Consider the following 329108-nt stretch of genomic DNA (forward strand, 5'->3'; position numbering starts at 1 on the left):
CCTTCACGGCGACGGTGGCTCCGGTCGCGCCGGGTGCGGGTACGCCGACGGGCACGGTGGTGTTCGTGGCGACGGACGGGGTCACCACGGTGACGCTCACCGGCACGCTCAGCGGTGGCACCACCAGCGTCAGCACCAATGGGCTGGTGACCGCGGGCGTGTACTCCGTCACGGCGACCTACAGCGGTGACGCCAACTTCAACGGCTCGACCGGTACGGACACGCAGACGGTCGGCCAGGCGTCGACCACCACCACGGTGACCTCGTTGCCGGACCCGTCCGTAGTGGGTGAGTCGGTGACCTTCACGGCGACGGTGGCTCCGGTCGCGCCGGGTGCGGGTACGCCGACGGGCACGGTGGTGTTCGTGGCGACGGACGGGGTCACCACGGTGACGCTGACCGGGACCCTGAGCGGCGGCACGGCCGGCGTCAGCACCACCGGCCTGGTGACCGCGGGCGCGTACACGGTGACCGCGACCTACAGCGGCGACGCCAACTTCACCAGCTCCAGCGGCACCGACACCCAGACGGTCGGCCAGGCGTCGACGACCACCACGGTGACCTCGTCGCCCGACCCGTCGGTGGTCGGTGAGTCCGTGACCTTCACGGCCACCGTGGCACCGGTCGCGCCGGGCGCGGGGACGCCGACGGGCACGGTCACCTTCGTCATCACCGGCGGCCCGACGCTGACCGGCACCCTCGTCGGAGGGACCGCCGGCGTCACGACCAGCGCGCTGAACGCGGGTACGTTCCCGGTCACCGCGACGTACAGCGGTGACGCCAACTTCGCGGCGTCGAGCGGCACCGACACCCAGACGGTCGCCCAGGCGCCGACGACCACCACGGTCACGTCCGCGCCCGACCCGTCGGTCTTCGGGCAGACGGTGACCTTCACCGCCACGGTGGCGCCGGTCCCGCCCGGTGCCGGCACGGTGACCGGCTCGGTCGTCTTCGTCATCGACGGTGGTGGGGGCGGCACGCTGACCGGCACCGTCTCCGGCGGCGTCGCGACCGTCACCACCAGCACGCTCGACGCCGGTGTCCACAACGTCACCGCGACCTACAGCGGCGACGTCAACTTCACCGGCTCCAGCGGTACGGACACCCAGACCGTCAGCCAGGCATCCACGACCACCACGGCCACCTCGTTCCCCGACCCCTCCAACTCCGGTGACACGGTCGCGATCCTCGCGTTCGTCTCCGCGGTGGCGCCGGGCAGCGGCGTCCCGACCGGGACGGTCAACTTCACCGTCACCGACGGTGTGACCACCATCAGCCTCACCGGCACGCTCGACGGCTCCGGTGTCGCCGCGGTCAGCACCCCGCTGACCACCGGCGTCTACACCATCACGGCGGTCTACGCCGGTGACACCAACTTCACCGGCTCCAGCGACACCGACACCCAGACCGTCCTCGCGGGCCCCTGACCCTCCAACCCCACCGCACGAACTGCCTGATCAACACTGCCGGGCCGTCCTCCACGAGGGCGGCCCGGCCGCCTGTGTACGTGTCCGCCGCCGCACCCCGGCCTCCCGCCTTGCGGCGGTCCCACGGGTGCCGTCTACGCTGGCTCCGCTCCAACAGATATTCCGGAGATCCAGCTGCAGGTCATGCGGGGGTTCCGGACGTTCCACGTGTTCACGGGGGAAGGCAGAACATGGCAGAGAAGGCACGTCGGCGGCTGCGGTCGAGCACGGTGATACTGGGCGGGATGGGGGCCCTGGCCGCCGCGCTGACGTCCTGCGGCTCCGAGCCCGACAAGCGCTGTGTGGACCGCAACAGCTACGACACCCTCAAGGGCTACCGCATCGTCGACTCCAAGAACTGCTCGGCAGGCGGCAGTTCGTCGTCCGGAAACAGCGGCAGCACAAGCACCGGAAGCGGCAAATACGGCAAGACCGGCCGAGGCGGCGGCGCGGCCAAGACGCCCGTCGACGGCCAGTGGTACTACGACCCCGACAACGCCGGCGGCAAGTACGCCGACGAGGGCACCTTCAGCAGGACCACGGCCGTCAACCGGGGCGGCTTCGGCTGCTCCGGATCGGGCGGCGGCCGGCACGGTTCCTTCGGCGGCTGAGCGGGCCCGGACGGCATGGAACGCCACACCATCGAGCCCCGCCCCGGCTGGCAGCAGACCGTCGAGGCGCAGGGCCTGATCTACCCGCTGACCCGCTACCCGGACGACTCGCTGCGCCCGTACTGGGACGAGAGCGCCTACTACTCCTTCACCCTCCCCGAGGTCGAGGCCCTGGAGGACGTCGTCGAGGAGCTGCACGGCATGTGCCTGGCCGCGGCCGGCCACCTCGTCGCGCACGACCGCCTCGCCGACCTCGGCATCGAGGACCCGCGGCTGGCCCGCCTGGTCGCCGAGTCCTGGCGGCGGCGGGATGAACTGCCCTCCCTCTACGGGCGGTTCGATCTGCACTACGACGGCAGCGGCCCGGCCAAGATGCTGGAGTACAACGCCGATACGCCGACCTCGCTGGTCGAGGCGGCCGGCCCGCAGTGGTTCTGGATGGAGGAACGCTTCCCCGGCGCCGACCAGTGGAATTCGCTGCACGAGCGGCTGGTGGCGGCCTGGAAGCGGCAGGCCCCGCTGCTGCCGCCCGGTGCGCCGGTGCACTTCGCGCACTCGGCGGGTGACGAGCTGGGCGAGGATCTGATGACCGTCGCCTATCTGGAGGAGACGGCGCGGCAGGCGGGCCTGGAGACGGTCGCCGTCTCGATGGAGGACATCGGCTGGGACCGGCTGTCGGGCCGCTTCGTCGATCAGCGGCTGCGCTTCATGCGGTCCTGCTTCAAGCTCTACCCGTGGGAGTGGCTGGCCACCGACGACTTCGGCCCGTTCGTCCTGGACACCCTCGACAACGGCGGCGGTACGGGCTCCACCCTCTGGATCGAGCCCGCCTGGAAGATGCTGCTCTCCAACAAGGCGCTGCTGGCGATCCTGTGGGAGCTGTACCCGGGGCATCCGAATCTGCTCCCCGCCTACCTCGACGGGCCGCGCGAGCTGGCGCACACCCGTGGTTACGCCGCCAAGCCGCTGCTCGGCCGGGAGGGCGCCGGTGTCACCCTGCACGAACCGGGCGCCGAGCCGGTACTGCGGGGGCCCGAGGACCCCTGCTGCTACCAGGAGTTGGCACCACTGCCGGACTTCGACGGCAACCGGGTCGTCCTCGGCGCCTGGGTCGTCGAGGACGAGTCGGCGGGGCTCGGCATCCGGGAATCGGCGGGGCCGGTCACCGATGAGTACGCGCGGTTTCTGCCACATGTGATCCGCTGAGGCGGCGGCCCGGCGCGGCGGGCCGCCGGATCGACGTCCCGTCGCCGCCCGGACACCGGACGGGCGATCCGGCGCGGCGCGGAGGCACCGGACGGGCGAGCCGACGGCGGTCGGTGATCGACGCGTGCCGCTACGCGTCGCGGTCATGGCCGCGGTACTGCTGTGCGGCGGCGGCCATCCTGCGCTTGAGCGGGGGCAGGTGGTTGACCACCCGCATACCGGTACGCATCCCGGCCAGCACCGCGCGGCCGAGGACCGGCTTGTGGACCGGATCGCTTCCCCGCATCTGCGCCAGGGACTTCCGGACCGCCTCGAAGCCGTAGTCGATCATCTGCGTCTCGTAGTCGCGGATCGCCGGTATCAGCGGCACTTCGCGGTCGCGGGCCGAGACCAGCTTGGCGCACAGCAGCTCGGCGTCGCGCAACGCGGTGTTCGCGCCCACCCCGCGGCCCGGCGTCATGGTGTGGATGGCATCGCCGATCAGCGTGATGTTGCTGGTGGGCCACTGCGCGACCGGGGCCGAGGTGCGGATGTTGAGGGGGAAGCAGGTGGACGGGTCGGCCAGCTCGGCCAGTGTGCGCAGCCGGACGTCCCAGGTGCGGGTGAGCTCGACCGTGAGGTCGTGCAGCTGCCGGCCGTTCATCCGGAGGACGTCGGCGGGCAGGTTACGAGCCGCGCCGCCGAACGCCAGCATGATGTAGTCGCGGGTGTTGTCGAACTGCAGGCCGGGCCAGGCGTCGAGCAGTTCGGTGTCACTCGCGCCGATGCCCTGGCGGGGCCGGCCCCGCTCGTCCCACGGGAACTGCATGACGTGGATGACCAGCGAGTATCCGCCGGGCGCGAGGAACATGTTGACGCCGTCGATGACCTGCGGGGTCAGCAGCGTGCGGGTCTCCTCGGTGAGGGGCACCTTGCCGGTGATCCCGATCAGGCCGCTGTCCTCCAAGGGGGCGTGCGGTAAGTACTGGCGGCGGACCCGGGAGTGGGATCCGTCGGCGGCCACCAGCACGTCTCCGGTGGCCGAGGTGCCGTCCTCGAAGTGCGCGGTGACCGTGCCGTCGGGGTTGTGCTCGTAGCGGGTGAAGACCTGGTCGAAGTGGACCAGCTCCTCCAGCCCGGTCAGCAGGACCTGGCGCAGGGTCATCCGGGAAACGGAACGCTCCGCACCCGCCCCGTCCGCACCGGACGTGGCGAAACCGGTCAGCGAGAGGACTTCCTTGTACTTCTCGGTGAACACGTTGAAGCGGTCACCGCTGCGCGCGCAGGTCGCCACGAAGGTGTCGAAGAGCCCGGGGGGCAACAGACGGCTGAGCGCCCGGCTGCCGTCGGGGTCGATGCCCACCCGGTAGCCCTGGAGTCCGCCGCCACGCGTGCGGTCGCGCTCGTATACGGCGCAGCTGATACCGGCCCGCTTCAGGCCGTGAGCCAGGGCCAGCCCGCCGGTGCCGGCGCCAATGATGATCACGTGCATGGATTTTCCGGTTCCTTCCTCAAGGGGAACGGCTGAGGACCGGGATAGTGGCACGGCATCTAGGTGCAGTGCAACTAATATCTCCATGGCTAGATGTGCTGCGACTAGTTGTGATGCCGGTGGTCGGTGTACCGTCGCCCCGTGACCTCGACATTCCGCCGTTCCCCCCTGGCCCTGGCGGTCCTGGGCCTGCTGGAGGCCGGCCCGCTGCACCCCTACGGCATCCAGCGCCTGATCAAGCAGTGGGGCAAGGACCAGGTCGTCAACGTCGGCCAGCGCGCCGGCCTGTACCGCACGATCGCCCGCCTGGAAGACGCCGGGCTGATCGCCGTCGGCAGCACCGAGCGCGACGAGCGCTACCCCGAACGCACCACCTACCGCCTCACCGACACGGGACGGGCGGCCGCCCGCCAGTGGATGGCCGAGATCCTGTCGACGCCCCGCAACGAGTACCCGGAGTTCCCCGCCGCACTGTCCTTCCTGCCGGTGCTCACCCCCCGGGCCACCCAGGACCTGCTGCACCAGCGGCGCGACCGTCTCGCCCGGCGCCTCACCGAACTCGACGCCGAACTCGCGAGCGAGGCCGAGGGCCACGGCCTCCCGCGGGTCGCCCTGATCGAGAGCGAATACCTGCGCGCGGTCACCCAGGCCGAACTGTCATGGGTGGACGGCATCCTCGCCGCGCTGGCCGACGGTTCGTTCACCTGGAACCGCGAAGAACTCGACCGCATCGTCGCCGCTGCCCGCGACAACACCTGACGGGCGGCGGGCAGGGAGTGGTAATTGTGCGCGCTGTGGGCCTCGGCGGCGGCGATCGCAGGAACCCCTGAACCCGCGCAAGTTCATGCAAGTTGGATCTCCCGGACCATGAGACGGTCGTGGAGATCCCCAAGTACATGACACAGTTCTTTACGGAGGTACGCGGTGGTGGCCGAGCTGACGTTTAGCGAGCTGTTCAAGCAGGCCAAGCGTTCAGCCGTTCACCTGGAGATGAGGGACGGGTACATGCGATCCGACCCGCGATTCGTCTCATGGCGGCAGGACCCGCAAAGTGTTCCTGCCAAAAGCGACCCAGCCTCCCGCCCCTGGCTCGCCCTGATGCAAGAGATCACCACGCGCGGTGTGGAAGTCCGTCGTGCTCGGATCTTCTCCGAGCCCATGAGTGACTACCTCCGCTTTGAGCACCACCTCACGCCCAGCAATGTGGCGGCCGGCGAGCAGGTGCGCTGGCTGCCGCGTCGCAAGGTGTCGGACGTGGCGCTCCCGGGCAATGACTTCTGGCTGTTCGATGACAGCCTTGTCGTGTTCCTGCACTTCACCGGGGACGGCGAGCTGTCACCCAAGGGAGATGAGGAGCGGACGACGGATCCCGCCATCGTGCAGCTCTGCTCAACGTCATTCGAGGCGGTCTGGGAACGCGCGATCCCGCACGAGGTTTACAGGCCGGTCTGATCCACGAACAGGGCTGAACTCTCCGTGTCCCCATCGTCGCCGTCGTCCAGCATCCAGCAGGCCAGGGAAGCGCTTGGAAAGCGCCTCCGCGAGATCCGCAAGGACTCCGGTCTGACCGCCCGAGCTGTGGCGGCGGCGGCAGGGTGGCATGAGTCGAAGAGCTCCCGGCTTGAGAACGGCCGGACTCCTCCCTCGGATGCGGACATTCGTACCTGGACCCGGATCTGTGACGCCGAGGGCCAAGCCGCGGACCTCATCGCGACCGCCCGTGGCATTGACGGCATGTACGTGGAGTGGCGGCGCCTGGAAAGCGCCGGCCTGAAGCGTGCCCAGGAGGCTGTGCTGCCACTCTTCGAGCGAACCCATTGGTTCCGCTTCTATCAGTCGTGGGTCATCCCAGGGCTGCTCCAGACCGAGGACTACACACGCCAAGACGTTCACCGAACTCGCAGGCATCGCTGTTTACGGGGCCGCTGCCAGGAATCTCATTACCTCGGCAATCGACACCCTCGGGTGACGGCGTACAAGTTCGTAGAAGTTCATTGAGCTGAGTCTCTGGCTCTCCATACCGTCGGGAAAACAAGCCGTTCACCCCGCGGAGACGTCATGACGAACCCCATTCGGTACAGCCAACCGCCCGTTGAACTGCCGCTGGACGAGTTGCCGTTGGAGGGCGAACCAGTCCCCGGATGCAAAGTGTGTAACGCCTTGGGACTCCAGCGGAGTGCGGCGTTGAAGCGAAACGACAAGGCTGAGGCATGTTCTGCCGCCCGGGAGATCCGAGACCACGGCCGTGGGCACGCGAAGGCGTCATGACCGCCCCGGGCAGGACTGACCGGCGGCAGTCGGAGCCTGAAGACTCCCGCCCCGGCTGCGGAAACCTGGACAGTCGAGCAGCCGGGGCGGGTGACCAACCGCAAAGGAAACCCCTTTGCGGCCCAGGGGCCATGCCCTCGACCGTACGGCGGCATGGCTCCTCGCGAAAGAGGAGGTTGGTGAATGAACGTGGTGAGCGTCGATACGTACGAGACGCGCGTACCCGACGCCGAAGGCTGGCGCGGTGTGCCCTTCCGCCACGAGGCGGAGATGCAAGAGGACGGCGGCAAACACGATGGCGGCCCTATGCCCCCGGAGGCTCCGCGTGAACCGTCGCCGCAGGGCGGGAACGGTAAGTAGCCCACGCTGGTGAAGACAAAGCGCCCCTGCTCCGGAACATGGCCGGAGCAGGGGCGTGGTGCATTCAGCGGACGAGTTGCCATGCGACACGGCGCAGCTGGCGCCGTCCGCATGATGGCAAGCCAGGGAGGCTGAAGAGTGGGCCTCGACGAACGTGCGCGAACTTGCGCGCGCTCACCCGAGGGAATCGATCGCTGCTGTGATCAGAGTTCGTGCCGGAGCCCCGTAGACGGCCAATTCGGCGAGGCCCGCGAAGGTGTGGGCGTACATGCTGATCTCGTGCGGCTGCGTGACGGTGAGAAAGGCAGACACCAGCTCTACGCTGACTTGGGTTTCATCGAAGATCCAGAAGTCCTCCACGGGCCACAGCGCGGTACGGTCCGCGTGCAGTGGGATCACCCCGAGGCTGACGTGGGGCAGCGCAGCCAGAGACAACAGGTGCCCAAGCTGGCCTGCCATCGTCGCAGTGCCACCGATCCGATGGCGAAGTGCGCTCTCTTCCAAGATCACAGCGAAGCGGCGTGGCCCTTCGTGCAGGATGCGTTGCTTGTCCACGCGGACCTGGACAGCTTCCTCCAGGTCGTCGGGGAGCGCCCGCCGGTCACGAATCGCCCTGAGGATTGCCTCAATGTACGCAGGCGTCTGGAAGGGGCCCGGGATCAGCCACGACGAGTAGGCGCGGAAATGCCGCGTTCCTTCCCACAGCGGGAGAACCGATTCCTGTGCTCGACGCAGTCCGGAGCGTTCCATGCGTCGCCACTCGACATACGCACCATCGATATTGCGTGCGGTGGCGATCAGGTCGGCCGTCTGTCCCTCCGCTCCGCAGTGCAGCGCCCACACCCGCAGGTCATCGTCGGACGGCCCGGTGCGGCCGTTCTCGATGCGGCTGCACTTGCTTTCGTGCCAGCCGGCCCGGGCGGCCAGCTCCCGTGCTGTCAGGCCCGAATCCTTGCGCATTTCGCGCAGGCGCTTGCCCAGGGCCTCTCGGGCCTGCCGGATGCTGGACGAGGACGTCACGATCGAGTCTTCCGAGTGCGTACCGTCAGGTCGGCCGGTACTCCTCGTGGGGCGTCGCCCGTTCCCAGATCGCTTCAAACGCGGATACACAGGCGTGGACCACACCGGGTTCGGTCACCAGCTCTTCACCGGTCATCTCCCCGTCACCGTTGAAGTGGTTGAACAGCACCGACGAACGGTCGAAGACCCAGCAGTCGTTGCCCGGCAACAGCAACGATGAGGCGTTCCGACGGGGGAGCCAGCGCACCGACTCTCCGGCCTTGACGTTGTGTCCGCCGGTGAGCGCGTGCTCGTACCGGATGTAGGCGGATACGGGTTCCGAGACGACCCGCGCCCGGCGTACCTCCACGCCACGAGCCACCGAGGCCGAGACAAGATCGATCCACCACGGCCAACGCTCAGCGGGGTCGAAGCGGTTGCCGGCGGCCCACTCTTGGTACGCCTCGTCCAGTGCGTACGCGTCCCTGGCCTCGAAGTGCCACGCGCTGTGCCGGGCCGTCCGGAACAGCTCCTCAAACGTCGGCTCCGCCGTCGCCACCGTTCACCTCCGGGAAGAACTGCATCATGCGCTTCGGGAACTCGATCACGGTCTCATGGCTGGGAACGTCCATCTGCGCCAGACGCTCGGGGTCCGTGACCCGCCACCCTTGCAGGATGTAGTTTCCGCTCTCCTCGTCCAGGTACACAGTCGGGGAACCGTTGTTCGGACTTTCGGGGTCCTTGCCCAGGCGGTGCAAAGCCATGGTGTCCTCCGTCGCCTCGGGTGACGATCAACATGTCCGAGCTTGTGCCTGAGCCTCAGCGGCGCGCCAGCGACTTGCACGAACTTCTACGCATTGACCGGTGCCGGCCCGGTCGCGCCCCCCTCATCCGAACGCCTCCGCCGAAAGTCGGCCCCTTCGCCGTCGGCATCGTCGGGGACGTCGTGGCCGAGGGCGGCCAAACGCCCGCCCCAGCTTTCGGCCACCCGGCGCACATCGGCGAGGGACGCAGTCAATTCAACGGCCAGGAGGTGCAATTCCCCGGGCGTCCAGGCCCGTCCGGCAAGCATGCGGCGGGCTTCGTCGAGGAGATCGTCGGCCGAGCTGAGTTGCTCTTTCTCGATCCGGTCGGCGACACGGGAGACATATCCGGTCCCGTCGCGTGCGAGGAAGCACGGTTTCCCGTCCGAGCCGGTCCACGGCAGCAGCCGGACGAAGTCCCTTGCTGAAGCGTCGGGCATGGCGTCAACTCCCTTGTAGTTGAAGGCCACGCCCCCGGTTCGTTCCACCACGGTTGCCGGGGTCCTCTCCGTCTCTCGAGGAGGGCCTTCCTCGCGCTGGGCAACCGGTCCGCTACGCCCAGCGGTACGGTGGCAGTGGAAGCGGCTTTTAAGAGCTTTAAGCGCTCGCGCGCATCGGGGAGTTGAGGGCTGTGGGCACTCGGGAACCGAACCGGCACCTTGAACGGCTCTACCGGCAGACCGGCAGACCGGCTGGACGCTGCGGCAGTTCGTCCAGGCCGTGAACCGCATCGGCACCGAGCGGGGAACCCCGCTCAAGTACCGCGAGCCGTCGGCCCATCAGTGGTGTCAGGGGCACGTGCCGAAGGAGCAGGTCAGACCGCTGATCGTGGAGGCCCTGGCGCGGAAGCTGGGACGTCCGGTCACGCATGCGGAGGCCGGATTCCCCGCCCCTGCCCCTGTCAGCGGCTCGCACGCCACCCCGAGCGCGGTGGAAGGGCTGATCGATCTCGGGAGGGGAGACATGGACCCCTCACGCCGCAGCGTTCTCGGTATAGGGCTCTTTTCCGTTGCGCTGACCGTGCCCAATTGGCCGGATGTGGTGGGACGGATGGAAGCCATTCAAGGCGGCCGAAATCCGCGCATCGGCATGCCGGAAGTGGAAACGGTCACCGCCATGACCGAACGGATCTCGGAACTCGACGACCAATTCGGCGGACGTCACGCCCGCCCCATGGCTGCGGCTTTCCTCGTCAATACGGTGGCTCCGTACCTGCGGGCCGAGGCGCCGGAATCGGTGCGCAAGGCAATGCTGTCGGCAGCCTCCGACCTCTGCTATCTCACCGGATACATGGCGGTGGATGAGGGGGTGGAGGGGCTGGGGCAGAAGTATTACCTGAAGGCATTGGAGCTGGCCGGAGCCTCTGAGGACCACCTCACGTACTGCACGACACTGCGGGGTATGAGTGTGCAGGCAGTTGACCTGGGGCACGGCCGTGAAGCCATGCGACTGGCCGATGCCGCGGCCGCCGCCTCTCCGCAAGCGGGCCCACGTATGCTCGCCTTCCTTGCGGGCCAGCAGGCACATGCCGCTGCGCAAACCGGAGACAGTCACAAGGCTCTGGCACATCTCAAAGAGGCTGAAATCTCCATGGAAAAGGCCGAGGCGCGAGCGAAAGCCTTCGGGTCCTATGATCCCTCAGCTCTGCATTACCACATCAGCCATGTTCGCCACGAGCTGGGAGACCTTCCCGGAGCCGTTGCGGCGATGCGGGAATCGGACAGGTTGTGCTACGACATCTACCGCCGGTCCCGGGTGAAGGAACGGGCCACACTCGCCGAGTTCCAACTTGAGGTGGGGCACCTGGAAGCGGCTTGTGCGACATGGAATGAAGCGCTGGACGAATATCCTCTGGTGCAAAGCGGGAGGGTCGACCGGCGCATGGGGAAGATGTTCAAGCTCATCCGCCCCCACCTCAAGAACCACGCCGCCCGGGAACTTCACGAACGTGCCCGGCTCGTGGTTCCAGCGTCGCTCATGGCCTAGTACTGCGAGCACGAGGCCGGCCTCGACCACTGCCGGGGCCGCCAGGCCGCGACTGCCGGCCTCCGTGACTCTGGTGGGAGTACCAGGGCGAGGCCGCCCCAGGGCATGCGGGAGGGTGTTACCGTCGCACGATGTCCAGGACCGAGATCGACTTGGTAACCGCTGAGTTCTTCGGCGCCTTTGACAACCGGGGCGGCAAGAGTGCCGACGTGGCACGCATCCGTCGGCTGGTCCTTCCCGCGGGCGTGATCATCGTGACCGGCCCGGAGTTCACCGTCTACACCGTGGACGAGTTCATCGAGCCTCGCCAACGGCTGCTGAGCGACGGCCGGCTGGTCGAGTTCTCCGAGTGGGAGACGTCCGGACGAACCGAGATCGCAGGCGATATCGCGTCGCGGTTCTGTGCGTACCGCAAGTCCGGGATCTTGGACGGTGACCCGTTCGAGGGCGGGGGGACCAAGACCATCCAGTTCGTCCGCACCCCAGAGGGCTGGCGCATCGCGGCTGTCGCCTGGTACGACGAGCCCTGACCGCCGTGGCGTTCGGCTGCGCGGTCCTGCGTGGCCCGGCCGGCCTGGGCTGATGTCGTGCGTCCATGACATGGCGCAACGAGCGGTCGGGGCACCTTCGCCCGCCGGCCGCCCGTTGCACGCCGGCCCCGTCTCATTCCTCCAGCACCCCCCGCAGCTGGTCCAGCCCCCAGTCCAGGTCCTCCTTGCTGATCACCAGCGGCGGGGCGAGCCGGATGGTGGCGCCATGGGTGTCCTTGGCCAGCACCCCGCGCGCCATCAGCCGTTCGGAGATCTCCCGGCCGGTGCCGCGTGACGGGTTGATGTCCACTCCGGCCCACAGCCCGCGGCCGCGCACCGCGTCCACCGCGCCGCCGCCCACCAGCAGCCCCAGCTCGCCGTGCAGATGCTCGCCCAACTCCGTTGCCCGCTGCTGGAACTCGCCGGTCCGCAGCATCGCCAGCACCTCCAGTGCCACCGCGCAGGCGAGCGGGTTCCCGCCGAACGTCGAGCCGTGCTCGCCGGGCGCGAAGACGCCCAGCACCTCACGGGAGGACACCACCGCCGACACCGGCACCACGCCGCCGCCCAGCGCCTTGCCCAGCACATACATGTCGGGGACCACGCCCTCGTGGTCACAGGCGAAGGTCCGGCCGGTGCGGCCCAGCCCCGACTGGATCTCATCGGCGATGAACAGCACGTTCCGGCTGCGGGTCAGCTCCCGTACACCCGCCAGATAGCCCGGCGGCGGCACCAGCACCCCCGCCTCGCCCTGGATCGGCTCCAGCAGCACCGCGACCGTGTGGTCGTCGAAGGCGGCCGCCAGCGCGGACAGATCGCCGTACGGGACGATCTCGAAGCCGGGGGTGTACGGGCCGAAGCCGGCGCGGGCCTCGGGGTCGGTGGAGAAGGAGACGATGGTGGTCGTCCGGCCGTGGAAGTTGTGGTCCGCGACGATGATCTTCGCGTGGCCGTCCGGGACGCCCTTGACCTGGTAGCCCCACTTGCGGGCCGTCTTCACCGCCGTCTCGACCGCCTCGGCGCCGGTGTTCATCGGGAGCACCAGCTCCATCCCGCACAGCGCGGCCAGCTGCGCGCAGAAGTCGCCGAACCGGTCGTGATGGAAGGCGCGGGAGGTGAGGGTGACGCGTTCCAGCTGGGCCCTGGCCGCGTCGAGCAGGCGGCGGTTGCCGTGCCCGAAGTTCAGCGCGGAGTACCCGGCGAGCATGTCCAGGTAGCGACGGCCCGCCACGTCCGTCACCCAGGCACCCTCGGCGGTGGCCACGACGACGGGCAGCGGGTGGTAGTTGTGTGCGCTGTGGGCCTCGGCGGCGGCGATGCCGCGTTCCGTGGACGTCACCGGTGACTCCGTTCGGTAGAACCGTGCGGGGCGCGGACACTGCCGCGTCCCCCTCCATTGTTGCGCCGGCCAGGAGCGACCGGCCTGCGAAGATCCGCCGGGCAGGGCCTTGAGGAACGTGTCGGGGGGTGCCCTGGGCGACGCTCCGGGGGACGCACCCCGGGGACGCCGTGGGGAACTCCCTGAGGAGTACCCTTCCGGCTCCTGGGGACGTCCTGAGGGGCACCCGGGGGTGTCCTAGACTCTGGGTGCGCACCGCGACTGGCGTACGGGGAAACAACCTCGAGGAAGCGGTGTGCGGCCACCATCACGAGGTGCCGCCCCGCCTGGGCACCCCGGGACCACGACCGGATCACCGATCGACCGCCCCGGAGGACGCCATGTCGCAGGCCCCCGTGTCACAGCCCACCCCGCACTCCCGCACTCCGCAGTCCCTTCCGCATCCCGCGCTGAGCGCCGCCGACCCCGAACTGGCCGCGCTGGTCGGCGCCGAGGAGCAGCTGCAGTCCGACACCCTGCGGCTGATCCCCAGCGAGAACTACGTCTCCGCCGCCGTCCTGGAAGCCACCGGCACCGTCCTGCAGAACAAGTACAGCGAGGGGTACGCGGGCCGTCGCTACTACGAAGGCCAGCAGAACATCGACCGGGTCGAGACGCTGGCCGTCGAGCGGGCCAAGGCCGTCTTCGGCGTGGAGCACGCCAACGTCCAGCCGTACTCCGGCTCGCCCGCCAACCTCGCCGCCTACCTCGCCTTCGCCGAGCCCGGCGACACCGTGCTGGGCATGGCGCTGCCGATGGGCGGTCACCTCACGCACGGCTGGGGGGTGTCGGCCACCGGCAGCTGGTTCCGCGGCGTCCAGTACGGCGTACGCCCCGACACCGCGCTGATCGACTTCGACGAGGTGCGCGACCTCGCCCGCAAGGAACGCCCGAAGATCATCTTCTGTGGCGGTACCGCCGTCCCGCGCACCATCGACTTCGCCGCGTTCGGCGAGATCGCCCGGGAGGTCGACGCCGTCCTCGTCGCCGATATCGCCCATATCGCCGGTCTGATCGCGGGCGGCGCCCACCCCTCGCCCGTACCGCACGCGGACGTCATCTCCACCACCACCCACAAGACCCTGCGCGGGCCGCGCGGCGCCATGCTGATGTCCCGGGCGAGCCATGCCAAGGCGGTCGACAAGGCCGTCTTCCCCGGTCTGCAGGGCGGTCCGCACAACCACACCACCGCCGCGATCGCGGTCGCCCTGCGCGAGGCGGCCGCTCCGTCCTTCCGCGACTACGCCCATGCCGTCGTCGCCAACGCCAAGGCGCTCGCCGAGGCGCTGCTGGCCCGCGGCTACGACCTGGTCTCCGGCGGCACCGACAACCACCTGGTGCTGATCGACCTCACGTCGAAGGAGGTGCCGGGCAAGGTCGCCGCGAAGGCGCTCGACCGGGCCGGCATCGTCGTCAACTACAACACCGTCCCCTTCGACCCCCGCAAGCCCTTCGACCCCTCCGGTATCCGCATCGGCACTCCGTCCCTCACCTCCCGCGGGCTGGGGCCGGACCGGATGCCGCTGGTCGCGGAGTGGATCGACCGCAGCGTCCAGGCCGCGGCGAAGGGTGACGAGGAGGCACTGGCGGTGATCCGTACGGAGGTCGCGGAGCTCATGGCGGCCTACCCGGCGCCGGGGCTCGCCACGGCCTGAGGGCGGGGGCTCGTGACGGCCCGGGACGCGCGACGGCCTCAGGCCCGCGGTGCGGCGGCTCACCGGCCGGCTGATCTTGGTCGGCCGGTCAGCCGGTGAGCCGGACCGGCAGGACGTGGGTGCTGTTGCCGACGAAGCTCGGGTGCGGCGGCAGCTCCGCGTCCGGGACGGCGAGGTCCAGCGCCGGATAGCGGGTGAACAGCGCTTCCAGGGCGACGGTCGCCTCCAGCCGGGCCAGCGGCGCGCCCGGACAGTAGTGCGGACCGTGGCCGAAGGAGAGGTGCCGGGCAGCGGGCCGCCGGGTGACGTCGAACCGGTCCGCGTCGGGGCCGTAGGCGTCCGGATCCCGGCCGGCCGCGGAGTAGGAGGCCAGCATCGGTGTGCCGCGGGGAACGACCGTGCCGCCGATTTCCAGGTCCCGGACCGGGTAGCGGAACGGGAAGTGGGCGACCGGACTGTCGTAGCGCAGCGTCTCCTCGACCACGTCGTCCCAGGTGGCCCGCCCGTCGCGCACCAGCTCCAGCTGTCCGCGGTCGGTGCACAGGGCCCGCACCGCGTTGGTGATCAGATTGAGCGTGGTCTCGTGCCCGGCAATGATCATCAGCAGCAGGGTGCCGACCAGTTCCCGGGCGCTCAGCCGGTCGCCGTCCTCCTCCTGGGCGGCGAGCAGCGCGCTGGTCAGATCGTCGCCCGGGTCCGCCCGCCGGGCCTCGGCGACCCGGGTGAGGATGGCGATGATCTCGCGGTGGGCGGCCTGCGTCCCGTCCGCCGTGCGCACGATCAGGTTCGACAGCTCGTGCAGCCGGTCGCGCAACGAGGCGTCCACGCCCAGCAGTTCACAGATCACGCTCATCGGCAGCGGATAGGCGAAGTGCCGGCGCAGATCCACCGTGCCATCGGCCGCGGCGGCCCCCGGCAGCCCGTCCAGCAGCCCGGCCGTCAGCTCCACCACCCGGGGCCGCAGCGCCGCCACCCGCCGCCCGGTGAACACCTTGGTCACCGGACCGCGCAGCCGCCGGTGATCGGCCCCGTCGGCCGTGATCATCCCGTCGACGGTGGCGAAGGTGGTCAGCGGCCAGCCGGGCGGCAAGGTGCCGTCGTGCAGGGCGGTGAAGTGGCAGGCGTCCTTGGCGACTTCGGGGTGCGCAAGGACCTCGCGCAGCACCTCGTAACGGGTGACGGCGACGGCGGGCACCTCCCCGGGCAGCAGGACGGGGACCACCGCTCCGGCCGCCCGCAGCAGCGCATCGGCCGCGGCCCGGCCGGCGCCACCGGGGGCGAGCGGACGCGGCGCGCCGCCCCCGGAGCGCGCGGGACAGGTGGCGTCGGGCGGCGGGAGGGGCGCGGGGGCAAAGAGGCGGGCGTTGCCGGAGATCGGCTGTCCGTCGGTCATCAGCAGTCCTCACAGATCGGGGGCGGTGATCCGGGGCGGTGCACGGGCCCATGAGCGCGGACCACGGTGCCGGGGGCCGCGTACGGCGCTGCCGCGAGGCCACGACAGACCCACGATTCCAGCTCCCGCCCGCCCCGAACAGGGCGCCGCGGCGCTGCCCGCAGCGCCCGCCCGGAGCCCCGCAGCGCCCGCCCCGACGCCCCGCCGCCGCGCCGCCGCCTGCCCGGAACCGGCGCCGCAGGCGGCACCACAGGCCCGTGCCCCTTGCCGACCTGAGACAATCGACCCATGGCTCTCGAACGCCCGCCCGTCGCCCACCACCACCCTCGGGGGAATGGCTCCGCCATGCAGCAACGTCCGCGTGTGCTCTCCGGTATCCAGCCCACCGCCGGCTCCTTCCACCTCGGCAACTACCTCGGTGCCGTGCGCCAGTGGGTGGCGCTGCAGGAGTCCCACGACGCCTTCTACATGGTGGTCGACCTGCATGCGATCACCGTCCCCCAGGACCCGGCCGAGCTGCGCCGCAACACCCGGATCGCGGCGGCCCAGCTGCTGGCCGCCGGCCTCGACCCGGAGCGCTGCACGCTCTTCGTCCAGAGCCATGTGCCCGAACACGCCCAGCTCGGCTGGGTGATGAACTGCCTCACCGGCTTCGGCGAGGCCTCGCGGATGACGCAGTTCAAGGACAAGGCCGCCAAGCAGGGCGCCGACCGCACCTCCGTCGGCCTGTTCACGTACCCGATCCTGCAGATCGCCGACATCCTGCTCTACCAGGCCCACCAGGTCCCGGTCGGCGAGGACCAGCGCCAGCACATCGAGCTGACCCGCGACCTCGCCGAGCGCTTCAACGGCCGCTACGGCGAGACGTTCACGATCCCGGCGCCGTACATCCTCAAGGAGACGGCCAAGATCTACGACCTCCAGGACCCGTCGGCCAAGATGAGCAAGTCGGCCGCCAGCGCCAAGGGCCTGATCAACCTCCTCGACGAGCCGAAGGTCTCCGCGAAGAAGGTCAAGAGCGCGGTCACCGACACCGACACCGTGATCCGCTACGACACGGAGAACAAGCCCGGTGTCTCCAACCTCCTCACCATCTACTCCACCCTCACCGGCACCACGATCCCGGAGCTGGAGCAGAAGTACGAGGGCAAGATGTACGGCGCTCTCAAGACCGATCTCGCCGAGGTGATGGTCGAATTCGTCACACCGTTCCGGGACCGTACGCAGGAATATCTGGACGACCCCGAGACGCTGGACTCGATCCTGGCCAAGGGTGCGGAGAAGGCTCGTGCGGTGGCCGCCGAGACCCTCGCCACCACCTATGACCGGCTCGGATTGCTGCCGGCCAAGCACTGACGGCACCGTCCGCGCCCGGCCGGGAGCGTCCGCACGGCGGACCGCAACCGGCCGCGCGGACCGCGCAGGACCCGGGGCCCCCACCCGTGGGGGCTCCTGCGCCCGCGCACAAGACGGCCGAGGACGCTCCCCGGGAAGGGCGCGCACCCGGCACACTAAGAGGGTGCGCGAGCGCGCCGCACATACGTCAGGAGGGAGAACGCAGTGGGGACCGTAACGCTGGGCGTTTCGATCGCGGTCCCGGAGCCGTACGGCAGCTTCCTCCAGAGGAAGCGCGCGGGCTTCGGGGACCTGGCCGCACCCGGCATCCCCACGCACATCACCCTCCTCCCGCCGACGGAGGTCAGCGCCGAAGCGCTGCCCGGCATCGAACGCCACCTCGCCGAGGTCGCGGCCGGCTGCCGCCCCTTCCCGCTGCGCCTGGAAGGCACCGGGACCTTCCGTCCGCTCTCCCCGGTCGTCTACGTCAAGGTCACCGAGGGCGTGACGGGCTGCACCGCCCTCCAGGCCCGGATCCGCGCCGCGTCCGGTCCTTGCGCACGCGAGCTGCAGTTCCCGTACCACCCGCATGTGACCGTCGCCCACGGCATCGACGAAGCGGCCATGGACCGCGCCCAGGCCGGGCTCAGGGACTTCTGCGCCACCTGGACGATCGGCGGCTTCGCGCTCTACGAGCAGGGCCCGGACGCGGTGTGGCGGCTGGAGCGGGAGTACCCCTTCGGGCCGCGGACGGCCGCGGTCCCGCGCCAGGCCGCCGATCTCTCCCGGCCGCCGGCCGCCTCCTGCTGAGCGCGGCCGTCCGTCGCGGGAACGGCTCGCCCCGGTCGCCCGCGGTGTCTGCCGCGGCCCCGCTCCTGCTTCCCTGCGGGCTGTCCCGCTGCCCCGCTCCTGTTCCCCTGCGGGCTGCCCCGCTGCCCGGATACCCGGAGGTCGGGCGCGCCTTTCCGGTCGCGCCGGGCGCGCGCCTGACATCCTGCACGGACCGGCGGGCACAAGGTCACCAGGGCAACGGCCGCCTGGGACCGCACGAGGGGAACGCCATGGACTGGTTGAGCAAACTGCCGGTGATCGGACCGGCCGTCACCTGGCTGATGACCACGCACCTCTGGCGTGCCTATGAGCGGATGCTCCGGGTGCACTGGACCCGGCTCAGCGCCGCGATCACCTTCACCAGCTTCGTCGCGCTCTTCCCGCTGCTCACCGTCGCCGCCGCGATCGGCGCCGCGCTGCTCAGCGACGCCCGGCTGCACACCCTGGAAGGCAAGATCGCCGAGCAGCTGCCCGGCATCTCCGGACAGCTCGACATCGCCGCACTCGTCGACAACGCCACCACCATCGGTCTGGTCGCCGGTGCCGCGCTGCTGCTCACCGGCATCGGCTGGGTCGAGTCGCTGCGCGACTGCCTGCGCGCCGTATGGGAGAAGGACAACGAGAAGACCAACTTCTTCCTCGGCAAGCTCCGGGACGGCGTCCTGCTGCTCGGGGTCGGCGGCGTCGCCGTGCTCTCCCTCGCCTGCTCGACCTTCGCCGGCGCAGCGGTGGGCAAGGTGGCCGAGGCGATCGGCCTTCCGGAGAACGGCATCGGCAGCGTCCTGCTCTCGGCCGCCGGCTTCGTCATCGCCGTCCTCGCGGACTTCCTGCTGCTGGCCTACATACTGACCAGGCTCCCCGGCGTCCATCCGTCACGCCGCGCCGTCGTGGTCGCCGGCCTCCTCGGCGCGATCGGCTTCGAACTGCTGAAGCTGCTGCTCAGCGGCTACCTCCAGGGCGTCGCCTCCCGGAGCATGTACGGCGCCTTCGGCACCCCGGTCGCGCTGCTGCTGTGGATCAACTTCACCGCGAAGCTGCTGGTGTACTGCGCTTCCTGGACGGCCACGGAGGAGGAGCAGCACGCGGGGGACGAAGACCTCAAGACGCCGGACGGGCCGGAGGCGCCGGAGGAGCCGGAGGAACCGGGCAGGACTGACGGCCAGGAGGTACGGGAGGCGCCGGACGGGCCGGCGGGGCGGGAGCGGGCGGAGGGACGCGAGCGCCACCGGGCGGCCTGACGGTCACCGGCGTCAGCCGCCCTCCCGCACCCGCGCCCGCGCGGGTCACCTACGGGGCCGGCGCCGGTGCACGGCGAACGCCACGATGCCCAGCAGCGCCAGCACACCGCTGCCGACACCCACCGCGGTCCACGCGCCGTTCGCACCACCGGCGCTGTTCAGTGCGGCCTGGGTGCTCTTGTGCCCGTCCTTGCCCTTGCCCTTGGCCTTCACGGCGCCGGTGCCGTCGTCCTCGCTCCTGGGGCCGACGAGCCGCCCGACCGGGTCCACCTTGTCGGCCGCCGCGAAGCCCCAGTCGAGCAGCTTGGCGGCCTCCTTGTAGGCCTCGTTGTGCTCCTTCTTCTCCGGGTTCATGATCGTGACGAGGAGCTTGCGGTCGCCGCGGTGGGCCACGCCGGTGAAGGTCGACCCCGCGTGGGTGGTGGAGCCGTTCTTCACCCCCGCGATACCGGGGTACGGCTTGATGTCGTAGTCGCCGCTGAGCAGCCGGTTGGTGTTCTGGATGCCGAACGTCGCCCGCTTGCCGCCCTTGCCCGCGTCACCGGGGAACTGCGCACTGGCCGTCGAGCAGTACTCGCGGAAGTCGGCGTTCCGCAGCCCCTCCCGGGCGAACAGGCTCAGGTCGTACGCGCTGGAGACCTGGCCCGGCGCGTCATAGCCGTCCGGGGTCACCACATGCGTGTCGTTGGCGTTCAGTTCCTTCGCCCGCTGCTGCATCTGCGCGACGGTGGCCTTCGTCCCGCCGTTCATGGCGGAGAGCGTGTGCACCGCGTCGTTGCCGGACCGCAGGAAGACGCCCAGCCACAGGTCGTGGACCGTATAGCTCAGGTTCTCCTTTATCCCGACGAGGCTGCTGCCGGCACCCATCCCCGCCAGGTCGGCGGGCTTGACCGTGTGCTTCTGGTTCTTGGGGAACTTCGGCATCACCGTGTCGGCGAACAGCATCTTCAGCGTGCTGGCGGGCGCGAGCCGCCAGTGCGGGTTCTTGGCGGCCAGCACCTTGCCGGACACGGCGTCGGAGACGATCCACGAGCGGGCGGTCAGCGCGTCCGGGCCCGGCAGCTTCGGCGCGCCGGGCTTCAGCGCCACCTGGACGCCGGGAGTGCCCAGCCGGCCCCCGCCGATCTGCGACATCGTCGACGGCGGCGCGGGGGCCTTGGGATCGGCGTGTGCGGTGCCGGCCAGCAGCGGGGAGGCCAGCAGCCCGGAGGCGGCCAGCGCGGCGGCGGTGCGCAGGGGGAAGCCGTTGCGGGCCGCACGACCGGCGGTGCCGGCAGCGGCAGGGGCAGGGGCGGCCGATGCGGTCAGGACAGCTGATGCGGCCGGGGCAGCCGATGAGGACGGGGCAGCCGATGTGGCCGGGTCGGTCGGATCGGTGGAGGCCAGGGAAGCCGGGGAAGCCGTGGAGGCGCAGAAGGTCGTCGGCACGTCGGTGAACGTACCCGCCTTTGCCCGGGGCGCCGACAGCACCCCACGGAAGAGTGCCCCTGCCGCCCGCCGGATGGAGCCGCTGCCCATACTGGGAGGTATGAAGCTCTCTCGCCCCGTGTCCTGGTTCCTGCTCGCCTTCGGGGTGTGGAGCTGGTTCATCTGGATCACTTTCGTCAAAAACCTCTGGAAGGACGGGAGCGGTCTCGCCTTCGACGCCGCGGGTGACCCGACGGCCTACTTCTGGGTGCATCTGCTGCTCGCGGTGGCTTCCTTTCTTTTGGGGACGGCGATCGGAGTGATCGGGTTCCGCGGCGTACGGGCCCTGCGCCGCGAGGCCGCACAGGGCACGCCCGACCAGCCCTCCGCCCCCACCTCGTCCGCCGCCTGACCCACGGGCACGGGCAGCCGCCGTGATCTTCGCCCTGATCGTGGTCCCGGTCCTCGGACTGTTCTTCGGCGTGCACCGCTACTTGTGGTGCCGGCTCGTCCGCGACACCACCACACCGCACACCCGCCCCCGCCGGGCAGGCACCGCCGCCGCCTTCGCCCTCCCCCTGACCGCCCTCGCCGCCCTGCTGGCCGCCCGCGCCGGCGCCCCCTTCCCCCTCCAGCAGGCACTCGCCTGGCCCGGCTTCCTCTGGCTGGCACTGGTGCTCTATCTCACACTGGCCCTGCTGGTCGGGGAGGCGGTCCGCGCGGCGGGGCTCCGGGTACTCGGCGATGAGGGGGCGGGCGGGGGGACGGGGGAGGACGCCGGGGCGCCGTCGGACGCGGGGACGGGGTCGCGCGGCGGGGTTCAGCCGGGTGCGGGGGCGCCGTCTAACGCCGGGACGCGGTCGGGCGCGGGAGCTCAGCCGGGCGCGGCGGCCCCGCCAGACGCCGGGACACCATCACCCGCGGGAACGCCATCGGCTGTCTCCCCGCCCCTCCCTCCGTCCCCCGCCCCCTCCCCGCCCTCGGCGCCGACGCTCCTGCCGCCCGGCACCCACGCCCTGCCGCCGCTCGCCGTGCCGCCGCGCCGGCTCTTCCTCGCCCGGGCGGTCGCCGCCGGCGCCACCCTCGCCGCCACGGCCACCGTCGGCTACGGCACCGTGACCACCCTCCGCGGCCCGGCCGTGAAGCGCGTCACCATCCCCCTGACCAAACTGCCCCGCGCCGCCCATGGATTCCGGATCGCCGTCGTCAGCGATATCCACCTGGGCCCGATCCTCGGCCGCGCCCACACCCGGCGGATCGTCGAGGTCATCAACCGCACCGACCCCGACCTGGTGGCCATCGTCGGCGACCTGGTCGACGGGAGCGTCGCGGACCTCGCCCCGGCCGCGGAACCGCTGCGCGGACTGCGCTCTCGATTCGGGTCATATTTCGTCACGGGAAATCACGAGTATTACTCCGGCGCGGCCCAATGGGTCGACCACGTACGTGAATTGGGCGTACATCCCCTGGAAAATGCCCGTACGGAATTGCCCGGCTTCGATCTCGCGGGCGTCAACGACCTCGCGGGTCAGACCGAACACGCCGGCCCGGACTACGACCTGGCACTGAGCGGACGCGACCCCTCCCGCGCCGTCGTCCTGATGGCCCACCAGCCGGTCACCATCCACGACACCGTACGGTTCGGCGTGGACCTCCAGCTCTCCGGCCACACCCACGGCGGCCAGCTGTGGCCCTTCACCTACGTCGCCGACGCCACCAACCCCACCGTCGCCGGCCTGGAGCGCTACGGCGACACCCAGCTCTACGTCACCCGCGGTGCGGGCGCCTGGGGCCCACCGGTCCGGGTGGGGGCACCACCGGATGTCACGGTCGTCGAACTCGCATCGACACAGGCATAGTTCGGGACCGGGGTGCCCATGGGGTGATCCGGAAGGGGTGGGCGGGCCGCCGTTCGGGTATTGGATAACGGACCGTCTACAAAGTGCGGTCGCATTCCGCCCGGAATCGGACAGATCACGACTTACGATCTTGCTATTTCGGTCGCCAACTCCTTAACCTTTATTGACTTTACGCTGCCCGTCGGCCCTCGCCGTGGCGGCGCCGGAACGGACGGCGCGAGTGGGATGACGGGGCCGGCCGGGCGTGCGCATAACGGGGAGAGTGGTCATGGGCAAGCACTACAAGGTTGATCTCGACGAGCTGGACAGCGTCGTCCGCCAACTCAGGAGCCTTCAGGGCGATATGGCGGAGACCAGCCAGAAGGCCGAGTACGGCACGAACATCCCGAAGACGGCGTTCGGTATCAACTTCGGCGAGGCGGAGGAAGTCTCCCGCGCCCATGACCGCATGCAGACGTATCTGAAGGACGTCATCAAGGCACTCCACGACCTCACCCACAACTTCGGCGAGAAGACAGAGGCGAGCCGCGGTGCCTACGAGGACCAGGAGCACGAGACCAAGGCCTCGATGAACGGCTGACCTCCACGGTGGTGCAGGGTTGAGGACGAGAGGATGACGATGAAGGGGGGCCGCTGTGGTTAGCGCCATGGAGGAGCGCGAGAGCGCTGAGACGAGTGAGAGGCAGCGGGAGGAGGGGGAGCGGGCGAACAAGCTGAAGTCGTTCCAGGGTGAGCGACTGACCCCGCACTCTCCTTCCGACTTCCACCACCACGGCATCGACGCGCTCCGCAAGATGATCGAGAACGCCAAGCCGGAGACGCTTGAGTCCGCCGGTGATCACTGGCGCAACTCCGCCGATCTGCTCGGCGGCCACGATGGTCACGGCGGCATCCGTAAGAAGTTCATGGATGCCGTCGATCATGCGACGGCGCACTGGGAGGGCTCGGCGGCCGACGCGTTCCGCACGGAAGCCGTCAAGGTGCTCGGCAAGATCGACCGGACGTACCGGCATGCCCGGAAGGCCGAGGCGTCGTTGATCGGCTCGCGTGAATCGGGCCGGGAGGTGGGTCTTGCCCACAACCTTCGCCAGGCGATGGAAGCCATGTCGAAGATCCACGACCCGGGCAACTGGGACAGCTTCACGGACGACAGTGGCGACGACGCCCAGTTCCACCGGGACATGGCGAACCCGAAGATGGACGCCCGCCAGGCGCTGGAGCTCAACCGGGACAAGCTGTCCCTGAGCAAGGAGCGCCAGGTCGAGGCGGTCGTCGTGATGGATGAGCTGGCGAATCACTACACCTACCGCTCCCACGGCTGGGAAGAGTACGACGATGACCTCAATGGCGATTGGCCGAGGGAGCCGTCGAACACCCCACACCCGCCCCCGGTGCGGATGCCTGACACGGCCGACAGGCACCACCCGGATCCGTCGTCGGTGACACCGCACCACCCCCATGGTGCGGGTGGTGGAGCGGTGCCGCCCGGGTTCGACGGCCCCAAGGTCAGCCGGCCGGACCTCCCGGTCCACACCGGGCTCGACGGCCTGCAGGGCGGCACCATGACCCCGCCGCCGGTTTCCGGTGGCCACAGCGGTGGCCTGCCCGGTGGCGGGCATGGCGCGGTCCCCGGCCCGGGCGGCGGTTCGGGCGGCGCGATGCCGCCGGGCCCCATCGGAATGCCGGGCGGCGCCATGCGGTCCGGTGGCGGACGAGGGATGTCTGGCGCCGGAGGTATGCGTGGAGGCATGCCGGGCGCGGGTGGCGCAGGCGGCGCCAAGGGCGGCAAGGCCGGCATGGCCGGACGCAGCGGTGCGCAGGCGCGTACGCGTGGCGGAATGGCGGGCAAGCCGGGTAGCCCGGCCGGCGGCGCCAAGCAGGGCGGCGCGGGTCTGCACCGCAGCCGTGGTGGCCAGCAGGCGGGCATGGGTGCCGCTGGAGCCAAGGACAAGAAGGGCAAGGAGCGCACCACCGGTCAGCGCCCCGACTACCTGATCGAGGACGAAGAGACCTGGACGCCGCAACGCAATGTGGCGCCCCGCGTCATCGAGTAGGACACCGCCACCGTCGTACGGCGGCCGGTAAGGAGTGGCCCCGCGCCCGAGGGTGCGGGGCTTCTCTTCTGATGGAACACTGCCGCCCGGACAGCACAGCGAGAAGGAGCAAGCATGAGGGTCACCCGAACACTGCGCGCGACGGTGGGTGCCGCGTTGACCGGCGCGCTGCTCATCACCGCGGGCGGTACCGCCTCCGCAGATCAAACACGCAAAGATCAGTGGCCGTTGGAGGCGTTCGGGGCCGAGCAGCTGTGGAAGGAAGCCACCGGCAAGGGCGTAACGGTGGCCATCCTGGACAGCGGTTTCCGCAAGACCCATCAGGACCTGAAGGGACAGTTTCTGCCGGAGCCGGACTTCGGCAAGGAAGCTGAGGCTGAAGCCGCGAAAAACCTCAGGGAAGGCGAAACGGACGTTCGCGAGCATGGCACCGCCATGGCGTCGATCGTCGCGGCGCACGGCCATGGCCCGGGTGGCTCCGACGGCGTCAAAGGTCTGGCGCCTGGCGCCAAGATCCTCCCTGTGCCGGTGTTCGGTAAGAGCGGTCAGGCTACCCGTTGGGCCGTGGACCACGGTGCCGGCGTCCTGAACATGTCCTACGACGGGATGGAGGGCGGCGATCAGTGCAGCTCCATCAACTACGCCCTCTCGAAGGGCGTAGTGGTCGTGGCCTCAGTGGGCAACGAGGCCGCGACGGACAGGACATTTCCGGCGGCCTGCCCCGGAGTGATCGGCGTCGGTGCGGTTGATCAGTACGGCAAGTCCGCCGAGTTCAACAACTACAACTCCGACACCGACCTCCTCGCACCAGGGGTGAATACCCCGGTTGCGGATGGCAAGAGCGACGCGGGCTACCGGACCTCGAAAGGCAGCTCCCAGGCCGCCGCCTACGTCTCCGCCGCAGCCGCCCTCCTCAAGGAGAAGTACCCCGACCTCACTCCCGGCCAGATCGCCAACCGGCTGGTGAAGACGGCCGGTCTGCCCAAGGACCAGAAGGGCCTCAAGCTCCCGGACGCGCACTACGGCTACGGCTTCATCCAGCCCGGCCCCGCCCTGCGGAAGGACATCCCCGAGGGCTCCAAGGAGGGGCCGCTGCCGATGCCGAAGGGCAAGGCGTCCTCGCAGCTGGACGCGGGCAAGCCCGACGCCAACCCCCCGATGGGCGGCAAGGCGGCGATGCAGCGGGCCCTGCTCTACGGCGGCATCGGCCTCGGTGTCCTGGTGGTCGTCGGTGCCGTCGTCGCCATCGTCGTGGCAGTCCGTCGCCGCAAGGGCGCCGGAAGCCAGAGCTGGGGCTGAGCCGCCTGCCGGAAGAGAACCCCATGGCGTACGAGCCGCGCAGTCCGGAGCTGCGGGACGCTCCGGACATCGCGCAGGTGCTGAAAGCCAACCGCCTTGCGCTGGCACGGCTCATGACCGTGCGTTTGCTGATCGGTGTGGGTCTTGTGGCAGTCTCAGTGGCGCTGCAACGCGTGACGGGGGCTGATTCGTTCTTGCTCGCTCTGCCCATTCCTGTCGGTGTGGGCGTACTCATCATGACGGTGTGGCGCGCCGTTTACGGGATCCGTGTCTCCCAGTGCGAGAAAGTGCTCCGTCACTACCCGCTGGAGTTCCGTCCCCGGGTGGTCATGAAGCGTGCGAAGTGGACCGAGTACGGCGATGTCCACCACATCCGTGTGACGACGCGAGGGCAGCACGGGGCGCCGCTGATGCTGGCGGTCAACGCGGCGGGGCGTCGGCGTTGGCCCGAAGCGGCGGAAGAAGGCGCGTGGTTGGCGGGTGACCTGCCCTTCGGGGGTGTTCTGGTGGTGCCGGGGAGCAACGCGATGCTGTTTCTGAAGCCGGCGGACTGGGACAAGACCGCGCGGCGGCGGGAGGAGGCCGGCGCGCAGCGGATCGCAAGGGCCCATCAGGCCGGGCTGCACCGGATGACCAACCGGTCGTGGATGATGAGGCGGGGAGCGTGAGGCGGCACTGAAGCCGGCCCCGAGGCCGGACCGGGGCAGCCGCCCGGGCAGCGCATTTCCCGTCCCGTCCCGCCCCGTTCCGTCTCGCCCGGAGGTAAATCGGGCGACGCCCCCCATGGCCCGCTGTTAACTTCAGCCCCCATGGACCCCGTAAGTGAAAAAGCAATACGCGCCTCGTTCGTCAACTGCTCGAAGGGGGAGGCGAGCAGGATCCATCTGCCGGTGGGGCTGGTCGAACTTCCTTGGGGGGAGCTGGACTTCCTGGGGTGGCGCGATCCGGGGGCGCCGGACCGGAGTTATCTGGTGGCGCCGCGGGGCGAGGGGATCGTCGGGGTGACGCTGCGGGTGCCGCAGGGCGTACGGCGGAGCTTTACGAAGACGACGGTGTGCTCGGTCTGTGTGACCGGGCATCCGGGGTCCGGGGTCAGCCTGCTGGCCGCGCGCCGGGCCGGTCCCCTGGGGCGGCAGGGCAACACCGTCGGGACGTATCTGTGCGCCGACCTTGCCTGCTCCCTCTACGTCCGGGGGCGCAAGCGGTCCCAGCTCGCCGGGCGGCACGAGGAGACGCTGCCGCTGGAGGAGCGGATCGCCCGTACCGTACGGAACCTGGACGCCTTCCTGGACAAGGTCCTGGAGGGCGAGCAGTAGGGGACAGCTCAACAGCTCAACAGCCAACAGCTCAACAGCCCAACTCGCCACGGCAGCAGTCGAGTTGCGGAGTTCCGGCGGCCGCCGGATGCTACCCGTGGGTTTCGGTTGCGGCAATCCACCCTTCGGACAGATCCTCGTGTCCACGCCGTGAGCACAGCGGCGCAAAGGCAGGGGGGCGATGTGCTGCGAGTGCACTTCACCGCGCAGGATCTGGTGCGTACGCGAGTGGCCGACGGTGCCGACCCGCTCTGGGAGACGGTGCTGAGCCTGCACAGCCTGCGGGAGGACCGGACCGATCCGGCGCTGGCGGCCTGGCGGCAGCACGCCGTACGGCACGGGCCGGGGCCGCTGCGGACGCTGTTCGCGCTGGTCCCGCTCCATGGGTACTTTCCGGACTTCCTCACTCCGGCCGCGTCCCAGTACGGGATCGAGTCCGGTCTGGAGGCCGTGATGAGCACCCCGCGCCGGCGGCTGCGGACCGAGCTGACCCGGCTGTCGGGGCACCGGGCCCTGCCGGGGTGGGCGCGCGGCATCGGCGAGGGGGAGCCGGCCGCACTGCGGCAGCTCGCGCGCAGCCTGCGGACGTACCACCACCTGGCGGTGGCGCCGTCCTGGCCGCGGATCGCCGGGCGGGTCGGCGCGGACCGGGAGTGGCGCAAGCAGGTGCTGGCGCAGTCCGGGGTGGAGGCGATGCTGCGGACGTTCGGGGCACCGATGCGCTGGCGGCCGCCGGTGCTGGAGGTCGGCTATCCGGTGGAGCGGGAGCTGCACCTGCGGGGACGGGGCCTGGTCTTCGTCCCCTCGTACTTCTGCTGTGACCATCCGCTGGCGCTGGTGGACGAGGCGCTGCCGCCGGTGCTCGTGTACCCGGCGCCGGCGCGGGAGACGGCGGGCGGACAGGCCGAAGGGCCCCGCCTCCGGGGATACGGAGGCGAGGCCCTTCGGGACGTGCCGGCGCTGTTCGGCGGCCGGGCCAAAACCCGGACCGCCGCCAGGCGCTGAGCGCTGAGCGGTCTCCCGCCAGTCGCTGAGCGGTTCCCCGCTGCCGTCAGAAGCGACGGGTGATCAGCGCGCGCTTGACTTCCTGGATGGCCTTGGTGACCTCGATACCGCGCGGGCAGGCGTCCGTGCAGTTGAAGGTCGTCCGGCAGCGCCAGACGCCGTCCTTGTCGTTGAGGATTTCGAGCCGCTGCTCGCCCCCCTCGTCACGCGAGTCGAAGATGAAGCGGTGCGCGTTGACGATCGCCGCCGGGCCGAAGTACTGGCCGTCGTTCCAGAACACCGGGCAGGAGCTGGTGCAGGCGGCGCAGAGGATGCACTTCGTCGTGTCGTCGAAGCGCTCGCGGTCCTCGGCGGACTGACGCCGCTCACGGGTCGGCTCGTTGCCGGTCGTGATGAGGAAGGGCATCACGTCCCGGTACGCCTGGAAGAAGGGCTCCATGTCGACGACAAGGTCCTTCATCACCGTGAGGCCCTTGATGGCCTCGACCGTGATCGGCTTCTCCGGGTTGATGTCCTTGATCAGCGTCTTGCAGGCGAGACGGTTGCGGCCGTTGATGCGCATGGCGTCCGAGCCGCAGATGCCGTGGGCGCAGGAACGACGGAAGGTCAGCGTCCCGTCGAGCTCCCACTTGATCTTGTGGAGGGCGTCCAGGACGCGCTCCTTGGGGTCGATCTCCAGCTGGAAGTCTTCCCAGTTGGCGTCCTCCGAGACCTCCGGGTTGAACCGGCGGATCCGGAAGGTGACCGTGATCAGGTGCGAAGCGCCGTCCTCGGCCGCGTCCAGGGCCGCGGAGTTCTTGTCGAGAGTCGGGGTGCTCATCAGTACTTACGCTCCATCGGCTGGTAGCGGGTCTGCACGACCGGCTTGTAGTCGAGGCGGATCGACTCTGCGCCGTCTGCGCCCACCTCGCGGTACGCCATGGTGTGCCGCATGAAGTTGACGTCGTCGCGGTTGGGGTAGTCCTCGCGGTAGTGACCGCCGCGGGACTCCTTGCGGGCCAGCGCCGACACCGCCATGACCTCGGCCAGGTCGAGCAGGTTGCCCAGCTCGATGGCCTCCAGCAGGTCGGTGTTGAACCGCTTGCCCTTGTCCTGGACGGACACGTTCAGGTAGCGCTTGCGCAGCTCGCCGATCTTCTCGACCGCGGTCTTGATCGTCTGCTCGGTGCGGAACACCATCACATTGGCGTCCATGCACTCCTGCAGCTCCTTGCGGATCTCGGTGACCCGCTCGGTGCCGTTGGCGTTGCGCAGCCGCTCGACCTGGTCGATGACCTGCTTCGCCGGGTCCTCGGGGAGCTCGACGAAGTCGGCCGTGGCCGAGTACTCCGCCGCCGCGATGCCGGCCCGGCGCCCGAAGACGTTGATGTCCAGGAGCGAGTTGGTGCCCAGGCGGTTGGCGCCGTGCACGGAGACACAGGCGACCTCGCCGGCGGCGTACAGGCCCGGCACGACGGTGGTGTTGTCGGCCAGCACCTCACCCTCGACGTTGGTCGGGATGCCGCCCATGGCGTAGTGCGCGGTCGGCTGGATCGGGATCGGGTCCGTGTAGGGCTCGATACCGAGGTAGGTCCGCGCGAACTCGGTGATGTCCGGGAGCTTGGCGTCCAGCTGCTCCGGCGGCAGGTGGGTCAGGTCCAGGTAGACGTGGTCGCCGTCCGGACCGCAGCCGCGGCCCTCGCGGATCTCCGTGTAGATGGAGCGCGAGACGACGTCACGCGAGGCGAGGTCCTTCATGACGGGCGCGTACTTCTCCATGAAGCGCTCGCCGTCCTTGTTGCGGAGGATGCCGCCCTCACCACGGGCGCCCTCCGTCAGCAGGATGCCCATGCGCCAGATGCCCGTCGGGTGGAACTGGAAGAACTCCATGTCCTCCAGCGGCAGCCCGCGGCGGTAGGCCGCGGCCTGGCCGTCACCGGTCAGGGTGTGCGCGTTGGAGGTCACCTTGAAGAACTTGCCGGTGCCGCCGGAAGCGAAGATGATCGACTTCGCCTGGAAGACGTGCACCTCGCCGGTGGCCAGCTCGTACGCCACGACGCCCGCGGACTTCTTGACGCCGTCGACGTCCTGGAGCAGCAGGTCGAGCACGTAGAACTCGTTGAAGAACTCCACGCCCTCCTTGACGCAGTTCTGGTACAGCGTCTGGAGGATCATGTGGCCGGTGCGGTCCGAGGCGTAGCAGGACCGGCGGACCGGGGCCTCACCGTGGTTACGGGAGTGACCGCCGAAGCGGCGCTGGTCGATCGTGCCGTCCGGCGTGCGGTTGAACGGCAGGCCCATCTTCTCCAGGTCGAGGACCGAGTCGATGGCCTCCTTCGCCAGGATCTCGGCGGCGTCCTGGTCGACCAGGTAGTCGCCGCCCTTGATCGTGTCGAAGGTGTGCCACTCCCAGTTGTCTTCCTCGACGTTGGCGAGGGCGGCAGCCATACCACCCTGGGCGGCGCCGGTGTGGGAGCGGGTCGGGTAGAGCTTCGTCAGGACCGCGGTGCGGCTGCGCTTGGTCGACTCGATGGCCGCGCGCATGCCCGCGCCACCGGCGCCGACGATGACGGTGTCGTACTTGTGGATCTGCATGGTTCCAGTCAGCCCCGGCTTCAGGAGATGTTCGGGTCGAAGGTGAAGATCACCAGCGTGCCCAGAAGGACGGTGAAGACCGTCGCGGTGTACAGCAGCATCTTCAGCCAGAAGCGGGTGTTGTCCCGCTGCGCGTAGTCGTTGATGACCGTGCGCAGGCCGTTGGCGCCGTGCAGCATGGCCAGCCACAGCATCAGCAGGTCCCAGACCTGCCAGAACGGCGAGGCCCAGCGGCCGGCCACGAACGCGAAGCCGATCTTGGAGACGCCGCCGTCGAGGACCAGCTGGATCAGCAGGTGGCCCAGCACCAGGACGACCAGCACGATGCCGGACAGCCGCATGAACAGCCAGGCCTGCATCTCGAAGTTGCCGCGGGAGGCACTCCCGGTCTTCTTCGTGCGCTTGCGCGGCGCCTCGATGACCGGCGCCGGGTGGTCCACGTCGTAGAGCGAGGCGCCGTCGGTCGCCTCTGCGGAGGTGGTTTCAGCAGACATCTCGCGTCAGCTCCCGAACAGCGTGCGCAGGGTGTGCTGCAGCACGGGGTAGAAGGCACCGGCCATCAGTACGACCCAGACACCGACGACCGTCCACAGCATCTGCTTCTGGTACTTCGGGCCCTTCGACCAGAAGTCCACGGCGATGACCCGCAGGCCGTTGAGCGCGTGGAAGAGGATGGCGGCCACCAGGCCGTACTCCATCACGTTGACGATCGGCGTCTTGTATGTCGCAACGACGTCGTCGTACGCCTCAGGGGAGACGCGTACGAGAGCGGTGTCGAGGACGTGTACGAACAGGAAGAAGAAAATGAGGACGCCGGTGACTCGGTGAGCCACCCAGGACCACATGCCTTCCCGGCCGCGGTACAGCGTTCCAGCCGGCACGGAAGAACCCTCCGGGAGCGGGGACTAGGGCCGCGCCGGCTTCTCTGTCGGTCGGGCCCGGCCGGGTATGGTCCACCGGCCGCTCGTCATCGTATCGACGAGCTGTCGGTTCCTCGCGCGGGGGTCCTCAGGTGTGATCAAACAGGCACCAACGGGCTATCACACCAGAACGAACCGGAACTTTCCCGGTCAAGCGTCCCGATTCATCACGGCTCGGAGCTCATCAGCCGGATCAGCCGGCCGCGGGCCAGCCGGCGCAGCTCCTCCGCGGCGATCGTCCGCTCCTCGTCCGGCTCGTTGCCCAGCCGGGTGCGGATGCCGGACAGCACCTGGTCGAGCAGTTCCTCGTCGCGGTAGCCGTCCAGGCAGATGACGAAGACATGACGGAACCGCCGCTCGTACTCGGCGTGGGCGGCGCGCAGCGCGGTGTGGGCGGCGAGGGTGCCGGGCCCGCGGGCGCCGACGAGCGGCTGCGGGGAAAGCGACTCCTCGGCAAGCGCCTCGTCCAGCTCCGCCGCCGTCAGGTCGTAACAGGCCTCGTCGGAGGCGGCGAGCAGGGACTCCGGATCCGGGTACGGGCGGTGCGCGGCCACCCGCTCGGCCCAGCGGCGGCTGCCGCAGCAGCGCAGGAGCGCGGTCAGGGTGTCGGCACGGCTGAGGGCGTTGAAGCGGCCGAGCCCGATGTCCTCCCGGCGGGGGCGGGGCAGGGCGGAGCCGGGGGCCCGTGACGATATGCCCCACCGCGGGGGCTGCACAGGACGCAGCGTCGCCGGCCGGGCGGCCGGGGTGTCACCGGACAGCGTGGGCTCCTCGGACGGATGCGAATGGATCTCTTCGACGGGTGCGGGACGGGCGACTGAAGGAAGCTGGGGGAAGCGGACCGAAGCCGGGACGCGAAGCGGCGGTGGATGTGACGGTGGTTGCGTGTGGATCACGACACCCCGGCGGTATCCGGTGGTTCCGGGAGGGCCCTGTGAAGGGGGTGACGACTGGAACCGCCACGCTAACGACGCTTGTCGTTCGCTGTCCGAAGGATGCGCGAATTTCACCCGGATGAGAGAGCTTTCGCGCGTTCGGTGGACGACCGGCTCCACGCACCTGGCAATGCCTTCGCCCCGAAAAGTGAGGATTGCACGATGTCGAATCCGATGCGGCCGCCGCGCGCCCCGCGGCCCTCGGCCTTGCTGCGCCCCCTGACGAGGTCCAGGGCGCGGAGGGGCCCGGCGGCCCGGCCCGCGCTGTCGGCCGCGGCCCTCGCCGGTGCGCTGCTGCTCTCCGGCTGTTCCGGCACCGCCGACACCGAGGCGCCCGGGAGCACCAGCGCCAAGGTGAACCCCTCGCCCGCCGCCACCCCGACGTGGGCACCGGTGACCGGAAAACCACAGGTCATCCCCGCCGTCCGGGAATTCCACCAGGCCGAAGGGCGCGGCTGGCGCCCGTCCAAGGGTGCCCGGGTGGTGGTACCGGCCGGCGAGAAGAGCAATGTCGCCGACGAGGCCCAGCGGATGGCCAACGACCTCGGCCTCGGCCTCGTCTACGGCGACCAGGAGGTACGGCCCGGCGATGTCGAGGTGAAGCGGACGGGCAAGAACACCGACAACAACGTCCCCGTCGAGAGCGCCGCCGACGAGGCCTACACCCTCAAGGCCGCCGGGACCAAGCTCACTCTCACGGCCCCCACCGACGCCGGAATTTTCTACGGCACCCGCACCGTCAAACAGGCCGTACACGCCGCCGGCGGACTTCCCGAGGGCACCATCGAGGACCGTCCCGACCGCCCGCAGCGCGGAATGTCGCTGGACAACGCCCGCAAGCCGTTCAGCCAGAACTGGATCGAGGACCGGCTGCGGGAGATCGCCGACCTCAAGCTCAACCAGTTCCAGCTGCACTTCTCCGACGACCAGGGCTTCCGCATCCAGAGCGACACCCACCCCGAGATCGTCTCCGCCGACCACCTCACCAAGGCCCAGGTCCGCCAGATCATCGCGCTCGCGCGCACCCTGCACATCTCCGTGGTCCCGGAGCTGGACTCGCCGGGCCACCTGGGCGCCGTGCTGGCCCACTATCCCGCCCTGCAACTGCGCAACGTCCAGGGCCGGGTGATTCCCGGGGCGATCGACATCTCCAACCCCAAGTCCGCCCCGCTGATCGACTCGCTGCTGAAGGAGATGAGCGAGCTCTTCACCAACCCCAAGGGCGCCCCGGCGTACTGGCACCTGGGCGGCGACGAGTACCAGGCGCTGATGTCGTCCTCCCCCGCCACCAAGTACCCGCAGCTCGCGAAGGCGGCCCGGCAGAAGTACGGGTCCCGCGGCACCATCGAGGACCTGACGACCGGCTGGCTCAACGACCGGCAGAAGACCGTGGAGGCCAAGGGCAAGAACCGCATCGAGGCCTGGAACGACGGTTTCTTCGCCGGCGGCGTCGTGAGCGCGCCCAAGAGCCGGATGGTCGACTACTGGACCGGCACGGAGGCCGGCAAGCGCGACCCCGCGGAATACCTCCACGAGGGCCGCAACGTCATGAACTTCAACGACGCGTTCCTCTACTACGTGCTCGGTGAGCCCAACCAGTTCACCTATCCGACCGGCCAGCGGATCTACCAGAGCTGGACGCCGATGGTCCTCCGCGGCAGCCGGCCGGTGGCGGTGTCCGCGAACATGACGGGCCCGGACCGCATCCCCGGGGCGCGCTTCGCGATCTGGTGCGACCGGGCGCAGGCGCAGACGGCGCAGCAGGTGGCGGCCGGGATCCGGCTGCCGCTGGCGGCACTGGCGCAGAAGACCTGGGACCCGCGGACGCCGGCCCTGTCCTGGGCGGAGTTCAAGGCGCTGGCCGGCCGGGTGTGAGAGGCCGGTCGCGGGAGCGGACCCGGTAAGAAACGGGTGAGAGAAAGCGAGGACGGCCGGGGCCGCCACCCCCCACAGGAGAGGCCCCGGCCGTCGTTCGCGAAGAGCCTGTGACGGCCCTCTATCCGGTACAGCGCCAGACGGCGCGAAAGCGTCACACGGGGTACGGGGAGGGGTACGGCTCGTGGTCCGGATCCGGGCGGGCGAGGCGTCGGCGAGGGGGCGGGCGCAGGGGCGGTGGTGGTCCGGGCGCAGGGGTGGCGGTGGTCTGGACGCGGGGTGGAACAGGCCCGTAACGTGCGGTTCCGCGCCGGTCGCGCACAGTGCCGAGCCGTTGGGCGTGGCTGGAAAAGGCCGCCCCTCCGGGGAGTCCCGAGGGGGCGTCCCGGGGAATTCCCAGGGGTCCCGGGGGCTCCGTCCCGGGAGTTTCCGGGGGGCCGGTTCCGGGAGTTTCCGGGAGTCCGTTCCGGGCGCTTTCGAGGGGTTCGCGCGTGCGCGTCTCCGGGGTGCCGGACGCTCGGTGTCCTGCGCTGAACGGCTCCGCCGCGGGGGCCGGCGCGCCCGTCCCGGGTTCGGATCGTTCGCCCATACGGGATACGGTCTGCGGGAACATCAGGGTTACCAGCGGTTTCCGGCCTGCCGCGGCCGGCGGCCCGCGGTGGCCCGCCCCGGCTCCGGCACCGTACGGACGGGCGCCGCCCGCTCGAACGACGCCGGAACGGGGAAGCAAGGCCGGTGGTACGGCGAGCGAAGCAGTAATGCAGCAAGGACCGGGCGGCGGACATTCCGCGTGCGACAGGATGGACCCGTGCGAGGGGACGACATTCAGCCGGACGACCGTCGGCTGACGGCGGCCGTGCAAGCGGCACAGGGTGGCGACGAGGCGGCGTTCCGTACCGTCTACCGCGCCGTACATCCCCGATTGCTGGGATATGTACGGACCTTGGTGGGCGAACCGGACGTGGAGGACGTCACGTCCGAGGCCTGGCTCCAGATCACCCGCGACCTCTCCCGCTTCAGCGGCGACGCCGACCGGTTCCGCGGCTGGGCCGCCCGTATCGCCCGCAACCGCGCCCTCGACCACATCAGGATGCGCGGCCGGCGCCCGGCGATCGGCGGCGACGAGAGCGAGCTGGCCGACACCCCCGGCGCGTCCGACACCGCGGGCGAGGCACTTGAAGCGCTGGGCACCGGCCGCGCCATGCGGCTGATAGCCGGGCTGCCGCAGGACCAGGCCGAGGCGGTGGTGCTCCGGGTGGTGGTCGGACTCGACGCCAAGAACGCCGCGCAGGTGCTCGGCAAGCGGCCCGGCGCGGTGCGCACCGCCGCCCACCGCGGACTGCGGCGGCTCGCCGAGCTGATCGGCGACGAGCCGGACCGGATCCAGGACGGACCACGGGACGGACGCCGTGGCGGACCCCGGGAAGGACGTCAGGGCAGTGGCCGGGGCGGCGGGGAAGACGGCGCCGGCCAGGGGGAAGAATCCCCCTCGCGACCACCCGCGCCGGGCCCGCCCGGAGGTGGCGGGACAATGAACGGAGTGCCCGTACAGGGCAGAAGACGCCGCGACGGCGTGGCGGAATCGTACGTACCGGGTGTGACGGAAACGGCCGCACGAACGCAGAAGGACATGTGATGGCCGACGACCGGTACAACTGGCTCGACAAGGACACCGCGGAGCAGTTGCTGCGCGGTGAAGCGGTCAGTGCCCGGCACGGCGACGGTGCACGTGAACTCGAACAGCTCCTGGAGGCCGCCGCCGCGGTCGCCGCCAGGACACCCGAAACCGCGCAGCTGCCCGGTGAGGACGCGGCCGTCGCCGCCTTCCGCCAGGCCGCCCACCGCGGCTCCGGCGCCCGCCAACGCACCGCCGCCGACCCGTTCCCGGACGGCGTGCGCACCGCCCACACCGCAGACCTCACCGAACGCACCCGGCTCGGCCGCCCCTTCCGGCGCGGCTTCGCCGTGGCCCTCGCGGCCTGCGCCATCGGCGGCGTCGCCGTCGCGGCCGGTACCGGCGTCCTGCCCAGCCCCTTCCGGGGCGGCGACCCGGCACCCGCCTCCAGCGTCTCGGCCGCGGAAACCCCCCGGCCGTTCCGCACCGGCGAACCCGGCGCCCAGACCGACGGCACCACGGCGCAGACCCCCGATGCCACCCCGGGCCGGCCGGACTCCCGGTCCTCCGGCACCCCCACACCCGGCGCCAGCCCCGGCGCCGGCGGGAGACCCGGCGGCACTCCGAGCGGCGGCACGGGACGCGGCCCCGGCAAGCCCGGTGGCACAGCGACCGACCCCGGCCGTGGGGGCACGAAGAATCTCCTGCTCACCCTCTGCCGGACCTACGAGTCCGGCAAGCGCGGCACCATGGACCGCGACACGCTGCGGAGCCTCGAACGCAAGGCCGGCGGACCGGACAAGGTGCATGCCTTCTGCCGTGCCTACCTGGCGCGGTACGAGACCGGCGGCTCGGGCGGTGGCTCGGGCGACGACGGGCTCGTCGGCGGCGTCGGCGGCGACACCGGCGGATCGGACCAGAGCAGCGGCGGAACGGGCGGCGACGAGGACGACGAAGGGCACCCCGCCCAGCCGCCCGCCGCCACCCCCGGCTCCGGCACGTCCACCCCGGCCCCCGACCCCTCGGCAACCGCCCCGGACCCCGGCAACGCCACGCCCAGCGGAACCGCCGACGATCCGGTGTGACGTTTTTTGAACCCGTGGCGCAGTAATGAGTGAGCCGACTGGTCATCGGCTGCGCGACGAGCCGGGGTTCCCCCCGTACCTACGGCTCAGCGCATCTGGCGCGGGCGGGGCACGTTCCCCCGGCCCTGCCCGCGCCCTCTCTTTGCGCCTAAACCGGCGCCGCTCTCGCGGAGGTGGATCCGTGGGTGGGGGTTGCTCAATTTTCGCTTCGGTCAGAGATATTTGGGTTGGGCCGTGGGGAAGTTGAAGGCCCTAGTGGAAGACGACCACCTTGGTGCCCCTCTTCGCTGTGTGGAACAGGGCGGCGATCTTGGTCTTGTCGCGGACGTTGACGCAGCCGTGTGAGGCGCCGCGGTAGCCGCGGGCGGCGAAGTCCGCGGAGTAGTGGACGGCCTGGCCGCCGCTGAAGAACATCGCGTACGGCATGGCCGTGTGGAAGAGCGTCGAGACGTGATGGCGGCTCTTGAAGGTGAGCGCGAAGACGCCCTCGCGGGTGGGGGTGTACTGCGAGCCGAAGCGGACATCCATCGCCGAGACGACCCGGCCGTCGACCATCCAGGTGAGGGTGTTGCTCCGCTTGCTGATGCAGATCACCCTGCCCGTCATACAGCGTGGGTCGGGGGTGCCGGCCGGCCTCGTGGTCGGCGGGTAGAGCTCGGTGTGCGACGGCGTGCGGGTGCGGGACCGCAGCGCCCTCCAGGCCGTGGACTGCACGGTGCCCGTACGGGGCAGGCCCTGCCGCTGCTGGAAGGCGCGGACCGAGGTCGCGGTCACCGAGGCGTAGTAGCCCGTCGGGGATCGGTCGAAGAGACCCAGCTGGGCCAGCCTCGCCTGGAGTTCGCGGACCTGCGCGCCGCGGGAGCCGGTTGCCATGAGCGGCCGGTGGGCCGGCGGCGCGTGGTGGGCGGTGCGGTGGGGGCGCGGCGGGGTGGCGTGCCGGTCCGGGGCGGGGGGTGCCTGATGGCCGAGCGGCGGGGGAGCGGGGGAGGTGGGGGCGTAGCGGGCGCCCGCGCTGGGGGGCGAACCGGCCCCGGTGACCGTCACCGGACGGCAGCCCATCGCCAGGGCCGCCACCACCAGCACCGCGGCCATCGCAGGCGCCGTACGTCTTCCACTGCTCCGCTGCATGCGCAACCCCCGGATCTCGGCGGCCCGACCGGCCCTCGGAGACTCTTCCCAGCGCTGCGGGACGGCGAACCTGCGGGCATGCTGTGAGCACGGCGTATCCCCGATGCCGGTCACCCAGTGGGAGGCGTACACCCATGGCGCACGAGTCGGGCAGTGAGCGGTACAACGAGAGCGGCCTGCCCATCGAGCCGGTGTACGGGCCCGGGGCGCTGGACGGCTGGGACCCGGAGCGCAGCCTCGGCGCGCCCGGCAGTTACCCCTTCACCCGTGGCGTGTATCCGTCGATGTACACCGGGCGGCCCTGGACGATGCGGCAGTACGCCGGCTTCGGCACCGCGCGCGAGTCCAACGCCCGCTACCGGCAGCTGATCGCCCACGGCACCACGGGCCTGTCGGTCGCCTTCGACCTGCCGACGCAGATGGGCCACGACTCGGACACCCCGATCGCCTCGGGCGAGGTGGGCAAGGTCGGGGTGGCCATCGACTCCGTCGAGGACATGCGGGTGCTGTTCGGCGGTATCCCGCTGGACAAGGTGTCGACGTCGATGACGATCAACGCGCCCGCCGCGCTGCTGCTGCTCCTCTACCAACTGGTGGGTGAGGAGGAAGGGGTGACGGCGGACCGGCTGAACGGGACCGTGCAGAACGACGTCCTCAAGGAGTACATCGCCCGGGGCACCTACATCTTCCCGCCGGAGCCCTCCCTGCGGCTGACCGCGGACATCTTCCGCTACTGCCGCACCGAGATCCCTCGGTGGAACACCATCTCCATCTCCGGCTACCACATGGCCGAGGCGGGCGCCTCGCCCGCGCAGGAGATCGCCTTCACCCTCGCCAACGGCATCGCCTATGTGCGGACCGCCGTGGCCGCCGGGATGGACGTCGACGACTTCGCGCCGCGGCTCTCCTTCTTCTTCGTCGCCCGTACGACGCTGCTCGAAGAGGTCGCCAAGTTCCGGGCCGCGCGCAGGATCTGGGCGCGGGTGATGCGGGAGGAGTTCGGCGCGAAGAACCCCAAGTCGCTGATGCTGCGGTTCCACACCCAGACGGCGGGGGTGCAGCTCACCGCCCAGCAGCCGGAGGTGAACCTCGCCCGGGTCACCCTCCAGGGCCTCGCCGCCGTGCTCGGCGGCACCCAGTCGCTGCACACCAATTCCTTCGACGAGGCCATCGCCCTGCCCACCGACAAGTCCGCCCGCCTCGCACTGCGCACCCAGCAGGTGCTCGCCTACGAGACCGATGTGACCGCCACCGTCGACCCGTTCGCCGGTTCCTACGCCGTCGAGTCGATGACGGACGACGTCGAGGAGGCGGCCGTGGCGCTGATGCGGCGGGTCGAGGACATGGGCGGTGCGGTGGCCGCCATCGAGCGGGGCTTCCAGAAGGAGGAGATCGAGCGCAACGCCTACCGCCTCGCGCAGGAGACGGACGCCGGCGAACGGGTCGTGGTCGGCGTCAACCGCTTCCAGCTGGACGAGGAGGAGCCGTACGAGCCGCTGCGCGTCGACCCGGCGATCGAGGCCCAGCAGGTCGAACGGCTCGCCGTGCTCCGGGACCGCCGCAACGCCCGTGCCGTCTCAGCCGCCCTCGACGACCTCCGCAAGGCCGCCGAGGGTACCGACAACGTCCTCTACCCCCTGCGCGAGGCCCTGCGGGCGAGGGCGACGGTGGGTGAGGTGTGCGATGCGCTGCGGGGGGTGTGGGGGACTTATGTGCCTACGGATGCGTTCTGAGAGGGTGCCGGGCACGACGGGGTGCCAAGTCAGCGCGCACTGCACTCCACAGAGCCGTGCCGAGGCAGCGGCACGGCTTTTCCTCGGGAACACGTTGGGTTGGTGACTCGCGCACAGCCCGCGCGGAGGCGGCAGGTCAGGGAGCGAGGAGGCGGCTGGTGAAGCCGTCGTGGACGAGCGATTCGTATGCGACCCGCACGTCCTCCGGGACGGCCTGCTCGATGGCGAACCCGAGACGGGGATACTCGATCACCCGCTGCAGGTCGCCGACGAGCTGGTGGACGACGAGTTCTTCGTCGCCGATCGTCTTCAGATAGTCATCGAACTCCAGAGGAGCCGAGGCGCAGATCACCTCGGCCTCGGGCCACACCTTGCGGGCAGTGGCATAGGCGCGTCGCTCCATATAAGGCATGGAGACCAGCAACACGGTCTTCGGCATGATCCCGGCAGCAACCAGGACCTCGCGGGAGAGGGTGATGTTCTGCCCGGTGTTCCTCGCGCCGGGCTCCAGCAGAACCGCGTCCGCAGGCACTCCGAGGGCGAGCGCATGCTCGCGGAAGTGCACTGCTTCGCCGCGGGGGAAGCGTTCGGGGGCGGTGGGGTTGGAGCCGCCGGAGAACACCAGAGTGGGGAACAGGCCGGCTCGGTACAGCTCGGCACAGAAAGCCGGGACACCAAGGTCATGACTGCCCAGGCCGATGGCGGCGTCGGTGGGCCGCACCTGGTGGTGCATCTGGTGGTAGTCCCAGATCAGCTCGGCCTGCTGTCGCTGGCCTTCGGTGATGGCCCGCTCGTTGTCCGTCACTCGCGTCTCTCCCTGGTCACCGCCGGGGGCCCAAGGCCCCCTCGCTCGTCATCCGGATGCCCTCGATGCTGCGGAACTGGTGACTCAGACCAAACTTGGCGGCCAGCTTCGCGGCGTCGTCGAGCACATGCAGCCCATCATCCCGGGTGGCAGGGTCGGACAGCAGGATGTGACCGTGGGCGGTGTCGAGCCGGACCTGCTGCATGGGTGAGTCGGTCGTTCCGGTGCTACGGGCGATGTCGATGAAGTGCAGGGCCTGGGTGATGTCACCAACGCCGCGGTGGGCGAGGGCGAGCTTTTGGTGGGCGACGGACCAGTCGTCGGGCTCGGCCAGGTTTTCGAACTCGCGCGTCGCGGCGAGCATGACCCGGGCGGCGTAGTCGTTGTTGCCGCCCTTGCTCAGCGCGGTGCCCACCCACAGCCGGGCTCTGGCCCGGTCGCGGCGGGAGAGCCTGTCATCGACGGCCAGGGTCTCGTAATGGCGGGCGGCCATCTCCAGCTTGCCGCACATCTCGGCGACCACGGCGAGGGACAGGTCAAGCTGAGCGATGCGGCGAGGCATGTCGAGCTGGGTGAACAGCGAGCGGGCACCGGCATAGGAGCGCTGGGCCGACAGCGGGCCGATGACGGCTCCTTGGTCTCGTTGGAGATCACCCATCAGCGCTGTTGAGCGGGCGACCAAGTACCTGCCTTTGTCATCCAGCTCGGCCGGATCGAAGCGTGTCAGCCACCGGTTCAGCAGATTGTCGGCGAAGGTGAAGTTCTGGCGGGAGAGGGCGACGACGGTCCGGTCCAGATCCTCGGTCCACGTTTCGTATTCCCAGGCCCGGGGGCCGCTGGTGGTGACGCGCCGGCCGCTGCCCTGGCCGGAGCGGCCGGTCTCCGAGAGGAACGTCTCGAAGCGCAGGTGCACGGCGGCGTCCGAGCGGGCCAGGGCAGTGTCCAGGATGGCCTGGGTGTCCTGCCGAGGTTCCGTTGCGACGAGCAATTTCTCCCACTTGGAGATGGTGCGGATGCCGACGCCCAGGTGCTGGGCGAAGGCTCGGACGCTCAACCGGAGCGCGAGACGTAATGCTCGCGCTTCCAGGCCGGTCCAGTGGTGCACGGTTGCCACGCGTCGCTCCCTTCCGTCCGCCATCGAAGCACGAGGCATCCCAGCAGGGGACACAAGTGCAACGGAAGTACAACAGAGGGTCATTGGCCGCTGAAGCAGACCGGGCCAGGCTTCAAGTGCTGTCACTTCCCCGAGCACTTGGACGGTCATCGATGGAACCCCTCACCGAGCATCGCCGGGCCAGCGGGCCGGTCGTTTTCGGCTTTCTGCGGCTGGTGCAGGTCTCTGCCGCCCGGCAGGAGGCTCTGATGGCGTCGCTGGCCGAGTACTGCCGCAGCCACGAGCTGGTGCTGTGCGGTTTGTTTACCGAACGCTCCGCCACGAACGGTTCGGGGGCGTTCACGGGTCTGCTGGACGTGCTTGCTCTGCCGGACACCTATGGCGTCGTGGCGCCGGCTGCCTCCCATTTGGGCACGAAGGCGATAGCCGGTGAACGGCAGAAACAGATTGAGGCGGCCGGGTCACGGCTGCTGCTGGTCCGCGGACCCCGCAGCCCCCGCCCTTCCGGTCACGGGCCGACCAGCCCGCCCTCCGCAGCCCTTCGCCGCCGAAGCCCGGGGGCGGCCCCCGCCCTGGACAGAGAGACCACGTGAGGCCCGCCACGATGGATGTGACACAGAAGTTCTTCGAAGCAAAGCCCGAATCGATCAGCCTGGCCCGCGACTTCGCCGTCATGACTCTCAAGGCATGGGGGCAGGACGCACCAGCCGACGATGTCCGGCTGTGTGTCTCCGAACTGGCCTCCAACGCCTTTCTCCACGGCACGAAGCGTGGCCACGGCTTCCTGGTGCGGCTGGAGGCCGACGAAGACTTCGTACGCCTGGAAGTACACGACAGTCGCAACTGTCACGACTGCCGCGCACCGCAGCCGGCGGTCCGGCATCCTGCGGACACCGACACCACCGGGCGGGGTCTCGTGATCGTCGACATGCTCGCCGATGGCTGGGGCGTCGAGGTTCGAGAGCCGCTGGGCAAGGTCGTCTGGTCACGCTTCAAGGCCGGGCACGCCCGCCGGGACCACCTGCGCTGCCCCTGAGGCAAAGGTCCGGGCTCGACTCCTGGCCTCGCCAGCCGCACCGGCCACGACGCCGCCGCGGTCGTCAAAAACCGGCTGCTGTTCGGCTGCCCCCACACCATCCGACCGCCCTGTACACGGCTCCGATCGGAAGAACGAGAGGTCACCGCCATGGAATCCTTCGAACGCGCCCGGCTGGACGCCTATTTCACGAAGATCGCCGCCCGGTTCGCCTCCGATGAGCAAGCTGCTTCCTTCCTCGTCACTCACCTGCTGCCCGAGCGGCCGGGCTTCATCCGCGCAGTCGCCGCGATGAGCCGTCTCAAAGCCGTGCTGCCCAAGCCTAAATCCGTCGACGCAGCCGCCCGACGCGAGGTCGAGCAGACCCTCCCCGTCGACGCGCTCTCCCGCGAACTGTTCACCGGCGCCGACACCGCGCTCGACTACATCGAATCCCGGTCCGCCGGGGAGACTCTCGTCCTGCTGGATGTCGGCGGCTATTTCGCGCCCACCCTCACTGCCATCTCGGGCCGCTACTCCGGGCGTCTCGCCGGGGTGATCGAGGACACCGAGAACGGACACCGCCGCTACGGCGAACTCGACAAACTTCCCTGCCCAGTCATCTCCGTCGCCCGGTCCCCGCTCAAGGACCCCGAGGACTTCCTCGTCGGCCAGTCCGTCGTTTTTTCCACCGAGGCCGTTATGCGCGCACGAGGGGATATCCTCCACGGCCGCCCGGCCCTGGTGATCGGCTTCGGCAAACTCGGCTCATCCATCGCCCGCCTCTTACACGCCAAGGGCGTCCAGGTCACCGTCTTCGACATCGACCCCGTCCGCCGCACCCAGGCCCTGTCCCAGGGCTTCGCCGTCGCCCGCGACCGCGAGGCCGCCCTGGCCGGCGCCGGCCTGGTGCTCTGCGCGACCGGAGCCGTCTCGCTGCACGGGGAGGAGTTCCCCCACCTCCGCAACGGCGCCTACGTCGCCACTGTCACCTCCAGCGAGGATGAACTGGAGTTGGGCGGACTGCCGGACGTCTATACCCGCACGATGGTCGGCGATCACGTCACCCGCTACCAGACCACCGGCCACTACTTCTATCTGGCGAATGGTGGCAACGCCGTCAACTTCCTGCACGGCGCCAGCGTTGGACCGTTCATCTTCCTGGTCCAGGCCGAGATCCTGGCCGCGATCAGGATGCTCACTCGCGGAGATCTCGCTCCCGGCATGCACGAGGTTCCCGCGGCCGACCGCGCCGCGATCGCGGCAATCTGGCTCTCCTACTTCAACAGGTGATCACCATGGCCATCACGGCAGACCACATCCGCACCACGTTGCACTCCTACCTTGAGGAGCACCCCGAGGAGAAGCCCGGCCTGGCCATCGCCCTCGAACTCCTGGATACCGGAGCCGACCTTGCCTCCCGCAAGGAGTTCCGTGGTCACGCGACCGCGGGCGCGATCCTCGTCGGGCCGGACGGACGCATCCTGCACATCCACCACCTCGCCACCGGCAAGTGGCTCCTCCCCGGCGGCCACCTCGAATCCACCGATACCACCCTCATGGAAGCCGCCAGGCGCGAGCTCGCGGAAGAGACCGGCATCCTTGCCGAGGCCGTCACCCCAGCGAGCAACATTCCCGTCCACATCGACATCCACCCGATCGACGCCAACGACGCCAAGGCCGAGCCGGACCACCAGCACGTCGACTTCCGGTTCCTCTTCCGCCCGGGAGCCGGAGTCGGCCGGCTCCAGACCGAAGAGGTCATCGCCGCCACCTGGCGCGACCTCGACAGCATCAGCGACGTACACCTGCGAGGCCGGATCGCCCAGGTTCTTCGCTGACACCGGCAGGCAGTCCCCCCGGCACTCCGGAAGCGGCCCCGGCTCGCGTCGCTTCCGGAGTCCCGTGCGTGCGTGCGGTGCGGGTGCGGGAGCTGGTGAGCGTCGGGCCGGGGTGCGTCAGACTGGGGGCATGTTGTCACCCCGCCGCGCGTGCCCCGTTTGCACCCGAGAGATCGCCGTTGTCGGCGGCCGCTTCGCCCGTCATGACCCGCCCGGGCGGCGGACGGTGCTGGAGCTGATCTCCTGTCCGGGGTCGCGCCGGATCGCGCCGATGATGGCGCCGGCGGAGAAGCTGTTCGACCCGGAGGAGCCGCCGTTTCCGGGGCAGCAGCCGTTGTTCTGAGCAGCAGCAGCAGCCGTCGGAGCCGGGAGGGCGCCTGGCGTACGGCCGGTGGTGGGGCGGTGGGTTTTCGGGCCGGTGGGCAACTACGGGGCCAGGACGTCCAGTTCGGCCATGGCGCCCGTGGTGATCTCGCGGGTCAGGGACTCCGCCCGTGCCGCGTCGCCGGTGCGTACCGCCTCGGCTACCTGGACATGGAGGGTGACGGCGGCCGGGTCGGGGTCGGTGAACATCACATGGTGCTGGGTGCGGCCGGTCAGGACGGCGGCGACCACATCGCCGAGCCGGGCGAACATCTCGTTGCCGGAGGCGGTCAGGATGACCCGGTGGAAGGCCGTGTCGTGGACGAGGTAGGCGTCGAGCTGCTGGCCGCGTGAGGTGGCGACCATGCCCATGGCGTGTTCGGTGAGTTCGGCGCACTGCGCGGGGGTGGCGTGCCGGGCGGCGAGGCCCGCGGCGACCGGTTCGATCGCCGAGCGCAGCACGGTCAGCGAGCGCAGCTGCCGGGGGCGGTCGCGGCCGGCCAGCCGCCAGCCGATCACCCGCGGGTCGTAGACGTTCCACTCCTCCGTGGGCCGGACGGTCACCCCGACCCGGCGCCGGGAGGCGACCAGCTGCATGGATTCCAGTACCCGGATCGCCTCGCGGATGACCGTGCGGGAGACGTCGAAGCGCTGCTCCAGCTCGTCCGTGCGCAGCACCGTGCCCGGAGGGTAGTCGCCCGCGGTGATCGCGGGCCCCAGGGACTCCAGTACACGGGCGTGCAGTCCCTTCCCCTCGTTTTCCATGGGGCAAGCCTACGTTCCCGGACCCCGGCCAATTAAGTATGACGTTTGCGTCACAGGCTCTTGAATACGTCGTACCTAATGGGTTTCAGTGGGTCCCGCACGAGGTCGATGAAGACAGCGAGGTACCACGGGATGAACACCCCCGACGTGATCGTCGTGATGGGCGTGGCCGGCACCGGCAAGACCACCATCGGCCCGCTGGTGGCCGCCGGGCTGGGCGTCCCGTATGCCGAGGGTGACGACTTCCATCCGCCGGCCAACATCGCCAAGATGTCGGCCGGTATCCCGCTGGACGACGCCGACCGCGGCCCGTGGCTGGACGCCATCGGCGCCTGGGCGCACGAGCGGGCCGGGCACGGGGGCGTCGTCAGCAGCTCCGCGCTCAAGCGCGCCTACCGTGACCGGCTGCGCGCCGCCGCCCCCGGAGTCGTCTTCCTGCACCTCACCGGGGACCGCGCGCTGATCGAGGAGCGGATGGCCGGGCGCCAGGGCCACTTCATGCCGGCCGCGCTGCTGGACTCCCAGTTCGCCACGCTCGAACCGCTCGGGCGCGACGAGGCGGGCGTCGCCGTGGATGTGTCCGGCAGTCCGGAGCGGATCGCCGGGCGCGCGGTGGCCGCACTGCGTGCGATGACCGCGCCGGCCGCCGGATAGGCCCGGCGGCCCCCGCTTCCACCCGCACCCCTTTTCAGGGCCGTCCCGGCCGCAGCACTCGCTTCCCCCACTCGCTTCCCCCGCCCCACCAGCAGTACCCCCTGCCCCCTCCCGTCCAACCAAGGGAAATCGCCGTGACACATCTCAGCGTCGAGATGCTCGCAGCGGATGCGACCGAGCCGATCACCTCGGCCGGTCACGCACAGCTGGGCATCGCCGTCCTGGCCGGCATAGCCGTCATCGTCCTGCTCATCACCAAGTTCAAGCTGCACGCCTTCCTGTCGCTGATCATCGGTTCGCTGGTGCTCGGCGCGGTGGCCGGTGCGCCCCTCGACAAGGCGATCACCAGCTTCTCGACGGGGCTGGGCACGACGGTCGCGGGCACGGGAGTGCTGATCGCGCTCGGTGCCGTCCTGGGGCGGCTGCTCGCCGATTCGGGCGGCGCGGACCAGATCGTCGACACGATCCTGGCGAAGTCGAGCCGGTCGGCGATGCCCTGGGCGATGGTGCTGATCGCCGGGATCGTGGGGCTGCCGATCTTCTTCGAGGTCGGCATCGTGCTGCTGATCCCGGTGGTGCTGCTGGTCGCCAAGCGCGGCAACTTCTCGCTGATGCGGATCGGCATCCCCGCGCTGGCCGGACTGTCCGTCATGCACGGGCTGATACCGCCGCACCCCGGCCCGCTCGCCGCGATCGACGCCGTCAAGGCGAACCTCGGCATCACCCTCGCGCTCGGTGTGGTCGTCGCCATTCCGACGGCGATCATCGCGGGCCCGGTCTTCTCCCGTTACGCGGCCCGCTGGGTGGACATCCAGCCGCCGGAGACGATGGTTCCCGAGCGCGCCGGTGACGACCTGGAGAAGCGGCCGGGCTTCGGGATCACCGTGGCCACCGTGCTGCTGCCGGTGGTGATGATGCTGGCCAAGGCGCTGGTGGACATCGTCGTCGACGATCCGGAGCACACCCTCCAGAGGATCTTCGACGTGGTCGGCTCGCCGCTGATCGCGCTGCTCACCGCCGTCCTCGTGGCGATGTTCACGCTGGGCCGGGCGGCCGGGTTCACCCGCGGCCGGATCGCCGGCACCGTCGAGAAGTCGCTCGGCCCGATCGCCGGGGTGGTGCTGATCGTGGGCGCGGGCGGCGGCTTCAAGCAGACGCTGGTGGACGCCGGCGTCGGCCAGATGATCCTGGACGTCTCCAAGGGCTGGAACATCTCCGCGCTGCTGCTGGCCTGGCTGATCGCGGTCGCCATCCGGCTGGCGACCGGCTCCGCGACGGTGGCCACCATCTCCGCCGCCGGCCTGGTCGGTCCGCTCGCCGCGGACCTGAGCACCACCCATGCCGCGCTGCTGGTGCTGGCCATCGGATGCGGCTCGCTGTTCTTCAGCCATGTCAACGACGCCGGATTCTGGCTGGTCAAGGAGTACTTCGGGATGAGCGTCGGCCAGACGCTGAAGACCTGGTCGGTGATGGAGACGCTGATCTCGGTCGTCGGGATCGGGTGTGTACTGCTGCTCTCGCTGGTCCTTTAGCCGCCTGGTCCGCTCCTTCAGCGGCCCTGGCCCGCCGGACCGCTGTCCCCTGTTTCCTTCCGGGCGGGTCACCGTCCTGGGCGCCCCGCCCCCTCAGGGCCCGCCTCGGCACGAGGCCGTACGAGCGGATGTCCGCCGGTACGGCCTCGTGTGCGTGCGGCGGCTTGCCGGACAGGGCTGGTGGCCGGTGGCGTTCAGCGGGCCGCCGCCACCGCGCCCGCGCCGAGGTACGTCTCCAGGGCCGCCGTCACCTGCGCCGTCGCGTCCTCGGGCGGGGTGGCGAGGGCGAGGTAGCCGTCGGGGCGGATGAGGAGGACGGCGGGGGCCGGGCCGTAGGCGTCGCGGAGGTGGCCGTGGGTGTCGATCAGGTCGGGGGCCGGGCCGCCGACGCGGACGAGGCGGAGCAGGGCCGGATCGGCGGGCAGGGCGCTGGCGTCGATGCCGGTGCCGCCCAGGTCGAGCAGGGTGAAGTGCGGGCCGCGGAAGGCGTCGAAGAGCCGGGTGGGTGTGCCGTCGGGCGTGGTGCACGGGGCGTCGGGGGCCCGGTCGCCCGCGGCGGGGGTGCCCTCGGCGCGGTCCGTGCGCAGCTCCCGGGTGAGCGGGCTGTCGGGGTAGCCGATGCCGAGCTGGTGGAGGTCGCGGCCGCGCCGCAGCGTACGGGAGCGGTGCAGCCGGGTGCTGGTGTCGAGGATGCTCTCGGCGATCGGGCGGCGCTCGGTCTCGTAGGTGTCGAGGAGGCTGTCGGGGGCGCCGTGCCGCAGCACCTGGCCGAGCTTCCAGCCGAGGTTGTAGGCGTCCTGGACGCTGGTGTTCAGGCCCTGGCCGCCCGCCGGGGAGTGGATGTGCGCGGCATCGCCGGCCAGGAAGACCCGGCCGGTGCGGTAGCGCTCGACCAGGCCCGCCCGGGGGCGGAAGAGGGAGGACCACAGGACCTCGCCGATCTGTGCCGCGTCGAGGTGGGTGTGCGCAGCGAGCTCGGCACGGACCGTCTCGGGAGAGGTGTCCGGTGTGCCGTCGAAGCCCGCCATCATGGTCTGGAAGTAGTCGGTGCCGGCCAGCGGGAGAAGGCCCGCGAACCCGCCGTTCGGCAGCTCCCAGCGGTGCCAGTGGTCGCGGTCCAGGCCGTCCACCCGGAGGTCCGCGAGCAGCACGGCGACCGGTTCCAGCTCCGGACCGCTCATCTTGAGGCCCAGCGCGCGGCGTACGGTGCTGCGCCCGCCGTCGGTGGCGACCAGATAGGCCCCGTGGACGGTGCGCTCCGCCCCGTCGGCGTGGCGCAGACGGGCCGTCACACCGGACAAGTCCTGGTCGAACGCGGTGAGTTCGGTGCGGAAGAGCAGGTCTCCGCCGAGCTGTTGCAGCCGCTCGTACAGCAGCTCCAGGTTGCGGAACTGCGGCAGCATCAGGGCGTTGGAGTACGGCGTGGCGGGCGCCGGGTCGACCCGCTCGATCATCTCGGTGACGTCGACGATTTCGCCGTTCTCCCAGCGGGCGGTCTCCGGGTAGAGGCCGCCGGCCGCGAAGGCCGCGTCCAGTAGCCCGAGGTCGTCGTAGACCTCCTGGGTGCGCGGCTGCACGCCGGTGCCGCGGGCGCCGGGCGAGAGGCGGTCCTGCCGCTCGACGAGCAGGGTGCGCACGCCGCGGCGGGTGAGGTCGATGGCCAGGGCGAGGCCGGTCGGGCCCGCGCCGGCGATCAGTACGTCGAACGCCGTGCCGTTGTCGGGCAGGGCGGCGCCAAAGGTTTCCTTAACGTTGTTAAGTGCCATGTTCCGAGGATGGATTTAACGGTGTTAAGTTGTCAACATGGTTTCGCGCATCGACCGGAAACAGGTCGTGGACACCGCCCTGCGGCTGCTGAACGAGGTCGGCCTCGACGGGCTCACCCTGCGGGGCATCGCCAAGGAGCTGAACGTCCAGGCCCCCGCGCTGTACTGGCACTTCAAGAACAAGCAGGAACTGCTGGACGAGATGGCCACCGAGATGACCCGGCGGATGACCGGGAGCCCGGAGGGCGGTGGGTCCGGAGCGGACCCGGATGACGGCACCTGGCAGGAGATGCTGCTCGAAGGCTGCCGGAGGGTGCGCCGCGAACTGCTCGGCTACCGCGACGGCGGCAAGGTCTTCAGCGGTACGCGGATGACCGACGGCACCGCCGCCGCCGGGGCGCTCGACGTCCTGATGACCTGCCTGACGGAGGCGGGCTTCACCCTGGAAGCGGCCGCGCGGGCCTGGTGGACCGCGTACAACTTCACCGTGGGTGTGGTGATCGAGGAGCAGTCGGTCCACCCCGTGCCCGGACAGCGCGAGATCCGCGACCCGGCCTATGACCAGTCCGAGCGCGAGCGGCAGATGGGGCGGGAGTTTCCGCTCGCGGCGCAGGCCGGCCGGGTGATGTTCGGCGATCTGGAGCGGAGCTTCGAGGCCGGGCTGCGGATCATCGTCGGGGGTATTGAGGCCGGCTTGGGGCCGGAGGCGCGGGGCTGAGTGCGGACGGGGGCGGGGGACGGGCGTACGAGGTGCGATCAGCCGTCTCGCCGTCTCCCCGTCCGCCCGCCCGGCGTCAGCGCCGCGGGTCGATCGACCGCCTCAGGACGGGCGTCAGCGGACGCTCGACGAAGCGGTGCAGCACCCACGCGAGCAGCAGCATCAGCGCGACGGTCAGCAGCAGCGTCGCGTATGACGGCAGCCCGATGCCGTGGTGCAGCGCCCGCACCACGACCCAGCCCAGATGCTCGTGCACGAGGTAGAACGGGTAGGTCAGCGCGCCGGCCACGGTCAGCCAGCGCCAGTTCGCCCACCGCAGCTTGCCCAGGGCGACCGCCGCGACCAGGGCGAAGCCCAGGGTGACGACGGCGATGATGCCGGCCGTCGAGCGGTAGGAGAACGCGTCGGCCGACGGCGCGTGCCACAGCCCGGCGACCGCGTAGTGCTGTCCGATCAGCCAGCTGACCAGCACGATCGCCCAGGCGATCGGATCGCGGGCGCCATAGCGGTGCAGCAGGTACAGGCCCACCCCGCCGATGAAGAACGGGGCGTACTCGGGCATCAGCACGGTGTCGAGGAAGGGCTGGTGCGCGGCCTGCGCGAGCGCGGCCGCCAGGGTCCAGCCCGCGCAGAAGAGCACGACCCGGCCGCGGGTGGCGCCGGGCAGGACGACGCAGAGCGCGAAGAGGGCGTAGAAGCGCATCTCCGCCCAGAGGGTCCAGCACACCCCGAGCACCCGGTCCACGCCCAACGGCTGCTGCAGCATGGTCAGGTTGGTCAGCACCTCGCTGGGCGGCAGCGCCTTGTAGGCGACCCAGGGAAGCGCGAAGACTGCGGTGACCAGCAGGATCGCGGCCCAGTACGCCGGATAGAGGCGGGCGACGCGGGAGGCGGTGAACGCGCGCAATCGCTGCTGTCCGGGCGTAGCCCGGCCCACTGAAGGGTGGTGGTGGGCGACGGGTGGGACCCAGCCGCTGAGGCAGATGACGAAGCCGCTGATCACGAAGAAGATCTGCACGCCCAGGCAGCCGTAGGCGAACAGCGGGGCTGCGGTGGGGAATTGATGGGCGGGCGAGCCGCCCCAGGCCTGGGATATCTCGCCGTTGCGGCCCCCGAAGTGGTACGCGGCGACCATCAGCGCGGCGAGCAGCCGCAGCCCGTCCAGGGCGCGCAGCCGCGGTGGTTCTCCGCGGCTGCGCCCCGGTATTGCGGGCCGGGGGGCGGTAGTGACGAGATCCGGCGCGACAGGGGGCGGCGGCGCGCCGGTCGTCAGCGGGGGCGTCGTGGTCATCCGAAAGCGGTCCGCTTCTTCAGCCGCCGCTGCACCGCACGCGCCCGGCGCGCGACCTTGCGGACGGTGGGATTGCGCGGCAGGAACGACAGCTGGGAGGGGATCGCGCCGGGCAGCGCCAGCGCGGTCAGCCGGCGGCGCTTGAAGTAGCGCCAGGTGACCTGGTCGAGGTGCGCCGCGAGGTAGCGCTCGGCGGCCGGCCGCAGCTGCGGATAGATCTGGTGCTGCATCGCATAGCCGACCGCGGTGACCAGGCCCTCGACGCTCTCGGGGGTGGCGAACGCGCGCGGGCGCTCGCTGCGGTCGCCCAGGTCGGGCACCAGCGCGTCCACGATCGTGACCGGGACGCGGTTGCTGTTCTGGTACGGGGTGAGGCGTTCCAGCAGCAGGCCGGTGCCGGTGCGGGCGGTGGGCAGGCCGAAGAACGTGGCCGCCGTCAGCAGCGCGGTGGAGAAGCAGCCGACGACCAGTGCGGGCCGCATCCGCTGGTAGAGCACTTCGGCCAGCACCGGGGTGTCCAGCACGGTCAGCGCGATGTCCAGCTTCTCGGCCTCCCGCTCCAGCAGCCGCGACCAGCGGGCCGGCGCGGACGGGTGCGGTTTGAAGACGATCTCGCGGTGGCCGCGCTCGGCGGCGCCGCGCACCATCCGCACATGCAGCTCCTCTTCCTCCTCGGGGGTGAGGATGCCCAGCGCGGAGAGGTACTGGCCGAGCAGCAGCGCGCCGCCCTCCGGGACCGCCACTTCGCCACTGGCGTCACTGAGTTCGGCCAGCACCTTGGTGAAGGCGTCGGCCGGCACGGTCTGCGCCGTGACGTCGAACTCGGTGAGCAGCAGCGGCATCAGGCCCGGCACCAGGTCCAGGTGCAGCAGCCGGTTGATCCGGGTGCCGATCAGCGGGTCGAGCTTGTTGCGGGTGGGCCCGTAGCTCATCAGGCCGTCGGCGTAGACATCGATCGGCGCGTCCGGGAACAGCTGGGCGAGGGCCAGTGCCGGGTTGACCTGGATGGACTCCACGACCAGCTCGATGTGGTCGTCGCCCAGGCCCCAGAGCAGCCGCAGATGCCGCTCCCACAGCGGGACGTCGTCCGCGCGCGGCGACCAGCCGCCGGGGTGGAACGGGCTGATCGTCTCGTTCCACGACAGCACCCGGCCGAAGCGGCCGCGCAGCCGCTCGAAGCCGGGCATGGTGTCCAGCGACGCGCTGGTCTCCGGGGTCGTGGCGTTGTTGCTGAGCAGCAGCAGACGGCGGTCGGCGGGTGCGAAGCAGTCGGCGTCCAGCGCGGCGGCGAGCGTCGCCGCACCGTAGAGCGTGGACGCCAGGAAGATCTGGGTACGCGGTCGGGTGGACATCAGGCGGCCACCTCCGCCGCGGGGGAGGGGCGACGGCGCAGCCGCCGCAGCCGGGACGCACGCTGCACATCCATCGAATCCAGGGCTTCCTTCAGTACGTCCTGCGGCATGCGTTTCAGGGCCGCGGCGCTCATCGCGCGCAATTTACGGGCGACCTGCGGTTCGAAACGTTCGATCGAACCCAGGTGGTGGGAAATGATCGCGCAATAGGTGCGCACCGCCTTCGGCAGCAGAAGAGCCGCATCGCGGTCCTGCGCCGTTTCTTCGATCACCTGATCGAAGGCGCGAATGAAGTCCAATTGCCGCACATCTCCGATCTGCGTCAGTGACGATGCCACTCCGCGCCGGTAGAAAACACCGAGCATCCCGACCACCGCCATGGACTTCGCCTCACGGTGCAGCCGCCAGATCCACGGGCGGTCCTCCGCGGTACGCAGCCCGTCCCGGAAATGCAGTACCCCCTCGTCCAGCAGCCGGCGGTGGTACATCCCGGCCCAGGCGAAGGCGTAGTCGACGGAGGTGGAGCGGTCGGCGGGCAAAATCACCTCGCGCGGGTCCATCACCACCCCGCGCCGGCCGTGCGGCACGCGGTGGACGCTGCGGGCGCGCGCGGTGCACTGGACGTGGTCGGTACGGACGAAGTCACATCCCAACTCCTCCATGGTGCCGAGGAGTTGGGGGTAGTAGCCGGGTGCGAGCCAGTCGTCACCGTCCAGGAAGGTGAGGTATTCGCCGCGGGCCGCGTCCAGGCCGGTGTTCCGGGCGGTGGCCAGGCCGCCGTTGCGTTCGTGCCGCAGCACTCTGGCGCCCGGCAGCTCGCGCCCGGCGCGCGCAAGAATCTCCGGGGTCTCGTCGCGCGAACAGTCGTCGACGAGCAGGAATTCAAAATCTTCGCGGGCGTTGGCCGCCAGGCTTTTCAGGGTGTCGGGCGCGTATGTCTGCACGTTGTAGAACGGCACGATGACGGAGAGCTTAACCACCCGGGTGACGTTAGGGGCGCGGGCGGCATTCGTCTTTACCGGGTGCGGACCTCAAGGTGAACGAAGAATGGCGGGATGGTTAACCAGGTCGACAATCGGGCCGGTTAGCCATTCGTCGACCCGCTGTTAACCCTTTGTTGCGACCCAGTTGGCCCGCCAAACCAAATGGCTTCCTAGCGTCTTCGACGTGCCATCACGTACCCACTCTTCGCCGCGGGTCGCCGTACTCGCCGACTCGGATACCCGATGGAAATGGGGCGCTTTGACAGCGTACCGAATCCAATCGGACATCCGGCTCGACGGCTACCTTCTCCGCGGCCGCGCCACTCCCACGGTCCGACAGCTCGATGAGGTCGGCGCCCGTGCGGACGCGCTGCGCGAAATCCGGGGCGTCGACTTCGTCCGGTCCGTCGACCGTACGCGTTACGACGTCGTCGTGCTGGCCTGTGTCGGCGGTGCGGTGCAGGCGATGCTGCACGGCCTCGCCCGCGCCTGGCGAGGAGCGCAGACCCGCCCCGTCGTCGTCACCGGCTATGTCGGTGTGGTCTACGAGAAGCTGGCCGACGGGCTGCTGCTGCGGCACGGCGCGGATGTCGTCCTCGCCAACTCCCGGCACGACGCGGACCGGTTCCGCGAGGTCTACCGCGGTGTCGGTGCCGACGACGGCAGCGTCGTCGAATGCGCCCTGCCGTTCCTCGGCGGCGACCGCTACCGCGGCGAGGGCACCACCGGCACACCGCACCCGTACACCGTCGTGTTCGCCGCCCAGCCCTCCGTCCCGGAGAGCCGCGCCGACCGGACCTACCTGCTGCGCCGCGCCGTGGAGCACGCCCGCAAGCACTCGGACCGCGAGGTGCTGATCAAGCTCCGCAGCAAGCCGGGCGAGCACACCACCCACATCGAGGAACTGCCCTACCAGAAGCTCGCGGCCAAGGCCCCCGGCCCGCTGCCCGCCAACTGCCGCCTGGTGTACGGCAACATGGGCGAGGTCCTGGACCGCACCGACCTGATGGTGACGGTCAGCTCGACCGCCGCCCTGGAGTCGCTGCACCGCGGCATCCCCACCGCCGTCCTGACCGACCTCGGCGTCCGCGAGGTCCTGGGCAACCACCACTTCCTCGGCTCCGGCTGCCTCGCCTCCTGGGACGAGCTGGACGCCGGACACCGCCCGGAGCCCGACGCCGACTGGCTCGCCCGGCAGGGCGTCGCCGCCGAAGGGGACTACGAGCGGGCCTTCGACGCCGCCCGCGACCGGGTCACCGCGCTGCGCACCGCCGACCGGCTGCCGCCGATCGCCCCGTACTACACACCCCGCACCGCCCCCGGCTACCTCCCCGGCATCCTCGCCCGGCACGGCCTGGACGCGCACGGCGAGCCGATCGCCGGCTACGCGGACGCCCCCGAGGAGACCGGCGGACTGCGCCGGGTCGCCCGCGAGACGGTCCGCGAGGCCGCCCGCGGCGCCTACCGCCACGGCGTCCAGCGCGTCGCCCCCGCCATCCGCCGCTGGGGGCAGCTGTGACCCTCCCGCCGCCCGCCCGCCCCCGGAGCCCGCACGGCCCCCCGAAGGAGCCCGACATGCCGCCGAATCCGCAGAGCAGCCCGCCGACCGTGGTGGCCGTGATCCCCGCCCGCGGCGGTTCCAAGGGCGTGCCCGCCAAGAACCTCGCCGCCGTCGGGGGAGTGCCCCTGGTGGCCCGCGCGGTCCACGAGTGCCGCGCCGCCCGCCTGGTCACCGATGTCGTGGTCTCCACCGACGATGCCGGGATAGCGGCCGCGGCCCGCGGCGCCGGAGCGGTCGTCGTACGGCGCCCCGGCGACATCGCGGGCGATACCGCCACCAGCGAGGCCGCCGTCCTGCACGCCATGGACGCCTACGAGGCCGAGCACGGCGCCCGGGTCGACGCGGTGCTGCTGGTCCAGTGCACCAGCCCGTTCCTCGCCCGTGAGGACATCGACGGCGTCGCCGCGGCGGTCGTCGAGGGCGGCGCCGACAGCGCGCTGACCGTGGCCCCGTTCCACGGCTTCGTCTGGCGGGATGCCGAACCCGCGGTGGGCGGCGCGACGGCCGCCGACGGCGGCCACGGCGTCAACCACGACAAGTCCTTCCGGCCCCGCCGCCAGGACCGCCCCCAGGACCTGCTGGAGACCGGCGCCGCCTACGCCATGGAAGCGGCCGGCTTCCGCGCCGGCGGCCACCGCTTCTTCGGCCGCACCGAGCTCGTGCGCACCGACCCCGCCCGGGTGCTGGAGGTCGACGACCCGCACGACCTGGCCCGCGCCCGCGCCCTGGCGCCGCTGCTGGACGCCGAGCGCCCCGGCGCCCTGCCGACCCTCGACGACATCGACGCCGTCGTCCTCGACTTCGACGGCACCCAGACCGACGACCGGGTGCTGATCGACGCCGACGGACGGGAGATCGTCGCGGTGCACCGCGGCGACGGCCTCGGCATCGCCGCCCTGCGCAGGGCGGAGCTGAAGCTGCTGATCCTGTCCACGGAGACCAACCCGGTCGTCGCCGCACGGGCCCGCAAGCTGCAGGTGCCCGTCCTGCACGGCATCGACCGCAAGGACCTCGCCCTCAAGCAGTGGTGCGAGGAAGCGGGCATCGACCCCGCGCGCGTGCTCTACGTCGGCAACGACGTCAACGACCTGCCGTGCTTCGACCTCGTCGGCTGGCCGGTGGCGGTCGCCGGGGCGCACGACGTGGTGCGCGGCGCGGCCCGCGCGCTCACCGCGACGCCCGGAGGCAGCGGCGCGATCCGCGAGATCGCCGCCTGGCTGCTGGGCCCGTCCCTGTAACCACCCGAAGACCCCTGAACACCCCCTGCACATCCCTGATCAACCCGCTCACCCGTTCCACCCGCACACCCCCTGATCAACACGAAGGAATCTCCCCATGAGCAACAACTCCCGCCTCCGCACCCTCGGCTCCCGCGAGGCCGGCCCCGGCCGCCCCGTCTACGTCACCGGCGAGATCGGCATCAACCACAACGGCGACCTGGAGAACGCCTTCGCGCTGATCGACGCCGCCGCCGACGCCGGCTGCGACGCCGTCAAGTTCCAGAAGCGGACCCCGGAGATCTGCACCCCGCGTGACCAGTGGGACATCGAGCGCGACACCCCCTGGGGCCGGATGACCTACATCGACTACCGCCACCGCGTGGAGTTCGACGAGGACGGCTACCGCGCCATCGACGAGTACTGCAAGAAGCGCGGCATCGCCTGGTTCGCCTCCCCGTGGGACGTCGAGTCCGTCGCCTTCCTGGAGAAGTTCGACGTGCCCTGCTACAAGGTCGCCTCCGCCTCGCTCACCGACGACGACCTGCTGCGCGCCATGCGCGCCACCGGCCGCACCGTCATCCTCTCGACGGGCATGTCCACCCCCAAGCAGATCCGGCACGCCGTCGAGGTCCTGGGCAGCGAGAACATCCTCCTCTGCCACGCCACCAGCACCTACCCGGCCAAGGCCGAAGAGCTCAACCTGCGCATGATCAACACCCTGCAGGACGAGTACCCCAACGTCCCGATCGGCTACAGCGGCCACGAGACCGGTCTGCAGACCACCCTCGCCGCGGTCGCCCTCGGCGCCACCTTCGTCGAGCGCCACATCACCCTCGACCGTGCGATGTGGGGCTCCGACCAGGCCGCCTCCGTCGAGCCCGGCGGCCTGTCCCGCCTGGTCCGGGACATCCGCACCATCGAGGAGTCCCTGGGCGACGGCGTCAAGAAGGTCTACGAGAGCGAGCTCGGCCCGATGAAGAAGCTGCGCCGCGTCACCGGCGTGGTGGCCGAGGCCGAGGCCGGCGCCGAGCCGGCGGCGGTCTGACGGCCACCGGGCGAACCGACGGGAGCGATGGTGAGCTCACCTGAAGGGACCCGCGCCGGGTCCGTCACACCCGGCGCCGGGGTCCCGCCCCAGGAGACGACGGGTTCTCCCGCCCGTCGTCTCCTGGGGGTGCCGCGGCAGCGCCCCCGGCCCGCACGCACCGGTGCGGGACCGGACGCCGCCGCCCGGGACGCCGGCACCCTCGCCTTCGTCGAGAGCCCGGTACAGCTACTGAACGTCCTGGAATGGGCGTACACGGCACAGGCCACCGCGCTCACCGTCGTCGTGCTCTCCCCGCAGGACCCGATGACCCGCGGACAGCTGCGCCGGATGGCCGAACTCGCCCGCGACGAAGGCCATACGGTGCGCTGGGAAGAGGCCCGCGGCGGCCCGACCGCGCCGATGCGCACCATCGGCGGGCTCACCCCGCTGCTGCGCCGCGCCCGCCGCATCGTCATCGGCGACCCGTTCTCCCGCTACGTCCAACTGCTGCTCACCCTCACCCGGGCACGCGATCTGGTCGTGGTCGACGACGGCACCGCCACCATGGAGTTCATCTCCCAACTCGCCCGCGGCGAACGGCTGGTGCGCTGGCACCGCAACGGCAGCGGACGGGGGGCGCGGGACCTGGCCTTCGCGCCGTTCTCGGCCACCGCGCGGCGCCGGCTCACGCCGGCGCCCGAGGGCGGCCGCCGCACCGTCGGCCTGTTCAGCTCGATGCCCGTCGAGGCACCGCCGGGCGTCGAGGTCACCACCAACGAGTTCGCCTGGACCCGTGACCGCTTCGGCCCGCCCCGGCTCACCCGCGCCGCCGACATCGTCGGCACCTCGCTGGTGGAGACCGGGGTCGTGGACGACGGCCGCTACCTGGCCGCCGTCGCCGCCCTGGCCCGTACGCACGGCGCCACCCGCTACTTCGCCCACCGCAAGGAGAGCGCCGACAAGCTGCGCCGGCTGGTGGCGGAAACGGGGCTGGAGATCGTCCGCCCCGACCTGCCGCTGGAACTGATCGCCCGGCGCGGCCCCATCGGACGGCTGATCGTCAGCTTCCCCTCCACCGTCGTGCACACCCTGCCGCTCGCCCTGCTGGGCACCGAGGTCAAGGTCGCGGTCTGCGACATCGATCCGGAGTGGCTGACGGCCCATGCCTCACCGCGTGCCCAGGGCTTTCTCGACGGGGTCACCGGCACCGCCCGCGACGTGCAGCGACTGCCGTTCACCCAGCGGGCGGCGGCCGGCTGAGGACCGGCGCCGCCGCGCAGGAAGCCCTACTGCATACCCTTCGCATAAACCGTCCATGCGCCGAGCGGCCTAGATTTTCTTCCCCTAACGGGCTGAACTTTTGTTGATCGAGGGACAGTTGCCCCGTCCGGGGCCGTAACCTTCCACGGGTGAACCACTCGATCTCCCGCGATGCCGGCACCGCCCGTACTCCCGCCGGGGACCAGCTCCCCGGCGCGCTCCCCGACGCGCTGCGCGCCGAACTCAGCTCGTTCCGGCGCGACTTGCACATGCACCCCGAGCTCGGCAACCAGGAGTTCCGGACCACCGCCGCGATCGGGGAACGGCTGGAGCGGGCCGGTCTGCGGCCCCGGGTACTGGCCACCGGCACCGGCCTGATCTGTGACATCGGCACACCGGCCGCGACGGCCGACGGGCGCGCGCTCGCCGCCGACCCCGCCCGCCCCCTGCTGGCCCTGCGCGCGGACATCGACGCCCTGCCCATCCCGGACACCAAGACCGTCGACTACGCCTCGACGGTCCCCGGCCGCGCCCACGCCTGCGGCCACGACGTCCACACCACCGTCGTCCTCGGCGCCGGCCTGGTCCTCGCCGACCTGGCCCGCACCGGCGCCCTGCCGCGCCCGGTCCGCCTGATCTTCCAGCCCGCCGAGGAGGTGCTGCCCGGCGGTGCCCCCGACGCGATCGAGTCCGGCGCGCTGGAGGGCGTCGGCCGGATCCTCGCCGTCCACTGCGACCCGCGCGTCGACGCCGGCCGGATCGGGCTGCGGGTGGGCGCGATCACCTCCGCCTGCGACCGCCTGGAGGTCGGGCTCGACGGCCCCGGCGGCCACACCGCCCGCCCGCACCTGACCACCGATATGGTCACCGCCGCCTCCCGGGTCGCCCTGGACGTCCCGGCGCTGCTCTCCCGCCGGGTCGACGCCCGCGCCGGACTCGCGGTCACCTGGGGCCGCCTGGCCTCCGGCCACGCCTGCAACGTGATCCCGCAGCACGCCGAGCTCTCCGGCACCGTCCGCTGCCTCGACCTCGAAGCCTGGCGGCAGGCCCCCGACCTGGTCCACGCCGCGATCGACGAGGTCGCCACCCTGCACGGCGCGAAGTCCCAGATCACCTACGTCCGCGGAGTCCCGCCGGTGGTCAACGAGCCGGTCACCGTCCAGCTGCTGCACTCCGCGATGGCCGCCCGCCGCGGCGAGGGCGCCATCGAGGACACCGAGCAGTCCCTCGGCGGCGAGGACTTCTCCTGGTACCTCGAACACGTCCCCGGCGCCATGGCCCGCCTCGGCGTCCACCCACCCGCCGACACCACCCGCCGCGACCTGCACCGCGGCGACTTCGACGTCGACGAACAGGCCATCAAGGCAGGCGTCGAACTCTTCACGGCGTGCGCGCTGCTGGACGGGGATCTGCCGGACTGAGGCGATGCCGCCGGGGACGGCCCGGGGCAGCCCTGCCCGGCTCCGCCCCCTATGACCGGGCCGCATAACCGGCCACTGACCGTTAAGAGTGCATATCAGCCCGTTTCGGCAGCCAGCCGGGACGGGCTTCGCAATTCACCCGCCCATGTTTCGTCGACGTGCCCTACGCCTCGAATCGATAACGTCCGCGCAGTGGAGGGTTTTGCGCCAGGTCTACGCGCGTTAATCTCCCACAAGCCAGCGCCAAAGGGGGCGCTTAGAGCGAAGGGAAGGCCCCGTGCGTCGGGTCATCAGGATTGCCGCCGCGGCTACCGCCACCACCTGTCTCGCGTTCACCGCCACCGCGTGCGGACAGAGCTTCGCCGAGGCCAATCGCGCCAAGCACGCGGGCGTCGGACTGGCCTTCGACATCGGCGGCCGGGACGACCACTCGTTCAACGAGGCGGCCGCCCGCGGCACCGAGAACGCCCGGAAACAGCTGGGCGTCAAGGTCAAAATGCTCACCGCCAAGAACGGCGAGACCGAGGCGGACCGCGAGCAGCGGCTGACGTCCTTCGCCGAGGCCGGTTACAACCCGGTCATCGGCGTCGGCTTCGCGTACAGCCAGTCCGTGCAGAACGTCGCCAAGGACTTCCCCGATACCAGCTTCGGTGTCGTGGACGCCGTGCCGCAGGGCAAGAACGTCGATGCCATGGTCTTCGCCGAGCACGAGGGCTCCTACCTGGCCGGCGTCGCCGCGGCGCTGAAGAGCAAGACCCACAAGGTGGGCTTCATCGGTGGCGTGAACAACGCACTGATCCAGAAGTTCCAGGCCGGCTTCGAGCAGGGCGTACGCGACACCGACCCGAAGGCCAAGGTCGTCTCGCAGTACCTCTACCCGAACAACGACAAGGGCTTCAACGACCCGGCCGCCGCCAAGGCCAAGGCCGCGGGCATGACCGACAGCGGGATCGACGTGATCTACACGGCGGCCGGGCAGTCGGGCGCCGGATCGATCGAGGAGATCAGCAGGCACAAGGGCGTCTGGGGGATCGGCGTGGACTCCGACCAGTACCAGCAGCCCGGTCTGGCGAAGTACAAGAACCACATCCTGACCTCGGTCGTGAAGAACGTCGATGTGGCCGTCTTCGACCTGATCAAGAGCTACGAGGACCACAAGCCGCTGACCGGCATCCACGCCTACGACCTCAAGCACAAGGGCGTTTCGCTCGCCACCTCGGGCGGCTTCATCAAGGACATCCAGCCGCAGATCGACGCGGCCCGGAAGAAGATCATCGAGGGCAAGGTGAAGGTCAAGGAGACGCCGTAGTCAGACGCCGTAGCCGGGCGCTGCAGCCAGGCGTCGCAGCCAGGGACGACGGTCCACCCCGGGGCGCCCGCAGCGCCGGCCCGGGGGCCGGTCCCCGCGTCCCCCGGTGACCTTCCGGTCCCGCTTTCTCGTTCCTCGTCCTTTCCGCACCGTCATCCCCGAGGGGAGTGCGCCATCAACGCAGCATCCACGAGCAGTGGCCGGGCCGTCCCGGACGCCCCCGCTGTAGAACTCCGCGGAATCACCAAAAGGTTCCCCGGCGTCGTGGCCAACCACGACATCCACCTCACCGTGCGCCGCGGTACCGTCCACGCCCTCTGCGGCGAGAACGGGGCCGGCAAGTCCACCCTGATGAAGATCCTCTACGGCATGCAGAAGCCGGACGAGGGCACCATCGCGCTGGACGGCGAACAGGTCACCCTGCACACCCCGGGCGACGCCATCGCCCGCGGCATCGGCATGGTCCACCAGCACTTCATGCTGGCCGACAACCTCACCGTCCTGGAGAACACCGTCCTCGGCGCGGAGAAGCTGCACGGCATCGGCGCCGGCGCCCGCGCGAAGATAGCGGAGCTCTCCGAGGCCTACGGGCTCCACATCCGGCCGGACGTGCTGGTCGAGGACCTGGGTGTCGCCGACCGCCAGCGGGTGGAGATCCTCAAGGTCCTCTACCGCGGCGCCCGCACCCTCATCCTCGACGAGCCGACCGCCGTCCTGGTCCCGCAGGAGGTCGACGCGCTCTTCGACAACCTGCGCGAGCTCAAGTCCGAGGGCCTGACCGTCATCTTCATCTCGCACAAGCTGGGCGAGGTGCTGTCGGTCGCCGACGACATCACCGTCATCCGCCGCGGCACGACCGTGGCGTCGGTCGAGCCGTCCGCGACCACGCCCAAGCAGCTCGCCGAGCTGATGGTCGGCAGCGAACTGCCGTCCCCGGAGACCCGCGAGTCGACCGTCACGGACGAGGAGATGCTGCGCGTAAGCGAGCTCCACCTCTCCGCGACCGACTCCGACGGCGTGGTCCGCACCGTTCTGGACGGCATCTCCTTCACCATCCACAAGGGCGAGGTGCTGGGCGTCGCCGGTGTCGAGGGCAACGGCCAGGCCGAGCTCGTCGAGGCCGTCATGGGCACCCGCACCCCCGACCACGGCACCGTCGTCCTGGACGGCAACGACCTGTCCGGGGCCTCCACCCGCGCCCGGCGTGAGGGCGGCGTCGGCTACATCCCCGAGGACCGCCACCGCCACGGCCTGCTGCTGGAAGCCCCGCTGTGGGAGAACCGCATCCTGGGCCATGTCACCGAGCGGCCCAACAGCAAGGGCAGGCTGCTCGACCTGGCCGGTGCCCGCAAGGACACCGCGCGCATCGTCGCCGACTACGACGTGCGCACCCCCGGCATCGAGGTCACCGCGTCCTCGCTCTCCGGCGGCAACCAGCAGAAGCTGATCGTCGGCCGCGAGATGAGCCACCGGCCCAAGCTCTTGATCGCCGCCCACCCCACCCGCGGCGTCGACGTCGGCGCGCAGGCGCAGATCTGGGAACAGATCCGCGAGGCGCGGCGCGAGGGCCTGGCGGTGCTGCTGATCTCCGCCGACCTGGACGAGCTGATCGGGCTGTCCGACACCCTGCGGGTGATGTACCGGGGCCGGCTGGTCGCGGACGCGGACCCCGCCGTCATCACCCCGGAGGAGTTGGGCTCCGCCATGACCGGTGCCGCCAGCGGCCACCTCACCGCTTCGGAAGACGGCGCGCCGGAAGACGGCGCGTCCCAGGACGGTGCGCCGAACGGCGCCGGCGAGCAGGGCGGTGAGCAGAAGTGAGTACGTCCACGAACAGCCCCGCCAAGGGCCCCGCCAAGAACCCCGCCGTGGACGCCATCGCCAGGAGCGCCACCCGCGACAAGGTGATCCTCGCGATCGCCGCGCCCGTGCTGGCCATCGTCGCCGCGATAGTGATCTCGTCCCTGGTCTTCCTCGCGTCCGGCGAGAACCCCTTCCGGGCCTACGGGATCATGGCCGACTACGGCCACTACAGCGACAGCCAGGTCTGGATCATCAACAAGGCGGTGCCGTACTACCTTTCGGCGCTGGCGGTCGCCATCGGCTTCCGCATGAACCTCTTCAACATCGGCGTCGACGGCCAGTACCGCCTGGCGGCCTTCGCGGCCGCCGCGGTGGGCGGGGCCATCGCACTGCCCGGCGCGATCCAGATCATCCTGCTCATCGTCATCGCGATGCTCGTGGGCGCGATCTGGTCGGGCATCGCGGGTCTGCTGAAGACCACCCGCGGCGTCAGCGAAGTGATCACCACGATCATGCTGAACGCCATCGCCGCCTCGGTCATCGGCTACTTCCTGCAGGACGGCCGCCTCGCCATCAAGGACGGCAACCTCCTGCACACCAAGTTCCTCCCGGAATCCAGCCACTTCTTCTCCTTCCCGACCCACCCCAAGCCGGTCTACGGCTTCGTGGTGATCGCGGTGCTGGCCGGCGCGCTGTACTGGTTCGGCATCAACCGCACCCGCTTCGGCTTCGACCTGCGTGCCGTGGGCGCCTCCGAGCCGGCCGCCGAGGCCAGCGGTGTCAGCGTCAAGCGCATGGTCGTCAGCAGCATGCTGCTGTCGGGTGCCGCGGCCGGCCTGGTCGGCATGCCCACCCTGCTCGGCGAGTCCTTCCAGTACGGCACGGACTTCCCGGCCGGCATCGGCTTCACCGGTATCGCCATCGCCCTGCTCGGCCGCAACCACCCCGTCGGGATGGCCTTCGGCGCCCTGCTGTGGGCCTTCCTCGACCGCACCGGCTCCCGGCTGGAGTTCGAGGGCTACGCGCAGGAGATCGTCGGCGTCATCCAGGGCGTCATCGTGCTCTGCGTGGTCATCGCCTACGAGGTCGTGCGCCGCTACGGGCTGCGGCTGCAGCAGCGCAAGGTCGGTGAGGAGCTGGCCGCCCTGTCCCGCACCACCAACGCCGACAAGTCTGACAAGAGCGACAAGCCGGAGGTGTCGGCGTGAGTACGGACCTCAAGACCGCGACGAAGCTCGCGGTCCCCGGGAAGAGCGGGCGGCGCAAGCTGACCTACCCCTGGATCCTGCTGATCATCGCCGGCGCGCTGGTCGCGCTCTCCGTCCTGCGGGCCGTCACCGGCACCGCTGACCTCACCTCCACCGGCCAGTTCGGCGCCGCGCTGAGCGCCGCCGTGCCGATCGGCCTGGCGGGTCTGGGCGGCCTGTGGTCCGAGCGGGCCGGCGTGGTCAACATCGGCCTCGAAGGCATGATGATGCTCGGCTCGTTCGCGGCCGGCTGGATCGGCTGGGAGCACGGCCCCTGGGCGGCGGCGCTGGCCGGCATCGCCGGCGGTGCGCTCGGCGGCCTGATCCACGCCGTCGCCACCGTCACCTTCGGCGTCGACCACATCGTCTCCGGTGTCGCGGTCAACATCCTGGCGCTCGGCACCACCCAGTACCTGGCCACCCTGTGGTTCGGCCAGGAGGGCAGCGCGGCCATGCTGGCCGGCGGCAACGACAAGCAGTCCCCGCCGATGCCCGACATGCCGAGCTTCACCGTCCCCGGCCTGTCGGACGCGCTGAGCTCCCTGGAGGCGCACCACTGGTTCCTGGTCTCCGACGTCGCCGGCATCCTCGGCGCCGCGGTCACCAACGTCTCCTGGCTGACGCTGCTGACGATCGCGCTGTTCGCCGGCACCTTCTTCGTGCTGTGGCGCTCGTCCTTCGGACTGCGGCTGCGCTCCTGCGGCGAGGCCCCGATCTCGGCCGAGTCCCTGGGCGTCAACGTCTACTCGTACAAGTACGCGGCGGTCCTGGTCTCCGGCGCCCTGGCCGGTCTCGGCGGTGCCTTCCTCTCCATCGGGGTGCACTTCTACCAGGACGGACAGACCGGCGGCCGCGGCTACATCGGTCTCGCCACGATGATCTTCGGCAACTGGCGGCCGGGCGGCGTCGCGATGGGCGCGGGCCTGTTCGGCTTCATGGACGCCATGCAGCTGCGCAGCGGCGGCCCGACCGTCCACGCCCTGCTGCTGGGCCTGGCGGCCCTGCTCGCGGTGATCGCGCTGCTGAAGCTGCGCGCCGCCAAGCGCACCCAGGCCGCGTTGTCGGCGGTGGCCGCCGTCGTCCTCATAGGCTGGTACTTCCTGGCCGACACCGTTCCGCTCGAACTGGTCGAGGCGAGCCCGTACATCGCCACCCTGCTCGTCCTCGCCCTCTCCGCCCAGCGACTGCGGCCCCCGAAGGCGAACGGCAGGCCCTACCGCCGAGGACAAGGAATATGACACCACCGGTGCCGGTCGACTGGACCGCACTGCGCGCGCAGGCCCGGGACGCGATGTCCCGGGCCTACGCCCCTTACTCCGGCTACCCCGTCGGCGCCGCCGCCCTCGTGGACGACGGCCGCACGATCGCCGCCTGCAACGTCGAGAACGCCTCCTACGGCCTCGCCCTCTGCGCCGAATGCGGCCTGATCTCCGCCCTGTTCGCCGGCCGGGCCACCAGCGACGGACCGGCACCCCGGCTGACCGCCTTCACCTGCGTCGACGGGGCGGGCGAACTGCTCGTCCCCTGCGGCCGCTGCCGCCAACTCCTGTGGGAACACGGCGGCCCCGACCTCCTGGTCGACACGGCAGCCGGCATCCGCCCGCTGTCGGAACTGCTGCCGGATGCGTTCGGGGCGGGGCATCTGACGGGGTGACGGGCCCCCGGTGCGCCCACGGCCAGCCGTCGGGCAGCCGCCACGATCAGTCGTTGAGCAGCCGCCACGCGGTGAGGGCGATCCTGGCCCGTAGCAGTCCGGTGGGTTCGGTGAGGTCGAGGTCCAGGGCCTTCCCGATCTGTTCGAGGCGCCGGGCGACGCTGCTGTGGTGCAGGTGCAGAAGCTCGGCGGCCCGGCGCAGGGAACCGGCGGCACAGTAGGTCTCCAAGGTCTCCAGCGTCTCGGGATCGCCCGCATCACCTGTACCGGCCGCACCGTAGGTGAGCCCCCATCACGTGGCGATGCACCGACCGGACACTGACGGGCAGGCCTCGCGATCACCGAGCTCGCCTCACCTCGCGCGAACCGCTCCGCCGCTCGGTACCTGTACGGACACACCGCGGGTATGCGCTGGGTTCCAGGACCGTCACGGTCGAGTCATCTGCACTTCGGACACTTCGAGCAAGCCGTCGAGTTCGACCTTCCCCCTGGTCTGGTCCGGACTCACCACCAGGCCGTCCCGGCGCACGATGTCCAGGAGCCGTTCGGCCAGGGGCAGGACCATATGCCGGCCCCAGCAGCGTTCGCTCATGTGGCCGAAGGGGAGATATCCGGGGTGGGTGTCTGCGTCCAGCTCGTCCCAGCGGTCGGGACGAAACGCGTCGGGCTCGTCCCAGAGCCTGGGGTCGCGATGGCTCAGCAGGGGAAGCAACAGGACATCGTCTTTCGGGCCGATCCGTGCGTCCACGTCCGAGAACTCCGGAGAAGCCACTCGCAAGATGTTCCATGAAGGGGGAAGCAGGCGAAGTGCCTCAAGGATGATGTTCCGGTTCGATACGTCATCGCTGAATGGAGCCCCTAGCCACAGGGCGTTGGTGACAAGCGCGGATACGGTGAAGCACACCGGTGCTGCCACCCGCCGGTACAGGTACATGGCATAGCGCCGGTCACCGTAGGTCTGGGAATCGAGGACGAGAGCGGCAAGTTTTGACAGCGGTACGTTTTTCCCGGGCCTGCCCCACAAGGCGGCGCCGGAGGCGACGGCCGACCAGGTCAGTTTCGGTGTCAACTCCAGTCGGCGGTCGACCAGCACCCGGAATCGCAGACGTTCGTTTCCGAAAACGAGATTCCGCAGGTAAACATGCGGCCACCGGCCGGTCAGGTCGACCGCGTCGTCGAGGGGACGCTGCAGTGCGCTTCGCACGTCCGAGCCCACGGCTTGCATAAAGGTGGACGCATCGGTACGGACGACGAGCCGCCCCTGGACGGGTTTGAAGGTGGGCCTCTCCTCCGCATTGGCCGGCCTGCTACGGAGCAGGCTGTCCATCAGATCGGCGCCGGATATGCCGATCGTCTCGGGCTCCAGACGGAAAAGTGACGCACCACGATAGCGACTTAACAGTTCTTCGATTCTCGGCGCGAACTCGATGACCCGACCGCTCCCGCCGACGCGGTGCATGGGCATGGGTGAACTCCGTGGGTAGGCAGCCCGCGTCGGCCAGAACTCCTGGCCGACGCAAGCCAGGCGGGGAACTGCCTGATTAAATCCAGCCGTACCAGGCGTATGCCTTGAGGCTCTTTTCCGGGCGGAACTTCTTGACGATGCGAACGAGTTTCATGAGCACCTCCATTTGCATGGTGAACGGGATGCTTGTCCGACGACAGGAGACATCGAGACCGGACAGAATTCCCGGCATTCATTTCGACTGTCGTGGAAAGTGAAGACCTATCGGGTGAATGTGTCAAGTGACTCACATCACTCCATGAATTAACCTATTCGTGTTTCGAACTCGCATATATTTGCATCTCGGCAAATCACCTCTAATTCGCTCATCAGTACTCAATGGGGGTGTTGGGGAGGGAGGGGTGGCGTCGAATGGGATGGTTTCGTCATGTATGTGGGGCATGAATGTGTCCCCTTGGGCGCCCCTCGAAGGCGTCCGGTGCCCGCTCTCCGTGCCGACCGGCACGACGGGGGCGAGGCGCATCTGCTCAAGCACGACACCGCTGACAGGACCCGGAAGCCTCCCCGGTTCTGATCGTTGCGGGGCTGCAGGTGCATCTGTACTGGCTGGGGATGACCACGGCGCCGGACTGGCCTCGGGCCTGCGCCGGCTCCAGTGCCTCGGCCCTTTCCGGCAGTTCGCCGGCAAGGGCTGAGCCGGCGCGCCTGCGCCCAGGGCGCGGCACCGCACCCCGGTGGCGGCCGCCGGCCGACCCTGGCCACTCCAACGTCTATGCGTGTAGAACGGACCTAACCGTTTGAAAGGAACCCTCCATGGATGTCATCTCCGTCATCCGCGCCAAGCGCGACCGCGGTGAGCTGACCCCCGATCAGATCGACTGGGTCATCGACGCCTACACCCGCGGCGAGGTCGCCCATGAGCAGATGTCGTCCCTCGCGATGGCCATCTTCCTCAACGGAATGAACCGTACGGAGATCGCCCGCTGGACGGCCGCGATGATCGCGTCGGGCGAGCGCATGGACTTCTCCTCGCTGCCCCGCCCCACCGCCGACAAGCACTCCACCGGCGGCGTGGGCGACAAGATCACGCTGCCGCTCGCCCCGCTCGTCGCCGCCTGCGGCGCGGCCGTCCCGCAGCTCTCCGGCCGGGGCCTGGGCCACACCGGCGGCACCCTCGACAAGCTCGAAGCCATCCCCGGCTGGCGCGCGACGCTCTCCAACGCCGAGATGCTGGACGTCCTGCGCGACGTCGGCTCCGTCATCTGCGCCGCCGGCGACGGCCTGGCCCCCGCCGACAAGAAGCTCTACGCGCTCCGCGACGTCACCGGCACCGTCGAGTCCATCCCCCTGATCGCCTCCTCGATCATGTCCAAGAAGATTGCCGAGGGCACCGGCTCCCTCGTGCTGGACGTCAAGGTCGGCTCCGGCGCCTTCATGAAGGACCTCGACAACGCCCGCGAACTGGCCTCCACGATGGTCGAGTTGGGCACCGACCACGGCGTGAAGACGGTCGCGCTGCTGACCGGCATGGCCACCCCGCTCGGCCTGACCGCCGGCAATGCCCTCGAAGTCCGCGAGTCCGTCGAGGTACTGGCCGGCGGCGGCCCCCAGGACGTCGTCGAGCTGACCCTCGCCCTTGCCCGCGAAATGCTCGACGCGGCCGGGCTCAAGGACGCCGACCCGGCCAAGGCGCTCGCCGACGGCTCCGCCATGGACCACTGGCGCCGCATGATCAGCGCCCAGGGCGGCGACCCCGACGCGGCCCTCCCCGTGGCCCGCGAACAGCATGTCGTCACCGCCTCCTCCTCCGGCACCCTCACCACCCTCGACGCCTACGCCGTCGGCCTCGCCGCCTGGCGCCTGGGCGCCGGCCGCGCCCGCAAGGAGGACCCGGTCCAGGCCGGCGCGGGCATCGAACTGCACGCCAAGCCGGGCGACACGGTCACCGCCGGCCAGCCCCTGCTCACCCTGCACACCGACACCCCCGAGAAGTTCCCGTACGCCCTGGAGGCACTGGACGGTGGCGTCCTCGTGGGCCCGGAGGACGAGGCCTTCGCCGCCACTCCGGTGGTGCTGGAGCGCATCGCCTGAGCTGCGGCTTTCCCGTACGGGTGAACGGGATCGGTGGGCCTTCACCGGTCCCGTTCGGCATGCTGGGATCGGTGACGTGCCGATAGAGGAGACCGCCATGAGCGCACTCACCGTCGACCACGCCTCGGGTAGCGGCTCCGAGTGGGACGACCTTGTCCGCATCTGGGAGCAGGCGGACGCACCCGAGGGCTGGAAGGTGGAGATCATTGAGGGGATCGTCACCATGTCGCCGCCGCTGGACAACATCCACAACTTCATCGCTGTGAAGCTCCAGCGCCACCTGTACTCCGTGCTCCCGGAGGACTGGGACGTCTACCAGACCCTCGGCACGGGGGCCCCCTGCGCAAGGGCCTCTACATTCCGGACCTCGCCGTGGTCCCGGATGATGTCGTCCTCGCCAAAACCGGCGAGCTCGTGCCGGCGGCCACCGCCAAACTCATCGTCGAAGTCACCTCGAAGTCCAACGCGACCAATGACCGGATCGCGAAGGCGGCCGGGTACGCACGGGCCGGCGTACCGCTCTATCTGCTTGTTGACCGATGGGCCCCCGCCGGACCGGCCATCACCCTCTACGGAGGACCGACGGGCGATGTCTACCGGGTACTGCACACCGTGAAGTTCGGCGACGAGCTGGAGCTTCCCGCGCCCTTCGGCCTCACCCTGGACACCGGTATCTTCCCCGTCGACTGACGGAGAACGACGAAGGGCCCGCCCCACCAGGACAGGTGGTGGGACGGGCCCTTCGGTCTGCGGGGTGTTACGCGGCCTTCTCCAGGTGGAGGAGGCGGCGTTCGGCCACGGCCTTGCGGGTGGCGTAGAGGGTGATCGAGGCGGCGCCGACCATTGCGGCCAGGCCCAGGAGGACGGTGCCCTCCCAGCCGACGGCGTGGAAGGCGGCGGCGCCCAGGGCACCGCCCAGGCTGCTGCCGACGTAGTACGCGCACTGATATAGCGCCGACGCCTGGGCGCGCGCCGTCTTGGCGGTGCGGCTGACCGAGGACGAGGCGACCGCATGACCCGCGAAGAAGCCGGCGGTGATCAGGACCAGGCCCGCCAGCACCGCGTAGACGGAGTCGGAGAGCGAGAGCAGCAGACCCGTGGAGGTCGTGCCGACGGCCAGGTAGAGGGCACCGCGGCGGCCCGTGCGGGCGACCAGCTTGCCGGCCGCGGCCGAGGAGACCGTACCGACCAGGTAGATCACGAAGATCGAACCGACGATGCCCTGCGGGAGGTTGAACGGCTCGGCGACCAGGCGGTAGCCGATGACCGTGTAGACCGCGCCGAAGACCGTCATGAACAGCCCGCCGATGGCGTAGAGGCGGCGCAGCAGCGGGTCGGCCAGGTGGCCGCCGAGCGTGCGGGCCAGCGCCCGCGGACCGACCGAACGGGGCGCGAAATGCCGGGCCTTGGGGACCAGCAGCCGGAAGGTCACCGCGCACACCACGGCCAGCACACCCACCGCCGCCAGCGCGGCCCGCCAGCCCCACGCCTGGGCGACCCAGCCGGTCACGATCCGGCCGGACATCCCGCCGATGCTGTTGCCCGCCACGAACAGTCCGATGGCCGCCACCAGCGCCTTGGCGCGTACCTCCTCGGCCAGGAACGCCATCGCCGACGCCGGCAGGCCGGCCAGCGCCACACCCTGGATGCCGCGCAGCGCGATCAGCGCACCGAGCGACGGGGCGAACGGCACCAGCATGGCGATCAGCGCGGCGACCGAGAGGGAGACCGTCATCAGCGTGCGCCGGCCGAAGCGCTCGGAGACCGCGCTCAGCGGGATCACGCCGAGCGCCAGCCCGAAGGTGGCCGCGGACACGGTCCAGCTCGCCTGGTCCGGGCTGACCCCGAGGTCGGTGGAGATCGCGGGCAGCAGCGCCTGCGTGGAGTACAGGAGGGCGAAGGTCGCCACTCCGGCGGCGAAGAGGGCGAAACTCATCCGGCGGTAGCCGGGGCCGCCCGGCCGCAGCTTGTCCGACTCGGGGTCGGGGGCGGCGGCGGAGAGAGAAGTGTCAGTGGACGACGAGGGAGAGGCGGCCGCACGGTCGGTGACGGACGCCCCGGTATCAGCGGGAGGCATGCTTCGAAGGTAGGCCGCCGCGTTTCATGCGTCCAATGCATGGAAACGCCATAATCAATGCTGTGACACATGATCCCAGCTCGCAAAGGCCGCTGTTGCAAGGTCGCAACAGAAAAGATGTTGCCGGAGCGCCGCGGTCCGGCGCGGAGGCGGGGGAGGCGGCCGAGCTCGGGGGCGATTCCTGGGCCGTGGTCCTCGCCCCGCGGCTCGCCCAGTTCACCGCCGTCGCCCGGCACGAGCACGTCACCCGCGCCGCGCTGGAACTCGGCATGCCGCAGCCGACGCTCAGCCGCGCCCTCGTCCGCCTGGAGGACGACCTCGGCGTCGCCCTCTTCGCCCGCCATGGCCGCACCCTCTCCCTCACCCCGGCCGGCCGGGCCTTCCTCGCCTCCACCGAGCGCGCGCTGACGGATCTGGAGCGGGCGACGGAGTCCGTACGGGCCGATGTCGACCCCGCCGCCGGGAAGGTGGCCTTCGGCTTTCTCCACACCCTCGGCCCGGAGACCGTGCCCGGCCTGATCCGCAGCTTCCGTGCCGACCACCCGCGCGTCCGCTTCCAGCTCGTCCAGAACTACGGCGAGGCCATGATCGAGCGGATGCGCGCCGGCGACCTCGATCTGTGCCTGACCTCGCCGGTCCCGGACTACCCGGACCTGGTCGCCCGCCGGCTCGACGAGCAGAAGCTGCGCCTGGTCGTCCCCGACGACCATGCGCTGGCCCGCCGCAAGCGGGTCCGGCTCGCCGAGGCCTCCGGCGAGCTGTTCGTCACCCTCGAACCCGGCTACGGGCTGCGCCGGATCACCGACGCACTGTGTGCCGAGGCGGGCTTCACCCCCCGGATCGCCTTCGAGGGGGAGGAGGCCGAGACGCTGCGCGGCCTGGTCGCGGCCGGCCTCGGCGTGGCGCTGCTGCCGCCGCCCGCCGTACCGCGCCCCGGGGTCGTCGAGCTCACGGTGACGGCCCCGCGCGCGGTCCGCGAGATCGGCGTCGCCTGGCTGGACGGCCACCCCGACACCCCGCCGGTCGCCGCATTCAAGAAGTTCCTGCTGAGCCGGCGGGGGAAACTGCTGCCCAGGTGAGGCGAACGGCTCGGGGGCGGCCTGCGTTCAGCCGGTGCTTCGGTGCTTCGGTGCTTCGGTGCTTCGGTGCGCCGGTACGGCAGTGCCCCGGTGCTTCGGGGCCTTACTCCGTCACTCCTTCGGTGCCTTGCTCCCTCGCTCCCTCACTTCCGGCTTGCCTCCCTCCGTCCTTGCCTCGGTCCCGCCCTCCCGGTGCCGTGGGCGCGCCGTTCCTCCGTGCCTAGGTGCCTCAGTGCCGCAGCGACACCCCGAAGCCCGCGGCCAGGGGCATGCGCAGGCCCAGCGGCGGGGGTGCGGCCAGGGCGTCCTTCACGGGGCGGGCGTAGTCGCGGGCGAAGAGTGAGCCGAGCAGGAAATCGGCTGCCAGGGAGAGGACTTCGGCGCGGTGCTGGTGCAGGGAGTGGCCGTCGGAGTGCACCTCGAAACGGCAGGTGTCGCGGTTGACCTTCTTGGCGCGCTCGGCGTAGCGGTAGGAGAGATCGGGGTCGGTGCGTTCGTCGTTGGTGCCGTGGACCAGCAGGACCTGCCGGCCGATGAGCTGTTTCACCGGGTCGGGCCGCTCGTCGCTCTCCCCGGGGTCGGGCAGCCAAGGGGCCAGCGCCAGTACGGAGTTGACGGCAGGGTGACCCGCGGCGTGCAGGGCGGCGCGGGCGCCCATGCCCGTGCCGACCAGGCAGACCGGGACGTCGCCGTAGCGGCGGACCACCTCGTCCAGGGCCCAGGCGGCATCCCGTGCCGGGTGGGCGTCGGGCCCGTTCCAGCCGCTGCAGCGGTAGCGCACGACATGGGCCGTCAGGCCCTCGGGGCGCCCCGCCTTCGCCAGCCGGGCAGCCAGCGGCCGCACCGCCAGCGCCGCCACCGGCGACGGGCGCCGCACCCCGGTCGGTCCGCCTCCGGGCAGTAAAAGAGCGACCCCGCTCACCTCCCGGCCGGTGCCCCGACCGCCGCCACCCCGCCACCGGAACGCCTCGCGCGCCCCTTCCTTGCCGGCCGTTCCCAGCGGTTTTCCCAGCCGGGCCTCGCGCACCGGCAGTGCTTGCTGAGCCATGTGCAGAACGATGGCAGAAGGTGGCGCGCCCGCCACCCCGTGGACGGGTCACTGTTACGTATCGTTCGGTGAGATCTACGCGCGTAGGGGCTAGAGTGCCGAGATGACGAGCGAGACCACCACACTCCCGACCAGTGAACAGATCCGCCGTGCCCCCAAGGTGCTGCTCCACGACCACCTCGACGGCGGGCTCCGGCCGGCCACGATCGTCGACCTGGCCCGTGAGAACGGCTACGAGGGCCTGCCCGAGACCGACCCGGAAAAGCTCGGGGTCTGGTTCCGTGAGGCCGCCGACTCCGGTTCGCTCGAGCGCTACCTGGAGACCTTCGCGCACACCTGCGCCGTCATGCAGACCCGTGACGCACTGGCCCGGGTGGCCGCCGAGTGCGCCGAGGACCTTGCCGCGGACGGTGTGGTCTATGCCGAGGTCAGGTATGCGCCCGAGCAGCACCTCGAACAGGGGCTGACCCTCGAAGAGGTCGTCGAGGCGGTCAACGAGGGCTTCCGCGAGGGCGAGCGGCGGGCCCGCGAGAACGGCCACCGCATCCGCGTCGGCGCCCTGCTCACCGCGATGCGGCACGCCGCCCGCGCCCTGGAGATCGCCGAACTCGCCAACCGCTACCGGGACACCGGCGTCGTCGGCTTCGACATCGCGGGCGCGGAGGCCGGCTACCCGCCCACCCGCCACCTCGACGCGTTCGAGTACCTCAAGCGGGAGAACAACCACTTCACCATCCACGCCGGTGAAGCCTTCGGTCTGCCGTCCATCTGGCAGGCCCTGCAGTGGTGCGGCGCCGACCGCCTCGGCCACGGTGTCCGGATCATCGACGACATCGAGGTCGCCGACGACGGCTCGGTCAAGCTCGGCCGGCTCGCCTCGTACGTACGGGACAAGCGCATCCCGCTGGAGATGTGCCCGAGCTCCAACCTGCAGACCGGGGCCGCCCCCTCCTATGCGGAGCACCCCATCGGCCTGCTGCGCCGACTGCAGTTCCGGCTCACGGTCAACACCGACAACCGGCTGATGAGCGGCACGAACATGTCCCGCGAATTCGAGCACCTGGTCAAGACCTTCCGGTACACGCTCGATGACATGCAGTGGTTTACAGTCAATGCGATGAAATCAGCGTTCATTCCTTTCGATGAACGTCTGGGCATGATCAATGACGTCATCAAGCCCGGTTATGCGGAATTGCGGGCCGAATGGCTGTTCCGTCCCCAGGACTCAACTGCCCCTGTGAACAGTGCTTCTGGCTCTGCGTGAGTAGGTAACGCGAGCTTATAGCGCAACGGCCGGTGGAATGTCCACCGGCCGTTTTTCCTTTCCTCGTGGCTGTTTGCGGCGCCGGTTGCCGCATCACTAGGTTGATTGGCCGGTCAAGCCCCCATCACGAGGACGTAATTCGATGAAGCAGGGAACCATCAAGACTCTCGGTACCGTCGCGCTCGGTGCCGCCTTCGCCGTCACCGCCGCGGGCGTCGCCAGCGCCGCCCCGGCGATCGGCACCCCCGACACCACCGGGGTGCTGAAGAGCCTGCCGGTGAAGGACGCCGCCAAGACCGTCTCGGGTCTCACCAAGGCCAAGCCGGCCGGCAAGAACATCAAGAACGTCAAGACGAAGGTGAACTCCCAGGGCAACAAGCTGCTGGGCGGCCTGCAGCCCGGCAGCCTCCTCGGCGGCTGACGCCGGACGCGGCCCGTCCCCCGGGGGACGGGTACCGCGCCGTGCCCCGGCCGTACGCCCTGGTGCGTACGGCCGGGGCATCGTCATGTGCGGGGGCCGGACGCGCGGGTCACCAGGCGGCGGCGCCGGTGGCCTTCTCCTCCGAGGGGAGGAGTATCCACAGTGCCAGGTAGAGCAGGAACTGCGGGCCGGGGAGCAGACACGACACCACGAAGAGCACGCGCATCGTTGCCGGGGTCGTACCGAAGCGACGGGCCAGGCCCGCGCACACTCCGGCGATCATTCGGTTGTTGCGGGGGCGGACCAGTGCGGCGGCCATGAGGACGGCTCCTTTTCGACTCGGCGGGGCGTGTGCCCCGATGTCTCAAAGGTAGGTCCGGCCGCCGGAGAGAGCATCAGCCTTCGGGGCCAGTCCGACCCTGGGGATTGTCGGGGTTGTACCCCCGAGAGGCCCATACCTGCGGCGGAGCCGGCGGCGTGCCCCGGGGACGACCGCCAGGTGCACCACGGCCACGCCGAGGGCGCCCAGCAGCACCGAGTCGATGTCCGGGACCCGTCCGGGCACCCCTGACTGCAGCAGCTCGATGGCCAGCGCGATCATCGCTCCGGCGAAGGCGGTGCGGGTCAGGGAGACCAGTGGCGAAACGTTCAGGCGGCCCGCGGAGAGCGGCAGCAGCACCCCCAGGGGCGCCAGCAGCAGCACCGAGCCGCCCAGATGCTGGACGGCTTCCCACGACCAGCCGCGCGCCAGCTCGGCCCGGATCGTGGCCAGCGGTTCGAGGTTCGCGGCAGGCACCCACGGCACCGTACGGGGACGCAATGTCAGCCAGGCGACGGTCAGCAGATGCGCCACGAGGAGGAGAAGTCCGGTGACGCGCATACGGGGAGCGGCGGTGGTGCCGGGGCCATGGGGCTGCACACAGGCCAGGACGCCGGGAGTGGGGGCTGCGGTTCCGCCCCGTTGCGCCCGTCTTGAGCCGCCCCGTCGGCCCTGCCGGCAGCGTCAGCCCTGTTGCGGCGCCCCGCCTTCCGCTTCCTCCGACAAGGGGTCGCCCCACCCGGCGTTCTCCGCGATGTCCGGGTTGGCCAGCACGTCCGCGGAGCAGTCGTAACGGTGCGCCGTATCGTCGCCCGGCCCGCCCAGCACGGCGGCGTGGGTGCGGCCCAGCGCCGGGCTCGCGCCGTAGGTGCACACCAGCTGCGCCAGCGCGAACGACGGCAGATCCTCCGGCCGGATGCTCAGCCGCAGCGCATCCGCGGGGTCGCCGTCGCGCGGCCCCGTGACCTTGACGTCCCGGGGCAGTGCGGTGCTGAAGCCGGCCTTCTCCTCGTCGGCGGACGGCTCGCGCTGCAGCTCGTGGAGCAGGGCACGGGCGGTCGGCAGCCGCGGGTCGTCGGCCTTGGACGGGGGCACCGCCCGCTCGACCTGCGCCAGCGCCGAGCCGCACACCAGATACACGAGCGCCTGCGAGCCCGGATCCGCGTCCGTGCCCGAGCCCGAGCCCGTGCCGGACGATGCCGATGCCGAGGGCGCCGGGCTCGCCGGGGCCTTGCAGCTCACCCGTGACGGCGCGCCGCCCGCGTCGACCGGTACGGACGTGCCCCGGATCCCGCAGCCCGCGGCCGCGAGTGCGAGCACCACCACGGCGGCGGTGCGCCGTCCGGTCCGCCTGCCCGGCCTCATCGCCCGTCCTCCGTGTCCTCGTCGTCGGCCGTGTCGTCGTCCTGCCGGTCGCCGTCCGCCAGAGGGGAGGCATCCATCGGCAGCCGCAGGGTGAAGACCGCGCCGCCCTCGGGGAGGTTGGCCGCGGTGATCTCTCCGCCGTGAATATGGGCGTTCTCCAGCGCGATCGACAGGCCCAGACCGCTGCCCTCCGACCGCGGCCGGGAGGCGCTGGCCTTGTAGAAGCGGTCGAAGACGTGCGGGAGGACTTCCTCCGGGATGCCGGGGCCGTGATCCCGTACGCGGATCACCAGCTTCCCGCTCCCGGGCCGCCCCTCGCCCGGCGCCTTTCCGGACCGCTCCGGCCCGCCGCCCTCGACACCGGCCGCCGGCTCACCGGGCGCACCGGCCTCGTCCGTACCGCCGGCACCGCCCGAACCGCCCGCACCACCCGGGCCGCCACCGGCGGAGACGGCGGTGCTGCCCGTCCGGCCCCCGGCGTCGCCCGCCGGGCCCTCCGTGCTGACCGAGACCCGCACCGGCGAGCCGCCGTGCTTGAGGGCGTTGCCGATCAGGTTCGCCAGGATCACATCGAGCCGCCGCGGATCCAGCCGGGCCACGGTGCCGCGGTCCGCGTCCAGCTCGACCGCGTCCAGCCAGGCCCGTGCGTCGATACAGGCGGTCACCTGGTCCGCGACATCGACGTCGTCCAGCACGAGACGGGCCGTGCCCGCGTCGAAGCGGGTGACCTCCATCAGGTTCTCCACGAGGTCGTTGAGCCGCCGGGTCTCGCTGACCACCAGCTGCACGGCCGGCGCGATCATCGGGTCAAGGGAGTCGGCCTCCTCCTCCAGCACCTCGCTGACGGCGGTGATCGCGGTCAGCGGCGTCCGCAGCTCGTGCGACATATCGGCGACGAACCGCCGGGACGCCGCCTCACGCCCGCTCAGCTCCGCGACCCGGTGCTCCAGGCGCTCCGCCGTACGGTTGAACGTCCGGGAGAGGTCGGCGAGTTCATCGGTGCCGGTCACCCGCAGCCGGGTGTCCAGCCGCCCCTCGCCCAGCTGCCGCGCGGCATGTCCCAGCCGCTGTACGGGCCGCAGCACCGTCGTCGCCGCGGCCTGCGCCAGCAGGGCCGAGCCGACCAGCGCGAGCGCCGTGGCGATCCCCAGCGACCAGGCCAGTGAGGTGAGGTCCTGCCGCTCGGCGGCCAGGGACTTCATCATGTAGCCGGTGGGTCCGCCGCCGATCACCTGTGCCCCGGCGACGAGGTAGGGCGTGTCCCCGACCTGCCGGCGCTGCCAGTAGAGATGGTGCGCGTAGCGGTTGGACTCGTCGACCGGACGCACCTCGTTGACCGCGCTGCGCAGCGCTGCGGGCACGTTCTCGAGCGTCAGCAGGTCCTTGTCCGTGGTGGCCGCGCAGTCCTTGCCCTCGCGGTCGACACCTATCAGCAGCACCGCGTAGTTCTGCGGACCGGCCGCCATCTGCCGGGCGGCGTCCTGGAGTTCGGCGCACCGCGGGTGCAGCGGCAGCGACCGGGTGTTGTCCTCCAGCGCCTTGCGGAAGTCCTTGAGGACGGCGTTCTGCGTACGGTCCAGAACGGTGTTGCGGTTGAGCCAGTACGCGATGCCCGAAGCGGAGACCGCGGCGGTCAGCGCCACCAGCGCGAAGACCACGACCAGCCGCAGCCGCAGGCTGGTCCAGCGCAACAGCCCCGAGGGGCGGCCCAGCATCCGCAGCACCCGCCGGCCGGCCGCGGGCGCACCGTCGTCCCCGGCCCCGTCGCCCCCGCCGTCCTCCGTCGTCGCACCACCCGTGGAAGGCCTGCTCACTGCGGCGAGTCCAGCCGGTAGCCGACGCCGCGGACCGTACGGATCAGGGTCGGGGAGGACGGTACGTCCTCCACCTTCGCGCGCAGCCGCTGCACACACGCGTCCACCAGACGCGAGTCGCCCAGGTAGTCGTGCTCCCACACCAGCCGCAACAACTGCTGCCGGGACAGCGCCTGGCCGGGCCGGCGGCTCAGCTCCAGCAGCAACCGCAGCTCGGTCGGCGTCAGTTGCAGGTCCTCGCCGTTCTTGGTCACCGTCATCGCCGACCGGTCGATCATCAGCGAGCCGAACGTCGCGGAGTCGCTGGACTCACGCTCGCCACGGCGCAGTACGGCCCGGATCCGGGCGTCCAGCACCCTTCCCTGCACCGGTTTGACGACATAGTCGTCGGCGCCGGACTCCAGGCCCACCACGACATCGATATCGTCGTTACGCGCGGTGAGCAGGATGATGGGCAGCTGGTCCGTACGCCTGATCCGCCGGCACACCTCGAAACCGTCGATGCCCGGCAGCATCACATCCAGCACGATCAGGTCCGGGCGCTGCTCGCGCAGCAGCTTCAGGCCGTCCTCGCCCGTCGCCGCGGTCACCACACGGTGACCCTGGCGCGACAGCGAGAGTTCGAGGGCCGTGCGGATGGCGTCGTCGTCCTCGATCAGCAACAGGAAAGGCACGTCAGCCATTCTGGCCCATGGGACGCCGGGAGATCGACCAGTGGCGCTCTCGTACACAAGGCCCGCACCCGTGCGGCGTCCGCGACGCGCCGCACCGGCCCCTGTGACAGGCCTGTGACAGTCGGCGGACAACGCGATGAAACTGGGTTGGCAGTCTTTGGGGCGTCGGGAGAGATCAACACCCGGACAGCACGAACGAACAGCACGGACCGAACGAGCTGGCTCTACGACGGGGGGCGCGAGATGAACACACTGCACGGCACCACTACCAGCGCAGTTATCACGCGGCTCCATGACGTCGTCAGGACCGGCGAGAAGTCCGGTGCCGGGCGGGTCTGCACCCGCAGCATCGGGCGCCAGCGGCCGCCGTACATGGTGGCCATCGACGCCACGACGGTCACGCCGGCCGTGGCCGACGGGGGAAACCGGGGGCACGGGGGCAACGCCGCCCACGGGGGAAACAACGGGGGAGCGGAGTACGGGGAGGACACGGGGGAACGGCGTTCCGCGTCGGAGACGGCCGAGGCCGAAGCGGCCTTCACCGCCTACGTCCAGGAGCGCCGCGCCTCCCTGTACGCCACCGCCTACCACCTGACCGGCGACCGCTACGAGGCCGAGGACCTGCTGCAGAGTGCGCTGTTCTCGACCTACCGGGCGTGGGACCGGATCAGCGACAAGGCGGCGCTCGGCGGCTATCTGCGCCGCACCATGACGAACCTGCACATCAGTGCCTGGCGCCGGCGCAAGCTCAACGAGTACCCGACCGAGGAGCTGCCGGAGACGGCGGCCGACGTGGACGCGATGCGCGGCACCGAGCTGCGCGCCGTGCTGTGGCAGGCGCTGGCCCGGCTGCCCGAGACGCAGCGCACGATGCTGGTGCTGCGCTACTACGAGGGCCGTACGGACCCGGAGATCGCGGACATTCTCGACATCAGTGTCGGCACGGTGAAGTCGAGCATCTGGCGCGCCCTGCGCCGGCTGCGCGAGGACGAGGTCCTCAGCTTCGGCCGTGACGAGGAAGAGTCCTTCGGCGAGCTGGTGGCCTGAGGATCGGGGGAGCCCGAGGGGGATCGGGCGAACCGGGGGAACCGGGGGAAACGCCCGAGGGGGTAAAAGGGGATAACGGGGAGACGGGGGAAGTACGGGGGCACGGGGGAAGAGGGAGCGGGTTCGGACGGCCGGGGGGTCTGTCCGAACCCGCTTCTTCGTGTGTGCGGCCCCGGCCAGGTGCGGCCCCGGTCCGGTGCGGGCCCGGCGGCGACCGGCCTCGCCCGGCGGCGACCCGCCTCGCCCGCTACGCGTCGACGGGGTCCGCCGCCCGCGCCGCCGATATACGGGCCAGGGCCTCCGGCTTGGCGCAGGGGTGTGCGCCCAGCGCGATGTGCCGGGTGACGACGGACCGCTCGTCGCGCAGCAGGCGCAGTCCCCGGCGTACGAGGTACGGGGCCGACTTGCGGCCTTCGCGCAGATCCCGCGCCAGCCGGCGGCGGAAGGTGGTGGTGGGGCGGCCGCGCAGACACAGCGCGTCGGCCAGCAGCCCCGCCGCACGGCAGTCCGCGATGACATCGGCGGCGAAGATGCCCTCCGCGATGAACAGCGGGGCGCCGCCGAGGTCGAGCCCCGACACGCCGACCCGGGCGCTGGTCGCGATGTCGTAGACCGGAACGTCGGTGCGCCCCGAACGGCACAGCGCGTCGATGGCCGCGACCGCGGCGGTGGCGTCCCAGGACAGCGGCGCGTCCCAGTCGGCGCCGCCGCCGTCGGGCAGTTGCGGCAGCGTCGGGTCCGTCCCCTCCTTGTAGAAGTCGTCGAGGCGGAGGACGGGCAGTCCGCTGCGGGCGGCCAGGGACGTCTTGCCGGAGCCCGAGGGGCCGGTCAGCAAAATGACCCGGGCGCGGGTGCCTCCCTGTTGGGGGCCTCCCCGCTCGGGCGAAGCCGGGCGCGGGGGAGGGGCCGAGAGCGCGGGGGAGGGCGGCGGCTGGGTGCGGGAGTGGGAGCTCACGGGCACCCATTGTCGCGTATGGGGCCGTGTGGGCTACCCCTGGCGCGCGAGGTGGATCGACCCCTCCCGCTCAACTACGCTACGGAGTCAATCGATTACCCGACGGCTCTCGTTCGTACAGCGCTTCGACTCCTCCGAAACCCCAGGCAGGTGCCCATGCCCTCCCATGCACGTCTCAAGTCCAGCCGCACTCTGCGCACGTTGCTGAGGACGGGGCTGGTGATCTCCGCGGCCGGTGCCGCGATCGCGGCGGGCGGTGCGGCAACGGTGTCCGCCGCGCCCGCTGCCGCGGAACGCAGCGCCGCCACCGGCGCCACCGCCCCGGCACTGACCGGCGCACTGCTGAACTCCGCGGCCGGCCTCACCACGGTCAAGAACCTCCCGGTGAACCCGCTGGCCAACACCCCCGTCAACCCACTGGCCAACACCGTCAGCACCCAGGTCGCCGACTTCAAGCCGCTGAGCACGTCGCTGCTGACCGGCGCGCTCGCGAACGGCGGCGCGCTCAAGGACCTGCCGCTGGTGGGGCCGTTGACGAAGGTGCTGCCGGGCTGAGGGACGGCACGGGCGGCGGGCGCTGACGGTCGCGTTCGCCGCCCGTGCCGGCCGCGTTCGCCGCGGGGCCGGTTGCGCCCGCTGCCGTGCCGGTCCGGCCCGCCGTCGTGCCGGTCCCGGTCAGCGCCCGTGGAAGGCCGTGACCATCGACTGCATGTCCTCCTGGAACGAACAGCACAGCGCGAGCCACGAGCCGTCGACGAAGACCAGATCGAAGCGGCCGCGGGGGAACGTCGTGCGCGGCCTGGGCCGCAGCTCCGCGATGTTCGAGAGCTGTACCTGTGCGGCGACTTCCAGCTTGGGCTCGCGCTCCCGCCACCCGGTGGCCTGGTCCGTCAGGACGAACAGCCGCCGGTCGGTGAGCGCCTGGTGCTGCGGCGAGCCACCCGCGTTGGTGACCTGGACGAGGAACCGGCCGGCCATGCTGGTCCAGCTGCCCTCCATGGGCTTGCCGTACATCATCCGCTCGGCGGCGTCGTCGAGGGCGTCCTCGATGTTCTCCTGGGCCTCGCTCAGGTTCTCCGCGAGGTTTCCGGCCGCGCGCGTCAGCCGGTTGTTGACCAGCCCGTTGTCGAGCAGCCGGCCGCCGGCCGGACGGCTGGGGGCGGGCGTCCCGCCGGAGGGCTGCGTCGCTCTGTCGAGGACGGCGCCCAGCGCCCCGAGGAGTCCCTTCCCGCGCGGCGTCGGCCGCTTCCGCGGGGCGCGCAGGTGGGCGGGGAGGAGCGGGAGATTCGGGTACTCCTGGTACCCGCGGGCCTCCCACAGGATCTCGCCGGGGTGGAGGAACCGGCGGCAGGGCGTGGCGTGGTCGGTCTTCGGCACGTGGTCAGCTTCCTTGGCTCACGGGCTCAGACACCCTGGTTGAAGACCGCGACGAACCGCTCCATGCGCTCCCGCGACAGGCTGCCCAGGGCGATCCACGACCCGTCGACGAACGTGACATCGAACCGCCCCCGGCTGATGACCTTCGAATGTGCCGTGAACCGGGCGATGTTCGTACGCGGCACCGAGGCGCCGAAGCCCCACTGCGGGGCGGGGTTCCGCCACCTTGCCCAGCACGCTCCCCAGCGCGCCCCGTACCCGCTGTTCGAGCGCGGACGGAGGGGGCGGGGTACGCGGCGTCCGCAACTGGGCGGGGACGGCGGGCAGCGCCGAGTTCTCGTAGTGGTCCAGGGCGACGATCAGCCGTTCCCCCGGCTGGAGAAAGGGCTGGAAACAGTCGCGGTAGTCCGGTCGCATCCGGCGCGGTTCCTCTCATGGGGGCAGGGGCGGTCAGCCGAACGGGTCGGCGGGATCGCGGGGTTGCCGGGTGACGGCCGGGCGGGCGGGCGGCCGGGATGCCGGCCGGGATGCCGTCGTCGTACGGCGGGCCAATAGTAGTGAAAGATGCGGACAGCAGTGTGGGGCCCCGCTCAAAAGCGGGGCCCCACAAGGGCATGGGTGACGGCGCGCCGTAAGACCGCCGGAACGGCCCGGGGCAGCGCCCGAGCAGGCTAAACGCCCATCGGGTGCCACACCGTCTTCGTCTCCAGGAAGCTCAGCAGGCGGCCGGTGCCGGGGTCGGCGGTCCAGTTCACCGTCCCCGGGCGGAGCACCCGCTTGAGGTTGTCGGCCGCGGCCTTTTCCAGCTCCGTCGCCAGCTCGTCGCCCGCGCCCGCGAGATCGAGGGCGTTGACGTCCTGGTGCGCGGCGAGCGGAGCGCCCAGCTCCGCCGTACGGCCCGAGAGGATGTTGACCACACCGCCCGGGAGATCGGACGTGGCGAGCACCTCGGCCAGCGAGAGCGCGGGCAGCGGGGCGCCCTCGGCGGCCGCCACGACCACCGTGTTGCCGGTGACGATCGCCGGGGCGATCACCGAGACCAGGCCGAGGAACGACGAGTCCTGGGGGGCCAGGACCGCGACCACACCGGTCGGCTCGGGGGCGGAGAGGTTGAAGTACGGGCCGGCCACGGGGTTGGCGGCGCCGGCGATCTGGGCGACCTTGTCGGACCAGCCCGCGTACCACACCCAGCGGTCGATGGCCGCGTCCACCTGCGCCGTCGCCTTCGCCTTGGACAGGCCCTCGGCGGCGGCCACCTCGGCGGTGAACTGGTCGCGGCGGCCCTCCAGCATCTCGGCGACGCGGTAGAGGATCTGCCCGCGGTTGTAGGCCGTGGCGCCCGACCAGCCGCCGAACGCCTTACGGGCGGCGACCACCGCGTCCCGGGCGTCCTTGCGGGAGGCCAGCGGCGCGTTGGCGAGCCATGCGCCCTTGGAGTCGGTCACCTCGTACACCCGCCCGCTCTCGGACCGGGGGAACTTGCCCCCGACGTACAGCTTGTAGGTCTTGAGCACACTCAAGCGGTCAACAGTGTTCATCAGCGCGCGCCCTCCGGGCTCGACGGGGCGAGGTACGCCTCCAGACCGTGCCGGCCGCCCTCGCGGCCGTAGCCCGACTCCTTGTAGCCGCCGAAGGGCGAGGCCGGGTCGAACTTGTTGAACGTGTTGGACCAGACGATGCCCGCACGCAGCTTGTTCGCCATCCACAGCATCCGCGAGCCCTTCTCCGTCCAGATGCCGGCGGAGAGCCCGTACGGGGTGTTGTTGGCCTTCTCCACGGCCTCCGCGGGGGTGCGGAAGGTCAGCACGGACAGCACCGGGCCGAAGATCTCCTCGCGGGCGATGCGGTGCGCCTGGGTGACGCCGGTGAACAGCGTCGGGGCGAACCAGTAGCCGGAGGAGGGGAGTTCGCAGGACGGCGACCAGCGCTCGGCGCCCTCGGCCTCGCCCGCGTCGGCCAGCGCGGTGATCCGGGCCAGCTGCTCGGCGGAGTTGATGGCGCCGATGTCGGTGTTCTTGTCGAGCGGGTCGCCCACGCGCAGGGTCCGCATCCGGCGCTTGAGCGCGTCCAGCAGCTCGTCGGCCACCGACTCCTGGACCAGCAGGCGCGAGCCCGCGCAGCAGACGTGGCCCTGGTTGAAGAAGATGCCGTTGACGATGCCCTCGACGGCCTGGTCGAGCGGCGCGTCGTCGAAGACGATGTTCGCCGCCTTGCCGCCCAGTTCGAGGGTGACCTTCTTGTCGGTGCCGGCCACCGTACGGGCGATCGCCTTGCCGACCTCGGTGGAGCCGGTGAAGGCCACCTTGTCGATGCCGGGGTGCCCGACCAGCGAGGCGCCCGTGGACCCGTCGCCGGTGAGGATGTTGACGACGCCCTTGGGCAGGCCCGCCTGGCGGCAGATGTCCGCGAAGAACAGGGCGGACAGCGGGGTCGTCTCGGCGGGCTTGAGGACGACCGTGTTGCCGGTCGCCAGCGCCGGGGCGATCTTCCACGCGAGCATGAGCAGGGGGAAGTTCCAGGGGATGACCTGGCCCGCGACGCCCAGGGGGCGCGGGTTCGGGCCGTACCCCGCGTGGTCGAGCTTGTCGGCCCAGCCCGCGTAGTAGAAGAAGTGCGCGGCGACCAGCGGCAGGTCGGCGTCCCGGGACTCGCGGATCGGCTTGCCGTTGTCCAGCGACTCCAGCACGGCCAGCTCGCGCGAGCGCTCCTGGAGGAGCCGGGCGATCCGGAACAGGTACTTGGCCCGCTCGGCGCCGGGCAGCGCGGACCACTTCTCGAAGGCCTTGCGGGCGGCCTTCACGGCGCGGTCGACGTCCTCGGCGCTCGCCTGGGCGACCTCGGAGAGGACTTCCTCGGACGACGGGGAGACGGTCTTGAAGACCTTGCCGTCACAGGCCGGGGCGAACTCGCCGTCGATGAACAGGCCGTAGGACGGCGCGATGTCGACGACCGCGCGGGACTCGGGTGCGGGTGCGTAATCGAAGGTCATGGGAGCCTCAGTCCACCGTGACGTAGTCGGGGCCGGAGTAGCGGCCGGTGCTGAGCTTCTGGCGCTGCATCAGCAGGTCGTTGAGGAGGCTGGAGGCGCCGAAGCGGAACCAGTCGGCGGTCAGCCAGGGCTCGCCGAGGGTTTCGTTGACCATGACCAGGTACTTGATCGCGTCCTTGGTCGTCCGGATGCCGCCGGCCGGCTTCACCCCGACCTGGACGCCGGTCGCGGCGTGGAAGTCGCGGACCGCCTCCAGCATCAGGAGGGTGACCGGCGGGGTGGCGTTGACGGCGACCTTGCCGGTGGAGGTCTTGATGAAGTCGGCGCCCGCGAGCATCGCCAGCCAGGAGACCCGGCGGACGTTGTCGTACGTCTGGAGTTCGCCGGTCTCGAAGATCACCTTGAGGTGCGCGGCGCTGCCTCCCCCAGTCTCCGACTGGGAGGTGCCCCCAGGCCGGGCGCACGCCTCCTTGACGGCCTTGATCTCCTCGAAGACGGCCATGTAGCGGCCGGAGAGGAAGGCACCCCGGTCGATCACCATGTCGATCTCGTCGGCGCCGGCCGCGACCGCGTCCCGGGTGTCGGCGAGCTTGACCGGCAGCGCGGCGCGGCCGGCCGGGAAAGCGGTGGCGACGGACGCTACGTGGATGCCGGAGTCGCCGAGGGCTTCCTTGGCGGTGGCGACCATGTCCGGGTAGACGCAGATCGCCGCGACCTTGGGGCTGGTGCGGTCGGTGGGGTCCGGGTGGACGCCCTTGGCGCACAGCGCCCGGACCTTGCCCGGGGTGTCCGCGCCTTCGAGGGTCGTCAGGTCGATCATCGAGATGGCGAGATCGATGGCGTACGCCTTCGCCGTCGTCTTGATCGAGCGGGTGCCGAGGCCGGCGGCGCGGGCTTCGAGGCCGACCGCGTCGACGCCGGGGAGGCCGTGGAGGAAGCGGCGCAGCGCACCGTCGTCGGCGGTCACGTCCGCCATTGACGCCAGACGCCCCGCGGCTTCCTTGCCGTATGCGGGAACAGTGATGGGCATGGTCACGAGGTGAGCATATCTACGCGCGTAGCGCCATGTCATCCCCTTCGGCTGTCCGAATCCGGCCGGGTGGGGCCGGGGGAGAGCGGCGGCCGGCGGCCCCGCATGCCAGGTCACCGGTGCCGGACGCGACCGTACCCGGGGCCCGGGGCGCTCCCCGGCACGCGCGCGAATGATGCCGTAACGCAATGTCCGGCATCCGGACGGTCGGGCAGAATCGGCGGCATGACGAGCCAGGACCGGTCCTCCCCGCCCCAGCAGCAGTACGCGGAGCGCAGCTACCGCTCGCCCGCGGCCCTCGCGGGCGGCGTATTCCTCCTCCTGCTCGGCGGCTGGCTCGGCGGGGACGCGCTGCTGCGGGGCGCCGCGCACACCAAGCTCATGGCGGTCTTCGCGCTGCTCCTCGGGGTGCCGCTGGTGGTCGCCTACACCCTGCGGCCGCTGGTGCGGGCGGGCGATGACCGGCTGACGGTGCGCAATCCGTTCCGTACGGTCACGCTGCCGTGGGGCTCGGTGGAGACGCTGCGCGCGGCGTTCTCGACCGAGGCGGTCAGCACCTCCGGCACGACGTACCAGCTGTGGGCGATCCCGGTCTCGCTGCGGCAGCGGAAGAAGGCCGGCCGGCAGGCGCGGCGGGGCGCCACGCCCGGCCCCCGGTTCGGACCGCGGGCCGGCGACGACGGCCCGGTGCCGCTCGCCATGGCCGACCAGGCGCTCGCGGAGCTGCGCGAGGTCCAGGAGCGGGCCGCGGGCCGCGAGAGCGCCCAGGGCGAGCCGGTGGTGCGCTGGGCGTACGCGGTCATCGCGCCGATCGTGGTGGGCGCGGCCGGGCTCACCGTGATGGCGGCGCTGTAGGGGCGGCGCGCCGTCGCCCCGCCCCTCGGCACACCCCTGAGAAAGGCCAGGAGGGCCCACCGGAAAACCAGGAGGGCCCACCGGAAAACCAGGAGGGCCCACCGGAATCCCGGGAGGCCCCCGGAATCCCGGGAGGCCCCCGGGAAACCCCTTAGATTCCGGCCGCCGCCGCCATGTCCCGCTTGAGGGACGCCAGCGCCGCGGCGGCCTTCGTCCGGGCCTCGGGCAGCGCCTCGGGGGAGGCCACCGGCACCACGACCTCCAGATAGCACTTGAGCTTGGGCTCGGTGCCGCTGGGACGGACCACCACACGGGCGGCCTCGATACCGGCCTCCGGTGAGCCGGACAGGTAGTAGCGCAGACCATCGGTCGGCGGCAGCGTCTCCGTACCCCGGTTGAGGTCGTCGGCCCGGGTCACGGCCAGGCCCGCGAGCGCGGCCGGCGGCTGCTCGCGCAGCGTGCGCATGGCACCGGCGATCAGCGACAGGTCCTCCACGCGTACCGAGAGCTGGTCGGTGGCGTGCAGCCCGAATTCCAGCGCCAGGTCGTCGAGCAGGTCGGTGAGGGTGCGCCCGGCCTGCTTGAGTTCCGCGGCCAGCTCGGTGATCAGCAGCGCGGCGGTGATGCCGTCCTTGTCGCGCACGCCCTCCGGGTCGACGCAGTAGCCAAGGGCCTCCTCGAAGGCGTACCGCAGGCCGTCCACCCGCGCCAGCCACTTGAAGCCGGTCAGCGTCTCCTCGTACGGGAGCGACGAGGCGGCCGCGATACGGGACATCAGCTGCGAGGAGACGATGGTCGTCGCGAAGGTGCCGGACGCGCGCTTGCTCACCAGGTGGGCGGCGAGCAGCGCGCCGACCTCGTCGCCGCGCAGCATCCGCCAGCCGTCCGGCGCGGCGGGGTCGGGGACGGCGACAGCGCAGCGGTCCGCGTCGGGGTCGTTGGCGATCACGATGTCGGCGTCCGCGGCCCGGTCGCGGGCGGTGGCGAACGCGAGGTCCATCGCGCCCGGCTCCTCCGGGTTGGGGAAGGCGACCGTCGGGAAGTCCGGGTCCGGCTCGGCCTGTTCCGCGACGACCACCGGGGCCGGGAACCCGGCGCGGGCGAAGGCGGCGACGAGGGTGTCCCGGCCGACGCCGTGCATCGGGGTGTAGACGACCTTGGTGTCCCGGGGGGAGCCGGGCGTCAGCACCGCGTCCGTACGCGCCAGATAGGCGTTCAGGACCGCCTCGTCGAGGGTTTCCCAGCCGGCCTCGGGGCGCGGCACGCCGGCCAGCGGGCCGACCGCGGCGATCCGGTCGGCGATCTCGCCGTCCGCGGGCGGCACGATCTGCGAACCGTCGCCCAGGTAGACCTTGTAGCCGTTGTCGCGCGGCGGGTTGTGGCTGGCGGTGACCTCGACACCGGCCACCGCGCCCAGGTGCCTTATCGCGAAGGCCAGGACCGGAGTGGGCAGCGGGCGCGGCAGCACCGCGGCGCGCAGGCCCGCGCCGACCATCACGGCCGCCGTGTCGCGGGCGAAGTCGGCGCTCTTGTGGCGGGCGTCGTAGCCGATGACGACCAGCCCGGCGCCGTCGCCCTGCGCCTTGAGGTACGCGGCGAGACCGGCCGCCGCCCGGATGACCACGGAGCGGTTCATCCGCATCGGGCCCGCGCCCAGCTCCCCGCGCAGCCCGGCGGTGCCGAACTGGAGGGTGCCGGCGAACCGCGCGGCCAGCTCGGCCGCGATCCGGTCGTCGCCGGCGGCGGCCTCGATGAGCTTGGACAGCTCCTCGCGGGTCTCCGGGTCGGGGTCCTCGGCCAGCCATGCCTGGGCCCGGTTGATCAGCTCCGCGGGATCGGTAGCCACGTGATGCTCCTGACGGTGAATACGGGTGAGGGGCGCGCTGGGGGCGCTGCCGGGGGAGGACCCCGCCCGGCTCGTCACGCATACCCGCCCAGCGCATGAGGGGAGCCGCAGAACCGGCCAATGCCGCTGGATGGCAGCGTGCGGGGGACGGCGGCGGGTGAGGGCGGCGGCGTACGGGGGACGGCGGCGCCGCGCGGAGGGCGGGCCGGCCGGCGGCCGGGCGCCGGTGCGGTGCTGACGGCGGCGGGGCAGCCCGGCGGGTGTCGCCCACCCGCCGTGGCCGCCGCCCGTCATCTCCCTGGGGCCGGCGCCGGAGTGCCGGAGTGCCTGGGTGCCGGGGCGCCTCAGAGCTTGCCGAGCACCTGGGCGAGCAGGCTGCCCATCCGGGTCGCGGAGTCGCGGCCGGCCTGCAGCACCTCTTCGTGGTTGAGCGGTTCGCCCGTCATTCCGGCGGCCAGGTTCGTCACCAGCGACAGCCCGAGCACCTCGGCGCCGGCCTCGCGCGCCGCGATGGCCTCCAGGACGGTGGACATCCCGACCAGGTCGGCGCCCAGCGTCCGGATCATCTTGATCTCGGCCGGGGTCTCGTAGTGCGGGCCGGGGAACTGGGCGTAGACGCCCTCCTCCAGGCTCGGGTCGATCTCCTTGCACAGCGCGCGCAGCCGCGGCGAGTACAGGTCCGTCAGGTCGACGAAGTTCGCGCCGGCGATCGGGGAGGTGGCGGTCAGGTTGAGGTGGTCGCTGATGAGGACCGGCTGGCCGGGGCGCATGCCGTCGCGCAGGCCGCCGCACCCGTTGGTGAGCACGATGGTCTTGCAGCCGGCCGCGGCGGCGGTACGGACGCCGTGCGCGACCGCGGCGACGCCACGGCCCTCGTAGTAGTGCGTACGGCCCAGGAAGACCAGCGCCCGCTTGTCGCCGACCCGGTACGAGCGGATCGTGCCGCCGTGTCCGGCGACGGCCGGCGCCGGGAAGCCGGGCAGCTCGGTGACGGGGAATTCGTGCTCGGGCGCGCCCAGGGCCTCGGCGGCCGGCGCCCAGCCGGAGCCCATCACCAGGGCGACGTCATGGGTCTCGGCGCCGGTCAGCTGGCGCAGGCGGGCGGCGGCGTCGGAGGCGGCGCCCTGCGGGTCACGGGCGATGTCCGGGGTAACAGATGCGTTCACGCGGACGAGGGTAGCCGGTATTCCCCTACGCGCGTAGATGTGGCTGCTCACGGTCCTGAGATCGTCGTCTTGTGGGTTTTGCCGAACATGTCGTCCCGGGCGCGTCGCGGCACCCGTACGGCGGTGCGTGCCGGGGTGCGCCCGGCGCGCGTCAGGGATGCGCCCGGCGGTGTGCCCGGCGCGGCCGCCCGTCAGCAGGGCCGCTTGCGCAGCTCCATCACATAGTCGTGCGGCGCGCCCGCCGACTCCGCGGCGTCCGCGATCTCGCCCAGATAGCGGGCGGAGGGCAGACCGCCCTCATAGCCGTTGAGGACGTAGATCCACGCCGTCTCCTCGCCGTCGAGGGTGTGCACCCGCACCCGCATCCGGCGGTAGATGTCCATGCCCACGCCCTCCCAGCGGTCCATGGACTCCTCGTCCATGGGCGCGATGTCGTAGAGCGCGACGAAGAGCTGGGAGCCGGGGGATTCGACGACCGTCGCCAGCGCGCCCTCCCAGCCCATCTGCTCGCCCCCGAAGGTGAGCCGCCAGCCGTCCAGCCAGCCGGTGCCGCGCAGCGGCGAGTGCGGTGCGCGGCGGGACATCAGCCGCGCGTCGAGGTTGCCGGCGTACGCGGCGTAGAGCGACATGGTTCCGAGGGTACGGGAGGTTGACCGCCGGGCCCGTGGTACCGGAGGTTCGCACAAGAGGCCTGGCCGGGCGCGCCCCGGCCGCCCCCGGGGACGGCAGCCCGCCCCCGGGGGAGAGCGGCGCAAGGGTGTGCGGGACAATGGAGTACGTGACTCGGATCGTGATCATCGGTGGCGGACCCGGCGGATACGAAGCGGCCCTGGTGGCCGCCTCTCTCGGCGCGGAGGTGACCGTCGTCGACTGCGACGGTCTGGGCGGGGCGTCGGTGCTGACCGACTGCGTGCCGTCGAAGACTCTTATCGCCACGGCCGAGGTGATGACCACCTTCGATTCGTCGTACGAAGAGCTCGGCATCATCGTCGAGGACGACACCCCGTACAACGACCGGCCCGCCCGGGTCGTCGGCGTCGACCTCGGCAAGGTCAACCGACGGGTCAAGCGCCTCGCGCTCGCCCAGTCGCACGACATCACCGCGTCCGTCACCCGCGCCGGCGGCCGGGTCATGCGCGGCCGCGGCCGGCTGGAGCCGGGCCAGGCGCCGGACGGCTCCCGCAAGGTGACGGTCACCGCCGCCGACGGCACGACCGAGGGCCTGATCGCGGACGCGGTGCTGATCGCCACCGGCGCGCACCCCCGCGAGATCCCCGACGCGCTCCCCGACGGCGAGCGGATCCTGAACTGGACGCAGGTCTACGACCTCGACGAGCTGCCCGAAGAGCTGATCGTGGTCGGCTCCGGTGTCACCGGTGCCGAGTTCGCCGGCGCCTACCAGGCGCTCGGCTCCCGCGTCACCCTCGTCTCCTCCCGTGACCGCGTGCTGCCGGGCGAGGACCCGGACGCGGCCGCCGTACTGGAGGACGTCTTCCGCCGCCGCGGCATGAACGTCATGTCGCGCTCCCGCGCCCAGTCCGCCAAACGGGTCGGCGACCGCGTCGAGGTCACCCTGTCGGACGGCCGCACGATCTCCGGTACGCACTGCCTGATGGCCGTGGGCTCCATCCCCAACACCGAGGGCATCGGGCTGGAAGCGGCCGGCGTCAAGCTCAAGGAGTCCGGCCACGTCTGGACCGACAAGGTCTCCCGCACCACCGCCCCGGGGGTGTACGCGGCGGGTGACTGCACCGGCATCTTCGCGCTGGCGTCGGTCGCCGCGATGCAGGGCCGGATCGCGATGTACCACTTCCTCGGCGACGCGGTCACGCCGCTGAACCTCAAGACCGTCTCCGCGAACGTCTTCACCGACCCGGAGATCGCCACCGTCGGCTACTCCCAGGCCGACGTCGACAGCGGCAAGATCGACGCCCGGGTCGTGAAGCTCCCGCTGCTGCGCAACCCGCGCGCCAAGATGCAGGGCATCCGCGACGGCTTCGTGAAGCTGTTCTGCCGCCCCGGCACCGGCATCGTCGTCGGGGGTGTGGTCGTCTCCCCGCGCGCCAGTGAGCTGATCCACCCCATCTCGATCGCGGTCGACAACAATCTGACCGTCGAGCAGATCGCCAACACGTTCACGGTCTACCCCTCGCTGTCCGGTTCGCTCGCCGAGGTCGCCCGCCAGCTGCACATCCGCAAGGCGGCCGGCGAGTAGACCGGCAAGCGGGCGATCGGGGCGATAATCGGACGGCGACGGTCGGGTGATGGGAATGTTTGTGCCATCGCTGAGCACTGCGGATGAAACGTCCCTGCGTCGGCCGGGGGCCGGTCCGGCCCGCCGCACCGTCGTCACGGGGGCACCGCACGGCGGCTGACCAGGCGCCAAGCGGGTCGCGCCGCGCGGCCGTTCGGCATTCGCACGACATATGCACACCGCATACCACGTCACGCTCCGCGGTGCGCAGAACTTCCGTTAATTGGTGCAACCTGCTGAAAACAGACGGTCGTTGGCGTTACTGTCAGTTTCGTGTTCGCTGCAGAACGTCGCCAATTGATCCTTGAAATGGTGCGCGCCAATGGAGCCGTATCGCTCCGGGAGCTCGCCCGCGTCGTCCAGACCTCCGAAGTAACCGTACGGCGGGACGTGCGGGCGCTGGAGGCAGAAGGGCTGCTCGACCGCCGCCACGGCGGTGCGGTCCTGCCGGGAGGCTTTACTCGCGAATCCGGATTCCCACAGAAGTCCCATCTAGCGACCGCGGAGAAGACGGCCATCGCCGATCTCGCGGCCGGCTTCGTCGAAGAGGGCGAGGCCATCGTCGTCGGCGCCGGAACGACCACCCAGGAGCTGGCCCGCCGGCTCGCCCGGGTCCCCGGTCTGACCGTCGTCACCAACTCGCTGCTGGTCGCCCAGGCGTTGGCCCATGCCAACCGCGTCGAGGTCGTGATGACCGGCGGCACCCTGCGCGGCTCCAACTACGCGCTGGTCGGCAGCGGTGCCGAGCAGTCCCTCCAGGGTCTGCGGGTGTCCCGCGCCTTCCTGTCGGGCAGTGGCCTGACCGCCGAGCGCGGGCTGTCCACCTCGAACATGCTCTCCGCCAGCGTCGACCGGGCGCTGGTGCAGGCGGCGGGGGAGGTGGTGGTGCTCGCCGACCACACCAAGCTGGGGTCCGACACGATGTTCCAGACCGTGCCGACGGATGTGATCACGCGACTCGTCACGGACGAGCCGCCGGGCCACGACGACCGCGCCGCCACGGAGCTGCAGGCGCTGGCCGATCAGGGCGTGCAGATCGCCGTCGCCGGCGGTCCGGCCACCGGCCGCGGGCCGGGGCAGCCCGGGATGGAGGGGGGTGCCGGGGACCGCAGAGGCCCCCGGCGGGACGTCCCGCTGCCGGGCCAGCGGCGCAGCCATGCGCCGGGCGGCGGGGGCGGCGGACCGCAGCTCCGCTCGGCCGCACCCCTGTCCGAGGCTTCGGGCGGCCGGGTCGCCGACCTCGCCCCGCGACGGCGCTGACCCCAGGAGCCGGAGGCGCGCCGCCCGGGCGCGCCGCCCCGGCTCGGGGCCGTCGCCGCCCCCCTACGGCTTCCGCGCGCCGCCCTTCAGCCCGCTCAGGGTGAGGGTCAGCAGCCGGTCGGCGAGCTGAGGGTCGTCCGGGGATTCCTCCACGGCCAGTGAGATGCCGTTGGTCAGCTGCATCAGATCGCTGATGCTCACATCGGGGCGTACGGCTCCGGCCTGCTGGGCGCGGGTCAGCAGCGCGTCCCCGGCCTCCCGCATCGGCACGCTGCACCGCGCCATCCCCGAACTGTCGTCCGCCGATGCCGTCATCAGCGCGCGCGACAGCCCGCGGTAGGTACTGGCGTGGGTGATGATCGCGCGCAGCCATTCGACCAGCGCGGCGCACGGCTGCGGCGCGTCCGCGAGCTCTCTGGCGTGCGCCAGCAGGGCGTCCACCTCGCCCTGGAAGACCGCGCCCATCAGGGCCGTCCGGTTCGGGAAGTGGCGGTAGAGGGTGCCGATGCCGACGCCGGCACGACGCGCGATGTCCTCCAGCGAAGTGTCCGTGCCGTGCTCGGTGAAGGCCGTACGGGCCTCGCTCAGCAGCCGCTCGTAATTGCGCCGCGCATCGGCCCGCATCGGACGCACATCCGGCGTCCGCGCCGTCCCGCTCACCACCGGACCCCGCGCCGACCCCCGCTGCCCTGCCGTCTCGGTCCCCATCGCCGTCCTCCCTCGACCGGGCCGGTCGCGGCCCGGTGGGTCCAGGATGCCATTGCGCGCTTGAGGGGTGCCCCGGTGCCGTGTGCACGCAAGGTGGCGGAGCCGGCGGAGTGCTCCCTTGAAGCGGCCTGCCCGCCCGCCAGGTGACCGTCCGGCGGACCGGGCATGAAGCCCCGGCATCCCCCGGTGGTCGCGCGGCCGAACACCGTGCCGGGGTCGCAACGTGTCGCCGCGAGGGGTCATCAAACCAGGCGCAACGAGGTCTTCCGGGGGGTTCCGGGGGGTCTGGGATACGCCGTGACGGGCCGCCGGGGGAGCGGCGCGCGGCGCGGAACACCTGGGGAAGAGTCATGGGACTGACCAGTCGATCGCTGTTTTGTGCCGTGGCCGCGGTCGCCGTGGTCTGTGTGGGGCTCACGCTCTGGCTGTGGCCGCGGTTCGCCGGGCGCGGGGTGCGGGCGGTGCTGGGGCGGCTGGGGGTGATCGCCGCGACGCAGCTGGCCGTCGTGGCGGCGCTGGGGCTGGCGGTGAACGCCAACTTCCAGTTCTACGGCTCCTGGCACGAACTGCTCGGGCTGTACGACGATGCGCCGGCCGCCGTCGGCAAATGGGGCGACGGGGGGACGGCCGGGCCCGCCGGTGATCCGTCGAAGGGCCTGGTGCAGGCCTCGGGGGCGGACGGTCTGGACAAGGTGCACGGTCTGCCGAGGGGGGAGCCGTCCCTGGTGGGCAAGGTCGAGTCCGTACGGATCGTGGGAAAGCGGACCCGGGCGGTGGACCCGGCGTACGTCTACCTGCCGCCGCAGTACTTCCAGCCCCAGTACGCCCGCCAGCGGTTCCCCGTCGTCGTCGCGCTCAGCGGCTATCCGGGGGGCACCTTCCTGCTCGGCCAGCACCTGCGGCTGCCGCAGACCGCCGGCCGGCTGATCCGGGAAGGCCGGATGCAGCCGACCGTCATCGTGATGCTGCGGCCCACCATCGCGCCGCCGCGCGACACCCAGTGCGTCGACGTGCCGGGCGGCCCGCAGGCCGAGACCTTCTTCGCCCGCGATGTGCCGGACGCGCTCAAGTCCCGCTACCGCGTCGGCCACGACCCCGGCGGCTGGGGCGTCATGGGCTACTCCTCGGGCGGCAGCTGTGCCCTGCAGCTCGCCATGCGGCACGACCGTACGTACACCTCGGCGGCCGCCCTCTCGCCCGACTACAAGGTCAGCAACGACCCCACGACGGGCAACCTCTTCGGCGAGGGGCAAGGCCGGGTCCGCCACCGCCAGGAGCACGACCTGATGTGGCGGCTGCGGCACCTGCCCGCTCCCCGGGTGGACGTCCTGGTGGGCACGAGCCGCACCGGCGAGAAGAACTACCCGGCGGCCCGGGCCTTCCTGGCCGCGGTCCGGCCGCCGATGAAGGCGGACTCGATCGTCCTCGCCCACGGCAGCCACAACTTCGCCACCTGGCGGCGTGAACTGCCCGCCGCGCTGGAGTGGATGAGCCGGTCGCTGAGCTTCCCGGAGGACGTGGTGGGCAACTCGTAGCCGGGCGGAACGAACGCGAGGGGCCCCCGGCCGGCAGCCGGGGGCCCCTCGCGCGCTGGCGGGATGCCGTCGCGTCAGTCCTTGATCTCGCAGATCACGGCGCCGGACGTGAGGGCGGCGCCGACCTCGGCGGTCAGGCCCTTGATGGTGCCGGAGCGGTGCGCGTTGAGCGGCTGCTCCATCTTCATGGCTTCCAGGACGACGACCAGCTCGCCCTCGGCGACCTGCTGGCCCTCCTCGACGGCCACCTTGACGATGGTGCCCTGCATCGGGGAGGCGAGCGCGTCGCCGGAGGCGGCGGAGCCGGACTTCTTGGCGGCCTTGCGCTTGGGCTTGGCACCGCCGGCGACCGCGGCCCGGGCCAGCGGCATGCCCAGCGAGGACGGCAGCGAGACCTCCAGGCGCTTGCCGCCGACCTCGACGACGACCGTCTCGCGGGAGTCGGCCTCGGCCTCGTCCGCGCCCGGTGCGACGAACGGGGGGATCTCGTTGACGAACTCGGTCTCGATCCAGCGGGTGTGGACCGTGAACGGTTCCTTGGAGCCGGTGAGTTCGGGAGCGAACGCCGGGTCCGTGACGACCGTGCGGTGGAAGGGGATGGCGGTGGCCATGCCCTCGACGGTGAACTCCGCCAGCGCACGGGCGGCGCGCTGCAGGGCCTGCTCACGGCTGGCGCCGGTGACGATCAGCTTGGCGAGGAGGGAGTCCCAGGCCGGACCGATGACGGAACCGGACTCCACGCCCGCGTCCAGGCGCACGCCCGGACCGGCCGGGGCGGCGAAGGCGGTGACCGTGCCGGGGGCCGGGAGGAAGTTGCGGCCCGGGTCCTCGCCGTTGATGCGGAACTCGAACGAATGACCGCGGACGGCCGGGTCGTCGTAGCCGAGCTCCTCACCGTCGGCGATCCGGAACATCTCGCGGACCAGGTCGAGGCCGGTGACCTCTTCGGTGACCGGGTGCTCGACCTGGAGGCGGGTGTTGACCTCCAGGAAGGAGATGGTGCCGTCCTGGCCGACGAGGAATTCACAGGTGCCGGCGCCCTCGTAGCCGGCCTCCTTGAGGATGGCCTTGGAGGCGCGGTACAGCTCGGCGTTCTGCTCCTTGGTCAGGAACGGGGCCGGGGCCTCCTCCACCAGCTTCTGGTGGCGGCGCTGCAGCGAGCAGTCACGGGTCGAGACCACGACGACGTTGCCGTGCTTGTCGGCCAGGCACTGCGTCTCGACGTGCCGCGGACGGTCGAGGTACCGCTCGACGAAGCACTCGCCGCGGCCGAACGCGGCGACCGCCTCGCGCACCGCGGAGTCATACAGCTCCGGGACCTCTTCGAGGGTGCGGGCGACCTTCAGGCCACGGCCGCCGCCACCGAAGGCCGCCTTGATCGCGATCGGCAGACCGTGCTCCTTGGCGAAGGTCACGACCTCCTCCGCACCGGAGACCGGGTCGGGGGTGCCGGCGACCAGGGGGGCACCGGCCCGCTGGGCGATGTGCCTCGCGGCGACCTTGTCACCGAGGTCGCGGATGGCCTGCGGGGGCGGCCCGATCCAGGTCAGCCCCGCGTCCAGGACGGCCTGCGCGAACTCGGCGTTCTCCGACAGGAAGCCGTATCCCGGGTGGATGGCGTCCGCACCCGAATCGGCGGCGGCAGCCAGGACCTTGGCGATGTCCAGGTAACTGGTGGCAGGAGTGTCACCGCCCAAGGCGTACGCCTCGTCTGCCGCGCGTACGTGCAGTGCGTCCCGGTCGGGGTCGGCGTAGACAGCCACGCTTGCGATCCCCGCGTCCCGGCATGCACGGGCAACGCGAACAGCGATTTCGCCACGGTTGGCGATGAGCACCTTGCGCACGATGGGTCCTTCCTTGGCGCTTCGCCGTAACAAATGGATGCGGCGATTTTAGGGACTGGCGACACCGCGTGCCGACCCGTTCCCTGGGGTGAGCTTGCCCACACGGAGTGTGCTCGGGGCGCCAGTGAGGAACCTAAGTCCCCTGGTATCCCAGGGTAGGCCCGGATTCCTGGGCTTCGCGTCGCGTCCCGGTGTGGCTTAGGTCTCGCGCCGCGGGCGTCCAGCGGATCGTCAATTCTTTGTGGAGTCCCTACGAATGGGCGAAGGAAACTTTGCGGGCGACTCGGTCGGTCGGCGCGCCGTCACCCTTCCGGCCGCCGCCGTCCGCGCCCGCCCGCCACCCTTGCCGAGCTTTTACCTTCCGCAGAACTCTTCCCCCGGAGGGGGGACCCCCATGTAGCGTGCGCGATGCCCCGTACCCCGCGGTAACAGGGGCACCAGGAGCATCAGCGGCATCGGGCGTCCCCGGGGCGCCCGGCTCGGCACATGGCGGAAGTGGGTGGACGTGGTGGTGGCACGACGGCCGGTGGCCTTGGCCGCGGCGGTGGTACTGATCCTGGAAGCGTTCGGGATCGTGCTGCTCAACTGGATTCTGAGCATCGTCGTGGACAGGCAGCAGATGTCCCTGGCCGGGCTGCAGCCCCGTGCGATGTCCGCCGGCTCCTGGGTCGGCGGCATCGTCTTCGGCCTCTACCTGCTGTTCTGTGCCGCCGTTCTGCTCCGCACCGCGATACGCGACCGCGCCCCCGGCGGTTTCACCCGGATCGCCCTCATCGGCTGCGCGGTGGTGCACGGCGTACTGGGCGCCTTCGCCGTCGGCCTGGTCGGCTGGGTCGCCTTCCTCGCGATGACGGTGGTGCTGGCGCTGCTGGTGCTGACCCTGGTGGCGTACGGGGAGGGGCGTGAGGGCGAGGAGCACGGGGCCGCGGAGAACGGCACGAACTCCCCGAATGCCCCGAACACCCCGAATGGAGCATCGCCCGCGGCTCCCTCGTCCGCCTGACCGCCCGTTCGCCACCTGCCGAGCAGGCCCGAACTCCGCCCGCAGCGGGCCGGATCGAGGCCGTCCGGGGCCGCGCGACACGCCCGGGTAGGCTCTCGCGCGTGTCGTCGGACGGGGGATGGTGCGCATGGAGGCGCCAGTTGCGGGTGGCGAGGACCGGGCGAGAGCCGGGGACGGCGGACTGATCGGTCCGTACGCGGTGCTCCGCCCGCTGGATGACGAGCGGTCCACGGTGCCCGTACCGGAGCGGCGGTTCATCGGGCGGAGCGCGGACGGGGACCGTACGGTGCTGATCGCCGTCCCGCTGCCGGGGGCCGACCCGGGGCGGTACCTCGCCGAGGCGGAGGCCTCGCGCTATCTGCTCGGGCCGTGGTCCGCACCGGCCGCCGAACTCGCCGCTCCCGGTGACGCGCCCTGGCACGCCCGCCCCTACCTCCCCGCGATTCCGCTGCCCACCGCACTCGCCCTGTACGGCGGGCCGCTGCCCGAGCGCACCGTACGGGCGCTCGGCGCGGCCCTGGTGGAGACCCTGATCATCGGGCACGGGCAGGGCCTGGCCCATGCCGGCGTGTCGCCCGCCGCCGTACTGCTGGCCGCCGACGGGCCCCGGCTCACCTGCTTCGGGGCGGTACGGGCCGCGGCCGGGGACGGCATGCCGCGCTCCGGGCTGCCGGGCCTGGAGTCGGGGAGCCTGCCGCCGGAGCAGGCCGCCGGCGGGCGGCCGCAGCCGATGGGCGATGTCTACGCCCTCGGCGCGACCCTCGCCTACGCCGCCACCCGGTACACCGTGCCGGAGCGGGAAGAGCTCCCGGCCGCCCTGCGGACCGTCATCACCGGCTGCCTCTCCCGGGACCCGGCGGCCCGGCCGCGCCCCGCCGAGGTGCTGGACGCGCTCAGCCCGCTCGCCGGGGACGGCGCGCGGGCACCTGCACCCGAAGCCGCCGGTCCCCTGCCGCCCGCCACCGTGCTCGACGCCGCCGGGAACCCCGCGGGCCGCGCCGCCGCCGCGCTCGGCCCCGGCTGGCTGCCCGGCCGGCTGATCGCGGCCCTCGCCCGCCAGTCGGCCGACGTGCTCGCCGCGACCCTCCCGCTCCCGCCCGCCGCACGCCAGGACTGACGCCCGCCATGCCCTTCCCCCTCGCCCACGACGACCCGCACGGCTTTGGCCCCTACCGCCTCATCGCCCGCCTGGGCAGCGGCGGCATGGGCACCGTCTACCTGGCCCGCTCGCCGGGCGGCCGGACCCTCGCGCTCAAGACGATGCACGCCCGGATCGCCACGGAGACCGCGTTCCGTACCCGCTTCCGGCTGGAGGCGGATGCCGCCCGGGTCATCGGCGGACGGTACGGAGCCCAGGTCGTCGACGCCGATCCGCTCGCCGGAACCCCGTGGATGGCCACCGAGTACGTCCTCGGCCCGCCGCTCGACGAGGCGGTGGAGCGGGCCGGTCCGCTGCCCGAGGCGACGGTGCGTGCCCTCGGGGCGGCGCTGTGCGGGGCGCTCGGCCAACTGCATCACTCGGATGTCGTACACCGTGACCTCAAGCCGTCCAACATCATGGTCACCGCGCACGGCCCGAAGGTCATCGACTTCGGTATCGCCCGGGCCCTCGGCGATGACCGGCTCACCCACGCCGGTGCCGCGGTCGGCACCCCGGCCTTCATGTCGCCGGAGCAGGCCACGGGAGCGGAACACGCCCCGGCCGGCGACGTCTTCGCGCTCGCCGGGGTCCTGGTCTTCGCCGCCACCGGCCGCGGCCCGTTCGGCAACGGGCAGCCGGCGGACCTCCTCTACCGGGTGCGCTACGGCGAGCCGGACCTCACCGGCGTGCCCGCCGCCCTGGTCCCGGTCCTGTCCCGCTGCCTGGCCAAGGAGGCCGCGGAGCGCCCGACGACCGCCCAGCTCGCCGCCCAACTGCACGACGGTGCGGGGGAGTTCGCCGACCATCTGCCGGACGCGGTGCTCGCGGAGATCGGGCGGCGGGCGAGCGAGGTCTGGCAGGTGGTCCCGCAGCGGCTGCCCGCACCGCCCGGCCCGCCGCCCACCGTGCCGTCCGCCGGCGCCCCCGCCCGCCGCCTGTCCCGCCGGGGCCTGCTGATGGCGGGCGCGGGGTCGGTGCTCGGGGTCGCGGGGGCCGGGGCGGGGGTGTGGGCGTGGCTGGGCGCGGGCGAGCCGGGGCCGGGCTCCGGCACCGGGCCCGGGTACACCGAGCCGAAGCCGGGGCCGAGCGTCGCCCCCGTGAAGAAGAAGCAGCTGGACTCGGTGTGGCAGAAGCAGTACGGCGGCCCGGACGACGACCAGAACCCCGAAGTGCCCCTGCTCGCCGGTGACCAGGTCGTCCTGGTGGCAGGCGCCGGGGCGCGCGGCGTGGACGCCAAGTCCGGCGCGTCCCGGTGGACGTTCTCGCTGTATGCGGACGACTCGTGGCAGGTCGCCTCGGACGGCACCCGCGTCTATCAGATCGCGAGGGACGAGCACCATGATGCGCAGGGCTCGCTGAGGTCCGTCACCTGGTTCCTCGCCCGCGTGGACCTCGACACGGGCAAGGCCGGCAAGCGCCTCGCCCCGGTGTCGGACGACCGGGACAACGGCCTCATCAGCCGGCTGCTGGCCGTCGCCGGCGACACGGCCTACCTGGCGGTCTCCCACGGGAAGGTCAAGCGGTACGAACGCCAGCTGCCCTGGTCCGTGACGGCGGTGAACCTCGCCACGGGGAGCCGGAAGTGGACCGATCCGCTGCCGTTCCACCCCGCCGAGAGCGACGAGAACCACTTCCTGTCCGCCAAGGTCACCGGCCACCTCCTGGTGACCCTGCAGCAGATGAACGACGGCACGGTCCGGATCGCGGCCCGCGACACCCGCACGGGGAAGGTGCTCTGGGACAAGCCGTGGAAGGGCGCCGACAGACGGTTCGTACGGGATCCGCTCACGGCCGACGACCGGCATCTCTACCTGGGCTACGGCCCGTTGCGGGCGCTGCGGCTGAGCGACGGCGGACAGGCATGGGACACCTCCGCCACCCGCCCCGGGAAGACGTACGGGCCGCCGGTCCTCAAGGGCGGGGTGCTGTACGCGGTGGAGAAGGGCCTCGGCCTGGTCGCGTTCGGCACCCGAAGCGGGACGCCGCGATGGGCGGAGAAGAGCGCGGAGGGCCCGCGCGCTGACCATGTCGTCCATCCGGTGATCGGCTCCGAGTACGGCTACACCTACAGCCGGACCGACAAGCTGCTCCGAGCCGTCGGCCTCACCTCGCACACCACCGAGCGGTTCTACAAGACCAGCGGGACCCGGTTCACCGCCCATGAGAAGAGCGGAATGATCATCGCCTCCGGCCCGGACTTCCTCGCGGGCTTCCCGCTCCGCTGACCGCGCCGCCCACGCCCCTGATCCTGCTGCACCTGCCTGAACTCGCCCGAAGGACACCGCCCATGAAACCCCTCGGCACCGGCGACCCCCTCCGCCTCGGTCCCTACCGCCTGCTCGGTGTGCTCGGCGAAGGCGGTATGGGCAAGGTCTACGTCGGCCAGGACACCGAGGGCACCGTCGCCGCGGTCAAGGTGCTGCGGCCCGAACTCGCCGACGCACCGCAGCTCGCCCAGCGCTTCGTCCGCGAGGCACAGGCCGCGCAGGCCGTGACGAGCAAGGGCGTGGCGGGTGTCCTGGGGGCGCAGACCGAGGGCGGCCGCCCGTGGATCGCCACCGAGTTCCTGGCCGGACCGACCCTGGACGAGGCCGTCGAGGCGTACGGCCCCTTCGACGAACCGGCCGTGCGCGCCCTCGCCGCGTCGATCGCCCGCACCCTGGCGGACATCCACGCCACCGGCCTGGTCCACCGCGACCTCAAACCCCCGAACATCGTCCTGACCTCGTCCGGCCCCCGCGTCATCGACTTCGGCATCGCCCGCCCCGAGCACGGCCTCACCCTCACCTCCACCGGCCAGGTCCCGGTCACCCCCGGCTACGGCGCCCCCGAACAGGTCCTGGGCCGGCGCGTGGCCTCCTCGGCCGATGTCTTCTCCCTGGGCGCGGTCCTGGTGTACGCGGCCAGCGGGCACCGCGCCTACGACGCCTCCCACATCGCCGCCCTCCAGTACAAGGTCGTCCACGACGAACCCGACCTGACCGGCCTCCCGGAAGCCCTGCGGCACCTCATCGCCCCCTGCCTCGCCAAGGACCCGGCCGCCCGGCCCGCCCCCGGACGGGTGGCCGCCGCCTTCGCCCCGCCGCGCGGCGCCGAACGGGCCTGGCGGCGCGGCCGGGTGGCCGAGGCGATCAAGGAGCGGGAGCGCGGTATCCGTGAGCTGACCGCGCCGACCCTGCCCGACGGCGCCGCCGTCCGGCCGGTGGCCCGGCGCAGGCTGCTGACGGGCCTGGCGGCGGGCGGCGCGGTGCTGGCCGCCGGCGCCGGTGCCGCGGCGGCCTGGTGGCCCCGTGAGCCGCGGGAAGGAGCCGCGAAGACGGATCTCTTCGCCTTTCCGCCCGCCGCGAAGACCCCGGTGGCGCATGTGCTCGACGCCGACAACGGCGACTACCTCAGCGGCGGTGAGGTGAAGCCGCTGTGGGGCCCGGTCGACGTCCTCGCCGACGACACGCCCGCGCCGCTGCCCGTACGGGACGTCCTCGTCTTCGGTGCGCGCGGCGGCGGGATCGCCGCCCACAACGTCGTGGACGGCAAGCGGCGTTGGGCCGCCCGCGGCGTCAGCGCGACCAGCCGCTACCTCTCCCTCTCGGACCGGCTGATCGCCGCCGCCGACACCAAGGGCACGATCCGCACCTTCGTCGCCGCGACGGGCGAGCCCCGCTGGACCGTCGACGCCGGGGCGAGCGTCCTGCTGGCCGCCGACGACGAGGCGGTCTACGTCCTGACGAAGGACCACCAACTCCGCGCCGTCCGGCGCTCCGACGCCACGGTCCGCTGGACGGCGAGGATCGCCGCCGGCTACCGGACCAAGGTCGCACCGCCGGGCGCCGTCGCCCACGGCCGCCTGGTCCTCTCCACCCGCGACGGCAACGTGTTCGCCGTCGACACGGCCGACGGCCACCAGGTGTGGGACCTGCCGGGCCAGGGGGACGTCCTGCTCCGCCCGGCCGTCCACGGCACCACCGTCTACCTCAACGGCAAGACGCTCACCGCCCGCCGGATCAGCGACGGCAAGAAGCTGTGGTCGGTCGACGAGCGGGATGCCTGGGACAAGCACGAGGACTGGGGGCCGGCGACGGTCTTCGACGACCGCACCGTCTGCGCCGCGCACGGCCAGTGGCCCAGCATCAGGAAGAGCAGCGACGGCAGCGAGATCCAGGGCGGGAACGGGGAGAGCATCCTCGGGCTCCCGGTGTTCATCCACGGGCGCGCCCTCTGGTCCATCGAGGGCGACCCCTGGTACAAGGTGTTCGCCGCGGATCTGTCGACCGGCGTCCCCGTCCTGACGTACAAGCTCCCCGCGGCCGAGCGTTCCTGGCTGGTGGCGGACGGCAACCGGGTGTTCATCCTCCACGGCACGTCGCTCTATGCGCTGCCGGACCGCGGCGGGCCGCTCAGCCCTTCAGCCCTTCAGCCCTTCACCGGCGCATGCTCCCGCAGCACCTCCATGAACGCCCGCATCCACTCCGGCTGGTCGTTCCACGCCCGCGCCGAGACGACCTTGCCGTCGACGACCGCCGGGCCGTCGACGAAGATCCCGCCGCCCATCGCCACATCCGGCGCGCAGGCGGGGTAGGCGGCGGTACGGCGGCCCTTGAGGACGCCGAGGGGCGCCAGGGTGGTGGCCGCGTGACAGATGTGGGCGACGGGCTTGTCCTCGTCGAAGAAGTGGGTGACCACCCGGCGGTAGTCGGAGTCGTTGCGCAGGTACTCCGGTGCCCGGCCGCCCGGGAGGACCAGCGCGGCGTACTCCTCCGGGTCGACCTCGGACAGGGCGAGGTCGGACGGCCAGGAGTGGCCCTCGCGCTCGACGTAGGTGTCGAAGCCGTCGACGAAGTCGTGCACCACGAACCGCAGCTTCTTCCGCGACGGGGCCGCGACCTTCGTCTCGTACCCCTCCTCCAGCATCCGCTGGTAGGGGTAGAAGAACTCCAGGTCCTCGGTGGCGTCACCGGCGATGATCAGAATCTTGGGCATGGTGCGGACTCCTCACAGGACATGGACCGGACCGGTCCGGTTGACCGGACTGCCCGGCCGGCCGCACCGATCCGGCCGGCCGGGCCGTATCGGATCCATCGGTTCCCCACCCGGCGCCCTCAAATGCGTCGCCGGCCCGCCTGCCCGCCCCGGAGCCGACAAGCGGCGGCGCTCAGGTCCACAGATCCGTGATCGCCACGTCCAGACCGGCCAGCAGACGGCGCAGCAGCGGCAGGGAGAGGCCGATGACATTGCCGGGGTCGCCGTCGATGCCGTCGATGAACGGGGCGGAGCGGCCGTCGAGGGTGAAGGCGCCCGCGACGAACAGCGGCTCGCCGCTCTCGACGTAGGCGGCGATCTCGGCGTCGGTGGGCTCGCCGAAGCGGACCGTGGTCGAGGCGGTGGCGGAGACCTGGCGGCCGCCCGCCGCCGTGTCGATGACGCAGTGCCCGGTCTGCAGGATGCCGGAGCGGCCGCGCATGGACTTCCAGCGGGCGGTGGCGTCCTCGGCATCGACGGGCTTGCCGAGCGCCCGCCCGTCCAGCTCCAGGACCGAGTCGCAGCCGACGACCAGCGCACCGGCGGTCTCCGGGCGGGCGGCGACGGCGGTGGCCTTGGCCTCGGCCAGGACGAGGGCCAGCTCCCCGGGCGTGGCGGCGGTGAGCGCATCCTCGTCGACGCCGCTGACGATGACCTCGGGCGCCAGCCCGGCCTGGCGCAGCAGGCCCAGCCGGGCGGGGGACTGGGAGGCGAGGACGAGACGGCGGGGGCGGGGCTCTTCGGTCATGTCCGCCATCGTACGGAGCCGCGCCCGCCGCCGGGGAACCCGGACCACTGCCTGTGGAAAACCCGGACTACTTGTTCAGCACCGCCTGCATCACGGACTTCGCGATCGGCCCGCCCAGCTTGCCGCCGGCGATCTCCGACCGGGGAATGTCCATGTCCTTGGGGTCGACGAAGACGGCGACCGCGACCGGGGAGGAGCCGTCGCTCTGCTTGGCGTAGGAGACGAACCAGGCGTAGGGGCGCTCGTCGTTGACGTTCGCGCCGTGCTGGGCGGTACCGGTCTTGCCGCCGACCGTCACGCCGTCGATCTTGGCCTTCTCGGCGGTGCCCTCGTTGACCGTGTACTCCATCATCTGCTGCACCTTCTTCGCGGTGTCCGCGGAGACGGCCTGGGACTTCAGCTTCGGCTCGATCTTCTCGATCGTCGACAGGTCGGGACCGCGCAGCTCGTCGACGATGTGCGGCATCATCACCTTGCCGTCATTGGCGAGGCCGGCGGCCACCATCGCCATCTGCATCGGTGTGCTGGTGAGGCTGCCCTGGCCCATACCGGTCAGCGCGGTCTGCGGCTTGTCGAGCTTGTCCGGGTAGAGGCTCTTGCTGGCCAGCAGGTCCCCGAGCTCCTTGTCGTAGACGTCGGAGTTGAAGCCGAACTTCTCCGCCGTCTCGCGCATCTTGTCCTTGCCGACCTTCAGCGCGGTGTCGAGGAAGACGTTGTTGCACGACCACTGCATGCCCGTCTTCAGCGAGGCCTTGTCGCAGGGCGCGCCCGCGACGTCGTTGCCGATCTTCGTGGTGCTCTGCGGGAGCTGGTACGGCGCGGGCGCGTTCGACGGGGCGTCGATGTCCGACACCACGCCGTTCTCCAGGGCCGCCGCCGCGGTGAGGATCTTGAAGGTGGAGCCGGGCGCATAGGTCTCGCGCAGCGCCCGGTTGCTCAGCGGCTTGCTCTTGTCGGTGTCCATCGCCTTGAACTTCCGGCTCTCGGCGTTGGAGAGGCCGGCGAACACCGAAGGGTCGTACGAGGGGGTGGAGGCGAGCGCGAGCACCCGGCCGTCGCGCGGGTCGAGGGCGACCACCGCACCCTTGGCGTTGAGGTCGGTCAGCCCCTTGTACGCGGCCTTCTGCGCCTTGGGGTCGATGGTGGTGACGACATCGCCGCCGCGCGGCTTCTTGCCGGTCAGGATGTCCTGGGCGCGGTTGAAGGCCAGCCGGTCGTCCTTGCCGCTGAGCACCTTGTTGTAGATGCCCTCCAGGAAGGACGTGCCCATGGCCTGCGAGGCGAAGCCGGTGACCGGCGCGTACATCGCGCCGTCCTTGTACGTCCGCTTGTACTTGAAGTCACCGGAGGTCGCCACCGAGCCGGTGATCGGCTTGCCGCCGACGATGATGTTGCCGCGCGGGTAGGAGAACGCCTCGATCTTGACGCGCCGGTTGTGGGGATCGTTGGCGAGTTCGTCGCCCTGGACGAACTGGACCCATGTCACGCGAGCCAGCAGGGCCAGCACCAGCACCCCGCAGAAGACGGCTATATGCCTCAGCGGCCTGTTCATCGCTCTCCCACTCCCGGCCGGACGCCGCCGCCCCCGGGGCCGGCGGTCCGAATTGCACTGTCGGGAGAGAAAGAGTCCATTTCAGCGCTGATGGTTGCGGACGGGAACTGTGAGGGTTACCTCCCCGCGGACGGGAACGGCTACCTCCCCGAGATCAGGACCATCAGCACCACCGCGACCACGGCCAGCACGATGCTCATCCTGCGGAGCTTGGCCTGCACGTCGCGCAGCTCCTCAGGAGGCTCATCGGGCGGATCTGACCACAGCATGTACCGATCCTGAGCCCGATGCGCCCGTGGCGCCTGAGTACGCGTACTCAGGCGCCACGGCGTTAAGGACTAGTCAATGCACCATGCACCGACCTGTCGCGGCCGGTCATCGTGCCCATACCGGCCGGTCAGTGCGGCCAGTAGCTCGTCCGCCAGGCCCGCGGGCCCGGGTGCGGCATCCGCGCCCGCGCCGGAACCGTGGACGCGGGATCGGACCACTCGGTGCCGCGATCGGCTCCCGCGGGCGCGACGGAAGCGGCAGCCGCCGCGCGGACCTGCACCACCGCCAGTGCGGCGGCCAGCTCCTCGGGTGTGGGATTGCCCCGTACGACCCTGATCATCGAAACGGCCCTCCTTCGCTGGTTCTGCCGGTCAGAGCGGAATGTTGCCGTGCTTCTTCGGCGGCAGCGCCTCGCGCTTGTTGCGCAGCGTGCGCAGTCCGCGGACGATGTGCCGGCGCGTCTCGGACGGCATGATCACCGCGTCGATGTAGCCGCGCTCGGCCGCGACGTACGGGTTGAGCAGGGCGTCCTCGTACTCCTGGATCAGCTCCTGGCGCCGCACGTCCTGCGCGGCCGGGTCCTCGATCGCGGCCAGCGTGCGGCGGTGCAGGATGTTGACCGCGCCCTGCGCGCCCATGACGGCGATCTGCGCGGTCGGCCAGGCCAGGTTGAGGTCGGCCCCCAGGTGCTTGGAGCCCATGACGTCGTACGCGCCACCGAACGCCTTGCGCGTGATGACCGTGATCAGCGGGACCGTCGCCTCCGCGTACGCGTAGATCAGCTTGGCGCCGCGCCGGATGATCCCGTCCCACTCCTGGTCGGTGCCGGGCAGGAAGCCGGGCACGTCCACGAAGGTGATCACCGGGACGTTGAACGCGTCGCAGGTCCGCACGAACCGCGCGGCCTTCTCCGAGGCCTTGATGTCCAGGATGCCCGCGAACTGCATCGGCTGGTTGGCGACCACGCCGACCGCATGGCCCTCGACCCGCCCGAAGCCGGTCAGGATGTTCGGCGCGAACAGCGCCTGGGTCTCCAGGAACTCGTTGTCGTCCAGGACGTGCTCGATCGCGACATGCATGTCGTACGGCTGATTGGCCGAATCCGGGATCAGGACGTCCAGCTCGCGGTCGGTGTCCGAGGTCTCCAGGTCCGCCTCCTCCGGGAAGGCCGGCGCCTCCGAGAGGTTGTTGGACGGCAGGTAGGACAGCAGGCCCTTGATGTACTCGATGGCGTCCTTCTCGTCACCCGCCATGTGGTGCGCCACACCGGAGGTGGTGTTGTGCGTACGGGCGCCGCCCAGCTCCTCGAAGCCGACGTCCTCGCCGGTCACCGTCTTGATGACGTCGGGACCGGTGATGAACATGTGCGACGTCTGGTCCACCATGACCGTGAAGTCGGTGATGGCGGGGGAGTAGACCGCGCCGCCCGCACAGGGGCCGACGATCAGGCTGATCTGCGGAATCACGCCCGAGGCGTGGGTGTTGCGGCGGAAGATCTCGCCGTACATGCCCAGCGAGGCCACGCCTTCCTGGATGCGCGCGCCGCCGGAGTCGTTGATGCCGATGACCGGGCAGCCGGTCTTGAGCGCGAAGTCCATCACCTTGACGATCTTCTCGCCGAAGACCTCGCCCAGCGCCCCGCCGAAGACCGTGAAGTCCTGGGAGAACACGGCCACCGGGCGGCCGTCGACCGTGCCGTAGCCGGACACCACACCGTCGCCGTAGGGACGGGTCTGCTCCAGCCCGAAATTGGTCGACCGGTGCCGCGCGAACTCGTCCAGCTCGACGAACGAGCCCTCGTCCAGCAGCAGATCGATGCGCTCACGCGCCGTCAACTTCCCCTTTGCGTGCTGCTTTTCCACTGCACGGGCGGAACCGGCGTGCGTGGCCTCTTCGACCCGCCGCTGCAGGTCCGCCAGTTTGCCCGCGGTGGTGTGGATGTTTGCTTCCGGCTCGGACATCGGGATGCGGCTCCTGCTCGTCCTGGACTGGTGCTCGTACTGAGGGTGGTACGGGATTGGCTACCGATCCGTAGCGTATCGGCGGGACTGCTCAGCGGCACTGCGTCGTTGACCACACCTAGGCTGGTCCCATGACGTCTCAACCACCGGAAAACCGGGACAAAGATGCCGGTCGCTGGAGCGATCTGGGCCGCCCTCCACTGAACGCCACGGCGCTGCGCCGCGCCCTCGTACGGCCCGACTCGCTCTGGACCGCCCTGGACGTCGTCTCCGCCACCGGCTCCACCAACACCGACCTGGCGGCCCGTGCGGCACAAGGGGAGGCGGCGGGCGCCGTCCTCATCGCCGAGGAACAGTCGGCCGGCCGCGGCCGCCTCGACCGCACCTGGTCGGCGCCCCCGCGCTCGGGCCTGTTCCTCTCCGTCTACCTCATCCCCCAGGTCCCCGTGGCGCGCTGGAGCTGGCTCCCCCTGCTCACCGGAGTCGCCACCGCCGCCGCCCTCTCCCGGACGGCCGGCGTCGACACGGCCCTCAAATGGCCCAACGACCTGCTGGTGACTTCCGACGACTCCGACGCCCTGCGCCCCGGGGGGACCCTCACGGAACGCAAGGTGGGCGGCATCCTCGCCGAACGCGCCGGCCCCGGCGTCGTCATCGGCATCGGCCTCAACGTCTCCCTCACCGCCGCCGAACTCCCGGTGCCCACCGCGGGCTCACTGGCCCTGGCCGGCGCCACCACCACCGACCGCGACCCGCTGCTGCGCGCCATCCTCCGCTCCCTGGAGCACTGGTACACCGAGTGGCAGTCCGCCGACGGCGACCCCACCACCAGCGGCCTCCACGAGGCCTACGCCGCAGGCTGCGCCACCCTCGGCCGCTCCGTACGCGCCGAACTCCCCGGCGACACCGCCCTCACCGGCGAGGCCGTGGCCATCGACACCGACGGCCGCCTGGTACTGGCCACCGCAAACGGCGTACAGCAGCCGGTAGGGGCAGGGGACATCGTCCATTTGCGGCCGGCGACGGAGGCGTAGCGGGCGGTGAGGTGGGGGCCCCTCGCCCACGACAGAGACGCGCGTCGGCAGCCCCCGCCGGCCGACGCCAGACCCACTCGGCCCAGCCACGCCGCCCTGCCCCGCGGCCCCGGCCGCCCCGCCCCGCCGCGCCGACCCACCCCCACCCCTTCCTTGTCCATAGCCACCATGTGAGAGTGAGCCAGAGCACACCTGCCGTATCGTTGAGGCGGTCCGCCAGGGAGCGGACCACCGGCGAGCAGTGATCGGAAGGGCAGTGCGCAGGGATCGGACAGGGAGCGGCCGGTGACCGCCGACGACTCGGGCGCCACCCCGCGCGACATGGACACCGAGGACGACGCCGTGCGCGACGTCCCCGTCGACGATCCCGCACGCGGCTGGGGCGACACCGTCACCGGCAGGAGCGAGGCCACCGACCAGGGCGACGAGAACAACATCGCCGTCCGCCTCGAACAGCTCATCCTCGGCGCCGACCGCCGTTACACCCCGTTCCAGGCGGCCCGCGCCGCCGGCGTCTCCATGGACCTCGCGGCCCGCTTCTGGCGGGCCATGGGCTTCGCCGACATCGGACAGGTCAAGGCCCTCACCGAGGCCGATGTGCTGGCCCTGCGCCGCCTCGCCGGCCTCGTCGAGGCCGGCCTGCTGAGCGAGGCCATGGCCGTACAGGTCGCCCGCTCCACGGGCCAGACCACCGCCCGTCTGGCCGACTGGCAGATCGACTCCTTCCTGGAGGGCCTGACCGAGCCGCAGGATTCCGGCCTGACCCGGACGGAGATCACCTATCCGCTGGTCGAGCTGCTGCTCCCCGAGCTGGAGGAGTTCCTGGTCTACGTCTGGCGCCGCCAGCTCGCCGCCGCCACCGGCCGCGTCGTCCGGGCCCAGGACGACGCGGAGATGGTCGACCGCCGGCTCGCCGTCGGCTTCGCCGACCTGGTCGGTTTCACCCGGCTGACCCGTCGCCTGGAGGAGGAGGAGCTGGGCGAGCTGGTGGAGGCGTTCGAGACGACCTGCTCCGACCTGGTGGCAGCGCACGGCGGCCGGCTCATCAAGACCCTCGGCGACGAGGTCCTTTTCTCCGCCGACGACGCGGGAATCGCCGCCGAGATCGGGCTGCGGCTGATCGAGACGATGACCCATGACGAGACGATGCCGGAACTGCGGGTCGGCATCGCCTTCGGCACGGTCACGACCCGGATGGGCGATGTCTTCGGTACGACCGTCAACCTCGCCAGCCGCCTCACCTCGATAGCGCCGAAGGACACCGTGCTGGTGGACGAGGCGTTCGCCGAGGAGCTGGGCCGTATCGGTGACGCGCCGGTCTCCGAGGCCGAGGCCGCGGCCGCGGAGAAGGCGGCCGCGGAGGGCACCGGCGCCCCGCCGCCGTCGTACCGCTTCGCGCTCCAGCCGATGTGGCAGCGCCCGGTGCGCGGCCTGGGCGTGGTCGAGCCCTGGCTGCTGAGCCGCCGCGCCGCTCAGGGCACCGGCGACTGAGCCCCAGCCCAGGCCCAGGCAGCCCCGGCCCCAGCCCACGGAACCGCCGCCCCACCCGCGGAACGGCACCCACCCCACCCGATCCGCCGCCCTGCTCCCCGCTGCCCCATCCGCCCCATCCCTGTCCCCCCGGCCGCCCACCTGGCATGATCCCCACGTCAGGTCAACGCCCGTTAACAGGGAGGGTTGCATGGAACGGCAGGGGCAACGGCAACGGTTCGGCGCGGACGGCTGGGTGGCCGTCGAGCGCCACGGCCACGTGGCGGAGCTGATCATGGACCGCCCGAAGGCCATGAACGCCGTCTCGACGGCCATGGCCGACGGCCTGGCGCAGGCCTGCGCCGAGCTGGCCGCGGACCGCTCCGTACGGGCGGTGGTCCTCAGCTCCACCCATGAGCGGGCGTTCTGTGTGGGCGCGGACCTCAAGGAGCGCAACTCCTTCACCGACGCGGACCTGATGCGCCAGCGTCCGCACACCCGCGCCGCGTACACCGGCGTACTGGAACTGCCCATGCCCACCATCGCCGCGGTGCACGGCTTCGCGCTCGGCGGCGGCTTCGAGCTGGCGCTCGCCTGCGACCTGATCGTCGCGGACGGTACGGCGGAGGTGGGACTGCCGGAGGTGTCGGTGGGCGTCATCCCCGGCGGCGGGGGCACCCAGCTGCTGCCGCGCCGGGTGGGCGCGGCGCGCGCCGCCGAGCTGGTCTTCACCGCGCGCCGGGTGCGGGCGGCCGAGGCCGCGGAGCTGGGCCTGGTCGACCGGCTGGTGGCGGACGGGCAGGACCGGGCCGGGGCGCTGGAGCTGGCGGCCACGATCGCCCGTCACTCGCCGGTCGGCCTGCGTGCCGCCAAGCGCGCCATGCGCCTCGGGCACGGCATGGACCTGCGGGCCGGCCTGGAACTGGAGGACGGCGCCTGGCGCAGTGTGGCCTTCTCCGGGGACCGCGCGGAGGGCGTGGCGGCCTTCAACGAGAAGCGCGATCCGGAGTGGCCCGGCGAGTGACGCGAGGCGGGGCGGGACGGGGCGATGAGGCCAGCCGTCCGACCAGGAACGACCCCGGGAATCAACCGATGAGCGGCACCAAGACGGCATCAGCGGCAACGCCACCAGCGACGCGAATAACGCCTGGGTGTCAATCCCCCACGGAAAGGGGCGAAAGGGGTTAAACATTCCTACGCTGTAATGACGGAGCGTAGGCACGGTGACGGAATGCGAGGATCCGGTGACGGGCGAGGGCGATGCGAGGCTGCGTGCCGTGGTGGAGCTGGCGCAGGCGATGGCGGCCGCGCATACACCGCGCGACTCGGCGCACGCCGCGGCGCAGGGAGTGCGCCAGGCCCTGGGGGGATCCTTCGCGGCGATCTCGAAGTGGGAGCGCGAGCTGGGCAAGCTGCGGGTGCTGGTCAACGTCGGTGAACTCGCCGCCGACGAGGAGGAGTTCCCGGACGACGAGAGCTACCCCGTCCACGAATTCCCGGAGATCGTCGGCTTCCTGCACGAGCAGTGGGCGGGCGGCGGCGAAGCCGGCGCCTGGGTGGAGACCGCCGAGGAGCCGCACGACGGCCCGGTGTCCGCGGCCGCGGCGCAGCGCCGGGACGAGGTCGCGGGTGAGGGCGGCGCCAACCCCCGGCGGGTGGCCGCACTGCGCCACCGCGGCCGGGGCTGCTGCGTGGTCGCGCCGATCGTGCTGCACGGCCGGGCGTGGGGCGAGCTGTATGTCGCGCGGCGCACGGGCGAGCCGGTCTTCGGCCGGCCGGACGCCGACTTCGCGAGCGTGCTCGCCGCGGTGACGGCGGCCGGGATCGCCCAGACCGAGCGGCTGGCGGAGGTCCGCCGGCTGGCCTTCACGGACTCCCTGACCGGCCTCGCCAACCGTCGTGCCGTCGATATGCGGCTGGACGAGGCGCTGGAGCTGCACCGCAGGGACGAGGTGGTGGTCAGCCTGGTGGTGTGCGACCTCAACGGGCTGAAGCGGGTGAACGACTCACGCGGCCATGCGGCCGGGGACCGGCTGCTGGAGCGCTTCGGCTCGGTGCTGTCCCTGTGCGGGGCGATGCTGCCGGGCATGCTGGCCGCCCGGCTCGGCGGTGATGAGTTCTGCCTGCTCGCGGTGGGCCCGCCGGCCGACGAGGTGGTCAAGGTGGCCGGTGAACTGTGCGACCGGGCGGGGGAGTTGGACCTCGGTGAAGGGGTGGCGGTCGGGGTCGCCTCGACCGGCGACCCGATCGGGCCGGTGCACAGCGCCCGCCGGCTCTTCCGGCTCGCCGACGCCGCGCAGTACAAGGCCAAGGCGGCGCGGTCGGGCGAGCCGGTGGTCGCCGGGCGGCACGGCGGCAAGGACGACCCCGTCGTCCGGCTCGCGGACGCCCCGGACCGGCGGCCGGGGCCGGAGCGCCGCCGCTTCCGGAGGTGAGTGCCGCCTCCCTGCGCAGACCCCGGGTGCTTCGCCTACGCCCCGTAAGGGGTGATCCCAAAACCCGGTGGTGACATCCGGCGATTCAGTCTCTAGGGTGCCTGAATATGGATATGCACACTGTGGTGCTGGGAACGTCCGGCACGACCGCACAGGACGTCATCGCGGTGGCCCGCGGCGCGGCCCGGATCGAGCTGTCCGAGGAGGCCCTTGCGGCCGTCGCCACCTCCCGCGCCTTCATCGACGAACTCGCCGCCAAGCCCGACCCCGTCTACGGCGTCTCCACCGGCTTCGGGGCCCTCGCCGTACGGCACATCAGCCCCGAGCTGCGCGTGCAGCTCCAGCGCAACATCGTGCGCTCGCACGCGGCCGGCATGGGCCCGCGGGTCGAGCGTGAGGTCGTCCGCGCGCTGATGTTCCTGCGGCTGAAGACGCTCGCCTCCGGGCATACCGGCGTGCGCCCGCTCGTCGTCGAGACCATGGCCGCCATACTCAACGCCGGCATCACGCCCGTCGTGCACGAATACGGCTCGCTCGGCTGCTCCGGTGACCTGGCGCCGCTGTCGCACTGTGCGCTGACGCTGATGGGCGAGGGCGACGCGGAGGGTCCGGACGGCGTCGTCCGGCCGGCCGGCGAACTGCTGGCCGCGCACGGCATCGAGCCCGTCGAACTGCGCGAGAAGGAGGGCCTGGCCCTCCTCAACGGCACCGACGGCATGCTCGGCATGCTCGTGATGGCCTGCGCCGATCTCGCCCGGCTGTTCACCTCGGCGGACATCACCGCGGCCCTCTCCCTGGAGGCGCTGCTCGGCACGGACAAGGTCCTCGCGCCCGAGCTGCACGCCATCCGCCCGCACCCCGGGCAGGCCGCCTCGGCGGGCAACATGGCCAAGGTGCTGGCGGGTTCCGGCTTCACCGGCCACCACCAGGACGACGCCCCGCGCGTCCAGGACGCCTACTCCATCCGCTGTGCCCCGCAGGTCGCCGGCGCCGGCCGGGACACCCTCGACCACGCCCGCCTGGTCGCCGACCGCGAGCTCGCCGCGGCCGTCGACAACCCCGTCGTCCTCCCGGACGGCCGGGTCGAGTCCAACGGCAACTTCCACGGCGCCCCGGTCGCCTACGTCCTGGACTTCCTGGCCATCGCCGCCGCCGACCTCGGCTCGATCGCCGAGCGCCGCACGGACCGGTTGCTGGACAAGAACCGTTCGCACGGACTGCCCGCCTTCCTGGCCGGGGACCCGGGCGTCGACTCCGGGCTGATGATCGCCCAGTACACCCAGGCCGCCCTGGTCAGCGAGCTGAAGCGGTTGGCCGCGCCCGCCTCGGTGGACTCCATCCCGTCCTCCGCCATGCAGGAGGACCACGTCTCGATGGGCTGGTCGGCGGCGCGCAAGCTGCGCACCGCGGTCGACAACCTGACCCGGATCATCGCCGTGGAGCTCTACGCGGCGACCCGTGCCATCGAGATGCGCGAGGGGCTGACGCCCGCCCCCGCCACCCGCGCCGTACTGGACGCGGTGCGCGCGGCCGGCGTCCAGGGCCCGGGCGAGGACCGTTTCCTGGCGCCGGACCTGGAGGGCGCGTATGCGTTCGTGCGGGCCGGGAAGCTGGTGGCGGCCGTGGAGTCGGTCACGGGCGAGCTGGCGTAACGACGGGGCGGGGCGCCCGCAACCCTTGCGGTGCCAGCCGCCGTTGGCGGGAGCCCGGGGGCCCTTAGGGGCGCTGTCCCCAGGGGGTCCGGCGGCTGGACGGACTCAATCATCTAGGGGGCCCAGGTCCCCGTCCCCAGGGGCTTCCCTGACCCTGTGGATCAGGCGGCGTCGTCGCGGGTGCGGCGGACGGAGTAGCTGACCAGCCCGGCGCCGAGCGCGAGGCAGGCGGCGCCGCCGATCACGTACGGCGTGGTGTCCGGGCTGCCGGTGTCGGCGAGGAGGTGCGGCCGGGCGCCGCTGGAGTCGCCGCCCGTGCCGGAGACCGTTCCGGTGCCCGTACCCGTCCCGGATCCGGTGCCCGTGCCGCTGTGGGGCGCGGTGGTCGTCGTGGAACCGCTGCCGGTGCCCGCCGCCCCGTCGCTCAGCCGGCCGGCCAGGCCGGGGCCGGCCGCGGCGGATGCCGCCCGCAGGCCGGAATCTGTCGCTCCGTCATGCCCCGCGCTCGCATTGGCGGACGGGACGAACCACAGGGCGAACAGTACCGATCCCGCGGCGGCGGCGGTCAGCAGTGGACGTCGTGCGGTCACGGAAGCGATCCCCCTTGTGGGTTCGGCGAATTGGCCGTTGACCTCAGATGTTAGTGACCGCCGCGGGTCGCGGGGAAGTCAGGACCCGTCCATGCCTAACCTCCGTGCTATGAGCAATGGTGAGACATCACGTTTTGTGCGCCTTCATGTGGAACTGATCATGGAGGTCACCGACGCCCCGCAGCTGACCGGCGCGGCCCTCGACCACATCAACGGCGATCCGTCGCTGCCCGACGAGGAACGCGGACAGTCCCAGGAGACGGTCAAGGAGGATCCGGCGGAGGCGCTGGCCCACCTGATCGACCCGTTCGACCTCGTCGCCTCCGTGCCGGGCACCGAACTGGCCCAGGCCTCGTGGAGCAGTGAGGAGCTGACCGACTACGACCCGGACGCCGAGTGGAACGCGGCGGAGTGGGATCTGGCGGACGACGCGGACGGGGAGGGCTGACCGCCGGCGCCTCGCTCCCTCCCGCCCGACCGACCAGGGCCCCCGTACGGCTGCGCGCTGTACGGGGGCCCGTGACGTCGGGCTCACGTGCATGGGGCCCGTGTGGGGGGCGGTGGGGCCGGCCGCGGTCCGGGGCGGTGTGGCAGGCAGCCCGACAGGTCCGACTTCGGAACGTGTGCACCGTGTGACCGATGTAAGGGCATAAGTGGCCTTCCCCACACTTCATGGAGGCATGGAACGGGCGAAACGGAAAAGGCGTTTAAATGGCGTCGGCCGGAATGCCTGCGTCCAGATATGCCTGCGTTCAGTTGGCAGCTCGCTCGGGGAACGATGCGAAATCCGTAGTAATGGAGATGCGTGTGATGACGGACAGCCAGCGCCGGAAGGGGCTGATAGCCAGCGCCACGCTGCTCGGGGGCGTACTCGCGCTTGCGGCGTGTGGCGGCAGCACGGCAGCTGACCAAGGCGACGGCGGCGGTGCTGACGGCACCCGGCACGAGAACACCCAGCAGGTGGACGAGGCGGCCGCGAAGGACGCCTCCCAAGCCAAGATCAAAATACTGCCGGAGGACGGCGCGACCGGTGCGGGCGTCAACGATGACGCCAAGGTCACGGTCAGTGCCGGAAAGCTCACCGGCGTCACCCTGACCGCGGTCGAGTCCAAGCAGCAGGTCGGCGGAACCCTCTCCGCCGACGGCACCTCCTGGAAGCCGGACAAGCCGCTGAACCGCTCGACGAAGTACAAGGTCACCGCGCATGCGGAGGACTCCCGCGGGCGCACGGCGGTGGAGAACTCCAGTTTCACCACCGTCGCCCCGGAGAACAGCTTCGTCGGGAACTTCACGCCGGAGAACGGCTCGACCGTCGGCGTCGGCATGCCGGTGTCGATCAACTTCGACAAGCCGGTCAAGAACAAGGCCGCCGTCCAGTCCGCGATCAAGGTCGCGTCGAGCAGCAATCAGCAGATCGTCGGCCACTGGTTCGGTGACAAGCGGCTGGACTTCCGCCCCCAGGAGTACTGGAAGGCGCACTCCAAGGTCACCCTGAAGCTCGGCCTCGACGGTGTCGAGGCGTCGCCGGGCGTCAAGGGCATCCAGAACAAGACCGTCAGCTTCAACGTCGGTCACTCGCAGGTCAGCACCGTCGACACCGCGGAACACGTGATGTACGTGGTGCGGGACGGCGAGCTCATCCAGACCATCCCGGTCTCGGCCGGCAGCGACGACCATGCGACCTACAACGGCCAGATGGTCATCTCCGAGCGGTTCGAGCAGACCCGGATGGACGGCTCGACCGTCGGCTTCAAGAAGAAGGACGGCAAGGGCGAGTACGACATCCCCGATGTGCCGCACGCCCAGCGCCTGTCGGACTCCGGCACCTTCATCCACGGCAACTACTGGGGCAAGGGTGTCTTCGGCAAGGCCAACACCAGCCACGGCTGCATCGGCCTGGAGGACGCCAAGGGTGCCAAGAACGCCAAGACGGCCGGCGCCTGGTTCTTCAACAACTCGCAGATCGGCGATGTCGTCGATGTCGTCAACTCCCCTGACCAGACCGTCAAGCCGGACAACGGTCTGAACGGCTGGAACATGGACTGGTCGCAGTGGGTGACCGGCAGCGCGGTGCCGGTGCAGTAGCCCGGTGTCAGGGCCGGTGCGGTGATGCCGCGGGTCAGGGCGGTAGCCCGCATGTGTGAGCATGCATGACTGCGCGTGACTTGTCGTGACCACCTGTGACCTTGCGCTGCTGCGCAGGACGGCCGGTGTGACTGCCGCCTGAAAAGACCGACGCCCGGTGGCGCCCCCGATCAGGGCGCCACCGGGCGTCGCGGCTTTGTACGGCCTGGCCGCCGACCGCCACCGGGACGCGGGCCGGGCCCCGGACCACCGGAACGTGGGCGCCAAGAAGCCCTCCGTACAGTGAGCGGGTGAGTGAGCGGGGAAGCCAAGGACGCGGGAGCAAGGCGCGCGGAAGCGAGGGGCGCCGAAGCGAGGAGCGCGGAAGCGCGGGACGCGGCGGGCCGTCACCGGCGGCCGCGGCCGGTGAACTGGTCGGGCAGGTGCTCGGCAGCGTCCGCTACGCGCCGGACGGTACGCAGGCCGAGGACGCCATCGAGGCGGGCGCCTCGATGCTGGCCGCGGCCGAGGCCGGCTGGGAGGCGGTGAGCGCGGCGGTGGTCGCCGCCGCCGTGACGGGCGTGCGGCAGTGCTGGGCGGGCGGCTGGCAGCCCGCCGACCTGGAGCGGATCGTCCGGCGTGACGCATCCGACGCCGCCGTGGTGGCCGTGGTCGTCGATGCCCTCGCGGCCGACGCGGCCCGGCCGCCGGCCGCGCGGACCGTCCGGGACACCCGCTGGGCCGAGCAGCTGCGGCAGCTCGGTGCCGAGGTCTGGTGGGCCTCCGATGCCGGCTACCTCGACGCACTGGCCGAGCGCCGCCGCGCCTCCCGCTTCGAGACCGCGTACGACGTACTGGCGGCCCTGCGCGCCCTCGCCCGGCTGCCCCGTATCACCCCGCTGCCGGCCCCGCCGCCGTCCGGCCGGGGAGACGCCCCCGCCGGCGCCGCCGCCGCACGTGCCCTGGGGCGGATCCGCGGGCTGCTCGCCAAGGCCGAGGCGACCGACTACGCCGAGGAGGCGGAGGCGCTGTCCGCCAAGGCGCAGGAGCTGATGGCCCGGCACAGCATCGACGAGGCGCTGCTCGACAGCGCCGCCGCGCCGGGCGGGCAGACCGGCGGCCCCTCCGCGGTCCGTATCGGCATCGAGGGCCCGTACGAACAGGCCAAGGCGCTGTTGCTCGACGCGGTGGCGGCCGCCAACCGCTGCCAGGCCGTCTGGGCCGCCGACGTCGGCTTCTCCACCCTCGTCGGCTTCGCGCCGGACCTGGAGGCGGCCGAGATGCTCTACACCTCGCTGCTGCTCCAGGCCACGGCCGCGATGCACCGCGCGGGTGACGACCACCATCGAGCGCTCAAGCGGCAGGGGCAGGACCGAGCTCCCAAGGAACGGGCCGGGGCCTCCCCGCCCCGTGGCCGCTCCCGCCGCACCCGGGACTTCCGCCAGGCCTTCCTCGTCGCCTACGCCGACCGCATCCGCGACCGGCTCGGGGCGGCCACCGCCGCCGCCACGGCCGCCGCCACCGCCGAGTCCGCCGAAGCGGCCCCCGGCCTCCTCCCGGTCCTCGCCGCCCGTGAACGCGCCGTGGCACGGACCACCGGCGCCCTCTTCCCCGACACCGCCCCGGTCCGCCTCCGCGGCGTACGCGACGCGGACGGCTGGCACCAGGGCAGAGCGGCAGCGGACCGGGCACGACTGGGCGAGGGGAGCGGGGCGGGGGAGGGCTGAGCCCGCGGCCCTGACCGACGCACGTGTGCGGCCCTGGCCACGCACGTGTGCGGCCCTGACCCACGCAGACGTGACGCCGGCAACCCGTGTCACGCCAGCAACCCGCGCTCCAGAGCCGTGATCACGGCCGCCGTGCGGTCCGACACCTCCAGCTTCTTGAACGCGCGCAGGAGGTGCGTCTTCACCGTGGCCTCACCGATGAACAGCTCCCGGCCGATGTCGGCATTGGTCAGTCCCTGGCTGACCAGCCGCAGGACCTCGCACTCCCGGGCGGACAGCGGCGTCGGCTCCACCGCCCGCGCCCGGAACAGCTTGGTGGCCAGCGACGGGGTCAGCACGGTCCCCCCGCGCGCCGCACCGTGCACGGCCTCGATCAGCTCGGCCCGGGAACTCCCCTTGAGGAGATAGCCGGCCGCGCCCGCCTCCACGGCCCGCAGGATGTCGGAGTCGTCCTCGTAGGTGGTGACGATGACCACCTTGCTGCGCGGCGCCTGCCGGAGGATGTGCCCCGTGGCGGCGACCCCGTCCATCCCGCCCATCCGCAGATCGAGCAGCACGACGTCCGGCAGCAGCCGGGTCGCCAGCGTCACGGCTTCCTCGCCGGAGCCCGCCTGCCCCACCACCTCGATGCCCGGATCGGACTCCAGGATCGCGCACAGGCCCTCGCGGACGACGGGATGATCGTCGGCGAGCAGCACCCGCACCGCGACCGTGTCCTCAGCGCTCATCATCCGCCGCCTTCGCGCGAGGGCCCGCCTTCACCCGATGCCCCGCCTTCACCCGATGCCCCGCCGCAGCCGGCGCCGTCGTCCGGTCCGCGGTCTCGTCCACGGCCGGCGCCGTCGTCCGGTCCGCGGTCTCGTCCACCGTCCCGTCCGCGGTCTCCTCCAAGGGCACTGTCACCTCGACGGTGGTGCCCACCCCCGGCTCGCTCATCACGTCCAGTACGCCACCGGTCTGTGCCACCCGCGCCGCCATGCCCCGCAGCCCGAAGCCACCGCCGTCGCCCTGGCCCTGTCCCGGCGCCCCGCGCACCTGTTCCCTCCCGGCCACTCCCGCTGCCGTTGCCACTCCCGCCCCCGCCCCCGCGTTCGCATCGAACCCCTTGCCGTCATCGGCCACACGGAGCACGACCTGCCCCGCGCCGTACCGGAGCGTCAGCTCCACCGCGCGGGCATCGGCGTGCTTGCGCACATTCGCCCCGGCCTCCTGCGCGGCACGCAGCAGTACGACATTGACCGCCATCGGCAGCGGCCGCTCATTGCCCTCGACGGCGAACCGCACCAGCAGCCCGCTCTCCGCGGTCAGTCCGTCCGCCTGCCGCCGCAGCGCCTGCGCCAAGGAGCTCTCCCGCAGGGTCGCAGGCGTCCGGTCGGCCACGAAAGCGCGCGCCTCGACCAGGCTCTCCTTGGCCACCCGCCCGACCAGCGCGAGGTGTTTCCGGGCGACGGCGGGGGCACCCTCCACCTCCGAATCCGCGGCCTGCACCAGGCTGATGATGCTGGTCAGGCTCTGCGCGAGGGTGTCATGGATCTCCCGTGCCAGCCGCTCGCGTTCGGCGAAGATCCCGGCCTGGTGCGACAGGCGGGCCACCTGCTCGCGGTTCTGCCGCAGCTCCTCGATGAGTTCGGCGTGCTCCTTGTTCTGCCGTACCACCCGCTTGATCCACAGCCCGAGGATTACCGACAGGGCGATCCCGAGCAGCGAAGCCAGCAGCACGAACATCACGACAGGTCCCGCGGTGCCGCCGCGCAGCCACAGCACCGTCACGGGGACGAGGTTGCCGAGGACGCCGGCCACCAGCGCCGGTCTGGTCGCCAGGCTCATCATCAGCATCGGAATGAGGCCGAACAGGGCGAACGAACTCATCAGATCGACGGCGGTGGCGCTCCCGAACAGCACGAAGAGCCCGACGGGAAAGATGACGTTCCGCCGGTCGGTCTCGTGACGCAGCATCAACGGCCGCCCGATGCCCGCATACCAGGGCACGATCAGCGTCAGCGCGGCGATGGCGACCACCCGACCGCCCTGCGGGACCCCGGAGGCCCCGGAGCCCGCGGGGTCCCCGGAGGCGAACACCAGCCCCGTGGTGACCAGATAGCAGATCACGAAGTAGCTGTCCCACAGCCCGAACCACCGCACCCGCGCCTCGGGCGCGCGCCGCGCCTCAGCCGTCACCGTGTCTCCCTGGATACCACCGTGTCCCCCTGAATATGAGCGCCCCGCACCTGAGAGAGCGAGTGGGGCCGCGCGCCCAGTCCTATCACCCTCCTCCGCGGCGCCGCGCTGTCCACCGACCGGTGGACAGCCGAATCCACCGGTCGGTCGTTCCCCGTCAACCTCGCCGCCCCATAACGTCGTTGACGGCCCTCACGGCCTCGAAGAAGACCCCGGAAGAAACCCCGGAAGAAACCCCGGAAGGAAACCCGGACAAGACTCAGGGAAAGCCCCAGGGAAATCCCCAGGGCAAAACTCCGGACAAGGGAATCCGCCAACCGCCGGAACTCCCGCACGGGGAACTCTCCGAACCGCAGCGCACCCACCCGGCAAGACCATTCGCAGCACCGCAGAAAGGCCCGGATTTCCATGGACCACCTGAGTCAGTTCGCCACTGCACTCATCGCCAGTGTCACCATCCTCACCATCATCCTGGCGACCGACCTGGGCCGTCGCCGGGTCACCAACATGCGCATGCTGCGCTCCGTGCTAGCGGTCGCCGTCGTCATTGCGCTCTTTGTGCACTCCCTGCCGACGTCCGGGAACGCACCTTCGTTTCAGCTCATAGGCTGTGGCGTGGGCGTGATCTGCGGCCTGATCGCCGGCGTACTCCTCCCCGCCCACCGCGGCAGTGACGGCCAGATCTACACCACCGGCGGATTCGGTTACGCCCTGGTCTGGATCGTCCTTTCCACCGCCCGCGTCCTTTTCGCTTACGGTGCCGAGCACTGGTTCGCCGAAGGCCTGGTCCGCTTCAGCATCGAAAACCAGCTCAGTGGCCCCGATGTCTACGCCAATGCCTTTGTCTTCATGTCACTTGCCATGGTTGTCACCCGGACCGCGGTCCTCGTGACAAAGCGCCGCCGCCTCCGTCACGCGGTCGCCGGCCAGACGGCCACGGAGCAGCCGGCCGCGGTCTGACGGCTCACCGTCCACCGGCCGGCGCCATCGGCCTACGCCACGGACCGGAGCCGCGGGGGAGGGGAGAGGGAAGGGCCGGGCCGATCGGGGGACGGCCCGGCCCTCCCTCTCCCCTCCTCGCCTCCCCTCCCGCGTCCTCCTGCGCCGTATGGCCGCCCGATTGAACACACGCCTCCGGCCGCCCGTACAGATAGCGACGGCGCCGACCTCCCGAGTCCGGTCCGCCGCGCCACCACCGGGCCTCGCACGGAAGGACCTTCGGGTTGTCGCACTTCACGCGCTCTGACCAGCCGACACAGGAGAAGCAGGCGCCACCGGCCGGGGACTTGCCCCAGGACGGCCCCAACGGTCCGGCGGAGCACGCGCCGGATGCCCCGGACACTGACCGCGACGCCGCCCCGAATGCGCCCACAGTCCGCGCCGCCCCCCTCCCGGACCGCGGCTGGCGCGACCGCCACCCGGCCCTGGCGCGGACAGCGGCGTGGACGACCACCGCCCTGGCCGCCGCGCTGGTGCTCGTCACCCTCCTGCTGCCGAACGACCCGAACCGCCTCACACCCGCCGAATTCATCCGCATACCGGTAGAAGGGATAACCGGCGCCGCCCTGCTGCTCCTCCTGCCGCAGACGGCGCGGCGGGTGGCCGCGGTGCTCGCGGGAGTCGTGCTCGGCCTGCTGACCCTCCTGGACCTCCTCGACATCGGCTTCATCGAGGTGCTGGGCCGGGGGTTCAACGTGGTGTTCGACTGGGTCCTGCTCGGCGACGGCGCCTCCTTCCTCCAGGACTCCATAGGCCGCACGGGCACGATCGGAGTCGAGATCGCGGCCGTACTCCTCGTCCTCGCCCTGCTCGTCCTCCCCGCACTGGCGGTCGTGCGGCTCAGCAACCTCATGGCCCGGCACGCCACCAGGGCGGCCGGCACCACCCTCGTCCTCGGCACCGCCTGGGTCCTCTCCGCGGCCCTCGGCCTGCAGATCGCCGGTGCGCCGGTCGCCTCCCGCAGCACCTCCGACCTCGTCCAGGCCCGCATGGACGGCGTGAGTGCGACCCTCAAGGACGAGCGGGCATTCGCCAAGGAAGCCGCGAGCGACCCCTACCACCACACACCGGGAAACCGGCTGCTGCCCGCGCTGCGTGGCAAGGACGTCATCTTCACCTTCATCGAGAGCTACGGACGCAGCGCGGTCCAGGACAAGCTGATGGCCCCGGGCGTCGACGCCACGCTCGCCAAGGGGACCGAACGGCTGCGGGCGGCCGGCTACTCCGCCCGCAGCGGCTGGCTCACCTCGGCGACGTACGGCGGCAGCAGCTGGCTGGGCCACTCCACCTTCCTGTCCGGCCTGTGGATCGACAACCAGCAGCGCTACCGCACCGTCACCGCGGGCGATCACCTGACCCTCACCAGCGCCTTCAAACGCACCGGCGCCTGGCGCACCGTCGGCATCATGCCCGGCGTCACCAAGAGCTGGCCGGAGGCCAAGTTCTACGGCCTCGACCACGTCTACGACTCCCGGGAACTCGGCTACAAGGGCCCCAAGTTCAGCTGGTCGACGATGCCCGACCAGTACAGCCTCGCCGCCTTCGAGCGCCTGGAGCACGGCAAACCGCACCACAAGCCCCTGATGTCCGAGATCATCCTGACCTCCAGCCACAACCCCTGGGCGCCCCTCCCCAAGACGCTCGGCTGGGACAAGGTCGGCGACGGCTCCGTCTACAACAGCATCGAGAAGGCCGGCAAGCGTCCCGTGGACGTGTGGCAGCAGACCGACAAGGTGCGCACCGAGTACGGCAAGTCCATCCAGTACTCCCTGAACAGCCTCATCTCGTACGTCGAGAAGTACGGCAACAAGAACACCGTGCTGGTCTTCCTCGGCGACCACCAGCCCGTCGCCAAGGTCTCCGGCGACCACGCCAGCAGGGACGTCCCGGTGGCGATCGTCGCCCACGACCCCGACGTCCTGAAGCGCATCTCCGACTGGCACTGGACTCCGAGCCTCAACCCCGGCCACAAAGCTCCGGTCTGGCGGATGGACACCTTCCGCGACCGCTTCCTGAAGGCCTACGGCTCACACCCCGGCCCCGCCACACCTCCGGCCACCCACTGACCGCCGATGCACACACCCCGCACACACCCCGCACGCACCCCCGACACACCCGGACACATCCGGACGCACCCGGGCCGCAGCCCTCACACGCACTCCGGCACCCGGGGCTCACCACGGAACACCTGCGCGGTATGCCAGGTGATGTAAGCGGGGGCGACCTGTGCACTGCCCCGCTGCGGCCCGATGACGGCCTGTCCGGAGAGGCCGAGTACCTGCTCGCGCGCCGCCCGGCTGGGCCCGGTGAACTCCTGGGAGACCGTGATCCGCCGACCGGGATCCAGGCCCAGCACCCCTCTGTCGAACAGCTTGTGGTGCAGTGAGCACAGGCACAGACAGTTGGCGAGTTCATCGGGTCCGCGAAAGGCCCACCATTGGACGTGGGCGGCCTCCAGTCCGACCGGCACCCGGCCGATCGAACCGTCGAAGCCGCAGAAAGCGCACCGGTACTCATAGGCGATGAGCACCCGCCCGCGCAGCTCGGCCGCCCGCCGGCGCCCCGGGACCGGCCCGGAGGCGACCCGTATGCCCTCCGCCGCCTCCAGGTCGAGCCCGACGGCCGCGGCGATGTCCGGGTGAGCCGACGGCGGGAAGTGCCGGTCCAGCAGCAGTTGGGCCAACTGGCCGAGCAGCGCCGGATCGTCGGCCAGCGCGCCGCGCAGCCCAGCGGCCAGCTGCCCCCGCGCCCCGCTCTCCCGCAGCGCCCGCACCCCTGCCCCCGGACTGCCGTCCCCGCTGTCGGTACGCACCTCCCACACCCCGTCACTGACGAGATGGTGGAACGGATAGGAGGGCGACGTCCGGTGCGTGGGGCCGTAATCCCGCAGCAGCTCGCTCAGATCGCGCTCGATCTCCGAGTAGCGCATCGGCTGCTGCGGCAACCGCTGGAACCGCCCCAGCGCATAGAGCATGAGCAGCGGCTTGTGCGGCGCCCGCGCTCCGTTCTGCGCCCACTGTCGCAGATTCCCCACCCGCTCCACCCAGTCCATGACAGGACTCTAGGCGTAGGGCCCGCGCCAACTCGCTTGAGGCTGAGGGGCCGTGGCAGCGGCCCACACCGGCCCGGACTACGAAGACGAAGACGGCTACGACTGCGACCCCGACCGCAGCTACGACTACGACTACGACCATGACTGCGGCTACGACGAAGGCGTACCACTCGGCCGACGACGAGCCTTCTCCACGACCTCGCGCACCGCATCGGTGACGAGCTGCGGCCGCCTGGCGCCCTCACCCCATGGGCAGTTCGGCCTCGATGAGGTCGGCCGCACGCCGGGTGCCGCCTTCGGCAGCCATCTCCCGCTGGATGGACGCGAGGCGGTCCCTCACCTCCGGGTCGTCGACGAGCGCGAGCACTGCCGCGCGGAGGGTGGCGGCGTCGGCCTCGTCCATCGGCACGTGACGGGCCACGCCGAGCCCCTGGAGCACGTCCGCGTTGCCGAACTGGTCGGCGGCCTGCGGGACGGCGACCATGGGCGTCGCGGTGGCCAGCCCCTCCTGGCTGCCACCCGCCCCGGCGTGCGTGATGAAGGCGTCCGCCTTCTTCAGGATCGCCAACTGCGGTACCCAGTCGCGCACTTCGACGTTCGCCGGAACCTCTCCGAGCTCATCGGCCGTGACGTGCTTGCCCACCTGGAGCACCACATGCCAGCCCGGCAGGTTGCCGAACGCCTTGACGCACTCGCCGTAGAAAGCGGGCTGCTTGGTGAAGGCCGAGCCGAGCGAGACCAGCAGCACCCGCTCGGCGTCCGCGGGCCGCTCCCAGTCGCCCTGCGCGGCGCGCTCGCCCTGGCAGGCACCGACGAACGAGTGCACCTTCTCATCGACCCGGTTGGCGTTCGGCTGCAGCGCCTTCGGGATGAGCACGATCGAGCGGCCGGGGCGGCCCACGAACGGGTCAGGATGCTGCGTGATTCCGTTCTCGGCAAGCCAATCGGTGAACTTCTCGTAGTACGCCCTGCCCCGCTCGGTCGCCTTGGGCTCCGCCCACATCGGCTCGGCCACCTCCTCCTCGTACCCCTCCCACGCGACCAGGTTCGGCGAGAGGGAGATCGCGGGCACGCCCCAGCGGTGAGCGAGGACACGCGCCGGGTACGAGGTGATGTCGTGCAGCACCAGGTCCGGCTCATCGCCTTGATACGCCGTGATGAGCTGCGGCAGCGCCTGGATCGCGTCGTCGAGGAACGGCTCGACGTTGTCGAGCAGCGTGCTCCCCCACGCCGACGGGTCGTCGTCGGGCGAAGGCAACGTGGTGCGGTACAGGACGGGCTCGGCGCCGGTCTCGCTCACTTTCTCCTCGAAGAGGTGCGGGATCGCGTACGTGACACGGTGCCCCCGGGCCACGAGCTCACGGACCACTTCGAGGCTCGGGTTCACATGCCCATGGGCGGCAATGGAGAACATGGCGATATGGGCCCGTCTGCGGGACTTCGGGTTCGTCATGCCCTCACGGTAAACGAGACGAGACGTCTCGTTCAACGTGTTTCCGGGCAAGCGCAACCAGGGCTGGCTACGAAGGAAGCGCAACGGAATCCGGACCACGGTGGCGTGAACGCCTGGGGGCACCGGTATGGCACCTCCGTCGCAACGGGGGATGATGGCATCGAGAGCGCGCCTACCGAGGGTGACGAGGCCGAGCCGGTCCCCGGCCGGAGCCACGGCTACCGGGCAGTTCACGTCCGCCCTGACGAGGGTGGCCCCATGCGGACGAAGGCTGCGTTGGTATCGATGACGTCGCACACCTCCGCCCCGGGGCGCCTGTCAAGGTATTCGATCTTTCAGGTAACCAGCTTGCGCAAGACCAGCTTAAGGGTGGCACAGCAGGAAAGGTTGTCGGCAACAGCTGTACCTGGCCCACTAGAAGTGAATGGGATACCTGGTGGAGCGACACAGTATGCGCTGCGCATCGGAAAGCAGGCGGAGCTCACCAAAACGCGCGAAGAGCTCTGTCTCGATCTGTCATTCGGCAGCCAATGACTGCTGGGTCGAACCCACCCAACCGGACGGCAGTCGTGCCGCTCTCGTGGCCGATCCACCGGGGAACCACGGGAAGGTTGGGCGATCGCGGTGCGCGGGCAAGACGAAGGCCCCGACCAACATTCCTGTTCAGGGGCCGTTTCGCTGTCTTGAGCTTGCAGAGGCTGGGGGGTTTGAACCCACGGTGACGTTGCCGCCACGACAGTTTTCAAGAGGTCGTGATTGCGGCCTTGATGCCGTTCCCGCCTGACATCGACGGAGGGGGGCGACGACCCAGTTCGGCAGGCGGGAAGTTGAATTAACAGCGGCCAGCTAACGATCAGTTGATGGCCTGTCATAATCGATCCATGACTGACCCTGAGCTGATGGCCGTGACCACTGGTGTGGCGTCGACACTCATCGCGGAGATGGTTCGCGGCGGTGCGGTCCGAGCCCGTGCCGCCCTTGTCGGCGTCTTCCGTCGAGCTCCTCAGCAGCAGGAGGGCGCCCTCCTCGCTCTAGCCCGAGGCGATGCAGATGCCCTGGCACAGGCTTTGGCCGTCTACGCCGGGCAGGACTCGGAAGCGTTGGAACGGCTGCGCGCGATGGCGGCGGTCGGCCCCACGATCCAGGTGCAGCGCAACGAAGGGTCAGAAACCTTCATTGGTGGAGACGTGATCGGCAACGTGACCATCAACGGGGGTTAGCGGCTGTGAAAGAGCCTAGCCGGATACAGATCAATAACGGGCCCGGCACGGTCATCGGTAGGGACGTGCACGGCAACATCACCGTGAACATCATCTCTTCTGACGCTGTGGCCTTCCCTTCATCGGACGAGGAGGCGAAGCAGAGCCCCGAACTCGACGAACAGCAGGTCAAAGAAGCGACCGAGGAGGGCGATGGGGTAGGCGCGTTAATTCTCGCCTTGGTGATCGGCGTTCCGATGGTCGGCTGGATCGCAGTCAAGGTGTTCGGGATTGTTCACAAGGTGGCGGCCGCGGTGGGCAACGCCCTCGACTGGGTGGCTCCAGCTATCGCGATTCTGGGCGGAGTAGTGGCGGTCATGGGGCTTGGCGTTCTCATTGATTCTTACGCGGCGAGATACCGAGCATGCCGTCAGCCCCCTGTGCTGTATAGCAGTGAAGCACAGCAACCGCTGCAGCCTCAGGCGGCTGTCGTCGACCCTGGCAAGCCAGTAGATCAGGCCGAGTGACCCCTGCAACCTTGCTGCATGTAGTTCGCATCGAGGGGCACTCAGTCCGACAACGCCTCCTGGATCACCTCAGCTGCCCAAGCTGAGAGCGCGACTTCGGCGCTTACCAACCGGAGAGGTTCCGCGGAGGCCGCCGCCGCTCTACCCAGACCTGACGTCCGCGGTGTAGCCGCCCGGCGAACATGAGGAAGCATCCCCTGGGGCAGGATTTCTCAAAGTGATCTTGACCGGCTCTTCTGATAGCTCCACGGCGCGGCCCTGCCAGTCGCTGATGTCGTATGGCCCTCCAACCACCGTCACCACCGCGTCCACGTACGTTTCGGCGGTCAGGACGATGCGTATGTCACCTCCTGCGGTACAGGACATCACAGTCCTGCCTGCCACGGTCTCGTCCGGGAGGAAGGTATCGGACAGCTCGAATGGAATCGTCTCCGGATCGGAGAAGTGGGGAGTGAGGTCCGTATTCTGCTCGGTGTCGAGGTCCGGATGCGGCCCACAGATACCCCCTGTCTGCCTGCAGTGGGCACGGTGCGTGCCGCCTCCTTCTGATTCGCGTCGGACAGCACGGCATAGAAGACCGCCGCAGCACACAGTAAGCAGAGCGGTCCCGCCCACTTCGATGCCCTCACTCCCACGGCTACATTGTCGGCGATGACGACTCAACTAGGCCATCGTTTACCATAGATGTACTTTCCAAGCTGATGTCACGCATCTGCGTAGCAAGAGGCGTTCTGTCAGCGTCGACCAGTAGCCTGCGACGGTCAGCCGTGGCACGCCTGGAGGCTTCGTGGAAGCTACCGCTCTCGTCAGTCCCGACCGATTGTGGTCGGCACAGGAGGTCTTGGTGTGTCCGAGCCCTGTCCCGGCGGCGGCAGGAGTCTACGGGTGGCACTTCCAGCAGCCGCCCTACCCAGAACTGGACGCCGGACGTCTGCTCTACGTCGGCATAGCGCCGCGATACATGGCCAACCGGACCAGTACCCAAAACCTACGCAAGCGGGTGCGCTACCACTACCGGGGCAACGCGGCCGGCTCGACGCTGCGGCTCACTCTCGGTTGTCTGCTCGGACTTGAGCTGCGCCGCGTGGGCAGCGGTAGGCGGATGACCTTCGGCAGGGCCGGCGAAGCCACCCTGAGCCAATGGATGGCGGACAACGCGCGAGTGTGCTGGATCGAACAAAACGAACCATGGACCTTGGAGTCACAGCTCATCTCACAACTCGACGTCCCGCTGAACCTCGACCAGAACCGCCACAACGATTTCCACAACCGCTTGAAGGAGCTACGGGCCCGAGCGCGCCAGCGAGCTCGGGAGCTGCCGATCAGCTCGTAGGCCGTCGGATGGATCGGCCGACGGTCGTTGCACCGCTCCCTGTCAATGCGGCCCCACGTGTGCAGCGCCCCTCAGCAGGGCTTCCCGAGCAGTGCCCAATGAGCAGTGAAAACGATTGCGCTCGTACCGGCCATTGTTGCCCCGGCCTGAGTTGTTTACGAGGTCGACGACTGGAGTGGCCGACGTCTCGGCTCAAGTCGCCTCCCCATGCATCCCCTACCAATCCGACGCGGGACTATGAGTTCAATTTCGGGGCGGCACGCGGGGCTGTGGGTTGTCGACCGGCGGACGGCGCTGATTGCTGCCACAATCGCGATGGGAAATCCGCTCCACTCGCCTACAAATTACGCTGCGGGAAACCTTCGGACCATATCGATCAAAGCGCTTCCTGTGACTTCTTCAGTCATCGGGCCATTTCGGACATAGAAGCTGCCGTCGTACATCACCGGCGAACTCGTGGCTGAAGGCTCCAGTTTCCACAGCACGTAATCGCGGTACCTGAAAGGCGAAAGGGTAGAGGCAAGAGAGTCGGCAAAGTGCTTTTCTAGCTTGGAGCTCTTAATTTTGCCCACAAGCCAGCGAAAATGTTCGTCGATGGTTCGCCCCATCGCTTCCATCTCGTGCTGGGTGCCGGTCACATGAAAGTGGTCGATCCGATATCCGTCTATCCCAGCAAGCCTCTTGATGGAGGCGGCATCATCCGCGTCATCGGCAACTCCGATGAAGATTACGCCCTTGGCGCCAGCTTTGACGTTTGCCATCGCTGATGCGATTTTCATGATTTTCGCAAAGCTGCCTTCGTCGAACTGTGAAGGATCCTTTACAGTGCAAAATCCTTGCTTCAGCTCAAAGAGGGACTCCTCCGTCAAGGCCATTCGAAGTGTTGACTCGAACCGCAATGCTTGTGCTTGAAGCTGCAATTCGTGTTCGTCGGTAGTGGGCTCGAATGCTGCCCTTAGGGAACCCTTTACAGCTTCAACGAGAGCGGTCTTACGGACGCTGCCCCAATTCCCGCCACCTGGCACACTTAGATCCTTGTCCCAAAACCCTTTCAACGCCTGCGCGAACAGCTCCTTGCTTTTGGGGACGAGCCGCTCATCGTGGAGAAGTTGCTCGACTGCAACGAATAGGGCATGAAAATGCCTGGGGACTCCACGCGGATTCTGCTGCGTCACCGTCCAAGTGAAATATGGTGCGCCGGCTGTATCTAGAGTCTCCTTAATTAGGTCGAGGGTCTCCATGAATCGGCGTTCAATTTCCCCCCTTCCTATCGTGAGTACTCGTGCCCTGATTGACATCGCCGAGGTTGATGATGCCGTGCGTTCTTCGCTGTAGGCGGCGTTCCGATATTCCGTTCCACTCGACGCGAAGGGGTGAATAATTAGATCGAGCAGGAGGTCGAGCACCAGTTCCTCATCGCGCGACTCACGGACGGCGTCGCGTGAAAGAATTCCATGCTTGACCCAAAAGATGTCGGCGTCGTAGATGCCGTAATCAAGATCTTTATTGGTAATGCTGATCTTTGGCATGTCTTGCAGGTTGACATAATCAGTCAGCGACGCATCTCCGCGAATCGCTGCGCTAATCCTTCGGACGAGACTCGCGATTTCGGCAGTAGAGCCTGCTTGGCGGATCTCTTGCAGGCTCAGATGGCGTCCGGATGAGTTGATGCGCCTGAAGACCTCATCAACAGAAGACTCGCTCGCCGAACGATAGGTGGAAACCGGAAGCTGATAGTTGGTGAGGTCTCTGCAGGCTGCCCGATCCCAGACAGGGAGTCGCTGGGTAAGTTGTCCGCTATCCTTCAAAAATTTTGTGTCGGCCAGAGTTTCGACATCGAAGTACTTCCCATTCACGGGGTATTGATTCTCAATGAATGAAAAGATGGCGTCAAGTCGCTGCAATCCATCAATAACCTCCAAGCGTGCGAACTCTTCGTAAGTCCCCTCAGCGAGAAGGATAAGGGGAATTGGAAGCCGCTTGAAGACCGAATCGATGAGCCGTTGTTTTTCGTCGACAGCCCAAACAAGCTTCCGTTGGTAACGGCGGTTTACAAGAAATCGATTCTTGATGTAATCGCTGTAGAGTTGCTGAAGGCTCTCGCCCTTAACCGAGAGTTCCGTGCTCTCCGATTGCGTCACGCTGGTCCCCTCCCTCGTTGCGGCATGCGTTGCTCGCGGCGATCCGTTGCCACAGTGTGTCATCGCACGACCACTCTTAGGCTACCGAGGGGAGCCCGTCCGGCACATACGAATGGACTGATGAACAGTGGAGTTCGCAAGCCAGACCTAGTTCCGCGAAGGCTCTGCGCCGTCTTGGGCCGTGCGAGGTAGACCGCCACGACAGAAGGCCACAGCGGTTGACACCCCCCCCATAAACGATCTGCCACACTGGATCCACCGTGCCTGTACCCGGAGTGCACGTAGCGGCTGCATGCGGCCGGCGAGGCGGCTCGTGCAGGACTGGGACGACGACGCTGAGTACCACGCGGCGGCGGCTGCTCATGGGGCGTGATCGCTATTGCGTTGGCGTGCGGTCTGATTCTGATCGGTGTCGCGCTCATTGAGGTGCTCGGTCTCTTCGGGGTGTCTAAAGTGTCGTCAATCGTCTCTGGCTGACATCCATAGCTGACATCAACGGCGGCGGACGGATGTAGACCTGAGCGGTTCAGTGCGGCCCCGGGGCGTACGGGGCAGCGGCGCCGGCAGACGGCCGGGTGAACTTACAACGCAGTGATCGTGAAGCGGCGCGCACAGCCCTTTCAGCAGCTTCGATTGCCTAAGCTCCAGCCCTTCGCCACCTGAGCGCTTCCTCTCGCGCTGCGTTGGCTAGAGCTAGCACGGCTTCCACAGGGAGCGACAGCGGGAGTACTCCCGAGACATCAGTTGTTGTCGATGCCATCGACATGACCACGGTCGTGTCGATGCCCGCCTCATCCATGGCGCCCTTCAGCTCCGTCGCAGCGTCCACCGCGCTTCGCCAGCCGGCCACGTAGTCCACTCCACGTACCCACATCCAGCCGTCCGGTTCCAGAGCCTCGCCGTCGAAGTTCGGATCCATCGGATCGTGCTGCACAGAACGTCACTCCCAGGAGCAGTAGTTGAATACCTGGGGCAGGCCCCCCGCCGGTCAACGGGCATGACTGCGGCCCCAGTACCATCGGCACCGGGGTCCGCGAGGGCTCCGGACCGGACCACCCCGGATGCTGTCCAGGCGAGGGGTGGTCCGGTCTCACATGTCTTGGGTCAGCCGTTGTCAGGGGTGCTGATGACGACAAGCGGCACGACTATCGCCGCTCAGAAGGCCACGATTAGAACGCTGAATAATCGCTGTCTCACAGGCACTCACCGTCCGTCGGCGTCATGCGCCAGAAGCGTGTGACGGTCTCGCGGTACCCGCGGTGCGAGGGGTGTTGGCCGGTATGAGAGAAGCCCAGTCGCGTGCGGTCTCGAACTCTTCCGAGGGGTCTGCTGCGGCGTCGCAGGACATGCACTCCAGCTCGTGCACCATCTCGGGGGCTTCCGGAGCGGTCTCCGGTCCCATCGTCCATCTGAGATAGCGGAAGACGGACCTGGTCACAGCCCGCTCCTGCTGTGAGCGTTGAGCTCGGCCACCCGCGAACTCAGATCGTCACAGGAACCGAGCGGACGTAGATCCTCCGGGCGCGCGTCCCATTCGATCCCGCCTTGGGGCGGCCGTAGTTGTACGTGTGACCACCTGAAGTCCATGACCCGGCCGACCCGGCCGCTCCTGGTGTCCAGCGTCAAAGTGCCCACCGCGGGGGCTTTCTTGTCGCTCATGCAAGGAGGATCACGGCGATGCCCAGGACGTAGGAACCTCGCCCAAAACCCATTTTGGGACGTCCCAGAGGAGGTAGAACGTCCCTAGCAACGTCCCAACTTCCAGGGAGAGACTGCGGATGCCGAACGAGAGGCTTCGAGCCGCCATGGCAGCCGGAGGGTGGACCCATGCCACCCTCGCAGCGAGGGCTCAGGTGGACCCCAAGTCCGTAGAGCGATGGGTCAACTTGGGTCGGACGCCTCGACGAGCGACGGCCCTGCTGGCGGCTGAGACGTTAGGAGAAGACGTGCATGCACTTTGGCCGGCGCTCAGGCAAGCACGCTCTGCCCGCGCTGTCAGCTCCGAGCTGGTCGCGTTGTACGGCCAGCGGGCGGACGTTCCCGTATCCACGTTCACGGACATGCTGGCGGAGGCCGGCGAGAACATCGACGTACTCGTCTACGCGGCGGTCTTCCTGCACGAGGGGTTCCCCCGCCTGAATGACCTGCTTCGCGAGCGCGCCGCCGAAGGGTGCTCGGTACGTATCGCATTGGGCGATGCGGAGAGCGCGAACGTGCGGCAGCGCGGCGAGGAGGAACGGTTCGGCCACGGCATCGAATCGCGATGCCGGCTAGCCCTCATGCACTACCGGCCGCTGCTCGGGGTACCCGGAATCGAGATCCGGACCCACGAGACCACGCTGTACAACTCCATCTACCGGGCGGACGATCAGCTCCTGGCCAATGCCCATGTCTGGGGAGTGAACGCCTACGGAGCACCCGTGTGGCACCTTCGTCGGAACGGGGATGGTGGAATCTTCGACACCTATGCCCAGAGCTTCGACGCGGTCTGGACGACGGCGAAGCCAGTACCCGAGGAGTGAACCTGTCGCGCACCGAGTATTACGATGATCCCGATGCCCCCGAGCCCAACAGTCTCGTCGTTGCCGCTTCAGCCGTGGTGACCGACGACGAGGGCCGCATCCTGCTCCAGCGACGCCGGGACAACGACCTCTGGGCCCTGCCCGGCGGCGGCATGGAGATGACCGACTCCCTTCCCGGCACCGCGGTCCGGGAGGTCAAGGAGGAGACCGGCCTTGATGTGGAGATCACGGGGCTCGTGGGGACGTACACCGATCCTCGTCACGTGATCGCTTACACGGACGGGGAGGTGCGGCGGCAGTTCAACGTGTGCTTCACCGCGCGCCTCGTCGGAGGGCAGCTCGCCATCTCGGACGAGTCCACGGAGCTGCGGTTCATCCACCCCGACGAGATCGGCGATCTCCCGATGCACCACACGCAGCAGCTCCGTATCCGGCACTTCCTGGAGCATCGGGAGCGCCCCTACCTGGGGTGACGCTCCCGAGTCAGTCCCCGGCCGGAGCCACGCCCACCGGGCAGCTCACGCCCGTCCCGCCGATCCCGCAGTACCCCGCCGGGTTTTTGTCCAAGTACTGCTGGTGGTATCCCTCTGCCGGATAGAAGGGCCGGGAGGCGTCGGCGGGGAGGATTTCGGTGGTGATGTCGGTGTAGCCGGAGTTGTGAAGGACCGTGCGGTAGGCGTCGCGGGAGGCTTCGGCGGCCTGTTGCTGGGCGGGGGAGTGGGTGTAGACGGCGGAGCGGTACTGGGTGCCCACGTCGTTGCCCTGGCGGAAGCCCTGGGTGGGGTCGTGGGACTCCCAGAAGAGCTTCAGCAGGGTGCCGTACGAGACGATCTTGGGGTCGTAGACGACGCGGACGGCCTCGGTGTGGCCGGTGTGGCCGCTGCAGACCTCTTCGTAGGTGGGGTTCGGGGTGTGTCCGCCCTGGTAGCCGACGAGGGTGGTCCAGACGCCCTCGGTCTGCCAGAACTTCCGCTCGGCGCCCCAGAAGCAGCCCAGGCCGAAGTCGGCGATCTCCAGGCCGTCCGGGTACGGGCCGAGCAGCGGGTTGCCCAGGACGGTGTGCCGGTCGGGGACGGTGAAGGCCCGCTCGGGGCGCCCTTCGAGCGCTTCGTCCGGCGTGGGGAGGTGGTTCTTGAAGCGGGAGAAGAGCATGTGATCAAGCTCCTGGGCTGGGCGGGGAAGCGGCACACGGCGTTGCTTGTGTGTTAACGCCTGAGGGGCGAAGGGTATTCCGGCTCGGGCGGTGGGCGCGGTGGCCGCGGTGGCAGCCGCTCCGTCGTTCCGTCAGCTGCACTGCCAGGTGAACATCGCTCGGTCGAAGCGGCGTGCGGCCAGGTCCTCGGGGCGTATGAGCCAGTAGAGGGCGCCACAGTCGCCCCACATCATGTCGGCGTCGTGGTCCGTGTCGATCTGGGCGAGCAGGACCCAGCGGAACACCTCCTCCTCGAGGCGGGGGTCGTCCCACGGTGGGCTGCCCAGGACACCGTGGGCGACCTCGGACTCCACCGCGTCCTGTGCGGGGTTCGCGTGGCCGCCGAGGCGGTGTTCGGTGCCCCCGGAGTGGTCGTACAGGGCCTCCTGGAAGTCTTCGCCCCACAGCGGGTGGTCGTCCGGCAGCGAGGCGAACTCCCGGTGGACCAAGGGGTGCCAGGAGTCCGGGGCGGTCGCCTCCGCGCGTGCCGTCAAAGGCACCTCGGGGTAGGGCTGGAGCCCCTTCGGCGTGGCGGGTGTGGTGGTGGGGATGTCCGCCGGTATGTACAGCACGCGGGCGCCCGCCCAGGTGTCCGGTTCATGGGGCGCGACCAAGGCGTCGCCGTCGTCGAGCTGACCGTCGAAGTAGAAGAAGGCCAGTGTGCCGTCCGTCGGTATGGCGATGTCGAGGGCGGACGAGGGGAGCTGGGCGCAGTCGAGCGAAGCGATGAAGGCGAGCGGGCCGTGGCCCTCCCAGACGGGCCATTCCGCGCCCTCGGGCAGCTCCGGGACGCCGCCGAGCCGGCCGACGACGGGGGCGGTCGCGGGATCCGCGGCCTTCTCCAGGCGCAGGCCCGGCCGGAGCAGGCCGATCCACCGTTCGGCGATCTCGGCGGGCAGGTGCGTGTGGGCGAGGGTGTGCAGCGGGTCGACGGTGCTCTGTGTCATGTGGTCATGATGCACGGGGGCACTGACAGTCGGCCGCGGGCGCGTTGAGCCGGCGGGCCGGAGGAGCCGGGGTCCGGAGTCCTTGCGAGTCGGACGGAGCCGGGGTTCGGAGTCGTTGCGAGTCGGGCGGAGTCGTTGGGAGTGGGCCGGAGTCGTTGGGAGTGGGCCGGAGCCGTTCGGAGGTGGCGTCCGGCTCGTCCCCGGGTTCCGGGCCGTGCGCTGCGCGCCGCCCGCCCCTCTGCGCGCCGCCCCTCCTTCTGCGCGCCGCCTGTCCCTCCGCGCGCAGCCCGTTCCTCCGCGCGTCCCGCTCCGCCGCTCTACTGCCCCGCCGGCGGAAAGCCCGCCGCGTTGCCGCCCAGTTGTTCCCAGCCCGCGATGGCCAGGGCACGGTAGGCGGCGTATTCGGCGGCGGGGCTGCGGCCGTACGACCAGGGGACGGCGCCGACATGGCCGTCGACCAGGCGGAGTTGTTCCATGGCCTCGGCGTAGCGCTCGGCGCGGACCAGGAACCAGACCAGCAGGTGGCGGACGTGCGGTGCCATGGGGTGGTCGGCGGGGGCCTCGCGCAGGGCGAAGTGGGCGCCTTCGATCGCGCGCTCGACGACCGCGCTCCGGTAGAGGCCGCGGACCAGGTTGGCCTCGGGGAGGTGGTCGTAGACGGCGAAGAGGGGGAGGGCCGGGAGGAGGGTCTTGGCGGGGGCGGCGGCCGCCGCGCGCTCGGCGAAGGCTTCGGCCTCCTTGCGGGAGCCGTGCCACTTCTCGGACCAGTAGGGGAGCGCGGCGAGGTGTGCGCCCATGTGCTGCGGGGCGCGCTGGGCGACCTTCGTCCACAGCTCTTCGTAGTCGGCGGGGCGGTCGCCCAGGCCGCGGGCGACGGCCAGCTCGGTGATGTAGGGGATCGGGCTGCCGGGCGCCAGCAGGGCCGCCTCCCGGCAGACCGTACGGGCCTCTTCGAGGATCATGCGGAAGTCCTGCGAGCCCGGGTCGCGCAACGCCTGGACCACCAGGAACTGGGCGTGCGTCTGGGCGCCGCCCGGGTCCTTGGGCGCCTCCGAACGCCAGGTGCGCAGCCAGATCCCGCCGGTCCGCCCGCCGTCGCCGTACCCCGGGGCCGTGCCGCGCCGCTGCTGCTCCGTCGCCTCCTCCGCGGCCAGCTCGAACGCCGCGGCGCCGGCCAGCGTCTGCACCCGCTGCCAGCGTCGCTCCCAGTCGTCGCCGGTGGACTTCAGCAGCGCGGCGGCCGGGCGCCAGTCGTGTGTCCGGCGCATCTCCTCCAGCGCATCGGCCAGTTCCTGGTCGGGGCCGGGCAGCCGGACGTCGAGCTCGTCCAGCGGGACGAAGCCGTAGCCGGCCATCGGGTCGGAGGCCACCACCAGGCCCTGCCGGGTGTGCTGTACGGCCCGCCGGCGCCGCATCCAGGGCAGGAAGACGAAACCGCCGAGCGCGAGCGCGGCGAAGAGAACGAGCAGAGCGTCCATGTGGGGTGTCCTGTACCTGTACGGCTGTCGGTAGCGGTGTCCGGTGGAGATGTCGGGAGCGGTACCCGGGCGCGGTACCCGGGGCGGTAGGCCGTGGGCCGTAGTGGTCACGGCTGCCGGTGTAACGCTAACGGTGCGGGGCGGTGGGGGGACCGGAGAGGCGGGAGCGGGGGGAGGGAGGAGTGGCGGGGAGGGGGAGTGGCAAGGGCAGTGGTGATGGCGGGGAGTGGTGGAGTGGTGACGCGCGGTTGGGGTGGTGTGCTGGGGGCCGGTGAGAGGTCCTGTGGCCTTGCGGTCCCGGGGCTCTTCGGTTCTTCGTTCTTCGTATGTATCCACTATCCAGGCAAGCAGAAAGTTCCGAAAAGTAAGGTTGCGAGGCCGACTACCCTCGGTTGGCATGAGCGATCAGCGCGAACCACGCCACCAGCATTTCGAAACCGTTGCCATCCACGCAGGCCAGGAGCCCGACGAGGCCACCGGCGCGGTGGTACCGCCCATCTACCAGGTATCCACGTACAAGCAGGACGGAGTCGGCGGGCTCCGCGGCGGCTACGAGTACAGCCGCAGCGCCAATCCGACCCGTACCGCCCTGGAGGAGAACCTCGCGGCTCTCGACGGCGGCCGCCGCGGCCTCGCCTTCGCCTCCGGCCTCGCCGCCGAGGACTGCCTGCTGCGCACCCTGCTGAGCCCCGGCGACCACGTCGTCATCCCCAATGACGCCTATGGCGGGACGTTCCGTCTCATCTCGAAGGTCGTCGAGCGCTGGGGTGTGGAATGGTCGGTGGCCGACACCTCCGACCCGAAGGCCGTACGCGATGCGCTGCGGCCCCGTACGAAGGCGATCTGGGTCGAGACCCCCAGCAACCCGCTGCTCGGTATCAGTGACATCGCGGCGCTGGCCGGGGTCGCCCATGACGCCGGGGTCAAGCTGGTCGTCGACAACACCTTCGCCAGCCCCTACCTTCAGCAGCCGCTCGCCCTCGGCGCGGACGTGGTGGTCTACTCCACGACCAAGTACATGGGCGGGCATTCGGACGTGGTCGGCGGCGCGCTGGTCGTCAACGACGACGCCCTCGGCGAGGAACTGGCCTACCACCAGAACGCGATGGGCGCGGTCGCCGGACCGTTCGACGCCTGGCTCGTGATGCGCGGCATCAAGACGCTCGCCGTCCGTATGGACCGCCACAGCGCCAATGCGGCACGCATCGCGGACCTGCTCGCCTCGCACAGCAAGGTCACCCGCGTCTACTACCCGGGGCTGGCCGAGCACCAGGGCCACGAGGTCGCCGCCAAGCAGATGCGGTCCTTCGGCGGCATGGTGTCGTTCCAGGTTGCGGGCGGTGAGCAGGCGGCGGTGGAGGTCTGCAACCGCGCCAAGCTGTTCACCCTCGGCGAGTCGCTGGGCGGCGTCGAGTCGCTGATCGAGCACCCGGGGCTGATGACGCACGCCTCGACGGCCGGGTCGCTGCTGGAGGTCCCCGACGACCTCGTGCGGCTCTCGGTCGGCATCGAGTCGGTCGACGACCTGCTGGCCGATCTCACGCAGGCGCTGGGCTGACGCAGGTTCCGGGCTGACGCAGGCTCCGGCCTGACGCACCGGTCGCTCGCCGCCGGTCGCTCACCACCCCTCCGCGGGAGGGGTGGTGCCGGCCGGCGGGGGCAGCCGGGCGTGATCCACGGCTACGGCCGCCCAGGCCAGCGCCGCCAGCGCGAGCAGCGCGCACAGCCAGCCGAGGCGGCGCAGCAGCCTGCGGTGGGCCAGCAGGCGGCGGCCGCGGGCGACGGCCCGGTCGGCGAGACCGGGCGGGACGAGCGGATGCGGACCGGCCAGCATCCGCCGTACCTCGGTCTCCTTGCGGTCGGGGAGACTCATGCCGGGGAGGGCTCCGGTCCGGCGCGGCGGCTGCGCATCTCCGCGATCGCGTGCAGGCACAGGGTGTGTACCCGCTCGGCGGGCAGCCCGAGTTGGGCCGCGGTCTGCTCCTCGCCCACGCCCTCGTACAGCCGCAGGACGAGGACCAGGCGCTCCCGCGGGGGCAGTCGGTCCAGCAGTCCGCCGCGCGGCCGGCGGTGCCGCCAGGCGGTGTGTGCGAAGTAAGCCGCCAGCTCCCGGCGGGTGCGCTCGTACGGATCGTCGCCGCGCAGCCGGTCCCAGACGGCGTAGGTCCGCGCGAGTGCGCAGGTCAGCAACTCCTCGGCGGCCGGGGCGGGTCGGGAAGCGGGCTCGCCGGTCAGCAGCGTGGCGATATGCAGGAGGCGGCCCGCCGCGCCCGCCACGAACAGTTCGAACTCTCGTGCCCGGCGGCGCTCTCGCGCCGGTCGTCGCTCTCGCACCGCGCCTCCCGGATGACGGACACCCGGCCTCGGGAGATCCCTCATCCCTGGGGACACCCGGCCCCCGGCCCCTGGGTGGGCTCCTATGGCACGGCAGTGCAGCCACCGGGTCAAGAGGTATGACGGGTGCGGCGGTCCGCGGGCAGACAGTCCGGGAGGCGGCCAGGCGCGCGGCGGGGCAGGCAGCGAGCCGCGAGCCGGCGGTCAGGCGCGTGGGGGCCGGGCAGGCGGGCTGTCGGGCAGTCGGCGGTCCAGGACGCCCGCGGGACTTCATGTCACGACTTCACGTCACGACTCACGCCAGGGCATACCCCAGGGCATCACCCCAGGACATCACCTCAGGCCATCACGTCAGGACGTCGGCCCCACCGGCGTCAAGGACGCGGTGATGTCGGAAAGGGAGGCGTTGAAGCGCGTCAGGAGTGTGGTGAACGCCGTGCGCTCCTCCTCGGTCCACTGCTCCGTCACCAGCGCCATCAGCGCGCGGCGGGACGTGCGGACCTCCTCCAGGCGGGCGAGGCCGCGCTCGGAGAGCTGAAGCACCACGGCCCGGCCGTCCTCCGGATGGGTGGCACGGCTGACCAGCCCGGAGTCGACCAGCGGGGCGACCTGCCGGGTGACCGTCGAGGAGTCGATGCCCATACCGGCGGCCAGGGCCTTCACGCCCATCGGGCCTTCCTGGTCGAGGCGGTTGAGCAGCAGGTAGGCGGCGCGGTCCATGGAATTGCGCGCCTGCCCGACGCCGCCGAGCCGGCTCTGTTCTGCGCGGCGGGCGAAGACGGCCACTTGGTGCTGCAGCGCGTCGAGGAGCGCGGGGTCGGTGTGGGTCGTCATGTCCGAAGAGGTGGGCATGGCCGGGAGCTCGCTTCGATGGAAGTGCGTATGGATGGGAGGACAGAGTACGCGGACCCGGCGTGAGGCGTCCCTGGGCTGTCCATTCCGATAACGCCCCGTAACCCCGGGTGGCCGTACGGGGCAGCGCCGTACGCGTCCCGTGCGCGCTGATCACCATTCGGGCAGAAAACGCTCCGCGGAGGGCGAACTGCAAGACTGGCGATATGGCTGACCACACGCCGCGTACGCCGCACGGAACCTCCGCCTCCGCGCACCTCGCCGAGGACCCGGTCGCCCCGGTGACGGTCGATGACGTGCGCGCGGCGCACAAGATGCTCTCGGGCGTCTCCCGGGCCACCGCGATGGAGGGCAGCCGCTACCTGTCCGGGCTGGTCGGCGCGCCCGTCCACCTCAAGTGCGAGAACCTTCAGCGCACCGGCTCCTTCAAGATCCGTGGCGCCTACGTACGGATCGCCGGGCTCTCGGCGCGGGAGCGGGCGGCCGGTGTGGTGGCCGCCAGTGCCGGCAACCACGCACAGGGCGTGGCGCTCGCCGCGTCGTTGCTGGGGGTGCGGTCGACGGTGTTCATGCCGGTCGGCGCCCCGTTGCCGAAGGTGGCCGCCACCCGCGAATACGGCGCCGAGGTACGGCTGCACGGCCAGGTCGTGGACGAGACGCTGGCCGCCGCCCAGGAGTACGCGCACGAGACCGGCGCGGTCTTCATCCACCCCTTCGACCACCCCGACATCATCGCCGGTCAGGGCACCGTCGGCCTGGAGATCCTGGAGCAGTGCCCCGAGGTGCGGACCATCGTCGTCGGGGTCGGCGGCGGCGGTCTCGCCGCGGGGGTCGCGCTCGCGGTCAAGGCGCTGCGGCCCGATGTGAAGGTCGTCGGGGTGCAGGCGGCGGGGGCGGCCTGCTATCCGCCGTCGCTGGCGGCCGGGCGCCCGGTGGCGATCGAGGGACTTTCGACGATGGCGGACGGCATCAAGGTGGGGCGGCCCGGCGAGGTGACCTTCGGGATGGTCGCGGCGCTGGTGGACGAGGTCCGTACGGTCACCGAGGGCCAGCTCTCCAGCGCGCTGCTGCTGTGCCTGGAGCGGGCGAAGCTGGTGGTGGAACCGGCCGGGGCGAGTCCGGTGGCGGCGCTGCTCGCCGATCCGGAGCCCTTCCAGGGGCCGGTGGTCGCGGTGCTGTCCGGCGGCAATGTCGACCCGCTGGTGATGCAGCGCATCCTGCGGCACGGTATGGCGGCCGGCGGGCGCTACCTCTCGCTGCGGCTGCTGCTGACGGACCGGCCGGGGGCGCTGGCGATGCTGCTCGGGGTGCTGTCCGAGGCCGACGCGAATGTGCTCGACGTCGGCCATGTGCGGACGGACCCCCGGCTCGGGCTGACCGAGGTCGAGGTGGAGCTGCATCTGGAGACGCAGGGGCCGGCGCACTGCGACGAGGTGCGCGCGGCGCTGCACGAGGCGGGGTACGTCATCGCGGAGTAGTGGCGGCACGCGCCCGCGGTATGCGTACGGGCTCGCATCGGCGATGAGGGCCGGCGGTGCGGCGGAGCGTGTACGGGCTGGCGGTGTGGCGGAGCGCGTACGGGCCGGCGGTGCGGTCGAGTCTGCAGATGCCGCACGAGGTGCCGAGGTGCCGCAAAAAGGGATCGCCGTAAAGGGATGGGGCGCGGGGGTCCCGTGGGTATAGCGTGGCGCCCCCACACGCGCCGGGCGAACGACTGTTCCCCCTCTGTGCGTGCGCGGAAAATCGAAATTTGTATCGCGATGTATCGCGTTTGGTTGTACCGTCGTGGTTACGGGGTGCCGGGCAGTCGTGGCGTTCCGTTGCGGATGAATGCCGCAGAGCGGGCATAGGCCGCCAATCGTAATATTCGACCTGGAACTGACCCAAGCCATGGGAGACCCCATATGCCAGGCGCCATTTACGCCGAAGGTCTGGTGAAGACCTTCGGTGACGTGAGGGCACTGGACGGCGTCGATCTCGACGTCCCCGAAGGAACCGTCCTCGGAATGCTCGGCCCCAACGGTGCCGGCAAGACCACTGCCGTACGTGTCCTGACGACCCTGCTCCGGCCCGACCGGGGCAGGGCGGTGGTCGCCGGGATCGACGTCCTCGCGCAGCCCGACGAGGTGCGGCGCTCGATAGGTCTGTCCGGTCAATTCGCCGCCGTGGACGAGTACTTGACCGGCCGCGAGAACCTGACCATGGTCGGCCAGCTCTACCAGATGAGCGGACGCGACGCCAAGCGCCGGGCCGCTGAACTGCTGGAACGCTTCCACCTCGGTGACGCCGCCGACCGCACCGCCAAGACCTACTCCGGCGGTATGCGTCGCCGGCTCGACCTGGCCGCAGCCCTGGTCGTCAGCCCGCCCGTGATGTTCATGGACGAGCCGACCACCGGCCTGGACCCCCGGAACCGCCAGGCGCTGTGGGACGTCATCCAGGAACTGGTCGCGGGCGGCACGACCCTGCTGCTCACCACGCAGTATCTGGAGGAGGCCGACCGCCTCGCCCACGACATCTGCGTCGTCGACCACGGCAAGGTCATCGCCCGCGGCACCTCCGACCAGCTCAAGGCGCGTACCGGCGGCGAGCGTGTCGAGGTCGTGGTGCACGCCCCCGAACACCTCACCGTCGCCGACGAGGTCCTGCGCGGCTTCGGCAAGGGCGAAGGCACGGTCGAACCGCACACCCGCAAGCTCACCATCCCCGTGACGGGCGGCGCCAAGCTGCTCGCCGAGGTCATCCGCGAACTGGACGTGCGCGGGGTGGAGATCGACGACATCGGGCTGCGCCGCCCGACCCTCGACGATGTGTTCATCTCGCTGACCGGGCACGCCGCGGAGGCGGCGGAGGAGAACGGCGCGGGCGGCAAGGGCTCCGTGGGGCGGCAGAAGCGGGGCGGCAAAGACGGCAAGGAGGGCAAGGGCGGCAGGGGCGGCGGCGCCGGGGCGGCCGGTCCGGGCGAGGCGGGTCCGGGCGAGGCGGGGCAGGCGGCCCGGGTGGCCGAGGCGGGCGCGGGCGTACCGGCCGGCAAGGAGGGCGTGAAGTGAGCACGGTGACCGAAGCGGCCGGCGACGCCGGTATCCGCACCCCGCAGGCGCGCGGCGGCTTCAGCCGGTCGGTACGCGACTCCCTGGTCGTCGCCAGGCGCAACCTGATCCGGATGATCCGGATCCCCGAAGTAGTGATCTTCGGCCTCATTCAGCCGATCATGTTCGTGGTGCTGTTCACCTACGTCTTCGGCGGCTCCATCAACGTCCCCGGCGCCCCGCCGGGCGACGATCAGGCCTACCACGAGTTCCTGATGGCCGGGATCTTCGCGCAGACCGTCACCTTCGCCACGGCGGGCGCCGGCGCGGGGATCGCCGATGACATGCACAAGGGCCTGATCGACCGGTTCCGGTCGCTGCCGATGTCCCGCGGTGCGGTGCTCACCGGCCGTACCCTCGCCGACCTCGTGCAGACCGCGCTGACGCTGGTGGTGCTGGCGGTCGTCGCGCTGCTGATCGGCTGGCGGTCCCACGAGAACCTGGTCGAGGTGCTGGCCGGCTTCGCGCTGCTGCTCCTGCTCGGCTACGCCTTCTCCTGGATCGGCGCGCTCATCGGCCTGACGGTGCGGACGCCCGAGGCGGCCACCTCGGGCGGGCTGATCTGGCTCTTCCCGCTGACCTTCATCTCGAACGCGTTCGTCCCGGTCAACGGCATGCCGTCGTTCCTGCAGCATGTCGCCGAGTGGAACCCGTTCAGTGCGACGGTGGCCGCCGCCCGGCAGCTGTTCGGCAACACCATCGACAAGGCGCCCACGTCGGTGACCGGGGCCTGGCCGATGGACCACCCGGTGCTGGCCTCGGTGATCTGGTCCGTCCTGATCATCGCGGTCTTCCGGACGCTGGCGGTCCGGAAATACCGGTCGGCGACGGCCTGAGGGTGCCACCGAGCGGTACGGCCCAGGGCGGGCACGGCCGGAGCGGTGGCGGCCTGCCGGGTTACGGCCTGCCGGGTTACGGCCTGGCAGGTTGCGGCCCGGCGGCTTGCGGGACGAGGGGTGACGGTCGCGGCGGCCTGGTGCCGCGGGCATGACGAAGCGGCCCGGAGTACCCATGGTGCTCCGGGCCGCTTCGCTGTCTCAGGGGTGTCTCGGGCGTCAGCCGGAGTACGGCTTCGCGTCGAGGATCTTCACGGTCGCCTTCTTGCCGTTGGGAAGCTCGTACTCCGCCTCGGCGCCGACCTTCTTGCCGTTCACGCCGGTGCCCAGCGGCGACTGGGGGGAGTAGGTCTCGATGTCCGAGCTCGCGTACTCCCGGGAGGCCAGAAGGAACGACAGCGTGTCGTCCGGGTCCCCGTCGAACGCGATGGTGACGACCATGCCGGGAGCGACGACGCCGGTGGCGGCAGGCGCTTCGCCGACCTTGGCGGTCTGCAGCAGCTGGGTGAGCTGGCGGACACGCAGTTCCTGCTTGCCCTGCTCTTCCTTGGCCGCGTGGTACCCGGCGTTCTCCTTCAGGTCACCTTCCTCGCGGGCCGCCGCGATCTTCTCGGTGATCTCGGCGCGTGCGGGACCAGACAGGTGCTCCAGCTCTGCCTTGAGCTGGTCATACGCCTCCTGGGTAAGCCAGGTGACGTTTTCGCTGGTCTGGGTCACAGGTGCTCCTCGTCGGTACTGGGGATAAATCAAACGCCCTACCAGGAAGGTTTGCGCCTTCACAGGTGGGCGAAACCACGAGCCTAACAATTCCGGCACAAAACGGGGAAGAGGAAATTCACAGCGGCCGCACAGGGACGCATCATCGCTGCTCAGAGGCGGTGACGACACGCCCTGCGGGTGGGCGGGTGCGGAGAGCGGTGAGCGGCAGGCGGGGCGGGGCGTCAGGCGTGGCCGTGGCGGTGGCCGCGCCCGAGGCCGTGCGGGTGAGCCGCCGCCCGTAGGCCGGGGCAGCCATTGCCGGGAGGCCGAGGGGGCGGCCGTTGCCCGGAGGCGGGGCGGTCAGCCGTTGCCCGAGGGCGTGCAGCCGACGAGGACGGCGTTGGTGGCCCGCTTCGTCGTGCGCACCGTGACCTCGGTGTCCACCTGGGCCGAGCGCTGGTCGATGGTGACATCCTTGCGGCCGACCTCGGAGCCGTCCTCGGCCTGTGAGCGGAGCGTGCAGACGCCCTTGTCGTCCATGTCCTTGACGACCTCGAGATGGACCTTGACGGCGTGGTCGGAGACCGCGTCCCAGGTGATCACGCGGGCGCTGAGGTCCTGCCCCGAGATGTACGAGACGCCGCACCAGCCGATCACCGCCAGCAGGGCGGCGCCGAGCACCGCCCCAATGATCTTGAGGTTACGGTCCGCACGCGCATCCGCGGAGCGGCCGTAGCGTCCGTCGGGGAGCCCTTCGCGCACCGCGGTCATGATCCATCCTCCTGGTCGGGGGACCTGGGCCACGAACCCCCGGGGGGTCCCCGCCCCAGGGAATACAGCGCCCCCTCGCTTCGGTCACTATAGGAGGCATCTTCTCCGGCCCTTTACTGAGGATCGAGTCTTGACTGAGCAGCTGCGATTGATGGCGGTCCACGCCCACCCCGACGACGAGTCGAGCAAGGGTGCGGCCACGATGGCCAAGTACGTGTCCGAGGGGGTGGACGTGCTGGTCGCCACCTGCACAGGCGGTGAGCGAGGTTCCATCCTCAACCCCAAACTCCAGGGAGACCCGTACATCGAGGAGCACATCCACGAAGTACGGAAGAAGGAAATGGACGAGGCCCGGGAGATCCTGGGCGTCAAGCAGGAGTGGCTCGGCTTCGTCGACTCCGGGCTGCCCGAGGGCGACCCGCTGCCGCCCCTGCCCGACGGCTGCTTCGCGCTGCAGGACGTCGACGAGGCGGCCGGGCGGCTGGTCAAGCTGATCCGGGAGTTCAAGCCGCAGGTCATCACGACCTACGACGAGAACGGCGGCTATCCGCACCCGGACCACATCATGACCCACAAGATCACGATGGTGGCCTTCGAGGCGGCCGGCGACCCGGAGAAGTACCCGGAGGCCGGTGAGCCCTGGCAGCCCCAGAAGCTCTACTACAACCAGGGCTTCAACAGGCCGCGCACGGTCGCGCTGCACGAGGCGCTGCTGGAGCGCGGCATGGATTCGCCGTACGGCGAGTGGCTGGAGCGCTGGAAGCAGTTCGAGCAGCGCGAGCGCACGCTGACCACCTATGTCCCGTGCGCCGACTTCTTCGAGATCCGTGACAAGGCGCTGATCGCCCACGCCACCCAGATCGACCCCGACGGCGGTTGGTTCCGGGTGCCGATGGACATCCAGCGCGAGGTCTGGCCGACGGAGGAGTACGAGCTCGCGAAGTCGCGGGTGGACACTTCCCTCCCCGAGGACGACCTCTTCGCGGGCATCCGCCACAATTGAGTCCATGATGAGCGCGACCAGCACCCTCGCCCTGACGCACTTCGTCACCCTTGCCGACACCTTCGACAAGGACAAAGTGACCCCCGGCGTCCTCGGCTTCATCGTCTTCGCGGTCATCGGCGGCGCCGTGTGGCTGCTGATGAAGTCCATGAACAAGCAGATGAAGAAGGTGGACTTCGAGGAGCAGCCGGAGGACGGCGAGGCGGGCAGCACCGCCTCCGCCGCCACGCCGGCACCGAAGCCGAAGACCAGCTGAGTCCGGCCGAGGACCGGCCGAGGGCGGGCCGGCGGGTGCGGGAAGACCGGGTGGCGGTCGACGGCCGGCCGATGGACACGGCCGGCTGACCGGCCCGGCGGCTCGTCGGCCCGAGCGGCCGGCGAGCCGGGGCCGATCGTCACTTTGTGCCGGTCGGGGCGACCGGCACCCCCATGACCTCGCGCGCATGGCGGTTGGGCACCATGCCGAGCCGCCATGCCTGCCACCCCGCCTCCGGCTCCACCCCGCGGTCCAGCAGCAGCGCGAACGCCTCCGCGCAGTCCTCCAGCTTGGAATCGCGGGCCGCATGCTTCTCGCGGATCAGCTGCGCCAGCTCCTCCTGGGCGACGGCCGCGCCCACCACGCTGCCACCCGGTGAGGCGAGCGGCAGCAGCGTGCAGCGCAGGAACCGTGCCCAGTCCTCGCCGCGCCGGTCGCCGTAGCCGGCGAAGAGGCGCGCCGCCTCGTCGGCGAACTCCAGCGCCTGCGCGGCCTTGCCGTTGCCGGCGTCGATGATCAGCAGTTCCAGGCAGGACCACGCCTCCCCGTGCGGCACCCCTATCCGCTGGAAGTCCTTACGGGCGTCCTGCAGCAGCTGCCGGGCGAAGCCGCTGTTGCGCAGCGAGCCGGTCTGCTCCGCCCGCAGATCGCGGGTGACCCGCCCGGAGTGATGCCGGGCACAGGCCAGGCCGTAGCCGTCCTGCATGCGGCTGAACATCGTCCGCGACCGCTCCAGCTGCCGCAGCGCCGCGTCGTGCTCGCCGCGCTCCTCCAGCGCCTGGCCCAGGTAGTACATCGTCCAGGCCTCACCCCGCGCGTCCTCGTGCTGGTGGTGCAGCGGCAGGGCCTGCCGGAGCTGGTCCACCGCGGGGCCCGGCTCGCCGTCCACCAGCCGGGCACGCGCCAGCTGCGTCATCGCCCAGGCCTCGCCGCGCTCGTCGTGCGTACGGCCGTAGAGCCCCAACGCCGCCTGCAGCGCGCTCTCCGCCGCCGGTACGTCGCCCCGGCGCAGATGCACCTGGCCGAGCTGGAAGTGGGCCCATGCCTGGCCGTGGATGCTCTCGCTCTCCTCGTGCAGCTCCAGTGCCTCCCGCAGCATGGCGAGCGCGTCGGCGAGCTGGGCACGGTCCCGCTCCACCGCCGCCAGGGCGTGCAGCGTCCAGGCCCGGTCGCCGTGCATGTCCGCGCCGGACTGCAGCGAAAGCGCCTCACGGAGCTTGGCCGCGGCCTCCACGAGGTTGCCCTGCTGCTGCAGCGTGATGCCCAGATCGCGCAGCGCACGGGCGGCGCCGGCCGGATGCTGCGCCTCGAAGTACAGATCGACCACCGACGACAGCGTGGTCCGTGCCTTGTCCAGCTCGCCGAGCTGGCGGGCCGCCACACCCGTACGCCACTGCACCGAGCGGACCAGCAGCCCCTGCCCGACGGCCCGGGTCAGCTCGCTCAGCTCGCCGAGGCGGTAGAGGTCCCCGCGCAGCAGGCAGTAGTCGGCCAGCGCGCCCAGCAGATGCGAGACCGCCGCCTGGTCCACGCCCTGGTCGGCGTGGCGCAGCGCGGCCGTGATGAAGCTGGTCTCGTCGTCCAGCCACTGCAGGGCCGCGTCCAGGGAGGTGAAGCCGTGCGAGCCGAAGCGGTCGGCGCGGGTGGACGTCCGGCCGTCGACCAGCCGGATGACCGAGTCGGCCAGCTCCGCATAGCCGCGGATCAGCCGCTCCTGGGCCGCGCCGCGCTCCTCCGGCTCCTCCTCGTCCAGCAGCCGGTCGTGCGCGAAGCGGTGCACCAGGGCGTGCAGGCGGTAGCGACGGCCCCGCACATGCTCGATCAGCCCGGCCCGGGCCAGCGTCGTCAGTTCCCGCTCGGCCTCCGCCTGCTCGACGCCGAGCAGCGCCGCCGAGGCCGCCGCCCCCAGGCTCGCCCGGCCCACCAGCGCCAGCCGGCGCAGCAGCCGCCGGGCGGTCTCCGACTGGTCGGCGTAGCGCAGCCACAGCGCACGCTCCACGGGTGACACCTCGCCGTGGGCCGCCAGGTCCGTGGCCAGTGCGGTGGCGGTGCGCGAGCCCAGCGCGGAGCCCGCCACCCGCAGCGCCAGGGGCAGGCCCGCGCACAGGTCGGAGATCTCTTCGAGGGCCTGTGCGTCGTAGGGGCCCGTCTCGTCCGCGGTGTCGTCGCCGGCCGCGGCGGAGGCGCGCAGCAGCTCTTCGGTGCCCGCGGCGTCCAGTGCTCCCACCGGCAGGTGGTGCACCCAGGCCTCGATGTCCTCCGGCAATTCCAGCGGCATACGGGAGGTGACCAGCACCAGGCTGTCGGACCGCTCCGGCACCAGGGTGCGCACCTGCTCGGGATCCGCGGCGTCGTCCAGCAGCACCGTCACCGGAAGGCCCGTCAGATGCTGGTGGTAGAGATCGGTGAGCCGTTTGACGTGCTGCTCCTGGGACGGGCGCTCGCGGAACAGCAGTTGCTCGCGGGGCGCGCCCAGCCGGTTGAGCAGATGCAGCAGGGCATCCCGGGTCGGCAGCGGCACTTCACCAGGGGTGTCGCTGCGCAGGTCCACCACACAGGCGCCGCGGAACTGATCGCGCAGCTGATGCGCGGCCCGCACCGCCAGCGCCGTACGCCCCGAGCCCGGCTCGCCGTGGAGTACCACCACCGTCGGCCTGGTCTCCGTGCTCGCGCGGGCCGCGTGCACCCACTGCGCGATCTGCGTCAGCTCCGTCCGCCGCCCGGCGAACGGGCCGTCCGGATGCGGAAGTTGGGCGAACGAGTGCTCCAGCAGGGACCGCTGCCGGGCCGCGGCGCTGCGGTCCGCGCCGCGCAGCTGCGGTCCGCGGCCGCTCTTCGAGGCGGCGGGCCCCGCGGCCGTACCGCCGCGAGCGGCCGCCGTCAGCATCCGCTGCTGGTCCAGGAACGGCCGGATGCCGCGTACCTCCAACGCCGTCAGCCACTGCAGACGTAACTGCTGCGCGCCGCCGGGCCGGCCGAGCATCCCGGCCTCCCGGTGCGCCGCCGGCCAGTGGCCCGCGGTCAGCTTCAGGACCGTGGCGGCCGCACCCGCCACCACCACGGCCGCCCCCACACCCAGCGCCGGCCCCGCTCCCGTGCCGTACACGAGGTCCGTACCGAACGCCGCCACCGCCGCCACGGCCGTCGCCACCGCGGGGGTGCCCAGCTCCTTGCGCGACAGCCGCCGGGACAGCGACGTCCGGCCGGCGGCGGCCTCGTCCAGCGCCCGGACAAACGCGGTGTACTCCTCGGCGGCGCTGCCCGCCAGCTCCTCCAGCGCCGCCCGCGCCCGGCCGAGCAGCGCGTCCCCGTCGAGCCGTCCGCCCGAGCGCCGTACCTCCTCCTCGACCGCCCTGGTCAACAGCGCTTCCGCTTCCGCCCGGTGGCCGTCGCGCAGCACAGCCAGTGAGCCCGGCATGCCATCCCCCTCCAGCAGTTCCAGCAGTTCCAGCAGTGTCCAGCGGTGACCGTCGCCGTACGCACAGTGTTCCGCGTCCGCGTGATTTCCGGCAGGCCTGTGGATAACTCCCTCCGCTCCCGGCGCCGCGTGCCTCAGTGGGAGAGGATGGCCCCATGCCGAACCGCCTGGCTCAAGAGACTTCCCCCTATCTGCTCCAGCACGCCGACAACCCGGTCGACTGGTGGCCGTGGTCGGCCGACGCGTTCGAGGAAGCACGGCGACGCGGCGTGCCGGTCCTGCTCAGCGTCGGCTACAGCTCGTGCCACTGGTGCCACGTGATGGCGCACGAAAGTTTCGAGGACCCGGCCACCGCGGCCCTGCTCAACGAGCACTTCGTGGCCGTCAAGGTGGACCGCGAGGAGCGCCCCGACGTCGATGCCGTCTACATGGAGGCCGTGCAGGCCGCCACCGGCCAGGGCGGCTGGCCCATGACCGTTTTCCTCACGCCGGACGCCGAGCCCTTCTACTTCGGTACGTACTTCCCGCCCGAGCCGCGCCACGGCATGCCGTCCTTCGGGCAGATCCTGGAGGGGGTGCGCAGCGCCTGGACCGACCGGCGGGACGAGGTCGGCGAGGTCGCCGGCCGGATCGTCGCCGACCTGGCCGGGCGGTCGCTGACGGAGTCGCTGCCCGCTGACCGGCGGCCCCCGCGACCCGAGGAGCTGCACGGTGCCCTGATGGGGCTGACCCGGGAATTCGACGCGGTGAACGGCGGGTTCGGCGGCGCGCCCAAGTTCCCGCCGTCCATGGTGCTGGAGTTCCTGCTCCGCCACCACGCGCGCACCGGCTCCGAAGGAGCCCTGGAAATGGTGCAGGCGACCTGTGCGGCGATGGCCCGCGGCGGCATCTATGACCAGCTCGGCGGCGGTTTCGCGCGCTATGCGGTGGACGCCACCTGGACCGTGCCGCACTTCGAGAAGATGCTCTACGACAACGCCCTGCTGTGCCGGACCTACGCCCATCTGTGGCGGTCCACCGGCTCGGACGTGGCGCGCCGTATCGCGGTCGGGACCGCCGACTTCATGGTCCGGGAACTCCGCACCGACCAGGGCGGTTTCGCCTCCGCGCTGGACGCGGACAGCGACGACGGCTCGGGCACCGGCAGGCATGTCGAGGGCGCCTACTACGTCTGGACGCCCGAGCAGCTGCGCGCCGTACTGGGCGAGGAGGACGCGGAGTTCGCGGCCACCCACTTCGGCGTCACCGAGGAAGGCACCTTCGAGGAAGGTGCCTCGGTCCTCCAGCTCCCGGATGCCGGAGCACCGGTGGACGCCGACCGGGTGGCCTCGGTCAAACAGCGGCTGCTCGCGGCGCGTGAGGAGCGGCCGCGCCCCGGCCGGGACGACAAGGTCGTCGCCTCCTGGAACGGGCTGGCCATCGCCGCGCTCGCCGAGACCGGCGCCTACTTCGACCGGCCGGACCTGATCCAGGCCGCAACCGACGCCGCCGACCTGCTGGTACGCGTCCACATGGACTGGCAGGGCCGGCTGCACCGCACCTCCCGCGACGGCACGCCCGGCGCCAACTCCGGTGTCCTGGAGGACTACGCCGATGTCGCGGAAGGCTTCCTCACCCTGGCCTCCGTCACCGGGGAAGGCGTCTGGGTGGAGTTCGCGGGCTTCTTCCTGGACACCGTGCTGCTCCAGTTCACCACCGAGGACGGTGCGCTCTACGACACCGCGGCCGACGCCGAGGCCCTGATCCGCCGTCCCCAGGACCCGACCGACAATGCGACGCCCTCCGGGTGGACCGCGGCGGCCGGTGCCCTGCTGTCGTATGCCGCACTGACCGGCAGCGACCTCCACCGGAACGCCGCGGAGCGGGCCCTGGGCATCGTCACCGCGCTCGGCGGCCGGGCCCCGCGCTTCATCGGATGGGGGCTGGCCGTCGCCGAGGCCGCGCTGGACGGTCCGCGCGAGGTCGCCGTCGTCGGCCCGCAGGGCGATCCGGCCACCGTCGCGCTGCACCGCGCCGCCCTGCTCGGCACCGCCCCGGGGGCGGCCGTCGCGCTGGGCGAACCCGGGGTGGACGAGGTGCCGCTCCTCCAGGACCGCCCCCTGGTCGACGGCAAACCGGCCGCCTACGTCTGCCGCCGCTTCACCTGCGAGCGGCCGACGACGGATCCGCGGGAGCTGGCGGAACGGCTCGGAGGGTAGCGGCCCGGAAGTCCTAGGACCAGCGACCGGTTTGACCTTGACGCGCGCGTCAGGTTCTAGCCTCGGGGCATGACTCCCCGAACACACCGTGAAGTCCGCCTGGCCGCCCGCCCGGAGGGGGCCGTCACCGATGATCTCTTCGAGATCGTGGAGGTGCCGGTTCCGGAACCCGGGCCCGGCCAGGTGCTGGTCCGCAACACCGTGATGGGTGTCGCCGCCGTGATGCGCACGCTGATGGACGAGACCAGCGTGGTGCCGATGCCCTCCTACCAGGTCGGTGAACCGCTGTACGGGTCCGTCGTCGGCGAGGTGGTCGCCGCCCCGGGTACCGGCTTCGAGCCCGGTGACCTGGTGGAACACCAGCTCGGCTGGCGGGAATACGCCGTGGTGGACGCCGACCGGGTGCACGGGCTCGACCCCGGTCTGCTGCCCGATCCGGCTGCCTTCCTCTCTCAGGGGCCCACCGCCTGGATGGGCGTGGTGCACGGCGCCGAAGTACGCCCCGGCGACACCGTCTTCGTCACCGGGGCGGCGGGCGGGGTGGGGACCCTGGCGGGCCAGATCGCCCGGCTGCGCGGCGCCGCCCGGATCATCGGCAGTACGGGATCGCCCGAGAAGGCGGACCGGCTGATCAAGGAATTCGGCTATGACGCGGTGGTGATCCGCGGTGCGGGCCCGATCGCGGACCAACTGCGCGCGGCCGCCCCGGAAGGCATCGACGCGGTCTTCGACAACGTCGGCGGCGAACAGCTGCAGGCCGCCCTCGCCCTCGCCAACCGGGGCGCCCGGATCGCCATCGTCGGGGCGCTCTCCAGCCAGCTCGGCGGGAAGGGCACGCCCGCCACCCTCGAGATCGACCCCCTCTCGCTGCTCTCCCGCGGCATCACCCTGCGCGGTGTCGCCCTGTACGACCACCTGGACCTGATCCCGGAGTGGAACCAGCGGTTCGGCGAGGGGCTGCGCGACGGCACCCTCACCTTCCCGCACGCCCGGCTGCGGGGCATCGAGCAGGCGCCGCGCGCACTGCGCGAACTGACCGAGGGGCGCCATCTGGGCGCGGTGATCGTGGAGTTGTGAGGCCGCGGCCCCGCGTCATCGTGCGGCGGGGCGATTGCCCCGCCGCTGTCGGTGCCCGGTTGTAGCCTGCCCGCGTGACCACCTTGCTCGGGCAGCGATCCCTCGTCCAGGAGGCCGCGGCGCTCCGGGACGGCACGGACGACCCCGTCGACGCGGCGAACCGTTCGTGTGACCGGATCGACGCCGTCGATCCGCAGGTGCGGGCCTTTGTGCCCGAGGCCGGGCGGCGTACGCGGCTCCTGGAAGCGGCACGCCGGAGGGCGGCGGCCGCTCCCCGCGCCGCCGATGGCCGGCCTGCCCTGTACGGCGTGCCCGTAGGCATCAAGGACATCGTGCACGCCGACGGGCTGCCCACCCGCGCGGGCTCGGAACTGCCGCCCGAGGTGCTCGCCGGCCCGCAGGCCACGGTCGTCGGCCGGCTGTGCGCCGCCGGTGCGCTGATCGCGGGCAAGACGGTCACCGCGGAGTTCGCGGTGACCGCCCCGGGGCCGACCCGCAATCCGCACCACCCGGCGCATACGCCCGGCGGTTCGAGCAGCGGCTCCGCGGCCGCGGTCGCCGCCGGGATGGTGCCGCTGGCCATCGGGACACAGACCGTCGGCTCGATGATCCGGCCCGCCGCCTACTGCGGAGTGGTCGGCTTCAAGCCGAGCTACGGGCGCATACCGGTCGACGGGGTGATCCCCAACGCCGCGAGTTTCGACACCCTCGGCTGCTACGCCACGGAGGTGGCCGGTGTCGCGCTGGCGGCGTCGGTGCTGGTCGACGGCTGGCGGGCGCGGGACGGTGCGGGCCGCACCGAGCTCCCGGTACTGGGCGTGCCGGCCGGCCCCTACCTGGAGCGCGCCGACGGCGAGGCGCTGCGGGCCTTCGCGGAGCAGCGCGAGCTGCTGCGGGCGGCCGGGTACGTCGTCCGCGAGGTGCCGGTGATGGACGACTTCGAGCAGATCGTGGACCAGCTGTTCACGATGAACCGCTACGAGGTCGCCCGGGCTCACGCCGACTGGTTCGCGCGCTTCGGCGACCGCTACCGGCCGGAGACCACCTCGGCCATCCGGCAGGGACACGCCATCGGGGACGCCGCCTACGAAGCCGCCCGCGAACGGCGTCAGTCCTTCCGCGCCCGGCTCGCGGCGGACCGCGCCGCGGCGGGCGTCGAGCTGTGGATCGCCCCGTCGGCCACCGGCCCCGCGCCGGCCGGCCTCACCACCACGGGCAGCTCGATCATGTGCCTGCCCTGGAGCAACGCCGGGCTGCCGTCCGTCAGCGTGCCCGCCGGCCGCGCCGCAGGCGGGCTGCCGCTCGGGCTCCAGCTCGTCGGCGGATTCGGCGCGGACGAAGACCTGCTGTACGGGGCGGCGGAGATCGAGCGCGTACTGAACGCCGCGGGTCCCCGGCACGAGGACGGCAGGCCGGACCCGGCGCGGAGGGACTGACCACGCCGGAGAGGGGGAGAACGCACCGGAGGCTGACGGGCCGGGCGGAGGGGGCATGGACGCGCCGGAGGGCTGAACGCGCCGGAGGGCTGAACGCGCCGGAGAGGGAGGGGAGATGCGTATCGGGGACGCGGCGGTGGCCGCCGGTATGACACCGCGGGCGCTGCGCTACTACGAGCAGCAGGGGCTGGTGACGGCCCGGAGGACCCCGTCAGGCCACCGGGTGTACGACGCGGAGGACATCCGCCGGCTGAGGGTGGTGCGCGCGCTGCGGGACGCGGGGCTGACGGTGGGCGATGTGCGGGCGTTCGCGCACCTGCTGCACACGATGCCGGCCGACGACGTACCGGATCTGCTTCCCCGGGTCCTGGGTTCCGGCCGCTGTTCGGATGTCGAGGCGGTGGCCCGGCGCCGGCTCGCCGACCTGGATGCCCGTATCGAGCGGCTGTCGCAACTACGGGCACGACTCGCGGCACGCCTGGGCGAACCGGTGGCCGGGCCGCCGGAGCCGGGGAATCCGGGAGAGCGGGGGAAGCAGGCCGGGCCGGGGAGGCCGGCCGGACCGGGGGAGCAGGGGAAGGCCGGGCCGGGCGCCACGGTCCGCGCCGGAGCGGACAGCGGCCCGATCTTCCGGCTGGACGCCGCGCCGCCGCCAGGGGCCGCGGCCCTCAGAGCGTGAGCCCCCGCTCCAGTACGTCCAGGGCACGGTGGACGGATGCCTCGGGATCGGTGGTCCGGCTGCTCTCCCCCCAGTGCAGCAGCGCCTCCTGGAGCGCGGCCAGGATCACGTCGCTGATCACCCGCAGCTCCAGGTCGTCGGCCGGGCGGCCGGAGCGCTCCGCCAGCACGGCGGTGAGCATCGCGGCGTCCCGTGCGGTGTGCTCCGCCGTACGGCCCCGGACGGCGGGCACCTCACGGATCAGCCGGAGGCGCTGGACGAGTTCGCCACGCTGCTCGGCGGCCATCGCGCGCAGTGCCTCGGTGCTGACCTGCCGCACCGACTCGATCACCGGCTCGTCCGCGGGACGGGCCCGGATCCCGTTCGCCAGTACGGCGTCGTACTCGTCCGTGAGCACGATGTCTTCCTTGGCGGGGAAGTAGCGGAAGACCGTGCTCGGGGAGACGTCAGCGGCCGCGGCGATCTGGTCGACGGGGGTCGCGTCGTACCCCTGTTCCTCGAAGAGCCGGTAGGCGGCCCGCCGGATCGCCTGCCGGGTCTGGATCTTCTTCCGCTCCCGCCGCCCGGGCTGCGGTGTCCCGGTCGGCGTGGTGGCAGAGGTGCGTACGGCCATGCGCAGCATTGTCGGGCATCGGGCCGCCCGGAGGCCACGGCCGCGCTCCCGAGCGGAGCAGTCGCCGAGCGAGCGCCGGGGGATCACCGGGCAATCACCGAGCAAGCTTTGGGCAATCGCAGGGCAATCATCGGGCAAGCACTGGGCAAGGCCGAGCAACGGCTGAGCGACCGGGAAAGCCCGGTGTCAGTGGGGCATGTCACGCTGTGGATATGGAGAATTACGCTCGGGAACGGCAGGGGGTGGGGCGGCCGCCCTGGATCGCGGGGTGCCGCCGCCTCAGGCGTGCGAATAGGCCACCAGGGAGATGCCGACGTAGTGCACGACGAACGCGGCCAGGGTGAAGGAGTGGAAGACCTCGTGGAAGCCGAACCACCGCGGTGAGGGGTTGGGGCGCTTGAGCCCGTAGATCACGCCGCCGACGCTGTAGAGCAGCCCGCCGACGATGACCAGTACCAGCACGGCGACGCCGCCGGTCCGCAGGAAGTCGGGCAGGAAGAAGACGGCGGCCCAGCCCATGGCGATGTAGCAGGGGGTGTAGAGCCAGCGTGGAGCGCCGACCCAGAAGACCCGGAAGACGATCCCGGCCAGTGCGGCCGCCCAGACCGCCCAGAGCAGCGCCTGCCCGCGGGATCCGGGCATGAGCAGCATCGTCAGGGGCGTATAGGTGCCCGCGATGATCAGGAAGATATTGGCGTGGTCGAGCCGGCGCAGTACGCCGTCGGCCCGCGGTCCCCAATTGCCCCGGTGGTAAAGGGCGCTGACCCCGAAGAGCAGGCAGGCGGTCATGGTGTAGATGGCGCAGGCCAGGCGGCCGCGGGGGCTGTCGGCGAGGGCGGTCAGTATGACCCCGGAGAGGAGGACGGCGGGGAACATTCCGGCGTGCAGCCAGCCGCGCAGTTTGGGTTTCAGGGGCGCGGCCGCGGCGGCGACCGCCGCGATCGCGGGCGGCGCGGAGGGGGACTGGCTCTCGGCGGCGTCGGGCGCGGAAGTCATGGCGCAATGCTACCTACGCGACCGTAAGTTACCGATTCGTGGCGGAGTGGTGACGGTCACCAAAGCGCCCTCTGGACAGAACTCCCTCCGGGTCGGATGATCAAATGAGTGCGGTCGGCACCGGATGAGCGGTCACGAAGCATCCGGGTCGCAGCCCCCAAGGGGCAGGCAAACAAAAGAAGCGGATTTCCCTGCAAAACGGGCATAAATCCGTCCACACCCTCATCTAGGAGCGATCGTGGCGCGCGACAACGCGGCTCCCTCTGCCCATCCGACCCGTCACCAGGACCTCATCTCCTGGGTCGACGAGATCGCAGCGCTCACCCAGCCCGACCGGGTCGTCTGGTGTGACGGCTCGGAGGCGGAGTACGAGCGTCTGTGCGAGGAGCTCGTCGACAAGGGCACGTTCAAGAAGCTCGACCCCGTCAAGCGCCCCAACTCGTACTACGCCGCCTCCGACCCCTCGGACGTGGCGCGCGTCGAGGACCGCACCTTCATCTGCTCCGAGAAGGAGGCGGACGCCGGCCCGACCAACCACTGGAAGGACCCCGCCGAGATGCGGGAGATCTTCGCCGGTGAGCAGGGCATCTTCCGCGGGTCGATGAAGGGCCGGACGATGTACGTCGTCCCGTTCTGCATGGGCCCGCTCGGCTCGCCGCTCTCCGCCATCGGTGTGGAGATCACCGACTCCGCCTACGTCGCGGTCTCGATGCGCACCATGACGCGCATGGGGCAGCCGGTGCTCGACGAACTCGGCGAGGACGGCTTCTTCGTCAAGGCCGTGCACACCCTCGGCGCCCCGCTGGCCGAGGGCGAGGCCGACGTCCCGTGGCCGTGCAACTCCACCAAGTACATCTCGCACTTCCCCGAGGACCGCGAGATCTGGTCCTACGGCTCCGGCTACGGCGGCAACGCCCTGCTCGGCAAGAAGTGTTACGCGCTGCGGATCGCCTCTGTCATGGCACGTGACGAGGGCTGGCTCGCCGAGCACATGCTGATCCTCAAACTCACCCCGCCGCAGGGCGAGTCCAAGTACGTCGCGGCGGCCTTCCCGTCGGCCTGCGGCAAGACCAACCTCGCGATGCTGGAGCCCACGATCTCCGGCTGGACGGTCGAGACCATCGGCGACGACATCGCCTGGATGCGCTTCGGCGAGGACGGCCGCCTCTACGCCATCAACCCCGAGGCCGGATTCTTCGGTGTCGCGCCCGGCACCGGCGAGCACACCAATGCCAACGCCATGAAGACGATGTGGGGCAATTCCGTCTTCACCAACGTCGCGCTCACCGACGACGGCGACGTCTGGTGGGAGGGCATGACGGAGGAGAAGCCCGCCCACCTGACCGACTGGAAGGGCAACGACTGGACCCCGGAGTCCGAGACCCCGGCGGCCCATCCCAACGCCCGTTTCACCGTCCCGGCCGGCCAGTGCCCGATCATCGCGCCCGAGTGGGAAGACCCCAAGGGCGTGCCGATCTCGGCGATCCTCTTCGGCGGCCGCCGCGCCAGCGCCGTACCGCTGGTGACCGAGTCGCTGACCTGGCAGCACGGCGTCTTCCTCGGCGCCAACGTCGCCAGCGAGAAGACCGCGGCGGCCGAGGGCAAGGTCGGCGAGCTGCGCCGCGACCCGTTCGCCATGCTGCCGTTCTGCGGTTACAACATGGGCGACTACATGGGGCACTGGGTCAAGGTCGGTGCCGACGCCGCGCGGGAAGGACGCCAGTCCAAGCTGCCGAAGATCTACTACGTGAACTGGTTCCGCAAGGACGACAAGGGCCGCTTCGTCTGGCCCGGCTTCGGCGAGAACGGCCGGGTGCTCAAGTGGATCGTCGAGCGCCTGGACGGCAAGGCCGAGGGCGTCGAGACCCCCATCGGGGTGCTGCCCACGAAGGACGCGCTGGACACCGACGGCCTGGACCTCGACGACGCCGACCTCGACTTCCTGCTCACCGTCGACAAGGACGTGTGGCGCGAGGAGGCGGCGCTGATCCCCGAGCACCTCAACACCTTCGGTGACCACACGCCGAAGGAGCTGTGGGACGAGTACCGCGCACTGGTCCAGCGGCTCGGCTAGCCGTCGCACGACGCCCGGCCGGGGCCCCGCACCTCGCGTGCGGGGCCCCGGCTCGTTCACCGTCCGCAGCGCGGAAGCCGGGCCGCCGCGTTGGGCCGGTGGAGTGATACCGGCCCGCCCTCGTCGCAGGCGTGCGGGCCGGCCCCGGGCCTCAGGCCGTGGCGAGATCCCGGTCGTGGCGCGGTGCGGCGTGTGCCTCCATCCGCTCCGCGGCCAGGGCCATCGCCGCGGCGTCACCGCGGGAGGTGGCGACCGCCAGGGCGTTCCCGGCGAGGGTGTGGGCGCGCTGCCGCAGGGCCTCGGCGTGGGACGGGCTGACGCCGTCGGAGGGTTCGGCGCGCAGGGGGTAGTGGCCGCCGCTCAGCCGCGCGACCTGGTCGGCGATGCGCTCGGCGGCGGCGGCGAGCGCATCGCCGTCCGGCGTGGCCCCGTGGGCCGCGCCGCCGTCCTCCCGGGTCGCCAGCGCGTGCAGTTCGTCGGTGACGGTGAGCAGCGCGGTCAGCTGTCCGGCGAGCCGGATGTCCAGCTCCTCCTCGCGGGAGCGGTGCGGGACCTCCGGGGCGGCGGCCATGGTGTGGACCGACTTGGTGCGGATCGGTTCGTACATGGGACGGCCTCCTGAAAGCGTCTAGGAGGCCATCCTAGCTTAGACGATGTCTAAAGTTGTGATCCGTATCGATCTGTGGAGAAGTCGCTCCGCCTCAGCACTGTCCGTAACCGTCGAGGAAGGAGCCGATCCGGGTGACCGCATCCGTCAGATCGTCCTTGCTGGGCAGGGTGACCAGCCGGAAGTGGTCCGGCTCCGGCCAGTTGAAGCCGGTGCCGTGCACGATCATGATCTTCTCGGCGCGCAGCAGGTCGAGGACCATCTGCCGGTCGTCCTTGACCTTGTAGACCTTGGGGTCCAGTCGCGGGAAGGCGTACAGCGCGCCCTTCGGCTTGACGCAGCTGACGCCGGGGATCTGCGTCAGCAGCTCGTGCGCCGTATCGCGCTGCTCCAGCAGCCGGCCGCCGGGCAGTACCAGTTCGTTGATCGACTGACGGCCGCCGAGGGCCGTGGCGACCGCGTGCTGGGCCGGCATATTGGCGCACAGCCGCATATTGGCGAGGATCGTCAGGCCCTCGATGTACGAGGCGGCGTGCGCCTTCGGGCCGCAGACCGCCATCCAGCCGCTGCGGTAGCCCGCCACCCGGTACGACTTCGACAGCCCGTTGAAGGTCAGGGTCAGCAGGTCGGGGGCGAGCGAGGCGAAGGGGGTGTGGGTGACGCCGTCGTAGAGGATCTTGTCGTAGATCTCGTCGGCGCAGACGATCAGGTTGTGCCGCCGGGCGATCTCCGCGATGCCCCGCAGCAGCTCGTCGTCGTACACCGCACCCGTGGGGTTGTTGGGGTTGATGACGACGATGGCCTTGGTGCGGTCGGTGACCTTGCGCTCGATGTCGGCGAGGTCCGGCATCCAGTCGGCCTGCTCGTCGCAGCGGTAGTGCACGGCGGTGCCGCCGGAGAGGGATACGGACGCCGTCCACAGCGGGTAGTCCGGGGCCGGGACCAGCACCTCGTCACCGTCGTCCAGCAGTGCCTGCATCGACATCTGGATGAGTTCGGAGACGCCGTTGCCGAGGTAGATGTCGTCGACGGAGAGCTCGATGCCCTTGGTCTGGTAGTGCTGCATCACCGCGCGGCGGGCGGAGAGCAGGCCCTTCGCGTCGCCGTAGCCGTGTGCCGTACCGACCGAGCGGAGGATGTCCTCCAGGATCTCGGGCGGGCACTCGAAGCCGAACGCCGCCGGGTTGCCGGTGTTGAGCTTGAGGATGCGGTGACCCGCCGCCTCCAGCCGCATGGCCTCCTCGAGCACCGGGCCACGGATTTCGTAGCAGACGTTGGCGAGCTTCGTTGACTGGATCACCTGCATGTCCGCCACCTTACGGCTGCGTAACGACGGCCGCCCGGTGTTCTTCCCCACGTTGGTCAGCGGATGGTGTGGGGTGCGTCACGCAAGGTGACGCTCTGTGGGCGGTGGGGTGGTCGGTCGGATGGCCGGTCGGTCGGGCGGGCGGTCGGTCGGACGGGGCCGACGGGCGGCCGGCCCGAGCGCCCGCCCTCCCTCAGGCGAACGGGCCGTCGGCCGTGAAGCGGCGCAGGTGGCGGGCGAACGTCTCGGCCTCGCCGGGTGCCCATGAGGACAGGCTCGTCATGATGTGGGCGGCCAGGCGCCTGCGCAGCTCGGTCACTGCCGAGTGGCCCTGTTCGGTGAGGACGAGCAGGTGCGCGCGCCGGTCGGTGGGGTCCGCCTCGCGGCGGATGAGGCCGGCGGCCTCCAGGCGGGAGGCGCGGCGGGTGACGCCGGAGCGGTCGACTCCGGCGTCGGGCGCCAGGTCGGCGGCGCTGCGGGGGCCGGTCCGGGCCAGCGCGCTGAGTACCGGGTAGGTCAGTTCGTCCACGGCCTCGCCCATGCCCTCGGTGAGCTGCTTGTGCAGCTGTGCGCGCGTGGTGCGCCTGAGCAGGAGGCCCAGCGCATCGGCGATCTCATGCCCTACTTCGTTCTCCATGTTCTCCACGCTCACAAGAATAGCGTGCGCGACGCACGCATTTGGTGCTACTGTTCAGGAAGTGCGTGCGTGGCGCACGCAACTCGCCTCCTTGAAAGGGAACTCCCATGACCCGCACCGGTATTGAGGCCGCCATGAACGACCTGCTCTTCAACAGCGAGATCACCCTGCAGGAGGCCGCCGACCGCCACTTCGCCCCGGAGTACCGCCAGCGCACGGACGGGCAGTGGGCCGACCGCACCGAGTTCCTTGAGCACATCACCCACGTGCGCTCCCTCGTCGCCGGCGGCCATGTCGAGGTTCACGAGGAGCTGTACAGCGGCAGCAAGTACGCCGACCGGCACACCGCCCACATCACGAAGAAGGACGGCTCGACCGTACGCATGGAGGTCTACGTGTTCGCCGACCTCACGCCCGACGGCCGGTTCGGCCGCATCGAGGAGACCACCCTCATGCTCCAGGGCTCCGACGCCGACCGCGGCATCGGCAGTGCCCGCTAGGGGGAGGCACCCTCTGGGCCGCGGCCCGTGAATCTTGGCCCGCCCTCCTGTCGTTCCTGGTGAGGGCGGGTATGGCGGCGCGGGCGGGTCGCGGCCTCCCGCTGGGGCGACACCGTTTGAATGATGAAAAGAGCGGGGCGGTAGCATATGAGCACCGCCTAGCTCGAAAGATAAGCCTGTGACTGCTGTCAATGACGACTCGTTCACCAACTGGAAAAACCGCGAGGAGATCGCGGAGTCGATGATCCCGATCATCGGGAAGCTGCACCGCGAGCAGGACGTGACGGTCCTGCTGCACAGCCGCTCCTTGGTGAACAAGTCGGTGGTCAGCATCCTCAAGACCCACCGGTTCGCCCGGCAGATCGCCGGTGTGGAACTCTCGGTCACCGAGACGATGCCGTTCCTGCAGGCACTCACCTCGCTCGACCTCGGCCCGTCCCAGATCGACATCGCCCTGCTCGCCGAGGCGTACCGCACCGACGACCGCGGTCTGTCGGTGGCGGAGTTCACCGCCGAGGCCGTCGCCGGCGCCACCGGTGCCGACAAGATCGAGCGCCGCGAGCCGCGCGATGTCGTCCTCTACGGCTTCGGCCGCATCGGCCGCCTCGTCGCCCGCCTGCTGATCGAGAAGACCGGTTCCGGCAACGGCCTGCGGCTGCGCGCCATCGTCGTCCGCCAGGGCGGCGAGCAGGACATCGTCAAGCGTGCCTCGCTGCTGCGCCGTGACTCCATCCACGGGCAGTTCCAGGGCACGATCACCGTTGACGAGGCGAACAGCACGATCATCGCCAACGGCAACGAGATCAAGGTGATCTACGCCAACGACCCCTCGGAGGTCGACTACACGGCGTACGGCATCAAGAGCGCCATCCTCATCGACAACACCGGCAAGTGGCGCGACCGCGAGGGCCTGTCGAAGCACCTGCGCCCCGGCATCGACAAGGTCGTCCTGACCGCGCCGGGCAAGGGCGACGTCCCCAACATCGTGCACGGCGTCAACCACGACACGATCAAGCCGGACGAGCAGATCCTGTCCTGCGCGTCCTGCACCACCAACGCGATCGTCCCGCCGCTGAAGGCGATGGCGGACGAGTACGGCGTGCTGCGCGGCCACGTGGAGACCGTCCACTCGTTCACCAACGACCAGAACCTGCTGGACAATTACCACAAGGCCGACCGTCGCGGCCGCTCGGCGCCGCTCAACATGGTGATCACCGAGACCGGTGCCGCCTCGGCCGTTGCCAAGGCGCTGCCCGAGCTCACGGCCCCGATCACCGGCAGCTCGATCCGGGTCCCGGTGCCGGACGTCTCGATCGCGATCCTCAGCCTGCGGCTCGGCCGTGAGACCAGCCGCGAAGAGGTCCTTGACTACCTCCGCGACGTGTCACTGACCTCGTCGCTCAAGCGCCAGATCGACTTCACCACGGCGCCCGACGCGGTGTCGAGCGACTTCATGGGCTCGCGCCACGCCTCGATCGTCGACGCCGGCGCCACCAAGGTCGACGGCGACAACGCGATCCTCTACCTCTGGTACGACAACGAGTTCGGCTACTCCTGCCAGGTCATCCGCGTCGTCCAGCACGTCTCCGGGGTGGAGTACCCGACTTACCCGGCTGCGGCGGTCTGATCCCGGAGCCTGATCCGTCGGACCGCTCGGTTCGCCGGCCGCCGGCCCTTCCACTGCCCGTTGGCGGTGGGAGGGCAGTTCGCGTTGGCGGACGGCACCCTTCCGGTCAGTACATGCTGCCCTTTCGTATCTTGCCCCGGTGATTACCGGGCATGTATCCAGAAAGGGTTGACGAACTCGCGCCGGAAGAGGGGCACCCGTGCACCATCACGAGCAGGCCGGACACACCGAGGCGGGCAGCGGCCGTACCCCGGCACACAAGCCCGCATCCGCCCTGCCCGCACAGCAGCGTGGCCTGCTCGGGCTGCAGGCCGGTGCGGGCAACGCCGCGGTCGTCCAGATGCTCCGTCAGGCCGGCCGTCCCGGGGCCCAGGAGCGGCACCAGCACGGCGCCGGATGCGGCCATCAGCACACCGGGCCGGGGCCGGCGCCGCAGTCCGCGGTGCAGCGCTCCGCCGTCCATGACGTGCTGCGCACGCCCGGCCGGCCGCTGGATGACACCACCCGTGCCGACATGGAAGCGCGTCTGGGCGCGGACTTCTCCGACGTCCGTCTCCACAGTGACGCCGCCGCCAAGGCCTCGGCCGCCGAAGTCGGTGCCCGCGCCTACACCAGCGGCCATCACGTCGTCATCGGAGACGGCGGTGGGGACCGGCACACCCTGGCCCACGAACTCACCCACGTCATCCAGCAGCGCCAGGGCCCCGTAGCCGGCGCCGACAACGGCAGCGGGCTGAAGGTCTCCGACCCGTCCGACCGCTTCGAGCGCGAAGCCGAGGCGAACGCCGCCCGGGCCATGGCTGCCCGCCCCCAGGACGCTCAGCACCTGCCACGCGACCTGGCGTCCGCCCACGCGCCCGTCGCCCTTTCCGCCGTGCAGCGCGCCTACGACCACGACAACCCGGCAAACCCCCAGAACGTCATGACAACCGAGCACTGGGAACGTCAAGCAGGGGTCGTGGGCGCCGACGGCAAGGCCACCAAAGAGATGGCCACCGCCAAAGTGAGCCTCATCAACGCGGCCAAGAAGAACAAGAAGGCCAAGGCGGGGAAGGTGCGCACGATGGAAGAAATCATCAAGACCGTCGGCCCGGACCTTCTGCGTCAGCTGCAGAGCAAGCCGGCGACGGCCGGGAAGCTGGAGCTGTACCGGTCCATGAGCCTCGACGAGGCGATGAGCATCGTGGAGTACTGGGGCAGTCCTGCAAGGGCTGCCGCCCTGCAATATGTGGCGGACGGCGAGGGCTCGGCCAAGGAATTCAAGACCCACCACAAAGGCATGACCATCGGTGCCCACCTCGGCGACCGGGCCCAGGCCGACGCGTACCACAACATGGGGGGCGAGGCCTATCAGGTCATGCTGAAGTTCACGCTGAAGCCCGGTGCGCACGAACTGCTCTTCCACCCGCAGCACATGGCCCTCGGCCCCTCCTACAACAGCGAACTGATCCGCACGGCGCATGGCGGCGACTATCAGAACGCCAATGCGAACGAAGGCGCGCTGCCCGGCTATATCGGTGTGAAGGCGGAAGAGAACGAGCCGTTCAGTATGGCTGTCGCCCAGGGAGCCAAAAGCAAGAAGGGCAGGGAAGCCGGCCCGAGCCAGTTGCTGTTCCAGTTGTTCGTCGAGGACGTGAACGTGGTGGGCAACAAGTCGGGGACGCCGCTGCCGGGTGAAGCCGTAGCGGCCGTGTAATCACGAACGGCCATGAGCCGACGGCGTCTTGGTCCAAGTCCTGACCCCGGCCCCAGCCCTGGTTCCAGCCCCGGCCCCAGCCCCGGCCCCGGCCCCGGCCCCGGTCCTATCCCCGCCCCGCCGCCGTGCGCCGTACCGTCCGTCCCGCCAGGACATCCGTCCGCCGGCCGTCCTCGACCACGAAGCGGCCGTCGATGAGCACATGCGGGATGCCGGTGGGCAGGGTGCGCGGGGCGTCGAAGGTGGCGCCGGCGGCGACCGTTCCGGGGTCGAAGAGGACGAGGTCGGCGCGGTAGCCCTCGCGGACGAGGCCGCGGTCGGGGAGCCGCAGGCGGGCGGCCGGACGGCCGGTCAGATGGGCGACGCACTCCTCCAGGGACAGCACACCCAGCTCGCGGACGTACCTGCCGAGGTACTGGGGGAAGGTCCCGTAGGCGCGCGGATGCGGCTTGAGGCCCTGCAGGATGCCGTCGCTGCCGCCGGTGTGCACCCGGTGGCGCATGATCTGGCGGACGTTCTCCTCATGGCCGATGTGCTGCAGGATCGTCGAGCCCAGGCGGTCGTCGGTCAGCAGCCGCCGGGCGGTCACCCACGGCTCCTCGCCGCGCTCCGCCGCGCTGCGGGCGACGGTCTTCCCGACGTAGCCGGACAGCGCCGGGTCCGCGACCCCGGAGATCTCGATGGTGTCCCATTCGATGGGCACCCCGTGGCAGCCGTCCGCCCCGTCCACCTCCATGACCTGGCGGATACGCTCGGCCGTCGCCTCGTCGCGGAGGCGGGTGAGGATCGCCTCGGGACCGCCCTCGCTCGCCCAGCTGGGCAGCATCGCGGCGAGGGTCGTGCAGCCGGGGGTGTAGGGGTAGGTGTCCAGGGTGATGTCCGCGCCCGCGTCCAGTGCCCTGTCCAGGAGCGCCAGCAGCTCGGGCGCGCGGCCCTCGTTGACGCCGAAGTTCATGGTGGCGTGCGCCAGATGCAGCGCGCAGCCGGCCTCGCGGGTGAGCGCCATCATCTCCTCGTACGCCTGGAGGGCGCCGGCCCCGTAGGAGCGGTGGTGCGGGCAGTAGTAGCCGTCGTAGCGGGCCACCACCCGGCACAGTTCCGTGAGTTCCGCGTCGGAGGCGTACATGCCGGGGGTGTAGGTCAGACCGGAGGACAGCCCCACCGCGCCCTGCTCCAGCCCCTCGGCGACCAACTGCTTCATCCGCGTCAGCTCGTCGGCGGTGGCGGGCCGGTCGTCCCAGCCGAGGGCGAGCATCCGGACGGTGCCCTGCGGGATGAGGTAGGCGGCGTTGACGGCGATACCGCGGCCGTCGAAGCCGTGGTCGAGGCGGTCGAGGTAGCCGCCGACGGTGCGCCAGGTGAAGTCGACGGAGGTGTCGCCGGGGCCTCCGCCGTTCCAGCCGGTGATCTGGGTGCGGACCTCGGCGAGGGTCCGCTCGTCGACCGGCGCGTACGACAGGCCGTCCTGGCCGATGACTTCGAGGGTGACGCCCTGGGCGGCCTTCGCCTCGTGCGCCGGGTCACGCAGCAGCGCGAGGTCGCTGTGCGCATGCATGTCGATGAAGCCGGGGGAGAGGGCGAGGCCGTGGCCGTCCACCACGCGGACGGCGCCCGGGCGCGGGCCGCCGTCCGACGCGCGGTGGATCGCGGCGATCCGGCCGCCGGAGAGGGCCACATCGGCGCGGTAGGACGGACCGCCGGTCCCGTCGAGGACGCGGACGTCGCGGAGCACGGTGTCCATGGGGGACCGCCTTTCTCATGGCCTGGACGGGGTCCCGGTCCTGGCGCCTGCGGGGTGCCTCGGTTCCTGACAGCCCCTGAAGGCTGCTGATGCCCCTGAGGGCTCCCGGTAGCTGATAGCCCCTAAGGGCTTCTGAAGGCCCCTAGAAGAAGGTGCGGATGAAATCGGTGACCGTGCCGTCCTGCTCGACCAGCGGGATCAGCTGCCACTTGTCGAAGGACGTGCAGGGGTGCGACAGGCCCAGCCCGACCCAGTCGCCGACCTCCAGGTCGCCGGGCCGCTCGGTGCGGACCCAGGCGTGCTGGTCGGACAGGCCGGTGACGGTGACGCCGTCCGCCGGCCGCAGGGTGCCGTCCCGGCCGGACCGTACGGCCTGGGCCTGCGGCAGATGCAGGTCGTACGCCGCATCGCGCTTGCCCGCGTTGAGGAACGCCTGCTCGGGCGTGGGGCGGGAGACGACCTGCGCCCAGAGGCGGAAGGCGGGCTGCAGGGCGCCCTCCTCCGGGGCGCGGTTGAAGGGGGTCACCTCGCGGTAGTGACCGTCGTCGTGCGAGACGTACGCGCCCGAGCGCAGCAGCTTGAGAGGCGGGGCGGTCAGTTCGGGGATCCCGGCGAAGACCTCGGCCACCGCATCGAACCAGGCGCTGCCCCCGGCGCTGATGACGATCCGGTCGAGGTCGGCGAAGCGGCCCGCCCGGTCGAACTCCACGGCCAGGGCGACCAGCCGGCGCAGCCAGGCGGTCACCCGCTCGGGGGTGGCGTCGGGCACCTCGCCCTCGTAGCCGGCGACGCCGACCAGGCGGAGGGTGTCCACGCCCGCGATGGCGTCGGCGAGTTCGAGGCATTCGGTCCCGGTCCGCACGCCGGTACGCGCGCCCTCGCCGGCGCCGAGTTCGACGACCACGTCCACGGGGCGGGTGGCGCCGGCCTCGCGCAGCGCGGTGTCCATCAGCTCGATGCCGCGCAGCGAGTCGACGTAGCAGACGAAGCGGAAGCCGGGGTCGGCGGCGAGCTCACCGGCGAGCCAGCGCAGCGCGGCCGCGTCCACGAGCTCATTGGCCAGGAAGATCCGCTGGATGCCGTAGTGGCGGTACACGCGGACCTGGTGGGGGACGGCGGCGGTGATGCCCCAGGCGCCGTGTTCCAGCTGGCGGGCGAAGAGCTGCGGTGCCATGCAGGTCTTGCCGTGCGGCGCGAAGGCCAGGCCGTGCCGGACGGCGTAGGCCTCCATCAGGGCCAGGTTGTGGGCGACCGACTCGGCGGAAAGGGCGAGGACAGGGGTGGTGAACCCGTCGCGGAAGAGGTTGCGGCGCTCGGCGGCCAGCTCGCCGACGGTCCGGCCCTCGGCGTCCGGAGGCAGCGACTTGAAGCGGTGATCGACCCGCTCGTCCGCGAGTCCCTTGAGTCCCTGCGCGAGCCGTTCACCGGCCATGAGGCCTCCTCACAAGTCCTCGTTGCACTGTCTGCAACACTCATTGCGCATATCGCTGACCGCTGTCTAACATCCGGGCCATCGCCCGGTCAACGGTGGGAAGCGGGGCGGGAAGTGGGGTGGGAAGCGGCGGGAAACGGCCCGCACACCGCGCCGCACAGGGCCGGAATCCCGCGCCGCACACCGCGCCGCACGGGGGCGGAACCCCGCCCGCACCCCGCGCGCCACCCGGTCCGGACAGGCACCACAGCGAAGGAGCGGAACCGGTCGTGACCACGTCCTCGAACGCCGGCGGCATCCCCGCCCGGGACGGCGCACCCGCCCCGGACGTCGACGTCGTCTGTCTCGGCGAGTCCATGGTCACCTTCCTGCCGCGGCTGCCCGGCCGGCTCGCCGACGTGCCCACCTTCGACCGCGCCATCGGCGGTGCCGAATCCAACGTCGCCTGCACCCTCGCCCGCACCGGCCACTCCGCACGCTGGATCTCCCGGGTCGGCGCCGACGGCTTCGGCGACCACCTGCTTGCCGCCATCGCCGACTGCGGCGTCGACGTCACCCACGTCCGACGCGACCCGCTGCGCCCCACCGGCATCTACTTCCGCACCGCGGGCGACCGCGCAACCGACACCCATGAGGTCGCCTACTACCGCGCCGGTTCCGCCGCCTCCGCCATGACGGCCGCGCACCTGGACCGGGACGCCGTGCACTCCGGCCGGATCCTGCACCTGTCCGGCATCACGGCGGCGCTGTCCGCGGACTGCTTCGGCCTGATGCGCGAGCTGACCGCGCGCCGCCCGGGGCGGCCGCTGCTCTCGTTCGACGTCAACTACCGGCCGGGGCTGTGGCGTGAGCCGTCGCAGGCACAAGCGCTGCTCGAACTGGCGCGGGGTGCCGACCTGGTCTTCGTCGGCGACGACGAGGCCCGGGACGCATGGGGCCTGCACGGGGCACGGGCCATCGGCGAGGCACTGCCGGAACCGGACCTCCTGGTCGTCAAGCAGGGCAAGCGCGGGGCCACCGTCTTCCAGCGCACCCCTGAAACGGGCGCGCGCCGCGGTGACGCCACCGGCATGGTGACGGGCGAGCGCCGCGGTGACCCCACCGGTATCGCGACCAGCGTGCGCCGCGCCGCCGTCACCCGCACCGCCACCTTCGTCCCCTCCCTGAACGTCGACCTCGTGGCGGCCACCGGTGCCGGAGACGCCTTCGCCGCCGGATTCCTCTCCGCCACCCTCCGCGCCCTTCCGGTCCGCACCCGCATCCGTCACGGCCACCTGTGGGCCGCCGCCGCCCTCACGGTCCCCGGCGATCTCGCGACCCCGCCCGGCCGCGCGCACGCTGACCGCCTGGCGGACCTCGACGACGCGGCCTGGGAGAGACTGCACCTCGGCCCCGGCTGGACCGAAGCCGCGGCATCCGGCCGCAGGGCCGACGCTTCCGGCGGCAGGGCCGACGCATCCGGCCGCACGGCCGACGAGGAGGTACGGACACCGTGAACGAGCGACGCGAGAGCGCCGTCGACGCGAGGCACACCCCCGGCGACGGCAGGGACGGACGAAGCGAGGCACGCACATGAGCCAGACCGTCGACCGCGCGCTGAGCATCCTGCCGCTGCTCGCCGAGGGACCCGCCGACCTGGGGCAGGTCGCCGACCGGCTCGGCGTCCACAAGTCCACGGCTCTCCGGCTCCTGCGCACCCTCCACGAACACGGCCTCGTCTACCGCCAGTCCGACCAGCGCTACCGCCTCGGCGCCCGGCTCTTCGCCCTTGCCCAGCAGGCCGCCGAAAACCTCGACGTACGCGAAATCGCCCACCCCCACCTCGTCGAACTCAACGAGAGATGCGGGCACACCGTCCACCTCGCGGTCCATGAGGAGAACGAGGTCCTCTACATCGACAAGGTGGAGAGCCGCTATCCGGTCCGGATGTACTCCCGGATCGGCAAACCCGTCGCGATCACCGTCGCCGCGGTCGCCAAGCTGCTCCTCGCCGACCTGCCCGGACCCGAGCGCCGCGTCCTCGCGGAAAAGCTCGACTACCCCCTCTACACGTCCCGTTCGACCCCGAACGCCACGGCCTTCCTGGCCGAACTGGCCAAGGTCGGCGAACAGGGCTGGGCCACCGACCTCGGTGGCCACGAGGAGTCCATCAACTGCGTCGCGGCCCCCATCCGCGGTGCGGACGGACGCCTGGTCGCCGCCATGTCGGTCTCCGCGCCGAATGTCGTCGTCACCGCCGAAGAACTCCTCACACTGCTCCCGCTGGTACGCCGCACCGCCGACGCCATCAGCCGGGAGTACTCCGGAACCGCCATTCCCCAGTAACCACCGGTGCGTAACCACTGGGCCCGTACAGGAAGCCTGAACACCATGACCGAGAAGACCGCGCTCACCCCGGCCACCCACACCACTCCGCCCGCGAAGTTCTCCCACGGCGTCAAGAAGGGCAACTTCCTCCAGGTCGCGGGCCAGGTCGGCTTCCTCCCCGCCGTCGCGGGCCAGGCCCCCACCCCGGCCGGCCCCACCCTGCGCGAGCAGACGCTGCAGACCCTCGCCAACGTCCGGGCCGTCCTCGAAGAGGGCGGCGCGAGCTGGGACGACGCGATGATGATCCGCGTTTACCTCACCGACGTGGACCACTTCGCCGAGATGAACGAGATCTACAACGCCTACTTCGAGGAGCAGGGCCTCAAGGAGGCCCCCGCGGCCCGTACGACCGTCTACGTCGGCCTGCCCAAGGGCCTGCTCATCGAGATCGACGCCCTCGCCGTCCTGAGCTGAGGCCGAAGAACCCTTGCCCCGCCTGCCGTTAGCACCACCGCACGCGCACCGTTCGCCGCACGGCACGGCGCCCCGCACCGGCGGGGCGCCGTGCCGCGGTCCCCCCTGCCTGGAGATGCCTTCCAGGGGACGTCCCGGACTGGCCGGGATGCGCCCCTGCCTGACAACGGAGTCACCCCATGTTCCTCGCCGCCACGCCCGCCGCCCCGCCACCACCCCACACCGGTGGTCTGATCGCCCTGATACCGGGCACCGCGGGGCTTCTGACGGTCGCCGCCCTGGGCATCGCCCTGCTCCTCGTCCTGATCATCAAGGTCCGGCTGCAGCCGTTCGTCGCGCTGCTCACGGTCTCCATCGCGGTGGGCCTGGCCGCCGGGCTCTCCGTCACCGAACTCTTCGGCACGGTCCAGAAATCCGATGCCGTCTCGATGATCGAGACCGGTATGGGCGGCATCCTCGGGCACGTCGCCATCATCATCGGCCTGGGCACCATGCTCGGCGCGATCCTCGAAGTCTCCGGCGGCGCCGAGGCGCTGAGCTCCCGGCTGCTCCGCCTCTTCGGCGAGCAGCGCGAACCGCTCGCCATGGGCCTGACCGGCCTGATCTTCGGCATCCCGGTCTTCTTCGACGTCGGCATCTTCGTCCTCGCGCCGATCGTCTACGCGGCGGCGAAGCGCCCCCAAGCACCCGACAAGCTTGGTGCAGGGGGGACCCCCACCGGCAAGTCGATCCTCCTCTACTGCATGCCGCTCCTCGCGGGCCTGTCCATGACCCACGCCTTCCTGCCGCCGCACCCCGGCCCGGTCGCCGCCGCCGGCCTCTTCAAGGTCGACCTCGGCTGGATCATCCTCATGGGCATCCTCTGCGGCATCCCGGCAGTGCTCGCCGCCTGGGGCTACGCGGCCTGGATCGGCAAGCGGCTGTTCGTCCCCGTCCCGCAGGAGATGGTCGAGGCGGCGGACGAAGCCAAGGCCGCGGTCACCGCGGAGAAGACCGCGGCCGGCGTCCGGCCCGACGAGGCACCGGTCCCCCTGGCCACCGTCCTCGCCATCATCGGCACCCCGCTGCTCCTCATCCTGCTGGCGACCTTCTCCTCCATCGCCCTGGCCCCCTCGGCCGGCCGCTCGGTGATCGAGTTCTTCGGCCACCCCTTCGTCGCCCTGACCCTCGCCCTGCTGATGTCGTACTACCTGCTGGGCATCCGCCGAGGCTGGTCCCGCAGGTCCCTGGAGACGGTCTCCACCGCCTCGCTCAAGCCGGTCGGCAACATCATCCTGGTCGTCGGCGCCGGCGGCATCTTCGGCGCGGTCCTCAAGGGCAGCGGTGTCGCCACCGCCCTCTCCGACACCTTCCACCACGTCGGCCTCCCCGTCATCGTCCTCGCCTACCTCCTTTCCCTGGTCCTCCGCGTCGCCCAGGGCTCCGCCACGGTCGCCATCGTCACCACGGCCGGCATCGTCGTCCCCCTCGTCGAGGGCCAGGGCATGTCCCAGGCCCATCTGGCGCTGATCATCATGGCGATCTCGGCGGGGTCGATCTTCGCTTCGCATGTGAATGACGGCGGGTTCTGGATGGTCAGTAAGTACTTCGGGATCACGGAACGCGACACGCTCAAGTCCTGGACGGTGCTGGAGTCCGTGCTCTCGGTCGCCGGGTTCGTGGTGGCGGCACTGGTGAGCCTGGCGGTGTAGGCGCGGGTCGCGACATCCCCTCTCCTTTACGCGCAGGGGGCACCCGGCATCCTCGGCGTCCCCCTGCACGTCACGCCGCGCACCCGTACGCCCGTGCCCCTTCGCGCGGCAGCACGGCCCACAACCGCGTCCCGTCGCCGGGCTCGGACGACTCCCCGAACCCCCACTCACCGTCACAGGCGTGCATCACACAGGCCAGCAGCAAGAGCAGAGACCGCCGCCTGCCGTCACAGGCCGCCGCGAGACGACGGTGGGTATGGCGCGGGTGCCCGTCGTAGAGGCAGATGCGCAGCGCGTCATCGCGATAGCGCAGCGACAGATAGACGCTGTCGGACGGCGTGAACAGGCATGCACAGGCGGCGAGTTCACCGATCACCTGGGTCGCGGCGTCGGTCACGTCATGTAGTCCGTGTGCCTCCAGGATCGTCCGGGCGGCGGACCGCGCGACGGCCGGACTGGCGAGCGCAGCGGGAAGAGTGAGGCCGTAGGCCAGGTTCTCCGGCACGCGGGGTGTGCGGATGTCGAGGGGGTGCGGGCAGACGGACATGGCTGTGGGCATAACAACTCCCTTGTGAACACAGGTGGTTGATGTGCATCAGCCGGTGGCCTGTCTCCCTGGCGCGGGCCCGCCCCTCCCAGGGCAGGAGGAAATGCGGGCAGGCTCGCGCGATGCGCTTCCGACTGCGTGGAGCGTGAGCGTTGCGTTACTGACTGTAGGGCAGGCGGGGTTAAATTTGCCACCCTGTCGGGAGTTTTCTGACCTTTGGTAGTGCGTGTCTTTGGCCAGGCGGCAGACTTCTCAGTACCCCGAAGTCGGAAGGAACTTCATGGCGCAGAGGACAACGCCGACCGAACGCCAGCAGAGACTGGGTGTTGAACTCCGCAAACTGCGGACGGCAGCGGGTATGTCCGCCGAAGCTGCCGCAGGGCTGCTGGGTATCGACCGGAGCAGGCTGTCCAACATGGAGGCAGGCCTGCGCCCCATCAGCCCGGAGCGGCTTCGCACTCTGGCGTGCAATTGCGACTGCCGCGATGAGGCATACATCGATGCCCTGGTGGCCATGGCTCAGTCAAACCGGGGCTGGTGGGAGAAGTACCGGGGCAGCCTCCCCGTCGGACTGCTGGACATCGCCGAGTTCGAGTGGCACGCCGTACGCATGCGTACGGCACACACGGTGCACATTCCGGGCCTGCTGCAAACCAGCGATCACGCCCGCACGATCTTTCGCGTCGGCGTTCCTCCCATGCCGGAACACGAGATTGCGCTGCGAGTTGCCCACCGGATGGAACGCCAGCAAGTGCTGGATGGAGATGACCCGTGCGGATACGTCGGCATCATCCATGAGGCTGCCCTGCGGATGCAGTTCGGGGGCCGGGCGATCGTCCTCGCCCAGTTGAAGCACCTCCTCGCCATGTCCGAGCGCGACAACGTGACCTTGCGCGTCATCCCCTTCGAAGCCGGCGAGTTTCCAGGTGCTGGGCAGACCGTGATCTACGCGGAAGGTGCGGTGCCGCAACTGGATGCCGTGCAGGTCGACAGCACTCATGGGCCGGAGTTCGTCCACCTGGAGGCTCAGTTGAACCGATACCGGTCCCAGATGGACGGTATGGAACGGGTTAGCCTCTCCCCCGAACGTTCCCGCGACTTCATCCAGGTGGTCGCGCGTCAACTCTGAGGGGCACACCATGGCCGAAATCCGCTGGGAAGAGCCGTTCTGCGCCGAGGGTTCAGCGTGCTTCCGTTTCGGCACCGACGAAGACGGCAACGCCTACATCGCCGTAGCGGGTGCCGAGGACGCCTACGTCACCGACACCCGTGAAGCTCTCCGCACGCTCATCCGCGAGATAAAGGCCGGCAAGGCCGACCACCTGCTCTGACGCCTTGTAGGGGAACGAAGGAGGGGCGCCCGGGGCCGGTGGGAGACCGGGCCGGGCGCCCTTTGGCGTGTCTCGGCGGGGGGGGCACTTCGCCTTGCAGTACTGCCCTTCCTTGCCGATCGCCCGGTAAGGACAGTCGGCGAGCTCCAGCAGCCGGAGGACCGCCTCCCGGTTCCGTGACGTCTCCTTCGGGATCACCGAGTCCTTCGGGTAGAAGCCGCCGCCCAGGAAGGACGACGGGTACATCTCGAAGGTGTACGCGAACACCTTCTGGTCGCCCCACAGCCAGTCGTCGATCGAGCCGTCGGTGATGTACAGGTCGCTGGACTGTTCGGGGGTGTAGCCGTTGGTGGCGGCCATGTTCTTGCCGATGGTGGCGAAGGTGTCGTGTTCGTCCTGGGTCATGCCGGGGCCGGTGTCGTCGTTGGTGAAGCCGAAAGGCCACAGGACCAGTTCGCTGTAGGTGTGGAAGTCGATGGCGGCCTTGATCTGCTGCTTTCCGCCGACGATCCGGCTGTGGACGAATTTCGAGATGACCTGGACCTCGGGTGCGGAGGCGGGGGACTTGCCGCGGTAGGTCTCGGAGGAGGGGCTGGAGGAAGAGCCGCCGCAGCAGCCCCACTTGAAGTCCCAGTTGCGGTTGAGGTCGGTACCGACGTTGCTGGAACCGGTGTTGGGCTGGCGGTTCTTGCGCCAGCTGCGGAACGAGCCGGAGGCGATGTCGTAGGCGCCGCCGTCCGGGTTGAGGTCCGGGATGATCCAGATCTCGCGGGAGTCGAGCATCTTGGTGATGCGGGGATCGGCCCCGTACTTCGAGGTGAACTCGTTCAGGAGGTAGAGGGCCATCTCTACGGTGAGGTGTTCCCTGGCGTGCTGGTGGGCGGTGAAGAGGACTTCGGGCTCCGCCTCGTCCTTGGTGACGTTCTTGCTGACCTTGAGGGCGAGGAGGGCGCGGCCCTCGTGGGAGGTGCCGATGACCTGCTTGCTCAGGATGGCCGGGTACTTGGCGACGAGGGCGTCGATCTCCTTCGTGGCCTCGTCGTAGGTGTGGTACTTCGTGTAGCCGGCGGGGAAGTCCTTGACCCGGGTGCCGGCAGGGGGCGACGCGGACTTGGCGGCGGCCGGCGGGTCCGGCAACTGGCGGAGTGTGTAGCCGAGTTGGCGGGCGGCGCGGGCCTGTGCGCGGTCCGCCGTGATGACGACCTTCCCGGCGTGGACCTCGTCGATGGTGGCGCCGGTCGCGGTGAGGGCGGTGCGCTGGGCGGGGGTGGCGAGGCCCGTCACCTCGTACTGATGCGGGAGTTCGGTGCTGCTCGCCATGGATGTGGCGGCTGGCCGGGCCGAGGGGGCGTCCTGCGCCTGGGCGGCGGCGACCGGGGCGGCGAGGGCGAGGGAGAGGAGCGCGGTGAGGACGGTTCTGCGTCCGCCGCGGATACGTGGTCGCATGCGGTCTCCTGTGGGGTGTGAGCGAAGCGACGGCGTCAGTGTTGGCGCGTTGGCATGGGCGGGTCAAGGCGTCGCACGGTCAGATGTGGGGCCGTCGGTGGACGGGGAGTTTCGAGGGGAAACCGGCAACTGTCCATCGGTTCGGGCAAATTCATTGCCTCATGCCGCGGTGGCGCCAACAATGCGCACGACAAAGCCGAACGCACCTGAGGGCGCTTCGGTGACATAAGCGGAGAGGACCCCCACATGAACAGACCTCTCGTCGGCACCCTGGCCACGGCCGTGCTGGGAGCCGCAGCCCTGGCGGGCACCGTCGGAACGGCCCACGCCGCGCCGCAGTACGGAGCGCAGCACGTCAAGCAGCAGAACGCGGAGCAGCAGCAGGTCAAGCAGCAGGGTTCCCGGTCGGCCAAGACCAAGGCGGTGGACTTCGCCGGCACCGTCGCGCTGAGCAACTGCTCCGGCTCGGTCGTCCGGATGCCCACCTCGCAGCCGAACGACCCGGCCCTGGTGATGTCCAACGGCCACTGTCTGGAAAGCGGTATGCCCGGCGCCGGCGAGGTCATCGTCGACCAGCCGTCCAGCCGCAGCTTCACCTTGCTCAACAAGTCGGCCGGCCGGGCGGGCACGATCAGGGCCACCAAGGTCGTCTACGCCACGATGACGGACACCGACGTCACGCTCTACCAGACGTCCTCGACCTACGCGCAGATCGAGCAGAAGTACGGGATCAAGCCACTGGAGCTGGCCACCGACCACCCGGCCAAGGGGGCGGCGATCAGCGTCGTTTCCGGCTACTGGAAGAAGATCTACTCCTGCAACATCGACGGGTTCGTGCCCACCCTCAAGGAGGGCGAATGGACCTGGAAGGACTCGGTCCGCTACACCCCGCAGTGCAAGACGATCGGCGGCACGTCCGGGTCGCCGGTGATCGACACCGCCACCGGCAAGGTCGCGGCCATCAACAACACGGGCAATGAGGACGGCGAGAAGTGCACCGTCAACAACCCGTGCGAGGTGGACGAGAACGGCAATGTCACGGTGCACCAGGGCACCAACTACGCCGAGGAGACGTACGGGATACCGAAGTGCTTCGGCGCCGGCAACAAGCTGGACCTGAGCGCCGCCGGGTGCGCGCTGCCCAAGCCGGCGGCCATCCGTAGGTGATCTGACGAGAAGTGCGACGCCGGCTGCCAGGTCCCGTGCACGGGGTGCGCGGGGCCTGGCGCTGTATTGGGGAGGAGGGGGAGAGAGGGGGGAGGAAGGCGTTCCGCTGAGGGCCGCTGGGCCGGTATTCGCCATTTCACTTCGGGGTGACGGTCATGACGAGTAGCCCAGAACGTGTTCTCTGGGACGTATCTCTGTGGATAAAGTGCTGAGCGTATGGCGCCTCTGGCGCAGAGCTGTGCCGATCCGCGGTCCCGGGGCCTCCGGCGGCCGTCAGGGAGTGGGGGAGCGACGTGCCGACCGCGATTGCCGTCACCAGCCCGGACCTCGCGCTGCCCCCGACCGACCGGCAGACCCCGGCCGCCGTCGTCCTGCCGGCCCCACAACTCCAGTCGCTGGACGACGCCCTGACGGAGACCAGCGCCGTCCTGGAGCACCACGGCCACCTCATCGTGCTGTACTCCTCGGCCTGCCCGCCGGAGCACATCCGCCGGATGCACACCCTGCGCGCCGTCCTGGAGAGCGACCGGATCGCCATCGTGCCGCTGCCCCTGCCGCCGCTGGGCGTCGCCTTACTGGCCCGTCAGCTACGGCAGTTGTCGCTGTGCGACTTCAGCCCCGGCGTGCTGGCCGGCGCCGCGCGGCTGCTCGCCCATTACCTTCACACCGGCGCCCTGCTCGGCAGCGTCAGCGGCCTGGACCGCATCGAGGTCGACCTGCGGTCCCATGTGAAGTCCTGGCTGCCCGGCGCCCACTTCGCGGTGCTGGCGCATCCCGAGCCGCAGCTGCTTCACGTGGACCGGCACAGTACCGAGGCCGGGCTGCCCGCGCCCGGCTTCGTCACCCAGCTCACGGTGGCCCGCGGCCAGCTCACCTCGGACTGGGTGACGGGGACGCTCGCCCCGGCCTGGCGGGTGCAGGGGGTGTACGAGGCTCGGCTGCCCGCCGAGTCCGCCCGGTGGTGGGGGACCCAGAAGCTGATCGAATTCGCGGCGGCCATACCGGACGTGTCGGTCCTGCGTCAGCTCGTGGCCTCGGTTCGGCGCGAGGAGTGCGGCTGGTGCGGCCTGGAACTCCTCGGCGATCACTGTGCGTTCTGCGCCGCGCCGCTGGCACGGGAACGGGCGGCGGGGGGTGGCGGCCCGTGCCAGGGGCCGGCGGCCATAGGCGGCTCGGAACACCGGCCGGGAGGGGGGACGGCGGTCCCTGCGCAGGCCCTGACGGCGGCTTCCCCGGAGGCTTCGGGTTCGGCTTCGGTGTCGGGTGCGGCTTCGGTGTCGGATGCGGGTGCCGCCTCGGCTCCGGTGACGGATCCTGCGTCTGCTCCCGGCGCCTCATCGGCTTCGACCGGCGGGGCCTCTGCGGCTCCCTCGGACGCTTCGGCCGCTCCAGCCCCCGCTCCAGCCCCCGCTCCTGCGCCGGCCTCCCCGGGGCCGGGTGAGTCCGCCGCTCCCTCGGAACCGGCGGCCGGTCGGACTCTCCCGCCGTGGGACGAGCGCGGCCTCTCGCCGGTGACACCTCCCGGTGTGACCGGTGTGCTCGGTGCGCCGGGCGCGGCGGGGGTACGAAGCAGCGGCCGGCCCGGAGAGCCGGGTACGGGGCAGTGGGACGTCCGCGGGCCGGATCTCACGGCGGGCTCCTCTGACGGGTCAGGAAACCCGTACGCGTCAGGGAACCCGTACGGGTCCGGGCGCCCGGTGCCGGGCAACCCCTACGCGACCGACGGCGCCCAGGCCCCCGGCCCTCGTGCCCCCGGCCACTGGGACCTGCCAGGTCACCCCGATTTCACCGGCCACTTCGAACAGCACCACCCGCAGCACCCCGGCCACCCACAGCCCGGCCGCCCGCAGCCCCCCGGCCACGTGCAGCCCCCCGGCCACGTGCAGCCCCCCGGCCACGTGCAGCACTCAGGCCACGCGCAGCAACCCGGCGGCCCGGAGGGGCCCGGGTACCCGGACCCGTCCGGCCGGCCGGAGACCCCCGGTACCCCGCGAACGGTGGCCCGAGTGCGCTGAGCCCGCCGGGCCGCCCGTGCCCTACCGCCTCCGGCCGCCCGCGCCCTGCCGTCCGCTGCCGCCCCGTCAACCCCTCGACGGACCCCGTCAGCCCCTACGGCCGACGGACCGGCAGCCGCCGCCGGCCGCCCCGTCCGGCGCCGACCGCCCGCCACTTGCCCGCCCGTCCCCTCCCGTCCGTCCCCTCCCCGTCCCGATCGAGGTCCCTCCCCCATGAACTCTCGCCAGCGCCGCGGAGTGATCCTGCTGCTCCTGTCGGTTCTCTGTGCGGTCGGCGCGTTCGTCGGCGTGCTGTCGGTGATCCAGAACGTCGAGTCCAAGGTCGGTCCCGAAAAGACGGCGTACCGGCTGAAGACGGATGTCGCGGCCTATAAAGCGCTGGATCCTGGGCAGTTCGAGAAGGTGAAGATGCCCGAGCGGTGGCTGCCGCCCACCGCCGTGACCGATCTGGACCAGGTCAGCGGCCGGATCGCGGTGACGCCGCTGAAGAAGGGGTCGCTGCTGCAGGACGACATGATCGTCGAGCGGCCCGCGCTGAAGGCCGGACAGCAGGAGATCGCCATCATGATCGACGCGGCCACCGGGGTGGCGGGCAAGATCAACCCCGGTGCCCGGGTGAACATCTACGCCACCTTCGAGGGCAAGCGCCCCGAGGACAAGCCGGTCTCCAAGGTCATCGTCTCCGGTGCCCAGGTGATCGACGTCGGCAAGCTGACGCCGCTGGAGGCCAAGGACCCCGGCGACACCACCTCCACCACCACGGGGCGGCAGGCCGGTGACGCCGTCCCGATCACCTTCGCGCTGAACACCCAGGACGCCCAACGGGTCGCGTACGCCGAGTCCTTCGCCTCGCACGTACGGCTCGCCCTGCTCGCCCCCGGCAGCGAGGCCACCGTCCCGCCGGGCCAGCGCACCTACACCCTCGACGGCGACAAGTGACCCGGAGGCTCAGGTGACCATCCGTATCCTCCCGGCAATCGGCGACCCGGACGCGGCGCGTGCGGTGTCCTCGCTGCTCAACCAGCTGCCGGACGCCGAGCCCGCACCCGCCGTCGCCGACTCCGCCGCGCTGCTCCACGCGCTGGCCGGCGCTGCCGCCCAGGGGGCCGGCGGGTCGCTCGCCGGTGCCCCGCCCGAGGCCGGTCCGCCGTCCGGAGTCGAAGCGCTTCCCGAGGTCGTGCTCGTCCATGAGCGGATCGGCCCGACGCCGGCGCTGGAGCTGATCCGCGAGGTGGCGCTGCGCTTCCCCGCCGTCGGCGTCGTACTGATCACCACGGATGCCGGGCCCGCGCTGTTCTCCGCGGCGATGGACGCCGGTGCCCGCGGCATCGTCGGACTGCCCCTCGGCTACGACGAGTTGGCCGCCCGGGTGCAGGCCGCCGCCCAGTGGTCGGCGGGGGTACGGGTGCACCTGGGGGGCAGCCCCGAGGCGGCACCGGGGCCGGCCGGCACCCTGGTGACCGTGACCGGCGCCAAGGGCGGGGTCGGCACCACCGTCACCGCCGTGCAGCTGGCGCTGGCCGCGCGGGCCGCCGGCCGGAGCGTCGCGCTGGTGGACCTGGATCTGCAGTCCGGCGATGTGGCCTCCTACCTGGACGTCCAGTTCCGCCGCTCGATCGTCGATCTGGCGGGCATCGCGGACATCTCCGTACGGGTGCTCCAGGACGCGGTGCACGACCACCACACCGGCCTGGGGCTGCTGCTGGCGCCCGAGGAGGGGGAGCGCGGCGAGGAGGTCGACGACCGGGCGGCCCGCCAGATCATCGGTGCGCTGCGCTCCCGCTACGAAGTGGTGCTGGTCGACTGCGGCTCCCAGATGCAGTCCGCCAACGCGGCGGCCGTCGAACTCGCCGATGTGGCCCTGCTGGTGACCACCCCGGACGTGGTGGCCGTACGGGCCGCCAAGCGGCAGGTGCGGCTGTGGGACCGGCTGCAGATCCGGCAGGCGGAGGACACTACGACCGTGGTCAACCGCCTCACCCGTAACACCGAGATCCAGCCGCCGCTGGTCGCCAAGGCCACCGGCACCCAGGTCGCCAGGACCCATGTGCCGGCCGCCTTCAAGGAGCTGCAGCCCTGTGTCGACGCGGGCCGGATGCAGGACCTCGACGGGCGGTCGACGGTCCGGCAGGCGCTGTGGGCGCTGGCGGGCGAGCTCGGCCTGGTCGAGTCACCGGCCGTGCGGCGGGAGGGCCGGGGCAGCCACCGGGCGCGCCCGACGCTGACGGGGCGCCGGCGCAAGGCCATAACGCCGGGGGCGGCTCCCGGTTCCGGGACGGGTCAGGGTCCGGCACCCGGACCGGCCTCCGGGTCGGGGTCAGGGGCGGGGTCCGGTATCCGCTTCGGCGCGCGGCGGGGCTCCGCGGCGGCGGCCGGCGGCTCGGGTCCGTTCGATCCGGCCGGTCCCTACGAGGAGGGCTGAGCGGTGCGGCGCCCACTGGGCGGCAACGACCGGGGCCAGGTCGCCGTGGAGTTCCTGGGGATGCTCCCGCTGATCCTGCTGGTCCTCGCGCTGCTGTGGCAGCTGGTGCTGGTCGGCTACGCGTTCTCGCTCGCCGCGCACTCCGCCGACCGGGGCGCGCGGGCCGGTACGGCGACGGAAGGCGGCGGCGCCGGCGCGTGCCAGGCCGCCGCCGAGCACGAACTGCCCGGTTCCTGGCGGGGTGGTGCCGGCATCTCCTGCCGCCCCGAAGCGGGCGTGTGGAAGGCGAGGGTCCAGATCAGGGTCCCGGTGCTCTTCCCCGGCGCGGGCAGCTTCCCGTGGTCGGCGAAGGGCTCGGCCGGCGCCGCGAAGGAGGACCCCCGATGAGCGCCGTACGTCCGCCCGTCCGGCTCCGGCAGCCTGCCCGGCTCGGTCTCCCGGCCCCGCTCCCCCTGCCCGCCCGGCACCGGAAGCCCGCCCGGCTCCCGCTGCGCACCCGGCTCCCGCTGCGCACCCGGCTCCGCCCGCCCGCCCGGCTCCGCGGCCACGGCCGCGACCGGGGCACGGTGTCCATCGAATTCCTCGGCTTCCTGCCGATCCTGCTGGTCATCGGGCTGGCCGTGGTCCAGCTCGGCCTCGCCGCCTTCGCCGTCCAGCAGGCCGGTACGGGAGCGCGCGCCGCGGCCCGTACCGCCTCGATGGACGAAGCCGACCACCCGCCCGCCCCGGAGGCCGCCGGCCGGGCCGCGATGAGCGACTGGGTCAAGGCCGGCATCACCGTGGGCGGCGACGGCGGCGGTTCGGTCCGTGCGACGGTGCAGGTCACCATCCCCTCGATCATCCCCGGCGTGGACGACTTCGGCACCGCCTCCCGCAGTGCCACCATGCCCCGCCCGCGGGAACCCGGCGCCCTGGGACTCGCGCCCGCCGTGGTCACCGTGGACACATACGAAGGAGCACCCCCGCGATGAGCCTGAAAGCCCGGATCGTCGCACCCGAACCGGCCGGTGAGGCGCGCCAGGACAGCAATTTGGTCGCCGTCTACCGCGCCAAACTCCTGGAGGAGATCGACCTCGCCGAGATGTCCTCGCTGGCCGCGGCCGAGCGCCGCGGACGGCTGGAACGCGTGCTGGGCCACATCATCAGCCGTGAGGGCCCGGTGCTCTCCACCGCCGAACGCGCCCAGCTCATCCGCCGGGTGGTGGACGAGGCGCTGGGCCTCGGGGTCCTGGAGCCGCTGCTCGAGGACGCCTCGATCACCGAGATCATGGTCAACGGCCCCGACCAGGTGTACGTCGAGCGGGCCGGCCGGGTCGAGCTGCTGCCCGTCCGCTTCGCCTCGCACGAGCAGCTGATGCAGACCATCGAGCGGATCGTCTCCACCGTCAACCGCCGGGTCGACGAGTCCAATCCGATGGTCGACGCCCGGCTGCCGTCCGGCGAACGCGTCAACGTCATCATCCCGCCGCTCGCCCTGAACGGCGCCACCCTCACCATCCGCCGCTTCCCGCGCGCCTACACCCTCGCCGAACTCATCGGCATGGGCACGCTCGACGAGCAGATGCTGATGCTGCTGGCGGGGCTGGTGCGGGCCAAGTTCAACGTGGTGGTCTCCGGTGCCACCGGCGCCGGCAAGACCACCCTCCTCAACGCCCTCTCCGGACTGATCCCGGACGGCGAGCGGATCATCACCGTCGAGGACGCCGCCGAACTCCAGCTCCAGCAGAGCCACGTCATCCGGCTGGAGTCCCGGCCGCCCAACGTGGAGGGCAAGGGCCGCATCACCATCCGCGACCTGGTCCGCAACTCCCTGCGGATGCGCCCCGACCGGATCATCGTCGGTGAGGTGCGCGGTGGTGAAACCCTCGACATGCTCCAGGCGATGTCCACCGGCCACGACGGTTCGCTCGCCACCGTCCACGCCAACAGCGCCGAGGACGCCCTGATGCGGCTGCAGACCCTGGCCTCCATGTCGGATGTCAAGATCCCCTTCGAGGCACTGCGGGACCAGATCAACAGCGCCGTCGACTGCATCGTCCAGCTCACCCGGCACGCCGACGGCTCCCGCCGGATCAGCGAGGTCGCCCTCCTCGACTCGCGCGGCCACGAGGACTACCGCATCGCGACGGTCTGCCGCTTCGACGCCGAGCCGATGGGCGCGGACCGCATCGTGCACGGGCACTTCCGCTACTTCCCGCTGCCGCGGCGGGTCGCCGAACGCCTCTTCATGGCGAGCGAGCCCACCCCGCCCGCCTTCGGCGTCGCCACCGATGACGCTCAACTCGCCACCCGGAAGGCCCTCTCATGACCGGCGGGAACCCCCTCGTCCTGCTCGCCCTCGGGGCCGCCCTGCTGTGCGGGGTGCTCGCGATCGCCGGCGTACGGACCTATGCCGCGGGGCACGCCCAGCGGCAGGCCGTCGTCGACCGGCTCGACGACGAGCGCGGGCTGCCGGTCGACGGACGCCGGCGCCGCTTCCCTTCCGTCGACCGTGCGCTGCGCGGCACCCGCTTCGGGCGTCGCCTCGAACTGCGGCTGGCCGCCACCGGCCTGGACGTCACTCCCGGCGAATTCTTCGTCTACATGCTCGGCGCGGTGCTCGCGCTGTGGCTGGTCGCGCAGGCCGCCCTTGCCCCGTTCTTCGGCCCGATCGCCGCGCTGGTCGCCGTCTGGGCGGCGTTCGCCTTCCTCAACTGGCAGCGCCAGAAGCGCATCGAGAAGTTCATCAACCAGCTGCCCGAGCTCTCCCGGATCCTGGCCAACGCCACCCAGGCCGGGCTGGCGTTGCGGACGGCGCTGGGCATGGCGGCCGAGGAGCTGGAGGCGCCGGCCGGTGAGGAGCTGGCCAAGGTCTCCGACAAGCTCTCCGTCGGCCACTCCATCGACGAGGCGCTGGGCGAGCTGGCCGAACGCCTCCCCTCCCGCGAACTCGTCGTCCTGGTGACCACGCTGGTGCTCTCCAACCGCGCCGGCGGCACCGTCGTCGGCTCGCTGCGCAACCTCACCACGACCCTGGAGGAGCGCAAGGAGACCCGCCGCGAGGTCCGCACCCAGCTCTCCCAGGTCGTCGTCACCGCCTATGTCGTCCCGTTGCTCGGCATCGGCACCCTGCTGCTGATGAACCGGATCGCCCCGGGTGCCATCGACCGGATGACCTCCTCCTTCCTCGGCCAGCTCGCGGTCGTGGCGGCCTTCGTCCTCTACGGGCTCGGGTTCTTCTTCATCCGCCGGCTGTCCAAGATCGACGTCTAGCCACCGACCGACACCGAACCGACCGACACCGAACCGACAGACACCGAACCGACAGACACGGGCCTCGAAACCGGCACCGGCCTCGAAACCGGCACCGAAACCGGCACCGGCCTCGAAACCGGACTCGGTCCCGGAATCCGCAGGGGAACAGGAATGGGAATCGGAATTCTGCTGGCCGCGGCCTTCGCCCTCTCGGTCGTCGGCATCTGCTGCGGTATCGCGCTCTACCGCCGGGAGGCCCGGCTGCCGCCCGACCTGGCGCTGTCCCTGGAGGTCGGCGCGACCCGCACCACGGTGGTCGGTTCGGCCGTGGACCGCACCGGCATGCGCTACGCGCCGCTGGTGCTGCGGCTGATGGGCGACAAGCGCACCGCCCGGGTCCGCCGGCGGATCGACCTGGCCGGCAACCCCGGCGGGCTGACCGTCGACCGGTACGCCGCCCGGCGTGCCGTCTACGGGGCCCTCGGCTTCTTCGGCGCGCTGGTGATGTTCCTGCGCGGCCAGCCGCTGCTCGGCGTCCTGATGGTGCTCTTCGGTCTCTTCTGGACCGAGGTCGGCATCTGGGCCGCGATCCGCCAGCGCAGGGACACCATCGAACGCACCCTTCCGGACTTTCTGGACGTGCTGGCGGTCGTGGTCAGCGCCGGATTGAGCTTCCGTCAGGCGCTGGACCGGGTCGCCGAGAAGTACGAGGGGCCATGGGCCGATGAACTGCGCATCACGCTGCGGCAGATGGATATGGGCGTCAGCCGCCGCGCGGCCTTCGAGGAGCTACGCAAACGCAACGACTCCGAACAGGTCGCCCAGTTCGTCACCGCCCTCCAGCAGGGCGAGGAGCTCGGCTCGCCGATCGTCGAGACGCTGATCCAGATCGCCAACGACATGCGCCGCACCGACGCCCAGAACGCCCGGCGCCGCGCCGCCCGCGCGGTCCCCAAGGCCACCATGGTCGTCACCACGTTTATGGTTCCGGCCACGATGATCCTGCTCATCGCCGGGTTCTTCCTGGGCTCGGGGACCAGCTTCGGCTCGCTGATGGGGGAGTGAATCGTGCCACAGCTCCCGGGCTCGGCCCGGCCCGAGGCCACCGGGCGGCGCCGGTCCGGACTCGGCTCGCCCACGCCGGCTCACCACCGCGCGGCCCCCTCCGCCCTGCGTCACGTCCCCCGTGCCGGCACCGGCCACGACGGTCATGACATCGGTCCGTCCTTGCGGATGCACATCTTCGGACGGGCGGCCCCCGGCCCGGTCGCCGTACTGGCCGCCCGGTGGGCCGCTGCTCCGCCCGCCGTCGGCCGCGGCGGCCCGCATCCGGCCGGATGGGTGCCCTTCACCGTCCGCTTCTCGTCAACTCCTTCGCACGAGCAACGAGTTGTGTCACAGTGGGTGGGCGGACGATTTCGTTCGCGCTACGGCGCGGAGGGGTCGCCCGGTTCACATGGGCAGGGGAACGGGGCATGGTGCCGGAGGGGGAGCGGGGGTGGGTGAGGTGCGACTGAGTGGCCGAAATGCGCCGTTGTGCCCGTCATCTGTGATCCCAAATGAGGATTGGGCACGGATTCCCTGTTCCGGGCACGCTGTTCCGGCGTACTTTTCTCGTGTCGCGAGCGCGGTCGGCCGCGCCGGCACCACGGGGACTGACCAGCCGGACCAGAGCGGTACGGCCGCCCATGGAGGGGAAGACGATGGCGAAGCGTATTTTGGGGAACGACCGGGGACAGACCTCGATCGAGTACCTCGGCATCATCGCGGTGGTCGTGGCGATCGTCCTGGTCCTGTCGACCACGGACTTCGGCAGCCAGATCGCGAACGCCATCGCCAACAAGATCTCCGACGTCGTCGGCATTTAGGCCCAGCCGCCACTGCCACCGCCACCGTCGTGCCGGCCACCATCCCGTGCCGCCGGCGCGACGCCGGGCAGGCCTTCCCGCTCTACATCGTTGCGGTCGCCGGCCTGCTCTTTCTCGCGCTCGCTTTCTTCGCCGTCGGGCAGGCCGCGGCCACCCGCAACGGTGCCCAGACCGCTGCCGACGCGGCCGCGCTCGCCGCCGGCCAGCAGTACCGCGATCTGCTGACCAAGACCCTCCTCGACGGCCTCCACGACGGGAGCTACGAGAGCAACCGGGCCGTGTGGAAAGACCTGCTGAACGGGCGCGGCGTCCCGTCCGGCGCGGCCTGCGAGCGCGCGGGCTGGTTCGCCGGGCGCAACGGCGCCGACCTCTCCGGTTCCGGGGGCCGCGGCTGCATTTCGGACTCCTGGCCCACCTCCTTCGCCGTCGCGGTCAAAACCCGGAAACCGGTGGGCAATTCCGTCATCCCGATGACCAAAAGCGCCCACGGGAAGGCCGAGGCGAAGTCCGTCGTCGAGCCCCGCTGCACCCTCGCTCCCCCTACGGACGGCACGGGCGCCACGGGAGGCACGGGTGGAGCCGACGGCCGGAGCGACGAGGGAGACAAGGGCGGCAAGGACGGCAAGGGCGACAAGGGCGACAAGGACAAGGACGCCCCCGAGGCCGCGCCCCTGGAGATCACCTGCGACGGAAAGCGCTGGACGCTCGACCCCGACAACCTCCGGCATCTCCCTGACGCCTCCGACCTCTTCTCCGTACGCCTCGCCCATTGACCGGCCAACCCCGTACCCCGATACGCACCGCGACCCGCACCCCGGCACCTCCGAGACGACCAGACGACGATCAAAGGAATCGCATCCCATGAGCATTCGGCGCACCGCGAAGGCCGCCAGAGGAGCGGTCGCCATGGCGAGCGCTGTCGGCCTGGCTCTCGTCGTGGCCGGCTGTGGTGGTGGCGACGGCGGTACCAAGGGGACGGACGGCGACAAGCCCCCGGCCCGCAGCACCGCCCCCAAGGACAGCGGCCCCGGCAGCCCGGCGGCCGACTCCGACAAGGTGATCGGTGAGATGAAGGGGCCGGACGGCGTGGTGGTCACCCTGCACTCCGTCGTCCGTGACTCCGGCGGCTTCGTCACCGTCAACGGCACGGTGTCCAATCACGGCAACCGCGCCTTCAACGCGATCGACTGGCGTTCCAACGAGACCGAGCTGCGGTCCCGTTCCTCCATCTCCGGGGCCACCCTCGTCGACAAGGCGGGCAAGAAACGGTATCTGGTGCTGCGGGACACCAATGGTGAATGCTTGTGCACGACCGGCCTCAGCGGTCTGATGCCGGGAAACAGCCGCCCGGTCTTCGCGCAGTTCCCGGCGCCGCCGGCCAAGGTGACCCAGGTCGACTTCCAACTGCCGACCATGCCCCCCGCCAGCGTGCAGATCACGGACTGAGCGGGCACCGATGACCGCGACTCCGACGCCCGCTCACCAGATGACCGCGATCCCGACACCTGCGACCCGGATGACCGCGACTCCGATGCCCGCGACCCGGACGCCCCGAGGACGCCGCCCGCACCGAGCGCCCCGTGCGGCCGTCACTGCCGCCGTCGCCCTGCTGCTGACCGCGGCGCTGACGGTCCCCGCCGCCCACGCCGATCCGCCGGGCCTGACCGAGGACTCCAGCCCCCCGGTCCGCATCGACCCCAACGACCCCGATCTGCGCATGGTCCAGGGCGCCAAGCTCGCCCCGTCCAAGGTCCTCAACATCAAGTCCATCGTCGAGACCGACGACGGCTCCGAGCGCCGCCAGGACACCAATGACAACGTGACCTTCTCGCTCCAGGCAGAGGTCCTGTTCGACAAGGACAGCGCCAAGCTGTCGTCGGACGCGCTGTCGCGGATCGGCAGCATCGCGGCGGAGATCAAGAAGCAGAACGCCACCCGCCTGCGGGTCTTCGGCTTCACCGACAACCTCGGCTCGGCGAGCCACGGCCTGGTCCTGTCCAAGCAGCGGGCCAACGCCGTCCAGCAGGAACTGGCCAAGGACCTCGGCTCGTCCGTCAGCTTCCAGATCCGCGGCTACGGCGAGCAGTACCCGATCGCCGACAACGCCACCGAGGCAGGCCGCAAGAAGAACCGCCGGGTCGAGGTCAGCTTCCCGCGCGCCTCGTGAGCGGCGCCGCAGCAGGCGTCATCGGGAGCAGAGCCGGCCGCCTCCGTCAGCGGACGGGCTCGACACCGAGCCGGAGGCCGGGGCGCAGGCCCCAGCGCGCCATGGCGCCGGCCTCCGCCTCCAGGACGTGCCGGGCGCGGAGGCGGGGGAGTCCCAGCCTGCCCGGACGCATAGTGCGGACGGCCAGCACGGTGAAGTCCCGGCTCAGGTAGGCGACATCGATCGAGAACCGCATCCGGAAGGTGTGCACACTGCTCGCCGGGGTGAGCAGCAGCGCCCCCTCGATGCCGTCGCGGCCCAGCAATCCGCGGCTGCGGGCGCGCCAGGACGCCGCGATCTCCACCGGAATGACGTCCTCCGCGCCGTACAGGACCCCCGGGCCGTTCTCCCCACGCACCATGCACAGCGTTCTATCAGCTCCCGCCTGCCGGGCCCTGCCGCTCCCGCACGCCGGATCCTTCCGCCATCCGCCCCTGCTGCGAAGCCGGACACCCTAAGGTCGGCACGTGCCAGTGATGCTGATGGTTCTCGCCGCCGCCTACGGGGCCGCGGCCGGGGTACTCCTGCCACGGCCCGCCCACCGGATGGCCGTTGAGCCCGAGGAGGAGTGGTGCGCGGTCTGTCCCCGGGGGCATGCGATCACGGGGGTGGCGCGGGGCTGGCTGGGGCGGGGGCACTGTCCGCGGTGCGGGGCGTACGGGCCGGGGGCGTGGCCGATGGCGGCGGTTACCGCACTGGCCTGTGCGGCCCTGGCGGCGGCCACCGGGCCGCGGCCGGAACTCGTCGCCTGGCTGGCGATGACGCCGGTCGCGGTGCTGCTGGTGGCCGTCGACTGGCGGGTCCGGCGCCTCCCGGACGTGCTGACGCTGCCGCTCGCCGTGATGGCGGCGGTGCTGCTGGGGCTCGGCGGCTGGTTCACCGACGAGGGCGGGGCGTGGCGGCGGGCGCTGCTGGGCGGACTCGTCCTGGGCGCGTGCTACCTCCTGCTCTACGCCGTCAACCCGCGGGGCATCGGGCTGGGCGACGTCAAGCTGGCGGTCGGGCTGGGGATCGCCCTGGGGTGGTACGGCTGGCGCACCCTTGTCCACGGCGGGGCGGCCGGTGTGCTGCTCGGTGCGCTCTACGGGGCGGGGCTGCTGATCGTCCGGCGCGGTGCGCGGGGAGCGGCCATGCCCCTGGGGCCCTTCATGATCCTCGGGGCGTTCGGCGTGCTGCTGCTGGGCGCCGCCGCGGCGCCCGCCTGACGGGACGGGCCGAAGACGACGGGCCGGGGACCGAGCCACGCCGCCGCGCGCGCCGGTGCACGAAGCATCCCTCTCGCGGGGTTATGGTGGAAACCCCCCCTCGGGCCGGTCCGTATCCCCCCCACGGACCGGCCCGCTTTTTTGTTCCGGGCACCGGCCGGTCCCCGCGCGGGCGACGCAGCAAGCCCGGGTAAGCCCGGCCTCCGGGCCGGCGCCCCCGCAGGACCGCCGCTACCGCCGCGCCCAGATGTTCACGCCGTCCGTCGTCTTCGCGAACTCGTCGATCTCGGCCAGCTCGGCATCCGTGATCTCGGGGGCGTCGAGGGCGGCGATATTGGCCTCCAGCTGAGCGACGCTGCTGGCGCCGATCAGGGCGGAGGTCATCCGGTCGTCGCGCAGCACCCACCGCAGCGCCAGCTGGGCCAGCGACTGGCCGCGCCGGGCCGCGATGTCGTTGAGGCCGCGGAGGCGGCGGACGACCTCGTCGGACAGCAGGCCCGGGTCCAGGGACTTGCCCTGCGAGGCCCGCGAGCCCTCGGGGATGCCGTGCAGGTACTTGTCCGTGAGCATGCCCTGCGCAAGTGGCGCAAAAGAGATGCAGCCCATGCCCTCGGCTTCGAGGGTGTCCAGCAGCAGATCGTCCTCGGTCCAGCGGTTGATCATGGAGTAAGAGGGCTGGTGGATCAGCGCGCGGACACCCATGTCCCGCAGGATTCCGGCCGCTTCACGGGTCTGCTCGGCGTTGTAGGAGGAAACCCCCACATACAGGGCCTTGCCCTGCTGGACGGCGGACGCCAGCGCGCCCATCGTCTCCTCCAGCGGGGTGTCCGGATCGAAGCGGTGCGAGTAGAAGATATCGACGTAATCGACGCCCATCCGCTTCAGTGAGGCATCCAGCGACGAGAGGAGATATTTCCGCGAACCCCATTCACCGTAGGGGCCCGGGTGCATCAGATATCCGGCCTTCGTCGACAGAATCATCTCGTCGCGGTAGCCGCGGAAGTCCTGCGCGAAGATCTTCCCGAAGTTCAGCTCGGCGGACCCGGGTGGCGGACCGTAGTTGTTGGCCAGATCGAAGTGGGTCACGCCCAGATCGAAGGCACGGCGCAGGATGGCCCGCTGGGAGCTCAGGGTGCGGTCATCCCCGAAGTTGTGCCACAGTCCAAGGGAGATAGCGGGGAGTTTGAGTCCGCTGTGACCCGTTCTCCGGTACTTCATCGAGTCGTAGCGGGAATCCGCTGCGCGGTAGTCGGTGCCAGTCATGCTCATCTCCCTATCACGTACCTGTGACCTACCTGATTGGGCTGTCGAGACAGCCGAGAAGTAAAGTTGCCCACTTGAGGCGACGGGGCGACCGCCATTGGCACGGAGGGGCTGGACCACACATGCTGCGATCTTCCGGGATGCGCATCCCTTATCCGCCTGCATTGCGCAATCTGGTCTACCGGCTGTACGCGCGCAGGGTGGAGGGTCGCCTGGATCACACCCAGGTGCCCAAGCACATCGGCGTCATCCTGGACGGCAACCGGCGCTGGGCGCGGGCCGACGGGCGGACGACCGAGCAGGGTCACCAGGCCGGCGCGGCCAAGATCAGCGAGCTGCTGGGCTGGTGCGAGGAGACCGATGTCGAGGTGGTCACGCTGTGGCTGCTGTCGACGGACAACCTCGACCGGCCCGAGGAGGAGCTGAAGCCGCTGCTCGGCATCATCGAGAACACCGTCCGCGATCTGGCGGCCGACGGCCGCTGGCGGGTGCACCACGTCGGTAACCGCGACCTGCTGCCGGCCGCCACCCAGCAGGTGCTCAAGGAGTCCGAGCAGGCCACCCGCGACAACCGCGGCGTCCTGGTGAACGTCGCGGTCGGCTACGGCGGCCGGCAGGAGATCGCCGATGCGGTGCGCTCGCTGCTCCTGGACCACGCCGAGCGCGGCACCTCCTTCGAGGAGCTGGCGGAGATCGTCGACATCGACCTGATCTCCGAGCACCTGTACACCCGCGGCCAGCCCGATCCGGATCTGGTGATCCGTACGAGCGGTGAGCAGCGGCTGTCGGGCTTCATGCTGTGGCAGAGCGCCCATTCGGAGTACTACTTCTGCGAAGTTTTCTGGCCCGCGTTCCGGAAGGTCGACTTCCTGCGCGCCCTGCGCGACTACGCCGCCCGGCACCGGCGGTACGGCTTCTAGGAGGCGCCCGGGGCGTCCGGGTACGCTCCGCCGCGTTCCGCCAGGCGGGTTACTCACGCCCCGTAAGCCCGATTCACCCCTGAAGTTCCCGATGCCCCTTCCGTTACGGGGCGTCACCAGGCCCCGTCGGCTCCATGTGCCGCTGACGGGGCCTCTTCTGACACACCTTCCCCTCGGGTACCACCTTGGCGACGTCGCCGCCCGGCGATCAGGCGTTACCCAAGGTTCATCGCCCGTGCGTCATATGCCGTGGCATGGCTACGCAGGTTCGAGGGAATATCCCTTCCAGGTCGGCGTCAGGAACAAGCCATCGGGCGCCGCATCTCAGCGGACGGCATGGGGTCGTCCGCCCGGGAGGCCCTTTGCACATCACGGAGGTCCGTGCGTACCGCGCGGTCGACGCGGAGGGCCGGCGTTCGGCCCGCGCATTGTGGTCCGAGCCCGGTCCGGTCACCAGATGGCCGGGGGTCCCGGAGACGCTGCCCAGCGACTGCTGGACAGGCGGCGCCCCCGGGAGTACACCGCCCCGCGACGCCGTCGCACCCCAACCTCATCCGAGGGGGTTCGTCCACCCGTGGTGAACATCAAGCAGCGCCGTGAGCACGACCGGCGCACTTATGTCCTCGACACCAGTGTGCTGCTTGCGGATCCAGGCGCCATGGCCCGCTTCGACGAGCACGAGGTCGTGCTGCCGGTCGTGGTGGTCACGGAACTGGAGGCCAAAAGGCACCACCCCGAGCTCGGCTACTTCGCCCGGCAGGCACTGCGCCTGCTGGACGAGTACCGGGTGCAGTTCGGGCGGCTGGACTCGCCCATCCCCATCGGGGATCTCGGCGGGTCGCTCCGGGTCGAGCTGAACCACTCCGACCCCGGAATACTGCCCGCGGGCTTCCGGCTCGGCGACAACGACTCGCGGATCCTCGCCGTGGCGCGCAATCTGCAGGCCGAGGGGTACGACGTCACGGTCGTCTCCAAGGACCTGCCGCTGCGCATCAAGGCGTCCTCGGTCGGGCTGCTGGCCGAGGAGTACCGCGCCGAGCTGGCGATCACCGATTCCGGCTGGACGGGGATGGCCGAGCTGACCGTCTCCGCCGAGCAGATCGACGACCTCTTCGCGGCCGAGACCGCTCACGTACCGGAGGTCTCCGAACTTCCGGTGCATACCGGACTCGTCCTGCAGTCCGACCGCGGCAAGGCACTCGGCCGGGTCACCGCGGAGGGCGCGGTCCGGCTGGTGCGCGGCGACCGGGAGGCGTTCGGGATCCACGGCCGCAGCGCCGAGCAGCGGATCGCCCTGGATCTGCTGCTCGACCAGGAGGTCGGCATCGTCTCGATGGGCGGCCGGGCCGGTACCGGCAAGTCGGCGCTGGCGCTGTGCGCGGGCCTGGAGGCCGTATTGGAGCGCCGGCAGCACCGCAAGGTGATGGTGTTCCGCCCGCTGTACGCCGTCGGCGGGCAGGAGCTGGGCTATCTGCCGGGCAGCGAGGCGGAGAAGATGAGCCCCTGGGCCCAGGCCGTCTTCGACACGCTGTCCGCGGTGACCAGCAAGGACGTCATCGAAGAGGTGGTGGGGCGCGGCATGTTGGAGGTGCTGCCGCTGACCCATATCCGCGGGCGTTCGCTGCATGACGCATTCGTCATCGTGGACGAGGCGCAGTCGCTGGAGCGGAACGTCCTTTTGACGGTTCTGTCCCGTATCGGCGCCAACTCCCGCGTCGTGCTGACGCATGATGTCGCGCAGCGTGACAACCTCCGGGTCGGGCGGTACGACGGCGTGGTCGCCGTCGTCGAGAAGCTGAAGGGGCATCCGCTGTTCGCCCACGTCACGCTGAACCGCTCGGAGCGTTCGCCGATCGCCGCCCTGGTGACCGAATTGCTGGAGGACGGCCGGATCTGACCGGTTGTGAACACAGCGCCGCCCGGCAAAGCGAAGGAGCTTAGCCGGGCGGCGCAGTGCTGCGAGTGGATATCCGAAAATCGTTTGCCGTAAACGGGGTGTGAGCTTTCACACCCAGCGGGGAATTGCTTCCCGGCGTCCCGGTCGGGCAGAGTCTGGGTCCTGTCAGGCCCCGCATACGGCATCAAGCACCCCCAGCGGTGTGTAGAACCAACGAACTTCATAGCGATGCGCCGTATGCCGCCCGAGCACCACGCGGACCCCGAGGGGGACGTACCGGGCCAGTGCCTCCCGTGACCAGTCGGACCCTCCGCTCAACAGGGCCCGGAACAAGGGGAGGCCAGCGTCAGGGGCACGATTGCGCCCGCGAGGTCACCTATGCGGGCGATGCTGGAAGGAAAACGTGTGAGCCGGATCTCGGTCCGGGGATTCGCCGTGGCATCCGCCACCGCGGTCACCACCGTCGGCGCCGTGGTCGGCGTCGCTGCAGGCAACGAGCCCGCCTCGGTCGGCAACACCGAGGCCACCGCTGCCGACGCGACGATCGCCGACATCCCCGCGGGCGCACAGGCCCAGGTGCAGACGGCTTCCCTGACGCAGCAGGCGGACGACCAGTCCACCCAGGCCGACACGGCAGCGCTGAAGTCCGCTCAGGAGTCGGCCCGCAAGGCTGCCGCTGAGACCGCGCAGAGCAAGAAGGACGCGGCGGACGAGGCGAAGGCCAAGAAGGAAGCCGACGCACGCAAGGAGAAGCTGGCAGCGTCCCGCTCCTCCGCGCGCGGCGACCTGGGCGACCTCCTCGGCAAGGCCTCGTACTCCATCGCCGAGACGCAGTCCATCGCGCGGCAGATGATGGCCGGCGACCAGTTCCAGTGCTTCAGCCACATCGTGGACCACGAGTCCGGCTGGAACTACAAGGCCACCAACGCCGGCTCGGGCGCCTACGGCCTCGTCCAGGCGCTGCCCGGCTCCAAGATGTCCTCCGCGGGCTCCGACTGGCAGACCAACCCGGCCACCCAGATCAAGTGGGGGCTGAACTACATGAACGACCGCTACGGCAGCCCCTGTGGTGCCTGGTCGTTCTGGCAGGCCAACAGCTGGTACTAGGCCCGCCGGCAGTACCACCGCACTTCCGAAACCCCCGAACGCGGCAGCGTCGGGGGTTTCGTGCGTCCGGCACAGGTAACGTCGTGCCCGTCAGGTTGTGGCGCGTGGGAGGGGAAGAGGAAGGCACATGTCCAGACTGCCTCAGTGGGTCGGTGGCCTCGGCGCCGGTCTGACCCGGCTCTCGCAGCGGATGGAGGATCAGCGCCGCCGTGCGGAAGCCGCGGCGGGGGTCTCCCCTGGCGGGAGTTTTCCGGACTCCTCGGTGGAGGCCGGCGACTCGGAAGAGCTGAGGCGTGCCGGTCATGCGGATGCCCCCGCGGCCGGCGGTCCGGCAGACGGCGCAACGCCGCACGGCGGTGCGCCGGCCACGCTCACGGTTCCCCGCACCCAGCTGCCGGAAGCGACGGACGGGGTGCCGCACCCCGCGACGGAGCTCGCCGCGCCGCCCCCCGATGCCGTCCCGCCGGAGAACGTCCCTCCGCCGCCGTCCTACGCCCCGGCCGTCGCGGCCCGCCCCGATCCGGTCGACGCGGTGCCGTGGGGCGTACGGGTCGCCGCCGAGGCAGGCTGGCGGCTGCTGGTGCTGGCGGCCACGCTGTGGGTCCTCGCACGCGTCATCACCACCATCGAACTGGTGGTGCTCGCCTTCATCGCGGCGACGTTGATCACGGCGCTGCTGCAGCCCACCGTGGGCTGGCTGCGCCGGCGCGGGCTGCCGCGCGGGCCGGCCACCGCGCTGACCTTCATCGGCGGGTTCGTCGTCATGGGCCTGGTCGGCTGGTTTGTGGTCTGGCAGGTCCAGGACAACATCGACTCGGTCTCCAGCCGTATCCAGGAGGGCATCACCGAGCTCAAGGGCTGGCTGCTGAAGAGCCCGTTCCATGTGACCGAGTCTCAGATCACCCAGATCGCCAACAACCTGCAGGACGCGGTCGGCGCCAACACCGAGGCCATCACCTCGGCCGGCCTGGAGGGCGTCACCGTCGTCCTCGAAGTGCTCACCGGCATCCTGCTGGCGATGTTCACCACGCTCTTCCTGCTCTACGACGGCCGGCGGATCTGGAACTGGGTGCTCAAGCTGGTCCCGAGCGCGGCCCGCGAGGGCGTGGCGGGCGCCGGGCCGCGGGCCTGGCGGACGCTGACCGCCTATGTGCGCGGCACGGTGGTCGTCGCCCTGATCGACGCCATCTTCATCGGAATCGGCCTCTACTTCCTCAATGTGCCACTGGCCGTGCCGCTCGCCGTCTTCATCTTCCTGTTCGCCTTCATCCCGCTGGTCGGCGCGGTGGTCTCGGGCGCGCTGGCATGTGTCATCGCCCTGGTCGCCAACGGGGTGTTCACGGCGCTGATGGTGCTGGCGGTGGTGCTGGCCGTCCAGCAGATCGAGGGGCACGTCCTGCAGCCGTTCATCCTGGGCCGGGCGGTCCGGGTCCATCCGCTCGCGGTGATCCTGTCGGTCGCCGCGGGCGGCCTGATCGCGGGCATCGGCGGTGCGGTGGTCGCGGTGCCGCTGGTCGCGGTCACCAACACGGTGGTCGGCTACCTGCGTTCGTACTCCAGGGAACAGGCGGTACGGATGGCGGTGGCCCCGCGCGGCGCCACCGCGATCTCGGTGGCGCCGACCCCGCCCCCGGTGCGGGCCAGACCCGAGGGGCCGGGGGCGTAGGACGCGGCTTCCGGATCGCCCGGACCGGGCCGGGCGATCCGTTTGATCCGGTAGCCCCGGAAGACACCTCCCGGCCGCGCCCGGCACCGGACGCAGCCGCGGCTTCCCGTCGGCGCCCGGCACGGACGCACAGAACCCCGCAGACGCCAGGTCTGCGGGGTTCTGTGTGTGGGCGTGCGCGCGGCGGAATTACTCGGCGAGCGCGGCCTCGGCGTCGAGGGTGGCGCCGACGGCCTGCAGGACGGACGCGATCTTGACGGCCTCCTGGATCGTCTCGCGGTCCACACCGGCCTTGCGGAGCACCTGCTCGTGCGAGTCCAGGCACATACCGCAGCCGTTGATGGCCGAGACGGCCAGCGACCACAGCTCGAAGTCGACCTTGTCCACGCCCGGGTTGCCGATGACGTTCATCCGCAGACCGGCGCGCAGGGTGCCGTACTCCGGGTCCGACAGCAGGTGCCGGGTCCGGTAGAAGACGTTGTTCATCGCCATGATGGCGGCGGCCGACTTCGCGGCGCTGTAGGCCTCGGCGGAGAGGTTGGCCTTCGCCTCCGGCTCCAGCTCGCGCAGCACCTTCGGCGAGCGCGAAGCGATCGCGCAGGCCAGCACGGTGCCCCACAGCTGCTGCTGCGGGAGGTCGCTGTTGCCGATGACCGAGCCGAGGTTGAGCTTGAGGTCCTTGGCGTAGTCCGGTACCGCGGACTTCAGTTCGTCGAGAGCCATGTCAGATCTGCCTCCAGTTCGCTAGCTGCGGTTCACTCGCCCGAGAGCAGCGCGACCGGGTCGAGGGTGTCGTCGCCCTTGGACCAGTTGCAGGGGCACAGCTCGTCGGTCTGCAGGGCGTCGAGGACCCGCAGGACCTCCTTGGGGTTACGGCCGACGGAACCGGCGGTCACCATGGTGAACTGGATCTCGTTGTTCTGGTCGACGATGAAGACGGCGCGCTGCGCGAAGCCGTCCTCGCCCTCGATGCCCAGGTCGCGCATGAGCTCGTGCTTGGAGTCGGCGAGCATCGGGAAGGGCAGGTCGGTCAGGTCCGGGTGGTCCTTGCGCCAGGCGTGGTGCACGAACTCGGAGTCGCCGGAGAAGCCGAGGACCTGGGCGTCACGGTCGGCGAACTCGTCGTTCAGCTTGCCGAAGGCGGCGATCTCGGTCGGGCACACGAAGGTGAAGTCCTTGGGCCACGCAAAGACGATCTTCCACTTGCCCTCGTAGGTCTTGTGGTTGATCTGCTCGAACTCCTGGCCCTTTTCCAGCGAAACGCAGGCGGTCAGGTCGAACTCGGGGAACTTGTCACCGACAGTGAGCACTTACTCTCCTTGTTGCGCAGAAAGTCCCTTTTGAGGACTTTCCGTGAGGCTTGGACGGGTTACACACTGCCACAGCAGGCATTGATCAGGGAAATAGCTAGACTGGTTAATGTTGATCGGAGGTGGTTATCAGTGGCTTCACCGGCGAGTCAGGGGGGCAGACCCCGCCAGCCGAGCCTGGCCCAGCTGCGGGCGTTCGTGGCGGTGGCCGAGCATCTGCATTTCCGCGAGGCGGCGGCCGAGATCGGTATGAGCCAGCCCGCGCTGTCCGGGTCGGTCTCCGCACTGGAGGAGACCCTGGGAGTGCAACTGCTGGAGCGTACGACGCGCAAGGTGCTGCTGTCGCCCGCGGGGGAACGGGTGGCCGCGCGGGCCAGGACGGTCCTGGAGGCCGTCGGCGATCTGATGGAGGAGGCGGAGGCGGCCCGCGCGCCGTTCACGGGCGTGCTGCGGCTCGGCGTCATCCCGACCGTCGCCCCGTATCTGCTGCCGGCCGTCCTGCGGCTGGTCCATGAGACCTATCCCGACCTGGACCTCCAGGTACACGAGGAGCAGACCGCCTCCCTCCTGGACGGCCTGTCCCACGGACGCCTCGACCTGCTCCTGCTCGCCGTGCCGCTCGGTGTTCCCCAGGTCACCGAACTCCCCCTCTTCGAAGAGGACTTCGTCCTGGTCGCACCCAAGGACCACTGGCTCGGCGGCCGCGGCGACATCCCGCGCCAGGCCCTCCAGGAACTGGACCTGCTGCTGCTCGACGAGGGCCACTGCCTGCGGGACCAGGCCCTGGACATCTGCCGGGAAGCCGGCCGGGACGAGAACACCCCCGTCACCACCAGCGCCGCGGGCCTGTCCACCCTGGTCCAACTGGTCGCCGGCGGCCTCGGCGTGACCCTGCTGCCCCGCACCGCGCTCCGCGTCGAGACCGGCCGCAACGACCAGCTCACCACCGGCTACTTCGCCGACCCGGCGCCCGCCCGGACCATCGCCCTCGCCATGCGGACGGGCGCCGCCCGCCAGAGCGAGTTCGAGGAGTTCGCGGTGGCGCTGCGGGGGGCGTTGCGGGGGTTGCCGGTGCGGATGGCCGGGGGGTGAGGGTCAGGCTTCTTCCCGGCCGGCCTTGAGCAGCGCCTCGGCGTCGAGCTTGACTTCGGCGCCGATGGAGGCGGGAAGGGTGACCTGCTCGCCGGGGGCGTGGACGCGGTGGCTGTCGTAGCCGTTCTCGCCCGCATCGGTCAGTACATGAATGCGGTTGTGCTTGCGATCGATGATCACGTAGACGGGAATCCTGGCATTGGCGTAGGCGACGACCTTTGCCTTGAGATCGTTGTTGTAGTTGCTCGACGTGACCTCGAGGACGAGGCGGAAGACCGCGGGGTCGTAGCAGTTGTTCGCGGTCTTGTGGTCATCGATGTCGGCGTCGACCAGGCACAGATCAGGGATGGCGTAATCCTCGGGGCCGTCCGGGAGCCAGACGCCGATCCCCTGGAATACCTCCGATTCCTCGCCGTCGTCCAGACCTGCCGCGGCCAGGGGGGCAGCGATCTTCTTCAGCGCCCGCTCGTGAGGAACGTTCGGCGGTGGGGTCACGACGATGACGCCTCCGATGATCTCGACGCGGTGGCCCGGGTTCTGCTCCATGAGCCTGTTCGCCACGGCGAGCTGCGTCAGCGGCCCGTCCTGGTGCGGTGGCTCGACGGGTGCTGCAGACATCAGAAGCCTCCCGTTGGCTGGTGTCGAGGTCATCATCGTAGGCAGGGGCGCCTGCGTACGTCTCGTATGACCACGTCCATCCTTTCGTGGACCGCCCGCCTGGGGCCTGCGGCGCCACCAGGACGGCGCGTCGGGGGCGCCCTCCCTCCAGGTACCCCGCCCCCTCAGACCGTTCCGCCCCGCTCATACGTCAGGAAGGCCGCGCCGCTCTGGAGGACCGTGTGTTCGGTCAGTTCCCAGGTGCGGGGGGTGAAGGGGGTGGTGGGGGAGAAGAGGGGGAGGCCGGTGCCGAGGGTGAGGGGGCTGAGTTTGACGATCAACTGGTCGATCTCCGGGTAGAGCGCGCCGGCCAGTTCGCTGCCGCCCAGCAGCCAGATGTCCTTGCCGTCGGCGGACTTCAGCTCGCGGGCCTTTTCCACCGGGTCGGTGGCGACCAGTTCCACCGCCGGATCGGGGCTCTCTTTCATGGTCCGGGAGAAGACCAGGTGGCGCAGGTGGGGGTAGGCGTCGGTGAGGCCGGCCCGGAGGCCGGTCTCGTAGGTGCGCCGGCCCTCCAGGACGGTGTCGAAGCGCGTGCCCTCGCCGGTGATGCCGAGGGCCGACCGGGCCTGGACGGGCAGGACCTCGGGGAGTTCGGCGGCCAGGTGCTTGAGGTAGTCGTCGGCGATCGGCCAGAAGCCGTCCGGGCCGGTGGGGTCCGCACCGTCCGGGCCGGCGAGGAAGCCGTCGAGGGTGGCGGCGATGCAATAGACGAGCCGGCGCATAAAGGGTCCCCCTGGGGCAGTTGGCGGGCACTGCTGCGTGCGGAATGATCTCGCAGATTCACTCCGCACGCAGCCCATCCGGGCGCATCAGGCGCCACAGCGAGGGCCACCGGGCCGGCCGTCCGTACGGACCCAGCCCTCGCGGCCACCGGTGACGGCGAACCGGGCGCCCATGGCGAGCTCGGTGCCCCAGCGGCGGACCGTCACGCGCCGGGGCCGGACGGGAGTCACCGGGCAGTGCCGCGCTCACTCCGTCCGCAGGCCGTCGGGGCGCATCATCCGCCACAGCGGTGGCAGGCTCAGCAGCGTCACCAAGAAGATCATGCCGCCGCCGGCCACGGTGATGCCCGCCACCACCGGCCAGTCGACCGTCACCGGGCTGTCGATCGTCGTCAGCAGCAGCGTCCCCAGCGCCAGCCCGCAGCCCAGCGCCAGGACCAGTCCGAGCAGTACGGGGAGGGCGGTCTGCCACAGCACCGACCAGCCCAGGGTGGCGCGGCGGGTGCCGTACGCGTGGAGGGTGGACAGCAGCCGGCGGCGCTCGTGGAGCTGTTCGACGGTGGAGATGACCAGGCCCGAGCCGATCAGCAGCAGGGTGAGGACGGCACCGGCGAACAGGCCCTTGCGGACGCCGGTGTACTGCGCGTCATGCGGATTGTCGACGGCGGAGGACTCGTTCATCGTCGGATCGATACGGGCCACGGTGTTGCGGATGTACTCCACGGCGTCCGGGGTGCCGCGATCGAAGTCGACCTTGAACTCCACGGTGGGTCGGCCGAGCCGGCCGGTGTCGAGGGCGGAGGGGGTGGCCAGCAGGTCGTACGAGAAGTGGTCGGGGCCGCGTGTGCGGTCGAGGAGCCGGACCTCGCGGGCCGCCGCGGGGACCGTCCAGGGGTGCGGGGGCCGCGGACCTTCGAAGGCGTACGAGGGATTGAGGTTGACCGTCGTCCCGGCCGCGAGCGCGGCGTCCCGGCCGGTGGCGTCGGTGAGGAACACCTCGCCGTCCCGGCAGGAGCCCAGGCGGGCCAGTCTGCGCAGCTCGGCGCAGCTGCCGACGGCGAGCGTCGAGAGCGGTGCACCGGACGCGGGACGCCCGACGGCCGGCAGCCGGGCGAGGTTCGCGTCGATCGTGCCGCGGACCGCCGTCACCCCGTGTGTGGCGCGCAGCGCGCCGAGCGCCCGCTGGGTCTGCGGCCAGTCCTTGGCGTCGGCCCACAGGCTGATCCGCGGGAGCTTGCCGGACTCCGCGTACGCCTGGGCGTAGCCGGCCTGCATACCCGTCATGAGCATATGGATCGCGATGGCGCCGGCCACCGCGATGGTGATGCCGCTGACCGCTCGGGTGGCCGAGCTGCTGCTCAACTGCAGGCGGCGGACCGCGAGTTGCCAGGCGACCGGACCGCCGCGCAGCCGGCCGACCACCGCGTCCACCAGCCAGGGCAGCAGGACGGTGACGCCGAGCAGCAGCAGCATCGCGCCGGCCGCGAGCCGGAGGGCGTTGAACGGGGTGTCGCGCCACGGCTGCGCCCGGGCCAGCGGCACCAGCAGCGCGATGCCCACGGCGGGCAGCGCCACCCGCCACCACAGCCGGCGGCGCAGCGCGGGGCGGTTGCGGACGATGCCCAGCGGCTCGACGGTGACGCCGCGCTGGGCGAACAGCGTCACCACGACCGCCGCCGCCGGCACGAGTACGGCGATCAGCGCGATGGCGAGCGGGGCGGGCGCCACGTCCGAGGGGAAGACGTTGACGCCCCACAGCGTGATCACCGAAGCGCACTGCCGGCCGGCCAGGAACAGCGCGCCGCCGCCCGCCAGCCCCAGCAGCGAACCGAACAGCGCCTCACCGGAGGAGATCCGGCGGGTCGTCCGGACATCGGCGCCGACCAGCCGGAGCGCGGCCAGCCGGCGCTCCCGCCGCTCGTTGCCGAACCGTATGGACGTGCCGAGGAAGGCCAGCACCGGCAGCATCAGCGTCACGCACGTCATGACCACGAGCACCACGACGGGTGCCCGCATCCGAGGCGGGTCCCAGTTCTTGCCGAAGTGGTCGACGCGGTAGCCGTCGGGCGCGGCGAGCGTGGCGCTCTGCGCGACGTAGGTGAGCTCGCACGGGCCGAGCAGACCCGCGTCGCCGATCACGCCGGCCACGTCGTAGGGCAGCCGGTCGCGCAGCAGCGCACCTTCGGGGGAGTCCAGCAGTTCCTTGAGCGCCGGGGAGACCAGCATCCGTCCGGGGCCGGGGAGATGACCGATGCCGGGCGGCAGGGGCGGATGCGCGCCGTCCGGGCGTAGCAGGCGGCCGCGGATCGGCGCACCGCGGAAGGTGGTGTCGGCCGAGGTGTAGAGGACGGTGCGGTCGGAGCGCGGGGGATTGTGCACCTGGCCCAGGTTCTCGCGGGCCTTCTCCCGGCCGTGCCAGGCATCCAGCAGGGGCGGTACGGACGAGCACAGCAGCAGGACGGCCACGCCCAGGCCGACGCCGAGCCCGGTCAGCGCCGTACGGATCCAGCCCTCGCGGCCGCCGCCGGCTGCGAACCGCATCCCCATCGCGAGGTCACGGGCCCAGGTGGCGGGGCCGGTGCGGGGGGTGGCGGACGGGCCCCGGGGGGCGGGCGGTTCGGGTGTGCTGCCGTCACCCCGGCCGCTGCCCCGGCCGCCGCCGTCACCCCGGTCGCTGCCCCGGCCGCTGTCGCTGCCGGCGCCACTGCCGGTGGACGAGCGCAGCAGGCTCATATCAAGCCCGCCGGCATGTCCTTCGCTTTGCCGTCCCGGACCACGACCTCCCGGTCGGAGTAGGCGGCGACCCGGGCCTCGTGGGTGACCAGGACGACCGCGGCGTGGGTCTCCCGGGCGGCGTCGGTCAGCAGGGTCAGGACGCGTTCGCCGTTGAGGGAGTCCAGGGCGCCGGTGGGCTCGTCGGCGAAGATGACCCGCGGGCGGGTGGCAAGGGCGCGGGCGACCGCGATCCGCTGGCCCTGACCGCCGGATATCTCGCCGGGCCGTTGGCCGTGCACCTTCTCGACCTCCAGCCGCTCCAGCCACTCGCGGGCCTGCCGTTCGGCCTCCATGCGCTTGGTGCCGTTCAGTCGCAAGGGCAGCGCGACATTCTCCAACGCGGTCAACTCCGGTACCAGCTGGCCGAATTGGAAGACGAAGCCGAAGTCGGTACGGCGCAGGGCGCTGCGCCGGGCGTCGCTCAGCGCGTTCAGGGTGTGCGGGCCGTAGCGGACGGTGCCGGAGTCCGGGCTGATGATCCCGCCCAGGCAGTGCAGCAGGGTCGATTTGCCGGAGCCCGACGGGCCCATGACGGCGACGACCTCACCCGGGTGGAGGGAGAACTCCACGCCGTCCAGCGCCGGTGTGGCCCCGTAGGTCTTGTACAGCCCCTCCGCCGCGAGCAGGGGGCACCTCCCGGCGGAGCTGGGGGAGGATCCCTCCGGTGTCATGCACGGACCGCTTCGGCCAGCTTGTCGAGCCGGGCGGCGGTCAGCTCCAGCCAGCGCAGATCGGCTTCGAGGTGGAACAGCGCGTGGTCGCAGATCAGCTGGTCGGCGAGGTCGCCGGTGCGCTTGCGCTCGGTCAGTCCGCGCATCAGCCGCAGATGCTCGGCGCGCTGGGAGTCCAGCAGTTCGGCGGCGTTGCGGCCGGTCATCAGGGCCAGGACGACCTTGGTGTAGAGCGTCGACTGGAGGTACGGCTCGGGCTTCTCCGGGTGGGCCAGCCACTGGGCGACATCGGTGATCCCGGCGTCCGTGATCGCATACCGCTTGCGTTCCGGACCCGCCCCGGCCTCCACGGCGTCCACCTCGACCAGGCCGTTCTTCAGCAGCCGGGACATCGTGGAGTAGACCTGCCCGTAGTGCAGCGGGCGGTCCTGCCCGAAGTGCTCGTCGAAGGTCCGCTTGAGGTCGTAGCCATGGCGGGGGCCGGACTCCAGGAGGCCCAGCAGCGTATGACCGATTGACATGCCGACCAGTATCACCGGTGTATACGCGGTTTGTATAGCGGACCGTGAAGCACCCCGGGCGGGCCGTTGTGACGTGTTGCTCCGCCTTCGGCCGATGGAGAACACGTCACGTTCGGCTCAGGCTTCGGTCTCCTTGACGGTGCCGCAGGTGTCCCACCTGATGCCGCCGGCCGGCGTGCCCTGCCAGTCCGCGAGACACACGCGAAGCGCCACCGCCCCGTTCTCGTGGAGGTCCAGGTCTACGTGCCGTGTGGTGCCCTTGCCGGTGCGGTTCCAGTAGTAGCTCTGGCTGCCCTGCTCGACGATCGCGACCACCGAGTGCCCATCGGACGCGTCATCGGTGATGTACAAGTTATCGCCGTAGGTCTTGAACGTGGCATGTCCGGCGGCCGTGCCCATATCGAAGGCGTAGCCGGTGACGTCGGGTCCGCTCGCATAGGCGCTGGTGCTCGTCAGAGCAAATCCTAAGGCTATGGTGCCGACTGCCAGAGTCTTTCCGATGATGCGCATTACGCGGTCTCTCCTTCAGTTCTGTATTTGCACATTTCTCGGTGGCGCGCCTCGGCGAGGCAGGCCACTGCGGGTCTTCTTCGTGTCGCTGACGACGGTGGGGGCGCACTTCTCCCGTGCGCTGGACAACCGCTGCGGATCCGGCGGTTGCGCACGGCTCAACTGCGGTTGCGCACGGCTCAACCCGGCGTGCGCGATGACCGGCATCGCGGCGTGACGCGCTGTTTCCTGCGCTGAAAATGCCCCCGGTGGCTGTCAATGCGAATCCCTGACAGCTTTGCAATGCCGCTCAGCTGGTGATCAGCATAGGCGCATCGGGACGGAGGTGTGCAAGACCGGTGAAGAAAATGGCCGGATCGGAAAGGCGGAATGGAAGATTCGGCGTGGGGAGTCACCTCGGCCATTCGGGCAGGCCTCATTCTTGTACCTGCTGTGAACTGGAATGCTGAGGCGTCGGACGTCAATCCGTGTGCTGAGTCCGATTGTTGACCACACCCGTCGCGTGCACGCATGGCGAGCCGCGATCTGTCTGAAGACCATCGTGCCGCCGTCGGGTCCGTGGCACGACGGCCACGGCCGCACCGTCGTTCCTGCATCCCGACAGGCGCTGCGGAGTCCGTCACGCCCCGCCCGAAGAGGCCTCCGGCGGGTTTGCCGGCGGCTTCTTCGGCGGCCGCCCCCGCCGCGGGATCGCCCCCGCCCCCCGCGGCAGCCGCCCCGCCTCCGACAGCGCCTTGCGCAGCAGGAACTCGATCTGCGCATTGGCGCTGCGCAGCTCATCGTCGGCCCAGCGCGCCAGCGCGTCATGGATCGCGGGGTCGAGCCGCAGCAGTACCTGCTTGCGCTGCTGCGGCCGTCGCGCGGGGGTCCGCTCGCCCTCGGCGCCGGACCCCGCGGGGGTTTCGGCACTCACTGGTAGAGGGAACCCGTGTTCAGCACCGGCTGGGCGGCCCGGTCACCGCACAGCACCACCATCAGATTGCTCACCATGGCCGCCTTCCGCTCCTCGTCCAGCTCGACGATGCCCTGCTCGCTGATCCGGTCCAGCGCCTGCTCGACCATGCCGACCGCGCCCTCGACGATCTGCTGGCGGGCCGCGACCACCGCGCCGGCCTGCTGGCGCTGGAGCATCGCCGAGGCGATCTCGGGAGCGTACGCGAGGTGGCTGAAGCGGGACTCGATGATCCGTACGCCGGCGGCCTGGACCCGTGCGGTCAGCTCCAGGGCAAGCTTCTCGGTGATCTCCTCGGCGTTGCCGCGCAGCGACAGGGCGTCCTCGTCGTGCGCGTCATAGGGGTACTCGATGGCGATGTGCCGGACGGCCGCCTCGGTCTGGGTGGCGACGAACTCCAGGAAGTCGTCGACCTCGAAGAGCGCCTGGGCGGTGTCCTCGACCTGCCAGACCACGATCGAGGCCAGCTCGATCGGGTTGCCGTAGGCGTCGTTGACCTTGAGGACCGCGGTCTCGTGGTTGCGCACCCGGGTGGAGATCTTCTGGGCGGTGGTGAGCGGGTTGACCCAGCGCAGGCCGTCCGTGCGGATGGTGCCGACGTACCGTCCGAAGAGCTGGATCACCCGGGCCTCGCCGGGAGCGACCATCTTCACCCCGGTCATGCAGAAGAACGAGCCGAGCAGCAGCGCGACGCCGACGATGATCATCGGCGCTCCCACCGCCTTGTCGCCGCCGTCGCCGAGGATCCCACCGACGATGATCATGGCGATGCCCAGCGCCACACCGAGCACGGTCAGCAAGAGGGCGAGGCCGCCCGGGATGCTGTGCGCCGGGACCTCGCGGACCTGCGGGCGGGGCATCTCGGGAGCGTCGACAGGAAGGTCGGAGCCGGGCCCGGTGGTGCGGTCGGCGGGTGACTGATCGGACATGGAATCCCCGTTTCTCCCCATGCGGCACGTGATGTCCGCCGCAATGGATGATGTCACTGATTTAGCAAAGTGATATCACTTTAACGCCGTGCCGCGAGGGCTGTCCAGTGGTCGTGGGAGGATGTTCCGGCGGCAAGGCCCCAGGTGAGAGCGGGGTGACGCACAAAACCCACCCCTTGGTTCCCCCCGCGCCGGGTGCTGTTTGTCACGTCGGGAAAAGCCTTGATCGATGAGTATTTGTTGACAGATGCGGTGTTAGCTTCAACAGCTGAGTTAGCTGGGGGCGGAACGACTGGAGTTGCTGAAGCGATGGGCCGAGCGGACGCGAGACGGGCGCGACAAGGAAGCGCCCGCCGGGCCAGAACGAAGGACAAGAAGTCCGGCATACGCCGCTTCTTCACCTGGAAGAAGCTCCTCGGAGCCTTCCTCGGGGTGTGCCTGCTGGGCATCCTCGGCTTCATCGGCCTGTACCTGTACGTGGACATACCCAAGGGCAACAACGAAGCCAAGCTGCAGAGCAACGTCTACAAGTACGCCAACGGCAAGGTCATGGCGCGTACGGGGCTGCGCAACCGGGAGAACGTCCCGCTCAGCCGGATACCCAAGGACGTGCAGCGCACCTTCGTCGCCGCGGAGAACAAGAACTTCTACCACGACTCCGGTGTCGACCTGATGGGCACCATGCGCGGCATCTTCAACACGGTGATGGGCCGCGGCAAGCAGGGTGGTTCGACGATCACCCAGCAGTACGTCAAGAACTACTACCTGAGCCAGGAGCAGACGGTTTCCCGCAAGCTCCAGGAGATCGTCATCTCGCTCAAGGTGGACAACAAGTACGGCAAGGACGACATCCTCGCCGGCTACATCAACACCAGCTACTACGGCCGCGGCGCCTACGGCATCCAGGCCGCCGCCCAGGCCTACTACGGCGTGGACGTCGACAAGCTCACCGTCTCGCAGGGCGCCTACCTGGCCTCGCTGCTCCAGGCACCGAACCAGTACGACTGGACCCTGGCGACCGACGCCGGCAAGAAGCGGGTCCAGGAGCGCTGGGCCTACACCCTCGACAACATGGTCGAGATGAAGTGGCTCTCCCCGGAGGAGCGCCGCAAGCAGACGTTCCAGCGGCCGAAGGACCCCAAGCCGCTGAGCGGCGTGAGCGGCCAGACCAACTACCTCGTCGAGCAGGCCAAGCAGGAGCTCTTCGCCCAGGGCGTCGACGAGAAGCAGTTCGCGGCCGGCGGCTGGACGGTCACCCTCGGCATCGACAAGAACAAGCAGAAGGCGCTGGAGGCATCCGTCAAGCGCAAGCTGCTCGCCGACCTCGACCCCAAGAAGCGCAAGGTCGACGCGGACGCCCAGCTCGGTGCCACCTCGGTGGACCCCAAGACGGGGCACATCGTGGCGATGTACGGCGGCGAGGGCCCGCCCAAGCACTACCGGAACAACGCCACCCGCACCGACTACCAGGCCGCCTCCACCTTCAAGCCGCTGATCCTGGCCTCCGCGATGGAGAACAACGCGGTCACCCAGGACGGCGTCCCGATCACCCCGAACACGATCTACGACGGCCGCAACCGCCGTCCGGTCGTCGGCGGCAAGATCGCCTTCGCGCCGCCCAACGAGGACGAGCGCGAGTACGGGAAGATCAGCGTCCAGACGGCGACCAACAACTCCGTCAACGCCGTCTTCGCGCAGATGGGCGCGGACGTCGGCCTGGACAAGGTCAAGCAGACCGCGGTCAGCCTCGGCATGGCCGACACGATGGACGTCAAGCCCGCCATGACCCTGGGCACCATGGGCGCCAGCCCGCTCCAGATGGCCGGCGCGTACGCCACCCTCGACAACCACGGCAAGAAGGTCACCCCGACGCTGGTCACCCAGGCCACGCACAGCGTCAACGGGGCCGAGACGAAGGTGCCGCTGAAGGACCCGATCGGCGATCAGGTGCTCAGCCGCAAGACCGCCGACACCGTCACCTCCGTACTGACGGGCGTGGTCAACGACGGCACCGCCTCGGAGGCCGTGAAGAACACCGCCTACAAGGCGGCCGGCAAGACCGGTACCTCCGACGACGACAAGTCGGCGTGGTTCGTGGGCTACACGCCCAAGCTGGTCACCGCCGTCGGCATGTTCGGCGAGTCGCCCCACGGCGGCCGGCAGGTCACCCTCAAGAACGCGGGTGGCGACGGCCGGGTCAACGGCGGCGGCTACCCGGCCCGGGTGTGGGCCGACTACACCGCGGCGGCGCTGAACGGCAACACCGGCGCGGACTTCGACCTGGAGACCGACCTGGGCGCCGGGGTACCCCCGACCCCCACCCCGACGCCGAGCCATTCGCCGTCGTCCAGCCCGAGCCCGTCCAAGTCGCCGAGCGATTCGCCCTCGCCGACCCCGTCGAAGCCGAGCGGGCCGCCCTCGCCGAGCCACAGCGGGCGGCCGAGCCCGCCCGTCCCGTCCGACTCCGGCTCGCCGGACGGCGGGGTGGACGGCGGCGGCGGTGCCGGCGGCGACGGCGGCCCCGGCGGCGGCACCGGGACCGACACCGGCGGCAACAAAGCCGACAGCCTGACCGGCTTCCGCTGACGCCGTTCCGTACGCACCGCAGCGCGGCCCCCGCCTCACCGGCGGGGGCCGCGCTGTTGTGCCGGAGCGGTGGTTCCTCAGCCGCCGTTCACCTTGTGGGCGATCCGGTCGCCCACGTTCTTGTCGATGTTGCGCCAGTACTGCAGGGCGCGGTCCAGCACCGGGCGGCTGACGCCGTTCAGCAGATGGCCGGAGACATTGCCGACGAGCCGGTCGCGGGCCGCGTCGTCGAGGACCTGGCGGACCATCGTGCCCGGCTGGCCGAAGTCGTCGTCGTCACGGCGCAGCGTGTAGGCCTCGCGGACCATCTCGCCGCCGGTCTCCCAGCCCGCGGGCTCCCCGTAGCGCAGGGTGTCCGCCGCCGGGCCGCCGTAGCTGTTCGGGGCGTAGGGCCGGGCCGTACGGGCCGGGTCGAACCGCATCGGGCCGTCCTTCGCGTACGAGTGGACGGGGACGTGCGGCCGGTTGGGCGGCAGCTGCAGGTAGTTCGGGCCGATGCGGTAGCGATGGGTGTCCGGGTAGGAGAACAGCCGGCCCAGCAGCATCTTGTCCGGCGACGGGCCGATGCCCGGCACCATGTTGGACGGTTCGAACGCCGCCTGCTCGATGTGGATGAAGTAGTCCTCGGGGTTCTTGTTGAGCGTCATCCGCCCGACCTCGATCAGCGGGTAGTCGCCGTGCGGCCACACCTTGGTCAGGTCGAACGGGTTGAACCGGTAGTCCGGGGCGTCCGCGAACGGCATGACCTGGACGTACAGCGTCCACGACGGGGCGTTGCCGCCGTCGATGGCCTCGAACAGATCACGGCGGTGGTAGTCGGCGTCCTCGCCGGCGATCCGGTCCGCGTCCTCCTGGGTGAGGAAGTCGATGCCCTGGTCGGTCTTGAAGTGGTACTTGATCCAGAACTTCTCGCCGCCGGCGTTGACCCACATGTAGGTGTGCGAGCCGTAGCCGTTCATGTGGCGGTAGGTCTTGGGGATGCCGCGGTCGCCCATCAGCCAGGTGACCTGGTGGGCGGACTCCGGCGACAGCGTCCAGAAGTCCCACTGCATGTCGTTGTCGCGCATCCCGTTGTCAGGGCGGCGCTTCTGCGAGCGGATGAAGTCCTGGAACTTGATCGTGTCACGGACGAAGAAGACCGGGGTGTTGTTGCCCACCAGGTCGTAGTTGCCGTCCTCGGTGTAGAACTTCAGGGCGAAGCCGCGGGGGTCGCGCCAGGTGTCGGGGGAGCCCTGCTCGCCCGCGACGGTCGAGAAGCGGGCCAGCATCTCGGTGGTCTTGCCCGGCTGGAAGAGGTCCGCCTTGGTGAACTGGCTGACGTCGTTGGTGACCTGGAAGAAGCCGTAGGCGCCGGCGCCCTTGGCGTGTACCACCCGCTCGGGGACCCGTTCGCGGTTGAACTGGGCCATCTTCTCGATGAGGTAGTGGTCCTGAAGCAGGATCGGGCCGTCCGGACTCACAGTGAGTGAGTGTTCGTCGCTCTCCACCGGAATGCCGGCGTTGTTCGTCGTGCGCGGGACGTGGTGCGCGGTGCTGGACATGGAGGAGTGCCTCCTGTTTCGACGACGGGGAGTAGGGGGCGGTCGGTCCCGAATTGGGCAAGTCAGTCCCTTACATCCACCCAAGCAGTCAACTACCCCGACAGCACGTCGGCAAGAGTTGGACCCCGTCCGATCTCAGACGGGGTCCAGCATATGGGACGGGCTGCCGGGGCCCGCCCGGCGTCAGCGGCGCAGCACCCCCGGCGGCATCGACAGCTCGAACCAGACGACCTTTCCCATGCTCAGACGGGTCGCGCCCCAGCGCCGCGCCATCCGGTTGACGAGGTAGAGGCCACGCCCGCCCTCGTCCGACGGCCGGGCCTGGCGCAGCCGCGGAAGCTGCGGAACGTCGTCACCCACTTCGCAGCGCAGTACGTCCGTTCGCAGCAACCGCAGGGTGATCGGCCGCTCCGCGTACCGCACGGCATTCGTCACCACCTCGCTGACCAGCAGCTCCAGCTGGTCGGTCAGCTCCTCCAGACCCCAGCGCGCCAGCGCCCGCCGGGCCAGCCGGCGGGCCTGCCCGGCCGTCTGCGCCTTCGGGTCCAGATACCAGTACGCGACATCGCTCGGCGCGATCCCGTCGAACCGGGCGGCCAGCAGCGCGATGTCGTCATCGCGGTCGCCGGGGCCCAGCATGTCCAGCACCTCGTCGCACATCGGCTCCAGCGGCGGCGGGTTGGGACCCGTCAGCCGGGCCGTCTCCGCCAGCCGCTCCCGCAGCTGCTCGATCCCGGTCCACACGTCCCGGATCCGCGACTCGACCAGTCCATCGGTATAGAGGACGAGCGTGGCGCCCGCCGGGGCGTCCAGCTCCACCGCCTCGAAGTCCACCCCGCCGACGCCGATCGGCGCGCCCGACGGCACCCGCAGCACCTCCGCGCGCCCGCCGCGATGCAGCATCACCGGCGGCGGATGCCCCGCGTTGGCGATGGTGATCCGGTGCGCGACCGGGTCGTAGACCGCGTACATGCAGGTCGCCATCCGGTCCGTGCCCAGCCGCTGGGCCTGCTCGTCGAGATGGTGCAAGACCTCCTGCGGCGGCAGGTCCAGCCCCGCCAGCGTCTGCGCGGTCGTGCGCAGCTGCCCCATGATCGCGGCCGAGGTCATCGAGTGGCCCATCACATCGCCGACCACCAGCGCCACCCGGCTGCCCGGCAGCGGGATCGCGTCGTACCAGTCGCCGCCCACCCGGGCGGTCTCCGCGGCCGGCAGATAGCGGCTGGCCAGCCGCACCCCGGTCGGCTGCGGCAGCGAGTCCGGCAGCATCGTGCGCTGCAGCGCGTCGGCGATGTACGCCTCACGGCCGTAGAGCACCGCCTTGTCCACGCCCAGCGCGGTGTGCGTCGCCAGCTGCGCGGCCACCAGCAGATCGTCCGGCTCGAACGCCGGGCGGTCCGGGCGGCGCAGGAACACCGCGGCACCGATCACCCGGCGGCGGCCGCGCAGCGGCGCCAGGATCACCCGGTGGCCGCCGGGCAGCCGCGGATCCGGACCCAGCAGCTCCGGCAGCGCCGTCCGCGCCGCCTGCGCCTCGCCGAACAGCGGCCGTACGCCCCGCAGTACCTCGGCCAGCGGGCCGCCGGGCTCCACCTCGGCCAGCTCCGCCGCGCTGCCGCCCATCGCCGGGCCCAGATCGGGCTGCGCGGGCAGCACCGGCAGCCGGCCGCCGTTGGTGTCCGGCTCCTCCGGGATCCGGTCGGTACGGCGCAGCCGCAGCACCACCGGGCCGGTCGGACGCTCGTCGCCCACCGGCAGCGGATCGCGCAGATAGACGAGGATGGCGTCGGCGAACGTCGGTACCGTCGCCCGGCACAGCCCGAGCACGATCTCGTCGAGGTCGATACCGCGGGCGATCCGCCGCGTCGCCGCCCCGATGAAGCGCAGCCGGTCGCCGCCGGCCTGCCGGGCCGCGGCCACCTCACTGCTCTCGCCCGGATGCGCCGAGCGGGCCGGGGGAGCGGAAGGCGGGTCCTGCGCCGGGCCGTTCTGACCGGGCACCGGGGCCGCGGTGGCCTCCCCGGCCGCCGGGTGCGCGGCCTCACCGTGGGCGCCCGGTCCGGCGGAGCGTCCGCCGTGCGGCGCCGGCGACTGCCCCGGCACCGTCCCGCCCGGCCCGCCGCCGCGCGGCCGCCCGATGCCCTCGCCGTCGTGCCGCGGGCGCTGCCCGTGGTGCGGCTCCTCGCCCGGCTCCGGCGCCTGGGCGCGGCCCACCGCGCCCTGCGCCACCCGCCGCGCGGCACGGGCCGTCTCGCGCCCCGCATCCGCTGCCCCGCCCGGCCGTCCTCCCGCAGGCATGGCCACCTCCCCGTACGTGTCGCCGTATGCCTCCCCGTACGGGAGTGAGACGTCCCGTGCGGCGGCATGACCGCCGCTGTGCGCGGCGCTGTGATCACTGGTGCGCCCGCCGGTGTGGCCCGCGGCGGCGTCGTCCGCGTCCGCCGACGGGTCCCGCCGCGCCGCGCCGTGATCCACGGGCGGCTCACCGCCGTGGCGGCCGGCCGGTGGACCGGCCGAGGCCGAGACGGCGACACCGGCGAGGCCTATGTCGTCACCGCCGCGCACCGCGAACCCGGCGCCCGGCGACGGGGCGAACCCCGCCGCGGTGGGCTGCTGCAGGGCGCTGCGCGGGTCGGGGACCGCGCCGAACGACGCCGTCCCGGCCGGCCCCCGAGCAGGGGACGCCGAGGGCGCGGCGGTCGAGGCCGACCGCCGCGATTCGTGGGAGGTGGGGTGCTCCGTCACGCGTGGGATTCCATCCGTCCGGGGCTGTGCGCCGAACGCGCCGCGTTGCGAGCGCGCCGCCCGTACGGGACGCGCCCAACGCGCTGCGTGTCAGGCGCGTCGCAGGTGCAGAAAGAGCTGGATCTCGGGTGGTACGTCCGTACTCGACGGGGCGTATGCGTAGGCATCCTCCCCGACGACGTCGAAACCCGCGTCGTGCACGACCCGGCGCAGGTCGTCCCGCAGGTAACCCGATACCCGGATCGAGTTGCCCAGGAACGGAATGGTGAAGTCGTCCACATCCGCCTCGACCATGGACAGGGCGAGCAGCCCCTCGGGACGTAGCAGATCATGGAGCATGCCCAGTGCGTAAGGGATTTCCGCACGGGGCAGCATCAGAAGGCAAAAATAAGCGGCGATTGCGTCGAAAGAACCGGATCCGCCGAGCCGGCCGCTGCGCAGATCGGCGATGTCCAGCCGGTGGAAATCGGCTCCCGGGACGTTCTCCCGGGCCAGTGCGACCATCGAGGGGGAGAGATCGATTCCCACGACGCGGTGTCCGGCGTCCGAGAGCTGACGGGCGGTCGGCAGGCCCGTACCGCATCCGAGATCCAGGATGCGTGAGCCGGCGGGGAGGGTGTCGGCCAGCCAGGTGCCCGAGGCGAGCTGGCCCTCCTTGTGCGGGAAGGCGTCGTCGTACCGGTCGCCGATGGCGTCGAACGCCTCGGCCTGCCCGGCCCGGTCCAGTGCTAACCGGTGGAGCCCCTCGTATCCGTCGTAGTGAGTTGCACTCACGACCTCGCGCCTCCTGCGACCGCAGTCAAGTTCGTTTTCCCGTTCTGGAGTTGCGCCTGTGCAGTCTTGCGGAGGACGATCCTACGTTTGAAGACCCGGGGCGCAGCAAGGGGGCTCGGCCCCGCTCCTCGCCCCGCAGGAAACAGCATTGCCCATAGGCGCAGCTTCCCACGGTTCGCCCCCTTCACTCGTGTGGTTTCACTTCACTCCCTCACGACCGCAAACGATCCGGCGCGCGGTCCCAGTTGTCCGGGAGCCGGGGAACGTCCCAGGCCGGATCGGGCCGCCAGTCCTCCCAGCCGTCCGCGTACGGCTCCCGCCAGGCCGTGATCTGTGCGATTGCGGCCCGGCCCGCCGACCTGACCTCGGCGGCCTGTGCGTCGGTCATCAGCCCGTCCCGCTGGGCCTGTGCGAACTCGTCCTCGTCCCGCCACTCCCAGTGCCGGTCCGGATAGACGCAGATGTCGAGAAAGTGGTCCTCGGAGTCAATGCCGCCCGCCCAACGGCGGCGCGGCTCCTCCAGATTGACGTACCAGTTCTTGAACTGCCAGCCGTGTTCCCAGAACAGCCACACCGACCACGGGTCACCGGGCCGGGCCAGCTTCAGCACACCGGTGCCGAACCACTGGTCGTGGCTGGTCCGGCGTGGTTTGGTGTAGCGGGTGGACAGCGGCTCGCGGTGTACGGGCGTGCCGTCGGCGAGCACCGGTTTGATGCAGGGCGTGCCCGGCGCCATCCACACGGCGAGCAGTTCGTCGGTGTCCTGGACCACGGTCATCGGACGACAGATGTGGAACCGTCCGGAGTCGGCGTTGTCGCGGTAGCGCCAGAGGATGTGGTCCCCCGGCGCCCAGTGTGACGCCGCCGCACCGTCCGCCGTCCGCCCCGCCCCGGCCGTCCCGCGTCCGCCGGGCGTCTCGCCTTCCGTCGTGTCCACCGTGTCCGCTGTCATGCGCAGATCTTAGTTGCGCGGCATGACGCGCGCCGTGACATGAGACGCACCGGGCGTTACGGGCATGATAAAGAGGGCCGCCGCCCGGAACCCGCGCCGCAACAGGAGCATCGACGCGGGAAGCGAGGCGCCGGCCGGATCAGGGCCGCGTCATCCGCAGCACGTCCAGCGCCTCGTCCAACTGCTCCTCGCTCAGCAGCCCCCGCTCGACATAGCCGCCCTCCAGCACCACTTCACGGATCGTCTTCCGCTCGGCGAGCGACTTCTTGGCGACCTTCGCCGCCTCCTCGTACCCGAGGTACTTGTTGAGCGGCGTGACGACCGACGGCGACGACTCGGCGTACTCCCGGGAGCGTTCCGCGTTCGCGGTGATCCCGTCGACCGTACGGTCCGCCAGCAGCCGGGAGACATTGGCCAGCAGCCGCACCGACTCCAGTACGTTCTTCCCGATCACCGGCAGCATCACGTTCAGCTCGAAGTTGCCGGCCGCCCCGGCCGCCGCCACCGTCGCGTCATTGCCGGTGACCTGCGCCGCCACCATCAGCACCGCCTCCGGGATCACCGGGTTGACCTTCCCCGGCATGATCGACGAGCCCGGCTGCAGATCCGGCAGCGCGATCTCCGCGAGCCCGGTGCGCGGCCCGGACGCCATCCACCGCAGATCGTTGGCGATCTTCGTCAGCCCGACCCCGATCGTCCGCAGCTGCCCGCTCGTCTCGACGATCCCGTCGCGCGCCCCCTGCGCCTCGAAGTGATCGCGCGCCTCGGTCAGCGGCAGCCCCGTCGCCCGCGCCACTTCGGCGATGACCGCGGCCGGGAATCCGGGCGGGGTGTTGATCCCCGTCCCCACCGCCGTGCCGCCCAGCGGCAGTTCCGCCAGCCGCGGCAGCGACGCCCGCAGCCGCTCGACGCCGTAGCGCACCTGGGCGGCATAGCCGCCGAACTCCTGTCCCAGCGTCACCGGCGTCGCATCCATCAGATGCGTCCGCCCCGACTTCACGACCTCGGCGAACTCCTCCGCCTTGCGCTCCAGTGCCTCCGCCAGATGCTCCAGTGCCGGAATCAGATCGCCCAGGACGGCCGATGTCGCCGCGATGTGAATCGAGGACGGAAAGACATCGTTGGACGACTGGCTCGCATTGACGTGGTCGTTCGGATGGACCTCCCGGCCCAGCCGCTCACCCGCCAGCGTCGCGATGACCTCGTTGGTGTTCATGTTCGACGACGTCCCGGACCCGGTCTGGAACACGTCAACGGGGAAGTGGTCGTCCCACTGCCCCTCCGCGACGGCCGCGGCGGCCTCCTGCACGGCCTCCGCGATGTCCCTGTCCAGCACCCCCAGCTCGCCGTTCACCTTGGCCGCGGCCCCCTTGATCCGGGCCAGCGCCTCGATGTGCGCCCGCTCCAGCCGCTGCCCCGAGACCGGGAAGTTCTCCACCGCACGCTGCGTCTGCGCCCGCCATTTCGCGTACGCGGGCACCTGCACCTCCCCCATGGAGTCGTGCTCGGTCCGAAAGCCGCCGGAGTCGCCGAATGCGCTGTTGTCACTCATACCTATGTCAGTGCCCGGAAACGCCGATCTGTTCCCGGGCACCGCACGGATGTCACCTGCCTGCGGGGCGCGCACCCTTCAGTTCCGCTATGAAGGCGGTCCAGGCGGGGGCAGGGATGAGCAGGGCGGGGCCGTCGGCGTTCTTGCTGTCACGGACGGGGACGAGGGCGGGGTAGCCGTCGGCGACCTGGACGCAGTCGCCACCCGCCTGATTGCTGTAGCTGGACTTGCGCCAGACGGCGGCGCTCAGGTCGGGACGGAACGCGCTCATCGTGGGTGTCCTCCATCGCGGATCGGATCATGTCTTGTGACATGTTTGGCGGCAGAGCCAGAGCTCGAAGCCGATCGTAGGCGACGCTGTAGGAGCTCACTTCCCTTGGATCCTCGATGAGTTGACCATAGTCAGCGCCCTCGGTGTAGGCGGCTTCCGAGCCATCCGGCATGGTCAGGACCGTAAGTGACCCACCCATCGTGTCGTGCCTGCCGCTTCTGAAGGGCAGTACTTGCAACGTGATGCGGGGATCCGCTGAGGCGGCCAACAGTCGCGCGAACTGCGCCCGCATGACGGCCGGCTCGCTGAGAGGCCGTGCGAGGACCGCCTCGTCGAGCACCGCCCATAGTTCCGGACCATCGGGCCGCTCCAGCCTGGCCTGTCGGCCGAGCCGAGCAGCCACCCGCTCCTCCAGTTGTTCAGTGGATTCGAGCGACCGGTCAAGTCTCAGGAGATCGCGGGCGTAGTCCTCGGTCTGGAGGAGCCCGGGGACGACGGCCGCCATGAACTGCCTGATGGTCACCGCCCGCTCCGAGCGCTCTATGAAGGCCTGCGCCCAGTCCGGGAACGTCTCCCGGTAGACATGTGGCCACAGCTCGATCAGCAACTCATCGCCACCCACCGCCTCGTCCAGGACGCGCGTCAGCTCCAGCGTCGGCTTGGCGCCCGTGGTCCGTTCGAGCTGGTTGATCCGGGTGGGGTGCGTATGCGCCCGGCGGCCCAGCTGAGTCTGCGTGAGACCGGCATTCAGACGGAGTCTGCGCAGGCGAGTGGCGAAGAGTGCCGCCATCGATGCCGAGGGATCAATTTCTTTGGCCACAGCCTCACTTCCGTCCTTACGGCTGCGGGAGTAAGGAGCTACCCCCTTTCGCAGCGTACGCCGCAGGGCAACGATGTGGACACGGAAAGTGACGATCCGCTCGAAGGTGGGGCGGACGGCAGGAGGCCCCGGCGGTCGCGCGAACGACCCCGGGGCATGGTCAACGCCGCGAAATGCACAGGAGCGTCAACATGGTTCAGCCTATTGCCCGTTGCCTCGCGTGGGTGCGGGCTTTACTCATCCCGCGAGCGATCCCGCGAGCGCCGGGCCGGCACCGGGCAGCTGCCCCGTCCCCGTGCTGCGGCCCGGTGGCCGTCCGCACGGTCCTCGTGCGGCCGTGGAACCCGCCGCCGCTGCCGGGCCGGGTGCGGCGGCGCAGGCCCGTCGAACCACCGCTGGACGGCGACGCGTCACCCCTCGTCCGCCCCTACTACGCCGCCTACGAGCGGCAGCCGCAGCCCGCCGAGGTGGTCTGGTGAGCGTCGGCCGCACGCCGCCGGGGATGCCGGAGCCGCCCCGGCAGTCCTTGATGACGCTGCGGGTCTACACCGCGACCCGCGACGGCATCGTGAAAGACGAACGGGCGCCGGTCCATGTCGTGGCCGGTGACCGGTTCGACCTCTACGGGCTCAGCCAGGCCTGGCCGCCCTGCGCCTGCCCGCGTCATCGCGAGCGGCGGTAGCGCCACCGCCGCCGGCAAAGCCGTGGTGGCGGTGTGTCCGGCGCTGCTACCAAGTGGGGATGGAAACCACAGCTCTTGACCCCATGGAGTGCCTGCTCGCCGAGCGGGCCTGCGAGCGTCTGATCGTCGAGTTCGTCCGCCGGCTCGATCTCGGGGACCCGGCATCGGTGGCGGCTCTGTTCACCCCCGACGGGGTCTGGGAGTGGCCGCACGGCGACCGCCGGGTGCAGGGGCGGGGCGCGCTCCGCGACTACTTCGGCGCGCGGCCCGCTGACCGGCTGTCGCGCCGTATGTGCACCAACATCCTGGTCACCGTCACCTCTCCGGCGACGGCCACCGCCACCACCTACTTCGCGACCTACCGGGTCGACGGCTACCAAGAGGGCATGGTGCCGTCGCGGCCGCCGACCCAAGTGGGGCACTACGAGGACACCTTCCGCAAGGTCGACGGCGTCTGGCTCCTCGCCACCCGGACCACGTTCCTGCCCTTCGCCGGTCCGACGGAACAACTCGGGGACCCCGGTGGGGCGTGAGGGCGCATCCGGCATGATCAGCCCAAACCGCTCTCGAACGCCTTATGTCTGACCACGGCCGGGACGCCGGGTATGCGAGCTACGCAAAATTACGCGGAATTCATCCGATTCCATGGATCCGCCCTCGTTAAGGAATCTCCATTTCCAGCAAACTCATTGCGTGCATATAGCCGCGCTGGTAGCGTCCTTCGCAAGATCAACACACTTCAGAGTGTTATTGGGGGATTGACTTCGTGAGTATGCGAAGCAAGGGGATCTCGACCGCGATCGCCTTCGCCATGACCGGCGCGATGTGTGGCATCAGCGCGCAGACCGCAAACGCAGCTTCGGGGGAAGACGAAGGGGGTGCAGTCGTCGCGCGGGCGGTAGCGGAAGCGCAGGTTCACGCTGCTGGAGCCGATGAAATCTGCGCCGTTCTGGGGATCGGCAGTGGCGCGGCCGGCCTTTCCAAGGCGCTGGCCAAGGGGGCTTCGTGGGTAGGCATCGGCGCCAGCGTAGGGTGCTATGCGTACACGAAGGCGAAGGAAGCCACGCCCGCGCAAAAGCGAGCAGCCATGATCAAGTCCTACAAGAACTACCAGGCGAAGAGTGATCTCGGGAAGCTCGAGGCGCTTGGCTATTCTTGCCGGAAGGAGGGTGGCGGCGGCGGTGGCGGCACCGACTTCGCCTCCTTCGCGGGGTACCGGGATATCAAAATGAAGGGCGTCACGTACAAGTGCGGCAATATCCGGGACTGACCGGTCGCCGCGGTCCGGGCCATGGGGAGCGGTGCTTGCTCTCCGTGGCCCTGGCCGTAGTGAGCTTGCTGTGGTTCACACAGGTCACGGCCCCATGGGCGACCGTGATGTGTGGGGTCGGCGCGGTCGGGGGAGCGCTGGGGGTGCTCTACTTCGGGTGGCGCTACCTTCGCTCGCGCGGGAATGCGCAATAACGTCGGTCTGGCGTCCGCCTGGCGCTTGGCGTGCTCCGTGCCCTCCGCTTCGGCGTCATCGGGAATGCCGAAGCGTCGAACTGCTGCTACGTCGAGCCGCCGATACGTCGAGCCGCCGTAATGATCCGCTCTTTGCCTTTACGGGGGTGGGGTGGCTTTCCCCGGATCCCATCCCCTCTTGTTCAGCACGGCTTACTCAGCTTGCCTGCGGATATGGCAGCACCTGGGGCCACAGCTTCAGTCTTGTTCGCTTCTTCCAGGATTCTTTCCGCGGCGTCCGTAGCGCAATTCCTGGTTTTTCCCTCTTTCTGTGCCGTGCTTCGCCGGCGGCCCCGAGAGTGAAGTCTCCCCGGCCTTCGCCGTAATCGGACGGCTGATTCTCTTCGGCGAGAGGCGCCCGACAGGCGGCATTCTCCAGGCAACCATGTTCCCGGCCGGCGCCGGGTCATCCAGTTTTCAGCCGGAAAACCTCTGGTCGAAAGCGCCGCACCGTTCACCGGTAGTTCTGAGCCGCCGCGCGGGCCCCTCCGGACAAGCTCGGCGCAAATCCCTTCCGCGACCTGTCCCGCGGTTCAGCGCGGTGGCAATCCGTAGGCCGCGATCGACGCAAGCCCCGCCCACCCGCCTGCTGATGGCCTTTCAGGCGGCGTCCGTGAGACGCGACGGCCCCCGTGCGGCCACCCGCACCGCCTTGAGCGACTGCTCAAAACGCTCTACCCTGCGTTTTGAGCAGCCGCTCAAACTCGTGGAACTCGTGGAACTCATAGGGCTCATGGGGCCCATGGGACTCGTCGGATGGGGGAAGCCACATGAAGCTGTACGTGGAGGCGCGGATCCGCGCCGGGATCGACGACGTATGGGACCGCAGCCAGGTGCCGGACCAGCACCAGCGCTGGGACCTGAGGTTCAGCGAGATCGACTACCTGCCGCGCGCACCGGGAGAGCCGCAGCGCTTCCGCTACGCCACCCGCGTCCTGCCGCTGCTCACGGTCGACGGCACCGGCGTCTCGGCCGGTGAGCGGAACCGGCCCGACGGCACCCGGACTTCCGCCCTCCGCTTCTTCTCCGCGCACCCGCTGTCACTCATCGAGGAGGGCCGCGGGTACTGGCGGTACGTCCCGGACGGCGACGCGCTGCGGTTCCTCACCGGATACGACTACCGGCCGCGCTGGGGGCGCTTCGGACGAGTCGCCGACCGGCTCCTCTTCCGGCCGCTCATGGGCTGGGCGACCGCCTGGTCCTTCGACCGGCTGCGGCTGTGGTGCGAACGCGGGATCACCCCCGAGCGGTCGCTGCGTCAGGCCCTCGCCGAGCTGGTCCTCCGTATCGCCGTCGTCGTCGCCACCGCGGTCGCGGCCCCCGTCGCCGCACTCGCGACCGTACTCGCCGTGGCGGCCGCCGCGCTGCTGCTGCCGCCCCTGCCCACCACCCCCGCGGCCCGCCGCTGTCTGCGCCGCCCTCCGGAGCGGGCAGCCGGACGCAGCGAGAGCGCTGCCGCCCCGACCGCCCTCCTCGCCACCTTGGAGCAGTGATGACCTCGATATTCCAGCGCGTCCTGGGCGCCGACTTCGACCGGCTCCACCCGCAGATCCGGCGGCGCTTCTCCGTCGGGCTCGACAGCGGTGAGGCGTGCATCGGACGGGGCACGATGGACCGGATCTGGCACGGCCGCAGCTTCGTCCGGCCGTTCCTGGCCCTCGGCGGCAGCCGCAATATCCTCGTCCCGCAGGCCGGCCGGGACGTCCCCTTCGTCATCGAGAACGTCCCGTACACGGACTCCTTCGGCCGCGAAACCGTCACCTTCGTACGGACCTTCGCCTTCCCGCGCCGCCCCCGCCGTTTCGACGCCACCATGGTCTTCAGCCCCGAGCGCGGCTGTGTCGTCGACTACCTCGGCACCCACCAGCACCTCGCCACCGACCTGCACTTCACCGTGGACGGCAGCGGGGCCCTGATCATCCGCTCCGGCGAGCACCGCTTCCGGGAGGGGCCGGTCGACGTCCGGGTGCCGGACCTGATCGGGGGCGACGCCGTGGTGCGGGAGTCGTACGACGAGGCGGCCGGGCGCTTCGGGATCCAGGTGCGGGTCGGCAACCGGCGGTTCGGCCCGCTCTTCGGCTACGAGGGGTCCTTCACCGCCGAGTTCGTGAACGCCACCGAGCGCGGAGTGCGGGCCGGACTGCGGCCGGTGCGCGAGGAGGCGCGGGCGTGAGCGCCGACGACACCCGTACGAAACTGCTCGCCGGTGCGCTGCGGACGCTCACCGAACAGGGCCTCGCCAAGACCTCGGCCCGCACCATCGCCACCGCCGCCGGAGTCAACCAGGCCCTGGTCTTCTACCACTTCGGCAGCGTCGACGAACTCCTCGCCGCCGCCTGCCGGTACGGCGCGGAGCAGCGCGTCGCGCACTACCGCGAACGCTTCGCCCGGATCGGCAGCCTCGCCGAATTCCTGGAGCTGGGCCGGGAACTGCATGCCGAGGAGCGTGCCGCCGGCCATGTCGCCGTTCTCGCCCAGCTCCTGGCCGGTGCCCAGACCCAGCCCCGCCTCGCCCCCGCGACCGCCGCCGGACTCGCCTCCTGGATCGAGGAGATCGAAACGGTGCTGGCCCGGGTACTGGCCGGGACGCCGATCGCCGCCTTCGTGGACGTCGCCGGCCTCTCGCGGGCGCTCGCCGCGGGCTTCGTCGGCCTGGAACTGTACGAGGGTGTGGACCCGGACGGGGCGCTTGCCGCCCTGGACGCACTGGAGCAACTGTCCGGGCTGGCCGGCGTACTGGAAGACCTGGGACCGGTCGCCCAGCGGGCCGTACGGGCCCGTCTCCGGCGCAGTGCGGCCCGGCGCGGCCACTGACGAGGCGTCAGGGACCGCGCCGGGGCCTGCGGGTGCGTCAGCTTCCCGAGCGCACCGGGATGCTCGTGAACGTGGGCGCCGGTGCCGGGTCCTGGAAGAAGTCGTTGCCCTTGTCATCGACGACGATGAAGGCCGGGAAGTTCTCGACCTCGATCTTCCAGACGGCCTCCATGCCCAGCTCCTCGTACTCCAGGACCTCGACCTTCTTGATGCAGTCCTGGGCCAGGCGCGCGGCCGGGCCGCCGATGGAGCCGAGGTAGAAGCCGCCGTGCGCGGCGCAGGCGTCGGTGACCTGCTGGGAGCGGTTGCCCTTGGCCAGCATGACCTTGGAGCCGCCGGCCGCCTGGAACTGCTCGACGTAGGCGTCCATCCGGCCGGCCGTGGTCGGGCCGAAGGAACCGGAGGCGTAGCCCTCGGGCGTCTTGGCCGGCCCCGCGTAGTAGACGGGGTGGTCCTTGAGGTACTGCGGCATCTCGTCGCCGGCGTCCAGCCGCTCCTTGATCTTCGCGTGGGCGATGTCGCGGGCGACGACCAGGGTGCCGGTGAGGGAGAGGCGGGTCTTGACCGGGTGCTTGGTCAGCTCGGCCAGGACGTCGTCCATGGGGCGGTTGAGGTCGATGGCGACCGCGTCGAGGTCGGGGCCGGCGCCCTCGGTCAGCTCCTCGTCCGTCGTCTCCGGGAGGAAGCGGGCCGGGTCGGTCTCCAGCTGCTCCAGGAAGACGCCCTCGGCGGTGATCTTCGCGACGGCCTGGCGGTCCGCGGAGCAGGAGACGGCGATGGCGACCGGGCAGGACGCGCCGTGGCGGGGCAGGCGGACGACGCGGACGTCATGGCAGAAGTACTTGCCGCCGAACTGCGCGCCGATGCCGATCTTCTGCGTCAGCTCGAAGACCTTCTCCTCCAGCTCCTTGTCACGGAAGCCGTGGCCGGTGGGGGAGCCTTCGGCGGGCAGCTCGTCGAGGTAGTGCGCGGAGGCGTACTTGGCGGTCTTCATCGCGTACTCGGCCGAGGTGCCGCCGACGACGATTGCGAGGTGGTACGGCGGGCAGGCGGCCGTACCGAGCGAACGGATCTTCTGCTCCAGGAACTTCATCATGGAGGCCTCGTTGAGGACCGCCTTGGTCTCCTGGAAGAGGAAGGACTTGTTGGCGCTGCCGCCGCCCTTGGCCATGAAGAGGAACTTGTAGGCGCCGCCGTCGGTCGCGTACAGCTCGATCTGGGCCGGGAGGTTGGAGCCGGTGTTCTTCTCGTCCCACATCGTCAGCGGGGCCATCTGCGAGTAGCGCAGGTTCAGCTGGGTGTAGGCGTCGTAGATGCCGCGGGAGAGGGCCGCCTCGTCGCCGCCCTCGGTCAGCACGTTCTGGCCGCGCTTGCCCATGACGATCGCGGTGCCGGTGTCCTGGCACATGGGCAGCACGCCCGCGGCGGCGATGTTGGCGTTCTTCAGCAGGTCGAGCGCGACGAAGCGGTCGTTGCCGCTGGCCTCGGGGTCGTCCAGGATCTTGCGGAGCTGGGCGAGGTGGGCCGGGCGCAGGTAGTGCGAAATGTCGTGCATCGCCTCGGCGGCCAGCTTGCGCAGCGCCTCCGGCTCGACCTTGAGGAACGTCCGTCCGTCGGCCTCGAAGGTGCTCACGCCCTCCGCGGTGACGAGGCGGTACGGGGTGGTGTCCTCACCTACGGGGAGAAGGTCGGTGTAGGCGAATTCCGGCATCGAAGGTCATTCCTTACTCGGAGAGGTCCGGCTGGCATCTACGGCAGCGCCTCCACAGCGTAGAACCCCGGGGCGCGGACGCCGCTGTGAGGTCGGGCTCAGTCGGCGGGAGCGCCGTCCGAGAGGCGTCCGAGGGCCGTCCGAGAGGCGTCCGAGCGCCGTCCGAGATGAGTCCGAGAGTCGTCCCCGCCGATCCCTGGTCGCGATCTATCGCGTTTCGGTACGCTGAGGCCGTGGATGCAGACAACGGGGGACGACCGGGGCCCGAGAACCCGCCCGGACCGCTTCAGAAGCAGGACGAACGGCAGGAGCGGCAGCCGGTGAAGCAGCCGGTGAACATGACCAAGCCGCCGTCCGCCTACTCCGCGCCGTCCGCGGTGGCCGAGGGGGACATCCGGGCGTCCGACGCGGACCGCGACCGGGTCGCCGAGATCCTTCGCGAGGCGCTGGCCGAGGGCCGGCTGGACCCGCAGGAGCACGCCGAGCGGATCGACACGGTCTACCGCGCCAAGACCATGGGTGAACTGGAGCCCGTCATACGGGATCTGCCCACGGCCGGCGCCGGCCGTGCGCAGCCGGGCCCGGACGCGTACGGCTACGGCCCCCGCGCCCCGGTCCCGGACCAGAACCTCGTCGCGATCTTCAGCGCCTCCGTCCGCAAGGGCCGGTGGCAGGCCCCCGCGCGGATCAACGCCTTCGCGCTCTTCGGCAGCGTCGAGATCGATCTGACCGAGGCGGTCTTCCCGCAGCAGCAGGTCCAGATCAATGCCACGGCCGTCTTCGGCAGCGTGGAGATCCGGGTCCCGGAGAACATCACCCTGCGCAGCAGCGGCTCCGGCATCCTCGGCAACTTCGAGATCGAGACCCATGACGCCGAGGACGGAAATGCGCCGCAGATCCTGGTCAACGGCTATGCCGTATTGGGCAGCGTGGAGGCCAGGCCCAAGCGCGGCGCCTGGATCCGCGATCTGCGCGACCGGGTGTGGGAGGACCACAGCGCGCTCCGCCACGAGCTGCGCGAGGAGCGGCGCGAACGGCACCACCAACTGCGCCACGACCGCCAGGAGTGGCAGGAACGGCTGCGCTCCGCACGGCGCGAGCGCCGGGACCGGTTCCGGTAAGGACGCGGGAGGACACGGGCGGACAAGGGAGCGCGCGAGGCCGCGGGGGAGGAGCAAGGGGGCGGAGCATGCGCGAGCGGCCACCGCCCAGGCACGGGTGACCTGCTGGACGCACCCTGGCGGCAGCTCGGAGGCGGCGCCACCCGCGATTGTCCCGTTGTCGCACGATCGCCACGGTGTGCATAAGCGTGCGTACAGCGGGTAGGGCTGGTGCATCGTCTCTCGTACGGCTGCGGGGTGCGGAAATCGGCCGTGCGCAGCGAGACGGGCAAGGGTGATTCTCGCGCCGAAGCCGTCGTCAGGAGTAGACCGTGCTGCTACCGCATCAGCCCCTGCAGGATGCCGCTGTCGTTCCGTCCCAGCAAGTGCCTGATCGCGACGAGGCCGGCCCCTGGCATTCGGAGGCGGTGTGCCGCCGGGACGAAGCCGGGCTGTTCTTCGCCCCGTCCAAGGAGCCGACCGCCGCGCGGCTGGCCAGGGAAGAGGCCGCGAAGCGGGTCTGCGCCCGCTGTCCCGTGATGGTCGAATGCCGGGAGCATGCGCTGCTCCAGCCCGAGCCGTACGGCGTCTGGGGCGGCCTGACCGCGGCCGAGCGCCGGGTCGTGCTGACCCGGCGGCGGCGCCGGGAGGCCGAGCTCCAGCGAGCCGCCCATATGCCGGCGGCCGGATAGCGGCCGCGCGAGGCTTCGGCCCATAGGACGCACCCAGGCAGGACGCACCCCAGGGCGTATGGGCCACTTCGCCCCCGCCGGAGACGTTCCGGCGGGGGCGAAGTGTGTGGACGGCGGGCCGGTTGCACGGGCCGGCCGCACCACCCGCTAGCTGGGGCGCTCGAAGTCCACCGAGCTGTACGCACGCAGCTTGGACAGCCGGTGCTGGGAATCGATCTGGCGGATGGTGCCGGACTTGGAGCGCATCACCAGGGACTGGGTGTAGGCGTTCTCGGCGCGGTAGCGCACACCGCGCAGCAGTTCGCCGTCGGTGATGCCGGTGGCGACGAAGAAGACGTTGTCGCCGCGGACCAGGTCGCCGATCTCCAGCACCTTGTCCAGGTCGTGCCCGGCGTCCAGCGCCCGCTGCCGCTCCTCGTCGTCCTTGGGCCACAGCTTGCCCTGGAAGGCGCCGCCCAGACACTTCAGCGCACAGGCCGCGATGATGCCCTCGGGCGTACCGCCGATGCCGAGCAGCAGGTCCACGCCGGTGCCCTCACGGGCCGCCATGATCGCGCCGGCCACATCGCCGTCGGCGATGAACTTGATCCGGGCCCCGGCCTCGCGGACCTCCTTGACCAGGCCGTCGTGACGGGGCCGGTCCAGGATGACCACGGTGACGTCCTCGACCGCGGACTTCTTCGCCTTCGCGATGCGCTTGATGTTCACGGCCACCGGCGCCGTGATGTCGACGAAGTCCGCCGCCTCCGGGCCCGTGGCGAGCTTGTCCATGTAGAAGACCGCGGACGGGTCGAACATCGAGCCGCGCTCGGCCACCGCCAGCACGGACACGGCGTTCGCCATGCCCTTGGCGGTCAGCGTCGTCCCGTCCACCGGGTCCACGGCCACGTCGCACTCCGCGCCGGTGCCGTCACCCACGCGCTCGCCGTTGTAGAGCATCGGGGCGTTGTCCTTCTCGCCCTCTCCGATGACCACGACGCCGTTCATCGAGACGGTGTGGATCAGGGCGCGCATGGCCTTCACCGCCGCGCCGTCCGCGCCGTTCTTGTCACCTCGCCCCACCCAGCGGCCCGATGCCATGGCACCGGCCTCGGTGACCCGGACGAGTTCCAGGGCGAGGTTGCGGTCCGGCGCCTCGGGGCTGACCTCGAGTTGGGACGGGAGATGATGCTCGCTCATCGAGCGCACCTTTCTGAACGGCGACGGCCGTGAAGGAATGAGGGTGGCTGTGCGGGGGTGCGGGGGTTTCCCCCGGAGGTTCACAGTATCTCCAGGCCGCCAAAATGAGCAGAGGGCCCTACGCATGAGCAGCGGCGGGGGAGCCGGTCACCTGGGCATTCGCACGGGTGACGGGCTTTGCCGGGGGGCCTGTCGGGGCCGCGGCGGGGATGGGGGACCATAGGGGCGTGGCAGGTATGCGAGGCAGGCAAACGGTGCGGGACATGGTCCTGTCACTGGCGGTGATCGGCATCCTCGTCGGGGCGATCTATCTCTTCATCCCGCACGACGAGAGCGCGGAAGCGGCGAGGAACGCGGTCAAGAAGGTCGACTACCGCGTCGAACTGATCACGGCCCGGCGGGCGGCGCCCTACCCGGTCGCCGCGCCCGAGGGGCTGCCCAAGACCTGGCGTGCCACCTCCGTCTCGTACAAGGCGAACGAGGACGGCAAGGGCGGTGCCTGGCACCTGGGCATGCTCGACCCGGAGCAGGAGTACGCGGCCGTCGAGCAGAGCGATGCCGTGCCGCGGAAGTTCATACAGGAGGTCACGCTCGGCGCGACCAAGGCCGAGGGCAAGCAGGCCGTCGGCAGCAAGAAGTGGGACCGCTACAAGGGCGACAAGTACAACGCGCTGGTCCGCGAGGAGCCCGGGGTGACCACGGTCGTCACCGGCACCGCGCCCTACGGGCGGCTCGCCGACCTGGCCGCCGCACTGGTGGCGAAGAAGAGCTGAGCGGCGCGGACGCCGCGCGGGGAGAACGAGGAGGCCGCCGCACCCGGGAGGGGTGCGGCGGCCTCATGCGTCGCGCGGGCGGGGGCCGCCGTGCGCGTGGCGCGGGCGGGGTCTCATGCGCGGACGGGGATCCTCCTCGGTGCCTGTTCAGACGGTGGCGACGGCCTCGTCGAAGGTCAGCCGCGGGGAGCGCGGGAAGAAGGCGTCGGTGCCCGGCTTGCCGATGTTGATGACGAGGAACGACTTCTGCTTGCCGTCGCCGAAGAACTCCTTGTCGACGCCGGTGAAGTCGAAGCCGGTCATCGGGCCGGCGGCCAGGCCGGCGGCGCGGATGCCGACGATGAAGTAGCCGGCCTGGAGGGTGGCGTTCTGGGTCCCGGCGACCTCGCGGCGCGCGGCCTCGGAGAAGAAGGTGTCCTTGATGCCCGGGGCGTGCGGGAAGAGCTGCGGCAGCTTCTCGTGGAAGTCCAGGTCCACGGAGAGGATCGCGGTCAGCGGCGCGCCGAGGGTCTTCGGGCCGTTGGCGCCCATGGCGTGGTTGACCAGGCGCTCACGGGCCTCCTGGGAGCGGACCAGGGTTATCCGCAGCGGCGACTGGTTGAAAGCGGTCGGGCCGAACTTCACCAGGTCGTAGATGGCCTGGACCTGCTCGTCCGTCACCGGCTCGTCCGTGAACGTGTTGGCGGTCTGGGCCTCCCGGAACAGGAGGTCCTGAGCGGCGGCGTCAAGGGCGAGAGACATAAAGGCACCTCGGTGAGTGAGCTGGGTTCAGGTTCTGTGGCACTGCAGACATTAGTGATCATGCATGCACTACGGGGGTCTTACGGGAAACCACTGTAGTGCAGATAGATTAAGTTTCAACTAAATGGGGAGCGCTGTGAGGCGGTTCACAGGGATATGCCTTGGCGTCGTTGCGGTCTTTGTGACGGGAGGGGAGGGGTGGCCGGAACCTCCCCCCGGCGCGCTCCGCCGCTACGCGCGCTCCGCCTCCGGCTCGTCCGGCGACTGGGCCAGCGCCGCGTCCAGCCGCGCCCGCGCGCCGTCCAGCCAGCGCCGGCAGACCTTCGCCAGCGCCTCGCCGCGCTCCCACAGCGCAAGCGACTCCTCCAGCGTCGTGCCGCCCGCCTCCAGGCTGCGGACGACCTCGATCAGCTCGTCCCGCGCCTGCTCATAGCCCAGCGTGGAGTCCACCGACTCCACCGGGGCCGCAGCGCCGGCCGCCGCACCCTGCTCCGCGTCCGCCGCGCCATCCGTCTTCGCCTTCGCCATGTCTCCCACCCTAAGAGTCTGCCTTCGCACTATTCGGGGGGTGTGACCGCGCCCGGGACGCCGTCCACCCGCACCCTGAACTCGCCCTCGGCCACCCGGGCCCGCAGCGCCTCGTCCGCGCCGACCTCGTCCGGCGAGCGCACCGCCGTGCCGTCCGGTTTCTGGAGCACCGCATAGCCGCGCTCCAGCGTCGCCTTGGGGGAGAGCGCGACCACCCGGGCCAGGGTGTGCGTCAGCTCCGAGTCGGCACGGTCCAGCAGATGTCCCAGGGTCCGCCGGCCGCGCTCCAGCAGCGCCGTGACCTGCTCCTCGCGGTCCTCGACCATCCGCTGCGGCCGCTGTATGCACGGCCGCTGCAGCGCCGCCGCGAGCCCCCGCTCCTCCCGCTGCAGAAAGCCGTCCACGGCGCGCAGCGCCCGCTCCCGCAACTGCTGGACCCGGGCCAGCTCCTCGCCCACGTCCGGCACCACCTTCTTCGCCGCGTCGGTCGGCGTCGAGGCACGCAGATCGGCGACCAGGTCGAGCAGTGGAGTGTCCGGCTCGTGCCCGATCGCCGAGACGACGGGTGTCACGGCCGCGCTCACGGCCCGGACGAGCTGTTCGTCGGAGAACGGCAGCAGGTCCTCCACGCTGCCGCCGCCCCGCGCGACGATGATCACGTCCACCTCGGGCAGCGCGTCCAGCTCCTGGACCGCCGCGACCACCTGCGGGACCGCGTGTACCCCCTGTACCGGCACATTGCGCACCGCGAAACGGACGGCCGGCCAGCGGTGCCGGGCGTTCTCCAGGACGTCCCGCTCGGCGGCGCTCGCCCGGCCGCAGACCAGCCCGATCAGCTGCGGCAGGAACGGCAGCGGCTTCTTGCGGGCCGCGGCGAACAGCCCCTCCGCCGCCAGCGACTTCTTCAACTGCTCCAGCCGGGCGAGGAGTTCACCGACCCCGACCGGCTTGATCTCGGCGGCCCGCAGCGACAACTGGCCACGCGGGGCGTACCACTCGGGCTTGGCGTGCACCACCACCCGGGCGCCCTCGCTCACCACGTCGGCGACCTTGTCGAAGACCTGGCGGTAGCACGTCACGCTCACCGAGATGTCGTACGACGGATCACGCAGCGTCAGGAAGACCACTCCCGCGCCGGGGCGCCGCGAGAGCTGGGTGATCTGCCCCTCGACCCACACCGCGCCGAGCCGGTCGATCCAACCGCCGATGAGCCGGGACACCTCGCCGACCGGGATCGGCGTTTCCGGGGACGTAGAAACAGCCATACGAGCGAGACTAGCGGCGGGCACTGACAGCGGCGGCGCGCCCGCCCGGCCCGCACCCCGCCCTGCCCCCGCCGCACCCCCTCACCCCCGCATCGCGCCCCCGCGTACCCACCCCCGGTACTGCACCGCCAGCACCACCAGCCCCACCACCAGCCAGGCCCCGCCCACGGCCCGCGCGGCGGCCGAGGCCCCGGCGATCACCGCGACCACCACCGCCAGCCCCAGCAACGGCACCACCAGATGCCGCAGCACGCTCGGCGTCCCGCCCGCCCGGCGGATCCAGAACCAGCCGGTCACCGACGCGTGCAGCAGCCCGAAAGCGGTCAGTGCCCCCACGTTCACGACCGAGGACAGCTGGTCGAGCCCGTCGTCCCTGCGGGCCGCCCACACCGCCGCCACCAGCGACACCAGCGCCGCGCCCAGCAGCGCCCTGCGCGGTACCCCGCTGCCCGCGTCCACCTTCGACATCGCCCCGGGCAGCCGCCGGTCCCTGGCCATCGCGAACAGCAGCCGGCCGGCCGCCGCCTGTCCCGCCAGCGCCGCGAACGCCGCGCCGATGGCCTTGCTCACCGCCACCAGGTCGTGCAGCCAGCGGCCCACCGACGCGTCGACCGTGGCGTAGAAGGCGCCGCCCTGCTCGCCCGGCCGGGCCGCCAGCTCCGCCGCGCTCATCGGCATCAGCAGCGCCGCCAGATACGTCTGCGCCGCGAACAGCACACCGGCCACCGCCAGACAGGCCAACACCGCCCGCGCCACCCGGTCAGGGTCGCCGGCCACCCCGTCCCCGCCGGCCACTCCGGTCCCGCCGGCATCCCCGGCCCCGGCCGTCCCGGCAGGCGACCGGCCCCCGGCCGTCCCGGCAGGCACCGTGCGCCCCCCGGCCTCCTCCGCAAACGACGCGATCGCGTCGAACCCCAGGTACGACAGCACCGCCACCGACACCGCGGCCAGCACCGCACGCACGGAGCACCCGCCCTCGCCGGTCAGCGGCTCGGCCCAGCCGCGCTGCGTCCCGTGCGAGACCAGTTCGGCGACCGCCGACACCACGAACACCGCGAGCACCACGATCTCCATCGCCAGCACCGCGAACCCCACCCGGGCCGCCGTCCGCACGCCCCACAGATTCAGCAGCGTGGTCACGGCCACCGCCAGCGCCGTCCACACCCACTGGTGCACGGACGGCACCAGCGCATGCAGCGCGATCCCGGAGAACAGATACGCGACCGCCGGAATCAGCAGATAGTCCAGCATCGCCATCCACCCGGCGACGAACCCCGCGCCCTCGCCCAGACCCACCCGGGCGTACGTATAGACCGAACCGGCCTGCGGGGCGACCCGCACCATCTGGGCGTACGAGTAGGCGGTGAACGCCATCGCGACCGTCGCGACCAGGTAGACGGCGGTGACCGCGCCGTGCGAGGTGGCCTGCAGCGTGCCGAAAATTCCGACCGGCGCCATCGGGGCGATGAACAGCAGCCCGTAGACGACCAGATCCCGGAATGTCAGCGTCCGCCGCAGTGCACCAAGGGCGCCGGAGTCCCCGTCCCCGCCGGCCGCGGTGCCCGCTCCGCCGCCGGGCCCGGCGCCGCCCGCCCCCGCGCCGCCCGTGCCGCCGCTCGTGCCCGGCATCCTGCCTCCTCGCTCCGTGCCTCCCCAGTCTCGGACAACGGCGCGATCTTCCGGGGCGGGGCCACGCCTTTACGATGGGACGCATGACTTCCTCGCCCAGCCCGACGTCCGCCACCACCCCGGGCGAAGACGCTTCGCGCCGCAGCGACCGCAAGGTCCTGCTCGCCGCTCCCCGTGGCTACTGTGCGGGCGTGGACCGCGCCGTGATCGCTGTGGAGAAGGCCCTTGAGCAGTACGGCGCCCCCGTTTACGTACGCCACGAGATCGTCCACAACAAGTACGTCGTGAAGACCCTGGAGAAGAAGGGCGCCATCTTCGTCGACGAGACGGAGGAGGTGCCCGAGGGCAACATCGTCATCTTCTCCGCGCACGGCGTGGCGCCCGCCGTCCACGAAGAGGCCAAGCGCGGCAAGCTCGCCACCATCGACGCCACCTGCCCGCTGGTCACCAAGGTCCACAAGGAAGCCGTCCGCTACGCCAAGGAGGACTACGACATCCTCCTGATCGGCCACGAGGGCCACGAAGAGGTCATCGGCACCAGCGGTGAGGCCCCCGAGCACATCACGCTGGTCGACGGCCCCGAGGACGTCGCCAATGTCGAGGTCCGCGACCCGGAGAAGGTCGTCTGGCTCTCCCAGACCACCCTCTCGGTCGACGAGACCATGGAGACGGTGGACGCCCTCAAGGGCCGCTACCCCAACCTCCTCTCGCCGCCCAGCGACGACATCTGCTACGCCACCCAGAACCGCCAGATCGCGGTGAAGCAGATGGGCGCCCAGGCCGATCTCGTCATCGTCGTCGGCTCCAAGAACTCCTCGAACTCCGTGCGCCTGGTCGAGGTGGCGCTGGGCGCCGGCGCCCGCGACGCCCATCTGGTCGACTACGCCGAGGAGATCGACGAGGCCTGGCTGGAGGGCGTCGGCACGGTCGGTGTCACCTCCGGCGCCTCCGTCCCCGACGTGCTCGTCCACGGCGTCCTGGACTGGCTCGCCCAGCGCGGCTACGAGGACGTGGAGACCATCACGGCTGCCGAGGAGTCCATCCACTTCTCGCTGCCCAAGGAGCTCCGCCGGGACCTGCGCGCCGAGGCCAAGGTGGCAACCGAGGACTGAGCCCGCCGCGTTCGCCGCGCCGCCCCGGGCACCGGTCGGTGTATCCCGGGGGCGGGCGGCCCCGCCGACGCCTAGCCTTTTCCCATGAAGGTCTTCGGTGTGGACATCGGCGGGTCGGGCATCAAAGGTGCCCCGGTGGATCTGGAGCGCGGCGAGCTCGCGGAGGAGCGCCACAAGGTGCTGACCCCGCATCCGGCCACCCCGGATGCGGTCGCGGCCGGCGTCAAAGAGGTCGTGGACCACTTCGGGTGGACGGGGCCGGTCGGCGCGACCTTCCCCGGTGTGGTCACCGACGGGACGACCCGTACCGCCGCCAATGTCGACAAGGGCTGGATCGGGCTCGACGCGGCCGCGCTGCTCACCACGCGGCTCGGCGGCGCCGGCGGCAGCCCCGTCACGGTGCTCAACGACGCCGACGCGGCCGGCCTGGCCGAACTGCGCTTCGGCGCCGGCCGCGGCCGCACCGGCACGGTCATCGTGCTCACCCTCGGGACGGGCATCGGCAGCGCCCTCTTCACCGACGGCCGCCTGGTGCCCAACTCCGAGCTCGGCCACCTGGAGCTGCACGGCCATGACGCCGAGAAGCGGGCCTCCACCAAGGCCAAGGAGGACGAGGAGCTGAGCTGGCAGCACTGGGCGCACCGGGTGCAGAGGTACCTCGCCCATGTGGAGATGCTGTTCTCCCCCGAGCTGTTCGTGATCGGCGGCGGGGTGAGCCGCAAGGCGGAGAAGTTCCTGCCGCTGATCGAGGGCGTCAGCGCGGAGATCGTGCCGGCTCAGCTTCAGAACAATGCGGGGATTGTGGGTGCCGCGATGGCTGCGTACGCCGCTCGGGCTGGCGAGCCACCTGCCGCGGACGGTTCCCCGGCCGCGGCCGCTCCCTCTCGGGCGCCCGCCCCGTCGGCCGGCCCTGCGGACCGCGCGGTGCGCTCCGCGGTCGACTCGCCGGTCGGCTGGCCCGACGCCGGGCAATGATCAGCACCCGGCGGACGATCGCGAGCAGCGCGCTGATCAGCGTGCCGGCGTAGAGCCAGCCGGCGTTCAGCGCGAGGACGGTGAAGACGCCCATCAGCAGTCCGTCGAACCCGCCCGCGCCCCGCTGCAGCGGCAGCGCACCGAGCGTGAACGCGATCGGCAGCGTGACCGGCGCGATGACCAGGTCGAACGGCCTGACCCAGAGCGCCGCGGCGATCCCGACCAGCACGTAGCAGACGCCGTACGGGGCCGGCGCGCCGCCGAGCAGCAGCCGGTCCAGGAAGGCGAAGGCCAGCAGCGCCAGCGTCGCCAGCAGCCAGCAGCCGAGTCCGGTGAGCTTGGCCGCCGGCATCCGGCGGCGCAGGGCGGGTGGCGGGGACGGCAGGGGGCGCTGGGGGCGCGCCCGGTAGACGGTCGCGGACTCCGCGCCCTCCGGTGGGGCCGGGGCGCGTCCCGGAGCCGCCGCCCCGGGCACCCGGGCGGGCGCGCGGAGGGGACCGGCCGGTGCGGGACCGCGCCCCGCGGACCGCGCGAGCGCGGGTACGGACGCCGGTACGGCAGCGAACCCGGAGGCCCGCATCGCGGTGAGGAAGTCGTCGTCGGGGTCGGGGGCCACGGCCTCCGCGGGGCGCGGGAGCCGGGCGTCCTGGCCCGCGGGCGGATGTGCGGACCGCGGCGGGCTGTGCTGGGGGGTGCGCGCTTCGTGTTGCTCCACTCGTCAACGGTAGGCCGCTAAGTGGGATTAACCGGCTGCGGGACACGCGCTTTGGGCCGAGGTTCGGACTGATTCGCTCCGGGTCCGGGGGTGGGGGCGGGGCGCGGCCGGTCCCGGTGGCGGCGGCTCGGCCCCGGCCGCCCCGTAGACTGGTGGATCGGCCCTCCCGGGGCCGTGCCCACCCCACCACCTCTCGCTCGGAAGTCGAGTCGCCACGTGTCGCTCACGATCGGAATCGTCGGTCTGCCGAATGTCGGCAAGTCGACCATGTTCAACGCCCTGACCAAGAACGACGTGCTGGCGGCCAACTACCCGTTCGCCACCATCGAGCCGAACGTCGGCGTCGTCGGTGTCCCCGACCCGCGGCTGGCCAAGCTGGCCGAGATCTTCGCCTCCCAGAAGATCCTCCCCGCCACCGTCGACTTCGTGGACATCGCGGGCATCGTCCGCGGCGCCTCCGAGGGCGAGGGCCTGGGGAACAAGTTCCTCGCGAACATCCGCGAGTCCGATGCGATCTGCCAGGTCATCCGCGCCTTCAAGGACGAGAACGTCGTCCACGTCGACGGCAAGGTCTCGCCCAAGGACGACATCGAGACCATCAACACCGAGCTGATCCTCGCCGACCTCCAGACCATCGAGAAGGTGCTGCCGCGTCTCCAGAAGGAGTCGCGCATCAAGAAGGACGTGGTCCCGAAGGTCAAGGCGGTCGAGGAGGCCAAGGCGATCCTGGAGAAGGGCGACACGCTGTTCTCCGCCGGAATCGTCCAGGGCTCCGGCAACGAAGAGCTCCTGCACGACCTCCACCTCCTCACCACCAAGCCCTTCCTCTACGTCTTCAACGTCGACGAGGACGAGCTGACCGACGAGGACTTCAAGAACGAGCAGCGCGCCCTGGTCGCCCCCGCCGAGGCGATCTTCCTGAACGCCAAGCTGGAGGCCGACCTCGCCGAGCTGGACGAGGACGAGGCCCTGGAACTCCTCCAGTCCGTCGGCCAGGAAGAGCCGGGCCTGGCCACCCTCGCCCACGTCGGCTTCAACACCCTCGGCCTGCAGACGTACCTGACCGCCGGCCCCAAGGAAACCCGCGCCTGGACCATCAAGAAGGGCGCCACCGCCCCCGAGGCCGCCGGAGTCATCCACACCGACTTCCAGAAGGGCTTCATCAAGGCCGAGATCATCTCCTTCGCCGACCTGGTGGAAACCGGCTCCGTCGCCGACGCCCGCGCCGCGGGCAAGGCCCGCATGGAGGGCAAGGAGTATGTGATGCAGGACGGGGATGTGGTGGAGTTCCGGTTCAACGTGTAGCCGCACGTCTGCCGCAGGCGACCTGAGTCGCCGAACGCACAGGTCAAAGGGGTCGGACGGAGACAGTCCGGTCCCTTTTTCCTTCTTCCCGCGCAGGTGTGGTGCTGGCCTCGCACCGTGGTTTCAGCCGGACCGGCCCGGTGCCAGCTTGTCCAGGTCGAGGCTGATCTCGAACGGCAGGGTCCGCTGGAGCGCGTGGCGGAAAATCCCGGCCGGCGCGTAGGAGCGGGTCGGCCGGTCGAGCTCGTAGACGTGCACTGCGGGGACGGAGTCCTCGTCCTCGATGCACCAGTAGTGGGGGATGCCGGCCTCGGCGTACTTGCGGAGCTTGACGGTGCGGTCGCGATGGGCGGACTCGGGTGAGACGACCTCGATGACGAGGAGGACGTCCTCCGGGGCGAACCAGGTGCGGTCACCGTCGTAGTCGGCGGTCGTCACCAGTAGATCCGGCTCGGGCCGATTGCGTGGGTCGAGCTTGATCGTCATCTCTCGGCCGACGCGAACACCGGCTGGTGCCTGCTCCATGAGGGCGACAGTGAGCATGGTGACGAGGTGGCCGTGCCACCACCGCTGTGGGGACATCATGAAGACGAGCGCTCCGTCGATGAGCTCGGTGTGGCGGGGTGCCTCGGGGAGGCGGTCCAGGTCCTCCGCGAACCAGCCTTCCGCGCGGGGCGGGCGCATCCAGTCGGGCAGTGCGGTCATGGCTCAACCGTAGCGACTCGGCGGGTCTGGAGCTACGAGATCATCGACGCCGGAGCGGGCCCGGCCCGCCCGTCAGGACGGTGCCCCCGCCAGGACTTCCACCTTGCCGCTGTCGAGGGAGTAGTAGGCACCGACCACGGCGAGGCTGCCCTTGGCCACGAGGGGGGCCAGGTCCTGGTTGGAGCGCAGGTTGGCGGCGGTCAGTTTGACCTGGGTGCGGGCCATGGTGTCGACGGGGTCCTCGCCGCCGCCCTCGTGGACCGTCTGCTCGTACGCCGGCCGCAGGGCCCTGGCGATCGCCTGCAGGTTGCCGGGCAGGGGCTTGCCGTCGCGGAAGGACTTGTAGGACGCCTCGACGGCGCCGCAGCGCTGGTGTCCGAGGACCACGATGAGGGGGGTGCCGCTCGTCATGGGGCCGTACTCCACGGAGCCGGTGACGACCGGGCCGATGGCCTCCCCGCCGGTGCGCATCACATAGAGGTCGCCCAGGCCGGTGTCGAAGAGGAGCTCGGGCGGTACCCGGGAGTCGATGCAGGAGAGGACCGAGCCGAAGGGCACCTGCTTCTGGGCCACGAACTCGCGGCGGTTCGGGTCCCGGTCGGGGTGCTGGAGGTCTCCGCGCACCCAGCGGGCGTTGCCGTCCATCAGCCGCTCGAAGGCCGCGGCGGGCGTGGTCGGCCGCGGCGACGGTGACGGCGATGCCTCGTCCGCCACCGGGGCGGCGCTGGTCGAGGCGCAGCCCGCCAGCGTGGCGGCGGCCGCGACGCCGCCGGCGAGCACCGTTCTGCGATCCGGATGTCCCGCTGCGTCCATGGGCCGCTCTCCTCTGTCCGCCGAGATGCTTCCGTACGTGCGTACGTGCGTACGTGGTGACCGGGGCGATTGTGCGGCGCGGGGGCGGCGGGCGGCGGCAGGCGCAAGCGGGCATGGGCCGCTTTGCCACCGACGGCCCACAGGAATCGGCAGGGACGGCGGCGCGGGCGCGGCCCGGACGGCGGCCCGAGCGCTGAAGACTCCGGGGCCGCCGCATAGCATCGAGATGAGGCGAAAAGGGGGCAAAGTGCGCTGAAGGGGCGGCGTGGCTGGGGAGGGGGGAGGCACGGCCCAGGAATGCTGCGCCGTGCCGCGCTGCGGCGAGCCGTGCTGTGGCGGTCTGCGGGCGACGGGTGGCGCGGAAGGAGTGAAGAGGGAAGGGGGAGAAGGGGACAGGCGCCGGGAAAGCCCTTGGGAGTGCTCAGGCGGGGGCGCCCAGGCGGCCGCTCAGGCGGGCGCTCAGCGCGGAAAGAGCTGGAAGAGCGTGGCGGGGCGGCCCCGGTAGCGTTCGCCGCCGGTGCGCAGCATCTGCTCGATGAAGGTGCGGGCGTAGGCGCGCGGATCCTGTTCGGCGCCGCGCAGGCCGTTGATGTACGCCCCGTGCGCCGCCAGCGAGTCGACCGCGCGGTCGATGCCGGGGCCGACCTCCGCGGCGTGCGTGGGGTGCGGGGAGCCCGCCACGGCCACCCAGCGGACGCCGTTCCAGGGCGCCAGGCCCTTCGCGCCGGCGAGTTCGGGAAAGATCCAGCGGTTGCCGGCGTCGCCCGCGGCGTCGAGGACGGCGCGGCCGACGACCCGGTGGTCCGGGCTGTTCCAGTGGCCGCCGCCCCAGGTGTCGTGGTGGTTGAGGGTGAGCAGCAGCTCGGGGCGGTGGCGCCGGACGGCCGCCGACAGATCGCGGCGCAGCGCCAGGCCGGGCTCGATGACGCCGTCGTGGTGGTGGTCGAGGAATTCGACGGTGTGGACGCCGACCACCGCGGCACCGGCCCGCTGCTCGGTCTCGCGGACCGCGGCGGCCTCCCCGGGCGCGAGTCCGTCGATGCCGGCCTCACCGCGGGTGACCAGGAGGTAGCTGACCTCGCGCCCCGCGGCGGTCCATTCGGCGATGGCGGCCGCGGCGCCGTATTCGAGGTCGTCGGGGTGCGCGACGATGGCGAGGGCCCGCTGCCAGTCCTTGGGCATGGGGGAGAGCTGGGGTTCGACGGGCATGGGGTCCCTTCCTTCCCGTCCTGATACCGCGTGCCGCGTTCCGTTTCCGGGTGCTGTGCCGTCTTCCGCCTGCTGGGCCTGTTGGGTGTGCTGGGTCTGCGGGGCCTGTTGGGTCTGTTGTGGCTGACGACCGCGGTCTGCCGTGCTTCCGTGCGCCGTGCATTCTGCGTGCCGTGCGCCGTTCGGCCGTCTCTTCCCTCCCTCGCCCGTGCTGCTCGTTCCGGCCCGGCCGTGCTTCCTTTTCGATCGTGACACGCATGGGCGACGGCTACCGGGTGGAAAGGAAGGGTGGGGTGGCGCGGGGTGGGGGTACGAGAACCCGTGGTGCCCGGCCTCGGTCGTTTACACGGGCTGAGCTGGGTTTCATCACATCAGGTGAATATCTGGCCCAAGCTTGCGATCGGCAACGCGCGGTTGCCACGCTGTTGCTCACCGTCAAGCTGTTGGGAGGGGCATGTGCCTTTCGGTGAGCAGCCCGCGTACCTCCGCGTCGCCGGCGACCTGCGCCAGAAGATCGTCGACGGGGTGCTGCCGCCGCACACCCGACTTCCCTCCCAGGCGCGCATCCGTGAGGAGTACGGCGTCTCGGACACCGTCGCCCTGGAGGCGCGCAAGGTCCTGATGGCCGAGGGGCTGGTCGAGGGCCGCTCGGGATCGGGCACCTACGTACGCGAACGGCCCGTCCCGCGCCGTATCGCCCGCGTCGGCTTCCACTCGGCGGGCGGCTGTACGCCGTTCCGGCAGGAGCAGACGGACGAGCGGGTGCGGGGCACCTGGGAGTCCCACAGCGAGCAGGAGCCGGCCGGCGCGGCGATCGCCGCCCGGCTGCGCGTCCCGCAGGACGCCAAGGTGATGCGGACGCGCTATGTCTTCCGGGCGGAGGGGGAGCCGTCGATGCTTTCGACCTCCTGGGAGCCCCTGGAGGTGACCGGCCGGACGCCCGTGATGCTGCCGGAGGAGGGGCCGCTGGCCGGCCGTGGGGTGGTCGAGCGGATGGCGGCCATCGATGTGGTGGTGGACAACGTCGTCGAGGAGGTCGGGGCGCGGCCCGCGCTGGCGGAGGAGGCCATGACGCTGGGCGGGGTCCCCGGGCACGGCGTCCTGGTCGTCTCCCGGACGTACTTCGCGGGCGGCAGGCCGGTCGAGACGGCCGATGTCGTCACCCTCGCGGACCGGTACCGGGTCACGTATCACCTGCCGGTGAAGTAGTCGCGAAGCTCTCCGCTGCCGACCCGCATCCCCGTGTGCGCGTGCGCGGGACGCCCTCATCTCGGTCCCGGTTCTCTGACGGGTGTCCGGTTTGTGGATATTCGTACACAAAATTTGGCTGAAACCTTGTGTTGGATAAGTCACAGACCCTCAACTACAGGCCTTTTTCAGGCTGCTGTGGGAAGCCGACGCTCCGATTCGCTCTTACGATGGCGAAGTTTGTGCACGGCACGGGGGAAGACCAGGAGACCAAGCACGTGAGCACGACGAAGACCCCGAGCGCGGAGCAGGGCTCGCACTCGAATTACCGTCGGTCCCTCGGGACCATCGCCCTGACCGCCACTGGTCTCGGGTCCATCATCGGCTCCGGCTGGCTCTTCGGAGCCGAACGGGCTGCCGCCATCGCCGGCCCGGCCGCGATCCTCGCCTGGGTCATCGGTGCGCTTGTCGCGCTCACCATCGCCCTCACGTACAGCGAGCTGGGCGCGATGTTCCCGAAGGCCGGCGGCATGGTCCGCTACGGCCAGTACTCCCACGGCTCGCTCGCCGGTTACCTCGCGGCCTGGGCGAACTGGATCGCGATCGTCTCGGTCATCCCGGGCGAGGCCACCGCCTCCGTCCAGTACATGAGCTCCTGGGACTTCGGCTGGGCGCATGCGCTCTACGACGGCACGGAGCTGACCGGCACCGGCGTCGGGCTGGCCAGCATCCTGCTGATCTTCTACTTCTTCCTCAACTGGTTCGCGATCTCGCTGTTCGCCAAAACCAACACCGCGATCACGGTCTTCAAGGTCGTCGTCCCGGCGCTGACCGCGACCGCGCTGATGGTGGCGCACTTCGACACCGGCAACATCGTCCACCACGGCGGCTTCACGCCCAACGGCTGGAGTTCGGTCTTCACCGCCGTCGCCGTCTCCGGCATCGTCTGGGCCTACAACGGCTTCCAGTCCCCGCTGAACCTCGCCGGTGAGGCCCGCAACCCCGGCAAGTCGCTGCCGAAGGCCGTCGTCTGGTCGATCCTGATCGCGCTGGTCATCTATGTCGCGCTCCAGGTCGCGTTCCTGATGGCGGTGCCCGGTGACAAGCTGACCGCCGGCGGCGGCTGGGCCTCCCTCGGCTTCAACTCGCCGCTCGCCGACCTCGCCGTGGCCTGGGGCCTGAACTGGCTGGCGCTGCTGCTGTACGCGGACGCCTTTGTCTCGCCGTCCGGCACCGGCATGATCTACGCCGCCACCACCTCGCGCATGATCCACGGCGTGCAGGAGAACGGCCATCTGCCCGGCATCTTCGGCAAGGTGGACAAGAAGACCGGTGTGCCGCGTCCGGCGCTGGTGCTCAACCTCGTGATCGCCTTCCTCTTCCTCGCGGTCTTCCGCGGCTGGGGCTCGCTGGCCGAGATCGTCTCGGTGGCCACGGTCATCTCGTACATCACCGGGCCGGTCGCGGTGATGTCGCTGCGCCGCATCTCGCCGGACCTCAAGCGCCCGGTGAAGCTGCGCGCGATGCCGATCGTCGCGCCGATCGCCATGATCTTCGGTTCGCTGGTGCTGTACTGGGGCCGCTGGCCGCTGACCGGCAAGGTCATCCTGATCATGGCCGTCGGACTGCCGGTCTGGGCCTGGTACGAGATCGGCAAGCCGCTGACCCAGGGCCGCAAGCCGTGGGCCGAGCTGCGCCCGCACCTCAAGGCGGGTGCCTGGATGGTGGCGTATCTGCTGGTCATGGCCACGGTGTCGTACCTGGGTGGCAAGGACTTCGGCGGCAAGGGTTATCTGCCGGAGGGCTGGGACATCCTCCTGGTCGCCGTGATCGGTCTCGCCTTCTACTACTGGGGCGTGCGCAGCTCCTGGCGCAACCCCTCGCTGCTCACGGTCGAGGCCGAGCTCCATGCCGAGGAGGAGGCCGCGGCGGCGGAGGCCGCCGAGACCGACGACGCCAAGGTGTCCGTCGCGGCCCAGGGCTGATCCACGAGGCACGTCCTGACCGCCCGCGCCGCGCGCGAGCTGTTCGTCCGCCCGAGCGCATCGGGTCCCCAACCGGCCACTCGCAGGCCGCTTCCGGTACGCCGGAGGCCCGCGGGTGGCCGGTTCGGTATCTCTTTGTGAAAATCCATATCCGGTGAGTAAAGGTCGGGCGTAGGCTCGGGCATATGCGGATTGCGATTTCGGCCTCAGCAGGCCAGGGGCGCGCGACGGCGCGCTGCGCGGCGGACGGAGGGGCGCAATGACCGAGGGCGGAGCGGTGCTCCCCTGGCTCGTCATCCGCCAGGACGAAGGCGGCAACCGGTATCGCGTGGGCCGCTATGCCACCCGAGCGGAGGCGGAGCGGGTGGCCGACCGGCTCGGCACACGCGGCCATCAGCAGCTTTACGTGGTCGAGAAGGCCGACCGGGCGGCGACCTGAGAGGCGGCTGGCGGGGAAGCGGGACGAGAGCGGGGGACGTAGGCTGCCGCGCATGACGACCGTGCGCGTAGTGGTGGGCGGAGCGGTGTGCGAGCGCGGGCGGCTGCTGGCCGCACGGCGCAGCGCACCGCCCGCGCTGGCCGGCCGCTGGGAGCTGCCCGGCGGCAAGGTGGAGGACGACGAGACACCCGAGCAGGCGCTGGAGCGCGAGCTGCGCGAGGAACTGGGCGTCGAGGCGGCGGCCCAGGAGCGGATTCCGGGGGAGTGGGTGCTGCGGCCCGGCTATGTCCTGCAGGTGTGGACGGCCCGGCTGCTGTCCGGGGCGCCGCGGCCCCTGCAGGATCACGACGAGCTGCGCTGGCTGCTGCCCGGCGAGGAGTCCCAGGTCGACTGGCTGGACCAGGACCGCCCGGCGGTGGCCGAGGCGATGCGCCGGCTGGCGGGGACGGCCGGGCTGCCGGGCGTACGGCCGTAACCGCTGTCCAGCCGGGCGTACGGCCGCAGTCGCTGCCCAGTCGGGCATACGGCCGCAGTCGCTGTCCTGGGTCCGCGCGCGGCCCTGAGGGCCCCGTACGCGGCCTGCGCCGGCTTCGCCCGCGCCATCCGGCACCCCGGCCCGCCGATATGTTTCATTTGTGCCACAGTGCGCCGCTGCAAGCGGTACTGAGGGATAGATAGCGGGTATGTCCTGATTGACCCCTTCGATGCAGGCAAGACGACGGGGATTGCCACCGGGCTGGGATGTGATCGGCGTGAGCGACAGCGCAGCGGCAGGGGTCCCGGAGCCGGACTCCGGGCACGTCCGCAAGCGCGGCAGGGCCTCCGGTGCACCCAGTGCCGAATGGAGCTTTCCGGCCGACCCCGGGGCGGTGCGCACGGCCCGCACGGTGGTCCGGCGGGTGCTGGACGACTGGGGGCTGAACGGCGCCGCCGACATGGCCGTACTACTCGTGAGCGAGCTCGTCACCAACTCCCTGCGTCACGCCAGCGGGCCGATCGGAGTCCGTATGGTGCTCCTCAACACCGACGGGCTGCTCGTCGAGGTCTCCGATCCGCTGCCCGACCCGCCGCAGGAGCGCGACGCCGCTCCCGACGACGAGGGAGGCCGTGGATTGCAGCTGGTCGCATGCAGTTCGCGGCGCTGGGGGACCCGTCGTGGAAAGAGTGGCAAGACAGTGTGGTTCGAGCTGTCGGTGGCTGGTTAGGAGACAGGTGGGTCCTGATCGTTGCCAATTCATCGACATTCTGTGGGTGGGCTGCGATCGAGACTGTGCTGTGATCGTGAAGACCGTGTTCCGGATAGCCGGGGTACTGGATACTCAGGCGGGTCCGGTCCGGGCACGATGAGCTGGAGGGGACGGGGCTCGTGAGCGAGATGTCATCTGGCGGGGAAGAACCCGCGCAGGCCGAGGGTCAGGGCGGTGCGGACGGCTCCGGTGATCCAGGTGGCCGCCCACACGCGCGGGAGCTGCAGGGCCCGCCCGTGTGGCAGAGCAGCCGGCCCGGATCGATCTATGACTACATTCGCGTGGCCTCCTTCTCGCTCGGCCCCGACGGGCGGATCGACCAGTGGAGCGAGCGGGCGGAGGACATGCTCGGCATACCCGCGCGGTATGCGCTCGGCAAGGACCCCGTCGAAGCCTTCGTCCCGCGCGAATTGCGGGCCACCGGGCGCCGCAAGGTGTCCGAGATCCTTGACGGCCGGGAGTGGACCGGCCTGGTGCCCTACCGCCGGGGAGAGGACGCGGACGCCGACGGGCTCGCCGAGATCTATGTGATGCCCTCGCGCGACGAGAACGGCGAGCGGGCCGCGGTCTGCCTCGTCGTCGACGTCCGCGCGCTGCGCGGCATAGAGACCGACCTCGCTGCCTCGCAGGCCGTTTTCGGTCAATCTCCCATGGGCTTCACCCTGTTCGGCACGGACCTGCGGCTGCTGCGGGTCAACGAACGGTTCGCCACGGTCTTCGGCGGCCCGGCGAGCAAGTACCGCGGCTGCGGTCCGCACGACTTCCTGCCGCGCTCCGAGGCCGAGCGGATGACCGTCGCGCTGCGCCGCGTCCTGGACACCGGCGAGCCGGTCACCGAGATGCAGTTGGTCGGGCTGGCGCCCGGCGAGGAGGACCGCCGCCGCTGGTCGGTGTCGCTCTACCGGCTGCACGGCGCCAGCGGCCGCCCGATCGGCGTCGCGGCGCTGGCCGCCGATGTGACGGGCCGTCGGCGGGCCGAGCGCGAGGCCGCCAACGCCCGCCGCAACCTCGCCCTGCTCAACGAGGCCGGTGCCCGGATAGGCAACTCCCTCGATCTGGAGACCACCGCCCGCACCCTCCTGGACGTCGCCGTACCGCAGTTCTGCGATCTGGCCTCCGTGGACCTCTACCAGGGCCTGCTGGCGGGCGACGAGGCCCCGCCCGGCATGAGCGACGGCAGCGCGGAGCTGCGCCGGGTCGCCTTCGCCAGCGCCGTGTCGGACGCCCCGCTCGCCACCGCCCCCGGTGTCCCCGGCGACGCACCGGGGCCGGTCGCGGTCGGCGCCGTCCACCGCTACCCCTTCAACTCCCCCTGCGCGGGCGCACTGCGGACCGCCCACGCACAGATCATCCCGGGCCGGGACAGCGACGACGGGCCGGAGCTGGGCGCGGTGGTGCACTCCACCCTCGCCGTCCCGATGGTCGCCAGGGACACCGTCGTCGGACTGGTGCAGTTCTCCCGTACGAAGGGCAGCGAGCCCTTCGGGGAGCGTGACACCGCGCTCGCCGTCGAACTGGCCGCGCGCGCCGCGGTCTGTATCGACAACGCCCGCCTCTACCGCCGGGAGCACGAGCGCGCCCTGATATTGCAGCGCAGCCTGCTGCCGCCCGGCGACCCCGAGGCCGCCGGTCTGGACATCGCCTGCCGCTATCTGCCCGGCACCACCGCCACCGAGGTCGGCGGCGACTGGTTCGATGTCATCGAACTGCCGGGGCACCGCACGGCGCTGGTCGTCGGCGATGTCATGGGACGCGGGCTGCGCGCCGCCGTGGCGATGGGGGAACTGCGTACCGCCGTACGGACCTTGGCGCTGCTGGACCTGGAGCCCGCCGAGGTGCTGTCGGCGCTCGACGAGATCGCCCGCGGGCTGGGCGGCGACGGCGACGGCAGGTCGTCGACCGCGCGCTCCGCCCGCAGCCGGTCCGGGGCCGGTGAGGGCGCGGGGGAAGCGCGGCGCTCCGCCGCGACCGCCGATCTCTCCGAGGTCTACCTCGCCACCTGCGTCTACGCCGTCTACGACCCGGTCACCCGGCGCGCCACGTTCGCCAACGCCGGGCATCTGCCGCCGGCGCTGGTCGAGGACGGCGAGGACGCGCTGCTCCTCGACGTGCCGCCGGGGATGCCGCTGGGGGTGGGCGGCGAACCGTTCGAGGAGATCGAGGTCGAGCTGCCGGACGGGGCGCTGCTGGCGCTCTACACCGACGGTCTGGTGGAGTCCCGCCACCATCCGTTGGAGGAGGGGCTGCAGGCGTTCCGCACCGCCCTCTCGCGCGCCGACCGTCCGCTGGAGGACGCCTGCGACCAGGTCCTGAGCGCCATGGACACCTCGCACGGCGAGGACGACATCGCGCTGCTGATGGCGCGGGTGCACGGGCTGCCCAAGGACGCGGTGGGCGACTGGAGCCTGGCGCCGGAGGCCCGTTCGGTGGCCCGCGCCCGGGAGCTCGCCCGTGACCAGCTGACGGACTGGGGCCTGCAGGAGCTGGTCGACACCACGGAGCTGCTGGTCAGCGAGCTGGTGACCAATGCGCTGCGGCACGGCCACGGCGAGATCCGGCTGCGGCTGTTGCTGGACCGCACCCTGGTCTGCGAGGTCTGGGACGCCGATCTCGCCCAGCCGCGCCGCCGCCGGGCCAGGGACACCGACGAGGGCGGCCGCGGACTGCAGCTGGTCGGTCTGCTGAGCCAGGGCTGGGGCAGCCGCCGGACCCCGCGCGGCAAGACCGTGTGGTTCGAGCTCGCGCTGCCGGACGGGGAGTCGGCGGCGATCGATCCGGCCGAAGCGCTGCTGAGTCTGTTCTGAGGGGCTGAGGGGCCGAGGGCCTGAGGGCCTGAGGGGCTGGCGTTCCGACGACGGGGGCGGGGCCCGGGGCGCGCGCCCCGGGCCCCGCCCGTCCGGTCATACGCCCCGTCCGGTCATACGCCCCGTCCGGTCATACGCCCCGCCCGGTCATTCGCCACGACGCCGGATCTTGTTCCCGAGCCACACCAGCGGGTCGTACTTACGGTCCGCGGCGCGCTCCTTCAGCGGGATCAGCGCATTGTCAGTGATCTTGATGTGTTCGGGGCAGACCTCGGTGCAGCACTTGGTGATGTTGCAGTAGCCCAGCCCGTGCTCGTCCTGCGCGGCGCGCTTGCGGTCGAGACCGGCCTGTGGGGCCGTGTCCAGCGGATGCATGTCGAGCTCGGCGATCCGCATCAGGAAGCGCGGACCGGCGAAGGCCTCCTTGTTCTCCTCGTGGTCCCGGACGACATGGCAGGTGTCCTGGCACAGGAAGCACTCGATGCACTTGCGGAACTCCTGCGACCGGCCCACGTCCTCCTGCTGCATCCGGTACTCACCGGGGCCCAGCTCCGGGGGCGGTACGAACGCCGGGATCTCGCGGGCCTTGGTGTAGTTGAAGGACACATCGGTGACCAGATCGCGGATGACCGGGAAGGCCCGCATCGGCGTGATGGTGATGGTCTCCGTACGGTCGAAGACCGACATCCGGGTCATGCACAGCAGCCGCGGCCGCCCGTTGATCTCCGCGCTGCACGAACCGCACTTGCCGGCCTTGCAGTTCCAGCGCACGGCGAGATCGGGTGCCTGGGTCGCCTGCAGGCGGTGGACGATGTCCAGCACCACCTCGCCGTCGTGCACCTCGACCTTGAAGGCCTCCAGGTCCCCGGAGTCCGCGTCGCCCCGCCAGACCCGGAAGTGCGCCTGGTAGACGCCGGACTGCTGCTGCTCTTCCTGCGACACGCTCACCGGCTCAGCTCCTCGTCGGTCAGATACTTCGCCAGCTCGTCCTTCTCGAACAGTTCCAGCAGGTCGCGGCGGATCGGCGGGGTCTCGCGGCGGGAGAGGCGGATCTGGCCCAGTGCCGCATCGGACGCTCGCGCGTCGCCCTGCGGGTCGGCGAGTTCACAGACCAGGTTGATGTTGCGCCAGGTGCGGTCCATCGCCGGATGGTCGTCGCGGGTGTGGCCGCCCCGGCTCTCCTCGCGCTCCAGCGCCGCCCGTGCCACACACTCGCTGACCAGCAGCATGTTCCGCAGATCGATCGCCAGATGCCAGCCGGGGTTGTACTGCCGGTGTCCCTCGACGCCGGCCCGCCGGGCCCGCACCCGCAGATCGGCCAGCCGTTTCAGGGCCTCGAACATCTCGCTTTCCCTGCGGATGATGCCGACCAGGTCGTTCATCGACTGCTGGAGCTCTTGGTGCAGGGTGTACGGGTTCTCCGCCGGGCCCGGTTCGAGGCCGGTGTCCGCCTCGACGAGCTCGGCGCTGAAGGGACGCAGCGCCTCCGCCTCCGCCGCGTCGATCTGCAGCGGGTCGACGGCCGGCCGTTCGGCCAGCGACTGTGCGTACTCGGCCGCGTGCAGCCCCGCCCGGCGGCCGAAGACCAGCAGGTCGGACAGCGAGTTGCCGCCGAGCCGGTTGGAGCCGTGCATCCCGCCGGCCACCTCACCGGCCGCGAACAGGCCCGGTACGCCGGTCGCCGCCGTGGTGTCCGGGTCCACGTCCACCCCGCCCATCACGTAGTGACAGGTCGGGCCGACCTCCATCGGCTCGGTGGTGATGTCGACATCCGCCAGCTCCTTGAACTGGTGGTGCATCGACGGCAGCCGCCGTTTGATCACCTCGGCCGGCATCCGGGTGGAGACATCCAGGTAGACGCCGCCGTGCGGGGAGCCGCGGCCCGCCTTGACCTCGGCGTTGATGGCGCGGGCGACCTCGTCGCGGGGCAGCAGTTCGGGCGGGCGGCGGTTGTGGTCCGGATCCTCGTACCAGCGGTCGCCCTCCTCCTCGGTCTGGGCGTACTTGTCCTTGAAGACGTCCGGGATGTAGTCGAACATGAAGCGCTTGCCCTCGCTGTTGCGCAGCACCCCGCCGTCCCCGCGGACCGACTCGGTCACGAGGATGCCCTTGACCGAGGGCGGCCAGACCATGCCGGTGGGGTGGAACTGCACGAACTCCATGTTGATCAGCGGGGCCCCGGCCAGCAGCGCCAGCGCGTGCCCGTCGCCGGTGTACTCCCAGGAGTTCGAGGTCACCTTGAAGGACTTGCCGATCCCGCCGGTGGCCAGCACCACCGCCGGGGCCTCCAGCACGAAGAAGCGGCCGGACTCCCGCTCGTAGCAGAAGGCGCCACAGACCCTGCCGGACCCCGCGGCGGAGCCGCCGGCCGGCTCGGTGAGCACCCGGGTGACCGTGCACTCCTGGAAGACCTTCAGCCGGGCGTCGTACGCGCCGAACTCCTTCTCGTCCTCCTGCTGCAGCGAGACGATCTTCTGCTGGAGGGTGCGGATCAGCTCCAGGCCCGTACGGTCGCCGACGTGCGCGAGGCGCGGGTACTCGTGGCCGCCGAAGTTGCGCTGGGAGATCCGGCCGTCCGCGGTGCGGTCGAAGAGCGCGCCCCAGGTCTCCAGCTCCCATACCCGGTCCGGGGCCTCACGGGCGTGCAGCTCGGCCATCCGCCACTGGTTGAGGAACTTCCCGCCGCGCATGGTGTCGCGGAAGTGGACCTGCCAGTTGTCGTGCTCGTTGGCATTGCCCATGCTGGCGGCGATGCCGCCCTCGGCCATCACCGTATGCGCCTTGCCGAACAGGGACTTGCAGATCACGGCCGTCCGCATGCCGGCCTCGCGGGCCTCGATGGCGGCACGCAGCCCGGCGCCGCCGGCGCCCACCACGACCACGTCCCATGCCTGCCGGTCCACATGCGCCATCAGAGGGCACACCTTTCCTTAGGAGAAGCTGTCGTCAGAAGAAACGCGGGTCCGTGATGGCCCCGCTGGCCAGCAGGAAGACATAGAAGTCGGCGACGGCCACGCTGATCAGCGAGGCCCACGCGAGCAGCATGTGCCGCTCGTTGAGCCTGCCGACCCAGCCCCACAGCCGGTAGCGCACCGGGTGCTTGGAGAAGTGCCGCAGCCGGCCGCCGATGATGTGCCGGCACGAGTGGCAGGAGAGGGTGTACGCCCAGATCAGCACGATGTTGGCGAGGAAGACCAGGGTGCCCAGGCCCATGTGGCCCCAGGCGTAGTTCTCGTCGCGGAAGGTCAGCGCCGTGTCGTAGGTCAGCACGCCGGCGACCAGCACCGCGAAGTAGAAGAAGTAGCGGTGGATGTTCTGCAGGATCAGCGGGAAACGGGTCTCACCGGTGTACTTCTTGTGCGGCTCGGCGACCGCGCAGGCCGGCGGCGAGGCCCAGAAGCCGCGGTAGTAGGCCTTGCGGTAGTAGTAGCAGGTCAGCCGGAAGCCCAGCGGGAAGATCAGGATGAGCAGCGCGGGCGACAGGCCCCACCAGCTGCCGAAGATCTCCCAGTTGGGGCCGCCGCGCATGGTGCGGCAGTTCTCCGCCAGACAGGGCGAGTAGAACGGCGAGACATAGGGCGCGTGGTAGTAGTCGGCGTTCGCGAACGCCCGCCAGGTCGAGTAGACGATGAACGCGAACAGGCCGGCGGCGGTGCCGGCCGGTGCCAGCCACCAGCGGTCGGTGCGCAGATGACGGGCGGGGATGGCGGCGCGCGAGGCGGTGTGCACACCGTTCGCGGGCGCTGGTGGGGAGGGTTCGGTGCCAGTGGCCAACGTCGGTCTCCGTGAAGGGCGCTCCGTCGGGGCGGGGGCGGCGAAGGCACCGCCGGGGCGGGGCGGGAACGGGATGAGGGGCGGTGAGCGGGACGCGTGCCGCGTCGTCAGGGCGCGTGGCCGTTCCTGGAGCCGAGCCCCTCGTCCTCGGCATCGGTCCACAGCGTGGCGTCGTACGGGGCGTCAGGGATCGTCACCATCTCCTCGACGACGGCGCTCGGACGGCGGGCCGGACCGGCCGCCACGCTCTGCTTGAGCAGGGTCAGGCTTTCGCGCAGGTGGTCCGTGTCGCTGCGGAGCCGGCGGATGTCCAGACAGGCGTCGAGCTGCGCCTCCAGCCGTCCCACCGAACGGACCAGACCGTCCAGGCTGCGTTCAACCGCCGTCAATTCGTCCTGAAGGGACATAACGTGCCCTCACTTTTGAAGGTGTGGTGGGCGATCTCATGCGCCCGAGAGTGTCGCGCGTCACAGTAGGCGTTGGGAAGGGGGCGAGCGTGATTACGACTCGAACCGGTGCGTTCCGGCAACCATGCGCCGCGGCGTAGGTCGAACGCGGATACGAAAACCGCCGGTACGCGGGGGTGTTCCGCGCACTCGGGGGCCCCGGTTCCGGCCGCTGAGGGGCCCGGTGTTGGGCCGGGCGGGTGGGCTTGGGGGTCCGGCCGACGTGTCGGGCGGCCGGTCCGTGCGGGGTCGCTTTCAGTAGGGGGGCCATAGATGTGATGAGCCCCAAAGTCGGCCGAACGTGGTGCGCCGGTCAGGCCCCAGGCGGCGCACGGCGCGGCGCGGGCGAGCCCGGAGGTAACCCTCATGACCGACCACGACCACCCCGCAGGCCGCCGTGCGGCGTGCCGCAGGCGCCGCTGTGCCGCGCTCATCGCGGCCGGGGTGCTGCTCCCGCTGCCGGCCTTGACCGGATGCAGTGACGAGGCCCGGGACACGTCCGTCACCACATCCCAGGACATCGCCCCCGCGCCCCGCGGCGAACTGAGGAAGGGCGGGACGCTGCGCTGGGCCGTCGACGCGATGCCCGGCACGCTGAACGCCTTCCAGTCCGACGCCGACGCGACCACCACGCGGATCACCGGCGCGGTGCTGCCCAGCATGTTCACCATCGACGCGAGCGGCAGACCACAGCGCAACGCCGACTACCTGGACGCCGCGGACATCAGCGCCCGCGACCCCAAACAGGTCGTCACCTACAAGATCAACCCCAAGGCGCGGTGGAGCGACGGCCGGCCGATCACCGCCGCCGACTTCATCGCCCAGTGGACCGCGCTGCGCGGCAAGGACAACGCCTTCTGGACCGCCCGCAACGCCGGCTACGACCGGATCGGCAAGGTCGAACAGGGCGCGGGCTCCCGCGAGGTCAAGGTCACCTTCGCCCGCCCCTACGCCGACTGGGAGTCACTGTTCACCCCGCTCTACCCCAAGAGCGTGATGGGCAGCGCGGGCGCCTTCAACGACGGCGCCCGTGAGCAACTGAAGGTCAGCGCCGGACCGTTCCTCTTCCAGAAGCGGGACGCCAAGGAAGGGCGCGTCGTCCTCGTGCGCAACCCGAAGTGGTGGGGCGATCCCGCCATCCTCAAGAGGATCGAGCTGCGGTCGCTGCCCGGCGACAAGCGGGCCGCGGCGCTCGCCGACGGGAGCATCGACGTCGCCGCGGTCGACCAGGTCGCCGCGAAGCGGGTCGCCTCCGCCCGGCGCGCCGCCTCCGCCGGGTCCCACGAGCCCGGCGACGGCAACGCGGGCCCGCAGGGCGGGGGGAACCGGGCCGGGGCCCGTTCCGGCGCCAAGGCCGCCGCGGCACAGAACGCCGTACTGCGCGGCTACACCATCCGCAAGGCCCTGGAGCCCGCCTACACCCAGCTCGCCCTCAACGGCAGCAGCGGGCCGCTGGCCGATGACCGGGTGCGTCGTGCGGTGGCCCGGGCCCTCGACCGCCAGGAGCTCGCGGACACCGTCCTCAAGCCGCTCGACCTGCCGTCCAGGCCGCTCGGCAGCCATCTGCTGATGGCCGAGCAGTACGGCTACCAGGACCACAGTGATGCGCTCGGCGGCCAGGACACCGGGGCGGCCAAGGCGCTGCTCGCCGAAGCCGGCTGGAAGAGCGACGACACCGACCGTCAGCAGGCCGGCGGGAAGGCGGGCGCACCGGTGCCCGGCGCGGGCCGCGCCGCCGGCGAGGACGGCTACGACACGTCGGACGACCGCTACGGCGACGAGGGGGCCGGGGGCCGGTCCGACGGCGGGGACGACGGCGAGGCCGACGACCGCAACCCGGCCCGCTCCGGCCGCGGCCATGCCGCACCGCCCGCCAGGGGCAACCGGTCCGACGGCATGCGGCCCGCCGCCGCGAAGGCCCCGCTGTCCTTCGCCGGCGCGGTCGGCTCCGAGGTCCAGCAGGCCGCCCTGCTGCGGCAGAGCGCCTCGTTCTACAAGGAGGCGGCGGCCCGGGAGAAGGACCGGGCGGACGGTGACACCACGTCAGCGGCGTACGGCAGGTACAAGAAGTACAAGAAGCGCGCGGCACAGACGCTCGGCGCCGCCGAGCTGATCGAGACCGGGCAGGCCCCGAATCTGCCGGGTTCCGGGGGCCACCCGGGCGCCCTGCGCGCGGCCGCCGAACGGCCCGCCGACGCGGCCTTCGCACCACGCCCGGCCGGCCACAAGGGAGCCAGGATCGCCGCCGTCAAGAAGAACGGCAGGCCGCTCACCCTGCGCTTCGTGCTCCCCGACGGGGCCGGCTCCGCACAGCTGCGCACCGTCGGGCGGCAGATCGCCGAAATGCTCGGCAAGATCGGCGTACAGACCTCCCTCCAGCGGGTCTCCGACGCCAGCTACTTCCAGGACCACATCGCCTCCGGCGACTACGACCTGGCGTTGTACTCCTGGCCCGGCACCGCCTACCCGGCGACCGACGCCCGGCCGATCTACGCCAAGCCGCAGCCCGCGCCCGACGGCTCGCTGACCGTCGAGCAGAACTACACCCGGGTCGGCACCGACCACATCGACCAGCTCTTCGACCAGGCGGCCTCCGAACTGGACGAGGACGCCGCGCACACCCTGGTCGAGCAGGCCGACGCCAGGATCTGGGCGGCCGCCGGATCGATTCCGCTCTACCAGCGGCCCGAGCTGGTGGCCACGAAGAAGACGCTCGCCAACGTCGGCGCCTTCGGCTTCGCCACGCCCCGTTTCCAGGACATCGGCTACCAGATGTAGCCGGGTCGGCACCCTGACGAATAATAGGCAAGAAACCGCAGGTCAGACGGCGTAGATACGGGCTGCGGCGGCCAATGCCGCCGCAGCCCCGTACGATGGGGTGAGGCCGTGGCTTCGTTATGCCCGGCAGGCGCGCGTACCGAATGGACGTGTCGCCACCCACGATTCCGGGAGAAGCGCCGCCAGTATGCCCACGCGCCACGACATTCGTAACGTAGCCATCGTCGCCCACGTCGACCACGGGAAGACGACCCTCGTCGACGCCATGCTCAAGCAGGCCGGCGCGTTCGCCGAGCACGCCGCCGAGAAGCTTGACGACCGGATGATGGACTCCAACGACCTGGAGCGTGAGAAGGGCATCACGATCCTCGCCAAGAACACGGCGGTGAAGTATCACCCCAAGGACGGCGGGGACCCGATCACGATCAACATCATCGACACCCCCGGCCACGCCGACTTCGGTGGCGAGGTCGAGCGTGGTCTGTCGATGGTCGACGCGGTCGTCCTGCTGGTCGACGCCTCCGAGGGCCCGCTCCCGCAGACCCGCTTCGTGCTCCGCAAGGCCCTCGCGGCCCGGATGCCGGTCATCCTGTGCATCAACAAGACCGACCGCCCCGACTCCCGCATCGACGAGGTCGTCAACGAGACCTACGACCTCTTCCTGGACCTGGACGCGGACGAGGACCAGATCGAGTTCCCGATCGTCTACGCCTGCGCCCGTGACGGCGTCGCCTCGCTGACCAAGCCGGAGGACGGCACCGTCCCCGCCGACAGCGAGAACCTGCAGCCGTTCTTCACCACGCTGCTGGAGCACGCCCCGGCGCCGGAGTACGACGCCGAGGCCCCGCTCCAGGCCCACGTCACCAACCTCGACGCGGACAACTTCCTCGGCCGTATCGCGCTGCTCCGGGTCGAGCAGGGCGAGCTGCGCAAGGGCCAGAACGTCGCCTGGATCAAGCGTGACGGCTCGATCCAGAACGTCCGCATCACCGAGCTGATGATGACCGAGGCGCTGACCCGCAAGCCCGCCGAGGTGGCCGGTCCGGGCGACATCTGCGCGGTCGCCGGTATCCCCGACATCATGATCGGCGAGACCCTGGCCGACCCGGAGAACCCGATCGCGCTGCCGCTGATCACGGTCGACGAGCCGGCGATCTCCATGACCATCGGTACCAACACCTCGCCGCTGGTCGGCCGGGGCGGTACCGGCAAGGGTGCGGACGCCAAGAACGCGGTCAAGGACCGCAAGGTCACCGCCCGCCAGGTCAAGGACCGCCTGGAGCGCGAGCTGATCGGTAACGTCTCGCTGCGCGTGCTGGAGACCGAGCGCCCCGACGCCTGGGAGGTGCAGGGCCGTGGTGAGCTGGCGCTGGCCATCCTGGTCGAGCAGATGCGCCGCGAGGGCTTCGAGATGACCATCGGCAAGCCGCAGGTGGTCACCAAGGAGGTCGACGGCAAGACGTACGAGCCCGTCGAGCGCATGACCATCGACGTGCCCGAGGAGCACATGGGCGCCGTCACCCAGCTGATGGGTGTCCGCAAGGGCCGGATGGACAACATGTCGAACCACGGCTCCGGCTGGGTGCGCATGGAGTTCGTCGTCCCCTCCCGCGGCCTGATCGGCTTCCGTACCGAGTTCCTGACCAACACCCGCGGCACCGGTATCGCGCACTCCATCCACGAGGGCCACGAGCCGTGGTTCGGCCAGCTCTCCACCCGTAACAACGGCTCCCTGGTCGCCGACCGCTCCGGTGCGGTCACCGCCTTCGCGATGACCAACCTCCAGGAGCGCGGTGTGCTCTTCACCGACCCGGGCACCGAGGTGTACGAGGGCATGATCGTCGGCGAGAACTCGCGCTCCGACGACATGGACGTCAACATCACCAAGGAGAAGAAGCTCACCAACATGCGCTCCTCCTCGGCCGACTCGTTCGAGGCGATCGTGCCGCCGCGCAAGCTGTCGCTGGAGCAGTCCCTGGAGTTCTGCCGCGACGACGAGTGCGTCGAGGTGACCCCGGAGGCCGTGCGCATCCGCAAGGTCGTCCTGGACCAGAAGGAGCGCGGCCGCACGGCTTCCCGCGCGAAGCGCTGACGGACCGTGCCAAGCGGTAACCGTGCCGGGCGGTAACCGCGCCAAGCGGTAGAACGGGGCGCCCCTCCGTGTGAGGGGCGCCCCGTTCGCGTACCCGGACCCTCCGCCGGCGCCGCGGCCTGCGCCGTCCCCGGCTCCCCCTCGGGGCTCTCTCCGGGGCTCCTCCGCTCCGTCCCCGCTCGGGCATCCGAGGGTTTTCTCCGGTCTTCGGAGCAGTGGCGGTCGCCGCCGAAGTGCGGTACGTCCCCCTTTGCGCTCTGATGTGGCTAGGCATGATCCGGACCTGAGGAGGCGTCATGCGGAGAGCCACGCGCGCGAGGTGGGGCGGCTGCGCCGTCGTCGTCGCCCTCGTGGCCACGGCCTGCGGGGGCGGGGCCGGCGCCAGCCGCTCCGGGGTCGTCAGCTCGTCCTGGGGCGATCCGCAGAATCCGCTGGAGCCGGCGAACACCAATGAGGTCCAGGGCGGCAAGGTCCTGGAGATGCTGTTCCGGGGGCTCAAGCGCTACAACCCGAAGACCGGCGCGGCGGAGAACGTGATCGCCGACCGCATCGAGACGAAGGATGCGCGGAATTTCACGGTGACGCTGAAGAAAGGCTGGACCTTCAGCAATGGCGAAAAGGTCACGGCCCGGTCCTTCGTGGATGCCTGGAATTACGGTGCGCTGCTGAGCAACAAGCAGAAGAACGCGGCGTTCTTCTCCTATATCGACGGCTTTGCCCAGGTGCATCCGGACAGCGGGCACCCGCGGGCCAGGACCCTGTCGGGGCTGGTGGTGAAGGACGACCACACCTTCACCGTCAAGCTCAACCAGAAATTCTCCAGCTGGCCCGACACCCTGGGGTACGCGGCCTTCATGCCACTCCCGCAGGCATTCTTCCGCCATCACGACGCCTGGCTCGGGAACCCCGTCGGAAACGGCCCGTATCTCGTGGACTCCTATGACAAGGGGTCCGTGCTGCGGATGCGGAAATGGCAGAAGTACCCCGGTGACGATCCGGCGCGCAACGGCGGAATCGACCTGCGGGTCTATACGGACAACAACACCGCCTATACCGACCTGCAGGCGGGCAATATCGACCTGGTCGACGATGTGCCGGCCGCGCAGCTCACCCACGTGAAGGCGGACCTCCAGGGCCGCTACATCAACCAGCCGGCCGGGATCATCCAGACCCTGACCTTCCCCATGTACGACAAGCGGTGGAACCACCCGGGCGCGGAGAAGCTGCGGCGCGGTCTGTCCATGGCCATCGACCGGGACCAGATCACCCGGGAGATCTTCCAGCGGACCCGCACCCCCGCCACCGACTGGACCTCGCCGGTGCTGGGGGCGAAGGGCGGCTACAAGGCGGGGCTGTGCGGCGACGCCTGTGTGTTCAACCCGGCCAGGGCGAAGCAGCTGATCAAGGAGGGGGGCGGAATTCCCGGCGGGTCGATGACCCTCGCGTACAACGCGGATACGGGGTCCCACAAGGACTGGGTCGACGCACTCTGCAACAGCGTCAACAAGTCGCTGGGGGACGACAATGCCTGCGTCGGCAGCCCGGTCGGGACCTTCGCCGACTTCCGGAACAAGATCACGGCCAGGCGGATGACCGGGCCGTTCCGGGCCGGCTGGCAGATGGACTATCCGCTGATCCAGAACTTCCTGCAGCCGCTGTACTACACCGACGCCTCCTCCAACGACGGAAAGTTCAGCAACCGCGCCTTCGACAAGCTGGTGAACGAGGCGAACGCGGCGACGGACACCCGCACGGCCGTCGCGACCTTCCAGGACTCGGAGAAGATCCTCGCCGAGCAGATGCCGGCCATTCCGCTCTGGTACCAGAACGGCAGCGCCGGCTATTCCGACCGGATCAGCAACGTGTCACTGAATCCGTTCAGTGTGCCCGTCTACAACGAGATCAAGGTCAACTGACGGCGGTGTGAAGGAGGTTGACGCGCCATGGGACGCTATGTGATCCGGCGGCTGCTCCAGATGATCCCGGTGTTCATCGGCAGCACCTTCCTGATCTTCTTCATGGTCTACGCACTGGGCGACCCCGTGGCCGCGATGTTCGGCGACCGGGCCCCCGACCCCGCCACCGCCGCGCAGATCCGCCGCGACCTCTACCTCGACGAGCCGCTGTGGAAGCAGTACCTGCACTACATGGGCCAGATCTTCCAGGGGAACTTCGGCACAGCGTTCAACGGCCAGTCGGTCACCGAGCTGATGGCCTCCTCCTTTCCCGTCACGCTGCGGTTGACGGTCATCGCCATCGTGATCGAGATGGTGGCGGGCATCGTGCTGGGGGTGGTCAGCGGGCTGCGCCGCGGCCGGGAAGTCGACACCACGGTCCTCGTCCTCACCCTCGTCGTGGTGTCCATCCCGACGTTCGTCAGCGGCTATCTGCTGCAGTTCCTGTTCGGGGTGCAGTGGGGCTGGGCCGCGCCGTCCGTCGCCCCCGAAGCGCCACTGAACGAACTCCTGCTGCCGGGGCTGGTGCTGGCCCTGGTCTCGCTCGCCTATGTCACCCGGCTGACCCGGACCTCGATCGCGGAGAACGCCCGCGCCGACTACGTCCGTACGGCCCTGGCCAAGGGCCTGCCCCGGCGCCGGGTCATCACCCGGCATCTGCTGCGCAATTCGCTGATCCCGGTGGTCACCTTCATCGGCACGGACATCGGCGCCCTGATGGGCGGCGCGATCGTCACCGAGCGCATCTTCAACATCCACGGCGTCGGCTTCCAGCTCTACCAGGGAGTCCTGCGGCAGAACTCGCCGACCGTCGTGGGCTTCGTGACGATCCTGGTGCTGGTCTTCCTCCTGGCGAACCTCCTCGTCGACCTGCTGTACGCCGTCCTCGACCCGAGGATCCGCTATGCCTGAGCCCTACGTCCCCAAGGAAGCCATCGGCCACGGCGACGGCGGCTCCGCCGCGCTGGCCATCGGCGAGGCGGAGTCGCTGGAGCGGCGGCCCGGCGCGGCCCCGCCGGGCGCCGGACCGCCCGGCAAGGAGCCCGGCAAGCCCCGCAGCCTGTGGAGCGACGCCTGGCACGACCTCTACCGCAACCCCGTCTTCGTGGTTTCCGCGCTGGTCATCGTATTCCTGGTGATCATCGCGATCTGGCCGCAGCTGATCGCCACCGGTAACCCGTACCGCGCCGACCTCGCCAAGGCACAGCAGGGCTCCCAGCCCGGCCATCCCTTCGGCTTCGACACCCAGGGCCGCGACGTCTACACCCGGGTGGTCTACGGGGCCCGCGCCTCCATCACCGTCGGCGTCTGCGCCACGACCGGCGCGGCGCTGCTCGGCAGCCTGCTGGGCGGGCTGGCCGGCTTCTTCGGCGGCTGGGGGGACAACCTGCTGTCCCGGCTCGCCGACATCTTCTTCGGCATCCCGGTGATCCTCGGCGGCCTGGTCTTCCTCTCGGTCGTCACCAGCAGCACGGTGTGGCCGGTGGTCGGCTTCATCGTGCTGCTCGGCTGGCCGCAGGTCTCCCGTATCGCCCGCGGCTCCGTCGTCACCGCCAAGCAGAACGACTACGTCCAGGCCGCACGGGCGCTGGGCGCCGGCAACGGACGGATACTGCTGCGGCACATCGCGCCCAACGCCGTCGCACCGGTCATCGTCGTCGCCACCATCGCGCTCGGTACGTACATCGCGCTGGAGGCGACGCTCTCCTACCTCGGTGCGGGCCTGAAACCGCCCACCGTCTCCTGGGGCATCGACATCTCCACTGCCTCCACCTACATCCGCAGCGCGCCGCACATGCTGCTGTGGCCCGCGGGTGCGCTGAGCATCACGGTGCTGGCGTTCATCATGCTCGGCGACGCGGTGCGCGACGCCCTCGACCCCAAGTTGCGCTGAGGAGCCGGAAGATGACGAACGAGGACGCGGAGCGCAGGCCCGCCGGCGGCGGTACGGCGCTCGCGGAGCCGGCCCTGCTCGACGTGCGCGACCTGCGGGTCGAGTTCCGTACCCGCGACGGCGTGGCGAAGGCCGTCAACGGTGTCAGCTACCGGGTGGCGCCGGGGCAGACGCTGGCGGTGCTCGGGGAGTCCGGCTCCGGCAAGTCCGTGACCGCCCAGGCCGTGATGGGCATCCTCGACTCGCCGCCGGGGTTCGTCACCGGCGGCGAGATCATCTTCCAGGGGCGCGATCTGCTCACCCTGCGCAAGGAGGAGCGGCGGAAGGTCCGCGGCGCCAAGATGGCGATGATCTTCCAGGACTCGCTGTCCGCCCTGAACCCGGTCCTCACCGTCGGGGCTCAGCTGGGGGAGATGTTCGAGGTCCACGAGGGGATGTCCCGTAAGGATGCCCGCGGCAGGGCCGTGGAGCTGATGGAGCGGGTCGGCATTCCCGCGGCCCGCGCGCGGGTGGGCGACTATCCGCACCAGTTCTCCGGCGGGATGCGCCAGCGCATCATGATCGCGATGGCGCTGGCCCTCGGCCCCGACCTGATCATCGCCGACGAGCCGACCACGGCGCTGGACGTCACGGTCCAGGCGCAGGTGATGGACCTGCTGGCGGAGCTGCAGCGGGAACTCACCATGGGGCTGATCCTGATCACCCATGACCTCGGGGTGGTCGCGGACGTCGCCGACACCATCGCGGTGATGTACGCGGGCCGGATCGTCGAGACCGCCCCCGTCCACCAGCTCTACCGGGCGCCCGCGCACCCGTACACCCGCGGTCTGCTGGACTCCATCCCCCGGCTGGACCAGAAGGGCCGGCGGCTGTACGCGATCAAGGGCCTGCCGCCCAATCTGACCGCCATCCCGCCGGGCTGCCCCTTCCACCCGCGCTGCCCGCTGGCACAGGACGTCTGCCGCACCGACCCTCCACCGCTCTACGAGGCCGGGCCAGGCCGGGCCAGCGCCTGCCACTTCTGGAAGGAGACGCTCGATGGGGCCCGGTGAGGGCGGCACCCCGGCGGCCGGTGCGGCACAACCGCTGCTGGAGATCCGCGACCTGGTCAAGCACTTCCCGCTCACCCAGGGCGTGCTGTTCAGGAAACAGGTCGGCGCGGTCCGGGCCGTCGACGGGGTCTCCTTCGACCTCCACCAGGGCGAAACGCTCGGCATCGTCGGCGAATCGGGCTGCGGCAAGTCCACGGTCGCCAAGCTCCTGGTCGGCCTGGAGCGGCCGACGGCCGGTCAGATCCGGTACCGCGGCGAGGACATCAGCACCCTCTCCGGGCGGGCCCTGCGGGCCGTACGCCGCAATATCCAGATGGTGTTCCAGGACCCCTACACCTCCCTGAACCCCCGGATGACTGTCGGCGACATCATCGGCGAGCCGTACGAGATCCACCCCGAGGTGGCCCCCAAGGGAGACCGCCGCAGAAGGGTCCGAGAACTCCTGGACGTGGTGGGGCTCAACCCCGAGTACATCAACCGCTACCCGCACCAGTTCTCCGGCGGCCAGCGCCAGCGCATCGGTATCGCCCGCGGCCTCGCACTGCGCCCGGAGATCATCGTCGCCGACGAACCGGTCTCCGCGCTGGACGTCTCCGTCCAGGCACAGGTGGTCAACCTGCTGGAGCAGTTGCAGGACGAGTTCGACCTGTCGTACGTCTTCATCGCCCACGACCTGTCCGTCGTACGGCACATCTCCGACCGTGTCGCGGTGATGTACCTGGGCCGGCTCGCCGAGACCGGCACCGACGAGCAGATCTACGAGCACCCCACCCACCCGTACACCCAGGCCCTGCTGTCCGCCGTCCCCGTCCCCGACCCGGACGCCCGCAGCCACCGCGAGCGCATCCTGCTGACGGGCGACGTCCCCTCGCCCGCCGCCCCGCCCTCCGGCTGCCGCTTCCGCACGCGGTGCTGGAAGGCCCGGCAGCTGTGCGCGGAGGTCGTGCCGGCGCTGGAAGTGCCGCCGGAATTCCGGGAGACGAAGGGGCCGGCCGGGCACGCCTCGGCGTGTCATTTCGCCGAGGAGCGGCAGGTGGTGGCGAGCGAATGAGTAAGGAAAAGTCGGTCAATTCGCCGCATCGCCCGGCATAGCTGCCTGGAATGATGAAAGTGCGGACCCTGAAAACCGCCTGGTCAACATTTGTTAAATGCGCAGGCGAAGAAGATCGACTTGAGCTTGGATGGTCTTGTCGGTCGCTACCGGAAAGCGATCGGCGGGGCACGTCCTGCGAAGGTGACCGCTTCACAGGAATAGGCAGGTGCGGCATGCGCCGCGAGGGCGGCGGAATGGGCAGCCTGCCGGTGCCGGCCGAACAGAGGCAACAACAGGGGGAATGATGAAGCGTAGCTTCGGTATGGCCGTCGCAGGTCTGGCTGTGGCCGGACTGACGACTCTTGGTGCGGCGTCGGCATCTGCCGCACCCGTCCAGGGGTTCAACATCAAAAATGTGGTGGCCAAGAAGTGCCTCAAGTTCAACGGGTTCGACAAGCGGGTGACCGCAGTGAAGTGCAACACCGGTGATGCCAGGCAGAACTGGTCGAATTACCCGGGCGACCAGATCATTTCGGCGTATGTGAATCCGGCGGCGGGCCCCTGTCTGGCGACCAAGAAGAACAGCGGCGGCAACGTCTACGCGAAGAAGTGCACCAGCGACCCGAACACGTGGTCCATGGCGTGGAGCGTGAACTCCTTCCACGACGGGGAGAAGGCCGTCTACGGGAATGGCCTCGGCCGCTGCTTCCTCAAGGTGTCGGGGGGCAACGCGGTCTGCACCCCGGGCCACACCACCGAGCAGAAGTGGTGGGTGGCCGACTACAACTAGTCGGTACTTCTCGGGTACCGCTGCCGGCCACCCCGGAGCGGTACCGGCCGACGCGCTCAGCCTCTGCATCCGGAGCCGGCGTGTTCGCCTTCAGCCATCGGCCTGCCGGCACCGACCGGCAGGCCGATGCGCCGTTCCGGCCGGGCCGGGCCGCCGGGGGCCCTTACGACCGGAGCCCGCCTCCCAGAGGGGAAGCGGGCTCCGGCTCGTGCGGCTTCGGGGCCGTGCGGCTGCCGTCCGGCCTCGTCGGCCGAACCGGCCTTCAGCCGTTCTTGCCGCCCTCGTCGGCCGGCTCGGCGTCCTCCATCGCGGCCAGCGCCGGGTCGAGGATGATGTCCTCGTCGCGGGCCGCGGTCGTCGGCTCCTCCGGGAAGTGGCAGGCCGTGAGATGGCCGCTCTTGTTGCCGGTGAGCTGGACGAGCGGCGGCTCCTCCGTCGCGCACTTGTCCTGTGCCTTCCAGCACCGCGTACGGAACCGGCAGCCGGAGGGCGGGTTGACGGGGGAAGGGACATCACCGGCGAGGCGGATGCGCTCGCGGTCCTCCTCCTCGTCCTCCACCAGCTTGGCCTCGGGCACCGCCGAGAGCAGCGCGTGGGTGTACGGGTGGCGCGGCCGGTTGTAGATCTCGTCGCGGGTGCCCACCTCGACGATCTTGCCGAGGTACATCACCGCGACCCGCTCGCTGAAGTGCCGCACGACCGCGAGGTCATGGGCGATGAACAGGAACGCGATGCCCAGCTCGCGCTGCAGCCTCTGGAGCAGGTTGACGACCTGCGCCTGGATCGAGACGTCGAGCGCGGAGACCGGCTCATCGGCGACGATCAGCTTCGGCTCCAGGGCGAGCGCCCGGGCCACGCCGATGCGCTGCCGCTGGCCGCCGGAGAACTCGTGCGGGAAGCGGTTGTAGTGCTCCGGGTTGAGACCCACGGTCTCCAGGAGCTCACGGATCCGCTTCTCCCGGCCACCGGCCGGGTTGATCCCGTTGATCTCCATCGGGCCGCCGATGATGGTGCCCACCGTCTGCCGCGGGTTGAGCGAGGCATACGGGTCCTGGAAGATCATCTGGATCTCGGACCGGACCGGCGCCAGCTCCTTGCGGCCGGCGTGGGTGATGTCCCGGCCCGCGTATGTGATCTTGCCGGAGGTCGGTTCCATCAGCCGGGTGAGCAGCCGCCCGGTGGTGGACTTGCCGCAGCCCGACTCACCGACCAGGCCGAAGCTCTCGCCGGCGTGCACGGTCAGGTCGAGCCCGTCGACCGCCTGGACCGCACCGACCTTCCGCTTGAACGGGAATCCGCCGTAGATCGGGAAGTGCTTGGTAAGGCCCTCGGCGGTGAGCAGCGGCTCGCCCGGGACGGGCGCGGCGTCGCGAGGCGCCGGGAGGGTGACGTTGTCTGCCATGGTGGTCGCTCCCTAGCCCAGCCGGGGCTTGATCTGCTCGGTGAAGAAGGTCTGCTTCTGCTCGGCGCTCAGGTGGCACGCGGCGGCGCGCCCCAGCTCCAGCAGCGGCCGCTCGTCGGTGCAGCGCGCACCGCCGACCTCGCCGGTGAAGCCGCAGCGCGGGTTGAAGGCGCAGCCGGAGGGCGGGTTGAGCAGGCTCGGCGGGGACCCGGGGATCGGGTGCAGGGCCTCGCTGACGTCCGAGGAGAGCCGCGGCATGGAGCTCAGCAGGCCCCAGGTGTACGGGTGCCGGGGCTGGGTGAGGATTTCCTTGACGGAGCCCCGCTCCACCGCCCGGCCCGCGTACATCACCAGCAGGTCGTCCGCGGTGTTGGCGACCACGCCGAGGTCGTGGGTGATCAGGATGATCGCGGAGCCGAACTCCTGCTGCAGGTCCTTGAGGAGGTCGAGGATCTGCGCCTGGACGGTGACGTCCAGGGCGGTGGTCGGCTCGTCGGCGATCAGCAGCTCGGGGTTGCAGACCAGCGCCATCGCGATCATGGCGCGCTGGCGCATACCGCCGGAGAACTGGTGCGGATAGTCGTCCACCCGCAGTGTGGGCTGCGGGATACCGACCTTGGCCAGCATCTCGATGGCGCGCTGCCGGCCCTCGCGCTTGCCGGCACCGGTGTGCTTGATGAACGGCTCGGCGATCTGCCGGCCGACCGTGTAGTACGGCGACAGGGCGGTGAGCGCGTCCTGGAAGATCATGGCCATCTTGTTGCCGCGGAGCTTTTCCAGGGTCTTCTCCCGGGCTCCGGTCAACTCCTGGCCGTCCAGGACGATCTCGCCGCCGATCTCGGTGCTCTTCGGGTCGTGCAGGCCCAGGACGGCGAGGTTGGTGACGGACTTGCCGGAGCCCGACTCGCCGACGATACCGAGCGTCTGGCCGCGTTCCAGGTCGAAGGAGAGGCCGTCGACCGCCTTGACGATGCCGTCCTCGGTGGAGAACCGCACCTGAAGGTCGCGGACGGACAGGAAGGGGTCCGATCCGGCCGGGACCGGTGTGCCCTCGGTCTTGGTGAGTGTGGTCACTTCAGGCTCTCCTAGGACAGGCGCACGCGCGGGTCGATGAGGGCGTACGTCGCATCCACGATGATGTTGAACACCAGGATCAGGGCGGCGCTGAAGATCAGCACGCCCAGGATCATGGGCAGGTCGAGGGTGGTGACGGAGTTGATCGCCAGGCGGCCCAGGCCTGCCAGCGAGAAGGTGTACTCGGTGATCATGGCGCCGCCGAACAGCGAGCTGAGGTCGATGCCCAGGATCGTGACGATCGGGATCAGCGAACCCCGCCAGGCGTAGCGCAGGAAGACATAACGCGCCGGCATGCCCTTGGCCTTGGCCGTCCGGACATGCTCCTCCTGGAGCTGTTCGATCATCGTGGAGCGCGCCATACGGGTGTACTGGGCGGTGAAGATCGTCGACATGACCAGCCACGGCAGCAGCAGGCCCATGAACCAGCCGGCCGGGTTGCTGGTGAAGTCCACGTACTTGGGGGAGCCCATGATGCCGCTGTAGACGAAGATGCCGAGGACGATCGGGCCCAGGATGTAGATCTGCACCGAGCTGAGCACCATGGACGCGCCGGTGACGGTCTTGTCCAGCAGCGAGCCCTTCTTCCAGGCGGCCAGCAGACCGGCGCCCAGGCCGATGACCAGGAAGGCGGCCGCGCCGCCGATGGCCAGCGACGCCGTGGTCGGCAGCCGGTCCATCATCGTCGCCCAGACGTCCTGGTGGGTGGCGAAGGAGTAGCCGAAGCAGGGAGCGCTGCAGTACCCGACGCTGTAGTCGCGCCCCGTGAAGATGCCGGCGAGGAAGTCCCAGTACTGCGTCGTCAGGGGCTTGTCGAGACCGAGGTTGTGGTGGATCAGGGCGACGTTGTCGGCGGTGCAGTTCTTGCCGCACGCCATCATCGCCGGATCACCCGTGGAGAAGAAGACGAAGAAGGTGAAGGCACTCAGCAGGAGAAGGATGATGACCGCGCCGAGGATCCGGCGGAATAGGAAGGGAAGCATGGCAGTTCGCTGCTCTCAGGACGGCGGCGGCAGTGGGGAGTGAGGGTGGCGGGGAAGGCCCCGGAGAGCGCGCGCTCCGCCGTGCCGCGCGCTCTCCGGACCGCCTTCCGGTGCTTGCTGCTGCTTACTTCTTGAGGTACAGCGTGTTCAGGTCCAGGTAGTTGGTGTCGCTGTTGTAGCGGGTACCACCGACGTTGGAGCCGTACAGCTGGAGCACCTTGGTGTAGAAGACCGGAGCGGCCGGGTTGATCTTCTCCACGATGTAGTGGTGCAGCTTCTGCCACTCCGCGGTCTGCTTCGTGACGTCCGCGATCTTCTCGATGCGGTCGATCTCGGAGCTGACGTGCTTGTCACGGATGTGGGAGTAGTTGGCCGCGCCGTCCTGGATCTGCCGCGGGTCGTACGACGGCGGGATCACGGTGGAGGCGTCCGCCCAGTCCTGGCCCCAGCCGGTCATGTAGATGTCGAAGCCGTTGTCGACCTTGCCCATCTGCTGGTACCAGGAGGAGGAGTCGACCTCCTTCTTCTGGACGTTGAAGCCGGCCTTGTTCAGCGCGTCCTCGACGACCGCGGCTTCCTTCTGGCGGATCTCGGTGTTCGAGTAGGCGTAGACGAGCTTCATGCCCGTCTTGCCGGCCTCCTTGAGGAGCTTCTTGGCCTTCTCCGGCTCGCCGTTGGGGTGCGTGAGCTTCCCGTACGGGTCGTAGCCCTTCTCGTAGCCCGCGACGGTCGGGGCGAGCAGGCCGCCGGCCACCTCACCGCCGTAGCTGCCGCCGTTGATGCGGACGATCTGGGCGTTCGGCATGGCGTAGGTGATCGCATCGCGGATCTTCTTGTCCTTGATGCGGTCCATGTTCATGTTCATCTGCCAGACGTAGGGCTGGTAGCCCTGCACCGTCCGCTTGCTGGCGCTGGCGTTGTCCAGCACCTGCTTGGTCTGCGTCGGCTCCACCGCGTTGGTGAAGCTGATCGCGTTCTTGGCCTCGCCCTGGTCGGCCATCAGCCGCTTGGTGGAGTCCGAGAACTGGTGGTTGAAGGTGATGTCGAAGGCGTCGACGTACTGGTGGCGCGCCGGGTCCGTCTTCGGGTCCCAGTTGGTGTTGCGCACCAGCTTCGCGGACTTGCCCTCCTTGAAGGAGGCGAACTTGTACGGGCCGGAGGAGACCGGCTTGACGTCGTAGTTCTCCTTGGTGTCCTTCGCGCTGTCCGGGACGACGCTGTAGCCCGCGATGGCGAGCGCGTAGGGCACCTGCGACTGCGGCTTCTTGAAGTGGAAGATGACGGTTTTGTCGTCCGGGGTGTCCAGGACGCTCTTGGGCAGGTGGTCGCCCTTGTACGGACCGTCCGGCAGCGCCTTGCGGTACGTGGTCCCCTCGCCCGACAGCCAGGTCTGGAGGTAGGAGGGCCCGTCGGTGATGAACTTGGCGTACATCCGCTCGATGCTGTGGCGGATGTCCTTCGAGGTGATCGGCTTGCCGTCCTCGAACTTGACGCCGTCCTTGAGCGTGTACTTCCAGGTCTTGCCGCCGTCCGACATCTGGCCCGCGTCGGTGGCGAGGTCGCCGACCACCGTCTTGTTGCCCTTGTCGTCCTGCTTGTACGTGGTCAGGCCACGGAAGATCAGCTTGGACAGGTCGCCGAGGTCGCTGACGTACATCTGCGCCGGGTCCAGGTGGTTGAAGCTGTCACGCTGGTAGACGCGGATGGTGCCGCCCTTGCGGGAGCCCTTGACCTCGGCGGCGGGGCCGTTGGAGTCGGAGGCCGTGCCCAGCGGCACCGCCTTGGCCTGCGCCGCGGCGTCCTTGTCCGTCGCCGACTCGTCCTTGCCGGTGCCGCCACCGCTGCTGCAGCCGGTGAGTGCGAGGGAGGCGGCCGCCAGGGCCACGACCGTCGCGCGTGCTCTGCGCGTAGATAGTGCGTTCATGAGGTTCCAAGCACCTGCCTGTCGGTTGTTGTCCAGATGTGCTGCCTGACGCATCCGGGTGCGAGCCCGGCGCGGGGGCGGCAGCCGCCCCCCTCACATGGACGATCAGCGCCCGGACTTGGGGTCGAAGGCGTCCCGGACCGAGTCCCCGAGCAGGTTGAAGCACAGCACGAAGATCACCATCGCGGCGCCGGGGAAGAGCAGGAAGGTCGGGTCGTTCTCGTAGACCATGCCGGCCGTGTGGAACAACCGGCCCCAGTCCGGGGTCGGTTCCATGATGCCGACGCCCAGATAGGACAGGCCGGCCTCCGCCGTGACGAACAGCGGGAGCATGTAGGTGGCCTGCACCAGGATGGGCGTGACCACATTGGGGAGCAGTTCCTTGCGGATGATCCGCCAGGGGGAGGCGCCGGTGATCTTCGCGGCCTCGACGAATTCCCGCTCGCGCAGCGACAGCACCTGGCCGCGCAGCAGGCGGGCCAGACCCATCCAGCCCAGCGCCCACTGCACCAGGATCAGCGCCACGACGCGCACATAGGTGGGGGTCTCGTCGCCCGGCGGGATGAAGAACGCGACGACCACGGGCATGAAGGCCACGAAGGTCAGCTGGCTGGGGAAGGCGAGCAGGAAGTCGATGATCCGGCCGAGCCAGTAGTCGGTCTTGCCGCCCACGTAGCCGGCCGTGACGCCCAGCAGGGTGCCGGTGATCACCACGAGGATGGTCACCGCCACCGAGATGCCCAGGGACATCCGCATGCCGTAGAGCAGGTTGGTGAACAGGTCACGGCCCAGCGCGGGTTCGATGCCGAACCAGAAGTCGCCGGAGATCCCGCCGTTGGCACCCATCGGGTAGCCGAAGTCGTCGAAGAGGCTCGGATCCTCGTTGCCGTAGAACGTGTAGGGATTCTTGCCGTACAGCGAGGAGATCACCGGGGCGAGCGCCGCGACGACGAAGAAGGCCAGCACGATGACGGCGCAGACGACACCGGTGCGGTCCCGCTTGAAGCGTCTCCACATCAGTTGTCCGGGTGAACGGCCGACGAGCTCACCGTCCTTGCCGTCCTTTGCCTTCTTCAGACCCTCCGGCCCAAGTCCCGGTGTGTCGGACGTGGTAGCCGCGGTCTGGGATGGACTAGTCATCGCGAAGTGCCCCCGCGCCGAGTTCTCTTGGAACATGAAGCGGCACCGAATGCACCGCTGGATGAGCGGACTTTCGCAAGTGATTTGTGGCGGAGTCAAGGGGATCGGGTGTGCTCGCGAACAGGTCGTCTACTTCTTGAGCGAACGTTGCGCAAGTTGACGCCACGGCGTGCTTGACAGGTGGGCGCGATATGCGGCATGGGGGACATATCAGCACGAACGTCTTTAACATGAAGGCAACTTCACTGTCGCAACACCGATATACGGACGCGCCATGATGAACAACGTACGGCCGTGCGGGTGCCGTAGACCGGCCGGAGCGCCAGACGGCGCTCCGGCCGGTTGCTGCTTTGCGCACATTTCGTCCGGCGCTGACGGCGGCTCTGTTGTCCCCGCGCCGGGTCTGGAGTAGACCTGCGGGTGGGTGTCCTCCACGGGGCCGCCCGGGACCACCCAGTACATCGACACGGACGGGGGCTGGCCGTGTCCACAACGCGGGACGGCGTTCTCACCCGCGGCGCACGCGGCACCGGTGCGCTGGTCTGCCTGCTGCTCGCGCTGCCCACCGCGGGCTGGATCATCCGGGACCTGACGATCGCCCAGCACGGCGCGGACGTGTGGTGGACCTGGCTGGGGGAGGCCCGCCGGCCGCGGGAGTTCACCGCCTGGGCCACCTCGGCGCTCGACCCGCTGCTGACGCTCGGCGCGCTCGTCGTCGCGATCGCCACGGTGCGCGCCGCCGTCCTGTCGTCCGTGGCCGCGGGCGCACTGCTCTCCCTGGCGGCCGCCACCGCTCTGCTGCGCCTCCCGCTGGTGTGGATGCTGGGCGCCGGCTGGCTCCAGGGGCTGGACAGCTCACTCACGGCGCGGGCGCGGCTGACCGCGATCACCCAACTCGCCCTGGCGGTCGCACTGGTCGTGGTGGTCGTGGCGGGCCGGCGGCGGGGCGGCCGGGCGGACCGGTATGCGCGCCGCGCCGTGCGCGGGCTGTCCGAGGAGGCGTCCTCGGCGTACGGAGTGGTCCATGCGGTGCCGTCCGGAGCGGGCCCCGAGCGGCCTGGCCGGCCGTACAAGGGGGCAGCCGTCTCGGCCGGCGTGCTCCTGGGCGCCGCCGGACTCGTCGTGGCCGGCTGGGAGATCCACTGGCAGCAGCGGCTCGGCGGGGACGTCTACCGCAAGGGGCTGCTCGGGGACGCGTCCGTCTTCCGCGCCCTGCTGCAGCCTCCGGTGCACTGGCAGGCGGCGGCCCTCGCGCTGCTGGCCCTGGGGGCCGCGGGCGCCGTACTGCGCCGTGCGCCCTGGGCCCGGCCCGCGGCGATGACGGCCGCCGCCCTGCTGCTGGTGCACGGCGCCGTGGCGCTCGTCTTCGCCCTACGGACCGGGGAGCTGGGCCGGCTCGGCGCGCTGCCGGTGCAGGCCCGGCTGGAGGTGGGCACCGCGGCCTTCGTGGCTGCCGCCGCGCTGGCCGCGCTGATCGCGGCGGCCCGCCCCGGCACACCGGATGCCTCTCACTCCACGGACGGTGTGCTGGCGTACGGCTCCGCCCCGGGCGAGGCGCGGCCGCCGCACGCCCCGCCCCCGCCGTCCAGGCTGCCGCCCGGTTGGTGAGACGCCCCCGGGGCGCGTGACGTCCGCCGGGCGGGGACTTTGACGACAGGCCCTACGCGTTCAGGGCGCCATTCCCAACGACCGCTTGAGGAAGTCCACCTGCAGCAGCAGGAGGTTTTCGGCCACCTGCTCCTGCGAGGCCATGTGCGTCACGCCGGACAGCGGCAGCACCTCGTGCCGGCGGCCCGCCGCCAGCAGCGCCGAGGAGAGCCGCAGCGCGTGCGCCACCACCACGTTGTCGTCCGCGAGGCCGTGCACGATCAGCATCGGGCGGTGCGGCTCCTGCGCCCCGGACAGCCCCTCGTCCGTGATCAGCGAGTTCGCGGCGTAGACGGCCGGCTCCTCGTCCGGGTGGCCGAGATACCGCTCCTGGTAATGGGTGTCGTACAGCCGCAGATCGGTCACCGGCGCACCGACCACCGCCGCATGGAAGACATCGGGGCGGCGCAGCGCCGCGAGCCCCGCGAGGTAGCCGCCGAAGGACCAGCCGCGGATCGCCACCCGCTCCATGTCCAGGGGAAAGGATTCGGCCAGTGCCTGGAGGGCGTGGACCTGGTCGTCCAGGGCGACCTCCGCGACCTTGCGGAACATCGCCTTCTCCCACGCGGGGGAGCGCCCCGGGGTGCCCCGGCCGTCCGCAACGATCACCGCGAACCCCTGGTCGGCGAACCACTGGGAGGTCAGATGGGCGTGGTGCGCGGCCACCACCCGCTGGCCGTGCGGACCGCCGTACGGGTCCATCAGCACCGGCAGCGGACCGTCGCCCTCCTGATATCCGGTGGGCAGCAGCACCGCGCACGGAATCCGGCGTTCCCCGGCCAGGACGAGACGGGGGCGGGCGGTCAGCACCGGCTCCTCGGCGCAGGAGCCGATGGAGGCGAGCACCTTCTCGCCGCCGTCGGGATCCAGCCGCACCACGTCCACCTGGGTGCCGGGCCGCTCCAGCGACGCCTGCGACAGCACGGTCACCGCGCCACCGCGCACCGCGGAGGACACCGTCGGATACGCACGCTCGCCGACCCGCTCCCAGCCGCCCTGGTCACCGCTGCCGCGGAACCAGGCACGGTAGACGCCGATGTCGTGCATGTCGGCGCCGCTCGCGGAGAACAGGACATCGTCCTCGCCGATGTCGAGAACGGCCCGGACGTGCAGCGGAGCGCCGGTCAACGGGCGGGCGCCGACGAACAGTTTGCGCGCGCCGCCCTCGTCCGAGATCCGCACCAGCCGTCCGTCCGGCGTCCAGGCCGGCGCCCCGGGGAACGGCTCGACCCACGCCTCGTCCTCCTCCTCGTGCACCGTCCTGGTCGTGCCGGTCGCGGTGTCGACGGCCAGATAGCGCTGGTCGCGCTGGTCGCGGGACTGGACGAGCAGCAGCGGCGGCCCGGCCGCCGACCAGTGGACGCGCGCCAGATAGGGGTAGCGCTCGGTGTCCCAGCCGATGTCCGTGCGCGAGCCGTCCAGTCCGAACAGCGTCAGCGTGACCCCGGCGTTGCGGGTGCCCGCCGCCGGGTACGCGACCCGCACGGGCTCGCGGTCCGGGTGGGCGGGGTCGGCGATCCACCAGCGCTGCACCGGCGCCTCGTCGGCCCGCGCCGCCAGCACCGCGTCACTGTCCGGAGACCACCAAAAGCCCCGGTAGCGGCCCATCTCCTCGGCCGCGATGAACTCCGCGAGCCCCCAGGTCACCTCCGGCCCGTCGGGCTCGGCCAGCACCCGGTCCGCCGGTCCGTCGCCCGCGCGGCCGCCGTCGTGCCCGTCCGAGGTCGCGGCGCCGTCCACCGCGACCACCCGCAGCCGGCCGTCCGCCACAAAGGCCACCTGCCGGCCGTCCGGCGAGGGGCGGGGGTCCACGACCGGTCCCCGGACCGGGAGTTCACGGGTGGTGCCGGCCCGCAGCTCGGAGACGAACAGCCGGCCGGAGAGGGTGAACGCCGCCAACTCCACGGCGGCGTCCGTCGCATAGCCGACGATGCCCGCCGAACTCTCCCGGCTGCGCTCGCGACGGGCCCGCTCCTGTGGTGGCAGGTCCTCCTGCGCTCCGGCCAGCAGGGCCCGCGGATCGGCGGCCGGGAACTCCCGCCCCGCTTCCAGATCGAGCACCCACAACTGCTGGCTGCGGTCGGCGCCCGAGGAGGAACGCAGGAAGACGACGCGCGCGCCGTCGGGGGAGAGGGTGTAGCCGCGCGGTGCGCCCAGAGTGAAGCGCTGCGTACGGGCGTGTTGCCGCGGGAACGAAGGCTGTCCGGTCATGGGGCGAGCCTACGGGCTGGGTTCACGACGCGTCGTGCGCTCGTGAGAGCCGGCCTGGCGGCCTCCCATACCCGGTTACCGCCGCTGTTCGTGGGTACCGGTTCACCCTGGTCGCGCTCGTGAAGATCGTGTGCGCCCCCGTTCTGCTTCCGTGCTCCGACTTATGCGCTAGGACGGAAAGTTATGATCTCTTGGGTGCCGTGGGTACGGGGTAAAGAGCCCTTGGCATACCCGGTGCGCGGGTTCGTGGAGACGGCCCGTGTGTCACCAACTCTGTCCGGACCCCGAGTACTTGGAGGTGAGCCGCCGTGGCACTCTCGATTTCGGCGGTGGTGCTGCTGGCGATCATCGTCTTCTTGCTTGTCAAGAAGTCCGGACTGAAGGCCCCGCATGCCTTGGTGTGCATGCTGCTGGGCTTCTATCTGGCCAGCTCGTCCATCGCGCCGACGATCAAGCAGCTGACGACGAACGTCGCCGGCATGCTGGGGAACATCAAGTTCTGAACCGCTTCCGCCCGGTCCCGTCCGCCGCGCGCCCGCCCTCCGGCCGGGCGTGCGGCGGACGGCCGGGATCGCCCGTGGGAGGCGGGGCGGGCGGCTCGTAGGCTGTCGGTATGAGTCCTCAGCCCGCCCCGTCCCGGTCGGTCCCCTCCGGGGGAAGCGCGTCGCGCCCGGCCTTTTCCCGCCGGCTGCTGCTGGTGCATGCGCACCCCGACGACGAGTCGATCGTCAACGGCGTGACCATGGCCAAGTACGCGGCCGAAGGTGTGCAGGTCACCCTGGTGACCTGCACGCTCGGCGAGGAGGGCGAGGTCATCCCGCCCGAGCTCGCGCACCTCGCGCCGGACCGTGACGACACCCTCGGCCCGTACCGCGCCGGCGAGCTGGCCGCCGCGATGGAGGCCCTGGGCGTCACGGACCACCGCTTCCTCGGCGGGCCGGGCCGCTACCGGGACTCCGGGATGATGGGCGCGGTACAGAACGAGCGGCCGGACGCCTTCTGGCAGGCCCCGCTCGACGAGGCGGCCGCCGACCTGGTGGCCGTGATCCGCGAGGTCAGGCCGCAGGTCCTGGTCGCCTACGACCCGCACGGCGGATACGGCCACCCCGATCACATCCAGGCGCACCGGGTGGCGATGCGCGGCGCCGAGCTGGCCGCCCGGGCGGATTTCCGGCCCGAGCTGGGCCGTGCGCATGCGATCGGGAAGATTTACTGGAACTGCACTCCCCGGTCCGTGGTGGAGGAGGGCTTCGCACGGCTGCACGCGGCCGGTCACGGCTTCCCTGGAGTCGCCACCGTCGACGATGTGCCGGGCGTGGTGCCGGACTCCGAGGTCACGGCGGCCCTCCATGGCGATGCCGCGCAGATCGCCGCCAAGACGGCGGCGATGCGGGCGCACTACACCCAGATCGCGGTCGACGGGCCGTTCTTCGCGCTCTCCAACGACTTGGGCCAGCCGCTGTTCGGCTCGGAACATTATCGGCTGGTGCAGGGTGTCCCGGGTGCCGCGGCGGGCGCCCATGAGGACGACCTTTTCGCGGGTGTGGGCGACATGGCGGGTATGGAGGAGAGTGTCCGTATCGAGGAGGTGGCGGAATGAGTGCGGCGAAAAGCGGCGGGGGCGACGCCGGAGGAAACGGCCGGGCGGCGGCCGACGGTGCGGGCGGCTCGCCCTCCGGTGGCACGGGCGGCGCGGCCTCCGGCAAGGGGCAGCGGTCGAGGGCGGGCTCCGGCGGCACATCCGGTGCGCGGTCCGGTGCCCCCGTGGTGCCGCGGGCCGGCGCCGCGCTGACCGCGCCGCTGACACCGGGCCGGGTGGGCATATATGTGCTTCTTCTGGTCGCGGGCGCGCTGGTCGCCCTCGCCGGGACGCTGGTGCAAGCGGCCTGGTTCCCCGGCGGGTTGGTGCTGGCGCTGGCCGGTGTCGGCGGCCTCTTCTACGGGGGCGTCCGGGCGACCGGCACCTCCGCGGGCGTGCTGGTGCCCGGCGGGGCCTGGCTGGTGACGGTGTTCCTGCTGCTGAGCAATGTCCGGCCGGAAGGCGACTTCCTTTTCGGCGCGGGGGTCGGTTCGTACATCTTCCTGCTGGGCGGCATCCTGGTCGCTGTGATCTGCGCCACCGCCGCCCAGATGCGCACGACGGGCGCCCGGTACGGGCGAGTTGGCGGATGACCTGGCCCATACCGGGACGGATGCCGCGCGGGACGGGGTGAACGGACCGGGTACCGGGGGTTCGCCCGTGGCGGCGGTGTTCGTACGCTCCCCGGGTGCCCGCCCGCGGCGGACAGTATGGTGGTGCGCGCCGTCGCGCCGCCCTGGGGGCACCCCCCGGCCTGTGGCCGGGGATCATCTCTGACGAGCGGCGGAGCCAACCGGGAGAACCTGCTTTGAGTCGTGAATCTGACAGTTCGTCCTCCGGCCCTCAGGGCCGTGGCGGAGCCGCGTACCCATCAGGGACGCCGCCGTACGGCTCGCCCAGGGGAGATGCCGACGAGGCGCCGGCGCCCGGTGCCGCGGCGCAGCCGGAGGAGCCCAAAACCGAGACCACACTGACGACGCGGATCAAGATCAATATTCCGGGGTCGCGCCCCATCCCGCCGGTCGTCGTGCGCAAGCCCGTCGGTGAGGAGTCCGGCATGAACGGATCGGCTGCATCCGGCGGTCCCGCCGGTTCCCGCGGCACGCCCCGCCCTGCCCGCGGCAGCGAGCGGAACGCGGAGCGCACGGCGAACACCCCCCGGCCCGAGGCCCCGGCGGACGAGGCCCCCGCGGCCGGCCGGCCCGGCCAGGGCGAGAAGACCAGCGACTGGTTCGCCCCGCGCAAGCCGCAGGCCGGATCCGGCGGGCAGTCCTCCACCGGCTCCCATGCCGTGCCGCCCGCCCCGGGTGGTGCGACCCCGCCGCGTGCCCCCTCCGGCGGCAAGCCGCCGCAGCGCCCCGACCTTCCGTACTTCTCCGACCACCCGGCCCCGCAGGACGGCCCGGCCCCCCAGGACGGCGCGTCGCCGTTCGACGGCGGCGCCCGGACCGGCACCGGCGCGCGCCAGGGCGGCGGTTCGCCGTTCGACGAGGGTCCGCGCGGCGGCGGTTCGCCGTTCGACGGTGCGGGCTCCGGCGGCGGTTCGCCGTTCGACGCCCCCGCCGGGCCCGCCCGTGACCACACCCCGTTCGACGCCCCGGCGGGCGGCCCGAACGGTCCGAACGGCCCGACGACCGGACCGGCGCGCGGCAGCTCCGCGCTCAACCTCCCGCCCGGCTTCAGCGACCCCGGCACCGGCGGCACGCCCCGGATCGACGACACCGCGGAGCTCACCCCGCAGCCGCCGGCGCCGCTCGCCGGGCCGGGCAGCGGCCGCGGTGCGCCCGGCGGTGTCACGGGCGGGCTGCCCGGCGGGCCGAAGGGCACGGGGCCCCGCGGTCCGCAGGGCAAGGGCGGCGCGAAGGGCCCGCAGAGCGGCGGCCGCGGCCGGGTGTCCGGCGACACGCTGGTCAGCGGCATCCCGAAGGTGCCCGGAGCCGACGGTCCGCCGTCGCCGCCGTCGCCGTTCGCGGCGGCCCCGGCCGACGACGGCGACCGGGCCGCGCCGAAGCCGCGGCCCAAGATCCCCGAGCCGATCAACCCGCCCAAGACGGGCCGCAACAAGCTCGTCCTCGCGGGCGTGGCCGTGGTGGTCCTGGCCGGTGTCGCCTACGGCGCCGGGCTGCTGCTCGACCACGCCGACGTGCCCAACGGCACCACCGCGCTGGGCGTGGACATCGGCGGCACCACCAAGGAAGACGCCGTCAAGAAGCTGGAGGCGGCGCTCAAGGGCCGCCGCGCCACACCGCTCAAGCTCACCGTGGACGGCAAGGCCACGACCCTGGAACCCGACAAGGCCGGCCTGGACATCGACCCGCAGGCAACGGTCCGCAAGGCGGCCGGCCGGGACTACAACCCGGTCTCCGTCATCGGCTCGCTGTTCGGCGGTACCCGCCAGGCCGAGCCGGCGGTGGTCGTCGACGACGAGAAGCTGCAGATCGCGCTGGAGAACACCGCGGGGCGCGCGGGCGCCGCCAAGGACGGCGGGATCACCTTCGAGAACGGCAAGGCGGTGCCGCACTACGGCGTGCCCCACAAGGCGATCGATGTGAAGGCCTCCATGAAGAAGGTCACCGACGCCTACCGCAACCGCGCCACGACCGGCACCGACGCACCGGTGGTGCTGGCCGCGAGCACGCAGCAGCCGCAGGTCGACAAGGCCGCGGTGAACAGGGCGATGAAGCAGTTCGCCGAGCCCGCGATGTCCGGCCTGGTGACGGTCCGTACGGATGCGGCGCACACGGTCTCCTTCAGCCCGCAGAAGTCCATCCCGAAGTTCCTGTCGTTCAAGATCGTGGACGGCGGTCTGGTGCCGTACTACGACCGTCCGGCCCTCAAGGAGCTCTACGGCGACACCTTCAACGGCGTCATGGTGACCAAGGGCGACGGCTCCAAGCACCCGGTCAGCGTCGAGGAGGTGGCGAGCGCCGTCGGCAAGGCGCTGCTCGGCACCACTCCGTCCGAACGGGTCCAGACCATCGCCACGAACGGCAGCTGAGCACGGACACGAGCGGCGACTGAGCATCGCCGCGCACGGCAACCGACCGCCGCCGCGCACGGCAACCGACCGCCGCCGCGCACGGCAACCGACCGCCGCGTCTGCACGGCAACCGACCGCCGAGCGATGCAAAACCGCAGGTAAGAGGCCCCCGCAGGGCGTCTTCCCGGGACACCCGGAGAAGACCCCTAGGGGGCCTCACCCATGACAGATGTCATCCCACAGTGCATACAGCAGACACTGCCGAGCGCGGGCCGGATCCCGGAAGCTGAAGCACATGACGACCACAGCGACCACCAAACCCACCACCGCGCAGGAGGCGGGCCGGGCACCCGTGGTCAGCTTCCGGCAGGTCAGCAAGAGTTACGGCGCGGTGCGCGCGGTGGCCGACCTGGATCTGGAGCTGTCCCCGGGAGAGACCGTCGCGCTCCTCGGCCCGAACGGCGCGGGCAAGTCCTCGGCCCTCGACCTGCTCCTCGGCCTGCGTCACGCCGACTCCGGCAGCGTGACCCTCTTCGGCACGACCCCGCAGCGCGCCATAGCGCAGGGAAAGGTCGGCGCGATGCTGCAGAGCGGCGGCCTGATGGAGGGCGTCAAGGTCAGGGAACTGGTCAAGCTCGCCCGCGATCTGCACCCGCGCGGCTATCCGCTCGACCGGATCCTGGCCGCCGCCGGTATCAGCGACATCGCCGACCGCCTGGTCGACAAGCTCTCCGGCGGCCAGGAACAGCGGGTGCGCTTCGCCCTCGCCACGGCCGGCGCCAATGACCTGATCGTGCTGGACGAGCCGACCACCGGTATGGACGTCTCCGCCCGGCAGACCTTCTGGGGCGCGATGCGCCGGCAGGCCGAGCAGGGCCGTACGGTCCTCTTCGCGACGCACTACCTCGAAGAGGCCGACGAGATCGCCGACCGGGTGATCGTGCTGCACCGCGGCCGGGTGCTCGCCGACGGCACCGCCGCCGAGATCAAGGCCAGGGCGGGCGCCCGCCGGGTCAGCTTCGAGCTCGACGGGCCGGTCGACCGCGAGGCGCTGCAGAGCCTGCCGTCCCTGGCCGCCCTGGAGATCTCCGGACGCACGGTCCGCATCCGGTCCCACGACGCCGATGCCACCGTCCACGCCCTCTACGGCCTCGGCCTGCGACCGCACCACCTCGAAGTCACCGGCCTCGGCCTGGAGCAGGCCTTCATCGCCCTGACCACCGCTTCCGACGCGACCCCCGCCACCGCCGAGGAGGCGGCCCGATGACCACCCTGATCAAGCTGGAGATCATCCGCGCACTGCGCAACAAGAAGTTCCTCTTTTTCTCGGTGATCTATCCGCCGGCGCTGTACCTGATCATCGCCGGCGGGGCGGACAGCAAACCGATCCCCGGGATGAAGCTGGACATGGCGCTCTATTTCATGGTGTCCATGGCCACCCTCGGTGCCCTGACCGCCGTGCTGATGGGCAACAGCGAGCGCATCGCCAAGGAGCGGGAGACGGGCTGGGTGCGACAGCTGAGGCTGACGGCCCTGCCCGGACGCGGTTATGTCGCCGCCAAGATGGCCTCCGCCGCGACCGTCAGTCTGCCGTCGATCCTGCTGGTCATGATCGTCGCCGCGGCGGTCAAGGGCGTACGGCTCGAAGCCTGGCAGTGGATCTCCATCGCCGCCTGCACCTGGCTCGGCAGCTTCGTCTTCGCCGCCCTGGGTGTCGCCATCGGCTATCTGGCCACCGGTGACGCGGTCCGTCCGATCACCATCCTGTGCTACTTCGGCCTGGCCCTCCTCGGCGGCCTGTGGATGCCGCTGACGTCCTTGCCGCAGTGGGCGCAGAACATCGCGGAATGGCTGCCCACGCATGCGTACACCGCGCTCGGCACCGCCGTGGAGGCCGGTGGGGCACCGCATGTGAAGGACATGGCGATACTGGCCGGGTATCTGCTGGTCTTCGCCGGTGGCGCGGCCTGGCTCTACCGCAAGGACACCCGGAAGGCGTGAGGCACGGCAGATGGAGAGCGAGCCCGGGGCCGGCGGCCCCATAAGGATCGGGCAGGAGCCCCGCAACCGCCGTCAGGCGGTCGCCAAGACGATGTGGGTCGGCGTCTGGCTGCTGTATCTGGCCGGGCCGGTGGCCCAGCTGCTGCAGGCCGGTGTCCCCACCGTCGAGCGGATCTGGGGCGGCCTGGGGCTCGCCCTCTTCGTGCTCTCCTATGTGCTGCTGGTCTTCCGGCACATGTGGCGGAAGATGACCGGCCTGCTGCAGTACGGCGCGCCGGCCCTGATGCTGGCGCTGGCCACTGCGCTCTCGTGGACGCTGGGCTTCTCCTGGCTGGTGCTGTTCATCTTCACCAGCGTGGCCTGCGCCGTGGTGCTGCCCTGGCGGGAGTCCCGCTGGGCCATTCCCCTGGTGACCGTGGTGCTGCTCGCCGTCGGGGTGCGCTATCCGGAGATCCGCGGCTACTACCTCTTCGCCTATGGCCTGCCCGCGCTGGGCGTCGGCTTCATGATGGTCGGGGTGCAGCATCTGATCCATACGACCGCGGAGCTGCGCGCCGCCCGCCAGGAGGTCGCCCGCCTCGCCGCCAACGACGAGCGGCTGCGCCTCGCCCGCGATCTGCACGACCTCCTCGGCCACTCCCTCTCGCTGATCACGCTCAAGAGCGAGCTGGCTGGACGGATGCTGCCCGGCCGGCCGTCCGACGCCGCCCGGCAGATCGCCGATATCGAGCAGGTCAGCAGGCAGGCGCTGGTCGATGTGCGGGAGGCGGTCACCGGCTATCGCCGACCGCGGCTCGCCGTCGAACTCGCCGGGGCGCGGACCGCGCTGCGTACGGCAGGGGTGCAGGTCACCGCCGACCCCGCGCTGGAGGGCGAATACCGCGGGCTCGCGACCGACGCGGAGAGCGCGCTGGCCTGGGCGCTGCGGGAGGCCGTGACCAACGTCGTACGGCACAGCGGCGCCCACCGGTGCGAGCTGCTGCTCGCCGAGGAGTGGGAGGCCGACGAGCGCTGCTGCCTGTGCCTGACGGTGATCGACGACGGCGCCGGCCCGCCGCGCACCCAGCACGACGGCAACGGTCTGAGCGGCCTGCGCGAACGCCTCGCCCTGGCCGAAGGCCGCCTGGAAACCGGCCCCGCCCCGCGCGGCCGCGGCTTCGCCCTCCGGGCCTACGTACCCCTGGCCGCGGCCCCGAGGAGTGCCGCGCCCCCCGCCCCGGAGATATCCCCCGAGCCCGCCACCGGCCCGGCGTAGGCGCGCGGCCCGTTCGTCGGGCACGGTGCCGTGGAGGCCGGGTGCCGGAGGCCGGGTGCCGGATGCCGGTCGTCGGGCACGGCGCCGTGGAGGCCGGATGCCGGGTGCCGGACGCCGGACGCCAGATGCACGCGCCCACGGACGCGCAGGCGCACCGCACGCACCGGCCCCTTGCACGCACCGGCCCATGAATCCACCGCCCCATGAATCCACCGGCCCATGAATCCACAGGCCCCCCTTGCCGCCCCCCGTACGGCTTAGGCTGACCCGCGTGATCAGACTGCTGTTGGCGGAGGACCAGTCGATGGTCCGGGAGGCGCTGGCCGCGCTGCTGTCGCTGGAGGACGATCTGGAGGTCGTGGCGCAGGCGGCGCGCGGGGACGAGGTGCTTGCGGCGGCGCGCGCCCACGCCGTGGACGTCGCGCTCCTGGACATCGAGATGCCCGGCATCAGCGGACTGGACGCCGCGGCCGCGCTGCGTGACGAGCTGCCCGGCGTGAAGGTCGTCATCCTCACCACCTTCGGCCGCCCCGGATATCTGCGCCGTGCGATGGAGTGCGGCGCCGATGCCTTTCTGGTCAAGGACGCCCCGGCGGCCCGGCTCGCGGAGGCGGTACGGCGTGTACTGCGCGGCGAGCGCGTCATCGACCCGGTGCTGGCCGCGGCCGCGCTCGCCGACGGCGCCAGCCCGCTGACCGAGCGCGAGCGGGAGGTGCTGCGGACCGCCGCCGACGGCTCCACCAACGCCGAGATCGCCGACGCCCTGCACCTGTCCCAGGGCACGGTCCGCAACTACCTCTCCACGGCCATCCAGAAGACCGGCGCCCGCAACCGCGCGGAGGCGGTCGTGACGGCCCGCGACAAGGGCTGGCTGTAGGGGGAGGTCAGGCCACCGGACGCCGGGCGCCCCGCGCTCGCCCCAGGGACGTTCGCCCCCGTGCGGTGCGCGGCCGTCTCGCGCAGGCTGGAAGTGTTATGCCTGCCTACCGAGCCGTGGAGCGCGGTCGTGGCACCGTGGTGCTGCTGATCGCCGTGATCCTCGGCGTCACGGTCCTGGACTCGGTCTCCCAACCGGAGCTGCACGAGTCGTCCTTCCTGGGCATCGCACCGCTGTATGCCGCGCTGCGCTGCTCGCTCCGGCAGACGTTCCTGGTGGCGGCCGTCTACGTGGCGTGTCTGATCTACGTCGACCTCTTCATGGTGGTCGATTGGGGCCCCGTGAACCGGATCGTCGGCATCTTCGGTGCGTGCCTGGTGGCGGCCTTCTCCTTGGTGCTGTGCCGGACCCGCGTACAGCGCGAGGCGCTGCACGCACGCACCAGGCTGGTGGCGGACACCGTCCAGCGGGCGATGCTGCGCGAACTTCCGCTCACCGCCGGACCGGTCGAGGCGTACGGCTTCTACGTCTCCGCCCAGGAGGGGGCCAGGGTCGGCGGTGACATCTACGAGGCCATCGAGACCCCGCACGGGCTGCGGCTGATGATCGGCGATGTGCAGGGCAAGGGCATGCCGGCGATCGGGGCGGGCCTGGAGGTGCTGGCGTCGTTCCGGGAAGCCGCCCAGCATGTGGACTCGCTGGAGGAGGTGGCCGAGCGCATGGAGCAGGCACTGGCCCGCCACAACACCCGCTCGGTCGAGCAGGGCGCCGACGAGCGCTTCGTCACGGCGCTGCTGATGGAGTTCCGCGCCGGATCCGGCCCGCTGCAGGGCCGGGTACTCTCCTGCGGCCACATCCCGTACTACGTGCTGCGCCGCGGCGAGGTCCAGGAGCGCCGGGACGGTGAGGGCGGGCTGCCGCTGGGCCTGGGCGCGCTCGGCGGCGAGCCGCGCCGCAGCGTACGTGTCCACCCGGAACCCGACGACTGGGTGGTGCTGTGCACGGACGGGGTGACCGAGGCGCGCGGCGAGGACGGCGAGTTCTACCCCCTGGCCGAGCGGCTGGCCGGCTGGACTGATCTCACCCCCGCCGAGCTGGCCCGTACCCTCCGCGCCGACCTGGAGAGCTTCACCGACGGCGAGCTCAAGGACGACGCGACCGCGCTGGTCGTCCGCCGCAGCCCCGCCGCCGCTCAGTTGAGCATGGCGCGCGCCGCGGCAGCCTGACGCCGTATCGCCTTCGCGCCGACCGGGTCGACGGCCTCCACCACCAGGGCGTACTCCTCCAGCTCTGCCGCCCCGGCAAGGAACTCCCCGCGCTGGACGAGCAGTTGGGCGCGCTCCAGGCGCAGCCGCGCCGGATGGCTCGGCAGCAGCAGCGACAGCTCCAGCGCCCACAGCTGCACCGCGCTGTGCTCCGGGCGCGCCTGCGCCCAGGCCCGGATGTTGTTGAGCACCCGCAGCACGATCTCCAGCGGATCGGCGGGCGTCATCATCCGCGCGCTCAGCGGCTCACCGGTCGCGCCGGCGACCAGCAGCCCCGCGTCCTCCTCGGTGAGCAGCCGCCCGCCCGCGAACGGATCGGCCAGGACGTGCGCACCGGCCGGATCCCCGAAGCCGACGACGAAGTGACCCGGCAGGGCCACCCCGTAGACGGGTGCGCCGGCCCGCCGCGCCACCTCCATCCACACCACCGACAGCAGGATCGGCAGGCCCCGGCGCCGCCGCAGCACCTCGTGCAGCAGCGAGGACTCCAGCCGCCGGTAGTCGGCGGGGGAGCCGCCGAAGCCGCAGCGGGTGCCCAGCAGCTCGGCGAGGTTGCGGGCCCAGGCACCCGGGCCGCCGGCCGGGGAGTACGGCAGGAGCCCGGCCAGCCGGTCCAGCTCGATCTGGACCGCGTCACAACCCGCCTCGTCCAGCGCGGGGTCGGCCTCGGCGCCGATCAGCAGGCACAGCACCGCCAGATCGGGCCGCTCGGCCCGCGCGGCGTCGGCGAACTGCCGCCGCCGCGCGGCGCGGCCGCCGTCCGGCTCCGGCTCGGGTTCCGGCCCGGGGCCGGATCCGGGTGCGTGGGGCATGGCAGAGGGCTCCCCGTTCAGTGCCGGCCGCCGCCCGGCAGGGCCCGCCGGTAGTGGTAGCCGTGGTGGTCGGTGAAGCCGAGCCGGTCGTAGAACGCGAGCGCGGCCGTGTTGTCCGCCTCGACCTGCAGGTACGCGGCCGAGGCGCCCTCCGTGAGGGCCCGCTCGGCGAGCGCCGCCATCACCCGGGTGGCCAGCCCCCGGCGCCGGGCGGCCGGTGCCACCTCGACCGCCGCGAACCCCGCCCAGCGCCCGTCGACGACCAGCCGCCCGATCGCCGCCGCCCGGCCGTCCGCGTCGTGCACCGTCGCGAACCACACCGAGGGCCCGCCGGTCAGCACCTTCAGGGCGTCCCGTGCGGCCTCGCCGGCCGGGCCGCCCTCACCGGTCCGGTTGTACAGCGCCAGCCACTCCGCGTCCGGTTCCCGGGACAGGGCGACGCGGGCGGGGGCGGCCCCCGCGGCGCCAGGGGGAATGTCCGTGGCGTCCGTGTCGAGGTCGGCGAGCGGTGCCAGCGCCGCGATCCGGACCCGGGTGTGCCGCTCAGCGGCCCAGCCGCGCTCCGCCAGCGCCGCGGCCAGCTCCTCGTCGGTGCCGGCCCGCCCGGTGGCGACCGTGATCACCGCCGGCAGCCCACGAGCGTCATACCACCGGCCGATCCGCTCCAGAGCCGTGTCCAGGGGGACGCCCGGGTCGCCGAGCGGCAGGACGGAGTTGGCCCGGCGGGTGAAGCCCCCGGAGGCCCGCAGCGTCCACTCCCCGAGCGGTTCCGTCTCCGCGGCGGGCCAGCCGCGGGCGGCGATCCGCTGGAGTTCCAGGACGGTGGCCGACGGGCCCCGGCGGCGGGCCGGTGCCGTCGAGGGGTCCGAAGATCCTTGCGGGCCGGCGGCCGGCCGGCGGGCGGGCACGACCTTGGCCGCCACCAGCGAGGACTCCTCGATCCTCACGCATTCACCGTTGCGTCGTGTGATGCTCAGCACACCTTCATCCCAGGATGTGAGAACCCCGACCGCGTCCGTGAACGCCGGCTCCCCCGCTCCGCCCCCGGTCAAGCGCCGGACGGATACCCTTTTGCCCACGTCAGCACGGGTGATGCGGACTTCCGCGTGGCCGCCGGCCAGGAATTCCATCGCTCAAACCGCCCCTCTTGTTCGTCTCGCGCCCGGGAACGGAGATACTAGATGGCGGGCATCGACGACGCCGCGCTCCCGCGCGCCCAGCGGCGGTACTGCCAATCGGTCCGCCGGCCCTACCGAGGAGGAACGACAGCGTGACCTACGTCATCGCGCAGCCTTGTGTCGACGTCAAGGACAAGGCGTGCATCGAGGAGTGCCCGGTCGACTGCATCTACGAGGGCAAGCGGTCCTTGTACATCCACCCGGACGAATGCGTCGACTGTGGTGCCTGTGAGCCGGTCTGCCCGGTCGAGGCGATCTTCTACGAGGACGACACCCCGGAGGAGTGGAAGGACTACTACAAGGCGAATGTGGAGTTCTTCGACGAGCTCGGCTCGCCCGGTGGCGCCAGCAAGCTCGGCCTGATCGAGCGCGACCACTCCTTCATCGCGGCCCTTCCGCCGCAGAACCAGTAACGACGCGAGGCCCAAGGGGGAGCAGCCCGCCCGCTCCCTCTCGCCTCCGATGTCGTCGGGGGCACCTCCCGGTGTGAGCCGGGAGAGGTCGCACGGCGCCACCCGGTCCCGTACGGCCAGCCCGCCGTACGGGACCGGCGCGCATGGTGCGCCGGGTCCCGGCACCACTGAGAAAGAGAGCACCGTGGGCGCAGCACCGTCCCCCCACCCTTCCAGGGCGTCGCTCCGCGACCGTCTTCCGGACTTCCCCTGGGACCGGCTGGAGCCGTACAAGGCCACCGCCGCCGCACACGCCGACGGCATCGTCGACCTGTCCGTCGGCACCCCGGTCGACCCGGTCCCCGCGCTGGTCCAGCAGGCACTGACCGCGGCGGCCGACAGCCCCGGCTATCCGACGGTGTGGGGGACGGCCGCGCTGCGTGACGCGCTCACCGGCTGGGCGGCCGACCGCCTCGGCGCCCGGGGGCTGGAGCACACCAACGTGCTGCCGGTCGTCGGCTCCAAGGAGCTGGTGGCCTGGCTGCCGACCCAGCTGGGCCTGGGCCCCGGCGACAAGGTCGCCTACCCGCGCCTGGCCTACCCGACGTACGAGGTCGGCGCCCGCCTGGCCGGGGCCGAGCCGGTCGTCTATGACGAGCCCTGGGAGCTGGACCCCAGTGGTCTGAAGCTGCTCTGGCTGAACTCGCCGTCCAACCCGACCGGCCGGGTGCTCGGCGCCGACGAGCTGCGCCGCGCCGTCGCCTGGGCACGCGAGCACGGGGTGCTGGTCGTCAGCGACGAGTGCTACCTGGAGCTGGGCTGGGAGGCCGACCCGGTCTCCGTGCTGCACCCGGACGTCTGCGGTGGCTCCCACGACGGCCTCGTCGCCGTCCACTCCCTCTCCAAGCGCTCCAACCTCGCCGGCTACCGCTCCGCCTTCCTCATCGGCGACGCCGCGGTCCTCGGCGACCTGCTGCAGATCCGCAAGCACGGCGGCATGATGATCGCGGCGCCGGTGCAGGCCGCCACCGTCGCGGCGCTGGGCGACACCGCCCATGTCGCCGAGCAGCGCGAGCGCTACGCCCGCCGCCGTACCGCACTGCGCGACGCCTTCGAGGCCGCGGGCTTCCGCATCGAGCACAGCGAGGCCTCGCTCTACCTCTGGGCTACCCGCGACGAGTCCTGCTGGGACACCGTCGGCGACCTCGCCAAGCGCGGCATCCTCGTCGCCCCCGGCGACTTCTACGGCGTGGCGGGGGAGCGGTTCGTACGGATCGCCTTCACCGCCACCGACGAGCGGGTGGCCGCCGCGGTGCGCCGGCTGGCCGGTTGAGCCGCGTCCGACCACGCGCAGGGGCCCGGGGAGAGCGAACTCCCCGGGCCCCTGCGCGTCTGCGGGCGGACGGACCGGTCAGCGGCCGCCGAGCGGAAGGCCGCCGAGCAGGCCCTGAGCCGGGGCGAGCAGGCCCTTGGACGACCCGACCAGGCCCTTGGCCACCTCGAGCGGCAGCGTGTTGGTCGAGACGCCGTGCTTGGCGATCGGGCGGACCATGCCCTCCGCCTTGTCGGCGGCACCCTGGGTGACCGGCATGGCCTTCTTCACGACCGGGCCGGCGGTCTCCACGAGCGCCGGGGCGAGCTTCGCCGCCGCCTTGTTACCGGCCTCGTTCACCAGGCCGACGCCGTGGCGCGCGGTGTGGTCCAGGGTCCGGCTGGTGTGCTGGGAGTCCAGGGGCGCCGTCAGCCCGCCGAGTGTCTTGGCGGGCAGATCCGCGGCGCTCGCGGAGCCGGCCGCAGCGACCACGGGAGCGGCACCCGCTGCAACGAGCAGGGCGGCTCGGGCGATCCGACGCGTAACGGGATGGGACATGGTGCTCCTTTTACGGAGAAGGACTCGTACTTCTGACAGATGTGCCATATCCGCCTGGCGGACGCACTGACTACCGCGTCAGAACCCCGAAGGTTGCGGTGAACTCCGGTAAAGAGTTGGTAACGCGTCACATAATCGGGCCTGGATAAAGAAGGGCAATATGCGCCGGACCCGAGGGGCTGCGGAAACGTCACGGCCCTTTGCGTGCAAGGGGATTGGCGGGGTGCGCGAAAGCGCTGGGCCAACTCCCTTGTGAAATCAGCGCATTGCTGCCCGTGCCCCTCCCGGGGGACCCGGCAAACTATTGCTCGGTGATGATACGAACGTCGCGCGCGGCCGCCGCGGAAGCGGCCGGCTTCTGCTGCCAGCCCTTCCCCGAATCGGCCGCGGTCCACGTCCGGCCGGCGTAAGAGATCTGTTCGATGTGCAGCTCGGCGGAGTGCGCCATCGCCCACGTCGCCAGCTCCCAGCCGCGCCGCGGGGTATCGCCCACGGCCATCGCGCCGGCCGCCCGCACCGGTATCGTCACCCCGCGCCCCTCGCCCGCGGCGCTCCCGCCGGCGCCCGCCCGCGGCAGCACCCGGGGGCCGAACTCCCGCAGCAGCTTCTCCCGCACCTTCGCCGCGCCGCCCGCCCTGCTGTCCACCGGGCGGCTCTCGGTGCAGGTCATCGCACCCTCGTCGCGGCCGGTGAGCGCCCCGGTCAACTGCGCGGCGTTCGCCTCGTGTTTGGCGTAGGCCTGCGGATAGCCGCTGTGCTGCACCCTCTGTGCGGCGACGGTCAGCGGCAGCCGGGAGTAGCCGGGCACATTCTCCAGATGCCGGTAGAACTCCCCGGCCGAGTAGACCGGATCCATGATCTTCTGCACGGTGCCCCAGTCCTGCGACGGCCGCTGCTGGAAGAGCCCGACCGAATCCCGGTCGCCGAACTCGATATTGCGCAGCCCCGACTCCTGCATCGCGGTCGCCAGCGCGATGGTCACCGCCCGCTCCGGCAGCCCGCGCGAGGACGCCACGGCCGCGATCGTCGCGGCGTTCGCGGCCTGCTCGGGGGAGAGCTCGTAGGCCTCGGCGTCGCCCGCGCCGCGCACCGTGCAGCGCGGTGCCCCCGGGCCGCCGGTGATGTACTGCACCGCGAGATAGCAGGCCAGTCCGATCAGTACGGCGACGGCCACGGCGATGCGCCACGGGCGGGTGCGGCGGACGGAGGGCGAGGGCTGCGCGGACACGCGCCTACCGTACTGGAGTGCTGCGGATAGGGTCGGATCCATGGAGCGCCGCACAGACCACCCCGCCCTCGACCTGTCGCTCGACGCCGCCGCGCTCACCGCGCAGCTCGTCGACTTCCCTTCCGAGAGCGGCAACGAGAAGGACCTCGCCGACGCCGTCGAGCACGCCCTGCGCGACCTCGGGCACCTGACCGTCGACCGCCACGGCAACAACGTGGTGGCCCGCACCCAGCTGGGCCGCGACGAGCGGGTGGTGCTCGCCGGGCACCTCGACACCGTGCCGATCGCCGAGAACGTCCCCTCCCGGCTGGACGAGAACGGCGTCCTGTGGGGCTGCGGCACCTGCGACATGAAGTCCGGCGTCGCCGTCCAGCTGCGGATGGCCGCCACGGTCCCGGTGCCCAACCGCGACCTGACCTTCGTCTTCTACGACCAGGAAGAGGTCGCCGCGCACCTCAACGGGCTCGGCCATGTCGCCGACGCCCACCCCGACTGGCTCGCCGGTGACTTCGCCGTCCTCCTGGAGCCCTCCGACGGTCAGGTGGAGGGCGGCTGCCAGGGCACCCTGCGGGTCCTGCTGCGCACCACCGGTGAGCGCGCGCACTCCGCCCGCAGCTGGATGGGCGACAACGCGATCCACGCCGCCGCGCCGATCCTGGCCAAGCTCGCCGCCTACGAGCCGCGCCGCCCGGTCATCGACGGCCTCGAATACCGCGAAGGCCTCAACGCCGTGCGCGTCGAGGGCGGCGTCGCCAACAACGTCATCCCCGACGCCTGCACGGTCACCGTGAACTTCCGCTACGCGCCGGACCGCACCCCCGACGAGGCGCTGGCCCATGTGCGCGAGGTCTTCGCCGACTGCCCGGTGGACGAGTTCGTCGTCGACGACCACTCCCCGGGCGCGCTGCCCGGACTGTCCCACCCGGCGGCCAGGGCCTTCATGGAGTCCGTCGGCGGCAGTGCGATGCCCAAGTTCGGCTGGACCGATGTCTCGCGCTTCAGCGCTCTGGGCGTACCGGCCGTCAACTACGGCCCCGGCTACTCGCTGCTGGCGCACAAGAAGGACGAACGGGTCGAAATCGACCGCATCCTCCACTGCGAGGAGCGGCTGCGCGACTGGCTGACCGCCTGACCGCCTGACTGCCCGCCGCCCACCCCGGACCGGCCCGGTCGCACGCCTCCGCACCGAATTCCCCTGCGCTTCACGTCCGCGGATCTACGCTGAAACGGCAAACGATCTGCCAGCGGAGGGAGCACGACATGGCCAGTCCCGAGGGAGCACCGGTCCCCGAGGAGCAGCGGCTGGGTCCCGTACTGCGCCGCCAGGACCAGGTGCGGACCGGCACCACGGACCAGCGTCTGCTGGACTCCGAAGGCCCCTCCGAGTGGGTGCACACCGACCCCTGGCGCGTGATGCGCATTCAGTCGGAGTTCGTCGAGGGCTTCGGCGCGCTGGCCGAGCTGGGCCCGGCCGTCAGCGTCTTCGGCTCCGCCCGTACGCCGCGTGACTCCAAGGAGTACGACGCCGGCGTGCGGATCGGCCGGGCCCTGGTCGACGCCGGTTTCGCGGTGATCACCGGTGGTGGCCCCGGTGCCATGGAGGCCGCCAACAAGGGCGCCAACGAGGCCGGTGGCACCTCCGTCGGGCTGGGCATCGAGCTGCCCTTCGAGCAGGGCATGAACGAGTACGTGAACCTCGGCGTCGACTTCCGCTACTTCTTCGTCCGCAAGACGTGTTTTGTGAAGTATGCCCGCGGGTTCGTGGTGCTCCCCGGTGGGCTCGGCACCCTCGACGAGCTCTTCGAAGCGCTCACCCTCGTCCAGACCCGTAAGGTCACCCGCTTCCCGATCGTGCTGTTCGGCACGTCCTACTGGAGCGGACTGGTCGACTGGCTGCGCGACACCCTCATCGCCGAGGGCAAGGCGTCGATGCACGATCTGGAGCTCTTCCACCTCAGCGACGACGTGGACGAGGCGATCACACTGGTGACCAAGGAGGTCGGGATCTGAGGCGGGTTCGCCGCTTCCGCCCGGCCCGGATCGCTCAGGCCAGTCCCCGGCGGGCGACCGCCGGGGGCCGGTGGCCGGCGATCGAGGCCACCATGTCCAGCACCTGCCGGGTCTCGGCGACCTCGTGGACCCGGTAGACCCGGGCGCCCAGCCAGGCCGAAACGGCGGTGGTCGCGAGGGTGCCGAGCACCCGTTCCTTGACCGGCCGGTCCAGGGTCTCGCCGACGAAGTCCTTGTTGGACAGCGAGACCAGCACCGGGAAGGGCGTATCCCCGGCCCCGGCGAAGCCGAGCTCCCGGGGAACGGCCCGTGCCATCTCGTCCAGCCGGCGGGTCGCCTCCAGGCTGTGCCGGGTGTTCTTCCCGAAGTCGTGCCCCGGATCGATCATGATCGCGTCGCGCCGGACACCCAGCTCCACGGCCCGCTCCGCGAGGCCGAGCGTCACCCGCAGGATGTCGTCCATCACGTCGTCATAGGTCACCCGGTGCGGGCGGGTACGCGGCTCGGCGCCGCCCGCGTGCGTGCACACCAGGCCCACGTCGTGGCGCGCCGCGACCTCGGCGAGCCGCGGATCGGCCCCGCCCCAGGCGTCGTTGAGCAGATCCGCGCCGGCCTCGCACACCGCCTCGCCGACCTCGTGGCGCCAGGTGTCGACGCTGATCACCACATCGGGGAAGCGCTTGCGGACCTCGGCCACGAACCCGACCGTGCGGCGGGCCTCCTCCTCGGCGCTGACCTCCTCGCCGGGGCCGGCCTTGACGCCGCCGATGTCGATGATCGCGGCACCGTCGGCCACCGCCTGTTCCACGCGGGCCAGCGCGGGTTCGTCACGGAACGTGGCGCCCTGGTCGTAGAACGAGTCCGGCGTCCTGTTGACGATCGCCATGATCACCGGCTCGTGCGCCCCGAACTCGCGATTCCCCAGCCGCAGCATTCCCGCACTCCCTCTCCGTGGTCCGGGAGCGACCCTAACTGTCACACCCGCATGGCACGATCAGTGCAGGCACATAGTCCGGGGAGTTGGTCGTGTTCTGGTTCTTGCTGATCGCGATGGTCGTGGTGGTGGCAGCCGTCACCCTCGTGGTCGTCGGCGGCGGTGACGGCGGTGGGCTGCGGGATGCCGAGCCGGACCGGCTGTACGACCCGCTGCCGGAAGACCGCCCGGTGGCCCGCGCCGATGTGGAAGCCGTGCGCTTTCCGGTGACCGTCCGTGGATACCGGATGAACGAGGTCGACGACGTCCTGGACCGCCTGGGCGCCGAGCTGGCCGAGCGCGATGCCCGGATCGCCGAGCTGGAGACGGCGCTGGCCGGTGTGCACGCCTCCGCCATGGGCGGCCCGGGGCTGATACAGGACGGCCCGCCCCTGCTCGGGCCGTTGGAGGAGAAGCGGCTCGCCCCGGAGAAGGACCGGCGGCCGCCCGAAGACAGCCGGGCGGCACCGGAAGGCGGGGAGGGGGCATGAGCGGCGTGGTGACCGAACCGGACGGCATCCCGCGCTGCCCGTGGGGGATGGAGTCGGCGCAGATGGCCGACTACCGCGCCTACCACGACACCGAATGGGGCCTGCCGGTCCACGGCGATGACGCCCTCTTCGAGCGGATGAGCCTGGAGGCCTTCCAGTCCGGGCTCTCCTGGATCACGATCCTGCGCCGCCGCCCCGGATTCCGCGCCGCGTTCGCCGGTTTCCGGATCGCCGAGGTGGCGCGGTTCACGGACGCGGACGCCGAGCGGCTGCTCGCCGACCCGGGCATCATCCGCAACCGCGCCAAGATCGCCGCGACGATCGGCAACGCCAGGATCGCCGCCGAGCTGGCCGCGGGCGAGCTCGACGAGCTGATCTGGTCCTACGCCCCCGACCGGGCCGGCCGGCCGGTGCCGCGGACCGTGAGCGATCTGCAGCCGGTGACACCGGAGTCGACGGCGCTCGCCAAGGACCTCAAGAAGCGCGGCTTCCGCTTCGTCGGCCCGACCACCGCCTACGCGATGATGCAGGCGTGCGGCCTGGTCAACGACCATCTGGCGGACTGCCATGTCCGCCGGGCCGTGGAAGCGGCGGCGGCCGGCTGACCCGGCCCGGGACGGCACGGGCCGCCGGTCGGAAGCGCCGGAGAGCCGGCCGGGGCCGACGGGGCCGGTTCGCCGGGAGCCTGGCCGGCCGCACCGGGTCGTCGACGCCGGGTCGCCGATGCCGGGGCGCCGACTCCCGGTCACCGACGCCGGGTCAGCGACCCAGGAAGACCGGCTTCTCCTTCTTCACGAACGCCTCGACCGCGATCGCGTGGTCCTCCGACGCCCCCGCCCGGCCCTGCAGCTCGTCCTCCTTGCCGAGGGTTTCGGCGAGCGAGTGCCCCGCCCCGTAGGCCAGCGACTCCTTGATCGCGGCATAGGCGGCGGTCGGCCCCTGGGCCAGCCGGCGGGCGACGGACGCGGCGGTCGCGGCCAGCTCGTCGGCCGGCACCACCTTGTTGGCGATGCCCAGGTCGTAGGCCTCCTGGGCGCTGACGTTGCGCGGGAAGAGCAGCAGCTCGGCGGCCCGGCCGTGGCCGATCAGCCGCGGCAGCGTCCAGGACACCCCGGAGTCGGCGGTCAGCGCGACGCCCGCGAAGGAGGTGTTGAAGGAGGCGGTGTCGGCGACCACGCGGTAGTCGGCGGCCATGGCGAAGCCCGCACCGGCGCCCGCGGCGACCCCGTTGACCCCCGCGACCACGGGCTTGGGCATCTCGGTCAGCGCCGTCACGATGGGGTTGTAGTGCTCACGCACGGTGTTCATGGTGCCGCCGGAGCCGGTGGCCCGGTCCTCGGCCAGCAGCCCGATGTGCTCCTTGAGGTCCTGCCCGACGCAGAAGGCGCGCCCGGTGGCGGTCAGCAGAACGGCGCGTACGGCGGGATCGGCGGCGGCCTCCTTCAGGGTGTCCCGCAGCAGGACCTTCGCCTCGATATTCAGCGCGTTCATCGCGTCGGGGCGGTTGAGAGTGATCGTCGCGAGTCCGTCGGTCACGTCGTAGAGCACGGTGTCGGCCATAGTGGGAATCCCCTCCGTCGCGGCTCGGACTGCTCGTCAGCGGCAGCCAGCGCTCAGGATGCCGGAGATCATCGGGCCTCGGCATGTGACGTACATCAAAGATTGCGGGCGCGTCGGAGGTCGGCGGGCGGAGAAGTATTGCAGCCACCTCACCGAATTGAGGGGGTTTGCGAGAGCGCGTTGCCGAAGGGATGCGGCCCGATGTTGGTCATCGGGTCGTTCGATGCGGGATAATGGCCTGGAAGCAATCTGTTCGATGCCGGTGACACGTGCCTATCCGGGCCGTCGGCTGAGATGAGCTTGATTGAGCTGGTTTCAGGAAGGGGAACGAGCATGGCGGCCATGAAGCCGCGGACGGGCGACGGCCCGCTCGAGGTGACCAAGGAGGGGCGGGGCATCGTCATGCGCGTTCCGCTCGAAGGCGGCGGGCGGCTCGTCGTCGAGCTGACCCCCGACGAAGCCAAGGCCCTGGGTGAGGCCCTGGACAAGGTCACCGTCTGACAAGGGCGGCGCAACCGGCGGTTTCCCGGGGCTGACCCCGGTATCCCCAGCCGACTACCCCGGCCCCGGCATGTGGCACGCGCCAAGGCGCGCCATGTGCCGGGGCCGTTTGCATGTCCCGAGGCCGGTGCCCGGGTCGGGGTCGAGGTCAGGGCCGGGGCCGGGGCCAGGGCCGGGGTCAGGGGCCGGGCCTGTGACCTGCGGCCGGTGGCGGCCGGGAGGCCGGGGCCGGTCAGCCGCGCTTGACCGCGCACAGCAGGCCGTCGCCGACCGGCAGCAGGGCCGGTACCAGCGTGGTGCTCTCCCGGATGGCCCGCAGCAGCTCCCGCAGCCGCAGTACTTCGGCGGGCTGCAGCGACGAGTCGACCGTCCGGCCGTCGGCGAAGACGCCCTCGAAGCAGACCAGGCCGCCGGGGCGCAGCAGCCGCAACGATTCAGCGAGGTATTCCAGGCACTCCATGAGGTCGCCGTCGCAGAACACGAGGTCGTAGCCGCCGTCCGCGAGGCGGGGCAGGACGTCCAGCGCACGGCCCGGGATGAAGCGGGCGCGGTTCCCGGCGAAGCCGGCCGCACGGAACGCCTGCTTGGCGAAGGCCTGCCGCTCCGGTTCGAGATCCACGGTGGTCAGCACCCCGTCGGGCCGCATGCCGTGCAGGAGGTAGATGCCCGACACGCCCGTGCCGGTGCCGATCTCGGCGACCGCCTTGGCGTCGACGGCGGCCGCGAGCAGGCGGAGGGCCGCGCCGGTGCCGCTCGTCACCGTACGGATGCCGGCTTCGCGCGCGCAGTCGCGGGACCACCCCAGGGCGGTCTCGGCGCTGTCGTCGATGGTCCCGGCGCCGTACGCCTCGGCGAAAGCCAAGCTCGTCTGCCGGTTGCCGGTAATGGCCCTCTCCTGTCCCCGTAGTTGACGCAACCGTGACTGTATCCGCTGCGTCCGGGAACCCGCAGATGGGACTGGACGTTAAGGACGGGAAGGGGATGACGGGGGGATGCACCGGTGAAGACCGCGCGAGACACGCATCATGAACAGAAGCAGGACCAAATGCAGGTCAAAACTGCTTATCCGGAGCTAACGGGCGAGGTGGATATGGTAGGGGCTCTACTGGACACCACCAGAGCCACCAGGGGAGGTGCGGCTGCGGCGGGTGACCGAGGGGTGCTGAGGCGCTTGAAAAGGTCGTTCGTCGAGCCGAAATCCGTGACAGACACTGCTGACCGTTCCCGCCTCCATGGCCCGAAGGCCAAGGGAGGGGCCCCCGTCGCCGACTCCGCAACCACCGCGACCTTTGCCGCAGACGCGGATGCGCAGGCGTGGACTCCGCCCAGCTGGGAGGAGATCGTCAGCACCCACAGTGCACGGGTCTACCGCCTCGCCTACCGCCTCACCGGCAATCAACACGACGCCGAAGACCTCACCCAGGAGGTGTTCGTCCGCGTCTTCCGCTCGCTGTCGACGTACACCCCCGGCACCTTCGAGGGCTGGCTGCACCGGATCACCACCAACCTCTTCCTGGACATGGTCCGCCGCCGTCAGCGCATCCGCTTCGACGCGCTCGGTGACGACGCCGCCGAGCGGCTGCCCAGCCGCGAGCCCTCGCCCCAGCAGGTCTTCAACGACACCCATTTCGACGCCGATGTGCAGCAGGCGCTGGACACCCTTGCGCCCGAGTTCCGGGCCGCCGTCGTCCTGTGTGACATCGAGGGGCTGTCGTACGAGGAGATCGCCGCCACGCTCGGTGTCAAGCTCGGCACGGTCCGCAGCCGGATCCACCGTGGCCGCTCCCACCTGCGCAAGGCCCTCAAGCACCGCGCCCCGGCCACTCGCGCCGAAGAGCGTGAGCAGCGGCGGTCGTTGGCCGTGGTGCCCACGGGGGAGGTCGGAATCGCGTGAGCGGCAGTGGCGGTCCGTCCCCCGCCGAGCAGCATCTCGGCGACCGCCTCGCGGCCCTGGTCGACGGCGAGTTGGGGCATGACGCACGCGAGCGGGTGCTCGCGCATCTTGCGACATGCGGACGGTGCAAGGCAGAAGCCGACGCCCAGCGTCGGCTGAAAAGCGTATTCGCCGAGACGGCACCCCCCGGTCCTTCCGAGGGGCTGCTGGCACGACTGCAGCAACTGCCCGGTGGCGCTACGGAAGGTCCCGGCAGCCGCCTCGGCAACGGCAGCAGGCTCGGCAACGGCAGTTTCGGGCGCGGTGAGTTCGGACGCGGCGGATTCGGACGTGGCGAGTTCGCACGGCGTGGCGAGTTCATCCGCGGCGGTGACGCGTTCCGCTATGTCCCCTCCGACAGCCACTCCGGCCATGCCATGGCGGCGGTCCCCTTGCAGCCCCGGGGGCGCGGCTTCCGGCTGCAGGAGAGCTACCGGCCCGCGCAGCGGCGCCGGTTCGCCTTCGCGGCGGCCGGTGCGGTCTCCCTCGCGGCCTTCGCGCTGGGCGGCGCCCTCCCGCTGGAGGCGGCGGTCGATCTGCCCGGCGGACGCGTCGACGGCGGCGGCACGGCCGTCACCCCGCTCAGCGTCAGCCCGGCGGCCGACGCCGGCGCTCTTCTGCGTGGTGAGAAGTTTCCCGCCAAGAATTCCCGCTCCGGTCCCTGGCAGCCCTCCGGGGGCCCGACCATGGCGCCGGCCCCCAGCGCCATGACCCTGTACGGCCCCACCACGGCACCCCCCTCCCCGCAGTCCCCGGCGCCGGCATCCGCCCAGGCCGGCCGCTTCGGCCTGTCGCCCCTGATAGCCGCGACGGGTCCGGCCTCGGCGTCCTACCTCGCGCCCCTGGTCGCCGGCACCGGCGCCGCCGCTGTGCGGAAGAACCCGCCCGCGCTCCCACCCCTGGAGCCCATGCGCCCGCTGACCGGTTCCGCGGTCGCGGCAGCCCCCTCCGTCTCTGGCTCAACCCCGGCCCAGCACTGACCGTCTCCTGCGCAGCCCCGCGGGGAACTGGTTGAATCCCTGTGGGCGGCGCACCCCTGACCGGGCGCGTACCGCGAGGTGGTGGTGGCCCGCGCAGGTGCGCGGGCGAATTCTGGGGAGAGCATGGACGACGGTAAGGCCGCCGGGCCGAAGCTGAAGTGGTGGAGCCGCCCGGGAGACACCCCGCGCACCGAACCGTCCGCCGGGGCCGGTCCGCAGGCGGTGCGGCCCGCCGACGGCACGGCGGCCGACGCTGCGGGCGACACGGCGGGCGGCGCTGCGGGCGGCCCGGCGTCCGAAGCGTCCGGCGCATCCGACGCGTCCGGCACTCCCGAGGCGCAGGGGGCACAGGACTGGATCGTCCGTCCGCCGGAGCCGCGCGAGGGCTCGGGGGCGGGCATACCGTCGGAGTCTCCTTCCGGGAGCACCGGGAGCACCGGGAGCACCGGGAGCACCGGGAGCCCCGGGAGCACCGGGAGCACCGGGAGCACCGGGAGTCCCGGAGTGGACGCCGCGGCCGATGAGTTGACGGTGGCACGCGGAACGGCAGCCCCGGACCGGACGCGCGAGGAGGCGGCCGGGGCCCCCGGCGCCGGTACGAGCGGTGCGCGACCGGCCCCGGCGACCATGGCGCTCGGCCGGGTGGCCGGTGCCGCGCGGGACGAGAAGCTGCCACGGCCGGACGAGACCCCGGACGAAGCGGCCACGACCACGACGACCACGGCGACGACCACGGCGACAGCCCCCGCTCCGGCTTCCGGGACGCCCGCCGCCGGGACTCCCGCGTCCGGTACTCCCGCGTCCGGGACTCCCGCATCCGGAACCCCGAGCGCCACAACGCCGCGGCAGCAGCCGATGCACGCCGAGGACCCGTACGGCACCCCTCCGTACGGCGGTCCCGGGCCGTGGGCGCCCGCACCGCCCGTTCAGCGGCCGGTGGCCACCCCCGCGCACGGCACCACCCTCCCGCCGACCACCGCGCCGCTCCCCCCGTACGGTGCCCCGCCCGCCGAGCCGCGCGCCTCCCACCCGGGACTCCAGAAGTCCGGCCCCCCGCGGCCCTCTTCCGCTCCGGGTGCCACCCCCCGCGCCGACGCACAGCAGCCCGAGGCAGCACAGCCCGTCGTCCCCCAGCACCCCGACGCACCCCAGCCGCAGCCCTACCCCGGCCTGCCCGCCGACCACGGACCGTCCTCCGCCCAGGGCCGGCCCCCGGCGGCTCCCCAGGGCCGGCACCCGGCCCCCCACGGCGCCTGGCAGCACTACGACCCGTGGCGCGCCCCCCTGCAGGGCGGCCCCCTCGCCCTGTCGCCGCACGACCGGCGCCGTCGGCGCGGGCCGCTGGTCGCCGGCGCGGTGGCGCTGGCGCTGCTCGCGGGCGGCATCGGCGGCGGCATCGGCGCGTATGTCGAGCGCTACGGCGGGATCAGCGACATCCGGCTGCCGCAATCCGCCGATGACGAGGGGGGCCGCAGGCCCGACAGCGTCGCCGGGATCGCGCACACCGCGCTGCCCGGCGTCGTCACGATCCGTGTGCGGGGCAGCGCCGAGCAGGGCACCGGCACCGGCTTCGTCCTCGACCACCAGGGCCACATCCTCACCAACAACCATGTCGTCCAGCCGGCCGGCAACGGTGGCGAGATCTCGGTGACCTTCAGCGGCGGCCAGACGGCGAAGGCCAGGGTCGTCGGCCAGGACGGCGGCTATGACCTCGCCGTCGTCCAGGTGGAGGGCGTCACGGGACTGCGTCCGCTCACCCTCGGCAACTCCGACTCCGTGCAGGTCGGTGACCCGGTGGTGGCGATCGGCGCACCCTTCGACCTCGCCAACACCGTCACCTCGGGGATCATCAGCGCCAAGCAGCGTCCGATCACCGCGGGCGGCGAGAAGGGCGACGGCAGCGATGTCTCGTACGTGGACGCGCTGCAGACCGATGCGCCCATCAACCCCGGTAACTCCGGCGGCCCGCTGGTGGACGCCAAGGCCCGGGTGATCGGCATCAACAGCGCCATCCGGGCGGCCGACGGCGGCAGCGGCTCGGCCGGCGGTTCCCAGGGCGGCAGCATAGGGCTCGGCTTCGCCATACCGATCAACCAGGCCAAGCGGGTGGCCGAGGAACTGATCAACACCGGCCGGGCGACCCATCCGGTGATCGGCGTGACCCTGGAGATGGAGTACGCCGGCGACGGGGCGCGGGTCAGCGAGCACAGCAAGAGCGGCAAGCCGTCGGTCATCCCGGACGGCCCCGGCGCCAAGGCCGGGATCAAGGCCGGCGATGTGATCACCAAGGTGGACGGTGCCCCGGTGCACAGCGGTGAGGAACTGATCGTCAAGATCCGCAGCCACCGGCCCGGCGACACGCTGGTGCTCACCCTCCTGCGGGGCGGCAAGGACCGCTCCGTACGGCTCAGCCTGGGTTCCTCCAGCACGGGTTGATCGTTTGCATGGTGTTGGTACGGGCGACTCCCGCCCGACGTACGGGGCCAGGTACCGTGATAGGCGGCCTGGCCCATAGGCCGACGAAGGCCGCGGATTACCCAAGGAGCTGCTAGGTGTTCTTCGATATAGGACCCCTCGAGCTGGTGGCGCTCGTGATCCTGGCGGTGCTCATCTTCGGTCCGGACAAGCTGCCCAAGGTCATCCAGGACGTCATGGGCTTCATCCGCAAGGTGCGGGCGTTCTCCGACAGCGCCAAGGAAGACATCCGCAGCGAGCTCGGGCCGGACTTCAAGGACTTCGAGTTCGAGGACCTCAAGCCCAAGAACTTCGTGCGCAAGCATGTCCTGGACAAGGACGAGTACGGCCTCAAGGACCTCCAGGAGATCCGTAACGGCTTCGACCTGAAGAAGGAGATGGCCGAGGTCACCGACGCCGTCCACGGCCACGACAGCGCCTCTTCCGCCACGCCCTCGAACGGGGCAGGTCCCAGCCTGTCCAAGGAGTCCCCGGCCGCCTCCGCCGGGCGCCCTGACCTGGTGAAGAAGACCGGAAGCCCTCAGCCGGACGAGCGTCCGCCGTTCGACGCCGACGCCACCTGACACACACCGGTATGACCGGCTGTGTTGACGCCTATGGCTATGCTCCGGGTGTCCGGGGTTCGGTCGCCTGAGGGGGGCGGGCCGCCCACGACGCAGGGCAACAAGGAGGCTCCGCGCAGATGGAGACGACGAGTCGGACAGCGGCACAAGGGGTGTCCGCGGAGGCCGGCCGGAAGGTCGACGGCTATCTGCTGGCCGCGTTCCCGTGGTACGGCCTCGACGAGGCGTTCACCGGTCCGCGCTGGTTGATGCAGGTCGGCGCAGCCGCGGACGGCACCGTCGAACACGGCGCCACGGGGCATGGCGAGGAGCCCACCATCAAGGTGGAACCGCCGCAGGACGAGCGGTTCGCGGTCGTGGTGACGGTCGCCAGCCGTCCCGTACGGCGCAGCGCCGACGGCACCGGCGTACTGGAGGCGACCTCGGTCTCGACGGCCGCCTGGCTCGCCGGCTCGGGCCTGCTCGCACACACCTGGCCCACCCAGATGGACCGGACGCTGCGCCAGGACTGGCTGGACCAGCAGACGATGCTCGCCTGGGAGCTGGCCGACGACCTCGGCGGCGGGAGCTGGAGCGAGCTGATGCTGCCGGTGGACGGCGTGCCGACGTCCTTCGCCTACCGCGAGTCCGAGTACGGCTGGGTCCTGGCCGGCTCGGCGAGCGAGGGGGCCGAGGGATCCGCGGGCGTCCACATCGGTGCCTACGGGCGGGGGATGAGCGCGTACGGGCTGGGCTTCTCGGTGATCAAGGATCTGGCCGAGTACGAGGGCTGAGCGGCAGCGCACGAAATGAGCTGAACGGCAGCGCAGGAAAGAGCTGAACGGCACACGCGGAAGGGGCGGGCCCGCACGGGCCCGCCCCTTCCGCGTGTCATCCGGTGCGCGCGGCCGCCGCGCTCTCAGAACTTGTTGCGCGGGGTGATACCCAGCGACATGCCCTGCAGGCCCCGCTGCCGGCCGCCGAGCTTGCCCGCGATCGTGCGGATCGCCGAACCGGCGGGGGAGTCGGGGTCGGTCAGCACGACCGGCTTGCCCTCGTCGCCGCCCTCGCGCAGCCGGACGTCGATCGGGATGGCACCGAGCACCGGCACCTGCGTACCGGTCGTCTTCGTCAGGCCCTCGGCGACCCGCTCGCCGCCGCCGGTGCCGAAGACGTCGACCATCTCGTCGCAGTGCGGGCAGGGCAGCCCGGACATGTTCTCGACCACGCCGACGATCTTCTGGTGGGTCTGCACGGCGATCGAACCGGCCCGCTCGGCGACCTCGGCCGCGGCCTGCTGCGGGGTGGTGACGACCAGGATCTCGGCGTTCGGGACGAGCTGGGCCACCGAGATGGCGATGTCACCCGTGCCGGGCGGCAGGTCCAGCAGCAGCACGTCCAGGTCGCCCCAGTACACATCGGCCAGGAACTGCTGGAGCGCGCGGTGCAGCATCGGGCCGCGCCAGACCACGGGGGCGTTGCCCGGGGTGAACATGCCGATCGAGATGACCTTCACGCCGTTCGCCGACGGCGGCATGATCATGTTCTCGACCTGGGTGGGCTTGCCGTCGGCGCCGAGCATGCGGGGCACCGAGTGGCCGTAGATGTCGGCGTCCACGACACCGACCTTCAGGCCGTCGGCCGCCATCGCCGCGGCGAGGTTGACGGTCACCGACGACTTGCCGACGCCGCCCTTGCCGGAGGCGACGGCGTAGACCCGGGTCAGCGAACCGGGCTGGGCGAACGGCACCTCGCGCTCGGCGGTGCCTCCGCGCAGCGAGGCCGCCAGCTCCTTGCGCTGCTCGTCGCTCATCACGTCCAGCTCGACGGCGACGGAGGTGACGCCCTCGACCCGCTCGACGGCTTCCCGCACGTTGTTGGTGATCGTCTCGCGCATCGGACAGCCGGAGACCGTGAGGTAGACCACGACCGCCACCGCGCCGTCCGCCGCGATGTCCACCGATTTGACCATGCCCAGCTCGGTGATGGGGCGGTGGATCTCGGGGTCGTTCACCGTCGCGAGCGCTTCGCGGACCGCGTCCTCGCTCGGGGTGGCGCCTGGGGGAGTGTCGTTGGCCATGTCCCGATAGTACGGCGCGTGAGGGTGCCTCCGGAAAGCCCGTCAGCGGTCGCGTTCATCACTCTCCGCGCCGGCCGGCTGCCGCAGCTCCAGATCCCTCAGCAGGTCCTCCAGCTCGGAGCGGATCCAGTCGCGGGTGGCGACCTCGCCCAGGCCGAGCCGCAGGGCCGCGATCTCCCGGGTCAGATACTCGGTATCGGCGATGGACCGCTCGTTCTGCTTGCGGTCCTGCTCGTGGGTGACCCGGTCGCGGTCGTCCTGGCGGTTCTGCGCCAGCAGGATCAGCGGCGCGGCGTACGACGCCTGCAGGGACAGCGCCAGCGTCAGGAAGATGAACGGGTACTGATCGAACCTCAGGTCGCTGGGCGCCGTGGTGTTCCACAGGACCCACAGGATGATGGTGACGGTCATCCAGACGATGAAGCGGCCGGTCCCCAGGAAACGGGCGATCTTTTCCGAGAGCCGCCCGAACGCCTCCGGGTCGTACTCCGGCAGGAACGTACGGCGCGGCGCGCGCGGCTGGTCGAGGCGCACCCGCGGCCGGCCCGCGGCACCGCGGCGCATCGCCGAGGCTCCGTTCGCCCGCGACCGCTCCCTGGCGCCCTCCCGCTCCTCACCTGCCATGCGCACTCTCCCCGAGGGGCCTCTCGCCGTTCAGGCCGGCCGTGGCCGGGCCGTGCAGCCCGTCCTCCCGCCAGTCGTCCGGCAGCAGATGGTCCAGTACGTCATCGACGGTGACCGCCCCCAGCAGCGCCCCGCTCTCGTCCACGACCGGGGCGGCGACCATGTTGTACGCCGCCAGATAGCTGGTCACCTCCGGCAGCGGGGTGTCCGGCGGCAGGGCCGGCAGATCGGTGTCGGCGATCGAGCTGACGAGGGTGAACGGCGGGTCGCGCAGCAGCCGTTGGAAGTGCACCAGGCCCAGGTACTTTCCGGTGGGGGTCTCGTCCGGCGGCCGGCAGACATAGATCTGGGCGGCCAGGGCGGGCGAGAGGTCCGGGTCGCGCACCCGCGCCAGCGCGTCCGCGACCGTCGCGTCCGGGCGCAGCACGATCGGCTCGGTGGTCATCAGCCCGCCCGCGGTCCGCTCCTCGTACGACATCAGCCGCCGCACATCGGCGGCCTCCTCCGGCCGCATCAGCGCCAGCAGCCGTTCCTTCTCCTCCTCCGGCAGCTCGGAGAGCAGATCGGCGGCGTCGTCGGGGTCCATCGCCTCCAGGACGTCGGCGGCCCGCTCTTCCTGCAGCTTGCCGATGATCTCGACCTGGTCGTCTTCCGGCAGCTCCTCCAGCACATCCGCCAGCCGGTCGTCGTCGAGCGCCGCGGCGACCTCGGCGCGCCGCTTGGCGGAGAGGTGGTGCAGCACGCCGGCGAGGTCGGCGGGCCGCAGCTGTTCGAAGGTGGCGAGCAGACTCTCCGCGCCCTGACCGTGCTCCTCCAGCGAGAAGCCGGTCACCGCCGACCACTCCACGGTCAGCGTCTCGCCCCGCCGCCCGCCACCGCCCTGCGCGGGAGCCGCCCCGCGCCCCAGGATCTTCTGGCGCAGCCCGCCGCCCTTCCCCTTCCGTACGAAGACCTTGTCGATCTCCCAGTCGCGGCGGGCCGGCAGCTGGGTGAGGCCGATGTCGAGGACGGTGACCTCCTCGTCGGTCTCCACCAGGCGCACCCGCCGGTCGAGCAGTTCGCCGAGTACCAGCGTCTCGGACGCCCGCTGCTCGAAGCGCCGCATATTGACCACGCCGGTGATGATGATCTGGCCGGACTCCACCCCGGTCACCCGCGTCATGGGCACGAAGATCCGGCGCCGGCTGATCACCTCGACGACCACCCCGAGCACCCGCGGGGGGCGGTCGCCGACCCGGAGCAGCGCGACGAGGTCCCGCAGCCGGCCGACCTGGTCGCCGTTGGGGTCGAAGACGGCGATGCCGGCGAGATGGGAGACGAAGACCCGGGGAGTCACCACTGCCATGCAGAGTGCCGCCCTTTCTCCCGTTAGGCCCCGAAACAGGGCATCAATGCGGGTTCAGGCTAACGCGCCCCGGCCCGCGCCGCCCCGGGGGAGGAGGCCGTAGGGTGACCGCCACGCACCCCGCCGAAGACCGTGCGCGGCCCAGGTACGCTGCCGTACTGCTGTCGAGGTCACCCGCATCAGGAGGCACAGCCGACGTGAGCGCAATTCCCCCGGGCGCCGGCCCCCGACCCCTGGCCGGAACCCGTCGTACGGGACGGGCCGCGCTCATGGGGGCGGCCTGTGCGGTACTGGCCGTGGCGGTGACGGGCTGCGGCGGCGGGGAAGACCCGGACGCCGGCACCAACGGCGTGGGGAAGCTGCCCGCCGCGAAGATCGAATCCAAGGCGCGGGCCGCGGCCCAGCGGGCGGAGACCGTGCACCTCTCCGGCAATGTCGTCAGCCAGGGCCGCACCTACAAGCTCGACATGCGGCTGGCGAAGGACGGCGCGAAGGGGGAGCTGACCACGAAGGCGGCCGCCTTCCAGCTGCTGCGGGTCGGCGACGCGCTCTATCTGAAGGCGAACGCGGCCTTCTGGGCCGGCGAGAAGGGCGGTGGCTCGGGCAAGCCCAGCCAGGCGGCGGGCAAGCTCGACGGCAAATACGTCAAGGTCCCCGCCAGCGACCCGGTCTACCAGCGCTTCAGCGGCTTCACCGACAAGGACACCCTGCTCGCCGGCCTGCTCGGGCTGCACGGCAAGCTGACGGCCGGCAACCGCGGCGACATCGACGGGGTCCGCACCGTCCGGGTGGCCGCCGGCGCGGGCTCCGGCGGCACCCTGGACGTCTCCCTGGAGGGCACGCCCTACCCGCTGCGGCTCCAGCGGGCGGGCGGCGCGGGCGTGGTCCGGCTGGCCGACTGGGGCCGGAGCGTGGACCTCAAGGCCCCGCCCAGGGACCAGGTCGTGGACTACGGCTCCAAGATCTCCGGCAAGCGCTGAGACACGGCCGGGCAAGCACCGGGCCGGCGCCGGGCAGGGCGCCGAGAAGGAGAAAAGGCCGGGAAGGGGCCGGAAAAGGGCTGAGATCCGAGGGGCGGGCCGCGGCCCTCACCGCCCGGGTCCAGCCCATTGCGTCGCCGCCCGGGTCCAGCTCATTGCGTCGCCGCGCGGGCCTCAGCCCCTGCGCCCCCGCCGCAACAGCTTCGGCAGCGCCGCGGGCACCGGACGCCGGGTGATCGCGGGGGTCGCGAGCGGCGGCGCGGCGTGTGAGCCGTCCGGCATCTGGCCGGGGCGCTGCTCCGCCGCCCCGGTCGGCTCCAGCCGCAGCACCCGGCACTCGCGCGCCCAGCGCTCCGTGAGGGTGTCGGCATCCGGCGCGTTGAGGCGCTTGCCCTTCAGTTCGTCGACGGCGGCCTGCCACGCCTCGCTCCCGGGCGCCGGCTCGACGACGGTGGCCTGCCAGGCGATCAGCCGGCCGCCCTTGTCCTTGCTGCGTACGGTGACCGTCGCCGTACCGCCGTCGGTGAGCCCGAGGCCGTCCAGCGGCTGTTCCCCGGCCCCGTCCCCGACGAGGCAGGCGGCCCCGTCGTGCCACAGGTGCCACAGCGCCCGGGCCGGGCCGGCGTTCCCCCGCACCCAGATGAGGCCGGACTTCTTCGTGGCCTCTTCGATGAGCGCCCGATCCTGCAGGGCCTGCGACACGGTCTCCGTCATACGGCCCAGCCTAATGGCCCCGCCCCGGGCGGTCGGGGGCCGCCCGCACGATGGGACGCGGCCCGCCAGGACCCCGCCCGGCCCGCGTCACAGCCACCCGTTGCGCTTGAACCCGCGGTGGATGCCGAAGCAGATCGCGACGGTGACCAGCATCATCGCCGGGTAGCCGAACTTCCAGTGCAGCTCGGGCATGTAGTCGAAGTTCATGCCGTAGATCCCGGCGATCATCGTGGGGACGGCGAAGATCGCCGCCCATGCCGTGATCTTGCGCATGTCCTCGTTCTGCGCGACGGCCGCCTGCGCGAGGTTGGCCTGCAGGATGGAGTTGAGCAGATCGTCGAAGGACAGCACCTGCTCGTTGACCCGCGCCAGGTGGTCGGCGACATCCCGGAAGTACTTCTGGATGTCGGAGTCGACCAGCCGCATCGGACGCTCGCTCAGCAGCTGCATCGGCCGCAGCAGCGGCGACACCGCCCGCTTGAACTCCAGCACCTCACGCTTGAGTTGGTAGATCCGCCCGGCGTCGCCGCCCTTGGGGGTGCCCTTGCCGTTGGTGCCCGAGCTGAAGACGTCGATCTCCACCTCGTCGATGTCGTCCTGCACCGCGCCGGCCACCGCCATATAGCCGTCGACGACCTGGTCGGCGATGGCGTGCAGCACCGCGGACGGGCCCTTGGCCAGCAGCTCCGGGTCGTCCTGCAGCCGGTGCCGCAGCGCGCGCAGCGAGCCCTGGCCGCCGTGCCGCACGGTGACGATGAAGTCCCGGCCGGTGAAGCACATCACCTCACCGGTCTCCACCACCTCACTGGTGGCGGTCAGCTCGGTGTGCTCCACGTAGTGGACCGTCTTGAAGACGGTGAACAGGGTCTCGTCGTAGCGCTCCAGCTTCGGGCGCTGGTGGGCGTGCACGGCGTCCTCGACGGCGAGCGGGTGCAGCCCGAACTCCTGTGCGATACCGGCGAATTCGGCCTCGGTGGGCTCGTGCAGCCCGATCCAGGCGAAGCCGCCCTCGGAGCGGACCGAGGCCATCGCCGCGGCCGGGGTGACGTGCTCGCTCACCCGGCGGCCCTCGCGGTACACACCGCAGTCGACGATGGCGCTGTTGGCGCAGGCCGGGGCGGACTTCTCGTAGTGGTACGTGGTGCTGTCGCGCCGCCGGGACGGGCGGACGGCGGCACGCAGGTCACGGATCATCGACATGGCAGGCTCCTTCACGGGCCGGCCGTCAGTGGCGAGCGCGGGGCGCAACGCTGCCCGGAACGTGGACGTACGAGGCGTCATCGGCTGTACGTCCGCAAAGCGGGCGGCGCTCGTGCGAGGGCACTGACGGCAGTTCGCAGAAAACACGGAACAAAGAGTCGAAGGCGCTCTTCCGTCATCTACATCCGGCGCAAAGGTGCTTCCCTGGTTTCGCCGCTGAGCGGCGGGGTACGGAAGCTCTCGGATCAGGAGATTCGCTGCGCGAAGGGGACGACAGGAGAACTATCGGTACTGCACGGTCGACTCGGATCCACCGCAGCCCCACCTCCTCCGGCCGGTCCCCGTTGGGGGACGACGTCATTCCCTGAGCAGACGGCAAGGCTATCAGCCGCCTGCGGTCTTACGGCGCCGCTTTGCCCGTTCCATACGAAGAACGGGGATGCCGCGTCGGGTCCCCGGACGGCGCCCGGGGGAGGTCCGTGGAGCGGTGACGGCCGGGCCGGGGCTCCGGCCTATGCTCACGGCATGTCTGACGTTCTTGAGCTGGTCGAGGCCCGGTTGCGGACGACCCTGGGCGAGCCGGACGCGCGCGCCGCCGTCACGTTCCTCGGCACCGACCGTATCGAGGTCCTCCGCTTCGTGGACAACGGGGTGGTGCGCTACGCCACGCTCGGGATGTCCGCGCAGCCCATGGCCGATCCCACCGCCGTGCTGGCCGATCCGCTGCGCGGCCCGCGCGCCGAACTCCTGCTGTCCGTACGCGCCGGCCGCGTGGAGAGCGACAAGGTGCTCAGGCCGCTGGCCGTGCTCGCCGCGTCGCCGCAGGTCGAGGGGGTGGTGGTGGCTCCCGGAGCCTCGCTGGACGTGGGGGAGCCGCTGTGGCCGGGAGCGGCTTTCACCTCGGTGCTGGTCGCCTCGCCCGGCGGGCTCGTCGAGGACCTGGCACTCGATGAGCCGAGGGAGCCGGTCCGCTTCCTGCCGTTGTTGCCGATGACGCCCAACGAGGCCGCCTGGAAGCGGGTGCACGGCGCCGAGGCCCTGGAGAAGCGCTGGCTGGAGCACGGCACGGATCTGCGCGACCCGCTGCGTACGGGCGTACCGCTCGACTGAGCCGCGCGCGGCCCTGCGACGGCGCACGCCCCGTCCACCCTCCGAGGAGGGCGGACGGGGCGTCAGTTTCCGTGCGGGGCGGGCCGCGGGGTGTGCGCGGTGCCCGGTCCGGCTCAGTCGGCGAGGACCGCGACCGCGTCCTGTCCGGCGTGCCGCGGCGCCGGCGCCGCGGCCCCGGGGGTCAGCGCCCGGCGCCGCACGGCGACGAGGCAGGCGCCGGTCACCGCGGCGGCGGCCGCGACCACGAAGGGGAGGTGGATGTCGGTCCACTCCTCGATCTTGGGCGCGAGGAACGGCGCGGCCGCCGCCGCGAACCACCGGACGAAGTTGTAGCCGGCGCTCGCCACGGGGCGCGGCGCGTCCGAGACGCCCAGGGCCAGCTCCGTGAAGACGGTGTTGTTGATGCCGATGAAGGCGCCGGAGAGGACCGTGCAGACGACGGCGGTGGTGTGCTCGCCGTAGCCCAGCATGATCAGGTCGGCCGCGAGCAGCAGCAGCGAGCCGCCCAGCACCTTCAGCGAGCCGAAGCGGTGCTGCAGCCGGGGCGCCACGATCACCGAGAACACCGCGAGCAGCACGCCCCAGGCGAAGAAGACCCCGCCGGATGCGTACGGCGACATGTTCAGCACGAACGGGGTGAAGGCCAGCACCGTGAAGAACGCGTAGTTGTAGAAGAACGCGGCCACGGCGGTGGAGGCCAGGCCACCGTGGCCGAGCGCCTTGAGCGGATCGAGGAGCGAGGTCTTGGCCGCCGGCTTCGGCTGCTCCTTGAGGAAGGCCGTGATGGCGAGGAAGCCGACGGCCATCAGCGCGGCGGTGCCGAAGAACGGGTAGCGCCACTTCATGTCGCCGAGGATCGCGCCGAGCAGCGGGCCGCAGGCCATGCCGAGGCCGAGCGCGGACTCGTAGAGCAGGATCGCCGCCGCGGATCCCCCGGCCGCCGCGCCCACGATGACCGCCAGCGACGTCGAGACGAACAGGGCGTTGCCCAGGCCCCAGCCGGCCCGGAAGCCGACGAGTTCGCCGACCGACCCCGACATGCCGGAGAGCGCGGCGAAGACCACCACCAGCGCCAGGCCGGCCAGCAGCGTCTTGCGGCCGCCGATGCGGCTGGAGACGAAGCCGGTGACGAGCATCGCGACGGCGGTGATCAGGAAGTAGGAAGTGAAGAGGAGGAGACCTGGCTGGGGGTGGCGTGCAGGCCCCGGGCGATCGAGGGGAGGATCGGGTCGACGAGGCCGATGCCCATGAAGGCCACCACCGAGGCGCCCGCCGTGGCCCATACGGCCTTCGGCTGGCGGAGGGCGGAGGCGCCGCCCCCCTCGGACGCGCCCGCGCCGCTGCCGTGGCCGCTGCCCTTCGTGCCGCTCATGCCGCGGATCTCCTTCCCGTTGCCGGTTGCGTACCCCCTGATCCCCGCGGTCCCGCCGGACCGCCGAGATCGTTGACGTTTACACACAATAAGTTAGATACCCTAAAGACTGCAAGTGGCAACTACTTTCCCGGCCGGGTGAGCGGTCGGACGGGCGGATGGCCGGGAAGCGGTCAATTGCGCGCCGGCGTACGTGATTCGGGGCGCACCGGTGGGGTGATCGTCCTTGACGCGGCGGCGGGGCTGGAGGACCGTGGATGCCTATGAGGGGCGAACCCAGTTGTCCGAAGTGCGGAGGCCGGGTACGGGCGCCCGGTCTCTTCTCCGACACCTGGCAGTGCGCGCTGCACGGCACCGTGCACCCACTCCAGCCCGTGGTTCCGCCGAGCGTCGAAGCGCTCGGCGTTGTCGTGCAGCGCGCGCAGGTGCCCGTGTGGATGCCCTGGCCGCTGCCGGTCGGCTGGCTGTTCACCGGCGTGGCATGTGCCGGTGACGACCGCAGCGGCGGCCGCGCGACCGCGGTGGCCTGCACGGGCCCCGGCCCGCTCGGCGGCCCCGGCGAACTGCTGCTGATCGCTGAGGAACTGGGCGTCGGCCTCGGCGCGCGGTACGCCGGTATCGACGGCCCCGACCCCGGCCCCCATATGTGCGTGGACAAGCCGCCGCACGCCAAGGTGCTCGCCGCCGGCCGCCCGACCGCCCTGTGGCATGTCGAGGGTGCGCCCGCGGACCGTGCGGTCTTCGCGGGCGAGGCGCGCGGGCTGTGGCTCTGGGCGATCGCCTGGCCCGAGCAGTCCGGGCTGCTGCTGTACGACGAGCTGGTGCTGACCGATCTGCGCGAGGCGGGCGCGGAGGTGGATCTGCTGCCCTGTGGGGCCATCTCGCCGCGGATCCTGGGCTGAGGGGCGGTCGCCGGACACGGGGTGGACCCCGGTGGGGTGGCCGCCGGGGTGGCCTCCCTCACTGTCCGGCGGGCCGTGGGCGCTACCGGCTGCCCGGTATCCTTCCGGTGTCCCCTGCGGTGCACTTCCCCCGGCCCCCTGCCGGGCCGCGCCCCGTATCTGTCCCGTATCCGTCCCGCAGCAGTCTGGAGTCCGCGTCGTGCGCATCGATCTGCACACCCACTCCACGGCGTCCGACGGTACGGACACCCCCGCGGAGCTGGTGCGCGGCGCCGCGGCCGCGGGACTGGACGTCGTCGCGCTGACCGATCACGACACCGTCGGCGGGCACGCCGAGGCGCGGGCCGCGCTGCCCGCGGGGCTGACGCTGGTCACCGGCGCCGAACTCTCCTGCCGGCTCGACGGGGTGAGCCTCCACATGCTGGCCTACCTCTTCGACCCCGAGGAGCCGGAGCTCGCCCGTGAGCGCGAGCTGGTGCGCGACGACCGGGTGCCGCGGGCCCGGGCGATGGTCGCCAAGCTGCGGGAGCTCGGTGTGCCCCTCACCTGGGAGCAGGTCGCCCGGATCGCCGGCGACGGCGCCGTGGGACGCCCGCACATCGCCACCGCCCTCGTCGACCTGGGCGTGGTCGGCTCCGTCTCGGATGCCTTCACCTCCGAGTGGCTGGCGGGCGACGGGCGGGCGTACGTGGAGAAGCACGAGCTCGACCCGTTCGACGCGATCCGGCTGGTCAAGGCCGCCGGCGGGGTCACCGTCTTCGCGCATCCGCTGGCCGTCAAGCGCGGCTCCTGCGTACCGGAGAGCGCGATCGCCGCACTCGCCGCGGCCGGTCTCGACGGCATCGAGGTCGACCACATGGACCACGACGAGCCGACCCGCGCACGGCTGCGCGACCTGGCCGCCGACCTCGGCCTGCTGACCACCGGTTCCAGCGACTACCACGGCAGCCGCAAGACCTGCCGCCTCGGCGAATACACCACCGACCCCGAGATCTACGGCGAGATCGTGCGCCGCGCGACCGGCGCCTTCCCCGTTCCCGGCACGGGCGGCTGAGCCCGCCGCGGCCGGCGGCCGCCGCGCATGCCCCCTATCCCGGCACTGCGCCGGAGCCCGCCCGGTGCCGCCGGGTGACGGTGCGGACACCGCCCCTGCGCCCGCCGCTGCCCGCTCGCCCGCCACCTCCCCTCTCCTTCCCTGGCCGCCTTACGGATCCGCGCCCGCGTGCCGCCCGTGAGCGCTCGTCCCGTACCACCTCTCGCAAGGCCTTCACCGTGTTCGACATCGCTGTCTTCAGTACGCTCTTCGTCACCCTGTTCGTGATCATGGATCCACCGGGCATCACCCCGATCTTCCTGGGCCTGACCTCCGGCCGGCCCGCCAAGGTGCAGCGCCGGATGGCCTGGCAGGCGGCCACCGTCGCGTTCTGCGTCATCGCCGTCTTCGGTCTCTTCGGCCGGCAGATCCTGGGGCGGCTGCACATCTCGACGCCCGCGCTGATGATCGCGGGCGGGCTGCTGCTCCTGCTGGTCGCGCTGGATCTGCTGACCGGGAAGTCGGAGGAGCCGACCCAGACCAAGGACGTCAATGTGGCGCTGGTGCCGCTGGGCATGCCGCTGCTGGCCGGGCCGGGCGCGATCGTGTCGGTGATCCTCGCGGTGCAGCACGCGCACGGCTTCGCCGCCCAGCTCTCCGTCTGGGCGGCGATAGCGGCGATCCATGTGGTGCTCTACCTGGTGATGCGGTTCTCGCTGGTGATCATCCGCGTGATCAAGGACGGCGGAGTGGTCCTGGTCACGCGGCTGGCGGGGATGATGCTCTCCGCCCTCGCGGTGCAGCAGATCATCAACGGCGTGCTGCAGGTGATCCAGGGGGCCTGACGTCCCAGCCCCGGGCCCCGGGAGCCGGGCGCGGACAGCGCAGCGCCCCCGTACGACGACGTGCTGTTTTCCGTCGTCGTACGGGGGCGCTCGTGCGGTGCGGCCGTGCGCGAGCCGGGTGCTCGCGGCGTCGGGCCGGTGGAGCGGGCGTTAACGGACGGCGGTGCCGGCCGGGCGGATGTAGATGCGCTGGCCCGTTGCGGCGGCCTGCTGCACGATCCGGTTGACGGAGGCGGCGTCCACGACGGTGCTGTCCACGGCGACGCCGTCGACATCGTCCAGGCGCATGATCTCGAAGCGCATACGGCTTCTCCCTTCGTCTGATCCTCCTGCGGAGAACTCTTGGGTATACGAGCCGCCCGGCGTCGCTGCCGGGCGCTCCGTCCATGTACAACGACCTGCCCAGTGCAATCATTCCCTACGCTAAAGAAAAATTTCGACGGCCTAAGTACGGAGCGGTAGCGCGGTTGTGCCCGCGGAGTGACCGCCCGGAGAATGGGTCCGGTATGAACGACGTCCAGCCCACGGGCCACACCGACCTCACGGCGCTCGCCGCCGGGATCGAGCGCACCAACGAGCTGCTCACCAGGGTGCTCGCCGAGGTCTCCACCAGCCCGTCGACCCATGCGGCCTTCGTGGACGCGGGCTATGTCTACGCCGCGACGGGACGGCTGGTCACCGGCACGGAGGACCGCAAGGCGTTCGATCTCGACGCCGAAGGGATCATCGAGGCCTTTATCGACAAGGCCCGGATGATCTTCCCGGACAGCCGGCTGCTGCGCGTCTACTGGTACGACGGCGCCCGCCGCCGGATCCACACCCAGGAACAGCAGCGGATCGCCGAGCTGCCCGACGTGAAGGTCAGGCTCGGCAACCTCAACGCCAACAACCAGCAGAAGGGCGTCGACTCCCTGATCCGCTCCGACCTGGAGTCGCTGGCCCGGCACCGCGCGATCAGCGATGCGGTGCTCATCGGCGGCGACGAGGACCTGGTCTCCGCGGTGGAGGCGGCGCAGGGCTATGGCGCACGGGTACATCTGTGGGGCATCGAGGCCCCGGGCGGCCGCAATCAGGCCGAGCCGCTGCTGTGGGAGGTCGACAGTGCGCGCACCTTCGACCTGGAGTTCTGCAAGCCGTACGTCACCCGGCGGATCGGCGTCGAGTGCAGCGACCAGACGACCGGCGAGGGGCCCGCGCCCAGCCGTGAAGAGGTCCGCTTCGTCGGGGCGCAGGTCGCCGCGCAGTGGCTGTCGGAACGCGGCCGCGAGTGGGTGGGCGGGCTGCTGCCGGGCCATCCGTATCTGCCCGGCGCCGTCGACCAGGAACTCCTGACCGCCGCGGAGTCGCTGCTGCAGCACTCCCTGCGCAGCCATGCCGATCTGCGGCGGGTCCTGCGCGACGGCTTCTGGGACCACGTCCAGGGGCAGTACTAGGCAGGCAGCAGGCCTGCGCGGCTGTGGCAGGCTCGGCCGGCATCCTCCCCGCGGCGCCGCGGGGAGGCCGCTCAGGCCCTCGCCAGCAGCTCGGTGAGGCGGTCGAAGAAGCCCGCCCAGCCCGCCTCCGCCTGGCGGTACTGCTCGGAGGTGAGGTTGCCGCCGAGCTGGCGGAAGGCCATCTCCGTACGGTCACCGAGATCGGTCAGGGTGACCCGGACGATCTCGCCCTCGGAGCTCGGTGCGGCGGTGTCCTTGAGGGTGAACTCCAGCCGTTCCGGGGCGGCCACCTCGCGGTAGACCCCGGAGAACGGCAGCTCACCGCCGTCCGGGGTGCGCATCACCAGCGTCCAGACCCCGCCCGGCCGGGCGTCCATCGTCATCCGCTCGACCGGCACCGCCAGCTCCCCGCCGAACCAGTACGCGAAGTGCTCGGGCGTCGTCCAGGCCTCGAAGACCAGCTCACGGCGGGCGTCGAAGGTCCGGTTGAGCGCGATGCCGTGGGGGGCGTCCTCGGCGCCGGCCGGAGAGGTCGACGGATTCTCGGTCATGGTCGGGCCCTTCGTACGAAGCGGTGCCGGCCGGGCGCCGGTGGGGGCCCGCCTTCCTCGATGCTCGCCGAACCACCCCGTGCTGTCCTGGCGACGCCGTCCGCTCGGCCCACACGGGCCGGCGGCGGCACCCGGCGGCCGGGCGGCACTCAGCCCACACCGCTCCAGAACCCGGCAAGCGCCTCGGCCGTCTTCTGCGGCCGTTCGGCGTTGGGGGAGTGCTCGGCGCCCTCGATGACGGTGCGCCGGGCGGCCAGCCGCTCGGCCATCGCGTCCATCGACGGCACCGGCCAGGCATAGTCGACGGCGCCGGAGACCACATGCGTGGCGAGCCCCGTACGGGCCAGCTCCGCCACCCGGTCGGGCTCCGCCAGCATCTGACGGCCGGTCGCGATCAGCTGCTCGGGAACGGTGTTCAGCCAACGGCGGTACAGGAACGCGCCGATCTCCGGCGGCGTCGCCGCGTCCGCCGCCTCCGGGGGATCCAGCTCGCGCATCGCCCGCCAGACGCTCTCCATGTCGAGCGTGCCGAGCGCTTCGATCAGCATCCGCACCCGGGCCTGCTGGGACGCCCCGATGGCGGCGGGACCGGAGCTGAGGACGGTCAGCGAGCGGAACGGGGTCGCGTCGAGCAGGACGGCGGCCCGGGTGACCAGCCCGCCCAGCGAGTGCCCCAGCAGATGCACCGGCCCGCCGTCCGGCTCCCGCAGGGCCCGCGCCTGGGCCAGCACGTCGAGTGCCAACTCCCTTTGCGCGTAAGCCCGTTCATCGCGGGGGCCGGGGGATTCGTGCTGCCCGCGCCCGTCCACGGCGACCGCCCGGAACCCCGCCGCGGCCAGCGGGGCCAGCAAGGCGATGAAGTCCTCCTTGCTGCCGGTGAATCCGGGCACCAGCAGGGCGGTCCCGATCGGCGCGGCATCGGGCCGGGCGTCCTGCACGGCGAAGGCGCCGCGCTCGGTGTCGAGTCGGTACGCACGGGCGCACGGGGGCAGTGTGAGGGTGGGCGGCCTGCTCATGGGGTTGAGGTTATCCGGGCCGGGCGGCAAAAACGGGCCGCGGACGCCGACGACCCGTCGCCCGCACAGTGCGGGCGACGGGTCGTCGATGCCGGGATCCCGGCCTCAGCCGGGGGAGGCTCAGCTCTCGGGCGTGGCCTCGGCGGCGGGCGCCTTGGCGCGGGTGCGGCGGCGCACCGGCTTGGCCTCGGCGGTCTCCGTCGCCTCCGCGGCCGGCTTGGCCGCGGCCTTGCGGGTCCGCTTGGGCTTGGCCGGGGCGTCCTCGGCGGCGGGTGCGTCCGCCGCGGCCTTGGTGGTGGCCGCGGCCTTCCGCGTGCGCTTCGGCTTGGCCGGAACGGCCTCGGCGGTGTCGACGGCGCTCTCGGCGGCCGGCTTGGCAGCCGCGGCCTTGCGGGTCCGCTTCGGCTTGGCCGGCGCCTCCACGACGGCCTCGGCCGTGTCCACGACGGCCTCGGCGGCCTTGGGCGCCGCCTTACGGGTCCGCTTCGGCTTGGCGGGAGCCTCCGCCGCGGCGTCCGCGACGGTCTCCGTCACCGCGGCCGGTGCCGTGGCCGCGGCGGCCTTGGCGGTGCTGCGGCTCCGGCGGCGCGGCCCCGCCGGCGCCTCGGCGGGCTCGGCCACGGCCGCTGACTCGGCGACGACCGCCGCGCCCTTCGCCGCCGCGAGCGCGTGCGCCGCGCTCTCCACGGTCTGGAAGCTCCCGGTCTCCTCGGGACGGACGATGCGGGCCCGGCGGCGGCGCGGCTTGACGGGCTCGGCCACGGCCTCGGCGGCCTCGGCCACCTTGGGGGCGGACCGGGTCACCTTGGGTTCAGCCTGGGCCACCTTGGGGGCGGCCTGGGTCACCTTGGCGGGAGCGCTCGCGGCCTCGGCGGCCGGGGCCGGGACGGCCGCTGCGCCCGAGGCCTGGCTGCCGCGGGTCCGGCGGCGCCGGCGCGGCTGACGCGGCCCGGCGCTCTGAGCACCTTCCGTGTCCTCGGCGACGGCAGGGGACGCGGTCGCCGGCGCTTCGGCGGCGGCCGCCCCGTCCAGCGGCGTACCGCCACGGGTACGGCGGCGCTGCCGCGGCGTACGGGTGCGCTGCGGGCGCTCCTCCTCGACGGCGGCGCCCTTACGGGGGCCACGGCCGCGGCCGCCGGTCTCGCCCAGGTCCTCGACCTCTTCCGCGGCGAGTCCGGCGCGGGTGCGCTCGTTGCGCGGCAGTACGCCCTTGGTACCCGCGGGGATGTTCAGCTGCTCGTAGAGGTGCGGGGAGGTGGAGTAGGTCTCCTCCGGCTCGTCGAACGCCAGGTCCAGCGCCTTGTTGATCAGCTTCCAGCGCGGGATGTCGTCCCAGTCGACGAGGGTGACCGCGGTGCCCTTGGCGCCCGCCCGGCCCGTACGGCCGATGCGGTGCAGGTAGGTCTTCTCTTCCTCGGGCGACTGGTAGTTGATGACGTGCGTCACGCCCTCGACGTCGATACCGCGGGCGGCGACGTCGGTGCAGACCAGGACGTCGACCTTGCCGTTGCGGAAGGCGCGCAGCGCCTGCTCACGGGCACCCTGGCCGAGGTCGCCGTGCACCGCGCCGGAGGCGAAGCCGCGGCGCGAGAGCTGGTCGGCGATGTCGGCGGCGGTCCGCTTCGTACGGCAGAACACCATCGCCAGGCCCCGGCCCTCGGCCTGCAGGATGCGGGCGACCATCTCCGGCTTGTCCATGGAGTGGGCGCGGAAGACGTGCTGCGCGGTGTTGCGGACGGTCTGGCCCTCGTCGTCCGGCGCGGTGGCGCGGATGTGCGTGGGCTGCGACATGTAGCGGCGGGCCAGGGAGATGACCTGGCCGGGCATGGTCGCGGAGAACAGCATCGTCTGGCGCTTGGCCGGCAGCAGCTGGATGATCTTCTCGACGTCGGGCAGGAAGCCCAGGTCGAGCATCTCGTCGGCCTCGTCCAGCACCAGGCTCTTGACCTGGGAGAGGTTGAGCTTGCGCTGACCGGCGAGGTCGAGGAGGCGGCCGGGCGTGCCGACGACGACGTCGACGCCCTTCTTCAGCGCCTCGACCTGCGGCTCGTAGGCACGGCCGCCGTAGATCGCCAGGACGCGGACATTGCGCACCTTGCCGGCGGTGAGCAGGTCGTTGGTGACCTGCTGGCACAGCTCACGGGTCGGTACGACCACCAGGGCCTGCGGGGCCTCGGTCAGCTGCTCGGGCCCCGCGCGGCCGGCCTCGACGTCGGCGGGAACCGTGACGCGCTCCAGGAGCGGCAGACCGAAGCCCAGGGTCTTGCCCGTGCCGGTCTTGGCCTGGCCGATCACGTCGTTGCCGGAGAGGGCGACGGGGAGCGTCAGTTCCTGGATGGGAAAGGGAGAGATGATGCCGACGGCTTCCAGGGCCTCGGCCGTCTCGGGGAAAATCCCGAGGTCTCGAAATGTAGACAGAATCTTGCCTCTTCTGTGAGACGCGGCGTGAGGCGGCGAAGGGGGTCGTACCGCACCTTCGTACGTGTTCGTACGGGGCCGGCCTGATGATGCGGCCGGTGGGGCGGGACCACTGCCAACGCTCAGGCACTCCTGCCGCGAGCGGTGTCCCTCTTGCCGTGCGCAGGTCTGCTGCGCGCCGCGTCAGAGGGCGGTCGGTTTGGAGCCGATCGGGCCACCGACCGGGCATCCGCTTCGTGGAACGACCCACCGAGTACTCGGCAGGTCCAAATACCACTGTACCCCGGATATGGCGCGTCCATCCGAAGGCTTGTATGAGTGAGGAATACATCACGGCCCGGCGCGGCACCGGGACGCGGGCTCCGACCGCCGTTCGTACGGGCGAACCGGAGTGGCTGACCAGGGCCTTCCCCGGGCGGCGGAGCGGGCTATTGTGCCGGTCATGGGAACGCCTGACAACGCCGCCGCTGACGCGCACACACATACCGGGATCGCCGCCCAGGACTGGGCGCAGGCATCCGCCGAGCCCCAGTACCGGGCCGCCGTGATCGATCTGCTCGGCGCGCTCGCCTATGGCGAGCTGTCCGCCTTCGAGCGCCTGGCGGAGGACGCCAAGCTCGCGCCGACGATGGACGACAAGGCCGAGCTGGCCAAGATGGCCTCGGCCGAGTTCCACCACTTCGAGCGGCTGCGCGAGCGGCTCGCGCAGATCGAGGCGGAGCCGAACGAGGCGATGGAGCCGTTCGCCGCCGCGCTGGACGAGTTCCACCGCCAGACCGCGCCGTCGGACTGGCTGGAGGGCCTGGTCAAGGCCTATGTCGGCGACTCGATCGCCAGTGACTTCTACCGCGAGGTCGCGGCCCGGCTCGACTCCGACACCCGGGATCTGGTGCTGGCCGTACTCGACGACACCGGGCACGCCACGTTCGCCGTGGAGAAGGTGCGCGCGGCCATCGAGGCCGAGCCGCGGGTCGGCGGCCGTCTCGCACTGTGGGCGCGCCGTCTGATGGGCGAGGCGCTGTCGCAGGCGCAGCGGGTCGTCGCGGACCGCGATGCGCTCTCCACCATGCTGGTGGGCGGGGTGGCCGACGGCTTCGACCTGGCCGAGGTGGGCCGGATGTTCTCGCGGATCACCGAGGCGCACACCAAGCGGATGGCCGCGCTGGGTCTCGCGGCCTGAACCGCGAGGGGCGCGCCGGGCGGTTCAGGCCGTCCGGTGCCCCTTCAAGGGCGAGGCCGGCCGCCGGAAGCGCCGGCGCGGCGGACGCGCGACGACCGACAGCAGGGCCGCCCCCACGGCGATCGCGGCCACCATCACCTGGACGGGGTGGCCGGGGCCGAGGATCGAGCGGGTCAGCAGCGCGCCGAGCAGCGCCGCGACCGGGCCGGTCGCCAGCGTGAGGCTGGATGCGGGGAAACGGTCGGGCAGCCATCGCGCGGCGGACAGGGCGATGGCGAAGCCGATGAGTACGGCGCCGAGCGATTCCCAGATCATGCTGTTCCCTCCCGTGTGACGATGCCGATCAGCTGAACAAATCGGTCACAGGCCGTCGTACCCAGGGGGCACCGGCAGCAACCCTCCGGGCGCAGCTCCCGTGCCTGATCAGCCCAGCCGGACCGACTCGAACGGCCTGATCTGCAAAAAAGCGGCGGACGGGGCCCGGCAGGGGGCGACGCCGCCATGGTGGGACGACGTGCGGAAGCAGTGGGAGACATCCGGGGAAACACACGGAGAACGCGGGGCGAAACGCAGGAAAGGGCGGCGGCCCGGAGTCACCTCTCCGGGCCGCCGCCCTTGTCACCCGCGGGCGCCACAGGGCGCCCCCTGCTCAGAGCGCGCCGAACCCGACCTTGCGGGCGGTGGGCTCGCCGATCTCCACGTAGGCCAGCCGGTCCGCCGGGACCAGGACCTTGCGACCGTGGTCGTCCACCAGGGTCAGCAGCTGTGACTTGCCGCCCAGCGCGTCGGACACCGCGCTCTCGACCTCTTCGGCAGACTGCCCGCTCTCCAGAACGATCTCGCGGGGTGCGTGCTGCACGCCGATCTTGACCTCCACGGCTTTTGTCCCTCCGACGGTCCGGGGATCCCCAGCGTCAGCTGGGGGAGGATGCGCGGTCATCGCGCCGTACGCAGCACACATTAGCCCGGTCCGGGGATGCGCAGGACGCCCCGGAGCACGCCTGCAGCGAACACGGTCAGTGCGTGTCGCTGCCGTGCAGCGGGAAGCCGGCGATGCCCTTCCACGCGAGCGAGGTCAGCAGCTGTACCGCGGTGTCCCGCGGAACCTTGCTCTCCGACGACAGCCAGTACCGCGCCACCACCTGGGAGACGCCGCCCATGCCCACGGCGAGCAGCATCGACTCGTCCCGTGAGAGGCCGGTGTCCTCGGCGATCACCACGCTTATGGCCTCGGCGCACTCGAGCGACACCTTGTCCACGCGCTCGCGGACCGCCGGCTCGTTGGTGAGATCCGACTCGAACACCAGGCGGAAGGCGCCGCCCGGGTCCTCCACGTACGCGAAGTAGGCGTCCATGGTGGCGGCGACCCGCTGCTTGTTGTCGGTCGTCGACGCCAGCGCCGAGCGCACCGAGTGCAGCAGGGCCTCGCAGTGCTGGTCCAGCAGGGCGAGGTAGAGGTCCAGCTTGCCCGGGAAGTGCTGGTAGAGCACGGGCTTGCTGACGCCCGCCCGCTCGGCGATGTCGTCCATCGCGGCCGCGTGGTAGCCCTGTGCGACGAAAACCTCCTGGGCGGCGCCCAGAAGCTGATTGCGCCGGGCCCGTCGTGGCAGGCGTGTGCCCCGCGGGCGCGCCGCCTCGGTCTGCTCGATGGCGCTCACGCTGCCTCCCAGAAGTTGTTCCGTACGCGGTCCGTACAAGGTGGTGCACCGCGCCCGCCATCGTACTTTTGGGTAACCCGGCTGTGCGCGGTCGAGGCCGAGAATTTCTGCCCGCCACCCCTCTCGGAAGCCGACAAAACGTCCCAGGTCATCGGTATTCGTCTTCGTTGAGCTCCACGACACGGGCCTGTTCGGCGAGATCTGCCTCGTTCGCCTCGTCCGGATCGTGGACGGTCACTGTCTCGTCCCGCTGCGGTGCGAGATCGGCGTACTGCTCGGCGGTGTCCGCTTCGGGGGCTTCGACGTCGATTTCGGTGGCGTCGCTCTCGTCCGCGAAGGTCTCCGGGTCTGTCGGGTCGACGCGCATGGTGGCTCCCTTTCCCGCGTGCTCGTTCGTCGGCTGGTGCCTGGCATGAAAGCAGGGGCCGGGGCGGCTGCCCTCGCCTACGAGCGTAGGAGAGTGGCCGCGGCAGCGCGATGCGGTGTGTGACCGCGGACACACGATCGGGGGTGTGATCGTCTCGTAACATCGTTCCCATGTCTTCGACCGAGTCGCCGGACACCGCGACCGCCGCTCTCCCGGTGCCACCGGCCGGCCCCGGCCGGCACGGCGGGGCGGAGACGGTGCGCACCGTGACCCTGCCGGGCCTGACGCTGACCGTACGGGCACCCGTCGGGCGGGGCGTACAGGGCGACGACGGGGCGGAGAGGGCCGCGGGCGACGGCGCCGCGGCCGGGCGCGAGCCCGCGCTCTACGTCCACGGCCTCGGCGGCTCCTCGCAGAACTGGTCGGACCTGATGCCGCTGCTCGCCGACCGGGTGGACGGCGAGGCGGTCGACCTGCCCGGCTTCGGCCACTCACCGCCGCCCGCCGACGGCAATTACTCCGTCTCCGCGCAGGCCCGCGCGGTCATCCGGTACCTCGACGCGGCCGGGCGCGGCCCCGTCCACCTCATCGGCAACTCCATGGGCGGTGCCGCCTCGACCCGGGTGGCGGCGGCGCGGCCCGACCTCGTCCGCACCCTGACGCTGATCTCCCCGGCGCTGCCCGAAGTGCCGCCGCAGCTGACCGCGGTGCCCACGGCGCTGCTCGCCGTCCCCGGTATCGCCGGGCTCTTCGGCCGGCTCACCCACGACTGGACGCCCGAGCGCCGCACCCGCGAAGTGCTGGCGCTCTGTTACGGCGACCCCGGCCGGGTCAGCCCGGAAGGGTTCAACGCCGCGGCCGAGGAATATGCGCGACGGCTGGAACTCCCGTACTTCTGGGAGGTGATGGAGCGCTCGGCCCGCGGTCTGGTGAACGCCTACACGCTGGGCGGACAGCACAACTTGTGGCGTCAGGCAGAGAGAGTTCTCGCCCCCACTCTTCTCGTCTACGGTGGACGCGACCGCCTGGTCTCCTACCGGATGGCGCGGCGGGCGGCCGCGGCGTTCCGCGGTTCGCGACTGCTGACGCTGCCGGAGGCGGGTCATGTGGCGATGATGGAATACCCGGAGACAGTGGCGCGGGCCGTCCGCGAACTGCTCGACAGTGAAGTGACCGATGTGACCGCTGATGCGGGCAGGAGCTGACACGCCCCGTGGGACGCCATAGCCGCCGAGGCCGGCCCGAAACCACTGCGGAAAGCCCGGAGACGGCAGGTCCGCCCGGCAACACCCCCTCGGGAGGCGGTGCGCCGGGCTCCGGACGCCGCAGACGCGAGCCGTTCGACGGCGACGCGGTGCGCGGCGGACACCCCGAACAGCATGAGCCGGGTGGTGGCTGGGGCGCGCTCCCCGGGGCGCCGTCGTCCCCGGCGGCCTCCGGTCAGGGCGCACCGAGGATTCCCCGCCCGCGCGTGGAGATGCCCGGTGCGCCGCTGGTCGCCCCGCCGGGCACCGGCCCGGGGCCGCGGCGCGACTACGTGGACGCCTTCGACGCCAGGACGTTCCCGGACGGCCGGGGCGGCGCGGAGGACCCGGACGACGATGTGTTCCGGGCCGGTGCGCCCCGCACGGCGGCGCCGGCGGCCGGTCCGCACGGGGCCGGCGGGGGCGGTCTGCCCCCCGGCGGCCGCTTCACGGGCCGGTCGGTGGTCTTCGAGCGTGACGAGGCCGGCGGGACGGACCCGCTGACCGCATCCGGCGCGGACGGCGGCGAGCCGGGCGACCCGGCGGACCGGGGCCCGGCCGACGGTGACGGTTTCGCGGTGGAGGAGTCGCGGCACGGCATCAAGAAGGGCGGCATGGGCCGGACGTTCACCGGTGCGGCGGCCGCCGCGGTGACCACCGTCCTGGCCGTCGTCATCGCGGGCCAGGTCGCCGAACAGCACAAGGACAGCGGCGACCCGCAGACGCGCAGCGGCAACGACCGCACCGACGGGGTCGGCGACGAGGCCTCCCGGTCGAGTTCCCGGCCCACCCAGGACGCCAAGCCCGCCAGTTACGACGAACAGATGGCGCAGGTCTTCCCGCTGGACGCGCACCTGACGGGCAGCGGCCGCTTCCGGCCGACCGGCGGCGACGCCAAGGCACCCGGCCGCGGCAAGGTGCTGCGCTACCGCGTCGACATCGAGGAGGGACTGCCGCTGGACGGCAAGCTGTTCGCCGAAGCGGTGCACAAGACCCTCAACGACGAACGCAGTTGGGCGCACGGCGGACAGCGGACCTTCCAGCGGGTGGCATCCGGGAACGCCGATTTCGTGATCACGCTGGCGAGCCCGGGGACCACGGCGAAGTGGTGCGCCAAGTCCGGTCTCGACACCGGCGAGGAGAACGTCTCCTGTGACTCGGCGGCAACCGACCGGGTGATGATCAACGCCTACCGCTGGGCACAGGGCGCCAAGACCTACGGCCACGACAAGATGTTCGCCTACCGCCAGATGCTGATCAATCACGAGGTCGGTCACCGCCTCGGGCACAACCACGAGGCCTGCTCCCGGCAGGGCGCACTGGCTCCGGTGATGATGCAGCAGACGAAGTTCCTGACGACGGACGGGGTGACCTGCCGGCCCAACTCCTGGCCGTTCCCCACCCAGAAGTGAGCGGGCCGGAGCCTGCCGCGGCGGGCACTACGGGCGAGGGCCCGTGACACTCACATAGCGCGTCGAAACGCCCTTAGGGGCGGAAAGTTACGCGCGTTCACCCCTTCCGGTGGGGGGGGGGGGGGGCGCGGGGGGGGGGGCCCGCGGCGGGGGGGTGTAGTATGCGCCGCGGGGTGGGGGGGGC

At 71.0% G+C, this 329108-nt stretch carries 297 protein-coding genes, 7 pseudogenes and 1 riboswitch; of the genes and pseudogenes, 170 read left to right on the top strand and 134 right to left on the bottom strand.

The genetic code is table 11. The features are described 5' to 3' along the window. The 3 genes from ABZ851_RS08495 to ABZ851_RS08505 form a co-directional block, all read left to right on the top strand. On the top strand, positions 1-1427 hold a 1427-nt coding region (locus ABZ851_RS08495), incomplete at its 5' end, for an Ig-like domain-containing protein (RefSeq protein WP_361124044.1). Between the two features lie 230 nt (positions 1428-1657). Beyond that, positions 1658-2077 carry a hypothetical protein gene (locus tag ABZ851_RS08500; protein ID WP_361124046.1) on the top strand — a complete coding sequence of 140 codons (420 nt, stop codon included), beginning with the start codon at positions 1658-1660 and terminating at the stop codon, positions 2075-2077. A 15-nt stretch (positions 2078-2092) separates the two neighbouring features. Further along, positions 2093-3283 carry a glutathionylspermidine synthase family protein gene (locus ABZ851_RS08505; RefSeq protein WP_361124048.1) on the top strand — a complete coding sequence of 397 codons (1191 nt, stop codon included), beginning with the start codon at positions 2093-2095 and terminating at the stop codon, positions 3281-3283. A gap of 130 nt (positions 3284-3413) precedes the next feature. On the opposite strand, the gene ABZ851_RS08510 is transcribed toward ABZ851_RS08505, so the two are convergent. Continuing rightward, positions 3414-4754 (bottom strand): NAD(P)/FAD-dependent oxidoreductase, encoded by a 1341-nt coding sequence (locus ABZ851_RS08510; RefSeq protein ID WP_361124050.1) that lies wholly within the window; start codon positions 4752-4754, stop codon positions 3414-3416. Positions 4755-4895: 141 nt separating this feature from the next. On the opposite strand from ABZ851_RS08510, the gene ABZ851_RS08515 reads away from it, so the two are divergent. From ABZ851_RS08515 to ABZ851_RS08525, 3 genes and pseudogenes are all read left to right on the top strand, one after another. Further along, complete coding sequence (locus tag ABZ851_RS08515; RefSeq protein WP_361124052.1) at positions 4896-5513, top strand: PadR family transcriptional regulator; 618 nt, start codon at positions 4896-4898, stop codon at positions 5511-5513. A gap of 165 nt (positions 5514-5678) precedes the next feature. Next, positions 5679-6206 carry a DUF6879 family protein gene (locus ABZ851_RS08520; protein WP_361124054.1) on the top strand — a complete coding sequence of 176 codons (528 nt, stop codon included), beginning with the start codon at positions 5679-5681 and terminating at the stop codon, positions 6204-6206. 51 nt (positions 6207-6257) lie between these two features. Further along, a pseudogene (locus ABZ851_RS08525) lies at positions 6258-6629 on the top strand (helix-turn-helix transcriptional regulator); the annotation flags it as partial. A 927-nt stretch (positions 6630-7556) separates the two neighbouring features. Here ABZ851_RS08525 and ABZ851_RS08530 read toward each other — a convergent pair. The 4 genes from ABZ851_RS08530 to ABZ851_RS08545 all read right to left on the bottom strand — a co-directional run bounded on the left by ABZ851_RS08530 (position 7557) and on the right by ABZ851_RS08545 (position 9654). Next, positions 7557-8402, bottom strand: a complete 846-nt coding sequence (locus ABZ851_RS08530) for a helix-turn-helix transcriptional regulator (protein ID WP_361124056.1) — start codon at positions 8400-8402, stop codon at positions 7557-7559. A 25-nt stretch (positions 8403-8427) separates the two neighbouring features. Beyond that, positions 8428-8940 carry a DUF6879 family protein gene (locus ABZ851_RS08535; RefSeq protein ID WP_361124058.1) on the bottom strand — a complete coding sequence of 171 codons (513 nt, stop codon included), beginning with the start codon at positions 8938-8940 and terminating at the stop codon, positions 8428-8430. Beyond that, positions 8915-9145 carry a hypothetical protein gene (locus ABZ851_RS08540; RefSeq protein WP_361124060.1) on the bottom strand — a complete coding sequence of 77 codons (231 nt, stop codon included), beginning with the start codon at positions 9143-9145 and terminating at the stop codon, positions 8915-8917. The genes ABZ851_RS08535 and ABZ851_RS08540 overlap by 26 nt, the downstream gene beginning before the upstream one ends. 86 nt (positions 9146-9231) lie before the next feature. Next, positions 9232-9654: a hypothetical protein gene (locus ABZ851_RS08545; RefSeq protein ID WP_361124062.1), complete on the bottom strand. Its 423-nt coding sequence runs from the start codon at positions 9652-9654 to the stop codon at positions 9232-9234. Positions 9655-9904: 250 nt separating this feature from the next. Between ABZ851_RS08545 and ABZ851_RS08550 the strand changes: the two genes are divergently transcribed. Further along, positions 9905-11170 (top strand): tetratricopeptide repeat protein, encoded by a 1266-nt coding sequence (locus ABZ851_RS08550; RefSeq protein WP_361124064.1) that lies wholly within the window; start codon positions 9905-9907, stop codon positions 11168-11170. 131 nt (positions 11171-11301) lie between these two features. Further along, on the top strand, positions 11302-11700 hold the full coding sequence (locus ABZ851_RS08555) for a DUF4440 domain-containing protein (RefSeq protein ID WP_361124066.1): 399 nt from the start codon (positions 11302-11304) through the stop codon (positions 11698-11700). 133 nt (positions 11701-11833) lie between these two features. Here the strand turns inward: ABZ851_RS08555 and rocD are convergent, their stop codons facing one another. Further along, a complete protein-coding gene (rocD, locus tag ABZ851_RS08560; protein ID WP_361124068.1) occupies positions 11834-13039 on the bottom strand; it encodes an ornithine--oxo-acid transaminase in 1206 nt (401 codons plus the stop codon). Between the two features lie 247 nt (positions 13040-13286). Continuing rightward, positions 13287-13378, top strand: a riboswitch (ZMP/ZTP riboswitch). Between the two features lie 41 nt (positions 13379-13419). Between rocD and glyA the strand changes: the two genes are divergently transcribed. After that, the gene (glyA, locus tag ABZ851_RS08565; RefSeq protein ID WP_361124070.1) at positions 13420-14733 is read left to right on the top strand and encodes a serine hydroxymethyltransferase; all 1314 of its coding nucleotides are present in this window, start codon (positions 13420-13422) and stop codon (positions 14731-14733) included. Between the two features lie 88 nt (positions 14734-14821). Here glyA and ABZ851_RS08570 read toward each other — a convergent pair whose 3' ends face one another. Continuing rightward, positions 14822-16126: a cytochrome P450 gene (locus ABZ851_RS08570; RefSeq protein ID WP_361124072.1), complete on the bottom strand. Its 1305-nt coding sequence runs from the start codon at positions 16124-16126 to the stop codon at positions 14822-14824. A 345-nt stretch (positions 16127-16471) separates the two neighbouring features. On the opposite strand from ABZ851_RS08570, the gene trpS reads away from it, so the two are divergent. From trpS to ABZ851_RS08585, 3 genes are all read left to right on the top strand, one after another. After that, positions 16472-17482 carry a tryptophan--tRNA ligase gene (gene trpS, locus ABZ851_RS08575; RefSeq protein ID WP_361124904.1) on the top strand — a complete coding sequence of 337 codons (1011 nt, stop codon included), beginning with the start codon at positions 16472-16474 and terminating at the stop codon, positions 17480-17482. A 204-nt stretch (positions 17483-17686) separates the two neighbouring features. Continuing rightward, positions 17687-18271, top strand: coding sequence for a 2'-5' RNA ligase family protein (locus ABZ851_RS08580; protein WP_361124074.1), 585 nt, complete (start codon positions 17687-17689; stop codon positions 18269-18271). Between the two features lie 251 nt (positions 18272-18522). Continuing rightward, positions 18523-19530 (top strand): YihY/virulence factor BrkB family protein, encoded by a 1008-nt coding sequence (locus ABZ851_RS08585; protein WP_361124076.1) that lies wholly within the window; start codon positions 18523-18525, stop codon positions 19528-19530. A gap of 45 nt (positions 19531-19575) precedes the next feature. On the opposite strand, the gene ABZ851_RS08590 is transcribed toward ABZ851_RS08585, so the two are convergent. Continuing rightward, positions 19576-21048 carry a D-alanyl-D-alanine carboxypeptidase gene (locus ABZ851_RS08590; protein WP_361124078.1) on the bottom strand — a complete coding sequence of 491 codons (1473 nt, stop codon included), beginning with the start codon at positions 21046-21048 and terminating at the stop codon, positions 19576-19578. A 10-nt stretch (positions 21049-21058) separates the two neighbouring features. Between ABZ851_RS08590 and ABZ851_RS08595 the strand changes: the two genes are divergently transcribed. From ABZ851_RS08595 to ABZ851_RS08630, 8 genes are all read left to right on the top strand, one after another. After that, positions 21059-21349: an SCO4848 family membrane protein gene (locus tag ABZ851_RS08595; protein ID WP_093493509.1), complete on the top strand. Its 291-nt coding sequence runs from the start codon at positions 21059-21061 to the stop codon at positions 21347-21349. A gap of 22 nt (positions 21350-21371) precedes the next feature. Continuing rightward, on the top strand, positions 21372-22796 hold the full coding sequence (locus tag ABZ851_RS08600) for a metallophosphoesterase (protein ID WP_361124081.1): 1425 nt from the start codon (positions 21372-21374) through the stop codon (positions 22794-22796). Positions 22797-23064: 268 nt separating this feature from the next. After that, positions 23065-23376 carry a hypothetical protein gene (locus ABZ851_RS08605; protein WP_361124083.1) on the top strand — a complete coding sequence of 104 codons (312 nt, stop codon included), beginning with the start codon at positions 23065-23067 and terminating at the stop codon, positions 23374-23376. Positions 23377-23431: 55 nt separating this feature from the next. After that, complete coding sequence (locus ABZ851_RS08610; protein ID WP_361124085.1) at positions 23432-24850, top strand: hypothetical protein; 1419 nt, start codon at positions 23432-23434, stop codon at positions 24848-24850. Positions 24851-24964: 114 nt separating this feature from the next. After that, complete coding sequence (locus ABZ851_RS08615; protein ID WP_361124087.1) at positions 24965-26149, top strand: S8 family serine peptidase; 1185 nt, start codon at positions 24965-24967, stop codon at positions 26147-26149. 23 nt (positions 26150-26172) lie between these two features. Then, positions 26173-26817, top strand: a complete 645-nt coding sequence (locus ABZ851_RS08620) for a hypothetical protein (RefSeq protein ID WP_361124089.1) — start codon at positions 26173-26175, stop codon at positions 26815-26817. Positions 26818-26958: 141 nt separating this feature from the next. Beyond that, the gene (locus ABZ851_RS08625; RefSeq protein ID WP_361124091.1) at positions 26959-27465 is read left to right on the top strand and encodes an FBP domain-containing protein; all 507 of its coding nucleotides are present in this window, start codon (positions 26959-26961) and stop codon (positions 27463-27465) included. 183 nt (positions 27466-27648) lie between these two features. Then, positions 27649-28470 (top strand): hypothetical protein, encoded by an 822-nt coding sequence (locus ABZ851_RS08630; protein WP_361124093.1) that lies wholly within the window; start codon positions 27649-27651, stop codon positions 28468-28470. A gap of 46 nt (positions 28471-28516) precedes the next feature. Here the strand turns inward: ABZ851_RS08630 and ABZ851_RS08635 are convergent, their stop codons facing one another. From ABZ851_RS08635 to ABZ851_RS08655, 5 genes are all read right to left on the bottom strand, one after another. Continuing rightward, positions 28517-29290 carry a succinate dehydrogenase iron-sulfur subunit gene (locus tag ABZ851_RS08635; protein ID WP_361124095.1) on the bottom strand — a complete coding sequence of 258 codons (774 nt, stop codon included), beginning with the start codon at positions 29288-29290 and terminating at the stop codon, positions 28517-28519. Next, on the bottom strand, positions 29290-31044 hold the full coding sequence (sdhA, locus tag ABZ851_RS08640; RefSeq protein WP_361124097.1) for a succinate dehydrogenase flavoprotein subunit: 1755 nt from the start codon (positions 31042-31044) through the stop codon (positions 29290-29292). The genes ABZ851_RS08635 and sdhA overlap by 1 nt, the downstream gene beginning before the upstream one ends. Before the next feature lie 20 nt (positions 31045-31064). Beyond that, positions 31065-31538 carry a succinate dehydrogenase hydrophobic membrane anchor subunit gene (locus tag ABZ851_RS08645; protein ID WP_088799575.1) on the bottom strand — a complete coding sequence of 158 codons (474 nt, stop codon included), beginning with the start codon at positions 31536-31538 and terminating at the stop codon, positions 31065-31067. Positions 31539-31544: 6 nt separating this feature from the next. Continuing rightward, on the bottom strand, positions 31545-31925 hold the full coding sequence (sdhC, locus tag ABZ851_RS08650) for a succinate dehydrogenase, cytochrome b556 subunit (protein WP_336050706.1): 381 nt from the start codon (positions 31923-31925) through the stop codon (positions 31545-31547). A 206-nt stretch (positions 31926-32131) separates the two neighbouring features. Further along, on the bottom strand, positions 32132-32608 hold the full coding sequence (locus ABZ851_RS08655) for a 2-oxo-4-hydroxy-4-carboxy-5-ureidoimidazoline decarboxylase (protein WP_361124906.1): 477 nt from the start codon (positions 32606-32608) through the stop codon (positions 32132-32134). A 453-nt stretch (positions 32609-33061) separates the two neighbouring features. Here ABZ851_RS08655 and ABZ851_RS08660 point away from each other — a divergent pair, with 453 nt between their 5' ends. The 3 genes from ABZ851_RS08660 to ABZ851_RS08670 all read left to right on the top strand — a co-directional run bounded on the left by ABZ851_RS08660 (position 33062) and on the right by ABZ851_RS08670 (position 37474). After that, positions 33062-34774 carry a glycoside hydrolase family 20 protein gene (locus ABZ851_RS08660; RefSeq protein WP_361124100.1) on the top strand — a complete coding sequence of 571 codons (1713 nt, stop codon included), beginning with the start codon at positions 33062-33064 and terminating at the stop codon, positions 34772-34774. Positions 34775-35582: 808 nt separating this feature from the next. Continuing rightward, the gene (locus ABZ851_RS08665; RefSeq protein ID WP_361124102.1) at positions 35583-36410 is read left to right on the top strand and encodes an RNA polymerase sigma factor; all 828 of its coding nucleotides are present in this window, start codon (positions 35583-35585) and stop codon (positions 36408-36410) included. Continuing rightward, a complete protein-coding gene (locus ABZ851_RS08670; protein WP_361124104.1) occupies positions 36410-37474 on the top strand; it encodes a hypothetical protein in 1065 nt (354 codons plus the stop codon). The genes ABZ851_RS08665 and ABZ851_RS08670 overlap by 1 nt, the downstream gene beginning before the upstream one ends. 252 nt (positions 37475-37726) lie before the next feature. On the opposite strand, the gene ABZ851_RS08675 is transcribed toward ABZ851_RS08670, so the two are convergent. Then, positions 37727-38566: a L,D-transpeptidase family protein gene (locus ABZ851_RS08675; RefSeq protein ID WP_361124106.1), complete on the bottom strand. Its 840-nt coding sequence runs from the start codon at positions 38564-38566 to the stop codon at positions 37727-37729. Between the two features lie 170 nt (positions 38567-38736). Here ABZ851_RS08675 and ABZ851_RS08680 point away from each other — a divergent pair, with 170 nt between their 5' ends. Further along, positions 38737-40335, top strand: a complete 1599-nt coding sequence (locus tag ABZ851_RS08680; RefSeq protein WP_361124108.1) for a methylmalonyl-CoA mutase family protein — start codon at positions 38737-38739, stop codon at positions 40333-40335. 136 nt (positions 40336-40471) lie between these two features. Here ABZ851_RS08680 and ABZ851_RS08685 read toward each other — a convergent pair whose 3' ends face one another. After that, on the bottom strand, positions 40472-41140 hold the full coding sequence (locus tag ABZ851_RS08685) for a YdcF family protein (RefSeq protein WP_361124110.1): 669 nt from the start codon (positions 41138-41140) through the stop codon (positions 40472-40474). A gap of 16 nt (positions 41141-41156) precedes the next feature. Next, on the bottom strand, positions 41157-42254 hold the full coding sequence (locus ABZ851_RS08690) for a hypothetical protein (RefSeq protein WP_361124112.1): 1098 nt from the start codon (positions 42252-42254) through the stop codon (positions 41157-41159). Positions 42255-42406: 152 nt separating this feature from the next. Between ABZ851_RS08690 and ABZ851_RS08695 the strand changes: the two genes are divergently transcribed. The 5 genes from ABZ851_RS08695 (at position 42407) to ABZ851_RS08715 (ending at position 45453) form a co-directional block, all read left to right on the top strand. Further along, positions 42407-42847 carry a hypothetical protein gene (locus tag ABZ851_RS08695; protein WP_361124114.1) on the top strand — a complete coding sequence of 147 codons (441 nt, stop codon included), beginning with the start codon at positions 42407-42409 and terminating at the stop codon, positions 42845-42847. Between the two features lie 11 nt (positions 42848-42858). Next, positions 42859-43290 (top strand): ATP-binding protein, encoded by a 432-nt coding sequence (locus ABZ851_RS08700; protein WP_361124116.1) that lies wholly within the window; start codon positions 42859-42861, stop codon positions 43288-43290. Between the two features lie 150 nt (positions 43291-43440). After that, on the top strand, positions 43441-44562 hold the full coding sequence (locus tag ABZ851_RS08705; protein WP_361124118.1) for an adenosylhomocysteinase: 1122 nt from the start codon (positions 43441-43443) through the stop codon (positions 44560-44562). A gap of 5 nt (positions 44563-44567) precedes the next feature. Beyond that, positions 44568-45110, top strand: coding sequence for an NUDIX domain-containing protein (locus tag ABZ851_RS08710; protein WP_361124120.1), 543 nt, complete (start codon positions 44568-44570; stop codon positions 45108-45110). Between the two features lie 130 nt (positions 45111-45240). Continuing rightward, positions 45241-45453: a hypothetical protein gene (locus tag ABZ851_RS08715; RefSeq protein ID WP_361124122.1), complete on the top strand. Its 213-nt coding sequence runs from the start codon at positions 45241-45243 to the stop codon at positions 45451-45453. Between the two features lie 83 nt (positions 45454-45536). Here the strand turns inward: ABZ851_RS08715 and ABZ851_RS08720 are convergent, their stop codons facing one another. Next, positions 45537-46238 carry a FadR/GntR family transcriptional regulator gene (locus ABZ851_RS08720; protein WP_088799583.1) on the bottom strand — a complete coding sequence of 234 codons (702 nt, stop codon included), beginning with the start codon at positions 46236-46238 and terminating at the stop codon, positions 45537-45539. A 132-nt stretch (positions 46239-46370) separates the two neighbouring features. Between ABZ851_RS08720 and ABZ851_RS08725 the strand changes: the two genes are divergently transcribed. Both ABZ851_RS08725 and ABZ851_RS08730 read left to right on the top strand, forming a co-directional pair. After that, positions 46371-46892, top strand: a complete 522-nt coding sequence (locus ABZ851_RS08725; RefSeq protein ID WP_361124124.1) for a gluconokinase — start codon at positions 46371-46373, stop codon at positions 46890-46892. A 134-nt stretch (positions 46893-47026) separates the two neighbouring features. Then, a complete protein-coding gene (locus ABZ851_RS08730; RefSeq protein ID WP_361124126.1) occupies positions 47027-48424 on the top strand; it encodes a gluconate:H+ symporter in 1398 nt (465 codons plus the stop codon). A 194-nt stretch (positions 48425-48618) separates the two neighbouring features. On the opposite strand, the gene ABZ851_RS08735 is transcribed toward ABZ851_RS08730, so the two are convergent. Next, positions 48619-50190, bottom strand: a complete 1572-nt coding sequence (locus ABZ851_RS08735; protein WP_361124128.1) for an FAD-dependent monooxygenase — start codon at positions 50188-50190, stop codon at positions 48619-48621. Between the two features lie 37 nt (positions 50191-50227). Here ABZ851_RS08735 and ABZ851_RS08740 point away from each other — a divergent pair, with 37 nt between their 5' ends. Then, positions 50228-50908 (top strand): TetR/AcrR family transcriptional regulator C-terminal domain-containing protein, encoded by a 681-nt coding sequence (locus tag ABZ851_RS08740; RefSeq protein WP_361124130.1) that lies wholly within the window; start codon positions 50228-50230, stop codon positions 50906-50908. A gap of 76 nt (positions 50909-50984) precedes the next feature. Here ABZ851_RS08740 and ABZ851_RS08745 read toward each other — a convergent pair whose 3' ends face one another. Genes ABZ851_RS08745 through ABZ851_RS08755 form a run of 3 tightly spaced genes read right to left on the bottom strand, consistent with a single transcriptional unit; the run spans position 50985 to position 54531 of the window. Further along, positions 50985-52199 carry an acyltransferase gene (locus ABZ851_RS08745; protein WP_361124132.1) on the bottom strand — a complete coding sequence of 405 codons (1215 nt, stop codon included), beginning with the start codon at positions 52197-52199 and terminating at the stop codon, positions 50985-50987. Continuing rightward, positions 52196-53551, bottom strand: coding sequence for a polysialyltransferase family glycosyltransferase (locus ABZ851_RS08750; RefSeq protein WP_361124134.1), 1356 nt, complete (start codon positions 53549-53551; stop codon positions 52196-52198). Before ABZ851_RS08750 ends, ABZ851_RS08745 begins: the two co-directional genes overlap by 4 nt. Beyond that, complete coding sequence (locus ABZ851_RS08755; RefSeq protein WP_361124136.1) at positions 53551-54531, bottom strand: glycosyltransferase family 2 protein; 981 nt, start codon at positions 54529-54531, stop codon at positions 53551-53553. The genes ABZ851_RS08750 and ABZ851_RS08755 overlap by 1 nt, the downstream gene beginning before the upstream one ends. 187 nt (positions 54532-54718) lie before the next feature. Between ABZ851_RS08755 and ABZ851_RS08760 the strand changes: the two genes are divergently transcribed. The 10 genes from ABZ851_RS08760 to ABZ851_RS08805 all read left to right on the top strand — a co-directional run bounded on the left by ABZ851_RS08760 (position 54719) and on the right by ABZ851_RS08805 (position 67036). Further along, a complete protein-coding gene (locus tag ABZ851_RS08760; protein WP_361124138.1) occupies positions 54719-56053 on the top strand; it encodes a DUF6716 putative glycosyltransferase in 1335 nt (444 codons plus the stop codon). 56 nt (positions 56054-56109) lie between these two features. After that, a complete protein-coding gene (locus tag ABZ851_RS08765; RefSeq protein ID WP_361124140.1) occupies positions 56110-57333 on the top strand; it encodes an acylneuraminate cytidylyltransferase in 1224 nt (407 codons plus the stop codon). A gap of 97 nt (positions 57334-57430) precedes the next feature. Further along, positions 57431-58360 carry an N-acetylneuraminate synthase family protein gene (locus ABZ851_RS08770; RefSeq protein WP_361124142.1) on the top strand — a complete coding sequence of 310 codons (930 nt, stop codon included), beginning with the start codon at positions 57431-57433 and terminating at the stop codon, positions 58358-58360. 30 nt (positions 58361-58390) lie between these two features. Beyond that, entirely contained in the window at positions 58391-59602 is a 1212-nt protein-coding gene (locus tag ABZ851_RS08775; protein WP_361124145.1) for a hypothetical protein, read from the top strand. Positions 59603-59751: 149 nt separating this feature from the next. Further along, a complete protein-coding gene (locus ABZ851_RS08780; RefSeq protein WP_361124147.1) occupies positions 59752-61023 on the top strand; it encodes an amidohydrolase in 1272 nt (423 codons plus the stop codon). Between the two features lie 277 nt (positions 61024-61300). Further along, positions 61301-62332, top strand: coding sequence for a BMP family ABC transporter substrate-binding protein (locus ABZ851_RS08785; RefSeq protein WP_361124149.1), 1032 nt, complete (start codon positions 61301-61303; stop codon positions 62330-62332). 264 nt (positions 62333-62596) lie between these two features. Next, entirely contained in the window at positions 62597-64153 is a 1557-nt protein-coding gene (locus tag ABZ851_RS08790; RefSeq protein WP_361124151.1) for an ABC transporter ATP-binding protein, read from the top strand. A gap of 47 nt (positions 64154-64200) precedes the next feature. Beyond that, complete coding sequence (locus ABZ851_RS08795) at positions 64201-65343, top strand: ABC transporter permease (RefSeq protein WP_336050801.1); 1143 nt, start codon at positions 64201-64203, stop codon at positions 65341-65343. Then, complete coding sequence (locus ABZ851_RS08800; RefSeq protein ID WP_361124154.1) at positions 65340-66620, top strand: ABC transporter permease; 1281 nt, start codon at positions 65340-65342, stop codon at positions 66618-66620. The genes ABZ851_RS08795 and ABZ851_RS08800 overlap by 4 nt, the downstream gene beginning before the upstream one ends. Further along, positions 66617-67036, top strand: a complete 420-nt coding sequence (locus tag ABZ851_RS08805; RefSeq protein ID WP_361124156.1) for a cytidine deaminase — start codon at positions 66617-66619, stop codon at positions 67034-67036. Before ABZ851_RS08800 ends, ABZ851_RS08805 begins: the two co-directional genes overlap by 4 nt. 46 nt (positions 67037-67082) lie before the next feature. Here the strand turns inward: ABZ851_RS08805 and ABZ851_RS08810 are convergent, their stop codons facing one another. The 3 genes from ABZ851_RS08810 to ABZ851_RS08820 all read right to left on the bottom strand — a co-directional run bounded on the left by ABZ851_RS08810 (position 67083) and on the right by ABZ851_RS08820 (position 68733). Then, positions 67083-67265 (bottom strand): helix-turn-helix domain-containing protein, encoded by a 183-nt coding sequence (locus ABZ851_RS08810; RefSeq protein ID WP_361124158.1) that lies wholly within the window; start codon positions 67263-67265, stop codon positions 67083-67085. A 198-nt stretch (positions 67266-67463) separates the two neighbouring features. Beyond that, positions 67464-68501: a cytochrome P450 gene (locus ABZ851_RS08815; RefSeq protein ID WP_361124160.1), complete on the bottom strand. Its 1038-nt coding sequence runs from the start codon at positions 68499-68501 to the stop codon at positions 67464-67466. Between the two features lie 76 nt (positions 68502-68577). Next, entirely contained in the window at positions 68578-68733 is a 156-nt protein-coding gene (locus ABZ851_RS08820; RefSeq protein ID WP_361124163.1) for a tryptorubin family RiPP precursor, read from the bottom strand. A gap of 581 nt (positions 68734-69314) precedes the next feature. Between ABZ851_RS08820 and ABZ851_RS08825 the strand changes: the two genes are divergently transcribed. Then, complete coding sequence (locus tag ABZ851_RS08825; protein ID WP_361124165.1) at positions 69315-70592, top strand: thymidine phosphorylase; 1278 nt, start codon at positions 69315-69317, stop codon at positions 70590-70592. A gap of 97 nt (positions 70593-70689) precedes the next feature. After that, positions 70690-71282, top strand: a pseudogene (locus ABZ851_RS08830) (Uma2 family endonuclease). Positions 71283-71349: 67 nt separating this feature from the next. On the opposite strand, the gene ABZ851_RS08835 reads toward ABZ851_RS08830, so the two are convergent. Continuing rightward, positions 71350-72669 carry an MFS transporter gene (locus ABZ851_RS08835; RefSeq protein WP_361124167.1) on the bottom strand — a complete coding sequence of 440 codons (1320 nt, stop codon included), beginning with the start codon at positions 72667-72669 and terminating at the stop codon, positions 71350-71352. A gap of 35 nt (positions 72670-72704) precedes the next feature. On the opposite strand from ABZ851_RS08835, the gene ABZ851_RS08840 reads away from it, so the two are divergent. Then, entirely contained in the window at positions 72705-73748 is a 1044-nt protein-coding gene (locus tag ABZ851_RS08840) for a LysR substrate-binding domain-containing protein (protein WP_361124169.1), read from the top strand. A gap of 229 nt (positions 73749-73977) precedes the next feature. On the opposite strand, the gene ABZ851_RS08845 is transcribed toward ABZ851_RS08840, so the two are convergent. Further along, on the bottom strand, positions 73978-74796 hold the full coding sequence (locus tag ABZ851_RS08845; RefSeq protein ID WP_361124171.1) for an alpha/beta hydrolase: 819 nt from the start codon (positions 74794-74796) through the stop codon (positions 73978-73980). A gap of 103 nt (positions 74797-74899) precedes the next feature. Here ABZ851_RS08845 and ABZ851_RS08850 point away from each other — a divergent pair, with 103 nt between their 5' ends. Together ABZ851_RS08850 and ABZ851_RS08855 are read left to right on the top strand one after the other, a co-directional pair. Continuing rightward, the gene (locus tag ABZ851_RS08850) at positions 74900-76060 is read left to right on the top strand and encodes an adenosine deaminase (RefSeq protein WP_361124173.1); all 1161 of its coding nucleotides are present in this window, start codon (positions 74900-74902) and stop codon (positions 76058-76060) included. 142 nt (positions 76061-76202) lie between these two features. Continuing rightward, positions 76203-76481, top strand: a complete 279-nt coding sequence (locus tag ABZ851_RS08855) for a hypothetical protein (protein WP_336050759.1) — start codon at positions 76203-76205, stop codon at positions 76479-76481. Between the two features lie 109 nt (positions 76482-76590). Here the strand turns inward: ABZ851_RS08855 and ABZ851_RS08860 are convergent, their stop codons facing one another. The 5 genes from ABZ851_RS08860 to afsQ1 form a co-directional block, all read right to left on the bottom strand. After that, the gene (locus ABZ851_RS08860) at positions 76591-76800 is read right to left on the bottom strand and encodes a PspC domain-containing protein (RefSeq protein WP_088799618.1); all 210 of its coding nucleotides are present in this window, start codon (positions 76798-76800) and stop codon (positions 76591-76593) included. A gap of 45 nt (positions 76801-76845) precedes the next feature. After that, positions 76846-77400 (bottom strand): VanZ family protein, encoded by a 555-nt coding sequence (locus ABZ851_RS08865; RefSeq protein ID WP_361124176.1) that lies wholly within the window; start codon positions 77398-77400, stop codon positions 76846-76848. 84 nt (positions 77401-77484) lie between these two features. Next, a complete protein-coding gene (locus ABZ851_RS08870; protein ID WP_361124178.1) occupies positions 77485-78165 on the bottom strand; it encodes a hypothetical protein in 681 nt (226 codons plus the stop codon). Next, a complete protein-coding gene (locus ABZ851_RS08875; protein ID WP_361124908.1) occupies positions 78162-79880 on the bottom strand; it encodes a HAMP domain-containing sensor histidine kinase in 1719 nt (572 codons plus the stop codon). Before ABZ851_RS08875 ends, ABZ851_RS08870 begins: the two co-directional genes overlap by 4 nt. Before the next feature lie 95 nt (positions 79881-79975). Next, on the bottom strand, positions 79976-80653 hold the full coding sequence (afsQ1, locus tag ABZ851_RS08880) for a two-component system response regulator AfsQ1 (RefSeq protein WP_048830120.1): 678 nt from the start codon (positions 80651-80653) through the stop codon (positions 79976-79978). Positions 80654-80896: 243 nt separating this feature from the next. Here afsQ1 and ABZ851_RS08885 point away from each other — a divergent pair, with 243 nt between their 5' ends. Further along, positions 80897-81700: a SigE family RNA polymerase sigma factor gene (locus ABZ851_RS08885; protein ID WP_361124180.1), complete on the top strand. Its 804-nt coding sequence runs from the start codon at positions 80897-80899 to the stop codon at positions 81698-81700. Between the two features lie 247 nt (positions 81701-81947). Here the strand turns inward: ABZ851_RS08885 and ABZ851_RS08890 are convergent, their stop codons facing one another. Then, positions 81948-82538 carry an ATP-binding protein gene (locus tag ABZ851_RS08890; RefSeq protein WP_361124910.1) on the bottom strand — a complete coding sequence of 197 codons (591 nt, stop codon included), beginning with the start codon at positions 82536-82538 and terminating at the stop codon, positions 81948-81950. A gap of 273 nt (positions 82539-82811) precedes the next feature. On the opposite strand from ABZ851_RS08890, the gene ABZ851_RS08895 reads away from it, so the two are divergent. Next, positions 82812-83210 carry a hypothetical protein gene (locus ABZ851_RS08895; RefSeq protein ID WP_361124182.1) on the top strand — a complete coding sequence of 133 codons (399 nt, stop codon included), beginning with the start codon at positions 82812-82814 and terminating at the stop codon, positions 83208-83210. A 120-nt stretch (positions 83211-83330) separates the two neighbouring features. Here the strand turns inward: ABZ851_RS08895 and ABZ851_RS08900 are convergent, their stop codons facing one another. The 5 genes from ABZ851_RS08900 to deoC all read right to left on the bottom strand — a co-directional run bounded on the left by ABZ851_RS08900 (position 83331) and on the right by deoC (position 88051). Continuing rightward, on the bottom strand, positions 83331-84032 hold the full coding sequence (locus ABZ851_RS08900) for a hypothetical protein (protein ID WP_361124184.1): 702 nt from the start codon (positions 84030-84032) through the stop codon (positions 83331-83333). A gap of 26 nt (positions 84033-84058) precedes the next feature. After that, positions 84059-84217: a hypothetical protein gene (locus ABZ851_RS08905; protein WP_361124186.1), complete on the bottom strand. Its 159-nt coding sequence runs from the start codon at positions 84215-84217 to the stop codon at positions 84059-84061. Positions 84218-84703: 486 nt separating this feature from the next. After that, positions 84704-85570: an aldehyde dehydrogenase family protein gene (locus tag ABZ851_RS08910; protein WP_093491876.1), complete on the bottom strand. Its 867-nt coding sequence runs from the start codon at positions 85568-85570 to the stop codon at positions 84704-84706. Further along, positions 85570-87021: an aldehyde dehydrogenase family protein gene (locus ABZ851_RS08915; protein WP_361124189.1), complete on the bottom strand. Its 1452-nt coding sequence runs from the start codon at positions 87019-87021 to the stop codon at positions 85570-85572. Before ABZ851_RS08915 ends, ABZ851_RS08910 begins: the two co-directional genes overlap by 1 nt. Positions 87022-87028: 7 nt before the next feature. Further along, positions 87029-88051, bottom strand: coding sequence for a deoxyribose-phosphate aldolase (deoC, locus tag ABZ851_RS08920; RefSeq protein WP_361124912.1), 1023 nt, complete (start codon positions 88049-88051; stop codon positions 87029-87031). A gap of 225 nt (positions 88052-88276) precedes the next feature. Between deoC and ABZ851_RS08925 the strand changes: the two genes are divergently transcribed. Beyond that, positions 88277-88906 (top strand): PH domain-containing protein, encoded by a 630-nt coding sequence (locus ABZ851_RS08925; protein WP_361124191.1) that lies wholly within the window; start codon positions 88277-88279, stop codon positions 88904-88906. 151 nt (positions 88907-89057) lie between these two features. Here ABZ851_RS08925 and ABZ851_RS08930 read toward each other — a convergent pair whose 3' ends face one another. The 3 genes from ABZ851_RS08930 to ABZ851_RS08940 all read right to left on the bottom strand — a co-directional run bounded on the left by ABZ851_RS08930 (position 89058) and on the right by ABZ851_RS08940 (position 92547). Next, positions 89058-90752 carry a phospho-sugar mutase gene (locus ABZ851_RS08930; RefSeq protein ID WP_361124193.1) on the bottom strand — a complete coding sequence of 565 codons (1695 nt, stop codon included), beginning with the start codon at positions 90750-90752 and terminating at the stop codon, positions 89058-89060. Between the two features lie 344 nt (positions 90753-91096). Beyond that, positions 91097-91918, bottom strand: coding sequence for a purine-nucleoside phosphorylase (locus tag ABZ851_RS08935; protein WP_361124195.1), 822 nt, complete (start codon positions 91916-91918; stop codon positions 91097-91099). A gap of 191 nt (positions 91919-92109) precedes the next feature. After that, positions 92110-92547, bottom strand: coding sequence for a gamma-glutamylcyclotransferase (locus ABZ851_RS08940; protein WP_336050775.1), 438 nt, complete (start codon positions 92545-92547; stop codon positions 92110-92112). A 140-nt stretch (positions 92548-92687) separates the two neighbouring features. Here ABZ851_RS08940 and ABZ851_RS08945 point away from each other — a divergent pair, with 140 nt between their 5' ends. After that, on the top strand, positions 92688-94133 hold the full coding sequence (locus ABZ851_RS08945; protein ID WP_361124198.1) for an NAD(P)H-quinone dehydrogenase: 1446 nt from the start codon (positions 92688-92690) through the stop codon (positions 94131-94133). A gap of 312 nt (positions 94134-94445) precedes the next feature. Continuing rightward, complete coding sequence (locus ABZ851_RS08950; protein ID WP_361124200.1) at positions 94446-95432, top strand: DeoR/GlpR family DNA-binding transcription regulator; 987 nt, start codon at positions 94446-94448, stop codon at positions 95430-95432. Positions 95433-95495: 63 nt separating this feature from the next. On the opposite strand, the gene ABZ851_RS08955 is transcribed toward ABZ851_RS08950, so the two are convergent. After that, entirely contained in the window at positions 95496-96056 is a 561-nt protein-coding gene (locus ABZ851_RS08955) for a TetR/AcrR family transcriptional regulator (RefSeq protein WP_093491873.1), read from the bottom strand. A gap of 434 nt (positions 96057-96490) precedes the next feature. Here ABZ851_RS08955 and ABZ851_RS08960 point away from each other — a divergent pair, with 434 nt between their 5' ends. Then, entirely contained in the window at positions 96491-97675 is a 1185-nt protein-coding gene (locus tag ABZ851_RS08960; RefSeq protein ID WP_361124202.1) for an alpha/beta hydrolase-fold protein, read from the top strand. Between the two features lie 74 nt (positions 97676-97749). Here ABZ851_RS08960 and ABZ851_RS08965 read toward each other — a convergent pair whose 3' ends face one another. Then, positions 97750-99519, bottom strand: coding sequence for a biotin carboxylase N-terminal domain-containing protein (locus tag ABZ851_RS08965; protein ID WP_361124205.1), 1770 nt, complete (start codon positions 99517-99519; stop codon positions 97750-97752). Between the two features lie 511 nt (positions 99520-100030). Between ABZ851_RS08965 and ABZ851_RS08970 the strand changes: the two genes are divergently transcribed. From ABZ851_RS08970 to ABZ851_RS08985, 4 genes and pseudogenes are all read left to right on the top strand, one after another. Beyond that, positions 100031-100522 (top strand): hypothetical protein, encoded by a 492-nt coding sequence (locus tag ABZ851_RS08970; RefSeq protein ID WP_361124207.1) that lies wholly within the window; start codon positions 100031-100033, stop codon positions 100520-100522. A gap of 127 nt (positions 100523-100649) precedes the next feature. Beyond that, on the top strand, positions 100650-101639 hold the full coding sequence (locus ABZ851_RS08975; RefSeq protein ID WP_361124209.1) for a serine/threonine protein kinase: 990 nt from the start codon (positions 100650-100652) through the stop codon (positions 101637-101639). Positions 101640-101647: 8 nt separating this feature from the next. Further along, on the top strand, positions 101648-103888 hold the full coding sequence (locus tag ABZ851_RS08980) for a protein kinase (RefSeq protein WP_361124212.1): 2241 nt from the start codon (positions 101648-101650) through the stop codon (positions 103886-103888). A gap of 62 nt (positions 103889-103950) precedes the next feature. After that, a pseudogene (locus ABZ851_RS08985) lies at positions 103951-105924 on the top strand (protein kinase); the annotation flags it as partial. A gap of 149 nt (positions 105925-106073) precedes the next feature. Here the strand turns inward: ABZ851_RS08985 and ABZ851_RS08990 are convergent. The 6 genes from ABZ851_RS08990 to ABZ851_RS09015 all read right to left on the bottom strand — a co-directional run bounded on the left by ABZ851_RS08990 (position 106074) and on the right by ABZ851_RS09015 (position 111210). Beyond that, complete coding sequence (locus ABZ851_RS08990) at positions 106074-106640, bottom strand: DJ-1/PfpI family protein (RefSeq protein ID WP_088799639.1); 567 nt, start codon at positions 106638-106640, stop codon at positions 106074-106076. A 172-nt stretch (positions 106641-106812) separates the two neighbouring features. After that, entirely contained in the window at positions 106813-107427 is a 615-nt protein-coding gene (locus ABZ851_RS08995; RefSeq protein ID WP_361124214.1) for a nucleoside triphosphate pyrophosphatase, read from the bottom strand. Between the two features lie 67 nt (positions 107428-107494). Beyond that, entirely contained in the window at positions 107495-108979 is a 1485-nt protein-coding gene (locus ABZ851_RS09000) for a penicillin-binding protein 2 (RefSeq protein ID WP_361124216.1), read from the bottom strand. A 140-nt stretch (positions 108980-109119) separates the two neighbouring features. Next, positions 109120-109248, bottom strand: a complete 129-nt coding sequence (locus ABZ851_RS09005) for a hypothetical protein (RefSeq protein WP_256338662.1) — start codon at positions 109246-109248, stop codon at positions 109120-109122. 128 nt (positions 109249-109376) lie between these two features. Next, positions 109377-109589 (bottom strand): acyl-CoA carboxylase epsilon subunit, encoded by a 213-nt coding sequence (locus ABZ851_RS09010; RefSeq protein ID WP_088799642.1) that lies wholly within the window; start codon positions 109587-109589, stop codon positions 109377-109379. Between the two features lie 31 nt (positions 109590-109620). Beyond that, the gene (locus ABZ851_RS09015) at positions 109621-111210 is read right to left on the bottom strand and encodes an acyl-CoA carboxylase subunit beta (protein WP_361124219.1); all 1590 of its coding nucleotides are present in this window, start codon (positions 111208-111210) and stop codon (positions 109621-109623) included. Positions 111211-111341: 131 nt separating this feature from the next. Between ABZ851_RS09015 and ABZ851_RS09020 the strand changes: the two genes are divergently transcribed. From ABZ851_RS09020 to hutH, 5 genes are all read left to right on the top strand, one after another. Next, positions 111342-112244, top strand: a complete 903-nt coding sequence (locus tag ABZ851_RS09020) for a biotin--[acetyl-CoA-carboxylase] ligase (RefSeq protein ID WP_336049778.1) — start codon at positions 111342-111344, stop codon at positions 112242-112244. Between the two features lie 285 nt (positions 112245-112529). Then, a complete protein-coding gene (locus tag ABZ851_RS09025; protein ID WP_361124222.1) occupies positions 112530-113735 on the top strand; it encodes an adenylate/guanylate cyclase domain-containing protein in 1206 nt (401 codons plus the stop codon). A 190-nt stretch (positions 113736-113925) separates the two neighbouring features. After that, positions 113926-114738 (top strand): enoyl-CoA hydratase-related protein, encoded by an 813-nt coding sequence (locus ABZ851_RS09030; RefSeq protein ID WP_361124224.1) that lies wholly within the window; start codon positions 113926-113928, stop codon positions 114736-114738. 274 nt (positions 114739-115012) lie between these two features. Then, positions 115013-116149 (top strand): GGDEF domain-containing protein, encoded by a 1137-nt coding sequence (locus tag ABZ851_RS09035; RefSeq protein WP_361124915.1) that lies wholly within the window; start codon positions 115013-115015, stop codon positions 116147-116149. 107 nt (positions 116150-116256) lie between these two features. Beyond that, on the top strand, positions 116257-117801 hold the full coding sequence (hutH, locus tag ABZ851_RS09040) for a histidine ammonia-lyase (RefSeq protein WP_361124226.1): 1545 nt from the start codon (positions 116257-116259) through the stop codon (positions 117799-117801). A 161-nt stretch (positions 117802-117962) separates the two neighbouring features. Here hutH and ABZ851_RS09045 read toward each other — a convergent pair whose 3' ends face one another. Further along, entirely contained in the window at positions 117963-118391 is a 429-nt protein-coding gene (locus ABZ851_RS09045; protein WP_361124228.1) for a hypothetical protein, read from the bottom strand. A 109-nt stretch (positions 118392-118500) separates the two neighbouring features. On the opposite strand from ABZ851_RS09045, the gene ABZ851_RS09050 reads away from it, so the two are divergent. The 3 genes from ABZ851_RS09050 (at position 118501) to ABZ851_RS09060 (ending at position 122182) form a co-directional block, all read left to right on the top strand. Next, on the top strand, positions 118501-118839 hold the full coding sequence (locus ABZ851_RS09050) for a hypothetical protein (RefSeq protein ID WP_336049785.1): 339 nt from the start codon (positions 118501-118503) through the stop codon (positions 118837-118839). A gap of 362 nt (positions 118840-119201) precedes the next feature. Continuing rightward, on the top strand, positions 119202-120476 hold the full coding sequence (locus ABZ851_RS09055; RefSeq protein ID WP_361124231.1) for an Ig-like domain-containing protein: 1275 nt from the start codon (positions 119202-119204) through the stop codon (positions 120474-120476). Positions 120477-120766: 290 nt separating this feature from the next. Then, entirely contained in the window at positions 120767-122182 is a 1416-nt protein-coding gene (locus tag ABZ851_RS09060) for a DUF2786 domain-containing protein (RefSeq protein ID WP_361124233.1), read from the top strand. A gap of 89 nt (positions 122183-122271) precedes the next feature. Here the strand turns inward: ABZ851_RS09060 and ABZ851_RS09065 are convergent, their stop codons facing one another. Together ABZ851_RS09065 and ABZ851_RS09070 are read right to left on the bottom strand one after the other, a co-directional pair. Beyond that, entirely contained in the window at positions 122272-122910 is a 639-nt protein-coding gene (locus tag ABZ851_RS09065) for a response regulator transcription factor (protein ID WP_361124235.1), read from the bottom strand. Next, entirely contained in the window at positions 122900-124360 is a 1461-nt protein-coding gene (locus ABZ851_RS09070; protein ID WP_361124237.1) for a sensor histidine kinase, read from the bottom strand. Before ABZ851_RS09070 ends, ABZ851_RS09065 begins: the two co-directional genes overlap by 11 nt. 408 nt (positions 124361-124768) lie before the next feature. On the opposite strand from ABZ851_RS09070, the gene ABZ851_RS09075 reads away from it, so the two are divergent. Continuing rightward, a complete protein-coding gene (locus ABZ851_RS09075) occupies positions 124769-125320 on the top strand; it encodes a hypothetical protein (RefSeq protein WP_361124239.1) in 552 nt (183 codons plus the stop codon). Between the two features lie 263 nt (positions 125321-125583). After that, positions 125584-127425 (top strand): sulfatase, encoded by a 1842-nt coding sequence (locus tag ABZ851_RS09080; RefSeq protein WP_361124241.1) that lies wholly within the window; start codon positions 125584-125586, stop codon positions 127423-127425. Positions 127426-127508: 83 nt separating this feature from the next. Here ABZ851_RS09080 and ABZ851_RS09085 read toward each other — a convergent pair whose 3' ends face one another. Next, positions 127509-128411: a phosphorothioated DNA-binding restriction endonuclease gene (locus ABZ851_RS09085; protein WP_361124243.1), complete on the bottom strand. Its 903-nt coding sequence runs from the start codon at positions 128409-128411 to the stop codon at positions 127509-127511. A 241-nt stretch (positions 128412-128652) separates the two neighbouring features. Next, positions 128653-129864, bottom strand: a complete 1212-nt coding sequence (mgt, locus tag ABZ851_RS09090) for a macrolide-inactivating glycosyltransferase (RefSeq protein ID WP_361124245.1) — start codon at positions 129862-129864, stop codon at positions 128653-128655. 881 nt (positions 129865-130745) lie between these two features. Between mgt and ABZ851_RS09095 the strand changes: the two genes are divergently transcribed. From ABZ851_RS09095 to ABZ851_RS09105, 3 genes are all read left to right on the top strand, one after another. Next, positions 130746-131084: a hypothetical protein gene (locus ABZ851_RS09095; protein WP_361124247.1), complete on the top strand. Its 339-nt coding sequence runs from the start codon at positions 130746-130748 to the stop codon at positions 131082-131084. A gap of 65 nt (positions 131085-131149) precedes the next feature. Further along, positions 131150-131590, top strand: a complete 441-nt coding sequence (locus tag ABZ851_RS09100) for a hypothetical protein (protein WP_361124249.1) — start codon at positions 131150-131152, stop codon at positions 131588-131590. A 961-nt stretch (positions 131591-132551) separates the two neighbouring features. Then, entirely contained in the window at positions 132552-132923 is a 372-nt protein-coding gene (locus ABZ851_RS09105) for a GIY-YIG nuclease family protein (protein WP_361124251.1), read from the top strand. A 344-nt stretch (positions 132924-133267) separates the two neighbouring features. Here ABZ851_RS09105 and ABZ851_RS09110 read toward each other — a convergent pair whose 3' ends face one another. From ABZ851_RS09110 to ABZ851_RS09120, 3 genes are all read right to left on the bottom strand, one after another. Then, the gene (locus ABZ851_RS09110; RefSeq protein ID WP_361124253.1) at positions 133268-135064 is read right to left on the bottom strand and encodes a DUF262 domain-containing protein; all 1797 of its coding nucleotides are present in this window, start codon (positions 135062-135064) and stop codon (positions 133268-133270) included. A gap of 637 nt (positions 135065-135701) precedes the next feature. After that, positions 135702-135983 carry a hypothetical protein gene (locus ABZ851_RS09115; RefSeq protein WP_361124255.1) on the bottom strand — a complete coding sequence of 94 codons (282 nt, stop codon included), beginning with the start codon at positions 135981-135983 and terminating at the stop codon, positions 135702-135704. A gap of 515 nt (positions 135984-136498) precedes the next feature. Next, a complete protein-coding gene (locus tag ABZ851_RS09120; protein ID WP_361124257.1) occupies positions 136499-136723 on the bottom strand; it encodes a hypothetical protein in 225 nt (74 codons plus the stop codon). A gap of 119 nt (positions 136724-136842) precedes the next feature. Here ABZ851_RS09120 and ABZ851_RS09125 point away from each other — a divergent pair, with 119 nt between their 5' ends. Next, a complete protein-coding gene (locus tag ABZ851_RS09125; protein WP_361124259.1) occupies positions 136843-137586 on the top strand; it encodes an XRE family transcriptional regulator in 744 nt (247 codons plus the stop codon). Positions 137587-137588: 2 nt separating this feature from the next. Then, positions 137589-138059, top strand: coding sequence for an NUDIX domain-containing protein (locus ABZ851_RS09130; protein ID WP_358451452.1), 471 nt, complete (start codon positions 137589-137591; stop codon positions 138057-138059). Positions 138060-138069: 10 nt separating this feature from the next. On the opposite strand, the gene msrA is transcribed toward ABZ851_RS09130, so the two are convergent. From msrA to ABZ851_RS09145, 3 genes are all read right to left on the bottom strand, one after another. Next, positions 138070-138738 carry a peptide-methionine (S)-S-oxide reductase MsrA gene (msrA, locus tag ABZ851_RS09135; RefSeq protein ID WP_361124261.1) on the bottom strand — a complete coding sequence of 223 codons (669 nt, stop codon included), beginning with the start codon at positions 138736-138738 and terminating at the stop codon, positions 138070-138072. A 132-nt stretch (positions 138739-138870) separates the two neighbouring features. After that, on the bottom strand, positions 138871-139725 hold the full coding sequence (locus ABZ851_RS09140) for a YwqG family protein (RefSeq protein WP_361124263.1): 855 nt from the start codon (positions 139723-139725) through the stop codon (positions 138871-138873). 317 nt (positions 139726-140042) lie between these two features. Next, on the bottom strand, positions 140043-141203 hold the full coding sequence (locus tag ABZ851_RS09145) for a hypothetical protein (RefSeq protein ID WP_336049834.1): 1161 nt from the start codon (positions 141201-141203) through the stop codon (positions 140043-140045). Positions 141204-141600: 397 nt separating this feature from the next. On the opposite strand from ABZ851_RS09145, the gene ABZ851_RS09150 reads away from it, so the two are divergent. Continuing rightward, complete coding sequence (locus ABZ851_RS09150) at positions 141601-142761, top strand: cystathionine gamma-synthase (RefSeq protein WP_361124266.1); 1161 nt, start codon at positions 141601-141603, stop codon at positions 142759-142761. A gap of 60 nt (positions 142762-142821) precedes the next feature. Here ABZ851_RS09150 and ABZ851_RS09155 read toward each other — a convergent pair whose 3' ends face one another. From ABZ851_RS09155 to ABZ851_RS09165, 3 genes are all read right to left on the bottom strand, one after another. Further along, complete coding sequence (locus tag ABZ851_RS09155; RefSeq protein ID WP_361124268.1) at positions 142822-143076, bottom strand: hypothetical protein; 255 nt, start codon at positions 143074-143076, stop codon at positions 142822-142824. Next, positions 143073-143537, bottom strand: a complete 465-nt coding sequence (locus ABZ851_RS09160) for a sigma factor-like helix-turn-helix DNA-binding protein (protein WP_361124270.1) — start codon at positions 143535-143537, stop codon at positions 143073-143075. The genes ABZ851_RS09155 and ABZ851_RS09160 overlap by 4 nt, the downstream gene beginning before the upstream one ends. Positions 143538-143888: 351 nt before the next feature. After that, complete coding sequence (locus ABZ851_RS09165) at positions 143889-144389, bottom strand: MarR family transcriptional regulator (RefSeq protein WP_129294447.1); 501 nt, start codon at positions 144387-144389, stop codon at positions 143889-143891. A 206-nt stretch (positions 144390-144595) separates the two neighbouring features. Here ABZ851_RS09165 and ilvA point away from each other — a divergent pair, with 206 nt between their 5' ends. The 3 genes from ilvA (at position 144596) to ABZ851_RS09180 (ending at position 148314) form a co-directional block, all read left to right on the top strand. After that, positions 144596-145867, top strand: coding sequence for a threonine ammonia-lyase (gene ilvA / locus ABZ851_RS09170; RefSeq protein ID WP_361124272.1), 1272 nt, complete (start codon positions 144596-144598; stop codon positions 145865-145867). A 426-nt stretch (positions 145868-146293) separates the two neighbouring features. Beyond that, positions 146294-147439 carry an ATP-binding cassette domain-containing protein gene (locus tag ABZ851_RS09175; RefSeq protein WP_361124274.1) on the top strand — a complete coding sequence of 382 codons (1146 nt, stop codon included), beginning with the start codon at positions 146294-146296 and terminating at the stop codon, positions 147437-147439. Positions 147440-147444: 5 nt separating this feature from the next. Further along, complete coding sequence (locus tag ABZ851_RS09180) at positions 147445-148314, top strand: ABC transporter permease (protein WP_336049980.1); 870 nt, start codon at positions 147445-147447, stop codon at positions 148312-148314. A 219-nt stretch (positions 148315-148533) separates the two neighbouring features. Here the strand turns inward: ABZ851_RS09180 and greA are convergent, their stop codons facing one another. Both greA and ABZ851_RS09190 read right to left on the bottom strand, forming a co-directional pair. After that, positions 148534-149031, bottom strand: a complete 498-nt coding sequence (gene greA / locus ABZ851_RS09185) for a transcription elongation factor GreA (protein ID WP_088799662.1) — start codon at positions 149029-149031, stop codon at positions 148534-148536. A gap of 342 nt (positions 149032-149373) precedes the next feature. Continuing rightward, positions 149374-149784: a DUF4307 domain-containing protein gene (locus tag ABZ851_RS09190; protein ID WP_361124277.1), complete on the bottom strand. Its 411-nt coding sequence runs from the start codon at positions 149782-149784 to the stop codon at positions 149374-149376. 130 nt (positions 149785-149914) lie between these two features. On the opposite strand from ABZ851_RS09190, the gene mca reads away from it, so the two are divergent. Both mca and ABZ851_RS09200 read left to right on the top strand, forming a co-directional pair. After that, positions 149915-150787 carry a mycothiol conjugate amidase Mca gene (gene mca / locus ABZ851_RS09195; RefSeq protein WP_361124279.1) on the top strand — a complete coding sequence of 291 codons (873 nt, stop codon included), beginning with the start codon at positions 149915-149917 and terminating at the stop codon, positions 150785-150787. A gap of 4 nt (positions 150788-150791) precedes the next feature. Beyond that, positions 150792-151043, top strand: coding sequence for a hypothetical protein (locus tag ABZ851_RS09200; RefSeq protein ID WP_088799665.1), 252 nt, complete (start codon positions 150792-150794; stop codon positions 151041-151043). 139 nt (positions 151044-151182) lie between these two features. Here the strand turns inward: ABZ851_RS09200 and ABZ851_RS09205 are convergent, their stop codons facing one another. Next, positions 151183-154461 (bottom strand): tetratricopeptide repeat protein, encoded by a 3279-nt coding sequence (locus ABZ851_RS09205; RefSeq protein WP_361124281.1) that lies wholly within the window; start codon positions 154459-154461, stop codon positions 151183-151185. Positions 154462-154616: 155 nt separating this feature from the next. Here ABZ851_RS09205 and ABZ851_RS09210 point away from each other — a divergent pair, with 155 nt between their 5' ends. The 4 genes from ABZ851_RS09210 (at position 154617) to ABZ851_RS09225 (ending at position 159851) form a co-directional block, all read left to right on the top strand. Next, positions 154617-156659, top strand: a complete 2043-nt coding sequence (locus tag ABZ851_RS09210; RefSeq protein WP_361124283.1) for a thioredoxin domain-containing protein — start codon at positions 154617-154619, stop codon at positions 156657-156659. 69 nt (positions 156660-156728) lie between these two features. Beyond that, a complete protein-coding gene (locus tag ABZ851_RS09215; RefSeq protein ID WP_361124285.1) occupies positions 156729-157736 on the top strand; it encodes an NADP-dependent oxidoreductase in 1008 nt (335 codons plus the stop codon). Between the two features lie 74 nt (positions 157737-157810). Next, positions 157811-159172: an amidase gene (locus tag ABZ851_RS09220; RefSeq protein WP_361124287.1), complete on the top strand. Its 1362-nt coding sequence runs from the start codon at positions 157811-157813 to the stop codon at positions 159170-159172. Between the two features lie 115 nt (positions 159173-159287). Further along, the gene (locus ABZ851_RS09225; RefSeq protein WP_361124289.1) at positions 159288-159851 is read left to right on the top strand and encodes a MerR family transcriptional regulator; all 564 of its coding nucleotides are present in this window, start codon (positions 159288-159290) and stop codon (positions 159849-159851) included. Here ABZ851_RS09225 and ABZ851_RS09230 read toward each other — a convergent pair. Together ABZ851_RS09230 and ABZ851_RS09235 are read right to left on the bottom strand one after the other, a co-directional pair. After that, a complete protein-coding gene (locus tag ABZ851_RS09230; protein WP_361124291.1) occupies positions 159841-160473 on the bottom strand; it encodes a TetR family transcriptional regulator in 633 nt (210 codons plus the stop codon). The two genes, ABZ851_RS09225 and ABZ851_RS09230, sit on opposite strands and share 11 nt — an antisense overlap. 270 nt (positions 160474-160743) lie before the next feature. Continuing rightward, a complete protein-coding gene (locus ABZ851_RS09235; RefSeq protein ID WP_361124293.1) occupies positions 160744-161460 on the bottom strand; it encodes a hemolysin III family protein in 717 nt (238 codons plus the stop codon). Between the two features lie 238 nt (positions 161461-161698). Here ABZ851_RS09235 and ABZ851_RS09240 point away from each other — a divergent pair, with 238 nt between their 5' ends. Continuing rightward, a complete protein-coding gene (locus tag ABZ851_RS09240; RefSeq protein WP_361124295.1) occupies positions 161699-163534 on the top strand; it encodes a phosphoenolpyruvate carboxykinase (GTP) in 1836 nt (611 codons plus the stop codon). 151 nt (positions 163535-163685) lie between these two features. Here ABZ851_RS09240 and ABZ851_RS09245 read toward each other — a convergent pair whose 3' ends face one another. From ABZ851_RS09245 to ABZ851_RS09255, 3 genes are all read right to left on the bottom strand, one after another. Continuing rightward, positions 163686-164141, bottom strand: coding sequence for a hypothetical protein (locus ABZ851_RS09245; protein ID WP_361124297.1), 456 nt, complete (start codon positions 164139-164141; stop codon positions 163686-163688). A 94-nt stretch (positions 164142-164235) separates the two neighbouring features. Next, complete coding sequence (locus tag ABZ851_RS09250; RefSeq protein ID WP_328384868.1) at positions 164236-165447, bottom strand: pyridoxal phosphate-dependent aminotransferase; 1212 nt, start codon at positions 165445-165447, stop codon at positions 164236-164238. 193 nt (positions 165448-165640) lie between these two features. After that, positions 165641-166084: a MarR family transcriptional regulator gene (locus tag ABZ851_RS09255; protein WP_361124918.1), complete on the bottom strand. Its 444-nt coding sequence runs from the start codon at positions 166082-166084 to the stop codon at positions 165641-165643. A 107-nt stretch (positions 166085-166191) separates the two neighbouring features. Here ABZ851_RS09255 and ABZ851_RS09260 point away from each other — a divergent pair, with 107 nt between their 5' ends. The 3 genes from ABZ851_RS09260 to ABZ851_RS09270 all read left to right on the top strand — a co-directional run bounded on the left by ABZ851_RS09260 (position 166192) and on the right by ABZ851_RS09270 (position 169907). Next, positions 166192-166584 carry a nuclear transport factor 2 family protein gene (locus ABZ851_RS09260; RefSeq protein ID WP_361124300.1) on the top strand — a complete coding sequence of 131 codons (393 nt, stop codon included), beginning with the start codon at positions 166192-166194 and terminating at the stop codon, positions 166582-166584. Between the two features lie 178 nt (positions 166585-166762). Continuing rightward, on the top strand, positions 166763-168211 hold the full coding sequence (locus ABZ851_RS09265; RefSeq protein ID WP_361124303.1) for a glyceraldehyde-3-phosphate dehydrogenase: 1449 nt from the start codon (positions 166763-166765) through the stop codon (positions 168209-168211). Between the two features lie 340 nt (positions 168212-168551). Further along, complete coding sequence (locus ABZ851_RS09270) at positions 168552-169907, top strand: DUF4157 domain-containing protein (RefSeq protein ID WP_361124920.1); 1356 nt, start codon at positions 168552-168554, stop codon at positions 169905-169907. A 106-nt stretch (positions 169908-170013) separates the two neighbouring features. Here ABZ851_RS09270 and ABZ851_RS09275 read toward each other — a convergent pair whose 3' ends face one another. Beyond that, positions 170014-171648 (bottom strand): D-aminoacylase, encoded by a 1635-nt coding sequence (locus ABZ851_RS09275; RefSeq protein ID WP_361124305.1) that lies wholly within the window; start codon positions 171646-171648, stop codon positions 170014-170016. A 142-nt stretch (positions 171649-171790) separates the two neighbouring features. Next, positions 171791-173080, bottom strand: coding sequence for an amino acid deaminase (locus ABZ851_RS09280; RefSeq protein ID WP_361124307.1), 1290 nt, complete (start codon positions 173078-173080; stop codon positions 171791-171793). 356 nt (positions 173081-173436) lie between these two features. Between ABZ851_RS09280 and ABZ851_RS09285 the strand changes: the two genes are divergently transcribed. From ABZ851_RS09285 to ABZ851_RS09300, 4 genes are all read left to right on the top strand, one after another. Next, positions 173437-174576: a sugar kinase gene (locus tag ABZ851_RS09285; protein WP_361124922.1), complete on the top strand. Its 1140-nt coding sequence runs from the start codon at positions 173437-173439 to the stop codon at positions 174574-174576. Positions 174577-174652: 76 nt separating this feature from the next. After that, positions 174653-175405 carry an IclR family transcriptional regulator gene (locus ABZ851_RS09290; protein ID WP_361124309.1) on the top strand — a complete coding sequence of 251 codons (753 nt, stop codon included), beginning with the start codon at positions 174653-174655 and terminating at the stop codon, positions 175403-175405. Between the two features lie 45 nt (positions 175406-175450). Further along, positions 175451-175861: a RidA family protein gene (locus ABZ851_RS09295; RefSeq protein ID WP_361124311.1), complete on the top strand. Its 411-nt coding sequence runs from the start codon at positions 175451-175453 to the stop codon at positions 175859-175861. Between the two features lie 179 nt (positions 175862-176040). After that, entirely contained in the window at positions 176041-177552 is a 1512-nt protein-coding gene (locus ABZ851_RS09300; protein ID WP_361124313.1) for a gluconate:H+ symporter, read from the top strand. A 70-nt stretch (positions 177553-177622) separates the two neighbouring features. Here ABZ851_RS09300 and ABZ851_RS09305 read toward each other — a convergent pair whose 3' ends face one another. Beyond that, the gene (locus tag ABZ851_RS09305) at positions 177623-178111 is read right to left on the bottom strand and encodes an ATP-binding protein (protein WP_361124315.1); all 489 of its coding nucleotides are present in this window, start codon (positions 178109-178111) and stop codon (positions 177623-177625) included. 268 nt (positions 178112-178379) lie between these two features. Here ABZ851_RS09305 and ABZ851_RS09310 point away from each other — a divergent pair, with 268 nt between their 5' ends. Together ABZ851_RS09310 and ABZ851_RS09315 are read left to right on the top strand one after the other, a co-directional pair. Next, positions 178380-179228 (top strand): DUF5753 domain-containing protein, encoded by an 849-nt coding sequence (locus tag ABZ851_RS09310; RefSeq protein WP_361124317.1) that lies wholly within the window; start codon positions 178380-178382, stop codon positions 179226-179228. Between the two features lie 10 nt (positions 179229-179238). After that, complete coding sequence (locus ABZ851_RS09315) at positions 179239-179430, top strand: hypothetical protein (protein ID WP_361124319.1); 192 nt, start codon at positions 179239-179241, stop codon at positions 179428-179430. A 96-nt stretch (positions 179431-179526) separates the two neighbouring features. Here ABZ851_RS09315 and ABZ851_RS09320 read toward each other — a convergent pair. Then, positions 179527-180876 (bottom strand): annotated as a pseudogene (locus ABZ851_RS09320) (M14 family metallopeptidase); the annotation flags it as partial. 246 nt (positions 180877-181122) lie between these two features. Between ABZ851_RS09320 and ABZ851_RS09325 the strand changes: the two are divergent. From ABZ851_RS09325 to ABZ851_RS09385, 13 genes are all read left to right on the top strand, one after another. After that, on the top strand, positions 181123-182043 hold the full coding sequence (locus tag ABZ851_RS09325; RefSeq protein ID WP_361124321.1) for a serine protease: 921 nt from the start codon (positions 181123-181125) through the stop codon (positions 182041-182043). A 293-nt stretch (positions 182044-182336) separates the two neighbouring features. Further along, positions 182337-184058, top strand: a complete 1722-nt coding sequence (locus ABZ851_RS09330; RefSeq protein ID WP_361124323.1) for a hypothetical protein — start codon at positions 182337-182339, stop codon at positions 184056-184058. Positions 184059-184271: 213 nt separating this feature from the next. After that, positions 184272-184997, top strand: coding sequence for a Flp pilus assembly protein CpaB (cpaB, locus tag ABZ851_RS09335; protein ID WP_176956406.1), 726 nt, complete (start codon positions 184272-184274; stop codon positions 184995-184997). A 13-nt stretch (positions 184998-185010) separates the two neighbouring features. Next, on the top strand, positions 185011-186480 hold the full coding sequence (locus ABZ851_RS09340) for an AAA family ATPase (protein WP_361124326.1): 1470 nt from the start codon (positions 185011-185013) through the stop codon (positions 186478-186480). A gap of 3 nt (positions 186481-186483) precedes the next feature. Beyond that, on the top strand, positions 186484-186867 hold the full coding sequence (locus ABZ851_RS09345; protein ID WP_361124328.1) for a TadE/TadG family type IV pilus assembly protein: 384 nt from the start codon (positions 186484-186486) through the stop codon (positions 186865-186867). Beyond that, on the top strand, positions 186864-187451 hold the full coding sequence (locus tag ABZ851_RS09350) for a TadE/TadG family type IV pilus assembly protein (protein ID WP_361124330.1): 588 nt from the start codon (positions 186864-186866) through the stop codon (positions 187449-187451). The genes ABZ851_RS09345 and ABZ851_RS09350 overlap by 4 nt, the downstream gene beginning before the upstream one ends. Next, positions 187448-188788: a CpaF family protein gene (locus ABZ851_RS09355; RefSeq protein WP_361124332.1), complete on the top strand. Its 1341-nt coding sequence runs from the start codon at positions 187448-187450 to the stop codon at positions 188786-188788. Before ABZ851_RS09350 ends, ABZ851_RS09355 begins: the two co-directional genes overlap by 4 nt. Beyond that, on the top strand, positions 188785-189732 hold the full coding sequence (locus tag ABZ851_RS09360) for a type II secretion system F family protein (protein WP_361124334.1): 948 nt from the start codon (positions 188785-188787) through the stop codon (positions 189730-189732). Before ABZ851_RS09355 ends, ABZ851_RS09360 begins: the two co-directional genes overlap by 4 nt. Before the next feature lie 153 nt (positions 189733-189885). After that, entirely contained in the window at positions 189886-190779 is an 894-nt protein-coding gene (locus ABZ851_RS09365) for a DUF5936 domain-containing protein (protein WP_129294416.1), read from the top strand. 638 nt (positions 190780-191417) lie between these two features. Next, complete coding sequence (locus tag ABZ851_RS09370; protein ID WP_018089307.1) at positions 191418-191582, top strand: membrane protein; 165 nt, start codon at positions 191418-191420, stop codon at positions 191580-191582. A 29-nt stretch (positions 191583-191611) separates the two neighbouring features. Beyond that, positions 191612-192355: a pilus assembly protein TadG-related protein gene (locus ABZ851_RS09375; protein WP_361124337.1), complete on the top strand. Its 744-nt coding sequence runs from the start codon at positions 191612-191614 to the stop codon at positions 192353-192355. Between the two features lie 88 nt (positions 192356-192443). Further along, positions 192444-193028, top strand: coding sequence for a hypothetical protein (locus ABZ851_RS09380; protein ID WP_361124339.1), 585 nt, complete (start codon positions 192444-192446; stop codon positions 193026-193028). A gap of 85 nt (positions 193029-193113) precedes the next feature. Beyond that, positions 193114-193749 (top strand): OmpA family protein, encoded by a 636-nt coding sequence (locus tag ABZ851_RS09385; protein WP_361124924.1) that lies wholly within the window; start codon positions 193114-193116, stop codon positions 193747-193749. Between the two features lie 46 nt (positions 193750-193795). Here the strand turns inward: ABZ851_RS09385 and ABZ851_RS09390 are convergent, their stop codons facing one another. Then, positions 193796-194149: a DUF192 domain-containing protein gene (locus ABZ851_RS09390; protein ID WP_361124341.1), complete on the bottom strand. Its 354-nt coding sequence runs from the start codon at positions 194147-194149 to the stop codon at positions 193796-193798. A 106-nt stretch (positions 194150-194255) separates the two neighbouring features. Between ABZ851_RS09390 and ABZ851_RS09395 the strand changes: the two genes are divergently transcribed. After that, positions 194256-194993, top strand: a complete 738-nt coding sequence (locus ABZ851_RS09395) for an A24 family peptidase (RefSeq protein WP_361124343.1) — start codon at positions 194256-194258, stop codon at positions 194991-194993. Positions 194994-195224: 231 nt separating this feature from the next. Here the strand turns inward: ABZ851_RS09395 and mgrA are convergent, their stop codons facing one another. Continuing rightward, positions 195225-196256 carry an L-glyceraldehyde 3-phosphate reductase gene (gene mgrA, locus ABZ851_RS09400; RefSeq protein ID WP_361124345.1) on the bottom strand — a complete coding sequence of 344 codons (1032 nt, stop codon included), beginning with the start codon at positions 196254-196256 and terminating at the stop codon, positions 195225-195227. A gap of 140 nt (positions 196257-196396) precedes the next feature. Here mgrA and ABZ851_RS09405 point away from each other — a divergent pair, with 140 nt between their 5' ends. From ABZ851_RS09405 to ABZ851_RS09420, 4 genes are all read left to right on the top strand, one after another. Beyond that, positions 196397-197176, top strand: a complete 780-nt coding sequence (locus ABZ851_RS09405) for an isoprenyl transferase (protein WP_088799697.1) — start codon at positions 196397-196399, stop codon at positions 197174-197176. A gap of 574 nt (positions 197177-197750) precedes the next feature. Further along, on the top strand, positions 197751-199073 hold the full coding sequence (locus ABZ851_RS09410; protein ID WP_361124347.1) for a PhoH family protein: 1323 nt from the start codon (positions 197751-197753) through the stop codon (positions 199071-199073). A gap of 405 nt (positions 199074-199478) precedes the next feature. Continuing rightward, complete coding sequence (locus ABZ851_RS09415; RefSeq protein WP_361124349.1) at positions 199479-200180, top strand: transglycosylase SLT domain-containing protein; 702 nt, start codon at positions 199479-199481, stop codon at positions 200178-200180. A 127-nt stretch (positions 200181-200307) separates the two neighbouring features. Continuing rightward, a complete protein-coding gene (locus ABZ851_RS09420) occupies positions 200308-201846 on the top strand; it encodes an AI-2E family transporter (RefSeq protein ID WP_361124351.1) in 1539 nt (512 codons plus the stop codon). A gap of 189 nt (positions 201847-202035) precedes the next feature. Here the strand turns inward: ABZ851_RS09420 and ABZ851_RS09425 are convergent, their stop codons facing one another. Continuing rightward, entirely contained in the window at positions 202036-202569 is a 534-nt protein-coding gene (locus tag ABZ851_RS09425) for an alkyl hydroperoxide reductase (protein ID WP_088799700.1), read from the bottom strand. A gap of 32 nt (positions 202570-202601) precedes the next feature. Further along, complete coding sequence (locus ABZ851_RS09430; RefSeq protein ID WP_042148025.1) at positions 202602-203156, bottom strand: peroxiredoxin; 555 nt, start codon at positions 203154-203156, stop codon at positions 202602-202604. 132 nt (positions 203157-203288) lie between these two features. Between ABZ851_RS09430 and ABZ851_RS09435 the strand changes: the two genes are divergently transcribed. Beyond that, positions 203289-204248, top strand: a complete 960-nt coding sequence (locus ABZ851_RS09435; protein ID WP_361124354.1) for a LysR substrate-binding domain-containing protein — start codon at positions 203289-203291, stop codon at positions 204246-204248. Positions 204249-204251: 3 nt separating this feature from the next. Here the strand turns inward: ABZ851_RS09435 and ABZ851_RS09440 are convergent, their stop codons facing one another. The 8 genes from ABZ851_RS09440 to ABZ851_RS09475 form a co-directional block, all read right to left on the bottom strand. Then, complete coding sequence (locus tag ABZ851_RS09440; RefSeq protein ID WP_361124356.1) at positions 204252-204866, bottom strand: Uma2 family endonuclease; 615 nt, start codon at positions 204864-204866, stop codon at positions 204252-204254. A 164-nt stretch (positions 204867-205030) separates the two neighbouring features. After that, the gene (locus ABZ851_RS09445) at positions 205031-205630 is read right to left on the bottom strand and encodes a dihydrofolate reductase family protein (protein WP_361124358.1); all 600 of its coding nucleotides are present in this window, start codon (positions 205628-205630) and stop codon (positions 205031-205033) included. Positions 205631-205876: 246 nt separating this feature from the next. Next, on the bottom strand, positions 205877-208177 hold the full coding sequence (locus ABZ851_RS09450) for an FtsX-like permease family protein (protein WP_361124927.1): 2301 nt from the start codon (positions 208175-208177) through the stop codon (positions 205877-205879). Positions 208178-208359: 182 nt separating this feature from the next. Further along, positions 208360-209076 carry an ABC transporter ATP-binding protein gene (locus tag ABZ851_RS09455; protein ID WP_361124360.1) on the bottom strand — a complete coding sequence of 239 codons (717 nt, stop codon included), beginning with the start codon at positions 209074-209076 and terminating at the stop codon, positions 208360-208362. Then, on the bottom strand, positions 209073-209597 hold the full coding sequence (locus tag ABZ851_RS09460; protein WP_361124362.1) for a PadR family transcriptional regulator: 525 nt from the start codon (positions 209595-209597) through the stop codon (positions 209073-209075). Before ABZ851_RS09460 ends, ABZ851_RS09455 begins: the two co-directional genes overlap by 4 nt. Positions 209598-209714: 117 nt before the next feature. Next, positions 209715-210107 (bottom strand): hypothetical protein, encoded by a 393-nt coding sequence (locus ABZ851_RS09465; protein WP_361124364.1) that lies wholly within the window; start codon positions 210105-210107, stop codon positions 209715-209717. A 619-nt stretch (positions 210108-210726) separates the two neighbouring features. Beyond that, the gene (locus tag ABZ851_RS09470) at positions 210727-211020 is read right to left on the bottom strand and encodes a hypothetical protein (RefSeq protein WP_361124366.1); all 294 of its coding nucleotides are present in this window, start codon (positions 211018-211020) and stop codon (positions 210727-210729) included. Beyond that, positions 211017-211988, bottom strand: a complete 972-nt coding sequence (locus ABZ851_RS09475; protein ID WP_361124368.1) for an SPFH domain-containing protein — start codon at positions 211986-211988, stop codon at positions 211017-211019. The genes ABZ851_RS09470 and ABZ851_RS09475 overlap by 4 nt, the downstream gene beginning before the upstream one ends. Positions 211989-212297: 309 nt before the next feature. Between ABZ851_RS09475 and ABZ851_RS09480 the strand changes: the two genes are divergently transcribed. Continuing rightward, positions 212298-214574: a transglycosylase domain-containing protein gene (locus tag ABZ851_RS09480; protein ID WP_361124370.1), complete on the top strand. Its 2277-nt coding sequence runs from the start codon at positions 212298-212300 to the stop codon at positions 214572-214574. A 77-nt stretch (positions 214575-214651) separates the two neighbouring features. On the opposite strand, the gene ABZ851_RS09485 is transcribed toward ABZ851_RS09480, so the two are convergent. The 7 genes and pseudogenes from ABZ851_RS09485 to ABZ851_RS09515 all read right to left on the bottom strand — a co-directional run bounded on the left by ABZ851_RS09485 (position 214652) and on the right by ABZ851_RS09515 (position 223199). Continuing rightward, entirely contained in the window at positions 214652-216115 is a 1464-nt protein-coding gene (locus ABZ851_RS09485; RefSeq protein ID WP_361124372.1) for a catalase, read from the bottom strand. A gap of 183 nt (positions 216116-216298) precedes the next feature. Further along, on the bottom strand, positions 216299-218860 hold the full coding sequence (locus ABZ851_RS09490; RefSeq protein ID WP_361124374.1) for a SpoIIE family protein phosphatase: 2562 nt from the start codon (positions 218858-218860) through the stop codon (positions 216299-216301). A gap of 90 nt (positions 218861-218950) precedes the next feature. Beyond that, positions 218951-219634 carry a methyltransferase domain-containing protein gene (locus tag ABZ851_RS09495; protein WP_336049934.1) on the bottom strand — a complete coding sequence of 228 codons (684 nt, stop codon included), beginning with the start codon at positions 219632-219634 and terminating at the stop codon, positions 218951-218953. Between the two features lie 211 nt (positions 219635-219845). Beyond that, positions 219846-220586 carry a DUF402 domain-containing protein gene (locus tag ABZ851_RS09500; RefSeq protein WP_361124376.1) on the bottom strand — a complete coding sequence of 247 codons (741 nt, stop codon included), beginning with the start codon at positions 220584-220586 and terminating at the stop codon, positions 219846-219848. Positions 220587-220725: 139 nt separating this feature from the next. After that, complete coding sequence (locus ABZ851_RS09505) at positions 220726-222138, bottom strand: class II fumarate hydratase (RefSeq protein ID WP_361124378.1); 1413 nt, start codon at positions 222136-222138, stop codon at positions 220726-220728. A gap of 52 nt (positions 222139-222190) precedes the next feature. Further along, positions 222191-222319: pseudogene (locus ABZ851_RS09510) on the bottom strand (DUF397 domain-containing protein); the annotation flags it as partial. After that, positions 222288-223199, bottom strand: a complete 912-nt coding sequence (locus tag ABZ851_RS09515) for a helix-turn-helix transcriptional regulator (protein ID WP_361124929.1) — start codon at positions 223197-223199, stop codon at positions 222288-222290. The gene ABZ851_RS09515 and the pseudogene ABZ851_RS09510, both read right to left, overlap by 32 nt. Before the next feature lie 338 nt (positions 223200-223537). On the opposite strand from ABZ851_RS09515, the gene ABZ851_RS09520 reads away from it, so the two are divergent. The 7 genes from ABZ851_RS09520 to ABZ851_RS09550 all read left to right on the top strand — a co-directional run bounded on the left by ABZ851_RS09520 (position 223538) and on the right by ABZ851_RS09550 (position 228228). Further along, positions 223538-223708, top strand: a complete 171-nt coding sequence (locus ABZ851_RS09520) for a hypothetical protein (protein ID WP_336049940.1) — start codon at positions 223538-223540, stop codon at positions 223706-223708. After that, a complete protein-coding gene (locus ABZ851_RS09525) occupies positions 223705-223911 on the top strand; it encodes a hypothetical protein (RefSeq protein WP_361124380.1) in 207 nt (68 codons plus the stop codon). The genes ABZ851_RS09520 and ABZ851_RS09525 overlap by 4 nt, the downstream gene beginning before the upstream one ends. Positions 223912-223970: 59 nt before the next feature. After that, a complete protein-coding gene (locus ABZ851_RS09530) occupies positions 223971-224444 on the top strand; it encodes a nuclear transport factor 2 family protein (RefSeq protein WP_361124382.1) in 474 nt (157 codons plus the stop codon). Between the two features lie 239 nt (positions 224445-224683). Further along, complete coding sequence (locus ABZ851_RS09535) at positions 224684-225181, top strand: hypothetical protein (protein ID WP_361124931.1); 498 nt, start codon at positions 224684-224686, stop codon at positions 225179-225181. 1003 nt (positions 225182-226184) lie between these two features. Then, positions 226185-226907, top strand: coding sequence for a hypothetical protein (locus ABZ851_RS09540; protein ID WP_361124384.1), 723 nt, complete (start codon positions 226185-226187; stop codon positions 226905-226907). Further along, on the top strand, positions 226907-227587 hold the full coding sequence (locus ABZ851_RS09545; RefSeq protein WP_361124386.1) for a DUF4166 domain-containing protein: 681 nt from the start codon (positions 226907-226909) through the stop codon (positions 227585-227587). Before ABZ851_RS09540 ends, ABZ851_RS09545 begins: the two co-directional genes overlap by 1 nt. Continuing rightward, a complete protein-coding gene (locus ABZ851_RS09550; RefSeq protein WP_361124388.1) occupies positions 227584-228228 on the top strand; it encodes a TetR/AcrR family transcriptional regulator in 645 nt (214 codons plus the stop codon). Before ABZ851_RS09545 ends, ABZ851_RS09550 begins: the two co-directional genes overlap by 4 nt. A gap of 37 nt (positions 228229-228265) precedes the next feature. On the opposite strand, the gene ABZ851_RS09555 is transcribed toward ABZ851_RS09550, so the two are convergent. Further along, positions 228266-229939 (bottom strand): fumarate hydratase, encoded by a 1674-nt coding sequence (locus ABZ851_RS09555; RefSeq protein ID WP_336049946.1) that lies wholly within the window; start codon positions 229937-229939, stop codon positions 228266-228268. A 338-nt stretch (positions 229940-230277) separates the two neighbouring features. Between ABZ851_RS09555 and ABZ851_RS09560 the strand changes: the two genes are divergently transcribed. Next, the gene (locus ABZ851_RS09560) at positions 230278-231060 is read left to right on the top strand and encodes a DUF1707 domain-containing protein (RefSeq protein WP_361124933.1); all 783 of its coding nucleotides are present in this window, start codon (positions 230278-230280) and stop codon (positions 231058-231060) included. A gap of 311 nt (positions 231061-231371) precedes the next feature. Beyond that, complete coding sequence (locus ABZ851_RS09565; protein WP_088799725.1) at positions 231372-231731, top strand: WhiB family transcriptional regulator; 360 nt, start codon at positions 231372-231374, stop codon at positions 231729-231731. A 147-nt stretch (positions 231732-231878) separates the two neighbouring features. Here the strand turns inward: ABZ851_RS09565 and glpX are convergent, their stop codons facing one another. Further along, positions 231879-232910 (bottom strand): class II fructose-bisphosphatase, encoded by a 1032-nt coding sequence (glpX, locus tag ABZ851_RS09570; protein WP_336049948.1) that lies wholly within the window; start codon positions 232908-232910, stop codon positions 231879-231881. Between the two features lie 236 nt (positions 232911-233146). Between glpX and ABZ851_RS09575 the strand changes: the two genes are divergently transcribed. Continuing rightward, entirely contained in the window at positions 233147-233683 is a 537-nt protein-coding gene (locus ABZ851_RS09575; protein ID WP_088799727.1) for a DUF4245 domain-containing protein, read from the top strand. Positions 233684-233830: 147 nt separating this feature from the next. Here ABZ851_RS09575 and ABZ851_RS09580 read toward each other — a convergent pair whose 3' ends face one another. The 4 genes from ABZ851_RS09580 to ABZ851_RS09595 all read right to left on the bottom strand — a co-directional run bounded on the left by ABZ851_RS09580 (position 233831) and on the right by ABZ851_RS09595 (position 237846). Continuing rightward, positions 233831-234424: a malonic semialdehyde reductase gene (locus ABZ851_RS09580; protein ID WP_336049949.1), complete on the bottom strand. Its 594-nt coding sequence runs from the start codon at positions 234422-234424 to the stop codon at positions 233831-233833. Positions 234425-234655: 231 nt separating this feature from the next. Further along, positions 234656-234952 carry an exodeoxyribonuclease VII small subunit gene (locus ABZ851_RS09585; RefSeq protein ID WP_093491837.1) on the bottom strand — a complete coding sequence of 99 codons (297 nt, stop codon included), beginning with the start codon at positions 234950-234952 and terminating at the stop codon, positions 234656-234658. Positions 234953-234981: 29 nt separating this feature from the next. Next, positions 234982-236217, bottom strand: coding sequence for an exodeoxyribonuclease VII large subunit (gene xseA / locus ABZ851_RS09590; RefSeq protein ID WP_088799730.1), 1236 nt, complete (start codon positions 236215-236217; stop codon positions 234982-234984). Between the two features lie 81 nt (positions 236218-236298). After that, complete coding sequence (locus ABZ851_RS09595; RefSeq protein ID WP_361124393.1) at positions 236299-237846, bottom strand: APC family permease; 1548 nt, start codon at positions 237844-237846, stop codon at positions 236299-236301. An 83-nt stretch (positions 237847-237929) separates the two neighbouring features. Between ABZ851_RS09595 and ABZ851_RS09600 the strand changes: the two genes are divergently transcribed. Next, positions 237930-238958 carry a 4-hydroxy-3-methylbut-2-enyl diphosphate reductase gene (locus ABZ851_RS09600; protein WP_361124395.1) on the top strand — a complete coding sequence of 343 codons (1029 nt, stop codon included), beginning with the start codon at positions 237930-237932 and terminating at the stop codon, positions 238956-238958. A gap of 84 nt (positions 238959-239042) precedes the next feature. Beyond that, on the top strand, positions 239043-239933 hold the full coding sequence (gene ppgK, locus ABZ851_RS09605; protein WP_361124397.1) for a polyphosphate--glucose phosphotransferase: 891 nt from the start codon (positions 239043-239045) through the stop codon (positions 239931-239933). A 13-nt stretch (positions 239934-239946) separates the two neighbouring features. Here the strand turns inward: ppgK and ABZ851_RS09610 are convergent. Beyond that, positions 239947-240513: pseudogene (locus ABZ851_RS09610) on the bottom strand (DUF6542 domain-containing protein); the annotation flags it as partial. Between the two features lie 351 nt (positions 240514-240864). On the opposite strand from ABZ851_RS09610, the gene ychF reads away from it, so the two are divergent. Then, entirely contained in the window at positions 240865-241953 is a 1089-nt protein-coding gene (gene ychF / locus ABZ851_RS09615; RefSeq protein ID WP_088799734.1) for a redox-regulated ATPase YchF, read from the top strand. Between the two features lie 123 nt (positions 241954-242076). Here ychF and ABZ851_RS09620 read toward each other — a convergent pair whose 3' ends face one another. The 3 genes from ABZ851_RS09620 to ABZ851_RS09630 form a co-directional block, all read right to left on the bottom strand. Next, entirely contained in the window at positions 242077-242658 is a 582-nt protein-coding gene (locus tag ABZ851_RS09620) for a Uma2 family endonuclease (protein ID WP_361124399.1), read from the bottom strand. Between the two features lie 72 nt (positions 242659-242730). Further along, the gene (locus ABZ851_RS09625) at positions 242731-243471 is read right to left on the bottom strand and encodes a carbonic anhydrase (protein WP_361124401.1); all 741 of its coding nucleotides are present in this window, start codon (positions 243469-243471) and stop codon (positions 242731-242733) included. A gap of 459 nt (positions 243472-243930) precedes the next feature. After that, positions 243931-244680: a PIG-L deacetylase family protein gene (locus ABZ851_RS09630; protein ID WP_361124403.1), complete on the bottom strand. Its 750-nt coding sequence runs from the start codon at positions 244678-244680 to the stop codon at positions 243931-243933. Positions 244681-245136: 456 nt separating this feature from the next. On the opposite strand from ABZ851_RS09630, the gene ABZ851_RS09635 reads away from it, so the two are divergent. From ABZ851_RS09635 to ABZ851_RS09660, 6 genes are all read left to right on the top strand, one after another. Beyond that, positions 245137-245889, top strand: a complete 753-nt coding sequence (locus ABZ851_RS09635; protein ID WP_361124405.1) for a GntR family transcriptional regulator — start codon at positions 245137-245139, stop codon at positions 245887-245889. A 209-nt stretch (positions 245890-246098) separates the two neighbouring features. Next, entirely contained in the window at positions 246099-247853 is a 1755-nt protein-coding gene (locus ABZ851_RS09640) for an APC family permease (RefSeq protein WP_361124407.1), read from the top strand. 259 nt (positions 247854-248112) lie between these two features. Next, positions 248113-248292, top strand: coding sequence for an SPOR domain-containing protein (locus ABZ851_RS09645; RefSeq protein WP_328384804.1), 180 nt, complete (start codon positions 248113-248115; stop codon positions 248290-248292). A 52-nt stretch (positions 248293-248344) separates the two neighbouring features. Beyond that, a complete protein-coding gene (locus ABZ851_RS09650) occupies positions 248345-248767 on the top strand; it encodes a (deoxy)nucleoside triphosphate pyrophosphohydrolase (protein WP_361124410.1) in 423 nt (140 codons plus the stop codon). A gap of 268 nt (positions 248768-249035) precedes the next feature. Continuing rightward, entirely contained in the window at positions 249036-249497 is a 462-nt protein-coding gene (locus ABZ851_RS09655; RefSeq protein WP_361124935.1) for an ATP-binding protein, read from the top strand. Positions 249498-249775: 278 nt separating this feature from the next. Then, positions 249776-252343, top strand: a complete 2568-nt coding sequence (locus tag ABZ851_RS09660) for a SpoIIE family protein phosphatase (protein ID WP_361124412.1) — start codon at positions 249776-249778, stop codon at positions 252341-252343. Positions 252344-252490: 147 nt separating this feature from the next. Here ABZ851_RS09660 and ABZ851_RS09665 read toward each other — a convergent pair whose 3' ends face one another. The 4 genes from ABZ851_RS09665 to ABZ851_RS09680 form a co-directional block, all read right to left on the bottom strand. Next, a complete protein-coding gene (locus ABZ851_RS09665) occupies positions 252491-253291 on the bottom strand; it encodes a succinate dehydrogenase/fumarate reductase iron-sulfur subunit (protein WP_361124414.1) in 801 nt (266 codons plus the stop codon). Continuing rightward, on the bottom strand, positions 253288-255255 hold the full coding sequence (locus tag ABZ851_RS09670) for a fumarate reductase/succinate dehydrogenase flavoprotein subunit (RefSeq protein ID WP_361124416.1): 1968 nt from the start codon (positions 255253-255255) through the stop codon (positions 253288-253290). Before ABZ851_RS09670 ends, ABZ851_RS09665 begins: the two co-directional genes overlap by 4 nt. Before the next feature lie 34 nt (positions 255256-255289). Further along, positions 255290-256117 carry a hypothetical protein gene (locus ABZ851_RS09675; RefSeq protein ID WP_361124418.1) on the bottom strand — a complete coding sequence of 276 codons (828 nt, stop codon included), beginning with the start codon at positions 256115-256117 and terminating at the stop codon, positions 255290-255292. Positions 256118-256224: 107 nt separating this feature from the next. After that, a complete protein-coding gene (locus ABZ851_RS09680; RefSeq protein ID WP_336053117.1) occupies positions 256225-256524 on the bottom strand; it encodes a hypothetical protein in 300 nt (99 codons plus the stop codon). Positions 256525-256929: 405 nt separating this feature from the next. Here ABZ851_RS09680 and ABZ851_RS09685 point away from each other — a divergent pair, with 405 nt between their 5' ends. From ABZ851_RS09685 to ABZ851_RS09720, 8 genes are all read left to right on the top strand, one after another. After that, positions 256930-259341, top strand: a complete 2412-nt coding sequence (locus ABZ851_RS09685; protein ID WP_361124420.1) for an ABC transporter family substrate-binding protein — start codon at positions 256930-256932, stop codon at positions 259339-259341. A 187-nt stretch (positions 259342-259528) separates the two neighbouring features. Next, positions 259529-261433, top strand: coding sequence for a translational GTPase TypA (typA, locus tag ABZ851_RS09690; protein WP_336053119.1), 1905 nt, complete (start codon positions 259529-259531; stop codon positions 261431-261433). Positions 261434-261729: 296 nt separating this feature from the next. Continuing rightward, positions 261730-263349 (top strand): ABC transporter substrate-binding protein, encoded by a 1620-nt coding sequence (locus ABZ851_RS09695; RefSeq protein ID WP_361124423.1) that lies wholly within the window; start codon positions 261730-261732, stop codon positions 263347-263349. A gap of 27 nt (positions 263350-263376) precedes the next feature. Next, positions 263377-264300 carry an ABC transporter permease gene (locus ABZ851_RS09700; protein ID WP_361124425.1) on the top strand — a complete coding sequence of 308 codons (924 nt, stop codon included), beginning with the start codon at positions 263377-263379 and terminating at the stop codon, positions 264298-264300. Next, the gene (locus tag ABZ851_RS09705) at positions 264293-265282 is read left to right on the top strand and encodes an ABC transporter permease (RefSeq protein ID WP_361124427.1); all 990 of its coding nucleotides are present in this window, start codon (positions 264293-264295) and stop codon (positions 265280-265282) included. The genes ABZ851_RS09700 and ABZ851_RS09705 overlap by 8 nt, the downstream gene beginning before the upstream one ends. A gap of 11 nt (positions 265283-265293) precedes the next feature. Beyond that, complete coding sequence (locus tag ABZ851_RS09710; RefSeq protein WP_361124429.1) at positions 265294-266334, top strand: ABC transporter ATP-binding protein; 1041 nt, start codon at positions 265294-265296, stop codon at positions 266332-266334. Beyond that, positions 266321-267385 carry a dipeptide ABC transporter ATP-binding protein gene (locus tag ABZ851_RS09715; RefSeq protein WP_361124431.1) on the top strand — a complete coding sequence of 355 codons (1065 nt, stop codon included), beginning with the start codon at positions 266321-266323 and terminating at the stop codon, positions 267383-267385. Before ABZ851_RS09710 ends, ABZ851_RS09715 begins: the two co-directional genes overlap by 14 nt. Positions 267386-267668: 283 nt before the next feature. Continuing rightward, positions 267669-268157 (top strand): ricin-type beta-trefoil lectin domain protein, encoded by a 489-nt coding sequence (locus tag ABZ851_RS09720; protein ID WP_361124433.1) that lies wholly within the window; start codon positions 267669-267671, stop codon positions 268155-268157. Positions 268158-268419: 262 nt separating this feature from the next. Here ABZ851_RS09720 and ABZ851_RS09725 read toward each other — a convergent pair whose 3' ends face one another. The 5 genes from ABZ851_RS09725 to ABZ851_RS09745 form a co-directional block, all read right to left on the bottom strand. Next, a complete protein-coding gene (locus ABZ851_RS09725) occupies positions 268420-269559 on the bottom strand; it encodes a dipeptide ABC transporter ATP-binding protein (protein WP_361124435.1) in 1140 nt (379 codons plus the stop codon). Positions 269560-269571: 12 nt separating this feature from the next. Further along, positions 269572-270633 carry an ABC transporter ATP-binding protein gene (locus ABZ851_RS09730; protein WP_361124437.1) on the bottom strand — a complete coding sequence of 354 codons (1062 nt, stop codon included), beginning with the start codon at positions 270631-270633 and terminating at the stop codon, positions 269572-269574. An 11-nt stretch (positions 270634-270644) separates the two neighbouring features. Next, positions 270645-271616, bottom strand: coding sequence for an ABC transporter permease (locus ABZ851_RS09735; RefSeq protein ID WP_336053134.1), 972 nt, complete (start codon positions 271614-271616; stop codon positions 270645-270647). 124 nt (positions 271617-271740) lie between these two features. Then, positions 271741-273540, bottom strand: a complete 1800-nt coding sequence (locus ABZ851_RS09740) for an ABC transporter substrate-binding protein (RefSeq protein ID WP_361124440.1) — start codon at positions 273538-273540, stop codon at positions 271741-271743. 105 nt (positions 273541-273645) lie between these two features. Then, entirely contained in the window at positions 273646-274680 is a 1035-nt protein-coding gene (locus ABZ851_RS09745; RefSeq protein WP_361124442.1) for an ABC transporter permease, read from the bottom strand. Positions 274681-275163: 483 nt separating this feature from the next. On the opposite strand from ABZ851_RS09745, the gene ABZ851_RS09750 reads away from it, so the two are divergent. Continuing rightward, complete coding sequence (locus tag ABZ851_RS09750; RefSeq protein ID WP_361124444.1) at positions 275164-276288, top strand: hypothetical protein; 1125 nt, start codon at positions 275164-275166, stop codon at positions 276286-276288. A 60-nt stretch (positions 276289-276348) separates the two neighbouring features. Here the strand turns inward: ABZ851_RS09750 and ABZ851_RS09755 are convergent, their stop codons facing one another. Continuing rightward, on the bottom strand, positions 276349-278538 hold the full coding sequence (locus ABZ851_RS09755) for a prolyl oligopeptidase family serine peptidase (RefSeq protein WP_361124446.1): 2190 nt from the start codon (positions 278536-278538) through the stop codon (positions 276349-276351). Positions 278539-278846: 308 nt separating this feature from the next. On the opposite strand from ABZ851_RS09755, the gene ABZ851_RS09760 reads away from it, so the two are divergent. The 9 genes from ABZ851_RS09760 (at position 278847) to ABZ851_RS09800 (ending at position 288456) form a co-directional block, all read left to right on the top strand. Next, a complete protein-coding gene (locus tag ABZ851_RS09760) occupies positions 278847-279041 on the top strand; it encodes a hypothetical protein (protein ID WP_006603310.1) in 195 nt (64 codons plus the stop codon). Positions 279042-279151: 110 nt separating this feature from the next. Then, positions 279152-280138, top strand: a complete 987-nt coding sequence (gene mshB / locus ABZ851_RS09765; RefSeq protein WP_361124448.1) for an N-acetyl-1-D-myo-inositol-2-amino-2-deoxy-alpha-D-glucopyranoside deacetylase — start codon at positions 279152-279154, stop codon at positions 280136-280138. Then, positions 280135-280710: a DUF6113 family protein gene (locus ABZ851_RS09770; RefSeq protein WP_361124450.1), complete on the top strand. Its 576-nt coding sequence runs from the start codon at positions 280135-280137 to the stop codon at positions 280708-280710. The genes mshB and ABZ851_RS09770 overlap by 4 nt, the downstream gene beginning before the upstream one ends. Before the next feature lie 464 nt (positions 280711-281174). Continuing rightward, positions 281175-283115 carry a hypothetical protein gene (locus tag ABZ851_RS09775; protein WP_361124452.1) on the top strand — a complete coding sequence of 647 codons (1941 nt, stop codon included), beginning with the start codon at positions 281175-281177 and terminating at the stop codon, positions 283113-283115. 277 nt (positions 283116-283392) lie between these two features. Next, the gene (locus tag ABZ851_RS09780; protein ID WP_361124454.1) at positions 283393-284364 is read left to right on the top strand and encodes an ABC transporter ATP-binding protein; all 972 of its coding nucleotides are present in this window, start codon (positions 283393-283395) and stop codon (positions 284362-284364) included. Continuing rightward, a complete protein-coding gene (locus ABZ851_RS09785) occupies positions 284361-285098 on the top strand; it encodes an ABC transporter permease (RefSeq protein ID WP_361124456.1) in 738 nt (245 codons plus the stop codon). The genes ABZ851_RS09780 and ABZ851_RS09785 overlap by 4 nt, the downstream gene beginning before the upstream one ends. Before the next feature lie 10 nt (positions 285099-285108). Then, complete coding sequence (locus ABZ851_RS09790; protein ID WP_361124458.1) at positions 285109-286353, top strand: sensor histidine kinase; 1245 nt, start codon at positions 285109-285111, stop codon at positions 286351-286353. Between the two features lie 271 nt (positions 286354-286624). Continuing rightward, a complete protein-coding gene (locus ABZ851_RS09795; protein WP_176960240.1) occupies positions 286625-287230 on the top strand; it encodes a response regulator transcription factor in 606 nt (201 codons plus the stop codon). Positions 287231-287328: 98 nt separating this feature from the next. Further along, on the top strand, positions 287329-288456 hold the full coding sequence (locus ABZ851_RS09800) for a PP2C family protein-serine/threonine phosphatase (protein ID WP_361124460.1): 1128 nt from the start codon (positions 287329-287331) through the stop codon (positions 288454-288456). Here ABZ851_RS09800 and ABZ851_RS09805 read toward each other — a convergent pair. Then, positions 288423-289307: a transglutaminase-like domain-containing protein gene (locus ABZ851_RS09805; RefSeq protein ID WP_361124462.1), complete on the bottom strand. Its 885-nt coding sequence runs from the start codon at positions 289305-289307 to the stop codon at positions 288423-288425. The genes ABZ851_RS09800 and ABZ851_RS09805 overlap by 34 nt on opposite strands. A 17-nt stretch (positions 289308-289324) precedes the next feature. Further along, on the bottom strand, positions 289325-290437 hold the full coding sequence (locus tag ABZ851_RS09810; RefSeq protein ID WP_361124464.1) for a GNAT family N-acetyltransferase: 1113 nt from the start codon (positions 290435-290437) through the stop codon (positions 289325-289327). 140 nt (positions 290438-290577) lie between these two features. Between ABZ851_RS09810 and fdxA the strand changes: the two genes are divergently transcribed. Beyond that, positions 290578-290898 (top strand): ferredoxin, encoded by a 321-nt coding sequence (gene fdxA / locus ABZ851_RS09815; RefSeq protein WP_030020287.1) that lies wholly within the window; start codon positions 290578-290580, stop codon positions 290896-290898. 184 nt (positions 290899-291082) lie between these two features. Then, the gene (gene dapC, locus ABZ851_RS09820) at positions 291083-292210 is read left to right on the top strand and encodes a succinyldiaminopimelate transaminase (protein ID WP_361124467.1); all 1128 of its coding nucleotides are present in this window, start codon (positions 291083-291085) and stop codon (positions 292208-292210) included. 78 nt (positions 292211-292288) lie between these two features. Here the strand turns inward: dapC and ABZ851_RS09825 are convergent, their stop codons facing one another. Further along, positions 292289-292747: an ATP-binding protein gene (locus ABZ851_RS09825; RefSeq protein WP_361124469.1), complete on the bottom strand. Its 459-nt coding sequence runs from the start codon at positions 292745-292747 to the stop codon at positions 292289-292291. Between the two features lie 301 nt (positions 292748-293048). Then, entirely contained in the window at positions 293049-293975 is a 927-nt protein-coding gene (locus ABZ851_RS09830) for a heavy metal transporter (protein WP_361124471.1), read from the bottom strand. 40 nt (positions 293976-294015) lie between these two features. On the opposite strand from ABZ851_RS09830, the gene dapE reads away from it, so the two are divergent. Together dapE and ABZ851_RS09840 are read left to right on the top strand one after the other, a co-directional pair. Then, positions 294016-295107, top strand: coding sequence for a succinyl-diaminopimelate desuccinylase (gene dapE, locus ABZ851_RS09835; protein ID WP_361124473.1), 1092 nt, complete (start codon positions 294016-294018; stop codon positions 295105-295107). 128 nt (positions 295108-295235) lie between these two features. Then, positions 295236-295985, top strand: coding sequence for a TIGR00730 family Rossman fold protein (locus ABZ851_RS09840; RefSeq protein ID WP_336053169.1), 750 nt, complete (start codon positions 295236-295238; stop codon positions 295983-295985). Positions 295986-296019: 34 nt separating this feature from the next. On the opposite strand, the gene folP is transcribed toward ABZ851_RS09840, so the two are convergent. Beyond that, positions 296020-296919 carry a dihydropteroate synthase gene (gene folP, locus ABZ851_RS09845; protein ID WP_361124476.1) on the bottom strand — a complete coding sequence of 300 codons (900 nt, stop codon included), beginning with the start codon at positions 296917-296919 and terminating at the stop codon, positions 296020-296022. A 92-nt stretch (positions 296920-297011) separates the two neighbouring features. Here folP and ABZ851_RS09850 point away from each other — a divergent pair, with 92 nt between their 5' ends. After that, positions 297012-297449 carry a DivIVA domain-containing protein gene (locus tag ABZ851_RS09850; RefSeq protein WP_361124478.1) on the top strand — a complete coding sequence of 146 codons (438 nt, stop codon included), beginning with the start codon at positions 297012-297014 and terminating at the stop codon, positions 297447-297449. Further along, complete coding sequence (locus ABZ851_RS09855) at positions 297446-298054, top strand: DNA-3-methyladenine glycosylase I (protein WP_361124480.1); 609 nt, start codon at positions 297446-297448, stop codon at positions 298052-298054. The genes ABZ851_RS09850 and ABZ851_RS09855 overlap by 4 nt, the downstream gene beginning before the upstream one ends. A gap of 154 nt (positions 298055-298208) precedes the next feature. Here ABZ851_RS09855 and ABZ851_RS09860 read toward each other — a convergent pair whose 3' ends face one another. Beyond that, complete coding sequence (locus ABZ851_RS09860; protein ID WP_361124482.1) at positions 298209-299009, bottom strand: enoyl-CoA hydratase-related protein; 801 nt, start codon at positions 299007-299009, stop codon at positions 298209-298211. Between the two features lie 333 nt (positions 299010-299342). Here ABZ851_RS09860 and ABZ851_RS09865 point away from each other — a divergent pair, with 333 nt between their 5' ends. Then, a complete protein-coding gene (locus ABZ851_RS09865; RefSeq protein ID WP_006603288.1) occupies positions 299343-299510 on the top strand; it encodes a DUF3117 domain-containing protein in 168 nt (55 codons plus the stop codon). Between the two features lie 232 nt (positions 299511-299742). On the opposite strand, the gene ABZ851_RS09870 is transcribed toward ABZ851_RS09865, so the two are convergent. Next, positions 299743-300426, bottom strand: a complete 684-nt coding sequence (locus ABZ851_RS09870) for an O-methyltransferase (protein WP_336053177.1) — start codon at positions 300424-300426, stop codon at positions 299743-299745. Between the two features lie 174 nt (positions 300427-300600). Here ABZ851_RS09870 and sigE point away from each other — a divergent pair, with 174 nt between their 5' ends. The 5 genes from sigE to ABZ851_RS09895 all read left to right on the top strand — a co-directional run bounded on the left by sigE (position 300601) and on the right by ABZ851_RS09895 (position 306234). Continuing rightward, positions 300601-301404 (top strand): RNA polymerase sigma factor SigE, encoded by an 804-nt coding sequence (gene sigE / locus ABZ851_RS09875; RefSeq protein WP_336053179.1) that lies wholly within the window; start codon positions 300601-300603, stop codon positions 301402-301404. Further along, positions 301401-302423: a zf-HC2 domain-containing protein gene (locus ABZ851_RS09880; RefSeq protein WP_361124486.1), complete on the top strand. Its 1023-nt coding sequence runs from the start codon at positions 301401-301403 to the stop codon at positions 302421-302423. The genes sigE and ABZ851_RS09880 overlap by 4 nt, the downstream gene beginning before the upstream one ends. Before the next feature lie 123 nt (positions 302424-302546). Then, on the top strand, positions 302547-304859 hold the full coding sequence (locus ABZ851_RS09885; protein WP_361124488.1) for a trypsin-like peptidase domain-containing protein: 2313 nt from the start codon (positions 302547-302549) through the stop codon (positions 304857-304859). 116 nt (positions 304860-304975) lie between these two features. Then, a complete protein-coding gene (locus ABZ851_RS09890; RefSeq protein ID WP_336053185.1) occupies positions 304976-305461 on the top strand; it encodes a sec-independent translocase in 486 nt (161 codons plus the stop codon). A gap of 119 nt (positions 305462-305580) precedes the next feature. Next, entirely contained in the window at positions 305581-306234 is a 654-nt protein-coding gene (locus tag ABZ851_RS09895; RefSeq protein WP_361124490.1) for a hypothetical protein, read from the top strand. 125 nt (positions 306235-306359) lie between these two features. Here ABZ851_RS09895 and ABZ851_RS09900 read toward each other — a convergent pair whose 3' ends face one another. The 3 genes from ABZ851_RS09900 to ABZ851_RS09910 are packed head-to-tail and all read right to left on the bottom strand — an operon-like array spanning position 306360 to position 309489. Beyond that, the gene (locus ABZ851_RS09900) at positions 306360-307520 is read right to left on the bottom strand and encodes a P-loop NTPase (protein WP_361124492.1); all 1161 of its coding nucleotides are present in this window, start codon (positions 307518-307520) and stop codon (positions 306360-306362) included. Positions 307521-307562: 42 nt separating this feature from the next. After that, complete coding sequence (locus ABZ851_RS09905) at positions 307563-308144, bottom strand: DUF1003 domain-containing protein (protein ID WP_361124494.1); 582 nt, start codon at positions 308142-308144, stop codon at positions 307563-307565. Next, complete coding sequence (locus ABZ851_RS09910; RefSeq protein ID WP_361124496.1) at positions 308134-309489, bottom strand: CBS domain-containing protein; 1356 nt, start codon at positions 309487-309489, stop codon at positions 308134-308136. Before ABZ851_RS09910 ends, ABZ851_RS09905 begins: the two co-directional genes overlap by 11 nt. A 269-nt stretch (positions 309490-309758) precedes the next feature. Here ABZ851_RS09910 and ABZ851_RS09915 point away from each other — a divergent pair, with 269 nt between their 5' ends. Then, positions 309759-310469: a hypothetical protein gene (locus ABZ851_RS09915; protein WP_361124937.1), complete on the top strand. Its 711-nt coding sequence runs from the start codon at positions 309759-309761 to the stop codon at positions 310467-310469. A gap of 174 nt (positions 310470-310643) precedes the next feature. Here ABZ851_RS09915 and ABZ851_RS09920 read toward each other — a convergent pair whose 3' ends face one another. Next, positions 310644-311183, bottom strand: a complete 540-nt coding sequence (locus ABZ851_RS09920; protein WP_361124498.1) for a hypothetical protein — start codon at positions 311181-311183, stop codon at positions 310644-310646. Between the two features lie 87 nt (positions 311184-311270). Further along, positions 311271-312383 carry a magnesium and cobalt transport protein CorA gene (locus tag ABZ851_RS09925; protein ID WP_361124500.1) on the bottom strand — a complete coding sequence of 371 codons (1113 nt, stop codon included), beginning with the start codon at positions 312381-312383 and terminating at the stop codon, positions 311271-311273. A gap of 525 nt (positions 312384-312908) precedes the next feature. Here ABZ851_RS09925 and ABZ851_RS09930 point away from each other — a divergent pair. Continuing rightward, on the top strand, positions 312909-313493 hold the full coding sequence (locus tag ABZ851_RS09930) for a suppressor of fused domain protein (RefSeq protein WP_088799787.1): 585 nt from the start codon (positions 312909-312911) through the stop codon (positions 313491-313493). A 113-nt stretch (positions 313494-313606) separates the two neighbouring features. On the opposite strand, the pseudogene ABZ851_RS09935 reads toward ABZ851_RS09930, so the two are convergent. Continuing rightward, positions 313607-314865, bottom strand: a pseudogene (locus ABZ851_RS09935) (MFS transporter). 263 nt (positions 314866-315128) lie between these two features. On the opposite strand from ABZ851_RS09935, the gene ABZ851_RS09940 reads away from it, so the two are divergent. The 3 genes from ABZ851_RS09940 (at position 315129) to ABZ851_RS09950 (ending at position 317645) form a co-directional block, all read left to right on the top strand. After that, positions 315129-315767, top strand: a complete 639-nt coding sequence (locus tag ABZ851_RS09940; RefSeq protein ID WP_336053198.1) for a DUF6758 family protein — start codon at positions 315129-315131, stop codon at positions 315765-315767. Positions 315768-315966: 199 nt separating this feature from the next. Beyond that, a complete protein-coding gene (locus tag ABZ851_RS09945) occupies positions 315967-316821 on the top strand; it encodes a PHP domain-containing protein (protein WP_361124502.1) in 855 nt (284 codons plus the stop codon). Between the two features lie 218 nt (positions 316822-317039). Then, positions 317040-317645 carry a MarC family protein gene (locus ABZ851_RS09950; protein ID WP_088799791.1) on the top strand — a complete coding sequence of 202 codons (606 nt, stop codon included), beginning with the start codon at positions 317040-317042 and terminating at the stop codon, positions 317643-317645. A gap of 150 nt (positions 317646-317795) precedes the next feature. Here the strand turns inward: ABZ851_RS09950 and ABZ851_RS09955 are convergent, their stop codons facing one another. After that, positions 317796-317948 (bottom strand): hypothetical protein, encoded by a 153-nt coding sequence (locus tag ABZ851_RS09955; protein ID WP_088799792.1) that lies wholly within the window; start codon positions 317946-317948, stop codon positions 317796-317798. A 203-nt stretch (positions 317949-318151) separates the two neighbouring features. Between ABZ851_RS09955 and ABZ851_RS09960 the strand changes: the two genes are divergently transcribed. Continuing rightward, complete coding sequence (locus tag ABZ851_RS09960; RefSeq protein WP_361124505.1) at positions 318152-319078, top strand: NYN domain-containing protein; 927 nt, start codon at positions 318152-318154, stop codon at positions 319076-319078. Between the two features lie 71 nt (positions 319079-319149). On the opposite strand, the gene ABZ851_RS09965 is transcribed toward ABZ851_RS09960, so the two are convergent. The 3 genes from ABZ851_RS09965 to ABZ851_RS09975 all read right to left on the bottom strand — a co-directional run bounded on the left by ABZ851_RS09965 (position 319150) and on the right by ABZ851_RS09975 (position 323066). Beyond that, positions 319150-319629, bottom strand: coding sequence for an SRPBCC domain-containing protein (locus ABZ851_RS09965; RefSeq protein WP_093636818.1), 480 nt, complete (start codon positions 319627-319629; stop codon positions 319150-319152). Between the two features lie 149 nt (positions 319630-319778). Continuing rightward, complete coding sequence (locus ABZ851_RS09970; protein ID WP_361124507.1) at positions 319779-320645, bottom strand: alpha/beta hydrolase; 867 nt, start codon at positions 320643-320645, stop codon at positions 319779-319781. Positions 320646-320765: 120 nt separating this feature from the next. Beyond that, positions 320766-323066 (bottom strand): DEAD/DEAH box helicase, encoded by a 2301-nt coding sequence (locus tag ABZ851_RS09975; RefSeq protein WP_361124939.1) that lies wholly within the window; start codon positions 323064-323066, stop codon positions 320766-320768. A 439-nt stretch (positions 323067-323505) separates the two neighbouring features. Here ABZ851_RS09975 and ABZ851_RS09980 point away from each other — a divergent pair, with 439 nt between their 5' ends. Then, positions 323506-324243: a ferritin-like fold-containing protein gene (locus ABZ851_RS09980; protein ID WP_311624293.1), complete on the top strand. Its 738-nt coding sequence runs from the start codon at positions 323506-323508 to the stop codon at positions 324241-324243. 24 nt (positions 324244-324267) lie between these two features. Here the strand turns inward: ABZ851_RS09980 and ABZ851_RS09985 are convergent, their stop codons facing one another. From ABZ851_RS09985 to ABZ851_RS10000, 4 genes are all read right to left on the bottom strand, one after another. Next, on the bottom strand, positions 324268-324558 hold the full coding sequence (locus ABZ851_RS09985; RefSeq protein WP_361124510.1) for a hypothetical protein: 291 nt from the start codon (positions 324556-324558) through the stop codon (positions 324268-324270). A 334-nt stretch (positions 324559-324892) separates the two neighbouring features. Beyond that, positions 324893-325120, bottom strand: coding sequence for a DUF3107 domain-containing protein (locus ABZ851_RS09990; protein WP_088799799.1), 228 nt, complete (start codon positions 325118-325120; stop codon positions 324893-324895). Between the two features lie 139 nt (positions 325121-325259). Beyond that, positions 325260-325901: a TetR/AcrR family transcriptional regulator gene (locus ABZ851_RS09995; RefSeq protein ID WP_088799800.1), complete on the bottom strand. Its 642-nt coding sequence runs from the start codon at positions 325899-325901 to the stop codon at positions 325260-325262. Positions 325902-326049: 148 nt separating this feature from the next. Next, the gene (locus tag ABZ851_RS10000; RefSeq protein WP_088799801.1) at positions 326050-326268 is read right to left on the bottom strand and encodes a hypothetical protein; all 219 of its coding nucleotides are present in this window, start codon (positions 326266-326268) and stop codon (positions 326050-326052) included. 170 nt (positions 326269-326438) lie between these two features. On the opposite strand from ABZ851_RS10000, the gene ABZ851_RS10005 reads away from it, so the two are divergent. Together ABZ851_RS10005 and ABZ851_RS10010 are read left to right on the top strand one after the other, a co-directional pair. Continuing rightward, entirely contained in the window at positions 326439-327473 is a 1035-nt protein-coding gene (locus ABZ851_RS10005; protein WP_361124513.1) for an alpha/beta hydrolase, read from the top strand. 266 nt (positions 327474-327739) lie between these two features. Further along, positions 327740-328924, top strand: a complete 1185-nt coding sequence (locus tag ABZ851_RS10010) for a DUF3152 domain-containing protein (protein ID WP_361124515.1) — start codon at positions 327740-327742, stop codon at positions 328922-328924. Positions 328925-329108: the final 184 nt, after the last annotated feature.

Origin of the sequence: Streptomyces sp. NPDC047049 (genome assembly GCF_040643995.1) — a bacterium.
Lineage (GTDB): Bacteria > Actinomycetota > Actinomycetes > Streptomycetales > Streptomycetaceae > Streptomyces > Streptomyces mooreae.

Coding starts and splice junctions, on each gene's coding strand:
- ABZ851_RS09900 (WP_361124492.1), bottom strand. CDS start 307,520: ATGGCCAACGACACTCCCCCAGGCGCCACCCCGAGCGAGGACGCGGTC.
- ABZ851_RS08660 (WP_361124100.1), top strand. CDS start 33,062: ATGTCGAATCCGATGCGGCCGCCGCGCGCCCCGCGGCCCTCGGCCTTG.
- ABZ851_RS08875 (WP_361124908.1), bottom strand. CDS start 79,880: ATGCTGGGCCGCCCCTCGGGGCTGTTGCGCTGGACCAGCCTGCGGCTG.
- ABZ851_RS09280 (WP_361124307.1), bottom strand. CDS start 173,080: ATGGCCGGTGAACGGCTCGCGCAGGGACTCAAGGGACTCGCGGACGAG.
- ABZ851_RS09930 (WP_088799787.1), top strand. CDS start 312,909: ATGTCTGACGTTCTTGAGCTGGTCGAGGCCCGGTTGCGGACGACCCTG.
- ABZ851_RS09065 (WP_361124235.1), bottom strand. CDS start 122,910: ATGAGCGCTGAGGACACGGTCGCGGTGCGGGTGCTGCTCGCCGACGAT.
- ilvA (WP_361124272.1), top strand. CDS start 144,596: ATGGCTGACCACACGCCGCGTACGCCGCACGGAACCTCCGCCTCCGCG.
- ABZ851_RS09485 (WP_361124372.1), bottom strand. CDS start 216,115: ATGTCCAGCACCGCGCACCACGTCCCGCGCACGACGAACAACGCCGGC.
- ABZ851_RS09865 (WP_006603288.1), top strand. CDS start 299,343: ATGGCGGCCATGAAGCCGCGGACGGGCGACGGCCCGCTCGAGGTGACC.
- ABZ851_RS09505 (WP_361124378.1), bottom strand. CDS start 222,138: ATGAGTGACAACAGCGCATTCGGCGACTCCGGCGGCTTTCGGACCGAG.
- ABZ851_RS09970 (WP_361124507.1), bottom strand. CDS start 320,645: ATGAGCAGGCCGCCCACCCTCACACTGCCCCCGTGCGCCCGTGCGTAC.
- ABZ851_RS09390 (WP_361124341.1), bottom strand. CDS start 194,149: ATGGTGCGTGGGGAGAACGGCCCGGGGGTCCTGTACGGCGCGGAGGAC.
- ABZ851_RS09420 (WP_361124351.1), top strand. CDS start 200,308: ATGTCCAGACTGCCTCAGTGGGTCGGTGGCCTCGGCGCCGGTCTGACC.
- ABZ851_RS09140 (WP_361124263.1), bottom strand. CDS start 139,725: ATGACACAGAGCACCGTCGACCCGCTGCACACCCTCGCCCACACGCAC.
- ABZ851_RS08500 (WP_361124046.1), top strand. CDS start 1,658: ATGGCAGAGAAGGCACGTCGGCGGCTGCGGTCGAGCACGGTGATACTG.
- ABZ851_RS08960 (WP_361124202.1), top strand. CDS start 96,491: ATGGGACTGACCAGTCGATCGCTGTTTTGTGCCGTGGCCGCGGTCGCC.
- ABZ851_RS09600 (WP_361124395.1), top strand. CDS start 237,930: ATGACTTCCTCGCCCAGCCCGACGTCCGCCACCACCCCGGGCGAAGAC.
- ABZ851_RS09855 (WP_361124480.1), top strand. CDS start 297,446: ATGAGCGGCGTGGTGACCGAACCGGACGGCATCCCGCGCTGCCCGTGG.
- ABZ851_RS08700 (WP_361124116.1), top strand. CDS start 42,859: ATGGATGTGACACAGAAGTTCTTCGAAGCAAAGCCCGAATCGATCAGC.
- ABZ851_RS08605 (WP_361124083.1), top strand. CDS start 23,065: ATGGGCAAGCACTACAAGGTTGATCTCGACGAGCTGGACAGCGTCGTC.
- ABZ851_RS09895 (WP_361124490.1), top strand. CDS start 305,581: ATGGAGACGACGAGTCGGACAGCGGCACAAGGGGTGTCCGCGGAGGCC.
- trpS (WP_361124904.1), top strand. CDS start 16,472: ATGCAGCAACGTCCGCGTGTGCTCTCCGGTATCCAGCCCACCGCCGGC.
- ABZ851_RS09175 (WP_361124274.1), top strand. CDS start 146,294: ATGCCAGGCGCCATTTACGCCGAAGGTCTGGTGAAGACCTTCGGTGAC.
- ABZ851_RS09250 (WP_328384868.1), bottom strand. CDS start 165,447: ATGCAGGTGATCCAGTCAACGAAGCTCGCCAACGTCTGCTACGAAATC.
- ABZ851_RS09720 (WP_361124433.1), top strand. CDS start 267,669: ATGATGAAGCGTAGCTTCGGTATGGCCGTCGCAGGTCTGGCTGTGGCC.
- ABZ851_RS09980 (WP_311624293.1), top strand. CDS start 323,506: ATGGGAACGCCTGACAACGCCGCCGCTGACGCGCACACACATACCGGG.
- ABZ851_RS09640 (WP_361124407.1), top strand. CDS start 246,099: ATGGCGAAGTTTGTGCACGGCACGGGGGAAGACCAGGAGACCAAGCAC.
- ABZ851_RS09095 (WP_361124247.1), top strand. CDS start 130,746: ATGACTGACCCTGAGCTGATGGCCGTGACCACTGGTGTGGCGTCGACA.
- ABZ851_RS09360 (WP_361124334.1), top strand. CDS start 188,785: ATGACCGGCGGGAACCCCCTCGTCCTGCTCGCCCTCGGGGCCGCCCTG.
- ABZ851_RS08745 (WP_361124132.1), bottom strand. CDS start 52,199: ATGACCACGACGCCCCCGCTGACGACCGGCGCGCCGCCGCCCCCTGTC.
- ABZ851_RS09305 (WP_361124315.1), bottom strand. CDS start 178,111: ATGCCCACAGCCATGTCCGTCTGCCCGCACCCCCTCGACATCCGCACA.
- ABZ851_RS09445 (WP_361124358.1), bottom strand. CDS start 205,630: ATGCGCCGGCTCGTCTATTGCATCGCCGCCACCCTCGACGGCTTCCTC.
- ABZ851_RS08670 (WP_361124104.1), top strand. CDS start 36,410: ATGGCCGACGACCGGTACAACTGGCTCGACAAGGACACCGCGGAGCAG.
- ABZ851_RS09000 (WP_361124216.1), bottom strand. CDS start 108,979: ATGAACAGGCCGCTGAGGCATATAGCCGTCTTCTGCGGGGTGCTGGTG.
- ABZ851_RS09645 (WP_328384804.1), top strand. CDS start 248,113: ATGACCGAGGGCGGAGCGGTGCTCCCCTGGCTCGTCATCCGCCAGGAC.
- ABZ851_RS09650 (WP_361124410.1), top strand. CDS start 248,345: ATGACGACCGTGCGCGTAGTGGTGGGCGGAGCGGTGTGCGAGCGCGGG.
- ABZ851_RS08505 (WP_361124048.1), top strand. CDS start 2,093: ATGGAACGCCACACCATCGAGCCCCGCCCCGGCTGGCAGCAGACCGTC.
- ABZ851_RS09800 (WP_361124460.1), top strand. CDS start 287,329: ATGCCTGCCTACCGAGCCGTGGAGCGCGGTCGTGGCACCGTGGTGCTG.
- ABZ851_RS08555 (WP_361124066.1), top strand. CDS start 11,302: ATGTCCAGGACCGAGATCGACTTGGTAACCGCTGAGTTCTTCGGCGCC.
- ABZ851_RS09965 (WP_093636818.1), bottom strand. CDS start 319,629: ATGACCGAGAATCCGTCGACCTCTCCGGCCGGCGCCGAGGACGCCCCC.
- mgt (WP_361124245.1), bottom strand. CDS start 129,864: ATGACGAACCCGAAGTCCCGCAGACGGGCCCATATCGCCATGTTCTCC.
- ABZ851_RS09285 (WP_361124922.1), top strand. CDS start 173,437: ATGGTCACCTTCCTGCCGCGGCTGCCCGGCCGGCTCGCCGACGTGCCC.
- ABZ851_RS09035 (WP_361124915.1), top strand. CDS start 115,013: ATGGCGGCCGCGCATACACCGCGCGACTCGGCGCACGCCGCGGCGCAG.
- ABZ851_RS09885 (WP_361124488.1), top strand. CDS start 302,547: ATGGACGACGGTAAGGCCGCCGGGCCGAAGCTGAAGTGGTGGAGCCGC.
- glpX (WP_336049948.1), bottom strand. CDS start 232,910: ATGAGCGAGCATCATCTCCCGTCCCAACTCGAGGTCAGCCCCGAGGCG.
- ABZ851_RS09770 (WP_361124450.1), top strand. CDS start 280,135: ATGAGTGCGGCGAAAAGCGGCGGGGGCGACGCCGGAGGAAACGGCCGG.
- ABZ851_RS09010 (WP_088799642.1), bottom strand. CDS start 109,589: ATGATCAGGGTCGTACGGGGCAATCCCACACCCGAGGAGCTGGCCGCC.
- ABZ851_RS09540 (WP_361124384.1), top strand. CDS start 226,185: ATGAAGCTGTACGTGGAGGCGCGGATCCGCGCCGGGATCGACGACGTA.
- glyA (WP_361124070.1), top strand. CDS start 13,420: ATGTCGCAGGCCCCCGTGTCACAGCCCACCCCGCACTCCCGCACTCCG.
- ABZ851_RS09295 (WP_361124311.1), top strand. CDS start 175,451: ATGACCGAGAAGACCGCGCTCACCCCGGCCACCCACACCACTCCGCCC.
- ABZ851_RS09905 (WP_361124494.1), bottom strand. CDS start 308,144: ATGGCAGGTGAGGAGCGGGAGGGCGCCAGGGAGCGGTCGCGGGCGAAC.
- ppgK (WP_361124397.1), top strand. CDS start 239,043: ATGAAGGTCTTCGGTGTGGACATCGGCGGGTCGGGCATCAAAGGTGCC.
- ABZ851_RS09535 (WP_361124931.1), top strand. CDS start 224,684: ATGCGAAGCAAGGGGATCTCGACCGCGATCGCCTTCGCCATGACCGGC.
- ABZ851_RS09120 (WP_361124257.1), bottom strand. CDS start 136,723: ATGAGCGACAAGAAAGCCCCCGCGGTGGGCACTTTGACGCTGGACACC.
- cpaB (WP_176956406.1), top strand. CDS start 184,272: ATGAACTCTCGCCAGCGCCGCGGAGTGATCCTGCTGCTCCTGTCGGTT.
- ABZ851_RS09825 (WP_361124469.1), bottom strand. CDS start 292,747: ATGTCCCATCCCGTTACGCGTCGGATCGCCCGAGCCGCCCTGCTCGTT.
- ABZ851_RS08975 (WP_361124209.1), top strand. CDS start 100,650: ATGGAGGCGCCAGTTGCGGGTGGCGAGGACCGGGCGAGAGCCGGGGAC.
- ABZ851_RS08720 (WP_088799583.1), bottom strand. CDS start 46,238: ATGGAAAACGAGGGGAAGGGACTGCACGCCCGTGTACTGGAGTCCCTG.
- ABZ851_RS08725 (WP_361124124.1), top strand. CDS start 46,371: ATGAACACCCCCGACGTGATCGTCGTGATGGGCGTGGCCGGCACCGGC.
- ABZ851_RS09030 (WP_361124224.1), top strand. CDS start 113,926: ATGGAACGGCAGGGGCAACGGCAACGGTTCGGCGCGGACGGCTGGGTG.
- ABZ851_RS10005 (WP_361124513.1), top strand. CDS start 326,439: ATGTCTTCGACCGAGTCGCCGGACACCGCGACCGCCGCTCTCCCGGTG.
- ABZ851_RS08820 (WP_361124163.1), bottom strand. CDS start 68,733: ATGCCGGGAATTCTGTCCGGTCTCGATGTCTCCTGTCGTCGGACAAGC.
- ABZ851_RS09235 (WP_361124293.1), bottom strand. CDS start 161,460: ATGACTTCCGCGCCCGACGCCGCCGAGAGCCAGTCCCCCTCCGCGCCG.
- ABZ851_RS08855 (WP_336050759.1), top strand. CDS start 76,203: ATGAAGCAGGGAACCATCAAGACTCTCGGTACCGTCGCGCTCGGTGCC.
- ABZ851_RS09085 (WP_361124243.1), bottom strand. CDS start 128,411: ATGGACTGGGTGGAGCGGGTGGGGAATCTGCGACAGTGGGCGCAGAAC.
- ABZ851_RS09940 (WP_336053198.1), top strand. CDS start 315,129: ATGAGGGGCGAACCCAGTTGTCCGAAGTGCGGAGGCCGGGTACGGGCG.
- ABZ851_RS09595 (WP_361124393.1), bottom strand. CDS start 237,846: ATGCCGGGCACGAGCGGCGGCACGGGCGGCGCGGGGGCGGGCGGCGCC.
- ABZ851_RS09925 (WP_361124500.1), bottom strand. CDS start 312,383: ATGTCGATGATCCGTGACCTGCGTGCCGCCGTCCGCCCGTCCCGGCGG.
- ABZ851_RS08645 (WP_088799575.1), bottom strand. CDS start 31,538: ATGTCTGCTGAAACCACCTCCGCAGAGGCGACCGACGGCGCCTCGCTC.
- ABZ851_RS08895 (WP_361124182.1), top strand. CDS start 82,812: ATGCCCTCCCATGCACGTCTCAAGTCCAGCCGCACTCTGCGCACGTTG.
- ABZ851_RS08990 (WP_088799639.1), bottom strand. CDS start 106,640: ATGCCCAAGATTCTGATCATCGCCGGTGACGCCACCGAGGACCTGGAG.
- ABZ851_RS09460 (WP_361124362.1), bottom strand. CDS start 209,597: ATGTCAATCGGTCATACGCTGCTGGGCCTCCTGGAGTCCGGCCCCCGC.
- ABZ851_RS09165 (WP_129294447.1), bottom strand. CDS start 144,389: ATGCCCACCTCTTCGGACATGACGACCCACACCGACCCCGCGCTCCTC.
- ABZ851_RS08695 (WP_361124114.1), top strand. CDS start 42,407: ATGGAACCCCTCACCGAGCATCGCCGGGCCAGCGGGCCGGTCGTTTTC.
- hutH (WP_361124226.1), top strand. CDS start 116,257: ATGGATATGCACACTGTGGTGCTGGGAACGTCCGGCACGACCGCACAG.
- folP (WP_361124476.1), bottom strand. CDS start 296,919: ATGCTGCGGCTGGGGAATCGCGAGTTCGGGGCGCACGAGCCGGTGATC.
- ABZ851_RS08955 (WP_093491873.1), bottom strand. CDS start 96,056: ATGCGGGCCGATGCGCGGCGCAATTACGAGCGGCTGCTGAGCGAGGCC.
- ABZ851_RS09380 (WP_361124339.1), top strand. CDS start 192,444: ATGAGCATTCGGCGCACCGCGAAGGCCGCCAGAGGAGCGGTCGCCATG.
- ABZ851_RS08845 (WP_361124171.1), bottom strand. CDS start 74,796: ATGGCTCAGCAAGCACTGCCGGTGCGCGAGGCCCGGCTGGGAAAACCG.
- ABZ851_RS08770 (WP_361124142.1), top strand. CDS start 57,431: ATGAGCAACAACTCCCGCCTCCGCACCCTCGGCTCCCGCGAGGCCGGC.
- ABZ851_RS09515 (WP_361124929.1), bottom strand. CDS start 223,199: ATGGCGGCACTCTTCGCCACTCGCCTGCGCAGACTCCGTCTGAATGCC.
- ABZ851_RS09260 (WP_361124300.1), top strand. CDS start 166,192: ATGACCCGCACCGGTATTGAGGCCGCCATGAACGACCTGCTCTTCAAC.
- ABZ851_RS08860 (WP_088799618.1), bottom strand. CDS start 76,800: ATGGCCGCCGCACTGGTCCGCCCCCGCAACAACCGAATGATCGCCGGA.
- ABZ851_RS09725 (WP_361124435.1), bottom strand. CDS start 269,559: ATGGCAGACAACGTCACCCTCCCGGCGCCTCGCGACGCCGCGCCCGTC.
- ABZ851_RS08740 (WP_361124130.1), top strand. CDS start 50,228: ATGGTTTCGCGCATCGACCGGAAACAGGTCGTGGACACCGCCCTGCGG.
- ABZ851_RS09840 (WP_336053169.1), top strand. CDS start 295,236: ATGGCCAGTCCCGAGGGAGCACCGGTCCCCGAGGAGCAGCGGCTGGGT.
- typA (WP_336053119.1), top strand. CDS start 259,529: ATGCCCACGCGCCACGACATTCGTAACGTAGCCATCGTCGCCCACGTC.
- ABZ851_RS09005 (WP_256338662.1), bottom strand. CDS start 109,248: ATGCTGTGGTCAGATCCGCCCGATGAGCCTCCTGAGGAGCTGCGCGAC.
- ABZ851_RS09155 (WP_361124268.1), bottom strand. CDS start 143,076: ATGAGTCTCCCCGACCGCAAGGAGACCGAGGTACGGCGGATGCTGGCC.
- ABZ851_RS09500 (WP_361124376.1), bottom strand. CDS start 220,586: ATGACAGCGGACACGGTGGACACGACGGAAGGCGAGACGCCCGGCGGA.
- ABZ851_RS09270 (WP_361124920.1), top strand. CDS start 168,552: ATGCTCCGTCAGGCCGGCCGTCCCGGGGCCCAGGAGCGGCACCAGCAC.
- ABZ851_RS09700 (WP_361124425.1), top strand. CDS start 263,377: ATGGGACGCTATGTGATCCGGCGGCTGCTCCAGATGATCCCGGTGTTC.
- ABZ851_RS09530 (WP_361124382.1), top strand. CDS start 223,971: ATGGAAACCACAGCTCTTGACCCCATGGAGTGCCTGCTCGCCGAGCGG.
- ABZ851_RS08570 (WP_361124072.1), bottom strand. CDS start 16,126: ATGACCGACGGACAGCCGATCTCCGGCAACGCCCGCCTCTTTGCCCCC.
- ABZ851_RS09680 (WP_336053117.1), bottom strand. CDS start 256,524: ATGTCCCTTCAGGACGAATTGACGGCGGTTGAACGCAGCCTGGACGGT.
- ABZ851_RS09695 (WP_361124423.1), top strand. CDS start 261,730: ATGCGGAGAGCCACGCGCGCGAGGTGGGGCGGCTGCGCCGTCGTCGTC.
- ABZ851_RS09810 (WP_361124464.1), bottom strand. CDS start 290,437: ATGGAATTCCTGGCCGGCGGCCACGCGGAAGTCCGCATCACCCGTGCT.
- sdhA (WP_361124097.1), bottom strand. CDS start 31,044: ATGCAGATCCACAAGTACGACACCGTCATCGTCGGCGCCGGTGGCGCG.
- ABZ851_RS09465 (WP_361124364.1), bottom strand. CDS start 210,107: ATGCGCATCATCGGAAAGACTCTGGCAGTCGGCACCATAGCCTTAGGA.
- ABZ851_RS09205 (WP_361124281.1), bottom strand. CDS start 154,461: ATGCCGGGCTCACTGGCTGTGCTGCGCGACGGCCACCGGGCGGAAGCG.
- ABZ851_RS08995 (WP_361124214.1), bottom strand. CDS start 107,427: ATGACCGAAGAGCCCCGCCCCCGCCGTCTCGTCCTCGCCTCCCAGTCC.
- ABZ851_RS09150 (WP_361124266.1), top strand. CDS start 141,601: ATGAGCGATCAGCGCGAACCACGCCACCAGCATTTCGAAACCGTTGCC.
- ABZ851_RS08815 (WP_361124160.1), bottom strand. CDS start 68,501: ATGCCCATGCACCGCGTCGGCGGGAGCGGTCGGGTCATCGAGTTCGCG.
- ABZ851_RS08620 (WP_361124089.1), top strand. CDS start 26,173: ATGGCGTACGAGCCGCGCAGTCCGGAGCTGCGGGACGCTCCGGACATC.
- ABZ851_RS09985 (WP_361124510.1), bottom strand. CDS start 324,558: ATGATCTGGGAATCGCTCGGCGCCGTACTCATCGGCTTCGCCATCGCC.
- ABZ851_RS09775 (WP_361124452.1), top strand. CDS start 281,175: ATGAACGGATCGGCTGCATCCGGCGGTCCCGCCGGTTCCCGCGGCACG.
- ABZ851_RS09055 (WP_361124231.1), top strand. CDS start 119,202: ATGACGGACAGCCAGCGCCGGAAGGGGCTGATAGCCAGCGCCACGCTG.
- ABZ851_RS08615 (WP_361124087.1), top strand. CDS start 24,965: ATGAGGGTCACCCGAACACTGCGCGCGACGGTGGGTGCCGCGTTGACC.
- ABZ851_RS08945 (WP_361124198.1), top strand. CDS start 92,688: ATGGAGTACGTGACTCGGATCGTGATCATCGGTGGCGGACCCGGCGGA.
- ABZ851_RS09350 (WP_361124330.1), top strand. CDS start 186,864: ATGAGCGCCGTACGTCCGCCCGTCCGGCTCCGGCAGCCTGCCCGGCTC.
- ABZ851_RS09715 (WP_361124431.1), top strand. CDS start 266,321: ATGGGGCCCGGTGAGGGCGGCACCCCGGCGGCCGGTGCGGCACAACCG.
- ABZ851_RS08675 (WP_361124106.1), bottom strand. CDS start 38,566: ATGGCCGCGGTGCTGGTGGTGGCGGCCCTGGCGATGGGCTGCCGTCCG.
- ABZ851_RS09745 (WP_361124442.1), bottom strand. CDS start 274,680: ATGACTAGTCCATCCCAGACCGCGGCTACCACGTCCGACACACCGGGA.
- xseA (WP_088799730.1), bottom strand. CDS start 236,217: ATGGCTGTTTCTACGTCCCCGGAAACGCCGATCCCGGTCGGCGAGGTG.
- ABZ851_RS09015 (WP_361124219.1), bottom strand. CDS start 111,210: ATGTCCGAGCCGGAAGCAAACATCCACACCACCGCGGGCAAACTGGCG.
- ABZ851_RS09910 (WP_361124496.1), bottom strand. CDS start 309,489: ATGGCAGTGGTGACTCCCCGGGTCTTCGTCTCCCATCTCGCCGGCATC.
- ABZ851_RS08680 (WP_361124108.1), top strand. CDS start 38,737: ATGGCGCACGAGTCGGGCAGTGAGCGGTACAACGAGAGCGGCCTGCCC.
- ABZ851_RS09385 (WP_361124924.1), top strand. CDS start 193,114: ATGCCCGCGACCCGGACGCCCCGAGGACGCCGCCCGCACCGAGCGCCC.
- ABZ851_RS08585 (WP_361124076.1), top strand. CDS start 18,523: ATGGACTGGTTGAGCAAACTGCCGGTGATCGGACCGGCCGTCACCTGG.
- ABZ851_RS09210 (WP_361124283.1), top strand. CDS start 154,617: ATGCCGAACCGCCTGGCTCAAGAGACTTCCCCCTATCTGCTCCAGCAC.
- ABZ851_RS09560 (WP_361124933.1), top strand. CDS start 230,278: ATGACCAAGCCGCCGTCCGCCTACTCCGCGCCGTCCGCGGTGGCCGAG.
- ABZ851_RS09545 (WP_361124386.1), top strand. CDS start 226,907: ATGACCTCGATATTCCAGCGCGTCCTGGGCGCCGACTTCGACCGGCTC.
- ABZ851_RS09620 (WP_361124399.1), bottom strand. CDS start 242,658: ATGACCGCACTGCCCGACTGGATGCGCCCGCCCCGCGCGGAAGGCTGG.
- ABZ851_RS09915 (WP_361124937.1), top strand. CDS start 309,759: ATGGGGGCGGCCTGTGCGGTACTGGCCGTGGCGGTGACGGGCTGCGGC.
- ABZ851_RS08835 (WP_361124167.1), bottom strand. CDS start 72,669: ATGCCTCCCGCTGATACCGGGGCGTCCGTCACCGACCGTGCGGCCGCC.
- ABZ851_RS08705 (WP_361124118.1), top strand. CDS start 43,441: ATGGAATCCTTCGAACGCGCCCGGCTGGACGCCTATTTCACGAAGATC.
- mgrA (WP_361124345.1), bottom strand. CDS start 196,256: ATGACTGGCACCGACTACCGCGCAGCGGATTCCCGCTACGACTCGATG.
- ABZ851_RS08765 (WP_361124140.1), top strand. CDS start 56,110: ATGCCGCCGAATCCGCAGAGCAGCCCGCCGACCGTGGTGGCCGTGATC.
- ABZ851_RS08925 (WP_361124191.1), top strand. CDS start 88,277: ATGACGAGCCAGGACCGGTCCTCCCCGCCCCAGCAGCAGTACGCGGAG.
- ABZ851_RS09105 (WP_361124251.1), top strand. CDS start 132,552: ATGGCCAACCGGACCAGTACCCAAAACCTACGCAAGCGGGTGCGCTAC.
- mshB (WP_361124448.1), top strand. CDS start 279,152: ATGAGTCCTCAGCCCGCCCCGTCCCGGTCGGTCCCCTCCGGGGGAAGC.
- ABZ851_RS08595 (WP_093493509.1), top strand. CDS start 21,059: ATGAAGCTCTCTCGCCCCGTGTCCTGGTTCCTGCTCGCCTTCGGGGTG.
- ABZ851_RS08710 (WP_361124120.1), top strand. CDS start 44,568: ATGGCCATCACGGCAGACCACATCCGCACCACGTTGCACTCCTACCTT.
- sigE (WP_336053179.1), top strand. CDS start 300,601: ATGGTAGGGGCTCTACTGGACACCACCAGAGCCACCAGGGGAGGTGCG.
- ABZ851_RS08840 (WP_361124169.1), top strand. CDS start 72,705: ATGCATGGAAACGCCATAATCAATGCTGTGACACATGATCCCAGCTCG.
- ABZ851_RS09405 (WP_088799697.1), top strand. CDS start 196,397: ATGCGCATCCCTTATCCGCCTGCATTGCGCAATCTGGTCTACCGGCTG.
- ABZ851_RS09685 (WP_361124420.1), top strand. CDS start 256,930: ATGACCGACCACGACCACCCCGCAGGCCGCCGTGCGGCGTGCCGCAGG.
- ABZ851_RS09455 (WP_361124360.1), bottom strand. CDS start 209,076: ATGACACCGGAGGGATCCTCCCCCAGCTCCGCCGGGAGGTGCCCCCTG.
- deoC (WP_361124912.1), bottom strand. CDS start 88,051: ATGCCCATCACTGTTCCCGCATACGGCAAGGAAGCCGCGGGGCGTCTG.
- ABZ851_RS09020 (WP_336049778.1), top strand. CDS start 111,342: ATGACGTCTCAACCACCGGAAAACCGGGACAAAGATGCCGGTCGCTGG.
- ABZ851_RS09275 (WP_361124305.1), bottom strand. CDS start 171,648: ATGGACACCGTGCTCCGCGACGTCCGCGTCCTCGACGGGACCGGCGGT.
- ABZ851_RS09475 (WP_361124368.1), bottom strand. CDS start 211,988: ATGTCCGATCAGTCACCCGCCGACCGCACCACCGGGCCCGGCTCCGAC.
- ABZ851_RS09215 (WP_361124285.1), top strand. CDS start 156,729: ATGACTCCCCGAACACACCGTGAAGTCCGCCTGGCCGCCCGCCCGGAG.
- ABZ851_RS09580 (WP_336049949.1), bottom strand. CDS start 234,424: ATGTCTCTCGCCCTTGACGCCGCCGCTCAGGACCTCCTGTTCCGGGAG.
- ABZ851_RS08940 (WP_336050775.1), bottom strand. CDS start 92,547: ATGTCGCTCTACGCCGCGTACGCCGGCAACCTCGACGCGCGGCTGATG.
- ABZ851_RS08910 (WP_093491876.1), bottom strand. CDS start 85,570: ATGAACACTGTTGACCGCTTGAGTGTGCTCAAGACCTACAAGCTGTAC.
- ABZ851_RS09450 (WP_361124927.1), bottom strand. CDS start 208,177: ATGGGGATGCGGTTCGCAGCCGGCGGCGGCCGCGAGGGCTGGATCCGT.
- ABZ851_RS09145 (WP_336049834.1), bottom strand. CDS start 141,203: ATGGACGCTCTGCTCGTTCTCTTCGCCGCGCTCGCGCTCGGCGGTTTC.
- ABZ851_RS09860 (WP_361124482.1), bottom strand. CDS start 299,009: ATGGCCGACACCGTGCTCTACGACGTGACCGACGGACTCGCGACGATC.
- ABZ851_RS09705 (WP_361124427.1), top strand. CDS start 264,293: ATGCCTGAGCCCTACGTCCCCAAGGAAGCCATCGGCCACGGCGACGGC.
- ABZ851_RS08885 (WP_361124180.1), top strand. CDS start 80,897: ATGAACACACTGCACGGCACCACTACCAGCGCAGTTATCACGCGGCTC.
- ABZ851_RS09225 (WP_361124289.1), top strand. CDS start 159,288: ATGCGTATCGGGGACGCGGCGGTGGCCGCCGGTATGACACCGCGGGCG.
- ABZ851_RS08625 (WP_361124091.1), top strand. CDS start 26,959: ATGGACCCCGTAAGTGAAAAAGCAATACGCGCCTCGTTCGTCAACTGC.
- ABZ851_RS09310 (WP_361124317.1), top strand. CDS start 178,380: ATGGCGCAGAGGACAACGCCGACCGAACGCCAGCAGAGACTGGGTGTT.
- ABZ851_RS09245 (WP_361124297.1), bottom strand. CDS start 164,141: ATGTACGAACCGATCCGCACCAAGTCGGTCCACACCATGGCCGCCGCC.
- ABZ851_RS09480 (WP_361124370.1), top strand. CDS start 212,298: ATGGGCCGAGCGGACGCGAGACGGGCGCGACAAGGAAGCGCCCGCCGG.
- ABZ851_RS08805 (WP_361124156.1), top strand. CDS start 66,617: ATGACACCACCGGTGCCGGTCGACTGGACCGCACTGCGCGCGCAGGCC.
- ABZ851_RS08915 (WP_361124189.1), bottom strand. CDS start 87,021: ATGACCTTCGATTACGCACCCGCACCCGAGTCCCGCGCGGTCGTCGAC.
- ABZ851_RS09125 (WP_361124259.1), top strand. CDS start 136,843: ATGCCGAACGAGAGGCTTCGAGCCGCCATGGCAGCCGGAGGGTGGACC.
- ABZ851_RS09325 (WP_361124321.1), top strand. CDS start 181,123: ATGAACAGACCTCTCGTCGGCACCCTGGCCACGGCCGTGCTGGGAGCC.
- ABZ851_RS09440 (WP_361124356.1), bottom strand. CDS start 204,866: ATGTCTGCAGCACCCGTCGAGCCACCGCACCAGGACGGGCCGCTGACG.
- ABZ851_RS08980 (WP_361124212.1), top strand. CDS start 101,648: ATGCCCTTCCCCCTCGCCCACGACGACCCGCACGGCTTTGGCCCCTAC.
- ABZ851_RS08750 (WP_361124134.1), bottom strand. CDS start 53,551: ATGTCCACCCGACCGCGTACCCAGATCTTCCTGGCGTCCACGCTCTAC.
- ABZ851_RS09955 (WP_088799792.1), bottom strand. CDS start 317,948: ATGCGCTTCGAGATCATGCGCCTGGACGATGTCGACGGCGTCGCCGTG.
- ABZ851_RS09365 (WP_129294416.1), top strand. CDS start 189,886: ATGGGAATCGGAATTCTGCTGGCCGCGGCCTTCGCCCTCTCGGTCGTC.
- msrA (WP_361124261.1), bottom strand. CDS start 138,738: ATGCTCTTCTCCCGCTTCAAGAACCACCTCCCCACGCCGGACGAAGCG.
- ABZ851_RS09290 (WP_361124309.1), top strand. CDS start 174,653: ATGAGCCAGACCGTCGACCGCGCGCTGAGCATCCTGCCGCTGCTCGCC.
- ABZ851_RS09355 (WP_361124332.1), top strand. CDS start 187,448: ATGAGCCTGAAAGCCCGGATCGTCGCACCCGAACCGGCCGGTGAGGCG.
- ABZ851_RS08590 (WP_361124078.1), bottom strand. CDS start 21,048: ATGGGCAGCGGCTCCATCCGGCGGGCGGCAGGGGCACTCTTCCGTGGG.
- ABZ851_RS09190 (WP_361124277.1), bottom strand. CDS start 149,784: ATGACCGCGGTGCGCGAAGGGCTCCCCGACGGACGCTACGGCCGCTCC.
- ABZ851_RS09780 (WP_361124454.1), top strand. CDS start 283,393: ATGACGACCACAGCGACCACCAAACCCACCACCGCGCAGGAGGCGGGC.
- ABZ851_RS08635 (WP_361124095.1), bottom strand. CDS start 29,290: ATGAGCACCCCGACTCTCGACAAGAACTCCGCGGCCCTGGACGCGGCC.
- ABZ851_RS09755 (WP_361124446.1), bottom strand. CDS start 278,538: ATGACCGGACAGCCTTCGTTCCCGCGGCAACACGCCCGTACGCAGCGC.
- ABZ851_RS10000 (WP_088799801.1), bottom strand. CDS start 326,268: ATGCGCGTCGACCCGACAGACCCGGAGACCTTCGCGGACGAGAGCGAC.
- ABZ851_RS08870 (WP_361124178.1), bottom strand. CDS start 78,165: ATGAGGCCGGGCAGGCGGACCGGACGGCGCACCGCCGCCGTGGTGGTG.
- ABZ851_RS09740 (WP_361124440.1), bottom strand. CDS start 273,540: ATGAACGCACTATCTACGCGCAGAGCACGCGCGACGGTCGTGGCCCTG.
- ABZ851_RS09115 (WP_361124255.1), bottom strand. CDS start 135,983: ATGGATCCGAACTTCGACGGCGAGGCTCTGGAACCGGACGGCTGGATG.
- ABZ851_RS09670 (WP_361124416.1), bottom strand. CDS start 255,255: ATGGCGCATGTGGACCGGCAGGCATGGGACGTGGTCGTGGTGGGCGCC.
- ABZ851_RS09255 (WP_361124918.1), bottom strand. CDS start 166,084: ATGGAGAACGAAGTAGGGCATGAGATCGCCGATGCGCTGGGCCTCCTG.
- ABZ851_RS09425 (WP_088799700.1), bottom strand. CDS start 202,569: ATGGCTCTCGACGAACTGAAGTCCGCGGTACCGGACTACGCCAAGGAC.
- ABZ851_RS09585 (WP_093491837.1), bottom strand. CDS start 234,952: ATGGCGAAGGCGAAGACGGATGGCGCGGCGGACGCGGAGCAGGGTGCG.
- ABZ851_RS09710 (WP_361124429.1), top strand. CDS start 265,294: ATGACGAACGAGGACGCGGAGCGCAGGCCCGCCGGCGGCGGTACGGCG.
- dapE (WP_361124473.1), top strand. CDS start 294,016: ATGGAGCGCCGCACAGACCACCCCGCCCTCGACCTGTCGCTCGACGCC.
- ABZ851_RS09960 (WP_361124505.1), top strand. CDS start 318,152: ATGAACGACGTCCAGCCCACGGGCCACACCGACCTCACGGCGCTCGCC.
- ABZ851_RS09050 (WP_336049785.1), top strand. CDS start 118,501: ATGAGCAATGGTGAGACATCACGTTTTGTGCGCCTTCATGTGGAACTG.
- ABZ851_RS09555 (WP_336049946.1), bottom strand. CDS start 229,939: ATGCCGGAATTCGCCTACACCGACCTTCTCCCCGTAGGTGAGGACACC.
- ABZ851_RS09300 (WP_361124313.1), top strand. CDS start 176,041: ATGTTCCTCGCCGCCACGCCCGCCGCCCCGCCACCACCCCACACCGGT.
- ABZ851_RS09575 (WP_088799727.1), top strand. CDS start 233,147: ATGCGAGGCAGGCAAACGGTGCGGGACATGGTCCTGTCACTGGCGGTG.
- ABZ851_RS08735 (WP_361124128.1), bottom strand. CDS start 50,190: ATGGCACTTAACAACGTTAAGGAAACCTTTGGCGCCGCCCTGCCCGAC.
- ABZ851_RS09200 (WP_088799665.1), top strand. CDS start 150,792: ATGATGAGCGCGACCAGCACCCTCGCCCTGACGCACTTCGTCACCCTT.
- ABZ851_RS08715 (WP_361124122.1), top strand. CDS start 45,241: ATGTTGTCACCCCGCCGCGCGTGCCCCGTTTGCACCCGAGAGATCGCC.
- ABZ851_RS09315 (WP_361124319.1), top strand. CDS start 179,239: ATGGCCGAAATCCGCTGGGAAGAGCCGTTCTGCGCCGAGGGTTCAGCG.
- ABZ851_RS08850 (WP_361124173.1), top strand. CDS start 74,900: ATGACGAGCGAGACCACCACACTCCCGACCAGTGAACAGATCCGCCGT.
- ABZ851_RS08510 (WP_361124050.1), bottom strand. CDS start 4,754: ATGCACGTGATCATCATTGGCGCCGGCACCGGCGGGCTGGCCCTGGCT.
- ABZ851_RS09630 (WP_361124403.1), bottom strand. CDS start 244,680: ATGCCCGTCGAACCCCAGCTCTCCCCCATGCCCAAGGACTGGCAGCGG.
- ABZ851_RS09625 (WP_361124401.1), bottom strand. CDS start 243,471: ATGGACGCAGCGGGACATCCGGATCGCAGAACGGTGCTCGCCGGCGGC.
- ABZ851_RS09785 (WP_361124456.1), top strand. CDS start 284,361: ATGACCACCCTGATCAAGCTGGAGATCATCCGCGCACTGCGCAACAAG.
- ABZ851_RS09805 (WP_361124462.1), bottom strand. CDS start 289,307: ATGCCCCACGCACCCGGATCCGGCCCCGGGCCGGAACCCGAGCCGGAG.
- ABZ851_RS08825 (WP_361124165.1), top strand. CDS start 69,315: ATGGATGTCATCTCCGTCATCCGCGCCAAGCGCGACCGCGGTGAGCTG.
- ABZ851_RS09230 (WP_361124291.1), bottom strand. CDS start 160,473: ATGCTGCGCATGGCCGTACGCACCTCTGCCACCACGCCGACCGGGACA.
- ABZ851_RS09370 (WP_018089307.1), top strand. CDS start 191,418: ATGGCGAAGCGTATTTTGGGGAACGACCGGGGACAGACCTCGATCGAG.
- ABZ851_RS09790 (WP_361124458.1), top strand. CDS start 285,109: ATGGAGAGCGAGCCCGGGGCCGGCGGCCCCATAAGGATCGGGCAGGAG.
- ABZ851_RS09075 (WP_361124239.1), top strand. CDS start 124,769: ATGGACCACCTGAGTCAGTTCGCCACTGCACTCATCGCCAGTGTCACC.
- ABZ851_RS09735 (WP_336053134.1), bottom strand. CDS start 271,616: ATGCTTCCCTTCCTATTCCGCCGGATCCTCGGCGCGGTCATCATCCTT.
- ABZ851_RS09920 (WP_361124498.1), bottom strand. CDS start 311,183: ATGACGGAGACCGTGTCGCAGGCCCTGCAGGATCGGGCGCTCATCGAA.
- ABZ851_RS08540 (WP_361124060.1), bottom strand. CDS start 9,145: ATGGCTTTGCACCGCCTGGGCAAGGACCCCGAAAGTCCGAACAACGGT.